General features: G+C 64.5%; 325 protein-coding genes, 2 tRNA genes and 6 pseudogenes. 141 read left to right on the top strand and 192 right to left on the bottom strand.

Annotation, left to right across the window (positions count from 1 at the left end):
- Positions 1–1,157, bottom strand: a 1,157-nt coding sequence (locus NR187_RS13275) for an IPT/TIG domain-containing protein (RefSeq protein ID WP_256806667.1), incomplete at its 3' end; no start/stop codon positions are given.
- Positions 1,158–1,589: 432 nt separating this feature from the next.
- On the opposite strand from NR187_RS13275, the gene NR187_RS13280 reads away from it, so the two are divergent.
- The 4 genes from NR187_RS13280 to NR187_RS13295 all read left to right on the top strand — a co-directional run bounded on the left by NR187_RS13280 (position 1,590) and on the right by NR187_RS13295 (position 3,898).
- The gene (locus tag NR187_RS13280) at positions 1,590–2,135 is read left to right on the top strand and encodes a phage tail protein (protein ID WP_256806668.1); all 546 of its coding nucleotides are present in this window, start codon (positions 1,590–1,592) and stop codon (positions 2,133–2,135) included.
- 114 nt (positions 2,136–2,249) lie between these two features.
- A complete protein-coding gene (locus NR187_RS13285) occupies positions 2,250–2,777 on the top strand; it encodes a phage tail protein (protein WP_256806670.1) in 528 nt (175 codons plus the stop codon).
- Positions 2,778–2,817: 40 nt separating this feature from the next.
- Positions 2,818–3,360: a phage tail protein gene (locus NR187_RS13290; RefSeq protein WP_256806671.1), complete on the top strand. Its 543-nt coding sequence runs from the start codon at positions 2,818–2,820 to the stop codon at positions 3,358–3,360.
- A 10-nt stretch (positions 3,361–3,370) separates the two neighbouring features.
- Positions 3,371–3,898, top strand: coding sequence for a GNAT family N-acetyltransferase (locus tag NR187_RS13295; RefSeq protein ID WP_256806672.1), 528 nt, complete (start codon positions 3,371–3,373; stop codon positions 3,896–3,898).
- Here the strand turns inward: NR187_RS13295 and NR187_RS13300 are convergent.
- The gene (locus NR187_RS13300) at positions 3,895–4,851 is read right to left on the bottom strand and encodes an alpha/beta fold hydrolase (protein WP_256806673.1); all 957 of its coding nucleotides are present in this window, start codon (positions 4,849–4,851) and stop codon (positions 3,895–3,897) included. The two genes, NR187_RS13295 and NR187_RS13300, sit on opposite strands and share 4 nt — an antisense overlap.
- A 152-nt stretch (positions 4,852–5,003) precedes the next feature.
- On the opposite strand from NR187_RS13300, the gene NR187_RS13305 reads away from it, so the two are divergent.
- The 9 genes from NR187_RS13305 (at position 5,004) to NR187_RS13345 (ending at position 14,729) form a co-directional block, all read left to right on the top strand.
- Complete coding sequence (locus tag NR187_RS13305) at positions 5,004–6,266, top strand: D-alanyl-D-alanine carboxypeptidase family protein (protein WP_256806674.1); 1,263 nt, start codon at positions 5,004–5,006, stop codon at positions 6,264–6,266.
- Positions 6,267–6,268: 2 nt separating this feature from the next.
- Positions 6,269–6,955, top strand: coding sequence for a dTMP kinase (gene tmk, locus NR187_RS13310; protein ID WP_211386462.1), 687 nt, complete (start codon positions 6,269–6,271; stop codon positions 6,953–6,955).
- A complete protein-coding gene (locus NR187_RS13315; RefSeq protein WP_211386463.1) occupies positions 6,952–7,998 on the top strand; it encodes a DNA polymerase III subunit delta' in 1,047 nt (348 codons plus the stop codon). Before tmk ends, NR187_RS13315 begins: the two co-directional genes overlap by 4 nt.
- 109 nt (positions 7,999–8,107) lie before the next feature.
- Positions 8,108–10,036, top strand: a complete 1,929-nt coding sequence (gene metG / locus NR187_RS13320; protein ID WP_256806675.1) for a methionine--tRNA ligase — start codon at positions 8,108–8,110, stop codon at positions 10,034–10,036.
- A gap of 12 nt (positions 10,037–10,048) precedes the next feature.
- Positions 10,049–10,825, top strand: a complete 777-nt coding sequence (locus tag NR187_RS13325) for a TatD family hydrolase (protein ID WP_211386465.1) — start codon at positions 10,049–10,051, stop codon at positions 10,823–10,825.
- Between the two features lie 13 nt (positions 10,826–10,838).
- The gene (locus tag NR187_RS13330) at positions 10,839–11,636 is read left to right on the top strand and encodes an MBL fold metallo-hydrolase (protein ID WP_211386466.1); all 798 of its coding nucleotides are present in this window, start codon (positions 10,839–10,841) and stop codon (positions 11,634–11,636) included.
- A 166-nt stretch (positions 11,637–11,802) separates the two neighbouring features.
- Complete coding sequence (locus NR187_RS13335) at positions 11,803–12,396, top strand: TRAP transporter small permease (protein WP_211386467.1); 594 nt, start codon at positions 11,803–11,805, stop codon at positions 12,394–12,396.
- Between the two features lie 2 nt (positions 12,397–12,398).
- The gene (locus NR187_RS13340; protein WP_211386468.1) at positions 12,399–13,712 is read left to right on the top strand and encodes a TRAP transporter large permease; all 1,314 of its coding nucleotides are present in this window, start codon (positions 12,399–12,401) and stop codon (positions 13,710–13,712) included.
- Between the two features lie 39 nt (positions 13,713–13,751).
- Positions 13,752–14,729, top strand: a complete 978-nt coding sequence (locus NR187_RS13345) for a TRAP transporter substrate-binding protein (protein ID WP_211386469.1) — start codon at positions 13,752–13,754, stop codon at positions 14,727–14,729.
- Positions 14,730–14,801: 72 nt separating this feature from the next.
- Here NR187_RS13345 and NR187_RS13350 read toward each other — a convergent pair whose 3' ends face one another.
- The 4 genes from NR187_RS13350 to NR187_RS13365 form a co-directional block, all read right to left on the bottom strand.
- Positions 14,802–16,202 (bottom strand): autotransporter outer membrane beta-barrel domain-containing protein, encoded by a 1,401-nt coding sequence (locus NR187_RS13350; protein ID WP_256806676.1) that lies wholly within the window; start codon positions 16,200–16,202, stop codon positions 14,802–14,804.
- 242 nt (positions 16,203–16,444) lie between these two features.
- Positions 16,445–18,094: an acyl-CoA synthetase gene (locus NR187_RS13355; RefSeq protein WP_211386471.1), complete on the bottom strand. Its 1,650-nt coding sequence runs from the start codon at positions 18,092–18,094 to the stop codon at positions 16,445–16,447.
- Positions 18,095–18,117: 23 nt separating this feature from the next.
- The gene (locus NR187_RS13360) at positions 18,118–20,007 is read right to left on the bottom strand and encodes a TRAP transporter large permease subunit (protein WP_256806677.1); all 1,890 of its coding nucleotides are present in this window, start codon (positions 20,005–20,007) and stop codon (positions 18,118–18,120) included.
- Between the two features lie 15 nt (positions 20,008–20,022).
- Complete coding sequence (locus tag NR187_RS13365; protein WP_211386473.1) at positions 20,023–21,042, bottom strand: TRAP transporter substrate-binding protein; 1,020 nt, start codon at positions 21,040–21,042, stop codon at positions 20,023–20,025.
- A gap of 999 nt (positions 21,043–22,041) precedes the next feature.
- Between NR187_RS13365 and NR187_RS13370 the strand changes: the two genes are divergently transcribed.
- The gene (locus tag NR187_RS13370) at positions 22,042–25,740 is read left to right on the top strand and encodes a Dyp-type peroxidase domain-containing protein (RefSeq protein ID WP_256806678.1); all 3,699 of its coding nucleotides are present in this window, start codon (positions 22,042–22,044) and stop codon (positions 25,738–25,740) included.
- Between the two features lie 46 nt (positions 25,741–25,786).
- Here NR187_RS13370 and NR187_RS13375 read toward each other — a convergent pair whose 3' ends face one another.
- On the bottom strand, positions 25,787–28,900 hold the full coding sequence (locus NR187_RS13375; RefSeq protein ID WP_211386475.1) for an AAA family ATPase: 3,114 nt from the start codon (positions 28,898–28,900) through the stop codon (positions 25,787–25,789).
- Between the two features lie 415 nt (positions 28,901–29,315).
- On the opposite strand from NR187_RS13375, the gene NR187_RS13380 reads away from it, so the two are divergent.
- From NR187_RS13380 to NR187_RS13395, 4 genes are all read left to right on the top strand, one after another.
- Complete coding sequence (locus NR187_RS13380) at positions 29,316–30,512, top strand: Xaa-Pro peptidase family protein (RefSeq protein ID WP_256806679.1); 1,197 nt, start codon at positions 29,316–29,318, stop codon at positions 30,510–30,512.
- A gap of 165 nt (positions 30,513–30,677) precedes the next feature.
- Complete coding sequence (locus tag NR187_RS13385; protein ID WP_256806680.1) at positions 30,678–31,472, top strand: sensor histidine kinase; 795 nt, start codon at positions 30,678–30,680, stop codon at positions 31,470–31,472.
- A gap of 193 nt (positions 31,473–31,665) precedes the next feature.
- Complete coding sequence (locus tag NR187_RS13390; RefSeq protein WP_211386478.1) at positions 31,666–33,612, top strand: ABC transporter ATP-binding protein/permease; 1,947 nt, start codon at positions 31,666–31,668, stop codon at positions 33,610–33,612.
- A gap of 198 nt (positions 33,613–33,810) precedes the next feature.
- Positions 33,811–34,329, top strand: coding sequence for an Hsp20/alpha crystallin family protein (locus NR187_RS13395; protein ID WP_211386479.1), 519 nt, complete (start codon positions 33,811–33,813; stop codon positions 34,327–34,329).
- 207 nt (positions 34,330–34,536) lie between these two features.
- Here NR187_RS13395 and NR187_RS13400 read toward each other — a convergent pair whose 3' ends face one another.
- The 7 genes and pseudogenes from NR187_RS13400 to NR187_RS13430 form a co-directional block, all read right to left on the bottom strand.
- Positions 34,537–35,364 (bottom strand): hypothetical protein, encoded by an 828-nt coding sequence (locus NR187_RS13400; RefSeq protein WP_256806681.1) that lies wholly within the window; start codon positions 35,362–35,364, stop codon positions 34,537–34,539.
- 116 nt (positions 35,365–35,480) lie between these two features.
- Entirely contained in the window at positions 35,481–35,699 is a 219-nt protein-coding gene (locus NR187_RS13405) for a hypothetical protein (protein WP_256806682.1), read from the bottom strand.
- 201 nt (positions 35,700–35,900) lie between these two features.
- Positions 35,901–37,193: a siderophore utilization protein FsrB gene (gene fsrB, locus NR187_RS13410; RefSeq protein ID WP_256806683.1), complete on the bottom strand. Its 1,293-nt coding sequence runs from the start codon at positions 37,191–37,193 to the stop codon at positions 35,901–35,903.
- Between the two features lie 228 nt (positions 37,194–37,421).
- Positions 37,422–37,526: pseudogene (locus tag NR187_RS13415) on the bottom strand (DL-methionine transporter permease subunit); the annotation flags it as partial.
- A pseudogene (locus NR187_RS13420) lies at positions 37,527–38,116 on the bottom strand (anion permease); the annotation flags it as partial.
- Positions 38,117–38,229: 113 nt separating this feature from the next.
- Positions 38,230–39,036, bottom strand: coding sequence for an enoyl-CoA hydratase/isomerase family protein (locus NR187_RS13425; protein ID WP_211386483.1), 807 nt, complete (start codon positions 39,034–39,036; stop codon positions 38,230–38,232).
- A 31-nt stretch (positions 39,037–39,067) separates the two neighbouring features.
- Positions 39,068–39,826 carry a hypothetical protein gene (locus NR187_RS13430; protein ID WP_211386484.1) on the bottom strand — a complete coding sequence of 253 codons (759 nt, stop codon included), beginning with the start codon at positions 39,824–39,826 and terminating at the stop codon, positions 39,068–39,070.
- 63 nt (positions 39,827–39,889) lie between these two features.
- Here NR187_RS13430 and nthA point away from each other — a divergent pair, with 63 nt between their 5' ends.
- Genes nthA through NR187_RS13445 form a run of 3 tightly spaced genes read left to right on the top strand, consistent with a single transcriptional unit; the run spans position 39,890 to position 41,549 of the window.
- On the top strand, positions 39,890–40,516 hold the full coding sequence (nthA, locus tag NR187_RS13435) for a nitrile hydratase subunit alpha (protein WP_256806684.1): 627 nt from the start codon (positions 39,890–39,892) through the stop codon (positions 40,514–40,516).
- Positions 40,513–41,172 (top strand): nitrile hydratase subunit beta, encoded by a 660-nt coding sequence (nthB, locus tag NR187_RS13440; RefSeq protein ID WP_211386486.1) that lies wholly within the window; start codon positions 40,513–40,515, stop codon positions 41,170–41,172. Before nthA ends, nthB begins: the two co-directional genes overlap by 4 nt.
- Entirely contained in the window at positions 41,172–41,549 is a 378-nt protein-coding gene (locus tag NR187_RS13445) for a nitrile hydratase accessory protein (RefSeq protein ID WP_211386487.1), read from the top strand. The genes nthB and NR187_RS13445 overlap by 1 nt, the downstream gene beginning before the upstream one ends.
- A gap of 116 nt (positions 41,550–41,665) precedes the next feature.
- Here the strand turns inward: NR187_RS13445 and queC are convergent, their stop codons facing one another.
- Positions 41,666–42,379 (bottom strand): 7-cyano-7-deazaguanine synthase QueC, encoded by a 714-nt coding sequence (gene queC, locus NR187_RS13450; RefSeq protein WP_211386488.1) that lies wholly within the window; start codon positions 42,377–42,379, stop codon positions 41,666–41,668.
- A 127-nt stretch (positions 42,380–42,506) separates the two neighbouring features.
- Here queC and mazG point away from each other — a divergent pair, with 127 nt between their 5' ends.
- Complete coding sequence (mazG, locus tag NR187_RS13455) at positions 42,507–43,340, top strand: nucleoside triphosphate pyrophosphohydrolase (RefSeq protein WP_256806685.1); 834 nt, start codon at positions 42,507–42,509, stop codon at positions 43,338–43,340.
- 90 nt (positions 43,341–43,430) lie between these two features.
- On the opposite strand, the gene hflX is transcribed toward mazG, so the two are convergent.
- The 4 genes from hflX to NR187_RS13475 all read right to left on the bottom strand — a co-directional run bounded on the left by hflX (position 43,431) and on the right by NR187_RS13475 (position 49,162).
- Positions 43,431–44,813 carry a GTPase HflX gene (gene hflX / locus NR187_RS13460; RefSeq protein WP_256806686.1) on the bottom strand — a complete coding sequence of 461 codons (1,383 nt, stop codon included), beginning with the start codon at positions 44,811–44,813 and terminating at the stop codon, positions 43,431–43,433.
- Between the two features lie 11 nt (positions 44,814–44,824).
- Complete coding sequence (hfq, locus tag NR187_RS13465) at positions 44,825–45,073, bottom strand: RNA chaperone Hfq (RefSeq protein WP_007591126.1); 249 nt, start codon at positions 45,071–45,073, stop codon at positions 44,825–44,827.
- A 307-nt stretch (positions 45,074–45,380) separates the two neighbouring features.
- Complete coding sequence (locus tag NR187_RS13470) at positions 45,381–46,751, bottom strand: sigma-54 dependent transcriptional regulator (protein WP_211386491.1); 1,371 nt, start codon at positions 46,749–46,751, stop codon at positions 45,381–45,383.
- A gap of 17 nt (positions 46,752–46,768) precedes the next feature.
- Positions 46,769–49,162 (bottom strand): PAS domain-containing sensor histidine kinase, encoded by a 2,394-nt coding sequence (locus NR187_RS13475; RefSeq protein ID WP_256806696.1) that lies wholly within the window; start codon positions 49,160–49,162, stop codon positions 46,769–46,771.
- A gap of 185 nt (positions 49,163–49,347) precedes the next feature.
- Here NR187_RS13475 and NR187_RS13480 point away from each other — a divergent pair, with 185 nt between their 5' ends.
- On the top strand, positions 49,348–49,494 hold the full coding sequence (locus NR187_RS13480) for a hypothetical protein (RefSeq protein WP_256806698.1): 147 nt from the start codon (positions 49,348–49,350) through the stop codon (positions 49,492–49,494).
- Between the two features lie 169 nt (positions 49,495–49,663).
- Here the strand turns inward: NR187_RS13480 and ntrC are convergent, their stop codons facing one another.
- Genes ntrC through dusB form a run of 3 tightly spaced genes read right to left on the bottom strand, consistent with a single transcriptional unit; the run spans position 49,664 to position 53,289 of the window.
- Positions 49,664–51,106 carry a nitrogen regulation protein NR(I) gene (gene ntrC / locus NR187_RS13485; protein WP_211387357.1) on the bottom strand — a complete coding sequence of 481 codons (1,443 nt, stop codon included), beginning with the start codon at positions 51,104–51,106 and terminating at the stop codon, positions 49,664–49,666.
- A 9-nt stretch (positions 51,107–51,115) separates the two neighbouring features.
- Positions 51,116–52,291 carry a nitrogen regulation protein NR(II) gene (locus NR187_RS13490; RefSeq protein WP_256806700.1) on the bottom strand — a complete coding sequence of 392 codons (1,176 nt, stop codon included), beginning with the start codon at positions 52,289–52,291 and terminating at the stop codon, positions 51,116–51,118.
- Entirely contained in the window at positions 52,288–53,289 is a 1,002-nt protein-coding gene (gene dusB / locus NR187_RS13495) for a tRNA dihydrouridine synthase DusB (protein WP_256806702.1), read from the bottom strand. The genes NR187_RS13490 and dusB overlap by 4 nt, the downstream gene beginning before the upstream one ends.
- Before the next feature lie 282 nt (positions 53,290–53,571).
- Here dusB and NR187_RS13500 point away from each other — a divergent pair, with 282 nt between their 5' ends.
- The 8 genes from NR187_RS13500 to NR187_RS13535 all read left to right on the top strand — a co-directional run bounded on the left by NR187_RS13500 (position 53,572) and on the right by NR187_RS13535 (position 61,519).
- The gene (locus NR187_RS13500; protein WP_211387354.1) at positions 53,572–54,768 is read left to right on the top strand and encodes a bifunctional 2-C-methyl-D-erythritol 4-phosphate cytidylyltransferase/2-C-methyl-D-erythritol 2,4-cyclodiphosphate synthase; all 1,197 of its coding nucleotides are present in this window, start codon (positions 53,572–53,574) and stop codon (positions 54,766–54,768) included.
- A 3-nt stretch (positions 54,769–54,771) separates the two neighbouring features.
- On the top strand, positions 54,772–55,374 hold the full coding sequence (locus NR187_RS13505) for a CinA family protein (protein WP_211387353.1): 603 nt from the start codon (positions 54,772–54,774) through the stop codon (positions 55,372–55,374).
- A 995-nt stretch (positions 55,375–56,369) separates the two neighbouring features.
- Positions 56,370–57,077, top strand: coding sequence for a c-type cytochrome (locus tag NR187_RS13510; RefSeq protein WP_211387317.1), 708 nt, complete (start codon positions 56,370–56,372; stop codon positions 57,075–57,077).
- 11 nt (positions 57,078–57,088) lie between these two features.
- Complete coding sequence (locus tag NR187_RS13515; protein WP_211387318.1) at positions 57,089–58,327, top strand: cytochrome c; 1,239 nt, start codon at positions 57,089–57,091, stop codon at positions 58,325–58,327.
- A gap of 19 nt (positions 58,328–58,346) precedes the next feature.
- Positions 58,347–58,523 (top strand): hypothetical protein, encoded by a 177-nt coding sequence (locus NR187_RS13520; RefSeq protein WP_181769924.1) that lies wholly within the window; start codon positions 58,347–58,349, stop codon positions 58,521–58,523.
- Complete coding sequence (locus NR187_RS13525) at positions 58,520–59,095, top strand: cytochrome C oxidase subunit II (RefSeq protein ID WP_211387319.1); 576 nt, start codon at positions 58,520–58,522, stop codon at positions 59,093–59,095. The genes NR187_RS13520 and NR187_RS13525 overlap by 4 nt, the downstream gene beginning before the upstream one ends.
- Positions 59,082–60,704, top strand: a complete 1,623-nt coding sequence (locus NR187_RS13530) for a b(o/a)3-type cytochrome-c oxidase subunit 1 (RefSeq protein WP_256806709.1) — start codon at positions 59,082–59,084, stop codon at positions 60,702–60,704. Before NR187_RS13525 ends, NR187_RS13530 begins: the two co-directional genes overlap by 14 nt.
- Positions 60,704–61,519: a cytochrome c gene (locus NR187_RS13535; protein ID WP_256806711.1), complete on the top strand. Its 816-nt coding sequence runs from the start codon at positions 60,704–60,706 to the stop codon at positions 61,517–61,519. Before NR187_RS13530 ends, NR187_RS13535 begins: the two co-directional genes overlap by 1 nt.
- A 93-nt stretch (positions 61,520–61,612) precedes the next feature.
- Here the strand turns inward: NR187_RS13535 and NR187_RS13540 are convergent, their stop codons facing one another.
- Together NR187_RS13540 and lipA are read right to left on the bottom strand one after the other, a co-directional pair.
- Positions 61,613–62,095, bottom strand: coding sequence for a type II toxin-antitoxin system RatA family toxin (locus tag NR187_RS13540; RefSeq protein WP_211387322.1), 483 nt, complete (start codon positions 62,093–62,095; stop codon positions 61,613–61,615).
- Between the two features lie 6 nt (positions 62,096–62,101).
- The gene (gene lipA, locus NR187_RS13545) at positions 62,102–63,058 is read right to left on the bottom strand and encodes a lipoyl synthase (RefSeq protein WP_211387323.1); all 957 of its coding nucleotides are present in this window, start codon (positions 63,056–63,058) and stop codon (positions 62,102–62,104) included.
- A gap of 130 nt (positions 63,059–63,188) precedes the next feature.
- On the opposite strand from lipA, the gene NR187_RS13550 reads away from it, so the two are divergent.
- Positions 63,189–63,791 (top strand): DNA-3-methyladenine glycosylase, encoded by a 603-nt coding sequence (locus NR187_RS13550; RefSeq protein WP_211387324.1) that lies wholly within the window; start codon positions 63,189–63,191, stop codon positions 63,789–63,791.
- 2 nt (positions 63,792–63,793) lie between these two features.
- Here NR187_RS13550 and NR187_RS13555 read toward each other — a convergent pair whose 3' ends face one another.
- The 10 genes from NR187_RS13555 to NR187_RS13600 form a co-directional block, all read right to left on the bottom strand.
- Complete coding sequence (locus NR187_RS13555; RefSeq protein ID WP_256806714.1) at positions 63,794–66,670, bottom strand: valine--tRNA ligase; 2,877 nt, start codon at positions 66,668–66,670, stop codon at positions 63,794–63,796.
- 138 nt (positions 66,671–66,808) lie between these two features.
- Positions 66,809–67,585: a PopZ family protein gene (locus tag NR187_RS13560; RefSeq protein ID WP_211387326.1), complete on the bottom strand. Its 777-nt coding sequence runs from the start codon at positions 67,583–67,585 to the stop codon at positions 66,809–66,811.
- A 305-nt stretch (positions 67,586–67,890) separates the two neighbouring features.
- Complete coding sequence (locus NR187_RS13565; protein ID WP_211387333.1) at positions 67,891–69,282, bottom strand: TolC family outer membrane protein; 1,392 nt, start codon at positions 69,280–69,282, stop codon at positions 67,891–67,893.
- Positions 69,283–69,498: 216 nt separating this feature from the next.
- The gene (locus tag NR187_RS13570; RefSeq protein ID WP_256806716.1) at positions 69,499–70,161 is read right to left on the bottom strand and encodes a protein-L-isoaspartate O-methyltransferase; all 663 of its coding nucleotides are present in this window, start codon (positions 70,159–70,161) and stop codon (positions 69,499–69,501) included.
- 531 nt (positions 70,162–70,692) lie between these two features.
- Positions 70,693–70,767: transfer RNA gene (locus tag NR187_RS13575), tRNA-Asn, on the bottom strand.
- A gap of 134 nt (positions 70,768–70,901) precedes the next feature.
- Positions 70,902–71,270 (bottom strand): hypothetical protein, encoded by a 369-nt coding sequence (locus tag NR187_RS13580; protein WP_211387329.1) that lies wholly within the window; start codon positions 71,268–71,270, stop codon positions 70,902–70,904.
- Positions 71,271–71,414: 144 nt separating this feature from the next.
- A complete protein-coding gene (locus tag NR187_RS13585) occupies positions 71,415–73,112 on the bottom strand; it encodes a flotillin family protein (RefSeq protein ID WP_256806718.1) in 1,698 nt (565 codons plus the stop codon).
- 23 nt (positions 73,113–73,135) lie between these two features.
- Positions 73,136–73,795, bottom strand: coding sequence for an OB-fold-containig protein (locus NR187_RS13590; RefSeq protein WP_256806719.1), 660 nt, complete (start codon positions 73,793–73,795; stop codon positions 73,136–73,138).
- 10 nt (positions 73,796–73,805) lie between these two features.
- Positions 73,806–74,969, bottom strand: coding sequence for a PspA/IM30 family protein (locus tag NR187_RS13595; protein WP_256806721.1), 1,164 nt, complete (start codon positions 74,967–74,969; stop codon positions 73,806–73,808).
- A gap of 977 nt (positions 74,970–75,946) precedes the next feature.
- Positions 75,947–76,570 carry a PadR family transcriptional regulator gene (locus NR187_RS13600; protein WP_256806723.1) on the bottom strand — a complete coding sequence of 208 codons (624 nt, stop codon included), beginning with the start codon at positions 76,568–76,570 and terminating at the stop codon, positions 75,947–75,949.
- A 310-nt stretch (positions 76,571–76,880) separates the two neighbouring features.
- On the opposite strand from NR187_RS13600, the gene NR187_RS13605 reads away from it, so the two are divergent.
- Complete coding sequence (locus NR187_RS13605; RefSeq protein WP_211383506.1) at positions 76,881–77,234, top strand: MmcQ/YjbR family DNA-binding protein; 354 nt, start codon at positions 76,881–76,883, stop codon at positions 77,232–77,234.
- A gap of 31 nt (positions 77,235–77,265) precedes the next feature.
- Here the strand turns inward: NR187_RS13605 and NR187_RS13610 are convergent, their stop codons facing one another.
- Complete coding sequence (locus tag NR187_RS13610) at positions 77,266–77,766, bottom strand: MarR family winged helix-turn-helix transcriptional regulator (protein ID WP_306235450.1); 501 nt, start codon at positions 77,764–77,766, stop codon at positions 77,266–77,268.
- A gap of 103 nt (positions 77,767–77,869) precedes the next feature.
- Here NR187_RS13610 and NR187_RS13615 point away from each other — a divergent pair, with 103 nt between their 5' ends.
- The 3 genes from NR187_RS13615 to NR187_RS13625 all read left to right on the top strand — a co-directional run bounded on the left by NR187_RS13615 (position 77,870) and on the right by NR187_RS13625 (position 79,680).
- Complete coding sequence (locus NR187_RS13615; RefSeq protein ID WP_211383504.1) at positions 77,870–78,271, top strand: Ohr family peroxiredoxin; 402 nt, start codon at positions 77,870–77,872, stop codon at positions 78,269–78,271.
- A 78-nt stretch (positions 78,272–78,349) separates the two neighbouring features.
- Positions 78,350–78,760 carry a cupin domain-containing protein gene (locus NR187_RS13620; RefSeq protein WP_211383503.1) on the top strand — a complete coding sequence of 137 codons (411 nt, stop codon included), beginning with the start codon at positions 78,350–78,352 and terminating at the stop codon, positions 78,758–78,760.
- 47 nt (positions 78,761–78,807) lie between these two features.
- Positions 78,808–79,680, top strand: coding sequence for a helix-turn-helix domain-containing GNAT family N-acetyltransferase (locus NR187_RS13625; RefSeq protein WP_211383502.1), 873 nt, complete (start codon positions 78,808–78,810; stop codon positions 79,678–79,680).
- 191 nt (positions 79,681–79,871) lie between these two features.
- On the opposite strand, the gene NR187_RS13630 is transcribed toward NR187_RS13625, so the two are convergent.
- Positions 79,872–81,092, bottom strand: a complete 1,221-nt coding sequence (locus tag NR187_RS13630; RefSeq protein ID WP_256806728.1) for an MFS transporter — start codon at positions 81,090–81,092, stop codon at positions 79,872–79,874.
- A gap of 186 nt (positions 81,093–81,278) precedes the next feature.
- Between NR187_RS13630 and NR187_RS13635 the strand changes: the two genes are divergently transcribed.
- Positions 81,279–81,740, top strand: a complete 462-nt coding sequence (locus tag NR187_RS13635) for a cupin domain-containing protein (RefSeq protein ID WP_256806730.1) — start codon at positions 81,279–81,281, stop codon at positions 81,738–81,740.
- Positions 81,741–81,787: 47 nt separating this feature from the next.
- Here the strand turns inward: NR187_RS13635 and NR187_RS13640 are convergent.
- Positions 81,788–82,081, bottom strand: a pseudogene (locus NR187_RS13640) (DUF308 domain-containing protein); the annotation flags it as partial.
- 164 nt (positions 82,082–82,245) lie between these two features.
- Positions 82,246–82,830, bottom strand: coding sequence for a TetR/AcrR family transcriptional regulator (locus NR187_RS13645; RefSeq protein ID WP_256806920.1), 585 nt, complete (start codon positions 82,828–82,830; stop codon positions 82,246–82,248).
- A 78-nt stretch (positions 82,831–82,908) separates the two neighbouring features.
- On the opposite strand from NR187_RS13645, the gene NR187_RS13650 reads away from it, so the two are divergent.
- Positions 82,909–83,409, top strand: a complete 501-nt coding sequence (locus tag NR187_RS13650) for a peptide deformylase (RefSeq protein WP_256806734.1) — start codon at positions 82,909–82,911, stop codon at positions 83,407–83,409.
- 108 nt (positions 83,410–83,517) lie between these two features.
- Here NR187_RS13650 and NR187_RS13655 read toward each other — a convergent pair whose 3' ends face one another.
- Complete coding sequence (locus NR187_RS13655) at positions 83,518–84,318, bottom strand: helix-turn-helix domain-containing protein (RefSeq protein WP_256806735.1); 801 nt, start codon at positions 84,316–84,318, stop codon at positions 83,518–83,520.
- A gap of 124 nt (positions 84,319–84,442) precedes the next feature.
- Between NR187_RS13655 and NR187_RS13660 the strand changes: the two genes are divergently transcribed.
- Entirely contained in the window at positions 84,443–85,993 is a 1,551-nt protein-coding gene (locus NR187_RS13660) for a carboxylesterase/lipase family protein (protein WP_256806736.1), read from the top strand.
- A gap of 93 nt (positions 85,994–86,086) precedes the next feature.
- Here the strand turns inward: NR187_RS13660 and NR187_RS13665 are convergent, their stop codons facing one another.
- The 4 genes from NR187_RS13665 to NR187_RS13680 form a co-directional block, all read right to left on the bottom strand.
- A complete protein-coding gene (locus NR187_RS13665; RefSeq protein ID WP_211383496.1) occupies positions 86,087–87,340 on the bottom strand; it encodes a serine hydrolase in 1,254 nt (417 codons plus the stop codon).
- 210 nt (positions 87,341–87,550) lie between these two features.
- Positions 87,551–89,785, bottom strand: a complete 2,235-nt coding sequence (locus NR187_RS13670) for a hypothetical protein (protein WP_249128973.1) — start codon at positions 89,783–89,785, stop codon at positions 87,551–87,553.
- Positions 89,786–89,928: 143 nt separating this feature from the next.
- Positions 89,929–90,225 (bottom strand): hypothetical protein, encoded by a 297-nt coding sequence (locus tag NR187_RS13675; protein ID WP_211383494.1) that lies wholly within the window; start codon positions 90,223–90,225, stop codon positions 89,929–89,931.
- Positions 90,226–90,483: 258 nt separating this feature from the next.
- Positions 90,484–91,458 carry a cupin domain-containing protein gene (locus NR187_RS13680; protein WP_372703088.1) on the bottom strand — a complete coding sequence of 325 codons (975 nt, stop codon included), beginning with the start codon at positions 91,456–91,458 and terminating at the stop codon, positions 90,484–90,486.
- 178 nt (positions 91,459–91,636) lie between these two features.
- Between NR187_RS13680 and NR187_RS13685 the strand changes: the two genes are divergently transcribed.
- Positions 91,637–92,407 carry an alpha/beta fold hydrolase gene (locus tag NR187_RS13685; protein WP_211383492.1) on the top strand — a complete coding sequence of 257 codons (771 nt, stop codon included), beginning with the start codon at positions 91,637–91,639 and terminating at the stop codon, positions 92,405–92,407.
- A 119-nt stretch (positions 92,408–92,526) separates the two neighbouring features.
- Here the strand turns inward: NR187_RS13685 and NR187_RS13690 are convergent, their stop codons facing one another.
- On the bottom strand, positions 92,527–93,423 hold the full coding sequence (locus NR187_RS13690; RefSeq protein WP_256806741.1) for a LysR family transcriptional regulator: 897 nt from the start codon (positions 93,421–93,423) through the stop codon (positions 92,527–92,529).
- A 289-nt stretch (positions 93,424–93,712) separates the two neighbouring features.
- Here NR187_RS13690 and NR187_RS13695 point away from each other — a divergent pair, with 289 nt between their 5' ends.
- The 3 genes from NR187_RS13695 to NR187_RS13705 all read left to right on the top strand — a co-directional run bounded on the left by NR187_RS13695 (position 93,713) and on the right by NR187_RS13705 (position 95,588).
- Positions 93,713–94,447 (top strand): SDR family NAD(P)-dependent oxidoreductase, encoded by a 735-nt coding sequence (locus NR187_RS13695; protein ID WP_211383490.1) that lies wholly within the window; start codon positions 93,713–93,715, stop codon positions 94,445–94,447.
- Between the two features lie 86 nt (positions 94,448–94,533).
- Positions 94,534–94,944, top strand: a complete 411-nt coding sequence (locus tag NR187_RS13700; protein ID WP_211383489.1) for a nuclear transport factor 2 family protein — start codon at positions 94,534–94,536, stop codon at positions 94,942–94,944.
- An 11-nt stretch (positions 94,945–94,955) separates the two neighbouring features.
- Positions 94,956–95,588, top strand: coding sequence for a class I SAM-dependent methyltransferase (locus NR187_RS13705; protein ID WP_256806742.1), 633 nt, complete (start codon positions 94,956–94,958; stop codon positions 95,586–95,588).
- 116 nt (positions 95,589–95,704) lie between these two features.
- On the opposite strand, the gene NR187_RS13710 is transcribed toward NR187_RS13705, so the two are convergent.
- The 3 genes from NR187_RS13710 to guaA all read right to left on the bottom strand — a co-directional run bounded on the left by NR187_RS13710 (position 95,705) and on the right by guaA (position 98,818).
- Positions 95,705–96,175, bottom strand: a complete 471-nt coding sequence (locus NR187_RS13710; RefSeq protein WP_256806743.1) for a hypothetical protein — start codon at positions 96,173–96,175, stop codon at positions 95,705–95,707.
- A gap of 71 nt (positions 96,176–96,246) precedes the next feature.
- Positions 96,247–97,149 (bottom strand): HNH endonuclease, encoded by a 903-nt coding sequence (locus tag NR187_RS13715; RefSeq protein ID WP_256806745.1) that lies wholly within the window; start codon positions 97,147–97,149, stop codon positions 96,247–96,249.
- A 70-nt stretch (positions 97,150–97,219) separates the two neighbouring features.
- Complete coding sequence (gene guaA / locus NR187_RS13720; protein ID WP_211383486.1) at positions 97,220–98,818, bottom strand: glutamine-hydrolyzing GMP synthase; 1,599 nt, start codon at positions 98,816–98,818, stop codon at positions 97,220–97,222.
- Positions 98,819–98,969: 151 nt separating this feature from the next.
- On the opposite strand from guaA, the gene NR187_RS13725 reads away from it, so the two are divergent.
- The 3 genes from NR187_RS13725 (at position 98,970) to NR187_RS13735 (ending at position 100,392) form a co-directional block, all read left to right on the top strand.
- Positions 98,970–99,341: a nuclear transport factor 2 family protein gene (locus NR187_RS13725; RefSeq protein WP_211383485.1), complete on the top strand. Its 372-nt coding sequence runs from the start codon at positions 98,970–98,972 to the stop codon at positions 99,339–99,341.
- A gap of 250 nt (positions 99,342–99,591) precedes the next feature.
- Entirely contained in the window at positions 99,592–99,924 is a 333-nt protein-coding gene (locus tag NR187_RS13730) for a DHCW motif cupin fold protein (RefSeq protein ID WP_211383484.1), read from the top strand.
- Positions 99,925–100,182: 258 nt separating this feature from the next.
- A complete protein-coding gene (locus NR187_RS13735; RefSeq protein ID WP_007592195.1) occupies positions 100,183–100,392 on the top strand; it encodes a cold-shock protein in 210 nt (69 codons plus the stop codon).
- A gap of 116 nt (positions 100,393–100,508) precedes the next feature.
- Here NR187_RS13735 and NR187_RS13740 read toward each other — a convergent pair whose 3' ends face one another.
- Together NR187_RS13740 and NR187_RS13745 are read right to left on the bottom strand one after the other, a co-directional pair.
- Positions 100,509–101,807, bottom strand: coding sequence for an RsmB/NOP family class I SAM-dependent RNA methyltransferase (locus NR187_RS13740; protein WP_256806747.1), 1,299 nt, complete (start codon positions 101,805–101,807; stop codon positions 100,509–100,511).
- A gap of 34 nt (positions 101,808–101,841) precedes the next feature.
- Positions 101,842–102,264 (bottom strand): MAPEG family protein, encoded by a 423-nt coding sequence (locus NR187_RS13745; RefSeq protein ID WP_256806749.1) that lies wholly within the window; start codon positions 102,262–102,264, stop codon positions 101,842–101,844.
- Positions 102,265–102,414: 150 nt separating this feature from the next.
- On the opposite strand from NR187_RS13745, the gene NR187_RS13750 reads away from it, so the two are divergent.
- On the top strand, positions 102,415–103,050 hold the full coding sequence (locus NR187_RS13750; RefSeq protein WP_256806750.1) for an acriflavin resistance protein: 636 nt from the start codon (positions 102,415–102,417) through the stop codon (positions 103,048–103,050).
- Between the two features lie 70 nt (positions 103,051–103,120).
- Positions 103,121–103,963 carry a metallophosphoesterase gene (locus tag NR187_RS13755; RefSeq protein WP_256806752.1) on the top strand — a complete coding sequence of 281 codons (843 nt, stop codon included), beginning with the start codon at positions 103,121–103,123 and terminating at the stop codon, positions 103,961–103,963.
- Between the two features lie 9 nt (positions 103,964–103,972).
- On the opposite strand, the gene NR187_RS13760 is transcribed toward NR187_RS13755, so the two are convergent.
- The 4 genes from NR187_RS13760 to NR187_RS13775 form a co-directional block, all read right to left on the bottom strand.
- Positions 103,973–104,269, bottom strand: coding sequence for a hypothetical protein (locus tag NR187_RS13760; protein WP_211383479.1), 297 nt, complete (start codon positions 104,267–104,269; stop codon positions 103,973–103,975).
- Between the two features lie 150 nt (positions 104,270–104,419).
- Positions 104,420–105,442 carry an NADP-dependent oxidoreductase gene (locus NR187_RS13765; protein WP_256806753.1) on the bottom strand — a complete coding sequence of 341 codons (1,023 nt, stop codon included), beginning with the start codon at positions 105,440–105,442 and terminating at the stop codon, positions 104,420–104,422.
- 172 nt (positions 105,443–105,614) lie between these two features.
- The gene (guaB, locus tag NR187_RS13770; RefSeq protein WP_211383477.1) at positions 105,615–107,108 is read right to left on the bottom strand and encodes an IMP dehydrogenase; all 1,494 of its coding nucleotides are present in this window, start codon (positions 107,106–107,108) and stop codon (positions 105,615–105,617) included.
- Between the two features lie 187 nt (positions 107,109–107,295).
- Positions 107,296–107,544 (bottom strand): hypothetical protein, encoded by a 249-nt coding sequence (locus tag NR187_RS13775; RefSeq protein ID WP_211383476.1) that lies wholly within the window; start codon positions 107,542–107,544, stop codon positions 107,296–107,298.
- A gap of 154 nt (positions 107,545–107,698) precedes the next feature.
- Between NR187_RS13775 and NR187_RS13780 the strand changes: the two genes are divergently transcribed.
- Entirely contained in the window at positions 107,699–109,189 is a 1,491-nt protein-coding gene (locus tag NR187_RS13780; RefSeq protein WP_211383475.1) for an MDR family MFS transporter, read from the top strand.
- A gap of 47 nt (positions 109,190–109,236) precedes the next feature.
- On the opposite strand, the gene NR187_RS13785 is transcribed toward NR187_RS13780, so the two are convergent.
- Both NR187_RS13785 and NR187_RS13790 read right to left on the bottom strand, forming a co-directional pair.
- Positions 109,237–109,923 carry an RlmE family RNA methyltransferase gene (locus NR187_RS13785; protein ID WP_211383474.1) on the bottom strand — a complete coding sequence of 229 codons (687 nt, stop codon included), beginning with the start codon at positions 109,921–109,923 and terminating at the stop codon, positions 109,237–109,239.
- Position 109,924: 1 nt separating this feature from the next.
- On the bottom strand, positions 109,925–110,998 hold the full coding sequence (locus tag NR187_RS13790) for a Ppx/GppA phosphatase family protein (protein WP_256806754.1): 1,074 nt from the start codon (positions 110,996–110,998) through the stop codon (positions 109,925–109,927).
- Positions 110,999–111,209: 211 nt separating this feature from the next.
- Between NR187_RS13790 and NR187_RS13795 the strand changes: the two genes are divergently transcribed.
- Positions 111,210–113,579 (top strand): xanthine dehydrogenase family protein molybdopterin-binding subunit, encoded by a 2,370-nt coding sequence (locus NR187_RS13795; protein ID WP_256806755.1) that lies wholly within the window; start codon positions 111,210–111,212, stop codon positions 113,577–113,579.
- Between the two features lie 44 nt (positions 113,580–113,623).
- Here NR187_RS13795 and NR187_RS13800 read toward each other — a convergent pair whose 3' ends face one another.
- Entirely contained in the window at positions 113,624–114,424 is an 801-nt protein-coding gene (locus tag NR187_RS13800; protein ID WP_256806756.1) for a hypothetical protein, read from the bottom strand.
- A gap of 106 nt (positions 114,425–114,530) precedes the next feature.
- Here NR187_RS13800 and NR187_RS13805 point away from each other — a divergent pair, with 106 nt between their 5' ends.
- Genes NR187_RS13805 through NR187_RS13815 form a run of 3 tightly spaced genes read left to right on the top strand, consistent with a single transcriptional unit; the run spans position 114,531 to position 117,930 of the window.
- Positions 114,531–115,034, top strand: coding sequence for a YaiI/YqxD family protein (locus tag NR187_RS13805; RefSeq protein WP_211383470.1), 504 nt, complete (start codon positions 114,531–114,533; stop codon positions 115,032–115,034).
- Between the two features lies 1 nt (position 115,035).
- Positions 115,036–116,847, top strand: coding sequence for an ABC-F family ATP-binding cassette domain-containing protein (locus NR187_RS13810; RefSeq protein WP_256806758.1), 1,812 nt, complete (start codon positions 115,036–115,038; stop codon positions 116,845–116,847).
- Positions 116,848–116,850: 3 nt separating this feature from the next.
- Entirely contained in the window at positions 116,851–117,930 is a 1,080-nt protein-coding gene (locus NR187_RS13815; RefSeq protein WP_256806760.1) for a D-TA family PLP-dependent enzyme, read from the top strand.
- Positions 117,931–118,036: 106 nt separating this feature from the next.
- Here NR187_RS13815 and NR187_RS13820 read toward each other — a convergent pair whose 3' ends face one another.
- From NR187_RS13820 to NR187_RS13855, 8 genes are all read right to left on the bottom strand, one after another.
- Positions 118,037–119,254 (bottom strand): TIGR03862 family flavoprotein, encoded by a 1,218-nt coding sequence (locus NR187_RS13820; RefSeq protein WP_256806922.1) that lies wholly within the window; start codon positions 119,252–119,254, stop codon positions 118,037–118,039.
- Positions 119,251–120,168 carry an SDR family NAD(P)-dependent oxidoreductase gene (locus NR187_RS13825; protein WP_256806762.1) on the bottom strand — a complete coding sequence of 306 codons (918 nt, stop codon included), beginning with the start codon at positions 120,166–120,168 and terminating at the stop codon, positions 119,251–119,253. The genes NR187_RS13820 and NR187_RS13825 overlap by 4 nt, the downstream gene beginning before the upstream one ends.
- A gap of 230 nt (positions 120,169–120,398) precedes the next feature.
- The gene (locus tag NR187_RS13830) at positions 120,399–120,878 is read right to left on the bottom strand and encodes a MaoC family dehydratase (protein WP_211383466.1); all 480 of its coding nucleotides are present in this window, start codon (positions 120,876–120,878) and stop codon (positions 120,399–120,401) included.
- Positions 120,879–122,597 (bottom strand): AMP-binding protein, encoded by a 1,719-nt coding sequence (locus NR187_RS13835; RefSeq protein WP_256806764.1) that lies wholly within the window; start codon positions 122,595–122,597, stop codon positions 120,879–120,881.
- Positions 122,597–123,487 carry a 3-hydroxyisobutyrate dehydrogenase gene (gene mmsB, locus NR187_RS13840; protein WP_211383464.1) on the bottom strand — a complete coding sequence of 297 codons (891 nt, stop codon included), beginning with the start codon at positions 123,485–123,487 and terminating at the stop codon, positions 122,597–122,599. Before mmsB ends, NR187_RS13835 begins: the two co-directional genes overlap by 1 nt.
- Before the next feature lie 26 nt (positions 123,488–123,513).
- On the bottom strand, positions 123,514–124,581 hold the full coding sequence (locus tag NR187_RS13845) for an enoyl-CoA hydratase/isomerase family protein (protein WP_256806766.1): 1,068 nt from the start codon (positions 124,579–124,581) through the stop codon (positions 123,514–123,516).
- On the bottom strand, positions 124,578–125,723 hold the full coding sequence (locus NR187_RS13850) for an isobutyryl-CoA dehydrogenase (protein ID WP_256806768.1): 1,146 nt from the start codon (positions 125,721–125,723) through the stop codon (positions 124,578–124,580). The genes NR187_RS13845 and NR187_RS13850 overlap by 4 nt, the downstream gene beginning before the upstream one ends.
- Before the next feature lie 117 nt (positions 125,724–125,840).
- On the bottom strand, positions 125,841–127,337 hold the full coding sequence (locus NR187_RS13855) for a CoA-acylating methylmalonate-semialdehyde dehydrogenase (protein ID WP_038946438.1): 1,497 nt from the start codon (positions 127,335–127,337) through the stop codon (positions 125,841–125,843).
- Between the two features lie 101 nt (positions 127,338–127,438).
- On the opposite strand from NR187_RS13855, the gene NR187_RS13860 reads away from it, so the two are divergent.
- Positions 127,439–128,347: a LysR family transcriptional regulator gene (locus NR187_RS13860; protein WP_211383461.1), complete on the top strand. Its 909-nt coding sequence runs from the start codon at positions 127,439–127,441 to the stop codon at positions 128,345–128,347.
- A gap of 3 nt (positions 128,348–128,350) precedes the next feature.
- Here NR187_RS13860 and NR187_RS13865 read toward each other — a convergent pair whose 3' ends face one another.
- Positions 128,351–128,971, bottom strand: coding sequence for a TetR/AcrR family transcriptional regulator (locus NR187_RS13865; RefSeq protein WP_211383460.1), 621 nt, complete (start codon positions 128,969–128,971; stop codon positions 128,351–128,353).
- 59 nt (positions 128,972–129,030) lie between these two features.
- Positions 129,031–129,570: a PaaI family thioesterase gene (locus tag NR187_RS13870; protein ID WP_256806772.1), complete on the bottom strand. Its 540-nt coding sequence runs from the start codon at positions 129,568–129,570 to the stop codon at positions 129,031–129,033.
- Positions 129,571–129,723: 153 nt separating this feature from the next.
- Between NR187_RS13870 and NR187_RS13875 the strand changes: the two genes are divergently transcribed.
- The 3 genes from NR187_RS13875 (at position 129,724) to NR187_RS13885 (ending at position 133,226) form a co-directional block, all read left to right on the top strand.
- On the top strand, positions 129,724–130,494 hold the full coding sequence (locus NR187_RS13875; protein ID WP_211383458.1) for an enoyl-CoA hydratase: 771 nt from the start codon (positions 129,724–129,726) through the stop codon (positions 130,492–130,494).
- Positions 130,495–130,624: 130 nt separating this feature from the next.
- Positions 130,625–131,821: an acetyl-CoA C-acyltransferase gene (locus tag NR187_RS13880; RefSeq protein WP_211383457.1), complete on the top strand. Its 1,197-nt coding sequence runs from the start codon at positions 130,625–130,627 to the stop codon at positions 131,819–131,821.
- 109 nt (positions 131,822–131,930) lie between these two features.
- Positions 131,931–133,226 (top strand): MFS transporter, encoded by a 1,296-nt coding sequence (locus NR187_RS13885; RefSeq protein WP_256806773.1) that lies wholly within the window; start codon positions 131,931–131,933, stop codon positions 133,224–133,226.
- Between the two features lie 420 nt (positions 133,227–133,646).
- Here NR187_RS13885 and NR187_RS13890 read toward each other — a convergent pair whose 3' ends face one another.
- The 8 genes from NR187_RS13890 to NR187_RS13925 form a co-directional block, all read right to left on the bottom strand.
- Complete coding sequence (locus tag NR187_RS13890) at positions 133,647–135,353, bottom strand: response regulator (RefSeq protein WP_256806774.1); 1,707 nt, start codon at positions 135,351–135,353, stop codon at positions 133,647–133,649.
- Positions 135,350–136,864, bottom strand: coding sequence for an ATPase domain-containing protein (locus NR187_RS13895; protein ID WP_211383454.1), 1,515 nt, complete (start codon positions 136,862–136,864; stop codon positions 135,350–135,352). Before NR187_RS13895 ends, NR187_RS13890 begins: the two co-directional genes overlap by 4 nt.
- A 236-nt stretch (positions 136,865–137,100) precedes the next feature.
- Entirely contained in the window at positions 137,101–138,798 is a 1,698-nt protein-coding gene (locus NR187_RS13900; protein ID WP_211383453.1) for a GMC oxidoreductase, read from the bottom strand.
- 109 nt (positions 138,799–138,907) lie between these two features.
- Positions 138,908–139,570: a TadE/TadG family type IV pilus assembly protein gene (locus tag NR187_RS13905; RefSeq protein ID WP_211383452.1), complete on the bottom strand. Its 663-nt coding sequence runs from the start codon at positions 139,568–139,570 to the stop codon at positions 138,908–138,910.
- Positions 139,570–140,130 (bottom strand): TadE/TadG family type IV pilus assembly protein, encoded by a 561-nt coding sequence (locus NR187_RS13910; RefSeq protein WP_211383451.1) that lies wholly within the window; start codon positions 140,128–140,130, stop codon positions 139,570–139,572. The genes NR187_RS13905 and NR187_RS13910 overlap by 1 nt, the downstream gene beginning before the upstream one ends.
- 10 nt (positions 140,131–140,140) lie before the next feature.
- On the bottom strand, positions 140,141–141,568 hold the full coding sequence (locus NR187_RS13915; protein WP_211383450.1) for a TadE/TadG family type IV pilus assembly protein: 1,428 nt from the start codon (positions 141,566–141,568) through the stop codon (positions 140,141–140,143).
- Between the two features lie 397 nt (positions 141,569–141,965).
- Positions 141,966–143,525, bottom strand: coding sequence for an acyl-CoA carboxylase subunit beta (locus tag NR187_RS13920; RefSeq protein ID WP_211383449.1), 1,560 nt, complete (start codon positions 143,523–143,525; stop codon positions 141,966–141,968).
- Positions 143,455–144,429 carry an IclR family transcriptional regulator gene (locus tag NR187_RS13925; RefSeq protein WP_211383448.1) on the bottom strand — a complete coding sequence of 325 codons (975 nt, stop codon included), beginning with the start codon at positions 144,427–144,429 and terminating at the stop codon, positions 143,455–143,457. The genes NR187_RS13920 and NR187_RS13925 overlap by 71 nt, the downstream gene beginning before the upstream one ends.
- 94 nt (positions 144,430–144,523) lie before the next feature.
- Here NR187_RS13925 and NR187_RS13930 point away from each other — a divergent pair, with 94 nt between their 5' ends.
- The 4 genes from NR187_RS13930 to glsA all read left to right on the top strand — a co-directional run bounded on the left by NR187_RS13930 (position 144,524) and on the right by glsA (position 150,058).
- Complete coding sequence (locus NR187_RS13930; RefSeq protein ID WP_028181345.1) at positions 144,524–144,745, top strand: acetyl-CoA carboxylase biotin carboxyl carrier protein subunit; 222 nt, start codon at positions 144,524–144,526, stop codon at positions 144,743–144,745.
- A gap of 166 nt (positions 144,746–144,911) precedes the next feature.
- Positions 144,912–146,078 (top strand): TAXI family TRAP transporter solute-binding subunit, encoded by a 1,167-nt coding sequence (locus tag NR187_RS13935; protein ID WP_211383447.1) that lies wholly within the window; start codon positions 144,912–144,914, stop codon positions 146,076–146,078.
- Positions 146,079–146,112: 34 nt separating this feature from the next.
- Positions 146,113–148,188: a TRAP transporter permease gene (locus tag NR187_RS13940; protein WP_211383446.1), complete on the top strand. Its 2,076-nt coding sequence runs from the start codon at positions 146,113–146,115 to the stop codon at positions 148,186–148,188.
- A gap of 22 nt (positions 148,189–148,210) precedes the next feature.
- Positions 148,211–150,058: a glutaminase A gene (gene glsA, locus NR187_RS13945; RefSeq protein WP_256806775.1), complete on the top strand. Its 1,848-nt coding sequence runs from the start codon at positions 148,211–148,213 to the stop codon at positions 150,056–150,058.
- Positions 150,059–150,220: 162 nt separating this feature from the next.
- On the opposite strand, the gene NR187_RS13950 is transcribed toward glsA, so the two are convergent.
- Both NR187_RS13950 and NR187_RS13955 read right to left on the bottom strand, forming a co-directional pair.
- On the bottom strand, positions 150,221–150,523 hold the full coding sequence (locus NR187_RS13950) for a nucleoside triphosphate pyrophosphohydrolase family protein (protein WP_211383444.1): 303 nt from the start codon (positions 150,521–150,523) through the stop codon (positions 150,221–150,223).
- 25 nt (positions 150,524–150,548) lie between these two features.
- Positions 150,549–151,076 (bottom strand): carboxymuconolactone decarboxylase family protein, encoded by a 528-nt coding sequence (locus tag NR187_RS13955; RefSeq protein WP_256806776.1) that lies wholly within the window; start codon positions 151,074–151,076, stop codon positions 150,549–150,551.
- Here NR187_RS13955 and NR187_RS13960 point away from each other — a divergent pair.
- Complete coding sequence (locus tag NR187_RS13960) at positions 151,075–151,305, top strand: hypothetical protein (protein WP_211383442.1); 231 nt, start codon at positions 151,075–151,077, stop codon at positions 151,303–151,305. The genes NR187_RS13955 and NR187_RS13960 overlap by 2 nt on opposite strands.
- 255 nt (positions 151,306–151,560) lie before the next feature.
- Here NR187_RS13960 and NR187_RS13965 read toward each other — a convergent pair whose 3' ends face one another.
- The 12 genes from NR187_RS13965 to NR187_RS14020 all read right to left on the bottom strand — a co-directional run bounded on the left by NR187_RS13965 (position 151,561) and on the right by NR187_RS14020 (position 163,034).
- Entirely contained in the window at positions 151,561–151,920 is a 360-nt protein-coding gene (locus NR187_RS13965; protein WP_211383441.1) for a Zn-ribbon domain-containing OB-fold protein, read from the bottom strand.
- On the bottom strand, positions 151,917–153,053 hold the full coding sequence (locus NR187_RS13970; RefSeq protein ID WP_256806777.1) for a thiolase family protein: 1,137 nt from the start codon (positions 153,051–153,053) through the stop codon (positions 151,917–151,919). The genes NR187_RS13965 and NR187_RS13970 overlap by 4 nt, the downstream gene beginning before the upstream one ends.
- A complete protein-coding gene (locus NR187_RS13975; RefSeq protein WP_211383439.1) occupies positions 153,050–154,273 on the bottom strand; it encodes a CaiB/BaiF CoA-transferase family protein in 1,224 nt (407 codons plus the stop codon). The genes NR187_RS13970 and NR187_RS13975 overlap by 4 nt, the downstream gene beginning before the upstream one ends.
- A 119-nt stretch (positions 154,274–154,392) precedes the next feature.
- Positions 154,393–154,599 (bottom strand): hypothetical protein, encoded by a 207-nt coding sequence (locus tag NR187_RS13980; protein WP_211383438.1) that lies wholly within the window; start codon positions 154,597–154,599, stop codon positions 154,393–154,395.
- Positions 154,600–154,722: 123 nt separating this feature from the next.
- Positions 154,723–155,892, bottom strand: coding sequence for an acetyl-CoA acetyltransferase (locus NR187_RS13985; protein WP_211383437.1), 1,170 nt, complete (start codon positions 155,890–155,892; stop codon positions 154,723–154,725).
- A gap of 73 nt (positions 155,893–155,965) precedes the next feature.
- Entirely contained in the window at positions 155,966–156,616 is a 651-nt protein-coding gene (gene eda, locus NR187_RS13990) for a bifunctional 4-hydroxy-2-oxoglutarate aldolase/2-dehydro-3-deoxy-phosphogluconate aldolase (protein WP_211383436.1), read from the bottom strand.
- Between the two features lie 13 nt (positions 156,617–156,629).
- Positions 156,630–157,616 (bottom strand): sugar kinase, encoded by a 987-nt coding sequence (locus tag NR187_RS13995; RefSeq protein ID WP_211383435.1) that lies wholly within the window; start codon positions 157,614–157,616, stop codon positions 156,630–156,632.
- A 23-nt stretch (positions 157,617–157,639) separates the two neighbouring features.
- Positions 157,640–158,626 carry a D-erythronate dehydrogenase gene (denD, locus tag NR187_RS14000; protein WP_211383434.1) on the bottom strand — a complete coding sequence of 329 codons (987 nt, stop codon included), beginning with the start codon at positions 158,624–158,626 and terminating at the stop codon, positions 157,640–157,642.
- A 79-nt stretch (positions 158,627–158,705) separates the two neighbouring features.
- Positions 158,706–159,581, bottom strand: a complete 876-nt coding sequence (locus tag NR187_RS14005; RefSeq protein ID WP_211383433.1) for a carbohydrate ABC transporter permease — start codon at positions 159,579–159,581, stop codon at positions 158,706–158,708.
- Positions 159,582–159,583: 2 nt separating this feature from the next.
- The gene (locus NR187_RS14010) at positions 159,584–160,531 is read right to left on the bottom strand and encodes a carbohydrate ABC transporter permease (protein WP_211383432.1); all 948 of its coding nucleotides are present in this window, start codon (positions 160,529–160,531) and stop codon (positions 159,584–159,586) included.
- 67 nt (positions 160,532–160,598) lie between these two features.
- Positions 160,599–161,912 (bottom strand): ABC transporter substrate-binding protein, encoded by a 1,314-nt coding sequence (locus NR187_RS14015; RefSeq protein ID WP_211383431.1) that lies wholly within the window; start codon positions 161,910–161,912, stop codon positions 160,599–160,601.
- 60 nt (positions 161,913–161,972) lie between these two features.
- Positions 161,973–163,034 (bottom strand): ABC transporter ATP-binding protein, encoded by a 1,062-nt coding sequence (locus tag NR187_RS14020; RefSeq protein WP_211383430.1) that lies wholly within the window; start codon positions 163,032–163,034, stop codon positions 161,973–161,975.
- Positions 163,035–163,236: 202 nt separating this feature from the next.
- On the opposite strand from NR187_RS14020, the gene NR187_RS14025 reads away from it, so the two are divergent.
- From NR187_RS14025 to NR187_RS14060, 8 genes are all read left to right on the top strand, one after another.
- The gene (locus NR187_RS14025; protein WP_256806778.1) at positions 163,237–164,337 is read left to right on the top strand and encodes a LacI family DNA-binding transcriptional regulator; all 1,101 of its coding nucleotides are present in this window, start codon (positions 163,237–163,239) and stop codon (positions 164,335–164,337) included.
- Positions 164,338–164,474: 137 nt separating this feature from the next.
- Positions 164,475–166,304: an IlvD/Edd family dehydratase gene (locus tag NR187_RS14030; protein ID WP_211383428.1), complete on the top strand. Its 1,830-nt coding sequence runs from the start codon at positions 164,475–164,477 to the stop codon at positions 166,302–166,304.
- A 138-nt stretch (positions 166,305–166,442) separates the two neighbouring features.
- Positions 166,443–167,174: an SDR family oxidoreductase gene (locus tag NR187_RS14035; RefSeq protein ID WP_256806779.1), complete on the top strand. Its 732-nt coding sequence runs from the start codon at positions 166,443–166,445 to the stop codon at positions 167,172–167,174.
- An 18-nt stretch (positions 167,175–167,192) separates the two neighbouring features.
- Complete coding sequence (locus NR187_RS14040; RefSeq protein WP_211383426.1) at positions 167,193–167,939, top strand: SDR family NAD(P)-dependent oxidoreductase; 747 nt, start codon at positions 167,193–167,195, stop codon at positions 167,937–167,939.
- A 26-nt stretch (positions 167,940–167,965) separates the two neighbouring features.
- The gene (locus tag NR187_RS14045) at positions 167,966–169,123 is read left to right on the top strand and encodes a serine hydrolase (protein WP_256806780.1); all 1,158 of its coding nucleotides are present in this window, start codon (positions 167,966–167,968) and stop codon (positions 169,121–169,123) included.
- A complete protein-coding gene (locus NR187_RS14050) occupies positions 169,120–169,512 on the top strand; it encodes a GFA family protein (RefSeq protein WP_211383424.1) in 393 nt (130 codons plus the stop codon). Before NR187_RS14045 ends, NR187_RS14050 begins: the two co-directional genes overlap by 4 nt.
- 149 nt (positions 169,513–169,661) lie before the next feature.
- On the top strand, positions 169,662–170,342 hold the full coding sequence (locus NR187_RS14055; protein WP_211383423.1) for a site-2 protease family protein: 681 nt from the start codon (positions 169,662–169,664) through the stop codon (positions 170,340–170,342).
- A gap of 63 nt (positions 170,343–170,405) precedes the next feature.
- Positions 170,406–170,828 carry a hypothetical protein gene (locus tag NR187_RS14060; RefSeq protein ID WP_211383561.1) on the top strand — a complete coding sequence of 141 codons (423 nt, stop codon included), beginning with the start codon at positions 170,406–170,408 and terminating at the stop codon, positions 170,826–170,828.
- Here NR187_RS14060 and NR187_RS14065 read toward each other — a convergent pair.
- The 6 genes from NR187_RS14065 to NR187_RS14090 all read right to left on the bottom strand — a co-directional run bounded on the left by NR187_RS14065 (position 170,816) and on the right by NR187_RS14090 (position 176,581).
- Entirely contained in the window at positions 170,816–171,631 is an 816-nt protein-coding gene (locus NR187_RS14065) for an energy transducer TonB (protein WP_256806781.1), read from the bottom strand. The two genes, NR187_RS14060 and NR187_RS14065, sit on opposite strands and share 13 nt — an antisense overlap.
- A gap of 9 nt (positions 171,632–171,640) precedes the next feature.
- On the bottom strand, positions 171,641–172,096 hold the full coding sequence (exbD, locus tag NR187_RS14070) for a TonB system transport protein ExbD (RefSeq protein WP_211383421.1): 456 nt from the start codon (positions 172,094–172,096) through the stop codon (positions 171,641–171,643).
- Positions 172,097–172,099: 3 nt separating this feature from the next.
- Positions 172,100–173,029 (bottom strand): tonB-system energizer ExbB, encoded by a 930-nt coding sequence (gene exbB / locus NR187_RS14075; protein ID WP_256806783.1) that lies wholly within the window; start codon positions 173,027–173,029, stop codon positions 172,100–172,102.
- Positions 173,026–173,715 carry a Fe2+-dependent dioxygenase gene (locus tag NR187_RS14080; protein WP_211383419.1) on the bottom strand — a complete coding sequence of 230 codons (690 nt, stop codon included), beginning with the start codon at positions 173,713–173,715 and terminating at the stop codon, positions 173,026–173,028. The genes exbB and NR187_RS14080 overlap by 4 nt, the downstream gene beginning before the upstream one ends.
- 2 nt (positions 173,716–173,717) lie before the next feature.
- Positions 173,718–176,114, bottom strand: a complete 2,397-nt coding sequence (locus tag NR187_RS14085; RefSeq protein WP_211383560.1) for a TonB-dependent siderophore receptor — start codon at positions 176,112–176,114, stop codon at positions 173,718–173,720.
- Between the two features lie 227 nt (positions 176,115–176,341).
- Positions 176,342–176,581, bottom strand: a complete 240-nt coding sequence (locus tag NR187_RS14090; protein WP_063983861.1) for a hypothetical protein — start codon at positions 176,579–176,581, stop codon at positions 176,342–176,344.
- 376 nt (positions 176,582–176,957) lie between these two features.
- On the opposite strand from NR187_RS14090, the gene NR187_RS14095 reads away from it, so the two are divergent.
- The 3 genes from NR187_RS14095 to NR187_RS14105 all read left to right on the top strand — a co-directional run bounded on the left by NR187_RS14095 (position 176,958) and on the right by NR187_RS14105 (position 181,909).
- Positions 176,958–178,130 (top strand): efflux RND transporter periplasmic adaptor subunit, encoded by a 1,173-nt coding sequence (locus NR187_RS14095; protein WP_211383418.1) that lies wholly within the window; start codon positions 176,958–176,960, stop codon positions 178,128–178,130.
- Positions 178,127–181,273, top strand: coding sequence for a multidrug efflux RND transporter permease subunit (locus NR187_RS14100; RefSeq protein ID WP_211383417.1), 3,147 nt, complete (start codon positions 178,127–178,129; stop codon positions 181,271–181,273). Before NR187_RS14095 ends, NR187_RS14100 begins: the two co-directional genes overlap by 4 nt.
- Before the next feature lie 66 nt (positions 181,274–181,339).
- Positions 181,340–181,909: an invasion associated locus B family protein gene (locus NR187_RS14105; RefSeq protein ID WP_211383416.1), complete on the top strand. Its 570-nt coding sequence runs from the start codon at positions 181,340–181,342 to the stop codon at positions 181,907–181,909.
- Positions 181,910–181,977: 68 nt separating this feature from the next.
- On the opposite strand, the gene NR187_RS14110 is transcribed toward NR187_RS14105, so the two are convergent.
- The 4 genes from NR187_RS14110 to NR187_RS14125 form a co-directional block, all read right to left on the bottom strand.
- Positions 181,978–182,340, bottom strand: coding sequence for a DUF1428 domain-containing protein (locus NR187_RS14110; RefSeq protein WP_256806786.1), 363 nt, complete (start codon positions 182,338–182,340; stop codon positions 181,978–181,980).
- A gap of 521 nt (positions 182,341–182,861) precedes the next feature.
- A complete protein-coding gene (locus NR187_RS14115) occupies positions 182,862–183,137 on the bottom strand; it encodes a hypothetical protein (RefSeq protein ID WP_256806788.1) in 276 nt (91 codons plus the stop codon).
- 299 nt (positions 183,138–183,436) lie between these two features.
- On the bottom strand, positions 183,437–183,913 hold the full coding sequence (locus NR187_RS14120; RefSeq protein WP_256806789.1) for a hypothetical protein: 477 nt from the start codon (positions 183,911–183,913) through the stop codon (positions 183,437–183,439).
- Positions 183,914–183,915: 2 nt separating this feature from the next.
- Positions 183,916–184,443: a hypothetical protein gene (locus NR187_RS14125; RefSeq protein ID WP_256806790.1), complete on the bottom strand. Its 528-nt coding sequence runs from the start codon at positions 184,441–184,443 to the stop codon at positions 183,916–183,918.
- Positions 184,444–184,754: 311 nt separating this feature from the next.
- Here NR187_RS14125 and NR187_RS14130 point away from each other — a divergent pair, with 311 nt between their 5' ends.
- The 17 genes and pseudogenes from NR187_RS14130 to NR187_RS14205 form a co-directional block, all read left to right on the top strand.
- Entirely contained in the window at positions 184,755–185,099 is a 345-nt protein-coding gene (locus NR187_RS14130) for a helix-turn-helix domain-containing protein (protein ID WP_256806791.1), read from the top strand.
- 49 nt (positions 185,100–185,148) lie between these two features.
- A complete protein-coding gene (locus NR187_RS14135; protein ID WP_256806792.1) occupies positions 185,149–185,925 on the top strand; it encodes an ImmA/IrrE family metallo-endopeptidase in 777 nt (258 codons plus the stop codon).
- Positions 185,926–185,950: 25 nt separating this feature from the next.
- On the top strand, positions 185,951–186,220 hold the full coding sequence (locus NR187_RS14140; protein ID WP_256806794.1) for a DUF5659 domain-containing protein: 270 nt from the start codon (positions 185,951–185,953) through the stop codon (positions 186,218–186,220).
- Positions 186,213–186,437, top strand: coding sequence for a hypothetical protein (locus tag NR187_RS14145; protein ID WP_256806796.1), 225 nt, complete (start codon positions 186,213–186,215; stop codon positions 186,435–186,437). Before NR187_RS14140 ends, NR187_RS14145 begins: the two co-directional genes overlap by 8 nt.
- Before the next feature lie 133 nt (positions 186,438–186,570).
- Positions 186,571–186,810 (top strand): hypothetical protein, encoded by a 240-nt coding sequence (locus tag NR187_RS14150; RefSeq protein ID WP_256806798.1) that lies wholly within the window; start codon positions 186,571–186,573, stop codon positions 186,808–186,810.
- Positions 186,800–187,696 carry a toprim domain-containing protein gene (locus NR187_RS14155; protein WP_256806800.1) on the top strand — a complete coding sequence of 299 codons (897 nt, stop codon included), beginning with the start codon at positions 186,800–186,802 and terminating at the stop codon, positions 187,694–187,696. Before NR187_RS14150 ends, NR187_RS14155 begins: the two co-directional genes overlap by 11 nt.
- Positions 187,693–189,648 carry a hypothetical protein gene (locus NR187_RS14160; RefSeq protein WP_256806801.1) on the top strand — a complete coding sequence of 652 codons (1,956 nt, stop codon included), beginning with the start codon at positions 187,693–187,695 and terminating at the stop codon, positions 189,646–189,648. The genes NR187_RS14155 and NR187_RS14160 overlap by 4 nt, the downstream gene beginning before the upstream one ends.
- Positions 189,645–190,148: a hypothetical protein gene (locus tag NR187_RS14165; protein WP_256806802.1), complete on the top strand. Its 504-nt coding sequence runs from the start codon at positions 189,645–189,647 to the stop codon at positions 190,146–190,148. The genes NR187_RS14160 and NR187_RS14165 overlap by 4 nt, the downstream gene beginning before the upstream one ends.
- Positions 190,145–190,825, top strand: a complete 681-nt coding sequence (locus NR187_RS14170; RefSeq protein WP_256806803.1) for a hypothetical protein — start codon at positions 190,145–190,147, stop codon at positions 190,823–190,825. Before NR187_RS14165 ends, NR187_RS14170 begins: the two co-directional genes overlap by 4 nt.
- Positions 190,764–190,943 (top strand): annotated as a pseudogene (locus tag NR187_RS34895) (hypothetical protein); the annotation flags it as partial. The gene NR187_RS14170 and the pseudogene NR187_RS34895, both read left to right, overlap by 62 nt.
- A 159-nt stretch (positions 190,944–191,102) precedes the next feature.
- Positions 191,103–193,547, top strand: a complete 2,445-nt coding sequence (gene hsdR / locus NR187_RS14175; protein WP_372703097.1) for an EcoAI/FtnUII family type I restriction enzme subunit R — start codon at positions 191,103–191,105, stop codon at positions 193,545–193,547.
- 3 nt (positions 193,548–193,550) lie between these two features.
- Complete coding sequence (locus tag NR187_RS14180) at positions 193,551–195,005, top strand: type I restriction-modification system subunit M (protein ID WP_256806805.1); 1,455 nt, start codon at positions 193,551–193,553, stop codon at positions 195,003–195,005.
- The gene (locus tag NR187_RS14185) at positions 195,002–196,765 is read left to right on the top strand and encodes a restriction endonuclease subunit S (RefSeq protein WP_256806807.1); all 1,764 of its coding nucleotides are present in this window, start codon (positions 195,002–195,004) and stop codon (positions 196,763–196,765) included. Before NR187_RS14180 ends, NR187_RS14185 begins: the two co-directional genes overlap by 4 nt.
- A complete protein-coding gene (locus NR187_RS14190; RefSeq protein WP_256806808.1) occupies positions 196,762–197,259 on the top strand; it encodes a hypothetical protein in 498 nt (165 codons plus the stop codon). Before NR187_RS14185 ends, NR187_RS14190 begins: the two co-directional genes overlap by 4 nt.
- A 219-nt stretch (positions 197,260–197,478) precedes the next feature.
- Positions 197,479–198,405 (top strand): hypothetical protein, encoded by a 927-nt coding sequence (locus NR187_RS14195; RefSeq protein WP_256806809.1) that lies wholly within the window; start codon positions 197,479–197,481, stop codon positions 198,403–198,405.
- On the top strand, positions 198,402–198,905 hold the full coding sequence (locus NR187_RS14200; RefSeq protein WP_256806810.1) for a hypothetical protein: 504 nt from the start codon (positions 198,402–198,404) through the stop codon (positions 198,903–198,905). The genes NR187_RS14195 and NR187_RS14200 overlap by 4 nt, the downstream gene beginning before the upstream one ends.
- A 78-nt stretch (positions 198,906–198,983) precedes the next feature.
- Positions 198,984–199,955: pseudogene (locus tag NR187_RS14205) on the top strand (recombinase family protein); the annotation flags it as partial.
- A 570-nt stretch (positions 199,956–200,525) separates the two neighbouring features.
- Here the strand turns inward: NR187_RS14205 and NR187_RS14210 are convergent.
- The 7 genes from NR187_RS14210 to NR187_RS14240 form a co-directional block, all read right to left on the bottom strand.
- A tRNA-Gln gene (locus tag NR187_RS14210) sits at positions 200,526–200,599 on the bottom strand.
- A gap of 155 nt (positions 200,600–200,754) precedes the next feature.
- Entirely contained in the window at positions 200,755–201,726 is a 972-nt protein-coding gene (locus tag NR187_RS14215; protein WP_249128970.1) for a tripartite tricarboxylate transporter substrate binding protein, read from the bottom strand.
- 58 nt (positions 201,727–201,784) lie between these two features.
- Positions 201,785–202,915: an iron-containing alcohol dehydrogenase gene (locus NR187_RS14220; RefSeq protein WP_249128969.1), complete on the bottom strand. Its 1,131-nt coding sequence runs from the start codon at positions 202,913–202,915 to the stop codon at positions 201,785–201,787.
- A 16-nt stretch (positions 202,916–202,931) separates the two neighbouring features.
- The gene (gene pdxA / locus NR187_RS14225) at positions 202,932–203,966 is read right to left on the bottom strand and encodes a 4-hydroxythreonine-4-phosphate dehydrogenase PdxA (protein ID WP_211383413.1); all 1,035 of its coding nucleotides are present in this window, start codon (positions 203,964–203,966) and stop codon (positions 202,932–202,934) included.
- A complete protein-coding gene (locus NR187_RS14230; protein ID WP_211383412.1) occupies positions 203,963–205,069 on the bottom strand; it encodes a four-carbon acid sugar kinase family protein in 1,107 nt (368 codons plus the stop codon). Before NR187_RS14230 ends, pdxA begins: the two co-directional genes overlap by 4 nt.
- A gap of 2 nt (positions 205,070–205,071) precedes the next feature.
- Positions 205,072–206,511, bottom strand: coding sequence for an FAD-binding oxidoreductase (locus NR187_RS14235; RefSeq protein ID WP_256806811.1), 1,440 nt, complete (start codon positions 206,509–206,511; stop codon positions 205,072–205,074).
- Between the two features lie 27 nt (positions 206,512–206,538).
- Positions 206,539–207,462 carry a dihydrodipicolinate synthase family protein gene (locus tag NR187_RS14240; RefSeq protein WP_211383410.1) on the bottom strand — a complete coding sequence of 308 codons (924 nt, stop codon included), beginning with the start codon at positions 207,460–207,462 and terminating at the stop codon, positions 206,539–206,541.
- A 123-nt stretch (positions 207,463–207,585) separates the two neighbouring features.
- On the opposite strand from NR187_RS14240, the gene NR187_RS14245 reads away from it, so the two are divergent.
- A complete protein-coding gene (locus NR187_RS14245) occupies positions 207,586–208,407 on the top strand; it encodes an IclR family transcriptional regulator (protein ID WP_256806813.1) in 822 nt (273 codons plus the stop codon).
- Positions 208,408–208,416: 9 nt separating this feature from the next.
- On the opposite strand, the gene rnz is transcribed toward NR187_RS14245, so the two are convergent.
- From rnz to NR187_RS14265, 4 genes are all read right to left on the bottom strand, one after another.
- Complete coding sequence (rnz, locus tag NR187_RS14250) at positions 208,417–209,322, bottom strand: ribonuclease Z (protein WP_256806814.1); 906 nt, start codon at positions 209,320–209,322, stop codon at positions 208,417–208,419.
- A 68-nt stretch (positions 209,323–209,390) separates the two neighbouring features.
- Entirely contained in the window at positions 209,391–210,374 is a 984-nt protein-coding gene (locus NR187_RS14255; RefSeq protein ID WP_256806815.1) for an antibiotic biosynthesis monooxygenase, read from the bottom strand.
- 14 nt (positions 210,375–210,388) lie between these two features.
- Positions 210,389–211,786 (bottom strand): guanine deaminase, encoded by a 1,398-nt coding sequence (gene guaD, locus NR187_RS14260; RefSeq protein WP_256806817.1) that lies wholly within the window; start codon positions 211,784–211,786, stop codon positions 210,389–210,391.
- 15 nt (positions 211,787–211,801) lie between these two features.
- The gene (locus tag NR187_RS14265; protein ID WP_256806819.1) at positions 211,802–213,019 is read right to left on the bottom strand and encodes a multidrug effflux MFS transporter; all 1,218 of its coding nucleotides are present in this window, start codon (positions 213,017–213,019) and stop codon (positions 211,802–211,804) included.
- A 510-nt stretch (positions 213,020–213,529) separates the two neighbouring features.
- Here NR187_RS14265 and NR187_RS14270 point away from each other — a divergent pair.
- Positions 213,530–215,026: an amidase gene (locus NR187_RS14270; RefSeq protein ID WP_256806821.1), complete on the top strand. Its 1,497-nt coding sequence runs from the start codon at positions 213,530–213,532 to the stop codon at positions 215,024–215,026.
- Between the two features lies 1 nt (position 215,027).
- Here NR187_RS14270 and NR187_RS14275 read toward each other — a convergent pair whose 3' ends face one another.
- Positions 215,028–215,633, bottom strand: a complete 606-nt coding sequence (locus tag NR187_RS14275; RefSeq protein WP_256806823.1) for a TetR/AcrR family transcriptional regulator — start codon at positions 215,631–215,633, stop codon at positions 215,028–215,030.
- Between the two features lie 200 nt (positions 215,634–215,833).
- Between NR187_RS14275 and NR187_RS14280 the strand changes: the two genes are divergently transcribed.
- Together NR187_RS14280 and NR187_RS14285 are read left to right on the top strand one after the other, a co-directional pair.
- On the top strand, positions 215,834–217,090 hold the full coding sequence (locus tag NR187_RS14280; RefSeq protein ID WP_256806825.1) for an efflux RND transporter periplasmic adaptor subunit: 1,257 nt from the start codon (positions 215,834–215,836) through the stop codon (positions 217,088–217,090).
- Positions 217,091–217,255: 165 nt separating this feature from the next.
- Entirely contained in the window at positions 217,256–220,459 is a 3,204-nt protein-coding gene (locus NR187_RS14285; RefSeq protein WP_256806828.1) for an efflux RND transporter permease subunit, read from the top strand.
- On the opposite strand, the gene NR187_RS14290 is transcribed toward NR187_RS14285, so the two are convergent.
- From NR187_RS14290 to NR187_RS14360, 15 genes are all read right to left on the bottom strand, one after another.
- Positions 220,456–221,184 (bottom strand): sulfite exporter TauE/SafE family protein, encoded by a 729-nt coding sequence (locus tag NR187_RS14290; protein ID WP_211383400.1) that lies wholly within the window; start codon positions 221,182–221,184, stop codon positions 220,456–220,458. The two genes, NR187_RS14285 and NR187_RS14290, sit on opposite strands and share 4 nt — an antisense overlap.
- Before the next feature lie 14 nt (positions 221,185–221,198).
- Positions 221,199–221,378, bottom strand: coding sequence for a hypothetical protein (locus NR187_RS14295; RefSeq protein ID WP_256806829.1), 180 nt, complete (start codon positions 221,376–221,378; stop codon positions 221,199–221,201).
- The gene (locus NR187_RS14300; protein WP_256806831.1) at positions 221,371–221,628 is read right to left on the bottom strand and encodes a hypothetical protein; all 258 of its coding nucleotides are present in this window, start codon (positions 221,626–221,628) and stop codon (positions 221,371–221,373) included. The genes NR187_RS14295 and NR187_RS14300 overlap by 8 nt, the downstream gene beginning before the upstream one ends.
- A gap of 229 nt (positions 221,629–221,857) precedes the next feature.
- A complete protein-coding gene (locus tag NR187_RS14305; RefSeq protein ID WP_256806833.1) occupies positions 221,858–222,976 on the bottom strand; it encodes a helix-turn-helix transcriptional regulator in 1,119 nt (372 codons plus the stop codon).
- A gap of 110 nt (positions 222,977–223,086) precedes the next feature.
- Positions 223,087–224,205 (bottom strand): helix-turn-helix transcriptional regulator, encoded by a 1,119-nt coding sequence (locus NR187_RS14310; protein WP_256806835.1) that lies wholly within the window; start codon positions 224,203–224,205, stop codon positions 223,087–223,089.
- Positions 224,206–224,659: 454 nt separating this feature from the next.
- Complete coding sequence (locus tag NR187_RS14315) at positions 224,660–224,908, bottom strand: hypothetical protein (protein WP_211383396.1); 249 nt, start codon at positions 224,906–224,908, stop codon at positions 224,660–224,662.
- Positions 224,909–225,021: 113 nt separating this feature from the next.
- Positions 225,022–225,987 (bottom strand): AraC family transcriptional regulator, encoded by a 966-nt coding sequence (locus tag NR187_RS14320; protein WP_211383559.1) that lies wholly within the window; start codon positions 225,985–225,987, stop codon positions 225,022–225,024.
- Positions 225,988–226,224: 237 nt separating this feature from the next.
- Positions 226,225–227,382, bottom strand: coding sequence for a LuxR C-terminal-related transcriptional regulator (locus NR187_RS14325; RefSeq protein ID WP_256806838.1), 1,158 nt, complete (start codon positions 227,380–227,382; stop codon positions 226,225–226,227).
- Positions 227,383–227,686: 304 nt separating this feature from the next.
- Positions 227,687–228,184 (bottom strand): hypothetical protein, encoded by a 498-nt coding sequence (locus tag NR187_RS14330; RefSeq protein ID WP_256806840.1) that lies wholly within the window; start codon positions 228,182–228,184, stop codon positions 227,687–227,689.
- A gap of 91 nt (positions 228,185–228,275) precedes the next feature.
- A complete protein-coding gene (locus tag NR187_RS14335) occupies positions 228,276–228,722 on the bottom strand; it encodes a MaoC family dehydratase (protein WP_211383393.1) in 447 nt (148 codons plus the stop codon).
- A gap of 373 nt (positions 228,723–229,095) precedes the next feature.
- A complete protein-coding gene (locus NR187_RS14340) occupies positions 229,096–229,518 on the bottom strand; it encodes a hypothetical protein (RefSeq protein ID WP_211383392.1) in 423 nt (140 codons plus the stop codon).
- A gap of 12 nt (positions 229,519–229,530) precedes the next feature.
- Positions 229,531–229,752 carry a hypothetical protein gene (locus NR187_RS14345; protein WP_211383391.1) on the bottom strand — a complete coding sequence of 74 codons (222 nt, stop codon included), beginning with the start codon at positions 229,750–229,752 and terminating at the stop codon, positions 229,531–229,533.
- Positions 229,753–229,950: 198 nt separating this feature from the next.
- Entirely contained in the window at positions 229,951–230,769 is an 819-nt protein-coding gene (locus tag NR187_RS14350) for a lytic transglycosylase domain-containing protein (protein ID WP_211383390.1), read from the bottom strand.
- A 118-nt stretch (positions 230,770–230,887) separates the two neighbouring features.
- Positions 230,888–231,694, bottom strand: coding sequence for a shikimate dehydrogenase (locus NR187_RS14355; protein WP_256806844.1), 807 nt, complete (start codon positions 231,692–231,694; stop codon positions 230,888–230,890).
- Positions 231,691–233,559 (bottom strand): NAD(P)/FAD-dependent oxidoreductase, encoded by a 1,869-nt coding sequence (locus tag NR187_RS14360; protein ID WP_211383388.1) that lies wholly within the window; start codon positions 233,557–233,559, stop codon positions 231,691–231,693. Before NR187_RS14360 ends, NR187_RS14355 begins: the two co-directional genes overlap by 4 nt.
- Before the next feature lie 176 nt (positions 233,560–233,735).
- Between NR187_RS14360 and NR187_RS14365 the strand changes: the two genes are divergently transcribed.
- Positions 233,736–235,361 (top strand): long-chain fatty acid--CoA ligase, encoded by a 1,626-nt coding sequence (locus NR187_RS14365; protein WP_256806847.1) that lies wholly within the window; start codon positions 233,736–233,738, stop codon positions 235,359–235,361.
- Between the two features lie 51 nt (positions 235,362–235,412).
- Positions 235,413–236,624 (top strand): acyl-CoA dehydrogenase family protein, encoded by a 1,212-nt coding sequence (locus NR187_RS14370; RefSeq protein ID WP_256806849.1) that lies wholly within the window; start codon positions 235,413–235,415, stop codon positions 236,622–236,624.
- A 42-nt stretch (positions 236,625–236,666) separates the two neighbouring features.
- Here the strand turns inward: NR187_RS14370 and NR187_RS14375 are convergent, their stop codons facing one another.
- The 5 genes from NR187_RS14375 to NR187_RS14395 all read right to left on the bottom strand — a co-directional run bounded on the left by NR187_RS14375 (position 236,667) and on the right by NR187_RS14395 (position 241,884).
- On the bottom strand, positions 236,667–237,575 hold the full coding sequence (locus NR187_RS14375; protein ID WP_256806851.1) for an amino acid ABC transporter substrate-binding protein: 909 nt from the start codon (positions 237,573–237,575) through the stop codon (positions 236,667–236,669).
- Positions 237,576–237,722: 147 nt separating this feature from the next.
- A complete protein-coding gene (locus tag NR187_RS14380) occupies positions 237,723–239,159 on the bottom strand; it encodes an amidohydrolase family protein (RefSeq protein ID WP_256806853.1) in 1,437 nt (478 codons plus the stop codon).
- Between the two features lie 18 nt (positions 239,160–239,177).
- Positions 239,178–240,203 carry an ABC transporter substrate-binding protein gene (locus NR187_RS14385; RefSeq protein ID WP_211383383.1) on the bottom strand — a complete coding sequence of 342 codons (1,026 nt, stop codon included), beginning with the start codon at positions 240,201–240,203 and terminating at the stop codon, positions 239,178–239,180.
- A 45-nt stretch (positions 240,204–240,248) separates the two neighbouring features.
- Positions 240,249–241,025, bottom strand: coding sequence for an ABC transporter permease (locus NR187_RS14390; RefSeq protein WP_211383382.1), 777 nt, complete (start codon positions 241,023–241,025; stop codon positions 240,249–240,251).
- 1 nt (position 241,026) lies between these two features.
- Positions 241,027–241,884 (bottom strand): ABC transporter ATP-binding protein, encoded by an 858-nt coding sequence (locus NR187_RS14395; protein WP_256806855.1) that lies wholly within the window; start codon positions 241,882–241,884, stop codon positions 241,027–241,029.
- Between the two features lie 196 nt (positions 241,885–242,080).
- Here NR187_RS14395 and NR187_RS14400 point away from each other — a divergent pair, with 196 nt between their 5' ends.
- Positions 242,081–242,836, top strand: a complete 756-nt coding sequence (locus tag NR187_RS14400; RefSeq protein ID WP_256806857.1) for a GntR family transcriptional regulator — start codon at positions 242,081–242,083, stop codon at positions 242,834–242,836.
- A gap of 86 nt (positions 242,837–242,922) precedes the next feature.
- On the opposite strand, the gene NR187_RS14405 is transcribed toward NR187_RS14400, so the two are convergent.
- Positions 242,923–243,339: a nuclear transport factor 2 family protein gene (locus NR187_RS14405; RefSeq protein ID WP_256806859.1), complete on the bottom strand. Its 417-nt coding sequence runs from the start codon at positions 243,337–243,339 to the stop codon at positions 242,923–242,925.
- 148 nt (positions 243,340–243,487) lie between these two features.
- On the opposite strand from NR187_RS14405, the gene NR187_RS14410 reads away from it, so the two are divergent.
- Complete coding sequence (locus NR187_RS14410; RefSeq protein ID WP_256806861.1) at positions 243,488–244,729, top strand: amidohydrolase family protein; 1,242 nt, start codon at positions 243,488–243,490, stop codon at positions 244,727–244,729.
- Between the two features lie 213 nt (positions 244,730–244,942).
- On the top strand, positions 244,943–245,254 hold the full coding sequence (locus tag NR187_RS14415) for a hypothetical protein (protein WP_256806862.1): 312 nt from the start codon (positions 244,943–244,945) through the stop codon (positions 245,252–245,254).
- A gap of 12 nt (positions 245,255–245,266) precedes the next feature.
- Here the strand turns inward: NR187_RS14415 and NR187_RS14420 are convergent, their stop codons facing one another.
- From NR187_RS14420 to NR187_RS14455, 8 genes are all read right to left on the bottom strand, one after another.
- Positions 245,267–246,190 carry a DUF1932 domain-containing protein gene (locus NR187_RS14420; protein WP_256806927.1) on the bottom strand — a complete coding sequence of 308 codons (924 nt, stop codon included), beginning with the start codon at positions 246,188–246,190 and terminating at the stop codon, positions 245,267–245,269.
- Complete coding sequence (locus NR187_RS14425; RefSeq protein WP_256806863.1) at positions 246,187–247,056, bottom strand: hypothetical protein; 870 nt, start codon at positions 247,054–247,056, stop codon at positions 246,187–246,189. The genes NR187_RS14420 and NR187_RS14425 overlap by 4 nt, the downstream gene beginning before the upstream one ends.
- Before the next feature lie 24 nt (positions 247,057–247,080).
- Positions 247,081–247,764, bottom strand: coding sequence for a 4-carboxy-4-hydroxy-2-oxoadipate aldolase/oxaloacetate decarboxylase (locus NR187_RS14430; RefSeq protein ID WP_256806865.1), 684 nt, complete (start codon positions 247,762–247,764; stop codon positions 247,081–247,083).
- Positions 247,761–248,474: a PIG-L deacetylase family protein gene (locus NR187_RS14435; protein WP_211383374.1), complete on the bottom strand. Its 714-nt coding sequence runs from the start codon at positions 248,472–248,474 to the stop codon at positions 247,761–247,763. The genes NR187_RS14430 and NR187_RS14435 overlap by 4 nt, the downstream gene beginning before the upstream one ends.
- Before the next feature lie 67 nt (positions 248,475–248,541).
- Positions 248,542–249,843, bottom strand: a complete 1,302-nt coding sequence (gene dctA, locus NR187_RS14440; protein ID WP_256806867.1) for a C4-dicarboxylate transporter DctA — start codon at positions 249,841–249,843, stop codon at positions 248,542–248,544.
- Entirely contained in the window at positions 249,840–250,724 is an 885-nt protein-coding gene (locus tag NR187_RS14445) for an amidohydrolase (protein WP_211383372.1), read from the bottom strand. The genes dctA and NR187_RS14445 overlap by 4 nt, the downstream gene beginning before the upstream one ends.
- The gene (locus NR187_RS14450) at positions 250,724–251,683 is read right to left on the bottom strand and encodes an amidohydrolase (RefSeq protein WP_211383371.1); all 960 of its coding nucleotides are present in this window, start codon (positions 251,681–251,683) and stop codon (positions 250,724–250,726) included. The genes NR187_RS14445 and NR187_RS14450 overlap by 1 nt, the downstream gene beginning before the upstream one ends.
- 74 nt (positions 251,684–251,757) lie before the next feature.
- Entirely contained in the window at positions 251,758–252,468 is a 711-nt protein-coding gene (locus NR187_RS14455) for a TetR/AcrR family transcriptional regulator (RefSeq protein ID WP_256806872.1), read from the bottom strand.
- Between the two features lie 115 nt (positions 252,469–252,583).
- On the opposite strand from NR187_RS14455, the gene NR187_RS14460 reads away from it, so the two are divergent.
- Both NR187_RS14460 and NR187_RS14465 read left to right on the top strand, forming a co-directional pair.
- Positions 252,584–253,564, top strand: a complete 981-nt coding sequence (locus NR187_RS14460; protein ID WP_211383369.1) for a tripartite tricarboxylate transporter substrate binding protein — start codon at positions 252,584–252,586, stop codon at positions 253,562–253,564.
- A 10-nt stretch (positions 253,565–253,574) separates the two neighbouring features.
- A complete protein-coding gene (locus NR187_RS14465) occupies positions 253,575–254,375 on the top strand; it encodes an ABC transporter substrate-binding protein (protein ID WP_256806874.1) in 801 nt (266 codons plus the stop codon).
- 143 nt (positions 254,376–254,518) lie between these two features.
- Here the strand turns inward: NR187_RS14465 and NR187_RS14470 are convergent, their stop codons facing one another.
- The gene (locus NR187_RS14470) at positions 254,519–255,661 is read right to left on the bottom strand and encodes a mechanosensitive ion channel family protein (protein WP_256806875.1); all 1,143 of its coding nucleotides are present in this window, start codon (positions 255,659–255,661) and stop codon (positions 254,519–254,521) included.
- A gap of 127 nt (positions 255,662–255,788) precedes the next feature.
- Here NR187_RS14470 and NR187_RS14475 point away from each other — a divergent pair, with 127 nt between their 5' ends.
- On the top strand, positions 255,789–257,042 hold the full coding sequence (locus NR187_RS14475) for a DUF763 domain-containing protein (protein ID WP_256806876.1): 1,254 nt from the start codon (positions 255,789–255,791) through the stop codon (positions 257,040–257,042).
- Between the two features lie 70 nt (positions 257,043–257,112).
- On the opposite strand, the gene NR187_RS14480 is transcribed toward NR187_RS14475, so the two are convergent.
- From NR187_RS14480 to NR187_RS14490, 3 genes are all read right to left on the bottom strand, one after another.
- On the bottom strand, positions 257,113–258,378 hold the full coding sequence (locus tag NR187_RS14480; protein ID WP_256806877.1) for a cytochrome P450: 1,266 nt from the start codon (positions 258,376–258,378) through the stop codon (positions 257,113–257,115).
- Between the two features lie 109 nt (positions 258,379–258,487).
- Positions 258,488–258,814: a hypothetical protein gene (locus tag NR187_RS14485; protein ID WP_211383364.1), complete on the bottom strand. Its 327-nt coding sequence runs from the start codon at positions 258,812–258,814 to the stop codon at positions 258,488–258,490.
- A gap of 106 nt (positions 258,815–258,920) precedes the next feature.
- Entirely contained in the window at positions 258,921–259,694 is a 774-nt protein-coding gene (locus NR187_RS14490; RefSeq protein WP_211383363.1) for a ferredoxin--NADP reductase, read from the bottom strand.
- Between the two features lie 156 nt (positions 259,695–259,850).
- On the opposite strand from NR187_RS14490, the gene NR187_RS14495 reads away from it, so the two are divergent.
- Both NR187_RS14495 and NR187_RS14500 read left to right on the top strand, forming a co-directional pair.
- Complete coding sequence (locus NR187_RS14495; RefSeq protein WP_211383362.1) at positions 259,851–261,047, top strand: amidohydrolase family protein; 1,197 nt, start codon at positions 259,851–259,853, stop codon at positions 261,045–261,047.
- Between the two features lie 125 nt (positions 261,048–261,172).
- A complete protein-coding gene (locus NR187_RS14500; protein WP_211383361.1) occupies positions 261,173–261,862 on the top strand; it encodes a hypothetical protein in 690 nt (229 codons plus the stop codon).
- A gap of 5 nt (positions 261,863–261,867) precedes the next feature.
- On the opposite strand, the gene NR187_RS14505 is transcribed toward NR187_RS14500, so the two are convergent.
- The 9 genes from NR187_RS14505 to NR187_RS14545 form a co-directional block, all read right to left on the bottom strand.
- Positions 261,868–262,257: a hypothetical protein gene (locus NR187_RS14505; protein ID WP_306235472.1), complete on the bottom strand. Its 390-nt coding sequence runs from the start codon at positions 262,255–262,257 to the stop codon at positions 261,868–261,870.
- A 43-nt stretch (positions 262,258–262,300) separates the two neighbouring features.
- On the bottom strand, positions 262,301–262,756 hold the full coding sequence (locus NR187_RS14510; protein ID WP_211383359.1) for a MarR family winged helix-turn-helix transcriptional regulator: 456 nt from the start codon (positions 262,754–262,756) through the stop codon (positions 262,301–262,303).
- 13 nt (positions 262,757–262,769) lie between these two features.
- A complete protein-coding gene (locus NR187_RS14515; protein WP_256806882.1) occupies positions 262,770–263,474 on the bottom strand; it encodes an ABC transporter ATP-binding protein in 705 nt (234 codons plus the stop codon).
- Entirely contained in the window at positions 263,471–264,262 is a 792-nt protein-coding gene (locus tag NR187_RS14520; RefSeq protein ID WP_211383357.1) for an ABC transporter ATP-binding protein, read from the bottom strand. The genes NR187_RS14515 and NR187_RS14520 overlap by 4 nt, the downstream gene beginning before the upstream one ends.
- Positions 264,259–266,148 carry an ABC transporter permease gene (locus NR187_RS14525; RefSeq protein WP_211383356.1) on the bottom strand — a complete coding sequence of 630 codons (1,890 nt, stop codon included), beginning with the start codon at positions 266,146–266,148 and terminating at the stop codon, positions 264,259–264,261. The genes NR187_RS14520 and NR187_RS14525 overlap by 4 nt, the downstream gene beginning before the upstream one ends.
- A 166-nt stretch (positions 266,149–266,314) precedes the next feature.
- Positions 266,315–267,517, bottom strand: coding sequence for an ABC transporter substrate-binding protein (locus tag NR187_RS14530; RefSeq protein WP_211383355.1), 1,203 nt, complete (start codon positions 267,515–267,517; stop codon positions 266,315–266,317).
- Between the two features lie 81 nt (positions 267,518–267,598).
- The gene (locus NR187_RS14535; protein WP_211383354.1) at positions 267,599–268,183 is read right to left on the bottom strand and encodes an amino acid synthesis family protein; all 585 of its coding nucleotides are present in this window, start codon (positions 268,181–268,183) and stop codon (positions 267,599–267,601) included.
- A 27-nt stretch (positions 268,184–268,210) separates the two neighbouring features.
- On the bottom strand, positions 268,211–269,107 hold the full coding sequence (locus tag NR187_RS14540) for a UPF0280 family protein (protein ID WP_256806885.1): 897 nt from the start codon (positions 269,105–269,107) through the stop codon (positions 268,211–268,213).
- Complete coding sequence (locus NR187_RS14545) at positions 269,104–270,561, bottom strand: 6-hydroxynicotinate reductase (protein ID WP_256806887.1); 1,458 nt, start codon at positions 270,559–270,561, stop codon at positions 269,104–269,106. The genes NR187_RS14540 and NR187_RS14545 overlap by 4 nt, the downstream gene beginning before the upstream one ends.
- A gap of 288 nt (positions 270,562–270,849) precedes the next feature.
- On the opposite strand from NR187_RS14545, the gene NR187_RS14550 reads away from it, so the two are divergent.
- Together NR187_RS14550 and NR187_RS14555 are read left to right on the top strand one after the other, a co-directional pair.
- Positions 270,850–271,332: a (2Fe-2S)-binding protein gene (locus NR187_RS14550; RefSeq protein ID WP_256806888.1), complete on the top strand. Its 483-nt coding sequence runs from the start codon at positions 270,850–270,852 to the stop codon at positions 271,330–271,332.
- Positions 271,332–274,862 carry a molybdopterin cofactor-binding domain-containing protein gene (locus NR187_RS14555; RefSeq protein WP_256806889.1) on the top strand — a complete coding sequence of 1,177 codons (3,531 nt, stop codon included), beginning with the start codon at positions 271,332–271,334 and terminating at the stop codon, positions 274,860–274,862. Before NR187_RS14550 ends, NR187_RS14555 begins: the two co-directional genes overlap by 1 nt.
- A gap of 55 nt (positions 274,863–274,917) precedes the next feature.
- On the opposite strand, the gene NR187_RS14560 is transcribed toward NR187_RS14555, so the two are convergent.
- Positions 274,918–275,886 carry a catechol 2,3-dioxygenase gene (locus NR187_RS14560; RefSeq protein ID WP_211383349.1) on the bottom strand — a complete coding sequence of 323 codons (969 nt, stop codon included), beginning with the start codon at positions 275,884–275,886 and terminating at the stop codon, positions 274,918–274,920.
- Between the two features lie 422 nt (positions 275,887–276,308).
- Here NR187_RS14560 and NR187_RS14565 point away from each other — a divergent pair, with 422 nt between their 5' ends.
- From NR187_RS14565 to NR187_RS14575, 3 genes are all read left to right on the top strand, one after another.
- Positions 276,309–278,048: an ATP-binding protein gene (locus NR187_RS14565; protein ID WP_211383348.1), complete on the top strand. Its 1,740-nt coding sequence runs from the start codon at positions 276,309–276,311 to the stop codon at positions 278,046–278,048.
- A gap of 102 nt (positions 278,049–278,150) precedes the next feature.
- Positions 278,151–278,729 carry a peroxidase-related enzyme gene (locus NR187_RS14570; RefSeq protein WP_211383347.1) on the top strand — a complete coding sequence of 193 codons (579 nt, stop codon included), beginning with the start codon at positions 278,151–278,153 and terminating at the stop codon, positions 278,727–278,729.
- 210 nt (positions 278,730–278,939) lie between these two features.
- A complete protein-coding gene (locus NR187_RS14575; protein WP_211383346.1) occupies positions 278,940–279,872 on the top strand; it encodes a hypothetical protein in 933 nt (310 codons plus the stop codon).
- A gap of 100 nt (positions 279,873–279,972) precedes the next feature.
- Here NR187_RS14575 and NR187_RS14580 read toward each other — a convergent pair whose 3' ends face one another.
- The 4 genes from NR187_RS14580 to NR187_RS14595 form a co-directional block, all read right to left on the bottom strand.
- The gene (locus NR187_RS14580) at positions 279,973–282,525 is read right to left on the bottom strand and encodes an HAD-IC family P-type ATPase (RefSeq protein ID WP_211383345.1); all 2,553 of its coding nucleotides are present in this window, start codon (positions 282,523–282,525) and stop codon (positions 279,973–279,975) included.
- Positions 282,522–282,689 (bottom strand): hypothetical protein, encoded by a 168-nt coding sequence (locus tag NR187_RS14585; RefSeq protein ID WP_211383344.1) that lies wholly within the window; start codon positions 282,687–282,689, stop codon positions 282,522–282,524. Before NR187_RS14585 ends, NR187_RS14580 begins: the two co-directional genes overlap by 4 nt.
- Positions 282,690–282,838: 149 nt before the next feature.
- Positions 282,839–282,982: a hypothetical protein gene (locus NR187_RS14590; RefSeq protein ID WP_211383343.1), complete on the bottom strand. Its 144-nt coding sequence runs from the start codon at positions 282,980–282,982 to the stop codon at positions 282,839–282,841.
- Positions 282,983–283,132: 150 nt separating this feature from the next.
- Positions 283,133–283,759 (bottom strand): ParB-like protein, encoded by a 627-nt coding sequence (locus NR187_RS14595; RefSeq protein WP_211383557.1) that lies wholly within the window; start codon positions 283,757–283,759, stop codon positions 283,133–283,135.
- Between the two features lie 272 nt (positions 283,760–284,031).
- Here NR187_RS14595 and NR187_RS14600 point away from each other — a divergent pair, with 272 nt between their 5' ends.
- The 6 genes from NR187_RS14600 to NR187_RS14625 all read left to right on the top strand — a co-directional run bounded on the left by NR187_RS14600 (position 284,032) and on the right by NR187_RS14625 (position 288,844).
- Positions 284,032–284,373, top strand: coding sequence for a hypothetical protein (locus tag NR187_RS14600; protein WP_211383342.1), 342 nt, complete (start codon positions 284,032–284,034; stop codon positions 284,371–284,373).
- Between the two features lie 234 nt (positions 284,374–284,607).
- Positions 284,608–284,895: an acyl carrier protein gene (locus NR187_RS14605; RefSeq protein WP_092025034.1), complete on the top strand. Its 288-nt coding sequence runs from the start codon at positions 284,608–284,610 to the stop codon at positions 284,893–284,895.
- A 10-nt stretch (positions 284,896–284,905) separates the two neighbouring features.
- Positions 284,906–285,376: a 3-hydroxyacyl-ACP dehydratase FabZ family protein gene (locus tag NR187_RS14610; protein WP_211383341.1), complete on the top strand. Its 471-nt coding sequence runs from the start codon at positions 284,906–284,908 to the stop codon at positions 285,374–285,376.
- A complete protein-coding gene (locus tag NR187_RS14615; protein WP_211383340.1) occupies positions 285,373–286,578 on the top strand; it encodes a beta-ketoacyl-ACP synthase in 1,206 nt (401 codons plus the stop codon). Before NR187_RS14610 ends, NR187_RS14615 begins: the two co-directional genes overlap by 4 nt.
- Positions 286,579–286,625: 47 nt before the next feature.
- Complete coding sequence (locus tag NR187_RS14620) at positions 286,626–287,903, top strand: beta-ketoacyl-ACP synthase (RefSeq protein ID WP_211383339.1); 1,278 nt, start codon at positions 286,626–286,628, stop codon at positions 287,901–287,903.
- An 8-nt stretch (positions 287,904–287,911) separates the two neighbouring features.
- Positions 287,912–288,844, top strand: coding sequence for a lipid A biosynthesis lauroyl acyltransferase (locus tag NR187_RS14625; protein ID WP_211383338.1), 933 nt, complete (start codon positions 287,912–287,914; stop codon positions 288,842–288,844).
- Between the two features lie 89 nt (positions 288,845–288,933).
- On the opposite strand, the gene NR187_RS14630 is transcribed toward NR187_RS14625, so the two are convergent.
- Together NR187_RS14630 and NR187_RS14635 are read right to left on the bottom strand one after the other, a co-directional pair.
- The gene (locus NR187_RS14630; protein ID WP_211383337.1) at positions 288,934–290,721 is read right to left on the bottom strand and encodes a phosphatase PAP2 family protein; all 1,788 of its coding nucleotides are present in this window, start codon (positions 290,719–290,721) and stop codon (positions 288,934–288,936) included.
- 197 nt (positions 290,722–290,918) lie between these two features.
- Positions 290,919–292,640, bottom strand: a complete 1,722-nt coding sequence (locus tag NR187_RS14635; protein WP_256806890.1) for a tetratricopeptide repeat protein — start codon at positions 292,638–292,640, stop codon at positions 290,919–290,921.
- A gap of 190 nt (positions 292,641–292,830) precedes the next feature.
- Between NR187_RS14635 and NR187_RS14640 the strand changes: the two genes are divergently transcribed.
- Positions 292,831–297,051 carry an autotransporter domain-containing protein gene (locus tag NR187_RS14640; RefSeq protein ID WP_211383335.1) on the top strand — a complete coding sequence of 1,407 codons (4,221 nt, stop codon included), beginning with the start codon at positions 292,831–292,833 and terminating at the stop codon, positions 297,049–297,051.
- A gap of 37 nt (positions 297,052–297,088) precedes the next feature.
- Positions 297,089–299,254, top strand: coding sequence for an autotransporter outer membrane beta-barrel domain-containing protein (locus tag NR187_RS14645; RefSeq protein WP_211383334.1), 2,166 nt, complete (start codon positions 297,089–297,091; stop codon positions 299,252–299,254).
- 244 nt (positions 299,255–299,498) lie between these two features.
- On the opposite strand, the gene NR187_RS14650 is transcribed toward NR187_RS14645, so the two are convergent.
- From NR187_RS14650 to NR187_RS14680, 7 genes are all read right to left on the bottom strand, one after another.
- Positions 299,499–300,608: a polyamine ABC transporter substrate-binding protein gene (locus tag NR187_RS14650; protein WP_211383333.1), complete on the bottom strand. Its 1,110-nt coding sequence runs from the start codon at positions 300,606–300,608 to the stop codon at positions 299,499–299,501.
- 6 nt (positions 300,609–300,614) lie between these two features.
- Complete coding sequence (locus NR187_RS14655; RefSeq protein ID WP_211383332.1) at positions 300,615–301,793, bottom strand: aminotransferase; 1,179 nt, start codon at positions 301,791–301,793, stop codon at positions 300,615–300,617.
- Between the two features lie 8 nt (positions 301,794–301,801).
- Entirely contained in the window at positions 301,802–302,128 is a 327-nt protein-coding gene (locus tag NR187_RS14660) for a rhodanese-like domain-containing protein (RefSeq protein WP_015686918.1), read from the bottom strand.
- Between the two features lie 159 nt (positions 302,129–302,287).
- Positions 302,288–304,216 (bottom strand): potassium transporter Kup, encoded by a 1,929-nt coding sequence (locus NR187_RS14665; protein ID WP_211383331.1) that lies wholly within the window; start codon positions 304,214–304,216, stop codon positions 302,288–302,290.
- Between the two features lie 141 nt (positions 304,217–304,357).
- On the bottom strand, positions 304,358–306,256 hold the full coding sequence (locus NR187_RS14670) for a potassium transporter Kup (protein ID WP_211383330.1): 1,899 nt from the start codon (positions 306,254–306,256) through the stop codon (positions 304,358–304,360).
- A gap of 246 nt (positions 306,257–306,502) precedes the next feature.
- Entirely contained in the window at positions 306,503–307,333 is an 831-nt protein-coding gene (locus tag NR187_RS14675) for a flagellar motor protein MotB (protein WP_211383329.1), read from the bottom strand.
- Positions 307,334–307,357: 24 nt separating this feature from the next.
- Positions 307,358–308,131, bottom strand: coding sequence for a motility protein A (locus NR187_RS14680; RefSeq protein ID WP_071915126.1), 774 nt, complete (start codon positions 308,129–308,131; stop codon positions 307,358–307,360).
- A gap of 345 nt (positions 308,132–308,476) precedes the next feature.
- On the opposite strand from NR187_RS14680, the gene NR187_RS14685 reads away from it, so the two are divergent.
- Positions 308,477–308,770 carry a hypothetical protein gene (locus NR187_RS14685; protein ID WP_211383328.1) on the top strand — a complete coding sequence of 98 codons (294 nt, stop codon included), beginning with the start codon at positions 308,477–308,479 and terminating at the stop codon, positions 308,768–308,770.
- A gap of 15 nt (positions 308,771–308,785) precedes the next feature.
- Here the strand turns inward: NR187_RS14685 and NR187_RS14690 are convergent, their stop codons facing one another.
- From NR187_RS14690 to NR187_RS14705, 4 genes are all read right to left on the bottom strand, one after another.
- Complete coding sequence (locus NR187_RS14690; RefSeq protein ID WP_211383556.1) at positions 308,786–309,505, bottom strand: RraA family protein; 720 nt, start codon at positions 309,503–309,505, stop codon at positions 308,786–308,788.
- 152 nt (positions 309,506–309,657) lie between these two features.
- The gene (locus tag NR187_RS14695) at positions 309,658–310,539 is read right to left on the bottom strand and encodes a phosphatidylcholine/phosphatidylserine synthase (protein WP_211383327.1); all 882 of its coding nucleotides are present in this window, start codon (positions 310,537–310,539) and stop codon (positions 309,658–309,660) included.
- Positions 310,540–310,626: 87 nt separating this feature from the next.
- A complete protein-coding gene (locus tag NR187_RS14700) occupies positions 310,627–311,331 on the bottom strand; it encodes a phosphatidylserine decarboxylase (protein WP_256806929.1) in 705 nt (234 codons plus the stop codon).
- A 77-nt stretch (positions 311,332–311,408) separates the two neighbouring features.
- Positions 311,409–313,367: an ABC transporter ATP-binding protein/permease gene (locus NR187_RS14705; RefSeq protein WP_211383325.1), complete on the bottom strand. Its 1,959-nt coding sequence runs from the start codon at positions 313,365–313,367 to the stop codon at positions 311,409–311,411.
- A gap of 200 nt (positions 313,368–313,567) precedes the next feature.
- On the opposite strand from NR187_RS14705, the gene NR187_RS14710 reads away from it, so the two are divergent.
- Positions 313,568–314,173 (top strand): TIGR00730 family Rossman fold protein, encoded by a 606-nt coding sequence (locus NR187_RS14710; protein ID WP_211383324.1) that lies wholly within the window; start codon positions 313,568–313,570, stop codon positions 314,171–314,173.
- On the opposite strand, the gene NR187_RS14715 is transcribed toward NR187_RS14710, so the two are convergent.
- The 4 genes from NR187_RS14715 to cysS all read right to left on the bottom strand — a co-directional run bounded on the left by NR187_RS14715 (position 314,170) and on the right by cysS (position 318,263).
- The gene (locus NR187_RS14715) at positions 314,170–314,547 is read right to left on the bottom strand and encodes a VOC family protein (protein ID WP_211383323.1); all 378 of its coding nucleotides are present in this window, start codon (positions 314,545–314,547) and stop codon (positions 314,170–314,172) included. The genes NR187_RS14710 and NR187_RS14715 overlap by 4 nt on opposite strands.
- Positions 314,548–314,678: 131 nt before the next feature.
- Positions 314,679–316,277: a citramalate synthase gene (gene cimA, locus NR187_RS14720; RefSeq protein WP_211383322.1), complete on the bottom strand. Its 1,599-nt coding sequence runs from the start codon at positions 316,275–316,277 to the stop codon at positions 314,679–314,681.
- Entirely contained in the window at positions 316,274–316,765 is a 492-nt protein-coding gene (locus tag NR187_RS14725) for a GNAT family N-acetyltransferase (protein WP_211383321.1), read from the bottom strand. The genes cimA and NR187_RS14725 overlap by 4 nt, the downstream gene beginning before the upstream one ends.
- Before the next feature lie 115 nt (positions 316,766–316,880).
- Positions 316,881–318,263: a cysteine--tRNA ligase gene (gene cysS / locus NR187_RS14730; RefSeq protein WP_211383320.1), complete on the bottom strand. Its 1,383-nt coding sequence runs from the start codon at positions 318,261–318,263 to the stop codon at positions 316,881–316,883.
- A gap of 289 nt (positions 318,264–318,552) precedes the next feature.
- Here cysS and NR187_RS14735 point away from each other — a divergent pair, with 289 nt between their 5' ends.
- Entirely contained in the window at positions 318,553–318,858 is a 306-nt protein-coding gene (locus tag NR187_RS14735; RefSeq protein WP_211383319.1) for a hypothetical protein, read from the top strand.
- A gap of 131 nt (positions 318,859–318,989) precedes the next feature.
- Complete coding sequence (locus tag NR187_RS14740; protein WP_211383318.1) at positions 318,990–320,180, top strand: DUF2865 domain-containing protein; 1,191 nt, start codon at positions 318,990–318,992, stop codon at positions 320,178–320,180.
- A gap of 218 nt (positions 320,181–320,398) precedes the next feature.
- Here NR187_RS14740 and NR187_RS14745 read toward each other — a convergent pair whose 3' ends face one another.
- Genes NR187_RS14745 through NR187_RS14755 form a run of 3 tightly spaced genes read right to left on the bottom strand, consistent with a single transcriptional unit; the run spans position 320,399 to position 323,927 of the window.
- Positions 320,399–322,156 (bottom strand): NAD+ synthase, encoded by a 1,758-nt coding sequence (locus NR187_RS14745; RefSeq protein WP_211383317.1) that lies wholly within the window; start codon positions 322,154–322,156, stop codon positions 320,399–320,401.
- A 24-nt stretch (positions 322,157–322,180) separates the two neighbouring features.
- Positions 322,181–322,534 carry a diacylglycerol kinase gene (locus tag NR187_RS14750; protein ID WP_063983991.1) on the bottom strand — a complete coding sequence of 118 codons (354 nt, stop codon included), beginning with the start codon at positions 322,532–322,534 and terminating at the stop codon, positions 322,181–322,183.
- Between the two features lie 4 nt (positions 322,535–322,538).
- Positions 322,539–323,927 (bottom strand): class II 3-deoxy-7-phosphoheptulonate synthase, encoded by a 1,389-nt coding sequence (locus NR187_RS14755; protein ID WP_211383316.1) that lies wholly within the window; start codon positions 323,925–323,927, stop codon positions 322,539–322,541.
- A 181-nt stretch (positions 323,928–324,108) separates the two neighbouring features.
- Between NR187_RS14755 and NR187_RS14760 the strand changes: the two genes are divergently transcribed.
- The 3 genes from NR187_RS14760 to NR187_RS14770 all read left to right on the top strand — a co-directional run bounded on the left by NR187_RS14760 (position 324,109) and on the right by NR187_RS14770 (position 327,594).
- The gene (locus tag NR187_RS14760; protein ID WP_211383315.1) at positions 324,109–325,005 is read left to right on the top strand and encodes an alpha/beta fold hydrolase; all 897 of its coding nucleotides are present in this window, start codon (positions 324,109–324,111) and stop codon (positions 325,003–325,005) included.
- A gap of 172 nt (positions 325,006–325,177) precedes the next feature.
- Positions 325,178–326,935: an adenylate/guanylate cyclase domain-containing protein gene (locus tag NR187_RS14765; protein WP_256806894.1), complete on the top strand. Its 1,758-nt coding sequence runs from the start codon at positions 325,178–325,180 to the stop codon at positions 326,933–326,935.
- Positions 326,936–327,165: 230 nt separating this feature from the next.
- Positions 327,166–327,594 (top strand): SgcJ/EcaC family oxidoreductase, encoded by a 429-nt coding sequence (locus NR187_RS14770; RefSeq protein ID WP_211383313.1) that lies wholly within the window; start codon positions 327,166–327,168, stop codon positions 327,592–327,594.
- Positions 327,595–327,671: 77 nt separating this feature from the next.
- On the opposite strand, the gene NR187_RS14775 is transcribed toward NR187_RS14770, so the two are convergent.
- Both NR187_RS14775 and NR187_RS14780 read right to left on the bottom strand, forming a co-directional pair.
- A complete protein-coding gene (locus NR187_RS14775; protein ID WP_211383312.1) occupies positions 327,672–327,935 on the bottom strand; it encodes a hypothetical protein in 264 nt (87 codons plus the stop codon).
- Between the two features lie 187 nt (positions 327,936–328,122).
- On the bottom strand, positions 328,123–329,607 hold the full coding sequence (locus NR187_RS14780; RefSeq protein ID WP_256806931.1) for an aldehyde dehydrogenase family protein: 1,485 nt from the start codon (positions 329,605–329,607) through the stop codon (positions 328,123–328,125).
- A gap of 113 nt (positions 329,608–329,720) precedes the next feature.
- Here NR187_RS14780 and NR187_RS14785 point away from each other — a divergent pair, with 113 nt between their 5' ends.
- Positions 329,721–330,803 (top strand): substrate-binding domain-containing protein, encoded by a 1,083-nt coding sequence (locus NR187_RS14785; protein WP_256806896.1) that lies wholly within the window; start codon positions 329,721–329,723, stop codon positions 330,801–330,803.
- A gap of 39 nt (positions 330,804–330,842) precedes the next feature.
- Here NR187_RS14785 and NR187_RS14790 read toward each other — a convergent pair whose 3' ends face one another.
- Entirely contained in the window at positions 330,843–331,430 is a 588-nt protein-coding gene (locus tag NR187_RS14790; protein ID WP_256806933.1) for a hypothetical protein, read from the bottom strand.
- A 157-nt stretch (positions 331,431–331,587) separates the two neighbouring features.
- Between NR187_RS14790 and NR187_RS14795 the strand changes: the two genes are divergently transcribed.
- Positions 331,588–332,526 (top strand): LysR family transcriptional regulator, encoded by a 939-nt coding sequence (locus NR187_RS14795; RefSeq protein WP_211383310.1) that lies wholly within the window; start codon positions 331,588–331,590, stop codon positions 332,524–332,526.
- A gap of 37 nt (positions 332,527–332,563) precedes the next feature.
- Positions 332,564–332,800 carry a helix-turn-helix domain-containing protein gene (locus tag NR187_RS14800; protein ID WP_256806897.1) on the top strand — a complete coding sequence of 79 codons (237 nt, stop codon included), beginning with the start codon at positions 332,564–332,566 and terminating at the stop codon, positions 332,798–332,800.
- 20 nt (positions 332,801–332,820) lie between these two features.
- Here NR187_RS14800 and NR187_RS14805 read toward each other — a convergent pair whose 3' ends face one another.
- From NR187_RS14805 to NR187_RS14825, 5 genes are all read right to left on the bottom strand, one after another.
- Entirely contained in the window at positions 332,821–333,405 is a 585-nt protein-coding gene (locus tag NR187_RS14805; RefSeq protein WP_211383309.1) for a TIGR00645 family protein, read from the bottom strand.
- Positions 333,406–333,438: 33 nt separating this feature from the next.
- Entirely contained in the window at positions 333,439–334,077 is a 639-nt protein-coding gene (locus NR187_RS14810; RefSeq protein ID WP_211383308.1) for a TerC family protein, read from the bottom strand.
- Positions 334,074–334,436: a hypothetical protein gene (locus tag NR187_RS14815; protein ID WP_211383307.1), complete on the bottom strand. Its 363-nt coding sequence runs from the start codon at positions 334,434–334,436 to the stop codon at positions 334,074–334,076. The genes NR187_RS14810 and NR187_RS14815 overlap by 4 nt, the downstream gene beginning before the upstream one ends.
- A gap of 2 nt (positions 334,437–334,438) precedes the next feature.
- Positions 334,439–334,900 carry a TerB family tellurite resistance protein gene (locus tag NR187_RS14820; RefSeq protein WP_211383306.1) on the bottom strand — a complete coding sequence of 154 codons (462 nt, stop codon included), beginning with the start codon at positions 334,898–334,900 and terminating at the stop codon, positions 334,439–334,441.
- A gap of 289 nt (positions 334,901–335,189) precedes the next feature.
- Positions 335,190–335,570 carry a nuclear transport factor 2 family protein gene (locus NR187_RS14825; RefSeq protein WP_211383305.1) on the bottom strand — a complete coding sequence of 127 codons (381 nt, stop codon included), beginning with the start codon at positions 335,568–335,570 and terminating at the stop codon, positions 335,190–335,192.
- 185 nt (positions 335,571–335,755) lie between these two features.
- Here NR187_RS14825 and NR187_RS14830 point away from each other — a divergent pair, with 185 nt between their 5' ends.
- The 6 genes from NR187_RS14830 to NR187_RS14855 all read left to right on the top strand — a co-directional run bounded on the left by NR187_RS14830 (position 335,756) and on the right by NR187_RS14855 (position 342,014).
- Positions 335,756–337,516, top strand: coding sequence for an MOSC and FAD-binding oxidoreductase domain-containing protein (locus NR187_RS14830; RefSeq protein WP_256806898.1), 1,761 nt, complete (start codon positions 335,756–335,758; stop codon positions 337,514–337,516).
- A gap of 15 nt (positions 337,517–337,531) precedes the next feature.
- Positions 337,532–338,128, top strand: a complete 597-nt coding sequence (locus NR187_RS14835) for a redoxin domain-containing protein (RefSeq protein ID WP_256806899.1) — start codon at positions 337,532–337,534, stop codon at positions 338,126–338,128.
- An 85-nt stretch (positions 338,129–338,213) separates the two neighbouring features.
- A complete protein-coding gene (locus NR187_RS14840; RefSeq protein WP_256806900.1) occupies positions 338,214–339,041 on the top strand; it encodes a class II glutamine amidotransferase in 828 nt (275 codons plus the stop codon).
- A 19-nt stretch (positions 339,042–339,060) separates the two neighbouring features.
- Complete coding sequence (locus tag NR187_RS14845; protein WP_256806901.1) at positions 339,061–340,287, top strand: carboxylate-amine ligase; 1,227 nt, start codon at positions 339,061–339,063, stop codon at positions 340,285–340,287.
- A gap of 63 nt (positions 340,288–340,350) precedes the next feature.
- Positions 340,351–340,536, top strand: coding sequence for a hypothetical protein (locus tag NR187_RS14850; RefSeq protein ID WP_211383300.1), 186 nt, complete (start codon positions 340,351–340,353; stop codon positions 340,534–340,536).
- 338 nt (positions 340,537–340,874) lie between these two features.
- On the top strand, positions 340,875–342,014 hold the full coding sequence (locus NR187_RS14855) for a hypothetical protein (protein WP_211383299.1): 1,140 nt from the start codon (positions 340,875–340,877) through the stop codon (positions 342,012–342,014).
- A 56-nt stretch (positions 342,015–342,070) separates the two neighbouring features.
- Here the strand turns inward: NR187_RS14855 and NR187_RS14860 are convergent, their stop codons facing one another.
- The 3 genes from NR187_RS14860 to NR187_RS14870 are packed head-to-tail and all read right to left on the bottom strand — an operon-like array spanning position 342,071 to position 343,272.
- Positions 342,071–342,679 carry a general stress protein gene (locus NR187_RS14860; protein WP_256806902.1) on the bottom strand — a complete coding sequence of 203 codons (609 nt, stop codon included), beginning with the start codon at positions 342,677–342,679 and terminating at the stop codon, positions 342,071–342,073.
- Between the two features lie 21 nt (positions 342,680–342,700).
- Positions 342,701–343,036: a hypothetical protein gene (locus NR187_RS14865; RefSeq protein ID WP_211383297.1), complete on the bottom strand. Its 336-nt coding sequence runs from the start codon at positions 343,034–343,036 to the stop codon at positions 342,701–342,703.
- A 53-nt stretch (positions 343,037–343,089) separates the two neighbouring features.
- Entirely contained in the window at positions 343,090–343,272 is a 183-nt protein-coding gene (locus NR187_RS14870; protein ID WP_211383567.1) for a hypothetical protein, read from the bottom strand.
- A 250-nt stretch (positions 343,273–343,522) separates the two neighbouring features.
- On the opposite strand from NR187_RS14870, the pseudogene NR187_RS14875 reads away from it, so the two are divergent.
- From NR187_RS14875 to NR187_RS14885, 3 genes and pseudogenes are all read left to right on the top strand, one after another.
- A pseudogene (locus NR187_RS14875) lies at positions 343,523–343,642 on the top strand (glutathione-dependent formaldehyde dehydrogenase); the annotation flags it as partial.
- A gap of 119 nt (positions 343,643–343,761) precedes the next feature.
- Positions 343,762–344,769 carry an alpha/beta fold hydrolase gene (locus NR187_RS14880; RefSeq protein WP_211383296.1) on the top strand — a complete coding sequence of 336 codons (1,008 nt, stop codon included), beginning with the start codon at positions 343,762–343,764 and terminating at the stop codon, positions 344,767–344,769.
- 106 nt (positions 344,770–344,875) lie between these two features.
- On the top strand, positions 344,876–346,171 hold the full coding sequence (locus NR187_RS14885) for a DUF892 family protein (RefSeq protein WP_256806906.1): 1,296 nt from the start codon (positions 344,876–344,878) through the stop codon (positions 346,169–346,171).
- Positions 346,172–346,505: 334 nt separating this feature from the next.
- On the opposite strand, the gene NR187_RS14890 is transcribed toward NR187_RS14885, so the two are convergent.
- The 4 genes from NR187_RS14890 to rpiA all read right to left on the bottom strand — a co-directional run bounded on the left by NR187_RS14890 (position 346,506) and on the right by rpiA (position 350,060).
- A complete protein-coding gene (locus tag NR187_RS14890; RefSeq protein WP_211383294.1) occupies positions 346,506–347,045 on the bottom strand; it encodes a hypothetical protein in 540 nt (179 codons plus the stop codon).
- Positions 347,046–347,357: 312 nt separating this feature from the next.
- On the bottom strand, positions 347,358–348,746 hold the full coding sequence (gor, locus tag NR187_RS14895) for a glutathione-disulfide reductase (RefSeq protein WP_211383293.1): 1,389 nt from the start codon (positions 348,744–348,746) through the stop codon (positions 347,358–347,360).
- 55 nt (positions 348,747–348,801) lie between these two features.
- Positions 348,802–349,344: a DUF2059 domain-containing protein gene (locus NR187_RS14900; RefSeq protein WP_211383292.1), complete on the bottom strand. Its 543-nt coding sequence runs from the start codon at positions 349,342–349,344 to the stop codon at positions 348,802–348,804.
- 2 nt (positions 349,345–349,346) lie between these two features.
- Positions 349,347–350,060 (bottom strand): ribose-5-phosphate isomerase RpiA, encoded by a 714-nt coding sequence (gene rpiA / locus NR187_RS14905; protein ID WP_211383291.1) that lies wholly within the window; start codon positions 350,058–350,060, stop codon positions 349,347–349,349.
- A 165-nt stretch (positions 350,061–350,225) separates the two neighbouring features.
- On the opposite strand from rpiA, the gene NR187_RS14910 reads away from it, so the two are divergent.
- From NR187_RS14910 to NR187_RS14930, 5 genes are all read left to right on the top strand, one after another.
- Positions 350,226–350,900, top strand: coding sequence for an HAD-IA family hydrolase (locus NR187_RS14910; RefSeq protein ID WP_211383290.1), 675 nt, complete (start codon positions 350,226–350,228; stop codon positions 350,898–350,900).
- Positions 350,901–351,053: 153 nt separating this feature from the next.
- A complete protein-coding gene (locus NR187_RS14915; protein WP_211383553.1) occupies positions 351,054–351,539 on the top strand; it encodes a hypothetical protein in 486 nt (161 codons plus the stop codon).
- A gap of 119 nt (positions 351,540–351,658) precedes the next feature.
- Positions 351,659–352,693, top strand: a complete 1,035-nt coding sequence (gene moaA / locus NR187_RS14920; protein ID WP_211383289.1) for a GTP 3',8-cyclase MoaA — start codon at positions 351,659–351,661, stop codon at positions 352,691–352,693.
- Between the two features lie 172 nt (positions 352,694–352,865).
- The gene (locus tag NR187_RS14925; RefSeq protein ID WP_211383288.1) at positions 352,866–353,447 is read left to right on the top strand and encodes a TRAP transporter small permease subunit; all 582 of its coding nucleotides are present in this window, start codon (positions 352,866–352,868) and stop codon (positions 353,445–353,447) included.
- A 29-nt stretch (positions 353,448–353,476) separates the two neighbouring features.
- The gene (locus NR187_RS14930; protein WP_256806910.1) at positions 353,477–355,132 is read left to right on the top strand and encodes a TRAP transporter large permease subunit; all 1,656 of its coding nucleotides are present in this window, start codon (positions 353,477–353,479) and stop codon (positions 355,130–355,132) included.
- The last annotated feature ends 133 nt before the right edge of the window (positions 355,133–355,265 follow it).

Here is a 355,265-nt window from a genome sequence, read left to right on the forward strand (position 1 = left end):
GTGCCGCCAGAGCCCGGACCTGACGTCGGAGAAATCGAGGTGACGGTGGGCGCGGCTACATAGGTGAACTGGTCGGCGGCTGTGGTTGCCGACGTTCCGCCTGGCGTCGTCACGGTGACATCGACAGTGCCAGTTCCAGCAGGCGAGGTGGCCGTGATCTGGGTGTTCGAGTTGACCGTGTAGCTCGCAGCGTTGGTGGCGCCGAACTTCACGCCGGCAGCGCCAGTGGTCCCGCTGAGATTGGTGCCGGTGATGACCACAGTCGTGCCGCCACCGGTTGGACCGGTGGTCGGCGAGATCGAGGTCACTGTTGGCGCGGCGACATAGGTGTATTGGTCAGCCGCCGACGTCGGCGATGTCGAGCCGTTTGTGACAGTAACGTCGACGGTGCCGGCGGACGCTGCCGGCGCTACCGCGGTGATCTGGGTATTGGAATTGACAACGTAGCTCGTCGCATTGGTGGCGCCGAACTTGACGCCTGCAGCGCCAGTCGTCCCGGTAAAGTTTGTGCCCGTGATAACCACCGAATTGCCGCCGGCCAGGGACCCGGACGTCGGTGAAACCGCCGTTATCGTCGGGCTGGGGAGATTGATCGTGAACACAAACGGCGTGTTCGCGATCGTCGAATTGACGCCGCAGCCTCCGTTGAAATCGCTGCAGCCCGGCGCGAAGTAGAGCGTGATCGTTTCCTGCCCACCACCTGTCTTGCTGTTCAGCGTAATGTCGATTTCGGCCTGGCCGGCGTTCGCGCTCTGACCGTTCTGGTTCGGGTTTGTCGGATGAAATGTGTAAGTCGCGTTCGCCGTCGTTGGATTGTAGTCGGCGGCAGTCAGCTGCTGGTTGCCCGCATTGGTGCCGCTCGAATTGGCGATCGGCGCATTGTAGAAAGAATCCGTGCCCAAGACCGAATAAAGGCCCCAAACGACAGCGTCGTCGGCTGGGGCCGAGCCTGTGCCGACCGTGAAACACAGGCGGTAGACCTGGCCGACCGACGTGAAGTTGACCGTTACGCCGGATGTTGAATTCGTGGTTTGATCGCAAGCAGCATTCGCCGCGGCCATCGCGCCGAGCATCAAGACCGCCGCGATGCAGATGCTTTGCGCCGCGCGCCAAAGAGCGCGCAGTATCCGCTGAGGCATAGCTCCGAAATCGCGCACCCGGACCGCCAATTCCCTGATTATGTCTGGCACGGCCACCGCAATTGCGTGACTCACCGGCCCCCCTTGGCGGCAGCTCTCGGGAGAGCGTCCGCTCCTGAAATCCCAGATTGTGTAATTATTCGTCTATATTCTTGCGTGCATTTGGACGGGGCGCGTCACACTAGGCAAGGGGCTGGCTGCCGAAAGCCCCTTGGAAGACTACTTTCCCGCGAACCGTTGCATTGCGGCAACAAGAGCGTGCTTTGATGGCAATCGACGCGGAGGCGCCTGGCGTCCCAATTTATGGTTGCGCTTACGCTTGACTGTCAACGTAGGTTGTTTAACAATCTCTGCGAGTGAGCAGTAAGACATTCATTCTTTAATTTCAGTATCGCCGTCGTGGTTGGCATCATCATGCGACGGATCGCCTGATTTTTGGGGGGAGGGGTCATGCCGTACCAGCCAGTTCTCGGCCAAATCATGCCTTTTGCAGGCGCAGTGATTCCCAGAGGCTGGGCGCTGTGTAACGGCGCGCTGCTGGCGATCCAGCCAAATGCTGCGCTGTTCTCGTTGCTCGGCACCTATTATGGTGGCAACGGAACGACGACGTTTGCGCTTCCCGATCTGCGCGGTCGCGCGATCCTTGGCTCGAGTGGCGGCGGTGGTTCATACCCGGTCGGCATGACCAGCGGAACGAATTCGGTCGCCCTGAATGCGCAGCAGCTCCCGACCCACAATCATTTCATTCAAGTGTCCGCGACTGCCGGAGCAGGACGCGGAAACGTCCCTCCCACCGGCAATGTCTTCGGGACTAACTCCCTGCCGGCGAACAATCCGACGATGATTTTCGCAGCGCCTGGCGCTGGCGACACGCCTTTGGCGATCGGCACCAATCTGGTGAACGAGGGCAGTGGTCAGGGGCACAACAACCTGCAGCCCTATCTCGTGATCAGCTATCTGATTGCGATGCAGGGAACATATCCGTCGCGAAACTGACCGCTGCGCGAGGAGACTTGCGCGAACGACATTCTGCACGGCGACGCTTCAAATTTCCACGCATGCACCCTTCGAATTGAAGCGGTAGAGCGCACAGGCAAAGGATCACAGGCGATGTCAGATCCGTTTATCGGCGAGATACGACTGTTCGGCTTTCCCCGTATTCCCGACGGTTGGTTGGCCTGCGCCGGACAATCGTTGCCGATCTCACAGTACGATACGCTCTACGCCGTCCTCGGCACGACCTATGGCGGCGACGGTGCAAGCACCTTCAACCTTCCAGATCTTCGCGGCCGCGTTGCGATCGGACAGGGACAGGGGCAAGGCTTTCCAAACTATGTGCTGGGACAGGTTGGTGGTGAGGAGCAGCATACGTTGGTCGAAGGCGAAATGCCGGCTCATAGTCATGCGCTGACGTCCTCGACCGCGACGGGGACGGCGGCGACGCCCGCCCAGACTCTCCATCTTGCCACGGCGTCAGCAGGTGAACTCTACGCGGCGACTGCGAACGCGGGGACTTACTCCGTGATGGCCGCCTGCGTTACGACGGCGGGCAATAGCGTCGGGCACGACAACATGATGCCGACCGTCGTTGCCAATTACTGCATCTGTTACGCAGGTATCTTCCCTTCGTCCGGCTAGGCTGCGCGCGCATCCGTATTCAGTCTCGAGGAAAGACGACATGTCAGATCCGTTCATCGGAGAGATCCAAGCTTTTCCGTTTCCCTTTGCGGTCGGCGGCTTCAACAATGTGTGGCTGCCGTGCGGCGGTCAGCTCCTGACGGTTCAGGCCTACAGTCCGCTATTTGCGCTCATCGGGACCTACTACGGCGGAAATGGTACGACCAATTTCGCCTTGCCGAACCTCAACGGCTCGGTCGCGATCAGCCAGGGCCAAGGTCCGGGATTGCAGAACCGCGTCATCGGCGAAATTGTCGGCAGTCCGACGGTCAACCTGACGTCGGACCAGATGGCGAGGCACACACACGTCCTGCAACTCGGCAACAGGAGCGCGCAAGGCGCAACGGCAGGTCCCGGCGCGGCGGGGAGCACGGTGGCGATCGATCCTGGCTTCAACGGTTTCACGGCGCCGCCCGGCACCCTGACCTTGGCGCCCAACGCCGTCACGCTCACCGGGCAGAACCTTCCTCACGACAACACGCAGCCCACCCAGGCGATCGTCTGGTGTATCGCCTATGCGGGAATGTTTCCGTCCTTCTCCTGAACCATCTCGAGTGCGCGACGGCATGATTGACGGCGCGGCGCTACACATCGTCCCGGTCGATCCGGCTCTTCGGCTCCGGCCCGCAGGCGCGCTCGACGAGCCTTTCATCCGGCGTCTCTTCGAGGAGGTGCGGACGGGGCAATTCACCGCGACCGGATTGCCGGGCCAGATCGTCAGCCAGATCATCGCGCAACAATTCCGCAGCCAGGCGGCCGGCTATGCCGCGCAATTTCCGGGCGCGGTATCGCTGATCGTGACACGCAACGGCACCGCGATCGGCCGGCTGCTGCTCCATTGCGCAAGCGAGCGCTGGCACATCGTGGACGTCGCGCTGCTGTCGGCTGATTGCGGTCGCGGCGCCGGGACGAAGATCATCGACGCTCTCGCAGCCGGCGCGCGGCAGCAGGGTATCGCAGCGCTGACGCTCACGGTACTTGCGAACAATGTGGCCGCGCGCCGGTTTTACCTGCGGCACGGCTTCATAGAGACGCGGCGGGCGGGTAATGCGCACATCGCTATGAGAAGGGACCTGGCTTAGCGCGCGGCCGCCTCGCGCAGGAATTTTAGCAACGCAGCGTTGACCTCGTCGGGCCGCTCCTGCTGCACCCAATGGCCCGCACCCTCGATGATCAGCTTTCGCGTCAGATTGGGCAGCACGCGCTCGAGTTCGTTGACGCGCTTGGCCCCGATCAGGCCGGTGATGACGGCGTCTTTCGAGCCGGCGATGAACAGCGAGGGCTGGCGGATCTGCGCGTCCTGCCAGGGCGCCGTCAGCTCCCAGTTGCGATCGAGGTTGCGATACCAGTTCAACCCGCCGCGGAAGCCGGAGTTGCGGAAGGTCTCGGTGAAATAGGCCAGGTCGGTCTCGCTGAGCCAGTCCGGCAACGGTTCCTCTGTCGTCGCGTGGCCGAGGAATCCCTTGCCTTCCTGAACGAACATGGCCGCGGAGGGATCGGCAAGACCGCGGCCGCCGACCACGATGCGCATGGTGCGGGCGACGTCGCGCTCGAACTCGGCTTCGGCAACGCCGGGCGTCTGGAAATACTGCCAGTAGAAATTGGTCACGCCGCCCTGACGCAGAAGGTCGAGCGGCCTGCCGCGACCGCGGAATGGCGGCGGCACGCTGAGGCCCGCCACCGCCGTGAAGATGTCGGGCCGGAACAGCGCCGCGTGCCAGGCCACCGGCGCCCCCCAATCGTGACCGACCACCATGGCCTTGCTCTCGCCAAGCGCCTGCACCAGGCCGACGATGTCACCGACCGTGTCGAAGATCGAATAGGCGCTCACATCGGACGGCGCCGCGCTCTGGCCGTAGCCGCGCATGTCAGGGGCGACGACGTGAAACCCGGCGGCCGCCAGTGCCGGGATCTGGTGGCGCCAGGAATAGGACAATTCCGGCCAGCCATGGCACAGCACCACCAGCGGTCCCTGGCCGGCCTCGCGGATGAACAGATCGATCCCGTTGGCCTTGATCACGCGGGTGGAGGACATCGCTTTTCCGCCTTGTTTCAGGGGTTTGGTCAGCAAATATGAGGTGCCACGATAGGGGCCGGACGAGAATCGTGCAATCTCGGGACAAGCGGCCAGCCTCGTGTTGTTCGCACCGGTTCCAACTGTTAGAACGCCGCTCTCAGGGCTTGGCCATGGCATTTCGTCTTTCTTCGCTTCCTCGCACCCGGTTCACCGCCGGAGCGCTGGCGCGCGGGCTGATCGCTGCGGTCTTGGTGGCGAGCGTCGGCTGGGGCGGAGCCCTCTATGCCGCCAACCAGAGCGTCCAGGGAGCCAAGAAGGCCGAAGATTCCGGCTTCGACGGCGATGCCCCGACCGCGATCCTGATCGAGGCCTCCAGCGGCAGCGTGCTGTTCGAGAAGAACGCCGACGAACTGCGTGCGCCCTCCAGCATGATGAAGCTGATGACGGCGGAGGTCGTCTTCAATGCCATCAAGCAGGGCAACATGAAGCTGACCGACGAATACCGGATCAGCGAGAACGCCTGGCGCAAAGGCGGCGCGCCGTCGGGCGGCTCGACCATGTTCGCCGCCATCAACAGCAAGGTTTCGGTCGACGACCTCCTGCACGGTGCGATCATCCAGAGCGGCAACGACGCCTGCATCGCGCTGGCCGAAGGCATTGCCGGCAATGAGCGCATCTTCGCCGCCGACTTCATGACCAAGCGCGCCCGCGAGCTCGGCATGACCAGGTCGACCTTCGGCAATTCCAATGGCTTGCCCGATCCCGGCAACAAGATGACGGTGCGCGAGCTCGGCATCCTCGCCCGGCACATCATTCTGGACTTCCCCGAATTCTATAAGCTCTTTGGCGAGAAGGAGTACACTTGGAACAAGATCCGCCAGCCCAACCGCAATCCGCTGCTCAATTCGATGGAAGGCGCCGACGGTCTGAAGACCGGCTACACCAAGGAAGGCGGCTACGGCATGGTCGGCTCGGCGGTGCAGAACGGCACGCGGCTGATCGTCGTCGTCAACGGGCTTGAAGACCCCGAGGACCGCGCCACCGAAGCCAAGAAGATGCTGGAATGGGGCTTTCGCAATTTCGAGACCCGCACGCTGATCGCGGCCGACCAGCCCGTCGGCTACGCCAAGGTGTTCGGTGGCGAGAGCCGCTCGGTGAAGCTGGTCGCCAAGACGCCGGTGAAGGTGATGGTGCACAAGAACGGCAGCGACAAGCTGATCGCGCGGGTCGTGTATCGCGGTCCGGTGCGCGCGCCCGTCGCGCCCGGCCAGCAGGTCGGCGTGGTCAGGGTCTGGCGCAGCGGCAACATCGCGGTGGAGACACCGGTCTATGCCGCGGAGGCGATCGGCACCGGCTCGACCGTGCGGCGTGCAATCGACGGCGCCAGCGAGCTCGTCATCGGCATGTTCCGCGCGGGCGCCGAGAAGCTCTGATCATGAGTGAAAGCGCGGTAAAGTGGCCGTCCGGACGCGGGCGCTTCGTCACCTTTGAAGGCGGCGAGGGGACGGGCAAGTCGACCCAGATCAAGAAGCTCGCCGACCGTCTGAAGGCGGCAAGGATGCGCATTCTCGTCACGCGCGAGCCGGGCGGCTCGCCGGGCGCCGAGATCATGCGCCATCTGGTGCTGTCGGGCATGGGCAAGCTGCTGGGACCCGAGGCCGAGACGCTGCTGTTCGCGGCCGCCCGCGACGACCATGTCCGCACCGTGATCCAGCCCGCGCTCAATCAGGGTTCCTGGGTGCTGTGCGACCGCTTCGCCGACTCGACGCGGGCCTATCAGGGCAGCCTCGGCCGCGTGCCGGCCGGGCTAATCAACGCGATGCAGCGTGTCACGATCGGCGATCTCAAGCCGGACCTCACCATCATCCTCGACCTGCCGGTCGAGATCGGCTTGCAGCGCGCGGCTGCACGCCGCGGCAGCGGCACGCCAGACAGGTTCGAGGCCGAGAAGCTCGGCTTCCATCAGGGCCTGCGCGAGGCCTATCGCCAGATCGCGGCGGACGATCCCGGGCGCTGCGTGCTGATCGATGCAAATTCCGATCCCGATACGGTCGCCGGACGTGTCTGGGCGGCGCTGCGCGATCGTCTGCTTCCGACGCCGGCATCGGTGGTGTCAGCATGAGCCCGCGTCAGACCGAGCGCGAAACCGCCATTCCTCATCCGCGCGAGACGAGCCGCCTGTTCGGCCATCGCGAGGCCGAAACTGCGCTGCTGGCGGCGTATCGCAGCGGGCGCATCCCGCATGCCTGGCTGATCGGCGGCCCGCAAGGCATAGGCAAGGCGACGCTGGCCTACCGCATGGCGCGCTTCGTGCTCGCTCACGGCCAGCCGCTGGCGCCTTCGGTGCAGCGCGCCGAGGACCTCGCGATCGATCCTGGTCACGCCGCGGCGCGGCAGGTTGCGGCGAGCTCGCATGGCGGCCTGCTGACGCTGGAGCGCACCGCCAACGACCGCGGCGTGATGCGCACCGTGATCACCGTGGACGAGACCCGCGAGACGATCGGCTTCTTCGGCTCGACGGCCGCCGCCGAAGGATGGCGCGTCTGCATCGTCGACACCGTCGACGAGCTCAATCCGAATGCCGCCAACGCGCTGCTGAAGATTCTCGAGGAACCGCCGCAGCAATCGCTGTTCCTTTTGGTGAGCCATGCGCCTGCACGCGTGCTCGCAACGATCCAGTCGCGTTGCCGCAAGCTGCGCCTGCGCGCGCTCGCAACCGAGGACGTGATTGCTGCAGCCGCCGCAGCCGCCGAACTCGATCCGAACGATCCCGCGCTGCGCGAGGCGGCGGAGGCCTCCGAGGGCAGCGTCGCGCGGACGCTGACGTTGCTCGGCGGCGATGCCCTGAAGCTCCAGCAGCGCACGGCGGCTCTGCTGGCGCGGCTGCCGCAGGTCGATCCGCGCGAATTGCACACGCTCGGCGATTCGCTTGGCACCAGCGACCGCGTCGCGCTCGCCGCCTTCATCGACGGCATCGACCGCTGGATCGCCGAACGCCTGCATGCGGACGAGGCCAATGCGAACCAGAACCTGCCGCGCCTTGCGCGCCTAGCTGAGGTATGGGAAAAGATCGTCCGCGCCGCGCGCGACACCGAAACCTACAATCTGGAGCGAAAGCCCTTGGTTTTCTCGGTGTTCGGCTGGCTGGCGGACGCAACGCGCTAGAGCATGATCCGGAAAAGTGTGCAGCGGTTTTCCGAGAGGATCATGCTCAGAACAATAACCTAACGCAGGTTCGTTTCCAGATTTCGAGAAGCCGGTAAAGGAATTCGTCGTGGCCACGCGAGCTAAGAAAACCGCCAAAGGCAAAAGCAGCAAGAAGGCTGCCAAGAAAGCCGTGAAGAAAGCCGCGAAAAAGGCCGTGACGGCGCGCGCGTCCAAGAAGACCAAGAAGGTCGCCAAGAAGAGCGTGAAGAAGAGCGCTGCGAAGAGGGCAAAGAAAGCCGGCAAGAAGGCTGCGAAGAAGCAGGTCGTCGCCAAGAAAGCGGCGAAGCAAGCGGCCAGGAAGGCGAGGGTGATCGCGCCTGCCGTGATCGCCACGCCGGCTCCCGTCGCCACGCCGCCGAAGGCCGTGAAGCCCAAGGTATCGAAACCAAAAGCGCCGCGCGCGCCGAAGCCCGTCGCGGTGCCGCAAGCCACCGCGCCCGTGATCGCTCCCGCGCGCGACAACGTCTTCTACATCACGACCGCGATCGCCTATCCCAACGGCAACCCGCATATCGGCCACGCCTACGAGGCGATCGCCACCGACACGCTGGCCCGATTTGCAAGGCTCGACGGCAAGGACGTGTTCTTCCTGACCGGGACCGACGAGCACGGCTTGAAGATGATTCAGACCGCGCAGAACGAGGGCCTGACCCCGTCCGCGCTAGCGGCCCGCAACGCGGCCCGCTTCAAGGCGATGGATGAGCGGCTGAACGTGTCGTTCGACCGTTTCATCCGTACCACCGAAGAGCAGCATCACCGCTCGAGCCAGGAAATCTGGCGGCGCATGGCTGCCAATGGCGACATCTATCTCGACGCCTATTCCGGCTGGTATTCGGTGCGCGACGAGGCATACTATGCCGAGGACGAAACGCGCCTGAACGACGATGGCGTGCGCCTTGGCCCGCAGGGCACACCAGTCGAATGGGTCGAGGAGAAGAGCTATTTCTTCCGTCTGTCGGCCTACCAGGACAAGCTCCTGAAGCTCTACGAGGAGCACCCGGAGTTCATCGGCCCGGACGCGCGCCGCAACGAAGTCATGAGTTTCGTCAGAAGCGGCCTGCGCGATCTCTCGATCTCGCGCACGACGTTCGACTGGGGCGTCAAGGTGCCCGGCGACGAAGAGCACGTGATGTATGTCTGGGTTGACGCACTCACCAACTACATCACCGGCTTGGGCTTCCCCGACGAGACCGATGCCAATTGGCGCTACTGGCCGGCGGACGTGCATATCATCGGCAAGGACATCATTCGCTTCCATGCCGTCCACTGGCCCGCGTTCCTGATGTCGGCCGGCATCCCCGTGCAGAAGCGGGTCTATGCCCACGGCTTCCTGTTCAACAGGGGTGAGAAGATGTCGAAGTCGGTCGGCAACGTCGTCGATCCCTTCAACCTTGCGGACCAGTACGGCGTCGACCAGATGCGCTATTTCTTCCTGCGCGAGGTGCCGTTCGGCCAGGACGGCAACTACAACCACGAAGCCATCGTCGCGCGCATCAATGCCGATCTCGCCAATGATCTCGGCAACCTCGCACAGCGCTCGCTGTCGATGGTCGCCAAGCAACTGGGCGGCGTGCTGCCCGAGCCCGGCGAGTTCAGCGACAACGACAAGGCCATCCTGGCGATGGCCGACGGCATGATCGCGGCAAGCCGCGAGGCGATGGCGACGCAGCAGATCCATCATTGGCTCAACGCCGTCTGGGCCGTGGTCGCGGAGGCCAACCGCTATTTCGCGGGCGAGGCGCCGTGGGCGCTGGCCAAGACCGATCCGGCCAGGCAGAGGACGGTGCTCTATGTCACCGCTGAGGTCGTGCGCCAGATCGCGATCCTGGCTCAGCCGGCGATGCCGACCGCCTCGGGATTGCTGCTCGACAGCCTCGGCGTCCCCGTCGGCGAGCGCAATTTCGCGACGCTCGGCGGTGCCAGGCGCATCGCGCCGGGTTCGACACTGCCGGCGCCGACGCCGGCCTTCCCGCGCTACATCGAGCCGGCAGCCTAGGGCGTTGGTTTGATGTTGGTCGACAGTCACTGCCATTTGGATTTTCCGGACTTTGCGGACGATCTCGACGGGATCGTATCGCGCGCGCGAGCGGCCGGAATCGGCCGGATGGTCACGATCTCGACGCGGGTGCGAAAGCTCGATCAGCTTCTCGCCATCGCCGAGCGTTACGATGACGTCTACTGCTCGGTCGGCACCCATCCGCACAACGCGGACGAGGAAGACGGAATCTCGCCGGACGAACTGATTGCGTTGACGCAGCATCCCAAGGTCGTCGCGCTCGGCGAAGCCGGGCTTGACTATTTCTACGACGACGGCTCGCCGGAGGCGCAGGCGCGGGGCTTTCGCGTTCACATCGCCGCCGCTCGCGCCACCGGCCTGCCGCTGGTGATCCACACCCGCGAGGCGGACGAGGATTGCGGCCGCATCCTGGAGGAGGAGGCCGCAAAGGGATCGTTTCGCGCCGTGCTGCATTGTTACACCGGCGGGCGCGAGCTGGCGCTAAAGGCGGTGTCGCTCGGGCTGTATATCGGTTTCACGGGCATCCTGACCTTCAAGAAATCCGAAGCTCTGCGCGCACTGGCGGCTGAATTGCCGTCCGACCGTATTCTGGTTGAAACGGACTCGCCCTATCTTGCACCAGGCAAGTTTCGGGGCAAACGCAACGAGCCGGCCTATGTGGTCGAGGTGGCAAAAGTTCTGGCTGAGGCCCGCGGCGTGTCGCTCGAGGACATCTCACGGCAGACCACCGACAATTTCTTCCGCCTGTTCTCCAGGGTGAAAACTTAGGACTGGGAGCCGCATGACGCTGACGCTGACGATCCTGGGCTGCGGTTCCTCCGCCGGCGTGCCGCGCCCTGCGCTCGGCTGGGGCGCCTGCGATCCGAGCAATCCAAAAAACCGCCGACGGCGCTGCTCGCTGCTGGTCGAACGGACCTCCGAGCATGGCACGACGCGCATCGTGATCGACACCTCGCCGGACTTGCGCGAGCAATTGCTCTCGACCGACGTCGACCATATCGACGCGGTATTTCTGACCCACGAGCATGCCGACCAGACCCACGGCATGGACGATCTGCGCTCGGTCGTGATGCACATGCGCCGGCGCATCCCGACCTATTTCAACCAGTCGACCGCCAAGGACATCATGGCGCGGTTTTCCTATTGCTTCATCTCGCCGGAGGGCAGCGACTATCCGCCGATCCTGACGCGGCATTCGATCGAGGCCGGTGGAAACCAGACCATCCTGGGGAAGGGCGGTGCGGTGACGATGACGGCCTTCCTGGTGCAGCACGGCAACATTCCCGCGCTTGGCTATCGCATCGGGGATGCCGCCTACACGCCCGACCTCAACGACATCCCGCGCGAGAGCTGGGGCGCATTGGAAAATCTGGACCTCTGGATCGTCGACGGGCTGCGCTACACCGGCCATGTCAGCCATTTCAGCATCAACGACGCGTTGTCCTGGATCGACCGCTTCAAGCCGAAGCGCGCGGTCATCACCAACATGACCGCCGACGTGGACTACGAGGTGATCCGCCAGTCGCTGCCCGCGGGGGTGGTGCCGGCCTATGACGGGCTGCGGCTGGAAACGCGCTGAACCTGCAGTAGAAATTCCTGTATTGACCGGCATACTCCTTGCTTGCGCACGGCCCATCATGTTGATCTAACGTCTGAAAGACAGGGCGCCAGGCAGGGGCGATATTCAAGCGGAACGGGTGGCGCCTCCTGCGCGATCGCCGGCGCCGTTGAACGCTTCGTGCGAGATGGGGATTGCGTTGGCAGGGGACGATGTAGCGACGAGGGGACCGGTGCGACGCGCCCTGGATCTCCTTTATCTCGGTGCGGGCTACGCCGCCGGCGCCTTCATGGTTGCAATCTTCGCGATCATGATGATCATGTCGGTCGGGCGCCAATTCGCGATCAACATTCCCGCCGGCGATGATTTCGCGTCCTGGTGCATGGCCGCGATGGCGTTTCTCGGCCTCGCTCACACTTTCAAGCGTGGCGAGATGATCCGCGTCGGCCTGCTGCTGGAGCGTCTGCACGGGCGGACCAAGCAGGTGGCGGAGAGCGTGGCGCTCGGTATCGCCACTGCCTTCATCCTCTATTTCACCCGGCACGCCGTGCAGATGACTTACGACTCCTGGCGCTTCAACGACGTGGCGCAGGGTGTCGTTGCGCTTCCGCTGTGGATTCCCCAGCTCGGCTTTGCCGGCGGTCTTGCGATCCTGTCGATCGGGTTGATCGATGAAATGGTCAATGTCGTCAGCGGCAACCGGCCGAGCTACGAGAAGGGCTCTCCGGACGAGACCCCGGACGAGTTCATCGAGCGGATATCGCAGGGCGGCGGAGGTTGACCATGGCCAATCTCGGCATGATCGAACTGTCGTTCATTCTGCTCGGCGTCATGATCCTGCTGCTGGGAAGCGGCGTCTGGATCGCGGTTTCGCTCGGGCTCGTCGGATTCGTGGCGATGGCGCTGACCACGAGCCTACCGCTCGGCTCGGTGCTTGCGACCACCACCTGGAGCGCGAGTTCGTCCTGGACGCTGGCTGCGCTGCCGCTGTTCATCTGGATGGGCGAAATCCTCTTCCGCACCAAATTGTCGGAGGAAATGTTCCGGGGGCTGTCACCCTGGGTTCAGTGGCTGCCCGGGCGGCTCACTCATGTCAACGTGATCGGCTGCGGCATCTTTGCTGCGGTGTCGGGCTCCTCGGCGGCAACCTGCGCGACGATCGGCAAGATCGCGCTGCCCGAGCTCGACAAGCGCGGCTACGACAAGAGCCTCAGCCTCGGATCGCTCGCAGGCTCCGGCACGCTCGGCCTGCTGATCCCGCCGTCGATCCCGATGGTCGTCTACGCCGTGACGGCGAATGTGTCCGTGCTTCAGGTGTTCCTCGGCGGCTTCCTGCCGGGGGTACTCGTGATGGTGCTCTATTCCGGCTACATCATCATCTGGTCGCTGCTGAACCCCAAGAAGATTCCGCCGCGTGATCCGCCGATGCCGTTCCGACAGAAGCTGCGCGAGTCGGCCAGGCTTGCGCCCTGCCTGTTGCTGATCCTTGCGGTCTTCCTCTCGCTCGTGCTCGGCTTTGCGACCGCGACCGAATGCGCCGCCTGGGGCGTCAGCGGCGCCTTGCTGCTGGCGTGGTGGAGCCGCACGCTCACGCGCAAGAATTTCCTCGAGAGCATCATGAGTGCGACGCGCCTGACCTGCATGATCATGCTGATCCTGGCAGGCGCGGCCTACACCACGGCTGCAATGGCCTATACCGGAATTCCGGCAGCGCTCGCCACCTGGGTCCAGGGCCAACAGCTGACGCCCGGCATGCTGGCGCTGTATCTGAGCATCATGTACATCATCCTGGGATGCCTGATCGACGGCATATCGATGATCGTCCTGACCGCCGTGATCGTCCTGCCGATGGTCAAGCAGGCCGGTCTCGACCTGGTCTGGTTCGGCGTCTATCTCATCATCCACGTCGAGATGGCGCAGATCACGCCGCCGGTCGGATTCAATCTTTTCGTGCTCCAGAACATGAGCGGCCGCGATACGCTCACCGTCGCTCGGGCGGCGTTCCCTTTCTTCGTCCTGCTGCTCGCCGCCGTGTTCATCATCACGGAATATCCGCAGATCGTGATGTTCTTGCCCAAGCTCGCTTTCCCAGACTGAGCGTCCCCGTTTTTCAGATTGACTGTGAGGAGAAGCCCGATGATGTCTCGTTTATTCCGCGCATCCTTGATCGCCGGCGCCGTGCTGGCTGCGACACCCGCGTTGGCTCAGACCAAATGGAATCTGCCGGCGGCATATCCGGCCGACAATCCGCACTCCGAGAATCTAGTGGCCTTCGCCAAGGACGTCGAAGCGGCCACATCCGGAAAGCTCCAGATCACGGTTCATCCCGGCGCTTCGCTGTTCAAGGCACCCGATATCAAACGCGCGGTGGTCACCGGGCAGGCCCAGATGGGCGAAGTGTTGCTGTCGATCCACGAGAACGAGGATCCGGTGTTCGGGGTCGACGTCGTGCCGTTTCTGGCGACCAGCTTCCCGGACGCCATGAAGCTGTACCAGGCGTCGAAGCCGTTGATCACGAAGAAGCTGGAGGCGCAGGGGCTCAAGCTCCTATTCGTGGTGCCGTGGGCGCCGCAGGGCGTCTATGTCAACAAGCCGCTCGCGACGATCGAGGACATGAAGGGCTTGAAGTGGCGCGCCTACAACGTTGGGACCGCACGCATCGGCGAATTGGTCGGCGCCCAGTCGGTGACGATCCAGGCTGCCGAGCTGCCGCAGGCGCTTGCGACCGGCGTGGTGAATTCCTTCATGTCGTCAGGCGGCACGGGTTACGATTCGAAGGCTTGGGAGTCGCTGAAATATTTCTATGACGTGCAGGCCTGGATTCCGAAGGACTACACTTTCGTCAACAAGGCTGCGTTCGAGGCGCTCGACAAGCCGACCCAGGAGGCGATCCTCAAGGCCGCCGCCACGGCGGAAACCCGCGGCTGGAAGGCCTGGGAAGAGAAGGCCAATTGGTACATCGATCAGCTCAAGGCGAAGGGCATGACGGTCGAGCCGCCGACCCCGGCCCTCAAGGCCGGCTTCCAGAAGATCGGCGAGCAACTCACCACCGACTGGCTCAAGAAGGCAGGGGCCGATGGTCAGGCGCTGGTCGACGCCTACAAAAAGATGTGAGGGAGCGAGAGGCCTTCCGCTCGCCGTCCTCCGGCGTGTGGGCGGAAGACTTCTCCTCGATCACGAGGCGGGTCACCACGCGTAGCGCAGCATGGCCTTGCCGGTATAGGAGCGCATCACGCTCGACACCTCGCTGTCGAAGTTGGCGGTGGCGGACCAGCCGTTGAGGTCACGCAGCTCGATTGCGACGCCCGTGAGCGCCGCGTTCCGCGCCAATGCCGTGCCGCCTGTGACAAATCTCTGAGCGGGCAGGGGCTGGAATGCCGCCGGCATTGCTTGTCCCGCGCTGAAATCATGCGCCCAGGCAAGACGTCCGCGCAGGCTCATCACGCTGCTGAACAGCGCAAAGGATGCGCTCGTGCGCAGTCCGAGTTCGGTGCGGGTATCGGTGAAACTGTCATTGCCGGATGCTGCCGGGAACGCATTGGCCGCGGAGGGTGGTTGTGTTGCATCGGCGGGCAGGCGGAAGGCGGTGATTTGCGCCGCCGCATAGGGCGTGATGCCGACCCAGGGCACGGCAAGGCGATAGCCGCTCTCGAGGCGGCCGGAATAGGCGTAGGCGTTGACGGCGGCGTTGAGTGAACCCGTGCCGGCCGGCGTCACCTGATAATCGCCGGTGATGGCCTGCCAGCCATACCCCAGCGCGCTCGCGACATAGGCCGGGCCAACCGAATGTCTGACGAAGCCGCCGGCCTGGAACAGGTCGGAGCGGCCACTTGTAAAATTGTTGGCGAAGCCGGTGCCGCCGCCGGCAAGCGCAAAGCCTATCCGGGTTTGCGGCGAGAGCGAATAATCCGCGCCGGCCACGGTCCCAAAACTCCGGCTGGCCGCGCCGCTGCCACCGGTCGACACCTGCGAGCCGCCGAAGCCGGCAGCCCAGACGCTCCAGTGCGGGGCTGCGAGCGAAGGTTTACCGTAGATCATTCCATAGACTTCGCGTCCGATGCCGCCATGCGTCCGGTCAGCTCCGGGATCGGCGTAGGCTGCGAGCTCTGCGTCGAGCCCGGCGGGGCCGACGCCGCGCCCGTCAATGGCGGGATCGAGCAGGGTCTGCGTGAACTGCGTCATCGCCAGGAAAGTCGCCTGCGCGGCCTCGCTCTGCGAGGCACCCTCTGAGCCGCCGCCATAGGCTTGCCGCATGCCGAAGCGTGCCCTGCCAGCGACGCCCGGTGGCTCGGCAGGCTGCATGCCGCCTCCACCGCCGCCATTGCCGAACCATGCGCCCGCGAAACTCGACGGCTGCGGGCCGCCAAACCCAGCGCCCGCGAAATTATTGGAGCCATAGCCCGAGGCGCTTGGGCCGCCGGCTCCAAACCCTTGAGCCCCGAACCCTTGAACCCAGACCCCCTGGACCGCAAATCCTGGCAAGGCGGCGAATGCGCCGTACTCGCGCGTGGCCTGCGCGGCCGCTGCATTGGGCAGCAGCAGTCCCGTCAGGAATAGCAGCAGACGCGCACGCACGTCTGTGCTCACGACACCAACCGCAGCATGAAGCGCCCCAACCGCGCCGGTCGCCGTCGGCCGCGCAGCCCGCGCGACGAATCATTTGGAATCAGCGAATCCGGTGAGGCGGAATCGTAAATGCGTCTCTAACGATTTCCAAACTTTTCCTGTCGTGTCCCGACGTCGTCAAACCTACGCGTTCGGTTTCGGAGCGACGCATGATCGGCGCGCAAATGCGATTTGTGTTTCCATATGTTTCCAAAGAGACAAGCTCAGGTCGAGATTGCCTTCATCGATCCCACTTCGTTGCGCAGCAGGAATTTCTGGATCTTGCCCGTGGACGTCTTCGGGATGGGCCCGAACACGACGGCCTTCGGCGTCTTGAAGCCGCTCATATGCGAGCGGCAGAAGGCGATGATGTCGGCCTCGCTCGCACTCGCACCGTCCTTCAGTTCGACGAAGGCACAAGGCACCTCGCCCCATTTCGGATCGGGCTTTGCGACCACGGCGGCGAACAGCACGGCCGGGTGCTTGTAGAGGATGTCCTCGACCTCGACGGAGGAAATGTTCTCGCCGCCGGAGATGATGATGTCCTTGGAGCGATCCTTGATGATGATGTAGCCGTGCGCGTCGAGCACGCCGAGATCGCCGGTGTGAAACCAGCCGCCCTCGAAGGCCTCCTTCGTCGCCTTCTCGTTCTTGAGATAGCCCTTCATCACGATGTTGCCGCGGAACATGACCTCGCCGATGGTCTCGCCGTCGCGCGGCACTTGTTTCATCGTCTGCGGATCGATGACGGTGACACCTTCCTCGAGCGGGTAGGGCACGCCCTGCCGGCGCTTCATGCTGGCGCGCTCGGCGGCGGGCAGGTCATCCCAGCCGGGCTGCTCGGCGCAGACGGAGGCGGGGCCGTAGACCTCGGTCAGGCCGTAGACGTGCGTCAGCTTGATGCCGATGTTTTCGGCGCCTTCGAGCACCGCGACGGGAGGGGCGGCGCCGGCGATCAGGCCAACGACGCGGCGCGCGGCGTTGCCCTTCGGCGCGTCGGGCGCGTTGATCAGCGTGTTGTAGACGATCGGCGCGCCGCACATGTGGGTAACGCCGTGCTGCTTGATCAGCTCGAATATCCGGGTCGGCTCGACCTTGCGCAGGCAGACATTGATGCCGGCGGCGGCCGCGATCGTCCAGGGGAAGCACCAGCCGTTGCAGTGGAACATCGGCAGCGTCCAGAGATAGACCGGATGCTGGCCGAGTTGGCCTGCAAGGATATTGCTGACGGCGTTCAGATACGCGCCGCGATGATGGGTGACGACGCCCTTGGGATTGCCCGTCGTGCCCGAGGTGTAGCTCAGCGCGATGGCGTCCCATTCGTCGCGCGGCGGGATCGCAGCGAAGTCCGGATCGCCTTGCGCGACGGCGGCCTCGTACTCGATCTCGCCGATGCGCCTGCCACCCTTGAAGGCAGCGTCGTCGACGTCGACCACGAACGGCTTTGGCCCGCTCATCCGCGCCAGCGCGTCGGTGATGACGCCCGAAAATTCCGGATCGACCAGGATGATTTTCGCCCCGCCATGATCCAGCTGGAACGCGATCGAGGGCGCATCGAGGCGGATGTTGAGTGCGTTGAGCACGGCGCCCGTCATGGGCACGGCGAAATGCGCTTCGTTCATCGCCGGAATGTTCGGCAGCATCGCCGCGACGGTGTCGCCGACGCCGATGCCCCTGCCGGCGAGCCAGGACGCAAAGCGCCTGCAGCGCTCGTAGGTCTGCGCCCAGGTGAAGCTGCGGCCTTCATAGACGGTGCTGACATGATCGGGATAGACGGCGGCGCTGCGCGCGAGGAAGCTCAGCGGGCTGAGCGGCACGTAATTGGCGGGCGTCTTGTCGAGGCCGATATTGTACTGGTTCTGCCGCTCGCTCATCGACACCTCCCTTACGCGCCGGCCTACAGGAATCCGATCGAGATCCACGGAAAGACGGCGACGACGATCAATCCCATCAGCAGCGCCAGCAGGTAGCCCCAGATCGGCCTGATGCCTTCAGCCGGATCGACGCGTCCGATGGCGCAGGCGGCATAATAGCCGACGCCGAACGGCGGGGCGAATAGCCCGATACCCATCGCCAAAATGATCACCATCGCATAGTGCACCTCGTGCACGCCGACGGCACGGGCGATCGGAAACAGCAGAGGCCCGAACAGCACGATCGCCGGAATGCCCTCCAGCACGCTGCCGAGGATGGTGAAGGCTAGGATCGACACGGCGATGAAGGTCGCCGCTCCGCCGGGCAACCCGGTCATGGCGGACGCCAGCGACCGCGAGAAGCCGGATTGCGTCAGGCCCCAGGCCATGCCGGTCGCAGTGCCGATGATCAGGAGGATCGCGCCCGACAGGGCGGCGGTTTCGACCAGCATCGGAAACAGCCGGCGCCAGTCGAAGCGGCGGTAGACGAGGAGGCCGACCAGGGCTCCATAGACAATGCCTATGGTGGAGACTTCGGTCGCGGTGGCGATGCCCTCGACGACGGCGTAGCGGATCACGAAAGGCAGGGCGAGCGCGGGCAGGGCGATGATGAAGGTCTTGCCGACCTCGCTGGGGCTGGCGCGTTGGACATGGCTCATGTCCTCGTGGCGGTAGCGCCACCACACCAGCATGCACAGCGTGATCGCGAGCACGACGCCGGGCAGCAAGCCGCCGGTGAACAGCGCGGCGATCGAGACGCCGGTGACGGAACCGATCGTGATCAGCACCAGGCTCGGCGGAATGGTCTCGGTCTGGGCGCCGGTCGCAGCAAGAAGCGCGACGAGATCACCGGGCTTGGCACCGCGCTGCTTCATCTCGGGGAACAGCACGGGCGCGACCGCCGCCATGTCGGCAGCCTTGGCGCCGGAGATGCCGGAGACGAGGTACATCGCGCCGACGAGGACGTAGTGCAGGCCGCCGCGGACATGGCCGAGCAGGCTCGCCAGGAACGCCACCATGGCCCGCGCCATGCCGGTCATTTCGATCAGCAGCCCCAGGAACACGAACAGCGGCACCGAGAGCAGGATGAGGTGGCTCATGCCCTCGTCCATCCGCCCGACCAGCACCATGACCGGCGTGCGTGTCGTCAGCGCCAGATAGCCGAAGATCGCGAGGCCGAAGCCGAAGGCGATGGGAACGCCGGCAAAGACGCAGAAGCCGGCAACGCCGACGAAGAAGATGACGAGGTTGAGGTTGCCGAGGGGCCGCAGATAAGGCTGCGCCAGCCAGAACAGGCCGACGACGACGGCAACGCAGATCACCGCCGTCAGCACCATGCGGTAATCGGCCGCGCGCAGCAGCCGCAACAGCGCAAACGCCGCCATCAGGCAGATGCCGGCCGGCAGCGCCGCGGCGCGCCACATGTTGGAGATCTGGAGCGCCGGCGTGGTGATGAAGCTCTCTTCGTAGGCGTAGTCGTAGGACGGCCAGACGATCAGGGCCAGGAAGGCCAGCGCCGCGCAGGTCGCGACCAGATCGAGCCAGGCCCGCATCGCGGGCTTTGCGCTGGCGACGACCGCGGTCATGCGCATGTGCTCGGAGCGGCGGAACGCGACCGCCGCGCCCAGCATGGCGAGCCACAGGAACAGGATCGAGGCGAGTTCGTCCGACCAGATCAGCGGCCGGTGCACACCGTAGCGTGCGACCACGCCGGCGAACAGGATCGCGATCTCGGCGACGACCAGGGTCGCCGCCGGGATTTCGACGAGCAGGCCGAGTGCGCGCTCCAGCGAGGCCAGCAGCGAAGGTCGGCGAGGGGACTGAACCGCCGCCTCGCCCGCCACTCCGGTCACCTCGACCTCGATATGAGCCATGTCGGCCCCAACGTGTTACGACAGCTTGCCGACGGCCTTTTCCAGCAAGTCCCAGGCCTGGTCGCCATACTTGCCCTTCCACTCGGAATAGAAGCCGGCCGTGCGCAGCTTGTCGCGGAACGGCGCCACGGTGGGCTGGTTGAAGGTCAGGCCCTTGGTCGCGAGCTCCTGCTGGAGATTGGCATTGAGCTTGGCGGTATCCTCACGCTCCTTGATGGCGGCCGCATTGATGTTCTTGGCGACGATCGTGCGGACGTCCTCAGGAAGGCTGCTCCAGGCCTTGCGGTTGGCGAGGAACCAGAAGCCGTCCCACATGTGGTTGGTCAGCGAACAGTACTTCTGCACCTCGTAAAGCTTGGCGGTCGAGATGATCGCCAGCGGGTTCTCCTGGCCCTCGACGATCCTGGTCTGGAGCGCGGAATAGACCTCGGCGAAATTGATCGAGGCGGGCGCCGCATCGAATGCCTTGAACATCGAGGTCCACAGCGGCGACACCGGCACGCGGATCTTGAAGCCCTTGAAATCCTCAGGCCCGTTGATCGGCTTGCTCGACGACGTGGTCTGGCGGAAACCGTTGTCCCAGATCTTGTCCATGACCTCGAGCCCGGCCTTCTTGATCTCGCCGCGGACGAAGGCGCCGAGATCGCCGTCCATGGCCTTCCAGACCGTGCCGTAGTCCGGGAACGCGAAGCCGATGCCGTTGATGGACGCCGCCGGCACCAGGGTCGACAGGATCAGGCCCGACAGCGTGAAGAACTCGACGCCGCCGGAGCGGATCTGGCTCAGCATGTCGGTGTCCGACCCGAGCTGGTTGTTCGGGAAGATCTGGAGGTCGAACTTGCCGCCTGTCTCGGCCTTGATCGCCGCGGCCATCTCCTTGGCGCGCACGTTCAGCGGATGGGTGTCCGGCAGGTTGTTGGCGTATTTGTAGGTGAACTCGGCGCTCTGGGCGCGGGCCACATGGGGCGCGCTGAGGCCGCCCAGGACCGCGGTCGCGGCGGAGGCCTTGAGAAGCGTGCGTCGGGAAAAGCTCATGGGTCTGCTTCCTCGGAAGGTTTGTTGTTGTTCTGAGACGCAAACCTATAAGGACGGAAGGCCATGAGGTCATCTGCGATCTCGCGAAGCCTCGCTTATTGCAGCCGGACATCGTCGCGGCAATATCGGCTTTCGGCGAGATGGGCCGGATGCAAAATGTGAAAAACAACCCCATGCACAGTAGCCGTCAAGCCCTGGCACAGTGGTCGAGGCACGGCGTGGAAACGGCGCCAAAGCGAAGGCGCGGCAGTAGGAGTTTTGCCTAAGCTATTGATCCAATTCTATATAAATATATTCCATAATATACCTTATGCGAATCGGCGATATGGCTCGGGATGCCTGGATGCGGTTCGCCCCACCGCCCTGATTTGAGTTGGTGCGCCCGGATCCTGAGTAGCCTGATACGCCAGAGGACCGTCAGAGAGCCGCCTGGTCGCGACTGCACCGATGTCGGACGGTTCGCCTCGTGAACAAGCTTCATGCACCCGCACGACCGCGCGAGATCGTGGGTCCCGAAAGCCAACCTCGAGCGCGATCGAACGTGGGATCGCCGGCGCCGGTCCCCCGGCCCTCAGCCATATCTGCGCAATGGGTTTCAGGACGCTTTCCGGGTCTGCGGACCGCGAAGGAAAGTTCGGGATTGTGGGCCAGTTCATAGAAGCAAGGCCGCGGGAACCCCAGAGTTGAATGGCTGTATCGGCTCGATACGCGGCTGCAAGGACCGTCCGTCCGACAGCCGTCGGTAAAAGTCCATGACCCCACCCGCAACATTGTGGGGCAGATTACATATTTGCGGAAAACGACACGTTACGGTTGTGTTTTAGCAAGGCGCGACGAGGGGTCGGGCGCCTGCACCAGGGAGATAAATCGATGCGTCGCGATTTGACCATCAAGACCGGCAGCATGGCCGGCACTTCCGATTTCAGGGTGATGGCTCCGATCAAGAAGGGGTTCGTGCCTTCCCTCGATGCGACCACATACAAGACGCGCGTCAAATACGTGTTGCGGGCGCTGAATGGCGGGCGCGCCATCGCGTATGAATACGAGCTCGCCCGCGTCCTGTCAGACTCCGTGGACCGCGTGGGACGTATCCACTCCGTGGGCATCGCCGTGCTCGAACCCGAGGACGACGCCGAGGACGCCGTGGACTACGTGCTGCTGACCGCGACATTCGACGGCTCCTGGGAAGCCTATGTGCGCGTCATCTGGCAAAAGGCCGCGCGGCTGCTCGACCTCATCTTCTGCAATACCGACGGCTATGTGCTGGGCTACGAAAACACCTACGAAAACTGGGGCATCTGGCTCAAGAGCAGGCAGACCGAAGCGTATTTCCTCTATGCCACCCCCGACCTGACCGTCGATGACACGCGCTTCCTGCGGATGGAGGAGCGGGTCTATCGGCGAGCTTCGGGCGCCGGTGCCGATCAGATCGTCACGCGGACCAGGATTCCGTCGCCGGAAGACATCGCGCGACGCTCGATATTCCCGGTCGACGGCAAGGCTGGCGTCGATCCGACCAACTCCGGCTTCAGCAAACCACTCACCATCGAAGCCGCCGGCCGGCCTGCTTTTCACCACGGTATCCTGGCGCTGGCGGGGCTCTATCATCTGGCCGACTTCTATCCGCCGGGGACGCATGACGGGGTGGTTCTGCATCGGGCCGCCCACGAGCTGCTCCCGGAATTCGTCACCATGATCAACGCCCCGCCCTACGCGGAAGGCGTCAAGCGCGCCCGCCGGCGCTATGAAGAGGCCCTGAACTGGTTGCTGACCCCGCCCGACGTGGCGCCGATACGGAGCAATCTGCCGCTCGCCCTGCCGCCCGAACCGCCGTTGCAGGATCCCAGCAACGTGCAGGGCGGGATTCTCTCCGCCTACCCCGCTTCGGATCACGGCTGCCTGCTGCTGTTGCAGTTCGCCAATCCGGCCGCACTGGCGGCGTTTCTCGACGTCCTGCGGGTGACGTCCGAAGCTGACGAGCTCGCCCCCGGCCAGATCGTCACCAACATCGCATTCACGGTCGAGGGGCTGCGTCACGCCGGATTGACCGACGCAGAGGTGCGCACGCTGCCGGAAGAGTTTTTGCAGGGCATGGAGAGACGCGCCGGCCTGCTCGGCGACGTGCGCTGGAATCATCCCCAGCGCTGGCGCCTTCCGGCCAGCAACTGGGCGCGCGGCATCGATGCGCCAGACCTGAGCGAAAACGACCCGGCGCCGCGCATCAGCATGAGCTCCGTGCATGCAGTCCTTCAGCTTCGCCTGCTGACCAAGGACGCGAACAAGGACCCGCAAGCGGCGGCGGATGCGAGAAAACCGTTGATGGCTGAAATGAGCCGCCTGGTCGAGGTGGATTCGGGCGTCAGGCCGCTCTCGATTCAGTGGATGCAGCGGCAGCGCGATGGATCCAACATGAAGGACCATTTCGGTTTCGCCGACGGCAGCTCGAATCCGGTGCTGGATAAGAGCCGGGCCGGCAAGGGCTATTCCAATCAGGTGCATCTCGGCGAGATTCTGTGCGGCTATCCGACCCTTGCCGACGCGACGGCGCCGCTCGGCGACGCGACCAATCGTGCCCATGCGATGCTCCGCGATGGCAGCTTCATGGCGCTGCGTAAGCTGCGACAGGATGTCGAGCAGCTCGAGGACGTCCTGTCCCGGGCCACGCGACAGGCGACCGAGACGGTTGCGGCTGATACACCTGTACTGACGCGCGAAACGCTGATGGCCAAGATGATGGGACGCTGGCCGACGGGCCATCCCCAGGCTGGCCAGCCGCTGACCCCTACTCCGCCCCCCGACAAGGACTGCAACGACTTCAACTACGAGGCCGATGCGCAGGCCCAGCTGTGCCCGTTTCACGCGCACATACGGCGCGCCAATCCGCGCGTTCCGATCACCAAGGCGGATGCCGGCGCCCGGCCCCCTCGGATCGTCAGGCGCGGCATGTCCTATGGTCCGCCCGTCGACCCGCAAGCCGCCAAATCCGCCCCGCCACCCGAGCGCGGCCTGGTTTTCATGGCCTACAATGCCAGCCTCGGCGAGCAGTTCGAGGTGGTGCAGAGCTGGCTCGCCGGCGGCAACAGCTCGGGCTCGTTCTCCGGCGAGAGCGATCCTTTCCTCGGCCTCGCCGAACCCGGCCGGCTTCGACATTTCCGTTTCGAGCATGGCGGTCAGACCGTTCGCGTCGCGCTGGACGGCTCGGACCGGCTCCACGACGAACCCCGTCCGTTCGTCCGTCTGGAATGGGGCGCGTATTTTTTTGCGCCATCGAAAAAGGCGCTTGCCGACCTGCAGCAATGGGCGGCGAGCCAGGGGCGCAAGCCGGCGGTGACGTGGAGCGCGGATGAGGGCGAAAAAGAGATCGCGCGTCTGCGCCTGATCGAGAGGCGGCAGGGCGAAGCCGCGGCGATGGACGCGTGGAAGACGGCGCTCGAAGATCCGGATTCAGCCTCGCATTTCGTCAACGCGTCGATCTGGGCTGCGATCCGCGAGCGTCACGGCGGCGCGCTTCGCACTCCCTTCGGAGTCCTGGTGGCCGACCGCGACCTGGTCTACCAGGTCTTCGCCGATTCCGACACCAAGCTGACCATCACCGGCTACCTGCCCCGCATGACGCGGTCGTTCGGCATCCTCTATCTTGGCCGCGACGCCAGACAGCCAGACCAAGTCTACGAGCAGGAATCTGCTGTCTGCAACGCTGCGATCATGGCCCTCGACCAATTCGCCACATTCGAGCTGGCGCGCGCGGTCGTACAGAAGGTGCTGGGCTTCATGGTCAAGGAGACCATTGGTTATGCCGCCGCCGACGGCGAAGCCAGCTGGGAACTGACCGTCGACGTGCACGAATTGGTGGATCCGCTGCTCGGCGCCTTCTGCGAAGAGTGGTTCGGGTTGAGCGAGGCCGGCGGCCATTTCCGCCGCGCCGGCTATCGCTGGGATTGGAAGCAAGGCGAGCCGCCTGGCTATCCCGGCCATTTCCTGTCGCCCTCGCGCTACATCTTCCAGCCCCATCCAAACAAGAAGGTGGAAGAGGTCGGCGCGGCACATGGCGATGCTGCACGCCGCGCCATGGAAGGTTTCCTGACGCAGTCCGGGCCGACAAACGGACCCGTGACGAAGGCCGTTTACAACTCGCCGCGGGGCACCGGCGACATCCCGTTCGTGGCGCGCACGATCGCCGGCGCCATGATGGGCTTCATTCCGACCGTCGACGGAAACCTGCGCAGGATATTGAACGAATGGCTGCGCGAAGGAACCCTGTGGGCGTTGCGCGCTCGCTATGCCGGCACAGTGGCAAAGGACTACACCGATGCCCTCAACCGGCTGAGAGACGACTTCATCCCGGCTATGCAATTGCGTGCGGTGCCCGAACTGATCTGGCGGACGGCCATCGTTTCGCACACCATCGGAGATGTCGAGATCAGACCGGGAGACATCATCGTCGCGGGCGCCATCTCCGCCACCCAGCAAAGCCTCGCCGCAGGCCGTCAGGACATCTATCACGCCTTCGGTGGCAACCGCAGGGTCGCGGGCCATCCCACGCATTCGTGTCCCGGAGCAGACCCGGCGCTGGCCGTGATGCTGGGATTCTTCAGCGCACTGGTGGAGACGACCCTGCCCTTGCGTACCGGCCCCATGCCACTGAGCTTGACGATGGACGGACGGGTCCCCGCGCAGCCGGGCTCACCCTCCCCCTAGACACCTAAAGCGCGATGACAATCGTCCTGATCTCATCGCGCTTTGGCTAGACGGCATAATGCTGGCCGCCACCGAGCAGGTTGCGCTGACCGTTGGCGCGGATGACGGGCGTACCGGCTACGGAGCGGATCGCCTGCTCCGCGTGCCAATGCATGCCGAGCGCGGATAGTTTCTCGGCGGCTTCCGTTGCGGCCTGGTGGGCCGCCTCCCCGTGCCCCTGCTGCGCGAGCAGCTCGCCGCGCGCGGCCAGATTCAGGGCCGCATCGCGCAGCGAACCGCGCCAGCCTGCGGAGGTTTCCGCTCGGAGCAACCAGCGCTGGCTTCGTCCAAAGTCCCCGCGCAGGGCTGCGAGCTTCGCGAGCGAGCGGCAAGCCGCCGCCTCGCCCAGCCGCTCGCCCTCACGCGCGCGGCTGAGGATATGGGCGGCGTACCGCCGTGCAGTTTCGACATCGCCTTCGGCCGCCGCCGCCTCGACCAGCCAGCTATATTGAACCGACGTGTAGAAGTGGAAGTTCCGCCGCTCCATCCATTGGGCTGCATTGCGCAATTGCTGCAAGCCGTCGGCATCGCCGGTCGCCGACCAGCGGGCAAATCCGGACGCGGCGCGGCATGCCGCCAGCAGCAGCAGGCTGCGCATGTTCTCGGCGACACGCGCGCCCTCGACGGCCAGTCGCTCGGCCTCCTGCCAGCGGCCTTGCCAGATCAGCGCGACCGAGACCCAATTGCGCACCGAACTGACGACCGGGTGGGTCGAGCCTTCGACCAGGGCCATCGCTTCGCTGAAACAGTCCTGGGCACCGTCGAAATCGCCGCGATCTGCCAGGACACTGCCCTTGCACGACAATGCGTAGGCCGAGCCGAAGGAGATCGCGCCGTGCCGGCGGCTGCGTTGCTGCTGGGCCGAGATGGCAGCGTCGATCAATGCGGTCGCTTCGTCATATTGGCAGCTTGCGGCGAGAATCTGGCCCAGCGCAGCTTCGATCTGGGCGATCAGTCGGTGATCACCGAGCTTGCGTGCCAATTCCAGGGCCGTCCGCGTGTGTGTCACGCCCTCGCGAAAGCGGCCGAACCCGTAGCACATGTAGCCAAGCCATTCGTATGCGCTGGCCATCGCGCCGGTGTCGCCGAGCGAGGACGCGACCGCGACCGCCTGCTCGAACACGGTGGTGTCGTCGGTCAACGAGAGCGGGTCGAATATGTTGGCCATGCCGAGCTTGTTGGCGAGCAGGCACCAGTGCAGTGACTGCTCGCGCGAGCGATCCGGCACGCGATCGAGCGATTGCATGGCAATCTGATACTGGGCACGGGCACGGTCCAGCGCGAAAGCAGCCATGGCCTTGTCGCCGGCGCGTTCGGCATAATGGGCCGCGCTTTCCCAATGACCTGCGCCGCGCGAGTGGTAGGCCAGCGCCTCCAGCGTGTCTTCGCGGTCGACCTGCTCGGACCGCGCCAGCAGCGTGGCTTCGATGCGCCTGTGCAATGCCTGACGCTCGTGCAGGCCAATGGTGTCGTAGACCGCGTCCCGCGTGATGCCGTGCTTGAAGCGAAGCACGTCGCCCGCTGGATCGGCATAGAGAAAATCCGCGTCGGCCAATGCCCGCACCGTCGCCGGGTCGGGCTCGCAGCCGCAGGCCGAAACCAGCAGCCCGTTCGGCACCGTGTTTCCAATGACCGCAGCGGCGCGCACCATGTTCATTTCGTCCGGCGGAAGGCGCGCCAGCCGCGAGGCGACCAGCGTTGCGATCCATCCTTGCTTGCTGCGCATTTCGAACGAAACAGGATCGTTGGCCGCGATCGAGTGACACAGCTCTTCGATGAACAGCGGCACGCCGCCGGCATACGCGTGGACGCGCGCCACCATGAAGGGATCGGCTTGTGGCACCCAGCGTCGTACCGCAAGGTCGGTTTCCGCTCCCTGAAACGGCTCCAGGAGCAGGTGCGGCGCGCTGGAAATCCAGTCGGTGCCGTCGTCGCGCGGCCGGCTGGCGAGGACGACGCGCGGTCCATTGGGCAATTGCAGGAGCGCCTCCAGCAGCTGCCGGCTCGCGTCGTCGGACCATTGCCAGTCGTCGATCACCAGCACCAGCGGACCCCGCGCGGACAGGGCCGCAAAGAACCCGAGCAGGTCACCGACCACGCCATCGACGGTCATCCGGCCGCCGCGCGCATCGGCGCCGGTCGACGCCAGCCCGAGGATCGATTCAGCACGCGAACCGAGCTGGCCAGCCCATGGCTGCAGGGCCGCACGAGCCGTCTCGCCGGCCTCGATGACGGATGTGTCCGGTCTTACGCCCAGATACGCGCGCAGCATCTGCAGGAACGGCTGCAGGACCTCGGCACCGACATAACTCTCGCAGTTGCCCCGCAACAGTTTGAACTGATCAGTACCGCAGTGTCGCAGCGCTTCTTCCAGGAGCCGCGTCTTCCCGAGCCCGGGACCTCCGACGACGACCGCGCAACGTTGCGTCGCCGGCTGTGCCTGGCCGAGAAAGCCTGTCAGAAAGTCGAATATCTCGTTGCGGCCAATGAAGGGTGTCAAGCCGCGGCGCGACGTTGCTTCAAATCGCCGGGTTACCGTGCTTCGTCTCAGCACCACACGCGCCTTCGGCATTCCGGACGCCGACCCCGATGTGTCGAGGTGACCGCCGAGCTCGAAGAAATGCGCATGCGGCCCCAGGGCGTCGATGCTGGCAAGGATCTGGCCGGGGGCCGCGTGACGCGACAGGTGCGCGGCGGTGTTCACGACGTCGCCGATCAGGTCATACCGGCCGGATTCGATATCTCCTTCCGTCAGCAGCAAGGTGCCGGCGTGGATGCCCGAGTGCATGCGAAGCGGCATCAGAGCCGGCGACACGCCACCGTGGCGCAACTCCCCGACCCACATGTGAATATCGATTGCGGCTTCTGCGGCGCGACGCCCGTCGTCCTCGCCCGAACGGGGATAGCCGAATACGGTGAGGGCACCATCCCCCTGCGTTCTGATGACGCGACCACCGTGCTTGGCCGCCGCGCGATGCCAGATCTCCCGCAATTGGCCGAGGAGTTCGGAAAGATGTTCCGACTCCATGTCCCGACCCAAAACGGTGGACCCGACGAGGTCAGAGAAAAGCACCGTCAGTCGATGACGTTCGCCTTTCAGATTGCGGGTCTGCGTGTTCATCGTCGCTGTCGAGGCCAGCTCGTTCCCGAACAGCAAGCACGGTCCCGCTGGCGCCGGACCGGATGCCGCAGGGCATCATACACACCCGTACAATCCCGGCTACCCTCCGCGAGAGGTGGGTATGGAAGCAAGGTTACCGTTGCCGCCGGCGGTCGTGATGCCGTTTTCCTGACCTGACGCAATTCCCCCCGGGCGACATCCGGAAATGCGACCGGATCGGCCTTGAATTGACTGCGCCGTCCCGTTGGAATCATTGAAGTTTCGTATATTTCAATGTGCTCAAGGGATACACGCAGGTCAGTCCGGCCAAATCCTGGGCTACCCAGAACCCCGCTCCAGGACGAGAGTTGTCGCTGAGGCAAACCACACAGCGGACGCAGGCGTTCAAGCCGCGCCATTTATCGGGAGGTTCGTCATGCAGGAGAACGTCGCCCGCGCAGGTCGCTCGCGCGCCATTCCATTCGATGCCGCCAAGCTCGATCGCCTCATGGAGGCAGCCGGTCTCGACATCCTGATCGCGACCTCCAAGCACAATGTGCAGTACCTGCTGGGCGCCGAGCGCGCGATCTTCTTCGACTACATGGATGCGCTCGGCGTCAGCCGCTATTTGCCGGTCCTGGTCTATCCCAAGGGCAAGCCGGAGCACGCAGTCTATGTCGGGCACCGGCTGGAGACTCATCAGCGCACCGTTGCGCCGCCGTGGGTGGCGCAGGTCAGGACCGAGTCCAACGGCTCGGTCGACGCGATCACGCGCGCCGTGGCGCTGATCCGCGACGCCGGCGTGCCGTTGAGGCGGATCGGGGTCGAGATGGCGTTCCTGCCGATGGATGCGGGCCGCGCGCTGGCCGACGCCCTGCCCGGCGCCGAGCTGAAGGACGCGCTGCTGGTGCTGGAGCGGCTCCGTGCGGTCAAGTCGGCGGAGGAGCTTGCAAAACTCAAGACGGCGTCCGAGCTCGTCATCGCCTCCATGCTGGAGGTGATCGCCGGGCACGGGCCGGGCACCACCAAGCAGCAACTGTCGGATGCGCTGCGGATCGCGGAGGCCAATCGCGGCCTGACCTTCGAATACTGCCTGCTCGCCTGCGGCAGCAGCCACAACCGGGCGCCTTCGGCGCAGCGTTGGGAGCAAGGCGAGGTTCTGTCGCTGGATTCCGGCGGCAATTATCACGGCTATATCGGCGATCTCGCGCGCATGGCCGTGCAGGGCCAGCCCGATGCCGAGTTGAAGAACTGCCTGGCCGAGATCGAGGCGGTGCAGCGCGCGGCTTTTGCCGCGGTCCGGCCGGGAGCCATGGGCGGCGACATCTATGTTGCGGCCGAGCGGCAGCTCGCCCAGATCACCCAGCGCGACTGCACGGAGTTCTTGGCCCACGGCATGGGCCTCGTCAGCCACGAGGCCCCTCGCCTGACCGCCAAGGGTCCGGTCCCCTACGACGACACCGATGCCCGACTGCCGCTCGAAGCCGGCATGGTGGTGTCGATCGAGACCACCATGAAGCATCCGAAGCGCGGCTTCATCAAGCTCGAGGACACAGTCGTGGTGACGGCGACGGGATACGAGATCTTTGGCGAGGGCGGCCGCGGCTGGAATTTGGGAGGCAGCGCGCTTTAGCGCAGCGCCATCATCGGCGGACTCTGACCAATGACGCCTCCAACGTCGGGGCGGACAATGTCGTGTGCCGTACATGGTTGATTTGGGTCAATCTGGCCCTCGCTATCCGGCTCTAGGCTCACTTCGTAGGGGAACGCCGCGAATACCTTTTACGGGGCCGGTAGCATGATCGATGAACGTTCGATAGGCGTTTCCGACCTCCCCCCGGGCGTGATTTTCCGGAACGAGGATCGGCCGTCGCTCGCTGCGGGGCTGACGGATCATCGGCTCGTGGAGATCGAGCTGCGAAGAGCGCTGACGCAATGCCAGGCACTGCTTCTTGAAAAGGACGAGTTGATCCACAGACAAGAACTGTTGAAGGCGGAATCCGATCATCGGCTGTTGAACGATCTCCAGATGACCATCAGTCTGCTTTCTTTGCAAAGCCGCAGTTCGACAAATCCGGAAGCGGCCTCACAATTGGCGCTGGCGGCCAATCGCGTTTCCATGATTGCGCGAATCCACCACCGCCTCAATTCCTATGAGGGTGCGAAAACAATAGCGTTCAGGAAGTTCCTGGAGGACCTTGGTCGCGACTTTTCCGCGATGTCGTCATCGGACGGGGTTCCCGGGAAAATCAGCGTAGAGGGTAGCGAACTCAACCTGCCTGCCCCGATCGCCATTTCGCTCGGCTTCATCGCCAGCGAGTTGATCACGAACGCCGCAAAGTACGGCGGAGGTCGTATCGTGATCAGGCTGGAGCCGGATCTCGATCATCGCTACGCGCTATCGGTTTCCAACGATGGCCCGGCCTTGCCCGAGGGGTTCGATCCCGGCGCGAACAAGGGGCTGGGGATGAGAATTGTTCAATCCTTCACCAGCCAGATTGGCGGTGAGTTGCGGATCAGCCGTGGCGCCGATGGTCAGGGGGCCCGATTTACGGTTCTGTTTTCCGAACCGACGGGAGCAAGCGTTTCATAGTCCTTCGCCAAAAGCCGCGAACAGTTGGCGCTGAAAACCAGCTCGCGAAACAGTATAGGCCGATGTCAAACTCAAACCGCGAGAAGCATTCGGCATCCTTGCAAAGGTGGACCGACGGCCAGCGCATGCGATGCGGGGACTCGCTGGGCAAGTCAACACGGTTCAGCCACGCAACAAAGGTGGACCCCGGGGTATGAAGGCGGGCGCTGCATCACCTGCTGCTCCGGATGCCGTCGCTCGCCCGGCGGAGACAATTCCGACGCTGTCGCGGGCCGCGCAGCCTTCAATCCAAATGATGCCGGGAGCGGCCGCCAGGCCCGCTCTCGCCGACGCACTGGTCAAGGCTGCGCCGACAGGCGATTTCAATCTTGCCCGAGACCTGGGCGTGTTCACGCGTATTCGCGCCGAAGGGGGACGGCGCGTGATGGCGATCTTCGTAGCCTCGACTGTCGTCACCATTGCCAACATGTTTGGACAAGTCCAGCTCAATGATTGGAACGGCCGGTTCTTCGACGCCGTCGGGCGCAAGGATCTGTCGGGTTTCGTTCACGATCTCCAGACGTTCGTTGTCATCATCGCTGTCTTGTTGGCGCTTACGGTCGCAAACACTTTTCTCCAGGAGCGCCTGAAGTTTCGGCTGCGCGAATGGATCACCCGTCATCTCCTGGCCGAGTGGCTCAAGCCGCTGCGCGTCTATCAGCTCGGCTTTGCCGGCGAGTATGGTCACAACCCGGACCAGCGCATTCAGGAGGATACCCGTCTTTTGGGCGACTACACCGCCGACCTCGGCTGCGGCATGGTCTATTCCTTGCTCCAGCTCATAGCTTTCGTCGGCATGCTCTGGACTCTCTCGGCGCAGGTCACGTTCCAGGTCGCAGGCCATGACATCGCCATTCCCGGCTACATGGTCTGGTGTGCGCTCGCTTATGCCTCGATTGGCTCCGCTCTGACCTGGATCGTGGGGCGGCCGCTGATAGCCCTGAACGGCGAGCGATACGCACGTGAGGCGGAATTCCGCTTTGCGCTCGTTCGGGTCAACGAGTCCGGCGAGAGTATCGCACTGCATGGCGGCGAGCCGGACGAGCGCCGGCATCTCGAGGCCGCGCTGGCGGCCGTCGTGGACACGATGCGACGGATATCCTCTTCGCTCGCTCACCTGACCTGGATCACATCGGGAATCGGCTGGCTGTCGCTCGTCGTTCCGATACTGGTGGCTGCACCAGCCTATTTCGGCGGCAACCTGACCCTGGGCGGCCTGATCATGGTGGCGGGCGCGTTCACCCAGGTACAATTGGCACTGCGGTGGTTCGTCGATAATTTTTCACGGCTCGCCGACTGGCGTGCTGCGGTCCATCGGGTCGCGCGCTTTCGCGAGGCACTCGACAATCTGCCTGCGATCGAACAGGGCGCTGAGGAAATCAAACGCGCGCTGCACCCTGACGGACATCTTGCTTTCGAGGGCGTGCGGATCCTCTTGCCGGATGGGCATATCGTCATCGATGACGCGACGGTCAGCATCACTCCCGGCGAGCGGGTGCTGATCGTCGGCGACACCGGACGAGGAAAATCGACACTGTTTCGCGCCGTGGCGGGCCTCTGGCCGTGGGGTTCCGGGATCATCCTCACGCCTGCGCCCGGCGCCATGGCGTTCCTGCCGCAGCGCCCTTACCTGCCGCTGGGGACGCTCCGAAACGCCTTGAGCTATCCGAGCCCGCCCGACGCCTTCGTTGATGCGGACGTGCGACAAGCCCTGGAGCGGTGCGATCTCGGCGATCTCATTCCCAAGCTCGACAAGACCGAGCGCTGGGACAAGGAACTTTCGCTTGGCGAACAGGAGCGCCTCGCCTTTGCGCGCCTTCTGCTGCACAAGCCGGGATGGGTCTTTCTCGACGAAGCGACAGCCGCGCTCGACGAAGACAGCCAGCGACGGGTCATGCGCCTGTTCGACGATGAGCTGAAGCAGACCACCGTGTTGAGTATTGGTCACCGGCCGGATCTTGCCGTCTACCACACGCGAACGCTTCAGCTTGTTCATGGAGTTGATGGTGATCGCCTCAAGCTCAAACCGCCCCCTGCCCCGCCTCCGTCTCGGCGCTGGCTGCAACGGCTCGACGACTGGCTGCTGACCATCCGGCCATGATGCGGGTGCTGCAGCGAGGCAAGCTCCAGACTATCATCGGGTCAACCTTGTTGACGCGCTCTCTTGCCTGCGAGCTCCGTCATGATGACCGGCCCCTCCTCTTCGAAATAACCCAGCCAATTTGCGCTACATCAAGGCCGTCGCGAGCGCGAGTAGCAGGCTGCTGCTTGATATTTCTCTAACTTGTGGAGAGAGCAGATGAGCCTTCCGAGATTATGGACCACCAGCCAGGAGCCTGCATTCGACCCCTTCAGGGCCATGCGGCGTGACGTGGAAAACGCGCTTCGCGCCTTCGATCAGAGGTCGCCCTCGTCCAGCATCGGCGCAGGCGCGCCGGCAGTCAATGTGGCGGAAACCAAGGATGCCTTCGAAGTGACGGCCGAACTTCCCGGCGTGGACGAGAAGGATATCAAGGTCAGCCTGGACGGCAACCAACTGGTCATCGCCGGCGAGAAAAAGGCGGAGAGCACTAAAGAAGAGAAGGACTGGCATGTCGAGGAGCGCAGCTACGGTTCATTCTATCGATCGATGTCTCTGCCTTTCGAGCCGGAGGAGGGAGCCGTCGAAGCTCATTTCGACAAGGGCGTGCTGCATCTGGCTATCAGGAAGCCCGCCAAGGCCGTGAAGACCACCAAGACAATCGATATCAAGACGGGGGCGCCGCCGAGCGCGAGCCCTGCATCGAACAGGGCCGCTGCACCGGGCAAGGCGGCCTAGCCCTGTACAGTCGCTGCAGCAGGTGAGCGCAAGGCCGGCAGGCATATCGCGCTGATGTTCGCTGGCGACGGCGCCTCGCCAAAGGTGGAAGCGAGCGAGGATACGGACCTTGTCGTCTTTCTGGTCGACCGTCGCGCGAGATATTCACGTGAGGGAACGATCAGCGGTTGAGGGCGGCCGTGACTGGAATCTCGGCGGCTGCGCGATTTAGCGCAGCGGCAGCAAATCGAGCTGGCTCTGCGCCTTCTTGACGACCGATGCGAACCAGCTCTGGCTTGGTGCTTGCTTGGCGAAGCACGCCGTGAAGGCCGTCATGGCATTGTCTTCGCGGGTCATGTCGCCGCGCGGGTCCTTCTTCTCGATGGGCTTGGCCATCATCTGCGTCCAGACCTTCTCGCAGGCCGGGATCGTGGCCGTCTTCACGGCGTCGCTTGCGGCGAGGAACAAGACCTTCTCGCCCTGGATCGCGACGACGTCGATTTCGGCGGGAGGTCCCTTCAGATCGCCGTTGCCGCGGACACCGAGCACGGCGACGGCGGCAGTCGCGTTTGCGGGCTTGGTGATCGGCAGCTCCGCATATTTGGCGAAGGCCGCATCCTGGATCGCATAATAGTAGAAGCGATCCGACTTGAAAGCGGCGCCTATCTCCTGCGGCATGCCGTCCTCGCGGTGCTCGCGCAGCCAGTGCTTGAGCAGCGTGGAGGTGGTCACGACGGCCTGCATCCTGTCGCCTTCGGAGGCGAAGCCGAGGCCGTCGAGATGGCCGAAGCCCGAATCGCCCTTGAACAGCGTGTCGGCGTTCGACTTGCCGTCCGCCGGAAGCCCCTTGATCGTGACGGGTCCCACGAAGCCTCGCAGCACGCCGGTCAACTCCTTGAGCGCCGCATCGTGCTGCTTATAGGTCTCGTCATTCTCCTTGGCTTTCGAGAATTTTGCGATGTAGCGATCGCGCAGGTCGAGATAGTGCTGCTCGGGCTGGGCCGCATTTGCACTGGTGGCCAGGACGAGCAGGCAGACTAAGGCAAGGCACTTCATAGCGATCCCGGGAGGCACGAGTTGTCTTCTGTCTTTGTGCCTCTGTTTCACGGGAAGGTTCATCCGCGGTGAGCTGGCAGGCCGTCATGGGCCCTGCTCGGCCGGCTCCGCGATGGTCAACCGTTCTTCGAATAGACCGTTTCGCGATGAACTTCCCGACCGTTCTCGTCGATGACGACGATCCGGAGATCTGGATGTCCTCCCGGCCTTTTCGTGCGAACGTCTTCCGCCAGGCTCTTGCTGTAAGCAATGGCAGCGCCATCGCTTCCAAACTCCAGACCTGACCTGTCCCGAGCCGCAACGCCGTCCTTCATGTCGAAATAGTAAGTGCGCATCAGCATCCTCTCACGTCCACCTGTCCTGGAGTGCTTGGCCATCCTGTCGGAGAGGAAGGCAAACAGGGGCACAACGCCCTGGGGGGACGTAACTGCAAATCGGTTAAACACGCCGCGAGGCTAGCGAAGGTTCCCAAGGGCGGTTTGATTCCGATCAAACTCTGCTGTCGTGGCCCAGGCCTCGGCTCGAAGCCGAGCGCCCTACTCGGCCGGCGTCAGTTGCTGCCGGCTCGGGCGCATCGCCGCGGTCTCGCGCACGCGGACGCGGGCGCGGCGCTTGCGCCACCAGATCACGACGCCGGTGACCGAGAGCGCCGCCACCACCAGTCCCATGATCGAGATCAGAATGCGGCCGAACAGCCCGACGATGCGGCCCGAATGCAGCGGAAACTGCGCCTGCACGAAGATGTCGGCGGCGGTACCGACCCAGGGCAGCCGCTCGCCGATCGGGCGGCCGTCCTCGCTGTCGTAATAGAGCTGCGCCGGGCCGACGCCGCCGGCGCCGTGGTCGTCGCCGGGGTGGAAGAACGCGGCGGCATAGACGCCATGGGCCGGCCCGTAATTGATCGAGCCGACCGGGATCGTCCAGCCTCGCGCCTTGCCGTCCGCGGCGGCGCGCGCGGCGATGTCGGCGAAGGTCACCTTTGGCTCGATGGGGTCGTCGAGATCGCGATACGGCCGCTGCTCATAGGGCGTCGGCGTGTAGTTCGACACCATCTTCATCAGCGGCGAGAACACCTCGAAATAGAGGTTCAGCGAGAAAGCCGTGAAGGCGATGATGAACAATACGCCCCAGGTCCACAGGCTGAAGGCGCGGTGGATGTCGAAATTGATCCGGTAGGCACTGCCCGAGGTCTTGATGGTCCAGGCCGGCGCCCAGCGGGCCCAAAAACCTCGGTCGAGCTGGCGCGTGACCGCGGGCGCCCGCGCGGCCCTGGCGCGCCGCCGCGAGGGCAGCGTCAGGTAGAAGCCGACGAAGCAATCGATGGTCCAGATGATGGCGATGATTCCAAGCAGACGCATGCCCCAGCGGTCGCTGCCCCAGAACTCCGGGATATGCATCGTGTAGTGCAGCTTGTAGAGGAACGAGACGAAGTTCTCGCGCGTCACCGGCCAAACCGCGCCCCAATAGCGCCGGCCCAGCTCCGCGCCGGTGTTGGGATCGAGGAAGACCTGATTGTAGTCGAGGGCGTAGCGCTTGCCGGTTGCGGGATCGATCCGCGGCATGACGAAGAACCACAGCGAGTGGCCCTCCTCCGGCGTCATGAAGAGGTAGACGACGCGTGCGCGGGGATCGCGCTGCTCGATCGTCCTGGCAAGCTCGATCGACGGGATCGCCGGGCCTTTGCTGCTGACGTCGAACAGATGGCTGTTCAGGACGTCGTCGATCTCATGGTCCCAGGAGATGACCGCGCCGGTGATGCCGGAGAAGAACAGGAATCCGGCCGTGAGCAATCCCGCCCAGCGATGCAGACTGCCGAATATCGCTCTCATCGAAGACTTCCATCAAGCGGGTCCGGCCGCCATCACTGCCGGCTTTGCCGGTATCGTTTTTGATGTCTCGCCGTAACGCAGCCGATTTCGGAGCGCGATAGGAACCGCGTTAGAATTTCTCCAGACGCGTGCACAGCGCATGCGGCGAATGCGCCCAGTCACGTTGTGGATTTGGAATGTTTCCAGATGGACAAGAACCTGCTTGTCCGCGACGTCTCGAAAGCGGCGTCAGCGATACCGCAGCCGGCGGTTGACCCGGCGCGCAAGATAATCGCCGGCGCTCTGGACGAGCTGCACCGGCGCGATCAGCACCACGACGACGGCGAGCATCATGACGGCGGTCGACGCGAACGCCGTCCACATCACATAGGTGCCGATCCTGCCGGCGGTCCGCCCCGGTTCGGAGCCGTAGATGCGCGGGGTGTTGTTGATGATGGGATAGACGATGCCGCCACTGCGCGCGGTGTTGGACGGCGTCGCCGGCGCGAGCAGGAAGTCCGACATCGCGACCGCATAGCCGAAGCCGAGCGTGTTCCGCCCGAGCTTCTGCACCAGCACGAGCGCAATGCGCCGGCCAATCAGGCTCTTGCGATAGCCGATCGAGAACACGAAGGCGCCGACGATCACCAGACCGTGCTCTCGGCAAAGCCCGCCAGCATCCAGCGCAGCGACTTGGTCGGGTCGGGGTCGATGTAGCCGCTGATGCCGGCGACCGTGAGCCCGATCAGGCCGACCGCGCCGACCGGCATCGATTCCAGGATCAGCCCGGTGATGACGGCCGCGAACACCGCAAAATAGTGCCACTGATTGACGTTGAGCCCCGATGGCACCGGCCACAGATAGATCGCCAGCCACACCACGAGCGGCGCGATCAGCTTCCAGCTAAATCCTTTCGCCTCAGGCGTCTGAGAACTGGCTGTCATGAGCCCTCCCCCGATTGTCATCGTGTCCTGCCGGCCCGTTGACCGAGCCGCTCTTGTCCGAGCGCGGCGTATACGGACCGTCCGCGGCCCGATCAATGGCTTGACCTTGCGTTCTACCGCCCCTTGAACCGCGGCTTGCGGCGGGCCAGGAACGCCTCGACGCCCTCCTTGTGGTCCTCGGTGAGGCTCGCCAGCGCGAACTGGTCGACGTCCATGTGGCTGGCGAGATCGTCCAGCGCATGCGCGAGCCGGTTGACGGTCAGCTTGGTCATGGCGACCGAAAGCGGCGGCTGCGCGGCAACCTTGCGGGCAAGCTCCATGGCGGCATCGAACGCATGGCCGGGGTCGGTCACCTGCTCCACCAGGCCCCATTCATAGGCCTCGTCGGCGCTGATACGCTGGTCGGCCAAAATCACCGCCTGCTTGGTCCGGGCCGGCCCGATCAAATGCAGCATGCGCGGAATGCTCTGCCAGCTCATGTTCATGCCGAGCCCGATCTCGGGCACGCGCAGATGGGCATCGTGCCCCATCACGCGGAAGTCGAGCGCCACCGCGAGCGCCACGCCGCCGCCGACACAGAAGCCCTCGATGGCCGCGATCGTGATCTGCTCCATCTCCTGCCAGGCATGGGTAAGTCGCGGCCCGAGCTTGAGGTGCCGCCGCAGCGTGCCGAGGTCCATGTCCTTGCGCGAGCGTCCTTCGGCATCCTTGAGGTCGAAGCCGGCGCTGAACGCGGCGGCGCTGCCCGTCAGCACCACGACGGACGTCGCGGCATCATCCTCGAAGCTGCGCGCCGCCGCGGTCAGCTGGCGCAGCGCCTCCGGCGACAGCGCGTTGATGCCGTCGCCACGGTCGAAGCGCACGACCGCGATCCGTCCCTCCGGCCCGAGGCCTTTCTCGATCTTCACATAGTCGGTCAACGCAACCTCCCTGGTCTTGTTGTTCTTTATGCTAGAGATGACCGGTGCGGTGATGCTCGGGCTGTGCCCCGGGTACCGGAAACCGGATCGTGGTGCCGACGGTGATCCAGTTGGCGTTCTCGCCGGTAATGTTGCGGCCGTAGATCACGTCGACGGAGAATATCTCGTTCGGCCGGTAGCGCACGCCGGTCTGGAAGCGCGGCTGCACCACGCTCGCGATCTCGGAGGCGCCGGCCTGACCGTATGCCTCGATCGTCCATTGCAAGGTGTCGGTGAATTTCCAGTCGAAGCCGATGCCGTAGGTCAGATAATGGCGGTCGACCGTGCGATCCCAGAGCCAGCCGCCATTGACGTTGATGCGCATGGTCTCGGACAGGCGGTAGGTCGCGGGGATGACGACAAAGGCGGACAGGGCATCGCCGGTCGCCGCGTCGAATGATCCGCCGCCATACGCCGACAATCCCCACCGGCCTATTCCGGTCGGGATGAAATTCGTCTTGGCTTTTGGGGCGACCGTCGTGCTCCAGTCGCCGTCGCTGCGGGCCCGGATCGTCTGCAGGCTCAGCTCGATCGGCCTGAAGGGATCGACGACGCAGGAGGGATTGGCGACAGCGGAAAAATCCGTGTTAGTCGCCGCCGACATCCAGCTTTCCACCTTGCAGGAGCCGACCTCGGAGATATCGGCGGCATCCACCGCATAGGCGCCATTCGCGGCGCGCGCATCCTGCGCCGCGAGTGCGACAAGAGCCGCGATTGCGGCGGCCATTCCGGTTCGTGCAGCCCAGCCCATGGCGCGATGTTAGCAGAGTCTTCGCCTCGACAACGCCCGGATTCTGGGACTATCTTCACCCCCATGAGCGAGCATCATCACCACCACGATCACGATCATTCCGAGCTGTCCGAGACCGAGCTGCGCGTGCGCGCGCTCGAGACGATCCTGACCGAAAAAGGCTATGTCGAGCCGGCCGCGCTCGACGCCATCATCCAGGCCTACGAGACCAAGATCGGCCCGCATAACGGCGCGCGGGTCGTCGCCAAGGCCTGGACCGATCCGGCCTTCAAGACGGCGCTGCTTGAAGACGGCAGCAAGGCGATCGGCACGCTCGGCCATGTCAGCCGCGTCGGCGACCATCTCGTCGTGGTCGAGAACACGCCGCAGCGGCACAACATGGTCGTGTGCACGCTGTGCTCCTGCTACCCCTGGGAGATGCTCGGTCTGCCGCCGGTCTGGTACAAGGCCGCGCCCTACCGCTCGCGCGCGGTGAAGGACCCGCGTGGCGTGCTCGCCGATTTCGACGTCACGCTGCCCAACGACATGGAAATCCGGGTCTGGGATTCGACAGCCGAGACGCGCTTCCTCGTGCTGCCGATGCGGCCCGAGGGCACCGAAGGCTGGAGCGAAGAACAGCTCGCCGAGCTGGTCACGCGCGATTCCATGATCGGCACCGGCTTTCCCAAGACGCCCGGAGCGCCGTCATGAACGGCGTGCACGACATGGGCGGCATGGACGGCTTCGGCAAGGTCGAGCCGGAGTCGAACGAGCCGATGTTTCACGAGGAATGGGAGTCGCGCGTCCTCGCCATGGTGCGCGCGATGGGCGCGGCCGGCGCTTTTAACATCGACACCTCGCGCTTCTATCGCGAGACGCTGCCGCCGGATGTGTATCTGTCGAGCTCCTACTACAAGAAATGGTTTCTCGGGCTCGAGGAGATGCTGATCGAGAAGGGCTACCTCACGAGAGAGGAGGTCGCCGCCGGGCATGCGATTCAACCGGCAAAAGCGCTCATGCACGGCAAGTTCGATCTCGGCCAGGTCGAGCGCATCATGGTGCGCGGCAAGTTCGCCCGCACGGCGCCTGCGCCCGCAAAATTCAACATCGGCGACCGCGTGCGCGCCAGGAACATCCATCCGACCACGCACACCCGGCTGCCGCGCTATGTGCGCGGCCATGTGGGCGTCGTCGAGCTGAACCATGGCTGCCACGTGTTTCCGGATTCGGCGGCGATGGAGCTCGGCGAGAATCCGCAGTGGCTCTACACGGTCGTATTCGAAGGCAGCGATCTCTGGGGCGCGGACGGTGACCCGACCTCGAAGGTGTCGATCGACGCGTTCGAGCCGTATCTGGACCCGGCGTAATGAGTGGTAGCGCTGCTGCCGCCGCGACAGCGGCGATCCCGAGCATTCCGCGCGACGAAGAAGGCCCGGTGTTCCGCGCGCCCTGGGAGGCGCACGCCTTCGCGATGGCCGTGAGCCTGCACGAGCGCGGCGTGTTCACGTGGCCCGAATGGGCCGCAGCCCTGGCCTTCGAGATCAAGCGCGCGCAGGCAGCGGGTGATCCCGATACGGGCGAGACCTATTATCTGCACTGGCTCGCCACGCTGGAGGGTTTAGTCGCCAGCAAGGGCGTCGCCTCGACGGAAACCCTGCATCGCTACCGCGACGCCTGGGACCACGCCGCGGATCGGACGCCGCACGGCGAGCCGATCGAGCTGCGGGACGAGGATTTTCGGTAAGCTCGCGCCACGTTGGTCATTGCGAGGAGCTCTTGCGACGAAGCAATCCAGACTGCCACCGTAGAAGGATACTGGATTGCTTCGCTTCGCTCGCAATGACAGCGCAGATTGGCGCGCTACCTCCCCGCCACGTATTCCCGCCACCCCTTCGCCCGCAGGCTGCATGCCGGGCACTCGCCGCAGCCGTATCCCCACTCATGCTGCGCGCCGCGTTCGCCGAGATAGCAGGTGTGCGACTGCTCGCGGATGAGATCGACCAGCCCCTCGCCGCCGAGGTCATGCGCAAGCTGCCACGTCGCGGCCTTGTCGATCCACATCAAGGGCGTATGCAGCTCGAAGGACCTCGCCATGCCGAGCGAGAGCGCTGCCTGCATCGCGCGGATGGTGTCGTCGCGGCAATCGGGATAGCCGGAATAGTCGGTCTCGCACATGCCGCCGACGATGTCAGTGATGCCGCGCCGGTAGGCCAGCGCCGCGGCGAAGGTCAAGAACACCAGATTGCGGCCGGGCACGAACGTATTCGGCAGGCCGTCTGCGCCCATCGCGATCGCGACGTCGCGCGTCAGCGCCGTCTCTGACACGGCCGCGAGCGTCGGGATCGACAGTGTGTGGCTCTCGCCGAGTCTTGCGGCCCAATCCGCGCGCAGGCTCTTGAGACCGTCGAAAAGCCGCTCACGGCAGTCGAGCTCGACGGCGTGGCGCTGGCCGTAGTCGAATCCCAGCGTTTCCACGCGCGCGAAGCGGCTGAGCGCCCAGGCAAGGCAGGTGGTCGAGTCCTGGCCGCCGGAGAACAGCACCAGCGCGGTTTCGGAGGAAAATGCATCACTCATGGCTCCGCGCTTTAGCATTGCGGAACGTGTCAGCCAATCGGTGGAAATCGGCCTGTTCCGCGTGCCGGCGCTGGGATCGGCCGGCCGCTTTTGGCATAAGGTTGGAGACCCAGGAGACTGCCCCGCAATGACCCCATCCCGCGACATTTCCCGCCTGATCGAGATCATGGCGGCGCTGCGCACGCCGGTGACCGGCTGCCCCTGGGACCTCGAGCAGAATTTTGCGACGATCGCGCCCTACACCATCGAGGAAGCCTATGAGGTGGTCGAGGCCATCAGCCGCGGCGATCTCGACGATTTGCGCGAGGAGCTCGGTGATCTCCTGCTTCAGGTCGTGTTCCACGCCCAGATGGCGTCGGAGCAGAACGCGTTTGCCTTCGGCGACGTCGTCGAGGCCATCACGCGAAAAATGATCCGGCGCCATCCGCATGTCTTCGCCGACAAGGACGGCAACCTCGCCTCCTCCCACGTCAAGGAAGTCTGGGACCGCATCAAGGCCGAGGAAAAGGCCGAGCGCGCCGCACGCCGGCCACCGGAGGAGGCGCCGCCGCATAAATCGCTGCTCTCAGGCGTGAAGGCCGGCCAGCCCGCGTTGACGCGCGCCATGGAGCTGCAGCGCAAGGCCTCGACCGTCGGCTTCGACTGGAACGACCCCCGCGCCGTGCTGGCAAAGATCCGGGAGGAAGCCGACGAGATCGAGGCTGCGCTCGATCGCAACGACAGCGAGGGGCTGGCGGAGGAAACCGGCGACCTGATGTTCGCGCTGGTCAACCTCGCCCGCCATGTCGATGCCGATCCGGAAGCCGCGCTGCGCGCGACGAATGCGAAATTCGAACGGCGGTTTGCGTTCATCGAACGGGCACTGGAAGCGCAGGGACGGACGCTGGAGCAGGCGTCGCTGGCGGAGATGGATGCGTTGTGGAATGCGGCGAAGGCCGGGACCCATAACCCCAAGGAGTAGTTTGGCGAAGACTCGTCGTTCGGTGCTTCTACCAATCGCAATCGATAGATCACGCGGTATTCGTCCCGGCCTGCGCCGGGACGACATCGTTCAGGCCGAAAGACGCGGCACGGCGTCGAAGCGATTGACCACGATATCCCGCTTGGTTTCGTCGACCCGCACGGTCATGTCGAAGCGGCCGTCATGCAGCTCCTTGGCCAGCACCTCGGAATTGCGATGCAGCCAGCTGATGCCGGCGCCGTCGGCGGCGTCGATCGAGAGATCGAGCGTGGTGCGTTTGGCAGCCAGGCGCTCCTCGATCGCGGCGAGCAGCGCGTCGACCCCCTCGCCCGACACGGCCGAGACCAGCATGGCCGGATGATCTTCCGGCCTGCGCGCGGCGATGTTCAACAGCTCTTCGTGCTGCTCGGGGCCGTAACGGTCGATCTTGTTCCAGACCTCGATGATGCGGCCGCTGTCGTCAGGATTGATGCCGAGCTGGCGCAGCACGGCATCGACGTCGCCCTGCTGCGCCTCGGCATCCTCGTGCGAGATGTCGCGCACATGCAGGATGACGTCGGCCTCCAGCACCTCCTCCAGCGTGGCGCGGAAGGCTGCGACGAGCTGCGTCGGCAGGTTCGAGATGAAGCCGACCGTGTCCGACAGCATCGCCTTGCCGCCATGCGGCAAAGTGAGCGCGCGCAAGGTCGGATCGAGCGTGGCGAACAGCATGTCGGCGGCCTGGACGTCGGCGCGGGTCAGGCGGTTGAACAGCGTCGACTTGCCGGCATTGGTGTAGCCGACCAGCGCCACCACGCGATAAGGCACGCGCTGGCGACCGGCGCGGTGCAGGCGCCGCGTCGCCTGCACCTTCTTCAGTTCGCCCTCGAGCTTGGAGATGCGTTCCTGGATCAGGCGGCGATCGGCCTCGATCTGCGTCTCGCCCGGGCCGCCCATGAATCCGAAACCGCCGCGCTGGCGTTCGAGATGGGTCCAAGAGCGCACGAGGCGCGAACGCTGGTAGTTGAGATGCGCGAGCTCGACCTGAAGCGAGCCTTCCTTGGTCTTGGCGCGACGGCCGAAGATTTCGAGGATCAAGCCGGTGCGGTCGAGCACCTTGGCGTGCAATTCCTTCTCGAGATTGCGCTGCTGGATCGGCGCCAGCGCGCAATCCATCACCACGAGCTCGACATCGAGGCTCTTGGCCAGCGCGGCGATCTCCTCGACCTTGCCCTTGCCGATGTAGGTCGCGGGCCTGATCTGGCTGATCGGCGCGATGATGGCATCGGCGATGACGAGATCGATCGCGCGCGCGAGGCCCGCGGCTTCGTCGAGCCGGGCCTCGGCGTTTCGCAGGATATGACTTTCCGATTGCGCGTCGGCACTGCCTGCGCGCACCCGCAAATAGGGGCCGATGACAAGCACCCGCCCCGTTCGCTTTGCCCCTGCCGACTGCGGACGGTCGGCTTCCCCGTCGAAATTCCGGGGTTCCAATCAGATCACTCTCAAGCCGGCTGATCCTCGCCGCCTTCGAACAACTGGATCGGAGCGCCCGGCATGATGGTCGAGATCGCATGCTTGTAGACGAGCTGCGAGTGACCGTCGCGCCGAAGCAGCAAACAGAAATTGTCGAACCAGGTCACGATGCCCTGGAGCTTCACTCCGTTGACCAGAAAGATCGTCAGTGGCGTCTTCGTTTTGCGAACGTGATTGAGGAAGGTGTCCTGTAGGTTTTGTGCGCGGTCTGCCGCCATTGTTTTTTTCTCGCTTTGAGTTTCTTTTTATTGCGCCGGTTGCGGCCCTCTTTTGCTGGAGCCGCTTCCGGTTGCCGTCCTCATGAGATCCCCCTCGGAAGGAACAGCTGTGCGATTAGAGGACAGGTGGACATATTAGGCAAGCCGCTTCACGCGGCAGCCCACGCGGTATTGCCCCGAAAAACTACGGAAATCGATGATTTTCCTCGCTTATCCCTGAGGTCCGGCTGCAACGTCGCCGCTCCAGATTGTTGCTTTGACGCCTTTTTCCCGACGCGAACCGTGATGCAACTCCGCTCGAAAAGCCCTAGCCGACGCCGAGCGCCTTCAGCTTGCGGTGCAGGGCCGAGCGTTCCATGCCAACAAACTCGGCCGTGCGAGAAATATTTCCTGAGAAACGGCTGATCTGTGCAATCAAATAGTCGCGCTCGAACACTTCGCGCGCTTCGCGCAGCGGCAGGCCCATGATGTGCTCGCCGTTGTTGCTGGTCGGCATCGCCGGCACCATCGAGCCGACGTCCTGCGGCAACATGTCGGCGGTGATGATGACCTCGGGTCCGCCCGCGGCCAGAATCATGACTCTCTCAACGTTGTTGCGAAGCTGGCGCACATTGCCCGGCCAGACATGCGACTGCAGCACCGCCATCGCGTCCTGCCCGATCTGGCGCTTGGGCAGGCCGCTGCCCGCCGAGATCTGCTCCATGAAATAGTCGATCAATTCCGGAATGTCCTCACGGCGCTCCGATAGCGCAGGCACACGGATCGGCACCACCGAGAGCCGGTGATAGAGGTCCTCGCGGAAATGGCCGGCCGCGATCTCCTCTTCCAGATTGCGCGCGGTGGAGGAGATGATGCGGACGTCGACCTGCACCTTGGCGGTGCCGCCGACGCGCTGGAACGACTGCTCGACCAGCACGCGCAGGATCTTGTTCTGGGTCTCGCGCGGCATGTCCGCGATCTCGTCGATGAACAGCGTGCCGCCATGGGCTTCCTCCAGCGCGCCGGCCTTGCGCGGCTGCTCGCCATTGGACTGCTCGACGCCGAACATCTCGTGCTCCATCCGTTCCGGCGTGATCGCGGCGGCATTGATCACGACGAACGGGCCGTCGGCACGGCCCGAGGCGGTGTGCAGCGTGCGCGCGGTCAGCTCCTTGCCGGCGCCGGCGGGGCCGACGATCAGGATGCGGCTGTTGGCCTTGGCCGCGCGCTCGATGGTCTGGCGCAGCTGGTTCATGCTGGGCGAACGGCCGACGAGCGAGCTGGCACTCGGCGCCAGTTGCTTCAGCTCCTTGACCTCGCGCTTCAGCCGCGAGTTCTCCAGCGCCCTGGTAGCGACCAGGATCAGCCGGTCGGCCTTGAACGGCTTCTCGATGAAATCGTAGGCGCCGCGCTTGATCGCGGCGACCGCGGTCTCGATGTTGCCGTGACCGGAGATCATCACGACCGGCAAATCGGCGTTGTCCTTCTTGACCTGCTCCAGCAGCTGCAAGCCGTCGAGCTTGGAGCCCTGCAGCCAGATGTCGAGGAACACCAGATGCGGCCTGCGGTTGGCGATCTCGGTGAGTGCCGTGTCGCTGTCGCGTGCCGTCCGGGTCACGAAGCCCTCGTCTTCGAGGATGCCCGCAACGAGATCCCGAATATCGGCCTCATCATCGACAATCAGAATTTCACTTGCCATGGGTCGCGCCTGTCTTCTCAGTTGCCTGTTGAGGCTTCGATCTTCGTTGAATCATTGGTCTTTTCAGCCGGCTCTTTGGTTCCGGAGGCCGGCTCTATTGTTTCGAGGTGCTTGGCGGGAGCCGTGCTCGCTTCCGCGATTTCCGGCTTGATCGTTGCCTCGCCCGCCGGCTCGGCCCCCTCGCTTTTCGCGGGAGCGCCGGAGATCGCAAACCGCATCCGCATCCAGGCGCCGCGCTGGCCTTCGCGGAAGTCGGAGGCGTCCTTCAGCTCGATGCGTCCGCCATGGTCTTCCAGCACGCGGCCGACGATTGCGAGCCCGAGGCCGGTGCCCTTGGCGCGTGTCGTCACGTAAGGCTCGAGCAGACGCGACCGCGCCACCTTGGGCAGGCCGATGCCGTTGTCGATGACGTCGATCAGCACGTCCTCGCCCTCGCGCGAGACCACGACGTCGATCCGGCCTTTTCCCAGTTCTTCGGCCGGGACCTGCTCGATCGCCTCGGTGGCGTTCTTGACGATGTTGGTGACCGCCTGCGAGATCAGCCGCCGGTCGAACTGGGCGCGGAGCGGATCCTCTTTGAATTGCGCCTCGATCTCGATCTCGGGATGGGCGACCTTCATGAGGAACACGGCCTGCCGCACGGTGTCGGCGACGTCCTCGCCCTCCATCACCGGCTTGGGCATTCGCGCAAAGCGCGAGAACTCGTCGACCATGCGGCGGATATCGTCGACCTGGCGCACGATGGTGTCGGTGCACTGTTCGAAGATCTGCTTGTCCTTGGTCTCGGTGATGGACTTGCCGAATTTGCGGCGGATGCGCTCGGCCGAGAGCTGGATCGGCGTCAGCGGGTTCTTGATCTCGTGGGCGATGCGGCGCGCCACGTCGCCCCAGGCCGAGGTGCGCTGCGCCGAGACCAGCTCGGTGATGTCGTCGAGCGTGATGATGTGGCTGTCGTGCGGCTGGCTGGTCTTCTCGGCGCTGACGCGGACCGACAGATTGCGTTCCTGCCCGTTGCGCGTGATCGTGATCTGGCCCTGCACCAGGCGCTGGGTCCCTTCCCGCGCCGTCTTCATCATCTCGTCGAGCTCGGGCAGCACGTCGGAGAGCGGATGGCCGAGCGTCTCCGCTTCGGAGTGCCCGATCAGCTTCTCGGCGGAGCGGTTGAGGATGCCGACGCTGCCCGAGGTATCGACGCCGATGATGCCGGCACTCGCAGAGGACAGCACCGCTTCGATGAAGCGGCGGCGGCTGTCGATGAGATCGCTGGCGTTGACGAGTTCGTCGCGCTGGCTGCGCAATTCCTGCGTCATCTTGTTGAAGGTCTCGCCGAGCTGGGCGAGGTCGCCTTCCGACTGGTGCACCGGGACCTTCACATGGAGGTCGCCGGTCGAGACCGTATGGGCCGCGTTCATCAGCCGCCGGATCGGCGAGACCAGCGAGTTGGCGAAGTTGAGGCCGATCAGCACCGAGGCCATCAGGATGGTCAGCGCGATCACCGCGAACATCAGCGCAAATGCGACCTGGATGCCGAGCCGGCGCGACTCGATCTGGGCGTATTCGGCGACGCTGACCTCGGTCTGCTTGAGCTGGGTGACGACATTCGGATCGAGCGGCCGCGCGACGTAGAGGAAGGTGTCGCTGAAGGCGCGCAAGCGGATCACGGCGGCGACGTAGCTGGCGTCCGGCAGCACCGCGATCTCGGGCTCGGATTCGTTGACGTTGCTGAGGAAGTCCGGCGCCGGCGGCGAATAGGCCAGCCGCATGCCGGTGTCGGCGGATTCGAGAATGTTGGTGTTCTTGTCGATGATCATCGCGCCCGGCAGATTGCGGGAGCCGGCGCTGGCGGTCAGCAGCTCGCGGAACGAGCGGCGATCCTGGTCGTAGAGCGGCCGCGCATGAGCGATGTCGTTGGCCATGCCGAGAATATCGCCGCGGATCAGCTGCGCATGGTCCTGCATGTAGGCGCGGGCGATCGTCAGCGAATTCTGGATCACCTCCTTGGTCGGGCCGGAGAACAGGCGGTCGAGGCCGCGCTCGATGGTGACGTTGGCAACGACCGAGACCAGCACCGCCGGCAGCACCGCCACGATCGAGAACAGGCTGACGATCTGGACATGGAGGCGCGCCGCCGCCCGGCCCCGCCGCCGCGCCAGGATCAGCTGCCACAGCTCGCGCACGATGATCCCGACCAGCAGCAGGATGGTGGCCGCATTAAGCAGGTAGAACGAGCGGACCACCGCCGGTGTCGGCTCGATGTTCGTCAGTCCGGTCAGGACCAGAAAGGTCAGCAGGGCCGACAGCAGCGCCAGCGCCACGGCAAAGGGCGCCAGCCAGCGTCGCACCGACCAACGCCGGGGCTCTTCCGCTGGGGCCGTGTCAAAGGATGCGGCCGAGGTGTCTGCGCTGGTCATTCCGGCAATGGGATGCTGAAAACGGGGATCCGCGGATCGCGGATACTGATGCATTCCTACCACAATGTTGCCGAATTGCGACAATTCCGCGGCGCATCTGCCACGGCGGACCGGCGCATCCACAGGGCATGCCGGGCCGGCGCCAGCCGGCGGAACGGATTCCCGTCCTTCCGGCTTGATCCCGCATGGACAGGTTCTTTCTCGCGATGATGGTTTCGGCCGTGCTGCTGCTGATCGTGGCCGCTGACCTCTTGGTCAACGGCCCGAGCCTGGAGACGCGGTCGGTGAACCTCGCCTCCACGATGCCGGTTTCGACCCGGCTGGTCAGATAGGTCTGAGGACGCCCCCCCCCCCGGCCGAATGACCTTTTGCATGTTCCAGAGGAACATTTCAGCCCGGATCGGACTTCTGCTCACCGCGTCAGCCACAACGGCCAGCGCGATCCGGACAGGCTCAGCTCCGCTTTGGTAGGGGAGCTGAGCCACCGTCCGGTTCGAAAAACTAGCCCCCGCTCCGATAGACCTGGATATCGAGATCCCGGATCTTCTTCCGCAGCGTGTTGCGGTTGAGGCCGAGCAGGTCGGCTGCGCGGATCTGGTTGCCGCGGGTGGCGGCGAGCGCAGCCGTCAGCAGCGGCACCTCGATCTCCTTGAGGATGCGGTGATAGAGCCCCGGCGGCGGCACGCCGTTCGGAAAACCCTGGAAGTGCGAGGACAGATACGCCTCCACCGCGCCACCGAGATTGTCGACGCCCTGCTGGACGGCGGCACCCGCACTGACCGTGGGTGGGGCCAGCTCGCCGTCGATGACGGAGCCGGTGATCACGTCCTGCGGATAGAGCGCCGCGAGGCGCCGCGCCAGGTTCTCGAGCTCGCGCACGTTGCCCGGCCAGCGGTGCTGCTTCATCCGCTCCAGCGCCAGCGTGTCGAGCTTCTTCGGCGGCAGGCCGTCCTTCTCGGCCAGCGTGAAGAAGTGCCGCACGAGGTCCGGCAGGTCCTCGATGCGCTCGCGCAAGGGGGGAAGCCGCAGCGGCACGACGTTGAGGCGGAAGAACAGATCCTCGCGGAACAGGCCCTGCTGGATCAGGACGCGCAGGTCCTTGTTGGAGGCCGCGACGATGCGCACGTCGGTCTTGATCGGAGTGCGGCCGCCGACGGTGGTGTATTCGCCCTGCTGAAGCACGCGCAGCAGGCGCGTCTGCGCCTCCATCGGCATGTCGCCGATCTCGTCGAGGAACAGCGTGCCGCCCTCGGCCTGCTCGAACCGGCCCGAGGCGCGGGTGTTGGCGCCGGTGAAGGCGCCGCGCTCATGGCCGAACAGTTCGGACTCGATCAGGTCACGGGGGATCGCGGCCATGTTGACCGCGACGAACGGGCCGTTGCGCCGCTTGCCGTAATCATGCAGCGCGCGCGCCACCAACTCCTTGCCGGTGCCGGACTCGCCCGTGATCATCACGGTGAGATCGGTCTGCATAAGCCGCGCCAGCACGCGGTAGATTTCCTGCATCGCCGGCGAGCGGCCGACCAGCGGGATCGCCTCCATCTCGGCGTCCTCGTCCGGCGACGAGATCCGCTCCTTCGGCTCGGCCAGCGCGCGGCCGACGATGGCGATCAGCTCCTTCAGGTCGAAGGGTTTTGGCAGATATTCGTACGCTCCCCGCTCGGAGGCGCGGATCGCCGTCATGAACGTGTTCTGCGCGCTCATGACGATGACGGGCAAATTCGGCCGCATCTTCTTGATCCGCGGCAGCAGGTCGAACGCGTTCTCGTCGGGCATCACCACGTCGGTGATGACGAGATCGCCCTCCCCCTGGCTGACCCAGCGCCACAGCGTCGCGGCATTGCCGGTGAGCCTGACCTCGTAGCCGGCGCGGGATAGTGCCTGATTGAGAACCGTGCGGATGGCGGTGTCGTCATCAGCAACGAGAATGCTACCTGCGGGCATCGTTAATCCTCATTTTGCCCCCTGTGATGCAGACGACGACTTCCCGGCAGAGCCGTCGCGACTGCTTTGATCGGCATGTTTCACCGATGTGGAATACATCGGCATCAGCACGCGGAAGGTGGTCCTGCGCGGCTGAGATTCGCATTCGATGATGCCCCCGTGATCGCCGATGATCTTCGCGACCAGGGCGAGGCCCAGACCCGAGCCGGTCTGCTTGGTGGTCACGAAGGGATCGAACAGGTTGGGCAGAAGATCGTCCGGCACGCCTGGTCCATTGTCCTTGACGCAGAATTCAAGCGGCAGAGATACCCGGGATTTTTGACCGGGGACTGACAGACGCACGCCGGGACGGAACGCGGTGGTGAGCTGGATCTCGGCGTCGGGAACGTCGATCAGGGCTTCGGCGGCGTTCTTGACCAGATTGAGGAACACCTGGATGAGCTGATCCTGGTTCGCCAGCACCGGCGGCAGCGAGGGATCGTAGTCCTCGACGAAACGGATGTTGCGGGCAAAGCCCGATTGCGCCAGCCGTTTGACGTGATCGAGCACGGAATGGATGTTGACGGGGCCACGGACCACGGGACGTTCGTCGCCGAACACTTCCATACGGTCGACCAGCGTCACGATGCGGTCGGCCTCGTCGCAGATCAGCCGCGTCAGCATGCGGTCTTCCGAGGAGGCCTGCTGCTCCAGAAGCTGCGCCGCGCCGCGGATGCCGGAGAGCGGATTCTTGATCTCGTGCGCCAGCATCGCCGCCAGCGCGATCACCGAGCGCGCGGCGCTGCGATGGGTGAGCTGGCGGTCCATCTTGTCGGCGATGGTGCGTTCCTGGAGCATCACAACGATATGTCCGGGCCGCTCGGTCAGCGGCGCGACGTGGAGATCGACCTGGCGGTCGCCGCCCATGCGCGGCGTGCCCAGATCAACCTTGTATTCGTTGACCGGCGAATTCGACGAGCGCACCTGGTCGATCAGCGCCAGCAACGGGCTTCCGAACGGCACCAGCTCCTTCAGCGACTGCCGCTTCAGGAACTGCGTCGAGATCTCGAAGAAGGCTTCGGTCGCGATGTTGGCGGCGACGATCTTGCCGTCCGGCCCGATCATGAGCACGGGATTGGGAAGTGCGTCCAGGATGGCGTCGCTGTCGGACGGAATCGGCCGACGATGTTCAACGGCTGAGCTCATGCAGCAGCGCTCCATGCGAAGTCGTCGAAGGCATCTTGCAGGGACTGGTGGACGCGGCCCGGATCCTCCGAGGTGAGGATCTTCTGGCGCCAGGATTTCAGCGTCGCGGCCGGCGCACGACTCACATCGGCCGCAACGTCGAGCGCCCAGCCGAGATGTTTTCGCGCGTGCCTCAGGCCGATGCGCAGGCCGTACAGCGCGCAGACACCCTCATAGAGCGTGCGCACGTAATGGAGCTGCGTCTCGAGCGACGGCGTGGCTTCCGCTGCCCCGCCCTTCAGGCGGCGGCCGATCTGGCCGGGCAGCCAGGGCTGGCCATTGGCGCCGCGGCCGATCATCACGGCATCGGCGCCGGAGGCTTCCAGCGCCGCGAGCGCCTTCTCGTAAGACGTGATGTCGCCATTGACGACGAGCGGAATCGAGACGGCCTCGCGCACGGCGCGGATCGCATCCCAATCGGCCTCGCCCTTGTAGAACTGGCAGCGGGTGCGGCCATGCACGGTGACGAGCTTGACGCCGGATGCCTCCGCGCGGCGCGCCAGTTCCGGCGCGTTGCGCGTGAGGTCGTCCCAGCCGAGCCGCATCTTCAGCGTCACCGGCACCTTCACCGCCGCGATCGTCGCCTCGATCAGGCTGACGGCATGGTCGAGGTCACGCATCAGGGCCGAGCCGGACTGGCCGCCGGTGACGTGACGGGCCGGACAGCCCATGTTGATGTCGATGATATCGGCGCCTTCGGCCTCGGCGATCCGGGCGCCCTCTGCCATCCAATGCGTCTCGCAGCCGGCGAGCTGGACTACATGCGGGCCGATTCCCGTGGCTTCGCAGCGCAACCGGGACATCCGATGGCCATTGGCGAGCTCGTCGCTGGCGGTCATTTCGGACACGACCAAACCGGCCCCCAGCTCCGCGGCCAACCTGCGGACGGGCGAGTCCGTCACCCCCGACATCGGCGCCAGGAAGACCGGGGCGGCGACATCAATATCGCCTATTTTCAACGGCTTAGAGCCAGATAATGCCGAGCCGGTCACAGGGGTCTCGTTGCGTAGGCAGGGCCTCATCGCGCCTGCCATGATCTATCTTGCGCACAATTCTTGTGCAGTCAAGCGTCATGCCTACAGTTTAGACAGTTCTGCAAATCTTTCAAGTGCAGTGCAACAAAATGCTGTTTCCCACAATCCAGGGAAACCCCCTTTTTTTGCGGGCCTGTCGTGCTAGAGGCATGCGGCCATCACCCCACTCCCGAGTTCTCCCCATTATCAACTGAGTATTTGAGTCCTATGGCGAAATCACAGCGCACCGCAGTCGTTCTTGTCGCGGCCGGACGCGGCCTGCGCGCAGGTGCTGGTGGGCCGAAGCAATATCGCGAGATCGGCGGCGTGCCGGTGATCTATCGCGCCATGGAAGCCTTCAGCGGTCACGCCGAGGTGTTCGCGGTGCAGCCGGTGGTGAACCCCGACGACAGCGCCATGTTCACGGCGGCGGTCGCAGGACTCAAGCACGAGCCGCCGACAAATGGCGGCGCGACCCGGCAGGCTTCCGTTCTCGCCGGTCTCGAAGCGCTTGCAAAGCACAAGCCGGACATCGTCCTGATCCACGACGCCGCGCGGCCCTTCGTCTCGGACGGCGTGATCTCGCGCGCGATCGAGGCGGCGAGCCGCACCGGCGCCGCGATCCCCGTCGTTCCCGTCACCGACACCATCAAGGTCACCGGCGCGAGCGGCCAAGTCGAGGACACGCCGGACCGGGCTCGCCTGCGAATCGCGCAGACGCCGCAATCCTTTCGTTTCGACGTCATCCTCGAGGCGCATCGTCGTGCGGCAAAGGACGGGCGCAGCGATTTCACCGACGATGCCGCGATTGCCGAATGGGCGGGATTGACGGTTGCAACCTTTGAAGGCGATGTTGCCAATATGAAGCTCACCACCCCCGAGGATTTCGTGCGCGAGGAAGCGCGCCTGGCCAGCCTGCTCGGCGACATCAGGACCGGCACGGGCTATGACGTGCACGCTTTCGGCGAGGGCGACCATGTCATGATCTGCGGCGTCCGCGTGCCGCACAGCAAGGGCTTCCTGGCGCATTCCGACGGCGATGTCGGCCTGCATGCGCTGGTCGACGCCATTCTCGGCGCGCTCGCCGATGGCGATATCGGTTCGCACTTTCCCCCGAGCGACGCCAAGTGGAAGGGCGCCTCGTCCGACCAGTTCTTGAAATACGCTATCGAACGTGTCACCGCGCGGGGCGGCCGCGTCGCCAATCTCGAGGTGACGATGATCTGCGAGCGGCCGAAGATCGGCCCCTTGCGCGACACCATGCGCGCGCGCATCGCCGAGATTTCCGGTGTCGACATCTCCCGCGTCGCTGTGAAGGCGACGACCAGCGAGCGGCTCGGCTTCACCGGCCGCGAGGAAGGCATCGCGGCCACCGCAAGCGCCACCATCCGCCTGCCGTTTAACGAGAAGACTTGGAGCGCCTAGTCCATGGCCGGCAGCGACGCACGCGCCCTCTCCCGCTCGCTGCTCGATCTGTGCCGGATGCGCAAGCTGACGATCGCGACCGCCGAGTCCTGCACCGGCGGGCTCGTCGCAGGCGCACTGACCGACATCCCCGGCTCGTCCGACGTGATCGATCGCGGCTTCGTCACCTATTCCAATGACGCCAAGCGCGCGATGCTGGGGGTCGAGGCCGGGACGCTTGCCAATTTTGGCGCCGTCAGCAAGGAGACCGCGACCGCCATGGCGGTCGGCGCGCTGGAGCGTGCCGGCGTCGATCTCGCGGTCGCCATCACCGGCATCGCCGGTCCGGGCGGCGCCACGCCGGGCAAACCGGTCGGTCTCGTCCATTTCGCGGTCGCCGCGCGCGACGGCCGCATCGTCCACCGCGAGCATCGTTTCGGCGCGATCGGCCGCACCGCCGTCCGTCAGCGCTCCGTCGTCGAGGCGCTGCGCATGCTGATGGATCTTGCCCGCGGCCCGCAGGCGGCGACAAAGCCCCGCCGCGCCGCCGCAGCCACTCGTCTGCGTCCTCGCGTGACCCGCTCGCCGCGCCGGCATGTGGCCAAGCGCAGACCGCCGCGGGGCTGAGACCTCGCGCCGCCGCGAGCAGCGCGCTGGCGTGATCGAGCACGTGCTGCCTGACCGCATCGGCATCCGACGGCTTCAGCTTCGCGCTCACGGTCAACTCCACGACAGGCGCTGCGGGATTGGCGGCATCGATGACCTTCGACACATTGACCGCCGGTGCGGCCTTCTCGTCGATCCGCGGGTCGCCGTCCCGGATATGGCTGCGCTCGTGCGGGCCACAATCTCTTGCGTTGCCCGACGGGCAAAACACGCCATCGATGGGTCGATGCCGGCCGACGAAAAGATTCCACTTTACCGAAATTCGGCTTTGGCGTATTCCTGCGCCACCTCATCCCCAGTCAGAGGGGCGTATCGCGATCGTCACGAAACGCGGGATGGGTTGTGGCGGACGCTGGCAGCACTGGCGCGAAGGGCATCGCAGGGCGGCAAAAACCGTGAGCGACAGCGGCGCGCAACGACCGGTGCGGTTCGCGTACGGCAAAACCGTGTCGTCCTGACGCCCGGGGTCTGTGCGTCAAGTCCTGCGGTGATGCGGCGGCCCGACCGGGCACGCGCATCAGCGATCCGCAAGGCGACGGGGGCAATAGTGCATCGCTCCCCGGGGAGAGCACGGCATAAGCCGTCAAACCGCTGCGCAGGGAAGGCCGTGTGTTGGGCTTAACCTGTATGCCGCTGTGCAGAATCTTGTAGCGCAACCTTCGCACAGTGGACCGTGGGTGCCAGCCGGCACCCGGCCTTCCCTGCGCCCTCTGACAAAAGAGGGCGACACGACGAAGCAAAGCTCGGGCGAGACACGCCGCGAGGCTGCAGCGTCATGTTTGCTTTTCAAAAAGCACGCAAATCTTGTCGAATTCGATCGGGATCGTGACGGTTCAAGCGCGACCAAACGTCGTGGTTTCCGTCAGAACTTGGCGCGGCAAAAATATTGGCGCAATAATGCCGCTCTACGTTGTGGTCCGGAATCAACCGACCCACCCCTCTGGAGGGCGACAAAAGTGCTCGCTCGCGCCGCGGCCTCGGCCGTCGTCATGATTGCTTTGACCGCCTTTGATGGTGCAGCCGCACAAACGGCCAACCAGCCGCCGGATACCATGGCAGCGCGGGTGGAAGCCTGCACGCCGTGTCACGGCAACAAGGGCGAAGGTACCAGCGACGTCTATTTCCCGCGCCTTGCCGGCAAGCCGGCCGGTTATCTCTACAACCAGCTCCTCGCCTTCCGCAGCGGCCGGCGCAAATACCCGCCGATGAACTATCTGCTGGAGTTTCTGCCGGACCCGTATCTGGAGGCGATGGCGGAATATTTCGCCAGCGAGCATCCGCCGCTGCCGCAGCCCGCGCCGAGCGAGGTCAGCAAGGACGTGTTGGCGCAGGGCGAGCTGCTCGTGACCAGCGGCGATGCGGGGCGCAACATTCCGGCCTGCGTCAGCTGCCACGGCCCGGGACTGACGGGCATGCAGCCCGGCATCCCCGGCCTGCTGGGCCTCCGCTCCAACTACATCAGCGCGCAACTTGGCGCGTGGCGCTACGGCACCCGCACCGCCAGGTCGCCCGACTGCATGCAGCTTGTGGCCGGCCACCTGACCGAAGCCGACGTCACCGCGGTCGCAGCCTGGCTCGCCACGCGGCCGGCTCCCGCCAACCCTGCTCCCGTCCCGAAAGGCACCTACGCGCTGCCCTTCGGCTGCGGCAGCCAGCCCAACTGACGAGGCGGATGATGGGCTTCAAATTGTCGATCACGCTCCTCGCGCTCGTAGCGCTCACCACGGCTGCGCAGGCGCAGGACAAGACGGGCGATGTCATCGCGCGCGGCGAATATCTCGCCCGAGCCGGCGACTGCACCGCTTGCCATACCGCGGCCGAGGGCCGCCTGTTCGCCGGCGGACGTCCGATGCCGACCCCGTTCGGAACGATCTACACCTCCAACATCACGCCCGATCCGGAGACCGGCATCGGCAAGTGGAGCGCAGACGATTTCTACAGAACCATGCACAACGGGCGCTTCCCGGATGGCGGGCTGATCTATCCGGCGATGCCGTTTGCGTCCTACACCAAGGTCACGCGCGCCGACAGCGACGCGATCTTCGCCTATCTGCGCTCGGTCGCGCCGGTGAACCAGAAGAACAAGCCGCACGAGCTGCGTTTCCCTTACGACAACCGTCAGCTCATCCTCGGCTGGCGCACGCTGTTCTTCAGCGAAGGCGAGTTCAAGCCGGATCCGAAAAAATCGGCGGAATGGAATCGCGGCGCCTATCTGGTTGAGGGCCTCGGCCATTGCGGCATGTGCCATTCGCCGATCAACGCGCTCGGCGGCACCTCGCAATCGGACGCCTTCAAGGGCGGGCTGATCCCGATGCAGAACTGGTACGCGCCCTCGCTGACGTCGAATCGCGAAGCAGGCCTCGGCGACTGGAGCATCAAGGACATCACCGATCTGCTCCAGACCGGCGTCTCCATGCGCGGCGTGGTCTACGGTCCGATGGCCGAGGTGGTGCACAACAGCCTGCAATATCTCAACGACGAGGACACCAGGGCGATGGCGGTGTACCTCAAGGGCATCGCGGAGCCCTCGCCTTCGCCGCCGGCAAGCTCGGCACTGCCGACCACCGAAAGCAGCCTGCTGATCAGCCTCGGCAAGACCGTCTACGACAAGAGCTGCGCGAGCTGTCACGGCACGCAGGGCGAAGGCAAGCCGCCGCACTGGCCGCCGCTCGCCAACAACCAGTCGATCGAGATGCAGTCGGCGGTCAATCCGATCCGCATGGTGCTGAACGGCGGCTATCCGCCGGGGACCAAGGGCAATCCGATGCCGTATGGCATGCCGCCCTTCGCCGGCCTCCTCTCCGACAACGAGGTCGCCGCCGTCGTCTCCTACATCCGCACCGCCTGGGGCAATCGCGGCACGCCGGTCTCGGCGCGCGAGGCCAACGAGCTGCGCTCCGCACCGCTGAACTGAGAGGCGCCGAGGAAACGTCATGTTCAATTCCGATCCGCCGACCAGCCCCGCCGCCGCCGATCAGGCTGTCGAGGAGGTCGTGGCGCAGGGCCCGTCCGGCGCGATCGTGCTCGCCGGCATCGCCACCGCCTGCGTGGTCGCGATGTGGTTCGCCTTCTATCTGTTCGTCTTCCTGCCGCGCGGGTCGCTGCAATGAGCGCCGAGGAAACCCACGGCAACGGCAGCGCCAGCACCGAGGTCGCAGCCCGCGTCGAGCGGCGCTGGGCCACCATCGCGGCAATCATCATCGTGATGATGGCGCTGCTGGCGGCATTCGCGGGCATTCATCGCGCGACCATGCCGCAGCCGCGCGTCGAGACCACCGATCCCTCGCGGCTGCATCTGAGCGGCGAGTTCGTCGAGAGCAATCTTGGCAGCGTGCTGGAGGCCAACGGCAACGTGACGGTGCGCGCGATCGGCCAGCAATATTCCTTCACGCCGGCCTGCATCGTGGTGCCCGCCGACACGCCGATCACGCTGCGCGCCACCAGCGCCGACGTCGTGCACGGCATCCTGATCCAGGGCACCAACGTCAACACCATGCTGGTTCCGGGCTACATCTCCGAGCAGCTGATGCGCTTTACAAAGACCGGTGACTATCTGATGCCCTGCCAGGAGTTTTGCTCTTTCGGCCACGAGGGCATGTGGGGCAAGGTCAAGGTGATCGACAAGGCCGAGTTCGCGAACCGCGCGAAGGGTGGCGGGAGGCTGAGCTGTGTTGGTCAATAGGAAGCTCATTCTCGCCCATTTCTGGCTGGCCTTCGCCGTGTTCGGCATCGCGCTCACGCTCGGCGCCTGGCAGATGTTCATTCGCAGCCCGATCGGCACCTGGCTGTCCAATCCCGAGCTCTATTACCGTTCGCTGACCGCGCACGGCACGGTGATGGGCTACGTCTTCCCGACCCTGGTCGCGATGGGCTTCGGCTATGCCATCAGCGAGGCCGCGCTGCAGCAGCGCCTCGTCGGCGTGCGCTGGGCCTGGGCCGGCTTCTGGCTGATCGTCATCGGCAGCATCATGGCCGTGATCCCGATCGCGCTCGGCCGTGCCTCGGTGCTCTACACGTTCTATCCGCCGCTGATCGGCAACGTCTTCTACTATCTCGGCGTCGTGCTGGTCGTGGTCGGCTCCTGGATCTGGGTCGCGCTGATGTCGGTCAATCTGCGCATCTGGCGAAAGGCCCATCCCGGCGCGCCGGTGCCGCTGGCGATGTTCGCCAATGTCGCGGGCTCCTATCTGTGGGCCTGGACCGCCGTCGGCGCCGCGCTCGAGCTGTTGCTCCAGATCATCCCGGTGGCGGCGGGATTGAAGAACACCATCGATGCCGGACTTGCGCGCATCTTCTTCTCCTGGACGCTGCACGCCATCGTCTATTTCTGGCTGATGCCGACCTACATCGCGTATTACACCATCGTGCCGCGCGCGATCGGCGGCCGGGTCTATTCCGACACGATGGCGCGGATCTCCTTCATCCTGTTTCTGGTGGTGGCGATGCCGATCGGCATGCACCACACCTTCGCCGATCCGCAGGTCGGCGCCGGCTTCAAGTTCATCCATTCCGCCTTCACGGCGCTGGTCACGCTGCCGACGTTTCTGACCGTGTTCACGATCTGCGCCTCTGTCGAGATCGCCGCGCGCCTGCGCGGCGGACGCGGGCTGTTCGGTTGGATCACGGCGCTGCCCTGGGACAATCCGATGATGCTGGCGCTCGCCTTCTCCTTCGTCATGCTCGGCTTCGGCGGCGCCGGCGGCCTCATCAACATGAGCTACCAGCTCGATACCTCGATCCACAACACGCAATGGATCACCGGCCATTTCCACCTGATCTTCGGCGGCGCCATCGTGATCATGTATTTCGCGATCGCCTATGATCTCTGGCCGCATCTGACGGGGCGCGAGCTGGTCGATCTCCGCCTGATCCGCACCCAGCTCTGGCTGTGGTTCGTCGGCATGATCGTCACGACCTTCCCGTGGCACTGGGTCGGGATTCTGGGCATGCCGCGCCGCATGGCCTATTTCGACTTCGGCGATCCTGCGATCGCGCCGCAGGCGCTCTCGGTCACCCTGTCGGCGATCGGCGGCTTCATCCTGCTGGCGTCGGGCATCATGTTCATCGTCATCCTGGCTCGCGGCATGCGTGCGCCCCAGGCCGACGCCGGTGCCTATCGCTTCGCGCTCGCCGTGCATCAGCCGGCCACCGTCCCGGTCGCGCTCAACACACACGCGTTGTGGGTGGCGCTGATGATCGGCCTCACCCTCACCAATTACGGCTATCCGATCCTGAATCTGGCGCTGAGCGAGGGCACCTCGGTGCCGGCCGTCTATGTGGGAGCGCAGTGATGAGCACGCGCGAGCTCTTCACCCTCACCAATCGTCATTTCAAGGCGAGTGTCGGCATCTTTGCCGCTATCTTCGTCGTGACGGCGATTGCCGGTTTCATCGTGCTACCGTTCGCACAGCCCTGGGTTCAGTTCGCCAACGTCTGGGATGCGATCTGCAGCGCCGCCGGCGTGCCGCAGCGCGCGGCAAGCGTGGCGACGCCGGAGCAGAGCAAGCGCCTCTCGGAGGTCGTGCTCACGTCGAACACGCTGTCACGCCCGAGCCAGGAAGCGATCGGCCGCGGTGCCACCCTGGCTCAACGCTGCGCGATCTGCCACGGCCCGACCGGCGTCAGCCGCGCGGATTCGCCCAACCTCGCCGGCCAGTACGCTGCCGTGATCTACAAGGAGCTGCACGATTTCCGCACCGGCGCGCGCACCAATGCGGTGATGTCGCCGTTCGCCGTCAATCTGACGGATCAGGAGATCGCGGACCTCTCGAACTATTACGCCTATCTGCCGCGGCTGCCGGCCTACCACCCGACGCCGCAGCTGCCGAAGCCCAATATCGTGATCTATGGCGCGCCGATGCGCGGGATCGCGCCGTGCGGCTCCTGCCATGGCAGCCTCGACAACAAAACCGGCAGCCCGTGGCTCGAGGGCCAGTCGGAGGCCTACATGAAGGCGCAGCTCCAGGCCTTCGCCTCCGACGAACGGCGCAACGACATCAGCCAGCAGATGCGCAACGTCGCACGCGCGATGACGCCGCAGGAGATCGAGCAGGCCGCGGCATATTACGCCTCGCAGCCGCCGGATATCGTGAAGGCGGTGGATTGAAGTGAGGAGTTCGTGCGGCGTGGATCCCGGCTCTGCGGAGCAGCGCTACGCGCTGCACCGCGTCCGGGACACGAGAGTATGCCTGGCCGGAGCCTACGACGATGCCAGCTTCGGCCGGCCGTAGATCACATCCGCCCGCTTCTCGAATGCGGTCGAGAAGCGCGCGAACGCGGCGTCGAACATCGAGCCCATCAGCAGCGCCAGCATGCGGCTCTTGAACTCGTAGGACAGGAAAAAGCCGACGTCGCAGACGCCACTGCCCTCCTCCTGGCCTTTGGGCTCGAACGTCCAGCGGTTTTCCAGATTGCTGAAGGGACCTTGCAGATATTCGACCAGGATTTTCAGATTGGCGCGGTCGAGCGTCACGCGGCTGGTGAAGGATTCCTTGACCAGCTTGAACGACACCGTCATGTCCGCGACCAGCACCTCGGTGCCGTCGGGCTTTGCCATGCGCTGGCGCACCTTCAACGCGCTGCACAGCGGCACGAATTCCGGATAGCGCTCGACGTCGGCGACCAGATCAAACATCTCGGACGCGCTGTGATTGACACGGCGCTTGCTCGAAAATTTGGGCATGGCGGTTCAGCGGGCGCTAGCTGCCCGCGCGGCCTTCAGTCTCGCAAAGTCCTCGCCGGCATGATGCGACGAGCGGGTGAGCGGGCTCGCCGACACCATCAGGAAGCCCTTGGTATAAGCGACCTTTTCATACGACGAGAACTCGTCCGGCGGCACGTAGCGCATCACGGCGTGATGCTTGCGGGTCGGCTGGAGATATTGCCCGATGGTCAGGAAATCGACGTCGGCGGAGCGCAGATCGTCCATCACCTGCTGCACCTCGTGGCGCTCTTCCCCGAGGCCGACCATGATGCCGGACTTGGTGAAGATGGTGGGATCGAGCTCCTTGACCCGTTGCAGAAGCCGGATCGAATGGAAATAGCGCGCGCCCGGTCGCACCGTGAGATAGCGCGACGGCACGGTCTCGAGATTGTGGTTGAATACGTCGGGCTTCGCAGCGACGACGATTTCGAGCGCGCCCTCCTTGCGCAGGAAGTCGGGCGTCAGAATCTCGATCGTGGTCGAGGAGCATGCGGCCCGTATCGCGCGAATGGTCTGGGCAAAATGCTCGGCGCCGCCATCGGCGAGATCGTCGCGGTCGACCGAGGTGATGACGACGTGCGCCAGCCCGAGCTTGGCCACGGCCTCGGCGACATTCTGCGGCTCGGCTGCGTCCAGCGCGTTTGGCATGCCGGTCTTGACGTTGCAGAAGGCGCAGGCGCGGGTGCAGGTGTCGCCCATGATCATGAAGGTCGCGTGCTTCTTGTCCCAGCACTCGCCGATATTCGGGCAGCCCGCTTCCTCGCACACCGTGTGCAGACCGTTGGCGCGCACGATGTTGCGGGTGTCGGCATAACCGCGGGTGTTGGGCGCGCGCACACGGATCCAGTCCGGCTTCGGCGGCGAAGCGGAGTCGGGCCGGTTCACCTTTTCAGGGTGGCGCGGGCGCAACGGGTTCGAGATGGTATCGACAATAACGACCATGGGATGTCCGGTCTGATCAGGTCCTACCTAGTCGGTCTGGCGGCCTGCCGCAACCCGGCTCGCCCCGCTTCAGGGAACATGGCAGATATGGGCAATATCCTGCTCTGTTCTCAGGCGATTCTCATCTCGAATGGCTCCAGTCTCGAAAGCCTCCAGACCGCGGCTCGGCAAAGTCCTGAAGCGCAGCTTTTTTGCCCGCAGCGTCCACGAAGTTGCGCCCGATTTGATCGGAGCGACCATGCTGGTCGGCGGCGTCGGCGGGATCATCGTCGAGGTCGAGGCCTATCATCATACCGAGCCGGCGGCGCACTCCTACAACGGACCGACGCCGCGGAACCAGGTGATGTTCGGCCCGCCCGGCTTTGCCTATGTCTACCGCTCCTACGGCATCCATTGGTGCGTGAACTTCGTCTGCGAGGAGATCGGCTCTGCGAGCGCCGTCCTGATCCGCGCGCTGGAGCCGACGCATGGGATCGCTGCGATGCGCCGCCGCCGACATCTCCAGGAGGTGCACGCGCTGTGCTCGGGTCCGGGCAAGCTGACCGAAGCGCTCGGCATCACCATCGCGCACAACGCCCTGCCGCTGGACCGGCCGCCGATCGCGCTTTATGCGCGGACGGAGGACGTCGAAGTCGCGGCGGGCATCCGGATCGGCATCACCAAGGCGATCGAGTTGCCCTGGCGCTATGGCGTCAGGGGCTCGAAATTCCTTAGCAAGCCGTTCCCGAAATAAGCTCAGGACGCCTGCTTGAGCCGTTCCAGCGCCTCGAGCAGCTTGGCCTTGCGGGCGAGCGCGGCCTCACGCTTTTCGCGCTCCTCCTCGACGACCTCCTCGGCCGCGTTGGCGACGAATTTCTCGTTCGCCAGTTTGGACTCGGCGCGCTTGATGTCGGCGTCGGCCTTGCCGATCTCCTTGTCGAGGCGCGTGCGCTCGGCGACGACGTCAATCACGCCCTTCAGCGGCAGCGCGGCCACCTCGCCGCGCACCAGCAGCTGGACTGCGCCATCGGGCGCACGGTCGGCGAAGGAGATGCCGGAGAGCCGGGCCATGCGCTTGATGACGTCGCTCCAGCGCGGCGCGCGCTCCCTGGTCCCGGCCGAAGCGCCCGCGAGCACCAGCGCCGTTAGCGTTGCCGGCGGGATGTTCATCTCGGCGCGCACCGAGCGGATCTGCGTGACGAGGTCGATCACCCAGCCGATCTCGGCCTCGGCCGCGGGATCGGTGAAATCGGCATGGTCGAAGATCGGAAGCACCCAGGCCGGCGAGACGAGCGCGTCGGCCGGTCCGGTCGTCGCAGCGAGCATCGCAAGCTGCTCCGGCGTCGGTGCTGCCGGCTTCAGCGGCCATTGCGCCAACGCGAGCAGACCGTCGCGTTTGGCCGTCACCTCCCAAAGCTCCTCGGTGATGAAGGGCATGAAGGGATGCAGCAGCTTCAGGATCTCGTCGCGCGCCCAGGCGACCATGGCGCGGGTCTCGGCCTTGGCAGGGCTGTCCGGACCGAGCAGCACCGGCTTGGCGAGCTCGACATACCAGTCGCAATAGACGTTCCAGACGAAGCGGTAGATGCTGCCTGCGGCATCGTTGAAGCGATAGGCCTCGATCGCCTCGGTCACCTCGCGCGTGGTGTGCGCGCTCTCATGCGCGATCCAGCGGTTCAGCGTCTCCTTCACCTTCGCCGGCTCGAACCCCTCGGGCACGGCGCAATGGTTCATCTCGGCGAAGCGCGACGCATTCCAGAGCTTCGTCGCGAAATTGCGATAGCCCTCGACCCGGCTGGTCGCGAGCTTGATGTCGCGGCCCTGCGCCGCCATCGCGGCCAGCGTGAAGCGCAGCGCGTCCGCGCCATATTCGTCGATCAGGTTGAGCGGATCGATCACGTTGCCTTTCGACTTCGACATCTTGGCGCCCTTCTCGTCGCGGACGAGGGCGTGGATGTAGATCGTCGAGAACGGCACCTCCTTCATGAAGTGCAGGCCCATCATCATCATGCGGGCGACCCAGAAGAAGATGATGTCGAAGCCGGTCACCAGCGCATTGGTCGGGTAGTAACGCTGCACTTCGGGCGCCTCTTCAGGCCAGCCGAGCGTAGAGAACGGCCACAGCGCCGAGGAGAACCAGGTGTCGAGCACGTCCTCGTCGCGCGTGATGAAGCCCTCGCGCTTGTTGCGGTCGAGCGCCATCTCGCGCCCCTGCTCCGCCGTGATGACCTCCTGCTCGACGTAATAGCCGAGCGCGTGGCTGACGGCCTCCTCCTCGGTCTCGGCGACGAACACCTTGCCGTCAGGGCCGTACCAGGCGGGGATCTGGTGGCCCCACCAGAGCTGACGCGAGATGCACCAGGGCTGGATGTTCTCCATCCACTCGAAGTAGGTTTTTTCCCAGTTCTTCGGCACGAAGGCGGTTTCGCCCGATCGCACCGCCGCGATCGCGGGCTTGGCCAGCGTCTTGGCGTCGACGTACCACTGATCGGTCAAATACGGCTCGATCACCGTGCCCGACCGGTCGCCATGCGGTACCATGTGGGTGTGCGGCTCGATCCGCTCGATGAAACCGAACGAGTCCAGCCGCTCCACGATGCGCTTGCGCGCGGCGAAGCGGTCTAGCTTGTTGAATTCCTCGGCGAACTGCGCGGCGCCTTCGGGCAGGTCGCGCAGATAATCCTCGTTGTCGACGAGATCGAGACAACCTTCCCGGTCGATCACGCTGATGCGGCCCAGGCCGTGGCGATTGCCGACCTCGAAATCGTTGAAGTCGTGCGCCGGCGTGATCTTGACCGCGCCCGAGCCCTTTTCCGGATCGGAATAGTCGTCTGCGACGATCGCAATCTTGCGGCCGACCAGCGGCAGGATCACGTTTTTGCCGACCAGCTTCAGATAGCGCTCATCCTCCGGATGCACGGCAACGCCGGTATCGCCGAGCATGGTCTCGGGGCGCGTCGTGGCGACGACGATGAAGCTCGTGGGATCCTCGGGGCTGAAAGTCTTGCCCTCGATCGGATAGCGCAGATACCAGAGGCTGCCCTTGACCTCGGTCTGCTGCACTTCGAGATCGGAGATCGCGGTCAAGAGCTTGGTGTCCCAATTCACCAGCCGCTTGTCCTTGTAGATCAGGCCGTCGCGGTGCAGCTCGACGAACACCTTGATGACGGCCTTTGACAGGCCCTCGTCCATGGTGAAGCGCTCGCGTGACCAGTCACAGGAGGCGCCGAGGCGCTTGAGCTGGTTGATGATGGTGTCGCCGCTCTCGGCCTTCCACTGCCAGACCCGTTCCAGGAATTTCTCGCGGCCCATCTCGCGGCGGCCGGGCTGCTGGCGCTCCATCAGCTGCCGCTCGACCACCATCTGGGTAGCGATGCCGGCATGGTCGGTGCCGGGCTGCCACAGCACATCGCGGCCGCGCATGCGCTCGAAGCGGCACAGGATGTCCTGGAGCGTGTTGTTGAGGGCGTGCCCCATGTGCAGCGAGCCCGTCACGTTCGGCGGCGGGATGACGATGGTAAAGGGCACTGCGTCGCGGCGGTCGGGGCGGCCGGCCTTGAAGGCAAGGCTGTCCTCCCACACGACGGACATGCGGGCTTCGATATCGGCGGGCTGGTAATTTTTCTCGATCATGGGGGCTAGAAAGCCGCGCGCGGGGGGCAAGTCAACGAAAAGGTCAACGGAAAGCCAGGCGGGAACAGGGCTTTCCGGCCGGTCGGGAGGCCGAATATGACGCGCAAGCGGGGCTTTATGAGGGCTCGACGGCCCGGTCTACCTGCCGCCGCGCGAGACCCGCTCGATTTCGGCCTTGACGATGCGCTCTACGAGGCCCGGCAGGTTGTCGTCGAGCCAGGATTTCAACATCGGACGCAGCATCTCCTTGACCAGATCCTCCAGCGTGCGCGCATTGCTGCTGAGCACCGTGTGGGCCAGGGAATTGAAGGCGGATTCGACCGCCGAGACCGTCGACTGCGCCAGGATCGGCTGCTGGGGCGGCACCGGCGGCGCATCGAAGTCCACGGCTGTGTAGGACGGCGACGGCGGCGGACGCGGCGGCGGCGATTCGGCGAATTCGAGATCGTCGCGCGGCTCGACCTTGCGGAAGCTCGGCGGCGGCGGAGGTGGCGTCGGGTCCATCGCCATTTCGTCGGTCAATTCGAGCACGTCGGGCTCGGGCTCAGGTTCGGGCTCCGGCTCGGGGGTACGGACCTCGGGCGCGGGCGTGGCCGCGTCGAGCCCCGCCAGCAGCGCGTCGATATCGTCCTGATTGTTGGACGCATCCGCCGCAGGTGCGGGTGGCGGCGGTGGTGACGGCTTGGCGGCCGGAGGCGGTGCGGGCTTCTCGGCAGCCGGTTTGGCCGGTGCGACCTTGGACGGCGGAATATCGTTCATCGCCTGCGGCTTCGGCGGCGCGGCGGGGGCTGCGGCCTTCTCCGGCTTCGCGACCTCGGCCGGCGGCGGCTTGGCCTCATCGTCGGCAATGATGCGCCGGATCGAGGCCAGAATCTCCTCCATTGAGGGTTCTGTGACCTTTGCAGGCTGCGTCATCTCCGACTCCACATCATCAACGCCCTCGCATGCGTTGTTTTACACCAAGCACGACAGGATTGGCCGGTTCCGGATCGGTGGCCCGACATTTTCGTCGTGGCAGCCCGACTTGTCCCCAGATGACGGCTCAACGTGCAGCGGTGCGCCCCTGCCCTCGGCACTCAAGCTTTACGCACACGGCATCGGATGCAGGGCGAATCGACCTGCACCTTCTTGGCAAGGCTATGTCAGGGATTTTGACGATTGCAAGCAAAGCGCCGGTCGGCATCGGCTGTTCGCGAGGCCGACCGGATGACTACGGGACTTTAGCGCCCGTCAGGAATGCGCACGCCGGCCCAGCTGTCGCGGACCTGCTGGTAGTGCACGCTGGGATCGTAGACAGTGGTCGCAAGACCCAGCACCTGCGGCGCCAGGCGACCGACCGCGTTGAGCACCGAATAGGACGCCACCACGCGGTCATGCTGGGCGGTGACGAGCGCGACGCGCGCGTTGACCAGGGCCTGTTGCGCGTTGAGCACGTCGAGCGTGGTGCGCTGGCCGGCCTTGGCTTCTTCGCGGACGCCGTTCAGCGCGATCTCGGAGGCCGTGACCTGCGCCTGCGCGGACTGCACCTGCGCCTTGCCGGCTTCCAGCTGGCCCCAGGTCTGCACGACGTTGGCGCGGGCCTGATCGCGGGTGGTTTCAAGGTTCAGTCGCTGCTGCGCCAGGTTCTCTTTCGACTGGCGGATGAGCGCATATTCGGCACCGCCCTGATAGATCGGCACGGAGGCTGTCGCGATAGCTGAAGCGGTCGTCGTTCGGAAGACCGTCAGGGTCTGCTGGTATGACTGGGTGATGCCAGCCTGGAGAGAGACCGTCGGCAGCAGCGCGCCTTCGTTGATCTTGACCTGGAGATAGTTGACGTCGATGCCGAACATCGAAGCCGTAACGCTGGGATTCTCCACCAGGCCGAGATTTACCGCGGAGGCGAGCGTCGAGGGCAGGAAGCGATCGACCGGCGAGCCCGGAGCGAGGTTCGTCGGCTCGTTCCCGATGATCCGGCGGAAGTTCGCGCGCGTCGTCGTGAGATTTGATTCTGCCGTCAGCGCCTGGGTCCTGCCGGCAGCCAGCTGCGCTTCGGATTGCGCGACGTCTGTACGCGTCACCTCGCCGACGTTGAAGCGATCGCGCGTTTGCTTGAGCGTCTGTTCGAGCACGCGCACGTTGCTGCGCTGAACTTCGAGAGTTGCCGAGTCGCGCAGGTAGTCCATATAGGTCGTGGCAGCCTGCAGCAGGACCGTCTGCTCAAGCACGCGCAACGCCTCGCGGGACCCCGAGACCTGGCTCTCCGCCGCGCGCGTCCGGTTGGCAGTCTGATTGCCGTTATAAAGTGTCTGGTTGATGGTCAGGCTGGCGCTGTTGGGCTGAAGGGGATCGGAGCTGTGGATCGGCAGGCCCTTCTGCGTCTGTTGGATATCCTGATATTGAGACCCGCTGCTGAGGGTCATGTTGACCTTTGGGCGATAGCCCGACAAGGCCTGCGGCACGTTTTCGTCCGTCGAGCGCACCTGGGCACGCTGCGCGTTGAGCTGCGGATTGTTCTGATAGGCGCGCACCAATGCGGCCTCGATCGTGTCCGCCAAGGCAGGCGCGGGCCCAGCCAGCGCCGTGAGCAGGACCGAAACCGCAGCTCCGGTGAAGAGCTTCACCCCATGCATCCGTGAAATTCCGTTCATTCTAACGCCAGGTTCGTGCCCGCGAGCCTGGTTACCGTATCCGAGTGGAGTCGTTGCCCCGTCGCAACATAGGACGCGGTCAAGCGCGACGGAACTACCTGAGGGTGGTTCTCGGTCGAAACTCTTTACGTGCAGCATCCCGGCCACACTTCTGATTCAGAACGGGATTTTAACGGGCCAAAGCGCCGCAAAGGGCCGTCAGAAGACGAAGGCGGCGGCGCGTTCCAGCCCGGGAAGGACCGGGGCTGCGGCATCGAACAACGCCCGATGGCCGAATTCACCGTGGGTATGGGTCACGATCATGGCCCGCGGCGGCCTTGATTCGGCAGACACCCCCACCAGCCGCCCGCCTTCCTTGAGCTGGCCAAGCAGCCCTCCCGGCGTCACCTCGGTGGCACCGTTGAGGACGATCACGTCATACGGAGCGGCAGAGGGATCGCCGTCGGTGCAGGCTGCGGCCTTGCAGGTGACATTGGCGAGCCCGAGACCAGCGAAGGCGTCCCTGGCCTTCGCGGCCAAAGCCGAATCACATTCCGTCGCGGTGACCTGGCGCGCGATCTTTGCAGCCAGCGCGGCGAGGTAGCCCGTGGCGCAGCCGACCACCAGCACGTTGTCGCCCTCGCCGATCTCGGCAGCCTGAAGCAGCTTGCCGGTCAGTTGCGGCTTGATCAGGAAGCGCTTGGCGCCGCTTTCGCTCACGTCGAGATCGAGGTCGAGATAGGCCAATGCCTGCCTGCTGGCCGGCACGAAGGCCTCGCGTGGAACCGAGAGCATGGCGTCGAGAACACGACGGTCGGTGACGTCATTGGTACGCACCTGGCCATCGACCATTTTGAGGCGCGCGGTCGAGAAACCGGACATTAGCGAACCCTGCAAGGCGGACAATGCCGCGGACCAAAGTTGGCGGCATCTTTGGAACATGCCCGGCGAAAACGCAACATGGCCGTTGGCCCCGAGGATCGTGCCTTCCGCTTCTCTCCAGGTCGAGGGCGAGATGCTTATTCGATCGTGACCGCGAGGCGGCCGATCAGTGCGGCGACTTCATCCAGCCGAGCCGAATCGTGGGTCTCGACCGCGCGCGCAAGACAGGCGAGGCATTCATCGTCGCTGAGCTCGGGGACGTCTGCCGGCTGAACGAGGGGGCCATTTGGGAACGGTCGGCCTTGATGTCTGGCATGGGGAATCAGCTCCGTAAAAATCCGCCGCTTGCGAAGCTCGATTTGAATTGAGTCGATTTGGCGCCGCGCTGGCGGCGCGAGGGCGCCCGCGCGCACACTTCTGCTTGAACGCGATTCTGTACGGCATGCGGGCCGCCGGACCTGAGGGATTAGCGCAGGAGATCGCGCGTCACATCAGGACGCGACCGCAAACCACTGAAAATGCGATTGAATTTGGCTCCCCGGGCTGGATTCGAACCAGCGACCATCCGATTAACAGTCGGATGCTCTACCGCTGAGCTACCGAGGAAAAGGGCGAACCCGTCGTTCGCGCGCGGCTGCGTATAACAAAGCCGCTTGCGCTTGCAAAGGACCAATTCGCCATCTTGCACATTGCGTCGAGAAAGGGCCTCAAGGTCCCTCCTCCGACGACGTCAGGCCAGGTTACTCGGCTACGAACGAAGTGGTCTTGGTGCCGGGGTCGTAGCGCAGCCGCAGCGCGGTGAACTTGCAGAGGTTGACGTTCTTCCACAGCACGGTCTCGTCATAGTTCTGCCAGTCGACGCGGAGGTTCCAGACGCAGCCCTCGTCGTCCTCATCGAACTCGACATAGGTGCTCGCCTGGTTCTGCAAAACCTTCTCGAGCTCATTGTCCCATTCGTCCAGGCCATCGTCCGGCGCGTTGAAGCCAAGGAATTTGATGGCGTAGCCGGTCTCGTTGATGACGGAGACGTTGCGGGCATCGGCTGCGAACGACGGCGCGGTAGCCATCGACAGAGCGAGGGCAAACAATCCCGACAGAAAATACTTCATGTGAGAATTCCCCGATCGAAACGGGCTTTCGGCGCCTGACGTCGATCGGCGCAGGCGCCGCGGCAACAAAATGGCGTTGCCTCACGAGATTCATCCGGAGCCCGTTCTTATCGATTCGAATTCTCCGCAGCAATGAACCGGCATTCATAGGTCGGCGGTGCCTGGCTTCTCCGTTGCAGGCGCCGGCACCGCTGCACCATTGCTCTTCCCCGTCACGGCGCCGACCAGCGCCTGCACGGGATCATCGCCCGGCGCAAAGCCGCTCTGGCGCAGGATCTCGTCGATCATCGGACGCAGCGCGTGCACCTTGAGGAGCTCGCCGGCGAGCCCTTCGCCGAAACCGACATTGCCGCCGGTGCCGCTACCATTGCCGCCGAACGCACCGCCGGTGTGCAGGATCCGGACGTCCTTGAGGTTACCGATCGGCCTGACCATCTCGGCCAGCGCCGAGGGCATCGTCTCGATCCGCCTCTTGGCAAGCTCGAAGTCGATGACATTGGCGCCGAGCTTGTTCTGCGCCTCGTTCTTGAGCGTGATGATGGCGGCCTCGGCCTCACCGATATTCCTGACGCCGACCGCCTTGATCTTGTTGGACTCGGCTTCGGCGGTGGCCAGCGTCTTGGTGGCCTCGGCGCGGTCCAGCGCCGCCTTCTTCTCGGCTTCGGCCGCCACGATCACCTCAGTCGACTTGCGCTCGGCCTCGGTGCGCGCGGCGAGCACCTGGGTGAGACGCGCGCGGTCGGCGACCTCGACGGCCCGCGCGGTCACGACCTTTTCCTCCGCGGAGACGGCGATCGCCTCGGCCGTCTTGGCTTCGGCGACGGCCTCCGAGGTCTGCTTGCTCTTGGAAGCGATCTGGATCTCGTTCTCCTGGGTGGCGATCTGGATCTCGCGCTGCGCGTCGGTCTTGCGCTTGTTGATCGCCAGATCCGACTCGATGACGGCGGTTTCCTTGACCTGCTTGGCGCCTGCCTCCTTCTCGGCCACGGCGCGGTCGGTATCGATGCGGGCATTCTCCTCGGTCAAACGGGCGGTTTGCGTCGCCGTCGCGACTTCCGCGCGGGTGCTCGCGGTCTTGTTGGCGATGTCGCGCTCCTGGGAGAGCTCGGCCTCTTTCTTGGTGCGCTCGATGGTGAGGGTCTGCTGGCGCGCCTCGAGGTCCTTTTGTGCGATCGCCACCTCGTTGTCGCGCACGATCGAGTTGCGGTCGCGCCGGCGCGTCTCGGTGACGGTTTTCAGCTGGGTCAGACCTTCGGCGTCGAAGAAGTTCTCCGGATTGAAGAACTTCACATCGGTCTGGTCGAGCTTGGTCAGCGACACCGATTCAAGCTCGAGCCCGTTGGATTTTACGTCCGACTCCACGGTCGCCTGCACGTGCTTGACGAAATCGCTGCGCTTTTCCTGCAGTTCCAGAATGCTCATGGTGGCCGCCACTGAACGCAGGCCGTCGACGAATTTTGCCTCGACCTGGTTACGCAGCGCTTCGGCATCATTCGTCAGCGCGCCCAGCGTCTGGCTCGCGAGCGCAATGCTCTCATCGTCGGGGCGGACGCGCACGTAGAACTCGGCGACGATGTCTACGCGCAGGCGATCCTTGGTGATCAGGGATTCCCGTTCCTTGCGCTCGACGGTCAGCCGCAGCGTCTTCAGATTGACGCTGGCGTAGGAGTGGAAGATCGGCAGGATCATGGCGCCGCCGTCGAGCACGACTTTCTTGCCGCCGAGGCCGGTGCGCACGAACGCCTCGTCACGCGTGGCGCGCTTGTAGAGAATGGTGAAGACGATCCCGAGGACGACGATCAGCGCGACGCCGATCACGGCCGGGACTGCGATGTCGAACATGACTTTCTCCAATAAATGACTTGCTAGCTGCTTAGAGTAGGTTTGGACGGTTTGAGTTCATCCTCGGCCTTCACCGCCACGAAGCGGGTGCCGGCGCGATCGACCAGGAGAACCATGGTTCCCTGCGGCAGAGGCGATGACGCCGGCGCGGCGACCGCCCAGACGAAATGGCGGTTGCCGTGGACGTCGGCGACGCTGACGCGGCCGGGCGGCCCCTGATCCAGCGGGCCGATGACGACCTCACCAACGCGGCCGACGAGATCGCCGAGGCCGACCGCGTAGCTTTCATCCTTGGGAATGACCCGCGCGATGGTCCTGCTCGCTGCGCGGACCAGCGGAACCGAGACGACCACCGCTCCGACCGAGGCCAGCGTCACCGGCAAGGGCCCCGCCACCATCCGCGCGATGTCCTGGATCAGGAAGCCGGTGATGGAGAAGACGCCGAGCAGCAGCAGCAGAAAGATCAGCAGCGGCACGCCGCCGACATTGATCCAGGAAATGGCGTTGATGACGCCATTGTCGCTGGGGTGACCGAAATCGATGTTGGTGCCGAGGATCTCGCTCAAGGAGGCCCCGACAAGCATCGAGACCACCTCGATCGAGCCGACGATGAGGATCATGGCCGCCGCGATCGCGAACGGCCTGACCTCCGGCGACATGACGTGTTCGAGCAGAGCGCTCATGACACAGTACTCAGGAGCGCGACTTCAACCGCGCCAGCCTCGCTGCAATCTCCTTGTCGCGATGCAACGTGCTGAGCTCGTCGATGTCGCTTGAGAACGGGATGGCCGCGGGAACGCCGGTGGCCCGGGCCACTGCCCTGCCCGCACGCAGCGCTTTCGCCGCTGCAGAAGCTCCGCCGGGCTTCCGTGGTGACGTGGAATCCTGCTGGCTCGCGGCCGCCTCGCTCTTTGCAAGATCGGCGCGGCGCTGCTCGGCATCCTGGAGCGCCGACAGCACGGCACGCAGCGATGTGATGCTACTCTCGATCTTCTCGTTGTTCTCGTCGATGGCGCGGGAGAGCACCTCGAACTGCGCCTCCAGATCCATCTGTCGCGCGATGCCGGCACGCGCGAGATCGTCGCGACTGTCAGCGATCGCGCCCTCGATCTTGGGAGCAAGATCGGTCATCTCGCGCTCGATCTCGGTGCGGCGGGCGTTGAGGCGGTACTCCTCGGCGCGGGCTGCGGCGAGCGCATCGCGCGCCTCGCTTTCGGCGCGCTCGATCTCGCGGATGGCCTGTCCGACCACCCCAAGCTTGTTCTTGCCTTCCGCCTGCTCGATCGCGTCATAGGCGATCCCGGCGATCAGGCGCCCGACCCGGGACAGGAAGTTGTCGGGGGCGGCAGCAATGGTATCCATGGCATTCTCCTCCTCTGGCAGGCTGTTCGGCGTGACGCCGTAGTGAACCTCGAAACCGTCGTCGGTGCGGATGAGGTGCGCGGGCACGCTCTGCCCCCAGCCTTCGGCGTAGCCGACATAGTCGAACGGCACGCTGAAGCGCCCCTGCACGGTCGCAATCGAAATGGTGGCGGGACCCTTGATCTTGGCCAGCTTGTCGTCGAGCGGCAGCCGGCGGCCCCCCGCTGCGCGATAATCGGCGCGGTCGCGCAGACCCAGCGTCACCAGCCGTGAGGGCAGCGCGGTCTGTTTGCGGATCGGGTCATAGGCATGGGCGTGAAGCAGCACGACGTTGGAGCCCACATTGTGGTTCCGCGCGACCTCATCCAGGATCTCCATCATGCGGTCATAAGCCCTGAACGTCGCCTCCAGCGCGGCCTTGGTGGCCGGGTCAGGGGCAAGCCTGTAACGCAGCGCGGAGGGCGCGTTTCGGGGCGATGGGCTCATGAAAAGCACTAAAGCACCATTTTGGTGCTTTAGGAAGGGACGACCTGATCACGTTCCACTGATCCTGATGCACTCGTGGATTAGTCGCGGCGCCCGGCGCCGCCGTTCAACGCGCTCCATCACCTCTTAGATCACCGCCGATCAAGACTTCTTGCACGCGCGGGTTGCAATTTGAGGTAAATGTGCGGCCGATCGCACGACACTGAATTGCGAGGCACCGCTCTCTCCACGTCATTGCAAGGAGCTCTTGCGACGAAGCAATCGAGAGTCTTTCCTTGGAGGGATTCTGGATTGCTTCACCGCGCTCGCAATGACTGCGTTTGACGCAACAGCTTTCTCCGTCAACTCGCATCTCAACTCGCAGATACGGCTTCGCGTCCTCGCGGCGTGTCTCGCCCGAGCTTTGCTTCATGGCTTCGCCCCCAGGATGTCAGAGGGCGCAGGGAAGGCCGGGTGCCGGCTGGCACCCACGGTCCACTGTGCGAAGGTTGCGCTACAAGATTCTGCACAGCGGCATACAGGTGAAGCCCAACACACGGCCTTCCCTGCGCAGCGGTTTGACGGCTTATGCCGTGCTCTCCCCGGGGAGCGATGCACTATTGCCCCCGTCGCCTTGCGGATCGCTGATGCGCGCGCCCGGTTGGGCCGCTGCATCACCGCAGGACTTGACGCACAGACCACGGGCGTCAGGACGACACGGTTTTGCCGTACGCGAACCGCACCGGTCGTTGCGCGCCGCTGTCGCTCACGGTTTTGCCGCCCTGCGATGCCCTTCGCGCCGGTGCTGCCAGCGTCCGCCACAACCCATCCCGCGTTTCGTGACGATCGCGATACGCCCCTCTGACTGGGGATGAGGTGGCGCAGGAATACGCCAAAGCCGAATTTCGGTAAAGTGGAATATTTTTGCGGGCCGGCATCGACCTATCGATGGCGTGTTTTGCCCGTCGGGCAACGCAAGGGCTTGTTATTTCGATCGCGACGAAATCTCACTTGCCGAGGATTTCCGCCGCAGCACGGTCCAGAATTCCGGCAATGCGGCGCGCCTCGGCGGAATCGCAGCCCTGCTTGGCGCGCAGGGCGCGCTTGAGGCCATGGCGGGCCTGGTGCAATTCGTCCGAGGCACCGCCATCGAGATCGCCGACGCCGGCAAAGGCCTCGCGCACCTCGTCCATCCGGCGGCCGATCCGCGACAGCGCCTGAAGGATCGTGTCCGCAGTCGAACGGTGCTCGGCGAGATGAGCCTCGCCCTGGGGCGTGATGCTGTAGAGCTTGCGGCCGCCATCCTGCTCGACGCGCGCATGGCCCACCTCTTCGAGATAGGTCAGCGCCGGATAGATCACCCCCGGACTCGGCGTATAGAAGCCGTCGGACCGCTCCTCGATGATCTTGATCAGCTCATAGCCGTGCGCCGGGTTTTCGGCGAGCAGCGCCAGGATCACGAGCTGAAGGTCCTGCGACGACAGCCGCCGCGCACCCGGAAAATCGTCGCCGCCGCGCCCGAAGAAGCCATGGCCGCCGCGACCGAAGCGATGCCGTCCGCCGTGTCTGCCCATGGCGAAATGGGCGAAATGCCCGAAATGGAAGTCCTTGTGGTCTCGTCCGCGGTGCATTTCGTAAGTCCTTATGTAAAACATATCTTACGATATAATTTGCGATGATGCCGCCGCAACCCACAAACCTGTGATCGGACACCATGGCGCTGTTCCCGCAGGGAGTGATGCCGCCGGGCGTCAGGTCACTCGGCGGCTTCGCTGAGGGGAACCCCCTGCTTCGAGCTGGAGTATGTCGGTGACACGGTTGAAAACACCGCACGGCGCGCCAGGTCTTGATCGAAACTGGCGACGTGGCATGTCATTCCCTGGTTGGCGGCCGCATGTGCCATGCCGGCCTGCCGATGTCCCAACTCTCGCTTGCGATCGCATGACGCCCAAGGCTTTCGAAACCCGCTGTCTGCGCCTGCCATCCGTCACCAAGGTGGTGCAATGGGAAGGCACCTCCGTGTTCAAGGTCGGCGGCAAGATGTTCGCGCTCGGCGGCGGCTTTGCCGCAAGCTCCGGCGGCTACATGTTCAAGGTCTCGAACATGGCCTATGCCATGCTGATCGAGCACGGTCTGGCGCGGCCTGCGCCGTATCTTGCGCGCGCCAAATGGGTGCAGCTCGTGAGCAACAACGCGCTGTCAGACGCCGAGCTCACGGCCTATCTCGCGCAGGCCCACGCGCTGATCGTGGCGAGGCTGACGCGCAAATCGCGCAAGGCGCTGGGACTCGGCTGAGCGCGAGCGTCGGTACGCTTCAAGACCCGGCCTATCGAGGCTTGGTGTTGCGCAGCAGATTGTCGCGCAATCTGCTGACCGTCTTCTGCACGGCTGGAAATTCGTCGCCGAGCCCGGTCGCCTCGATCACAGCCCCCCCGAGATCCTGCTCGATCAGCTTGCGCCCTGCAGGCGTCAGGCTCACCAGCACCTGCCGCTCGTCGTCAGGATCGCGGCGACGGCGGATGTAGCCCATCTGCTCGAGCTTCTTGAGGATGGGCGTCAGCGTGTTGGATTCCAGGAACAGCTTCTCGCCGAGCGCGCTGACCGTCTGCTCGTCCTCGTCCGACAGCGCCACCATGGCGATGTACTGGGTGTAGGTCAGACCGACCTTGTCCAAGAGCGGCTTGTAGGCGCGGCCGAAGGCGAGATTGGCCGAGTACACGGCGAAGCACAGGAAGTTCGACAGTTTCCGGCCTTTGCCGGCAGCTTTGGCGGGACGGGACACGGGAACCTCCGCAATTCGTGATCCGGCACATGATATAAATCGCATCCGATTAAATCGGAAGAGCTTGACCAGCGGGGCCAAGGAGTTTATTTCAACGCGCATCCGATTAAATCGGATACGATCTAAATACAACCCGAAAGGATCCGCCATGACCACCGCTGCAAAGCTTCTCTTCACCGGCAAGACCCACGTCACCTCCGGCGCCGACGGCGCCGCGCACGCGAGCGACGGCACTCTCGACATCAAGCTGGCCCAGCCACATCCCGCTGCCGAAAACCTGTTCGCCGCCGCCTGGTCGGCCTGCTACCTCGGCGCACTCGGCCTTGCCGCCGCCCAGCGCAAGGTCAAGCTGCCGAGCGAGCCGTCGGTCGACACCACGATCGACCTGAACAACGCCGGCGGCGCATTCTTCCTGCGTGCCCGCCTCGACGTCAGCGTCCCGGGCGTCGATCGCGCCGTCGCGCAAGAGCTGATCGAAGCCGCGCACGGCATCTGCCCCTATTCCAAGGCGGTGCACCGTAACATCGAGGTGACCACCACCCTTGCTTGAAACGCCACGACGCGGGCCGGCCGAAGATCGGCCGGGCCCGCGCGGCGCAATCAATTCCGTGAACTTCGGGAGCCGACCATGGGCTATCGTCTTTTGCCGGCCGTGCGTATTCTCGCCAGCGCCGCCGTGCTCGCCGTCAATCTTCTCACCCTGCCCACGGCCGCGCAGCCGGCCGGCGTCACGCGTACCGACCTCCAGCGCCACGATCTCAGCGCGCCCGGGAGCGAGGCCGTGCAGGTGCGCGTCGACCTCGCCCCCGGGGTTGCGTTCGGCCGGCACACCCATCCGGGCGAAGAGATCATCTACGTGCTCGCGGGCGCGATCGAATACGACGTCGAAGGCAAGCCGCCGGTGACGCTGAAGGCCGGCGACGTGCTGTTCATCCCGGCCGGAACGGTGCATGCGGCCAGGAACGTCGGCCAGGACACCGCGAGCGAGCTTGCGACCTACATCGTCGAGAAGGACAAGCCGCTGCTGACGCTGAAGTGAACAACACCCCAATTGACTGAAGACGATATCTGACTAAAGTCAGATATATGCTTGATCCTGTCTCCCGTGTTCGCCGCTTCAACCGTGCCGTGACGTCTGCCGTCGGCGCGCTCGATACCTCGTTCCTCGGGCGTGGCCGTCCGCTCGGGGCGGCGCGCGTGCTCAATGCGATCGGGCACGGGCGTTCGGACGTGGCCGATATCCGCGACTATCTCGGTCTCGATTCCGGTCTGATGAGCCGCCTGCTGCGCTCTCTCGAGGATGAAGGCCTGATCGAGACGACGGCACATGACGACGACGCCCGTCGCCGCGTCGCAAGGCTGACACGCGCCGGCCGGCGCGAGTTCAACGCCTATGAGGCATTGTCGAACGCGCAGGCCGAGGGCTTTGTCGCGCAGCATTCGCAGCGCGAGGCGCTGCTGGCGGCGATGGACATGATCGCCTCCGCGCTGACGCGCGAGCGCGTCACGCTGGACGAGATGGATCCGGGGTGCGAAGCGGCCCGCTATTGCCTCGGCGAGTATTATGCGGAGCTCGGCCGCCGCTTCAAGCAGGGCTTTGACGTCTCGCTGTCGCGCGACCCTGATGCCAAGGACATGCGCCGGCCGCGCGGCACCTTCGTCGTCGCGATGTCGGACACGCTGCCGATCGGCTGCGTCGGGCTGAAGGGCACCGATCACGGCTATGCCGAGATCAAGCGTCTCTGGGTCGCTCCCGCCGCGCGCGGATTGCGGCTCGGCCGGCGCCTGATGGACGCGGCCGAGAATGCTGCGCGCCAGCTCGGCATCAAGCTGTTGCGGCTCGACACCAACAGCGCGCTTACCGAAGCCGGCCAGCTCTACCGCACCACGGGCTGGAGCGAAATTCCTCGCTTCAACGACGACCCCTACCCGGACCTGTTCTTCGAAAAACGGTTGTGAAGGCGCAGCGACTCCCGGCCTGCCGCGTCAGCAGCGCCACGCCGCAGGAGCGTCGCCGTGACCAGATCCGACCTCGCTGACATCTTCCGCGACTGCATCGGCTGTCTGAACCGGCAGGACTGGCCGGCACTCGGTCGTCGAAAAGGCCGCGATCGAGGCGCAACTCTAACGCTGCGCCTCGACGAGACCCCTCACGCCGCCGCCGGCGCCACCTCCGCTTGCGGCTTCGCGAACGGCCTGAAATTCACCGCCATCAGGAAAGCGCCGAGGCCCATCGCCCAAGAGGCGATGTAGAGCCAGGCGTAGCTGGAGAAGGCGTCGTAGATCAGGCCGCCGGCGAGCGGACCGGTGGCCATGCCGAGGCTTCCGGCCATCGCGGTGCCGCCGATCACCGTACCCATCATCCTGAGCGGAAAGTTTTCACGCACCAGCACCGCGTAGAGCGGCATGGTGCCGGCATAGATGAAGCCGAAGACGGCGCCGACCGCGTAGAACGTCGCGAGCTGGTGCGCGAACACATAACCGAGCGCGCCGAACGCCTGCAACAGGAGCCCGGAGACCAGCACGCGCTTGGCACCGAAGCGGTCACCCATCAGGCCGAAGGCGATGCGCCCGCCCATGCCGGCAAAACCCTCGATGCTGTAGATCGTGACCGCGGCGATCAGCGGGATGCCACAGCTCACGGCATAGCTGACGGTGTGGATGATCGGGCCCGAATGGGTGGCGCAGCAGAAGAAATTGGTGGCCAGCAAGATCATGAATTGCGGCGAGCCCAGCGCCTCCGCCATCGACATTTCGGTCTGCGGCGCGCCCTCGCCCGCAGGCGCGGCCACGGCGTGCTCGAGCGCGGGCGGGCGTCGCACCAGGAACGACACCGGGATCATGATGGCGCCGACCACCAGCGCCACGATCTGCATCGAGGTGCGCCAGTCATGACCGGAGACGAGCCAGGCCGCGAGCGGCGCCATCGTCATCGGCGCCATGCCCATGCCGGCCGAGACCAGCGACACGGCGAGGCCGCGATGGGTGTCGAACCAGCCGGTGACCGTCGCCATCATCGGCGCGAAGATCGCCGCGCAGGAGGCGCCGACCAGGAGGCCGAAGACGAACTGGAACGCGAGCAGCGAGGTCGCATGGCTGGCCGCGAACAGGCTGAGGGACAGGACCGTCGATCCCGTCAGCACCACCGGCAGCGGCCCGAACCGGTCGGTCAGCGTGCCCCAGGCCATGCTGGTGAACGCCATCGCCAGAAAGCCGATCGTCATCGCGCTGGAGATGCCGGTCACCGACCAGCCGGTGTCCGTCGCGATCGGCTGCAGGAACACCGGCAGCGAAAACATGCCGCCGATCGCGACGCAGCCGAGCAAGCCGCCGGCGGCGACGATCACCCAGCGATAGTTGGCACGTAACATTTTGGTCTCCCCGTCAGGTCTGTCTGGGTGGAAGACGAATGGGAACGGCGGGGGCCGACACGGCAACGGTACTTTATTTCGCGCGCGGTCGCGACCGTCGACAGCGCATTGTTCCCACGACTGCTCCTCTGGAGCGCCCGGCTTTCGCCCAATAACTTCAAACGAAAGACTTCAGGGGAAGCCCACATGCCGAAAATCGACCTTGCTGCCGTACCCGCCCGCAAGGGCTCCGGCTATCCCGCGCCCTTCGATGCACCTTGCGCCGATCGGGTCCGGCAGCGGCTTGGCAAGGCCGGAGGCTTGTCCGATTTCGGCGTCAATTTGATGCGCCTGCCGCCGGGCAACTGGTCGAGCCAGCGGCACTGGCATTCGCATGAGGTCGAGTTCGTCTATGTTCTCGAGGGCGAAGTGACGCTGATCGAGGACGAATGCGAGACGGTGCTCCGCGCCGGCGACTGCGCCGCCTTCGCGAAGGGCAGCGGCAACGGCCACCACATGATCAACCGCTCGCATGCGGTTGCCCTCTATCTCGAGGTCGGCTCGCGCTCGGCCGACGATCTCACCACCTGCTCCGACATCGACATGAAGAGCGCCAATTCCGACGGCCGGTTCGTGCACAAGGACGGCACGCCCTACCCGGACGCGTGAGCCGCCGTGGTGAGGTTTCACGTGGCAGGGTTTCACGTGGCAGTGCTTCATATCGCTGCGTTACGCCGCCACTTGCCGACCGTGAGCCAGATCGCCGAGACCCCGAAGTAGAGCGCACCGACGCCGGCATATCCCGCAACATTCGCGATCGACGGAACCGTGGGCAGCGTGGCCTGAAAGATGAAGAAGCCGCCTGCCAGCGCTGATTGGCCACCGCTGAGCACCATGGCCCATTGCGCGCCAAAACTCCTCCAGCGGCGGATGGCCGTCGCCAACTGGAGCAGTCCGGACAGGATCGCCCATGCCCCGAAGATTCCGAGCACCCAGTTCATGCCCGCCTGAGTAGTATTGCTTCAGCCATCGCTCGCGATCGGCACGAACCAGATCCAACTGATAGTGCACCACTGCATTCTCTCCTTTACCTACTAGTTGGTAGTTTTTGCGCGCAGCCGTCTTCGTCCCCGGGCTTGCCCGCGCGCTCATGTTATCGTTTCGCGGATGTCTCTCAGTGCCTGGCGGACAGCCGATCCAGCAGCGGCCCGGTGATCACACCGAACATTTTTGGATCGCCATAGGCACGAGCCGACAGCATTGCGCCGTGAACGGTCGCCATGAATCCCTCTGCCTCGACCCGGGCCGTGCCGGAGAGCTGAAGCCGCCCCTTCCGCTTGCCGCGCTCCATCACCAAATTCAGCCACGAGGCGAGCGTGCGAAAATGAGCCCGAACTTCAAGCGCCACTTCCTCGGGCAGGATCGGAAGCTCGCTGGCCAGCAGCGCGCATACGCAGAACGGAGCCGTCGCGTCCGTGATGCACGCCTCCCAATACCCGACATAGTTTTTGAGCTGCTCGCGCGGATCAGGGATATTGCGCTCGAGCGTGGACAGCCCCGCCTGCGCTTCCTCGCGGTAGCGCGACACGAGGGTGCGGACCAGGTCGACCTTGCTGGCGAAATGGTGATGGATGCTCGGTTTGCGGATGCCGACCACTTCAGCCACGTCGGCGTAGCTGAAGCCGTTGTAGCCGCCCGCGATGATCAGTGTGCGCGCGCAGGCCAGAATATCGTCGGCGGTCGAGGTGGCGTTGCTCATGTCGGATTGACTACCTTCCAGTTGGTAGAGCGTCAAGAATGGGATGCTTCAACCATCCGTGAGTGGTAGGAGCCTCTCATGACCATTCGCCCGATCGTGCGCTATCCCGACCGCCGGCTCGCGATGCCGGCCCGCCCCGTCACCGCATTCGACGATGCCTTGCGCGAGCTTGCAAACGACCTGATCGAGACGATGCGCGCCGCACCCGGCATCGGCATCACGGCGCCGCATGTCGGTGTGCCCCTGCGCGTCGTCGTGCTCGAGCTCGACGACAAGGAGGGTGCGCAGACCTACGTCAATCCGGAGATCGCGTGGGCCTCGCCCGAGTTGATCATGCACCGCGAAGGCAGCGTCTCGATGCCCGGCGTCAACGACGAGGTGCAGCGCCACGCGCGGGTGCGGATCAGCTATCGGGATCTCGACGGCAAGGTGCAAAGCGAGGAGTCGGACGGCCTGCGCGCGGTCTGCCACCAGCACGAGATCGACCAGCTCGACGGGATGTTCTGGATCCAGCGGTTGTCGCGGCTGAGGCGGGAGCGGCTGGTGAAGCGGTTCGAGAAGATGTCGCGGGGGAGCTAGATTCCATTCAATCTACGGAGAACCAAAAACTATCGAGGATCACTGCGCAGGTCGGCTCACTGGAGACGAAAGGGTTTGGTCGATTACGCTGGCGGCTAATCCAGCCCGCTATCCAGAACCGGAATTTTGCGCGACACTACTCAGATATTTCCCCGGCGGTTTCCCGAGCGCCTTCTTGAACATGGTGATGAAGGCTGCGACTGAGTCGTAGCCGAGGTCGGCCGACACCTGCTGCACGCTCGCGCCGGACGTCAGCTCCCGCAAGGCGACGATCAGGTGCAATTGCTGGCGCCAGCGCCCGAAGCTCAGCCCCGTCTCCTTGACGATCAGGCGCGCGAGGCTGCTCTCGCTGAGCGCGACGCGCCTGGCCCATTGTGCCAGGGTGCTGCGGTCGGAGGGATTTTTCGCCAGCGCCGCAGCAATCCGCTTCAGCCGCGGCTCGGGCGAGAGCGGCAGATGCAGCTGCTGAACGGGCATGCGGGGAAGCTCGCGCAAAAGGACCTTCGCCAGCAAGTCCACCCTCGCCTCGTCGCCGGCGACCTGATCGGACAATTCGATGATCACTTCACGCAGAAGCGGCGAGATCGACAGCGTGCTGCATCGATCCGGCAGCTCGACGACGTCGGGCTCGATGTAGACGAAGAACAGCCGCGCATTGGCGGTGGCGAGGTTGCTGTGCTGCATGCCGCCCGGCACCCACACCGCGCAATGAGGCGGTACCATCCACAGGCCGGTGGGAACGCGACATGTGACGCCGCCGCCCAGCGCAAAGATCAGCTGTCCCTTGCGGTGCCGATGATCGGGCACCTCCGCCTTGGTCCCGATGACATCGACACGCACGGCGATGACCGGTGCGGAGCGATCGTCCACATCGAGATTCAACCACGGAAAGCGAAGGGGCTGTCTCATGCTTGCCGGTCTTTAGTCATTGATTGCCTGAATATCTAAATCCAGCGCGCGCGAAAGTCGATAGCTTGCCGCCCTGGATCTGCCCGGCCGCGGCCAGGCGCTCACGCGATCAAGGGACATGACCATGCATGGCTTCAGCACCGCAACAACCGCCGAGCTTGGACGCGATATCCGCACGCAAGCAGGTCTCGTACGCGGCCTTCGACGCGACGCAAGCGGCGTGCTGGCGTTCAAGGGCATCCCATACGCAGCGCCCCCTGTCGGGCTTCTGCGTTGGTGCGCCCCGCAGCCGCCCACGCCATGGGACGGCGTGCGCGATGCGCTTGTCTTTGGCGCGGGCTGTCTTTCATCGCTAGAGAACGATCATCGGCCGGGGCCGCGCGATGAGGATTGCCTCTATCTCAACGTCTGGACCGCAGCGAGCCACGCGGACGAGAAGCGGCCCGTGATGGTGTGGATTCACGGCGGCGGCTTTCAGTTCGGCTCCTCGGCCAACCCCGCGACCGACGGCGGTGCGTTGGCCGCCAAGGGGGCCGTCGTCGTCAGCTTCAATTATCGCCTCGGCGTCTTCGGCTTTCTCGCCCATCCCGATCTCGATGCGGAAGCGCCGTCAGGCAATTACGGCCTGCAGGATCAACTTGCGGCGCTGCGCTGGGTCAAGGCCAACATCGCCGGCTTTGGCGGCAATCCCGACAATGTCACCCTGTTCGGCGAATCCGCCGGCGCCATGGCCGTCGGCATCCTGATGGCCTCGCCGCTGGCGCATGGACTGTTTCACAAGGCGATTGGTCAGAGCGGCGCGTTCTGGGACGGCAAGCGCGGGCCGCTCCAAAGCTTTGAAGAAGCCCGCACGCGTGGTCTCGCTTTCGCCCGGCAACGGGGCCAGGCGTCGATCGCAGCCTTGCGCGCCATGCCGGCCGACCGGTTGAATGCAGCCGCAACCTGGAGTTTTGCGACCAGCCCGGTCGTGACCGCGTTCTCTCCGAGCATCGATCATCATGTGGTGCCGGATGTGCCCGCGCGAAGATTTCTGCGCGGCGAGCAGATGCACATCCCCTTGCTGGCGGGCTGGAACACCGCCGAGGAATTCCCGTTCGCTGCACAATCGCTCCCCGATCAATCGGCGCGCGCTTTTCTCGCCGCCGCCGAGGCGATGTTCGGCCGCGAACGCATGGCCGACTTCCTGAAGGTCTACCCCGCCGCGACCGACACGGAGGCCAAGGCATCCGCAGCCGCGCTCACGGGCGACACCGTGATCGGCGAACAGTGCTGGCAGTGGCTACGGCTGCATCGGCGCGGGAAGCGCGCGCCGGTCTACGGCTATGTGTTCGGCTACACGTCGCGCTACACGCCGATCGCCTCGCACGTCACCGAAATTCCGTTCGTGTTCGGCACGCTGACGCCGCAACAGGTGATCGGCAGCTCGGCGCCGCCGGCCGAAGAGGACCGCGCGATGGCGCGAACGATGATGGACTATTGGCTGAATTTCGCGGCGCACGGCGATCCCAACGGGCCCGGCCTGCCGGTCTGGCCCGCCTATGACGAGACAGATGTGGTGCAGATCCTCGGCACGACGATCGAAGCCGGCCCCAATCCGCAAGCCGCCCGCTTCGGCTTCCTCGACAGTTTCAGGCAGGACGGAGTCCTGCCGACGCGCTGGCGCGAGATGGCGTAGACGGGCCACGATCATAATTCGCAGGGCGGGCTAACAAAGCGTAACCCGCCATCAATCAGCGTGCTGCGATGAGAGAGACGGTGGGGGTTCGGCTCAGCCGCCCGCCATCAGCTCTTTCGCCAGCGCCATGTAGGCCGGCAGCGTCACGGGATCGTTGGCGGCGTTGCCCGCTGCGGGGTGCGACGCGTAGCGCGCGATCACCATCTCGGCCCTGGGATCGATGTAGATGCCCTGGCCGTGGACGCCGCGCGCCATATAGGCGCCGTGCGCATTGTGCGTGACCCACCATTGATTGCGGTAGGAGGCCCCAGGCAGCGTGGTGTAGCCGGCCGGCTTGAATTTTTCGGGATCGCCGCCCCGCGCGATGTCCTCGACCACGGTTGACGGCACGATTTGGCGGCCGTTGAAGCGGCCGTGATTGCGCATGGTCTCGCCGAAGCGGGCGAGATCGCGCAAGGTGGTGGACAGGCCGCCACCGCCGCTCTCGGTGCCGATGCGATCGACGTGATAATGCGCGTCCTCTTCCGCACCCATGGGAGTCCAGATGCGCTCGGAGAGCAGGTCGGACAGCGTCATGCCGCTGGCGCGCCTGATGATCCAGGCAAGCACGTCGGAATTGACGGTCTTGTAGGCAAACGCCTTGCCGTGCTCACCCTGCTTCTTCTGCGCGACTAGGAAATCGAAAATATTGGTGGGACCGTCATAGCCGGGCTCGATCGGCGCCATGCCGTTGGCGCGCCGCAATCCCCACACGGCGGAATTCCTGTCGGTGTAGATTTCGGTGTAGGCGAGGCCCGTGGTCATATCCATGGCCTCGTGCACGCGCGCATCGCCAAAGGCGCTGGCCTTCAGCTCCGGCACGTAGTCCGTGACCGGCGCCTGCGGGTCGATCCTGCCTTCCGCGATCAAGATGCCGGCGAGCGTGCCGGTGAACGATTTCGTCACCGACATCGCGATATGCGGCTTGTGCGGCTTCAGCGCGCCGAAATAACGCTCGTAGATCAGCTTGCCCCGGTGCAGCACGGCGATGCCGTCGGTGTATGTCTCCTCCAGCATTTTCGCGAACGTCATGGGCCGGCCGTCCATCGTGGTCGAGGCGACCGCGCCGATGTCGTGATCCTCGCGCGGCAGCGGCGACGCCGGCCCCGCCCCGCGCCAGACGTTCACGGTGGGCACCAGCTGGCGGATGTTGCTCCAGGCCCAGCGCAATTCGGGGAAGCTGCGGAACGAGCCGTTCTGGAAGGTGATGGTGCGGTCCGGCGCGGGCGGGGAGCCCTTCATCCAGCCGAGGGTTTCGGGATCGGTTTCGGTGGCGGAAGGATGGTCGGGCATGGACGCGGCGGACATGAACACTGGCTCCGGAGAGAACGATGCCGGTGTCGTATCATGGGCTCGCGCAGCGTACATCTCGCGATTGCGCCGGGGTGCTGCGCGACAATCAGCACGGCGGCCGGAACACAACAACGAAATCCGTCGATAGAGCCGACGGCGCACCTACGATGTCATGATCGCAGGTGCGCCGCCGCCCGTGATGCCGATGGTCGTCAGGTCAGCGCCTTAGCCCTTTCGCCCGGTGCGCTTCTTTGCCTTCGCCGCACGCTTGCGCCCCGGCGCCGCTGCGCGCGCGGATCCGCTTTCCCTGCGGCCACCGGTGTCGGCGGTCAACTCGGGACGCAATCTGGCGAGCTTGGCGCGGTCCGGCAGCATGTCCGCGAAGCCGTCGAGCACACGCGGCGCGGCCGCACCGTCGCCGCCGACAGCCATCGCCCGGGCGCCTGCCGGCGCCGCGGTCCGGCTGAGAGCCTGCAACCGCCGGCACGCTTCGCCGAGGTGATAGGCCTCGCCGCCGAGCGCCACCCATGTGCCGACCTCGGGATGCAGCACGAGATTGGCCGAATGGTTGTCGGTATCGCTGGTCGGATAATCGACGAACACGTCGACCCCCGATTGCACGCCGACCATCACGCCCTGCGCCGACCACGACACGGCGACGTCGACGCGGTAGCGGCCCGGCTTCTCGAAGGCAAAGCCCGCCGTGCTCCAGAACACCTTCGCCGAGGCCGTGATGCTCTTGCCGGGCTCGAGCTCGCTCAGCTTGGCGTGCTCGCACAGGATCACAAAGGGCCTGACCGGACGCTCGCGCCCCTCGGCATCGGTGACGGTGATCGATGCGAACAAGGCCTCGATGCTGACGTCGTTCGGCGCGCGCAGCGACACGCCGCTCGTGTTCGTCATCGTCCACGACAGATCCAGCGGCTGGCCGAGCGCCACACGGCCTGTCGTAGCCGTCACCGTCAGCGCCAGCTCGGAGGAGTCGAAATCGTGCCGGTCGGCGGCTTGCGGCGCACCGGTCGGGAACCAGCTTGCGAACGGCCATCCACCGGGACGAATGACCGGGTCCGGCATGTGGTTGAGGTGATGACGGACGTTGGTGTTGTGTGCGAGCTTGATCTGATCGGGGAACACGCCGGGTGCACCGGTCGCGGGACCGCCGAGCACGTCCGCGACGCTCGGCGTCGTGGTCATGATCGAGTTGTCGGCCGCCGTCTCCTGCTCCTGATGGATCTGGTTCAGGGTGTGCGTCAGCTCGTGTGTCGCGCTGCGCAGGAACGCACGCGGCACGTCGCGCTGCTTCTTGTTGGCGGCGAGGCCGAAGTTCGAGGAATCCCCGACGGGATAGCCGTCGTCGGAGAAGCTGGCGCAGCCTTCGCGGGGAACGCCGATCTGGTCGTACATGATGCCGCGCGAGCACCCGAGCTTCGCGGGCACGACAATCATGTGCACGCGCCATTCGGTGTCGAGATTCGTCGCGGGATTGCGCACATTGGTCATCAGCGCGTGCAAATCGGCCGAGCTCCAGCAATTGGTCGGCGTCACGCCTGATGGCACGGGGACGTTGAGCTGGTCCTGCACGACCGAGAGCTGCCAGCCGGTCTTGGCGAAGACCGTGTCGAAGAACTCCGTGCCGCCGGCGCCATCGGGCACCGGCGCGGGCCGCACGGCCCCCACCAGCGTGTCGATTTCAAGCGTGCAGCGCCGGAAGAATTTCGACACCCAGGCAAGCGTGATGCTGCCCTTGTCCACGCCGCCTTCGAACAGCCGTCCCTGGTAGAACGGCCCGCCGGTCAGGGAGAACGGAAACGGCGCCGGCACCTTTGAAAGCTTCATCGTCACGGTGCGCGACGGCGTCGCCGGGAACGTGCCCTTGAACTGGCCGACCGGCGGCTGCGTGTAGTTGAACTGCTCGGCTGTGATTGTCAGCTCGCACTTCTTTGGGAACGGCACCGCGACCGGCGCGGACACACTGGTCACCCTGAGATAGGAGTGATAGCGCGCGCGAGGGAAGATGGGGATCCTCGGCCTGAGGATCGGTGACGGAATGATGGGGTTGTCGAGCGCGCTGAGCGAACCGGCGAGGCTCGTCAAGCCCGAGTCCGCCCCCTCCTCTTCGTCCGTGCCGGCACCCACGACAGGCAGCACCGGCCCCGGGATCGGACCGATCACCGGCCGCTTCGAATAGAGATCGCCGCTGACGATCAGATGGTCGGCGCCGCCGTCGGGCGCGGAGCGATCGACGCGCAGCGTGCCTTCGAAGGTCACGAAGCCCGCGGTCGGCCTGAAGTTGATCTGGTAGCAGCCTTCGCGGAAGTCGAGCCTGCAGAGCCTGAAGGGCGGAAACGGCTGCAGATCGGTTGTGGCCGGCTGGTCGCCGGACTCGTCATCGCCGAAGCTGATCTGGCGCGATAGGGGTACCTGCGGCTTCATCGCCGGCTCGACCGATGCCGGGGTCATGTTTGAAAGGCTTCCACTCGATTCATGTTCTGAGCAATTGCACATGTCGTCTTCTCCCTCGTTGAAACGTAGGCGATCGACGTGAGCGGGCTCGTTCGCGGGTACACCCGCGTTATTTCGGTCAGCCAGGGCGTGCGCAAATCCTACGCGCGCCGATAAATCACATGGCAGCTCTCTGAATCCGTAAACTCAAATCGGTCGGGGTGCAGTGAAATCCGATAGGTCACAAGTTCGTCGGTCGCCGTCCCCACGACGAGCGTTTCGGAGTCTTCCAGGCGGTAGATTCCCGCGTCCCACCACACCATGCCCTGCCCTTCCCCGCGGGTGCCGCGGTAGGTGCCGGTCGAGAACGTGAGAGTGGCGGGATATTTGTCCGCACACGCAGCCGCCGTGGCCTTGGTCCACGTACCAACCATGCTCTGTCCGTGTTTGTCAGCCATAGTGTCTCCATAGCTTTTCATCGACCGAGCGGTGATCCGCCGGCTGAAAGCTATCTCAACATGCCGTTCTGGCGTGTGCAGCTCATTTCAAGCTGATGTGGTGGCGGGTCTATCAATCAACCCAATTCACCACGTTCAATCACAGCAGGTACTTTATCGCAGGATTTATGCGAGCGTGCGTGTGAAGGGGTTCACATGGAGGTGCGACAATTGAGCACCGGCGCGAAAGCTCGACATGGCGTGCGGCGTCGAAGCCGTTCAGTCCGCATCTTTGCTTTCATCAAGGCGTTGAGCGGTCCGGTAGCGGCCGGGCGACAGGCCGTGATGTCGATGAAAGATTTTTGAAAACGCCGCCGCTGTCTCGTAACCAACCCGGCTCGCAATCCGTGCGATGGGCTCGTCGCTGGTTTCGAGCAGGAACACCGCTTCCGCCATCCGGCGTTCGATCACATAGCGATGCATGGACTGGCCGACGAGCCTGGTGAAGCGCGCTGAAAATACCGAGCGGCCGAGCCCCACGCGGTGGCCGAGGTCGCTCAGCGTCCAGGGCCGCTCCGGGTTTTCGTGGATCAACTTGAGCGCCGATCCGATATGCGGGTCGGATATGGCCCCGAGCCAGCCGCCCTGCCCGGGACTGAGGGACGCGATCCAGCTTCGGAGTGCCTCGACAAAGAGCACTTCCGTCAGTCGTGAAAGCGCGACGCGTTGGCCGGGACGCTCGAGCGCGGACTCGCTGACCATGCGGCGCAGGATGGCTTCGAGCCAGCCACCGTCCGCCGTCGGCTTCAGCAGCAGCACGGGCGGAAGCAGTTCCAGCACGCTGCCAAGCAGCGGCCGTGACACGGTGAAATTGCCGCAAATCATCGTCGCGAGCGGCTTTGCACGGCTGCCGTGACGAACGACGCCAAGACGCGGCGACGATCGATCGATATCCACAATCCGCAAAGGCTTGGCCCGGCGATCCGAATAAAACTTGTGGGGCTCGCCGCGTGTGATGACGACAAAATCGCCCTCGGTCATCTGGATTTCTTGTCCCTGTTCGAGCGCGAGGGTCGCCGAACCTCTGCTGAGATAGTGAAACAGCGCGTAGGGGCGCGCCGGCAGCTCCAGATTCCAGGGATGGCCGAGCTCGAAGTGGAAGAGCAACGTTCCACCGAGACGAACGCGATCGAGCACCTGGGCGAGGATATCCATGCCGGAGAAGCTAATCCGATGGACGATCGGACACAACATCCGGACGATTGATCTCTATCGTCCGAAATACCCGCGCACTAGGTCATGTCGCGGCGGGCCGACGTCACGTGCGGCAACCATGTCGCCAACGGCGGATGGAAAAAACCGCAACCTTGCTGGAAACGCCTGTCCATTCCCCCGGACTTTATTCCGTCCGACATGCCAACAGGAACAATCAATGCGAAATTTCCTATTCTCAGCCGCCACCGCACTCCTGGCCGGATCGCCATTGGTCGGCTCCGCCCATTCCGCCGAACTGCCCAGGGGTGCAGCCCACAACATCGTGCTCGTGCACGGCGCTTTCGTGGACCAGACGAGCTGGCAGCCCGTTGCCGACATTCTCACGAAGAAGGGCTATCACGTCACGCTCGTGGAAAATCCGCTCACCTCGCTCGCCGCTGATGTCGATGCCACCAAACAGGCGCTCGCGAAGCAGGACGGCAAGACAGTTCTGGTCGGCCATTCATGGGGCGGCGTTGTGATCACGCAAGCCGGCAACGATCCCAAGGTTTCGGCGCTGGTCTATGTCTCCGCGTTTGCGCCCGAGGTCGGTGAATCCCTGGCGTCGCTGGCCAAAGCCGGCCCGCCGACCGAAGGCGGCAGCGCGATCCATCCCGACGCGAAGGGCAATCTGTACATCGACCCCAAGGTGTTTCCGTCGGCCGTCGCGGCTGACCTACCTCCGGAGATCGCCGCGCACCTCGCCAACTCGCAGCTTCCGTTGAACCACGTTGCGTTCGAAGCTCCCGTCGACATTGCGGCCTGGCACGACAAGCCGACGTTCTATGTCATCAGCACGAAGGACAAGGTGCTCGCGCCCGAGGCCCAGAAGTCGTTCGCAGCCAGGATCAAGGCCCAGACGACGGAAGTCGCCGGCAGCCATGCCTCGCTCGTCGTCCATGCGAAGCAAGTCGCTGAAGTCATCGAGAAGGCAACGCTCGCGAAGTGACAACCTTGCTCCCGGCATTTCGGTGTCGGGAGCAGTCTACGTTTGCTCAGAGAAGGATTGGAGGGTTGCTTCCGGGATTGCCCGGGAGGCCCCGCTAACACCGGCAGCACTGCCGCGCGTCAGTCGCGCGATATCGACAGGCCCGCGAGAAGCGGCGCGTACGCGGCGAGCCTGCGGGATACGAACTCCGTGAAGAGCCGCACGCGCTTCGTCTTGCGTGTCTCCCCCTGTGTGAGAAGCCAGAGCGTTCCGTACATGTGCAGATCGGTGCCCGGCACCCTCACCAGCAGCGGGTCGGCATCGCCGACGAAGCAAGGCAGTGTCGTGATCCCGATTCCTTGCCTGACGGCAACGATCTGCGCCTCGGCGTCCGTGATCCTGAACGGAACGCCGGTGGTGCGAACCTCACCCTCGCTGGCCCAATCCGGAATTCCATGAATGCTGATGACGATCCACCTGACAGGATCAGGCGCGCCTGCGCGCCACGCGGCCAGTCGATCCCTGGACATGTAGATGCCGCCGAACACCTCCGGTCCCTTCAGGCCGTGAAGATTGAGCGGCAGGGTCTTGCGGTCGTAGACGACGCGGATCGCGACGTCGGCCTCCCGGTTGGTCAGATTTGCCAGCTCGCCAAACGACAGGATCTCCATCTCGATATCAGGATGCAGACGCGCGAAATCGGCGAAATCAGGCATGAGCAGGTGGGTCGCAAGCGGCGGCGCCAGCGTCACCCGCAGACGCCCGCGCACGCTCTGGTCGCGCCCGAAGACGCGCGTCTCCAGCTGGTGCGACGAGGCTTCCATCTGGTCCGCGAACTCCAGGACCTCCTCGCCCGCAGCCGTCAGGCGGTAGCCCGACGGCAGCTTTTCGAACATGTGGACCCCGAGGCGTTCCTCGAGCTGGGCGATGCGTCGCAGCACGGTCGCGTGGTTCACACCGAGGCGCTCGGCGGCAGCCCGCACCGAGCCCCCGCGCGCGACGGCAAGAAAGTGGCGAATGTCGTCCCAGTCGATCATGGTGCAATCCCGCACCGCGCGGTGCGCCTTCCAAAGCCCATGTCCGACGCATCGAACAGCATCTCGTATGTGGGTGGCGGAGGGCGATTATCATAGCCCAGACCGGCAAGCACGGCCCAATTCCGAACGGCGGACACCGATCGTCGCGGCTGGCGCCAGTGGTCCAGCCGGATCGATTTCGCACCACCGATGTGCGCGTTTCCGCACTCAACGCCTGACTTCCGCGGACCTATGTCGAGGCTCTCGGGGGCGTCCCCGAACGACCAAAGACGGAGTCTGAAAGGAAGTCATGGGAAAGCTTGAAGGTAAGGTTGCCGTCGTCACGGGCGGATCGAGCGGCATGGCGCTGGCGAGCGCCAGGCGGTTCGTCGAAGAAGGCGCGTATGTCTTCATCACGGGCCGGAAGCAGGAAGCGCTCGACGCTGCCGTCAAACTGATCGGCCGGAACGTGACCGGCGTGCGCGGCGACGCGGCCAATCTCGACGACCTCGACCGCCTGTTCGACACGGTCACGCGGGACAAGGGCAGGATCGACGTCCTGTACGCGAGCGCCGGCATCGGCGAAGCTGTCCCGCTGGGCGAGATTACCGAGCAGCATTTCGATGCGACCTTCGGCCTGAATACGCGCGGCACGCTGTTCACGGTTCAGAAGGCGCTGCCGCTGTTTCGCGATGGCGGATCCATCTTCATGACCGGGTCCGTTGCGTCGGTGAAGGGCTTTCCCGGTTACGGCGTCTATGCGGCGAGCAAGGCGGCGTTGCGCTCATTCGCACGCACCTGGCTCAACGAATTGAAGGGCCGGAATATCCGGGTGAACGTGCTGAGCCCGGGGCCGATCGCCACACCGATGCAGGACCAGGTTCTCACCGAGGAAGCGAAGCGGATGTTCGAATCCCTGATCCCGCGGGGGACGATGGGTCGTCCCGAGGAAATTGCGGCGGTCGCGCTGTTTCTCGCTTCAGACGATTCCAGCTTCGTGAACGGGGTGGAACTGTCTGTCGACGGCGGCTTCTCGGCGATCTGAAGGCCCACAACGTTCCTACCGACAGGGACACGACGCACGCGATCGGATCCAGCGCGATCCGATCGGAGCGAAATGGAGAAACGACTGTGAGCACCGAGACGAACGTTCAGACCGTGAAGGACTTCTTCGCCGCGATCGGCCGCGGCGACAGGAAAGCTCTGCTGGCGCTGGTCGCCGAGGACATCGAGTGGATCATTCCGGGCGAAAACTGGCCGCTGGCCGGCACGCACCGCGGGCACGACGGGCTCGCCGATTTGCTCGAGACGGCATCCAAAACGATGGAAACCTCCACGGAGCCCCGCGAGTTCATAGCGCAGGGAGACCGGGTCCTAGTCGCAGGTTTCGCGACGGGAAAGATCAAAGCCACGAACAAGCCGTTCAGGGACGACTGGGTTTTCGCCATGACCGTTCGAAGCGGCAAAGTGACTGACATCAGGGAGTACGTCGACACGCAGGCCCTGGCGCGGGCCGCGCGCCCGTCGAATGCCCAACCCTGAAGGAGAACACGATGTACGACCAATCCAAGCTATCCGAGTTGATCCGGTTCGCACGAATAGATGCGGGCTCCACCGTCATCGACGTTTACCCGGGCGACGGCGACTGGACCCGTCTCTTCTCCGACATCGTCGGACCCGGCGGACGGGTCTACAGCTTCGTGCCGGCCGAAGTCGCCCACTTCAAGACCGATCCGGTCGGCCGCATGCGGACACTTGCGAAGGAACCGGGCCGAGAGAATGTCGAAGCCGTCTCGGCGGACCTCGTGGCGATGCCGCAGGCCACGCAGCCTGCGGACGTGCTGTGGCTGCACCTGTTCTACCACGATCTCCACACCGCGCTGATCCAAGCCAAAGGCGCGACGGCGGCCCAGTTCAATCGAGCTGTCTACGAGCGGCTGAAGCCCGGCGGGCGCTACGTCATCGTAGACCACGCCGCCGCCGTCGGGACGGGCACGAGCGAGGCCCCGTCGCTGCACCGGATTGAGCCTGCATCCGTTCGCGAGGAGGTGGAGGCGGCCGGCTTCGTCCTGGACGCAGAAAGTACCCTGCTTGCGAACAAGGACGATGCACACGCGATCAAGGTGTTCGATCCCTCGATCAAGGGCAAGACCGATCGCTTCGCCTATCGGTTCGTGAAGCCCTGACGGGTCGTAGCCGACGTCATCTCGACCTCCGCAGCGGGTTGCCTCGATGTCTTCGCTGGACTTGTTCGCATCCGCTGCGGGTCGATTGCAGTTCTTGAGCTCTCGGTGCAGCCGGATTACTTTTTAGTCGCGCCCTCAGATGGCTGCTCTGCCGACCCGCCGATTTTCCTCGAGACCACGTAGACGTCGACGCCGCTCATCGAGCATTCCTCGCTTGATGCCCGGCTGTTCGTGATGACCTCGATCTTCGTGCCATCCTTGGTGTGAAACGTGATGTCGTAGACCTGCTGGTAGAGGTCTTTGCCGATCTTTTCGGATGCGAAACGAACGGCCCTGGTCTGCGCCTCGATCACTGATGGGATATCAATCAACCCGGCGTTCTTGAGGTGCGTGAGGGCCATGTTCGTGGGCCAACTCGCGCAGTCCGGAGACTTCGCCAGAGCCACCGCAGCCGGCATAGCAAATATTGCGGCCATCACCACTTTCAACGCGGCGCGCATCAATGCACCACCGCGATGGTGTGGTCGCCACTTTCCCGGATCTTCCCCGTTCAAGATCGCACTCCATTGGCTGTCGTGGCGTCCCATGATCACTCTCGATATCTGTACGGGGTATTGCACTTCAAGTTGGAATCCGCCCAGCAGCCTTGCTTACATGTTCATTGCTTAAAGCAATGCTCGCGATGCCACTTTAGAAAATGCGGATGAGGTCGGTCCGATGGCCTCTCGGGCTCAAGGGCACGACCGGTCCTGTTGATGACCGATCGAACGCCGTCCACGTCGTTTGTCTGGCGCGAGATCAGTATTTCCAGATCATCAGCCAAGCTGATCAGACCGCGATCGAACATCCAATGAGCGGTACCGGATAAAGCAATCCCATTGCTCACGATATCCGGCCCATTTGCCTCCACAGGCCGAATGTGCGCCGCCGCGACTTCTGCGCGCCCCATTCCATTAATGAGCTTCAGCCCGGTAATGGCGCAGCGCTCATCGTAGGCACGCAGTACAATCCGGCGAAAGACGCGGTCACGCAGAACTCTCGATACAGTTAGGCTGACGCGATCTCGCTGTTGCTCAAATATGAACGGGGCCTGCTGCTTTTCGTCAAATTGAGACAACTGAACATCGGTATCAACGCGGGGCAGCAGCGGTGCGCCTTCCGCAAAACCGAGCTCGAATATTCTGTTGAAATCCTCCGGCGAGATTGGTCGGACTGCCGACTGAGCACGCCCCGAAATTCGCCCCTGCTCATTCAGGACGCCGCGTTCGACAGGACCAGCTGGCCCGTTGAAGGAAACCGGATTGGCAAAATCGAGGTAACTTCCGGGTTCGATCAGAGCGAGGTACATCCCCGGAGTGCCTGGATCGGGAATGACTTGCTGAACCCGAGCAATCGCAAAGTAGCCGCGCGTTTCGGCGACTTTGCTCGGCTCATAATAGATGATCCAATCGCCGATGCATGCTTCGACGCGACGAAAATACTGACTGGGAAACTGATACCGTTCAGCCGGGCTGTCATCGTAGATCGAGTCCGATCGATGGATGAAAACCCCAAATCCCATGATCTATGCCGCGCATCCTCTCCGGGAAGTGGCGCCCCACTTCAGTGATGTTGAACCACAGGAGCGCCCCCTACTCCCACTCAATCGTCCCAGGCGGCTTGCTCGTCACGTCGTACACCACCCGGTTCACGCCCTTCACCTCGTTGATGATGCGCGTGGCGGTCTCGCCGAGGAATTTCATGTCGAACTGGTAGAAGTCCGCGGTCATGCCATCCGTTGATGTGACGGCGCGCAGGCCGACCACAAAATCATACGTGCGGCCGTCGCCCATGACGCCCACCGTCTTGACCGGGAGCAGCACGGCGAAGGCCTGCCAGATGTCGTCGTAGAGGCCGTGCTTGCGGATCTGGTCGATGTAGACGGCATCGGCCTTGCGCAGGATGTCGAGCTTGTCCCTGGTGATCTCGCCGGGGCAGCGGATGGCGAGGCCCGGGCCCGGGAACGGGTGGCGGCCGACGAAGATTTCGGGCAGGCCGAGCTCGCGGCCTAGCTTGCGCACCTCGTCCTTGAACAGCTCGCGCAGGGGCTCGACGAGCTTCATGTTCATGCGCTCGGGCAGACCGCCGACATTGTGGTGCGACTTGATCGTCACCGAGGGGCCGCCGGTGAAGGAGACGCTCTCGATCACGTCGGGATAAAGCGTGCCCTGCGCCAGGAAGTCGGCGCCGCCGATCTTCTTGGCCTCGTCCTCGAACACCTCGATGAAGAGACGGCCGATGGTCTTGCGCTTGGTTTCGGGATCCGTGACGCCTTCGAGCTCGCCGAGGAATTGCTTCGAGGCATCCACGTGCACGAGCGGGATGTTGTAGTGGTGGCGGAACAAATCGACCACGGTCTTGGCTTCGTCGAGGCGCAGCATGCCGTGATCGACGAACACGCAGGTGAGCTGGTCGCCGATGGCTTCGTGGATCAGCACGGCCGCCACCGCTGAATCGACGCCGCCGGAGAGGCCGCAGAGCACCTTGCCCTTGCCGACCTGGGCGCGGATCTTGGCGATCTCCTCCTCGCGGAAGGCGCGCATGGTCCAGTCGCCGGAGAGGCCGGCGATCTTGCGCACGAAATTGCGGATCAGCTTTGCGCCGTCGGGCGTGTGCACCACTTCGGGGTGGAACATCAGGCCGTAATATTTGCGCGTCTCGTCCTGGATGATCGCGAACGGCGCGTTCGGCGAGGTGCCGGCCACCGAGAATCCCGGCGGCATTTTCGTGATGCGGTCGCCATGGCTCATCCAGACCTGGTTCTTGCCGCCGGGCGACCAGACGTCCTCGAACAGCTTGCTCGGCGCCTTGACCTCGACGTCGGCGCGGCCGAATTCGCGGTGATGGCCGCCCTCGACGGTACCGCCGAGCTGCTCCGCCATGGTCATCTGGCCGTAGCAGATGCCGAGCACGGGCACGCCGGAGGCGAAGATCAGCTGCGGGGCGCGCGGCGAGCCGGCCTCGTGCACCGACTCCGGCCCGCCGGAGAGAATCACCGCTTTCGGCTTCATCTCCTTGAAGGCCTCTTCGGCCTTGTTGAACGGGACGATCTCGCAATAGACGCCGTCCTCGCGCACGCGACGCGCGATCAGCTGCGTCACCTGGCTGCCGAAGTCGACGATGAGAATCTTGTCATGCGCCGAGGCCACGGAGGGCGTCGACGCGGAACGGTCGGTCTGTGCTGCTGTCATGGCAAGCAGATACGCGACGGCGCGACGACCCGCAACCGCGCAGGTTTGCGCGCCCACATCCTTCTTTGGGCATGGACAAACCGATATAGGTAAGTATTATTGACCTAATGTGCCCCGCTGCTCAAACAGGGCCCGATCAGGGAGAACGCTTTTGTCACAGCACCATCCGCCATCATCGCTTGCCGCGCTCGGCCGAACCTGGGTCGAGGCCTGGAATACTGGCGATCTCGAGCGCGTGCTCACGCTCTACGACGAGGCCGCAATGATGACCTCGGACCGCATCCCCGCGATGGGGTTCGATGCCAGCGGCACCGTGCGCGGCAAGGACGCGTTGCGGGCGTATTGGGGCAAGGCGCTCGCCCTGCTGCCGAACCTGCACTTCTCGCTGATCGATGTCTTCGTCAGCCCTGACAGCGTCGTGGTGTTCTACGAGAACGAGCGCGGCAAGCGGATCTGCGAATATCTGCGGGTGAATGATGCGGGGTTGATCGTGCAGGGATCGGCCAACCATTTGCCGCACTAAAGCGCGATGAGATTGGGATGAATCGTCATCGCGCTTTAGGTTCTTGTTTGAGCATGATCGTTTCGGAAAACCGCTTCGTACTTTTCCGGATCATGCTTTAGCCCATCCGCGTCATTGCGAGCGCAGCCAAGCAATCCAGAAGGCCGCTGCGAATGCATTTCTGGATTGCTTGGCTGCGCTCGCAATGACGGAGACTGTGGCGCGCGCGTGCGCTAACACTCCGCCCGCCGGCACCAAGACAGGACACAGCATGAAACTCCCCGCCTCCCCCTTCACCGTCACCGACTGGAGCAAGGTTGCGCCGACCACGCATGCCGGCGAGACCGGGCAAGCCCAGTGGCGTACGCTCAACATCGGCGATCTCCGGGTGCGGATGGTCGAGTATTCGCCGGGCTATCTCGCCGACCATTGGTGCGATCGCGGCCACGTGCTCTACGTTCTGCAAGGCGAGCTCGACAGCGAGCTGCGCGACGGGCGCAAGTTCAAGCTCACGGCGGGGATGAGCTACCAGGTCTCGGATTTCGGCGACGCCGCGCATCGGTCCTCCACAGCGACGGGAGCGACGCTTTTCATCGTCGACTGAGGTGCCCCGAACGGTTAATTTGCACCGCAAAATAGCAAACCGAATGGATATCCCGAGCCGCGGGTGGTGCCTTGAAGTGGCCCCAAAATCTCGCTATATTGTGATCATCGATACTTGGCCGAACGACTGGGCCGCTTCGCTTCGTTGCTGACGGGCGCGCACGCTTCAGATGATTTCTCCAACATCGACTGATCAGGACTATGGGCGCAATAGTGCGTACCGGTCTGCGTGTTAACTTCTTAAGCAAAGGAAATTCCCATGGCTATGGGCACCGTGAAGTGGTTCAACAATCAAAAGGGCTTCGGTTTCATTCAGCCGGATGACGGCGACAAGGACGTGTTCGTGCACATCAGCGCCGTCGAGCGCGCCGGCCTCTCGACCCTCAACGAGGGCCAGAAGGTCTCGTTTGACATCGTCGCCGATCGTCGCAGCGGCAAGTCCTCCGCCGACAATCTCCGCGTCGGCTAATCGCCACGCAAGAGCGCTCTGACCACGGACGTACCGGCAGAGCGTAGAGTTAGAAAGCCCCGCGACCGGGTTCCGGTTCGCGGGGTTTTTGTTTTGGGGGGGCGAACGAAGCCGCGTTACGCCTTCTTCAACACCGAGACGAAGAAGCCATCGGTTCCGGTGCGCCGCGGCGTCATCAGCCACCCCTCCGGCGATTGCAGCGCCGCTTGGGCGAAGTCGTCCGCCTTGTCCCAGAGCACGCTCGCGGTCTGCTCGGGCGGCACCACCGCGAACTCGGGATGACGGCCCATGAACGCCCTCACCTGCTCACCGTTCTCTTCCGACAGCACCGAACAGGTGATGTAGGCGATGCGGCCGCCGGCCTTGACCAGCGGAACCGCGCGATCGAGCACCGCGGTCTGGTCGCGCAGGCGAATCTCCAGCGCGCCCGGCCGCATGCGCCATTTGGCGTCGGGGTTGCGGCGCCAGGTTCCGGTGCCCGTGCAGGGCGCGTCGATCACGACGAGATCGGCGGTGGCGCTGATGTCGGCCAGCGGATCGGCCTCGCCCTTGGGCGTGCGCACGTCGGCATTGTGGACGCCGGCGCGCGACAGGCGTTCATGAATGGGCGCAAGTTGCCGCTTGTCGCTGTCGGTCGCGATCAGCCGGCCCTTGCCCTGCATCATGGCGGCGAGCGCCAGCGTCTTGCCGCCGGCCCCCGCGCAGAGATCAATCACCTGCTCGCCGGGTTTTGCCGCGGTGAACAGGGCCGCAAGCTGCGATCCTTCATCCTGCACTTCAACGGCACCCTTGATGAAATCCTCCTCGGCCTGGATGCCCGGGTTGCGCGCATCGGCCGAAAGCTCGATGCGCAGGCCCGTTGCGGACCAGGGCGTCGGTTTCGCATGAAGATGAGCAAGCGCGCCCAGCACCTTGTCGCGATTGGATTTTAGCGTGTTGACGCGCAAATCGAGCGGGGCCCGGCTGGCCATCGCGGCGGCCTCCGCCGCGCGGTCCTCGCCGAACACTTTTGCCAGATGCGAATCGAGCCATTCCGGATAGTCGCCGGCGATCGCGGCCGGGGCACCCTCAAGGGAGCGCGAGGCGAGCGCGGCCTGCTCGGCCTCGGTGAGCGGAGCCGGCGCGAAGCGGCTGCCGTCGAACAAGGCGGCCATGGTGGCCGCATCCATGTCGCGCTCGAGCCGGAGCATGCCGATCAGCCGCGCCCGCGCGGTATCGGCATCCATCAGGAAGGCGCTCGAGGCGTAGCGACGCAGCACGTCCCAGACCAGGCCGGCGATGGCGGCGCGGTCGCCGGAGCCGGCAAAGCGGTGCGAGGTGCCCCACTCCTTCAACGCCTTGGCCGCGGGCACGCGGTCTCTCTCGATGGTGTCGATCAGTTCGATGGCGGCGGACAGCCGGGCAGCGGGAGTCATTTGAATCTTTCAGATCAGGATTGGCGCGCAAGCGTCAGATCAGCAACAGCATTCTCAGCGCGAAATAGATCCACATCGCGAGCAGCACGAGCACGCCGGCGAGCCAGATCGCCGAGCGCCGGCCAAGGTCGTTGGAGGAGACGAACACCCCGGCATGGGCGAACCGTGTCACCACGAACACCCAGGACATCAGCACGATGAAGAGATCGGCGTGGCGCAAGGGAAGTGCCAGCGCGATCAGGGCATAGAACAGCATCGGCAACTCGAACTGGTTGCGGTAACAATTGGCGATTTGCGTGGCGCCCTTGGGCCAGTTCGGCTCGCCCAGCGCAATGTCGCGGATCCTGGTCTCGCCGGAGACCAGCGCTTTCCGGCGCCCGAAGACCATGCCGATCAGGAGCGCGAAGGTGAGACCGACCTGCACGAAGACAGGCAGCAGGACCATTTGAGCAGACATCGGAACTTTCCCGTAAGGCGGAACGCCGCGGACCGTCATTAGCCGCGACCGTTGGCGCTGACAATCGACGAGTTGAACCGGCGTTCCCGATCCGGCGACCAAATGGCGATCGTTAAAGCGACTTTTGCCACTTTGGGCGCAAGGCGAGCCATGAACACCCTCTTCAGCCAGATCGCCGGCCTGACCGTCGTTTGGTCCGAATCCGCCAATGGCCAGTTCAGCATCGTGATGTCGGCGCTGTCAGGCATCGCGGCGGCGCTCGCGGTGGCGCTGGCGATGTCGGTGTACTTCCGAATGAGCTACCGGACCTGGCGCGATGTCGTCAGGCATGGCCTCGCGGCGCTGGCCGCGGCTGCCTTGCTGGCCTTTGCCGCCTACGACATGCGTCACGCCGCGATGGCCTATCTCGGCCTCAACCCGTCCAAGCCGGCGGTCGAGTTCGAGATCCGCATGCCCAAGGAGACGCTGACGGCGGCGGCCGACAGCCAGATCGAACTGCACACCGACCGCAACCAAACGCTGGCGCTGGTCGACGGCGTGCGGGACATCGGCGATGGCCGCTCCGTGCTGCGCGGCGCGGTGGCGCTCAAGCATCGCACCGCAGACCGCGTGCTGGTGGTGAACCTGCCCGGCAAGGGCACCTTCGAATTCCGCCTTCGCCTGCCCGCAGAGCCGCATCGCACCGAGCTGTTCGGACCCTGGCACCTCGCCGACCGCATCTCCTCGCCGCTTACCGGCAACGCGGCGGCACAAGACGCCTACACGATCCGCTACCGCGTGTTTTAAACTTTGTTCGCTGCGATGCATGCCCGCACCGTCATCGTTCCGACGCGCGACCACGGATATGATTCATCCCATGTCCGAATTTCGCCTCACGCAGATTTCCGACACGCATCTTGGCCGGCGCTTTCCCGGCCTGATTGCGAACTTCCACCGCGTCAGCGAGCACATCGACGCTGACAGGCCCGATCTCGTCGTCAACACCGGCGATGTCTCGTTCGACGGGCCGACCAGCCGCGACGACGTCGCATTCGCCAAAGGCCTGCACGACGCCCTGCCCGTCGCCTGCCGCTACCTTCCCGGCAATCACGACATCGGCGACAATCCGACCGCGATCGGCCCGGCACCGAAGCCGCCGGTCGAAGAAGCACACCGCCGGCAATTCTGCGACATCATCGGCGAGGACCATTGGTCGTTCGAGGCCGCGGGCTGGCGCTTCATCGGCCTCAACACGCTGGTGATGAATTCAGGGCTCGCCTTCGAGGCCGAACAGTTCGACTGGCTCGCTTCCGAAGTTTCACGCGTGAACGGCAGGCCGGTCGCGCTGTTCCTGCACAAGCCGATGTTCCTCAACCTGCCCGACGATGCTGAAACGCCGGAGACCTCGATCCGCTACGTGCCGCAGCCGGCCCGGGCGCGGCTGATCAAGATGTTTGCGCATGTCGACCTGCGCCTGATCGCCAGCGGCCACGTGCACCAGCGCCGCGACTTCACCTATAGGCACACCCGCCACGTCTGGGCGCCGTCGGCCGGCTTCAAGATCAACGACGCGCGGCAGGACCGTATCGCGATCAAGGAAGTCGGGCTCGTGGAATACCGCTTCCAGCCCGACGGCTTCGAGGTTCGCCACGTCAGGGCGCCGGGCCAGGTCGACGTCGATATCGAGGAGTTGTTCGCCCAGATGGGTAGCGAGCACTAACGGCGATCGTCAGGCGACGCTCTTGAGGTCCTGCTGGATCGCAGCCAGCAGGGACTGCAGCGCCGCGCTGTCCACCGGCTTGGCCCCGGCATTGGTAGGCTGGACATTGTCAGGCCGCGCGGCTTTGACCGGACGCCTGGGGAATGGCGGCATGGGTGTGGGCATCGCGGACTGCGCGAACGTGTCGGCGTCCTCGGTGTGAACGAACTTGCCATGGATGACGTCGTCGCGACGGCCCATGACAAACATGGTCGCCCAATATCCGGCAGCCAGCAGGATTACGCAGAAAACAACAATCTCTAACATCATCGCACCTGAAATATGCGCAATGATTCAATGCCTTCGTGGGTCCGTCAATGAACCGACGGTCACACCTGCGGCTTTTACGGGCGGGTGTGGCCGATCGGTCACTCTTTATCAACCATATCCGGACCCCGAGGGAGCCGGAGCGGCGGATCAAGCCTTATCCGGCCCGACCCGCACCAGCTGCTTGCCGAAATTGGCGCCCTTCAGGAGCCCCATGAAGGCACCGGGCGCGCTCTCCAGGCCCTCGGTGACGAACTCCTTGTACTTGACCTTGCCGTCGCGAACCCAGCCGGACATGTCGCGCAGGAAGTCACCATGGCGGGAGGCGAAGTCGGAGACGATGAAGCCGCGGAAGGTCAGCCGCTTGGTCAGCGTCGCGCGCATCATCGAGGCCGCCCATTTCGGCGGCTTGGCCTCGGTGTCGTTGTAATGGGCGATCAACCCGCAAACCGGCACGCGCGCGAACGGATTGAGCAGCGGGAAGACCGCCTCGAACACGGCGCCGCCGACATTCTCGAAGTAGACGTCGATGCCTTTCGGGCAGGCCTCCTTCAGCTTCGCGGCCAGATCGGGATCGCGGTGACCGATACAGACATCGAAGCCGAGCTCCTTCACGACGTAATCGCATTTGTCCTTGCCGCCGGCGATTCCCACCGCGCGCGCGCCCTTGATCTTCGCGATCTGGCCGACGGCCGAGCCGACCGCACCTGAGGCGCCGGCAACGACGACAGTCTCGCCTTCCTGCGGCTTGCCGATGTCGAGCAGGCCTGTATACGCGGTCATGCCGGGCATCCCGAGCACGCCGACAGCCGTCGAGATCGGCGCCAGCTTCGGGTCGATCTTGTTCAGTCCCTTGCCGTCGGAGATCGCGTGCGTCTGCCAGCCCGTGCGCGACAGCACGATGTCGCCCTTGGCGAAGTTCGGATTGTTGGAGGCTGCGACCTCGCAGACCGTACCGGCTTCCATCACGCCGCCGACGGGCACCGGCGCTGCATAGGATGGACCGTCGCTCATGCGCCCGCGCATGTAGGGATCGAGCGACAGCCAGATCGTGCGCAGCAGGACTTCACCTGCCGCAGGCGTCGGCACAGCGAATTCCTCGATGCGGAAATCGGACGGCTTTGGCTCACCGACGGGACGCGCGGCGAGAACGATGCGTTTGCCTTGGGACATGATGACTTCCTCCTGATTATGCTTCGGCGCGAACGGAAGCGGAGGGAGGCAGCTGCGTCAATACAAAAGCAGTAGAGCGCGTTGTCGCCAGCAGTGCGTTCCTCCGGACGCGCTGCAGCGCACCGCTGAACAAGCGCTGCGCTGCGTCCGGGGCACGAGAGCAGCGCGGAAGCTAACCCCCGCCCGGATAGTTCGGCGCTTCGCGCGTGATGGTGACGTCGTGGACGTGACTTTCGCGCAGGCCCGCGCCCGTGATGCGAACGAACTGCGCCTTCTCGTGCAGCTCCTTCATGTCCTTTGCGCCGACATAGCCCATTGCGGCGCGCAGGCCGCCGGCGAGCTGGTGCATGACGTTGCCGACCGGGCCCTTGTAGGGCACCTGGCCTTCGATGCCTTCAGGCACGAGCTTGAGCGCGTCCTTGATGTCCTGCTGGAAGTAACGGTCCGCCGAGCCGCGCGCCATCGCGCCGACCGAGCCCATGCCGCGATAGGCCTTGTAGGAACGGCCCTGCCACAGGAACACTTCGCCGGGCGTCTCGTCGGTACCGGCAAGCAGCGAACCGACCATGGCTATGTCGGCGCCGGCCGCGAGTGCCTTGGCGAGGTCGCCGGAGAACTTGATGCCGCCGTCGGCGATGACGGGAATGTCGGACTTCTTCGCCGCTTCCACCGCATCCATGATCGCGGTGAGCTGCGGCACGCCGACGCCGGCGACGATGCGCGTGGTGCAGATCGAGCCCGGTCCGATGCCGACCTTGATGCAGTCCGCGCCCGCATCGATCAGCGCCTGCGCGCCTTCGGAGGTCGCGACGTTGCCGGCGACGACCTGCACGGAGTTGGACAGGCGCTTGATGCGGTTCACCGCGTGCAGCACGTGACGGGAATGGCCGTGCGCGGTGTCGACGACGACGAGGTCGACGCCGGCATCGATCAGCCGCTCGGTGCGCTCGAAGCCGGTATCGCCGACCGTGGTGGCGGCGGCAACGCGCAGGCGGCCCTGCGCGTCCTTGCAGGCGAGCGGATGGGCGACCGCCTTCTCCATGTCCTTGACGGTGATCAGGCCGACGCAGCGATATTGCTCATCGACCACGAGCAGCTTCTCGATGCGATGCTGGTGCAGCATCCGCCGCGCCTCGTCCTGGCTGACATTCTCGCGCACCGTGACGAGACCTTCATGCGTCATCAGCTCGGAGACTTTTTGCCGGCGATCGGTCGCAAACCGCACGTCGCGGTTGGTGAGGATGCCGACCAGCTTGCCCGGCGTGGACTTGCCGGCGCCGGTGACGACGGGAATGCCGGAGATGCCGTGATCGCTCATCAGCTTGAGCGCGTCGTCGAGGCTGGCTTCGGGACTGATGGTGAGCGGGTTCACCACCATGCCCGACTCGTAGCGCTTGACCTGCCGCACCTGCGCGGCCTGCCCTTCAGGGTCGAAATTGCGGTGGATGACGCCGAGGCCGCCGGCCTGCGCCATGGCGATCGCCATGCGCGCTTCGGTGACTGTGTCCATGGCGGAGGCCATGATCGGGATGTTGAGGGGAATGGCGCGGGTGACGCGGGAACGGATGTCGACCTCGCCCGGCATGACGTCCGACAGGCCCGGCTTCAACAGCACGTCGTCGAACGTGAGGGCTTCGCGAATGCCTTGAAGTTGCACCGTGGCCATCTTGCCAACTCCTTCCAGCGGCCCTGCCGCAAATAGCTATGGATGAGCGCCGCCCTCGGCGTACCTTGCGGCAACGCCGGAGAATCGGAGCCCATCGGTGGGGTTGACGCGGGTCGATAGCACGGCTGAGCGACGAATCAAAGCAAATCGGACCGCTGGCCAGCCATGCACAGGCATTTTGGGTAAATCAGCGTGGATTGCCCGGCGGCAGGCCGTGCCGGCGGATCGCATCCACGACCTCCCGGTGACGCCGATCCTCCCGCTTCATGTGCACCGCGATGAGGGCGTGGGCCGACGGCACCGGAAGCAGGACGTGGAAGACCAGGCCCAAAATCGCGCAGACGACGCACAGCACGAGGTTGAGGATCGCCCCGAACGGCTGTCCGTTCAGGAGCAGCCCGATAGGCGGCAGCAGCGCGGCAAGCAGGTAGATCATCGCGCCGTCTCCGGCGCGGCGCGACGCCCCTGGGGGTCACACCGTTGTTACGCGGGATTTAGGTGCTATGCGTTGAACCGCAATGGTCCCGGGTCAGTGGTGGTGATAAGCCGCAATTCTCGCCATTCCTCCTGCTCTCCATTAACAATCCGTCATGGTCGACAAGCAACGCATCATTCCGCTGATCGTGGCCACTGCTCTCTTTATGGAGAACATGGACTCGACGGTGATCGCCACCTCGCTGCCGGCGATCGCGGCCGACATCGGCACCAGCCCGCTGACGCTCAAGCTAGCGATCACCTCCTATCTGCTGTCGCTTGCAGTGTTCATCCCGGCGAGCGGCTGGACCGCCGACCGGTTTGGCGCGCGCATGGTGTTCGCGATTGCCGTCGGGGTGTTCATGGTCGGCTCGGTCGGCTGCGCGCTGTCGACCTCGGTCACCGATTTCGTGTTCGCGCGGATCCTGCAAGGCATGGGCGGGGCGATGATGACGCCGGTCGGGCGCCTCGTGCTGCTGCGCTCGGTCGACAAGAGCGCGCTGGTCAACGCCATGGCGTGGGTGACGGTCCCTGCCCTGATCGGCCCCGTGATCGGCCCCCCGCTCGGCGGCTTCATCACCACTTACGCGTCCTGGCACTGGATCTTCCTGATCAACATCCCGATCGGACTGCTCGGCATCTTCATGGCCTTGCGCTTCATCGATCCCATCAAGAGCGAAGAACGGGAGCCGTTCGATCTCTATGGCATGGTGCTGGCGGGCATGGGACTTGCCGGCATTGCGTTCGGCCTCTCGGTCGCCGGTCTCAACCTGCTGCCCTGGAGCACGGTCGCCGCGCTGGTCGTCGGCGGATCGATCTCGATGACGCTGTATGTCCTGCACGCCCGGCGGACGGGATCGCCGGTGCTGGACTTTTCCCTGCTGAAGCTGCCGACGCTGCGCGCGGCCATTTTCGGCGGTTTCATGTTCCGGCTTGGCATCGGCGCGCTGCCGTTCCTGCTGCCGCTCCTGATGCAGATCGGTTTCGGGCTGTCGCCGTTCAAATCCGGTCTCGTGACCTTTAGCTCCTCGCTCGGCGCCATGGGCATGAAGGCGCTGGCGGCGCGCCTCATCCGGACCTTCGGCTTCCGCAATCTGATGACGGTGAACGCGATCGTCAGCGCATTCTTCCTCGCCGCCTGTGCGCTGTTCACGGTGACGACCCCGCTGCTCATCATCATGATCATCCTGGTGGTCGGAGGCTTTTTCCGCTCGCTCGAGTTCACCGCGATCAACACGGTGGCCTATGCCGACGTCGAGCCCCCGCAGATGAGCCGCGCCACCACGCTCGTCAGCGTCAACCAGCAGCTCGCGGTCTCCGCCGGCGTCGCCGTCGGCGCAGCGTCGGTGGAGACGACGATGTGGTTCAGCCATGTCAGCGAGCTCAACGCGACGGTGTTCGCGCCGGCCTTCATCGTGGTCGCGCTGACCTCGGCGGCATCGAGCTGGTTCTTCTGGCAGATGCCCGATGATGCCGGCCACGAGATCTCCGGCCGCAAGGCGGTGGAGATCGCGAGCCGCAAGGGTGCCGCAAAGAGCGCGGCAAGTGCCGCCGTCAAAACCGCAACCGAGGATACCCAGGACGCCCGCGACCAGCGGCTGGGTTAGTCCCACCTCGTCGTCGCGAGAGCTCCTCGCAATGACGACGTTTGCGGCTACGTTTCCGCACCACCCCGAAATCCCGTCGCCAGCACGTAGCGCTCCGACGAATCCTGCCGGCTCGCGGCGGGCTTGACGTGACGCACCGTCGCAAAGTCGCGCTTGAGCTGGGCGAGCAGATCGGCGTCGGCGCCGCTCTGGAACGCTTTGGCCAGGAACGTCCCTCCGGGCTTGAGCACGTCGCAGGCGAAGGCGGCCGCGGTCTCGATCAGGCCGACGATGCGGAGCTGGTCGGTCTTGCGGTGACCGGTGGTGTTGGCGGCCATGTCGGACATCACAAAGTCGGCGCCGCCGCCGAGCATGGCCTTGAGCTTTTCCGGGGCGTCGTTGTCCATGAAGTCGAGCTGGGCGAACTCAACGCCGGCAATCTCGGGCATCTCCAGCAGGTCGATCGCGACGACCTTGCCTTTTCCATCGACCGAGCCGACGCGCTTGGCGGCGATCTGGCTCCAGCCGCCCGGCGCGGCGCCGAGATCGACCACCGCCATGCCGTGTTTCAGCAAACGATATTTGTCGTCGATCTCGAGCAGCTTGAAGGCGGCGCGCGAGCGATAGCCCAGCGACTTCGCCTTCACCACATAGGGGTCGTTGAGCTGCCGCTCCAGCCAGAGCTTCGACGACAATTTGCGCTTGCCGCCGGTCTTGACCTGGACATGCAAGCGGCCGGTGGTGTCTTTCGCCATCTCACCAGCTCCTGAGCGCGCCGTCCTCGCGCATCATCTCGACCAGCATGCCCTCGCGCAGGCCCCGGTCGGCGACGCGCAGGCGTGGCAGCGGAAAGGCGCGGCGGATCGCGTCGAGAATGGCGCAGCCGGCCAGAACGAGATCGGCGCGCTCGACGCTGATGCAGTTGTTGTTCGCGCGCTCCTCGTAACTCATGCCGAGCAGCTTGCTGATGGTCGCGGTGAGGTCGGAATCGTTCATCCAGACGCTGTCGATCCGGCGGCGGTCGTAGCGCGCGAGGTTGAGATGGATGCCGGCGAGCGTCGTCACCGTGCCCGAGGTGCCGAGCAGATGCATGTCGGCGAGATCGCCGCCATGCTGTTCGGCGAAGGGGGCGATGTGTTGGGCGACCTCGTGCTCCATCGCGGCATAGATCTCCGGCGTCACGTCACGGCCACCGAACTGCTCTGCGAGCGTGACCACGCCGAACGGGATCGACATCCAGGCCTTGATGCGCGGCTCCGGATTTGCGGCGTCCCGCTCGATCCGCACCAGCTCGGTCGAACCGCCGCCGATGTCGAACAGGATCGCGCCGCGCCCCCTCGGATCGACCAGCGGCGAGCAGCCGAGCACGGCGAGCGCAGCCTCGGTCTCGCGGTCGATCACCTCGAGCTCGATGCCGGTCTCGGCCGCGACGCGGCTGCGAAAACCCTCGGCGTTCGAGGCCGCGCGGCAGGCCTCGGTCGCGATCAGCCGCAGCCGCCGCGCCTTTCTCAAATTGATCTTGTCGCGGCAGATGCTGAGCGCGGCAATGGCGCGCTCGATCGCGGCCTCGCTGATGCACCCCGTCGCCGAGACGCCCTCGCCGAGCCGGATGATGCGCGAGAAGGAATCGACCACGCGAAAACCGTCTTGGGTCGGGCAGGCGATCAGGAGCCTGCAATTGTTGGTGCCGAGGTCCAGCGCCGCGTAGACGCCGGTTCCCGGCGCTTGCGCGGCGACGGCCGGTTCGGGGGCCAACGCCACCGCCGCCATCGACCCCTCGAGCTCACCGTGCGGCGCATGGCCGTCGCGGAGCCGCGTGTGGTCATTCATACAAACTGTCTTTCCGCGGCCCAAGGGGCCGATCTGGAATTGCTTTTTCGCCTGAAACATTAGCAGCGCGGCAGGTCTGCGCAACAACGCATCACATAGGACCATGCCCATTCGTGCGTTGTCGTGAACGGGGTGGTGGGTTATTTTTGGAGGGTCCGGTCCTCTAGGCGCCCCCCAAACCGCGCAATTGCCGGCTTTTCAGGTCAATTCCATGCAAGAACACACCAAATCGTCCACGCTCGAAAACGCTATTGCACTGCAAAAATATGGCGTCGGACAACCGGTCCGCCGCAAGGAGGACGACACGCTGGTGCGCGGCAAAGGCCGCTACACCGACGATTTCAACCTGCCGGGCCAGGCCCATGCCGTGATCGTCCGCTCGACCCATGCCCATGGGGTGATCCGCGGCATCGGCCTTGATGCCGCCAAGGCGATGCCGGGCGTGCTGGGGGTATGGACCGGGAAAGACCTCGATGCCGCCGGCTACGGTCCCTTCACCTGCGGCCTGCCGCTGAAGAACCGCGACGGCTCGCCCCTGCTCCAGACCAACCGCCAGCCGCTCGCAACCGACAAGGTCCGCTTCGTCGGCGATCCCGTCGCCTTCGTGGTGGCGGATACCCTGGCCCAGGCGCGCGACGCGGCCGAGGCCGTCGAACTCGATATCGAACCGCTGCCGGCGGTGACGGATCCCGAGGAAGCCGCCCAGCCCGGCGCGCCGCAGCTTTACGACCACATCCCGAACAATGTCGCGCTCGACTACCATTATGGCGACATGGACAAGGTGAACGCAGCCTTCGCCAGCGCCGCCCATGTCACCAGGATCGACATCGAGAACACCCGTGTCGCCGTGGTCTCGATGGAGCCGCGCGTCGGCCTTGCCTCCTACGACAAGAAGACCGAGCGCTACACCATCCAGATGCCGACGCAGGGCGTCGCGGGCAACCGCGCCAACCTCGCCAAGAACCTGAAGGTGCCGAACGAGAAGGTGCGCATCCTCACCGCCAATGTCGGTGGTTCCTTCGGCATGAAGAACGTCAACTATCCCGAATACATGTGCATCCTGTACGCGGCCAAGGAACTCGGCCGCCCGGTGAAGTGGCTGGACGAGCGCTCGACCGCCTTCCTCTCCGACAGCCACGGCCGCGCGCAGAAGATTCATGCCGAGCTGGCGCTCGATGCCGAGGGGCATTTCCTCGCGGCGAAGCTGTCGGGCTACGGCAATCTCGGAGCCTACATCACCGGCGTTGCGCCCGGCCCGCTTTCGCTCAACACCGGCAAGAACTTTTCCAGCGTCTACCGTACGCCGCTGATGGGCGTCGACATCAAGACGGTCTTGACCAACACCACGCTGATGGGGGCCTATCGCGGCGCCGGCCGGCCCGAGGCGAACTACTACATGGAGCGGCTGATCGACCGCGCCGCCGACGAGATGGGCATCAACCGGCTGACGCTGCGCAAGCGCAATTTCATCAAGCAGAGCCAGATGCCGTTCCCGGCCTCCTCCGGCGTCACCTATGACAGCGGCGACTTCCAGGCGGTGTTCAACAAGGCGCTCGACATCTCCGACCACGAGAATTTTGCCAAGCGCAAGAAGGAGAGCAAGAAGGCCGGCAAGCTGCGCGGCATCGCGGTCGGCTCCTACCTCGAGGTCACCGCGCCGCCGAGCCCCGAGCTCGGCAAGATCGTGTTCGATCCCGATGGCTCGGTGCAGCTCATCACCGGTACGCTCGATTACGGCCAGGGCCATGCCACGCCGTTCGCGCAGGTGCTGTGCGAGCAGTTAGGGATGCCCTTCGACAGCGTCAAGCTGGTGCAGGGCGACAGCGACATCGTCCACACCGGCAACGGCACCGGCGGTTCGCGCTCGATCACCGCAAGCGGCATGGCGATCGTGGGCGCCGCCAAGCTCGTGATCGAAAAGGGCAAGCGCGCCGCCGCGCACATGCTGGAGGCCTCCGAGGCCGACATCGAATTCGAAGGCGGCAGCTTTACGATCGCCGGCACCGATCGCAGCATCGACATCATGGAACTCGCCAAGCGCATGCACGACGGCAAGATGCCGGAGGGCGTGCCCGACAGCCTCGACGTCGACCACACCAGCGAGCCGGTGCCCTCCGCCTTCCCGAACGGCTGCCACGTCGCCGAGGTCGAGATCGACCCGGACACCGGCGTCGTGCAGATCGTGCGCTACAGCGCGGTCAACGATTTCGGCACGGTGATCAATCCGCTGCTGGTCGCGGGCCAGCTCCATGGCGGCGTCGTCCAGGGCATCGGCCAGGCGCTGATGGAGCAAATCCGCTACGACGAGAGCGGCCAGCCGATCACGGGCTCGCTGATGGACTACGCACTGCCGCGCGCCGAGGACGTGCCGAACATGACGGTCGGCGACCACCCGGTGCCGGCCACGACCAATCCGCTCGGCAGCAAGGGCTGCGGCGAAGCCGGCTGCGCCGGCAGCCTGTCGACGGTCGTGAACGCCGTGATCGACGCGCTCTCCGACTACGGCATCAAGCACATCGACATGCCGCTGACGCCCGAGCGCGTCTGGCGCGCGATCCAGGGCGCGAAGGGGGCGGCGTAAGACTGCTATTCACCTCTCCCCGCAAGCGGGGCGAGGTGAGGAAACTACGCCGCCGCCTGCTCGCGCGGCTGGTAGATCGCGGTGTGCTGGCAATGCGCCAGCGGCGTCGTGCCGTTGGCGACGACCAGCGCGTCGAACTCGACGAAGCGGTGACCCTTCTTCTCGTAATTCGCCGTGACCCTGGCCCGCGCAGTGATCTCATCGCCGGTGCGCGCGGCTGACAGCAGCTGCATGCGGCTGCCGACATGGATCCACGGCCCCAGGATGGTGTTGTCCACCAGCACGCGGTTCATCACGCGCTGGATCAGGCCGGGATGGCCGAGCCCCTCGCGCGCGAAGATCGGATCGGTCTCCCTGATGTCGGCGAGATAGCCGGCCGCGTCATGTCCGGCCCAGCGGCGCGGTGTCGTTCCGAACCATTTGCCAGTCTCGAACGTCGCCGGGCTGACCGGCTTGCGCTCGGCGATAGCGGGAACATCGACATAGTCGCTCAGCGAAACCACGGGCGCGACCGCCGGCAGCGACGCCGTCCCGGTGGCGCAGAGCTCGGTACGGCTGAACACTTCGATCGTGAGCAGGCCGTTGTGCTCGGTGGCGTCGACGTCGGCGGTCTCGCCGTCATAGACCGGCTTGATGAAGCGGGCCTCGACCAGCCCGCGCGTCAGGAAATCGCGGCCCCGGCGAGCCAGCGGCACGTGCATCATGTAGGCGAAGACGTCGACGCCCGGGACCAGTCCGCCGGAAAAGCCGAAGCGGCGCGCCACCCTGTCGTCATGCATCTTGTTTTCTGATTGTTTCGCGGTGTTGTAGGCCTCGACGCGCCAGGTTTCGAGCCGGTTCGGCATGGCTTGGCTTTCCCCAAATTCTTGTTGCTTCGGGCCGATCGTAGGCCCCAGGGAACACCGGTCAATCCCCTCGCCTTTGCGGCCCGAATGGGGTACCACGCGGCGAATGACCGACACGACCACCCGCATCTATGTCGACGCCGACGCCTGTCCGGTGAAGGACGAGATCTACCGCGTTGCCAGCCGCCACGGCGTGCCCGTGAGCGTGGTTGCCGGCAATTTCATCCGGGTGCCGCAGGACCCGATGATCGAGCGCATCGCCGCCGGTGCCGGCATGGACGCTGCCGACGACTGGATCGCCGAGCGGGCCAGGCCGGGCGACGTGGTCGTGACATCGGACATTCCGCTCGCCAGCCGCTGCGTGAAGGCGGGTGCCGACGTGATCGCGCCTAACGGAAAACCGTTCACGGAAGAATCGATCGGAATGACGCTGGCGGTCCGCAATTTGATGACGGATTTGCGCTCGGCCGGCGAAGTCACCGGCGGCCCGCGATCGTTCGCGCCACGCGACCGCTCGACGTTTCTCTCTGCGCTCGACCAGACGCTGCGCCGGATCCAGCGTCGCCGCGCCGATCAGGCCGCAACGAGCCAGAATTCGAGTCAAGGCTGACATGGCGCCGCCGCTGATCCAACTCAAGGACATCAAGCTCACCTTCGGTGGCACACCGTTGCTGAACGGCGTCGAACTCAACGTCGCGACTGGCGAGCGGGTCTGCCTGATCGGCCGCAACGGCTCGGGCAAGTCGACGCTGCTGAAGATCGCGGCCGGCATCGTCGAACCCGACGGCGGCACGCGGTTTGTCCAGCCCGGCGCGACCGTGCGCTATTTGCAGCAGGAGCCGGATTTCGGCGAACACAAGACCACGCTCGCCTATGTCGAGGCGGGCCTCGCGCCGGGTGACGATCCCTACCAGGCGCGCTATCTGCTCGAGCAGCTAGAGCTCACCGGTAACGAAAACCCCGAAAACCTCTCCGGCGGCGAGGCGCGTCGCGCGGCGCTGGCGAGCGTATTGGCGCCCTCGCCCGACATCCTGCTGCTGGACGAGCCGACCAACCATCTCGACCTCTCCACCATCGAGTGGCTGGAAAAGGAGCTAGACAGCCGGCGCAGCGCGCTGGTGCTGATCAGCCATGACCGCCGCTTTCTCACCAATCTATCGCGCTCGACGGCGTGGCTCGATCGCGGCCGGATCAAGCAGATCGATCGCGGCTTTGCGTCGTTCGAGACCTGGCGCGACGAGGTGCTCGCCGAGGAAGAGCGCGACCAGCACAAGCTCGACCGCAAGATCGTCGACGAGGAGCACTGGCTGCGCTACGGCGTCTCCGGCCGGCGCAAGCGCAACGTCAAGCGGCTCGGCAATCTGCACGCGTTGCGCGACCAGCGGCGCAATTATCGCGGCACCGCAGGCAGTGCCAGTCTCGCCGCCGCCGAGGCCGAGCAATCCGGCAAGCTGGTGATCGAGGCGAAGGGCGTCACGAAAGCCTATGGCGAGCGCAAGATCGTCGAGAATTTTTCGACCCGCATCCAGCGCGGCGACCGGCTCGGCATCATCGGACCGAACGGCGCCGGCAAGACCACGCTGGTCAATCTTTTGACCGGCGGCGCACAGCCCGACTCCGGCACCATTCGGCTCGGCGCCAATCTTGAGATAGCGACCCTCGACCAGCACCGCGAAAGCCTCGATCCCAAATCGACGCTGGCCGAAGCGCTCACCGGCGGCCGCGGCGACCAGATCATGGTCGGCGGCAAGCCGAAGCATGTCGTCGGCTACATGAAGGACTTCCTGTTCGCACAGGAGCAACGCGGCACGCCGGTCGAGGTGCTCTCGGGCGGCGAGCGCGGCCGGCTGATGCTGGCGCGCGCGCTGGCGAAACCGTCGAACCTTCTGGTGCTGGACGAGCCGACCAACGATCTCGATCTCGAAACACTCGACGTGCTCGAAGACATGCTCGGCGACTACGAGGGCACCGTGATCCTGATCAGCCACGACCGCGACTTCCTCGACCGTGTCGTCACCTCGGTGATCGCGCCTGAGGGTAGCGGCAAATGGACCGAATATGCCGGCGGCTACAGCGACATGCTCGCGCAGCGCGGCGCTGACCTCAAGCGCGAGACGGCGAAGGCGCAAGCCCCGGCGGAGAAGAAAGAGGATCGGCTCGCAGCACCCGCCTCTGCGCCCAAGCGGCGCTTGAGCTTCAACGAGAAGCACGCGCTGGAAACGCTGCCGAAGATGATGGAAAAATTGCAGGCCGATATTGCAAAATTGCAGCGGGTGCTCGACGATCCAAACTTGTACGCCAAGGATCGCAAAAAATTCGACGACACGTCCGCCGCCATCGCCAAGGCGCATGACGAAATGTCCGCCGCGGAAGAGCGCTGGCTCGAACTAGAGATGCTTCGCGAAGAAATTGAACAGGCCTGACCCATGACAACTCCCCTCGCCGCAAAGATCGCCCGCGAATACGGCACGCCCTGCGCCGTCATCGACATGGACAAGGTCGAGCGCAACATCGCGCGGATCCAGAAGGCCTGCGACGACGCCGGCGTCGCGAGCCGACCCCACATCAAGACGCACAAGAATCCGACGATCGCGAAGATGCAGGTCGCGGCCGGCGCCAAGGGCATTACCTGCCAGAAGCTCGGCGAGGCCGAGATCATGGCCAATGCCGGCATCGACGACATCCTGATCAGCTACAATCTCCTCGGCGAAGAGAAGATGGCGCGGCTCGGCGCGCTGCAGGCCAGGGCCAACATGACGGTGGCCGCGGACAATTCGACGGTCGTCGCCGGCTTGCCCAGGGCCGCGGCGGCGTCGGGCCGTCCGCTCTCGGTCGTGGTCGAATGCGATACGGGACGCAAGCGCGCCGGCGTAGAGACCCCAACGGAGGCGATTGCGCTGGCGCGCGAGATCGCTGCGTCCAAGGGGCTGCACTTCGCGGGATTCATGCTCTATCCGACCGAGACCGGCTGGGCCGACGCCCAAAAGTTCTACGACGAGGCGCTGGCCGGCGTGCGCGCACACGGGCTGGACGCCAAGATCGTCTCCACCGGAGGCACGCCGAACCTGAAGAATCTCGGCAAGCTCAATGGCGGCACCGAGCATCGCTTCGGGACCTATATCTATAACGACCGCATGCAGGTCGCCGCCGGCGTCGCCACCTGGGACGACTGCGCGCTGCATATCTATTCAACCGTGGTGAGCCGCGCCGCGCCCGAGCGCGGCATTCTCGACGCCGGCTCCAAGACGCTGACATCCGACACCGGCGGGCTCGACGGCCACGGCCTGATCCTGGAGCATCCCGAAGCCAAGATCGCGCGCTTCGCCGAGGAGCACGGTTTTCTCGACCTCTCCCGCAGCAACACCAGGCCCAATGTCGGCGACGTCGTCCGCATCGTTCCCAACCATGTCTGCGTCGTCGTCAACATGATGGACGAAGTCGTGATGGTGCGCGGAGAAGAGATCATCGGCACGCTGCCGGTGGCGGCGCGCGGGAAATTGCGGTAGGCGCGGCCTCCTCAATCGTTATTGCGAGGAACGAAGCGATGAAGCAATCCAGATTGTCACCGCGGAAAGACTCTGGATTGCTGCGCTGCGCTCGCAATGACGGCAGTTAGCGCTTCAGCCACTCCAGCACGCCCCTGCCCGCGGCAGCTCCCGTCGCGAACGATGCCTGGAGCAGATAGCCGCCGGTCGGCGCTTCCCAGTCCAGCATCTCGCCGGCGGCGAATACGCCTGGCAATTTGCGCAGCATGAAGCGTTGGTCGAGCTCATCGAAGGCAATACCGCCTGCGGTCGAGATCGCGCGATCGATCGGGGCAACGCCGGTGAGCTGAACCGGAATTGCATTGATCAGATGGGCGAGATCGGCCGGCGAGAACGATGCCAGCGGCCGGCCGGATGCAATGGCGGCCTCCTGCATCAGGCCGATGCCGACCGGCGACACTTGCGCCGCCTTGCGCAGGAAGTTCGCGAGCGATTGCTTGCCGCGCGTGCCCGACAGTCGCTTGGTCAGCGCGGCAGCGTCGAGGTCGGGCCGGAGTGCGATCATCAGCGTCGCCTGCCCGAGACCCAGCACCGCCTCACGCAGCTCCGCCGACAGCGCGTAGATCGCGCCACCTTCGATGCCGTTGCGCGTGATCATGGCTTCGCCGCGCACCGTGTGTGCACGAACAGTCAGCGCCACGCCCTTGAGCGGCTGGCCCTCGAAACGATCGCGGAACAATTCGGACCATGCGACGGTGAAGCCGGAATTCGCCGGCCGCAGTTTTGAGACGGCAATGCCTTTTGCTGCGAGGACACCGACCCAGCTGCCGTCCGAGCCGAGCCGCGGCCAGCTTGCGCCGCCGAGCGCGAACACGGCGGCATCGGCCGCGATGGCAAGCGCGCCCTCAGGCGTTTGAAACTGTAGCCGCCCCTCATCATCCCATCCGGTCCAGCGGTGCCGAAAGGCAAACCTTACGCCGCCAGCATCGAGACGCCGCAGCCAGGCCCGCAGCAAGGGCGAGGCCTTGAAAGCCTTCGGAAACACGCGCCCGCTGCTGCCGACGAAAGTCGGCTCGCCAAGGGCCTCGCTCCAGGCGCGCAGCGCATCCGGTGAAAATGCGTCGATCGCAGCTTGCAGCCTTGGCGCGGCCTCACGGTAGCGCGCCATGAACTGCGGCAGCGGCTCGCTGTGGGTGAGGTTGAGCCCGCCCCGGCCCGCCATCAGGAATTTGCGGCCCGCGGACGGCATCGCATCGTGCACGGTGACGCGGGCGCCGCCTTGCGCCAGCACCTCCGCCGCCATCAAGCCAGCGGGGCCGGCGCCGATGACGGCGACGGCCGTCAGAGCTTTACCCCGGCTCGCGCTGCAGCCTGCGCCACATATTTCTGCGTCTGCTCGAACGCCCCTTGCAGCGCCCTCGCCTTCGACATGTCGCTGATCTCGGCAAAATGCGCCGCGATCGCATCCGGCGTCCACTCGGCCTCGGGCAGGTTGATACCTTCGCTCTCCAATATCTTGATCACGGCGAAGGAGCCGGCACCGGCGCCCATGATGGTGCGGGTCGGCGCGCCCTCGCTGAGCATGTACTCGACCGCGGGCGTGATCGCGTTCGGCTTCATCAATTGCAGTGCCTGCGGCGGCAGCAGTTCCTCGGTCATGCGGGTCGCCGCCGTCGGCGAGATGATGTTGACTCGGATGTTGGTCTTGCGGCCTTCTTCCGCCAGCACGTTCATCAGGCCGACCATGCCGGACTTGGCCGCGCCGTAATTGGCCTGGCCGAAATTGCCGTAGAGGCCGGAGGACGACGTCGTCAGCACGATGCGGCCGTAGTTGCGGTCGCGCATGCCGGCCCAAACCGCCTTGCAGCAGTAGAAAGTGCCGACGAGGTGCACATCGAGCACCTTCTGGAAGTCGGCGGCTTCCATCTTGCCGAACGACTTGTCGCGCAGGATGCCGGCGTTGGCGCACATCAGATCGACGCTGCCCCACTCCCTGGTGGCGCGCTCGACCATGGCCGTGACCTGCTCGAAATTGGAGACGTCGGCGCCGTCGGCCATCGCGGTGCCGCCGGTTTTACGGATCTCCTCGACCACGGTCTCCGCTGGCGACAGCGAGCCGCCGCTGCCGTCACGCGTGCCGCCGAAATCATTCACAACCACCTTGGCGCCGCGGCTGGCCAATCCCAGCGCATGCGCGCGTCCCAGGCCATTGCCCGCGCCGGTGACGATGGCGACGCGTCCGTCGAACCTGATTGCCATGAGTAAAGTCCTGTTCTTCCCTTTCCTTCTCCCCGTGTGGGAGAAGGTGGCGCGAAGCGCCGGATGAGGGGTCTCTCTCCAAAGATGTGCTCGCGGAGAGAGACCCCTCACCCGCCTCGCGTTCCCCGAGGCACCCTCTCCCACAAGGGGAGAGGGTACGAGCGCACCAATTTGGACAGCTTTTGAGCAGCGATGGGTTGCCGGGTCAAGCCCGGCAACGACGCCTCAGGTCAGGCAAAATAGATCAACCCGAGCCAGTCTGCGACCAGCGCGGGCTTGTCCTCGCCCTCGATCTCCACCGTCACGTTGGTGCGGGACTGCAATTCGTTCGGCTTGCGGAGCTTGCCTTCCGTCAGAACGAAACGGCCGCGGACGCGCTTGCCCGAACGCACCGGAGAGATGAAGCGCAGCTTGTCGAAACCGTAATTGACGCCCATCGTGGTGCCGGCGATCACGGGCATCACCTCATAGGACATTATCGACAGCAGCGACATCGTGAGGAAGCCGTGCGCGATGGTGGTGCCGAAGGCGGTCTCCTTCCCGGCTCGCTCAGGGTCGACGTGAATGAACTGGTGATCCTCGATCACGTCGGCATAGGTGTCGATGCGGGGCTGGTCGATCAGGTGCCACGACGATACGCCGATCTCCGTGCCGACCATGCCCTGATAGGCATCCAGCGTAATCGGCGGCTTCTTCCAGACTTCGTTCACTTAGGTCTCACTCCGTGTCTTCGGCAGCTCCGGAAAGTCCTCTTCGCGGAATTCCCGGCCGCGCAGGGGATCGCTGCGGTCGTCCTCGCGCTCTAGCCGCCGGAGCTGAACGCGGCGGATCTTCCCCGAGATCGTTTTCGGCAGCTCGGTGACGATTTCGAGGCGGCGGATGCGCTTGAACGGCGCAAGGCGCGTATGCAAATGTTGGAAGATCGACAGCGCCGTCGCCGGCGAGCGCTCGGCGCCCGAAATCAGCAGCACGAAGGCTTTGGGGATCGCGAGCCGGATCGGGTCCGGGCTCGGCACCACGGCGGCTTCCGCAACGAGCTCGTGCTCCAGCAGCACGCTCTCCAGCTCGAACGGGCTGATGCGGTAGTCCGATGACTTGAACACGTCGTCGGAACGGCCGACAAAGGTGAGATAGCCGTCGTCGTCCGCAAAGACGACATCGCCGCTACGATAGAGATCGCCTTCCGCGCCGGAAAGCTTGCCGTCGTCGCCCTGATACCCCTGCATCAGGCCGGCGGGGCGGTTCGCGCCGAGCACCAGAGCCACCTCGCCCTCCTTGGCCGGATAGCCGTCGGCATCGCTCACCTGCACGCGATAGCCCGGCAGCGGCCGGCCCATCGAACCGACCTTGATCGTCTGGCCCGGCGAGTTACCAGCGAGCGCAGTGGTTTCCGTCTGGCCATAGCCGTCGCGGATGGTGAGACCCCAGGCGGCCTGCACCTGGTCGATCACTTCGGGATTGAGCGGCTCGCCCGCGCCGCAGACCTCGCGCAAGCTCACCTTGAACGCAGCGAGATTCTCCTGGATGAACAACCGCCACACGGTCGGCGGCGCGCACAGCGTGGTGACGCCGCAGCGGCCGATGGTGGCGAGCAGGCCCTTGGCGTCGAAACGCGGCTGGTTGACCACGAACACGGTGGCGCCCGCATTCCACGGTGCGAAGAAGCAGCTCCAGGCGTGCTTGGCCCAGCCGGGCGAGGAGATGTTGAGGTGGATGTCGCCGGGCTTCAACCCGATCCAGTACATGGTCGAGAGATGCCCGACCGGATAGCTGCGCTGGCTGTGCCGCACGAGCTTTGGTTTAGCAGTGGTGCCCGAGGTGAAATAGAGCAGCATCGGATCGTCGGCGTTGGTTGGGCCATCCGGCGCAAAACTCTCCGACGCTTTTGCGGCGTCATCGTAGGCAAGCCAGCCATCGGACGACGCGCCGACCACGACGCGGACGACATTCTCCACGCCAAGGCTTGCGAATTTCGCGACCTGATCTTCGGCGGCCACGACCGCTTTCGCCTTGCCGCGATCGAGCCGGTCGCGGAGTTCATCGGCGGTGAGCAGCGTCGTGGCCGGGATTACGACGACGCCGAGCTTCATCGCCGCCAGCATCGTCTCCCACAGCGGAACCACATTGCCGAGCAGCAGCAGCAGATGATCACCGCGCTTGAGGCCGTGCGCGCGGAGGAAATTCGCGACCTGGTTTGAGCGCTTCGAAAGCGCCGCGAAGGTCAGTTTTGTCTGCTTGTCCTGCGCGGCATCGACGATCCAGAGCGCGGGCCGATCCTTGCTCTCCGCGTTCGCCGCCAGCTCGGCATCGAACCAGTCGAGCGCCCAGTTGAAGGGAACCGGATCGGGCCAGCGGAAGCCCCTGACCGCTGTTTCGTAATCCGTGCGGTTATGAAGCAGAAACGCGCGTGCTTCCTGAAATGTCGTCATCAAGCTTTCCCGGCTAGCCCCCTAACGTGCTTGATAATTCCGGAAAAATCCACCCCGCCTTGGCCAGCCTTGTCGAAGGCCTGGTAGATTTCCTGCGCATGCTGGCCGAGCGGCGTTGCAGCGCCCGCGGCCTTGGCGGCGTCCTGCGCCAGCGTCAGATCCTTTACCATCAGCGCCGAGGCAAAGCCCGGCTTGTAGTCGTTGTTGGCGGGCGAAGTCGGCACCGGGCCCGGGACCGGGCAATAGGTCGTCAGCGACCAGCACTGGCCCGACGAGGTCGATGCGACGTCGAACAAGGCCTGATGCGAGAGCCCGAGCTTTTCACCGAGCGCGAACGCCTCGCTCACCGCGATCATGGAAATGCCGAGGATCATGTTGTTGCAGATCTTTGCCGCCTGGCCCGCGCCGGCGCCGCCGCAATGCACGATCTTCTTGCCCATCTTCTCCAGCACCGGCTTGGCCGCCGCGAACGCGCCCTCCTCGCCACCGCACATGAAGGTGAGCGTCGCGCCCTTGGCGCCGCCGGTGCCGCCGGACACCGGCGCGTCGACCGAGAGCACGCCGTGCTTGCCGGCGAGCGCATGCGCCTGCCGGGCGCTCTCGACGTCGATGGTGGATGAGTCGATGATCAGCGCGCCCTTCGCCATGGCGGGCAAGACCTCGTTCCAGACGCCGAGCACGTGCTTGCCGGCCGGCAGCATGGTGACGACGACGTCGGCACCCTTTACCGCGCCCGCAGCGCTGTCGGCGATGCCAGCGCCGTCGGCCTTGGCTTGCGCGCGCGAGGCTTCGACGAGGTCGAACGCCACCACCTTGTGGCCGGCCTTGACCAGATTGGCGGCCATCGGGCCACCCATGTTGCCGAGACCGATGAATGCGATCGTGGCCATTGTCGTTCCTCCGCTTGAGACTGTTGTTAATTGAACTTGAGTTCGTCGGCGCCGATCTCGGCAAGATACGGCGCAAGCATCCCGGGCGTCACATCCTCGATGCGCGGCGGCGACCAGGTCGGATTGCGGTCCTTGTCGATCACGGCGGCACGGACGCCCTCGCGAAAATCGTCGCTGCGGAAGACCTCCAGCGCGGCGCGATATTCACGCACCAGACATTCCTCCAGGCTCGAGGCGGCGCGCGCCAGCCGCAGCAGCTTCAGCGTCACCACCATGCCGCGCGGCGATTTCTCGTTCAACGTCTTCAGCGTGACCTGCGCGAACTCCGACCCGTCGCGTTTGAGCGCAGCGAAGATGTCCTCCATGCGGTCGAAACCGAACAATGCGTCGATCGCCGGCTCCTTGGCAGCGACCGGCCCTGCAGTCTCGCCGGTCGCAAAACCGTTGATGAGCTTGGTGAGTTCGGCCGCTGTTGCACCCGTTCGAACCCTGGTCAGCGCCTCACGCAGCACCGGCCACTTGGCCGCCGGCACCACGGCGTCGGCGAACCTGGCGTGAATCGCGTCTGGCCCATTCATGGTCTGGCCGGTCAGGCCAAAATAGGTGCCGATCTCGCCGGGCGAGCGCGACAGCAGCCAGGTGCCGCCAACGTCCGGGAAGAAGCCCAGCCCGACCTCGGGCATCGCGAGCCTGGTGCGATCGGTGACGATTCGGTGGCTGGCATGGCCGGAGAGGCCGACGCCGCCGCCCATCACGAGGCCCTCCATGAACGCGACATAGGGCTTCGGAAATCTCGCGATCCGCGCATTCATGACGTATTCCTGGCGCCAGAACCGCGCGCCGAGGTCGCCACCTTCGCGCGAGCTCTCCCAGAGCCCGCGGATGTCGCCGCCGGCGCAGAGGCCGCGCTCGCCCGCGCCTTCCAGCACGATCACCGCGACTTCTGGATCGGTCTCGAACCGATCGAGCGCCGCGTCGATGCCGATGGACATCTCCAGCGTCATGGCGTTGAGCGCCTTGGGCCGGTTGAGCCGGATCACGCCCGCCGCGCCCTCGCGGCGAACGATGAGGTCGCCCTCCTCCACCGCCGTCATCGCGCCCCCTCGATCAGTTTGCGCGCCACGATGAGCCGCATGATTTCATTGGTGCCTTCGAGGATCTGGTGCACGCGCAGATCGCGCACGATCTTCTCGATGCCGTATTCGCTGAGGTAACCGTAGCCGCCGTGAAGCTGCAGCGCCTGGTTGGCCACCTCGAAACCGGCATCGGTGCCGAACCGCTTGGCCATCGCGCAGAGCATGGTGGCGTCGGGGTCCTTGCGATCCAGCGCCGCCGCGGCACGCCACAGGAAGGTGCGGGCGGCCTCGAGCTCGATTGCCATGTCGGCGAGCTTGAATTGGAGCGCCTGGAATTCGTCGAGACGTTTTCCGAACGCCTTGCGCTCCTTCATGTAGGCGCGCGCCTTGTCGAGCGCGGTCTGCGCGCCGCCAAGCGAGCAAGCCGTGATGTTGAGGCGACCGCCGTCGAGGCCGGCCATCGCGATCTTGAAACCGACGCCCTCCTCGCTCAACCGATTGGCCACCGGCACGCGGGCGTTCTCGAAGATCACGGCGCGGGTTGGCTGCGCATTCCAGCCCATCTTGCGCTCGTTGGCGCCGAACGACACGCCCGGCGTGTTGCCGTCGATGACGAGGGTCGAGATGCCGCCGGGGCCGTCGCCGCCGGTGCGGACCATCGCGACCAAAAGGTCGGTGCCGCCGGCGCCGGAGATGAACTGCTTCTGACCGTTGAGGACGTAGTGATCGCCCTCGCGCACCGCGCGGGTGCGCAGCGCCGCCGCGTCCGAGCCCGCGCCCGGCTCGGTCAGGCAGTAGCTCGCGATCAGCTCCATGGTGCAGAGCTTTGGCAGCCATGTGTGGCGCTGGGTGTCGCTGCCATAAGCATCGATCATCCAGGACGCCATGTTGTGGATGGAGATGAAGGCCGAGGTGGTCGGACAGCCTGTCGCCAGCGCCTCGAAAATCAGCGCCGCGTCGAACCGGGTCATGGCGGAGCCGCCGACGTCGTCGCGGATGTAGATGCCGCCCATGCCGAGGGTTGCGGCCTCGCGCATCACGTCGACGGGGAAATGCTTCTCCTCGTCCCAGCGCAGCGCGTGCGGCGCGATCTTTTCCGCCGCAAACGCCAGCGCCATGTCACGAACCGCGACCTGATCCTCGTTCAGAGCGAACTGCATGCTGGGCTGCTCATATTTTCTCGTCATTGCGAGCGACGCGAAGCAATCCAGACTTCCTCCGCGGAAAGACGCTGGATTGCTTCGTCGCTACGCTCCTCGCAATGACGGCCGAGGGGATCACTTCATCAGCGGGATCGAGAACTCCGCACCTTCCTTGACGCCGGACGGCCAGCGCGAGGTCACCGTCTTGGTCTTGGTGTAGAAGCGGACCGAGTCGGGACCGTGCTGATTGAGATCGCCAAAGCCCGACTTCTTCCAGCCGCCGAAGGTGTAATAGGCGATCGGCACCGGGATCGGCACGTTGATGCCGACCATGCCGACATTGACCTTGGCCGCGAAGTCGCGCGCGGCGTCGCCGTCGCGGGTGAAGATGGCAACGCCGTTGCCGTAGTCATGTTCAGATGGCAGCGCCAGCGCTTCCTTGTAGTCGTGCGCGCGCACGACCGAGAGCACCGGGCCGAAGATCTCTTCCTTGTAGATCCGCATGTCCTTGGTGACGTTGTCGAACAGCGAGCCGCCGAGATAGAAGCCGTTCTCGTAGCCCTGCATCTTGAAGCCACGGCCATCGACGGCAAGCGTGGCGCCTTCCTTGATGCCGATATCGATGTAGCCCTTGACCTTCTCGACCGCCTCGCGCGTCACCAGCGGGCCGTAGTCGGCCGACGGATCGATCGAGGTGCCGATCTTGAGCGACTCGACGCGCGGGATCAGCTTTTCCATCAGGCGGTCGGCGGTGGACTTGCCGACGGGGACCGCGACGGACACGGCCATGCAGCGTTCGCCGGCGGAGCCGTAGCCCGCACCGATCAGCGCGTCGACGGCCTGGTCCATGTCGGCGTCCGGCATGATGATGGCGTGGTTCTTGGCGCCGCCAAAACACTGGCAGCGCTTGCCGGTCTGGGCGGCGCGCTCGTAGATGTACTGCGCGATCGGCGTCGAACCGACGAAGCCGACGGCCTTGATATCGGGATCGTCGAGGATCGCGTCGACCGCTTCCTTGTCACCGTTGACGACGTTGAGGATGCCGGCCGGCAGACCTGCCTCGATCATCAGTTCGGCCAGCAGCATCGGCACGCCGGGATCGCGCTCCGAGGGCTTCAGGATGAAGGCGTTGCCGCAGGCAATCGCCGGGGCGAACTTCCACATCGGGATCATCGCCGGGAAATTGAACGGGGTGATGCCGGCGACGACGCCGAGCGCCTGACGCATGGAATAGATGTCGATGCCGGGCCCGGCGCCTTCGGTGTACTCACCCTTCATCAGATGCGGGATGCCGCAGGCGAACTCGGCGACCTCGAGGCCGCGCTGGATGTCGCCCTTGGCGTCGGGAACGGTCTTGCCGTGCTCGCGGGCCAACAGCTCGGCGAGCTTGTCGTAGTCGCGCTGGACCAACTCGACGAATTTCATCATGACGCGGGCGCGGCGCTGCGGATTGGTCGCAGCCCATTCCGGCTGGGCGGCACGGGCATTCTCGACCGCGGCGCGGACCTCGGCCTTGGACGCCAGCGCCACCTTGGCCTGGACGTCACCGGTCATCGGCTCGAAAACGTCGGCGGTGCGGCCCGAGGTGCCCTTGACCTCCTTGCCACCGATGAAATGTCCGACTGAACGCATGGAATGATCTCCTTGAGGCGAGCTTGAACGCTTTGACAAATCCTATCGACCTGCATTTTATAGGATTCAAGTCTGAGATAATGCACCATAGATGTGCGAAAATGCTGGATCAAGGCGCTATCGATTGGGACGACTTCCGCTTCGTGCTGGCCATCGTGCGGGGCGGCTCGGTGTCGGCTGCGGCAAAACAGCTCGGCGTCGACCATGCCACCGTGATCCGCCGCGTCGACCGGCTGGAAAAGCACCTCTCGGCCAAGCTGTTTGACCGGCGGAAGACCGGCTATCTGCTGACCGAAGCCGGCCAGCGCGTCGCCGACAGCGCGGAAGCGATGGAATCGACCATCGTCGCCAACCAGGAGCAGGTCGGCGGCTCGGTGGCGCGTCTGACCGGCACGGTGCGGATCGGCGCGCCCGACGGCTTCGGCACCGCGTTCCTGGCGCCGCGGCTGGCGCCCTTCGCCGACCGTTACCCGGACCTCGACCTGCAACTTGTGGCCACCGCCCGGCTGTTCAGCCTCTCCAAGCGCGAGGCCGATATCGCCATCAGCCTGACCATGCCGAAGGAAGGCCGCATCGTCGGCCGCAAGCTGCTCGACTACCGCCTCGGGCTCTATGCCGCGCCGGCCTATCTCGATCGCTTCCCGAAAATCACCTTGCGCGAGGCGCTGCCGCAGCACCGCTTCGTCGGCTATATCGAGGAACTCCTGTTCACGCCGGAGCTCGATTATCTGCCGCAGGTCTCGCCGCGGATTTCCGCGCGCTTGCGCAGCGCGAATCTGATCGCGCAGCTCAATGCCACGCTCGCCGGCTTCGGCATCGCGGTGCTGCCGCACTTCATGGCGGGCGACTATCCTCAGCTCGTGCCGGTGCTGGCGGACGAGGTCTCGATCACGCGGACGTTCTGGATGCTGATGCACGCCGACAGCAAGGATCTGGCGCGGATCAGAGCGGTGGCGGATTACATCGGCGAGATCGTGGAGCGCGACCGGGCGTTGTTTGCGGGACGATGAAGCCTAGTTCTGCTTCGCCTTCCTGGCAGTCGTCACCTTCGTCTCACGCCGCGCGCCGTCAAGCGCACTGTCCTTGCCCGTCTTCAGCACCTCGTCCGACAGTTCGCTCGATCCGGCGATTCGCGCGAGCAGCATGGTGCCGGCCATCGTCGCCAGGGTCGCGATCGCCTGCTTGCGTGCGGCCTTCCGCGGCAGATTGGGGATGAAATCGGTCATCATCTCGATCATCTCGTCGAGCTTGCCGGCAAAAGCCTTGCGCGTCTTCGGGCTCTCGCGGGCGATCTCGGCGCCGAGCGAGGGGATCGAGCAGCCATGGCCGGGATTGTCGCGGTGCAGCGCGGAGAGATAGCTCTCCGCGATCAGCGCCAACCGCTTGTCGGGAGCGGCCTCGCCGGTGAGCTTGCGCCAATGGTCCATGGAGCGATCCATGGCGTAGGCGAAAGCCTCGATCACCAGCGCCTCGCGGGAATCGAAATGGGCGTAGAAGCCGCCATGGGTCAGACCCGCCTCCTTCATGAGGTCGGCGACGCCGATGCCGTGAGCGCCCTTTTCGCGCAGCCGCACGGAGGCCTTCTTCACGATGCGATCGTGAGTTTCCTGCTTGTGTTCCCGGGAGTAGCGCATGCGGCTCTCATTGAATGTCGGAGGTCATCTAATAACATGGATATCGGCCAGACGGCGCATTAATTCCCGGTAAAATTGTTGCCGATCATGGAAAAGGTCGCCGTTGCGTGCACCGCAAGTGCCCCCTTACCGTCGCGGACGAAGCCCTCGGTGTAACTGGTCTGGCGTCCCAGCTTGATCACGTTGCCTTCGGCGGAGATCAGCCCGGACCGGACCGAGAGCGGGCGCAGGAAGGTCATTTTCAGGTCGAGGGTGACGGACCCCTGCCCGGACTCCAGCCTGGTCGAGATCGCACAACCCATGGCGGTATCGACGAGCGCGGCGGCTGTGGCCCCGTGCAGGAGGCCGATGGTGTTCTCGAGATCCTCGCGCGGCTCCAGTTCCATGACGATTCGGCCCGGCTCGACCACGGCCATGACGAAGCCGATCAGCTTCGCAAAGGGTGGCGGCGGCAGCCGGCCGTCGCGGATGCCCAGCATCGCGTGCATGCCCGACAGGCCCATCGCCACTTTCGCAACAGGCGCAGGCACCTGCCAGTCCACCACCCGCTCACGCCGGCCCGCAGGCGAAAACAGGTCGAGTTGATCGTTAGGGGTCATGGCGGCCTCTTTGTATGATTGACGTCATACTATGCTGCGGACTTCGCACTGGCAACTCCCGTCTCGTCCGCTTGACAAGCCGGGCGTTTCGGCCCGGAAGTGATCCCGACGGGTGCGCCTCGCGCTGGTCCACGAAACTTTCGAGATGCCACGATGGAAATGCTCAACAACCACTGCGGCGTGACGCGCGATGCGCGCGGCGTCATTCATGTCGCGATCTGCAACGCCGGTTCGCTGAACATTTTGGGCTCGCCCGTCACCGATGCGCTTCGCGAAGGCTTGCAGCAGCTCTCTTCCGATCGCAGCATCCGGGTTGTGGTGCTGCGCGGCCAGAGCGAGAAGAGCATGATCGGCGGCGCCGACATCAAGGAGATGGCTAGGCTCGACCAGAAGTCCGCCGAGACCTTCATCAGCCGCCTGCGCGACCTCTGCGAGGCCGTGCGCGCCTTCCCGGCCCCCATGATCGCACGCATGCCCGGCTGGTGCCTCGGCGGCGGGCTCGAGGTCGCGGCCGCCTGCGACTTCCGGATCGCGGCGCATGATGCGCATTTCGGCATGCCGGAGGTGCGCGTCGGTATTCCCTCTGTGATCCACGCCGCGCTGCTGCCGCGCCTGATCGGCTGGGCCCGCGCGCGCTGGCTGGTGATGACGGCGGAAAACATCGACGCGCCGACGGCGCTGGCCTGGGGACTGGTCGACAAGGTCGCGCCGGAGGGCGGGCTCGATGCCGAGGTCGAGCACCTCGTAAATGCGTTGCTCGAATGCGGCCCCGAGGCGCTACGCTCGCAGAAGGCACTGCTGCGGCAGTGGGAGGAACTGCCGCTGACCGAGTCGGTGAACCTCAGCGTCAAGGTGTTCGGCGAGTCGTTCCTGACGGACGAGCCGACGCGGCTGATGCAGGCATTTGTGAACCGGAAGCGGTAGGGCCGCCTCCTCCGTTCGAACGAGCAATTCTCATCCGAACCACGACAATTTCTCATGCCGGGCGCAGTTGCATTTTTTGCGTCGCATCATATGATGATCATAATCCAACATCATCGCAGGGAATTTCGTCATGGCCGAAGCTGCCGATCCCGTCGTCATCGTCTCCGCCGCCCGCACCCCGCTCGGCCGCTTCATGGGCGAATTGTCGCCGCTGGCCGCCCACAAGCTCGGATCGCATGTGATCGGCGCCGCGCTCGAACGCGCCAGGCTTTCGCCGGAAAAAGTCGACGAGGTCTTCATGGGCTGCGTTCTTCCCGCCGGTCAGGGTCAGGCCCCGGCGCGCCAGGCTGCCCGCGCGGCCGGCCTGCCCGACGCCACCGGCGCGACCACCGTCAACAAGGTCTGCGGCTCCGGCATGAAGGCGACCATGCTGGCGCACGACATCATCCGCGCCGGCTCGGCGGAGATCGTCGTCTCCGGCGGCATGGAGAGCATGAGCAACGCACCATATCTCCTTGCGAAGGCGCGTGGCGGCTATCGCGCCGGCCACGACCGCATCATCGACCACATGATGATGGACGGGCTGGAGGACGCCTACGAGACCGGCCGCTCTATGGGCGATTTCGGCGAGGCCACTGCAGAGGCCTATCAGTTTACCCGCAAGGACCAGGACGCCTACGCGATGGAGACGCTGAGCCGCGCGCGCAAGGCGGTCGAGGGCGGTGCGTTCAAGGCGGAGATCGCGCCGATCACGCTGAGCGAGAAAGCAGGTCCTCGCATCATCGCCAATGACGAGCATCCACTGAAGGTCGATCCTGCAAAGATCCCCGGGCTGAAGCCGGCGTTCCGCGCCAATGGCACCATCACGCCAGCGGCTTCTTCTGCCAATGCCGACGGCGCCGCCGCGCTGGTGCTGGCGAAACGCTCGCTTGCGGATCGCAGCGGCCTGCCGGCTCTGGCCGAGATCAAGGGCCATGCCACCCACAGCCAGGAGCCGCAATGGTTCACCACGGCGCCGATCCCGGCGATCCGCAAGCTGCTCGACAAGATCGGCTGGAGTGCCGGTGACGTCGATCTGTTCGAGATCAACGAAGCCTTCGCCGTAGTGGCGATGGCGGCACAACGCGACCTCGGCATCCCCCGCGACAAGCTCAACGTCAACGGCGGCGCCTGCGCGCTCGGCCACCCCATCGGCGCCACCGGCGCGCGGCTGATCGTGACGCTGCTGCACGCGCTCGAGGCGCAAAACCTCAAGCGCGGCGTCGCGGCGCTCTGCATCGGCGGCGGCGAAGCCACCGCGATCGCGGTAGAGCGTTTGCCGCACTGACGTAAAGTCTGAAAATGAGGGAACTCTGTCATTTCCGACAGACGACTCCCGTGCCATTCTGCAACCTCACGCGGGTGTTTCGAAGCCCGCCAATCAACGTTGAGGCCCGATGATCTCGAACTGGCTCGCGGCAGCACTCGGCCGCCGCAATATCCACTACGGCTGGGTGATGGTCGGCGTCACCTTCCTCACCGCGCTGATCAGCGCTGGCACGGTCGGCGCGCCCGGCGTGTTCATCGTTCCGCTCCAGCAGGAGTTCGGCTGGAGCACGGCGGAGATCTCCTCCGCGCTGTCGATCCGATTCATCCTGTTCGGACTGATGGCGCCGTTCGCCGCAGCGCTCTTGAACCGCTACGGCCTGCGCAACGTGACGCTCACCGCGCAGCTCATCGTGGTCTCGGCGCTGGTGCTCTCGCTCGGCATGACCCAGGTCTGGCAGCTCGTCGCGCTGTGGGGCGTGGTGATCGGCATCGGCACCGGCATGACCGCGCTGGTGCTTGGCGCGACCATCGCGACGCGATGGTTCGCGGCGCGGCGCGGCTTGGTCGTCGGCATCATGACCGCGAGCGTCGCGACCGGCCAGCTGGTGTTCCTGCCGCTGCTCGCAAGCCTGACCGAACGTTTCGGCTGGCGGCTTGCGCTCGGCTTCGTCTGCATCGCGCTTGGCGTTTCCGCCCTCGCGGTCCTGCTCGCGATGCGCGATAGGCCGAGCGACGTCGGCCTGCGCCCGTTCGGCGACGAGGGCACCGCACCCCTGCCCGCGCCGCCGGCCAGCCACGGCTCGATCACGGGCGTGGCGCTCGGCACGCTGCGCGACGCCTCGAAGTCGAGCGCGTTCTGGGTTCTGTTCGCGACGTTCTTCGTCTGCGGTGCGTCCACCAACGGTCTCGTGCAGGTGCATCTGATCCCGATGTGTCTGGATTTCGGCATCCCGCAGGTGCAGGCCGCGGGCCTGCTGGCGGCGATGGGCATCTTCGACTTCTTCGGCACCATCATGTCGGGCTGGCTGTCGGACCGCTACGACAACCGCTACCTCTTGTTCTGGTATTACGGCCTGCGCGGGCTCTCGCTGATCTTCCTGCCGTTCAGCGACTTCTCGTTCTACGGCCTGTCGATCTTCGCGATGTTCTACGGGCTCGACTGGATCGCCACCGTGCCGCCCACGGTACGGCTCACCGCGCAGAAGTTCGGGCCCGAGCGTGCCAATCTGGTGTTCGGCTGGATCTTTGCCGGCCACCAGCTTGGCGCCGGCACCGCCGCCTTCGGCGCCGGTTTCTCGCGGACGGTCTATCAGAGCTACCTGCCCGCGTTCTTCATCGCCGGCGCGCTCTGCGTCTTCGCCTCGCTGATCGTGCTGACGCTGTCGCGACAGCCAAAGCCCGAGCCGAAGCCGGCAATGGCCTGAGCGACCACACCCACCGGGCCGGCGCGCCGGCTCGGTCCGCCGGACAAATGGAAATATCTCTGCGAAGCCCAGCCAATGCATCATCTTCTGGCGCGCATGCGCCGTCCGGTCGGCAGATCCTCTGGCGCCAACCTAGATGCGTTATGGCTTCGTCGAGGTGTACCTGCGCAACCGCTCGGCACACCAAACCGCAAAAATTGCAGCGAAAGACAGACAGAAAAATATGACCGTCCAAAGCATCGCGTTTGACGCGTTTGTCATGACGTCTCTCCCGGGTTTCCAACGAGACAGTCGCAGACAATTGGACGGGTGGTATTGTGTTAGATCAATTTGATCCAGGTACTCCTCGGCAGCGAACTCGTCCTCCGCCGGCAAAGCTGCCGATGGTCCCACGAGGCCCGGCGGCTATGCTCGGTTCGATCACGACGCACCCGAGCGTTTGGTTTCCGCGGCAATTCGAAAGTTCGAGCTGGCGGTGCCGAGTGCCGCGGCGAGTTCGTCGATGTGGTAGGGCTTCGGCAGGATCTGGACGCCGGCCATTTCGGCGTCGCGAACCGCGGCCTCGGCGTATCCGCTGGTCAGCAGGACCGGGATGTCGCTTCGCCTTCTCTTGATCTCCCGCGCAAGCTCGACGCCGTTCATGCCGCCCGGCATCATGACGTCGGAAAACACGAGATCGACGGAGCGGCCGTCCGCCAGAGCACCGAGAGCCGCCGCGGCGCTGGCCGCGCGCGTGACGTCGTAGCCGAGCTGCTCAAGCATCTCGCTGACCAGCGCGGCGACCTCGTCGTCGTCCTCGACGAGGAGAATCTGGCCATGATTGGCCTTCTTGGGCCGGGCCCTGTTCAGGTCGATGAGATGGCGTTCACCGGAAGGAATATTGTTGGATCGCGGCAGATAGAGCTCGATGCTAGTGCCCTCGTCGACCGTCGATTTTATGCGAACCATCCCGCGCGACTGCGTCGCAAATCCATGGACCTGGGCAAGCCCCAGGCCCGAACCCTTGCCGACATCCTTGGTCGTGAAGAACGGTTCGAAGACCCGGGCCAGGGTTTCGGGGCTCATGCCAACGCCGGTATCGACCACCGACAGACGAACGTAATCGCCCGCGATCTCACCCTCGTTCAGGCCGGCCAGGTTCTCGCCGCAAACAAGGATCGTGCCGCCGTTAGGCATCGCATCGCGGGCGTTGACCGCCAGGTTGAGGACGACCAGCTCGAGCTCTCCCGGATCGACCTCCACCGGCCAAAGGCCATCCGGAAAATCGAACTCGACGTGAACGTCGCCGCGCAGGCTGCGGTCGAGCAATTCGCGCATTCCGCCGATCTGCGCCGCGATGTCGACGGCCTCGGGCCGGAGCTTCTGCCGCCGCGAGAAAGCCAGAAGCTGCCTGGTGAGGCCGGCACCACGCTGCGCCGCCTGAACCATGCCTTCCAACAGTCGACGCCTCCGGTCAGGATCGGTCTGCCGGTCCAGCATATCCAGGCCGCCGGAGATCACCATCAGCAGATTGTTGAAGTCGTGAGCCACTCCGCCGGTCAACTGTCCAATGGCTTCGATCTTCTGGGCCTGACGAAGGGTCTCCTCGACGCGGGCGCGCTCTTCCATTTCGGTCCGCAGATGCTTGTTGGCCTCCTCGAGCGCGCCGGTGCGCTCGACCACGAGCTTCTCGAGCTGCTGAGCCGTCCGCTCGCGCGCCTGCAGCAAGGTTCGAATCTCATATTGCCGCCGGCGCGCCCGCATAGCGGACTGAACCGCGCTGGTCAGCGTGATCGGCTGAACCGGGCGCTCGAGCAGCGAGACGTTGCGGAGCGTCTCCACGATGCTGCGGCGCCAGGCCACCACCGCCGGCTGCTCGCGATGGCTGGTGAGGATGACGAACGGCAGGTCGGACCAGGGCGGCTGCCTCTCGATCCACTGTGCCAGCGGCTGGGTATCCTTCCCGAACAAGCCCTCCTCGGCCAGAAAGACCGCGCCCACGCCGGCGGACATCTCGCCGACCAGTTCAGGCAGGCTTCGACAATTGATCGCTTCAAGTGCCGAATTGCGGAACAGCTCGACCGATGCCGGTCCATCGCGGCCGATAGGAGCAAACACGAGGACGCAATGATCGCGGTTAGCGCTCATTCCGCCGGCCCTTCCGGTATCTCCGTGCCCGTGTATCGCGGATTGCCGGAGAAGATGCCGCTGAACCCTCTCAGCGGAGGACCGAGCGTGATGCCGGCGCCGCCGAGACGAAACTCGCGGATGGAATTTTCATGATTTCCGCTGCGCTTCTTCACGACCGAGAGGGCACGCCGCACCGTTCCGCTGACCTCGAAATAGCGCAGCATGAGCACGGCATCGCTCAAATAGCTGATATCGAGAGCCGTCTCCATCGGACCGACCAGCCCGTGCTGAGCGAGGATCAGGATCGTCAGCACGCCTTGTTGTGCAAGATAGCTCAGGAGCTCGTGCATCTGCAGGATGAGAAACCGCTCGTCCGGCATCGCGTTCAGATAGCCGTTCAGACTATCGATGATGACAATTCTGGCGTTGTCCCTTTCGACGCTCTTGCGCACGTTGGCGGCGAACTCCCCGGGGGAGAGCTCGGCGGGATCGATCTGTTGAAATCGGATGAGCCCCGACTGCAGATAGCCTTCAAGAGGGAGCCCAAGCGTTCGAGCCCGTGCTTCCACGGTCCCGCGACCTTCATCGAAGGCAAAGAACACGGCATGCTCACCGCGGTTTGCCGCCGCGATCGCATAGGTCAGCGCGAGAGACGATTTGCCGACACCGGCGGCGCCCAAGAGAAGCGCGCTGGTGCCGCGCTCGAGCCCTCCTCCCAGGAGCTGGTCGAGCTGCGCATTCCCGCTGGGCGTGAATTCGCCGACAAACGAGGCGTGATGTTCCGCCGCCACCAGACGCGGGAATATCCGCACGCCGCCCGCTTCGATCGTGAAATCGTGGAAGCCGCCGCGAAACCGGATGCCGCGCATCTTGATCACGCGAAGGCGCCGGCGCTCCGCGCCATAGTCGATGGCGAGCTGTTCGAGCATCACGACGCCATGGGCGATCGAATGGAGTTGCAAATCGTCCTGGGAGGACGAGAGGTCGTCGAGGAGGATGACCGTGCAATTGCGGTTGGTGAAAAAGTGCTTCAAGGCCAGAACCTGGCGCCGGTACCGGAGCGGGTTCTGCGCGAGGAGGCGCAGCTCGGACAGGCTGTCCAGCACCACGCGCGTGGGATTGATCCGCTCGACCTCCTTGAAGATCAGGCCGGTGGTTTCGCTCAGCTCCATTTCGGCGGGATGGAACACGGTGAGCTCGCGATCCGGATCGAGTGTCGTTTCCGGCGGCACCAGCTCGAAGATGTCGACGCCTTGCAGCGACCAGCCGTGGCGCCGCGCCACCAGCATCAGCTCACGCTTGGTTTCCGACAGGGAGACATAGAGCACGCGTTCACCACAACGGGCGCCCTCGAGGAGGAATTGAAGCGCCATGGTGGTCTTGCCCGAGCCGGGCCGACCCTCGTAGAGGTACATGCGATTGGGATCGAGCCCGCCATAGAGGATATTGTCGAGGCCGTCGCTGCCGGTCGAGATCCTGGGCAGATCACCGGCGTCGCTGGCCTGGGCCCCGCTCGATGGATCGATCATTGAACCCCCTGTTCCATCTCTACAAGGCGCGCTCCGGCCCGTCGCTGGTCGCGCAGGCTGACGACCCGTTTCAAGCCGAAAGGCGAGATTTGGAAAAGAACGCCGAAGGCGGGTTCCGGGTTCCGTGTCACGGCGCATGCCCGGATTGTCATCTATGGACAGTTCCGGCTCTCGCCCACCGAGGGATTTGCGTGTCGAGACGGCGGCCCGCTACGGCGAAAGAAAACCGCTGCAGCCTACGGCATCATTGCCGCCGCGATCTTCTCCGCCGACATCAGGACCGGGAAGTTGGTGTTGGCGCAGGGCACCACCGGGAAGATCGAGGCGTCGACGACGCGCAGGCCCTGCACGCCCTTGACCCGGCCCTCCGGATCGACCACCGCCATCGGATCGTCGGCGCGGCCCATGCGGCATGAACAAGAGGCGTGCCACACGCCGATGGTCGCCTTGCGCACGAAGGCTTCCAGCGCCTCGTCGTCGTTGATGACGTCGTCGAAGGTGAAGCCTTCGACCACGAATTTGTCGATCATGTAGTGGCGCAGCGCCGCCGGCCCGTCCATCAGCGCCGCGGCGATTTTCGTCAGCATCCTGTTCCTGGTGTTAACCACGCCGATCTTGCGCACGCGATCGGTGTAGGACGCCGGAAACGGCTTGTCCGTCACCGCCCTCACGGCGTCGCTCATCTGCACGGCCGCCATCTTGCGGAAACCGCTCATCAGGCGATCGAGGTCGCGCCGGTCGGACAACAGGTTGAACTCGACGATCGGCTCGGCTTCCGGATCGCGCGAGGCAAGCTTGACCTGTCCGGTCTCGGAATAGGTCTTGTTGACGAACGTCAGCAGCGATCCGATCTGGGCGCCAACGGCGTGCCAGGCCGACTTGCTGAGCACGACGACGAACATGTCGCCCTTCGGCACGCCTGCGAGCCCGGACGAATAACGCAGGCCAAGCTGCATGTGGCGCCTGGTGTGCTCGTTCATGCGCGCGCCGCGGCGGACAAAGGACGACAGCGAGATCGACGGATGATCCATCAGGCGCTGGCCGACGCCTTGCAGGCTCATCAGCACGGGAATCCCGAGATCCTTGAGATGACCGACCGGGCCGATGCCGGCGCGGAGCAGATGCGCCGGCGAATGGATGGCGCCGCTGGAGAGGATGATCTCGCGGGCGCGGAATTCCTGCGCGCGGCCGTCGACCACGGCCTTCACGCCGACGCACCGCGTGCCCTCGAACAGCAACTCCCTGACTTGCGTATTGGTCGAGATCGTCAGGTTGGTGCGCTTGCGCGTGTCGCGATCGAGATAGCCCATCGCGGCCGAGACGCGTTGCTCGGCCTGGTTGGAGTGCGTCACCGGGAAATAGCCGTCGACGAACTCGCCGTTCTGGTCGGCTACGAATCGATGGCCGGCCTGCTGGAAGGCCTCGGCGAATGCCTGCGAGTGCCGCGTCCAGTGCTCCCTGGGGATCCGGCGGACCGGAATCCGGCCATCCTTGCCGTGGTACGGTCCGTCGAAATCGAGGTCGCGCTCGACCTTCTTGAAGAAGGGCAGCACGTCGTTCCAGCGCCACCCCGCGGCGCCCCGCGCGTCCCATTCGTCGTAGTCGGTCGGCGCGCCGCGGTTGGCCATCTGGCCGTTGATCGACGAGCCGCCGCCAAGCACCCGCGCCTGCTCGTATTTGCGCAAAGGCGGGCGCCCCTCGTTCGGATTGTTGTGGCTGACGATCTGGGTCGTGACCTTGAGCTCGGTCCAGTGGAAGCGCGGATCGAAATAAGCCGTGCCCGGATAGCTGTCCCTGATCTCGGCCGGCTCGTTGCCGGGCGGCGTGTCCTGTCCGGCCTCGCACAACAGGACCTTGTTGGCGCTCCTGGCGGAGAGCCGGTGGGCCAGCACGGACCCCGCCGAGCCGCCGCCCACGATAATGAAGTCGTACACGATTGGCGTTTCCCTCTTGTTCTTGTCCAGAGAGGGTAGCGCGATATTCTTCCGGGGTCACGCCGCCGCGTCGCCTTCGCGGCTTGCGTTGATCGCGCCGTCTGGAGCGCTAGCAGGTCTTCTGCTGCAGATGCTGAACGCACGTGCATGTCGTCGTCGCCGGATATTTCACGTCGTAGTATGGGAAGGTCGACGTCGTCGGGCTGTTCGTCGAGCAGCGCGGGAACAGGTAGTAGCTGTCGGTCAGCTTCACCGTGCCGCTGATGGTGTAGCCGAGGTTGGGCGTATAGTCGTAGGACACCTCGCTCAGGATGAGCGAGATGTTGGCGTTGTTGGGATTGCTCGGATTGGTCGCGGTGAACTGGGACAGGGTCATCTGCTGACCCACGGTTCTCGCCCCCGACGAGCTGGTCGACTTGCTCCATTGGACCGTCGCGTTGCCGTTGCTGTCGGTCGAGACTTCGGAGACCGTGATCGTCATGATGGAGGCGCCGCTGCTGTTCTTGACGGCATAGGGCGCCATGATGGCGCTCGCAGCCCCGAGGATGCTGTCCATCTGGGTCGAGGTGACCTGCGTGTTCTGCGTGATCATGTCGGCGACACTATGCGCGGTCGCGCTGACCTTGACGTTCATCGCCAGCCCGTTTCCGAGCTCGACGCCGCCGACATAGAGCAGCAGCATGAAGGGCGCGACGATGGCGAATTCCGTCGCCGCAACGGCGCGAACATCGGTGCACAGGTGCCGGGCGCGAGACGACAGGGCGGCAATCATTAGGTAGCTCCTGGCTCGTTCTGGAACGCGGCCGACGACATGATCAGCCGGTTGCCGTTCGAAAGATTCGAGAGGTTGAAGCCGAGTGGCCCGAGGAACACCGGCCATTGGTACATCACCCGGAGCACGACGATATCGCCGGCATCGCCTGGATCGTACTGCCAGGCGTTCTTGACCGCACCCGTGGCATCGAAGGTCAAGCTCGGCATGCCTGTATTGGCGGAAGACCACGTATTTGCCACCTGCAGATCGACCATCAGGTCGCTGCAGTTGAACAGGATCACGATCTGATCGCAGACCTTTTGCTTGAACACATCCTTTGTCAGCTGCGCCGACTGAACCTGTCCCGTCATGACGAGACGCGCCGATTGCTGCACCACGGTTTCGAGCAATTGCTGGGCAAAGAACACGAGAAAGGTCTGAATGAGCGCGATGACGAGGGCGAGGAACGGCGCGGCAACGAGCGCGAATTCGACGGCCGTGGCCCCCTTGCTGTCGGCAGCGAAAGCGGCGCAGCGATTGCGACGTGTCTTCGTTGTCGTGGCGTCCCGTACGGTCATGGTACGCTCTCTATTGCACGAGGCTGGCGGTGCTTGACGCAACCTTGAGGAAGAGGTTCGTCAGCGCCGCGGAAATGTCGCCGCCGGTCTGCACGCTCGCATACAGCCCCGGCGATGCGCATGACTGCAGCCGCTGTGCGATCATGCCCGTGGACGAGGATGGATTGTTGAACTGCGCGATGCGGCTGTTGTACCAGCTGTCGGTCGTCAGTTGCAGATACTCGGTGTAGAGGACCGCGATGCGAATGCCGCGATTCTTGATCGTCGTGCAGACCGTCGTGTCGAGCGCCTGCTGGCAGCGCACGGTCGAGCTGCTGCCCGTCGGGAGCGGATAGGTGGCGGCTGCGTCACAGGTCCCGGGCTTCGGCATCAGCTTGTCTTCGACGCCGTCGGTGACGAGGAAGACCACCTCCTGCGGCGTATCGCCCGACTGGTTGGTGCCGGTGCCCGGCGCAGGCATCACGTTGTTGACGCCCGTGAGTCCGCCCGAGATATCCGTGCCGTAGTCGGTGGAGTAGACGCAGGCGCCCTTGCTGTCGACAATGATGCAGTTCTGGTGATCGACCGTCATCAGCTGAATGTTGGCGATCTTCGTGCCGGCGGTGGTCGGGGTGGTCAGCGTCTGGATCGTGTTCAGGCCGTAGTCGAAGGTGTAGATGGCGGCCTTGTAGGTCGTGTTGTTGAGCGCCGACATGCACTGCATCACGCCGCCCGACACACCCGACTGCGGGCACGTCCAGGGGCCGACCAGCAATTGCGTGACGGCATTGCTCACAAGATCGATGCGCAGCGTGATGTTGTTGGCGCGGGCGATCGTGAGGTTGTCCTTCGTCGAGGAGGACGCACCGCTGTCCTTCTGGGGGTTCGTCTCGTGGCAGGCGAACGCGCAGTTCTTCGAGCCGCCAGGCTGGTTCTTCGTGGCGGTGATCATGTTGTTGATATCGGTCTGGGTCGCGGCGATCGCCATCGACGGCGAGTCGTCCAGCAGCAGATAGAAGTTCATGTTGGGCGCGCTGGAGGCCTTCGCCGTCGCGGAGCCGTTGACCTGCCAGGTCTGCTTGCCGAGAACGCCCGGGAAATTGTTGATGGACTGGGCTGTGTAGGCAACCGTGATGGTCCGCGCGAGCCCAGAATCGGTGACGGTGACCGTCGGTGTCGGGGTCGCGGACAGCCCGGGAAGATTCGCCTTCGCCGCGAAGACGGCTTCCGCCGTCGCCTTGACGACGGCGTTGTCGGTCTGCGTCAGCATCGCCGGCCTCACGGCCGCGATCGCGGCCGCATCAGCCGCCGCGTTCAATTGCTCCCGCTTGCGCAGCGCCTGCGTGTAGTCGAGCGCCATGCCGAGAAGAAAGATGGTGGGGATCATCACCAGCGCGAAGATGATGGCGACGTTGGCCTTCCGGTCTCTCACGAAACGAAGCATTGCGCGGCGGAGCATGAGTTTCATCCTGGCTGCCGTCGCTACGGCAGCGGCCCTTCCCCTGAAATCAACGAAAAGACTGCCGGGTTTCGATCCCGGCAATCGTTGTCATGGGCGGAATATGCGGAGGGCTGTCTTAATCAAGACTTACGAGCCATCCGCAACATGGGCTGCAACAGGTTGGATGTATCATATTGAGAAGGCATCATTAACGTGGGTTAAACGCGATCGCAGAGTCGGGGCGGTATACGGCAACGGGGCCGGCCGGCCCATTGCCGCCCCAGGGACAAGCGATGCCGGCCCGGCCGCGCGCCGCCTCCCGGGCAGGTCGCAAGCGGCGGACTCCCGCCCCACCCATGGCAAATCGGCCTTTCGGACCGATTCGGGACTTTCGGATGCCCGCCTCCGTGGCGCGCTACGGCCTGATCGTCATGTTCTCCGGCGGTCCGGCCTTGCGCAGCGGCTCGGCCAGCCTTGCAAACTCGCACAGCAACGATCTCGTCTTCCTGGGATCGATGATCTCCTCGACCCAGAATTTCTCGGCCGAGCGGAACGGCGAGCGGAGCTTGTTGAGACGCTCCTCGATCTCCTTGAGCTTGGCCGCCTTGTCCTCGGCCGCGTCGATGTCGGCGCGGTAGGCGGCTTCGATTCCGCCTTCGAGCGGGAGCGAGCCCCAATAGGCCGACGGCCAGGCATAGCGGATCGAGAACCGGTCGGCCGGCTGATGCACAACGCCGGCGACGCCGAACGCGTTGCGCAGGATCACGGTGCACCAGGGCACGGTGGTTTGGTTGACCGCCGCCATGGCGCGGACGCCGTGGCGGATGGTCGCCGCCTTCTCGGCATCGAGGCCGATCATGAAGCCGGGGCAGTCCATGAGATAGACGATCGGCAGATGGAAGGTTTCCGCGAAGTCGACCCAGCGCACCACCTTCTGACAGGCATCCGCCGTCCAGGAGCCGCCATAGTGAAAGCTGTCGCTCGCAAGGAGCAGCACCGCCCTGCCCTCGAGTCGCGCCAGCCCGACGATGACAGGCTTGCCGAAATTCTTTGCGACCTCGAAGAACGAGCCCTTGTCGACGACGGACTCGATGATCGGGCGCATCTTGTAGACCTGCTTGCGGTTTCGCGGCACCGCATTCATCAGGGCTTCCTCGGTGCGCTCCGGATTATCGGTGCAGGGCAAGGTCGGCGGCAGCTCATGAACCGATGACGGCAGATAAGACAGAAAGCGCCGCGTGCAGGCGAAAGCCTCTTCCTCCGTGTCGACGGCATGATCGACCGCGCCGGCGCGGGTCTGGATGTCCGCGCCGCCGAGCTCCTCCTTCGAGAGGTCCTGCCCCAGCGCCTTCACCACCGGCGGCCCGGCGACGAACATCGCTGACTTCCGGGTCATGATGGAATAGTGGCTGGCGGCCAGCCGCGCCGCACCCAAGCCCGCAACCGAGCCAAGGCCGAGCGCGACCACCGGCACACGCGACAGATTTTCGGTCGTGAAGCGATACCAGCGGGTGCCGCCGATGCCGCCAGGCAAATTCGCGGCCCCCTTGGTCTCGATGGTCTTGACCGAGCCGCCGCCGCCGGAGCCTTCGATGATGCGGACGATTGGCAGACGGAAGTCGTGCGCCATCTCCTCCGCCATCAGGGGCTTTGCGGAAATGGACGCATCGGCCGAACCGCCGCGCACGGTAAAGTCGTCGCCGACGACGACCACTGTGCGGCCGTCGATGCGCCCGCGGCCGAACACGCAGTTCGCCGGCGTCAGCTTCTTCAGCTCGCCGCCGGAATCATATTCACCGATGCCGGAGACGGCACCGATCTCGTGAAAGCTGCCCTTGTCGATCAGTCCGTCGATGCGCTCCCGAACAGTCAGCCGGCCCTGGTCATGCTGACGCTTGACCTTGTCAACGCCGCCCATCTCCCGCGCGAAGGCTTCGCGCCGGGCGAGCTCGTCGAGTTCCGGCTTCCAGTTCATCCACTCCCTCCGAATTGATCGGCTTGTTATTGTTGTGCACGGCCATCGCGACCGGTTTGCGCGAGATACGAGCGTTGAAGACGTCGCCTTCCGCGCCTTCGAGCAGGCTGCCGAGCGAGCGGCCGAGCGCGACCATCAGCGGCGCGACTTCGGCATGCAGACGCTGCTCGTCATACATCGCGGACAGAAGACCGATCGTGATCACCACGAAGGTCTGGTACTGCGGCGACCAGATCGGCACCGCGAGGCCGTTGATGTGCGGGCTCCACAGGCCGCAGGCCGTGACGTAACCGCGCTCGCGCAGCGACTGCCGGTTGGCCTCGATGCGGGGCCGCAGGATTTTTACAGCCTCGGGAGCTTCCCGCTCCATGTCCGCGATGAATGCATCACCGAGCTCGGGCGCCAGCGCCGCGGTGTAGGCCGCGCCCGCAGCGGTCGAGGCCATCGAGATGCGACTGCCGGTGCCCTCGTGCAGGCCGAGCGCAGAGGCCGAGCGCGCGAACTGGAGATAGACCAGATGGAAGCGATCGGGCACGACGAAGCCGACGGTGCCCGGCAGTTGCTCGGCCACTTCCTGCAGGCGCTGGCGGATCATGCTGCGCAGTTGCGCGCCCTTCATCATCGAGGCGCTCATCGCGACCGCGCTCGGGCCGATGCGATATTTCTGGTCGCGCGGCAGATAGACGAGTTGGCCCATCCGCGTCAGCGTGTGCGTGAGCCGCGACACCGTCGAGCGCGGCAGTCCACAGCGATTTGATATCTCGAGATTGCCGAGCCTGGCCTCGTGGCCCTCGAAGCATCGCAACACGTCGAACGCGCGCGACACCACCTGGATGACATCACCCTCACCGGCGTCGCCAGCGAGTGCTCCTTGCCTACTCAACCGCTCTGAACGTCGTCCCATGTTCCCTACCGCTTGTTCCGCTGTGCGGAATTAAATTCCACTTGCAGACGACGCTACCTCAGGCATTTTGCGGCGACAACAAAAAGGCGATGGCATGCCAGAAATTAAGATCGTCACGGAGATCGCCGGACGCGTCTGCGCAACTCCCGTGCAAGTTGGAGGAACCGTTGCGGATGGCGACGACGTTGTGGTGGTCGAGGCGATGAAGATGGAGATACCGGTGCCCTCGCCCGCGAGCGGCACGATCACATCGTTGCTGGTGAAGCTCGACGACGTCGTGGCCGAAGGACAGGCGATCGCGATCGTCGCGAACTGACTGCTTATCTCGAGGCTTCCGCGACAATCTGTCAGCCTCGTTCCTCCGCGCGCGGTACAGCGTTGCCATCGCCTGATCGCGGTGACATGATCTGTTTCAAACAAAAATATGTTTCAAACAAAGAACGAAATCTTCGTGGCGAAAGCGAAGACGATGGGAGGGAAATATGTCTCGTGGGCTGATGTTGCTCGCGCCTGCCTTGGTTGCGGGCGTTTCTTTTGCGTCTACACGCTATGCAATGGCCGATGACATCAAGCTGCCGGCGACATTGACGTTCACCGCCTATGACACCGGCACCGCCGGATTCAACATCGCGGTCGGCGTCGGCAAGATGATGAAGGACAAATACTCGACCGACGTGCGCGTGCTGCCGGCCGGCAACGACGTCGCGCGCCTCGCACCGCTGCGCGCCAAGCGCGCGGCCTCCGCGGCAATGGGGTCGGGCAGCTATTTCGCACAGGAAGGCGTGTTCGAATTCGGCTCCAGGGAATGGGGTCCGCAGCCGCTCCAGATCCTGCTCTCGTCGGTCGACTGCAATTGCGGCACGCTCGGCGTTGCCGCCGATACCGGCGTGAAGGACTTGAAGGACCTCAAGGGCAAGCGCGTCGGCTTTGTCGTCGGCTCGCCGGCGCTGAACCAGAACTCGCTCGCGGTGCTCGCCTTCGCAGGGCTGACGCAGAAGGACGTCAAGATCGTCGAGTTCGCAAGCTACGGCGCGATGTGGAAGGGCCTGATCAACAACGACACCGACACCGCCTTTGGCACCACCATCACGGGCCCGGCCAAGGAAGCCGAAACCTCGCCGCGCGGCCTGGTCTGGCCGCCGCTGCCGGCCAAGGATAAGGAAGGCTGGGCGCGGATGCAGAAGGTCGGCTCGTTCTTCTTCCCGCAACTTGCAACCTGCGGCGCGGGTATCACGCCGGACAAGCCGATCGAACTCGGCAACTACCCCTACCCTATCTTCGTCGCCTACGCCTCGCAGCCGGCCGACCAGGTCTATGCGATCACCAAGGCGATGATCGTGAACTACGATTCCTACAAGGATTCCGCGCCCGGCGCCGGTGGGCTTGCCGCCGACCGGCAGACCAAGAACTGGGTGGTGCCGGTGCATCCCGGGGCGGTGAAGGCGCTGAAGGAAGCCGGGCAATGGAGCGAGGCGCAGGACGCCTACAACAACAAGCTGATCAAACGCCAGGAGGTGCTCGGCGCGGCATGGGCCGATTACGGCAAGACCAGCCCGCCTGCGGATGACAAGGCCTTTCTCGACGGCTGGATGAAGGCGCGCGCCGCTGCGCTCGCCAAGGCCGACATGCCGAACGGCTTCGACGAATAATCGTCAGCGGTCAATTGCCCACGCGGGGTCGATCATGTCGTCTGCTTCCGTCTCCACCGCCCCGCAGGACGTGGCCAAGCGGGTCGTGTTCGACGATCCGCACGGCGCCGCCGCCAACATGCAGGAAGCCGAGGTCACGCGCGTCCGCAGCTTGCGCGGTGCCTGGCGCTGGACGCTCGTCATCGCGACCGCGGCGACGATTCTTCTTTGCATCAATCAGCAATTCTCGCTGCGCTTCTTCGTCGGCTACACCCAGCTCAACACGGAGTACTTTTATCTCCTGATCGCCCTGATGCTGCCCTTCACATTCGTGATCTTCCCGGGCACCGAGCGCGCGCCGCTCGACCGCATTCCCTGGTACGACCTCGTCTTCTTCCTTGTGACTTTTGCCGCCGCGCTGCTGCTGATGTCGAACGTGCGCAAGGCGGCGGAGGCCGGCTGGGAATTCGGCGGCGCGCCGAATACCGTGATCGCCGCGGGTCTCGTGATGTGGGTGATGCTGATGGAGGCGCTGCGCCGCACCGGCGGCTGGAGCCTGCTGCTGAGTGTCTTCCCCTTCACGGTCTATCCGCTGTTCGCGGAGTCCGGCTGGCTCGGGCCGTTCCGCGGCACGCAATCGACGCTGGAACAGGCGACCGCCTATCACGTTCTGTCGGGCGAGAGCCTGCTCGGCATTCCCATCCAGGCCTTCGCCGACACCGTGATCGGCTTCCTGGTGTTCGGCACCGCGCTGATGATGACGGGTGCCGGAAAATTCTTCATCAATCTCGCCTTCGCGCTGTGCGGCACCTTTCGCGGCGGCGCGGCCAAGGTCTGCATCTTCGCCAGCGGCCTGCTCGGCATGATGTCGGGCTCGATCATCTCCAACGTGCTAACGGCCGGCACCATGACCATTCCTGTCATGAAGAAGAGCGGGTTCCGCGCCTCCTATGCCGGCGCGATCGAGGCCTGCGCCTCGACAGGCGCGGTGCTGGCGCCGCCGGTGATGGGGGCGACCGCCTTCGTCATCGCGCAGTTCCTCAATGTCAGCTACGCCGACGTCGCGCTCGCCGCGGTTATTCCGGCCGCGCTCTATTACATCGGCCTGTTCATGCAGGTCGATTCCTACGCCGCGCGGCACGGGCTGAAGGGCATTCCGCGCGCCGAGCTGCCGCGTGTCTTGGATACGATCAAGGACGGCTGGTACTACGTCTTCGTCATCGCGCTGCTGATCGTCATGCTGCTCTACTTCAAGCGCGAGAGCCACGCGCCGTTCTATGCCACCGCGCTGCTGCTGGTTCTCAACCAGCTCTTTTCCAGGGACACGCGCTGGACGATGGCGACCATCGGCAAATTCCTCGAGGTCAACGGCCGCACCTTCGTCGAACTGGTCGGAATTCTCGCCGGCTGCGGCCTTTTGATCGGGGCGTTCTCGATGACCGGCGTGGTGTCGAGCCTTGCCAACGATCTGCTGCACATCGCCGGCGACAATCCGTTCCTGCTGCTCGGCATGTGCGCCCTCACCAGCCTCATTCTCGGCCTCGGGCTGACGACGACGGCCTGCTACATCTTCCTCGCCATCCTGGTGGCGCCCGCGCTGGAGAAGCTCGGGCTGAACAGGATGGCCGTGCACATGTTCATCTTCTACTGGGGCATGCTGTCGTCGATCACCCCGCCGGTCGCGATCGCGTCCTTTGCGGCGGCCGGCATCGCCGGCTCGCCGGCGATGAAGACGGGCTGGGAATCGATGTGGGTCGGCAGCATCATCTACTTCATCCCGTTCTTCTTCGTGCTCAATCCGGCGCTGGTGCTGCAGGGACCCAGCCCCTATCTCGCCGCTCTCGGCCTGATGGGGCTGGCGGCGTTCGGCACCCTCTTCATCTGCGGCGGCATCCAGGGCTATCAGCCCTTCGTCGGCGACCTGCGCGGCGCCGGCGCACTGGAATGGCCGATCCGCGTGCTGCTGGTGATCGGCGGCTTTGTGGTGGCGACCCCGGGCGGCGGCATCATGCCGCTGTCGCAGATGCAGGTGACGCTGCTCGGCCTCGCCATCCTCGGCCCCACCGTGTTGCTCGCCCTGCTGCTGGTCCGTCGGCAGACCATGGTGCCGAACGGGTTGCGCGTGCCCTGATTGCGTTGCACAAAGAGAGGCGATGGAACCGCTTTCGCCGCTCGCCTCCGCCTGGACCCGCTCGAAGCCGCCCTTGCTGCGGTTTCTGGACAATTGTCTCAACGAATTCTCGGCCGAGACCGCAGGCAGCGTGGCCGACTACATTCCCGAACTCAGCAAAGCCGATCCTGCCTATTTTGGCATCAGCCTCGCGACGCTGGACGGGCATGTCTATGAAGTCGGCGACAGCCGGGTGCCCTTCACCATCCAGTCGATGTCGAAACCGTTCGTGTTCGCGCTGGCGCTGGATCTGCTCGGCGCAAACAGGGTCGAGAGTGCGATCGGCGTCGAGCCCTCGGGCGATCCCTTCAACTCGATCCGCCTCAACTCGGAGAATCATCCGTTCAACCCGATGGTCAATGCCGGCGCGATCGCCTGCACCGGGCTGATCTACGACAGCAAGGGCCCTGACGCGTTCGAGCAGATCCGCCTCGCGCTCAGCCGCTTTGCGGGCCGCGATCTCGCCGTGGACGAGGCGGTCTATGCCTCGGAGAGCCAGACCGGCGACCGCAACCGGGCCATCGGCTATCTCCTGAAGACGAATGCGGTGATCTCGGACAACGTCGCAGCCGTGCTCGACGTCTATTTCCGGCAATGCGCGGTGCTGGTCACCGCGCGCGACATCGCGGTGATGGCGGCAACGCTCGCCAATCGCGGCGTCAATCCCGTCACGGGCGAACAGGTGCTGAGCGCCTACGCGATCTCGCGCACGCTGTCGGTGATGACGTCGTCGGGCATGTACGACTATGCCGGCGAATGGATCTACCGGATCGGCATTCCCGCCAAGAGCGGAGTCGGCGGCGGCATTCTGGCCGCGCTGCCTGCCCGCCTCGGGCTCGGCAGCTATTCGCCGAGGCTCGACAAGCACGGCAACAGCGTGCGCGGCATCAAGGTGTGCGAAGCCTTGTCCTCGCACTACGACCTGCACATGCTCAACCGCAGCGACGATGCGCGCAACGCCGTCATCGCCGACTACGACATCGGCAAGAGCCCGTCGCGCCGTGTCCGCCGGCCTCAGGAGCGCGACATTCTCGCGGCGCATGAGCAGGAGGTAAGGATCATCGAGCTGGTCGGCACGCTGTCGCTGTCGGCGGTCGACTACGTCTCGCGCCGGCTTGCGGGCCGGCCGCGGCCGCAATTCGTGATCTTCGATCTGCACCGCGTCACCTCCACGACCCGGGCCGGCGCACGGCTCGTGGCCGAGGCGTTCGCGGAACTCGCCGCGCTCAATGTCACGGTGGTGCTGTCAGGCGTCAGGCGCGCCTCGAAAGAATGGAATACGTTGCGGGAATGGACCGCGGAGCTGAAGAATGTCCGCGACTTCTATCTGCTCGACGCCGCGATCGAATGGGCCGAAGACCAGATCGTCTACCGCTATGGCGGCTCGATCGATTTTCACGAGACCACCGAGCTTGCCGAGCAGCCGCTGCTCGAAGAACTCAGCGCGGAAGAGCTGACCGACCTCGCCTCGATCTGCACGATCCGCACCTATCAGTCCGGTGCAAAGATCCTCACCACGGGCGATCCCGCCGATGCCCTGTTCTTCCTGCGCAGCGGCGCGGTGCATGTCACGCTGCCCGACGGCGTGCGGCTGGCGACGCTCACCGCCGGCATGGCCTTCGGCGAAATGGCCCTGATCGAGACCACCCGCTCCGCCGACGTGTTCGCGGACATGGCGGCGACCGCGTTCGAAGCACCCCTTAAGGACTTCGAGCGCTTCCGCGAGCAGCACCCGCGGGCCTCGGAGCGCATCATGCGCAATTTGGCGCAGCTCCTCGCCGATCGCCTGATTGTCGCCAACGCCAAGGTGGACATTCTGACGTCGGCTTGAGCGCGCGCCTCGTCCTTCGAGACGACCGCTTCGCGGTCTCCTCAGGATGAGGCTAAGCGGCATCAGCACTCGTTGAAACCACCGCCGCGCGCTCGGTCCTCATCCTGAGGGCCTGCCTGCGGCGGGCGTCTCGAAGGATGGCCACAAGGAAAATCGTTCCCTCTAGCGGCTTGCCGCCTCGCTGATCCGCCGCCTGATCTTGGCGGCGCTGGCCTTGAGCAATTCGGATGGCTGCTGGCCGGTCGCGGCGCACAGGCAGGCCCAGTAATAGATGACGTCGCCGAGCTCTTCGACGAGACCCGCCTTGTCGAGCCAGTCATCGCGCAGCAGCTTCTTGATGTGCTCGGCGACCTCGCCGGATTCGCCGGCGAGGCCGAGCCCGAGATAGGACAGCCGCTCGTTGGACGGATGCTCATCGACTTTCGCAACGCTGGCGGCCCAGGCCGCATATTCATCGATCGTCATCGGCATCCCTCGCCGCGGCTATGGATCAGCCCACCACTTCCGTGACCGGCTGAAGATCGATCTCGAACGTCTCCAGGAACTTTGACGTCATGATGTAGAAGCCGACCGAAAGCTGCAGCTCGACCAGTGCGGCGGGCGTCAGCTTCGATGCGATCGCCTTGAAGGTCGCCTCGGTCGGCTTGTTCAATTTCACGATCTCGTCGGTGAAGGCGAGCGCGGCACGCTGGGTTTCGTCGAAGCACTTGGCGGCCTGCCAGTGCTCGAGCGCCTCGTTCTGCTCGTCGGTCACACCGACATTCTTGCCGATGCGCTTGTGCGCGACGATCTCATACGGCGCCTCGCACAAAATGCCGGTGCGGGTGATGGCGAGCTCGCGCACGATGGGGTCAAGCTCGCCCTTGTGGCGGATGGCGCCGCCGAGGCGGCAGTATTGCTCAAAATAGCTCGGCGAATGCGACATCATGCGGAAAATGTTGGCATTGCGATTCTTGTCGAGGATTTCGCGGGTGCGGTCGGATGCCCTGGACGGGTCGCTGTAGTTGATGCGGGCCATGATTTTCCTGAAGATTTTCCCTGAGCCTTTGATGCTTTTTGTCGTTAGCGGCGAAAGTTCCAGGAAACTCTATTCTTGCGCGTCCGCAGGAGCAACAACATCGAGTCAAAATGCCGCCGCATTGCTGATCGACCTTGGGACAGTCGATATTCGCCGCGTGGGGACAAATCGCGGTGAGTACTCGCAAGGGGTGTTCCGAGTAAAAACAATTGGCCGTCGGGTGCGCTAGCCGCGCAACGATGAGTCACGCCCAAGTCTAGGGAGAAAATGGCATGAAGGAAGCCACCAAGGGGGCGGCCTCGGGAGCGCTCGCGCATATGCTGGCGGTGACGGCGATGCTCGTCATCGCCAGCATCTTGTTCTACGGGCGCTACTAAGCGCTTTACGAGTTTTCGTCATTCCGGGGTGGCTCTCGCACAGGCCAGGCCCAGAATACCCGTTCCAGGCTCGGTCTCTCAGGACCGCCCCCGAATGACGAATCCCGCTATTTCCCCTTCGAGAAGAACGGCACCAGTTTTCCGGCAAAGGGCCTGAAGCCCGCGATCACTTCGTCGCCGATGGCGAGACCGTTCTCGCCATGCGCCATCATGCGAAAACCCTCGGCGCAATCGACCAGCAGAATGTTGTAGGGCACGTGCGCGCGCGTCTCTGGGGTCGCGGCGCGGCAGACCAGCGAGGTCGCGTAGACCCTGCCTTTGCCGCTGGCACGCGCCTCGCGCGGATCGGATGCGCCGCAGGCCGCGCAGAAGCCGCGATGGAAATATTGCACATGGCCGCATGAAGCGCAGGCCTGGTAGATGATGGCTTCTTCGCCCCTGGTCCAATCCGCCAGACGTTCGCTCATCGCACCCGCTCCAGGAACATGCTGACATGGGAGGACAACACGCCGCCGTCGCCGTGCAGGAGCGCGATCGAGGCGTCGCGCACCTGGCGATTCGCCGCCCGCCCGGTCATCTGCAAATGCGCCTCGACCAGGTGCGCCATGGCTCCGCCGACGCCGCAATGGCCGTAGCTGAGCAGGCCGCCATGGGTGTTGAGCGGCATCGCGCCGTCGCGGCCGAAATGACCTGATCGCACGCGTGCCGCCGCCTCGCCCCGGCCCGCAAGGCCGAGGTCTTCCAGCAACATGGCGAGGGTGATCGTGAAACTGTCGTAGATCGCGGCGTAGCGCACGTCGGAGATCGCCAGCCCCGTGGCCTCCCTGGCGCGGGCGATGGAAATCTCGGCGCCGAGCTCGCTTAAGCCGGGCGCGACCGTGACGTGCTGATGGGTGTGGGCCTGGGCACAGCCGCGAATACGCACGCCGGCCTCGCCGGTGCTCTCGCGGCCGATAACGAACGCCGCACCACCATCGGACACCGGACAGCAGTCCAGCAACTTCAACGGCATCGCCACCGGTTTCGAGGCCATGACATCGGCGATGGTGATGGGATCGTGGAATTGCGCGCCGGGATGGGTGCAGGCGTGCGCGCGCATCAGCACGGCGAACTCGGCGAGGTCTTCTTCGGTCACGCCGTATGCGTGCATGTAACGAGTGGCGACCAGGCCGTAATAGGCGGGAATGGTCGGGCCGAGCGGCACCTCGTAGTCGGGATGGCCGACCTGCGCCAGCGCTTGGATCGAAGCGTCGCGGCTCTGCCCGGTCAGGCGGTTCTCGCCGGCGACGACGAGGACGTTGCGGGCAACGCCTGCCCCGACGAGGTGATGGGCAAGCATGGTCATCGCGAGCCCGGTGGCGCCGCCGACCTGCACGGCGTGGGCGTAGGACGGGCGGATGCCGAAATGCTCGGCGAAGACGGTCGCCAGCATGATGTGCGGCGAGACGGTGGAATAGCCGCAGAGGATGCCGTCGATATCAGGACGCTTCAGCCCGGCGTCGTCGAGCGCGGCCTGCGCGGCCCTGCTCATCAGGTCGAGCGAGGACGAGCCTTCATGCTTGCCGAAGGACGTGAGGCCGACGCCGGTGACGAAGCTCATGGGCGCACCTGTGCATCGTCATTGCGAGGCGGCGAACGGGTGACGCCGTCGCGGACCATGGCGGCGATCTCGTCCGCGGAATAGCCGATCTCGCGCAGAATCTCCGCGCCGTGCTCGTTGAGCTGCGGTGCGAGCCGCACCGGCTCGGCCCCGGTCTCCGACCACGTGGCGGTCACCTTCATGCTGCGGATCGGGCCTTCGGTCGGATGGTTCACAACCGGGAAGAAGTTGGTGGCCTCCAGATGCTCGTCGTGCAGCATCGAGGCGAGGTCGTGCATCGGCATCACCGGTACATCGGCCCTGGTCAGCAGGTCGATCCATTCCGCCGTGGCGCGCGTCTCGAAGATGCGCGCGAGCTCGGCATAGACGACGTCGATGTTGGCGGCGCGGCCCGCGAAGGTCGCGAATTTGGGATCGGCGCGCAGATCGTCGCGGCCGGTTGCCTTGAAGAAATTTTCCCACTGCTTGTCGTTGTAGACGATGACGCTGAGATAGCCGTCCGAGGTCTTGTACGGCCGGCGGTCGCGCGAGAGGTGGCGGGCATAGCCGCCCTTGTCGAGCGGCGGCTCGTAGGTGAGACCGCCCATGTGGTCGCCCATGACGAAGCCCGCCATGGTCTCGAACATCGGGATGTCGACGCGCTGGCCGCGGCCGGTGCGGTCGCGGTGCACGAGACTGGCGCAGATCGCGCCGACCGCGGTCAGGCCGACGATGCGGTCGACCAGCGCGTTCGGCACGTAGCGCGGCACGCCGTCGCCGGTTTGCGCCATCAAGGCGGGGAGCGCCGTGGCGCCCTGGATCAGATCGTCATAGGCGGGTTTGGCGGCATAAGGCCCGTCCTGGCCGAAGCCGAATACGCCGGCATAGACCAGCCGCGGATTGATTTCGGAGACGACGTCATAGCCGAGCTGAAGCCGCGCCATCGCCTGCGGGCGGACGTTGTAGACGAGAACGTCGGCGTCCTTGAGCAGCCGCAGCACGGCCTCGCGCCCCGCAGGCTTCTTCAGATCGAGGCAGATCGAGCGCTTGCTGCGGTTGGTGTTGAGGAACACCGGGCCCATGCCGGCATGGCGCATCGGACCGATCAGGCGGGTGACGTCGCCGTCGAGCGACTCCACCTTGATCACGTCGGCACCGTAATCGCCGAGCATCTGGGTCGCATAGGGCCCCATCAGCACGGTGGTCATGTCGACGACCTTGATGCCCTTGAGCGGCCCCATTCGTTCACTCCCGATTGCGCGGGCTCACATGGGCCCCGCGATTTCGGTCCAGCTAACGGCAGCGACGCCGGGCGCGCAAGGGCAGCCGGCGTATGGCCGCATGCGCAGCGATGCGGCCGCTATTTCTTCTGACGGGATTCGCGAACCTTGAGGAGGCGGTCGAGCTCCTCATTCTGCTGGTTGATGCGGTCGGCGATGCGCGACTCGCTCTGCTCGCCGGAAGCAGCCGCGGCCTGCTCGATGAGCTGGCGGATATTGTCCTCGAGGATCGCGATGCGGTCGTTGAGTGCGTCCATCGACAGCGAGTCTTCGTAGTCATTGCTCATGATGCTTTTCCGCAAATCAATCAGGAGCCGCAGGGTGGGCCAAGCGAAGCGTGCCCACCATGATTTAACGCAAGGAAAACGGTGGGCACGGCGCTTTCGCGCCTTTGCCCACCCTGCGAGGGCTTACTTCAACGGCTCCAGCACGGAGACGTAGTTGGCAACCGCCGCACCGCCCATGTTGAAGATGCCGCCAAGCTTGGCGTTCTTGAGCTGCATACCCTCGGGCGCCTGGCCGGCAAGCTGCATCGCGGTCATCACGTGCATGGAGACGCCGGTGGCGCCGATCGGATGGCCCTTGGACTTCAGACCGCCGGACGGATTGACCGGCAGCTTGCCGTCCTTGAGGGTCCAGCCCTCCTTGATGGCACGGGCGCCCTGCCCCTTCGGCGTCAGGCCCATCGCTTCGTATTCGATCAGCTCGGCGACCGTGAAGCAGTCGTGAGTCTCGACGAAGGAGAGATCGGAAAGCGTAACGCCCGCCTTTTCCAGCGCGCGCTGCCAGGCGACCGTGCAGCCCTCGAACTGAAGGATGTCGCGCTTGGACATCGGCAGGAAGTCCTGGGCGTGCGCGGTGGCGCGGAACCCGATCGACTTGCTCATGGTCTTGGCGGTCTCGGCATCGGCCAAGATCAGCGCAGCGGCACCGTCGGAGACGAGCGAACAGTCGGTGCGCTTCAGGGGGCCGGCGACGTAGGGGTTCTTCTCGCTCTCGGAACGGCAGAAATCGAAGCCGAAATCCTTGCGCATCTGGGCGTAGGGATTGGCGACGCCGTTCTTGTGGTTCTTGGCCGCGATCAGCGCCAGCGCATCGGACTGGTCGCCGTATTTCTGGAAGTAGCCGCTGGCGATCTTGCCGAACACGCCGGCGAAGCCGCCGACGGTGTCACCGTCCTCGGGCAGATAGGACGCCTTCAAGAGGTTCTTGCCGATCTCCGGACCCGGCGTGCGCGTCATCTGCTCGACGCCGACGACCAGCACGATTTTCGCGGCCCCCGCAGCGATCGCGCGCAGACCCTGGTGCACGGCAGCGGATCCCGTGGCGCAGGCGTTCTCGACGCGGGTGGCCGGCTTGAAGCGCAGCTTCGGATCGGCCTGAAGCACCAGCGAGGCGGTGAAATCCTGCGGCGAGAAGCCGGCGTTGAAGTGACCGAGCACGATCTCGTCGACGTCACCGGCCGAGATGCCGGCATCGGCCAGCGCCTCGTTGGCGACCTTCACCACGAGGCTTTCCACGGTCTCGGTGTCGAACTTGCCGAACGGCGTATGCGCCCATCCGACGATGCTGGCTGACATGGTCTTCTCTCCCTGGGGTCGTCTGATCTCAAATCCTGCCTGAGCTAAGTCTTAGCCCAGGGATGGCAAGACTTCACGCGGCTTTCAGCGCCTCGAGGGTGCGCTGGCAGATGGCAGTTATGCCGGCCCAGTTCCCGGCCTTCACCTCCGCCGCCGGGCACAGCCAGGAACCGCCGACCGCCACCACGTTGGGCTCGGCCAGCCAGCTCCCCGCATTGGCCTCGCCCACCCCGCCGGTCGGACAGAACCGCACGTTCGGGAACGGGCCGCCGAGGGCGCGCAGGCCCTTGATGCCGCCGGCCTGCTCGGCAGGGAAGAATTTTGCGACGTCGAGGCCGTAGGAAAGCGCCATCATCAGTTCGGACGCCGTGGCAATGCCCGGGGCAAACGGCAAGGAGCTGTCGGCCGCGGCCTTGAGGAGATCGGGGGTCAGGCCCGGGCTGATGCCGAACGCGACGCCGAGCTTCTCGACACGGGTGAAGTCGGCCGGATTGAGAATCGTGCCAATGCCGACGACCGCCTCGGGCACCTCGGCCATCATCGCCCTCGCGGCCTCGATCGCAACAGGGGTGCGCATGGTCACCTCCAGCGTGCGGACGCCGCCGGCAACCAGCGCTTTCGCCAGCGGCACGGCATCCTGGATCCGTTCGATGGTGAGGACAGGAATAACGGTCGCGGCCTTGAACAGTGCGACGAGGTGGTTCTGTTGGGCAGTCGTGGTCATCGCTATCACTTCTTCACTTGGTCGCCTGACGCGTGGGTGCCGGCCGGTGCCGTTTCTTCGGCGGCATGGCATAGCCCGGAATGATGGCGCCGGGATAGCAGATCACGAGGCTGGCGAGGCGATGGCCGGCCTGGGCCGCCTCGACCGGATCGGAACCGGCGAGCCGGGCGGCGATATAGGCCGCGGCAAAGCTGTCGCCGGCCGCCGTGGTGTCGGCCACGGGCCTCGTCATGGGCTCGGCGTGCACCTCGCTCGTGCCGCCGGGGAAGCGCAGCAGGCTGACGGGCTCGGCGAGGCGGAACACCAGCTCGGGCGTCGGGATGCGCGCCATAAGTTGCTCGGGGCTCTCGCCGGGATAGAGCGCGAGCAGGTCTTCCGTCGAGGTCAGCACGATGTCGGCAGCCGCGAAGGCCGCGGCAAACACCTCGCGCGCGACATCGCGATCGGGCCAGCCGCGCGCGCGGAAATTGGTGTCGAACACGAAGCGCGTGCCGAGCAGGCGTGCGCGCTTGATCGCCGCGAACAGGCGCTCGCGCCCGGCCGCGTCGTAGATCGAGAGCGTGATCGCGGAGAGATAGGTGATGTCGTAGCTCATCAGCGAGTTGAGGAGCTCGTCGGTCTCCGGCAGGTTCATCAGAAGGCGCGCCGCCGCGCTGTCGCGCCAGTGGAAGAACTGGCGCTCGCCCTTTGCATCGAGCTGAATCATGTAGAGGCCGGGCAGCTTGCCCGGCAACCGCACGACGCGGCGGGTGCCGACGCCCTCGGCGGTCCAGGCCGCGATCATCTCATCGCTCAAGGCGTCATCGCCGAGGGCGGTGAGATAATCGACCTTGACCTCGAGCCGCGCCAGATAGACCGCGGTGTTGAGGGTATCGCCCCCGAAGCCGCGCGAATACAGCCCGCCGCCCTGCCCCTGCCCGCCGGACTGGCCGGCGGAATGTCCTCCCTGGGCCTGCCGGAGCTCGACCATGCATTCGCCGATGCAAGCAACGCTCGCCATCACTTTACCCGCTCAGCCGGAGATCAGGCGACGAAATTGCCGCCGAGCTCGTCTTCGATGTGAATGCGGATGATGTCGTCGAAGGTTTTCTCGGCGGTGGTGAAGCCGAGCTCGAGCGACCGCTTTGCATTGAAATTGCGCGGCCAGCCGCCGACGATGCCGACGATGAACGGATCCGGCTCGCGCTTGATGCGGGCAGCGACCTTGTCGCCGGCGACCCGTTTCAGCGCCGCGATCTGCTCACCGACCGTGGCCGACAGGCCCGGCATGGTCAGGTTGCGGCGCGGGCCGACCGTGGCAAGATCCATGGTGCCGGCATGGAGCAGGAAGCCGACGGCGGAGCGCGGCGTGGCGTGCCAGTGGCGGACGTCCTCGGAAACCGGCAGCACGACCTCCTTGCCGGCCAGCGGCTCGCGCAGGATGTTGGAGAAGAAGCCCGATGCCGCCTTGTTGGGCAGGCCGGGCCGGATGCAGATGGTCGGCAGGCGGATGCCGATGCCGTCGAGGAAGCCGCGGCGCGAATAGTCGGCGAGCAGCAATTCGCCAATCGCCTTCTGGGTGCCGTAGCTGAGCAGTGGCGTGTGGAAGAACTCGTCGCCGATGGCGTCCGGGAACGGCGCGCCGAACACCGCGATCGAGGACGTGAACACCACGCGCGGCTTGTAACCGCCGCCGGCGAGCCTGACGGCATCGAGCAGCATCCGCGTGCCATCGAGATTGATACGGTAGCCTTTGTCGAAGTCGAGTTCGGCTTCGCCGGAGACGATGGCAGCCAGATGAAAGATCACGTCGGGACGGCCGGCGATCAACTTTTCGGCGGCGCCGGGGACGGCGAAATCGCCCGACACGGTCTCGACGGCAAAGCCAGCCTTTTCCGGCTTCTTCGGCTCGACCACGTCATGCATGGTCAGCTTGGTGATCTCGCTCTTGCCGAGCCGGCCGTCGCGCAGCAGCCGTTCACAGAGTTTGCGGCCGACCATGCCGGCGGCGCCCAGAACCAGAATGTGCAAGAGCCTACTCCTTCTTATTGGCCGGAGCGCGCCGCCCTTGGCAGTTCGTCCTGGCGTGCTCTCAAGGCAGGCCCCGCGATCATTCCTTCACGGCGCCGGTCATCGCCGACACATAGTACTCTACGAAGAAGGAATAAAGGATAACTACGGGGACCGAGCCGGTCAGGGCCGCGGCCATCAGCGCGCCCCAATGGTAGACGTCGCCATTGACGAGCTCGGTGATCGCGCCGACGGGGATGGTCTTGTTCTCGGACGAGGAGATGAAGGTCAGCGCGTAGATGAACTCGTTCCATGACAACGTAAAGGCGAAGATGCCCGCCGAGATCACCCCCGGCAGCGACAGGGGCAGCGTGATCTTGGTCAGGATCTGGAGCCGCGTCGCCCCGTCGATCAGCGCACACTCCTCCAGCTCATAGGGGATGGTGCGGAAATAGCCCATCAGCAGCCAGGTGCAGAACGGGATCAGGAAGGTCGGATAGGTCAGGATCAGCGCCAGATTGCCGTCGAACAGGCCGACCTGGAATACGATCGTCGCCAGCGGAATGAACAGGATCGACGGCGGCACCAGGTAACCGAGGAAGATCGCCAGACCGACGTAGCGCGAACCCTTGTAGCGCAGCCGCTCGATCGCATAGGCCGCGCAGACGCTGGCGAACAGCGAGATGCAGGTCGAGGACACCGAGACGATCACGGTGTTCCACATCCATTGCGGATAGTCGGTTTCGATGAACAGCTTCTTGATGTGCTCAAGCGTCGGATGCACGATCCAGAACGGATTGTACTTCTCGTAGTCGTACATCTCCGCGTCCGGCTTGAACGTCGCGATCGCCATCCAATAGAACGGGAACAGCAGGAAAACCATGATCAGGCCGAGCGGAAGATAGACGCGGAGAAACCTCCGCGGCAGGCTTTCCAAATAGGACATTCCGACCGTTTGGTCGTCTGCGGTGCTCATGATCAGTCCCTTCCGCCCTGCTGCCAGCGGGAGCGCTGAAGTCCGAAGAAGCTCAACAGGATCGCCGCGACCAGGAACGGGATCATCGCATTCGAGATCGCCGCCCCCTCGCCGAGATTGCCGCCGGTGATGGCGCGCTGGAACGACAGCGTCGCCATCAGATGCGTGGCATTGATCGGCCCGCCGCGCGTGATGGTGTAGATGAGCTGGAAGTCGGTGAAGGTCATCAGCACCGAGAACGTCATCACCACCGCGATGATCGGCGACAGCATCGGCAGCGTGATGTGGCGGAAGCGCTGCAAATTGGTGGCGCCGTCGAGATTGGCGGCCTCATAAAGCGAGGGCGAGATGGTCTGGAGCCCGGCAAGCAGCGTGATCGCGACGAAGGGTACGCCGCGCCAGATGTTGGCGACAACCACCGACCAGCGCGCATTCCAGGGATCTCCGAGGAAGTCGATGTAATGCGTGATCAGGCCCGCCTTGATCAGCACCCAGGAGATGATCGAGAACTGGCTGTCGTAGATCCACCAGAACGCGATCGCCGAGAGCACCGTCGGTACCACGAAGGGCAGCAGCACGATTGCCCTGACGATCGACTTGAAAGGCAGCCGCTCGTTGAGCAGCAGCGCCAGGTAAAGTCCGATGGCGAATTTCACGATGCTGGCGGCCACCGTGTAGAAGATGGTGTTGAACACCGACAGCCAGAACACGGAGTCCTTGGCCAGCGAGACGAAGTTTCCGAAGCCGATGAAGCGCCCGACCCCGCCGATCTTGGTATCGGTCATGCCGAGCCAGAGCCCCAGCGCCAGCGGGTAAGCCAGAAACAGCACGAGGATAGCGATAGCCGGCACCATGAACATCGCGCCGAGAAAGTTCCGGCTCTCGAATGCTCTGGTCCACAGGCTGCTGCGCTTGACTTGGGCGACGCCATGCTCGGCCATAACTGCCATCTCGGACTCCTCTCACCGAACGAAGACGGCGGCGTCCAGCGAACTGGACGCCGCCGTCTGTGGCTGATCAGACCTGGTAGTAGCGCTTGGCTCGCTCGGCGGCCCGCGCCGCAGCTTCCTTCGGCGTGACCGAACCGGTCGCCGCTTCAGCGAACATATCAACCACGACGAAGTCGCCCATGACGGCGGCCGAGGCGTAGCCGAGATCGCCGGCATAGCCGTTGTCGCGGCAACGCTTCAGGCAGTCGCGATACGGCGTGATCTTGGGATCGGAGGTCCAGACCGGATTGTCGTTGTAGGCCGGCAGCGGCGGCGAGACATAGCCGTTGGAGGCGACTTCCCAAGCGTCGTAGTTCTCCTTGTCCATCATGAACTTGATGAATTCCTTGACCGCCTTCGGATACTTCGAGTGCTTGTAGCCGTAGTAGACGAGCACGTTCTGCTGCTCGGTCGGCACGCCCACCGGCCCGATCGGCATCGGCGCGTGGTCCATGTCCTTGGCGATCTCTTGCTGCTTCGGATCGGGGGAGTTCTTGCCGACCGTCCAGATCGAGATGCCGTTCAGGGTCAGACTGAGTTCGCCGTTGAGGAACGCCTTGTTGTTATTCGAGTCGTTCCATGACAGCACACCCGGGATAAACGTTGCATAGAGCTGCTTGACGTATTCGAGCGCCGCAATGGTCTCCGGCGAGTCGATCACGACCTCGTTCTTGTCGTTGACGACCTTGCCGCCGAACGCCCATAGCGCCCACTGGCACCAGCCGTTGGCATCGCCGGTGGCATGGCCGAGCGCGAAGCCGGCCGGCGTGTTGTTCTTCTTCAACGCCTGGCAGAGCTTGAGGAAGCCGTCGGTATCCTTCGGGAATTGCTCGAAGCCTGCAGCCTTCATGTGGCTGATGCGGTAGTTCAGGCAGCCGCCGGTCGCGCCCTGGGGAATGGCGATCCAGCTGTTGCCCTTCTTGCCGTAACGCTCGGCAACCGGATACCAGCCGCCATATTTGGCGCCGAGATAGTCGGCGACGTCAGTCATCTCGATCAGCTTTTCCGGGAACTTGAAGGGATCGTCGAGCGTGCCGATGATCAGATCGGGACCAGCGCCGACATTGGCGGCAACCGCGGCCTTCGGCCGGATGTCATCCCAGCTCTCGGCTTCAAGCTTCACCTTGACGCCGGTCTTCTCGGAGAACTTCTTGGTCTGCTCGGCGAACTTGTCGTACTCGGCCTGGATGAACTGCTTCCAGCGCAGCACGCGAATGGAGGCATTCGGCTCCGGCGTGTTGGTCCACTCCGCAGCGCGGACCGGGACGATGCCCGGGCCGGCGAGCAAGGCTGCGCCGCCCAGGCCGGCTTTAAGCACACTTCTCCTGTCGAAATTGCTCATCGTTCTCTCCCTGAATTTTTATGTTTGTATTTGGTCGTTCTTTTAAGTCGCTACACGTCGCTACATGCGCTTGCCTGTCGTCTCGTCGAACAGGTGAACCAGCGACGGGTCGGGCTTCAGCTTGACCTTGTCGCCCGGATTGAACTGGTGACGCTCGCGGAACACCGCGACGACCTGCTCGCCGCCCACCTTGGCGAACACCTGCGTCTCGGAGCCCGTCGGCTCGACCACGATGATCTCGGCATCGGCGCCGTCGTCGGCGATGGTGAAATGCTCGGGCCGCACGCCATAGACGACAGGGCGACCGTCGGACGCCGCCGGCGCGTTCAGGAGCGGCAGCTTGACGCCGTTCGGACCCTCGAAAGTCGCAACGCCGTTGACGCGCACATGACCCTTGAGGAAGTTCATCGCGGGCGAACCGATGAAGCCGGCGACGAACTGGTTCTCGGGCTTGTCGTAGAGCTCGAGCGGGGTGCCCATCTGCTCGACGATGCCGTCATGCATGACGACGATCTTGTCGGCCATGGTCATGGCCTCGATCTGGTCGTGGGTGACGTAGACCGTCGTGGTCTTCAGCCGCTGGTGCAGCTCCTTGATCTCGGTGCGCATCGCGACGCGCAGCTTGGCGTCGAGGTTCGACAGCGGCTCGTCGAACAAGAACACCTGCGGATCGCGCACGATGGCGCGGCCCATCGCGACGCGCTGGCGCTGGCCGCCGGAAAGCTGGCGCGGATAGCGCTCGAGCAGCGGCGACAGCGCCAGGATCTCGGCGGCGCGCTTGACGCGCTTGTTGATCTCGTCGGAGCCCGCGTTGCGCAGCTTCAGCGAGAAACCCATGTTCTCGCCGACGGTCATGTGCGGATAGAGCGCGTAGTTCTGGAACACCATCGCAATATCCCGCTCCTTGGGCTGGATATTGTTGACGACGCGGTCGCCGATCGAGATCGTGCCGGAGGTGATGTTCTCGAGGCCTGCGAGCATGCGCAGAAGCGTCGACTTGCCGCAGCCGGAGGGGCCAACCAGGACGACGAACTGGCCGTCCTCGATCGGAATCGAGACGCCGTGCAGGACTTCAAAATTGCCGAACGATTTCCGCACGTCGCGGATTTGCACAGACGACATCTAGCTCCCTCCTCGAAAGTCCACGACGCCTTTCGCGCCGCGACCGTCTTGTTTTTTCAGACTTCACCGATCGAAGCCCGATCTTAGCGGGCGACATTGTCGGCAGTTTGTGCGGTTTTGGCAATTTGTCTTTGGTTAGTCTGTGCTGGTAGCGCTGTCAACGTTCCTTTGTTTGCGGGAGTGAGTGTGTTATGAGCAACAAATGGGTCGAAAGCGCACCAAGTCAGGCAAAATCCGGCTGGCGGAAGTCGCCGAGCTTGCCGGCGTCAGCCCGATCACGGCGTCCCGTTTCTTCCGCAATCCCGAGGCGCTGTCGGTCGCCAAGCGGACGCGGGTCGAGAGCGCGGCCAAGGAGCTCGGCTATGTGCCGAACCTGGCGGCACGCGCGCTGGCCTCGCAACGCACCGAGGTGATCGGTGTCTTGATTCCGTCACTGACCAACAACGTGTTTTCCGACGTGCTGCGCGGCATCTATGACGCTTCCGAAGGCAGCCCGTACTCGATCCAGCTGTCCAACACACGTTACAGCATTCTCCAGGAAGAAAAGCTGCTGCGCCTGTTTCTTGCGCAGAAGCCGGCCGGGCTGATCGTCACCGGCATCGACCAGACCGCGGAATCCCGCGCGATGCTGGAGGCCGCCGATTGCCCGATCGTGCAGATCATGGAGATCGGGCCTGATCCGGTCGACATGATGATCGGCTTTTCACACTACGATGCAGCGCGCGCGGCGATTGCGCATTTGTTCGCGCAAGGCCACCGCAAGATCGGCTTCGTCGGCGCGCGGATGGATCCGCGGGTGCAGCGGCGGCTGGACGGATATGTCGCGGCCATGAAGGACGCGGGACTGTTCGAACAGCGCCTCGTCGTCACGACTTCGACACCGACCTCGGTGACGCTCGGCGGCGCCCTGTTCACCGATCTCTTGGCGCGGGCGCCCGGCATCGACGCGGTGTTCTGCGCCAATGACGACCTTGCGCTCGGTGTGCTGTTCGAATGCAGGCGCCGGGACATAGCGGTGCCCGAACAGATCGCGATCGTCGGCTTCAACGATCTGGAATTCATGGCATCCGCCGTCCCGACCCTCACCAGCGTACGCACCAACCGCTACGAGATGGGCAGAACGTCCGCCACCATGCTGATCGATGCGATCGAGGGACGGCGTCCCGAGCAGCCGGTGCTCGACCTCGGCTTCAAGGTGATCGAACGGCAAAGCTCGTCATCACGGCGCGCGGACAGCAAGCCGGCCGCGTCCGGAACCGGTGCGGCGAACAAAATGGTAGCGTTACCAAGGAGCCATGACTAGTATCGGATTTGTGAGGAATCGACCCGCCAGCGGGCAGGCAGACCATCGCTCGCGCCGTTGGGCATCGCACAAGCCGACACCATAAAACGGACGTCAGTAAAACGGACGTCAGTGCGTTTGCATTGCAGGAGAAACCAATGACAAAAAAGCCAACCAATGGGCATGCCCCCGCCGGCAACGGCGCTCGCCGCCACCTTCGCTCGCAGGAATGGTTCAACAACCCGCATAATCCGGGCATGACCGCGCTCTATATGGAGCGCTATCTGAACTACGGCCTGACCCGAACCGAGCTCCAGTCCGGCAAGCCGATCATCGGCATCGCCCAGACCGGCAACGACCTCTCCCCCTGCAACCGCCACCATATCGAGCTGGCGCACCGCGTCCGCGAAGGCATCCGCGAGGCCGGCGGCATCGCGATGGAATTCCCGACCCATCCGATCCAGGAGACCGGCAAGCGCCCGACCGCGGCGCTCGACCGCAATCTCGCCTATCTCGGCCTGGTCGAGATCCTCTACGGCTATCCGCTCGACGGCGTCGTGCTGACCACCGGCTGCGACAAGACCACGCCGGCCTGCATGATGGCGGCGGCCACCGTCAACCTGCCCGCGATCGTGCTGTCGGGCGGCCCGATGCTGAACGGCTGGCACAATGGCGAGCGCACCGGCTCGGGCACCATCGTCTGGAAGTCGCGCGAGCGCCTCGCCGCCGGCGAGATCGACTACGAAGAGTTCATGGAGATCGTCGCGTCTTCGGCGCCCTCGGTCGGCCATTGCAACACCATGGGCACCGCCTCGACCATGAACGGGCTTGCCGAAGCGCTCGGCTTTTCGCTGCCGGGCTGCGCGGCGATCCCCGCGCCCTACCGCGAACGCGGCCAGATCGCCTATGAGACCGGCAAGCGCGCCGTCGAGATGGTCTGGGAAGACCTCAAGCCGTCGGACATCCTGACCCGCAAGGCGTTCGAGAACTGCATCGTCATCAACTCGGCGATCGGCGGCTCGACCAATGCGCCGATCCACATCAATGCGCTGGCCCGCCACATCGGTGTCGAGCTGTCGATCGACGACTGGCAGAAATTCGGCCACGACGTGCCGCTGCTGGTCAACATGCAGCCGGCCGGCTTCTATCTCGGCGAGGAATTCCACCGCGCCGGCGGCGTGCCGGCGGTGGTGCGCGAGTTGATGAAGCACAAGCGCATCCATGAGGACGCGGTCACCGTCAACGGCCGCGGCATCGGCGAGAACTGCGCCGATGCGCCGAAGCCCGACAACGACGTGATCTGGGCTTACGACAAGCCGCTGGTGAAAGACGCCGGCTTCCTGGTGCTGAAGGGCAATCTGTTCGATTCCGCGATCATGAAGACCAGCGTGATCTCCAAGGAATTCCGCGACCGCTATCTCAACAACCCGAAGGACCTCAACGCCTTCGAAGGCCGCGCCGTCGTGTTCGAGGGTCCCGAGGATTACCACGAGCGGATCGACGATCCCGCGCTCGAGATCGACGAGCGCTGCGTGCTGTTCATCCGCGGCACCGGGCCGATCGGCTATCCCGGCGGCGCCGAGGTCGTGAACATGCAGCCGCCGGCGGCGCTGATCAAACGCGGCATCCTGTCCCTGCCCTGCATCGGCGACGGACGCCAGTCCGGCACTTCCGGTTCGCCCTCAATCCTGAACGCTTCGCCGGAAGCCGCCGCCAATGGCGGGCTTGCGATCCTCAGGAACGGCGACAAGGTGCGCATCGACCTCAACAAGGGCAGCGCCAACATTCTCATCTCCGACGACGAGGTGAAGAAGCGCCACGCCGAGCTCAAGGCCAGTGGCGGCTTCAAGCATCCGCCGAATCAGACGCCGTGGCAGGAGCTTTATCGCAACACCGTCGGCCAGCAGTCGACCGGCGCCTGCATGGAGCTCGCCACGCGCTACCAGAACGTCGCCGGCACGTTTGGCGTGGCGCGGGATAATCACTAGCACTGTCATTCCGGGGCGCGACGAAGTCGCGAGCCCGGAATCCATCTAGCCATCGAATCCGTCGCATAATGGATTCCGGGCTCGCGCCAAGAGGCGCGCCCCGGATTGACGGCAAGAAATTCAGAGGAGAAAAACAAAATGGCAGACCGCCTCAAGGGAAAACGCGCCGTCGTCACGGCTGCAGCCGCCGGCATCGGGCGCGCATGCGCGATCGCATTCGCGCGTGAAGGCGCCACCGTCATCGCCACCGACATCAACGAGAGCGGCATCGCGAGCCTTGCCAGGGAAGGCATCGCCGAGACGGCAAAACTCGACGTCCGCAACACCGCCGACGTCAACGCCTTCGCCAAGCGCATCGGCAAGGTCGACATCCTGCTCAACGCGGCAGGCTTCGTGCATCACGGCACGATCCTGGAGTGCTCGGAAGAGGATTTTGATTTCTCGTTCGACCTCAACGTCAAGTCGATGCACCGGACCATCCGGGCATTCCTGCCGGACATGCTCGCGGGCGGCGGCGGCAGCATCGTCAACATCTCGTCCTGCGCCGCGCTGCGGCCGCCGGCCAACCGTTACGTCTACAGCGCGTCCAAGGCCGCGGTGTCACTGCTGACGCGCGCGGTCGCGCTCGACTTCATCACCAAGGGCATCCGCTGCAACAGCATCTGCCCGGGCACCGTCGAGACGCCCTCGATGCTCGACCGCGCCGCCGCGCAGGGGCCGCAAGGCAAGGAGATGTTCGTCTCCCGCCAGAAGATGGGCCGGCTCGGCACCGCCGACGAGATCGCGTCCATGGCGGTCTATCTCGGCAGTGACGAAAGCGCCTTCACCACCGGCGTCGACCTCGTCGTCGACGGCGGCTACATGCTCTGACGGTCAAGGGCTCCTCGCATGAACAAGATCGATCTCGACGGCCGCGTCGCCATCGTCACCGGCGGCGCGCAGGGCTTTGGTCGCGCCATCACCCAGCGCTTCGTCGCCTCAGGCGCCAAGGTCGCGATCTGGGACTTCGACTCTGCTCTCGCCGAGAAGACCGCCAAGGAGATCGGCGACAATGTCCGCGTCTTCAAGGTCGACGTCACCGACACCGCAGCCGTCGAGCAGGCCCGCGATGCGACGCTGGCCGCCTTCGGCAAGATCGACATACTGGTCAACAATGCCGGCATCGCCGGCGTCAACAAGCCGGTCTGGGAGACCGATCTCGAGGAGTGGCGGAAAGTCCTGCGCATCAACCTCGACGGCCCCTTCATCTGCTGCAAGGCGATCGTGCCCACAATGCTCAAGCAGAAATACGGGCGCATCGTGAACATCGCCTCGATCGCCGGCAAGGAGGGCAATCCGAACGCCTCGCACTATTCGGCGTCCAAGGCCGGCCTGATCGCGCTGACGAAATCGCTCGGCAAGGAGCTCGCTGCACATGACATTCTGGTGAATGCGGTGACGCCGGCGGCGGCAAAGACCGCGATCTTCGACCAGATGACGCAGCAGCACATCGACTTCATGCTGTCGAAGATTCCCAAAGGCCGCTTTGTTCTGGTGGAAGAGCTCGCCGCGATGGCGGCCTGGCTCGCATCCGAAGATTGTGCCTTCTCCACCGGCGCGGTGTTTGATATTTCCGGGGGACGGGCGACGTACTGAGGCAGTACCGCCCGCAGGGGCGGACCATGCGGCTTGAGCGTCGGGATTTCGTGAAGCTCGCAGCGGGCGCAGCCGCGCTGCCGCTGCTGTCGTCGACGACGCTCGCGCAACTGACGCCCACCCCGCCGAGCATCCGTCCGCCCTCGCCGGCCGAGCGCGGCGCCATGGCTCGGCTCGCGCACAGCTTCATGGACAGATACGGCGTGCCGGCGCTGTCCGTTGCGATCGGCTATGCCGGCACTGTTGTCCATGAGGACGCCTTCGGTCTTGCAGATACCGAGCGGAACGAGGCCGTGACGCCGCGGCAGCTGTTCCGGATCGCCAGCGTCAGCAAGATGATCACCTCGGTCACGATCTTCCGCCTGATCGAGGAGAACCGCCTCAAGCTGACGGATCGCGTGTTCGGCCCGGGCGCGCTGCTCGGCACCGATTGCGGACAGCCGCCCTACTCCGCCGGCATCGACCAGATCACGCTCGAGCATCTCTTGACCCACACCGCCGGCGGCTGGAGCAACGACAACCGTGATCCCATGTTCACCCATCCGCGGATGGACCATGCCGAGCTGATCGCCTGGACGCTCGCCAACCGGCCGCTGGAGCGGACGCCGGGCCAGCATTACGCCTATTCCAATTTCGGCTACTGCGTGCTCGGCCGCGTGATCGAGAAGCTCACCGGCCAGCCCTATGCCGAGCATGTCCGCACCGACGTGCTTGCACGCTGCGGCGTCACCGACATGACGATTGCGGGCAACACCCGCGACCAGCGCCAGGCCGGCGAAGTCGTCTATTACGGTCAGGGCGAAAATCCCTACGGCATGAACGTCCGGCGGATGGATTCCCATGGCGGCTGGATGGCGACGCCGACCGACCTCGTGCAGTTCCTGATGCATGTGGACGGCTATTCTCGGCCGTCGAACATCCTGCGGCCGCGCACCATAGAGGTCATGACCACCGCGCCCAGCTACAGCCCGGACTATGCCAAGGGTTTTTGCGTCAACAAATTCGGCAATTGGTGGCACAATGGCAGCCTGCCGGGCACGAGCACGATTGCCGTGCGCACCCATGGCGGCTTCTGCTGGGCCGCCCTCACCAACACAAGGCGCGGGAATTCCAACATGGATGGCGATCTCGACAACCTCAACTGGAGCATGGCGCGTCAGGTCGCCGAGTGGCGGGTCGCATGATCCGGGAAGGTGGATGCCTGTGCGGCGCGGTGCGGTTCAAAGCGGAGGGCGAGCCGCTCAACGTCCGCATCTGCCATTGCCGCATGTGCCAGAAGGCGATGGGATCGCCCTATTTCGCCCGCGCGCAGTTCGACCAGCGCGCGCTGACGGTCGAGGGCGATACCGGGCGCTATGCGTCGTCCGAGAACATCGACCGCGTGTTCTGCAAGCGCTGCGGCACGCGCCTGTTCTCCTGGCGGCGCAACGGCACGCTGGCGGGCGTTGCGCTCACGACCTTCGACGACCGCAACGCCTTTGCGCCGACCGAGCACATCTGGGTCTCGGAAAAGCTCGCCTGGCTGAAGCTCGACGACGGCCTGACGCAATACCCGGGGACGATCCCGACATAGCTCGCCCCGGCGGGATCGGCAGGCCCGACCGATCATCTGCAGCGTGGCATTTCGGACCTGGCCGCCCTATGTTGAGGTGAAGCGTTGCTGCACCACCGGTTTGGCTGGGACGGCTAACAAGGCCGCGGGCAAACCGGGACGGACGAGCCGTGAACATCTCTTTCTATGACCTGTCGGTGTGGGTGCTGCCGCTGGTGCTCGCCATCACCTTCCACGAGGCCGCGCACGCTTTCGTCGCGAACCGCCTTGGTGACAACACGGCCCGGCAGCTCGGCCGCGTCAGCTTCAATCCGCTGCGCCACATCGACCCGTTCGGCACCCTGATCCTGCCGGCGATGCTGCTGTTCGCGCATTCGCCGTTCCTGTTCGGCTATGCCAAACCGGTGCCGGTCAACTTCCGCAACCTCAACAACCCCAAGCTCGACATGGTCTGGGTGGCGCTGGCCGGGCCGGTCACCAACATCCTGCTGGCGCTCGTCGCGGCTCTGGCCCTGCACGCCCTGCCCTTTGCACCCGCCGGCTCGGCGCAGTGGATTTTCGACAACCTCAAGAACGCGCTGCTGATCAACGCGGTGCTGGCGGTGTTCAACATGATGCCAATCCCGCCGCTCGACGGCGGGCGGGTCGCGGTCGGGCTGCTGCCTCGTCCGCTCGCCTTGCCGCTGGCCCGGCTCGAGCCGTTCGGGATGCTGATCCTGATCGGTCTCCTGATACTGCTGCCGCTGGCGGGCTCCCAGTTCGGTCTAAATCTTGATGTTATTTCAGCAATACTGCGAACGTTGACCGGTTATGTGATTCAGGCTGTTCTCTTCCTGACCGGCAATGCGTAGTTGAACAGCGCCACCCGAACACAAGCCGAAGGGCCCGAGGCCGACTTGGTCAAAGCTGCCGATATGCTGATCGCGCGACGCGCCGATACCCGCGCCCGCGCGGATTTTGCCACCTGGAGGATGATGGCCAAGCTCAACGGGTCTTCCGCGCTGCCTCCGGAGGCGCAGGAGTTTCTCGTCAGCTACAAGAACCTGCTGGCACAGATGGACGAGGGTGATGCCACCGAGGCCACCATCGGCGCGATCTACAAGGCCTATTATGCCGAGATGGGCGGCGCCGGAACCCCGCCCGACGTCCGCATTCGCGCGGCCGAGCCGGCAGCGGACAATGTTACCGCCTTCCGCCGGCCAGCCCCGAAGCCGAAGAAGGCTGCCTTCTTCGCCGCGACGGCATCCGGTGGAACCCAGAAACGGCCGCTCCCGGTGGCGCTGATCTTCGCCTGCCTGGTCGTGGTCTATGTCGGGATCCGGCTCTACTGGCGCTGAGCCGTCTTCTTCTTTTTCTTTGCGTCCGGCGGCGTGAAGATGATGTCGACGGTGCGCTCGAACCGATCTTCGGTCAGCCCGGCAGGCGGCTGCGGGATCGGATCGGACTTGCGGACGATCGAGACCGCGGCAGCATCGTAAGCTGCGTCTCCGGACGATTCCAAGACGTCGACCGAAAGGACGTTGCCCCGCCGGTTGATCGCGAAGCTTACCTTCACCTTCTGATTGTTGGGCTCCTTGCCTTCCGGATTGACCTTGTGGGCCGCCAGGTGCGCGCTGATCTTGCGGTTCCAGTCGGCCGTTATCTTCAAGATGTCCTTGCCGATGCCCAGCACGGGCGCCAGGGCCTTCTCGGCTTCGCGCGCGTCCTCATCGAGTGTCTGCCGTGCGGTCGCAACCGACTGCGGCGAAGCCTCCGCAGCGGGAGTTTCGACCGCCGCGATCTTCGGATCCTCGTCCTGCGGCTTCTTCGAGATATTTTCGGTGACGACCCGATCGGGATCGTCGACCTGCTGCGACTGATCCTTTGGCAGCTCGGTTTCCTTGGTCTCGGCCTTCTGCTCGGGAAGCGCCTGCTGCTCCTGCATCGCTTCGCTGTCCGGTCCCGGCGGAAGGTCGGCGTCAGGCGCCTTCGGCGACGCCATCTCGACGGCGAACTCCGCGCCGGCCGCGCCCAGGCCATCGTCGACGTCATCGGTCTTCAGGTGCGCCAGCGCGAGCGCGGCACCGCCCAGATGGAGCGCGAGCGCTGCCACCGCTGCCAAAATCCAAAGCTTCCGGGATGGTCTGGATTCGTCAGACATGGCGGGCCTCTACGGCTGAGCGGCGCCTGCCGCAGGCGCCCCCGGCGCGCCTTCCAGCGCGACCAGCTTGACCCGCGTATAGCCGCCCGAGCGCAGCAGCTCCATGACGCCCATCAACTCCCCATACGGCACCGACTTGTCGGCGCGCAGGAAGACATACTTGTCCTTGCTCATGTCGGACAGGCCGTCGAGGGTGCCGAGCAGCTCGGCCCGGTGGACCGGGTTTTCCCCGATCGCGAGCGTCAAATCGGGCTTGATGCTGAGATAAGTCGGCTTGTCCGGCTTCTTCTGCGGCGTCGCGCTCGATGTCGGCAGATCGATCGGCAGATCGACGGTCGAAAGCGGAGCTGCGACCATGAAGATGATCAGCAGCACCAGGATGACGTCGATGAACGGCGTGACGTTGATGTCATGCGTTTCCGAGAAATCGTCGTCGTCGTCGTTGTCTGCGAGCGAAACGGCCATGGTTCACTCCGCCGCGCGCGAATGCACGCTGCCGTGGCTGCGGTCGAGATCGCGCGAGAGTAGCCGCCCCGCCGCACCCGAGGCACGGCTGACGAGCTCGAGATAGCTCTTCGTCACCCGCGAGAAGTGGTTGTAGATGATGACGGCGGGAATGGCGGCGACCAGACCGATCGCGGTGGCGAGCAGCGCCTCGGCGATACCGGGCGCGACGACGGCGAGGTTCGTGGTCTGCGACTTCGAGATGCCGATGAAGCTGTTCATGATGCCCCACACCGTGCCGAACAGGCCGACGAAGGGCGAGGTCGAGCCGATGGTCGCGAGCACGCCCATGCCGACGCGGATGCGCCGCGCCTCCGCGCGCACGATCTCGGAAAAGCTCGAAGCGGCGCGCTCCTTGATGCCGGCATCGCTGGACAGGCCGGCCGACATCCGCGCCTCGCGCAGCGCCGCCGCCAGAAAGGACGGCAGGATGCCCTCCTTGGCGCCGAGCGCCATCTGCGCTTCCGCGAGCGAGCGCGCTTCCGCGATCTTCTTCAGCGCCGAACGAAGCCTGGTCGAGGCGACCGACAGCTCGATCGACTTGGCTATCAGCACCGTCCAAGTCATCAGCGATGCAAAGGCGAGCCCGATCATCACCGCCTTCACGATGACGTCCGCCGACTGGAACATCACCCAGGGCGACAATTCCTTCATGGCCGGCGCAACGCCGGCCGCCGTATCGGACTTTGCCGCCGCCGGTGCGGTGACCGAGGAAACCGCAGGCGCCGCGGCTGGAGCGGCAACCGGGGCCGGGCTGACCGCAGACGGCTGAGCCGTCGATTGGACGGGTGCCGCGGGCGCTGTTTGTGTCTGGGCAGAAACGGGGGATGCGAGCCCGGCGGCCGCCAGCATCAGAGCTGCGGCAAGGCTTGCTTGGAAGGACATGATCTTCATACTTCGGCCCAGTAGCGAATGAGGTTGTGATAGATACCCGTCAATTTGACCGTTTCGGGATCGTCACGCCCGAGCCGTTCCACCAGCGCCTGAATCGCGGTGTCGAGGTCAAAGATCATGCTCCGGGCTTGATCGTCCCGTATCATGCTCTGAAGCCAGAAGAAAGACGCGACCCGCGTTCCCCTCGTCACCGGGGTGACCAGATGCAGACTGGTCGAGGGATAGAGCACGCAGTCCCCGGCTTGCAACTTGACTTCGTGGGATCCGTAGGTGTCCTCGATCACAAGTTCGCCACCGTCATACTCTTCCGGCTCGGCCAGGAACAGCGTAACCGACAGGTCTGTGCGGATGCGAAGGCCGGTCAGGCGGTCGCCGCGGATCGCATTGTCGACGTGCAGGCCGAAATGGTGGCCGCTGCTGGCCGCATAGCGGTTGAACAGCGGCGGGAAGATCTGCAGCGGTACAGCCGCCGCGACGAAACGTGGATTCGATGTCAGCGCCGTGATGACGCGGTTGCCGAGCTTGCGCGCGACCTCGCTGTCCGGCGGCAATTGCTGGTTGCGCTTGACCATCGCCGACTGCGAGCCGGCGGTGGAGCGTCCGTCCTCCCATTCGCTGGCGTCCATGATGCGGCGGAAATCCGCCACATCATCCTTGCTGAGAACGCCAGACAGGCACGTCAACATGATCAGAACTTCGCCGTCGTGATGAGGTAGAACGCCCGTCCCGGCGCGACCGCGACGAACGGCACCGCGCTGCGATAGAGCGTGTCGTAGTAGAGCTTGTTGGTGAGGTTCTGGGCGTAGAACTTCATGGTCCAGTTCTTGTCGATCTTCTTCTCGACGAACGCATCGAAGCGCCAGTAGCTCGGCAGCTCGTTGCCGGTATTGGCCGCGAACGTGCCGCCATAGACCTTCGAGCGATAGACCGCCTGCCCGCCCAGCTCCCAGCCGTCGTCAAACTTGTATTTGGTCAGCATGCTGAACGACTGATGGGCCACGTTGGCAAGCTGCAGGCCGAGATTTGAGGCAACGCCGCTCTGCGTGACCTTCGATTGCATCAGCACCAGGCCGCCGAAGATGCTCCAGCGGTCGGTGATCTTGCCCTCGGCCTCGATGTCGATGCCTTGGATCCTGTAGGCAGCGCCCGAGGTCAGCAGGCCGCTGACGGTCTCGCGCGCATTGTCCTTCGTGGTCTGGAACAGCGCGGCGCTGACAAGCAGGTGGCGGTCCGCCAGCTCCCATTTGGTGCCGATTTCGGCAGCCTTGTTGCGTTCGGGCCCGAGCAAGATGGTCGAGTTGGCGGGAACACCGCCGTAGTCGGTGCCGGTCGCGTCGAGCTCCGAGCCGAACGGATTGGCCGAGGTCGCGTAGGCTGCATAGAGGCTGCCGATCGACATCGGCTTGTAGACCAGACCGACGTTGTAATTGACGAGATCGCTGCTTTGCTTGAGGTAGGCCGAGTTTGTCGACGAACTCTGGCTGTAGCCGTCGTAGCGCACGCCGCCATTGACGATGATGGTGTCCTGCCAGTTCGCGGTGTCCATGACGTAGACGCTGCTAGTGTTGACGCCGTAGCGCGTCGGATTTCCAACCAGCGACGGCGTGTTGCTGAAGGGAATGTTGGTGTACTGCGGCGAGTAGAGATTGACCCCCGTGACCGCCCCGTTGCTGGTCGAGCCGCCGCCGAACAGTTCGGACGAAAGGCCGGTGTACCGATCGATCGAGATGTTCTCGTTCGTATATTCCACGCCGAACACCGCGGTGTGCTTGACCCCGCCGGTGTCGAGCTTGAACGTGGCCTCGTTCTGGTTGGCCCACACGTCCACGTTCTGGTAGCGGCTCTGTGCGCTCGCTGTCGTGGTCCAGAGCAGCGGATTGGGGCTGGTCGTGTTCGGGTTCTGCGGCAGCGTGCCGATATAATTCAGCAGCGAGTGCTCGCCGCGCACCTTGCTGCTGAGTGTAATGGCCTCGTTGACCTTGTATTCGATCGTCCCGGTACCGAAATCCTGCCGCGCGGTCTGGAAGTCGCGGTTGAGGAAGCCGTACCAGGTGCCGCGCGGAATGCCGGCCGACGTCACCGGGACATTGCCCTGCTTGTAATAGGGCACGCCGAAATCCGGCAGGCCGCTGAGGTCTGTGTGGACGTAGTTCGTCGTGATCTTGATGTCGTTGGTCGGGGTGTACTTGGTCGAGATGAACGAGCCCCAGCGATCATCGGTCACGTAGTTGCGGCCGGCGACGTTGGCGTCCTGGAACAGGCCGCCAACACGCACCGAAAAAGTCGGGTCGATGACCTGGTTGACGTCGAGCGTGACGCGCTTGGTCCGGTCGGTGCCGAACTCGGTGTCCATCCGCTTGAAGTTGACGTCGCCGGCCTGCTTGGTGACGATGTTGATGGCGCCGCCGGCGGTGCCGCGGCCGGCGTAGGACGAGGCCGGGCCACGCAGAATCTCGATCTGCTCGGTGAAGAAGTTTTCGCGGATCGAGACCGCGGGATCGCGGATGCCGTCGATGAAGACGTCGTTGCGCGCATCGAAGCCGCGGATGAAGAAACGGTCGCCGAACGCGTTGCCGCCTTCCCCCGATCCCAGCGTCACGCCGGCGGTCGAGCGCCCGATCTCCTTCAGCGTCGTGGCGTTCTTGTCCTCGAGCACTTCCTTGCTGAGCACGGTGATGGTCTTCGGCGTGTTCAGCATCGGCTCGGGAAACTTTCCGGAGGCCTGGACATGGTCGACCTTGTAGGGCGCCGCCGGATCGGAATACGGATTGCGGTCGACGTCGCCGGCGGGGACGGTGGGAGCGGCCTGCTGCGCCGCCTGCTGACGCTGCGCGGCGCGACGAAGCGCATTGCGTGCGCGGACCTGATCCGGCGTCGGCTTCGAGGCCGTCGGGCGCGGACGCTGAACCGGCGCATCGACCGTGACCGGCGGCAGGTTCGACTGCTGCGCTTCCGCGCCGCTCGACACCGATGCTGCCGCGATCAGACCCGCAACAGCGGAGACCTTCTTGCCGGAAACGCTCGTGAACTTTTCATCGAATGCTGCGACCGAACGCAACGACTTCGGTGCGACCACCTGCCCCATTACCACACGCCCCATATTCCTGTTCGTCCATTCAATTCGATGAACGATTGGAGTGTTGGTATCGGCCGCAAAATAGCGGGTCAATGCGAGCAAGCCGCGAGAACCCCTTGAATAAGTCCAGATCAAAACGATTCTAAACTGCAGTTTGAAATCGTTCTAAAGCAGGATTGGATTCGTTCTAAAGAGATCGCGAAAAATGCCGCGAGATCACTATCGCGTTCGAATCGTCAGTCGCTGCTCGGTGGCTTCATCAGCGAGAACAATTCATCGACGGTTTTCTGCGCGACGGCGCGCACGCGATCGCTGTTGTCCATGCCGGCGATGTTGACGCCGCCAACCACGGCTTTGATCTCGTCGCGGAAGTCGGTGAGGAAGCGCAACGGATCACGCTGCTCGTTGGCGACGCGCGCGATCAGTCCCGTGATCAGAATCTGACACGCGATCAGCTTGCCGTTCAGTTCGTCCATGCCGCGCTCCCGTTGTAGCGCGCCGATATGGCCGATGCCGGATTTCCTGACAACCGAAACGGCCTCCGCACGATTTAGAACCGTTCTTGCGAACCGCCCCATCGCGGCTCCCGCGCGGCGCCGGCCTGTCCCGTGCACACCGCTTCCGGGCATTGCACAAGCTTTGCACGCCGGTCGTTCGTGGCGGGAAAATGCAGCACTGCACACCGTCGTGTCACGGAGCTGCCTAGACAGTGCAAAGCTTTCCAATTGTTTAGGATTCTCAACCGATAGTGCTGTTTACACTGGAACTTGGCGTGTATTATACAAGCCCGCTGGAACCCTATGATTGCCCCATAATTCGTAGCTCAGGGCATACGAGCCGACACGAGACGATATGAAAAAGTCCCGGCCGATCCTCTGGATTCTGATCATCGCGGCCGTGGCCTCCGCGGGTTACTATGGTTGGCGGAAATTCGGCTCGCCGGAGGCCGGGAAAACCCAGACCGCACAGAAGGGCCCGCCGCGCCCGTCCGCCGTGCCGGTGAGCGTTGCGCCGGTCCAGAAGATCGACTTTCCGGTCTACCTGACCGGTCTCGGCACGGTTCAGGGCTTCAACACGGTGCAGGTCCGCACCCGGGTGGATGGCCAGATCGACAAGATCGCCTTCACCGAAGGCCAGATCGCCAAGGAGGGCGAGCTTCTCGCCTCGATCGATCCCCGCCCCTATCAAGCCACGCTCGACCAGGCCAAGGCCAAGAAGGCGCAGGACGAGGCAAACCTGGCCAACGCCAATCTCGAACTCCAGCGCGCCATGAAGCTCGGCGAGTTCGCCACCGCGCAGCGGGTCGACACCCAGCGCTCGACGGTCGCCCAGCTCACCGCGCAGATCGCCGCCGACGATGCCGCCATCTCCAACGCGCAGACCCAGCTCGATTACACCCAGATCAAGGCGCCGATCACCGGCGTCGCCGGCTTGCGCCTGGTCGACGTCGGCAACATCGTCAACTCCTCGACGCAGACCGGCATCGTCACGATCTCGCAGGTCGAGCCGATCTCGGTGATCTTCACCGCGCCGGAGGATCAACTGCCCTACATCAGCGAAGGCCAGAAGGCCGGCGCGCTGAAGGTGATCGCGTTCACCACCGACGGCAAGAAGACGCTGGCCGAGGGCAAGCTCGCGGTCATCAACAACCAGGTCGACACCACGAGCGGGACTATCCGGCTCAAGGCGGTGTTCGACAACAAGGACCACGCGCTGTGGCCCGGTCAGTCGGTTTCGACGCGTCTTCTGGTCCGGACGTTGAGGGATGCCACCGTGGTTCCCGACGACGCTGTCCAGCATTCGACCAACGGCCTCTACGCCTACACTGTGAATCAGGACAACAAGGCCGAACTGCACAAGGTCAAGGTCAGCTATGCCATCGACGGTCGTTCGGTGGTTGAGGAAGGACTCAGCCCAGGGCAGCAAGTCATCACCGGCGGGCAGTTCAAGGTACAGCCCGGAAGCCTCGTCACCTCGGCGGTCGCAAGCTCGGATCCGGGTCAGAACAAGGTTCGACAGGAATGACAGGCGGCGGGATTTCGGCACCTTTCATCCGTTATCCCATCGGCACCTCGCTGCTGATGGCCGGCATTCTATTCGTCGGTCTCGTCGCCTACCCCCTGCTGCCAGTCGCGCCGCTGCCGCAGGTCGACTTCCCGACCATCCAGATCACCGCGAACCTGCCGGGCGGCAGCCCCGAGACCATGGCCTCCTCGGTGGCGCAGCCGCTGGAGCGCCAGTTCGCGCAGATTCCCGGCATCGCCCAGATGACGTCGACGAGTTATCTGGGAACGGCGTCGGTCACCATTCAGTTCGATCTCAATCGCAGCATCGACGGTGCCGCCAACGACGTGCAGGCCGCGATCAATGCGGCGTCGGGTCAATTGCCGAAGAATCTGCCCTCGCCTCCGACCTATCGCAAGGTGAACCCCGCGGATTCGCCGATCCTCATTCTGTCGGCCACCTCGGACATGCTGCCGCTGACCACCGTCAGCGACTCCGTCGATGCGCAGCTGGCGCAACAGATCAGCCAGATCTCCGGCGTCGCGCAGGTCATCATCGGCGGCCAGCAAAAGCCGGCCATCCGCATCCAGATCGATCCGGCCAAGCTCGTCGCCAAAGGGCTGTCGCTGGAGGACGTGCGCAGCCAGATCGCGATCACCACGGTCGACAGCCCGAAGGGCAACATCGACGGCGCGAAGCGCGCCTACACGATCTACGCCAACGATCAACTGACGCAATCCAAGGACTGGAACGACGTCATCATCGCGTACCGCAACGGCGGCCCGCTGCGTATCCGCGACATCGGTCAGGCCGTGACCGGGCCCGAGGACGCCAAGCAGGCCGCCTGGGCCAATGGCAAGCGCGGCGTGTTCCTCGTCGTATTCAAGCAGCCCGGCGCCAACGTCATCGAGACCGTCGACAAGATCAAGGCGGCCCTGCCTCGCCTGGTGGCGGCAATCCCGCCCTCGATCAAGATCGAGGTGATCAGCGACCGCACCCAGACCATCCGCGCCGCGGTCGAGGACGTCCAGTTCACGCTGCTGCTGACCATCTTCCTCGTGGTCATGGTCATCTTCATCTTCCTGCGCAGCTTCTGGGCGACCGTCATCCCCGCCATTACCGTGCCTCTGGCTCTTCTGGGCGCCTGCTCGCTGATGTGGGTGTTCGGCTATACGCTGGACAATCTCTCCCTGATGGCGCTGACGATCGCGGTCGGCTTCGTGGTCGACGACGCCATCGTCATGCTCGAAAACATCTCGCGCTACGTCGAAGAGGGCGAATCGCCGATGGCCGCCGCCTACAGGGGCGCGAAAGAGATCGGCTTCACCATCGTCTCGATCAGCATCTCGCTGGTCGCCGTGCTGATCCCGCTGCTCCTGATGGGCGGCATCATCGGGCGCCTGTTCCGGGAGTTCGCCGTCGTGCTGGCGATGACGATCTTCGTGTCGATGATCGTCTCGCTGACGCTCACCCCGATGATGGCGTCGCGCTTCCTGCGCGCTCATGGCGAGGTCAAGCACGGCCGCTTCTATCAGTGGAGCGAGAACGCCTTCGACGCGATGCTGCGCGGCTACGAACATGTTCTGGACATCGCGCTGAGCTGGCGGCGGACGACGCTCTTCATCTTCTTCGCGACCCTCGCCCTGTCGGTCTATCTCTTCGTCCTGATCCCCAAGGGCTTCTTCCCGCAGCAGGACAACGGCCTGATCACCGCGACGTCGGAAGCGTCGCAGGACATTTCCTTCGCGGCGATGAAGGAGCGGCAGGAAGCGGTTGCCAAAATCGTCCAGGCGGATCCGGGCGTTGCCACCATCGCCATGGCGATCGGCGGCAGCGGCAGGGCCGGCAACAACGGCAACCTGTTCATCACCTTGAAGCCGCGCAGCGAGCGTGATGCCACGGCCCAGCAGATCATCGCGCGCCTGCGTCCCCAGCTCGAGAAAGTGCCGGGCGTCCGCCTGTACATGCAGGCCGCGCAGGACGTCCGGCTCGGCGGCCGGCCGACGCGGACGCAATTCGAGTTCACGCTGCAGGATGCGAACCTCGCCGAGCTCAACGAATGGGCGCCCAAGATCCTTGCGAAGATGCAGACGCTGCCGGAATTGCGCGACGTCGCGACCGATCAGCAGACCCAGGGCACCACCGTCCAGCTCAAGATCAACCGCGATACTGCGTCCCGCTACGGCATCCAGCCCCAGCTGATCGACGATACGCTCTATGATGCATTCGGCCAGCGTCAGGTCACGCAGTATTTCACCCAGCTCAACACCTACAAGGTGATCCTGGAAATCCTGCCGGAAATGCAGGGCAGCCTGGAAAGCCTGAACAAGCTCTATCTGAAGTCGCCGTTGACGGGTGATCAGGTGCCGCTGTCGACGTTCGCGACCTGGACCACCGATCCGGTTCGCCCGCTCTCGATCAGCCATCAGGGTCAATTTCCAGCAACCACGATCAGCTTCAACCTGGCGCAGGGCATGGCGCTCGGCCAGGCTACCCAGGCGGTGCAGAAGGCGATGGCCGACCTCGGCGCGCCGCCCACGCTCAATTCAAGCTTCCAGGGTACCGCACAGGCGTTCCAGCAGTCACTCGGCACCGTGCCGCTGCTGATCCTCGCTGCACTGGTCGTGGTCTACCTGATCCTCGGCATCCTCTACGAGAGCTACATCCACCCGATCACGATTCTGTCGACCCTGCCCTCGGCCGGCGTCGGCGCATTGCTGATCCTGATGGCGGCCGGCTTCGACTTCAGCCTGATCGCGCTGATCGGCATCATCCTCTTGATCGGCATCGTGAAGAAGAACGGCATCATGATGGTGGACTTCGCCATCGCCGCGGAGCGCGACGAGCACAAGACGCCGGCGGAATCGATCCGCCAGGCCGCGGTGTTGCGCTTCCGTCCGATCATGATGACGACGATGGCCGCCCTGCTCGGCGGCGTGCCGCTAATGCTCGGCCACGGCACCGGCGCCGAGATCCGCCAGCCGCTCGGCTACGCCATGGTCGGCGGCCTGATCGTCAGCCAGGCGCTGACGCTGTTCACCACGCCGGTCGTCTATCTCTATCTCGACGAACTCAACAACTGGTTCTCGGGCTGGGGCCGCTCAGGTGACGGCGAAGGCGACGCGGCGGTCGAGCACGGCACCGTTAAGGAAGCTGCCGAGTAGCGGCTTGCACGGCGCTTCCGGCGACGCTACAGCGATGGCCAAGGTTCACGCCAACGCGGTTTCGCCATGCTCATGCAATCCAGACTTGCCGCCCTTGCCGCAGCCCTCCTGTTGTCGACGGGCGCCGCGTACGCCCAGCAGGGCGCCAAGAAGAACGCAGCTCCCGCCCCGGCGGCCCAGCCTGCGCCGGCTCCGACGCAAGCACAGGCTGACGGCGCTCCGGCGCAGCAGCCCGGCTGGGTCGTGCGCTGCACCAGCATCAGCCGCGACGCGCCGCTCGAATGCGCGATGGAGCAGAACGCGGTGTTGACCAAGACCGGCCAGACCATCGTCCTGATCAACATCCGCATCGCGCCCGACACCCGCACGCCGGTGGCGCTGCTGCAATTGCCGCTCGGCCTCAACCTTCCCATCGGCGCCAAGCTCCAGGTCGACGAAGGCAAGACGGTCGATCTCCAGATCCAGACCTGCGAGAACCGCGGCTGCTACGCCTCGACGCCGATCGCGGCGGACCTGCTGGGCGCTTTGAGGTCCGGCAAGCAGTTGAAGGTCTCCTTCCAGAACATGGCGAAGGAGACGATCGCGATCCCGATGCCGCTGAACGATTTTGCGGCCGCCTACGACAAGATCAAGTAAGGACCCGCTAGCAATCCGAAGTGCGATCCGGCGGCTGCCGCCGTTCCGGATCGCGTCTCGGCGTGCACTCACCCCGCCATCTCGCGTGCCCGCAGCAGCGTCGTGAAGCCGCCATAGATCATGCGCTTGCCGTCGAACGGCATGCCGTCCAATTTCAGCCGTGGGTCCGCCATCACCTTCTTGTTGACGGCGTCGCGAGTCTCGCGGTCGCGATAGACGATCCAGGAGAACACCACGACCTCATCCTCCTTCGCCATCACGGCCCGCGGAAACGAGGTCAGTTCGCCATAGGGAACGTCGTCGCCGATGCATTCGACGTAATCGAGCGCGCCGTGCTCCATCCAGATCGCGCAGGCCGGTTGCGCGAGCGCCTTGTAGGCCTCGATCTTGTCCTTCGGCACGGCCAGCACGAAACCATCGACATAGGGCATCACGGATCTCCTTGGGTTGTGTGTCCCAAGGACGATGGAGCGCGCGGCGATCCGACCCCGGCGACGCCATTTCAGATGAGGCAAACCGCCACGCGCGGCGGCGGGATCGGATGCAGGTCTCGAGTGCCAGAATTGGCTGCCGTTCTTAGATACTTATAGAACCATGTGCCGTGCGCCGGACCCAGCCTTTAGACGGATTTTGGAGAACGTCCGGGAGTTGATTGCCGCCTAGACGCAATAAGCGCATTGGATGCCCGACCCGCTGGAGCGAGAACCCATAAATGTGCCGGGGGCAGACCGCCCGCTACGTCCGCTCTGCTCCGGTAGCGACCAGATCCCGCACCGCATCGATATGACGCGATGGGCCAAAACCGGAAGTAGCAGCGAATGTGGATTGATGGTCCCCAATGCCTTCGCGACCTTAGGATTGATAGCGAGCACGAACTTGATCGGTTGCTCGATGGGAAGATCGCTCGGTCTGCCACCGGAGCCCGATGCAAAATTCGCTTGTCGGAATGTCGTTATTTCTTCCTAACCTTCGTCGGAGGCTTGGGCTGCCCCGGATAGACTGGAACCATTTTCAGACCGCCCATGACACAGAAGCCGTTCTTTTCAAGCTCGGCCAGTCGATCATCCTCAAGTCCCAACCGGGGCGGCGTTCCTTCGCCAACCTCGAAGGCCTTAAACGGCTTCCACATCAGTCCGGCTTCGACCGGCAGGTTCGCACCCGTCTTGTCATACGTCAGTCCGAAGATGTTCTTGTTGCCCTTCTTGAATGAATACACCCGCTTCGCCATTTGCCCTCCCGATGGGTTTCCTTATGTGATCTCCAGACTTAAATCGCCGTGATTGTAATCCAGATGCGAAGCCAAGCACACATCTCGTTTCGCGTGCTAAGTGAACATCCGCCGCCGAGGTAGCACACCACGGTGAACCTGCGGCACCGCGCGGGTCGCAACTCTCACGGGTGGCCACCCGGCTCCAGGTCAGACGCCGAATATGGTCGGACAGCGCTCCGCCACGCCTGCAGCGAGCAGTACTGCGCCGATCGAGGCACCATTATTTTCATCCGTGGGGCGTCGGCGATGGAGCAAGGCTAGCCGTCATTATCCGGAGTTTGCGACGGAACCAGCCCGGCCACTGCTTCTTTGATGTCTTCCACTAAATTGACCCGTGCATCGATTGCTCTGGTTTTGCTTTCGATGACTTTCTGACGGTACTCCTGCCGTCGCTTCTTTCTATCCTGCTCTAGTTCTGAAAGGGCTTCCTTGAATGATAGTCCCAAAAACCCGCCCGCGAAGAGGAGTTTAACTTCCGGGTCTGGATGCGCTCGAAATGGGGGAATGGACCGGTCGCCGAGGGCTTCGTTCAGCTTCCTTAGATTGAGGCCAAAAAGATAAATCTGTTCTTCGTTCTCAGGAAGAACGTTCGCGAAATTCGAAAGGGTGTTTTCGATCTTCTCAGATAACGTTCTCAGGTCCTCATCACCTGCGACTCGAAGACCCGAAACGAGGCGCTCACGATCACTTTTCCGCAACTCTAAAAGGTTGAGCCGACCAATATCTAACTTCATCGCTATCGGACTCCGATGTAATCTGTGTCCACTGACACACGATGCCTGCGGAATAGCGCTGCGGCATTCTCCAAATGGGTCGTCGTGCGGGTTTTGTGCGTTCCATACCTTCCCGACTTGTTGTCTAGTATCCAGGTCAAACTCCCGTTGGAGACTTCGTCCAAATAAAGCTCGCCTCCGATCCTGGCGCCCACTCCACCAACTAAAAGAGGATGTCCTAGCGGCTTTACGTTATTGTTAAGAGGAATACCTCTCATTCGCGGTCTGCGCGCTGTCCCATGTAAGTCAACCACCTCTTCAAGCGCAAACATGATGTCACCGCGCTCATCCACTACCCAGATAAATGTGATCGCCCTGAATATGGATTGTCCGATTGACATATTTTGGGCTAGCACGAGAATTTGGGTAAGTTGCTGGGCCGAGTCTTGATTAAGTTCATAATTTTTCAGTGTTTCTCTAAGCTCCCACGTTTTTAGCCCGCTTTGAGGCGGGATTACTGGGCCAAATAAGTCATCCAGTTCATCGCTCATAAGCCGTCAATTCTTGATCGCACAGCACGGATATCGCTCACAAAAGAGCTATCACTATCGCAGGTAGAGCGCCAACGAAAGTGCCTAGATTGAGCGCGGGCTGCGCCGTCGTCCCCCCAGCGGGGCAATGTAATGTTGCCGCGGTGTTGACGCCTACTTTGGAAAAGTACCGGCGCGTCTGCCAAGCCCAATAAAGAGGTGGGCCATGACCGAAATCATCGCCAAGGAGCTCGCAGTCTGTTTAGTGAACAGTTGACGCGGGCCGAATCGCGTGTTAACCGTTGACTAAACAGAAGATGGGAGATGCTGGCATGTCAGGGGAGAAGTTTGGAGCATTCGTGCGCCGACATCGGGAGGCGAAGGAAATCGGCTTGCGGGAGATGGCGAAGATGATCGGTGTGAGTCCCACATACCTTTCCAAGGTTGAGCGCGATGAATTCGCTGCGCCAGCGGAGGACAAAGTGAAGGCGATTGCCAAGGTTATTGGCTGCGATGCCGACGACCTCCTGGCGCGTGCGGGGCGTGTGGCCACCGATATCTCGGACATCATCAAGCGCCAGCCTGTCGAACTGGCGGCGCTCCTGCGGACAACCAAGGGCCTGACGGCCGACGACATCACCCGGCTTGCCCGGCAGGCACAGAAGGCAAAAGACTGATTGCGGTGAACCACGGCTTCGATGATGCAGATGAAAGGATGACGACCTGATGCCGAAGAAGGTGCCCTACCTTGACGAGCAGCGGATCGAGCGCGACGCTGCGGCGCTCCTGGCCGAATTCCAGCAAGCTCGTGGCGTCGTCATCACACGTCAGGTCCCGATCGAGGACATCGTCGAGAAGCATCTGAAGCTTGGCATCGAATTCGACGACATGCACCGGCTGCTCAACCATCCGCGCCTCGGTCCCGGTCGCGATCCCGACATCCTTGGTGCGATGTTTTTCGATGAGCGCCGCATCGTCATCGACGAGAGCCTCGACCCCGAGGAGAACCCGTCGATGGAAGGCCGCTATCGCTTCACGCTGGCACACGAGGGCGGCGGGCATTGGCGGCTGCACCGTCACCTATTTGTCCGGGACCCGGAGCAGGTTTCCTTCTTCAACGAACCGGCCACACCCTCGATCGTTTGCCGTTCGAGCCAGGCCAAAGCACCCATCGAGTGGCAAGCGGATTTCTATGCGTCGTGTCTGTTGATGCCGCGCAAGTTCGTCATGGCCGCATGGGACGAGATGTTTCCGGATCGCAAGCCGCGCGTCCTGCAACCGCGAACCCCCATCAACCATCCCTTCGTCGAGGTCCCTCGCTTCGACTGCCAGATCGGGGATCACGACTGCTCCGAGACTGACGACAATGTGCTGTACCGCATCGCCCGCCCGCTGGCCGAGCAGTTCCTCGTCTCTCCGATCGCCATGCGCATCCGGCTCGAAAAACTTGGGCTGCTTCACCGCACGGTCCCTCTTCAGCGGCTTCTTTCCGACGGTTCGTGAATCCCTTTTTTGAGGAGATTGTAAAGTGTCAACTGAACAAGCGATCCAAGAGGAGCCGAAGCGGTCAGACGCAGCGTTCGAGACGCGCGATTTCTATCTCGCCTGTTTCTTGCGCTGCGCTGGCTACGAGCTTGTGAACCTCCGCGACGATGGAAGGCGAAAGGTGTTCGTCTTTCGGGATCGCGCCACCCGGCGCGCCGATGTAATGGCGTTCTACGGCGACGCGACCAGCGTTCGGCCCCTGGCCTTCGCCGCCACGATCAAGGACATGAAGGGATTGTTGCACAATGGCTGAACCACGAAACACCCCGCCCCTCCAGCATGCCTGGAGTGGCAGCCAGGTCCGCGAAGCCCTGGATCGGCTCGAAGGGCTCGTCGTCGATGGCCTGAAGCACGGCTTCTTCGACTACTCGATCGCGTGCGAGGTCGGCAACGGCGGCAAACGCCAACTCGTGATCCGGGCAGGCAAGAGCCACAAGTTCACGATTCCTGAAAATGAAGTGCCACGCTAAGCGGCTTTTGACCGGCGATCCCTGAGACGGGGGCGCCTGAAGATGCAAATCAATTTGGGTCGAGCGTCATCGGTGGGATTCCGAGACCGGAGGCCAGGAGCACGGAGCGGCAGAACCGCCCGTGAGGTCTTCGATGAAACGTCTCGACGCTGCAAACGACAATGACGCGAAGCAGATCGCCCGCACCAGGCAAATCTGGCAACCGCGCCTCGGGCGCGACCTCACCGACGACGACGCCCACCAGATCATGCACAACGTTACCGGTTTCTTCGGTTTGCTTGCCGAATGGTCGCGAGCCGAAAGGCCTGTCGCCGCCAATGACGCCGCTGCGCCCGCCAAGCCGAAAGACGGCGAGGTGCGCCATGACCGCTGAAAACATCGCCAGGACGCTCGGTGGGCACCGCGCGGGCGCAACATGGATGGCCCGCTGCCCGGTGCATGACGATCGCGAGCCGAGCCTTTCGATCAGTACGGGCAAGGACGGTAAGGTGCTCGTGCGCTGCCATGCCGGCTGCGAGCAGCGCGACGTGATCGCCGCCCTTGTTGATCGCGGTCTATGGGATGCAAAGAGCAACGTTGCTGGCCGCTTTGCCCACAAACGCCGGACTCGCACTGCCGCTGAACCCGATCCTCATGCGAAGGCGCGCACGGAGGCGGCGCTTGCGATTTGGCAGGCGTCGCGAGGGGTCGAGGGAACACGCGTTGAAGCCTATCTGCGCTCGCGCGGGCTCAACCTTCCTGCTTGTCCGGCCCTGCGCTTCCACGCCGGCTTGCGACACCCCTCGGGCGGCGTCTGGCCCGCGATGGTGGCGCTGGTGACGCTCGGGGGCACCGGATCGTCAATCGCCGTTCACCGCACTTTTCTCGCCCGTGACGGCGGCGGCAAAGCACCGGTCAATCCGGCGAAGATGATGCTCGGGCCCTGTCGCGGCAGCGTCGTGCGTCTGGGCGCGCCCGGCGGCGTACTGATGGTCGGCGAAGGGATCGAGACCTGCCTAGCGGCCATGCAGGCGACGGGAAACGCGGCCTGGGCGGCGCTTTCCACCTCTGGCCTTCGGTCGCTCGATCTGCCGCGCGACATTCGCGACGTGATCGTGCTCGCCGACGGCGACGATCCAGGTGAGGCAGCAGCGCAGGACTGCGCCCGGCGCTGGAGGCGCGAAGGGCGGCGCGTTCGGATTGCCCGACCACCGCAGGGCATGGATTTCAACGATCTGCTCACCGTTCGTGCTCCTTCCATCGAGGAGACCGCGCGATGAGCCTGGATCAGAATGTCGAACCGAAAAACCTGATCGCGGACGCCATCGACGCCGCCAAGGACATGCCCGATCCGCTTGCTGGATTAGCCGAGAAGACTGCAGCCGATCCCGGCGCGCCCTTCATGTCCGAGGCACTGGAAGCGCTCGCCGCGCTCAAGAAGGACCATCGCGCCACCTTCGAGGCATTGCGCTCGCAACTCAAGAAAGCCGGTTGCCGGGTGACGGCGCTCGACGATGCCATCGCCGAAGAAAATGGCGATGCGGGCGGACGCGGGCCGACGCAGGCCGATATCCTGATTGACCTCGCGCAAACTGCCGAGCTGTTCCACACCCCGGACGGCGCCGGCTTCGCCGACCTCGATATCAACGGCCACCGCGAAACCTGGCCGATCCGGGCCAAGGGGTTTCGCCGCTGGCTCGCCCGCCGCTTCTTCGAGGAGACAGGCGGCGCGCCGAGTTCGGAGGCGCTGCAATCGGCGCTGAATGTGATCGAGGCCAAAGCGCATTTCGATGCGCCGGAACGGCAGGTCCATATCCGCGTCGGGGGGCTCGACGGCCGGCTCTATCTCGACCTCGGCGATGAAGCATGGCGGGCGGTGGAGATCGACGCCGACGGCTGGCGGGTGATCGACAAGCCGCCCGTCCGATTCCGCCGCGCTTCCGGCATGAAGCCGATGCCGATCCCGGTGCGCGGCGGGTCGGTCGCAATTCTGCGATCCTTTCTCAACGTGCAGACGGACGCCGACTTCGTGCTGGTGGTGGCCTGGGCGCTTGCCGTTTTGCGCAATCGCGGCCCTTATCCAGTGATCGTGTTATCTGGCGAGCAGGGATCGGCGAAATCCACCTTCTCGTCGGTCCTGCGGTCATTACTCGATCCGAACACCGCGCCTTTGCGGGCCTTACCGCGCGAGGATCGCGATCTGTTCATTGCCGCCAGTAACGGCCATGTGCTTGCCTTCGACAATGTGTCGGGCCTGCCCGCCTGGATATCGGACACGCTTTGCCGCCTCGCCACGGGCGGTGGGTTCTCGGTGCGCCAGCTCTATTCCGATCAGGATGAGGTACTGTTCGATGCCGCCCGACCCGTGATCCTGAACGGGATCGAGGATATTGTTACACGGCCCGATCTGGCCGATCGCGCGGTGTTCCTGACGCTTGAGCCGATCCCCGAGGACCGGCGCCGCCCAGAACAGGAGTTGTGGGCTGCGTTCGAAACCGAGCGGCCGCGCATCCTCGGCGTGCTGCTCGACGCGGTGGCGAAGGGCCTGGCGGAGTTGCCGCGCACCAAACTCGACAAACTGCCGCGCATGGCGGATTTCGCGCTGTGGGCGACGGCCTGCGAAACCGCGCTCTGGCCTCAGGGCACCTTCTGGTCGGCCTATTGCGGCAACCGTGACGACGCGGTGGAAGGGGTGATCGACGCCGATCCGATCGCCGCCGCCGTGCGCGCCGTCATCACCACGCGGACGGAGTGGACGGGAACTGCCTCGGAGCTTCTGGGCGCCCTTACCGAAATGGTGGGCGAGCGGGCCGCCAAATCGAAGACTTGGCCGGATAGCCCTCGGGCACTTGCGGGCCGGTTACGCCGGGCGGCGACCTTCCTGCGCAAGATCGGCATCGACATCGGCTTCGAGCGGGAAGGGAGGGCGCGGACACGGATGATTCGGATCACCACGACCGGCAAATCGGCTTCGCCAGAAACCGAAGGGCCTCAACCGTCCGCATCGTCCATACCGCCCGCCGATCAGCCGAAGTCCAATTCCGGCAACGGCTTCGCATTGCCGGGCTTGCGGACGGTCAGCAGCCTCGCGGACGGTCCAACGGGTGGGAATGGCTCACTCGCCCGCATCAACCCGCTGAAATCCCACACTGAGGCCGGTGCGGACGGTGCGGACGCAAGGCACCCCCGTCAATCCACTCCAGAAAATATGGGCTGGAGGGCGAGGCTATGAGCGCTTTTCAAACCTTGAAGGCGGCGCGCGATGCTGGGATTCGGATCGTCGTCGACGGCGACGCCATCGCGCTGGACGCCGACGCCGCACCACCTGCGGCTGTCCTGAATCTGCTTTCGCGTCACAAGGCGGGTGTGGTTGCGCTGCTGCGCACGGGCAGCGACGGCTGGTCGGGCGAGGACTGGTGGTGCTTGTTCGACGAACGGGCGGGTATCGCCGAGTTCGACGGCGGGCTGCCGCGCACGTCCGCCGAGGCCCGCGCCTTCGCCTGCTGCGTCGTCGAGTGGCTCAACCGCAATCCGGTTCGATCGCCGCCCGGCCGCTGCCGCGGCTGCGGTGCAGGCGAGCAAGCCCACGACAAGCTGTTGCCATTCGGCACCGAACAGACCGGCCATACCTGGCTGCATTCGCGCTGCTGGCCCGCCTGGCGGGCAAGCCGGGAGGCCGAGGCGGTCGCCGTTCTTTCAGCCTTTGGAATCTGTATGAGGACATCGTCATGAGCGCCAAGAAACCCGCTGCCAACGCGTCGAAAACCGTGGTCGCCGACGATCCTGACGATCGCCAGGGCCGACTCAAAAACGTCGGCGGTTCACACTCGGATCGCTGGAACAACGTCCTCGCCAATCAGGCGATGCAGGCGCTCTGGGTGAAGAACTCAAGCCCGGATGAACGCGACAAGCAGTTGAGCGCCACCGTTGCAGCGCTCGCCGGGATCGGGCCGAAGGACGAGTTGGAAGGGATGATGGCGGCGCAGTTAATAGCCGCCCACAACGCCGCGATGGAATGTTACCGGCGCGCCATGATCGGCGAACAGACCTTCGAGGGACGCCGCGAAAACCTCGCCCAAGCCAATAAGCTGTCGCGCACCTACGCGGCGTTGCTCGAAGCCCTCAACCGCCATCGCGGCAAAGGCCAGCAAAAGGTGACGGTTGAGCACGTCCACGTTCATGCCGGCGGCCAGGCCGTGGTCGGCATGGTCGCTTCATCGCCCGGTCTACCGGGGGGTGGGGATCGCAGCAATTTGGAGGAACAACCCCATGCAAAGCAGATTGCCCATGCACCTAAGCCCACGCTGCCGGGCCCGGACGCGGGCCGGGAGGCCCTGCCAGTCGCCCGGGATGCCAAACGGCCGCTGCCGGATGCATGGCGGCAAGGCGCCGGGCCCACCCAAGGGTAATAGCCACGCCTACAAGCATGGTCGCTACGGCGCCCAGGCCGTCGCGGAGCGGCGGGCGTTCGCGGCCTTGCTGAGTGACATAAGGGGTCTTGTCGAACAGGTCGATGACGGCGAATGAGGGACGACCCCGCCTTGCCAAGGGCGGGGGGCGGTTAGCTTCTTTCTGGGCTTTGGCCTATCTTTCCGGGTGAGTATCCCCGGTACGCAGGGGTGCGCACATGACTTGTTCGCGGCTATAGTCGGGCGATTGTATCGAACCAAGGATTCGCGCGGGGGCATGGACAAGAGAATCCTGAGTGAACGCGACATTTGCACCAAATTTATCACGCCGGCCCTGCGTCAAGCCGGGTGGGACGAAATGCTGCAAATCCGCGAAGAAGTGAGCTTCACCAAGGGGCGGATCATCGTTCGCGGCAAGCTGGTGACTCGCGGTAAGGCAAAGCGGGCCGATTACATCCTCTATTTCAAGCCGAACATCCCGCTAGCGCTGATCGAGGCGAAGGACAATAGCCACAGCGTCGGTGACGGTATCCAACAGGGCCTCGACTACGCCGAGAGTCTCGACATTCCCTTCGTGTTCTCCTCGAATGGCGACGGATTCGTGTTCCACGACCGCACCGGCCGGAGCGTTCCGATCGAAGCCAACCTGGGTCTCGAAGCCTTCCCGACGCCGGCCGACCTATGGGCGCGCTATCGCGCCTGGAAGGGCCTTGACGACGAGGCCGAGCAGATCGTGTTGCAGGATTATTACGACGACGGGACCGGCGAAGCCAAACGCTATTACCAAGTCACCGCAATCAATCGCGCCATCGAAGCTATAGCGAAAGGCGCAAACCGCGTTCTGCTTGTTATGGCCACGGGAAGTGGGAAGACCAGAACCGCCTTTCAAATCATCTGGCGGTTGTGGAAGGCAGGCCGCAAGAAGCGCATCCTGTTCCTTGCTGACCGCAACGTGCTAATCGACCAGACTATGGTGAACGATTTCCGCCCGTTCGGCCCGGCTATGGCGAAGCTTTCAACCAACGCCAAGACCATCGAGAAGCAGGACGGCACCAAGGAAGACCTGACGCTGGCGCTCGACAAGAAACGGCGGATCGACACCGCCTTCGAGGTCTATCTCGGGCTCTATCAGGCGATCACCGGACCGGAAGAGCGCCAGAAGCTCTATCGCGAGTTCTCGCCCGGCTTCTTCGACCTGATCGTGATCGACGAATGCCACCGTGGCAGTGCGGCCGAGGATTCTGCCTGGCGCGAAATTCTCGACCATTTCTCGGGCGCCACACAGATCGGCCTCACCGCTACTCCGAAGGAAACCGAATATGTCTCCAACACCGACTATTTCGGTGCACCGGTCTTCACTTACTCGCTGAAGCAGGGGATCAGCGACGGCTTCCTCGCGCCCTACAAGGTCATCAAGGTTCACATCGACCGCGACGTAGAGGGCTACCGTCCCGAACTCGGCCAGCTCGACCGCGACGGCAATGAGGTCGAGGACCGCATCTACAACGCCAAGGATTTCGACCGGCACATCGTGCTCGACGACCGCACGGTGCTCACCGCGAAAAAGATCACCGAGTTCCTCAAGGAAAGCGGTGACCGCTACCAGAAGACCATCGTATTTTGTGTCGATGAGGAGCATGCGGCGCGGATGAGGCAGGCGCTCGTCAACGAGAACGCCGATCTGGTCGCCGAAAACCCGCGCTATGTCATGCGGATCACCGGCAGCGACAAGGAAGGCCAAGATCAGCTCGGCAACTTCATCGACCCGGAATCGAAATATCCCGTGCTGGTCACGACCTCACGGCTATTGTCGACCGGCGTCGATGCGCAAACCTGCCGGCTGATCGTGCTCGACCGGCCAGTGGGCTCAATGACTGAGTTCAAGCAGATCGTCGGGCGCGGCACCCGCGTCCACGAGGACACCAAGAAGTTCTATTTTACGCTAATCGACTTTCGCGGCGCGACCGTCCATTTCGCCGACCCGGATTTCGACGGAGATCCGGTGCAGATTTACGAGCCCGACGAAGGCGATCCGATCACGCCGCCCGACAATGCGCCGCCCGCGGCCGAAGGCGACGATGCAATCCCTCCGAGGCCGGGCGAGGACGAGACCATCGTTGATCAGCCGGGACTGCCATTGCCGCCCGGTGACCCGATCCGCAAGATTTACGTCGATGGTATCGGCGCCCGCATCCTCGCCGAGCGCGTCGAATATCTCGACGAAAATGGCAAGCTTGTCACGGAAAGCCTGCGCGATTTCACCAGGACGGCGCTTAAGAAGCGTTTCGCAAGCCTCGATGATTTCCTTAGACGCTGGAAAGAGGCCGAGCGCAAGCAGGCCATCATCGAGGAATTGGAAGCCGAGGGCCTGGCGCTCGATGCCATCGCGGACGAACTTGGCAAGAACCTCGATCCCTTCGATCTGATCTGCCACGTCGCCTTCGACAAGAAGCCCCTGACGCGGCGTGAGCGGGCCGAAAACGTTCGGAAGCGCGATGTTTTCACTAAGTATGGACCACAGGCCCGCGCCGTGCTCGACGCGTTACTCGAAAAATACCGCGACGAGGGCGTGCTTAATCTCGATGACGCCAACGTGTTAAAGATCACCCCCTTCACTGCGATGGGCAGCGTCGTTCAACTGATTAAGGCGTTTGGCGGCAAGGAGGGCTTCGAAAAGGCCGTCCATGAAATGCAGGACGCGCTCTACCAGGAAACAGCATAGATCATGATCGTTCGAACAACCGTCAAATCCATTCAGGACATTATGCGCCAGGACGTGGGCGTCGATGGCGATGCGCAACGCATCAGCCAATTGTGCTGGATGTTCTTCCTCAAAATCATTGACGACCAGGATCAGGAACTCGAACTGACCAAAGACGGCTACCGCTCGCCAATACCAAGGTCGTTTCAGTGGCGTCACTGGGCCGCGGACCCGGAAGGCATCACGGGTCAGGCGCTGCTCGATTTTATCAACGATGAGCTGTTTCCGGCTCTAAAGGATTTGAAGCCCACCGGTAAACCGGGCGACCGTCGGCGCGTCGTTCGAGATGTGTTCGAGGACGCCTACAATTACATGAAGTCCGGCCAACTCATCCGACAGGTGGTCAACAAGATCAATGAGGTTGATTTCAATAATCTCGACGAGCGGCGGCATTTTGGCGAGTTCTACGAGCAGTTGCTTAACGACCTGCAATCGGCAGGCAATGCCGGCGAATACTATACGCCCCGCGCCGTCACCGCCTTCATGGTGGACCGGGTCGATCCGCACCCCGGCGAGACGCTATTCGATCCCGCCTGCGGCACCGGCGGTTTTCTAACCTGTGCCATCCGGCACATGGAGAAGAACTACGTCAAGACGCCGAAACAGCGCGAGAAGATGCAGGGCGCCTTGCGCGCAGTGGAAAAGAAGCAGCTTCCGCACATGCTCTGCGTCACCAATATGTTGCTGCACGGGATCGAGGACCCGAGCTTCGTGCGCCACGACAATACGTTGGCACGGCCGCTGATTTCTTGGGGAAAGGACGAGCGCGTCGATATCGTGCTGACCAATCCGCCGTTCGGCGGACGCGAGGAAGACGGCATCGAAAACAACTTCCCGACCTTCCGCACCAAGGAGACCGCCGACCTGTTCCTCGCCCTTATCGTGCGCCTGCTCAAGGCAGATGGTCGCGCCGCCGTGGTGCTGCCCGACGGCACGCTGTTCGGCGAGGGCGTCAAGACGCGACTGAAAGAACATCTAATGGAGGAGTGCAACCTCCACACCATCGTCCGCCTGCCCAATTCAGTATTTAAGCCCTATGCCTCGATCGGCACCAATCTGCTGTTCTTCGAGAAGGGCACGCCGACCAACGATATCTGGTTCTGGGAACACCGCGTGCCGGATGGCCAGAAAGCCTATTCGATGACGAAGCCGATCCGGCTGGAGCATTTCCAGGGCTGCATCGCCTGGTGGGGCGGCAAGGAGCGGAAGGGCCGCGAGGAAACCCCGCAGGCGTGGCGCGTCACCGCCGAGGAGATTAAGGCACGCGGCTATAATCTCGACATCAAGAACCCACACACTATAGCCGACGATCGCGGCGACCCCGAAACGCTATTGGCGGATCTTGCCGCCGCCGAAGCCCAGACTGGTGCCTTGCGCGATCAGTTGAAGGCGATCCTCGCTGAGGCGCTCGCCCGATGAACGCGGAAAGTTTTCTGGTGCATTACGCGCAGATCGCCGACGCGCCTGACGCGATTGGCCGCCTGCGCCGTTTCATTCTCGATCTGGCCGTGCGCGGCAAACTCGTGCCGCAGGACCCGAACGATGAACCGGCGGTGGAATTGCTTAAGCGGATTGCGGAGGAGAAGGCGCGGCTAGTGAAGGCGGGGAAGATTAGAACGCCGAAAGCTTCTGAACCAATACGAGAGGACGAACTTCCAATCTCCGTGCCGCGGAGTTGGGCTTGGGCACGGCTCTGTGACATCGGTAAGCTATCGGGTGGCATGACGCCCTCTATGAACCGGTCTGACTTTTGGGACGGCGATATTGTTTGGCTTTCACCCAAGGACATAAAGTCGGACGAAGTAGCAGATTCTGAGTTGCGGATTTCAGCGATCGGTCTCGCGGAGTCAGGGCTAGAGCTTTACCGGCCAGGCTGCCTTTTCATGGTCGCTCGGAGCGGCATCTTGAAGCGAACCTTTCCCGTTTCGATCAATCGGGTTGCCGCTGCGGCAAATCAAGACATGAAGGTCCTTGCGCCCTTTCTGGATGGTCAGGAGCGATACCTACAGATCATGTTCCGAGGACTGATGGACTTTATTCTTCGGGAATTGGTAAAAACTGGGACGACGGTTCAAAGCCTCAAATATGCCGAGTTCGAGCAACAGCCCTTTCCCCTACCACCCCTCGCCGAGCAACAGCGCATCGTCGCCAAAGTTGATGAGTTGATGGACTTGTGCGACCGGCTGGAGGCGGCGCGGGGGAGCCGAGAGGCGGTGCGCGACCGGCTGGCGGCGGCGAGCCTCGCCCGCTTCAATGCACCCGATCCCGAAACCTTCCAGGCCGACGCCGACTTCGCCCTCAACGCGCTGCCCGCCCTCACCACCCGCCCCGACCAGATCAAGCAACTCCGCCAAACAATCCTGAACCTCGCCGTGCGCGGCAAGCTGGTGCCGCAGGAGGCAAGCGACGAACCGGCGTCGGAACTGCTAAAGCGGATCGCGAAGGAAAAGACGCGCCTAGTGAAAGCGGGCGAGATCAAGAAAGAGAAGGCGCTTGATTCGATCACATTCGAGAACCAGCCATTTGATCTTCCGAGAGAATGGGCTTGGGTGCGTCTCGATGCCCTCTCGCGGCTAATCACCAAAGGCTCGTCGCCAAAGTGGCAGGGCGTGAACTACGTGAATGCTAATGAAGGTATTCTTTTCATCACCAGCGAAAATGTGGGTAACTATGAACTCAGGAAGCTAGACGACCTAAAATACGTCGAAAGCCGGTTCCGCGAGGTCGAACCAAGATCGATGCTGAAGCGAGGCGACATCCTCATGAATTTGGTCGGCGCTTCCATCGGGCGTACGGCAATCTATGACTTGGACTTGGAGGCGAATATCAACCAAGCGGTAGCTCTTGTCCGCTTGGTCGAAGTTTCAGACGGGCCGTTGGTGCGGTATCTCTTGCAATATTTCAATTCACCGATCGCGATCGACTTCATGCTTGGTTCGCGCGTTACCACTGCACAGGCGAACATGAGTTTAACGGATGCCAGGGAGTTTCCAATTCCACTCCCGCCCCTCGCCGAACAGTATCGCATTGTCGCCAAGGTCGATGCGCTGATGGCGCTGTGCGACCGGCTGGAGGCGAGCCTCATCGCCGCCGCCGCCGCCCGCCGCCGCCTGCTCGACGCGCTGTTGGCCGAAGCGCTGGCACCATTGACCGCCTGCGAGATGGAAGCGGCGGAATGAGCCGTATTCCGGCAAGAGGCGTCGGGGAGCACCTCGATCCCGAGAAGGTGGCATACTGGTATTTCCGCTTGAACGGTTTCTTCCAGATCGAGAATTTCGTCGTCCACCCAGAAAGGCGCGGCGGCCAGCGAACTGACGCCGATCTGTTGGCGGTTCGATTTCCGTTTCGTGCCGAGCGCCTGTTCGATGATCCGAACGACATCATGGCCGACGATGTGCAGCAGCTCGCCCTTTCCGGCGATCTGATCGACCTCGTCATCGCAGAGGTGAAGACAAATCAGCCTTGCACCTTAAACGGGCCGTGGACGCGGCAAGATCGGCAGAATGTCCACCGCGTACTTGCAGCGGTGGGGTGTCTCCCCCCGACCGGATCGAAGCGGCGGCGGCGAACATCTATCGGGAGGGTTTCCATCGCAGCGACACGCTTCGCATCCGCCTGGTGGCAGTGGGTCGCGACCGAAGCGAGGAAATCGAGGCGGCGTATCCTCAGGTAACGCAATTGCTCTGGTCAGAAATGCTGGGATTCATTTGGGATCGATTCCACCGTTATCGACAACAGAAGACGCAGGTGGACCAGTGGGACCCAGAGGGCCGCAAGATCAAGCGGCTGGCCGATCAGTCCGCCAGGGCGCAAGACTTCATAGGGCATGCTTTGCATCTTATCGGGGTGCGCAATTGAACTGAACGAGGTCGCCAGCTATTAAGCGGAAAAAATGACACTGCAAATCGAATATCAAAGCCAATCTTTTCCTGGTGTCTACAGTGTGCCGCGTAAGGGAGTTCTGGCTACATCATGGGACGAATTGCTGTGGGCGGCGATCACAATCGGGCGCCCAAGCACCTATCATGTGTTCCAGTACGGGCCTGCCTCCTTCAATGAGGCTATATTTCGCCTGTCGTTGGTCAGAATGACTGTTGAGCAGGATTGGTATGGTCGTCTCAGTCGTACCGGGGCCTTTGCGGCGTTAGACCCGACCGAAAAGGGGATGGTCAGCTACTTTCTTGGCATGACACTTTGCAAGCTGTTCGCATCGCGAATCCTGCATACTCCTTGGCTGCTCCACCTTGATGTATTTCGTCCCTGTCTCAATCCCATTCTTCTTGGGCGATCTCGCCCAGATCTCGTGGGCGAGAACGATGCAGGTATGTGGCACGCTTTCGAAAGCAAGGGGCGATCCTCGCAACCATCTTTGGGAGACAAGCAAAAAGCGAAATTGCAAGCGCAACGCTTGGTGTCCGTGAATGGCGTGCCATGCTCACTGCACATTGGCTCTTTTGCATTCTTCAAATCAGACTTGCTTGAATTCTACTGGAAGGACCCCGAACCCGACACGAAGGAACCGATCGAGTTACCCCGGCCAGATGAGGAATGGCGCTACTACTACGAACCCGCGCTTAGCATTGCATCATGGTCGGAAGAACCCGCATTCATATTCGAACGTGAAAGAGCTGATGTGGTGGTCAAAATTCACCCAAAGATTCGCCACCTGCTTGATGAAGGGAGGTGGCGTGAGGCGCGAGAAGCAGCCAAAGAACTGCAGGACGAGTTTAAGGGAGATGGGTTTCAGCCAGATGGGCTGCGCGTAATTGCGGGTGAGAGCTGGCGGAGGCTGTTCGAGGAGCGGCAGCGAGACCTGTGACCATTAGATCGGACGGAAAACCATTCATATCGACCACCGACGAGCTTACCGAAGACTTTCTGGCAGTCGCGAAGCTTGCTGGTGCCCAGCTGGAACCGGGGGCAGTTTTTATCGAGAAGTTGCCCGCACCTCATTCGCCGCCGACAAGGCTGCCACGTGGACGAATGGCTGTCTATGTTTTCGCCCAGGGACCGGAAGTGCTGAAGGTCGGAAAGGTCGGCGCTAAGAGTCAGGCACGCTACACGAGCCAGCACTACAATCCCGGTAGCGCCATGAGCACTCTTGCGGCTTCCATCCTCGCCGAGAGCGAACGGAACGGCCTCACCGAGGCTGACTTGCCCCGTGTCGGTCAATGGATCAGGGAGAATGTGGATCGCGTGAACTTCCTGATGGATGAGAAGCTCGGGGTGCGTGTCTTAACTTTGCTCGAAGTGTTTCTGCAATGCCGTCTGACCCCCCGTTACGAGGGGTTCAAAAGCCAACGCACCGTGTTGGACTAGGAAACCCAACAGTTTCGCCAAGCCAGCTTGCGGCGCGCCCATGTTTAGGTTACACTAAACGACATGAGAAAAGCATCGATGCCAGAATCCGCTGACCGCCCCGAAAAGCAGGCGGTGATCTACGCCCGCGTCTCCTCCAAGGAGCAGGAGAAGGAAGGCTTCTCAATCCCGGCGCAGTTGAAGGTGCTCAAGGAATATGCGGCGGCGAACGGCCTCGTAGTGGCGCAGGAATACGTTGACGTTGAAACCGCCAAGCAGACCGGCCGCGCCGCCTTCGGCGAGATGGTCGCCTTTTTGAAGGCGCACCCGTCCATCCGCGTGATGCTCGTCGAGAAGACCGACCGGCTTTATCGCAACCTCAAGGATTGGGTGACGATCGACGAACTAAACGTGGAAATGCACTTTCCGAAGGAAGGCGCGGTGCTTTCGCGAGAGTCGCGTTCCTCGGAAAAGTTCATGCACGGCATCAAAGTGTTGATGGCGAAGAACTATATCGACAACCTGTCGGAGGAAGCGCGCAAGGGCATGACCGAGAAGGCCGAACAGGGCATCTGGCCAACCAAAACGCCACTCGGCTACAAGAATGTCACCGGTCCGGACGGTAAGAAGATAATCGCTGTCGATCCCGCGCTAGCGCCGATTGTGGCTAGGTTGTTCGAATGGTATGCGCACGGCGACATTTCGCTGAAGGAGGCCGCGCGCAAGGCGCACGCGGCGGGCCTGCTCTATCCCAAGAGCGGTGCAAAGGTGCCGGTAAGCACAGTCCACACCATCCTGCGCAACCGGCTCTATACTGGCTGGTTCGAATGGAGCGGCAATCTCATCCAAGGCAAGCACGAGCCCCTGGTGTCCGTTGAGCTATGGGAGCGCGTGCAGGACGTGCTCGATGGTCGCTTCGCTAAGAAGGCCAAGCGCGGCAAGCACGATTTTGCCTTCTCGGGCCTCATCGCCTGCCATGCGTGCGGCTGTGCCGTGGTCGGTGAGATCAAGAAGGAACGCTACGTCTATTATCACTGCACCGGCTACGCCGATAAGTGCCAGGGTAACCCGTCGACCTGCCGCCGCAAGTATGTGCGCGAGGAAGCGCTGGAAGCGCAGTTCACCGAACTGCTCGGGCGTCTGAAGTTCGACGACGAGGTGCTGGAATGGGTACGCGACGCGCTGCACGCCAGCCACGCCGACGAACGCCACGAACACGAGGAAGCGATCAAGCGCCATCAGGCGGAACACAAGCGGCTTCAGGATCGCATCAACGCCATGTATGTCGATAAGCTCGACGGGCTGGTGGATACCGCCTTCTACGGAAAAATGTCGAACCAGTGGCGCGAGGAGCAGAACCGCTGCCAGCGCGAAATCGAACGGCATCAGAACGCCGACAAATCATACAAGGATGAAGGCGTTGCGCTTCTCGACCTCGCCCGCAGCGCTCAAACGCTGTTCGCGAAGCAGGAACCGCGCGAAAAACGTCGCCTGCTGAACTTCGTGCTATCGAACTGCTCTTGGGAGGATGGCAACGTGGTCGCCACTTTCCGCCAACCATTTGACATGCTTGCGGAAGTCACGACTGCCGTTGCCAATGTTGGGGCGAGCGAGAGCGCAAAATCGGCGAAAACTGAGATTTGGCTGGGGAACCTGGATTCGAACCAAGACAAACAGAGTCAGAGTCTGTTGTGCTACCGTTACACCATTCCCCAACGGAATAGCCGAACAAATTCAATTACTTATTGATCTGCCCGGCTGTGGCCGGAAGCGCGTTTGGCGCAAATCACGGCTCAGGCGTGGCAGCGTTCTACCCGCTCGGCTCTGGGCTGGCAAGCGCTGCGGTGGATGGTCAGCCGACTCCTCGCGCCTAGTCGATCTTGATGTTGGCGGCCTCGATCACCTTCTTCCAGCGCTCGGTCTCGGAAGCGATGTAGGCCTTGAACGGTTCGGAATCGACCGCGACCGCGACGGCGCCGAGCTCGGCCATCTTCTGCACCGTTTCCGGCTGCTGCATGTAGGCGCGGATCTCGGCCGAGAGCTTTTCGACGATCGGCTTCGGCGTCGCCGCGGGAACGAAGAAGCCGTGCCAGGCCACGGCCTCGAAGCCGGGCAGGAATTCGGCGACGGCGGGAACCTCGGGATCGAAGGCGGCGCGCTTGGGCGTTGCGGTCGCGAGCATCGCGAGCTGGCCGGTCTTCACCTGCGGCAGCAGCAGCGGCACGTTGTCGAAGGCGAGATCAATCTGGCCACTGAGAAGATCCGTCAGCATCTGGCTCGAGCCCTTGTAGGGCACGTGCACCATCCTGGTGCCGGTCATCTGCTGAAACAGCTCGCCGGCGAGATGCTGCGAGGTGCCGACGCCGGCCGAGCCGAACGAGACCTTGTCAGGATTCGCCTTCAGGTAGGCGATCAGCTCCGGCACAGTGCGCGCCTTGATCTTGTTCGGGTTGACGACGAGCACGTTGGGCACGACGCTGATCTGGGCGACCGCCACCAGATCCCTGTCCGGCTGGTAGCTGAGCTTCGGCCCGTAGAGCGTGGGGTTGATCGCGAGCGCGGACGTGCTGGCAAGCCCGAGCGTGATGCCATCGGGGGCAGATTTTGCCAGCCGCGTCACGCCGAGGATCGAGCCTGCGCCGCCGACATTCTCGACCACGAACGGCTTGCCGAGCTTCATTTGCAGATGATTGGACACCATGCGCGCGAAGATGTCGGCGGTGCCGCCAGCGGCGAAGGGTACGATCACCGTCACCTGCTTGGACGGATAGCCGTCCTGCGCCTTCGCCGGCGACGTCGCCAGCAGCATCGCTGAGGCAAGAACAAGCAAGATCGATTTCATCGAAGTTTCCTCTGTTGTCATTCTGTTATTGGTTGGCTGCCGCGCGCGGCAGCCACCGCTAGAACGCGACCTCGTACATGTTCAGGATCGCGTCCCGCCCGAGGTCGCGCGGATTGTTGTCGAGCAGACGCCGAATGGCGTGCGCCTCGTCGGCCATCACGCCGAGATCATTCTTGGGAACGCCGAGCGCGGACAGCCGCATCTCGATGCCGAGATTCTTGCAGAACTCATAGGTCGCCTCGAACGCAGGCTTTGCGTCGTCATGCGCCGGCAGGCCGAGTGCCGCCAGTACCGCCGCCGTCTTCGCTTCGACCGCCGGCATGTTGAAGGCCAGCGTGTGCGGGAAGATCACCGCGCAGGCGAGCCCGTGCGCCACATGATGGCGCGTGCCGAGCGGGTAGGCCACCGCGTGGCCGGCGGTCGTGTTCACCGGCCCGAGGCAATAGCCGCCATAGAGCGAGGCCAGCGCCAGACCGGCGCGCGCCTCGCGGTCGCCGCCGTCGGCCACCGCGCGCCCGAGATATTGCCCGACCAGCCGCGCGCCTTCGAGCGCATAGAGATCGATCACCGGATGCGCCTTGCGACTGGTATAGGCCTCGACGCAATGCGCCAGCGCGTCGACACCGGTGGCCGCGGTGACCTCCTTCGGCACGGTCATCGTCAGGTCCGGATCGACGATGGCAATATCAGCCAGCATGAAGCGGCTCTGCACCGCCTGCTTGTTCTGGCTGACGGGATCGGTGACGAGCGCGCGGGTGCCGGCCTCGCTGCCGGTGCCCGACGTGGTCGGGATCTGCATCAGCGCGACGCTGCGGCCGGCCACCTTCTCGGGACCGACGATGTCGGCAAACGCCACATCCGATGTACAGAGAACGGCAACCAGCTTGGCGAGATCCATCGCGCTGCCGCCGCCGAAGCCGATCACGAGATCGGGTTTGACCTCGCGCGCCATCGCCACGGCCTTTTCGAGATTGGGCAGGTCGGGTTCCGGCTTGACCTCACCGAACAGCTTCACTGCGCCCGGCAACGCCAGCGTGTCGACGCGGCGTGCATTGAACGGGTCGGAGATCACCAGCGGCCGCTTGGCGCCGATGCGCTCGGCGAAGCGCACCGCTGCGGTGATCGTGCCGCAGCCGAACTCGAGGACGGTGGGGCGAAGGATTTCGATGGGCGTGAAGGCGTTGGTCATCGTGCGCTCGATCTCGTCATCTGGATGCAGAGGCGCCGGCGGCCAGCCGCTCGGCATAGTCGATGGCCTCGATCAGGCTGTGCTCGTTGGCGATGCCCTTGCCGGCGATGTCGAAAGCGGTGCCGTGATCGACGGAGGTGCGGATGATCGGCAGGCCCAGCGTGATGTTGACGCCGGAAAGCTCCTGCCAGCGGCCCGTCGCGGGATCGATCTGGAAGCCGAGCAGCTTTACGGGGATGTGCCCCTGGTCGTGATACATCGCGACCGCGGCATCGTACTGGCCGGCGCGCAGCTTGACGAAGATGGTATCGCCCGGCACGGGGCCGACGACATCGAGGCCGTCGGCGACCGCCTTGGCGATCGTAGGAGCCGACACGTCGATATCCTGCCGGCCGAACAGGCCGCCCTCGCCAGCATGCGGATTCAGCGCGGCGACGGCGATCTTCGGCTTGGCGATGCTCAGCCGCAGCAAGGCATCGTTGGTGAGGTCGATCACCATGCGCAAGCGCTCCGGCGTCAGACGCTTCGGCACATCCTCCAGCGCCACATGGGTCGAGACGTGGCTGACGCGCATGTTGCCATGGGCGAGCAGCATCACCGAGCCGCGCACACCGGTCAGATGCGCCAGCATCTCCGTATGGCCGGGGAAATGATAGCCGGCCTTGTTGAGCGCTTCCTTGTTGAGCGGTGCCGTGACGATCGCGGACGTCCGTCCGGCCTGCGTCAGACGCACGCCCTGCTCGATCGCCTTGTAGGCGAAACGGCCGCCGTCGGCGCTGAGCACGCCGGGCTTGATCGGATCGCCTTCAGCGTCGGCTTGCAGGTAACAGAGATTGGGCCATTCGCGATCGTCGGCTGCCACCTGCGGGATCGCAACGCCCGCGCCGAGCGACGCCTTCGCGCCGTCGAGTGCCGCGCCGCTGCCGATGATCAGCAGACGCAGATCGCCCGTCGCGATCCGGTCCTTCAGCGCGACGCAGGCCTTGACGATGATCTCCGGCCCTATCCCGGCCGGATCGCCCATGGTGATGGCAAGATGGCGAGAGGTCATGTCGGACCTTCCATGTTGAGCAAATGATTGGTCCGGAGCAGATCGCGCCAGAGCTCGCTGGTGCCGAATGCGCCGGATTTCGAAACGACATCGACGCCGGCCCAGCGGCCGCCCCGCAGGATCGAGCGCGGCAATCCCGGCACGATACGTCCTGTCACCTGCAGCGCCTGCGCGCCGAGAGCGACGCATGCGGCCTTCAAGGTCTCTCCACCGGCAACGATCAGCGTGCCCGGCGGTTCAAGTGCCGCAATCAGGGCCGTCATTTCACGCGCGATCCGCCGCGCCGCCTCGGCGCGGGTCAGGCCATTGGGAAGAGAGAATTCGACCAGCGCCACGCGGTCGGCGGCCAGCTTGCGCCGGACCCGCGCTGCGCCCTCACCTTCAGTGAGCGCGACGGTGGCGCCCCCACATGCCGCAAGCTGCGCTGCGGTAGTCGCTTGGTCTGAGCCGAACAGCCCCAGCACCGGCAGCTTCAGATGGTCCGGCGAATCGGCGCGATGGCTGCGGGCGAGCGCCCCGGCCAACCCGCCGCTGCCGCACCACAGTACGGGCCCGGGCATGCGCCGTCCGATTTCGACGACACGATCGAGGTCAATATCGCTCTCGGCATCAAAGACCTGAACGCCGCCTTGCGACAGCGTATCGGCCGCGCCCTGCCGCGCTTCGATGCCCTCGCGTTGCATTTGGGTCAGGAGATTGTCGCCGACACGATGCCAATCGCCTTGCACCGTACGCGCAAATTGCTGGCCACCCACGGTGCGGCGCCCCTGATAGTCGAAGGCCGGCGCGACCACGCACGAGGTCCAATGGCGGCTACGCAGGCAGGCGCCAAGCTCGGCCGCCCACGCGCCACGAAGCAGGCTGTCGACCTTCTTGTAGGCGATCGTTCCGCTTTGAAGCAGCGGCGCAAGCCGTCCGACGATCTCGATGCTCTCGGCCTTCGACCGCTCGCGGCTGCCGCTGTCGATCGCGAGACTCCCGGAATCCAGCGGTGCTGACGCTTCCGGCCAGGTGACGTTGAACGGTCCGCACAGGCCGACGAACTCCGCAGCGGTGTCAAGCGCACCGGTGAGATCGTCGGCAAGCAGGCGGACGCTCGTCATCGTCATGCCGCTCCCGCGCCAAAAATCTTGCCGGGGTTCATCAGGCCGTCGGGATCAAGCAGTTGCTTGATGCCGCGCATCAGCTCGATATCGAGCGAATCGGCAACGCGGGCAAGCCGGCCACGATTGGTGATCCCGATGCCATGTTCGGCACTGATCGCCCCACCCTGTGCCGCGGTCTCGTCGTCGACGATCTCGTTGATCTGCGCCACCAGCGCGGCCGTGGTGCCGGGATCCTGGCAGTATGCGCGGTCGACCAGGGCGATCACGTGGATGTTGCCGTCGCCGATATGGCCGTGCATGACGACGCGCGCATGCGGCACGGCGGCCTTGATCCTCGCATCGACCTCGGTGACGAAGGCCGCCTGACGCTCCAGCGGCACCACGCTGTCGTGCGAGACGACATAGCCGCTGCGCTTGTTGCCCTCGGACACGCTGTGCCTGACCGCCCAGATCGCCTTCGCCTGCGCAAGGTTGGACGCGAGAATGACGTCATCGGCAAGCCCTGCATCCATCGCCTCCGCCAGCGCCGCAGCAAGCAGCTCGTCGAGGTCGACGCCCGCGAGCGTGTCGGTCAGCTCGACGATCAGATACCACGGCGTCGTCAGCTCGAACGGGATCGTGACATCAGGCACGGTCTGCGCGATCGCCTCAATCTGCGACCGCGACATGATCTCGAGGCTGCCAAGCCGGTCGCCGACTGCACCGCGCAGGCGTTGCATGATCTCGAGCGCCTGCTCGACGCCCTGCAATTTCAAGAGCGCCAGAGCCGAGCTGCGCGGCGGCGCGAACAGTTTCAGCACTGCCGCGGTGACGATGCCGAGCGTGCCCTCCGCACCGATAAAGAGCTGCTTGAGCGCATATCCGGTATTGTCCTTGCGCAACGCGCGCAGGCCATCGAAGACACGCCCGTCGGGCAGCACGACCTCCAGCCCGAGCACAAGATCGCGCGTCGGCCCGTAGCGCAGCACGGCCGTGCCCCCTGCATTGGTCGAGATGTTGCCGCCGATCTGGCAGGAGCCCTCGGCACCCAGGCTCAAGGGGAAGTGACGATCGACGGCCCGGGCCGCATTCTGCACCTCGGCGAGAATACAGCCAGCCTCCACGGTAATCGTGTTGGCGAGCGGGCTGACGTCGCGCACGGTTCGCATGCGATCGAGCCGGATCACGACATTGCCCGCACGATCGTCCGGAGTCGCGGCCCCGCACATCCCGGTGTTGCCGCCTTGCGGCACGATCGTAAGTCCTTTCCCGGCGCAGTATTTGACGACGGAAGCAACCTCGGCGGTCGAGCCGGGCTTCACCACCGCGACGGCACGGCCGTGATACCGCCCGCGCCAGTCCACCACATAGGGCTCCTGGTCGGGCCCGGATGCGATGACGTGCTTGTCGCCAACGATCGCAGCGAGCCCGCTCAACGCATCATGGAAAGGGTCGAACATCGGATCGCCTCGTCGCCCGTGCCAAGCCTAGACGGCAACGGCAGCGAATGCAGCCGCATCCGCGAGCAGCTCCTTCGCCTCGGCAGGCGGCAAGGACTCCAGCGGCGGCCGCAGGCGCTGCCAACCGGCGTGGCCGGTGCGATCGGCCACCAGCGCCTTCAGCGAGGCCATCTGCGGGAAGCGCGAGACCAGTTCGCGCGCTTTGACGATGCGCGCCTGCGCCGCCTTGAGCGCCGAGTCGTCGTCGCTATCGCCAAAATGCCCGTAGACATGGGCAAGGTCGCGCGCGACGAGATTGGAGGTCGCGGTGATGCAGCCCGCGCCGCCCTTGCGCAGCAGCGGCAGCAGCAGCGGATCGGCGCCGACCAGGACCGCAAAGCCCGGGAAGCGTTCGACCATCGCGGTCATGTTGACGAAGTCGCCGGAGGAGTCCTTGATGCCGGTGAAGGTGGACGGATAAGCCGCGCGCAGCCGCTCGATCAGCGCATGCGAGATCGGCTGCGCCGACATCTGCGGGATGTGATAGAGCACGACCTTGAGCCTGGCATCGCCGATGCGCTGCACGACTTCGCTGTAGGAGGCGAAGATGCCGTCGTCGGTAACGCCCTTGTAGTAGAACGGCGGCAGCATGACGACGGTCTCGACGCCGACCGAGAGCGCGTGGCGCGTCAGCGCAATGGTCTCGCTGAGCGCGGCGACGCCGGTGCCGGGCAGCAGCCGCTGCGGCGCGATGCCGGCGGCGACCACCGCCTCGAGCAGTGCGGTGCGCTCGGTGGCCGAAAAGGAGTTCGCCTCACCGGTCGTGCCGAGCAGCGCGATGCCGTCGCAGCCTTCGTCCAGCAGATAGCGGCAATGCGCGACGAAGCGAGCATGATCGGGGGCGAGCTCAGCGTCGAGCGGCGTCAGCGCGGCGGAGAAGACGCCATGAGGGTGCAGCGATGATGTCGACAAACTTCCTCCGATCGTCAAATCGATGTTGTTCGGAATGCGAACATTTGTTATTGGCTTGGCCTGTCGTAAAATCAGCTCGCCGCCACGTCAAGGGCGACGGCTACCCTGGCGGGGCATTCGAGCATGGCCAAGGCCACAAAGCACAAATCTGAAGCTAGCCCGAAGAATGCCAAGAATTACGTCGCTTCGGTCGGCAAGGCCTTCGCCGTGCTCAAGAGTTTCAGCAGCGAGGCCTTCGAGCTGACCCTGAGTGAGATTGCCGCACGTGCCGATCTCGATCGCGGGACGGCATTTCGGCTGATCCAGACCCTGGTCGAGCTCGGCTATGTCCAGTCCGTTCCGCAAAGCCGCCGGTTCCGCCTCGGGGTTGCCTGTCTCGACCTCGGCTATAGCGTGCTGTCGCACGGCTCGTTGCGGCCGATCGTCGAGCCGCTGCTGCGCGACCTCGTGCCCGAAGTAGGCGATGCGGCCTCGCTCGGGATCCTCGATGGCGGCGACGTGGTCTATCTCGCACGCATCGGCGCGGGTCTCGACCGTCACAAGATGGATCGCCGTCCGGGCACGCGCATTCCCGCCTACAGCGCTGCGCTCGGGCATGTCATGCTGGCGCATCTTGCGCGGGACGAGCAGATCGAACGGCTGGAAGCGCGCCCTCGGGTGAAATTGTCCGAGCGAACGCTGACCGATCTTGATGCTTTGCTCGCCCGGCTCGATCAGGTGAAGAAGAAGGGCCACGCCGTCTCCGACGGCGAGAACGCCTACGGCTTGCGTACGCTGGCAACGCCGATCTTCGACGCCCAGGATGTTGTGATCGGAGGGTTGAGCGTCACCATCGACGCGATGCGCATGGACATGCCGGCCTTTCGCGACCAGGCGCTGCCGCGACTGATGCAGGTGACGCGCCAGGTGCAGGATATTGCGATCAAGTCGGGATTATCGGGCTGAGGGCAGCGACTAGATCACGATGCGGTCGAAGTCGGCGGCGATCCGGGTGTTCGGAAAGATTCTTGCCGCTTCGGCCAGGATCTCTTTGTCGTCGTAACGTCCCGACATATGGGTCAGCACGAGCTGCCCGACATTGTTCGCGGCCGCAAACGCGGCTGCTTCTGCTGCGGTGAGATGGCCGTAGTCCCGCGCGGTCGACGCATCGCGATCGAGGAACGTCGCCTCGATCACCAGCAAGTCGGCGCCAGCGACGTATTGCGACAGCCCCTCGGTGGTCTCGGTGTCGCCGATCACCACAAGCCTCCTGCCGCCGCTCGGCGGCCCCAGCACCTCCTCCGGATTGATCGTTCGGCCGCCTTCGATCACGACCGGTCGTCCTTCGGCCAGTTCTCTGCGCAAGGGACCGTCGGGGACACCAAGGGTCGTGAGGCGACCGGACAACAGATGGCGGCGCGAGGTGCTTTGAAAGGAAAAGCCGAAACTGTCGGTGTCACGATGGCGGACCGGAAAGCAGTCGATGGTGAAGTCTCCGGCGTCGATGACCTGTCCTACGGTCAGCGCTGCGAACGCCACCGGGATCGGCGCCCTGCCCTCGCCCCACAGGCCTGCGAGCATGCGGGCGACGGTGTCGAGCGTACCCGGGCCGCCATGAATGGTCATCGCGTCGGAGTTCTGCCGCAAGCCCAGTGTCGAGAAGAGGCCGGGGATACCGAGCACGTGATCGAGATGAGCGTGCGTCAGCAGGATGCGGTCGAGCCGCCGAAATCCGGCGCCACTGCGCAGCAATTGGCGCTGCGTGCCCTCGCCGCAATCAACCAGGATGCGTTTGCCCGCGGCCTCCACGAGGAGAGCCGGATGGTTGCGCTCCGCTGAGGGAACGCTTGCCGAGGTCCCGAGAAATGTCAGGGCGAACATGATCGTCAGTGTCCAGCGAACGCCGCTTCCCCCGACGACACCTCAACGGTCCGCAGCGGTGGACGGCCTCACCGCCCCCAATGCCACGCGATGAGCAGCGCGTACAGGCCCATCGACGCCGCGTAGAGCGCGGCAAGCAGCGCGTATCCCGCGATCTGGCGTCCGAGCGCCGCCTTCGGCCTGATCCACCAGCCGAGCGCCCTGAAGGCGGCGGGCACCAAAAGCCAGCCGAGAAGCTGGGTGCTGACGAGATTGCCGACGAACAATGACAACCAGACCGGCATGCCGTGACTGTCGATCAAGGGCGCGCTGACAAAATAGCCCCAGAGGTAGACCACGGGATAGAGCACCAGGAGTACGATGAGGTTGCTCTTCCAGATCAGGCCGGGTCCTTGCTCCGACGCCTGGACCTTGCCGGCCGGGAACCAGAAATTGAAGCCGTAGCTCGCCCGCTTCACGTTCATGCCGGCGTTGAAGCGCGCGCCCTCCTTCAGCAGCGTCTGCCGCAACGGCGAGTCGAGCCACGCGTTGAGGTTGGCGTCACTGTCGAACGACAGGATGATGATCCATTCGTCGTGCAGGCCCGGAATTGGCCGCTCGATCTTGTGGCGCAGGAATCCCCTGAACTCGGCCTCCGCGGCCTGGATGCGCTGCTGCCATTTGAGGAAGGCATCCTCGAGTCCATCGGGGACCTTGAAGGAGATGACGGCGGAGACCGCACTGTCGCGCGCGACGCCGGTGTCGGGCAGGATGTGGACGTCCTCCGAACCGACGAAGAAACGCTGCACCTCTGCAATCAGGCGCGCGCGCACATCGCTCTGAAGCCAGGCGCGTGCGGCGGCGGGACTTGCAAAACGCAGGATCGTGACCCAGTCCACATGCGCCGGCGGCTGCGGCGGCACCACCTCCTGCCCCAGGAAGCCGGGCCATGCCTTGAGCACCTCGCCCACCTCGCCGTTCCACCGTGCGAACGCGGCAAAACCGTCGTCGGCGATGCGACGCTGGATGACGAGGGCGACCGGCTGGCCGGCCGTATCGGGAGATTCTCTCATCGCGGCCGTCCGCTTCAGCTCTTCTTGTAGAGACGCTTGCCCATCACCCAGGTCTCGTCGACGCAGCGGTCGTCGCCGACCATCATGACGGCGAACAGCATGCTCGCGGCCTCGTCCATCGTGCGCGGCCCATTGCCGTCGGCGATCAGCGACTGGTGCCACGCTTGCGCGGCTTGCCCGCCGTTCGGATCGAGCGCGACGAAATCGGCCTCCTTGCCGGGCTCGAAATTGCCGAGCTTGTCGTCGATGTAGAGCCCCTCGGCGCCGCCGAGCGTGATCGACCAGAAGCCGCGATAGGGCGAGAGCTTGTTGCGTTCGGCCTCGGCGAGATCCTTTCGCGTCGGGTCGATGCTGCCGTCGAGCAGCGTGTTGTTGCACATGCCGACCTTGTAGGCGTCGTCGAGCACGGAGATCATCGAGAAGCGGTTGCCGCCGCCCACGTCGGTGCCGAACGACATCTTCACGCGGTGCTCCGGATCGGTGGCGCGGCCGAGACGAAACAGGCCGCTGCCGAGGAACAGGTTCGAGCACGGGCAGAACACCACCGCCGCGCCCTTCTTCGACATGCGGCGAAACTCGTTGTTCGAGAGATAGACGCCGTGGCCACCGGAGAATTTCGGACCGACCAGGTCGAACTTCTCGTAGACGCCGAGATAGTCGCGGCAATCCGGATGCTCGACCAGCACGCCGCTGCATTCGGCCGGGTTCTCGGATATGTGGGTGTTGACCCAGCAGTCCGGATGCTCGTGCTTGAGGCGCTGGCACGCCTTGAGCAGCTCCGGCGAGGCGCCGAAGGCGAAGCGCGGCGTGATGGCGTAGAGGTTCCGACCCTTGTTGTGGTACTGCGCGATCAGCCGCTTGCTGTCGCGATAGAAATTCTCGGGCGTATCGACATAGTCGGCCGGCGCGTTGCGATCGATGCCGGTGAGGCCGGCGATCACGCGCATGTTGCGGCGGGCTGCTTCGTCGAACAGCTCCTCGGTCGAAACCGGTGAGGAGCTGGTGAAGGCCTGGCACGTGGTGGTGCCGGAGGCGAGCAGCGTGTCGAGAAAGCGCTTCACGCCCTCGCGCGCGTAGTTGCGGTCTTTGTATTTCATCTCTTCCGGGTAGACCCACATCTGGAGCCACGGCAGCAGCTGCTCGCCATAGGCGCCGAGCACGCGCGTTTGCGGCAGATGGATGTGACCGTCGATGAAGCCCGGGACGATGATGCGGTCCTTGATGTGGCTGATCTGGACGCCGGGATGTGCGGCCGCGATCGTCTCGTAGGGACCGAACGCCTTGATGATTCCGTCGGTGACGACCATGAGACCGTCCTGGTGAAAGCGTGCGGCGGCCTGCTCGTTGCCGACGTGCTTCCAGGGATCGTCGACGAAGTCGAAGAACGTGCCGCGAATACCGACGGTGGTCATGAATTGGTTCCTTCCCTAGGTCTGTGTGGCGTGTCGCGCCGAAGGCAGCGAGATCGCAAGCAGCGTGCCCGCAACGGCGCAGAGGCCGAGATAAAGCCATCCGATCGGCGCCTGCGTTGCTTCCGGCAGCACCGCCGCGATCGCCATGACGCCGCTCACCGCGAGATAGCAGAGCGCGCTGATCAAACCGCCGATCAGGCCGTGGTCGCGCTCGAACAGGCCGAGCGCCATGCCGTACATCATCGGGCACAACACGCCGCAGCCGCCGAGCACCAGCGCGCCGCCGATCGTGATCGAAGCGAAATCGAGACCGAGGGTCATGCCGGTCGCGGCCAGCACGGCAGCGCCCGCAACAAACAGCGCGAAGGCGCCAAAGCCCATCACACGAGCCGGCATCCAGTGCGCGAAATGCGCGCAGCCGAGCTCGCCGGCGAGATTGACGCCGCCAAGGCCGAGCGCGACGAGGCCGTAGATGGAAGCCGAATAGCCAAGACCGGTCTGGTAGAAGAAAGGAGCGACGACGCCGAACGCCAGTTGCGCGCTGGCCGCCGCGGCAAACACCAGCACGAAAGCCAGGAAGCCCGGACGGACCAGCGCCCCGCGCAGAATTCCGGCGGTACGGCGCGGATCGAACGGCGCGCGCCGCTCCACCGGCAACGTCTCGGGCAAGAGCAGCGCGACGATCGCGGCAACGATAGCCGCGGCGATGGCAATGACGACGAAGACGCCGCGCCAGGATGTCAGCTCGACGATGAATCCGCCCGCCGCCGGCGCAAGCACCGGCGCCAGCCCCCAGGCGGCCCCAAGCAGGCCGGAGATCGCCGTGAGATCGCGGCCGCGAAAACAATCGGCGGCAACCGCATAGGCGACGACGAGACAGGTGCAGCCGCCGACGCCTTGCAAAAAGCGCAGCGCAAGCAGCAGCGAGGCGCTGGTCGCCAGGGCGCACGCGATGCTCATCGCGATGAGCACCGTCAGGCCTGCGAGCAGGACGTTGCGGCGGCCGAGCGTATCGGAGGCGATGCCGACCGGCACCAGCGCCAAAGACATTCCAAGCATGTACGCCGTGACGGTGTTCTGCATCGAGGCGGGATCGGCGGCGAGATCGACCACCATCTGCGGCAGGCCGGGCGTATAGGCATCGAGCGGGATCTGGCTGAACGGCACGACGCACAGCAGGATCGGCACGATCCCGCGCTTCGCGCAACCGGCGTCCGAAGCAAGTGCAGTCATGAAGCAACGCCCCCACAGTGCCCGCCCCGTCTTTTCGTGCACGCGTTGAGACGCGACGATGCAGGTTGCGGATCTTGACGCGCGGGAGCGTGCCAGAACTGTGTATAAAAACCCTTAGGGGTTCCCGTTCAATCCTGGCGGCTAATGCCCGGACCCTGTGGCGTGGTGACGCTCCGACAAAAAATGCGAAAACAACCCCATGCACAGTAGAGATCGGATCGAATCATTGACCTTTCCTTAACTTCTGTAAAAGCGAAATATTCACTTGCGCCGTCGGGCAAAACAGGCGCAGACTTGCATTATCCCCAATCGTGAGTTCGCCGCTGCACCGGACCATTAGCCGTACGGAAGGCATCGCGGTTTCGGATGATGCGGTCCCTCGACCGGCAAGCAGGTCTGGTGTCCGCGGCACCCACCTCCCCATGCCCTTGCAAAATCGCACGTTCGGCGCCCGAGCAATCTGCAGCGGGGATGGCCTCGACACAGCGATGAGATACATTGGAGTTCATGATGAACGCAGACGCCGCCGACTTGAACTACGGCTCGATCAGCGCGCTGCTGAGCGCCCTGCACGCGCGCAAGGTGTCGGCATCGGAATTGCTCGAGCACACGATCGGACGCATCGAGGCGCTGGACGGGCGCATCAATGCCGTCATCGTTCGCGATTTTGATCGCGCAAGGGACGCCGCGCGCGCCGCCGATGCCGCGCTTGGCCGCGGCGAGCGGCTTCCACTGCTCGGCATCCCCATCACCTTGAAAGAGCCGTTCAACGTCGCCGGCCTGCCGACGACATGGGGCTTTCCGCATTTCAGCGACTTTCAACCGGCGGAAGATGCCCTCGTCGTCTCGCGGCTGAAGGCGGCGGGCGCCGTCATCATCGGCAAGACCAACATCCCGATCGGTCTGCGGGATTTCCAGAGCTACAACGAGATCTACGGGACGACGAGCAATCCGTGGGACCTCGGCCGGTCGCCGGGCGGTTCCTCGGGCGGATCGGCCGCGGCACTGGCCGCAGGCTTCGGTCCGCTCTCGATCGGCTCGGATATCGGCGGCTCGATCCGGGTGCCCGCGCATTTCTGTGGGGTGTTCGGACACAAGCCAAGCCTCGGCCTGGTCCCGCTGCGCGGATACAGCCTGCCGCCGGCTCCTCCCGTCCCGGGTCAAGGTGATCTCGCGGTCGTCGGGCCGATGGCGCGCACCGCCTCGGACCTCGCATTGTCGCTCGATGTGATTGCTGGCCCCGACGAGACGCGGGACGGGATCGGCTATCGCCTTGCGCTGCCCGCCCCGCGCCACAACGACCTCAAGGATTTCAGGATCCTGGTGATCGATACCCATCCGCTGATGCCGACGGGTGATGCCGTGCGTTCGGCCATTGGGCGGTTGGCGGAACGGCTCGAACGTTCAGGCGCGCGGGTCGCGCGCGCGAGCATTTCGCTGCCCGATCTCGTCGAATCCGCGCGGCTCTACATGAAACTGTTGAACGCCGCGCGAAGTCCGCGCCTGACACCGGCCGCCCTCGCAGAGGCGCAAGGAGTTGCCGCGGCACTCTCGCCCGACGACCACAGCATGCAGGCTGAGCGCGCCCGCGGCTGGGGCATGCTCCATCGCGAATGGCTGGCGACCGACGCGGCCCGCCTGCAGCTGCAGCAACGGTGGCAGCAGTTCTTCCGCGAGTTCGACGCAGCGATCTACCCGGCCGCGGCCGTGCCGGCCTTTCCGCAAGACCAGTCCGAGCCGTTCGACGCGCGACGGCTCGACATAGATGGAAAGCTCTACAACTACTCGGATGCGTGCTTCATCTGGGCCGATCCCGCCTCGACCTGCGGACTGCCGGCGACCGCCGTCCCGATCGAGCGCACGCCGTCGGGCCTGCCGATCGGCGTCCAGATCATCGGGCCTTATCTCGAGGATCGCACCACGATTGCGCTGGCGGGACTGATCGAACGCGAGTTCGGCGGCTTCGTCCCGCCGCCGTCGCTGTCTGCAATGCAATCCGCAAGATGAATCAGGTTCTATCAGCCGACTGCGCTTCCACCGCCTGAACGGCGACGCTCGCCACCTGCCGCAGCGCCTCGCGATCGGAGCCCGAGGACGCCATCACGCCCATGCCGACGGAGACCGCCGAGACGTAGCGCGCGAGCGCGGCGGGATCCGAGGTCGGCTTGAGATCGCCTTCCGCCTTGGCGCGGATGAAGCGGTCGCGCAGCTGGTCTTCGTTCTCGGCGCGGCGGGCGGCGAGCTCGAAGGGGACGTTCTCGGAGCCGCTGCCGCAGGCGATGCCGCCCTGCACGAGCAGGCAACCGGGCGGATTGGCCGGATCGGTCTGCTTTTCGGCGATGCCCATCAGCATTCGTTCGGCGACATCGCGGGCGGTCGGAGCCGCCACCACCTCGTTCATCCAGACATTGCGCAGTTTGGTGTAGCGGTCGAGCGCGGCCTTCAGCAGGCCTTCCTTGTTGCCGAAGCAGGCGTAGAGGCTGGGCGGATTGATGCCCATCGCCTCGGTGAGCTGGGCGATGGTGGCGCCCTCATAGCCATGGCGCCAAAACACTTCCATCGCCTGGTCCAACGCCGTCTCGGCGTCGAATTCGCGGGGGCGTCCCATGCCCATGTGCCTGTCTCCTCGGGATTCGCGTTCAGCCTGAGGCTTAACGCCAAATCCTATCTATTTGTTCTAGCTTTATTTTCTCGGCCGCTTCCAATTCTTGCGGTATGCCGCTACAATTTTCTTAGTGAATGGTACATAAGTATCTTGCACTGCGGCATCCAGCTCCACATCTGTAGTGAACACTACATATCTGGAGCGCGCAAATGCATCCCTCCCAAAATTCCGACCAAAATACCGTCCGCACCGGTCGTTTCCGCCGCCTTCTCGGCGGCGTCGCCATTGTGGGCGCCCTCGCCGCAGCCGGCACGATCGCGACCGGCCATTATTTCCGTGCAGCCCAGGCGACGGCAACGGCCGCCGCGGCCGAGCAAGCCGTCTCCGTCACCGTCGCGATGATCGAGCCGCGGCAGACCGTGCTGTGGGACGATTTCTCCGGCCGGCTGGAAGCCATCAACCGGGTCGACCTGCGACCGCGCGTGTCCGGTGCGATCATGTCCACCAACTTCACCGAAGGCGCGCTGGTGAAGGCAGGCGACGTTCTGTTCAAGATCGATCCGGCGCCTTACGCGGCCGAGGTCGACAAGGCCAACGCGCAGCTCGAGGCGGCGAAAGCGCGCGTCGTGTTCACCCAGAGCGAGCTGGAGCGCGGCGCACAGCTGGTCGGCAACGCCGTGGTCACGCGCCGCGACTACGACCAGCGCGACAACGCCAATCGCGAAGCCATCGCCAACGTGAAGGCCGCCGAGGCGACGCTCCAGACCGCAAAGCTCAACCTCGACTACACCGAGGTGCGCGCGCCGGTCGACGGCCGTGTCGGCAAGTTCGAGATCACCGTCGGCAATCTCGTCGCCGCCGGCACCGCCTCCCCGGTCCTGACCTCGCTGGTCTCGGTCAACCCGATCTACGCCTCGTTCGACGCGGATGAAGAGGTGGTGCTGCGGGCGCTGAACTCGATCGCGGATGCCTCCGGCCAGCGCGGCAAGCTCGACCAGATCCCGGTCGAGATGGCGACCTCCGGCGGTCTCTCCGCGAAGGGTCACATCCAGCTCATCGACAACCAGGTCAACGGCCAGAGCGGCACCATCCGTGTCCGCGCGGTGTTCCAGAACGAGGACGGGCGTCTCATCCCGGGCCAGTTCGCCCGCGTGCGCATGGGCCAGCCGAAGCAGCAGACGCTGGTCATGATCGACGAGCGCGCGATCGGCACCGACCAGGACAAGAAGTTCGTGATGGCGGTCGGCGACGACAGCCGCGCGGTCTACCGGCCGATCACGCTCGGCGGCTCGGTCGACGGGCTGCGTATCGTGACGGCGGGGCTGAAGACCGGTGACCGCATCATCGTCAACGGCCTCCAGCGTGTGCGCCCGGGCGCCCTCCTCAAGACCGAGGTCGCCGCAATGGGCGCGCGCGGGCCGCAACAGGCTTCCAACCACAGCAACCAGGACGTGGTGCAGCGCTGACAAACTCCGTCATTCCGGGGCGCGCGTAGCGCGAACCCGGAATCTAGAAGTTTAAGAACTCCGAGCACATCACCTCGAGATTCCGGGTTCGCGGGCTTTGCCCGCGCCCCGGAATGACGGCGGAGCTGTGTGGAGACGACCAAGATATTGCCCAGGGGCAAAGCCATGAATCTCTCAAAATTCTTCATCGATCGTCCGATTTTCGCCGGTGTGCTGTCGGTCCTGATTTTCCTCGCCGGCCTGATCTCGCTGTTCGCGATGCCGATCTCGGAATATCCCGACGTCGTGCCGCCCTCGGTGCTGGTGCGCGCGACCTATCCCGGCGCCAATCCGAAGGTGATTGCGGAGACGGTGGCGACCCCCATCGAGGAGCAGATCAACGGCGTCGAAGGCATGCTCTACATGTCGAGCCAGGCGACCACCGACGGCGCGATGACGCTGACGGTGACGTTCCGCCTCGGTACCGACCCCGACAAGGCGACGCAACTGGTGCAGAACCGCGTGCAGCAGGCCGAGCCGCGCCTGCCGGCCGTGGTGCGCCAGCTCGGCATCATCACCAAGAAGTCGTCGCCCGACCTCACCATGGTCGTGCATCTGCTGTCGCCGAACGGCCGCTACGACATGACTTACTTGCGCAACTACGCCGTGCTCAACGTCAAGGACCGGCTGGCGCGGATCGACGGCGTCGGCGACGTCCAGCTCTATGGCGCCGGCGATTATTCGATGCGGGTCTGGGTCGATCCGCAGAAGGCCGCCGAGCACGGCCTGACCGCGAGCGACATCGTCAAGTCGATCCAGGCGCAGAACGTCGAGGCCGCCGCCGGCGTCGTCGGCTCCTCCCCGAACGTCAGGGGCATCGACCTGCAAATGTCGGTCAATGCGGAAGGGCGGCTCGCCAACGAAGAGCAGTTCGGCGATATCGTGGTCAAGACCGGCACGCGCGGCGAAGTGGTGCGACTGCGCGACGTCGCGCGGATTGAGCTCGGCGCGTCCGAATACGGCCTGCGCTCGCTGCTCGACAACAAGCAGGCCGTCGCAATCCCGATCTTCCAGGCGCCGGGCTCCAATGCGCTGGAGATTTCCGACCATGTCCGCGCCACCATGGCCGAAATCAAGAAAAACATGCCGGAAGGCGTGTCCTACCAGATTGTCTACGATCCCACCCAGTTCGTGCGCTCCTCGATCGAGGCGGTCATCCACACCCTGCTCGAGGCGATCGCGCTGGTGGTGCTGGTCGTGATCCTGTTCCTGCAGACCTGGCGCGCTTCCATCATTCCCCTGCTGGCGGTGCCGGTGTCGATCGTCGGCACGTTCGCAGTGATGCACCTGTTCGGCTTCTCCATCAATGCGCTCAGCCTGTTCGGCCTGGTGCTCGCGATCGGCATCGTCGTCGACGACGCCATCGTCGTGGTCGAGAACGTCGAGCGCAACATCGAGGGCGGGCTGTCGCCGCGCGATGCCACCTATCAGGCCATGCGCGAGGTCTCCGGTCCGATCATCGCCATTGCCATGGTGCTGATTGCCGTGTTCGTGCCGCTCGCCTTCATCTCCGGCCTCACCGGGCAGTTCTACAAGCAGTTCGCGCTGACGATCGCGATCTCGACCGTGATCTCAGCCGTCAACTCGCTGACGCTGTCGCCGGCGCTGTCCGCGCTGTTGCTCAAGGGCCACAACGAGCCGAAGGACAGGCTGACGATCATCATGGAGAAGGGCCTCGGCTGGTTCTTCCGCGGCTTCAACAAGGCCTTCACCCGTTCGTCGGAGAATTACAGCGGCGCCGTCACCAAGGTGATCTCGGGCAAAGCCGCGGTGATGGGTCTCTATGTGGTGCTGGTCGGCCTCACCGCCTTCCTGTTCCAGCAGGTGCCGAGCGGCTTCGTGCCGGGCCAGGACAAGCAATATCTGGTCGGCTTCTCACGGCTGCCCGATGGTGCAGCGCTCGATCGCACCGAAGAGGTGATCCGCAAGATGAGCGACATCGCGCTGACCCAGCCCGGTGTCGAGAGCTCGGTCGCTTTCCCGGGCCTGTCGATCGCCGGCTTCACCAACTCCTCCAACGCCGGCATCGTGTTCTCGACGCTGAAACCGTTCGACGAGCGCAAGAGTCCGGCCCTGAGCGGGAATGCCATCGCGGCCGATCTCAACAAGAAATACGCCGGAATCCAGGAAGCCTTCATCGCGATGTTCCCGCCGCCGCCAGTCAACGGCCTCGGCACGATCGGCGGCTTCAAGCTGCAGATCGAGGACCGTGCCGGTCTCGGCTATGAGGCACTGAACGAGGCGACGAAGGCGTTCATGGCGGCGATGCAGAAGGCGCCGGAGATCGCCGGTGTGTTCTCGAGCTTCCAGGTCAACGTGCCCCAACTGTTCGCCGACATCGATCGCACCAAGGCGCTCCAGCTCGGCGTGCCCGTGACGGAGGTGTTCAACACGCTGCAGATCTATCTCGGCTCCTATTACGTCAACGACTTCAACAAATTCGGCCGCACCTACTCCGTCTATGTCCAGGCCGACGCACCATTCCGTGCGCGGGCCGACGACATCAGGCAATTGAAGGTGCGCTCGTCCTCCGGCGACATGGTGCCGCTGTCGGCGCTGCTGAAGATTCGCCAGAGCGCGGGACCGGAACGTGCGATCCGCTACAACGGCTTCCTGTCGTCCGACATCAACGCGGCGGCCGCGCCCGGCTTTTCGTCCGGCCAGGCGCAGGAGGCGGCGACGCGGATCGCAGCGGAGACGTTACCGCCGGGCTTTGCTTTCGAATGGACCGACCTGACCTATCAGGAGTTCATTGCCGGAAATTCCGGACTCTGGGTGTTCCCGCTGGCGATCCTGCTGGTGTTCCTGGTGCTGGCGGCGCTCTACGAGAGCCTGACCCTGCCGCTCTCGATCATCATGATCGTGCCGATGGGTCTGCTCGCCGCGATGTTCGGCGTCTGGATCTCCAAGGGGGACAACAACGTCTTCACCCAGATCGGATTGATCGTGCTGGTGGGACTCTCGGCCAAGAACGCGATCCTGATCGTCGAATTCGCGCGCGAACTCGAGTTCGCAGGCCGCACGCCGATCCGGGCCGCGATCGAGGCGAGCCGTCTGCGGCTCCGCCCGATCCTGATGACGTCGATGGCGTTCATCATGGGCGTGCTGCCGCTGGTGCTCTCGACCGGCGCGGGCTCTGAGATGCGGCGCGCCATGGGCGTCGCCGTGTTCTCCGGCATGATCGGCGTTACCGTGTTCGGCCTGTTCCTGACGCCGATTTTCTACGTGCTGCTGCGGACCGTCACCGGCATGAAGCCGCTGGTGCATCACGGCAGCGGCTCCAGCGTGGCTCCGGTCCAGGAGCTACATCACGAAGGCGCAGGCCACTAGATCAGGGAAATCCCCGAGACCAGCAGCAGCACGAGCACGGTCTTGCGAAAGACCGTCTCGTTGACCCGGTGAAACGCGATCACGCCGAGCGCAGAGCCGGCGAACAGCGCCGGCAGGCTGATGGCGAGATCGATGAACACCTTTGACGACAGATCCTGATGTCCCACCAGCAGCGCGATCGCGAAGACCTGCATCGCGGCGATGAAGGGCTGCACCAGACCGCGCTGCTCGCTCTTGGGCACGCCGCGCATGTCGCACCAGATGGTGGGAATCGCACCGGGCATCGCGGTCAGGCCGCCGACCAGCCCTCCCCCGAACCCGATCAAGGCGACCCAGTGCCGGCCGACAGCCTCGCCGGCCGTCACCAGCGTCGGCCGCAGCAGCATGTAAGCGGCGTACAGCGCGACGATGATGCCGAAGCCGCGCCGGAGCAGATGCGTATCCGTGCTCTGGAGCAGCGATACCGCGATGGGAACGCCGATCAATCCGCCTACGATCAGCAGCAGGCTGCCTTCCCAGCGGATGTTGCGCCGAAGTGCCCAGAGGTTGGTGGCCTGCACGCCGATGCTGCACGCCATCATCAGCGGCACGGCTTCGAGCGGCTGAAACACCCGGAGCAGAATGGCGCCCGCCACCGCCGAGAAGGCAAAGCCCGACAGCCCGGAGACGAAGGCGCCCGCGAACACGGCGACGCTCAGCAGGATCAGAGTCGTGATATCAGGCACAAACCGTCCTCCGGTCAATCGTAGGGAATTTGCGAGACGCGGATTTCGGCGCTGTCGGTGCAAACGGCCGGTTCGCGTGGAAATGACGCCTGCATCGCGTGGGCGTGGGATCGCTCCAGCATCGCGAAGCCGACCAGTTGGAGGGTGACGAGCGCCGCGGTCAGCGCAATCGCCACGATGTTGACGTTACGCACGTTCGAACGTGGGGTGGCCGGTCGCGCGCTGGCGCGGATCAACTCCGTTGGCATTCTCAAAAATATCCTCTTCGCGCGAGACGGGACTCATTTCGTTCAAACACGATTTTTCGTCCGGCTGCCCCAGCAGATGGCGATAGCGTCGCAGCACGCGCCGCGCGTCGATTTCCCGCTGCTCGCGGAAGGCCGCGCCGATTGCCGTGACGATATCGCTGAACCTGGCTGCCAGACCGGGTGACGCCGTTGGCATGACAATCTCCTCTCAACCTGTACGAGAGATTGGCGGGATTCACTTCCGCTTGCAGTGGGTTGCTTCACACGGATGTCTGAAACGTCGAACAACCGATCGTGTGACGTCTAGTAGAAGAGAACGCGGAAAATCGCGTCATTCGATCGAACGACGCGCGATAACTTTCTAATGATGCTTCTGTTTGAACCTATCGCGAGCTGCAGCGACTCGCCTGCGCTTGCCGTGCGCGTCAGTGCACGAGCGGATTGGAGAATCCGGCCGCGAGCTTGACGAGATCGGCCTGACGGGAGACGCCGGTCTTGGCGAAAACGCGATGCAGATGCGTCTTCACCGTCGTCTCCGCGATGCCGAGCGCAACCGCCGTCTCCGGAACGCCGCCGACCTCGACGATCGACTGCAACACCCTGAGCTCGGCAGGCGTCAGATCGAAGGTGCGGTCAATCAGGCCGGCGCATGAGCGTCCGTCGAGTTCCGCCTTCCACAGAAACAGGGCGCCGACGGCCGAGCTGCGCTCCGCCGCGCCTTCACGCTGCAGCGACGGCAGCGCGATGACGTGAGCAACGTAGTAGGAACCGTCATGCGACATCAGCGGAATTTTCCGCCCCGAAGCCGCCGCCAGGGCAACCTCGCCTGCATCGCGGAAGATGTCGCGCAGGGCCGAATTTGCAGCGGAGGACCGTGCCACGAGCCGGCCCGCGACGGACCGCAGCACATCATCGGCGGCCAGGATCGTGTCTGCCGCCGGGTTGCTGTGGACGATATGGCAGGCGGGATCGAGCAGGATGACGCCGGCATTGAGCCGGTCCACCACGTCGGCGAGCGCGATCGCACGCTGCTGCTTCCGCTCGATCGCCCGGTTGATCAGCAGCGCCCGGCTCGCATGCGAAACCAGGAACTGCATCCGCGCCCGCTGCCCGGCGTCGAGCATGTCCCTGCCGGGGATCACGGTCATCAGCATTGGACACGGCGACTTCGACTGCTCCAGCACCACGTTGGCGACATCGACGCAGCCCTGCGGACGCAGCCATTCCTGGTAGAAGCGTCCGCGGCGGTACTCGTCGAAATTCACGAGGTCGGGGATGTTTCGGACCTCGCCGTAACGCGGCAGCCTGGCGAGCGGATCGTAGCGGGAGTAGGTCTCGGCATAGAGCTGAATGTAGTGCGGATCGACGCCGCAGTAATAATGCGTCGCGCCGGACTTGCTGACCGGGTCCTTTGAAATCAGGCCGCAGGCCTGGCTGCCGATGAACGCATTGAGCTTGACGACGACATCGCTCCACAACTCCGGGTGGAGACCGGCGTCATAGATCGTCTCGATCAACTCGGACTGTTTTGGAGGACGGGGCATCGGAACAGCTAATGGTGACACATGGAGATAGCGAAATGTTCTTCATGCCCGGCGGCCTAGGTGAGTCACTCGCGAGAGCAAAAGGTTCAACTCCGGCAACGGTCCATCGATCAGTGAACGAGCGGATTGGAGAATCCCGCTGCAAGCTTGACGAGGTCGGCCTGGCGGGAAACGCCGGTCTTGGCGAACACCCGGTGCAGATGCGTCTTCGCCGTCGTTTCTGCGATGCCGAGCGCAATCGCCGTCTCCGGGACGCCACCGACCTCGACGATCGACAGGAACACGCGCAGTTCGGCCGGCGTCAGATCGAAGGTCCGCGCGATCAGATCGCCATAGGACTGGCCGCCGAGAGAGACCTTCCGCAGGAGCAGCGCACCGACGGCATCGACCACGCGCTCGCTACCGTTCCGCAGCACGGACGACAGCGGCAGGATATGCGCGACGTAGCGCTCGCCACTGGGTGAAAGCAGCGGAAACGCATGTCCCCTTGCGGCAAGCAGGGCCATTTCATTGCGGGCCGCGAAGACCTCCCGCAGCGTCTGGTTGGCTTCGGGGCTGACGGTCACGAGTTGCCCGGCGACGGACCGAACCAAGTCGTCGGCCGCAAGCAAGGCATGGCCTGCGGAATTCGCGTGCACCACCCGGCAGAGGGCATCGAGCAGGAAGATACCGGATGCCAGATTGTCCAGGACGTCCGCCAGCGCCGTCGCCAACGTCAGTTGGGACGTGATGGCGCGGTTGATCAGCAGCGCGCGGCTGGCATGCGGCACGACCAGCGAGAGGCGGTGCTTCATCGCCGGATCCACCATCCGGCGGCCCGACAGCACCGTCATCATCACGGGGCAGCTCGCATTCGACTTGTCGAGCACGACATTGGCCGCATCGCTGCAGCCCTGCGGCTGCATCCATTCCTGGTAAAAGCGCCCTCTCCGATATTCCTCGAAATTGACCAGATCCGGAATGCTGACGATCTCGCCATGCGGCGGCAGCACCGTCAGCGGATCGAACTTCGAATGGGTCTCGGAATAGAGCTGGATGTAGTGCGGGTCCGCGCCGCAATAGTAATGGGTGACGCCGAATTTGCTGATCGAATCCTTGGAAAACAGCCCGCAGGCCTGACCGCCGACGAAGTCGCGGATGCCGGTGACGACGTCATTCCATAGCGAGGGCTCGAGTCCGGCGTCATAGATGGACTCGACGAGTTCGGGCAGCTTCCGAGCTTCGTGCATGGTTTGAAATGGCCTGAGTGATCAATATCACCAAGCATACCACAACCACAGCATGCGACATCCTCCGATCGGAGGACACGCCGGCCGGGCGGATGGAGCCCGGCCGGCGGGCGTCGCGCGAGAGCCGCCAGGGCTGGATGCCGGCTCAGAACGCGACGCGAACGCCCCCCTCGCCGTGCCGGTGCGGAATCCGCAGCAGGCGCCGGCTGACGGTCGCAACGAGCTTTCGTTTCATTTTCATTCCCCAGTCGAGGCCCACTCGCGCGCGGGCGTGCTTCAGCCGGCCTTCTCCGATCGGAGAGGGCCGATGCAGCGAAATCGGAATCGCCGATCTCCACGGTAGAAACGTCTGCCGCGCTCGACTTGGACGGAGGCGGCCGGACTTCGTCCCGGAACGAACCAGTGCCGTTTTGCCGGTCACTGGTGCACAGTTGCGACACTGTCACCGGGACGCTCACGCCTCGTCCCAGCCGACCTTTTCCGCATTCTCCGACCAGACCGCGGCGCGATAGATCTCGCGCCCGCCGGCGTCTCTCACGCGGATGCAGGCATCGCGGTCGCGCAAATCGTCACGCCAGACGAACAGATGTCTGGCCATCTCGTCGGCCACCACGAATGTCGCGTTGGCCTGCTCGAAGACCATGCCGCCGGGGTCGATCTTCACGACATTGCCGACCATGAGGTCGAAGAAAAAGCGGCGCATTCAACACTCCGGCTGCCGACGCCGCACGCAAGGCGGTGGTCATGACTTCGCGATCAGGGATCGGCCAGATCCCTGCCCGTCGATTGAAATTGGTTTGAAATCAGTCGCGACAGCTACGGCATTTCGCCGCTCCTGACGTCGCTTGGCGTCGCGTTGTAGGTCCGCCGGAAGCAGCGGTTGAAATAGGAGAGATCGCCGAAGCCGACATCGTAGGCGATCGAGCTCACGGTCCGCTCGGCGAATTCGGGCTCGCGCAGCATGCGATGGGCGCGCTTGACGCGCTGATCGATCAGGAAGGAGGAGAACGTCTTGCCGTCGGCCTCGAACAGGCGCTGGAGATAACGCGGCGTGACGCCGAGTTCCTGGGCAACCGTGGCCACCGAGAGATCCTGCCGCCAGCAATTGTTGGCGATGGAGACTTTCGCCTTCTGCAGCCGCGCCGCCTTGACGCCGCGCCGCCCGGCCAGCTCCAGCGGCTCGCTGGTGGCACCGAGGACGATTGCCAGAAGATCGTGCAGATGCCCGACCCCGAGCTGCCGCAAATGGGGCATCGCGAACACCTTCTCCCGCACCAGCGTCACCGCGTAATCGACCAGCAATCGAAGTCCCGTCGAGCTCTCCGGCATGACACGCATCACCGCATCATCGACATCCACGATCATCGGCGACAGCACGCGTCTCGGCACCCGCAGCGAGAAGCAGCTGCCCAGTGACAATCGCTCGAACGTCGTGACGTCCTCCGCGCTCGTCAGGACCGCCTCTCCCGCACGAAGACTCAGATCATGTCCTCGCTCGGATATCCCGAGAACGCCCGACCTGTTCACGATCAGGGCGAGGCTGTCGTCGCCGTCGGCCACCAGTTGCCTGGTGCGAATGACCCGCGCTCCGCACAATCCTCCGATCAACAGCTGGGCTTCCGGCAAGACGTGGGACGTGAAGCTCGCCGCGGCCGGTCTTCCCTCCCTTGCCTCGACCTCCGCTTTCAACACCCCGCGGCAATAGAAGTCGCGAAGCAGCGGGATGCGTTCACCTTCGGGAATCTCGTTCGTGGAAACATTGAGAACGGAAAAATCAACCATGCTGTTCACTGCAATCTCTCCAGCCACGAGCAGGCCCAGCCACGCGCTGCTGTTTCCTCACACGCGCGCTCGATGCCGACACGGCATCTCTTCGCGGCGTACGCTGCTCTCGCTCTTCTGGAGCGCGATATACGAAAGTATCAAATGACGCGCGTCCTGCATTCGGAGGACCCGGTAGCTGGGTTCATCACAATGGATTGAGATTGCGGCACGTAACGGCGAACCATGTGAAATGGATCACACGGCGTCGTCACCGAAGCTCGTTCGCTGTGCGAAAGGCACGGCAAAGCCGGCGGCGATCTTCACCAGATCGGCCTGCCTGCCGGCTCCGGTCTTCTCAAACAGACGACCGAGATGCGTCTTCACCGTCGTCTCTGCGATGCCGAGCTTCGCCGCGATGTCGGGAACACCACCAATTTCGATGATGGCCATCAGTACACGCAGCTCGGATGGCGTCAGCCTGAAGGCCGCTGCGATCGCGTCGGCCGCGAGCGACGGCATCGTCGAGGCCTTTTGAACGAAAAGCGCCGTGGCAGCAATATCTCGCGACAGGCTGCGATCGCGCTTCAACGGACAGGCGTGAAGCAGGTAGTGCTGCCCATCAACCGACGTCGCAAGCTCGATCTGACGGCGAGCAGCGGAACGGGTTCCGACGTCTGAATCGATTTCGCACAGGCTGCGGAATATCTTGTCGGCCTGGGTGTTGCGGGCCACGATCCGATCGCCGACCATGGCGAGCAGATTGGCATCGGCGAACAACCGGCGGCATGCGGCGTTGGCATGCACGACCCGGCCGTCTGCATCGAGCAGGCAGATCGCCGTGCTCAACCCATCGAGGACATCGGCAAGGTCGTCCACGGTATGCGCGCGCGCCCTGATCTGCCGGCCCATGATCCTCGAACGCTGGAGGTGCGGAGCAAGCAGCCGCATGCGCTCTCGCATCGGCTCATCGACCGTTCCGCGCGACCGGTGGCGCAACACCTGCAGGATCGTGGTCCGCGCGTCCGACTTCTCGAGTGCGACGGTCGCAAGGTCGATCGCCCCTTGCGGTTCCATCCACTCGCGATAGAAGCTCGTCGCCAGAAAATCTGCATGAGGCATGACGTCGGTTACGCCGATCGTCTGCTCGGCCGCGATCGTGAGGTGTCGGTCGAGCAGAGGGTCGAGCTCCACATAACGGTCGCGATAAAGCTGGCGAAAGCGGGATTCGGTACCAAAATGCTGGTGAATCTCGATCGAGAGCCTGGCTGAATCCCTCGACAGGATGGTCGCGGCACACCCGCCGACGAAATGCGAAACCTGCTCCAACGCCCCGCTGCGCAGCGCGGGATTGACCGCCGCATCGTAGATCTCCCCGACGAGGGACGAGAACCGGTTTGCGTGGAGGATCGTCATCGGCCGGACGACGCAATCGGCGTGTTGCCCGCGCGAGAAAGAGAGCTCGCGATCCGGGATCCGGCGGAGGAGACGGACCGGTCGACTGTCCCCTTCGAGGAGGAGAAATCGTTGCAGCGAAATGCTGGAATATCGAACATTGTCCTTGCGTAACGTCAACCGCAGGATGCGGCTTGGACGTTTTCGCCAAAGACTAGGATAAATGCGAACAGCGCGCGGACTGTGTGCGGTGTGTCACGCGCCGGCGCGCGCTGAAGAGTCCGTTGCCGGCGATCCTGCTGCCTTCGCAGCCGGCCCCGGCAATTTACTTCCGATTCTCCTCGCAGAATTTGAGCGCCGCCAGCGCTTCGCCGGCACGCGGGATCTGCATCTCGATGCTGTCCTCGTCGTCGTCCTCGAAATCGAGCGAGAGACGCTTCGCCTTGGACAGCCGGTCCATCATCGACTGATCGTATTCGAAGATGCCGCGCACCGTGGTCTTGTCCATGACCTCCCACTTGGACTTCTTCATGATATCGGCGTCGTCGGTGCCGACATCTGCCCGGAGGACCTCTCCGACCTTGTCCCACTCCCAGCCGTCATAGATCATCACGATGACAATGGCCTTCTCGGAATAGGTGATGACGATGACGTACTCGCGGTTCTCGTCTTCCTTGTCCTTGTAGCCGCGGCTGGCGTTGCAATGCGTGTCCTGCGTACGCTTCTCGATGGTCCAGTCGCCGACCCTTGATTGCTGCGCCAGCACCGGCCCCGCGCTCAAGGCGCCCGCGAGCACCCCTGCGGCGAGAAGGAATTTTTTCATGTCAGCCTCCAGCGTGTTCCCCACGCGAAGATGACCATCTCTATTTGCAACCCGCAAGGGTTTCAGGCGCCTGCATGGAGTAGCCCATGCCCTACGTCCGCCGCGGCACGATCGCGATCGGAGTAAACGTGTAAACCTCCTCGCCGCTCTGGTTGAACATCGTCCATTTGACCAGCGCGATGCCCTGCGGCTTCGACCTCGACGGCGTCAGGCTCATGACCTCGCCGATCAGATGCAGGCGGTCGTCGGGCCTCACCGGGACCGTCCAGCGCAGCCCGTCGACACCGGCGCCGATCAGCGGATGCGGACCGAAGGGTCGGGTCTGGATCGCGAGGTTCATCGCGATCGCGGCGGTGTGCCATCCCGAGGCAGCAAGGCCCCGAAACAGCGTCTCCTTGGCGGCCTCGTGGTCGAGATGCATCGGCTGCGGATCGAACTCGGCTGCGAAACGCTTGATGTCGGCCTCGGTGACCTGAACTTCCGGGGATTTGAACCGCATTCCGACGGTGAGATCGTCGAACCACTCGACCTGCGCCATGATTCTGCCTCGCAATGGGATGCGCCGCGACCGCGGCTGAAAGAATTGAGGAAGAGTGGGGATGTAGCGGCTCCGCAGTGCACAAACCAGCCCCGGGTTCCCCACGAAACCCGTTTCCCGATGCGACGAAGCACGCCTGAAACAGATCGCTGATTATCTCGTTATCAAAATCAAAACAGGGACGGCCGTCATGCAGTTCTTTCTCGACCTGATCTGGGATTATTCCTGCTGCCAGCACCTCCTCGCCCTGCAACCGCAGGAGGACCAGCCATGATCGAAGTGATCTCAGCCCTGCTCGCCCTTTGCAGTATCGGCGTTTTTGCGGCGCACGCACTGGACGCCTATCGCACCACGCACTCCTGATCGAAAACGCCTAGAACGGCCGCCGGTAGAAATGCTCCGAATGCGTTGCCGGCGGAAACCTGTTGGCGAGCGCGAGAGCGGCCTTCTCGTCCGTCTCGAGGGCGATTTTCTGTGCGAGCATGACGTCGCCAGGAACAAGAAAGCCCGACGGGACGAAGCACCAGCCCATCCTCGCAATTCCGGCTTCGTCGACCTCGTGGACATTTGCCGCCGTGCCGTAGTGGATGCGATAGGTCTTGCCCGTATCACAGCCGACGACATCGAAATACCGGTGCTGCTCGAATTGCGCGCGCTGCGCCGGTGACAGCCATTCGGTCAGAAGCCGGCGGCCGCGGGCATCCGGCGTGTTCTCGCCGAAGAAGCGCCGATAGAGCTCGCGCAGCGCATGCAGACGCGCACGCGCCGGCGCACGGAGCCAGACTGCCGCGATCATGGGCAGCTCAGATCAACCGCCGACCAGGCGAGGATAGAACAGCGTTTCCTGCACGGTCGGGTCGAATGATCGGATCCGCGTGACTTCGCCGGGCCCGGTTCGAAAGGCGGCGGTGAAGCCGGCTCCGGTCAGCTCCCGAAAGCGCTGTTCGGCCCGCGCCAGCGCTTCGGCATTGCCAGGATCAAACTCGTGGCGCGTGTCGCCAGTCTGGTCCATCACGATCTGGGTTGCCATAGTTGAGTCTCCTCATGCCCAGCCCTGAACCTGATCAAAGCAAACCTCGTGCCGTCGGTTCCTGATGGCAACAACTTTCTCGCGCCGGCGCATCACGCCTTGCTGAGCAAGAGCATTCTCAAGCGAAGTGGATGCCGGTCCGCGTCAAGAAACGCGTCCAAACAAGAATCCAGCGCCCCGTTCGAAACCGGGCTCTGGTCAGCGCAAGGCGGCCGCTCCTCCCCCCTCGTCGATCTGCCGTCCCATCAAGGCGATCGCCTTCTGATAGACGCCGGCGGCATTCCAGGCTTCGATGGCGACGAAATTCGGCTCGCCCGGCTGGTAACCGGCTCCTGCGCGCCAGCCATGGGCTTTCAGGAAATTCGCCGTCGAGTTCAGCGCATTGGCCGCAACCTCGAGATTGCCGGTGCCATAGGCCAGGATGTTCTTGGGCATGAACTGGGTCTGGCCGACCTCGCCATGCATCGAGCCGCGGGTTGCTCCCGACAGCGTGCCGCGATCGACCAGCTTCAGTGCGGCATAGAGCTGGTCGGTGAAGAATTCGGGACGGCGGCAGTCATAGGCGAGCGTCGCAATCGACGAGAGCATGTTCTGGTTGCCGCGCTGGCTGCCGAAGCCGGTCTCCATGCCCCAGATCGCGATCAGCGGCCCCGGCGGGACGCCATAGCGCTGCTGGATCGAGGCGAACAAGGCCGCCTGCGACTGCTTGAGCTGGCGCCCCTTGGCAACGATGGTGGTGGCGCCGCGCTTGGCCAGGAACTGGTCGAGCGACAGCGAGAAGCTGCGCTGGCCGCGGTCGGCCGCGATGGTGGCACTGGCGTAGTTGGTCTGCATCAACGCCGAGAGCGCGGTCTGGCCGATGCCCTTGCCCTGTGCTTCGGCACTGAACTCGCGCTTCCAGGCCTCAAAACCCGCCGGCGAGCTGCCGCATTGGGCGGCCTTGGCCACGGATGCCAGAGAGAGAAGCAGCGTGGTAGCACCGATCATGGCCGTCGCAACGGTCCTGCCCTTGGTCATTCCTGGTTCCTCTCACTTGCGGTGCGCGACCGGCTCGCGCGGGCGCATGATCCTACGTCGGCGCTGACCGCTCAAGCCCCAGCGGGCGCAACCGGCGCCCTGACATCGAGCCGATCGCCTACCCTCCGCCGTCATGATCGAGCAGGAAATCGACCATGATGCCCTGGTGTTGCTCGTACATGTCCGTTCCGTTGCCGGTCACGCAGCCGAGCTTTCGGGCGGCTGCGATGAAGGACGGGACTTCGGGCCTTGTGATCACGCAGCCGCAATAGGCCGACGGCGCAAGGCGCGTCACATCGACCGGCAGCGGATCGCCGTCCGTCATCCCGGCCGGGGTCGCATTGGCGACGAAGTCAAAGCCCGCGGGATCCGCCGTGCCGATCCGCACAGCCGACCTGCCGAGCCCGTTGAGCTGTCCAATCAGGGCGTCGCGGCGCTCCGTCGCGCTGTCATGAATGGCAAGCTCGCTCACGCCGGCCTCGACCAGCGCAAGTGCAATCGCCGATCCCGCGCCGCCGGCCCCGACCAGAAGTGCCCGCATTCCCCTCGGGTCTATCCCCTTCGCCCGCGCCGCGCCGACAAAGCCGAGGCCATCCACCATGTCGCCGTGCCATGAGCCGTCGGCACGTCGTCGCATCAGGTTCACGGTGCGCAGGAAATGCGCGCGCTCCGTCGCACTCGTGCAGGCCCGGTAACAGGCAAATTTGTGCGGGATGGTGACGACGATGCCGTCGAGATTCTTCAGGCGCGTCGCGACGGAGAGGAAGTCGGGCAGATCCGCCGGCGCGACCTGAACGGGCATGAGAATTCCATCGTGCCCCCGCGCAGCAAAGGCGGCCGTCACGCCCGCGGGCGAGCGCACCTGCGCGATGGGATCGCCGATGATGACGTAGAGCCGCGTCGCGCCTGTCGGCGGCGGGATCATGCGGTTTGAGCCGGAGCCTGCGATCCGTCCCCCTCTCCAGCAGCTTCTGAAGTCAATTCCAGCCCGGCCAAATCGCCTTCTCTGCGCCATTTGTCGAGCAGCCGCAGGAACGCCACCGGCCCGCGCCAATACTGGCTGTTTCTTGCCGCGATCGGATCGAGCACGCCTTCATTGTTGTAATAACCGGGGGTGCATTCGGCGAGATAGGTCTGCCGGCCGAGCGCGGCTTTCACGACCTCCGCGACCCAGGCGTTCTCGGCGGCAAGCGTCGGCTCCAGCGTCCGGGCTTTGCGCTTGCGCGCTTCGGCGATCACATAGGCGATGTGCTGCGACTGCTCGTCGATGATGTGCGGGAAGTTGGCGCTCTGGCCCGCCTGCACCGTGACGATCAGGAAGCAATTCGGGAAGCCGCGGCTGTAGAAGCCGTGCATCGTCTTGACGCCGTCGCGCCAGCGCTCGGACAGGCTGATGCCGTCGCGGCCATAGACTTCGAAACCCATGCGGCGGGCGTAGTCGGTGCCGACCTCGAAGCCGCTGGCATAGATCAGGCAGTCGAGCTCATAGGGCTTGCCGGCGACCACGACGGCATTCCCGGTGATACGATCGACGCCCTGCCCCTTGGTGTCGACCAGATGCACATTGGGGCGATTGAAGGTGTCGAGATATTCGTCGTGAAAGCAGGGCCGCTTGCAGAACGCCTTGTACCAGGGTTTGAGCGCCGAAGCGGCCGCTTCGTCCCTCACGATCGCATCGACGCGGGCGCGGATCTCCTCCATCTTGCGGTAATCGGCCTGCTCGATCACCTTCAGCGCCTCCTCCATCGAGGTCACCGGCTGCGGCTGGCGGCGCGGCGCCAGCAGGATCTCGCCGAGCAGGCCGGTCCAGCCGTCCTGCACCAGATCCTGTTCGAACGGCTCGCCCGAGATCACCGCGGTGAAATTGTCCATGCGCTCGCGCTGCCAGCCGGGCTTGAGGCTCTGCGCCCAGACTTGATCCGTCGGCCGGTCGTCGCGCACGCCGATCGCGGAGGGCGTGCGCTGGAAGACGTAGAGCTCCTTGGCCGACCGGCCGAGATGCGGCACGCATTGCACGGCGGTGGCACCGGTGCCGATGATGCCGACGCGCTTGCCGGCTAGGCCGGTGAGTCCACCTTCGGCCGTGCCTCCAGTGTAGGCGTAATCCCAGCGGCTGGTGTGGAAGCTATGTCCCGTGAAGCTGTCGATGCCGGGAATGCCCGGCAGCTTCGGACGGCTCAGCGGACCACCGGCCAGGATGACGAAGCGTGCGCTGATGCGATCGCCGCGATCGGTCTCGACCAGCCAGCGCGCCTCCGGCTCCTGCCACTCCATCCGCGAGATCACGGTTTGAAACAGGGCACGCTCGTACAGACCAAAGTGACGGCCGATGCGGCGGGAGTGTTCATGGATCTCGGGCGCCCGCGCGTATTTGCGCACCGGCATGTAGCCGGTCTCTTCCAGCAGCGGCAGGTAGATGTAGCTCTCGGTATCGCAGGCGGCGCCGGGGTAGCGATTCCAATACCAGGTGCCGCCGAAATCGCCGGCCTTTTCCACAATGCGGAAATCGTCGATGCCGGCCGCGCGCAGACGCGCGCCACAAAGCAGACCGCCGAAGCCGCCGCCGACGATGAGCACCTCGGTCTGTTCGCTGACGGCCTCGCGCGCAAATCCGGGATCGGCCCAGGGATCGTCGAGATAGCGCCCGAACGCGCCGGTCACCTCGACATATTGCGCCTTGCCCTCGGTGCGCAGGCGGCGATCGCGCTCGTCGCGATAGCGCGCACGAAGTGCGGCAATGTCGATGGTAGATCCGCCGGCTGCACCGGTCTTGTGTCTTTCCGCTGACATCGACTTCCTCCACGGCGAACGCTGCTTCGCCGGCAGCTCACCTCACGTTAGCCCTTAAAAAGTGACGCACGCAATCGCGTCTGCCGTTTTTTGCGTGAACGCCGCGTGACGTTCCGCTAACCTTCCGCGCAAATCACAAGCTTGCCATGCAACGACATGGCGATCCGGAGGAAACCATGCAGGGATTGATGATGGACATGCCGCTGCTGATCAGCGGTCTGATCCAATATGCCGCCGACTATCACGGCGAGGCCGAGATCGCCGCGCGCGAGATCGAGGGCGACATCCATCGCTACACCTATGCGGACGCCCATCCGCGCATCCAGCGCATGGCGCTGGCGCTCCAGCGGCTCGGCATGAAGAAAGGCGACCGTGTCGGCACGCTGGCCTGGAATACCCACCGTCATTTCGAGATGTTCTACGCAGCGCCGGGCATGGGCTACGTGCTGCACACGATCAACCCGCGGCTGTTTCCCGAGCAGCTCGTCTACATCGTCAATCACGCCGAGGACCGGCTGCTGTTCATCGACCGCGCCACGCTGCCGATCGTCGAAGCGATCGCGCCGCAATTGAAGACGATCGAGGCCTATGTCGTGATGTCCTCGCGCGAGCGGATGCCGGAGACGAAACTCGCCAACGTCCATTGCTACGAGGAGCTGCTGGACAAGGAGAGCAACGCCGGATTTGCCTGGCCGGAATTCGACGAAAAGTCGGCGTCAACCATCTGCTACACCTCGGGCACGACGGGCAATCCCAAGGGCGTGATCTACTCGCACCGCGCCGCGGTCCTGCAGACCATGACCTGCTCAAGCTTCGATTTCCTGCCGGGCCACGTCGAAGGCGTGCGCGAGGTGATGATGCCGATGGCGCCTCTGTTTCACGGCAATGGCTGGAACATGCCGTTCACCGCGCCCTATACCGGCTCGAAGCTGGTGCTGCCCGGCCGTAATTACGAGCCCGACAAGCTCTACGAACTGCTCGAGGGCGAGAAGGTGACGCTGTCGGCGGGCGTGCCGAGCTTCTGGTTGATCCTGCTCGACTGGCTCGGACGCACCGGCAACAGATTCTCGACACTGCGCGCGACGCTGTCGTCCGGCTCGGCGCCGCCGCGCGCGATGGTCGAGAAGCTCAAGCGCGACTACGGCATCGACTACATCCAGGCCTGGGGCATGACCGAGGCGCTGGGCTGCTCGATGCCAAGCTTGCGGCCCGGCTCCGAGCATCTCAGCGAGAAAGAGATATTCGACCGGCGCCAGGTCTCCGGCCGCGCCTGTTTCGGCACCGCCTTGCGCATTGTCGACGACGGCGGCAACGAACTGCCGCGCGACGGCAAGAGCGTCGGCCATTTGCGTGCCCGCGGTCCGTGGGTCGCCTCCGGCTACATGAAGCTCGACGAGGGTCTCGACCGCGACGGCTGGCTGATCACCGGCGACATGGCCGTGATCGACCGCCAAGGCCACGTCACGCTGACCGACCGCTCCAAGGACGTGATCAAGTCCGGCGGCGAATGGATCTCCTCGATCCAGCTCGAGGACGTCGCCCTGTCGCATCCCGATGTGCTGCAGGCCGCGGTGGTCGCCATCAGCCACGAGAAATGGCAGGAGCGCCCCCTGCTTCTCGTGGTCCGCAAGAAAGGCGCGACCGTCGACGGCAAGACACTGCTCGACCACATGCGCCCCAGGATCGCGAGCTGGTGGATGCCGGACGCCGTCGAATTCCTGGACGAATTCCCGATGACCGGCACCGGCAAGGTTCTTAAATCGGCGCTGCGCGAGAAGTTCAGGGAATACCGCGTCGGCTGAACCGCCGCGCGATCGCGCACCCGGCCTGTCCGTCGATCAAGGAGACGAAAGATGCTCTACCCGATGTCGCCCAAAGTCGCCCAGCTCAAGCGCAAGCTCGAAAGCTTCATGGACCGGAACATCTACCCGAACGAGGAGCGCTTCTATCGCGAGGCGGAGGAGCTCGGGCCGTGGAAGGTCTATCCGGTCGTCGAGGAGCTGAAGCCGCTGGCACGCGCCGAAGGCCTCTGGAACCTGTTCCTGCCGGACTCCCGCCACGGCGCAGGCCTGACCAATCTCGAATATGCCCCGCTCTGCGAGGTCATGGGCCGCTCGCATCTCGCGCCCGAAGTGTTCAACTGCTCGGCGCCCGACACCGGCAACATGGAGGTGCTGGAGCGTTACGGCACGGAGAAGGACAAGGAGCGCTGGCTGAAGCCGCTGCTTGCAGGCGAAATCCGCTCCTGCTTCGCGATGACCGAGCCCGCGGTCGCCTCGTCGGATGCGACCAACATCGAGAGCTCGATCGTGCGGGACGGCGACCATTACGTCATCAACGGGCGCAAATGGTACACGACCAACGCGACCGACCCGCGCTGCAAGATCTGCATCTTCATGGGCAAGACCGATCCCGACAATGCGGATCGCCACAAGCAGCAATCCATGATCCTGGTGCCGATGGACACGCCCGGCGTCGAGGTCAAGCGTCCCCTGCCCGTGTTCGGCTTCTACGGCGTGCCCGATCGCGCCTCCGAAGTCGTCTTCACCGATGTCCGGGTTCCGAAGGAAAACATGCTGCTCGGCGAAGGCCGCGGCTTCGAGATCGCGCAGGGCCGCCTCGGCCCCGGCCGCATCCACCATTGCATGCGGCTGATCGGGCTCTCCGAACGCACGCTGGAAAAGATGTGCCGCCGGGTGCGCAGCCGCGTCGCCTTCGGCAAGCCGGTCTCCGAGCAGACGGTGACGCAGGAGCGCATCGCGGAAGCCCGCATCATGATCGAGCAGGCCCGGCTGCTGACGCTGAACGCCGCCTATGCAATGGACACGGTCGGCAACAAGGTCGCCAAAGCCGAGATCGCGATGATCAAGGTTGCCGTACCCAACATGGCCTGCCAGATCATCGACTGGGCAATCCAGGCGCATGGCGGCGGCGGCACGTCGAACGATTTCGGATTGACCCAGGCCTATGCGACCGCGCGTTTACTTCGGCTGGCCGACGGGCCGGACGAGGTGCACAGGAACCAGATCGCGCGGTTCGAGCTGAAGAAATATTCGAACGCCTGAGAGAAGGGCTCGTCAGATAGCTCGGCGCTCTTCGTCCTCGCCTCAGTTCACCATGTAGACGTCGGGATCGGCGCTCGAGCTCGGCTTCTTGAAGGCGTTGCGCAAGGCGCCCGACAGCGGGACGTTGTAGTTGAGGCCGTTCGGCGGCGTCGGCGATTCCAGCCACCTCTTGTAGAGCACCTCGATCTCCGGGCTCGCATAGAGCTCGGCCGTGGCGCGATCGGCGAGTGCCTTGAACGGCGCATCCTCCCGCCGCAGCATGATCCCGTAGGGCTCAGGTTTCGAGAGCGTTTCTTCGCTGATCATGAACAGCGCCGGCTCCTTCGAGCGCGCGATCGCGACCGCGAGCTGAACGTCGTCGAGCGCATAGGCCTGGGCGCGGTCGGTCTCCAGCAGCAGGAAGGCCTCGGCCTGGTCCGTAGCCGGCATGATCTTGATGCCGAGATTGCGCTCGGCGTTGACCTTGGCGAGCTGGGTCAGGTTGACCGATCCCGCCACCGCCGTCACCGCCTTGCCCTTGAGGTCGTCGATGGTGTTGATCTTCGCGGCCTTCTTGGCGGCAAACCGGGTCGCGCTGAGGAAATGCGTGTTGGTGAAGGCGACCTGCTTCTGGCGATCGGCGTTGTTGGTGGTCGCCGAGCAATGCAGGTCGAGCGTCCCGTTGACCATCAACGGAATCCGGTTCGACGACGTCACGGCCAGATAGTCGACGGCGATGTCGGGCATGCCGAGCTGCTTCTTCACGGCGTCCACGATCTTGAGGCAGATGTCCATCGCAAAGCCGACCGGCTTCTGGTTGCCGTCGAGATAGCTGAACGGCACCGACGCTTCCTGATAGCCCAGCGTGATCTTCTTCGTTTCCTTGACCTTCTGGAGCGTGCCCGACAGGTCTTCGGCCGAGGCAGCAGTCGCAAGGCATGTGAGGGCCAAAAGAACGGTGGGAAGACGCATCGGGGACTCCTCAAGGCGATTATGGGCTGCGCCGGCGCGCGGCCGCGCACGGTGTACCCCAGGGCCGAACCAATCGCCAGACGAGGTTCCGACTATCAGCTATCGCGGTTTTATATCGGCCGAGAAAGGGGGCATCATGGCCCCTCCCTATTCGCAGGTGAGCTGCTGCTCGAACCAACCGGATAGTCGCTCAGACAGCGGCGGCCACATCCGCTGGAAATTCGACAGCTTGCCGACGTTGGCGCGGTACATCGCACGCAATTCCTGCTCGATGGCCGGAAGGTCGACGGCTGTGCAGGCACCGTCCCTCACGATCGTCTTGCCCGCAACCACGACCTCCTTCACCAGGGACGCATTGCCCCGCGCGAACAGCAGCGCCATGGGATCGACGGGCATGATCCGGTCGCGATCGAGCCGGTCGAGGTCGATCACGACGTAGTCGGCCGGGTTGCCGGCGACGAGCTCGCCGCTGCCCGGCGCACCGGTGCCGCGACGGCCGTTGCGGATGGCGAGTGCGAACAGCTCGGCGGGCGTCCATGTCGCCTTGAAGCCGAGGCCGCCATGGACCATCTGCACCAGCCGCATCTCGCGCAGGATGTCGTCGTCCTCGTCCAGCGCCAGCCCGTCGACACCGACAGCGATGGCACAGCCGCATTTGTGGGCGGCGGCGATCGGCGCCAGCCCCGAGCGCAGATGCATGTTCGAGCTGAAATTGGTGACGATGCGCGTGCCGGAGGCTGCGATCATCTCGAGCTCGTCCGGGCGGGCGTGGATGCAATGCGCCAGCGTCAGCCGCTCCGAGAGGAAGCCGATGTCGCGCAGCCAGCGCACCATGTCCGGAAAATACTGATCGGCCCAGGCGCGCTGATACACGGTCTCCAGCAGATGCATGTGGATGCGGCGACCGGTTCGCTCCGAATTCTCCGCCACCGCCTCCAGCAGCGGCTTCGAGCACCATTGCACACCGGCAGGCCCGAGCTGCACGTCGACCATGGGGCCGGCGATGGCAGCGGCAATCGCGTCGGTCAGCTCGATATAGGCCGCTGGCGACATCGGCGCGCGGATGAACAGCTCTTCGATGGTCTTGCGGTCATCGCTTGATAGTCCCGATAGCACCGATTCGGCGTCGCCATAGACGATCGGATTCCGGTCACGCACCGCAATCGCAAAGGCGATGCGGATGCCGACGTCGGACGCGGCTCTCGCGACAGCCTTGCCTTCGTCGACCAGAGGCATCGTTCCGCTCGGACGTGTGTAATGCACCATCATGGCGGCGCAGCCGGCCTTCGCCGCCCGCGCCAGCGCGGAGGCCGCGGTCAGATAGGGATCGACCGGCGTGCCCAGCGCGGTCCGCAGGATCCAGCTTTCCAGGGGCATGCCGACCGCGCCGAAGGACGACGCGGTCGCGCGGGCATGATCATGCGCATTGATGAAGCCGGGAATGACGAAGGAGCGAGGGCTGACGGGCCCCGCTCCACCGGAGATGTCAGTGATGACGCCGCCGTCGTGGCGCAGCGTGACGTCGTCGCGGATGGCGCGGTCAGGACCACAGAACAGGCTGGTTGCCGCAATCTCCGTGGCCATGACCGCCGTTACTCCAAGCTAGTTGGCAGTATATACCAGCTCCCGCTCTGCGCGCGGCGGCAGGAACTCGCGGGAAAATACTTCCGCAGGCGTGGGGGCGCGGGCGAGCTGGTAACCCTCGACGATGATCCCGATCGCGCGCGTCATGCGGTCGTCCTTGATGTCGCCGATGCCGATCTCCTTCATCTCCGGGGAGACGATCAGCTTGTCGAAGGAATATTGCAGCCGGCGCTTCTCGACGGCGACGTCGATCAGATTGTCATAGTTCAGTGCGGCCTTCATGCCCGCATTCTGGTCCTTGGCGACCGCGATCGCGCCCTTGTTGATGGCGCGCACGAGGCCGGCAACGGCCTTCGGATTCGACGCGAGCAGCTTCTTGGAGACCATCACGCCGTTGGAATAGAGATCGAGGCCGTATTCACCGAACGAGAACCATTTGAAGTCCTTGTCCGGATCCTGGCGGTTGAGCACGAGGTTGAAGTAGCTGGTGATGTTGAAGACCAAGGCTGCGTCGATGTCGCCCTTGATCAGCATCGGCTCCTGCAGGTTCGGCGCCATGTTCGAGATCTTGATCTTCTCGCCGTCGAGCCCGTTCTTGCGCGTGAACACCGGCAACAGCCGCGTCGTCGGCGTGCCCTGCGCGCCGCCGAGCGTGTGGCCCTCGAAATCCTTGATGGTGTTGATGCCGCTGCTGTTCTTGGCGACGATCGCAAACGGCGGCTGGTTCCACATCATGTAGACCATGACGGGGGCGTCCTGCGGCTTGGTCGAGGCGTTCTGGATGATGGCGTTGACGTCGCCGAAGCCGGCGTCATAGGCACCCGACATGACGCGCGTGACGGTCGCGCCGGAGCCTTCGCCCTGGTCGATCACGACGTTGAGGCCTTCCTCTTTGAAGAAGCCGTTGTCCTTGGCGTAGAAGAACGCGGCGTCGCTGCCCTGCGTCTTCCAGCCAAGCGTGAACTTGATCGTGGTGTCCTCGGCCGTGGCGACGCCCGTGGACAGGGCCAATCCCAGCAGTGCGGCAGTTGCTCTTCTCAACATCGAGACCTCCTCAAGCTTCGTTGCGTGACGGTTCAGAAATTCAGATCAAGTGGCGATGACGTCGTTCTTGCGCGTGGCCCATCCGGTGACCCGCCCCTCGATCAGCGAGAACACGACGTAGAGCGCGACGCCGAGGGCTGCGAGCACGAACAGGCTGGCGAACACCAGCGGCACGTTGAAATTGGACGAAGCGGTCATCATGACGTTGCCGAGGCCACGGTTGGAGGCGACCGTCTCCGACAACACCGCGCCGACGAAGGCGTAGGAGATCGCGACCTTCAGCGAGGCGAAGAAGAACGGCATGGTCCTGGGCAGACCGACATTCCAGAGAATGTCGAACTTGCTGGCGCCGAGCGCCTTGAGCACGTCCTCGAGCTCCGGCTCGGTGGTCGCAAGGCCCGTGGCGATGTTGACGACGATCGGGAAGAAGCAGATCGACAGCGCAGTCAGCACCGCCGGCACCGTGCCGGAGCCGAACCACAGCACGAAGATCGGCACCACGGCGACCTTGGGGATCGAGGAGAAGCCGATCAGGAGCGGATAGCAGGTGTCATAGGCAGTTTTGGAAACGCCGATGATCGCGCCAAGGGCAACGCCGAGCGCGACGCCCAGAACGAAGCCGAACATCGTGGTGGCGAGCGTCTGTACGATATGCGGCCACAGCACGGGAAAGCGCTGGTACAGGGTCACGAACACCTGCGACGGCCGCGGCAGCACCAGATCCGACATGCCGGTCGCGAGACAAAACAGCTCCCAGCCGACGAAGAACAGCACGATCAGTCCGGCGGACCACGCCTTCTGCCTGATATCAATTCCCGACATCTCAGCCTGTCCCCCGCTCGGCCGCGCCGCGCGCATCCTCGATGAAGGCGCGCAGCTTCTGGTTCAGCGCGACGAAATCCGGCTCGAACGTCATGGCGACGGTGCGCGGCCGCGCGAAATCCACACGGCTGTCGTCGAGAATGCGGCCCGGTCGCGCGCTCATCACGCAGATGCGGCTGGCCAGGAACCCGGCCTCGCGCAGGTCATGGGTGACGAGTAGCACCGTCGGCTTGTGCGTCATCCAGAGGTCCTGCAGGATCGCCCACAGTTCCTCGCGGGTGAACTGGTCGAGCGCGCCGAAAGGTTCATCCAGCAGCAGCAGGCGCGGCTCGTGGATCAGCGCGCGGCAGAGATTGGCACGCTGGAGCATGCCGCCCGAGAGCTGCCAGGGAAAGCGGCTGCCGAAGCCCTTGAGGCCGACCTGCTCCAGCAGTGCATTGGCCTTGTCGCGGAACCCGGTCTTGCGCAGCCTGCGGAAGTCCGAGCGAAACGGCTCGACGATCTTCAGCGGCAGCATGATGTTCCGCTCGATCGTCATCCACGGCAGCATGGTCGGGTTCTGGAAGGCCATGCCGACCCGCAGCGCCCGCGCCGCGACCTCGCGGCCGCCGACGATGACGACGCCGCCGGTCGGCTGCACCAGGCCGCTGACGAGACGCAGAATGGTCGATTTGCCGCATCCGGATGGGCCGACCAGTGCGACAAACTCACCGTCGGCGATCCGCAAGCTGGTCTTCGACAGAGCCGGCACGGCGCGATCGCCGCGCCCGAAGGTCACCGACGCCTCGGACAGCTCGATGGCGGCGGGGCCGGAGCCTTCGGGAACTGGCTGGCCGTCAAACTGGACGTTAGGTTGCATGCGCATCACAGCCAAAGTGCATGCAAGCTGAATGCCAGTCGCCGATCTCCGAAAAATCCAGGGCGTAGCCGAAAGGTGCGCGAGATGGCGGGATTTGATTTAGGCAATCCGCGCGCCAAACTGCATGCAATTGGAGCGCCGGTTTGCCAAAATGCTGTGCTAAAGACAGAAGAAGTCCCGCTCCATGGATTCGCCGATGGCCGCTCGCGCCTCCCACAAGACTTCCGAATCGTCCGACAAGGTCAGCGTGATCTGCCGCGCGCTGCGGCGCGCGATCATCGAGCAGGCGCTGGAGCCCGGCGCCAAGCTGCCGGAGGATTCACTCGGCGAACGGTTCGGCGTCAGCCGCACCATTGCCCGCCATGCATTGGGGCAGCTCGCCGCCGAAGGCCTGGTCGAGCTCCGCCGCAACCGGATCGCCGTGGTGGCGACCCCGAGCTGGCAGGAGGCGCGCGATGCCTTCGACATCCGCATCCAGCTCGAGGGCCTCGTCGTCCGCCAGCTCGCGGGCAAGCTGACCAAGAGCCAGATCGCGGAGCTGAACGACCATGTCGACGCGGAGGACCGCGCGCGCGGCGGCACGGATGCGGTCTCGATCCGGCTCGCCACCGAATTCCACATCCTGCTCGCGCAGATGACGAGCAGCCCGATCCTGGTGCGCTATGTCAGCGAAGTCGCCTATCGCTGCTGCCTGACGCTGTCGCTCTACAGCCGGCCGCATTCGACCGAATGCGCGATCAACGAGCACCGCGCCATCATCGCCGCGCTCGCCAAGGGCGACGGGGCCAAGGTGATGGACTTGATGCATCATCATCTCGATTCCGTGGCCAGTCGCGCGCTGGTGGCTCCTGCCCCGCAGCGCGGCCGCGACCTGCTCGATATTCTCGCGCCCTATGCCGACGAGGCGACGAGCGATCGCGTCGTCAAGCTGCCGAAGGTGGCACGCCGCTAAAGCGCAATGCATTGCGCTTTAGCCTTCTTCATTTGCGCATGATCTTGTCGGAAAACCGTTGCGCACTTTTCCGGATCATGCGCGTGCTAGGCTTCAATCCCGCGCTGGACCAGAATGCGCTCGGCGCTGTCGTTCCAGACGTCCATCTTCACGATCTGCCCGTCCCTGACGACAAAGCGATCGACATAGCGGTTGCCCTCGAACGGGGTGCCGTCGATCCACTCGCCATAGAGCGTGCCGACGCTATAGACGACGGTCTCATCCGCGCCCGGACAGACGTCGAACCGGTCCATCTTCTTCTTCACCCAGCGATAGCGTTTGGCGTTGAAGCCGGTCGGCCCGCACGGATGATCGAACTCGCGCCCGCCGGTAAACGTGATCAGTGTCCCGGGCTTCATGTAGGCCGCGGCGGCATCAGGATCGGGTATCATCGAGGCGGTGAGATAGGCTTCCACGATCTCGGCGTCGGTCATCGGGCGTTCGGCTTTTGCAGGGGCGGACATGGCGGGTTCTCCGGGATCTCGATAGTCTACAATTCGCGCGCCAAACTGCATGCACATTTTTTGAACATTTTGGGCGCATTACTGCACACAATCTGGAGCTGCCCGCTTCCCCAGCTTCCGCTAGGTTACCACAGCTGAATCCGACGCCATGACCACGCAGACCGCCTTCGACCTGATCTTCCGTAACACGCTGTTGCGATCATCCGCCGCACCCGTCGATATCGGCGTGAAGGGTGGCCGCATTGCTGCGATCGAGCCAAAGCTCGCCTGCGAGGCCGTCGAGGTCGATGTCGGCGGGCACCTTGCCCTGCCCGGCTTCGTCGATACCCACATCCATCTCGACAAGGCCTGCCTGCTCGGCCGCTGCGGGCACGACCACGGCAGCGTCTCGGAGGCGATCCGCGCCGTTGCCGGGATGAAGAAGGATTTTACGGTCGTGGATGTCTACGCGCGTGGCGCAAAAGTGCTCGAGCGCGCGATCGTGCACGGCACGACGCGGATGCGCACGCATGTCGAGATCGATCCGCGCATCGGCTTGCGCGGCTTCGAGGCGGTCAAGGCGCTCAAGCGCGACTATGCCTGGGCGGTCGACCTGTCGCTCTGCGTCTTTCCGCAGGAAGGCCTGACCAACGATCCCGGAGCCGAGGAGCTGCTGATCCAGGCGCTGCGTGAGGGCGGCGAGGCGATCGGCGGCTGCCCTTACATGGACACCGACCCGAATGCGCACCTCGCGCGCATCTTCGATCTGGCCCAGGAGTTCGACGTCGATGTCGACCTGCATCTGGACTTCGACCTCGATCCCTCCTGGTGGCATCTCGATGAGGTCTGCCGGCAGACCGAGCGGCGCAACTATGGAGGGCGCGTCGCGATCGGCCACGCCACAAAGCTCTCGGCCCTGCCGCCGGAGCGGATGAAGGCGGCCACCGCGCAACTCGTCAGGGCCGGTGTTGCCGTCACCGTGCTGCCGGCGACCGATCTCTATCTGATGGGACGCGAAGCGACCCACAACGCGCCGCGCGGGCTGACGCTTGCCCACAAGCTCGCCGGCAACGGCGTGCTGTGCTCGGTCGCGACCAACAACGTGCTCAATCCCTTCACGCCGTTCGGCGATGCGTCATTGCTGCGCATGGCGAATTTCTACGCCAATGTCGCGCACGCCTCGGTCAGCGATTTCGACACCTGCCTCGATCTGGTGACCGAGCTGCCGGCGCGGCTGATGAACCTCGGGGATTACGGCATCAAGGTGGGCAACCCCGCCGATCTGATCGTGCTCGATACCCGGGACAGCCGCTTCGCCATCGCCGAACTGCCGGACATCGTGATGGGCTTCAAAAGCGGCCGGCAGACTTTCGCGCGGCAACGGCCCACTCTGTTCCGCCCCGGCCGCTGACCCGCTGTCGGCGCATATCTGCATTGAAGCGTGGCGGATTGCCGCGCCATTTCAGTTCGATGTTACCGCTGATCGTTCTCATATTCCGAATCCGGTAGAACACCGGATAGTCGATCCGCATTGATTCCCGATAGCTGCACGTATTGCCAGTCCCGCGGTGCCGGTCGAAGCTGAACCTGCACTGATGTCTGCATTCGTCGGGGAAGCATCGACATGTTCAGCGCATTCAGCAGCATCGACCGTTACGCCGTTCGAGCGAGAACGCCGAGCGAAGCCGCGATGCAACGGCTCGACGGCATCGGGCACGTCCTGTCCGACCTCGATCTGGCGGGCGTCCGGACCCAGGATGACCTGACGCGCATGCTCCTGACGCTGGATACTGCCGACAAGTGCATTCGGGTGATCCGCGCGGAATTCCGCCTCGAAGCCGTGAGCGATCGGCTGGCCCGCAAGGCTGAAAACCTGATGGTGCTGATCGAACGCGCGCGCGACGAACTCACCGGCTGCCGCGCTGCTAAATCCTGAGCAGGATGCCGCCTACGTCTCGCGATTGATCTTCGCCAGAATTCGATCCGCCTCGGTACGCCAGTCCGCACTGCGTGCGAACTCCGTGGTGCCCCTGGTGCCGAACAGCCCCTCATCGGCGAGATCGGCGACCCAGGCCTGACGCTCGGCTGTGCCTTGCGCGGACCATGGCGTCAGCCCTGCCTCACGCACGGTCTCGGCGACCTCGCGAACCTCTTCGGCACGGCGACGGCCATGCTCGATCACGCGCTGGAAGAAGTAGGCCCCCTGCTTTTCCCAGTTGATGGCGGGGAAGGTTTCCGCCAGTGACGCCAGCACCGCATCTTCGACGCCATAGGCGCGCGCAGTGGTGAAGCTTTCGATGACCATGGCCTCGAGACCCTTGATCATGATGCTGCGGCACATCTTCACCGCGGAGGATACACCCAGCTTGTCGCTGGCAACCTTCGCCGCGAAACCGATCGTGTTCAGGAGCGGTTCCAGCTCCCTGGCGCCGGGACCGCCGAGCAGCAGCGGCACCTTGATGCGATACGGCGGTACCGAGGTCATCACGGCGCCCTCGACATAGCGTCCGGCAGCGCCGTCGATCAGCGCTGCGGCGCGCTGCTTGGCGCCTGGAGACGCCGAATTGAAATCGAGAAACCAGGTGCCTTGGTTGATCGCGGCCGCGCAGGCCTTTGCCACCGGAACGGCCTGGCTCGCCGTGACCGCGGAGATGATGAAATCGGATTTCGCGGTCAGATCGGCGTGAGAGGTCGCGAGCGTGACACCGAATTTGGCCGCATGCTCCTTCAGGGAAGCGCCCTGCTCGCCTGCGAGCTTGATGTCGTAGGCCGCGACCTTGATGTCCTGCTGACGCAAGTCCTCGGCAAGAATCCTGCCGACCTCGCCATAGCCAACCAGCCCGATCTGCCACCGCCTCGGATCCGACATCAGTTCAATCCTCGCGTCGTCTCGTCGAAAAGCTCCTCGACCGCGTAGCGGCGCGGGATCAGCGCCTGCTGAAATGCATAATCGACGATCAGCTCCAACGGTCTTCTGTTCGCTTCGATTCCGAACGGCACGAGGTCCGGCGTAGCGGCAGCGCCCATCTGTTCCTTGTTCCGCTTGAGCAGGTCATAGACGCCCGCGACGACATCGGGGCGCGATTTTGCCAGCTTCTCGGTCACGACCACGAGGTGATTGACCGGGACGACGCCGCGAAGGGCAAACCATTTGGCGGCTTCCGCGGCCGGATCCGGAAACAGCGACTTCAACTTGGGATTATCAGAGGTCTCGCCGAGGACGGCATCGAGCTCGCCGTCGAGCAGCATCTGAAGGACCTTCTTGTCCTTCGGCGCCCGCTCGGTGGTGTCGACATATTCGGCGACGTGCGGGTCCTCGAAGGTGACCCAGCGAATCTTCTCGAGATTGACGCCGTAGTCGTTGGCGAGGATACCCCTGATCCAGGCCCCCGTCGTCGTCGTGAACGAGCGGATGCCGACGCGCCTGCCTTCGAGATCGGTTGGCCCAAGCGTACCCTGCGCGGGATTGTACAGCGCGTAAGCATGCTGGAAGCGGCCGAGCATGGTCGCCGGCAACAGCACCAGCGGCTTGCCATGGGCCTTCGCCATCAGATAAGTGACGATCGCCATCTCGCAGACGTCGAAGGCCTGCTCGCGCACCATCGGCTTGAACGCGGTGTTGGTCGGCGTGTACTCGATGAAGTCGAGGTCGAAAAGGTCGGAGCGGAGCTCGCCGCTCTTCACCGCCCGGACGTGAGGGTGACTGCCGAGCACGGCCTTCAGCTTGAGACGATCCATCCGCGCGCTCCGCTTCTCTTCGCCCTAGACGTCCTCGGGATTGTCGACATAGACGAGCCCGGCCTTGGCCAGCGTCTCGCGCATGCTGTACATGTCGAGGCCCAGTTCGCCCGACGCGAGACGCGTGCGCTTGCCGCCTTCATCCGCGTTGCGCTTCTTCGCCTTCTCGGCGACTTCCGCGGCATAGCGCTTCGGCACCACCACGACGCCGTCGTCATCGGCCACGATGATGTCGCCGGGATCGACGCTGACGCCGGCGCAGACCACGGGAATGTTGACCGAGCCGAGCGTAGCCTTGACCGTGCCCTTGGCCGAGACCGCGCGCGACCACACCGGAAACTTCATTTCATGCAGGGCCCTCACGTCGCGGCAGCCGGCATCGATGATCAGCCCCTGCACGCCGCGCGCCTGGAGCGAGGTCGCGAGCAGCTCGCCGAACATGCCGTCGGTATTGTCGGTAGTGCAGCCGACAACGAGGATGTCGCCCCTCTTGCACTGCTCGACCGCGACATGGATCATCCAGTTGTCGCCGGGCTGGGCCAGCACGGTCACGGCTGGGCCGGCAATCGCCGCGCCGGCCCAGACGGGGCGCAAGTAAGGCTTCATCAGACCGATGCGGCCGTAGGCTTCGTGCACGGTCGAAACGCCGTACTCCGCCATCCCGGCGGGATCGGCACGCTTGATGTTGCGAACGACGACCGGCTTCATGCAAGCTCCTCCGCAACGGTCGGGAACAGGCGCTGATAGGCCTCGCCGTAAGTCATGGGCACGCCTGTGTTGCGGCTGCCCTGGATGCCGCGGTTGAGCGCGACGCGCTCGTAATAGCCCCACAGATGCTTCTGCGCGGCGAGGATCTGGAACGCCTCGTACTTCTCCTTCCAGACCTCGTCGATCTTGAGGAGCAGGTCCGGCTTGTAATTGCACTGCTCGGGCTGGTGCGGCTCGAACAGAAACACCGGCGGCGCCGAATATTTGTACTGCGCGCCGGGCTTGTGGCCCATCGCCTGCGCGACCACGCGGGTCTCCTGCGCGAAATGCGCCGCGTTCGGATGGTCGAAATTATACGGGTCTTCCAGCGCGTGCGTCAGCACGAAGCTCGGATTGAGCTCGCGGTAGATGTCGACCATGCGATCGAAATGCGCCTCGTCAAGCTTCAGCGGATAGTCGCCGCAGTCGAAGAACTCGATCTCGGCGCCGAGCAGCTTTGCCGCCCGCTCCGCCTCGTCCTTGCGGCCGGCCTTGACCGATTCCAGCGTTGCGCCCTTCTCCTTCCAGGCGAACTGGCTTTCGCCGCGCTCGCCGAAGGACATGCACACGATCTTCATGCGATAGCCCTTTTTCGCATGCAGCGCGATGGCACCGCCGGCGCGCCAGACGAAATCGCCCGGATGGGCCGTGACCACGAGACCTGTCTTCATGGGACAAACTCCCCTCTTTCGTTCGTATGCAGCATAGGCCACCCGCGCCACGCAGGCAGCAATTTCATCAAGCGGTGACGGCCACGGGTTCCTCGCCGTCGAGCACGCGCCTGAGGCGCTCGCCGTCGAGGGCGCCTTCCCATTTGGCAATCGCAATCGTCGCAACCGCGTTCCCGATCAGATTGGTCGGCGTCAGTCCCTGGGACATCAGGCGATGGATGCCGAGCACCAGCGCCACGCTCGTCACCGGAATGGAGCCGGTGGCGGACAGCGTCGCCGCCAGCACGACAAAGGCGGCGCCCGCGATACCTGCGGCGCCCTTGGAGGTCACGAGCAGGATCAGCAGCAGCTCGATCTGCTCGGCGAGCCCGAACGGCGTGTTGGTCGCCTGCGCCAGGAACACCGAGGCGGCGGCGAGATACAGACAGGTGCCGTCGAGATTGAAGGAATAGCCGGTCGGGATCACGAGGCCAACCACGCTCTTCTCGCAGCCGGCCTTCTCCAGCTTGGTCAGCATGCGCGGCAGCACCGTCTCGGACGATGTCGTGGCGATGCAGATCAGAAGCTCTTCCCAGATGTAGCGGATCAGCTTGAGCAGCGAGAAGCCGCAGAGACGCGCGACGGGGCCGAGCGCCACGATGATGAAGATCACACAGGTGAGATAAAAGCCGCCGAGGAGCTTGCCGAGCGAGGCCAGCGAGCCGACACCGAACTTGCCGACCGTGAAGGCGATGGCACCGAACGCACCGATCGGCGCCGCCCACATCACGAAGCCGACGACGGCGAACACCATCTTTGCGGCGATGTCGATCAGATGAACCAGCGGCGCGCCGCGCTCGCCGAGCTGTACCAGTGCGAACCCGCACAGCACGGAGATGAAGAGCACCTGGAGGATGTTGCCTTCGGCAAACGCGCCGATGAAGGTTGCCGGCACGATGTTCAAGAGAAACGGCACGAAGCCGATGACGGCGGTCTGCTTGACGTAGGGCTCGATCACGCTGGCATTGATGCTGGCGGGATCGATGTTCATGCCGACGCCGGGCTTGAGCACATTCACCGCGACAAGGCCGATGACCAGCGCGATCGTGGTCATGATCTCGAAATAAACGATCGCCTTCACCGCGACGCGCCCGACCCGCGCCATGTCGGCCATGTGCGCGATGCCGTGCACGACGGTGCAGAAGATGATCGGCGCGATCAGCATCCGGATCGCCTTGATGAAGGCGTCCCCGAGCGGCTGCATCTTGGCGCCCGCCTCCGGGCTTACGATCCCGAGCGCGATGCCCGCCGCCATGGCGATGAGCACCTGGATCCAGAGCTCCTTCCACCAGGCCCGGCCGCGCGGCTTGTCGATCGCGAGCGCCGTCATTGGTCGAACTCGAACAGGCGCGCGGGATTGTCGACGAGGATCTTCTGCTGGAACTCCGGCTCCGGCGCGAACAGCGGGATCAGGTCGACGAGATCGCCGTCATTCGGCATCGCCTTGACGTTGGGATGCGGCCAATCGGTGCCCCAGATGATGCGGTCCGGAGCGGTCTCGACGATCTTTCGCGCGAACGGCACGGCGTCCGTGAACGGGGGACCGGCCGAGGACACCCGCTCCGAGCCGCAGATCTTGACCCAGCATTTCTCGTCGCGCTGCATCAGCTCGATCAAAATCTTGAACGGAATCTGGTCGAGCCCGTCGGACGCCTTCACCCGTCCCATATGGTCGATGGTGTAGCTCAGCGGCAGCCGTGTCAGCATGTCGGCATATTCAGGCAGGTCGATCGCATCGAAATGCAGGTCGATGTGCCAGCCGAGCGGGGCGACCATCGCGATGATGCGGTCGAACACCCGCTTGTCGGGAACGCCGCCGAGATGACGGACGAAATTGAAGCGGCAGCCGCGAAAGCCGCCTTCGTGCAGCACGCGGAGGTCGCGCTCGGTGATGGTGTCGTCAATGTTGGCGACCGCGCGGTAGGCGCCATTGCTCTGCGCGATGGCATCGAGCGCGACCGTGTTGTCGGTGCCGTGGACGCTGGCATTGACGATGACGGCACGCTCGACGCCGAGCTTGGCATGCAGGGCGCGGAAATCGGCGAGCGGCGCATCCGGCGGCGTGTAGGAACGGTCGGGCGCGTAAGGGTATTTCGCGCCGGGGCCGAAGATGTGGCAATGCGCGTCGCAAGACAGCTTCGGCAGCTTGAACTTCGGCGTACGGGTGTTCGGATCGGGCGGCGGAATGGTCGGCGTGTACATCATGCTCATCAGGTGAACTTGAACAGGCGCGCGGGATTGTCGACCAGCAGTTTCTGCCGGACCTTTGCGTCGGGCGCGTAGAGCGGAACAAGGTCGACGATCTCGCCGTCGTTCGGCATGATCTTGACGTTGGGATGCGGCCAGTCGGTGCCCCAGATGACGCGGTCGGGTGCATTGTCGATCAGCGCCTTCGCGAACGGCACGGCATCGTGGAACGGTTTGCCGGCCGCGGAGGCACGTTCGAGGCCGGTGATCTTGACCCAGCACTTCTCGTCCTTCTTCTGAAGGTCGAGCAAGGCCGTGAAACCGGGATCGTCGAGCCCTTTGCTCGCCTGGACCGTTCCCATGTGATCGATCACGTAAGGCGTCGGCAGCGCGGTCAGAAGGGCTGCGAATTCGGAGATCGTGCCCGGCTCGAAATAGACATCGACATGCCAGCCGAGCTCGGCGACGCGATGCACGATGCGCTGGAACTTGGTCATGTCGCCGACGCCGCCGAGGCGCTTGAGGAAGGCAAAGCGGCAGCCGCAGATGCCGCCCTTGCCAAGCGCCGCCAGCTCTTTCTCGGTCATCTCGTCGTTGACGTTGGCGATGCCCTTGTAGGCGCCCTCGCTCTGCGCGATGGCATCGGTGACGACGCGATTGTCGGTGCCGTGCACGGTGGCATTGACGATCACGCAGCGCTCGACGCCGATCTTCTCGTGCACGCTGCGGAACGTCTCCAGCGGCGCATCGGCCGTATTGTAAGGGCGCTTTTCCGAGAAGGGATAACGCGACGCCGGCCCGAAAATGTGGGTGTGGCTGTCGCACGACTTCGGCGGCAGCTTGAAGGATGGCGTCTTGGGATTTGGATCCGGCGGCGCGATCGTCGGGATCGCTTTGGGCTCGGCACCTTGCGCGCGCGCTTCGCTCGTGAGCGCGGCACCGGCCAATCCGGTCAAGAGATGCAAACACTCCCGCCTGTTCATTTCCTCAACACCCTGTCACATGGTCCGCTTGCGAGCGAAAGCGCTGTTGCGCGCCTCCGCTCGAGCGGTTTCTTTCAAGTCTTGCTGCTGACGACCGGCCGCCGCTTCGCCGGCGCGGCCTGATCGAGCGCCGGCGCCTGGAACGCGGCAACGGTGGCCTGCACCAATTGCTCGATGGCGCTGGCGGCATCGTTGCCGTCGGCTTCGCCGCGCGACAGGCGCGAGACGCGATCCGGCGTCACTAGCGAGTAATAGAGCGCGCCGAGCAGGAAGTGGCTGCGCCAGACGATGTCGGTGCGCGGAATGTGCGGCAGGCTGTCGTGGATCGCGTCGATGAAGGCGTGGCTGGTATCGTCAAAAGTCTGCGCGATGATTTTTCGCGCGACTTCGTTGCCTTCGGCCGACATCACGGCGCGCAAGCGCGTGAAGCGCGCTCCCCCGCCGGCGAGATCGCTGCCCGAGGTGAAGGCCGGCACGACATAGGCCCGCACCACCGCTTCCAGCCGGTCCTGGAGATCGCGCACACGCTTGGCGGCAGCGAGCAGCTCGGAACGGCGCAAATTCATCGGCCCGCAATGACGCTGGTAGATCTCCAGCAGCAGGCCGTCCTTGGTCTTGAAATGATAGGTCACGCTGCCGGGATTGGCGCCGGCGGCCTGCGCGATGTCGCGCACCGAAACGGCATTGAAGCCGTTGATGGCGAACAGCTCCTCGGCCGCGGCGAGGATCGCCTCGCGCATGTTCGGCTTGCGGGCCGTTTCCTTGCTGGTGGGCTTGCGTACCATGTGATTTGTACTATCGTACAAAAGATCAGGTCTCGTCAACAAGAACCATGGGCGGCGTCCGGAACGGCCTGGAGACCGCCGCGGGGAAGCGAACGCCATCAAGGAGTGCTGGGAAATGCTGGGTTTGAACAAGACAATCGGCGGGTTGATGCTGGGCGCCGGCCTGCTGCTGGCGGGTGGCGCCGCGCAGGCCGCCGACAACTATCCGAGCAAGCCGGTTCACATCCTCGTGCCCTACGCCGCCGGCGGCGCGGTCGACGTGCTCGCACGCACGCTCGGCCAGGCACTGGCGAAGACCTGGGGCCAGCAACCGGTGATCGACAACCGTCCGGGCGCCGGCGGCATCGTCGCCTCACAGGCGCTGACGCAGGCAGCGCCCGACGGCTATACGCTGATCCTGGTCGCGAGCGGTCACCCGCTCAACCAGTTCATCTATCCGAGCGTGCCCTATGACACGTTCAAGGACTTTACCGCGATCAGTGAAGTCGCCTCCTCACCGCTCGCGATCGTCGTCGCCAAGGACAGCCCCTACAAGACACTCGGCGATCTGCTCGCTGCGGCCAAGAAGGAGCCGGACAAGCTCTCCTATGGCATGTCCGGCAACGGCACCTCGGCGCATCTCGCCGGCGAGCTGCTCAAATACATGTCGGGCACCAAGATCGTCGCGATCCCCTACAAGGGCGGCGCGCCGGCGTTGACCGCGGTGATCGCCGGCGACATACCAATCAGCATCAATCCACTTGCGGAAGCGATCAGCCAGATCGAGGGCGGCCCGGTGCGCGCGCTCGCGGTGACCTCGGCCGAGCGCTCGAAGGCGCTGCCCAATGTCCCGACGGTCGCGGAATCAGGCGTCCCCGGCTACGACGTCTCGGTCTGGTGGGGCGTGCTTGGACCTGCAAAAATGCCGCCGGAAATCGTGGCGAAGCTCGAAACCGATTTGAAGGCGGCACTACAGGATCCGAACGTGCTGTCGACACTCGGCAAGATCGGTGCAGCCCCGATCGGCTCCTCCGCCAAGGAGTTTGACGCCTACATGCACGCCGAGGCAACCAAATGGGAGCCGGTGCTGAAGGCCGCCGACATCCGCGCGCAGTGAGGCTCGCTACATGAGGACCTCTTACGGTCGCCTTGTCCGCGCCGTCCTGCTCGCGTTTGCAGTCATCGGCCTGCCCGGTGCGCCCGCGTGCGCCGATGGCGAAGCAAAACTGCTGGCGCCGAGCGGCATCTTGCGCGTCGGCATCTATCCGGGCAGTCCGACCTCGATGGTCTCGGACGCGGCCGGCAAGCCGCACGGCCTCGCCTACGATCTCGGCGGCGAGCTTGCAAAACGGCTCGGCGTGCACGTCGACTATGTCAGGTTCCAGCGTGTCGCCGACATCGTCACCGCGATCCATGATCGCCAGGTCGACTTTACCGTAACCAACGCCACGCCGGCCCGCGCCAACGACGTCAGCTTCAGCCAGCCCGTGCTGGCGATCGAGCTCGGCTATCTCGTTCCCGCGAACTCGCCTGTCGGCAAGGTCGAGGACATCGACAAACCGGGTATCAGGATCGGCGTCACCAAAGGCTCGACCTCCGAGCGCACGCTGCCGGCCAGGTTCAAGAACGCGACCATCGTTCCCGCCGAAAGCGTCAAGGTTGCCGTCGCCATGTTCGGCCGCGGCGAGATCGATCTCTACGCGACCAACAAGCCGACACTGTTCGAGATGTCCGACCAGATTCCCGGCGCGAGGGTCCTCGACGGCAATTGGGGCCTGGAGCACATGGCGATTGCGATTCCCAAGGGACGCGAGGATGCGCTTCCCCTGCTCAACAGCTTCGTCACGGACGAGCAGTCGTCCGGCGCGCTGGACACGATCCAGCAGCAGGCCGGCTTGCGCGGCGCGGCGAAGGCGACACGCGAGTAACCCGCAATTCGCCACCTGCTTCGCGGACCGCGAGACGATCTCCACCCTGGTCTGGGCGCGGCGAAAACTGCGCAAGCCGCGATCGCGCCCCGACCGGCAAGCCGGCGCAGCCGTGGTTGGCGCCGGCTGATCGTGCCCGCGATTCAATTGCGCACGCTCGCTCGCATCTTCTCCGGCGGCGCGGGGCGCCGCAGGACATCGGCGTCATCGTCGCCCGACGGGATCAGGATCGCGCGCTCGCGCGGCAGGGCTTCGGGCATCTCGTCGCGAATGAAAGCGATGAGCTTCTCTCTCATCTCGCAGCGCAAGTCCCAGGATTGCGGCGCATTTCGCGCGCTGACCAGCGCGCGCAGTTCGATGGTGCGCGAATCCGCGTCGATCACCTGGAGATTGACCACCGCGCCGTCCCAGAGCCTGGAGTCCTTCACCGCTCCCTCCAGCCAGCGCCGGATGCGCGGCACGTCGGCCCGATAATCGACGTGCAGCGCGATGACACCGATCAGGGACGCGGTGTCGCGGGTCCAGTTCTGGAACGGCTTCTCGATGAAATAGGACAGCGGCACCACCATGCGGCGCCAGTCCCACAGCCGGATCACCACATAGGTCGAGGCGATGTCCTCGACCCAGCCCCACTCGTTCTCGATGATGACGGCATCCTCGATGCGGATCGGCTGGGTGATCGCGATCTGCACGCCCGCGATCAGGTTGCTCAGCATCGGCCGGGCGGCAAGACCGACGATGATACCGGCTGCGCCGGCGGAAGCGAACAGGCTGACGCCGTATTGCCTCACCGAGTCGAACGTCATCAGCGCGGTCGACACCGTGATGATGACGATGATGATATCGGTGACGCGCTTGAACACACGGACCTGGGTGACGTGCTTGCGCGCGATGAAATTCTCGGTGACGTCGCGAAAGTTCTGGAGATAGCGTGCCGCGCTCATGTCCACGATCCGGATCGATATCCACCCGACCAGCGCGATGAAGGCGACGACGAACAGGCTCGTCAGCGGCGTGCGAAAGGCATCGTCCAGCGGCGCGAGCGGCAGCACCAATGCTACAGCGGCAAGACAGAGGGCAAGTTGGGCAGGGCCAGCCGTCCGCTCGATGAACACGCTCATGAGCGGGAGACGGGTTCCGAAGGCGCGGTTGAACAGCCAAACCGCGAGGCGATAGATCGACAGGGCAATCAGGATCGCGCCGGCGACCAGAGCAAGGCCGACGAACCATGACGGTATCCACCCGAACATCCTGTCGATGTCGGCCAAAAGGGCCTGCCGATTCATTAAAGTCCCCGCATTTGCATCCGCGCTTGCCGTCCAACGCGTTGCAGCGTGGTTCGCTCCCGCGTTCAGTGCAACGCAGCATCCCTCTGATGCAATCACCGCCGAACTGCGCTATTTCTAGGCGATCATGACTCGACGCACCGGCAGCGCTGATCTTCCTCTCCACACGGGACGGGTTCCGCCGTGGCTGGCGAATCGCATGGCTTCGTTAGGGGCGATCGTCACGCAGGCGATCGTGCATCATTACGGCCGCGATGCGTTCCTGCAGCGCCTCTCGCATCCGTTCTGGTTCCAGTCGTTCGGGGCCGTCATGGGGATGGATTGGCACTCCTCGGGCATCACGACGTCCGTGATCGGCGCGTTGAAGCGCGGGCTCGCACCGCTCCAGGACGAGCTCGGAATTTACGTCTGCGGCGGACGCGGTCAGCACTCGCGCAAGACGCCTGACGAACTGCTGCAACTCGGCGACCGCGTCGGCTTCGACGGCGCCATGCTCACGCGTGCGAGTCGCCTCGTGGCAAAGGTCGACAGCGCCGCGGTCCAGGACGGATTTGACCTTTACCTGCACGGCTTCTTCGTCACCGCCGATGCCAAATGGACGGTGGTGCAGCAGGGTATGAACGGCGACAAACGGCAGGCCCGCCGTTATCACTGGCATTCCGAGGCGCTGACGAGTTTTGTCGATGCGCCGCACAGCGCGATCGACGGGCCGCTGCAAGGCGAGATCGTCAATCTCACCGACCATCGCGCCGGCGTCTCGCGCGATGCCCAGCTCGAGCTCTTGAGCGTCCTCGGCCCGGATCGCATCTTCTGCGAATTCGAGCGGCTCACCGGGACCGCGCCCGAGCCTGCGCAGGCGATGCTGCCGCACCTGATCATGCCCGCGCATCACGATGTCAGGCCCAAGGACGTGTTCGCGCGCCGCCTGCACGGCACGCTGGCGGCTGCGGCCGAACGTGGCCCGGTCGATTTTCCGGAGCTCCTGCTGATGCCCGGCGTCGGCGCACGCACGGTGCGATCGCTGGCGATGGTGGCCGAGGTCGTGCATGGCGCGCCCTATCGCTTCAGCGATCCCGCGCGCTTATCGCTTGCCCACGGCGGCAAGGACCGGCATCCCTACCCCGTCCCGATCAAGGTCTATGACGAGACCATTCGCGTGCTCAAGGGCGCGATCCAGAACGCGAAGCTCGGGCGCGAGGAGGAGATGCAGGCGATCCGCCGCCTCGACGATCAGGCGCGCCGGCTGGAACGCACCGCGCACGGTCCATCGGTGGAGACGTTCATCGCGGGTGAACGGGCGGCCTCGCCCGATCTCGACGGCCGCTCCGTTTTCGGCTGGGAGCGCGATCTTGTCGCCGCGAAGAAGCTGACCGGCTCTTAGCTTCGCCCACCTACTCGTCCTCGTCCTCCGCAAGCCGGTTGGCCACGGTTCCCGAGCAAGGGGCAACACGTCAACTAGCGAGCAATTGCGAGACGTCGGCCGTAGCCGAACCCGGCTGGGGCGTTGCGCCGGCATCGGCAATGACCGGCAAATTCGCAATCATGCGAATCCCCGGCCGCTTGCGCCAGTGAATCTGTGAGGCATCGACCGCGAGGCCTAGTCGTGGCCAGCGCGTGAACAAGGCCTGAAGCGCGCAAGTGGTCTCGATCCGCGCAAGCTGATGCCCCAGGCAGAAATGGATTCCCGTGCCGAAGGACATATGGCGGTTGGGCTTGCGTTCGAGGTCGAGCCTCTCCGGCTGGTCGTGCACATCAGGGTCCATGTTCGCCGCCGCGAGCATCACCATGACGCGGTCGCCCTTCTTCAGGCGCACGCCCTCCAGCTCGATGTCCCGCCGCACATAGCGCGGTTTTGAAAATTGCACCGGCGAGACGAAGCGCAGGAACTCCTCGACGGCGAGTCCGGCGCGTCTCCAGTCTTCTTCCAGCCAGTCGCGAAGGCCCGGGTTCTTCAGCAATTCGTAGACCGAGCCGCTGATGAGATGCGTGGTGGTCTCGGAGCCGGCCGCGAGCAGCAGGAACACCATCGACACCATTTCGTCCGGCGTGATCTGGCCGCCCTCCCGCTCGACCTGGACCAGCTCCGCGATCAGGCCTTCGCCGCCGTGCACGCGCGCGATCTGCAATTGCCGTTCGAGGTAGGCTCGCATCTTGCGGAACGCGAACAGCAGCCGGAAGAAGCCGGCAACGTTGGTCAGAGAAGACATCGAATTGGCCCAGGCGATGAACCTCGGCCGATCGGCGGGCGGCAGGCCCAACAGTTCGGAGATCACCGCAAGCGGCAGGATGCGCGCGTACCGCTGGACGAGATCGGCTGGGCCACCATCGGCAAACAGTTCGTCCGCGAGGCCATCGGCGATGGCGCGGATACGCGGCTCCATCGCGACGATCGCGCGGCGGCGAAAGGCCTCGTCCACGATGCTGCGCAGCCTCGTGTGATCCGGCTCGTCCATGGTCAGCATGTTGTTGGCGATGGTCCTGACGTAGCCCGGCATCCACCAGCGCAGACCGGCGACGTCGCCATCCTCCCTGCGCAAGGTGAAGGTGGTGCCGTCCTTCAGGACCTGGGCCGTCGCGTCATGAGTGGTGGTGATCCAGACATCGCCGACGAGAGGAAATCGCGTCGCGACCACGGGGCCGGACATGCGCAACCGCGCGATCGCCTTCGGCGGATCGCGAAAGAAGGCCTCGCTGGTGAAGTCGAGGCGTAGAGCCATGTGATCACCGGTGCAGCTGGTGGCGTCTCACCGAGATGGTGCACGGCGCGGCCGGCGCAAGGGGCCGGAACCTCCGCTCCACCTCCGGCGCAGGCGTAGAGCGGCGAGCCTATCCCCGCCCCGGCGAACGCGGGCCGGTCTTGCGCTGCTGCTGATTGGTGTAGGCGTCCCAATGGCTCCAGCTGCCGCTGCTGAGGCTTTGCAGGTCGGTGGTGAGCGGACGGCGCGTGCGCTTGTCGTGATCGGCGATGACGCGCTCGGATTGCGCGATCTTGCGCTTGAGCTCCGCGGTCGCCTTCAGGGTCTGGCCGTTCCGCTTCGAGGTGGCGATCTCGCCCATCGTGAAGCGCGCGGTCTCGAGCGCCTTCAACTCGGCGCGGTTCCTCTTCAACTGAACCCGGTGCCAGGCGATGTTGCTGTCGCTGTCCGCAACCATGTGGGAACTCCGCTGATTCGTTCCCGCATAGTATCGTGTGCCGAATCGGCGCCGCAACGGGCGCCCGGCGGCGAAAATACGGTCTTATTGCGCGAAAACAGCGGGCCTAGCGCTCGGCGAAGGCTTTTTCGACCACGAATTGGGCAGGTTCGCCGTGATTGCCCTCGACGAAGCCCCGCTCGCCAAGGAGCGCGCGGGTATCGGTGACCAGCGCCGGACTGCCGCAGATCATGATGCGGTCGTGGGCGGCTTCCAGTGCCGGCAGGCCGATATCGGAAAACAGCTTGCCTGACGTGATGAGGTCGGTGATGCGACCGCGATTGCGGAACGGATCGCGCGTCACGGTAGGATAATAGATCAGCTGGTTGCGGATATAGTCGCCGATCAGCTCGTCCTTCGGCAGCGTCTCGGTGATCATCTCGCCATAGGCGAGCTCCTTCACGTGCCGGCAGCCGTGCAGCAGCACGACCTTCTCGAACCGCTCGTAGGTTTCGGGGTCCTTGATCACGCTCAGGAACGGCGCAAGGCCCGTGCCGGTGCCGATCAAATAGAGGTTGCGGCCGTCTTCCAGATTGTCGATCACCAGCGTGCCGGTGGCCTTGCGGCTGACGATGATCTCGTCGCCTTGCTTGAGGTGCTGGAGCCGCGAGGTCAGCGGACCGTCCGGCACCTTGATCGAGAAGAACTCCAGCGTGTCCTCGTAATTGGCGCTGGCGACGCTGTAGGCCCGCAGCAAGGGCTTCTCGCCGACCTTGAGCCCGATCATGGTGAATTCGCCGTTGCGGAAACGGAAGGTCGGGCTGCGGGTGGTCTTGAAGGAGAACAGCGTGTCGGTCCAGTGATGGACGCTCAAAACGCTTTCCTGATTGAAATTGCTCATCTCACCCTTCCGTGGCGCTTCTTTGCGGTTCCGAGGCGGTCAGCTATGCGTCGTTTGTACACTATCATTCGTATACTAATGAATAATCCGGCTTGATCCCGCGGTCAAGGCTGCCCAAGATCGGAAGCGTTGCAGTTAAGGACAAGGACCCATTCCATGGCGCATGACGCACCCCAGGCCACCGGACCCTCGAAGCTCGTGATCCGAAATATCGGCCTGATCCTGTCCGGCGCGCTGGAAAAGCCGATCCTGGACGGCGACACCATCGTCGCCGAGAACGGCAAGATCACCGCGATCGGCCGCTTCAAGGACCTCGACACCGAAGGCGCGACCACCATCGTCGAGGCCAACGGCACCACGGTGGCGCCCGGTCTGATCGACAGCCATGTCCACCCCGTCGCCGGCGACTGGACGCCTCGCCAGAACCAGATCGGCTGGATCGACAGCAATCTGCACGGCGGCGTCACCACGATGATTTCCGCCGGCGAAGTGCACATGCCCGGCCGCCCCCGCGACGTCGTCGGCCTGAAGGCGATGGCGATCTTCGCCCAGCGCGCATTCTGGAATCTGCGGCCTGGCGGTGTGAAGGTTCATGCCGGCGCGCCGGTGATCGAATGCGAGATGGTCGAAGAGGACTTCAAGGAATTGGCCGCCGCGGGCGTCAAGCTGCTCGGCGAGGTCGGCCTCGGCGGCGTCAAGGACGGTCCCACCGCGCGTAAAATGGTCGGCTGGGCGCGCAAATACGGCATCCAGAGCACCATCCACACCGGCGGTCCCTCGATCCCCGGCTCCGGCCTGATCGACAAGGACGTGGTGCTGGAGGCCGATACCGACGTGGTCGGCCACATCAATGGCGGCCACACCGCCCTGCCCGACGACCAGATCCGCTGCATCTGCGAGGGCTGCAAGCGCGGCCTCGAGCTCGTGCACAATGGCAACGAGCGCTCGGCCCTGTTCACGCTGCGCATCGCACGCGAGATGGGCGACCTGCACCGCGTCATCCTCGGCACCGATGCCCCTGCCGGCTCAGGCGTGCAGCCGCTCGGCATCCTGCGCATGGTCTCGATGCTGTCCTCGCTCGGCGACCTGCCGGCCGAGATCGCGTTCTGCCTTGCCACCGGCAACACCGCGCGGATGCGCGCGCTCGATTGCGGCCTCATCGAAGTGGGCCGCTCCGCCGACTTCGTCATCATGGACAAGGCCCAGCACTCGCCCGGCAAGAGCATCCTGGAGAGCGTACAGCTCGGCGACCTTCCCGGCATCGGCATGACCATCATCGACGGCATCGTGCGCACCCAGCGCAGCCGCAACACTCCGCCGGCCGGCAGGGTGCCCGAGGTGGTGGCGAAGTGACGCAGTCGGAGCGGCTCGCCGCTCCACGCGGTCCCCTGAAAGCATTGAACAAGTCGCCGGCCTGCTGCGTCTAACGCAGGCAGCCCCTGGCGGCGGCAGTTCATTGCTGGGACGTCGAGCAAGACATGAAGAATTCGTCGCGGATTGCCGCCGGCGTTGCCGGTGCGGTCGGAGGTTATGTCGCGACCTTTGTGCTGTTTTCAGTGCTCGATCTGGGCAACCGGGCGGACCCGATCACATCGGGTCTGCTGGCATTGTTCGTCTACTCACCCATCGGCGCGATCGCCGGTCTTGTGCTTGCGACCAGGCTGACGATGCGCTCGGGCAATGCCGAAAGCACTGGCGGCCTCGCACGCACCAGCCTGAAATCGCTCGGCGTGGTCGTCCTCCTCTGCGCCGCCGCCGGCGTCACCTATATTGTCTACGCCTATGCGACGGCCACACCCTGGCTCAACCGGAACGGCGGCAATCCCCTGCTCGTGTTCGAGGTTCGCCTTCCGGCCGGCGCAACGGTGCCGAAATCACCGCAAGGCATCACCGTCGAATTGCAGACAGACCTCAACACCATGCCGGGCGAATTGAACCCAGCCGGCTTCTATCGTGACGGCGATCAGCCCGTTATCGCAGGCGAAGTCGAACTGGCGTTTCGAACCTCGCACCGGCAGCTCGCCGTCAATATCCAGGGACAGCCCAGCCGGGTCTACCCGATCGGATTGACGGCCCGGGCTCCGCATACGCCGGAGTTCGGAACGTGGCAGCGGCTCGCCGACGGCAGCGAAATCCGCTACCGCGCCAAATGGCCGGGAAAGACGTAAGGAGATCAGCGCGGCTTTGCGATCTCACAACGCACATAAGTCTGGCGCCTGGCCTGGCCCACCGGGCCATTGTCCATCACGAGCCTGCCATCCGCAGCGATGGACAGCCGGGGATTGGAGCGATACTTCTCGCCCTCGCCTTCGCAGGCGAGCTTCATTTTCCAGCTGAGCTTTCCATTGGCCGTGATCTGGCTGGCCCGGCACCGCGTCTCATACCAATAGAGGCGGTTGCCGCCTTCGATGCTCATGCGGTTGGCGCTATCCTGATCGCGGCAATCTTTTTTGGTCGACGCCCAGAACCCTTCATAGGCTTGCGCCGCCCAGGCCTGCGCACACCCGCTCGCCAGCGCCGCGCCCAGAGCCAAAACCATCGCAACCCGCCTCGCCACTCTCATGCCGGTAAGCCTCGACAAAACCATCATCGAGGTTAGTCGCGGCTCACCGCAGCTTGTTCAACAGCGCCATCAGCAACTCGCGCTCCTTTGCCTCGAGCGGCGCCAGCGTCTCCCGCGTGATCGCGAGCGCGTTCGGCGCGACCTTTTCCGCAAGCTGCTGCCCCGCGCGCGTCAGGCTGACCAGCAGTCGCCGGCCATCCTCGGGATCCTGGCTGGTCTCGGTCAGGCCGCGCGCCGTCAACCGGTCGATCACGCCCTTGATGGTCGCGACATCCATCGCCGTCAGCCGCCCGAGCTGGTTCTGCGAGCATGGTCCGGCCTCGGCGAGCTTGGACAGCGCCGCCCATTGCGTCGGCGTGATATTGGTGCCGATCTCGCGGGAGAAGATCGCGCTGTGGCGCTGCCAGACCTGGCGCAGGATGAAGCCAACCTGCTCGTCCAGCACGTAAGGCGGCTTTCCGGGTTTGACGCCCTTCTTCACCGCGACGCTTCTCGCCATCCGCTCCCGCCTCTCACAACGACAGATGCGCGTCGCGGATGTCCGGACGCGCGTCGAGCTCGGCCATGGTGCCGCCGAAACAGATGCGGCCGCGCTCGATGATATAAGCGCGATCGGAGATCAATCGCGCGAAATGCAGATTCTGCTCGGAGACGACGATGCTGACGCCCTCCTTCTTCATGGTCAGGATGGCATCGACCATCTGCTCCACGATCTTTGGCGACAGGCCTTCCGAGGGCTCGTCGAGCAGCACCAGCGACGGATTGCCCATCAGCGTGCGTGCGATGGTCAGCATCTGCTGCTCGCCCCCGCTCATGCGGCCGCCCGGGCGGTTCTTCATCTCACCCAGATTTGGAAACAGCGCGAACAGTTTTTCGCGGGTCCAGTACGGCGCGTTGGGACGCTTTGGCTGGCGGCCGACTTCCAGATTCTCCTCAACGGTCAGATCCGTGAAGATGCGGCGCTCCTCCGGGACATAGCCGAGCCCCTCGCGCACGATCTCATGCGTCGGACGCACCGAGACGTCCTTGCCCTCGAACATGATGCGGCCGGTTCGCTGCGCGACGAGACCGACGATCGAGCGGAACGTCGTCGACTTGCCGGCACCGTTGCGTCCGAGCAGCGCCACGACCTCGCCGGCGCCGACATCGAAGCCGATGTCGAACAGGATGTGCGCGGGGCCGTAATGGCTGTTGAGCCCTTCCACCGTGAGCTTCATGCCGAGGCCCCCTCGCGATGCTGGGCATCGTAGAGAAGACCCTCGCCGAGATAGACCGCCTGCACCTGCGGATTGCCGCGCACCTCGGCGGGCGATCCCTCGGCGATCAGCGTGCCGCGGTTGAGCACGATGATGCGGTCGGCATGCTCGAACACCACGTCCATGTCATGCTCGGTGAAGAGCACGCCGATCGACTTTTCCCGCGCGATCTGCGCGGTCAGCCGCATCAGCTCGACGCGCTCGCGCGGCGCCATGCCGGCGGTCGGCTCGTCCATCAGCAGGAGTTTGGGTTGATTGGCGAGCGCAACCGCAAGCTCGAGCCGCTTGAGGTCGCCATAGGCAAGCTCGCCGCAGGGCCGATCCGCGTAGCCGCCCATGCCGACCAGTTCGAGCAGCCGGCCCGCCTCGCCGCGGTCGAAGTTCGGCGCAGAGCCCCAGAGATTGAACAGCTGCTTCTCATGCGAGATCAGCGCGACCTGCACGTTCTCGCGCACGGTCATCGTCGCGAACGTCGCCGTGATCTGGAAAGTGCGCCCCACTCCCATTCGCCAGATCTCGCGCGGCTTCTTGCCGGTGGTGTCCTTGCCGAGCAGCCGGACATGCCCCGTGTCGGGCCTGTTCTGGCCGTTGAGCATGTCGAAACAGGTGCTCTTGCCGGCGCCGTTCGGGCCGATCAGCGCCAGGATTTCGCCCGCGCGCAGCGAGAACGAGACTCCGCGCACGGCATGGATGCCGCCATAGGATTTGGTCAGGCCTTCGACCGCGAGAAGTGGGGGCGCGACGCTCATTCGGCAGACCCCATCGGCTTGGCAAGCAGGGTTGCCCCTGGCGGCGACGTGCTCTTGCGCCGCTGCGCCAGCATTTCCAGCATGCCGACGATGCCCTTGGGGAAGACGACCACGATCAGCACGATGAAACCGCCGAGCACGAGCTTCGACAGGTCGGTCTGGCTGACCAGCCAGATGTTTAGCGCCTTGTAGACGATGGCGCCGATCACCGCACCCGACACCGTCTCGACGCCGCCGAGCAGCACCATGACCAGCGCATCGACCGACAGCGAGATGCCGAGATTGTCCGGGAAGACGCTGCCCTTCAGGTACGCGAACAGCGCGCCGCCGATGCCGGCGGTCGTGCCCGCGATCACGAAGGCCGTCCACTGGATGCGCTTGGCGTTGATGCCGATCGCCTCGGTGCGCAGAAGCGAATCGCGCGTCGCCCGGAGCGCGTAGCCGAACGGCGAGAACACCATGGCCCGCAGCGCGATCGTGACGAGCGCCGCGACGCCGAGCGCGATCCAATAGAAATGCGACGGGCTCGCCGCCCAGCTCGAAGGCCAGACGCCGAGTATGCCGTTGTCGCCGCCTGTCACGCTCACCCACTGGAACGCGATCGACCAGACGATCTGCGCGAAAGCGAGCGTCAGCATCGCGAAATACACGCCGGAGAGCTGCACCGCGAAGAAGCCGAACACGGCCGCGCCCATGCAGCCGAGCAGCGGCCCGAGCAACAGGCACACGATCATCGGCAGTCCCGCCATCTTGGCGAGGAAGGCGACGCCGTAGGCGCCGAGGCCGAAATAGGCGGCGTGGCCGAACGATGCGAGCCCGCCGACCGACATCAGGAAGTGCAGGCTGACGGCGAAGATCACGAAGATCGCGATCTCCGAGCCGACGGTCAGCGCGTAGTTGCCTGCGAACAGCGGCAGCGTCGCTGCGATGACGAGCGCCGCGAGAGCAGCAAGCCGCTCGTTCGACGTCAGCGGCCGCCAGGGATTGACGGTGAGACCCGGCGTCTTGCGCGCGGGCGCCTCCGGCTTGCCGAACAGACCCCAGGGACGCACGATCAGCACCGCTGCCATCACCAGGAAGACGAGGATGATGGAGATCTTCGGGAAGATCAGGATGCCGAAGGCGTTCAGTTCAGAGACCAGCACCGCCGCGACGAAGGCGCCGATGATGCTGCCGAGGCCGCCGATCACGACGACCACGAACACTTCAACGATGATGCGCAGGTCCATCGCGTGATGCACGGCATCGCGCGGGATCTGGAGCGCGCCGCCGAGCGCGGCGAGAAAGACGCCGACCGCAAACACCGAGGTGAACAGCCATTTCTGGTTGACGCCGAGTGCTGCGACCATGTCGCGGTCCTGCGTCGCCGCGCGCACCAGCACGCCCCAGCGCGTGCGCTGGAACAGCAGCCAGAGAATGCCGAGCACGACCGGCCCGAGCACGATCAGGAACAGGTCGTAGCTCGGGATGTTCTGGCCGAAGAAATCGATCGCGCCCCGAAAGCCAGGCGCACGGCGGCCGACGAGATCGTCGGGCCCCCAGATCAGCACGACGAGGTCCTCGACCATCAAGGTCAGGCCGAAGGTCGCGAGCAGCTGGAACAGTTCCGGCGCGTGGTAAATGCGCCGGAGCAGCACCATCTCGACGATGACGCCGATCAGCGCCACCGCGAACGCGGCCACCACGATGCCTCCCCAGAAGCCGAATGCGCCAGACAGACGCTCGGTGAGCGTGAAGGCGACGTACGCGCCGATCATGTAGAAGGCGCCATGCGCGAAATTCACGATCCGCGTCACGCCGAAGATGATCGACAGGCCCGAGGCCACCAGGAACAGCGACGCTGCGCTGGCGAGACCGGTCAGAAACTGTACGACATAAAAGGCCATCGGCGGTCCGGGTTAGGCATATGCTTCACTAGTTGGCTTCAGTACTTGGCCTTCATCCTTCGAGACGGCGCTACGCGCCTCCTCGGGATGAGGTCCGGGACCCTCATGGTGAGGAGCGCGGCGACGCCGCGCGTCTCGAACCACGAGGCCCCGGTCTCTCTTCGTATCAATCCTTCGGCCGCAGCTTCTCGACTTCGGCGTCGCTCGGCAGATAGTCCGCGCCCTTCCTGTAGACGGACTCCACCATCACGCCCTTGCCGTCCTTCAGCGCGGTCTTGCCGACAAAGGCTCCGAGCGTCGACTGGTGATCGATCTTGCGGAAGGTGATCTCGCCGAACGGCGACGGCATCGACAGCCCCTCTGCCGCGGCAATCAGCTTCTCCGGATCGGTCGAGCCGGCCTTGGCCAGGATCGCGGCGGCGGCCTTGATGGTCTGATAGCCCACGATCGAGCCGAGACGCGGATAGTCGTTGTACTTGGCCTGATAGGCCTTCAGGAACGCGTCGTGCTCGGGCGTCTTGATCGAGTACCAGGGATAGCCGGTGACGATCCAGCCCGCCGGCGTCTCCTCCTTGAGCGGATCGAGATATTCAGGCTCGCCGGTCAGGAAGGACACGACCTCGCGTCCCTTGAACAGGCCGCGGGTGTTGCCTTCGCGAACGAGCTTCACAAGGTCGGCGCCGAAGGTGACGTTGAGGATCGCCTCGGGATTGGCGGCGGCAACGGCCTGCACCACCGGACCCGCATCGATCTTGCCCTGCGGCGGCCACTGCTCGTCGACCCACTGGATGTCAGGACGCTTCTCCGACATCAGCTTCTTGAACACCGCGACCGCGGACTGGCCGTACTCATAGTTCGGCGCGATCGTCGCCCAGCGCTTGGCCGGCAGCTTGCTGGCGGCTTCCACCAGCATCGCGGCCTGCATGTAATTCGAGGGGCGCAGACGGAATGTGTATTTGTTGCCCTTCGACCAGGTGACAGCGTCCGTCAGCGGCTCGGCTGCGAGGAAGAACACCTTCTTCTGGTTGGCGAAGTCGCTGACCGCGAGGCCGATGTTAGACAGGAACGTGCCCGTCAGCATCGCGACGCCCTCGCTCGACACCAGCTCGTTGGCCGCGGTCTGGGCGTCCGCCGGCTTGCCGCCGTCGTCCTTGGAGACGACGACGAGCTTCTTGCCGTTGATGCCGCCGGCCGCGTTGATCTCCTCGACCGCGAGCTGCCAGCCCTTGCGATAAGGTTCGGTGAAGGCCGGCAGCAGCGAATAGCTGTTGATCTCGCCGATCTTGATGTCCTGCGCCAGGGCCGAATGAGCCATGCCGCCCGCCAGAAGCGCGAAGGCCGCGCCGACGAAAATGTTTCTTGCTCGCATCCCAACCTCCAGTTTTGAACTCTCTACGTCTTCAGCGTGATCCTCATCGGAGAAGCTGTGTCCGCCTCCCCGGTTCAAGCTCTATCGCAGACCGTCTTCGCCCTTGATCTCCGCAACCGTCAGTCCGCCGACGCGCGGCAAAGGACGACCGCTGTCGGTGACGGCGACCGCGACCATGATCTCGTTGGCACGCGGCGCGTCGTTGATCTGTACTTCCATGCCGTCGAAATGACTACGCACGAAGGCTGCGTCCTTGTGACCAAGCGGAATGTCCAGCGTCGTGCCGGGACCGCTGCGCTTCTTCGACGACGGGATCAGCGCCGCGCCCTTGCTCAGCACCTTGCGCACCGGCGTGCCCATCTTCGGGTGAAGGATGGCAGCGGCGTGCTCCAGCTCACCGTTCTCCCCGACAGCCGCGGCCTTGCCATAGCTCTGCGCCTTCGCGCCATCGATGCCGAGCGCAGCGACTGCGCGCTTCGACAGGAGCTCGCCGAGTTCCTCGCCGATTGCGATCAGCGGCGAGAGGTCCTCGACATATTTTCCGGCAAAGGGATTCTCGATCACGGCGATTGCGGCCGCACGCCGCGTCGGCGGCGAGACCTGGCGGCCCATCTCCATCTGCGTCTCTTCGACGACGGTGACGATCTTGCGGATGATCGCGCTCATGGCTGGTTCCCCGCTTCGTTTCCCTGCTCAGGCATGAACCGCGTTCTCCAGCACAAGCGGGCGCGATCGCTGCCGTTCAATATCTTTCGTTCCGATGACGAGCATATCACCACAAAGCTGCAGCACGGCACCCTCGATCAGCCCGCGATCGAATAATTGCCGTGCACATTCCGCGCCAGACTCCAGCGCGGCCGCGATCTCGTTCTGCGACAATTCACCGACGTCGCGGGTCACGAGCCGTACGCCGAGATCACTGTCGGGCTGAAGCTCGTTCGCAGGCTTTCGGATGATGGCGGGGTGCCCCGGCAGATCGACGGCATTGGCAATGATCGTCGCGGCGGCATCGGCCTGCGACGCCGTTCCCGCCAACACGGTCACCGCATCGGCAATGCCGAGCGAAAAGCTGCGGCCGTGCCGCCCGCTGGTCGCGATGCCGCGCACGGGATCATTGGCATCGACCCTCATCGACCGCATCACGCCGTCGCGATCGGGCCGGTCCATCAGGCCGACCGAAAAATGCTCGCCCTCGCCGAGATGCAGCGCGATATCGCCGCCATTGTTGACGTAGGCCCGATCGAGCGATGCCGCGCCCAGCATTGCGCCCAAAACCACCTCCGCCACGCTGCCGGCCACAGCGGCCATCGGCGTGATGAAGCAGTCCTCAGCATAGGGCGCCACGGCGGCGTGCATGCGACGTGCGACAACGCCTCTCAACGAAGTCCGCTCCCCGGCGGCGCCCCGCAGTTCCGGCAGTTCCGCGCAGAGCTCGTCGAGAAGCCCGGTGAACCGCCCGGCCGCAGCCTCATAGGCCGCACGCACAGCACCGGCGTGTCCCGTCGCCTCGACGACCAGATCAATCGGTCCATCCTGCAAATGCAGCCGCCGGCCGTCAGACAGCAACGCGATTTGCGGGAGCCTGGTCATGCCCGAGGCCCCGGAATCGGATTCTGCCAGGGGAGCTGGCGGACATCGTCGCCGCCCTGCACCTCGGAGAGCGGCTTCACATGATCCATGTGCCCGCCGAGCGCGGCATAGTCCGACAGCTTCATCGTGAACTCGATCGGCGCGACCAGCGCCGGGGTCGGCACGTAGCCGAACGCACCGGCCGGCATCTGCGTCACGTCCACCATGTAGGTGATGCCGCCGCCCGGCCAGACATAGACCGGCGCACCGCCGCTGGTGACGCGCGTCAGCGCGTCCTTCACCGAGCGCGTCAGCCGCACCGGATTGTCGGTGACGCCCGCACGGAGCGAACCGCCCGCACCGGCCATGAACAGCACCGTGCACAGCGCCGGCTCGCAATTCTCCTTGATGCGCTCGACCGAAAACTTGAGGTCATCGGGCATCTCGGTCTCGACCGGCTTCAGGGCCTCGTCGAGCACATAGTAGGACGAATGCTCGCCGGTCGTGGAGACCATCAGCATGGAGAGACCGGCCTTGGCTTCCTTGGCGTCGAACGGTCCGAGGATCGCGAGCGGATCGGAGATGTTGGTGCCGCCCCAGCCCGTGCCGGGATCGGCGACCTGGAAATAGCGGCCAGGCGTCGAACGCCGGCCCTTCATCTTGATGCCGGTGTCGACGATGTCGAGCAGCTTGCCGGCCTGGTGCTCCGAGAGCACGCCGGTGATGTGATCGTCGACGACCACGACCTCGTCGACCTTGCCGTGCCATTGCTTGGCGAACATGCCGATCGTCGCCGAGCCGCAGCCGACGCGCATGCGCTCTTCTTTCATGCCGTTCACGATCGGCGGCTGGCCGGCCTGCACCACCACGGTCGCTCCGCCGTCGATGGTGAGCTCGACCGCCTTGCAATTGGCGAGATCCATCAGCGTGTCGCAGGTGACGCGGCCCTCCTTCTTCGAGCCGCCGGTCAGATGATGCACGCCGCCGAGCGACAGCATCTGCGAGCCGTATTCGCTGGTGGTGACGTGGCCGACCGCCTCGCCCTGCGCGCGCACGGTCGCGGTTTCCGGCCCGAGATAGCGGTCGGTGTCGATCTTCACCTTGATGCCGCAATAGGAGAAGATGCCCTCGGTGACGACAGTCACCATGTCGACGCCGTCGACTTCCGCGGAGACGATGAAAGGCGCCGGCTTGTAATCGGGATAGGTCGTGCCCGCGCCGATTGCCGTCACAAAGGTCGACGGCTCGTGGACGAGCTTGCCGTCCCAGTCTTCCGTGCGGCTGAAGGGGACGAGCTTGCCGCCATGGGAGACGGTGCGCTCCAGGATCACATGCGGATCGACACGGACGAGCTTGCCGTCGTGGTTGGCGTAGCGATCGCAGGCGCCTGCCGCACCCGGCTTGATGTAGCACATCACCGGACAGGCATCGCAGCGGATCTTGTCGATGGCGGCGCTCGTCGTTTCAGTCACCATGTCAAAGCCAGCCGACCTTGCGGTTATCATTCGTACACGAACGATGTTGCGCGCCCTCCCGAGAGGTGTCAAGCGGCGGAGCGGGGCAAAAGATGCGCCTGCCGTATAAAACCTCATTTGCCTATCACCACTGTCCACAAAGAAGGCATCCGCGCTGCACTGCGGCATGACCGGTTGCACGTTTGTGTACAAACGGTATCGTCGCGACGTACAATTCGCGTGATCGCAGGGCTTGTGATCACAAGGCTTGGAAATGCAAGGCTTGGGAACGCAACGCTTGGGAACGAGATGACGCAAGCACCGATCCGCCTCACCGTGAACGGCAGGGTCCACGAGATCGCGGCGGCGCACGACACGCCGTTGCTCTACGTGCTGCGCAACGACCTCGCGCTCAACGGCCCGAAATATGGTTGCGGCCTCGGCGAATGCGGCACCTGCACTGTCCTGATCGACGGAGCCGCGGCGCGCTCCTGCGTGATTCCGGTCAGCGGCTGCGCCGGCCGCGACATCGTGACGCTCGAAGGGCTCGGCACACGCGACGAGCCTGACATCGTGCAGCAGGCCTTCATCGACGAGCAGGCTGCGCAATGCGGCTACTGCCTCAACGGCATGATCATGACCACCAAGGCGCTGCTCGCCATCAACCCGCAGCCGACCGAGCAGGAAGCGCTGGCGGCGCTGCGCTACAATCTCTGCCGCTGCGGCACCCATGTCGAAATTTTGCGTGCCGTGATGCGTGCATCGGGCCAGCTCACCGAGGCCGCGGATTGATGACCTTCCCTTCCTCGAACGGAGCTGAGCGCCAAGCCGGTTCGCTCGTCGTCGTCCGCACCGTGGACGAGGTCACATCCGAGACTTTCATCCGCATCACCGCGGACGGTTCGATCGCGGCCTATAACGGCCATGTCGATCTCGGCACCGGAATCCGCACCGCGCTTGGCCAGATCGTCGCCGAGGAGCTCGACGTGTCCTTTGCACGCGTCGTCGTGGTGCTCGGCGACACCGCGATCGTGCCGAACCAGGGCGCGACGATTGCGAGCGAGACCATCCAGATCACCGCCGTCCCGCTGCGAAAGGCCGCGGCACAGGCGCGGCACTTCCTTATCGCGCGCGCGGCGGAGCGGCTGGAGCTGCCGGCCGGCGACCTCAAGATCGAGGACGGTCTCGTGCGGGGACACGACAACCGCAGCGTCAGCTATGGCGAGTTGATCGGCGGCGAGATCATTCGCCTCGAACTTGCCGACGATGTCGCGGTCAAGCCCGTCGGCGACTACGCCATCGTCGGCCGGTCGGTGCCGCGCGTCGACCTGCCCGCCAAGGCCACGGGCGAATTGACCTTCGTGCACGACATCCGCCTGCCCGGTATGCTGCACGGGCGCGTGGTGCGCCCGCCCTATGCCGGCGTCGATGCCGGCCCGTTCGTCGGCACCAGCCTGATCGCGGTGGATGAATCCTCGGTGCGCAACGTTCCCGGCATCATCGCCGTCGTCCACATCGGCGACTTCGTCGGCGTAGTCGCCGAGCGTGAGGAGAATGCGATCCAGGCGGCCGCGCAGCTCGCCGTGAGCTGGAAGCCAACGCCTGATCTGACCGATCTTGCCGATATCGAGACCGCGCTGCGCGCCAACCCGTCGACCCCGCGCACGCTGATCGACAAGGGCGACGTGACTACCGCGATATCAGGCGCGGCCAAGCCGATGCGGCGCACCTACGTCTGGCCCTACCAGATGCACGCCTCGATCGGCCCGTCCTGCGCCGTCGCCGACTTCCAGGACGGCAACATCCGCGTCTGGTCCGGGACCCAGAATCCTCACGTGCTGCGCAGCGACCTGGCTTTGCTGATCGAGCGTCCCGAGAGCGAGATCGAGGTCGTCAGACTGGAAGCCGCCGGCTGCTACGGCCGCAACTGCGCCGACGATGTCACCGCCGACGCGCTGCTGCTGTCGCGCGCGGTCGGCCGGCCCGTTCGCGTGCAGCTGACGCGCGAGCAGGAGCACGCCTGGGAGCCCAAGGGCACGGCGCAGCTGATCGACGTCAACGGGGGCCTCGACGCAGACGGCGGCGTCGCTGCTTACGATCTCGCCACGCGTTATCCCTCGAACGCCGCCCCGACGCTGGCGCTGCTGCTGACGGGGCGGATCTCGCCAGAGCCCGACGTCCTCCAGATGGGCGACCGCACCGCGATCCCGCCCTACGATTACGACCACATGCGCGTCGTCGCCCACGACATGGCGCCGATCGTGCGCGCGTCCTGGTTCCGCGGCGTCTCGGCACTGCCGAACACCTTTGCGCACGAATCCTACATCGACGAAGCCGCGACCGAGGCCGGTGTCGATCCGATCGAATACCGGCTGCGCTATCTGAAAGACCAGCGCGCCGTCGATCTCGTCAACGCGGTGGCCGAGCGCGCGGGCTGGACGCCGCGCCCGGTCCGCGAAGAGAAGGACGGCGAGGTCGTGCACGGGCGCGGCTTTGCCTACGCGCTCTATGTTCACAGCAAGTTTCCCGGTTATGGCGCGGCGTGGTCGGCCTGGGTCGCCGATGTCGCGGTGAACAAATCCACCGGCGACGTCAGCGTGACACGCGTCGTTGCCGGGCAGGACTCCGGCCTGATGATCAATCCGGACGGCGTCCGCCACCAGATCCACGGCAACGTCATCCAGTCCACCAGCCGCGCGCTGATGGAAGAGGTCTCGTTCGAGCGCGGCGCGGTGGCGGCACGCGAATGGGGCGCTTATCCCATTATTCCCTTCCCCGACGTGCCCAAGATCGACGTGCTGATGCTGCCGCGCCAGGATCAGCCGCCGCTCGGCGTCGGCGAGTCCGCATCAGTGCCGAGCGCGGCAGCCATCGCGAACGCGATCTTCGATGCCACCGGCGTACGCTTTCGCGAGCCGCCGTTCACGCCGGAGCGTATCCTCACGGGGCTTCGCGGCGACACCCCGGCTACGCCGGAGGCCCTGCCCGGGCCCGCTGCGCCGCAGCCGTCCCGCATCTGGGAAAATCCGTTCGCCAAGCGCGCCGGCATCTTCGCGACCATTGCCGCCGTCTGCACCGCGGCGATCGGCATCGGCGCGGCGCTCCTGCCCGGGCGCGCCATCGCGCCGATCGAGCGGCCCGATGCATCGGTCTATTCTGCGGCGACCATCGCGCGCGGCCAGCAGCTTGCCGCGCTCGGCAATTGCGCGGAGTGCCACACCAGCTTCAGTGGCGCGCTCAATGCCGGCGGCCGCGCGCTTCAGACGCCGTTCGGCACGATCTACGCGACCAACATCACGCCAGATGTCGAGACCGGCATCGGAGCCTGGTCCTATCCCGCCTTCGAGCGCGCGATGCGCGACGGCTTGCATCGCGACGGTCGGCAGCTCTATCCCGCATTTCCCTATACGCATTTTTCGAAGACCAGCGATGCCGACCTTCAGGCGCTGTACGCCTATTTGATGGCGCAGCCCGCGGTGCGCGCGACGGCGCCCGCGAATGCGCTCGCCTTCCCCTTCAATCTCCGCCCGCTGCTGGCGGGCTGGAATGCGCTGTTCCACCGGACCAAGGAGTTCAAGCCTGATCCTGCCAAGTCCGAGCAGTGGAATCGCGGCGCCTATCTGGTCGAGAGCCTCGGCCATTGCAGCGCCTGCCATTCGCCGCGCAATGCGCTCGGCGCCGAGCAGCGCGAGGCCTACCTCGCCGGCGGCTTTGCCGAAGGCTGGGAGGCGCCGCCGCTGACCTCGCTCTCGCACGCGCCGATCCCATGGAGCGAGGACGAGCTTTTCGCATATTTGCGCACCGGTCATTCACGCTTTCACGGCGTCGCGGCCGGCCCGATGGCGCCTGTTGTGAAGGATCTGAAGTCGCTGCCCGATCCGGACATCCGCGCCATGGCGGTCTATCTCAATTCGTTCAACGACACCGCGACCGACGGAAAAGCGCACGATGCGACCGCTCTGAAGCTCGAAGCTGCGACGCAGGTCACTGTCGCATCTTCGACCGGCGCGCGGCTCTACCTCGGCGCCTGCGCCGTGTGCCACGAGGTCGGCGGCCTGCCGCTGTTCGGCAGCCGACCGTCACTCGCGCTCAACAGCAATCTGCACAGCGCCACGTCGGACAATCTCGTGCAGGTGATCCTGCACGGCATTGCGGAGCCCGTCTCGAGCGACCTCGGCTACATGCCCGCGTTCAAGAACAGCATGAGCGACGCGCAGGTCGAAGAGCTCGTCACCTTCCTGCGCAAGCAATTTGCACCCGACAAGCCCGCATGGACCGGTGTCCGCGAGACGATTGCACGGGTGCGCACGTCAACGCGTTAGATTTTCTTGAGCATGACCTTAGCGGAAAACCGCTTCACACTTTTCCGGGTCATGCTCAGCCGTGCTTCGTCGCCTCCACCGGCGGCGTGCCATGGGTGTGGAAGGACTCGATGGTCTTCAACCCCCAGGCCTGCCCCTTCTTGCGCTCCTCCTCGGTCCACACGATCGGCTTCCAGTCGGGCGCGAGGATGAGGCGGGCGCCGGCATTGGCGACTTCGACGCGGTTGCCGCCGGGCTCGTAGACATAGAGGAAGAAGGTCTGCTGGATCGCGTGCTTGTGCGGCCCGGTCTCGATGTGGACGCCGTTCTCCAGGAAGATATCCGCCGCGCGCAGAATCTCCTCGCGGCTGTCCAGCGCGTAGGTGACGTGGTGGAATCGGCCGGGCGTGCCGGAATGATCGAGCGAATAGGCGAAGTCGTAGCTCTTGTTCGACATCGTCAGCCACATCGCGGCTTCACGACCGTCGTTGAGGACGATCTGCTCGGTGAGGCGGCAGCCGAGGTAATTCTCGAAGAACTCGCGGTTGGCCTTGATGTCCACCGCAAGGCAGTTGAGATGGTCGAGGCGGCGGACGTTGACGCCGCGGGCGGGAAAGCGCTGCGCCTGGTTCTTCAGCGCGGGCTTCAGCTCGGGCGGCGCCTGATACCATTCGGTCTCGTAATAGAGCTCGACGATGTGGCCGTCGGGATCGCGGCAGCGGAACGTCGGCCCCTGCCCCATGTCGCCGTCGATCCAGCCGATATCGAAGCCCGAGCCCTTCAGCGCGGCGACGCGGCGCTCGAGCGCCTGCTGGCTGCGCGCGCGCAACGCCATGTGCTCCATGCCCGATGTCTTCGACGCCGTCAGCTTGAGCGAATAGCGCTCGTAATCGTCCCAGCCACGCAGATAGACCGACTCGCCCTTTTGGCCGCTGACGGTCATGCCCATCACGTCGACGAAGAACTTGAGGCTCTCGTCGGGCTTGGGCGTCAGCAGTTCCATGTGGCCGAGATGAGCAAGATCGAAAATCGGTTCGGGCTGCATGGTCTCCTCCAAGGCATCGCCGGATCCGGCGGACCGGCTCCCGCAATCAGGCGCAGGCTGCAAATCCGCTCACGCGCCGGGGCGGCATCAGGGTCGCCGGTTTATTTGTACTAATGTACAAATGATTAGGTCCCGTCAACAAATCAAACTGATTCGGATGGTGCTCCGTCCACATGGCAACATCCTCGAACGGCCGACTGACTGGCCGGATGGTAAAATATTCCTTAAACCCTTTTCGACCCGAAAGCCCAGGAAACCGGCATATTCCGGCCGTTTCCGCCCATCGGTATGCATTAGGAACAAACTTCATGGCCGGATTGTCGCGGATTTAACGAAGCCACCGCGCTTGCCGTTTAACCGTTTGTGCAGCGACGGCCGCGCATAGTCGTCCCAAAGCACTCGCTCTTGCCAGGTTCATTCAAGTGACATCCTTTGGACGCGTGATTTCGGTTCGCGGATCGCTCGCCCGGGTCGGGCTTCTGGCCGAAAGCCGGATGCCGGTCTCGGAGGTTCGGGCGACCGTCGGCCGCTTCGTCAGCATTCGCTGCGCAAGCTCGGTCATCGTCGCGATGATCACCGAGGTCTCCTGCGAAAATCTGTCGAGCGCCGACAATTACATCGCCATCGCCTCGGTCGACCTGCTAGGCGAGATCCTCAACGCCGCCGACAAGGCCAAATTCCAGCGCGGCGTCACCAATTATCCGACCATCGGCGATGCCGTCGACCTGATCACGAGCCAGGAGCTGCGCACGATCTACGCGCCGACCGGATCGGACCAGATCAATGTCGGCTTCCTCCAGCAGGACCGCTCCGTCATCGCCTATGTCGATGTCGAGGAAATGCTGTCCAAGCATTTTGCCGTGCTGGGATCGACCGGCGTCGGCAAATCGACCGGTGTCTCGCTGCTTCTCAACGAGATCCTGAAAGCGCGCCCGAACCTGCGCATCTTCCTGCTCGACGTGCACAATGAATACGGCCGCTGCTTCGGCGACCGCGCGCTGGTGCTCAATCCGCGGAACCTGAAGCTGCCGTTCTGGCTGTTCAATTTCGAGGAAATCGTCGACGTGCTGTTCGGCGGCCGCGCCGGCGTGCCCGAGGAGCTCGACATCCTCGCCGAGGTGATCCCGCTCGCCAAGGGCGTCTACACCCAGTACCAGAATGCCGACCGCATCGGCCTCAAGCGCATCGATCCCAAGCAGGTCGGCTACACCGTCGACACGCCGGTGCCGTACCGCCTGGTCGACCTGTTGTCGCTGATCGACGAGCGCATGGGCAAGCTGGAAAACCGCTCCTCGCGCATCATCTATCACAAGCTGATTTCGCGCATCGAAGCGGTGCGCAACGATCCGCGCTACGCCTTCATGTTCGACAACGCCAATGTCGGCGGCGACACGATGGCCGAGGTGATCAGCCTTCTGTTCCGCCTGCCCGCCAACGGCAAGCCGATGACGGTGATGCAGCTTGCCGGCTTCCCGGCCGAGGTCATCGATTCCGTCGTCTCGGTGCTCTGCCGCATGGCCTTCGATTTCGGCCTGTGGAGCGACGGCGTCTCGCCGCTGCTGTTCGTCTGCGAGGAGGCCCACCGTTACGCCTCCGCCGACCGCAATGTCGGCTTCGGACCGACCCGCAAGGCGGTGTCGCGCATCGCCAAGGAAGGCCGTAAATACGGCGTCTATCTCGGCCTCATCACCCAGCGCCCCGCGGAGCTCGACGCCACCATCATCTCCCAGTGCAACACGCTGTTCACGATGCGTCTTGCCAACGAGCGCGACCAGGCGCTGCTGCGCGCCGCCGTGTCGGATGCGGCCGCGAACCTCTTGTCCTTCGTACCCTCGCTCGGCACCCGCGAGGTGCTGGCGTTCGGCGAAGGCGTCGCGCTGCCGACGCGCCTGCGCTTCAAGGAGGTGCCGCCGCACCAATTGCCGCGCGGCGAAGCCACCATCTCGAGCGTGCCCTCCGCCACCTCCGGCCACGACATGCATTTCGTCAGCGCCGTGCTCGAACGTTGGCGCGGCGCCACCTCGCAGCGTGACGTGCCGAACGACCCCGTGTTCTCGGCACCGCCCGCCAAGACGCTCTCCAACGTCGAGGCCCCGATGCTGCAACCGTCGCTGGGGCTCGATCCGGACCGCTTCTCGCTTCTCAAGAAGCCGCTGCGGTAACGCAACGCTCGCTCCCTGACCCGTCATTGCGAGCCTGGCGTCACGTTGAGCATGGCGCCGGCATCGACTATGGTTGCCGGCCCCAAGCCGGAATCCATGCCCATGACAAAGCCCGCGCAACGCTTCCCCGCCCCCGCCCTCGACACGCTTCCCGACGACATCCGCATGCGCCTTCTCGCCGTGCAGGAGAAGAGCGGCTTCGTGCCGAACGTGTTCTTGACGCTGGCTTACCGCCCCGACGAGTTCCGCGCCTTCTTCGCCTATCACGACGCACTGATGGAAAAGGACGGCGGCCTCACCAAGGCCGAGCGCGAGATGATCGTGGTCGCGACCTCGGCGGCCAATCAATGCCAGTATTGCGTGATCGCGCACGGCGCGATCCTGCGCATCCGCGCCAAGAACCCGCTGATCGCCGACCAGATCGCGGTGAACTACCGCAAGGCCGACATCACGCCGCGGCAGAAGGCGATGCTCGACTTCGCGATGAAGGTCTCGGCCGATGCGCAGCGGATCTCGGAGGAGGATTTCGCCGCGCTCGCTCCGCACGGCTTCAGCGACGACGACATCTGGGACATCGCCGCGATCTCGGCCTTCTTCGCCCTGTCGAACCGGCTGGCGAACTTCACCGGCATGCGGCCCAACGACGAGTTCTACCTGATGGGACGGCTTCCGAAGAAGTGATCGACCGCTCCGTGTCTCGAACGCGAACGTAACGCCTCACCAGCAAACGCAACGCGCGAGTTCCCGTCTAACGGGAACTCGACGTTTTCACAATCAGACACGTTTTCTTAAGATACTCACCCTCAACTAGCAGAAACGCTTCGACACAACTTGCACAGTTTCCGTCAAAGGAGACGCGGATGAGTCGTGCCTGCAGAGGGGATCTGTCTCATGAACGTGCGAGCATTCGCCGTCGCGTCTTGCATTGGTGCAACGTTCTTCGCCGCTGGATACGTATGGAACTATCAGCCCGACGCCATCAACCCCGGCGAAATATGGAGCATGCTTCAATCGGAGCACGGCATGGCGCGAGCCGCTGTCGCACGCGTACTGATCGAGCCGAGTTCAGCTCATTTCAACGGATTGCGAACGGTCGACGCGGACAACGCACGATTCGTGTGCGGCTCCGTGAAGGCGATGGACAAGGAGAGGCAGTATGTCGAGACCGCCTTCGTTTACACGGTCGCGATCGATTATGCCCGTATCGACGACGAGGGACGGATCACGTCGCAGCGCTCGACATACAAGCCCTGCCCAATCGCGGCCGACGACAAAATTGCCGACCGGGGGACGCTGATATCTCCGGGCGCCCTGTCGATGATCAAGACCGTCGAAAAGGTCATACCCAAGTCCAGCGGCGGGACGATGGAACAGCAGCTTGGCCAGTTGGCCGGACAGACAGCGGCGCGCGCACCAGGTTCGGCAGGCGCGCCGAGATCGGGAGTCTCGTCAGGTTCGGCCGGGGCCGGCTGGACGTCAGCAGAGCAGCATCCAGGTTCGCGCGTGGAGGCTGCGCAGAAGGATGAACTCACGTGGCGTGTCGACCAGCCGCCGTCGGTATGGCCGACGTTCCCCTCGGGCCACTCCCTGGCGAAATCAACGCAGAAGCGGACGACCGCTGACGCCCTGGCTTTCGCGAAAGATATCGAGGCTCGCTGGGAGCAGTCGAAATCATCCGAGGGGCCAACGAGGCGTCCTTCGCCGGAAGAGATCAGGGAGGCATGCCGCGCGCTGCTGACGATCGATCCCACGGACAAGGAGTATCCGCGGGCCTGGGCCGCCTTCGTGCGGTTGCGGAAAATCGATCGCGACGCGGCTGCCTGAAGCGGACGTCCAATCCATCCGTGCCGCTCTTGACCCGCTGCGCCGGAGGCAAAAGGAGCCGCGCTAGCCGAGATGCATGCGGAGAACTGGGCGGTCGTCGCTAGAACCGAAGCCGCCGCGCCCACAGCGGTTTCAGCAATTCGAGCATCGTGAGCACCAGCAGTCCCGCGCCGAGCGTGATCATCAAATCGTCCGCATGCAACGGACCAAACCGGAACAGGCCGGAGGCCGGCGGCCAGAGCAGCGCCGTGGCGAGAACGAGGGCGACTGCTGCGAAGATCCAGACCAATGCGGGATTTGGACGGAAGAATGCGGACGCGAACGATGCGCTGAACGACCGGTTGACCAGGACCAGGGCGACGATGCAGACGACGAGCGTCACGAAGGCGAGCGTCCTCGCCTCGTCGGCTGCAAGGCCGGAGCGAAGCGCGCCAATGAAAATGACGGCGGTCAGGGCAAATGCGAAGCTGCCCTGAAGCACGCTCCAGCCAACCAGTGTCCATGAGAACAGTTCGGTATCAGGCCGTCTCGGCGGACGCATCATCGCATCGCGCTCCTCCCGCTCGGCCTCGAACACAAGCGAGCATACGGGGTCGATGATCAGTTCCAGAAACGCGATGTGCACCGGACTGAAAATCAGCGGCAGCCCGAAGACGAGAGGCAACAGCGCCAGCCCGGCAATCGGGATATGAACGGCGAAGATGAAGGCCATCGCCTTGCGCAGATTGTCGTAGATGCGGCGTCCCAGACGAATAGCCGACACGATCGAGCCGAAATCGTCGTCGAGCAGGACGATCGACGACGCCTCTCGCGCGACGTCGGTCCCGCGCCCTCCCATCGCGATTCCGATATGGGCGGCCTTGAGCGAGGGCGCGTCGTTGACGCCGTCCCCGGTCATCGCCACGATCGCGCCGTTGAGCTTCATCGCCTGGACGATGCGCAGCTTCTGTTCCGGCAAGACCCGGGCGAACACGTTCACATGCCCCACGCGGTCTGCAAGTTCCTGATCGTCCGCCCGCTTGACCTGATCGCCGGTCATGACGTCCCCGACCTCGAGCCCGGCCTGGTTCGCGATGGCAACAGCCGTTGCCGGATAGTCGCCCGTAATCATGACGACGCGGATTCCCGCCGCACGGCACTCGCGAACCGCCGCCGGGACAGCAGGCCGCAGCGGATCGGCAAGCCCGACCAGGCCGACAAAGCGAAACACGAAAGCTTGCTGGGTCGGCGGGAGTGAAGCGTCATCGCAGGCGGCGACCGCCATGCCCAGCACGCGAAGCCCGTCCTTCGCCATCGCTCCGACGGCAGCTTGCATCGTCTCTTGCTCGGCAGGGTTCATCTCGCACAGGCGCGCAATCGCCTCGGGCGCCCCCTTCGCGCATACGGTGAGGTCGGCCCGGCCGGCTAACCGCCAGACCTGCGTCATGGCCAGCAGCTCGGGGCGCAGACCGTAGGTACGTACCAGCATCCGCTCGCCATCCAGCGCAGCGCCGTCCCGAAAGGCGTCATGCGCGAACAGATGCAGAGCCTTCTCCATCGGATCGAACGGTTCCGGGGAGCTCGCCAAGACACCACAGCGCGCCAACTCGACAAATTCGGGCCTGGCGTCGTCGTGTCCCACCACCGCCGGACGCATGCGCGCACCATCCGGCAACCGCAGCTCTGCGACGGACATCTGGTTCTGCGTCAGTGTCCCGGTCTTGTCGGTGCACAGAACCGTCGCAGAACCGAGCACCTCGATGGCTGCGGCTCGCCGCGTCAGCACGCGGGCTTGCGAAATCCGCCATGCTCCCATCGCCATGAAGACCGTGAGCACGACGCCGAACTCCTCCGGGAGCATCGACATGCCGATTGCGATTCCTGCGAGCAGCGCTTGCAGCCAATCCCCGCGCAAGACCCCGTAGAGCACGATGGCGGCTAAGCTGACCACGGCGCCGCCGAGAAAGCAGAGCCGCACCAGTCTTGCGATCTGTTGCTGGAGTCGGGGCGGCTCGGACTGCAACCCGCGCAGTGACAGCCCGATCTTCCCGATCTCGCTGCGTGGGCCGGTGGCCTCGACCAGCGCCATCCCCTCGCCGCGCACGACGAGCGAGCCGGAATACACGAAGGGCTGATCCTCGCCGCCGGGCCGGTGATCGACTGATGCGGCCTCGTCGGCGACCTGCTTGCGGACCGGTACGGATTCGCCGGTCAGCAGAGACTCGTCGACTTGCAGATCGCGCGCGTCCACGAGCGCGGCGTCGGCCGGAATTCGATCGCCTTCGCCAAGGACGAGGAGATCTCCGTGCACGACTTCGCGGCCCGGAATGCGCCGACGTGCACCGTCCCGCACCACGAGCGCACGCGGGCTGCTCAGGTCGCGCAAGGCTTCCAGGACGCGCTCGGTCCGGCTCTCCTGCACCACCGTGATGACGATCGACATCGCACCGAATGCCAGGAGGATCAGCGCTTCCCTGAGATCGCCGAGCACGAGGTAGACCAGCCCGCCGCATAGCAACAGCACGAGCATCGGCTCGCGCAGCACTTCCATCACGATGCGCAGCGGACTGCGTCGTTCGGGCCGAGGCAATTCGTTGGCGCCGTCCGCCTTCAGCCTCGCCCGGGCCTCGGTCTCGCTGAGCCCGGCCGATCTGCGGCGTTGCGTCTGGCTCACGTCGTCCGCCGTAGGCTCCAGAGGCTGCCGGCACCGACGATGGCAGTGACGAGCAGAACGGCGATGAAGGTCTGAATGATGGTGAAATTCAAGGCATCGCGCGCGACAAACAGCGCCGTGATCGCGCCGGCGGCGACAAAGAGAATACGAAAGATGAGGCTCATGGCCGTGTCTCCAGGTCAGCATGACTGGAGCCGACCTGGCCTCTCGGCACGGGGCGCAACGCTGGTTCGGCAATCATGCAGGCGGACCATAGCCGCCTACCGCCGCCGCGAATTTGCGAAAGATCAAGCGTGCCCGGGCCGCCGGGTCGCTAGCGTTTCACCATCAAATCCAGCGCCGGAGCAAAGCGCTCGGAGAATGTCAAAGTCCTGGCGTGGTGGACTGCGGCAAACGATGCCGAGATTCCTGCTGACGCGACCGCGAGCAAGGCAACAATGAAAATCAGACGGCGCATATTGGCCTCCTGTGTGAGCTCGATGACCTCACAACATGGGATTGCTCTGTTTCAGGACGGCTTCATCGGCGCGGGAAATGATGTCGCTCAAGCAGCTGTGATGAGGCCCGGTTTGCGGGCCGCGTGCCGCACTGCTGCGAGCGCCCGCGCCTAATCATCCTCCGCCGGTCCGCACCAGCCGGGCAGATAGATTGCATCCCTGCTCTTGGCCGAGGACATCGCCTTCTCGAGCGCCCTGTCGAAATTGGCATCGACCGCCTTGCGCGACAGCTTTCGGCGCAGATAGTCGGCCCACAGGAATTCGGAGAACGGCGTGGTGTCCTTGGCGAAGCCGCCCATGCGGCGGAGCTCGCCGGCCAGGCTGCGGAACGGATCGTCCTTGAGATCGACGACCGATTTCGGCAGATCGCGGAACGGCCGCCTTTCCCCCTTGGCGTCGTAGGGATAGACCCAGCGCTTGTTGTCCATCACGCCCCAGAACGCCTCGCGCTCGACCATGCGGAGATCGCCGACGATGGTGACCAGCACCTCCTTGACGCCCTCGTCGTGTAGCGCGCGGCCGAGGTGATGATGGTCGATCACGTAGTAGCGCTGGTCCGGCCCGTGGACGACCGGGATCATGTGCTTGCCGAGCAGGTCGGCCTGCTTCGACTTGTCGTGCTCGCGCCAGCGCTTGCGCTTCTCCTTGACCTCACGCATGCCGACCGTCATCTGCGTCGGCCGAAGCGACAGGATCGAAACCGGATGCACTCTCGGCTCGCGCGCGTTGGTGGTCATGGTCGAACGGCCCTTCACATGGTTTGTCAACGACGGCTCAGGTTCCCTCGACTATGCCACGGGGCATGGCGCCGGGAAAATGCGCCCGGCCGGGCCTGGAGTTGTTGCATCGCAACTCGTGCATGCCGGGACGACGGCGGTTCCGTGATCGTTCGCGCCCCCCTGCAGGATAGTGCGAATGCGCAATGAAGTTGCGCGTTGAGAAGATTTTCTGCAACGCGTTCATCACGTATGCTATCTAAAAATCGCTGCTTCGGAGTGATCTCTGCACCATGAAAACCCAGCGGCCCATAAGCTCGGATGACGAGCACCGGGTGCTCCAGTTCAGGCCGCGCACCTCGCCTTCCCCGACGGCCCACCGGGGCAACGGTAACGTGCAGCCGTTGCGTGTCGCGCCCGAACCGCTCGACCTGTCGCGCTACGAGCAACCCCGCACCGAGCCCGACGATTTTCGTCACCGCATGCTCGCCAACATCGCGGCACTCGCCTTCACCATCGCCCTGACCGCGATCGGGATCTGGCTCGCGGTCAGCATCGCGGACCTGCGCCGGACCCAGGATTGCGTGCTGATGGGCCGCCGCGACTGCGTCAAGATCACGACGCCGCACATCTAGGCGACATGTCTGGCAACGCCGGCCGCCGGTCGTTCGGCGGAAAGGGCTCCATCGGGCATCCCCAGCCCTGCCCCCACCCCTGTCCGGCTCCATTGAACTCAGGGCGGCGCTCCGATATACGGGCTTTCAACCCGGTCAGAGGGGGGTTGAGGGCGTCATCAGGGGCGCGATGCCCACCCGCCGTGCCACCCTGGATAATCAGACAAATATCCGCAATATATCAAAGGCTTAGTGATGTCCACCACATTCGATCAGGTCGCCACGATCATCGCTGAAACCTGCGACATCCCGCGCGACACGATCACACCCGATAGCCACGCCATCGATGACCTCGGCATCGACAGCCTCGATTTCCTGGACATCGCCTTCGCGATCGACAAGCAGTTCGGCATCAAGCTGCCGCTGGAAAAGTGGACCCAGGAGGTCAACGACGGCAAGGCAACCACCGAGCAGTATTTCGTCCTGAAGAATCTCTGCGCCCGCATCGACGAACTGGTTGCGGCCAAGGGCGCGAGCGCCTAAGCGCGCGGTCATGCAACTCGAATACTTCCACATGATCGATCGGATCGTCGACCTCAATGTCGGCGAGAAGAAGATCGTCGTCGAGGCGCTGGTCCCGAAGGAGAGCACCATCTTCGAGGGGCACTTCCCGGGCTATCCGCTGATGCCGGGCGTGCTCCTGATCGAATCGATGGCGCAGGCCTCGGGCTTCCTCCTGCTTGGCGTGCTCAAGTTCGAGCGCATGCCGATTCTCGCTGCCGTGAAGGAAGCCAAGGTGCGCGGCTCGGTGTTTCCGGGCGACCTGATGACCCTTGAGGCGAGCGTGGCCCATGAGGGCTCGGGCTATGCCATGACCGAAGCCAAGATCCGGGTCGGCGGCAAGCTGCGCGCGAATTCGTCGCTGACCTTCACGCTGATCCCCTTCCCCAATGCGGATATGCGCGGATACATGACGAAAGTCGCCGAGCGAGTCGGCTTTCCGCAACAGGCCGTATCGCCATGACCGACACCACTTCGAAGCCCGGCCAGACGGAAGTCTGGATCACCGGCATTGGACTTGCCACCTCGCTCGGCGAGGGCCTGGACGCCAACTGGACCGCGCTCCAGGAGAAGCGCATCAATGTCGACGAGAAGGGCTTTGCGCCCTACATCGTGCATCCCCTGATGCCGGTCTCTTTCGACAGCCAGATCCCGAAGAAGGGCGACCAGCGCCAGATGGAAGCCTGGCAGCGCATCGGCACCTATGCCGCCGGCCTTGCGCTCGACTCCGCCGGGATCAAGGGCAACAAGGACATCCTGTCGAAGATCGACATGGTGGTCGCCGCCGGCGGCGGCGAGCGTGACCTCAACGTCGATACCGGCGTGCTCACGGCCGAAGCCAAGGGCGCCAACGCGCCCGGCTTCCTCAACGAGCGCCTGATGAGCGATTTGCGGCCGACGTTGTTTTTGGCCCAGCTCTCCAATCTCCTCGCCGGCAACATCGCCATCGTCCACGGCCTCGGCGGCACCTCTCGCACCTTCATGGGCGAAGAAGTCGCGGGCGCCGATGCCGCGCGCATCGCGCTTGCGCGCATCGCCTCGGGCGAGAGCGACATCGCGCTGATCGGCGGCTCGCACAATGGCGAGCGCAAGGACCTGATGGTCCTCTACGAATTCGGCGACTTCAATTTGAAGGACAAGTTCGCACCCGTCTGGGCGCGCAAGGACCACGCCGGCTTCGCGCTCGGCTCGGCCGGCGCGTTCCTGGTGCTGGAGTCCCGGGCGCATGCGGAAGCGCGCGGCGCAAAGCCGTTTGCAAGGCTGTCGAGCGTCGTTGCCGACCTCGCCCGGCGCAAGCAGCCCGGCGACATGGCCGCGACGCTCGAGAAGCTGTGGGCCAAGCTGCCCAGGCGCGAGGGCAAGGGCGCGATCATCACCGGCGCGACCGGCGCGGAGCCTGCGACCTCGGAAGAGCGCGGCTTCCTGAAGGGCCATGCTGAATTCCCGGTGCGCTCGACCGGTACGATGTTCGGCCACACCATGGAAACGCAATTCCCGCTCGGGCTCGCGCTCGCCGCCCTCTCGATCTCGCGCGGCGCGCTGTTCCCGCCGAACGATTCCACGGGGACCGAGATTGAAATGCAGGGGGCGCCCACCCAGATTGTCGTGGTGGGGGCCGGACATTGGCGCGGCGAAGGCATGGCGCTGGTCGAGGCTGTCAGCTGAGCGCGGCGTGCTCTAGCTGGATGCTCTAGCTCTATCGGGGGATCGACATGACTGCACCACGCGACAAACTCGGGCGCCCCGTCGTCGTCGTCACCGGCATGGGCATCATGACCTCGCTCGGCGCCGGCAAGGCCGACAATTGGGCGAAACTCGTCGCCGGCGAATCCGGCATCCGCACCATCACGCGTTTCCCGATCGACGGCCTCAAGACCACGATGGCCGGCACGGTGGATTTCGTCAGCGTCGATCCGTTCTCCTCCACCGGCCTGTCCGAGCGGATGGCCGAGCTGGTCACGGAGGAAGCGCTGGAGCAAGCGGGCATCGGCGCCAAGGCCGATTTCCCGGGTCCCCTCTTCCTGGCCGTTGCTCCGGTCGAAGTCGAATGGCCGCAGCGCCGCGAACTCGGCCGCGCCGTAGGCTCACCCGACTTCACCTATGACGATTTGCTGCGCATCTCCGGCGGCGGCAAGTACAGCGCCTATCATCATCGCTTCATGTTCGGCTCGGTGGCCGCGTATCTGGCCGAGACCTTCGGCACCAAGGGCTCGCCGATCTCTCTGTCGACGGCCTGCGCTTCGGGCGCGACCTCGATCCAGCTCGGCGTCGAGGCGATCCGCCGCGGCGAAACCGACGCCGCGCTGTGCGTGGCGACCGACGGCACCGTCAATCCGGAAGCGCTGGTTCGCTTCTCGCTGCTCTCGGCGCTGTCGACCCAGAACGATCCGCCGCAGGCGGCTTCCCGTCCGTTCTCCAAGAACCGCGACGGGTTCGTCATGGCCGAAGGCGCCGGCGCACTCGTCCTGGAGAGCTACGAGGCCGCCACCGCGCGCGGCGCCAAAATCCTGGGCGTGATCGCCGGTTGCGGCGAGCTCACCGATTCCTTCCATCGCACCCGCTCCTCGCCCGACGGCAAGCCGATCATCGGCTGCATGAACAAGACCCTGGCCGATGCCGGCATGACGCCGGACCAGATCGACCACATCAACGCGCACGGCACCGCGACGCCCGAGAACGACAAGATGGAGTACAACACGACATCGGCCGTGTTCGGCGATCTCGTGCAGAAGATTCCAGTCACCTCCAACAAGTCGATGGTTGGCCACACCATCTCGGCCGCCGGCGCGGTCGAGGCGATCTTCTCGCTGCTGACACTCGAACATCAGCGCATCCCGCCGACGATCAACTACGAGACCCCGGATCCCACGATCCTGTTCGACGTCGTCGGCAACAAGGCCCGCGACGCCCGCGTCACCGCGGTGATGTCGAACTCGTTCGGCTTCGGCGGCCAGAATGCCTCGCTGATCCTGACCCGCGAACCGGCCTGACCGTCCGCATGGCGCTGCTTCCTGCGAGCATGAAGGCCCGCGCACGGGAGGCCGCCAAGTCGATCGGCGGCGGCCTGATCGGCGCCGCCACCGTCGGCATGCTGCGCACCACGCGCTATTTCGATCCGGCCAAGACCTCGGATTTTTTCGCACGCGTCACCAAGCTGATCGGCCCACGCCTGCGCGAGCACCGCATCGGCCGCGCCAATCTCACCGCGGCATTTCCGGAGAAGTCGCCTGAAGAGATTGAACAGATCCTGATGGGCGTCTGGGACAATCTCGGCCGCGTCGGCGGCGAATTCGCGCATATGGACCACGTCTGGGATTACGACCGCGCGCATCCGGAAAACAGCCGGATCGAATTGCCGAAGCGCACCATCGAGCTGTTCGACCACGTCCGCGACGACGGCAAGCCGGCACTGATCTTCGCCGCGCATCTGTCCAACTGGGAATTGCCGGCGCTTGCCGCCGTCGCACACGGACTGGACACCGCGATTCTCTACCGCCGACCCAACATCGCGTCCGCAGACCGCATCATTCAGGAGATGCGCCAGGTCAACATGGGCACGTTGATCCCTGCTGGCCGCGACGCCCCGCTCCGCCTCGCGCAGGCGCTAAGAGACGGCAAGCACGTCGCGATGCTGGTCGACCAGTACCTGACCGGCGGCGTCGAGGTCACCTTCTTCGGCCGCAAGACCCGCGCCAATCCGATGCTGGCGCGCCTCTTGCGCCAGGTCGAATGCCCGATCCACGGCGTCCGCATCATCCGCAAGCCCGGCGGCCGCTTCACCGCCGAGCTGACCGAGGAAGTCCCGCCCGTGCGCGACGCCGAGGGCAGGATCGACATCCAGGGCACGACCCAGGCGATCACGAATGTCGTGGAGAGCTGGGTGCGCGAGCATCCCGAGCAGTGGCTCTGGCTGCACCGCAGGTGGCGGTAGACGTGCAGTCCTGACCTTGCAGTCCTGACCCTCACCTCGCGCGAGGCAGCTCGGGACCGCTGGCGATCCCGAGCACCTCGCGTCCGGCGTCAGCGCGCCGTCATCTTCTTGACCGCGCGGAAGAACGAGTCTTGCCCGTTGACCGCGGCGTAGAGGTTGAGCCGCCCCCACCCATCCCAGGTGTTGCCATCGAGCAGTGCGAAGCCTGCCGGCAGCGCCGTGTTGCGCAGGATCTCGGTCCGCTGCTCGTCGGTGGCATAGGGGTAACGGGTCAGCAGCAGCGCCTGAGCCTGCACCGGAACGGTCTCGGGCAGCTTCATGGATGCCGCCAGCGCGAGCCCGTAGGTCAAGCGATAGGTGTAACCCCTGCTGTCGTCAGGATCGAGGTTGCAGTCGAACTTGTTTCGATCGTCGCGGTCGTGATCCCGCCCGTCGCGACGGCCGCGACCATCGCGATGGTCGTGGTCGTCGTCGTGCGCGCCGTCAGCGCGCTTGAGGCAGGCTTCCACCGTGCTGGTGCCGCACGACTGCGCCAGATATTTCTGGGTCTTCATATGGGCCTGATAGATCGCATAGGCCGCGGCGTTGGTGGATTTGGTCCAGTCCAGCCGGTTGCCGCTCGTATCGTAGAGCGCGCCGTAGATGTTGGTCGCGACGATTGCCGTCGCCTCGATGCGGCCACCGATCACATCCAGCGGCGAATGCATGCCGGCAAGGATGCGATTGTTGCCGAGGTCGGCGGCGCGGACCAGGAGGCTTTCGAATTGCTGCGGCACCAGGAAGGCCAGCCCCAGCGCCTGATTGTAGGCAAGATTGGTGTGGCCGCTGACATAGGCCCCGTCGCCATAGGGGTTGGTGCCATTCGCGACCTGCCAGAGCAGTGTCGGGACCTTGACCTTGGTCGAGAGCCTGAACGGACGGGGCGCCGTACCGATGCCCGGGACGTAGTCGCCCGCAACGAACTGGGTGGGGGTGAAATTGCCCGCGGCGTCATAGCTTCCCACATTCGGGACCGTGATCGGCCGGCCGCCATTGGCGGCCACCAGGGCCGGCGTCACGGTGAAGCCCCTCACCCAGTTCAGCGTGTTGTAATAGGCGGTCGGGACCGCAAAATTGCTGAAATAGCTGGGAACGACGAACTGCGCGGTGTCCGTCACCGAAAGACCGGCCTTGTTGCTCGCGGCATTGTAGTTGGCGTAGCGCGCATCGAGCGGGCTGATCACGCCGGTGGTGATCGAAGCGGGATTCACGACCGGCGCGGTCGAGCCCATGTAGCGCGCGAACGTGCGCTTCGGCGGTTCGGTCGAGGCGTTGTTGCGGATGGTGGTGTTGAGGAAGTTCGCGGCATCCGCCAATGGTGTCGCGGTGCCGTTGCCGAACGCCGCAAAGCCGATGGTCGCGCTGTTGAGATAGTTGATACCCTGCGCGCTCGCCTCGTAATCCTGCAGCGTGGTCACCTGATACGACGTCGGTGTCAGGCTCGCTGGCGGTGTTGCCGTCGTGGAGGACCCGATCCCCGTCATGAAGTACGACGTTAGCGGGCCGAGCCCGTTGAGGACGCTGTAGGGCTGCGAGGTCCGATCGTCATGGATCGCCGCGAGCGTCTGCGCCGGCGTACGTTCCTGCGTCATCCTGATGACGGTCTGATAATTCTGCTCCATCAAGCCGCCGCCATTGTGCAGCCTGGGATCGACCTGCATGAGACGGGTATAGGAATCCAGCAGGTTGACGATCGTGGAGCCGACCGAGGCGGTCGAACTGTTGGTGAAATTCACCGGCGGCATCGTCGGAATGGAGCCGGCATGCGCCACGGCCGGCAGCAGCGCGGCGCCGAGGGTCGCATATTTCCAGAAGTTCGCGGACGGCAGGGATATCATCTGAACTGGCTCCAGATCGTGGCGTGCTGAATCCACCCGGCGCTTCTGCACGCGGGTGAGGACGCGCTCGACTGTCTGATGCCATCCCCGCGTTTGACCTATTTATCGAACATTACAGGACGATAACGTTAGGCTGACAGGATCGCTCGATGCACATCCGTGAAGGCCGGCGGCGAAGCGGCACGCCCGCAAGGCGTTCACTGCTCCGGCAGTCCTGCGTCGACCTCGGCCTGAACGATGCGCTCCCAGGCTGCGATACAAATCGGACTTGCGTTCTTCATCGGCGGCCAGACGCTGCGCCTGTTCGTGCCGGGCCGCAATCGCAGTCCCTCCGCGACAGCCGCCTTCGCTTCGTCGAACCGGCCCGATCTCTGGTAGGCGGCGCCAAGCAGCAAATGCGAGCGGCCGGTCGCCGGCGTGATGGCGATCGAACGCTGCAGCCACGGCAATGCCTCCTCGTAGCGCCCCATCAGGACATACGTCATGCCCGCGCCGAGCAGCCAGGTCCAGCGCGAGGCCGGCGGCGTGTCGTAACGATCGGCCTGCTGGAATGTCGCGAGCGCATCGTCGAAGCGGCCGAGATAGACCTGCCCAAGACCGATCAGGTAGAGCGCAGACCCGTTCCACGGGTCGAAGCCCAATGTCTTGGCGCAGGTGACGAGACTCTCCACGAAATGATTGGTGGCGCTGAGGAAGCGGCAAGTGGCTTCCAGCACCGGAATCGAATTCGGCTTCGCGCGCAACGCCTGCTCGAGCGTCGCATTGGCCTTCGCCTCGACCGCGACGGCCTCCTCGGGGCTGAACCAGACCATCTGGATGCCGCGCATCTGGAGCGAGGCGAGCGCGACGGCGAGATCGACATTGTCAGGATCTTCGCCAAGCGCCTTTTGCAGCATGGACTGCGCCATGCCGAAGCGCTCACGCGTGGTCTGGTTGATCGATGCGAGCGACTGCTCGACGGCGACCTTGTCACCGCCCGCGGACGATTTCCGGCTTGCCGACGACGCGACACTGGGCTCCAGCAGCTCGTTGAGGCGGCGCGCCAGCACATGCCCCACGCCGGCGACGAGGCGCGATTGCTGAAGTTGTGCATCCGCCTCGGCGGTACCGACCGACGCGGCGGCGACCGCCTGAACCTCGCCGCTTCCGGTCTTGATGATGCGCGCCCGCAAAGTCCAGGACTGATCGCCGTGCTGGAGCTCGCCGCGGATCTCGTAGTCGGGCGATGCGGCCACCGCACTTGCGCTCTCGACACCCGCCGATGCGCGCGGCGCGACCACGCTGATGTTCTGGATCTTCGCAAAGCCGTCCGTGAGGCGGCCAGTGACCTCGGCCGCCATGGCCGAGCCGCGCGGATCGTTGCTCTCGTCAACGATCGCCGTCACGGCGATCCGTGGCGGCGTGCGCTTGAACAGGAAGTCGGGCTTCAGCACCGGCGCGGCAACCGCAAGCCCGATGATGATGACGCAGAACGCGGTCACGGCACCAAGCACGGCCGGGCTGCGCAGGTGGAAGACCGAGCGCTGTGCCGTCGCTGGTGCAGGTATCGCCACGACCTCGGCCGGCGCGGCTGCCCCGGCAGCCGGCACCGCGGCATGAGCATGGCTCAGCTCGGGCTCGGTCACGACCTCAGCCGTGAGCGAATAGCCGCCGCCGGAGGCGAGCTTGATCAGCTGCCGCTGCTCGTCGCCGAGCGCGGCGCGTAGCTCGCGGATGCATTGAAACAGGCTGTCCTCGCCGACATGGACGTTCGGCCAGACCGCCTCCATCAGCTCTTGCTTGCTCAGCACCCGGCCGCCACTGGCGGCGAACAGCCGGAGCATCTCAAAAGTCTTGGGCCGGAGCTTGATCGGAGCACCATCGGGCCCACGCAGCTCCGCGCGCTGCTGATCCAGCTCGAAGCCGGCGAAACGAAGCAACTTATCCCCCACGGCGTCTCACTGGCCGGCTCATATAGGGCAACTGTGTCGAAAAAGCCCGAAAAGTTTCCCTGAAACGGAAATATCAGAAACTTTCAGAAACTGGCCACCCCCTTATCAGGACACCACTCCCAGCCCGATGCGATGAATCCGGTCGTGGACTCGCGACCGCGTGCTTTGGGGGAAGTTGGTGACCGGGAAAGATTGTTTCAAAGCGACCCGTCGCCTGCGGGTCGCGCTGCTGACGTCGTCGGCGCTGGCTCTGGCCTGGGCGCTGCCGGCCGCGCCATCGCGCGCCGCGTCGAACGGCACCTGGCTCACCTCCCCCGGCAGCAACGACTATGGCACCGGCTCCAACTGGGACGGCGGCTTCGTGCCCCTGGGCACGGCCTCGTTCGGCACCTCTGATACCACCAGCCTGGCGATTACGAGCGCCAGCGTCGGCGGCTGGACCTTCAATGCCGGCGCCTCGAACTACACGTTTGACGTCAACGGTCCGTTGACCTTCACGGGTGCCGGCATCACCGTCAACGGCGGCAGCGCCACGATCACCAACCACAATGTCCTGAATTTCTTAAACAGCAGCACGGCCGGAAGCGCCACCATCATCAACAACGATACCCTGGGATTCTTCAGCACCAGCACGGCGGGCAACGCCACCATCATCAACAACAACGAGCTGGACTTCAACGACGCCAACACGGCAGGCAACGCCACCATCACCAACAACGGAACTCTGTATTTCCTTGGCACCAGCACCGCCGGCAATGCCACCATCACCAACAATTACGTCGTCCGGTTCCGGGACAGCAGCACGGCCGGCAATGCGGCCGTCATCAACAATGCCGGCGGCTCGGTCGATTTCTCCCTCACCACAGGATTGAACGGCGACAACAAGATCAGCGCCGGCTCGATCGCGGGCGCCGGCTCTTACAACCTCGGCGCCAATGAACTGACGGTCGGCTCCAACAATTCCTCGACCGAGGTCAGCGGCGTCATCTCCGGCGCCGGCGGCTCGCTGGTCAAGATCGGCACCGGCACGCTGACACTGTCGGGCGCCAACACCTATACCGGCGGCACCACCATCAACGGCGGCTCATTGGTGCTTGGCAATCTCGCCGGCGGCGTCGGCTCCATTCTGGGGGCGGTCACCGTCGGTAGTGGGAGCATGCTCGAAATCTCGAACGCCGACACAAGCGGCATCACGACGATCTTGAACAATGGCTGGACGGCTTTCCGCAGCGCCACCAGCGCCGGCAGCGCCACCATCACCAACAACAGCGTCCTGCAATTCATCAACACCAGCACGGCCGGCAATGCCACCATCACCAACAATGGCGGCCTGGATTTCTACAGCTCGGCCGGCAATGCCACCATCACCAACAACAGCGGCGGTTGGCTGACTTTCTACCAGACCGGCTCGGCGGGCAGCGCGAGCATCACCAACAGCAGCGGCGGGACAGTCTTTTTCAACGACAGCGCCACGGCGGGAAGCGCCGGCATCACCAACAACGGTACCCTGAACTTCAATGCTTCGAGCACGGCCGCAAGCGCAACCATCACCAACAACTTTTCGATGGGGTTCGTCGGCGTCAGCACGGCTGGCAGCGCGACCATCACCAACACCTATAATCTATCCTTCATGGGCTGGAGCACGGCCGGCAACGCGATCATCACCAACAATGGCGGCGGTCCCTTCCACAGCTCCATCGGAACGACCTATTTCCGGGACAACGCGACCGCGGGCAATGCGCAGCTGGTCAACAACGATCCGGGCGCGGTCTTCGATTTCTCCGGAAGCACCGGCCCGAACGGCGACAACAAGCTCAGCGCCGGCTCGATCGCCGGCAACGGCACCTTCTCACTCGGCGCCAACGAGCTCACGGTCGGCGGCAACAATCTGTCGACCACCGTGAGCGGCGTGATCGCCGATGGCGGCTACTTCGGCGGGACTGGCGGTTCGCTGGTCAAGACCGGCACCGGCACGCTGACGCTGTCGGGCGCCAACACCTATACCGGCGGCACCACCTTCGCCGGCGGGACGGTCAGCGTCTCCTCGGACGCCAATCTCGGCGACCTCGCGGGCGGCCTGACCTTCAATGGCGGCACCCTGCAAGTCACCGGCACGACATTCAACACCACCGCACGCGCCATCACCCTGGGTGCCGGCGGCGGCACGATCGAGATTGCCGACGCAGCCAACGAATTCGTCGTCAGCCAAAGCATCAGCGGCGGCACGCTGACCAAGTCGGGCGCTGGCACGCTGACCCTGACCGGCGCGGCAAATTTTTCCGGCGCGACGGTGTCTGCCGGCACGCTCGCATTCCTCGATGCCACGGCCGGCAACGCCGAGATCACCAACAACGCGCAGCTGACGTTCTACGGCAACTCCACGGCCGGCAGCGCGACCATCGTCAACAGCGGCAATGTGCTGTTCGACGGCAATTCCACGGCAGGCAACGCGCAGCTCGTCAACACCACGGCCGGCGCCGTCATCAACTTCTTCACCCCCGGCCCGAACAGCGACGGCAAGCTCACCGCCGGCTCAATCGCCGGCAACGGCCGCTTTGACCTCAACAGCATAGAGCTGACGGTTGGCGGCAATAATTTGTCGACCACCGTCACCGGCGTGCTCACCGGCGACGGCATGATGACAGGGACATCGCTGATCAAGGTCGGCACCGGCACGCTGACGCTTTCGGGCATCAACACCTATACCGGCGCCACGATCGTCGACGGCGGCACGCTGGCGGTGAACGGCTCGATCCTGGCATCGAGTGGCGTCACCGTGAACGCGGGCGGCGCGCTCGGCGGCACCGGCGTCGTCGGCAACACGACGATTGCGAGCGGCGGCACGCTCGCACCCGGCAATTCCGTGGGCACCCTCACCGTCAGCGGCAATCTTACTTTCGGTGCCGGCAGCTTCTACAGGGTTGAGGTCTCCCCCACTGCCGCCGACCGGACCAATGTCTCGGGTATTGCAACACTCGCCGGCGCCACCGTGCAGGCCGTTGCCTTGTCCGGCAGCTTCCGTGCGCAGACCTATACCATCCTCACGGCAACCGGCGGATTCGGCGGAACACAGTTCGCCGGCATCACGGGCAGCAGCTTCGCACCCGGCGCGCGCAATCCGCACCTCACCTATGATCTGAACAACGTCTATCTCGTGCTCGATCCCGGCGCGATCGCGCTGCCGGCGGGCACCGGTGCCAACCCGACCCGTGTGGCCGACGCCATCAACAGGGCGGTCGTGGGCGGTGCGACACCGCCGGCCGGCTTCGATGCGTTGCTCAACATGGGCAATCCGCAACTCGGCCACGCGCTCAACCAGGTCTCCGGCCAGCCCGGCGCCGCCGGCACGCAGGCCTCGTTCGGCGCGACGCAGCAGTTCGTGGGCATGCTCGATCCCGGCGGCGGCATGGACGCCGGGCGCGGCGCGGGTGGCTCCGCCCCGGGTGGCGGCGCGCTCGGCTATGCGTCCACAGCACCGGGCGATGCCAGGGTGCGCGAAGCCTATGCCGCGGTCACGCCACGCGACGCGAGCGGCGATGTCATCGACCGTCGCTGGGGCGTGTGGGCTTCCGCCTATGGCGGCGCCAGCACGTTGAACGGCAGCAGTGCCGCAGGTTCAAGCACGACCACCAGCCGCATCTACGGCACCGTGGTCGGTGCCGATTATCGCGTCTCGCCCGACACCGTGATCGGCTTCGCACTCGGCGGCGCCGGCTACAATTTCGCGCTGTCCGACAGCCTCGGCGGCGGCCGCGCCGATCTGTTCCAGGCCGGCCTCTATGGCCGTCACAACTTTGGGCCGGCGTATCTCTCCGCGTCCCTCGCCTATGGCTGGCAGGACGTCACCACCGATCGCACCGTGACGGTGTCGGGCACCGACAAGCTCACCGCGAACTACAAGGCCAGCACCTTCTCAGGCCGCCTGGAAACCGGCTGGCGCTTCGCACCCATCCCCGCCTCCACCTTCGGCGTCACGCCCTACGCGGCCACCCAAGTCACGACCTTCCATTTGCCCGGCTACGGCGAGACCGCGATCGTCGGCAGCAACCAGTTCGCGCTGTCCTACAATTCGCAGGACACGACGAACGTCCGCACCGAGCTCGGCGCCCGCACCGATCAGCGCTTCCTCGTCAACGATGGCGAGCTGACCCTGCGCGGCCGGCTCGCCTGGGCGCACGATTCCAACACCAATCGCCTCGTCAGCGCCGCCTTCCAGACGCTGCCGGGCGCAGCCTTCACCGTCAGCGGCGCGCAACCGGCGGCGGACTCCGCGCTTCTCGGCGGCCGTGCCGAGATGAAATGGCGAAACGGCCTCTCGCTCGCGGGCACGGTCGAAGGCGAATTCTCGCAGAGCACGCAGACTTACACGGGCAAGGGCACGGTGCGTTATGAATGGTAGGCGGCACATCGGCTCCCGGCTCGCGAGCCAACACGCAATGCGGACGAGGCTGGGCAAGATCGTCTGCGCCTTGGCCGCCCTGGCGCTGCTGTCATGTCCGCTTGCGACAGCGCGGGCGCAGACCTCCTGCGCCATCGCCGGCACCGATCAAACCTGCACGAACGCGACGACAATCTCGGGCAACAGCATCGGCGTCAGCGACACGGCGACACTGACATTGACCAATACTGCGGCCGGTACGATCTCAGCGGTGGGCACGATTAGCATGGGCATCAGCGCAATCACGGCAAACGTCACCAATGCCGGCACGATTGAGGCGAACGGAGACTTCCCCGTGGCCGTTTCGGCCACCACCATCAACCTGACGAATACCGGTACGATCCGGGGGATCGGGATTCCATGGAACGGAGGCTTTACCGGCGGCAGCGCAGTCTCCGGCACCGACGTCAACGTGACGAACTCGGGTACCATTGTCGGATATTTCTACGGCGTAGCGTCCACCAACACCCTCAACCTCACCAACTCCGGCACGATCCAGTCGCTGATATTTGGCTCTGCCGTCAGCGCATGGAACGCCAACATCATCAACACCGGAACCATCATGGGGTCGGACAGTGTCTTCGACATATCCGGCATATACCTGGAGTCCGGCAACGTCATGAATTCGGGCACCATCCTGGGGCGGAACGGCGGCTACGGCATCATTGGCGGCCTCGGCGTGAACGTCGTGAATTCCGGGTTGATCGAAGCGACCGGATCTGGGAGCCGCGGCATCACCATTAGCGGCGGCAGTGTCACGAACTCCGGCACCATTCGCGCCAGCGGAGCATCCAGCATCGGTATCTACAGCTACGGAACACTGAATGTAACCAATTCCGGCACGATCATCGGCGAGACGGCGGCGTTGAGGTTCGACAATGCATGGGATCCAAGCCAGACGGCCGACGTACTGACCCTGCTGCCGGGCTCGCATATCGTCGGCGCGATCATCACGAGCGGCGGCGGCGACACCATCAACGTCCGCGCCGGCAACCAGAACCTGACCTTCGATACGCTGGCGGGCGCGACCATCACCAGCACGACGCCCTATGTGGTGCTCGGCAATCAAATTGTCACCGTTGACGTCACCTCCTTCGCCGCGAACCGGCGCACGCTGACCGACCTCACCCGCGGCGTGTCCGATGCCGTGCCGGTGTTTTCCGGCGGCACGTCCGGCGGCAGCGCGCCGCTCGCCTTCGCGGGACCTGATGCGCCCTCGCGCTTCGACGATGCCTTTGCGTCACTGCCGGGGCTCTCGTCCGCCTATGCAAGCGAGGCCGCCGTCTTCAAGGCGCCGACATTGACCTATGCCGACGGCACCACGATGTGGGCGCGCGGCTTTGCTGGCCAGCGCATCCAGCAGCAGGACGGCGTCGTGCTGCGCACCGCCAATCTGTTCTATGGCGGCATGATCGGCGCCGATTTCGCGGCGCGTCCCGACCTGCACACCGGCGTCTTCCTCGGCGGCGGCAAGACCCGCACCAGCATCGATCTCGGCCTGGGCGGCACCGATTCCAACATGCTGTTCGCGGGCGCTTATGCCCGCTACGATTTCGGCGCCTCCTTCCTGCATGGCGCGATCCAGGGCGGCGGTTCGCGCAACATCACGACGCGCACGGTCAACAACAATCTCGCGCTTAACGGTATCGAGAACGCCGTCGGCTCCTTCAACGGCTGGTATGTCAGCCCTGAGCTGACCTTCGGCCATCGCTTTGCGCTCGGCCAGCTCGCGGATGCCACCTACACGCTGACGCCGAGCACGCGCGTGCGCTATCTCTTCGGTGCCTTCGACGGCTACACCGAGACCGGCACCAGCGCGCCGCTGACGGTGGGCACGCAGACTGCAAGCACAGTCGAGGAGCGCGGCGAGGTCAAGCTGACGCGGAGCGTGGCGATCGCTCCGATGAACGAGCTCTCCACCAGTCTCTCCGGCGGCGTGCTGGGCACGCAGCGCGTCGGCGGCTCCACCGTCAACGCCGCCCTGCTCGGCCAGGCCATTCCGTTCGCGACACCGGGTCAAGCCAACGTCTGGGGTTACTTCGGCGGATTGGGACTGGAGTGGCGCAGCCGCAATGTCAGCTTCTTCGCCGCCGCCGAATATCTGGCGCTGGCCGACAATTCCAACGTGGTCAGCGGCCGCGCGGGCCTGCGTGTCGGGTTCTGAGCGGTGATGGGCAGGATGTCATCATGCCAGTGTTTTGCCCGACGTGTCAAATGACCCACGCCTGACTCTGCGGCGCGTCGGACGGCTCACGTCGTGTAGTCCATGAGGTGCGCCAAGCGCCTTTGCGCGCGCACGCCAATTCAATCAAGCGGCATCGGCACTTGAGCATCACCGCCGAAATCGCGGTTCTACTGTGCATGGGGTTGTTTTGCGGATTTGGTTTTGAGGTTGATCGCGGGAACACTTATCGCCCCGTCTTCACCTTGGTCCAGAGCCGGTTGATGACGCGTTGCGTCGCCGGATCGCGCGCCGTGATGACGAACAATTTTGCGAGCGTCGCCTCGTCCGGATAGATGTTCTTGTCGTTCAGGATCTTCGGGTCGACCAGCTTCTGGCTGGCGAGGTTGCCGTTGGCGTAGGACAAAAAGTCCGAATTCTTGGCGGCGACGTCGGGACGGTAGAGATAGTTGATCAGCTCGTAGGCCTCGCTGACGTTCTTGGCGTCCGCGGGGATCGCGAGATTGTCGAAGAACATCTGCGCGCCCTCCTTCGGGATCGTGTAGCCGATCTCGATGCCACCCTTCGCCTCCGCCGCGCGGGCGCGGGCCTGCATGATGTCGCCGGACCAGCCGACCACGAAGCAGATCTCGCCGGTCGCGAGCGCGCTCAAATATTCGGACGAATGGAACTTGCGCACGGAGGGGCGGACTTTTGCGACGATGTCGGCGGCCTTCTCCAGGTCGGCCTGCTTGGTCGAGTTCGGATCGAGCCCGAGCCAGCTCAGCGCCGCGGGGAAGATGTCGTCGGCGGAGTCGAGCATGTGCACGCCGCAGTCCTTGAACTTGGCGAGGTTCTCCGGCTTGAAGACGATGTCCCAGCTGTCGATCTTGGCATCAGCCCCGAGGATCTGCTTCACCTTGGCGACGTTGTAGCCGATGCCCGTTGTGCCCCACATGTAGTTGGCGGCGTAGACGTTGCCGGGGTCGTAGATGCCGAGGCGCTGCGTCACCACGGGCCAAGCATGGCTAAGGTTCGGCAACTTCGACTTGTCGAGCTTGTGGAAGATGTTGGCCTTGATCTGGCGCTGCAGGAAATAGGCGGTCGGCACCACGACGTCGTAGCCGGATTTGCCGGCCATCAGGCGGGTCTCCAGCGTCTCGTTGGCGTCGAACGTGTCGTAGACGACCTTGATGCCGGTCTCCTTGGTGAAGGCCTCAAGGACGTCGGGCGCCATGTAGTTCGACCAGTTGTAGAAGTTGACGACCCGCTCCTCGGCCTTTGCAGGGGCGGAAAGCGTCAGCGCGGCTACGATTGCAAAACCAAGGCAAAGCCTCCAGCCGCTGACGTTCGTCATCTCGATCTACCTCTTGCGCCCGCGCACCGCATCCGACAGCCGCTCCAGCGCGGTGTCGAGCGTCTCGTCCTTCTTGGCAAAGCAGAAGCGCACCACCGAAGTCACGGGGTCCTGCTCGTAGAAGGCCGACACCGGGATCGCCGCCACCTTGTATTCCTTCACAATCCGCCAGCAGAACTCGGTGTCGCTCTCGTTGAGCCCGAGCGGGGACAGGTCGACAGTGAGGAAGTAAGTGCCCTGCGACTTCAGCACGGGAAAGCCGAGGCTCTCCAGCCCCCTGGCCAAGCGGTCCCTGCTCCGCGTCAGGTCCTTGCGCATCGACAGGAAGTAGTCGTCGGACTTGCCGAGGCCGTAGGCAACGGCGGCCTGCAGGTTCGGTGCGGTGGTGAAGGTCAGGAACTGGTGCACCTTGGCGGCGACGCGCAGCAGCGGCGGCGCGGCGCAGACGAAGCCGATCTTCCAGCCCGTCAGCGAGAAGATCTTGCCGGCCGAGCCGACCTTGATGGTGCGCTCGCGCATGCCGGGGATGGTGATCAGCGGGATGTGCTTGTGCTCGTCGAAGGTGACGTGCTCCCAGACCTCGTCGCAGATCGCGATGACGTCGAACTCCTGGCAGTAGCGCGCCAGCAGCTCGAGATCCTCGCGCGGATAGACCACCGCGGAGGGATTCAAGGGGTTGTTGAAGAGCACTGCCTTGGTCTTTGAATTGAAGACGCTTTTCAGCATGTCCTCATTCAGCCGCCAGTGCGGCGGCTCGAGCCGGACGAGGCGCGGAATGCCGCCGGCCTGGCGGATGATCGGCAGGTAGGAATCATAGACCGGCTGGAAGCAGACCACCTCGTCGCCGGGCTGGACCACGGCGAGGATGGCCGAGGTCAGCGCCTCGGTGCCGCCGGAGGTCACCATCACCTCGCTCATCGGATCGAGCTTGAGGCCGTGCCAATGGCCGTAATGGGTTGCGATCGCCTGCCGCAGTTCCGGCAGGCCCATCATCGACGGATACTGGTTGTAGCCGTTCAGCGAGGCGTCGGCCGCGGCGCGGCGGATGTCCTCAGGGCCTGGATCGTCGGGAAAGCCCTGGCCGAGATTGATGGCGGCATTGTCGCGCGCGGCCTGCGACATCGCCTCGAAAATGGTGACGGGAAGGTCGGCAAAGACCTTGTTGAGGGACGAGCTTTTGGACATCGGCCGGGTCAGCCGCCGACCTTGCTGGGAAGGCCCGCCGCCTTCCACCCGAGCATGCCGCCGGCCAGATGCTTGTCGTAAGGCAGGCCCGCCGCCTGCGCCGCGAGCGAGGCGGTCACCGAGCGCTTGCCCGAGCGGCAGGCGAACACGACCTCCTTGCCGGCGGGATCGGGGATCGCCTTGGGATCGAAGGTCGAGAGCGGCACCACCACGCCGTAGGGATAGGCCTCGGCCTCGACCTCGTTCGGCTCACGGACGTCGACCAGCAGATAGCGTCCTTCCGCGACACCCTTGGAGACCTCGTCCGGGGTCAGATCCTGCACTTGATTTGCCACATCATCCTCCAAACGTCGCAGCCGCATGCCGGAGCGATCCCGGCCGGCGGCAACCTCGCCTCTCGGCTCACGAAAATCAAGCGCTACAAAGGCTTGAGCTCGGTCCTGCAAGTTAAAGCTAAATCGCAGCGACTTGAAGTGGGGCCTTGGTTTGCCTGACTAGATCGTCACCTGGGTGCCGACCTCGACGACGCGGCCGCTGGGGATCTGGAAATAGTCGGTGGCATCGTTGGCGGAACGGCTGAGCGAGATGAACAGCCGGTCCTGCCAGCGCGGCATGCCCGAATGGGCGGCCGGTTTGAGCGCCCTCCGCGACAGGAAGAACGAGGTCGACATGATGTCGAACTGCCAGCCGAGCTTGCGGGCGATCGCCAGCGCCTTCGGCACGTTGGGCGATTCCATGAAGCCGAACTTCAGCGTCACCTTGGAGAAGGTCGGGCTGATCTGTTCCAGCCTCACCCGCTCGGCCGGATCGATGCGCGGGGTCTGTGCGGTCTCGATGGTGAGAATGACGTTCTTCTCGTGCAGCACCTTGTAGTGCTTCAGACTGTGCATCAGCGCGGTCGGCGCGCTGAGGGGATCGCTGGTCAGGAACACGGCGGTGCCGGACACGCGCTGCGGCGGCCGCTTCTCAAGCATGGCCACGAGGTCGGCGAGCGGGAATTCGAGCTTGCGCGACTTCTCGAACAGCAGCCGGCTGCCGCGCCGCCACGTGTACATCAGGATGATCATGAGCGCGCCGAGCGCCAGCGGCACCCAGCCGCCCTCGAACACCTTGAGCAAATTGGCCGCCAGGAAGGTCAGGTCGAGGAACAGGAACGGCGCGATCAGGGCGGCAGCCGCGAACGGCGACCACTTCCAGACCTTCCAGATCACGACGAAGCCCATCATCGCCGTGACCACCATGGTGCCGGTAACCGAGATGCCATAGGCCGACGCCAGCGCGCTGGAGGAGCGGAACAACAGCACCAGCAGCACCACGGCGACCAGCAGAAGCTGGTTGATGCGCGGGATGAAGATCTGGCCGGAATGGGCTTCGGAGGTATGGCGAATCTCGAAGCGCGGCAGCAGCCCGAGCTGGATCGCCTGGCGCGTCAGCGAATAGGCGCCGGTGATGACCGCCTGGCTCGCGATGACCGTTGCGGCGGTGGCCAGCACGACCATGCAGCCACGTAAAAAGCCTTGCGGGAAGAGCTGGAAGAACGGGCTCACGATCGCGCCGGGATCACCGAGGACGAGGGCGCCCTGCCCCAGATAGTTCAGCGCCAGCGACGGCAGCACGATGAACAGCCAGGCGGTCTGGATCGGCCGCTTGCCGAAATGGCCGAGGTCGGCATAGAGCGCCTCGGCGCCGGTGACCGCCAGGAACACCGCGCCCAGCGTCACGAAACCGATGATGCCGTGGTGGATCATGAAGGACACGGCGTAGAGCGGGTTCAGCGCAAACAGCACCTGCGGCTGCTGGATGATCGGATGGATCGCCGCAACCGCGATCACGGCGAACCAGACGCACATGATCGGGCCGAAAAACGCGGCGACCCGCGCGGTGCCGCGCGACTGCACGGCGAACAGGCCGACCAGGATGATCACGGTCAGCGGCACGACATAGGGCTCGAAGTGCAGGGTGATGTCCTTCATGCCTTCGATCGCCGACAGCACCGAAAGCGCCGGGGTGATGACGGCGTCGCCGTAGAACAGGGCGCCCGAGATGATGCCGAGCAGGACGATCGTCGCCCCGCGGGTACCGACCGCGCGCTGGGCCAGCGCCATCAGCGCCAGCGTGCCGCCCTCGCCGTTGTTGTCGGCACGGAGCAGGATCACGACGTATTTGAGCGTCACCACCACGATGAGGGCCCACAGGATCAGCGAGAGCACGCCGAGCACGGCCGCGGGCGTCGGCACCCCCTCCGCGCCCGAGGCAGCCATCACCGCCTCACGGAACGCGTAGAGCGGGCTGGTGCCGATGTCGCCGTAAACGACGCCGATGCTGCCGAGCGTCAGCGCACCGAAGCGGGCCGTGGTGTGGGCATCGCCATGCCCATTGGTCGCCGCCGTTTCCGGGGCGGAAATCGCTACGTCACTTGTCATGGGAGAGCCTGATGGCCTCTAAAAATGCTTCACTGCACAACGGCGGAAGGGCGCGCGGCTTATAGGCCTGCGCTACCGGCATAGCCTAGCCCGATTCTGGGCCCTCACCATGCAAAATTTGCATAGGTCGGCCGATTGCGTTCAAATGGTGACTTGGGTGCCGACTTCAACCACCCGTCCGGTGGGAATCTGGAAATAGTCGGTGGCGTCATTGGCAGACCGGCTCAGCGCGATGAACAGATGGTCCTGCCAGAGCGGCATGCCGGACTGCGCCGAGGCCTTGAGCGAGCGCCGCGACACGAAGAACGACGTCGACATGATGTCGAACTGCCAGCCCTGCTTGCGCGCGATCGCGAGCGCCTTGGGTACGTTCGGCTGCTCCATGTAGCCGAAGCGCAGCCGGACCTTGGAGAACTTGTCGCTGATCTTCTCCATCCGGAACCGATCGGACAGATCGACCCGCGGTGTCTGCGCGGTCTCGATGGTCAGGATCACGTTGTGCTCGTGCAGCACCTTGTTGTGCTTGAGATTGTGCAGCAGCGCGGTCGGCACGAAGGAAGGATCGCTGGTGAGGAATACCGCCGTGCCCTTGACGATGTGCGGCGGCCGCTTCTCCAGGCTCTTGATCAGGTCGTCGAGCGGCACCTCGATCCGGCGCGTTTTCTGGATCAGGATCCCCGTCCCGCGCCGCCAGGTCCAGATCGTCCCGGCCATGACGACGCCGAACAGCAACGGTACCCAGGCGCCTTCGAGCAGCTTGAGCAGATTGGCGCTGAAGAAGGTCATGTCGACGACGACGAAGGGCATGATCACGGCGGCTGCCGTTGCAGCGCGCCAGTTCCACAATTTCCAGATCACGACGAAGCCCATGATGCCGTCGGCAACCATGGTGGTGGAGACCGCGATGCCGTAGGCCGAAGCCAGATTGCTGGAGGTGTGGAACAACAGCACCAGCAGCATCACGCCGATCAGCAGCAGCCGGTTCACCCGCGGCAGATAGATCTGGCCGGCATGAGTCTCGGAGGTGTAACGCACCTCGAAGCGCGGCAAGAGGCCGAGCTGCACCGCCTGATAGACCAGCGAATAGGCGCCGGTGATCACCGCCTGGCTCGCGATCACGGTCGCTGCGGTCGCGAGTCCGACCAGTGGCAGCACCAGATATTCGGGCACCATGCGATAGAACGAATGCTCGATCGCACCGGGGTCGGACAGCACCAGCGCGCCCTGCCCGAAATAGTTGATCAAGAGCGAAGGCAGCACGAAGAACATCCAGGCCGACTGGATCGGCTTGCGGCCGAAATGGCCGAGATCGGCATAGAGCGCCTCGCCACCGGTGACCGCCAGGAAGACGGCGCCCAGCGTGACGAGGCCGATGGTGCCGTGTGAGAGCAGGAATTGCAGCGCGTAGTAGGGATTGATCGCAGCCAGTACCGATGGATCGTCGGCGATATGGACGGCGCCCATCACCGCTAGGCAGCTGAACCAGATCACCATCACCGGCCCGAACGCCGAGGCCACCAGCGCGGTCCCCTTGCTCTGGACCGCGAACAGCAGCACCAGAATGAAGACGGTGAGCGGCACGACGTAATGCTCGAAGGCGGGGGTGGCGAGCTTCAGGCCCTCGACTGCCGACAGTACCGAGATTGCCGGCGTGATCATGGAATCGCCGATGAACATGGAGGCGCCGACAACGCCGAGCGCGAGCAGGAACCAGCTTCGCCGTCCGAGCGCACGCTGGCCGAGTGCCATCAGCGAGAGCGTGCCGCCCTCCCCGTTGTTGTCGGCGCGCAGCAGCAGCAGGACGTATTTGGCGGTGACGACGATGAAGAGCGCCCACAGGATCAGCGAGAGCACGCCGAGCACCATGACCCGCGAGACCGGCTCGCCATGGGCCGCACCCCGGACCGCCTCGTGGAACGCGTAGAGCGGCGACGTCCCGATATCGCCGAAGACGACGCCGATGCTCCCGAGCGTCAGGCCCCAGAAACCCGAGGTGACCGGCCCATCCTGAGCTTCGGTGGATGTGATGCTCGCCGTCATGTGAAACTAGAAACGCTTCTTCCAGAGAATTGATCCGGCGCTTGTGACGGTTCTGGCGCGCCTGTCAATCGGCACCCCACCATAGCAGGCGCCGGGGCAGATGCTGTGACGGCGCAGCAACGGTCATCGCAAGCGCGACGACATGCCTCAGGTAAGATGGTAGCGCAAGTGCCGAAAGCCTTTCCACTCCGATTGAATCGGAACGGGATCAGGTTCAAGCGAAGCAGCGTCCGCCTCGCCCGAAAACTAGGGCTTCAGATTCGGCGGCAGCGGCGGGTCTTCGCGCATCAGTGTGATGGTCACCCGCCGGTTGGCCGCGAGCGAGGGATCGTCCGGGAACAGCGGCTGGGTGTCCGCCTTGCCGGCGACGGCGAAGATGTGCGAGGCCGGCAGGCCCTCGCGTTCGAGGATCTGGCGCACGGCATTGGCGCGGTCGGCCGACAGGTCGAAGGCACCGTAGTCGCCGCGGGTCGGCACGAACCCGGCTGCGGTATGGCCTGCGATGGAGACGCGAAGCGGCGTCGCCTTGAGCGGAACGGCGAGCTTCTCGATCAGGCGCCGCGTGCGGTCGTAGGGGACCTTGGAGCCGTCGGCGAACATCGAGCGGCCGTCCTGGTCGACGATCTCCAGGTTGAGGCCCTGCTTGGTTTCCTCGAACATGATGTGCTTGGACATCTCGGTCAGTTCCGGCATGTCCTGCAACGCCTGACGCAGCGAGGCCGCGGCGAGGGCGAAATTGCGGTCGACCTTGATCTTCGCGCCCGACGTGCGGTCGCGGTCCTCCTGGTCCGGTGTCGGCGTGTTGGAGGAGTCTTCAGGCTGGATATGGTCGACGTTCTTCAGCCGCGGACGTGTCGGCAGACCGTCGGACTCGACGATACCGGAATAGCGCGCTTCGCTCTGCACGCCGAAGGCGTCGCGCATCGAACCGGCGACGATCTTCAGCTTGTTGGCATCCTGCGTCGAGAACGCGACGAGCATCACGAAGAAGCTCATCATCAGGCCCATCAGGTCGGCGAAGGTCACGAACCAGCCGTGACCGCCACCGTGAGCATCGCCGCGCTTCTTCTTGGCCATCTCTCGATATCCCGGCGGGCGGCGTTACGCCGGCACCGGCTCGCCTTCGGCGTGACGATGCTTCTCCGGCAGATAGGCCAGCAGCATTTCGCGCACGAGCGTCGGGCTCTTGGAGTCGCGGATCATCAGGATGCCGTCGATGATCAGCGTGCGGTTGGTCTCTTCGTCGAGCAACTTGCCGTGCAGCTTGTCGGCGATCGGCAGACAGAACAGGTTCGCGACCAGGGCGCCGTAGAGGGTTGCGAGCAGCGCGGTAGCCATGAACGGGCCGAGCTTGGAGGGGTCGGTCATGTTGGCGAACATCTGCACCATGCCGATCAGGGTGCCGATCATGCCGAAGGCCGGGGCGCAGTCGCCGATGGCGCGGTAGATCTTGCTGCCCTCGTCGAGGTGCATCAGGAAGTTGTCGCGGTCGCGCTCGAGATTGTCGCGGATGAAGTCGAGGTCGTAACCGTCGGCGACGTAGCGGATGCCCTTGGCCAGGAAGGGCTCGTCGGTCTCGACCTTTTCGAGCCCGACCGGACCCTGCTTGCGGGCGATCTCGGCGATGCGGGCGAGTTCGTCGACGAGGTCATGGGCCGACAGGCGGCTCATGGTGAAGGCGAACTTGGCGCCGAGCGGAAGGCCGTGCAGGAGCGCCGAGAGCGGGAAGCGGATCATGGTCGCGGAGATCGAGCCGCCGAAGATGATGATCATGGCATGTTCGGAGATGAACATGTGGAGATCGCCGCCCATGAAGACCATCGCCGTGATGACGATGATGCCCGCAATGAGCCCGACGCTCGTCATGATATCCATGGGACACTCCAACGCGAACGAACAACGGCCATCCTGGCCGCTGGCGCAGTCCAACCCCGAACCGCATCGGAAACCCTAGAGCGCCGCCCTTAAAGCCGCGTAAAGGTTAAGTTGAGCCGACGCGCCTGACTGGCGCAGCGCGCTGAAGCGACTCCGGCTTTGCCGGCCTCCGACGGGCATCTCAACGTTTTGCTAACCATAAGGCGTCGCGCGCCCCGTCGGCTCGGCCCGGTGCGCTCGCTTGATCGCGTGGACAGTCTGGCTGCGGCCCTGGGCCACATCAGGGGGCGGAGGATCGGTTGGTAGTCTGGAGCGGGGCGGACGCTCGTGGCGGGAGCCATCGCAATGGTGACGCTGTTCAGTCTTCTTACCGCACTTCCCGCTGTGCTGGCGCTCCATATGCTCGAGCCCGAGCTCGTCCTGCCGGCGTTCAGCGTGCTGCTCTTTGTCGAGGCTGCCTTCGCCGTGATCGCAGCGCGCCTGATCCACGCCGCCGACAATGCGGAAGACATCACCCTGTGGGATTTGGCCGGCGGCTTCACCTTGATTGGCTGCGCTGCCGCGGTGCTGGGCGAGCCGGATCAGGCTGCCCTGTTCCTGGCTGAACAGGGCAGCCCGCGAGCGGCGTCGCCGCCGTAGATCGTGCCGGTCCGGTTAGTGGATTTCCGCCGAGCGCCTCAGCGCGGCCTTCAGCTTCTCCAGCGAGAAGTCGGGGCTGCGGGCGATCTCCAGGATCGGCGTCTCGCGGCGGCCGCAGAGCTCGGCGGCCTCGGGCAGCTTTGCGGCGATGTCGAGCGGGATCACGATGGCGCCGTGCTGGTCGGCGTGGATGAGGTCGTCGGACTTCACGGTCATGCCGGCGACGCGGACCTCGCCGCCAAAGCTCTCCGCATGCACCCAGGCATGCGACGGGCCGATCGAGCCGGCCAGCGCCTGAAAGCCCGGGGCCCATTGCGGGATGTCGCGGATCGAGCCGTCGGTGATGACGCCGAGACAGCCAAGCGCCTTGTGCACGTTGCTCTGCACCTCGCCCCAGAACGCGCCGTAGCCGACGTCGGGACCGTCGATGTCCTGGATCACCGAGATGCGCGGGCCAAAGCCGGTGCCGACATATTCGTAATATTCGATGCGGCGCTTCGACTGCTCTTCGGCCGGTAGCGAGAACTTCAGCACCGAGCGGATCGCCACCGTGCGGGCATAGCCGACGATCGGCGGCAGGTCGGGAAACGGACAGACCAATTGCTTGGTGGTGTAGCCAATCAAGCGGCGCTCGGGCGCCACGATCTCCATGGCATTGCAGATCGTCGGCGTGTCATAGCGGCCCAGCGCTTCAAGGACGGAAGCGGGCAGCGGCCCGGTCGCGTTATCGGTCACGGCGTTCTCTCCCAGATTGGCGGCCGCTGTTGGCGCGGTGCCGCCGACACTGGCGATATAGCCGAGATCGGGTCTCAACCCAACTCAGGAAGCCCTCATGGCTGATATCCGGGTTTTGCCGCTCAGTGCCTTGCTGCTCGGTGCCTTGCCGCTCAGTGTAGCCTTCCGGGCCGATCGTCGTCATGCGGCGGCTCGGACAGGTTTGCCAGCGTCGGTGCCGAGGGCGGCGACGGGACCTCGCCTCCCGAAGAAGCTGCTGCTTGCATCGCGCGCGCCTGGTCGCGATAGGATTTGTAGCCGAGCGGCAGGCAGACCAGATACAGCACCGTGCCGATCGACAGCACGTGCCAGGGATAGGCGATCAGCAGCGCGATGAAGACGATCACGGCGACGAACGCCGGCAGCACCAGCTCGGGCGCCACGCGCATCCGCTTGGTCTTGCCGGAGAACACCGGCAAGCGCGACACCATCAGGAAGGCAATCAGCAGCGTGTAGCCGGCCGTCAGCGCCGCGGGCCAGCGCCCCAGATCCAGGAACGCCGCATAGATCGGCAACATCACGGTGATCGCCCCGGCCGGCGCCGGCATGCCAGTGAAGAAATTGGCGGCGAAGGCCGGCTTGTTCGGATCGTCCAGCGTGGCATTGAAGCGCGCGAGGCGCAGGCCACCCGAAATCGCGAACACCATCGCGGCAATCCAGCCGGCATTGCCGAGCTCGTGCAGCTGCCAGAAATACAACATCAGGCCGGGCGCGACGCCGAAATTGACGAAGTCGGCGAGGCTGTCGAGCTCGGCGCCGAACTTGGACTGACCCTTGATCAGGCGCGCGATGCGGCCATCGATGCCGTCGAGCGCGGCCGCGAACACGATGGCGTAGACCGCGAGCGACATCCGCCCCTCGATCGAGAGCCGGATCGAGGTCAGGCCCGCGCAGATCGCCAGCAGCGTGATGACGTTGGGCACCAGCATGCGCACCGGGATCGGGCGGAACCGCCTGCGGCGCACGTCGGGATCTTTGAAGTCATAGGGCGTCATGGCTCGTCCTCACCTTGAGGCGAGATATAGCAAGCCATGTTCCTCTCCGCCATTGCGGCGGAAGGCCCCTTGAGGCCGACTTGATGGTTAATTGGCGCGGTAGGCGCGGCTCGGGTCGTCTCCGGCAAGATCGGCCAAGATCGTCTCGCCGGCGATCGCGGTCTGCCCTTCCGAGACCAGCGCCTTGGTGCCCAATGGCAGATAGACGTCGAGCCGCGAGCCGAAGCGGATCAGGCCGAAGCGCTCGCCGGCGCCGATCGCCTGCCCCTCCTTGACGAAGCAGACGATGCGCTTGGCGACGAGCCCCGCGATCTGGATCACGCCGATCCGCGCCGTCGGCGTCGTTATCACCAGCGAGTTGCGCTCATTGTCCTCGCTCGCCTTGTCCAGCTCGGCATTGATGAACAGGCCGGGCCGGTAGGCGATACGGTCCACCCTGCCCGCGATCGGGCTGCGGTTCACGTGGCAGTTGAACACGCTCATGAAGACCGAGATGCGCGGCAGCGGCCGGTCGCCGAGCCCGAGCTCGGCCGGCGGCAGCGCCATGGTGATCATCGAGACGCGGCCGTCGGCCGGCGACACCACGAGCCCTTCGCGCACCGGCGTCACCCTGACGGGATCACGGAAGAACAGCGCGCACCACACGGTCAGGATGGTGCCGATCCACCCCAAGGGCGACCACAGCCAGAACAGGATGAGGCTTGCCAGCGCAAAGCCGCCGATGAAGGGATAGCCCTCCTTGTGGATCGGCGGGATCTGGCGCTGGATCGAATCGAGAATGGACATCGCTATCTGCCGCTCAGGGTTGATGGCGCAGGTCGTCCCGCGCGGTGGAGTTGTTTAGGCCAGAGTTGGGACCGGAGACAAGGTCACTCGGCAGCCGCAGGTGCCGTCAGGACGTCGGCGACCGGCGGAGGCTCCCGGTTGGGCGCCTCGCGGCTGTCGGCCATCTGGGCCAATTTCTCACGCGCCGCCTCGGCTTCGCGCTGCCTGTTCCACATGCTGGCGTAGAGGCCGCCCTGCGCAAGCAGTTGTGCGTGGGTGCCGCGCTCGGCGATGCGGCCCTGGTCCAGCACGATGATCTCGTCGGCGCCGACGATGGTCGAGAGCCGGTGCGCGATCACGAGCGAGGTGCGGTTCTTGGCCACGCGCTCGAGCGCGCCCTGGATCTCGTGCTCGGTGTGGGTGTCGAGCGCGGAGGTCGCCTCGTCCAGCACGAGGATCGGCGGCGCCTTCAGCACGGTGCGCGCGATCGCGACGCGCTGCTTCTCGCCGCCGGACAGTTTCAGGCCGCGCTCGCCGACCTGGGTCTCGTAGCCCATCGGCGCCATGCGAATGAAATGGTCGATCTGCGCCAGGCCCGCCGCCTCCTCGACTTCGGTGTCGCTGGCGTCCCAGCGGCCGTAGCGGATGTTGTAGCGGATGGTGTCGTTGAACAGCACGGTGTCCTGCGGCACCATGCCGATGGAAGCGCGCAAGCTGGCCTGCGTAACCTCGCGAATATCCTGGCCGTCGATCAGGATCCTGCCGCCGGAGATGTCGTAGAGGCGGAACAGGAGCCGCGAGATGGTCGATTTGCCCGCGCCCGACGGCCCGACGATCGCGACCGTCTTGCCCGCCGGCACCTCGAAGCTGATGCCTTTCAGGATCGGCCGCGCCGGCTCATAGGCAAAGCGCACGTCCTCGAAACGCACGGTGCCGGCGGAGATGACCAGTGGCTGCGCATCGGGAACGTCCTTGATCTCGGCCTCGCGTCCCAGCACCCCAAACATCTTCTCGATGTCGATGATGGCCTGCTTGATCTCGCGATAGACCATGCCCATGAAATTCAGCGGCTGGTAGAGCTGGATCATCATGGCGTTGACCAGCACGAAATCACCGACCGTGTTGGTGCCGTTGCGTACGCCGATCGCGCACATCAGCATGGTCGCCGTCAGCCCCAGCGTGAAGATCACGGCCTGGCCGGTGTTGAGGACGGCGAGCGACGTATAGGCCTGAACGCTCGACTCCTCGTAGCGCGCGACCGAGCGGTCATAGCGCTGCGCCTCGCGCGCCTCGGCGCTGAAATATTTCACGGTCTCGTAGTTGAGCAGCGAGTCGATCGCCTTGGTGTTCGCCTCGGTGTCGGAATCGTTCATCTTGCGGCGGATGCCGATCCGCCACTCGGTCGCGATATAGGTGTAGTACATGTAGACCGTAACCGTGATCAGCGTCGCGACCACGTAGCGCCAGTCGAATTGCCAGAGCAGCACGGCCATCAGGAGCGAGACCTCGACGATGGTCGGGATCAGCTGGAGGATCACCATGCGCACGATGACTTCGATGCCCTCGCGGCCGCGCTCGAGCACGCGCGTCAGGCCGCCGGTCTTGCGCTCGAGGTGAAAGCGCAGCGAGAGCTCGTGCATGTGAATGAAGGTGATGGTGGCGAGCTTGCGCACCGCATGCATGGCGACGCGCGCGAAGATGCCGTCGCGCCATTGCGTCATCACCGCCATCAGGATGCGCATCACGCCGTAGCTGGCGGTCAGCAGCAATGGCGAGGCGATCACCCAGAGATGCCAATTGTCGGGCAGCACCGGCGCGGTGTTGGCGCCGGTCAGCGCGTCTGTCGCCCATTTGAAGCTGAACGGAACCGTCAGCGTGATCAGCTTGGCGGCGAGCAGCAGCACCATCGACCAGACCACCCTCATCTTCAGGTCGAAGCGGTCGCCCGGCCAGATATAGGGCCACAGATGCGCCAGCGTGCCCATCAGCGTAGCCCGCTCCAGCTGTCCCCCGGGAGGCGGATCAGGAACGTCGGCGCCGTCGAACGATTGAGGTTGGTCCATCAAGAAGCCTGAAAGCCCGCCGGATGCGGGCGCGGTACGATTTGCGATTTTCGCTCGTCATATAGAGCCTTCCCGATGCCAGCGCACCCCGCCAGATGGCGAATCTTCGATTGTTTGCCGCCATTTACCGGTAAATATCCGGGTCACCCGAATCACCGATTGGGCTTGACGCCTCTTCGCTGCAATGCATCATGGCACCAATGAGCACGATCAAAACCGTCTGTGTCTATTGCGGCTCCGGCCCCGGAACCAATCCCCGCTTCACCGAGGGCGCCAAGGCGTTCGGCAAGGCCCTCGCCGATAACAACATTCGCCTCGTCTATGGCGGAGGCTCGCTCGGCCTGATGGGCTCGGTCGCGACCTCCGTGCTGGATCACGGCGGCAGCGTCACCGGCATCATTCCCGAATTCCTGCGGAAGCGCGAGAACGCGCTGACCCGCGTGCAGGAGATGATCGTCACCCCCGACATGCACGAGCGCAAGCGGCTGATGTTCGAACGCTCCGACGCCTTCGTGGCGCTGCCGGGCGGCGTCGGCACGCTGGAGGAGCTGGTGGAGCAGCTGACCTGGAAACAGCTCGGCCGCCACGCCAAGCCGGTGCTGCTCGCCAATTTCGACAATTTCTGGGAGCCGCTGTTCTCGCTGCTGTCGCACATGCGCCAGACCGAGTTCATCCGCGCCGGCCTCTCGGTCGACATCCTCAAGGCCGATCGGGTCGAGGAGATCCTGCCGAAGCTGAAGGCCGCAGTGGCGCAGCTCGCCGAGGCGGAAAAAGAGCTCGCGCCGGAAGTTGCACGCAAGCTTTAGCCAGCGGGAAACGTCACCGCCTCGATCCGGTTGCCGTCGGGATCGGTGACGAACGCCGCGTAGTAGCGCACGCGGTCGTGCGGGCGGATACCCGGCGCGCCGTCCGATGCGCCGCCGGCGGCAAGGGCCGCGGCGTGAAATGCATCGACCTCGGCCGTCGTCTTTGCCCGCAGGCAGATGTGCACGCCGCTCTCGGGGGCGACATGCGGCATGCCCTCGCGCAGATTGATCCAGAATTCGGGATAGGCCTTGCCGAAGCCGACCGTCCGCGGCCGCGTGACGAGGCGCGACAGGCCGAGGGCGGCGAGCGTCGCCTCGTAGAATCTTGCCGAGCGATCGAGATCGCCGACGCCGACGGAGATGTGGTCGATCATTGGTCGCGCTCCCCTCTCTCCTCGGCATTGCGAGCCAAGCGAAGCAACCCAGACTGTGCCGGCGGAGACAATCTGGATTGCTTCGTCGCTTCGCTCCGCGCAATGACGGTGTTTGTGGCGCCGCCGTCGTTCTACGCCGGCGCGCCCGACTTCACGAGCTTGTAGATCACCGAATCCATCAGCGCCTGGAACGAGGCGTCGATGATGTTCGGGGACACGCCGACCGTGGTCCAGCGATCGCCGGTCTCGTCCTCGCTCTCGATCAGCACGCGCGTCACCGCGCCGGTGCCGCCATTGAGGATACGCACGCGGTAGTCGATCAGCGTCAGCCCCTCGATGTATTTCTGGTACTTGCCGAGGTCTTTTCGCAGGGCAACGTCGAGCGCGTTGACCGGGCCGTTGCCTTCGGCGGCCGAGATCAGGTGCTCGCCGGCGACGTCGACCTTGACCACGGCGAGCGCCACGGTGACGCGCTCGCCATGCGAATTGTAGCGCTGCTCGACATTGACGTCGAACTGCTCGACCTCGAAATAATGCGGCACCTTGCCGAGCGTGCGGCGCGCCAACAGATCGAACGAGGCGTTGGCCGATTCATAGGCGTAGCCTTGCGCCTCGCGCTCCTTCAACTCCTCGACCAGACGCGTCAGCTTCGGGTCGCTCTTCTCGTAGGGAATGCCGGCCCGGTCGAGCTCGGCGATGACGTTGGAGCGGCCGGCCTGGTCGGACACCAGCACCTTGCGGTGATTGCCGACCAGTTCCGGCAGGACGTGCTCATAGGTCTGCGGATCCTTCAGCACGGCGGAGGCATGAATGCCGGTCTTGGTGACGAACGCGCTCTCGCCGACATAGGCCGCATGCCGGTTCGGCACGCGGTTGAGCATGTCGTCGAGCGTGCGGGACACCTTGACCAGGGTCGCCAGCTTCTCTGCGGTGACGCCGATTTCGAAGGCGTCGGCGAATTCCTGCTTCAGCTTCAAGGTCGGGATCAGCGAGCAGAGATTGGCGTTGCCGCAGCGCTCGCCGAGGCCGTTCAGCGTGCCCTGGATCTGCCGCGCGCCGGCGCGCACCGCGGCCAGCGAATTCGCCACCGCCTGCTCGGTGTCGTTATGGGCGTGGATGCCGACATGATCGCCGGGGATGTGCTTCGTCACCTCGGTGACGATGGCCTCGACCTCGTTCGGCATGGTGCCGCCATTGGTGTCGCACAGCACCACCCAGCGCGCGCCGGCCTCATAAGCGGCCTTGGCGCAGGCCAGCGCGAAGCTCGCGTCCTCCTTGTAGCCATCGAAGAAATGCTCGCAGTCGAGCATGACCTCGCGGCCGGCGGCCTTCGCGGCGGCCACGCTGTCGCGGATCGAGGCGAGGTTCTCCTCCTTGGTCGTCTCCAGCGCCACGCGCACCTGATAGGCGGAGGATTTTGCCACGAAGCAGATCGCATCCGCCTTCGCGTCCAGCAGCCCAGCGACACCGGGATCGTTGGAGACCGACCGCCCTGCCCGGCGCGTCATGCCGAAGGCGGTGAAGCGCGCATGATCGAGTTTCGGCTTGGTCGCGAAAAACTCGGTATCGGTCGGATTGGCGCCAGGATAGCCGCCCTCGACATAGTCGATGCCGAGATCGTCGAGCATCGCCGCGATCACCTGCTTGTCCGTCAGCGTGAAATCGACGCCATTGGTCTGCGCGCCGTCGCGCAGCGTGGTGTCGAACAGATAGAGACGCTCCCTGCTCATTGCGGTGCTCCGAGCGTCTTCTGCATCGTGGTATTGGCGAGCCACTCGTCGTTGACGGTGACGGTGTTGCGCTGCTTGGCGATATAGCCGCGCTTGGCGAAGAAGCCTTGCGCGGTGTCGCTGGCATCGACCGCGAGGCTGGTCGCGCCACGGCCGCCGGCGAGCTTCTCCAAAGCATCGACCAGCATGGTCGCGATGCCCTGCCGGCCGACGGCCGGATGCACATAGAGCATGCGGATGTGATCGGCGCCGCGCAGCGAAGCGAAGCCGACGGGCGAGCCCTCGAGCGTCGCGACCAGCGTCAGGTCGGCCGCGAGCCGCTTGCCGAACTCCTCGTCATCGGCCGCGGCCATCCAGGCCTGCTGCTGCGCTTCGTTGTAATCGTCGCCGGTCAGCTCCTCGATGCTGGCGGCGAAGATCGCGGCGAGCACCGGCACGTCATCAGGCAGCAGGGGCCGCAGGCCGGGTTTTGGCAAAGTCTGTCCCATCGTCTTCACCACATCCCATAGAGTTTCAGCGCCAGCGCCACGGCAGCGCCGAGCAGCAGGATTTTCAGCGCGATGTAATAGAGCCAGTGCCGCGGGAACGGCGTGTCGGGGCGCGTCATCGTGCGACCTCCCACGTCGTCCCTTCCTTGGAGTCCTTGATCGCAACGCCCATCGCCGCCAACAGATCGCGGATGCGGTCGGATTCCGCAAAATCCTTGCGCGCACGCGCGGTCGTCCGCTCCGAGATCAGACGCTCGACTTCCCTGGCATCGACCCCGCTCGCCTGCCGCTTGCGCCCTTCCCACTGGGCTGCGCTCTCCGAGAGGAAACCGAGCAAGCGCAATGACCCCGCCAGGGCAGCCACGTCACTGCCACGCAGGCCATGCAGCGCCGCGATTGCGAGCGGCGTGTTGAGGTCGTCGAGCAGCGGCTCGACCACCGACGAAGCCGGCTGGCCGGGCGCGACGTCGGCCGCGACGCGATACCAATCGTCGAGCGTCTTGGCGCTCTCCTCCAGCGACTTCGTGGTCCAGTCGATCGGCGAACGATAATGCGTCTTGAGCATGTTCAGACGCAGCACCTCGCCCGGCCAGTCCGCGAGCAGCTCGTGGATGGTGACGAAGTTGCCGAGGCTCTTCGACATCTTCTCGCTCTCGACCTGCAGGAAGCCGTTGTGCATCCAGGTGTTCGCCATGCGCGGCTGGTGGAAGGCGCAGCAGGTCTGCGCCACCTCGTTCTCGTGATGCGGAAACACGAGATCGATGCCGCCGCCATGGATGTCGAAATGCTCGCCGAGGTGCTTCCAGGCCATGGCCGAGCACTCGACGTGCCAGCCTGGACGCCCCTGCACGGCGATGCCCGCCGGCGACGGCCATGACGGCTCGCCCGGCTTGGACGGTTTCCACAGCACGAAGTCGGTGTTGTCTTTCTTGTAGGGCGCGACATCGACGCGCGCGCCGGCGATCATCTCGTCGAGCGAGCGATTGGACAGCGCGCCATAGCGCGGCAAGCCGGAATTGGCGGCGTTCATCGCCTGCGGCGAGAACAGCACATGGTCCTCGGCGACATAGGCGAAGCCGCCGGCAACCAGCCTCTCGATGATCTCGCGCATCTCGCCGATATGCTCGGTCGCACGCGGCTCGACGCTCGGGCGGAGCGCGCCGAGCGCATCGACGTCGGCGTGAAACTGCCTGCCGGTCTGCTCGGTGACCTTGCGGATCGCCTCGTTCAGCGGGAGCCCTGGAAAATCGCGCGCGGCGCGGTCGTTGATCTTGTCGTCGACGTCGGTGATGTTGCGGACATATTTGACGTGCGCCTCGCCATAGAGATGGCGCAGCAGCCGAAACAGCACGTCGAACACGATCACCGGCCGCGCATTGCCGATATGGGCGAAGTCGTAGACGGTCGGTCCGCAGACATACATGCGGACACTGTTCGCATCGAGCGGCTGGAACGGCCGCTTCTCCTTCGTCAGCGTATCGTAGAGGCGCAAGTCCATATGGATACCCGTCGGCTGTTGGCCGGGCGTCCAGTGCTCTCAATGTTTTTGAGAAAAGACGGCTCCAGCCAGCGAATCGCTAGCTCGTAATCTCGCGGCAAATGGCGCAAATGACGAGGAGACCGTTCATGACGGAACATATGGGCTATGAGGCCGCCCCGCGTCAAGAGAGCCGCGGAAACGCCGCTTTATCTCCGCAATCCGCGGCCGCCTGCCTTTATGGTTCATCATCCTTAACTATTTGAGCCCATTCTGGAACTGGCAGTTCCTTTTTTGCCCCGGTGTTTTCATGCGATCATTGCTTGCGCTGATTTCCTGCGCCTCCATCCTTGCGGCGTCCAGCGCATGCGCCGAGACCCGCGTCTTCATCATCGCCAACCAGGCCGACGGCTACGGCGTCGACCAGTGCCTGGCCAAGGGCGAGAAATGCGGCGCGCAGGTCGCACGCACCTATTGCCAGTCACGCGATTTTGCCCAGGCATCAAGCTATCGCCGGGTCGATCCCGACGAAATTACCGGCTCCGTCCCCAAATCCGGCGCAAACTGCTCCCATGGCCATTGCGACGAATATGTCGCAATCACCTGCCAGCGCTGAATTCGCTCGGAACTGGCGTAACTTAGGCCCCGATCCTTGGTCCCCGAAACGACGTGACGATGCCGCAGGAAGCGGCTATTGGAGGGCGCGCTTCGGCCTTCCAGATCACGCTGGGCCGTGACCTCGCTAGAATGGCGGATATGCCTGAATTTTTGTCCCTCTCCCGTGCCCGCTTCCTCCTTGCCTGCGCCGTGCTCCTTGGCACCGTCGTGCTCGCCACCAGCGCTTTCGCACAGGCCGGCCCGCCCGGACCGCCGCCTCAGCCCGGCCAGAACGGGCTTGGAACTAATCCGATGTGCGTGCGACTGGAAGGACAGCTCGCCGCGCTCGATCGTGGCGGCGGCGGTGACCCCGCGCGCGAGGACCAGATCCGCCGCTATCAGGAGTCCCAGACCCGTCAGCAGGCCGAGCTCGACCGCGTCACCATGCAGGCCAAGCGCATGGGCTGCGATTCCTCCGGATTCTTCTCGCTGTTCAACGGCCAGTCGGCACAGTGCGGTCCGGTCAACACCCAGATCCAGCAGATGCGCGCCAATCTGGACCAGATTACCGGCAATCTCGAGCGCCTGCGCGGCGGCGGCCCCGGCGGCTTCAGCCCGGAGCGCGACAACCAGCGCCGTTCGGTGCTTGCAGCGCTGGCGCAGAACAATTGCGGCCCGCAATATGCCAACGCCGCGCAGTCGCAAGGCGGCGGCAATTTCCTGAGCAATCTGTTCGGCGGCAACAACGCCAACAATCCGCAAGCCGTGCCGCCCTCCGATCTCGGGCCGCAATCCGGCACCTACCGCACCGTGTGCGTGCGCACCTGTGACGGCGCTTACTTCCCCATCTCGTTTGCCACCGTGCCGGCGCGCTTCCCTGACGACGAGAGGACCTGCAAGGCGCTGTGCCCGGCCGCTGAAGCCGTGCTCTACACCCATCGCAATCCCGGCGAGGACATGAACTCCGCGGTCTCCATCAGCGGCCAGCCCTACACGGCGCTGCCGACCGCCTTCAAATTCCGCAGCGAGTTCAACCCGTCCTGCTCCTGCAAGGCCGCGGGCCAGACCTGGGCCGATGCGCTGAAATCGGCCGACGACAAGGCCGCGGCCGAGCAGCAAGGTGACATCATCGTCACCGAGGAGAGCGCCAAGAAGATGCAGCAGCAGCGGCTCAACAAGGGCACGCCTGCGAATGCCAAGAAGGGCGCTGCTCCGGCACCCACGACAGCCGCCGCGCCCGCGGCGACGCCGCCTGCGGATACCGGCACGCCTGCGACCTCGTCCGAGAACAAGCCGATCCGCTCGGTCGGACCGAGCTTCCTGCCGCAGCAGCAGAAGTAGTGCCGTTCCCTTCTCCCCTTGTGGGAGAAGGTGGCGCGAAGCGCCGGATGAGGGGTTCTATCCGCGCTCACATATGCATATGCGTACGTGGGGATAGACCCCTCACCCGAGTGAGTCCGTTTCGACGGCAGTGCCGCCCTCTCCCACAAGGGGCGAGGGCACAATAACGCCCATCTCGCTCGCGGGTATGGGCGAGGTAAACCCAAGCGCCAAACCCGTCACCCCTCGAACGCGTCGATCGACGCTTTGCTCCCACGCGAGACCAGCGTCTCGTCCGCGGCGGGCAGCGGCTCTCCCTTGTCGCGAAAACGGTTGGTGATGGGGTAGCGGCGGTCGCGGCCGAAATTCCTGGCCGTCACCTTCACCCCCGGCGCGGCCTGACGGCGCTTGTATTCGGCGACGTTGAGCAGATGATCGATGCGCACCACGGTCTCGCGATCGAAGCCGGCGGCGATGATCTTGTCGAGCGGCTCCTCGCGCTCGATCAGGCGCTCCAGGATGGCATCGAGCACGTCGTAAGGCGGCAGCGAGTCCTGATCGGTCTGGTTCTCGCGCAATTCCGCGGTCGGCGGGCGCGTGATGATATCGGGGGGAATGACCTCGCCTGCAGGGCCCAGCGCGCCATCGGGTTTCCAGCTGTTGCGCAATGCCGCCAGCCGAAACACCTGCGTCTTGTAGATGTCCTTGATCGGGTTGAAGCCGCCGTTCATGTCACCATAGAGCGTGGCGTAGCCGACCGACATTTCCGACTTGTTGCCTGTCGTCATCACCATCAGGCCGGTCTTGTTGGAGATCGCCATCAGCAGCGTGCCGCGGGTGCGGGCCTGGAGATTTTCCTCGGTGATATCAGGCGGCAGATTCTTGAAGATGTCCGAGAGAATAGTCTCGAAGCCGCTCACGGCTTCCGCGATCGGCAGCACCTCGTAGCGGATGCCGAGATGGCCGGCGAGCTCGCCGGCGTCCGCGATCGAGTGTGCTGCCGTATACCGGTAAGGCAGCATCACGCCGTGCACCTGGTCGGCGCCGAGTGCATCGACCGCGATCGCAGCGCACAGGGCGGAGTCGATGCCGCCGGAAATGCCGAGCAGCACGCCGGGAAAGCCGTTCTTGGCGACGTAATCGCGCAGGCCCAGCACGCAGGCGGCGTAGTCGGCATGGTCGCCCTCGGGCTGCGCGGCGATCGGTCCCGTGCAGCGCCAGTCGTCGCCGTTGCGCGTGAAGCGCAGCGTCGTGATGCTCTCCGCGAACGCCGGCAGCTGCGCGGCGAGCGAGAGGTCGCCGTTGAGCGCAAAGGAAGCGCCGTCGAACACCAGTTCGTCCTGGCCGCAGACCTGGTTGAGATAGACCAGCGGCAGCCCGCTTTCGGTGACGCGCGCGACGGCGACCGACAGGCGCACGTCGCTCTTGTCCCGGGCGTAAGGCGAGCCGTTCGGCACCAGGAGGATCTCGGCGCCGGTCTCGGCCAGCGTCTCGACCACGTTCTCGTAATCCTCGGACTCCTCCAGCCAGATGTCCTCGCAGATCGGAACGCCGATGCGCACGCCGCGCACGGTCACGGGGCCTGCGGCAGGCCCGCGCGAAAACAGCCGCTTCTCGTCGAACACGCCGTAATTCGGCAGATTGCATTTGAAGCGCAAGCCGGCGATACGGCCGCCATCGAGCAACGCGCAGGCATTGTAGAGCCTGCCCTCCTCGACCCAGGGCGTGCCGACCAGCATGGCCGGGCCGCCATCGGCGGTCTCGCGGGCGAGCCCCTCGATCGCGGCGCGGCAGGCAGCCTGGAAGGCCGGCTTCTGCACCAGGTCTTCCGGCGGATAGCCGGCAATGAACAATTCCGGTAACAGCACGAGATCGGCGCCGTCCGCGATCGCCTGCAGACGCGCAGCACGGACTTTCGCGGCGTTGCCCTCGATGTCGCCCATGGTCGGATTGAGCTGGGCGAGCGTGACCGCGAATGCGTTGAGACGTTCGGTCATGGCCGCCGCGCTCCGATTATTGGGTTAGAGGAATCCCAATCGCTCGATGATGGCAATGATCCAGAACGCGCCGGCCATCAGCAGCGCAACGCCGACCGCGGCCGAGCCCATGTCCTTGACCCGCCCGATCTGCTTGTCGTGGTCCATGGTCAGACGGTCGGCAAGCTTTTCGATCGCGGTGTTGAGCAACTCGACCGTCAGCACGAAGGCAACCGAACAGACCAGCTCGACCGCCCGCAGCGCCGTCGCGGCGACGAACCATGCCAGCGGCACCGACAGGATGAGCGCAAATATCTCCTCGCGAACGGCCTGCTCCGAACGGAACGCAAAGGCCAGACCGTTACGGGAATTGATCGTGGCCTTCCAGATCCGCAGCAAGGTGTTAGAGCCCCGCTGCGGCCGGCATCGGCTTGACCTTGCCGGCGCGCTCCTGCTTGAGAAGCTCCGCGACCAGGAACGCCATGTCGATGGATTGCTCGGCATTGAGGCGCGGATCGCAGACCGTGTGGTAGCGATCGTTGAGATCCTCGTCCGTGATCGCGCGGGCGCCGCCGAGGCACTCGGTGACGTCCTGGCCCGTCATCTCCAGATGCACGCCGCCGGCATGGGTGCCCTCCGCGGCGTGGATCGCGAAGAACGACTTCACCTCGGACAGGATGCGGTCGAACGGACGCGTCTTGTAACCCGACGTCGAGGTGATGGTGTTGCCGTGCATGGGATCGCAGGACCAGACCACCACTTTGCCCTCGCGCTTCACGGCGCGGATCATGTTCGGCAGATGCTCGCCGACCTTGTCGGAGCCGAAGCGGCCGATCAGCGTCAGCCGGCCCGGCTCGTTGTCGGGATTGAGCACGTCGATCAGCTTCAGCAGCTCGTCGGGCTTGAGCGACGGGCCGCATTTGAGCCCGATCGGGTTCTTGATGCCGCGGAAATATTCGATATGGCCGTGATCGAGCTGGCGGGTGCGGTCGCCGATCCAGATCATGTGGCCGGAGGTCGCGTACCAGTCGCCGGTGGTGGAATCGACGCGGGTCATGGCCTGCTCGTAGCCGAGCAGCAGGGCCTCGTGGCTGGTGTAGAAATCGGTGGCGCGCAGCTCGGGATGGGCCTCGAGATCGAGGCCGCAGGCGCGCATGAAATTCAGCGCGTCGGAAATGCGGTCAGCCAGCTCCTTGTAGCGGCGGGACTGCGGCGAGTCCTTGAGGAAGCCGAGCATCCACTGATGCACGCTGCCGAGATTGGCGTAGCCGCCGGTGGCGAAGGCACGAAGCAGGTTCAGCGTCGCCGCCGACTGGCGATAGGCCATCAGCTGGCGCTGCGGATCCGGCACGCGCGCTTCCCTGGTGAAGGCGATGTCGTTGACGATGTCGCCGCGATAGCTCGGCAGCTCGACGCCGTTGATCTTCTCGGTCGGCGAGGACCGCGGCTTGGCGAACTGGCCGGCGACGCGGCCGACCTTCACCACCGGCACCGCGCCGGCGTAAGTGAGCACCACCGCCATCTGCAGCAGCACGCGGAAGAAGTCGCGAATGTTGTTGGCGCCGTGCTCGGCAAAGCTCTCGGCGCAATCGCCGCCCTGCAGCAGGAAGGCCTCGCCGGCCGCGACCCGCGCCAGTGCCTTTTTCAGGTTGCGCGCCTCGCCCGCGAACACCAGCGGCGGAAAGGTCGCAAGCTGCGCCTCGACGTCGGCCAGGGCCTTGGCGTCGGGATAATCGGGCACCTGGAGCACCGGCTTGCTGCGCCAGGACTCGGGCGTCCACCGCTCGGACATCGCAATCTCTCCGTGAAGCAAAAAGCACAACCTGATCTGTGGGTTGCGAGGGCCGCCTTATACACAGGCTGGGTCCCCGCCGCCAGTTGTAAATCCATTCGGCACTGCAAACCCTTGCGGGAAAAGCCAAATTCGCATTTGTTGGGAAACGGCGAGGAAACTGGCAGGATACCGGCTGCCCATGGACGCGGCACTGGACGACGTTTTCATCGACGAGATCAGCTTCCCGGCGAGCGACGGGTATGCGCTGGCCGGCACCTTGTTCCTGCCGCGCGGGACCAAGCGCCATGCCGTCCTGATCAACTCCGCGACCGCCGTCCCGCGAAAAATCTATCGCGGCTTTGCCTCCTATCTCGCCCACCGCGGCTGCGCGGTCCTGACCTACGACTATCGCGGCATTGGCGACTCCCGGCTGCCGGCGATGGTCGGCTACAACCAGCCGAAATCGCTGGTCGGCTTCAAGGCCTCGATGTCGGACTGGGCCGCGCTCGACGTCGCCGCCGCGGTGCACTGGATGCGCGAGCGCTACAACACCCTGCCGCTCGCCTATGTCGGCCACTCCTTCGGCGGCCAGGCGCTGGGGCTGATCGCAAACAACAGCGAGATTTCGCGCGCCGCCTTCGTGGCCTCGCAAGCGGCAACCTGGCGGCTGATGACATCTCCGGAGAAATATCGCGTCTACGCCTTCATGAATCTCGTCGGCGTGCCGCTCGTCCACGCGCTCGGCTACGCGCCGGGCTGGGCCGGCATCGGCGAGGACCTACCCAAGGGCGTGTTCCTGCAATGGGCCGAGTGGGTCTCGAGCCCGCGCTACCTGTTCGATTCAAAGCTGCCGGCGCTGGAGAATTTCGCAAAATTCAAGGGCGAGCTGCGCGCGCTGTGCTTCTCCGACGATGCCTGGGCGACGCGGCCGGCGGTCGAGCTGCTCACGTCCGGCTTCACCGCGATCAAGCCGGAGGTGCTGACGGTGAAGCCGTCCGACGTCGGCGCCAAGGGAATAGGCCATTTCGGCTTCTTCCGCCCCGAGCATCGCGACACGCTATGGCGCGGCGTGGCGGAATGGATCCAGGGGGAGTGAGAATAGAGCGCGAAAGGCGTGGACCGGCACATGCTGCTTCTCGGGGTGAAGCAGACCGGCGCAACGTGCTCCGGCATTTCGTCTTGTGATTCCGAACGAACGTCGGCGCTAGCCGAAAGCAGTTCTGCGTGCTTTGATGCGCTGGGCCAGATATCATATTTTAGAGGCCATTTTGACCGGCGAGCGCGTGGAACGACGACTTGTAGCGGTGTTGGCTGCGGATGTCGCTGGTTACAGCCGTCTCATGGGCGCCGACGAGGAAGGCACGCTGGCCCGGCTGAAGGAAGCTCGAAAGTCCGTTGTCGATGCCACGATCTCTGCGCATCGCGGCCGCATCGTCAAGACCACCGGCGACGGCATGCTGGTCGAGTTTGCGAGTGCGGTAGACGCGGCGCGCAGTGCGGTTGAAGTCCAGCGCAGAATGGCGGCGCAGAACGCCGACGTCTCCCCGGCAATGAGGATCGAATTCCGGATCGGCATCCACATCGGCGATATCATCATCGATGACAACGACATCTTCGGCGATGGCGTCAACATCGCAGCGCGCCTCGAAGGGATAGCCGACCCCGGCGGCATCTGTGTTTCCGACGATGCTCGTCGGCAGATTCGCGGCAAGATAGACGTCGCCTACGACGATATGGGCCTGCAGGCACTCAAGAATATCGCCGAACCGATGCATGCATGGCGTCTTCTTGTCGATGAGTACTCCTCTGCAGCATCAACGCCAGGTCAAGCGCCTGAAATCGCGGGACCCCTTGCGCTTCCGGACAAGCCATCCATCGCGGTGCTGCCGTTCCAGAACATGAGTCCCGATCCGGACCAGGAGTTCTTCGCCGACGGAATCGCGCAGGACGTCATCACGGCTTTGTCGCGATACTCCTCACTGTTCGTCATCGCCCGCAATTCGTCGTTTTCCTTCAAGGGACGCGCGGTCGACGTGAAACAAGTCGGGCGCGAACTCGGCGTTCGCTATGTGCTTGAGGGCGGTCTGCGAAAATCCGGCAACCGCGTCCGCGTCACCGCACAGCTTGTCGAAGCGGAAACGGGCAAACATGTCTGGGCGGAACGTTACGACCGCGATATAGCCGACATCTTCTCCGTACAGGATGACATCGCGCAATCCACGACCATCGCCATCGCACCGGTCATTGCCGGCGCCGAGCAACAGCGGGCGATGCGCAAGCCACCCGCAAGTCTTGATGCCTGGGGTGCCTACCAGCGTGGAATGTGGCATCTGGGCAAGGCGAGCGCCGAGGATGATGCCGTTGCCGGACAGTTCTTTCAGCGGGCCATTGATCTCGACCCAATGTTCGCGCCCGGATATATCGGGCTCTCCACCGTGCTCAGTCGGGCGAAAGGAACACAAGTCAAAGAAGAAGAATTGGCGCGACGCGCGGTCGCTCTGGATGGTGGCAACGCTGACGCCCATTCACGCCTGGCGCTGGCGCTCAACGCTCGGGGCGATCACAGCGGGGCACATGCCCAGGCCGAACGGGCGCTGGCACTCTGCCCGAATCTGGCAGCGGCTCACGGAGCTTTGGGCGTCATTCTCGCGTATTCCGGCCGTCCAAAAGAGGGGCTCGTCGCCCTCGAGACGTGCATTCGACTCGACCCTCGTGACCCGTCGCTGGTGAATCGCTTGAACCAGGTCGCATTGGCTCACTATTTTTGCCGGGACTACGCCGCCGCAGTCGAGACGGCGGAGCACGCGACCCGAACATTTCCCGATTTTCCCTCCCCCTACCGCTGGCTTGCCGCTGCTCTCGGCCAACTCGGTCGCACCGCTGAAGCCGAAGATGCGCTGCAAAAAGCAATCGCAATTTCATCCACATCCTTTGAGTTTCAGGTCCGTCAGCGGCCACCGTGGTTTCGGCCAGAAGATCACGCCCTCATGCTGGACGGCCTTCATAAAGCCGGTTGGGAGGATTGAAGAAGCAGTCGACCGATTTCCGTTCATGGCCCATCGTATCGGTGATGTGGTGCGGAGTCCTGCGCAAACGGGACGTCACCGGCCAAGGGACGAGCCGCCGCGATTGACCCAACTCCGACATTGGCTGTAACTTTCAAGTATTGCTTGATGAATTGAGCTGAAATTTTCCGGCGCAGGTCCACGCGGCCGAACCGCCGCCCTAGCCGTACCGAATATATTGGAGCGTCCTTATGCAGAGGCTATTCGCAATTTTTCTGATTGTCGTTGGTTTTTCCTTGCCTCAACTTGCGAAGGCCGGACCAAACGAAGACGCCGCGGCGGTCAGAGCGCAGTGGGAGCAGGTCTACAATTCGGGCGATGCCGACAAGTTCGTCGCACTCTACACCAGCGAAGCAACGCTTTTCGGGTCGGTTGCCCAACTCTTCTCAGGCTCAGCGGGCGTACGCGCCTACTTTAGTAAGCTCCCTCCAGGCATCCAAGTAAAGATGGGAGACCAACAAGCCGTCGCGGTGGTGCCAGACGTCCTTCTTAGCTCCGGCTTTGCGAATTTCATTCTCAAGGACGGCACAGTGGTCCCCTACCGTTTGACGCTCGCGATGGTGAAGGTAGACGGCCGATGGCTGATTGCTCAGCATCACGGCTCACCCGTGCCAAAATGAACTGAGGAACGAGACCAGTCTGTTGCTCGTAGGTGGGGGCTGGTCGTCCGGGCGAAGCGGAACCATGAGTAGACGCCCTAGCGAATGATCATCGTCAGAGACGAGTAACGCTTGTTCGGCTTGGCTTCGCCCGGCGCGAATTGCGCAAAGGCGTCGCTGACGCGCACGGCCGGCGGCGTATCGCCGGCGAACCGGAATTCCTTCGGCCGCGGCGCGTAGAAGCTGGCGCTGTAATAGGCGTCGTCGAAGCGCGCTTCGCCAACCCCGAACAATGCGTCGCACGCGAACAGGAGCGCGTAGACTCCCGCGACGGCAACGACGATCTCCCTGAGAACTGACATGCTGATGCCCCAACCTTTTGCAGGCAGCATGCAGGCCGGTTCCAAAACTCTGGTTTAAGGCGCCGTGCTTCTTGTCCGCAGGGTTTGCCGCGACTGAGCGGAATGCAGACAATTTGACCGATCTCGAAAAGAGAGCCCGCCTGACCGAAAGATCAGGCGGGCTCCAGGCTTGGCCGCTCGGGAGGTATCAGACGGCCAGGTTCATCCACACAGCCTTGGGTTCGGTGAAATTGTCGAGCGCGGCCGTGCCGTGCTCGCGGCCAAGGCCGGAGTCGCGCTCGCCGCCCCAGGGCAGGCGCACGTCGGTGTAGCCATAAGTGTTCATCCACACCGTCCCGGCACGCGCCCGCTTGGCGAAGCGCTGCAGCCTGCCGATATCGCGGCTCCAGACACCGGCGGCGAGGCTGTAGGCGGTGCCGTTGGCGATCCGCAGGGCATCGGCCTCGTCCCTGAACTTGATGACGCTGACGACGGGGCCAAAGATTTCCTCCTGCGAGATCCGCATCTCGTGTTCGACGCCCGCGAACACCGCGGGGCTGATGAAATAGCCGCGCTCGCCGACCCGCGTCCCGCCGGTGACGAGGGTTGCCCCCTCCTTCTGCCCGATATCGACATAATCGAGGATCGACTTCATCTGCTTCTCGGAGATCACGGGACCGAGCGTCGTCTTGCGATCGAGCGGATCGCCGATCCTGAGCGATCTTGCGCGCGCAGCCAGCCGCTCGACGACCTCGTCATAGGCTTTCTCCTGCACCAGCACCCGGGAGCCGGCCGAGCACACCTGCCCCGCATTGAAGAAGATGCCGGATGCCGCAGCCTTGCTTGCTGCTTCGAGATCGGCATCGTCGAAGATGACGTTGGCCGACTTGCCGCCAAGCTCGAGCGAGACGCGCTTGAAGTTGCCGGCCGCGCCCTTCATGATTCCGCGGCCCACGCCGGGCGAGCCGGTGAAGGTGACCTTGTCGACGTCGGGGTGATTGACCAGCGCGTCGCCGACGACGCGGCCGGGCCCTGTGACGACGTTGAAGACGCCCGCCGGCAGGCCAGCTTCGAGCGCAAGCTCGGCGATGCGCAGCGCGGACAGCGAGGTCAGCTCGGCCGGCTTCATCACGATCGTGCAGCCGCAGGCCAGCGCCGGCGCGAGCTTCCACATCCCGATCATCAGCGGGAAATTCCACGGCACGATCGCTGCGACCACGCCGACCGGCTCGCGCACGGTATAGGTCAGGGCATCGTCACGCACCGGCACGACGTCGCCGCTGATCTTGTCGGCCCAGCCGGCATAATAGATCAGCGTGTCGATGGCGGCCGGAAAGTCCTGGCGCATCGTCGCGGAGATCGGCTTGCCGGCATCGATCGACTCGAGCTCGATTATCTCGTCGGCGTGCTGTTTCAGCAGCTCGGCCCAGCGCAGCATGATCTGGCCGCGCTCGGAGGCGCGCATCGTGCGCCAGGGACCTTCGAACGCCCTGCGCGCTGCCGCCACGGCGTGCTCGACATCCGCCTCGTTGCCTTCGGCAACAGTCGCGATGACCTGACCGGTCGCGGGATTGAGGGACTTGAAGGTGCGGCCGGAGCTGGCGGCCACGCGGCGACCGTCGATCAGCAGATGCTGCGGCCGGGCCATGAATTCGGCCGCCGGCGAATGCGCAAAGTCATATGCAACGAACATCATATTTACTCCATCTCTGGTATGCCAGCCTAAGCGCATTTTAACCGGAGTAAATATGATATGGTTTGCAAATGGACGCCCCACATATGAAGCGAAGTTCATAAGGACATCAGATGCTTCAGATCGAGATCGAAGCCGTCTGGCGGTTTCGCCGCGAGGGCAATCCGCGCACCGTCGTCGTCATGCTCGGCATCCTCAATGAAATCAGGAAGACCGGAAAGATCACCAGCGCGGCCAGCGATGCGCACCTGTCCTATCGCCATGTCTGGAATCTGATCGAGCAATGGTCGGAATTCTTCGGCACGCCGCTGGTCGAGACCCAGCGCGGCAAGGGCTCGAAACTCACGCCGTTCGGCGAGCGGCTGGTGTGGGCCGGCGAGCGCATGCAGGCCCGGCTCGGGCCGCAGCTCCAAAACCTGGCGCAGGAGCTGGCAAGCGAGATCAAGCCGTTCCTCGAGCAGCGCCCCTCGGTGATCCGCGTCCATGCCAGCCACGGCTTTGCGGTGGCGAAGCTGCGCGAGTTCCTCGACCGCGAGCCCGGCATCGGCGTCGATTTGCGCTATGTCAGCAACCAGCATTCGCTGGTCGCGCTGGCACAGGGTGCCTGCGACCTCTCCGGCCTGCATCTGCCGCACGGCGCGCTGCGCGCCCAGGGCATCAAGGCGGCGCGCGAATGGCTCGATCCGCGCGAAGATCGCATCATCAGCTTCGTGACCCGCGAGATGGGATTGATGGTCGCGCGGGGCAATCCGCTGCGCATCGCTTCGCTCGGCGATCTCACCGGCCCCAAGGTGCGCTTCGTCAACCGCGACCATGATTCCGGCACGCGCCTGCTGTTCGACCATCTGCTCACCGCAAGCGGAATCGACGAGAGCAGGATCAACGGCGCGCAGCAGATCGAGTTCACCCATGCCGCGGTCGCGGCCTATGTCGCGAGCGGCATGGCGGATGCGAGCTTCGGCGTCGAGGCGGCCGCCCGGCATTTCGGCCTCGATTTCATCCGCCTCCTCACCGAGGATTATTTCTTCGTCTGCAAGCGCGCGTTCCTGGACACCGGGCCGATGCAACGCATTCTCGAGATCATCCGCAGCGCCGATTTTCGCGCGGCTGTCGCGACGCTACCCGGCTACGTGCCGTCCGACACGGGCACTGTCACCGGCGTGAAGGCGTTTCTGGAGTTGCATGCCGTGCGATGATGCCAAAGAATGCCCTGGCGTTGGCCTTGTCCGCGCCGGTCAGATCACCGGCTCGTCCTTCAGCGCGGAAATCACCTGCTCGCCTCGCGTGGTCAGGCGATAGGTCACCATCGGACGGCTCGACGGCGGCTTTCGCGCGGTCTCGACGATGTAGCCGCGCACCATCAGGGCTTCGAAGCTTCCATAATAGCCGAACATGCTGATCTGGTTCTGCTTGAGCAACTTGAACTCGCGCAAGAGACGAATCTCGTTGCCCGAGAGCAGCGACCGGCGTACGCGCTGGACGAACCGCGCGCGCTGCTCGAACCAAGCCCGGTCGGGCAGCTCGTGCGAGGGCGGCACGGCGTCTCGCTCGCAGGGACGCACTTCCGGCGCAACGTCGATCGCGACCTGCGGCAGGCAGGGCATGCTGCCGACCACTGCATCCCGGGCGACGTCGAGCAACGCGATCGGCCAACGCCGCTTGTTCTCCACCATCACCGGCGGCGGCACGACGTTGTCGCGCACCAATTGCTCGAAGCGGCCGGCGGTCACGCCGACATAGGCGGCGGCGCGGCGGCGGTCGACCAGGCGGCTGTCCCGCACCCCCTCAGGCCCGCAACCGATATTCCGGTCCACTCCGATCATCACCCAATTCATCCCCTGGCGCGTCGTTGCGCAGGCCTGGCGGCGAGGCCGGCCAAGCCGGCGGAGAACCTAGGTTGGAGAGGCGCGCTCGAAAAGCAGAGAATTTCGCACATGTTGATGCCGTTTCGGCAACAGCTATAAATGGGCCGGGGGTCCCATGCGATTTCACTCACCGGCCATTCAGTACTTCCACGCGGTCCGCCGCACCGGCTCGATCCGGGCCGCAGCGCGCGTCCTGAATGTCGCCTCCTCTGCCGTCAGCCGCCAAATTCTCAAGTTGGAACAAGAGATTGGATCACCCCTGTTCGAACGGACGACGCGTGGCCTGACGCTGACGACGGTCGGCGAGATGCTGGCCCGGCACGTCATGAACGTGCTCCAGGACCTCGACCGCTTCCGCTCGGATGTCGCCTCCCTCTCCGGCGCATGGCACGGCACCGTCAGCATCGCCTGCATCGAGTCGCTGACCGAGTCGGTGCTGCCGGACCTGATCGCCTCGCATCGCACCCGCGCCCGGCGCGTCAGCTTCACCACCGAGGTGAAGGGATCCTCGGACGTGCTGGAGGCCCTGAGCCGCGGCGAGGCCGACATCGGCATCGCCATGGCGCTGCGCCATCCGCCGGATCTGCGGCAGGTCGCATTGAAGCGGTTTCGCCTCGGCGCGGTGGTCGCGCGCGAGCATCCGCTGGCGCGGCGCAAGACGGTCACGCTGGCACAATGCCTCGCCTTCCCCGTCATCCACGCGTTGCCGGAGCTGTCGATCTATCATCTGCTCCAGCCGCTGATCGCGCAGCTCTCGGAAACGCCGGAGCCGGCGATCCAGGCCAACTCGATCGACCTGATGCGCGAACTCGCCGCGCGCGGCGTCGGCGTCGCGTTCCAGACCCAGCTCGGAATCGGCCGGCTGTCGCGCGACAGCCAGCTCGTCTTCCTGCCGCTCGACAATGCCGGCAGCCCGGTCTGGTCCGACCTCGGCATCTACGTTCGCGCCGAGCGCACCCTGCCCGCCTACACCGAGTCGTTTCTTCAGGAACTCGTGCGCGAACTGGGAGAGCGCGAGCGGCGGGAGAACGCGGCATATCCGCAGGTCGCGTGATCAAGGGTCGCGTGATCGAACGCCGCCGTCTTTACCCGTGCGAACGCTCCAGACCGCCACGCGCGCCGTGCACGGCGTCAGCCAGCATCATTGTCTGCGTCTCAAGCGGCTGTGGTCGACCCGCATCCAGCTCATGACCGCCAGCGCCGGCGTGAGCGTCAAGGCCGCAGCACTCGGCAACGGCTTCTGCCACATGGGCGATTTCGCGAGAGGCTACAAGATGACCTTCGGCGAGGCGCCCTCGGAGACGCCGGCGCGGGGCCGTCGTCTCTGAACGGGGTCCCGGTCGCGCGCTCAGGCGTGCCTGGACTCCTTGCGGTGACCGCTCTCGCTGAGGCGGTCGACCCAGGCGATGCCGACCGCCGAGATGATGAAGGTCAGGTGGATCAGCACCTGCCACATCACGCCGCTCTCGGTGAAATTGCTGCGCGTCGTGCCGAGATTGCCTGCCTCGATGAAGGTCCTGAGCAGCGAGATCGAGGAGATGCCGATGATCGCCATCGCCAGCTTGATCTTGAGCACGCTGGCATTGACGTGGCTCAGCCATTCCGGCTCGTCGGGATGGCCGCTCAAATTCAGGCGCGAGACGAAGGTCTCGTAGCCGCCGACGATCACCATCACCAGCAGGTTCGAGATCATGACGACGTCGATCAGCCCGAGCACGACCAGCATGATCTGCTGCTCGCTGGCGTCGAACGAGTGCAAGACCAGGTGCCAGAGCTCCTTCAGGAACAGCAGCACATAGACCGCCTGCGCGACGATGAGGCCGACATAGAGCGGCACCTGCAGCCAGCGCGAGCCGAAGATGAGTTGCGCAAACGGGCCGATTTGCGGCGCCGTCGCGGAACGCGCCGAAGGTGCTTTGGGTTCAGAACTCATTGATCACTCCGGATGACGGACAGACGCGTTGCCTCAGAGACTCGCGATCACAGGCGCGAGCTCGAGCGAGCCGCGATAGATCATCTCGAAGGCGACGTAGACGATGATGGCGAGGCCGACATAGCCGATCCAGCGCTGCTTCTGCAGCACGCGGCCGAGCAGATCGGCGGCGACGCCCATCAGCGCGACCGACAGCAGCAGGCCGAAGGCGAGGATGTAGGGATGCTCGCGCGCGGCACCCGCGACCGCGAGCACGTTGTCGAGCGACATCGAGACGTCGGCAGCGACGATCTGCACGGCCGCCTGGCTGAATGACTTTCGCGGGGCAGCAGCCGCGCCTCCGCCGCCGCCATGGCTGAACGCGAGCTCGTTCGCATGCGCGGCCTGCTCGCGCAGCTCGCGCCACATCTTCCAGCAGACCCAGAGCAGCAGCACGCCGCCGGCGAGCAGGAGGCCGATCACCTGCAGGAGCTGGGTCGCGACGCCGGCAAAGGCGATGCGCAAGACGGTGGCGGCAATGATGCCGACGACGATGGCGCGCCGGCGCTGCTCTGCCGGCAGGCCGGCGGCGGCAAGGCCGATGACGACGGCGTTGTCGCCGGCGAGCACGAGGTCGATCAGGACGACCTGAAGCAGCGCGGTGAGCGCGTCGGTGGTGATGAATTCGGTCATGATCGATCGTTTTTCGGTGCGGACGGATCGAGCCAGTGCGGCTTCTTCCGCTCAACCCAATCCAGGACCTTGGCGCGCGAGGAGCGCAGCGCGGGCACGTCCTCCGCGAGCAGCGCGAGGCCGAGCGGCAGCATCCAGACGCCGAGCACCGGCAGAAAGGAGAGCACGCCGCCGACGATCAGCAGCGCGCCCGAGGGGATCCTCACCCAGCGGCTGGACGGTTTGAGCAGATAGGTGACGGTGTCGCCCACGCGCGGCGGCAGGCGATCGACGAGCTTGTCAAGGCGCGGATCGCCGCCGGCCATCTGGCGGGCGGCGTCCTCGGTCCCGGTCGTACGCTCGTCCGATGTTGCGCTCATGCTCACTCCTTCGGGACCGTGCCTGCCGCACCCGGTCCGACCTGCTTGGCGCGGGGCAATACCAGCGTCAGCAGCCGCAGCAGCTTGATCGCCTGCACCTCATGGGGATGCACGTCCTCGTCCGCGGCCGCGACGCGCTCCGACAGCTCCATCAGATGGCTCGAGAGCGACATGTTCGAAACCGGCCGCAGCGTGTCGATCACCACATTGGCAAAGTCCGGCTCCTCCAAACGTTCCGCCAGCGCGTCGAACATCGCGAACAATCGGTCTTCGCTGATATGCGGCGCCAATCCGCGATCCCTGATGAAGCGGATCACCTCGTCGCGCTCGACCGGCGAGACGCGCCGGTCGGCCACCGCGACGAGCGCGCCGGCGATGACCAGCGCCACCGCGGCCTGCTCGTTCAGGCCGGACGGTTCGGTGATCTCGATTTCGATCGGATTGGAAGTGGCAGCGTCAGACATCATGGCTCCTCAAGCTTGTGAGATGGCCGCGCGGAGCTGCGATGGGGACGATTGGGTCGGAGAGAACCAAGGAAGGCCCGACGATCGGCCGATCCATCGCATTCGCGCGGGACAGGTCATCCGACATCGCGAGGTTTGCCGACATTCGTCGGCATCCTCGCCAGAGGGGCCCGGATTCTTGTTCGTCTCACACTTAAAGATGGGCCTGTCGGAATCAAGGCGAGGAGACTGCGACCAGCCGCCGCATCGGGTTCCAGGTTGACGCGCGTCCGGAGTCCGACAATCGCTTTTACCCCATCCGCTCGACAAGATGCGCACGCGAGGGCGAAGGATCGAACCTGTCGCCGAAATACTGCGTTTCGTGCGCCACCAACCCGTCGCTGAATTCCATGATGCTGACGACGTAGGACGGCACGCCGTCATAGGTGAGCACGAACTCGCTCACCCAGAGATCGCCGCCGCCGATGATCCGCCGAACCGTGAAGCGCTTCTTGTTGGGCTGCACGAACCGGCTCTCCTGGATATTCCGGCGGCCGCAGATACGTTCGCCCGATTGCGGATAGTCGAGCACCGCGTCCTCGCGATAGATGTCGTGCTCGGCCTCGAAATCGTTCGCGTCCGAAGCGTCCCAATGGCGCCGGAGCGCGGCCAGCCTGGCCTGATCATTCATCGCCATCTCCCGTTCTTGCGGTTTCCGCTGTTCAAATTGGAGCAAAGAGAGACGGGAGCAAGGCTGTCTCGCAATCTCTAACAACGACTAACGGGCCAAAAGCCCGGCCTGGGTGCAGATTGGCGATGCAGGAATCTGGAATTCGCCGGATTGCGCAGTCGTATTCGTCACGCCGGGAAATACGCATGGCACGTCTGCTTTCCGTCAATGTCGGCCTGCCGCGCGACGTCGCCTGGCAAGGCAGGACCGTTCATACCGGCATCTGGAAGGCGCCCATCGAGGGCCCGCGCAGGGTGCGCAGGCTCAACATCGATGGCGACAGCCAGGGCGATACGGCCGGTCATGGCGGCGAACATCGTGCCGTCTTCGTCTACCAGGACGAGTCCTATCGATATTGGCAGGAGCACCTAAGCCGGTCGAACCTCGTCCACGGTCAATTCGGCGAGAATTTCACCGTCGAGGGCCTCGCCGACACCGACGTGTGCATCGGCGACCGCTACAGGATCGGCTCTGCCCTGTTCGAGGTGACGCAGCCGCGCGTCACCTGCTACCGCCTCGGCATTCGCATGGAGGAGCCGGACATGCCCGCGCTGCTCGTCAAGCACGGCCGGCCCGGTTTCTATTTTCGCGTGATCGAGGAGGGCGACGTCGAAGCCGATGACGAGATCACGCGGGTCGCCCGCGGGCCCGAGCGCATGAGCGTGTCTGAGATCAATGCGCTGCTCTACATGCCGCCTCACCCGCGCGAACGCCTGGAGCGCGCACTGCGGATTCCGGCGCTGAGCCGCGGCTGGCGTCGTTCTTTCGCGGCGCTGCTCGAGCAGCAGCGCGGGAAGAATACGGCCGCGGGAAACGCCGGGCTCGGACCGGGTTCGAGCCCGCCTCCGGCATGGCACGGTTTTCGACCGTTTCGTGTGTCGCGCAAGATCGCCGAGAGCGGCAACGTGACGTCGCTGATCCTCGATCCCATCGACGGACATCCCGTGGCCGCCGCCCTGCCCGGCCAGTTCGTCGTCGTCCAGCTCGAGCCCCCGGCGGCGCGAGCGATAATGCGCAGCTATTCGCTGTCGAGCGGCTCCGACATCGCATCCTACCGCATCAGCATCAAGCGCGAGGCGCACGGTGCCGCCAGCCTCTACATCGCCGACGAGCTCCGACCGGGCGACGTCGTGCGGGTCGGCGCGCCGCGCGGGAACTTCACGCTGCGGCAGGAGGCAAGGCCCGTCGTCCTGCTGAGCGCCGGCATCGGCGTGACGCCGGTGCTCGCCATGCTCCACGCGCTTGCCGCGGAGGCGGCGACACGGGACGTCTGGTGGCTGCACGGCGCCCGCAACGGCCGCGAACATGCGTTCGCCGTCGAGGCGCGCGGGCTGTTGGCTGCGCTGGCTCACCATCACAGCCACGTCTGCTACAGCGCCCCCGATCCGGACGATCGTCCCGGCGTGGATTTCGACACCACCGGACGTCTGAATGGGCGCCTGCTCCTGAGGCTCGATGTGCCGCGCGATGCGGACTACTATCTCTGCGGACCGACGGCCTTCATGAGCGATCTCACGGCGGGCCTCGCAAATTTGGGCGTCTCGCCCGGTCACATCCACACGGAATTGTTCGGTGCCAGGCCATCCCTGACGCCCGGCATCGCGGCCTCGCTGCCGAAGCCTGTACATGTGCCCATTGGGGCGCCCGGCCCCGGCCCGATGGTTTCATTCGCCCGTAGTGGCCTCAACGTCTGCTGGGGACCGTCCTATGCCAGCCTGCTGGAGCTGGCCGAAGCATGCGACGTGCCGGTGCGCTGGTCGTGCCGGACCGGCGTCTGCCACAACTGCGAAAGCGGGCTCATTGCGGGAGTGGTCAGCTATGCGCCGGATCCCCTCGACGGACCGGCGGACGGAAACGTCCTGATCTGCTGCTCACGGCCCCGAAGCGACCTCGTGCTCGATCTGTGAAAGTGGGAGTGTCTGATGCGAACTGACATGGTGCCGGGAGCAACCTTCCCGGATTACGAGCTGAGCGACCACACCGGCAAGCACCGAAAGCTCTCGGATCTGCAGGCGGCCGATCCCATGGTGCTCGTTCTCGGTCGCGGCGGATTCTGTCCGAAGGATCGCCGCCAGGCCGAAGGCCTGCTGCATTTCCATCGCGAGATGGAGGTGGGCTATTGCCGGCTGGTCACGATCACCACCGACAACATCGCCCAGACCAACGAGTATCGCAGCGGTGTCGGAGCGCACTGGCCCTTCCTGTCGGATTCGCGGCGCCTCGTTCAGAAGGACCTCGATATCGCCGAATACACCGATCCCGTCCACAATCCGATGATCCCCCACGTCATCGTGCTCGAGCCCCGCCTCGTCGTTCACAGGATCTACAATGGCTACTGGTTCTTCGGCCGTCCGTCGGTCGAAGAGCTTCGCCAGGATCTGCGAGCGGTCAGCATGAAGTGCCGTCCGGATTGGGACATCACCGCGGCCGGGCTGAAAGCTCTCTGGGAGCAAGGCCGCAAGGAGCATTTTTATCCTTACGGCAAGCCTTACGTCGAAACTCTCGGCGGACAGGATTAGAACGCCGGGAACCATCTTCCCGTCAGGTTGGTTGATGCATCTCAGCACCCCATCTGGCGCCCGACAGGAAGCCCAAGGAACCCTCATGTGCCGCTGGATCGCATACCGGGGCGAGACGACCTCGTTCGAACCTTACGTCACCGAGCCCGAGCATTCGCTGATCGCGCAAAGCATGCGCTCGCTGCAGTCGACGGCGGGCTCCAATGGCGACGGCTTTGGTCTCGGTTGGTATGGCGAACATCCGGAACCCGGCCTTTATCGTGAAACACGCCCCGCCTGGTCGGACGAGAATCTCCGCTATCTCTGCCGCCATCTGCGCTCGCATCTGTTTTTCGCCCATGTGCGCGCCGCAACCGGCACGGCGGTGACGCGGCAGAATTGTCATCCCTTTGCCTGCGGCCAGTGGATGTTCATGCACAACGGATTCGTCGGCAGCTGGAATCGCCTGCGGCGCAAGGTCGAGGCGTTGATCCCCGATGCCTATTACCCTTCGCGGCTGGGCACGACCGATTCCGAGGCCGTGTTCCTCGCCATGATGGGCGCGGGCCTCGATGCCGATCCGCTCGGCGCAACGCAAGCCGTGCTGCAAGCCCTCGTCGGCCTCGTCAACGAAGGCCAGCTCCGCGAGCGGCTGCGCTTCACCAGCGCGATCTCGAATGGCCGCGACCTCTACGCCTTTCGAATTGCAGTCAACGACGCCGCGAACACGCTGTACTTCCGCGAGGCCGGCGGCCAGGTCATCGTGGTATCCGAGCCGTTCGACAAGGAAACGGACTGGACGGAAGTCCCCGCGAATCACGCCCTGATCGCGCGCGCGTCCGAAAGCGCGAAAATTGTTAGGTTTGACCTTGCAATTTCCGGTGAGTCCCCCGCGGAACCCGCACCGGTCAGAAGGATTATCGCCCGCAGGTAATACCTTGGCCGGGTGCACGATGACATTTGCTTCAGACGTTCTGAAACTGCTGCGGCTCGATTCTTCCGACGACAAGCAGCATCTCGTCATCCGCTCCGCCGGCGGAGGCGGCAAGGCGGAGGAATATTCGTTCGGCATCGAGGAGGAATACTTCCTCGCCGACCGCCGTAGCCTTGAAGTCGCGATCCAGACTCCCAACGAGCTGTTCGAATCGGCGAACTGGTCGACCGGCGGCCAGGCGATGCGCGAGATGCTGCAGTCCCAGATCGAGGTCGCCACCAACGTTCACGTCGACGTCAACGACGCGCGCGAAGAGCTCCGTTTCCTGCGCCGCGAAGTCGCCAACGTCGCCGCGCAATACGGCTTCGTGATCATGGCCTGCGGCACGCATCCGACCGCGGTCTGGCGCATGTCACAGCCGAGCCCGAAGCCGCGCTACGAGGAGATGATCGAGGATCTGCGCAGCATCGGTCACCGCAACATGATGTGCGGCATGCATGTCCACGTCCAGTTGCCAGATCCCGAAAAGCGCATGGCGGTGATGCGGGCGATGCTGCCGTATCTGCCGTTGTTCATCGCCCTGTCGGCTTCCTCCCCGTTCTGGAATTCGCACAAGACCGGACTAAAAGGCTACCGGCTCGCCGCCTATTCAGAGCTGCCGCGTACCGGCCTGCCCGAATTGTTCGAGAGCAGGCAGGACTACGACGAATATGTCGGCGCGTTGCAGCGCTCCGGCGTGATCCCTGATGAAAGTCACATCTGGTGGGCCATGCGTCCATCCATGAAGCACCCGACCCTGGAGTTGCGCGCGCCCGACACCTGCACGTTCGTCGACGACACCGTTGCCATCGCCTCGCTCTATCGCTGCCTGACCCGCTATCTCTATCTGCGGCCTTACCTGTCGAAACAGGTCACCGCGGTCGAGCGCGCGGTCGCGGTGGAGAACAAATGGCGCGCCCAGCGCTACGGCACCGATTGCATCTTTGCCTCCAGGGACGGGCCGGTCACCATCGCGGAGCTGCTCGCGCGCGCGATCGACGACATCGCCGAGGACGCGGCCGCGCTGAATTGCGCCGCGGAGGTCGAGCACTGCCGGACCATCGTGGAGCGCGGAAGCTCCGCGGAATTCCAGCTGCGCTCCTTCCGCGAGAACGGGGATGACATCGGGTCCGTCTCGCGCTGGATCGCAGATGCGACCATCTCCGGCACGAGCGCCCCGGCCGCCGGCCTCAGAGCGCACTCATAGCGCCCGCGTAAGCTTCGGGGACGACAATGTCGTTCCTGAGTTTGGAAGATCGCGGAGAAGAGGATGAATCGCGTCACGTGTTGTGCCGGCTGCGGCCACGGACTTATTCCGATGCTCTCGGCCAAAGGGCGCCCGGAGCTGAGCTGCCTGTGGTGCGAACTGATCGACGCGCGGGCGATGGACATGGCGAAGTGGGCCGACAGCCCCTCCGGCAAGCCCGTGCGGACGGTCCGTCGGTCGTTCGAATGAACAGCTTCAAACACCCGGCCGCTGGCCTTTGCTGATCGGCAGCTGCACGTCCGCGCGAGGACTTGCCGACAAATTAGCCAGGACAGGCGTCGTCACTGGACCTGATGGCTCGGCGAAGCGGCCCCGGCCGGCTGGTGAAACGCGCCATCTAACCTCAGGTGCAACCTCGATTTTTCTTCGCGTTGCGTCGGGCCGGAGAGCCCGCGTGCCGGGCGGCATCTCGACTGGCCCAAAATTCGCAAGGCAACGTCAGGCCTGATTGCCTGCTCCCCCACGAATTCGAGCTGCAGGCTGCGTGCGCCCGGACGACCGGATGAGCGGCCAGATCGGAGAATGCCATGAACGTGCATGCCGCCGGCGATCTCAAATTCACCGGCCTCACCCGCCCGGATGGCGCGCCCCTTCGCCTCAACGCACAGGATTTCGTGGCGATCGACCGCGACCGGAATGCGAAGTTCGAGGCGACGTACCGGCCGCAGGCCCTCTACAATCGCGCCAACGAGGGCTTTCACGCCAACAACGAAACTTTCCTGCTGCACGAAGTCGCGACCAACCTGCCGATCTATCTTCCCGACACCGGCCCCACCGACTTCCATCTCCATCTGCCGCCGGGCGGCTTCCAGCTCGTGCTGGTCACCTCGGGCGCGTTCACCTTCGACTATGACGGCCGCTTCTATAATGTCGGCCCGGGCGCGGTGATGCTGCAAAGCGCGATCGTGCACCGCCAGCTGTTCTACACCTGGTCGGGCCTGTCGACCGAAGAGAATCTGAAGACGCCGCAGACGGTGGTGCCGGATCCGATCTCGATGGGCTATTCGGGCAAATTCCTCGAAGCCTTCATCACCGATCCCACCACCTTTCCGAACCCGACCATCGTCGGTCCGGACCAGATCAACGAAGCCGAGACGCCGCGCGTGGCCTGGAGCCACCCTCTGCACGATCGTCCCGTCGATGCAGGCTTTTGGCTTCAGGACCCCTTGGCGCTGGATGCGCTGTTCAAGCCGCTGATCGACGGCACCGTCAAATCATCCATGCCGGTTTACGTGCGCGATATCGGGATCGAAGTCCCGAGCGGTCATCTCGTCGCCGGCCATATCATCGCAACCGACCCGCGCGGCCAATCGCTGCTGCCGAAGAGCACGTCGGCTGCAGCCGACGCCACCTGTTTCGCCAAGGGCGAGGTCGCGATCTACCGCGTCATTCGCGGCAGCGCGGAATTCAAGAACAAGGCCGGAGAGACCTTTGAGCTCGCCGCCGGTGACGTGGTGACGGCGGGCAAGAACGCGATCAGTCTCACGGGCATCGGCGAAAACACCCAGGTGCTCCGGCTCGGCCTGCTCAAGGGCATGAACGACCTGCGCAGCTGGACACCGACGCAGCGCGATGAGATCGACGGTCTCGCCGGTCAGATCATCACGCAGAAGGACATCCGTCCGCTGCGGACCGAGGGCATGCCGGTCGGGTATCTGTACGGGTAGCCGCACAAGAAACGGCCCGCCGAAGCGGGCCGTCGGGATCTCGATTAGCGCAACGATCAGCCGTAGAGCTGCCGCTCCTTGCGAACCTCGTCGGCACCGTAAGGCTTGCTGGCCGGATCGAACGATTTCCATCCGGCCTTCTGCCAGGCGGCACTGCGGTCACGCAAATTGACAGCAGACTCGTTTAGGATCGAATCAAGGCGCGATCGTTCCGCATCCGCCACACGGGCCGACACGAGCGTGCCTCCGCGACGGACGCCCTCTGCATAAGTGTCGGCATCCTCCCGCGAAACCCCGGCTTCAGTCAGCGCTCCAACGACGCCGCCGGTAGCGGCTCCCGCCGCCGCACCGACCGCGGTCGCGGCGAGCCAGCCGGCAGCGACGACCGGTCCGAGACCAGGAATTGCGAGCAGGCCGAGACCGGCAAGAAGGCCGGCAGTGCCACCCACGCCCGCGCCGATGCCGGCACCCTTGCCTGCACCTTCGGCGCGATCGTCAACGCCATCGCGGTCACGATCCACCTTCTTGTCGGTGTTGAACCAGCTGTCCGAATTGTTGGCGACGATGCTGATGTCCGAATGCGGCACGCCGGCAGCTTCGAGACGCTGAACCGCCTGCTGCGCACTGGTGTAATTGTCGTAGAGACGAGAAATTGTAACGGTCATTTTGATTGCCTCTTTATTTGCTTACTTGGCCGAATTGACGTTGCCTTGAAAGTCGACGCTGACGGCAGAAGCCGATCCGCCCTTGCTGGCCTGGCCGCGCCAGACGCCATTGTCGTCCTTCTTCAACTCGGTGACGTTGGCATAGCCAGCATCCTCGAGCTTCGATTTGGCTTGCCCTTCGGTGAAACTGTTGCGCCCGGCGACAGGAGTGTCGGAGTTGTTCTGACCGGTCGTGTTGACCGCGTTGTTGTTTGGCCCCGACTGCGCCGGCGGATTTTGCGCGGAGGCCGGGGCAGCCGCGAATGCTGTGGCCGCTGCGAATAAAGAAATGCAAACGAAGAGTGACGGGCGTTTCATGATTGTCTCCAGTGACTAAGGAGTGACCCAAGCCCGCATCGGAGCTTTAGTTCCTACCTTTCGCCCCGTGACATCTCCTTCACGCTCAGGTTCTGAAGAATATCATCCACGTGACAGCCGATGAGGACTGCGAGTTCCCCGCTCACATCCAGCAGCATCAGGACACCAGGACCGAGTTCGCCTTGGCGCGCTTCGACTGCAGTCTCGACGATGCGCCCGCTGTTGTCTTGGTCCATCACATCGGTCTCGCATTCGGAGGGATCGGTTTGACCGTTTCCTGGACTAGCGGAGTCGTAGCTGCTGCGCGAACGTTGCGCGCGGATCGATGCCGCATGTCCACCCTGAAGACACCCGCTCCCTGGCCTTCGATCAACGTCCAGAATCGACGCATTCATGGGGTTAGGAACATCCCTCCATCCTTTCTGTTGCATCTGCACGACATGATCCGTGAATGCGCATGCCGTCCCCAAAAATGGAGATTTGACCATGCGTGCACTCTGTTGGCACGGCAAAGGCGACGTCCGGGCAGACACGGTCCCGGATTTCAAGATCCAGCATCCGCGTGACGCGATCATCAGGATTACCGCCTGCGCTATCTGCGGCTCTACCGGAAATTCAGCGACAAAAAAGCCGGCGTCATCAAGGTCGTGATGAGACCAGGACGTTAACCCGGAAGCGTCCCCTCCTACTCTCCAACAACTGGCCCCGGTCAGCGAAAGTGTCACATGCGCATACTGAAAAGACGTTCGCCATCTTTGGCGGCCACGACCCTTCATGCTCTCGCGGAATATCCGTTCGCCTCCGCCCTTGTCGCGGCAGCCGGCCTGATGGCAGCGGCCGCGGTCGTCAATCGGCGCCTTGCCGACAAGGCGCAGCGCGACAACCCGCCTCAAGGACGATTCATCGACGTCGACGGAGTTCGCCTGCATTACGTCGAGCGCGGATCCGGACGCCCCTTGGTCCTGCTCCATGGCAATGGCAGCATGATCCAGGATTTCGAGTCGAGCGGCCTGATCGACCTCGCTGCCAAGGACTATCGCGTCATCGTGTTCGATCGTCCCGGCTTCGGCCACAGCCTGAGGCCCCGCAATGTGGTGTGGACGCCTGCGGCTCAAGCCGACCTCTTCAAGGATGCGCTCGCGCATTTGGGCGTCGAGAAGGCGATCGTGCTCGGACATTCCTGGGGAGCGTCAGTTGCGATCGCCTTGGCAAGCAGACATCGCTCAATGGTCGAGGCCCTGATACTGGCATCGGGCTATTATTTCCCGACGGCCCGCACCGACGCGATGATGGCGATGGCCGGGCCGGCGATCCCGGGATTTGGCGATATCCTCAGTCACACGATCTCCCCGATCTTCAGCCGTCTGATGTGGCCGGCAATGCTGCGTCAGCTGTTCGGACCAAAATCCGTCCCGCAAAAATTCGATGGCTTCCCCAAATCACTGGCCGTGCGTCCATCGCAGCTTCGGGCCGGCGCGGCCGAGGCGGCGCTGATGGTGCCTGCTGCAATGCTGTCTGCGAAGACCTATGGCGAACTGGCCATGCCGGTCACCATCATGGCCGGCGAGGATGACCGTCTCATCGACATCGACGAGCAGTCCGGCCGGCTGCATGACGAAATCAAGCACAGCAAGATGCGCCGCGTCCCGAATGCCGGTCACATGATCCAGCAGTCGGATACGGCCGACCTGATGGCCGCCATCGACGAGGCCGCGGCGGGAACGCTGCACTGAGAGCTCAGTCACGTCAGGCGCATCTGATCGCGGCGCGATCCGAATTAGGAACGTCCGATACAGCGCTCAGTTGGCCCCGGTATCTCCTGCAATCGAAGGTCCTTCCATGTATCATCACGTCAAGAAGCTCATGTTTACAGTCCGGGTCGATGAGCCCGATCCGCGGTTCGGCAATATGCTGCTGGAGCAATTCGGCGGAGCCAACGGCGAGCTGGCGGCCGCCATGCAGTATTCCATTCAGGGTCTCAACTGCGACGATCCGGATCGCAAGGACCTCCTGATGGATATCGGAACCGAGGAATTGAGTCACCTCGAGGTCGTCGGATCGCTCGCGCGCTTGCACTTGAAGCCCATGAAGTTCGATCGCGAAGCGGCGGAAGCCGATCCTTTGATCGCGATCGCCGGAGGCGGCGGCGTCGGCCTGTTCAACTCGCAGGGCAACGCCTGGACCGCCGACTACCTCAAGATCACCGGCGAGCTCGACGTCGACCTGCGCAGCAACATCGCGGCCGAAGCCCGCGCCAAGATCGTCTACGAACGGCTGATCAATTTCTGTGATGACGCCGGCACCAAGGACGCCTTGCAGTTCCTGATGACGCGCGAAATCACCCACATGAAGGCGTTCTCGCGCGCGCTGGAAAGCATGAACAAGCCCGCGTTCAGTATCGGCCGCATCGCTCCGACGCCCGGTCTCGTGGACCAGTTCTTCAACGATTCAACCGGGTCCGGTGACAACGGAGAAATCGACACACGAGGTCCCTGGAACGAGGGCGAAGATTGGGTTTTCACGCAATCCCCGGCACTCCAGAGCGGCGATTCCGGCACGGCGCCTTCGATCGTTGCCGAGAGTTCGCCGTCGGAACCTCTCGTCGGCCTTGACGACCTGCTGATCGATCAGTTGCGTGACCTCCTGCATGCGGAGAGGCAATTGACCAAAGCGCTGCCGCAGATGATCGAGGCCGCCCGCTACGACCAGCTCGGCGAGCTCTTCACCGTCCATCTGGCCGAAACTGAAGCGCAGATCGAGCGTCTGGACGGGTGCTTCGAACTGCTCGGCAAGAAGCCCCGCGCCAGGACCTGCAAGGGCATGCAGGGACTTGTCGAAGAAGGCGGCGAAGTGATCAAGGAGGGTGCCAGGAAGGACGATGCCGCCGCTGATCTCGCGTTGATCGGTGCGGCACAGCGGGTCGAGCACTACGAGATTGCCGGCTACACGACTGCCCGCAACCTGGCGCAGCAGTTGCGTCACGGCGGCGTCGTCGCGCTGCTTTCGAAGAATCTGGCCGAGGAAGAAAACGCAGATCAACTGCTCAATCAGGTCGCGCGTTCGTTGATGTCGGTCGCGAAAATGCCCGCCGCGATCGAACAGAGCTTCGTCGAAGACGAGCCCGCCGGAGGATAAGCCGCGTTTTGACAATAAATCCGGGCGGCCCCATGAAGGGCCGCCTGATTAGTGCCACCACCCGGAAGGCTTCACATGATGCGGAAGATCCAAGAGCATGCTTGCCTGGCCTGCAACGGCACGGGCTTTCCCCCGTCGGTACAATCGGCATCTACGGGCCGCAGGATCTACCCTGTCAAATGCGCGGTCTGCCAAGGTAAGGGAAGGATACCGGAGGCCGATCAAGGCAGCCTCGATGCTTCGGTCTCTTGACCTCGAACGTGAATTTGACCGGGGCAGGATGGTTAGCTTTCGCTTCCACCATGCCCCGGTTTGCACGGCCGCTTGGATTGCTTCACGCGGCATGCGGGTTGACGATTGCATAGCCTCGCACCGAACGCGGATGAAGTCGCGTTGCGTGCCCGCCTGAATTTGCGTCATATGCCAACCACGTGTCGCCACCAAGGTGCTGCTCCAGCACAAAAACGTGCCCTCGCCGCGCCGCTACCATTCCGGCTGCAGGTGGTGTGCGCGGAAAGCGGAGCCAGTTAGCCGCAAGGTTCAATTCCGGCACGATGCGACCAAACACGCGTATCGCCGCGCCGCAACCGCAGAAAGAACCAGGGCAGCCAGCTGGGCGACTACCGACAATTTGACCGCGAGGGACATTTGCTTCGGCTACGCTGATACGTCGCTCCGCCGCAGTACGCTCTTCCAACAACCCCGGCCGTCGAGCGTAACGCGAAGCCTTCTCGCTGCGCGATAGTGGAGACGAGAAATCACACGGCATGGTCACATTGCATTCTGGAACCTGACCAGTACGGATGCCGCGAGCTTCCGACGCGATGGATCCGGTAACAACGAAGACCGACGCAATAATAAATTGCTTGAACATGCAGAACTCCACACTGAAGGGTCCTGCCCCGAATTCAGAAACCAATGTCAGGCGGGCGGAATTGTGCCGAGAGAGCGGCTAATTTCCGGCAATCCGTTCAGCAGACGCAGGTCAAACCGTCGGCAGATCGCGGAACTGGCTGACAGCTGACGCTGCCGGGCGCCGCCAGTTAAGCAACCTCACTTCGGTCTCTCGGCTGCGCGCCCAGAAGAATGTCACGATAGGACGAACGCTCGTCCCGATGCACAAGGCACCTTGGGGCCAAATGACAGCCCGCCGCGCGATAAGAAAACAGTCCGGTGATTGCCGCCCCTACTCCGCCGCCTGACGCACGTGGCGCGCGGTCGGCGTGCGCATGGTGACGAGTTCTTCGGCCGCGGTCGGATGCAGCGCAATCGTGGAATCGAAATCGGCCTTGGTCGCCTTCATCTTCACCGCGATCGCGACCGCCTGGGTGACCTCGGCGGCGGCATCGCCGACGATGTGGCAGCCAAGCACGCGGTCGGTCGAGCCGTCGACCACGAGCTTCATCAGCACGCGGGTGTCGCGGCCCGACATCGTCGCCTTGATCGGGCGGAACGTCGTCTTGTAGATGTCGACATGGCTGAACTGCGCCCGCGCCTCGGTCTCGGTAAGACCGACGGTGCCGACCTCCGGCTGCGAGAACACCGCAGTCGGGATGTTGGCGTGATCGACCCTGACCTCGCGCTTGCCGAACACGGTGTCGGCAAACGCATGCCCCTCGCGGATCGCGACCGGCGTCAGGTTGAAGCGGTGCGTGACGTCGCCGATCGCATAGATGCTGTCGACCGAGCTCTTCGAGAAATGATCGACCGCGATGCCGCCGTTCTTCGGATTGATGGTAACGCCGGCCTTCTCCAGGCCGAGATTGGCCACCGCCGGATGACGGCCGATCGCGAACATCACCTGGTCGGAGGCAAGGCTCGACCCGTTCGACAGATGCGTGGTGAATTCCTCGCCGTGGCGATCGACCTTCGCCACCGTGCAGCCGGTGAGGATGGTGATGCCCTGCTTCTCCATCTCGGCGCGGACGTGGGTGCGGACGTCCTCGTCAAAGCCGCGCAGGATGTTGTCGCCGCGGTAGATCACGGTGACGTCGGAGCCGAAGCCGGCGAAGATGCCGGCGAATTCCAGCGCGATGTAGCCGCCGCCCTGGATCACAATCCGCCTCGGCAGCTTCTTGAGGTGAAAGGCTTCGTTGGAGGAGATCACATGCTCGATGCCGGGGATGGAGGCGCCGTGATTGGGCGCTCCGCCGGTGGCGATCAGGATGTATCTTGCGGAGATCTTCCTGCCGTTCTCGAGCAGGCGGACGGTGTGCTCGTCCTCGATCACCGCGCGGCTCTTGACGATCTGCGCGCCCGATTTCTCGACATTGGCGGTGTAAGCCGCCTCGAGCCGCGCGATCTCCTTGTCCTTGTTGGCGATCAGCGTCGACCAGTCGAAGCTCGCGGGCGGAACGGTCCAGCCGAAACCGGCGGCGTCCTCGAGCTCGTGACGGAAATGCGAGCCGATCACGAACAGCTTCTTCGGCACGCAGCCGCGGATCACGCAGGTGCCGCCCATGCGGTACTCTTCCGCGATCATCACACGGGCGCCGTAGCCGGCCGCGATGCGGGCGGCACGCACGCCGCCCGAACCGCCACCGATGACGAAGAGGTCGACGTCGAATTCAGCCATTGTCCACTCCGACCTCTCCTAGAGCACGATCCGGATTCTGATCAGATAGGTTCGATCAGATCTCCTTGCCACGCTTGCGCATCTCGGCGCGGAAGGCGCCCATCACGATCTCGGAGAAGCTCTGGGCCCAGGAGTTCATGAAGGCCATGCTGAGGCCGATGGCGCGCGGCTCGGCGTCGATCAGTTTCTTGCCCAGCGGCGACTTGTAGAAGGTGACGAGATCCTTCAGCTCCTGCTCGGTGAACTCGCTGGCATAGATCTGCGCCATGCCATCGCCGATCTCGCTCTGGCGTCCCTGGAGCTGCTGGGCGACGATCGGGGCGACTTCGTTGAGATCCTTCTGGTAATTGAGGTTCTGCTGGGTCAGCACGCCCTTGGTCTTCTCGACGAGGCCGGGCACGGCGCCGGCATACATCGCAGCGGCGTTCTTGATCTGCAAAATCTCCTTGGCCGCAGCGAGCGCCGCCGGCGAAGCCTTCGGCACGCCCGGGGCCACCGCAGCCTTCGGGGCCGGCTGCTGGGCGACAGCCGGAACGGCTGCGACCGCCAGTCCCGCAGCGAGGGCCGCGGCCGGCAAGAATCTCAAAACGCTGTTCATTCCTAGTCTCCTTTCGGCTTTCGCCGTTCAACCACGCGAATCCCCTCGCCACCCGCCAAAACAGCCGAGCTGGCCAAGCCGATGAACAGACCATGCTCGACGACGCCGGGGATCGCGCTCAACGCCTTGGCGAGACGAGCCGGATCCACGATCTTTCCAAGCTGGGCATCGACGATCCAGTGGCCGCCATCGGTGACGAAAACGTGGCCATCCTTGCCCTTGCGGACCGCCATTTGCCCGGAAACGCCGCATTGCGCAAATGCCTTCTCGATCGCGCGGCGCGTCGCGCCGAGCCCGAACGGGATGACCTCGACCGGCAGCGGAAAGCGGCCGAGCGTCGGCACCCATTTGGTGTCGTCGGCAATCACGATCATGCGATCCGAAGCGGCCGCGACGATCTTCTCGCGCAGAAGCGCGCCCCCGCCACCCTTGATCAGATTGAGCTCGGGATCGATCTCGTCGGCGCCGTCGACGGTGATGTCGAGATGGTCGATCTCATCGAGCGTGGTCAGCGGCACGCCGCAGCGCGCCGCGTCGAGGCGCGTCGCCTCTGAGGTCGGCACGCCGATCACCTTGAGCCCGGCGGCGACGCGCTCGCCGAGCAGTTCGACGAAATGTTTCGCGGTCGAGCCGGTGCCGAGCCCGAGCTGCATGCCGTCACGCACCTCCTCGAGGGCGCGCGCCGCAGCCTGCCGCTTCAACTGGTCCATGTTCACGATGCGCCCGCCTCTGGATGAAGACCGTGCCGCCGATATAGCCGGTTGCGGCGGCCTATGTAGCCTCGTTTTTTCCGCCGGAACAGGCCTGCGGGCCTATCTTATAAGGTGATCTTATGGCTCCGGCCCTTGCGCCGGCGGGGCCGGACCGATAGCGCTTCCGACATGACCTCCCCCTACACCCTCGTCTTCGATCTCGACGGCACGCTTGTGGATACGGCGCCCGACCTGATCACCGCGCTGAATTACGTGCTCGACCGCGAAGGGCTGCCGCCCGTGCCGATGGCCTCGGCACGGAACATGATCGGCGCCGGCGCCCGCAAGCTGATCGAGCGGGGGCTGGAGGCCGAGGGCCGCACGGTCACGCCTTCGGACATGGACCGAATGACGGCGGATTTCATCGCTTATTATGCCGATCATATCGCGGTCGAATCCCGGCCCTTCGAGGGGCTGGAGGCCGCGCTCGACCATTTTGCCGCCCAGGGCCATCGGCTCGCGGTCTGCACCAACAAGCTGGAATGGCTGTCGAAGCGGCTGCTGGACCAGCTCGACCTCAGCAGGCGCTTCGCGGCGATCTGCGGCGCCGACACGTTTGGCGTCCAGAAGCCCGACCCGACCATTTTCCGCGAAACCGTGGCGCGCGCCGGCGGCGCGATCAAAGCCAGCATCATGGTCGGCGATGCCGGAACCGATGTCGGAGTGGCCCGCAGGGCCGGGGTGCCCGTGATCGGGGTCAGCTTCGGCTACACGGACGTGCCGATCGCCGAGCTGAAGCCGGACCGGCTGATCCATCACATGCGCGACCTGCCGGCCGCAGCCCATAGCCTGATGACGGCGTAGGCGCTCTCAACACGTTGATATGTCGTCGATATTCCGGGGAACCCTGCGTTAACCATCTATTAACTATGCGCAGCCCGCCGGTTGCCTGGCTGGAACGACGCCCCTAAGTTCGCTCGGGGATGTGGCGGTTCGTCGCAGAAGATTGGGATGGTCATGCGTCGTGTCAGCGCGATTGCGTTAGCGGGGGCGAGCCTCCTCGGGGCAACCAGCCTTGGCGGTTGCTCTTCAATGTCTTGGGACATGTTCAAATCGGCGCCGCCGACCGTCCAGGTCCGGCTCGAATCCAATCCCCCCGGGGCTGACGCCACGACCTCACTTGGTTCGGGCTGCAAAACCCCCTGCTCCGTCTCGGTTCCGGCCCCCGACGCCCCCTTCACGGTGGCTTTCGCCCTGCCCAAATACCAGCCGGTCAGCGTCCCGGTGAACGTGATCAAGAATCCCGGCGATTTCACCACACCCGCCTCGGTCACCACGGACCCCAGTCCGGTGTTCGCGGAACTTCAGCCGGCCGCCCCGCCGAAACCGGTCCGCAAGCCGCACCGGCCGAAGAAGCCGAAACCGGCTGCAGCCGCCGCACCGGCCGATGCTGCACCTGCTGCAGGATCGCCGTTCCCCGATCCGACCACGGGCAAGCGCTGACCCAAGCTTGGACCTGCGTCACGCTCGCGATTGTCCTTGGGCATCGCCATGCTTAGATTGCGTCCAGCGCGGCGTTGAAGCAAAGCTTTGCCGTCGCCGTAAGTGACAAGGCATTTGGTATGAACGGACTTTCCGCGAGCCCCCGAGCAGCGCTGTCGAGCGCCATGACCGATCCGTTCGGGCGGACCATCTCGTATTTGCGCGTGTCCGTCACCGACCGCTGCGACCTGCGCTGCTTCTATTGCATGTCGGAAGACATGACGTTCCTGCCCAAGGCGGACCTGTTGACGCTCGAAGAGCTCGACCGGCTCTGCTCGGCCTTCATCGCCAAGGGCGTGAAGAAGCTGCGGCTCACGGGCGGCGAGCCGCTGGTCCGTCGCAACGTGATGACGCTGGTGCGCTCGCTGTCGCGGCATCTGTCGAGCGGCGCCTTGAGCGAGCTGACGCTGACCACCAACGGCACCCAGCTTGCGAAATACGCCCAGGAGCTCGCCGATTGCGGCGTCCGCCGCATCAACGTCTCTCTCGACACGCTCGACCCGCGAAAGTTTCGCGAGATCACCCGCTGGGGCGAGATCGACAAGGTGCTGGAAGGCATCGAGGCCGCGCGCGCCGCGGGCCTCGCCGTGAAGATCAACGCCGTGGCCCTGAAGAACCTCAACGAGGAAGAGCTGCCCGAACTGATGCGCTGGGCCCACGGCAAGGGCATGGGCCTGACGCTCATCGAGGTCATGCCGATGGGCGAGATCGGCTCGGGCCGCATCGACCAGTATCTGCCGCTGTCGCTGGTGCGCGCGCGCCTCGCCCAGCAATTCACGTTGACGGACTTAAGCGAGACCACCGGCGGGCCGGCGCGCTATGTCAGCGTCGCCGAGACCGGCGGCAAGCTCGGCTTCATCACGCCGATGACCCACAATTTCTGCGAATCCTGCAACCGGGTGCGGATCACCTGCACGGGCACGCTGCACACCTGCCTCGGCCACGAGGACGCGTCCGATCTGCGCAAACCTCTGCGTGCATCCGATGACAATACGCTGCTTGCGGATGCGATCGACCGCGCCATTGGGCTGAAGCCGAAGGGCCACGATTTCATCATCGACCGCCGCCACGACCGCCCCAGCGTCTCCAGGCACATGAGCGTCACCGGCGGCTAGCGTCAACTTGTCTCTTCCGGGCGATTTCCCTTAACAATCAACAAACTTCCAATTGACGGACGGCACGCCCGCTGGTTTTGTGCGGCGGCCTCATGCCTGCGCGGCGAGACAAGCCGACGCGCCCAAGTCGGCGCAGACAAGACGGCCGGGGCATAAGCGGGGAGGACCTATCTTGACAGCGCTCCTGAAACTGAGCGGCGGCATCGACGCGTTTACACGCTGGACGGGCAAGCGCCTGGCCTGGTTGATTTTGGTCGCCGTGATCATCTCGGCGGTCAATGCGATCGTGCGCAAGACCTTCGACACGTCTTCGAATTCATGGCTCGAGCTGCAATGGGTGCTGTTCAGCATCGTCTTCCTGCTGTGCTCGTCCTGGACGCTACTGGACAACGAGCACATCCGGATCGACATCGTCAACGCCATGCTGCCGAAGCAGATGCGCAACGTCATCGACCTGGTCGGGCACCTGTTCTTCCTGATACCGCTGACCGTCGTCATGATCATCACCGGCGTACCGTTCTTCCTGCGTTCGTTCCAGATCAACGAGCAATCGGGCAATGCCGGCGGCTTGCCGCAATGGCCGGCCAAGTCACTCATCATGATCGGCTTCGCGATGCTGCTCGTTCAGGCCATCTCCGAGTTGATCAAGCGGATCGCCATCATGCGCGGCATGATTCCGGATCCTCACGAGTCGCAGGTTTCGGCGCTGGAGGCCGAGGTCGAGCATCTCGTTGAAGCGATCGAAAAGAAGTAATCGGCGAGCGGCCTTCGTAGGGGGATTCAATGACCGCGTTTATTATCGCCAATATGGCGCCGATCATGTTTGCGTCGCTGGTGGTCGTGCTGCTGCTCGGCTACCCGGCGGCATTTTCGCTCGGCGCCGTGGGGCTGTTCTTCGCCGTGATCGGCATCCAGCTCGGCGAATTCCATCCGGATTTCCTGCAGGCCCTGCCTGAACGCGTCTACGGCGTGATGAACAACGACACGCTGCTTGCCATTCCATTCTTCACTTTCATGGGACTGGTGCTCGAGCGCTCCGGAATGGCCGAGGATTTGCTCGACACCATCGGCCAGTTGTTCGGCACGATCCGCGGCGGCCTTGCCTATGCCGTCGTCTTCGTCGGCGCGCTGCTCGCGGCAACCACCGGCGTGGTCGCGGCATCGGTGATCTCGATGGGACTGATCTCCCTCCCGATCATGCTGCGCTACGGCTACGACCGCCGCGTGGCGACCGGCATCATCGCCGCGTCCGGCACGCTGGCCCAGATCATTCCGCCCTCGCTCGTTCTCATCGTGATGGCCGATCAGCTCGGCAAGTCGGTCGGCGACATGTACGAGGGCGCGTTCATACCGGGCCTCGTGCTCGCCGGCCTGTACGCGGGATATGCCTTTCTGGTCAGCCTGATCTTCCCGAAAGCGGTGCCGGGCCTGCCGAAGGAAGCGATCGGCTTCCGCGAGCAAGACGGCAGCCGTGGCCTGCCTTCGCTCGGCGTGCTGTTTCTCGCAAGCTGCGTGTTCGGATGGCTCATGATGCGAAATTCGGACACGCATGGCGCCGATTTCGTGGTGCTGAGCATGTTCTTCGGCATCCTGTTCGCGTTCGCCGTCGCAGTCGTGAACTGGATCGTCGACAAGCTCACCGGCTTCCGCTTCCTCTCGAAGATGGCGCAGCAGACGACGTTCGTGATGGTGCCGCCGCTGTTCCTGATCTTCCTGGTGCTGGGGACGATCTTCATCGGCGTCGCCACTCCGACGGAAGGCGGCGCGATGGGCGCAGCCGGCGCCCTCATTCTCGGCGCCATGAAGCGGCGGCTGACCTGGGACCTGGTTCGCCAGGCCACCGAATCGACGGCGAAGCTTTCGGCCTTCGTCGTCTTCATCCTGGTCGGTGCCCGCGTGTTCTCGCTGACTTTCTACGGCGTCAACGGCCATGTCTGGGTCGAGCATCTCCTGACCTCGCTGCCCGGCGGCCAGATCGGCTTCCTGCTCTTCGTCAACGCCTTCGTCTTCGTGCTGGCCTTCTTCCTCGATTTCTTCGAACTCGCCTTCATCGTGATTCCGCTGCTGGGGCCGGCTGCCGAGCATCTCGGCATCGACCTGATCTGGTTCGGCGTCATCCTCGGCGTCAACATGCAGACCTCGTTCATGCCCCCGCCATTCGGCTTTGCGTTGTTCTATCTGCGCTCGGTCGCGCCGAAGGAGCGCTACACCGACCGCGTCACCGGCAAGAGGATGGAGCCGGTCACGACGGGACAGATCTACTGGGGCGCCGTACCATTCGTCGTGATCCAGATCATCATGGTGGTGCTCGTGATCATGTTCCCGTCGATGGTGATGCATTACAAGGGCGAGCTGTCCACCGTCGATCCCAACACCATCAAGATCGAAATTCCGCAGATCGAGCTGCCGCCGCTCGATTTCGGCCAGCCGAAGCAGTAGCTGGCGCGGTTCCCGCCTAGCCCTCCCCCACAAGGCAGGGCTATCGCATATGACAGCGGGAGGTTTCCGAATGAGCTTGGCCTGCATGGTTCGAGACGCCCGCTTTGGCGGGCTCCTCACCCTGAGGGTCTGA

It is taken from the genome of Bradyrhizobium sp. Bra64, from assembly GCF_024519875.1.
Lineage (GTDB): Bacteria > Pseudomonadota > Alphaproteobacteria > Rhizobiales > Xanthobacteraceae > Bradyrhizobium > Bradyrhizobium japonicum_G.

What these genes read in the sequence shown, in the direction of transcription:
- queC (WP_211386488.1), bottom strand. Translation starts at nt 42,379, where the DNA reads ATGAGTGATGCATTTTCCTCCGAAACCGCGCTGGTGCTGTTCTCCGGC.
- NR187_RS13365 (WP_211386473.1), bottom strand. Translation starts at nt 21,042, where the DNA reads ATGAGCTTTTCCCGACGCACGCTTCTCAAGGCCTCCGCCGCGACCGCG.
- NR187_RS13565 (WP_211387333.1), bottom strand. Translation starts at nt 69,282, where the DNA reads ATGCATGGGGTGAAGCTCTTCACCGGAGCTGCGGTTTCGGTCCTGCTC.
- NR187_RS14485 (WP_211383364.1), bottom strand. Translation starts at nt 258,814, where the DNA reads ATGGTTGCGGACAGCGACAGCAACATCGCCTGGCACCGGGTTCAGTTG.
- NR187_RS13605 (WP_211383506.1), top strand. Translation starts at nt 76,881, where the DNA reads ATGACGCCCAAGGCTTTCGAAACCCGCTGTCTGCGCCTGCCATCCGTC.
- NR187_RS14510 (WP_211383359.1), bottom strand. Translation starts at nt 262,756, where the DNA reads ATGGCGAGAAGCGTCGCGGTGAAGAAGGGCGTCAAACCCGGAAAGCCG.
- NR187_RS14120 (WP_256806789.1), bottom strand. Translation starts at nt 183,913, where the DNA reads ATGAAGTTAGATATTGGTCGGCTCAACCTTTTAGAGTTGCGGAAAAGT.
- NR187_RS14685 (WP_211383328.1), top strand. Translation starts at nt 308,477, where the DNA reads ATGGTGACGCTGTTCAGTCTTCTTACCGCACTTCCCGCTGTGCTGGCG.
- eda (WP_211383436.1), bottom strand. Translation starts at nt 156,616, where the DNA reads ATGACCACGACTGCCCAACAGAACCACCTCGTCGCACTGTTCAAGGCC.
- NR187_RS14775 (WP_211383312.1), bottom strand. Translation starts at nt 327,935, where the DNA reads ATGTCAGTTCTCAGGGAGATCGTCGTTGCCGTCGCGGGAGTCTACGCG.
- NR187_RS14830 (WP_256806898.1), top strand. Translation starts at nt 335,756, where the DNA reads ATGGCACGTCTGCTTTCCGTCAATGTCGGCCTGCCGCGCGACGTCGCC.
- NR187_RS13585 (WP_256806718.1), bottom strand. Translation starts at nt 73,112, where the DNA reads ATGTTCGACATCGCAGTCCCGGCCGTGATCGGCGTCGCGCTGATCGTC.
- NR187_RS14005 (WP_211383433.1), bottom strand. Translation starts at nt 159,581, where the DNA reads ATGAGCACCGCAGACGACCAAACGGTCGGAATGTCCTATTTGGAAAGC.
- NR187_RS13755 (WP_256806752.1), top strand. Translation starts at nt 103,121, where the DNA reads ATGTCCGAATTTCGCCTCACGCAGATTTCCGACACGCATCTTGGCCGG.
- cysS (WP_211383320.1), bottom strand. Translation starts at nt 318,263, where the DNA reads ATGGACTTGCGCCTCTACGATACGCTGACGAAGGAGAAGCGGCCGTTC.
- NR187_RS14355 (WP_256806844.1), bottom strand. Translation starts at nt 231,694, where the DNA reads ATGATCCCGCCGCCGACAGGCGCGACGCGGCTCTACGTCATCATCGGC.
- NR187_RS13395 (WP_211386479.1), top strand. Translation starts at nt 33,811, where the DNA reads ATGAGCCTTCCGAGATTATGGACCACCAGCCAGGAGCCTGCATTCGAC.
- NR187_RS13355 (WP_211386471.1), bottom strand. Translation starts at nt 18,094, where the DNA reads ATGAGCGAGCGGCAGAACCAGTACAATATCGGCCTCGACAAGACGCCC.
- NR187_RS13620 (WP_211383503.1), top strand. Translation starts at nt 78,350, where the DNA reads ATGGGCTATCGTCTTTTGCCGGCCGTGCGTATTCTCGCCAGCGCCGCC.
- exbB (WP_256806783.1), bottom strand. Translation starts at nt 173,029, where the DNA reads ATGAAGATCATGTCCTTCCAAGCAAGCCTTGCCGCAGCTCTGATGCTG.
- NR187_RS14185 (WP_256806807.1), top strand. Translation starts at nt 195,002, where the DNA reads ATGAACGCGGAAAGTTTTCTGGTGCATTACGCGCAGATCGCCGACGCG.
- NR187_RS14010 (WP_211383432.1), bottom strand. Translation starts at nt 160,531, where the DNA reads ATGGCAGTTATGGCCGAGCATGGCGTCGCCCAAGTCAAGCGCAGCAGC.
- NR187_RS13975 (WP_211383439.1), bottom strand. Translation starts at nt 154,273, where the DNA reads ATGGGGCCGCTCAAGGGCATCAAGGTCGTCGACATGACCACCGTGCTG.
- NR187_RS13685 (WP_211383492.1), top strand. Translation starts at nt 91,637, where the DNA reads ATGCGAAATTTCCTATTCTCAGCCGCCACCGCACTCCTGGCCGGATCG.
- NR187_RS14415 (WP_256806862.1), top strand. Translation starts at nt 244,943, where the DNA reads ATGTTCAGCGCATTCAGCAGCATCGACCGTTACGCCGTTCGAGCGAGA.
- NR187_RS14820 (WP_211383306.1), bottom strand. Translation starts at nt 334,900, where the DNA reads ATGTCTGACGCTGCCACTTCCAATCCGATCGAAATCGAGATCACCGAA.
- NR187_RS13835 (WP_256806764.1), bottom strand. Translation starts at nt 122,597, where the DNA reads ATGACGACATTTCAGGAAGCACGCGCGTTTCTGCTTCATAACCGCACG.
- NR187_RS14095 (WP_211383418.1), top strand. Translation starts at nt 176,958, where the DNA reads ATGAAAAAGTCCCGGCCGATCCTCTGGATTCTGATCATCGCGGCCGTG.
- NR187_RS14465 (WP_256806874.1), top strand. Translation starts at nt 253,575, where the DNA reads ATGAGGACCTCTTACGGTCGCCTTGTCCGCGCCGTCCTGCTCGCGTTT.
- NR187_RS13340 (WP_211386468.1), top strand. Translation starts at nt 12,399, where the DNA reads ATGGCCAATCTCGGCATGATCGAACTGTCGTTCATTCTGCTCGGCGTC.
- NR187_RS14815 (WP_211383307.1), bottom strand. Translation starts at nt 334,436, where the DNA reads ATGAGCGCAACATCGGACGAGCGTACGACCGGGACCGAGGACGCCGCC.
- mmsB (WP_211383464.1), bottom strand. Translation starts at nt 123,487, where the DNA reads ATGGCCACGATCGCATTCATCGGTCTCGGCAACATGGGTGGCCCGATG.
- NR187_RS13800 (WP_256806756.1), bottom strand. Translation starts at nt 114,424, where the DNA reads ATGCCGAACCGGCTCGAAACCTGGCGCGTCGAGGCCTACAACACCGCG.
- NR187_RS14855 (WP_211383299.1), top strand. Translation starts at nt 340,875, where the DNA reads ATGAACGTGCATGCCGCCGGCGATCTCAAATTCACCGGCCTCACCCGC.
- NR187_RS14490 (WP_211383363.1), bottom strand. Translation starts at nt 259,694, where the DNA reads ATGAGCAATTTCAATCAGGAAAGCGTTTTGAGCGTCCATCACTGGACC.
- NR187_RS13645 (WP_256806920.1), bottom strand. Translation starts at nt 82,830, where the DNA reads ATGAGCAACGCCACCTCGACCGCCGACGATATTCTGGCCTGCGCGCGC.
- NR187_RS13850 (WP_256806768.1), bottom strand. Translation starts at nt 125,723, where the DNA reads ATGCAGTTCGCTCTGAACGAGGATCAGGTCGCGGTTCGTGACATGGCG.
- NR187_RS13880 (WP_211383457.1), top strand. Translation starts at nt 130,625, where the DNA reads ATGGCCGAAGCTGCCGATCCCGTCGTCATCGTCTCCGCCGCCCGCACC.
- NR187_RS14170 (WP_256806803.1), top strand. Translation starts at nt 190,145, where the DNA reads ATGAGCGCCAAGAAACCCGCTGCCAACGCGTCGAAAACCGTGGTCGCC.
- NR187_RS13885 (WP_256806773.1), top strand. Translation starts at nt 131,931, where the DNA reads ATGATCTCGAACTGGCTCGCGGCAGCACTCGGCCGCCGCAATATCCAC.
- NR187_RS13520 (WP_181769924.1), top strand. Translation starts at nt 58,347, where the DNA reads ATGTTCAATTCCGATCCGCCGACCAGCCCCGCCGCCGCCGATCAGGCT.
- NR187_RS13875 (WP_211383458.1), top strand. Translation starts at nt 129,724, where the DNA reads ATGGAAATGCTCAACAACCACTGCGGCGTGACGCGCGATGCGCGCGGC.
- NR187_RS13550 (WP_211387324.1), top strand. Translation starts at nt 63,189, where the DNA reads ATGGCTCCAGTCTCGAAAGCCTCCAGACCGCGGCTCGGCAAAGTCCTG.
- NR187_RS13930 (WP_028181345.1), top strand. Translation starts at nt 144,524, where the DNA reads ATGCCAGAAATTAAGATCGTCACGGAGATCGCCGGACGCGTCTGCGCA.
- NR187_RS13560 (WP_211387326.1), bottom strand. Translation starts at nt 67,585, where the DNA reads ATGACGCAGCCTGCAAAGGTCACAGAACCCTCAATGGAGGAGATTCTG.
- NR187_RS14130 (WP_256806791.1), top strand. Translation starts at nt 184,755, where the DNA reads ATGTCAGGGGAGAAGTTTGGAGCATTCGTGCGCCGACATCGGGAGGCG.
- NR187_RS13490 (WP_256806700.1), bottom strand. Translation starts at nt 52,291, where the DNA reads ATGAGCTCAGCCGTTGAACATCGTCGGCCGATTCCGTCCGACAGCGAC.
- NR187_RS14790 (WP_256806933.1), bottom strand. Translation starts at nt 331,430, where the DNA reads ATGATCGGAGTGGACCGGAATATCGGTTGCGGGCCTGAGGGGGTGCGG.
- NR187_RS14190 (WP_256806808.1), top strand. Translation starts at nt 196,762, where the DNA reads ATGAGCCGTATTCCGGCAAGAGGCGTCGGGGAGCACCTCGATCCCGAG.
- NR187_RS14540 (WP_256806885.1), bottom strand. Translation starts at nt 269,107, where the DNA reads ATGACCAGGCTCCCGCAAATCGCGTTGCTGTCTGACGGCCGGCGGCTG.
- NR187_RS14885 (WP_256806906.1), top strand. Translation starts at nt 344,876, where the DNA reads ATGTATCATCACGTCAAGAAGCTCATGTTTACAGTCCGGGTCGATGAG.
- NR187_RS13795 (WP_256806755.1), top strand. Translation starts at nt 111,210, where the DNA reads ATGCAAGAACACACCAAATCGTCCACGCTCGAAAACGCTATTGCACTG.
- NR187_RS13895 (WP_211383454.1), bottom strand. Translation starts at nt 136,864, where the DNA reads ATGATCGATCCATCGAGCGGGGCCCAGGCCAGCGACGCCGGTGATCTG.
- NR187_RS14030 (WP_211383428.1), top strand. Translation starts at nt 164,475, where the DNA reads ATGACAAAAAAGCCAACCAATGGGCATGCCCCCGCCGGCAACGGCGCT.
- NR187_RS14900 (WP_211383292.1), bottom strand. Translation starts at nt 349,344, where the DNA reads ATGAACAGCGTTTTGAGATTCTTGCCGGCCGCGGCCCTCGCTGCGGGA.
- pdxA (WP_211383413.1), bottom strand. Translation starts at nt 203,966, where the DNA reads ATGACCTCTCGCCATCTTGCCATCACCATGGGCGATCCGGCCGGGATA.
- NR187_RS14840 (WP_256806900.1), top strand. Translation starts at nt 338,214, where the DNA reads ATGTGCCGCTGGATCGCATACCGGGGCGAGACGACCTCGTTCGAACCT.
- NR187_RS14180 (WP_256806805.1), top strand. Translation starts at nt 193,551, where the DNA reads ATGATCGTTCGAACAACCGTCAAATCCATTCAGGACATTATGCGCCAG.
- NR187_RS13995 (WP_211383435.1), bottom strand. Translation starts at nt 157,616, where the DNA reads ATGGCGAGCGTTGCTTGCATCGGCGAATGCATGGTCGAGCTCCGGCAG.
- NR187_RS14595 (WP_211383557.1), bottom strand. Translation starts at nt 283,759, where the DNA reads ATGACCACCAACGCGCGCGAGCCGAGAGTGCATCCGGTTTCGATCCTG.
- NR187_RS14025 (WP_256806778.1), top strand. Translation starts at nt 163,237, where the DNA reads ATGGGTCGAAAGCGCACCAAGTCAGGCAAAATCCGGCTGGCGGAAGTC.
- NR187_RS14110 (WP_256806786.1), bottom strand. Translation starts at nt 182,340, where the DNA reads ATGCCCTATGTCGATGGTTTCGTGCTGGCCGTGCCGAAGGACAAGATC.
- NR187_RS13470 (WP_211386491.1), bottom strand. Translation starts at nt 46,751, where the DNA reads ATGGCAAGTGAAATTCTGATTGTCGATGATGAGGCCGATATTCGGGAT.
- NR187_RS14085 (WP_211383560.1), bottom strand. Translation starts at nt 176,114, where the DNA reads ATGGGGCAGGTGGTCGCACCGAAGTCGTTGCGTTCGGTCGCAGCATTC.
- NR187_RS13680 (WP_372703088.1), bottom strand. Translation starts at nt 91,458, where the DNA reads ATGTTGTGTCCGATCGTCCATCGGATTAGCTTCTCCGGCATGGATATC.
- mazG (WP_256806685.1), top strand. Translation starts at nt 42,507, where the DNA reads ATGACCCCATCCCGCGACATTTCCCGCCTGATCGAGATCATGGCGGCG.
- NR187_RS13920 (WP_211383449.1), bottom strand. Translation starts at nt 143,525, where the DNA reads ATGAACTGGAAGCCGGAACTCGACGAGCTCGCCCGGCGCGAAGCCTTC.
- NR187_RS14155 (WP_256806800.1), top strand. Translation starts at nt 186,800, where the DNA reads ATGACCGCTGAAAACATCGCCAGGACGCTCGGTGGGCACCGCGCGGGC.
- NR187_RS14615 (WP_211383340.1), top strand. Translation starts at nt 285,373, where the DNA reads ATGACCGACACCACTTCGAAGCCCGGCCAGACGGAAGTCTGGATCACC.
- NR187_RS13380 (WP_256806679.1), top strand. Translation starts at nt 29,316, where the DNA reads ATGCAGGAGAACGTCGCCCGCGCAGGTCGCTCGCGCGCCATTCCATTC.
- NR187_RS14105 (WP_211383416.1), top strand. Translation starts at nt 181,340, where the DNA reads ATGCTCATGCAATCCAGACTTGCCGCCCTTGCCGCAGCCCTCCTGTTG.
- NR187_RS14880 (WP_211383296.1), top strand. Translation starts at nt 343,762, where the DNA reads ATGCGCATACTGAAAAGACGTTCGCCATCTTTGGCGGCCACGACCCTT.
- NR187_RS13715 (WP_256806745.1), bottom strand. Translation starts at nt 97,149, where the DNA reads ATGGGATTTGGGGTTTTCATCCATCGATCGGACTCGATCTACGATGAC.
- NR187_RS14435 (WP_211383374.1), bottom strand. Translation starts at nt 248,474, where the DNA reads ATGAAGACAGGTCTCGTGGTCACGGCCCATCCGGGCGATTTCGTCTGG.
- NR187_RS14280 (WP_256806825.1), top strand. Translation starts at nt 215,834, where the DNA reads ATGCATCCCTCCCAAAATTCCGACCAAAATACCGTCCGCACCGGTCGT.
- NR187_RS14710 (WP_211383324.1), top strand. Translation starts at nt 313,568, where the DNA reads ATGAGCACGATCAAAACCGTCTGTGTCTATTGCGGCTCCGGCCCCGGA.
- NR187_RS14445 (WP_211383372.1), bottom strand. Translation starts at nt 250,724, where the DNA reads ATGAGCATGATGTACACGCCGACCATTCCGCCGCCCGATCCGAACACC.
- ntrC (WP_211387357.1), bottom strand. Translation starts at nt 51,106, where the DNA reads ATGCCCGCAGGTAGCATTCTCGTTGCTGATGACGACACCGCCATCCGC.
- NR187_RS14695 (WP_211383327.1), bottom strand. Translation starts at nt 310,539, where the DNA reads ATGACGCCCTATGACTTCAAAGATCCCGACGTGCGCCGCAGGCGGTTC.
- NR187_RS14915 (WP_211383553.1), top strand. Translation starts at nt 351,054, where the DNA reads ATGCGTCGTGTCAGCGCGATTGCGTTAGCGGGGGCGAGCCTCCTCGGG.
- NR187_RS14675 (WP_211383329.1), bottom strand. Translation starts at nt 307,333, where the DNA reads ATGGCCAAGAAGAAGCGCGGCGATGCTCACGGTGGCGGTCACGGCTGG.
- NR187_RS14195 (WP_256806809.1), top strand. Translation starts at nt 197,479, where the DNA reads ATGACACTGCAAATCGAATATCAAAGCCAATCTTTTCCTGGTGTCTAC.
- NR187_RS14285 (WP_256806828.1), top strand. Translation starts at nt 217,256, where the DNA reads ATGAATCTCTCAAAATTCTTCATCGATCGTCCGATTTTCGCCGGTGTG.
- fsrB (WP_256806683.1), bottom strand. Translation starts at nt 37,193, where the DNA reads ATGAGAGCGATATTCGGCAGTCTGCATCGCTGGGCGGGATTGCTCACG.
- NR187_RS14865 (WP_211383297.1), bottom strand. Translation starts at nt 343,036, where the DNA reads ATGAAACGCCCGTCACTCTTCGTTTGCATTTCTTTATTCGCAGCGGCC.
- NR187_RS13540 (WP_211387322.1), bottom strand. Translation starts at nt 62,095, where the DNA reads ATGCCCAAATTTTCGAGCAAGCGCCGTGTCAATCACAGCGCGTCCGAG.
- NR187_RS14795 (WP_211383310.1), top strand. Translation starts at nt 331,588, where the DNA reads ATGCGATTTCACTCACCGGCCATTCAGTACTTCCACGCGGTCCGCCGC.
- NR187_RS14600 (WP_211383342.1), top strand. Translation starts at nt 284,032, where the DNA reads ATGAAAACCCAGCGGCCCATAAGCTCGGATGACGAGCACCGGGTGCTC.
- NR187_RS14255 (WP_256806815.1), bottom strand. Translation starts at nt 210,374, where the DNA reads ATGAGAGAATCTCCCGATACGGCCGGCCAGCCGGTCGCCCTCGTCATC.
- NR187_RS14590 (WP_211383343.1), bottom strand. Translation starts at nt 282,982, where the DNA reads ATGCGCCGTCTGATTTTCATTGTTGCCTTGCTCGCGGTCGCGTCAGCA.
- NR187_RS14365 (WP_256806847.1), top strand. Translation starts at nt 233,736, where the DNA reads ATGCAGGGATTGATGATGGACATGCCGCTGCTGATCAGCGGTCTGATC.
- NR187_RS14135 (WP_256806792.1), top strand. Translation starts at nt 185,149, where the DNA reads ATGCCGAAGAAGGTGCCCTACCTTGACGAGCAGCGGATCGAGCGCGAC.
- NR187_RS13405 (WP_256806682.1), bottom strand. Translation starts at nt 35,699, where the DNA reads ATGCGCACTTACTATTTCGACATGAAGGACGGCGTTGCGGCTCGGGAC.
- NR187_RS13345 (WP_211386469.1), top strand. Translation starts at nt 13,752, where the DNA reads ATGATGTCTCGTTTATTCCGCGCATCCTTGATCGCCGGCGCCGTGCTG.
- NR187_RS13790 (WP_256806754.1), bottom strand. Translation starts at nt 110,998, where the DNA reads ATGAATGACCACACGCGGCTCCGCGACGGCCATGCGCCGCACGGTGAG.
- NR187_RS13385 (WP_256806680.1), top strand. Translation starts at nt 30,678, where the DNA reads ATGATCGATGAACGTTCGATAGGCGTTTCCGACCTCCCCCCGGGCGTG.
- NR187_RS14265 (WP_256806819.1), bottom strand. Translation starts at nt 213,019, where the DNA reads ATGACTGCACTTGCTTCGGACGCCGGTTGCGCGAAGCGCGGGATCGTG.
- NR187_RS13780 (WP_211383475.1), top strand. Translation starts at nt 107,699, where the DNA reads ATGGTCGACAAGCAACGCATCATTCCGCTGATCGTGGCCACTGCTCTC.
- NR187_RS14805 (WP_211383309.1), bottom strand. Translation starts at nt 333,405, where the DNA reads ATGAGTTCTGAACCCAAAGCACCTTCGGCGCGTTCCGCGACGGCGCCG.
- NR187_RS13845 (WP_256806766.1), bottom strand. Translation starts at nt 124,581, where the DNA reads ATGACGGCGGTGGAGGAGGGCGACCTCATCGTTCGCCGCGAGGGCGCG.
- NR187_RS14575 (WP_211383346.1), top strand. Translation starts at nt 278,940, where the DNA reads ATGAACGTGCGAGCATTCGCCGTCGCGTCTTGCATTGGTGCAACGTTC.
- NR187_RS13610 (WP_306235450.1), bottom strand. Translation starts at nt 77,766, where the DNA reads ATGCGATTTATATCATGTGCCGGATCACGAATTGCGGAGGTTCCCGTG.
- NR187_RS14460 (WP_211383369.1), top strand. Translation starts at nt 252,584, where the DNA reads ATGCTGGGTTTGAACAAGACAATCGGCGGGTTGATGCTGGGCGCCGGC.
- NR187_RS13280 (WP_256806668.1), top strand. Translation starts at nt 1,590, where the DNA reads ATGCCGTACCAGCCAGTTCTCGGCCAAATCATGCCTTTTGCAGGCGCA.
- NR187_RS14725 (WP_211383321.1), bottom strand. Translation starts at nt 316,765, where the DNA reads ATGGGACAGACTTTGCCAAAACCCGGCCTGCGGCCCCTGCTGCCTGAT.
- NR187_RS14275 (WP_256806823.1), bottom strand. Translation starts at nt 215,633, where the DNA reads ATGGGCATGGGACGCCCCCGCGAATTCGACGCCGAGACGGCGTTGGAC.
- NR187_RS13910 (WP_211383451.1), bottom strand. Translation starts at nt 140,130, where the DNA reads ATGACCGTACGGGACGCCACGACAACGAAGACACGTCGCAATCGCTGC.
- NR187_RS14550 (WP_256806888.1), top strand. Translation starts at nt 270,850, where the DNA reads ATGACGCAAGCACCGATCCGCCTCACCGTGAACGGCAGGGTCCACGAG.
- NR187_RS13655 (WP_256806735.1), bottom strand. Translation starts at nt 84,318, where the DNA reads ATGAGACAGCCCCTTCGCTTTCCGTGGTTGAATCTCGATGTGGACGAT.
- NR187_RS13525 (WP_211387319.1), top strand. Translation starts at nt 58,520, where the DNA reads ATGAGCGCCGAGGAAACCCACGGCAACGGCAGCGCCAGCACCGAGGTC.
- NR187_RS14605 (WP_092025034.1), top strand. Translation starts at nt 284,608, where the DNA reads ATGTCCACCACATTCGATCAGGTCGCCACGATCATCGCTGAAACCTGC.
- NR187_RS14045 (WP_256806780.1), top strand. Translation starts at nt 167,966, where the DNA reads ATGCGGCTTGAGCGTCGGGATTTCGTGAAGCTCGCAGCGGGCGCAGCC.
- rnz (WP_256806814.1), bottom strand. Translation starts at nt 209,322, where the DNA reads ATGTTCGCCCTGACATTTCTCGGGACCTCGGCAAGCGTTCCCTCAGCG.
- NR187_RS14020 (WP_211383430.1), bottom strand. Translation starts at nt 163,034, where the DNA reads ATGTCGTCTGTGCAAATCCGCGACGTGCGGAAATCGTTCGGCAATTTT.
- dctA (WP_256806867.1), bottom strand. Translation starts at nt 249,843, where the DNA reads ATGACGGCGCTCGCGATCGACAAGCCGCGCGGCCGGGCCTGGTGGAAG.
- NR187_RS13985 (WP_211383437.1), bottom strand. Translation starts at nt 155,892, where the DNA reads ATGTCAGCCAGCATCGTCGGATGGGCGCATACGCCGTTCGGCAAGTTC.
- NR187_RS13825 (WP_256806762.1), bottom strand. Translation starts at nt 120,168, where the DNA reads ATGGCAATCAGGTTCGACGGACGCGTCGCCATCGTCACCGGCGCGGGC.
- NR187_RS14060 (WP_211383561.1), top strand. Translation starts at nt 170,406, where the DNA reads ATGCTGATCGCGCGACGCGCCGATACCCGCGCCCGCGCGGATTTTGCC.
- NR187_RS14655 (WP_211383332.1), bottom strand. Translation starts at nt 301,793, where the DNA reads ATGTCCAAAAGCTCGTCCCTCAACAAGGTCTTTGCCGACCTTCCCGTC.
- NR187_RS13915 (WP_211383450.1), bottom strand. Translation starts at nt 141,568, where the DNA reads ATGCTCCGCCGCGCAATGCTTCGTTTCGTGAGAGACCGGAAGGCCAAC.
- NR187_RS14335 (WP_211383393.1), bottom strand. Translation starts at nt 228,722, where the DNA reads ATGGCGCAGGTCGAGTGGTTCGACGATCTCACCGTCGGAATGCGGTTC.
- NR187_RS14270 (WP_256806821.1), top strand. Translation starts at nt 213,530, where the DNA reads ATGAACGCAGACGCCGCCGACTTGAACTACGGCTCGATCAGCGCGCTG.
- NR187_RS13600 (WP_256806723.1), bottom strand. Translation starts at nt 76,570, where the DNA reads ATGCACCGCGGACGAGACCACAAGGACTTCCATTTCGGGCATTTCGCC.
- NR187_RS14680 (WP_071915126.1), bottom strand. Translation starts at nt 308,131, where the DNA reads ATGGATATCATGACGAGCGTCGGGCTCATTGCGGGCATCATCGTCATC.
- NR187_RS14235 (WP_256806811.1), bottom strand. Translation starts at nt 206,511, where the DNA reads ATGTTCGACCCTTTCCATGATGCGTTGAGCGGGCTCGCTGCGATCGTT.
- NR187_RS13970 (WP_256806777.1), bottom strand. Translation starts at nt 153,053, where the DNA reads ATGAGCTTCGTCACCGGCGTCGGCCTCACGTCCTTCGGCAAGCATGAA.
- NR187_RS14760 (WP_211383315.1), top strand. Translation starts at nt 324,109, where the DNA reads ATGGACGCGGCACTGGACGACGTTTTCATCGACGAGATCAGCTTCCCG.
- NR187_RS14470 (WP_256806875.1), bottom strand. Translation starts at nt 255,661, where the DNA reads ATGAATCGGCAGGCCCTTTTGGCCGACATCGACAGGATGTTCGGGTGG.
- NR187_RS14455 (WP_256806872.1), bottom strand. Translation starts at nt 252,468, where the DNA reads ATGGTACGCAAGCCCACCAGCAAGGAAACGGCCCGCAAGCCGAACATG.
- NR187_RS14360 (WP_211383388.1), bottom strand. Translation starts at nt 233,559, where the DNA reads ATGTCAGCGGAAAGACACAAGACCGGTGCAGCCGGCGGATCTACCATC.
- NR187_RS14570 (WP_211383347.1), top strand. Translation starts at nt 278,151, where the DNA reads ATGACAAAGCCCGCGCAACGCTTCCCCGCCCCCGCCCTCGACACGCTT.
- guaB (WP_211383477.1), bottom strand. Translation starts at nt 107,108, where the DNA reads ATGGCCACGGTGCAACTTCAAGGCATTCGCGAAGCCCTCACGTTCGAC.
- NR187_RS13775 (WP_211383476.1), bottom strand. Translation starts at nt 107,544, where the DNA reads ATGATCTACCTGCTTGCCGCGCTGCTGCCGCCTATCGGGCTGCTCCTG.
- NR187_RS13855 (WP_038946438.1), bottom strand. Translation starts at nt 127,337, where the DNA reads ATGCGTTCAGTCGGACATTTCATCGGTGGCAAGGAGGTCAAGGGCACC.
- NR187_RS14385 (WP_211383383.1), bottom strand. Translation starts at nt 240,203, where the DNA reads ATGTTGAGAAGAGCAACTGCCGCACTGCTGGGATTGGCCCTGTCCACG.
- NR187_RS13515 (WP_211387318.1), top strand. Translation starts at nt 57,089, where the DNA reads ATGGGCTTCAAATTGTCGATCACGCTCCTCGCGCTCGTAGCGCTCACC.
- NR187_RS14625 (WP_211383338.1), top strand. Translation starts at nt 287,912, where the DNA reads ATGGCGCTGCTTCCTGCGAGCATGAAGGCCCGCGCACGGGAGGCCGCC.
- NR187_RS14345 (WP_211383391.1), bottom strand. Translation starts at nt 229,752, where the DNA reads ATGGCAACCCAGATCGTGATGGACCAGACTGGCGACACGCGCCACGAG.
- NR187_RS13505 (WP_211387353.1), top strand. Translation starts at nt 54,772, where the DNA reads ATGGCCGGCAGCGACGCACGCGCCCTCTCCCGCTCGCTGCTCGATCTG.
- NR187_RS13860 (WP_211383461.1), top strand. Translation starts at nt 127,439, where the DNA reads ATGCTGGATCAAGGCGCTATCGATTGGGACGACTTCCGCTTCGTGCTG.
- NR187_RS13335 (WP_211386467.1), top strand. Translation starts at nt 11,803, where the DNA reads ATGGGGATTGCGTTGGCAGGGGACGATGTAGCGACGAGGGGACCGGTG.
- NR187_RS14845 (WP_256806901.1), top strand. Translation starts at nt 339,061, where the DNA reads ATGACATTTGCTTCAGACGTTCTGAAACTGCTGCGGCTCGATTCTTCC.
- NR187_RS13735 (WP_007592195.1), top strand. Translation starts at nt 100,183, where the DNA reads ATGGCTATGGGCACCGTGAAGTGGTTCAACAATCAAAAGGGCTTCGGT.
- NR187_RS13870 (WP_256806772.1), bottom strand. Translation starts at nt 129,570, where the DNA reads ATGACCCCTAACGATCAACTCGACCTGTTTTCGCCTGCGGGCCGGCGT.
- NR187_RS14630 (WP_211383337.1), bottom strand. Translation starts at nt 290,721, where the DNA reads ATGATATCCCTGCCGTCCGCGAACTTCTGGAAATATGCGACCCTCGGC.
- NR187_RS13815 (WP_256806760.1), top strand. Translation starts at nt 116,851, where the DNA reads ATGACAACTCCCCTCGCCGCAAAGATCGCCCGCGAATACGGCACGCCC.
- NR187_RS14245 (WP_256806813.1), top strand. Translation starts at nt 207,586, where the DNA reads ATGGCCAAGGCCACAAAGCACAAATCTGAAGCTAGCCCGAAGAATGCC.
- NR187_RS14910 (WP_211383290.1), top strand. Translation starts at nt 350,226, where the DNA reads ATGACCTCCCCCTACACCCTCGTCTTCGATCTCGACGGCACGCTTGTG.
- NR187_RS14745 (WP_211383317.1), bottom strand. Translation starts at nt 322,156, where the DNA reads ATGACCGAACGTCTCAACGCATTCGCGGTCACGCTCGCCCAGCTCAAT.
- NR187_RS13430 (WP_211386484.1), bottom strand. Translation starts at nt 39,826, where the DNA reads ATGGGCTGGGCTGCACGAACCGGAATGGCCGCCGCAATCGCGGCTCTT.
- NR187_RS13805 (WP_211383470.1), top strand. Translation starts at nt 114,531, where the DNA reads ATGACCGACACGACCACCCGCATCTATGTCGACGCCGACGCCTGTCCG.
- NR187_RS14160 (WP_256806801.1), top strand. Translation starts at nt 187,693, where the DNA reads ATGAGCCTGGATCAGAATGTCGAACCGAAAAACCTGATCGCGGACGCC.
- NR187_RS14315 (WP_211383396.1), bottom strand. Translation starts at nt 224,908, where the DNA reads ATGCGCCGCTTTTTCTTCGACCTCATGGTCGGCAATGTCGTGAAGATC.
- nthB (WP_211386486.1), top strand. Translation starts at nt 40,513, where the DNA reads ATGAACGGCGTGCACGACATGGGCGGCATGGACGGCTTCGGCAAGGTC.
- NR187_RS13865 (WP_211383460.1), bottom strand. Translation starts at nt 128,971, where the DNA reads ATGCGCTACTCCCGGGAACACAAGCAGGAAACTCACGATCGCATCGTG.
- NR187_RS14670 (WP_211383330.1), bottom strand. Translation starts at nt 306,256, where the DNA reads ATGACGGCGAGCATCACATCCACCGAAGCTCAGGATGGGCCGGTCACC.
- NR187_RS14115 (WP_256806788.1), bottom strand. Translation starts at nt 183,137, where the DNA reads ATGGCGAAGCGGGTGTATTCATTCAAGAAGGGCAACAAGAACATCTTC.
- NR187_RS14495 (WP_211383362.1), top strand. Translation starts at nt 259,851, where the DNA reads ATGGCGCATGACGCACCCCAGGCCACCGGACCCTCGAAGCTCGTGATC.
- NR187_RS14340 (WP_211383392.1), bottom strand. Translation starts at nt 229,518, where the DNA reads ATGATCGCGGCAGTCTGGCTCCGTGCGCCGGCGCGTGCGCGTCTGCAT.
- NR187_RS14535 (WP_211383354.1), bottom strand. Translation starts at nt 268,183, where the DNA reads ATGAGCGCGATCATCCGCAAGATCGTCACCGTCGTCGAAGAGACGCAG.
- NR187_RS13330 (WP_211386466.1), top strand. Translation starts at nt 10,839, where the DNA reads ATGACGCTGACGCTGACGATCCTGGGCTGCGGTTCCTCCGCCGGCGTG.
- NR187_RS13650 (WP_256806734.1), top strand. Translation starts at nt 82,909, where the DNA reads ATGACCATTCGCCCGATCGTGCGCTATCCCGACCGCCGGCTCGCGATG.
- tmk (WP_211386462.1), top strand. Translation starts at nt 6,269, where the DNA reads ATGAGTGAAAGCGCGGTAAAGTGGCCGTCCGGACGCGGGCGCTTCGTC.
- NR187_RS14015 (WP_211383431.1), bottom strand. Translation starts at nt 161,912, where the DNA reads ATGAGCAATTTCGACAGGAGAAGTGTGCTTAAAGCCGGCCTGGGCGGC.
- NR187_RS13635 (WP_256806730.1), top strand. Translation starts at nt 81,279, where the DNA reads ATGCCGAAAATCGACCTTGCTGCCGTACCCGCCCGCAAGGGCTCCGGC.
- NR187_RS14525 (WP_211383356.1), bottom strand. Translation starts at nt 266,148, where the DNA reads ATGGCCTTTTATGTCGTACAGTTTCTGACCGGTCTCGCCAGCGCAGCG.
- NR187_RS13905 (WP_211383452.1), bottom strand. Translation starts at nt 139,570, where the DNA reads ATGATTGCCGCCCTGTCGTCTCGCGCCCGGCACCTGTGCACCGATGTT.
- NR187_RS13750 (WP_256806750.1), top strand. Translation starts at nt 102,415, where the DNA reads ATGAACACCCTCTTCAGCCAGATCGCCGGCCTGACCGTCGTTTGGTCC.
- NR187_RS14220 (WP_249128969.1), bottom strand. Translation starts at nt 202,915, where the DNA reads ATGACCAACGCCTTCACGCCCATCGAAATCCTTCGCCCCACCGTCCTC.
- NR187_RS14705 (WP_211383325.1), bottom strand. Translation starts at nt 313,367, where the DNA reads ATGGACCAACCTCAATCGTTCGACGGCGCCGACGTTCCTGATCCGCCT.
- hsdR (WP_372703097.1), top strand. Translation starts at nt 191,103, where the DNA reads ATGGACAAGAGAATCCTGAGTGAACGCGACATTTGCACCAAATTTATC.
- NR187_RS13625 (WP_211383502.1), top strand. Translation starts at nt 78,808, where the DNA reads ATGCTTGATCCTGTCTCCCGTGTTCGCCGCTTCAACCGTGCCGTGACG.
- NR187_RS14610 (WP_211383341.1), top strand. Translation starts at nt 284,906, where the DNA reads ATGCAACTCGAATACTTCCACATGATCGATCGGATCGTCGACCTCAAT.
- NR187_RS14740 (WP_211383318.1), top strand. Translation starts at nt 318,990, where the DNA reads ATGGCGGATATGCCTGAATTTTTGTCCCTCTCCCGTGCCCGCTTCCTC.
- NR187_RS14400 (WP_256806857.1), top strand. Translation starts at nt 242,081, where the DNA reads ATGGCCGCTCGCGCCTCCCACAAGACTTCCGAATCGTCCGACAAGGTC.
- NR187_RS14530 (WP_211383355.1), bottom strand. Translation starts at nt 267,517, where the DNA reads ATGCGAGCAAGAAACATTTTCGTCGGCGCGGCCTTCGCGCTTCTGGCG.
- NR187_RS14425 (WP_256806863.1), bottom strand. Translation starts at nt 247,056, where the DNA reads ATGGATCGTCTCAAGCTGAAGGCCGTGCTCGGCAGTCACCCTCACGTC.
- NR187_RS14230 (WP_211383412.1), bottom strand. Translation starts at nt 205,069, where the DNA reads ATGACGAGCGTCCGCCTGCTTGCCGACGATCTCACCGGTGCGCTTGAC.
- NR187_RS13630 (WP_256806728.1), bottom strand. Translation starts at nt 81,092, where the DNA reads ATGTTACGTGCCAACTATCGCTGGGTGATCGTCGCCGCCGGCGGCTTG.
- guaA (WP_211383486.1), bottom strand. Translation starts at nt 98,818, where the DNA reads ATGACAGCAGCACAGACCGACCGTTCCGCGTCGACGCCCTCCGTGGCC.
- NR187_RS14520 (WP_211383357.1), bottom strand. Translation starts at nt 264,262, where the DNA reads ATGAGCGTCGCGCCCCCACTTCTCGCGGTCGAAGGCCTGACCAAATCC.
- NR187_RS14850 (WP_211383300.1), top strand. Translation starts at nt 340,351, where the DNA reads ATGAATCGCGTCACGTGTTGTGCCGGCTGCGGCCACGGACTTATTCCG.
- lipA (WP_211387323.1), bottom strand. Translation starts at nt 63,058, where the DNA reads ATGGTCGTTATTGTCGATACCATCTCGAACCCGTTGCGCCCGCGCCAC.
- NR187_RS14370 (WP_256806849.1), top strand. Translation starts at nt 235,413, where the DNA reads ATGCTCTACCCGATGTCGCCCAAAGTCGCCCAGCTCAAGCGCAAGCTC.
- NR187_RS13705 (WP_256806742.1), top strand. Translation starts at nt 94,956, where the DNA reads ATGTACGACCAATCCAAGCTATCCGAGTTGATCCGGTTCGCACGAATA.
- NR187_RS14785 (WP_256806896.1), top strand. Translation starts at nt 329,721, where the DNA reads ATGCTTCAGATCGAGATCGAAGCCGTCTGGCGGTTTCGCCGCGAGGGC.
- NR187_RS13890 (WP_256806774.1), bottom strand. Translation starts at nt 135,353, where the DNA reads ATGAGCGCTAACCGCGATCATTGCGTCCTCGTGTTTGCTCCTATCGGC.
- NR187_RS14770 (WP_211383313.1), top strand. Translation starts at nt 327,166, where the DNA reads ATGCAGAGGCTATTCGCAATTTTTCTGATTGTCGTTGGTTTTTCCTTG.
- NR187_RS13710 (WP_256806743.1), bottom strand. Translation starts at nt 96,175, where the DNA reads ATGGGACGCCACGACAGCCAATGGAGTGCGATCTTGAACGGGGAAGAT.
- NR187_RS14405 (WP_256806859.1), bottom strand. Translation starts at nt 243,339, where the DNA reads ATGTCCGCCCCTGCAAAAGCCGAACGCCCGATGACCGACGCCGAGATC.
- NR187_RS13960 (WP_211383442.1), top strand. Translation starts at nt 151,075, where the DNA reads ATGATTTTCCTGAAGATTTTCCCTGAGCCTTTGATGCTTTTTGTCGTT.
- NR187_RS14835 (WP_256806899.1), top strand. Translation starts at nt 337,532, where the DNA reads ATGCGAACTGACATGGTGCCGGGAGCAACCTTCCCGGATTACGAGCTG.
- NR187_RS13810 (WP_256806758.1), top strand. Translation starts at nt 115,036, where the DNA reads ATGGCGCCGCCGCTGATCCAACTCAAGGACATCAAGCTCACCTTCGGT.
- NR187_RS13305 (WP_256806674.1), top strand. Translation starts at nt 5,004, where the DNA reads ATGGCATTTCGTCTTTCTTCGCTTCCTCGCACCCGGTTCACCGCCGGA.
- NR187_RS14350 (WP_211383390.1), bottom strand. Translation starts at nt 230,769, where the DNA reads ATGACCAAGGGCAGGACCGTTGCGACGGCCATGATCGGTGCTACCACG.
- NR187_RS14310 (WP_256806835.1), bottom strand. Translation starts at nt 224,205, where the DNA reads ATGCACGAAGCTCGGAAGCTGCCCGAACTCGTCGAGTCCATCTATGAC.
- NR187_RS13765 (WP_256806753.1), bottom strand. Translation starts at nt 105,442, where the DNA reads ATGTCCCAAGGCAAACGCATCGTTCTCGCCGCGCGTCCCGTCGGTGAG.
- NR187_RS13290 (WP_256806671.1), top strand. Translation starts at nt 2,818, where the DNA reads ATGTCAGATCCGTTCATCGGAGAGATCCAAGCTTTTCCGTTTCCCTTT.
- NR187_RS14930 (WP_256806910.1), top strand. Translation starts at nt 353,477, where the DNA reads ATGACCGCGTTTATTATCGCCAATATGGCGCCGATCATGTTTGCGTCG.
- NR187_RS14620 (WP_211383339.1), top strand. Translation starts at nt 286,626, where the DNA reads ATGACTGCACCACGCGACAAACTCGGGCGCCCCGTCGTCGTCGTCACC.
- NR187_RS14065 (WP_256806781.1), bottom strand. Translation starts at nt 171,631, where the DNA reads ATGTCTGACGAATCCAGACCATCCCGGAAGCTTTGGATTTTGGCAGCG.
- NR187_RS13570 (WP_256806716.1), bottom strand. Translation starts at nt 70,161, where the DNA reads ATGTCCGGTTTCTCGACCGCGCGCCTCAAAATGGTCGATGGCCAGGTG.
- NR187_RS13360 (WP_256806677.1), bottom strand. Translation starts at nt 20,007, where the DNA reads ATGGCTCATATCGAGGTCGAGGTGACCGGAGTGGCGGGCGAGGCGGCG.
- NR187_RS13925 (WP_211383448.1), bottom strand. Translation starts at nt 144,429, where the DNA reads ATGGGACGACGTTCAGAGCGGTTGAGTAGGCAAGGAGCACTCGCTGGC.
- cimA (WP_211383322.1), bottom strand. Translation starts at nt 316,277, where the DNA reads ATGAGCAGGGAGCGTCTCTATCTGTTCGACACCACGCTGCGCGACGGC.
- NR187_RS14555 (WP_256806889.1), top strand. Translation starts at nt 271,332, where the DNA reads ATGACCTTCCCTTCCTCGAACGGAGCTGAGCGCCAAGCCGGTTCGCTC.
- NR187_RS14390 (WP_211383382.1), bottom strand. Translation starts at nt 241,025, where the DNA reads ATGTCGGGAATTGATATCAGGCAGAAGGCGTGGTCCGCCGGACTGATC.
- NR187_RS13480 (WP_256806698.1), top strand. Translation starts at nt 49,348, where the DNA reads ATGGACAGGTTCTTTCTCGCGATGATGGTTTCGGCCGTGCTGCTGCTG.
- nthA (WP_256806684.1), top strand. Translation starts at nt 39,890, where the DNA reads ATGAGCGAGCATCATCACCACCACGATCACGATCATTCCGAGCTGTCC.
- NR187_RS14430 (WP_256806865.1), bottom strand. Translation starts at nt 247,764, where the DNA reads ATGAAGCCGGTCGTCGTTCGCAACATCAAGCGTGCCGATCCCGCCGGG.
- NR187_RS13695 (WP_211383490.1), top strand. Translation starts at nt 93,713, where the DNA reads ATGGGAAAGCTTGAAGGTAAGGTTGCCGTCGTCACGGGCGGATCGAGC.
- NR187_RS14380 (WP_256806853.1), bottom strand. Translation starts at nt 239,159, where the DNA reads ATGGCCACGGAGATTGCGGCAACCAGCCTGTTCTGTGGTCCTGACCGC.
- NR187_RS13745 (WP_256806749.1), bottom strand. Translation starts at nt 102,264, where the DNA reads ATGTCTGCTCAAATGGTCCTGCTGCCTGTCTTCGTGCAGGTCGGTCTC.
- NR187_RS14870 (WP_211383567.1), bottom strand. Translation starts at nt 343,272, where the DNA reads ATGGACCAAGACAACAGCGGGCGCATCGTCGAGACTGCAGTCGAAGCG.
- NR187_RS14825 (WP_211383305.1), bottom strand. Translation starts at nt 335,570, where the DNA reads ATGAATGATCAGGCCAGGCTGGCCGCGCTCCGGCGCCATTGGGACGCT.
- NR187_RS13325 (WP_211386465.1), top strand. Translation starts at nt 10,049, where the DNA reads ATGTTGGTCGACAGTCACTGCCATTTGGATTTTCCGGACTTTGCGGAC.
- NR187_RS14050 (WP_211383424.1), top strand. Translation starts at nt 169,120, where the DNA reads ATGATCCGGGAAGGTGGATGCCTGTGCGGCGCGGTGCGGTTCAAAGCG.
- exbD (WP_211383421.1), bottom strand. Translation starts at nt 172,096, where the DNA reads ATGGCCGTTTCGCTCGCAGACAACGACGACGACGACGATTTCTCGGAA.
- NR187_RS14090 (WP_063983861.1), bottom strand. Translation starts at nt 176,581, where the DNA reads ATGGACGAACTGAACGGCAAGCTGATCGCGTGTCAGATTCTGATCACG.
- NR187_RS14545 (WP_256806887.1), bottom strand. Translation starts at nt 270,561, where the DNA reads ATGGTGACTGAAACGACGAGCGCCGCCATCGACAAGATCCGCTGCGAT.
- NR187_RS13400 (WP_256806681.1), bottom strand. Translation starts at nt 35,364, where the DNA reads ATGAAGTGCCTTGCCTTAGTCTGCCTGCTCGTCCTGGCCACCAGTGCA.
- NR187_RS13615 (WP_211383504.1), top strand. Translation starts at nt 77,870, where the DNA reads ATGACCACCGCTGCAAAGCTTCTCTTCACCGGCAAGACCCACGTCACC.
- NR187_RS14145 (WP_256806796.1), top strand. Translation starts at nt 186,213, where the DNA reads ATGGCTGAACCACGAAACACCCCGCCCCTCCAGCATGCCTGGAGTGGC.
- NR187_RS13690 (WP_256806741.1), bottom strand. Translation starts at nt 93,423, where the DNA reads ATGATCGACTGGGACGACATTCGCCACTTTCTTGCCGTCGCGCGCGGG.
- NR187_RS14515 (WP_256806882.1), bottom strand. Translation starts at nt 263,474, where the DNA reads ATGAAGCTCACGGTGGAAGGGCTCAACAGCCATTACGGCCCCGCGCAC.
- NR187_RS14150 (WP_256806798.1), top strand. Translation starts at nt 186,571, where the DNA reads ATGAAACGTCTCGACGCTGCAAACGACAATGACGCGAAGCAGATCGCC.
- hfq (WP_007591126.1), bottom strand. Translation starts at nt 45,073, where the DNA reads ATGGCGGCAGACCGCGCACAAAACCTACAGGACACCTTCCTCAATCAC.
- gor (WP_211383293.1), bottom strand. Translation starts at nt 348,746, where the DNA reads ATGGCTGAATTCGACGTCGACCTCTTCGTCATCGGTGGCGGTTCGGGC.
- NR187_RS13315 (WP_211386463.1), top strand. Translation starts at nt 6,952, where the DNA reads ATGAGCCCGCGTCAGACCGAGCGCGAAACCGCCATTCCTCATCCGCGC.
- NR187_RS13500 (WP_211387354.1), top strand. Translation starts at nt 53,572, where the DNA reads ATGGCGAAATCACAGCGCACCGCAGTCGTTCTTGTCGCGGCCGGACGC.
- NR187_RS14780 (WP_256806931.1), bottom strand. Translation starts at nt 329,607, where the DNA reads ATGTTCGTTGCATATGACTTTGCGCATTCGCCGGCGGCCGAATTCATG.
- NR187_RS13950 (WP_211383444.1), bottom strand. Translation starts at nt 150,523, where the DNA reads ATGACGATCGATGAATATGCGGCCTGGGCCGCCAGCGTTGCGAAAGTC.
- NR187_RS13670 (WP_249128973.1), bottom strand. Translation starts at nt 89,785, where the DNA reads ATGACCCCGGCATCGGTCGAGCCGGCGATGAAGCCGCAGGTACCCCTA.
- NR187_RS14300 (WP_256806831.1), bottom strand. Translation starts at nt 221,628, where the DNA reads ATGCCAACGGCGTCACCCGGTCTGGCAGCCAGGTTCAGCGATATCGTC.
- NR187_RS14375 (WP_256806851.1), bottom strand. Translation starts at nt 237,575, where the DNA reads ATGCGTCTTCCCACCGTTCTTTTGGCCCTCACATGCCTTGCGACTGCT.
- NR187_RS14410 (WP_256806861.1), top strand. Translation starts at nt 243,488, where the DNA reads ATGACCACGCAGACCGCCTTCGACCTGATCTTCCGTAACACGCTGTTG.
- NR187_RS13955 (WP_256806776.1), bottom strand. Translation starts at nt 151,076, where the DNA reads ATGGCCCGCATCAACTACAGCGACCCGTCCAGGGCATCCGACCGCACC.
- NR187_RS13980 (WP_211383438.1), bottom strand. Translation starts at nt 154,599, where the DNA reads ATGAGCAATGACTACGAAGACTCGCTGTCGATGGACGCACTCAACGAC.
- NR187_RS13740 (WP_256806747.1), bottom strand. Translation starts at nt 101,807, where the DNA reads ATGACTCCCGCTGCCCGGCTGTCCGCCGCCATCGAACTGATCGACACC.
- NR187_RS13760 (WP_211383479.1), bottom strand. Translation starts at nt 104,269, where the DNA reads ATGTTAGAGATTGTTGTTTTCTGCGTAATCCTGCTGGCTGCCGGATAT.
- NR187_RS14450 (WP_211383371.1), bottom strand. Translation starts at nt 251,683, where the DNA reads ATGAACAGGCGGGAGTGTTTGCATCTCTTGACCGGATTGGCCGGTGCC.
- NR187_RS14715 (WP_211383323.1), bottom strand. Translation starts at nt 314,547, where the DNA reads ATGATCGACCACATCTCCGTCGGCGTCGGCGATCTCGATCGCTCGGCA.
- NR187_RS14035 (WP_256806779.1), top strand. Translation starts at nt 166,443, where the DNA reads ATGGCAGACCGCCTCAAGGGAAAACGCGCCGTCGTCACGGCTGCAGCC.
- NR187_RS13285 (WP_256806670.1), top strand. Translation starts at nt 2,250, where the DNA reads ATGTCAGATCCGTTTATCGGCGAGATACGACTGTTCGGCTTTCCCCGT.
- NR187_RS14860 (WP_256806902.1), bottom strand. Translation starts at nt 342,679, where the DNA reads ATGACCGTTACAATTTCTCGTCTCTACGACAATTACACCAGTGCGCAG.
- NR187_RS14475 (WP_256806876.1), top strand. Translation starts at nt 255,789, where the DNA reads ATGACTCGACGCACCGGCAGCGCTGATCTTCCTCTCCACACGGGACGG.
- NR187_RS14320 (WP_211383559.1), bottom strand. Translation starts at nt 225,987, where the DNA reads ATGGTTGATTTTTCCGTTCTCAATGTTTCCACGAACGAGATTCCCGAA.
- NR187_RS13675 (WP_211383494.1), bottom strand. Translation starts at nt 90,225, where the DNA reads ATGGCTGACAAACACGGACAGAGCATGGTTGGTACGTGGACCAAGGCC.
- NR187_RS13965 (WP_211383441.1), bottom strand. Translation starts at nt 151,920, where the DNA reads ATGAGCGAACGTCTGGCGGATTGGACCAGGGGCGAAGAAGCCATCATC.
- NR187_RS14165 (WP_256806802.1), top strand. Translation starts at nt 189,645, where the DNA reads ATGAGCGCTTTTCAAACCTTGAAGGCGGCGCGCGATGCTGGGATTCGG.
- NR187_RS14395 (WP_256806855.1), bottom strand. Translation starts at nt 241,884, where the DNA reads ATGCAACCTAACGTCCAGTTTGACGGCCAGCCAGTTCCCGAAGGCTCC.
- NR187_RS13555 (WP_256806714.1), bottom strand. Translation starts at nt 66,670, where the DNA reads ATGATCGAGAAAAATTACCAGCCCGCCGATATCGAAGCCCGCATGTCC.
- NR187_RS13475 (WP_256806696.1), bottom strand. Translation starts at nt 49,162, where the DNA reads ATGACCAGCGCAGACACCTCGGCCGCATCCTTTGACACGGCCCCAGCG.
- NR187_RS13730 (WP_211383484.1), top strand. Translation starts at nt 99,592, where the DNA reads ATGAAACTCCCCGCCTCCCCCTTCACCGTCACCGACTGGAGCAAGGTT.
- NR187_RS14500 (WP_211383361.1), top strand. Translation starts at nt 261,173, where the DNA reads ATGAAGAATTCGTCGCGGATTGCCGCCGGCGTTGCCGGTGCGGTCGGA.
- NR187_RS13665 (WP_211383496.1), bottom strand. Translation starts at nt 87,340, where the DNA reads ATGTCCGCCGCGTCCATGCCCGACCATCCTTCCGCCACCGAAACCGAT.
- NR187_RS14585 (WP_211383344.1), bottom strand. Translation starts at nt 282,689, where the DNA reads ATGAGCCTCATCTTTCGTATTCTCTTTGTCGCCGCCGGCGCGATCACG.
- NR187_RS14040 (WP_211383426.1), top strand. Translation starts at nt 167,193, where the DNA reads ATGAACAAGATCGATCTCGACGGCCGCGTCGCCATCGTCACCGGCGGC.
- NR187_RS13300 (WP_256806673.1), bottom strand. Translation starts at nt 4,851, where the DNA reads ATGTCCTCCACCCGCGTGATCAAGGCCAACGGGATCGATCTGTTCATC.
- NR187_RS14480 (WP_256806877.1), bottom strand. Translation starts at nt 258,378, where the DNA reads ATGGCTCTACGCCTCGACTTCACCAGCGAGGCCTTCTTTCGCGATCCG.
- moaA (WP_211383289.1), top strand. Translation starts at nt 351,659, where the DNA reads ATGAACGGACTTTCCGCGAGCCCCCGAGCAGCGCTGTCGAGCGCCATG.
- NR187_RS13940 (WP_211383446.1), top strand. Translation starts at nt 146,113, where the DNA reads ATGTCGTCTGCTTCCGTCTCCACCGCCCCGCAGGACGTGGCCAAGCGG.
- NR187_RS13785 (WP_211383474.1), bottom strand. Translation starts at nt 109,923, where the DNA reads ATGGCGAAAGACACCACCGGCCGCTTGCATGTCCAGGTCAAGACCGGC.
- NR187_RS14305 (WP_256806833.1), bottom strand. Translation starts at nt 222,976, where the DNA reads ATGCCCCGTCCTCCAAAACAGTCCGAGTTGATCGAGACGATCTATGAC.
- NR187_RS14650 (WP_211383333.1), bottom strand. Translation starts at nt 300,608, where the DNA reads ATGACGAACGTCAGCGGCTGGAGGCTTTGCCTTGGTTTTGCAATCGTA.
- NR187_RS14810 (WP_211383308.1), bottom strand. Translation starts at nt 334,077, where the DNA reads ATGACCGAATTCATCACCACCGACGCGCTCACCGCGCTGCTTCAGGTC.
- NR187_RS13535 (WP_256806711.1), top strand. Translation starts at nt 60,704, where the DNA reads ATGAGCACGCGCGAGCTCTTCACCCTCACCAATCGTCATTTCAAGGCG.
- NR187_RS14560 (WP_211383349.1), bottom strand. Translation starts at nt 275,886, where the DNA reads ATGCAGCCCGAACCGATTTTCGATCTTGCTCATCTCGGCCACATGGAA.
- NR187_RS14735 (WP_211383319.1), top strand. Translation starts at nt 318,553, where the DNA reads ATGCGATCATTGCTTGCGCTGATTTCCTGCGCCTCCATCCTTGCGGCG.
- NR187_RS14505 (WP_306235472.1), bottom strand. Translation starts at nt 262,257, where the DNA reads ATGAGAGTGGCGAGGCGGGTTGCGATGGTTTTGGCTCTGGGCGCGGCG.
- NR187_RS13390 (WP_211386478.1), top strand. Translation starts at nt 31,666, where the DNA reads ATGAAGGCGGGCGCTGCATCACCTGCTGCTCCGGATGCCGTCGCTCGC.
- NR187_RS14645 (WP_211383334.1), top strand. Translation starts at nt 297,089, where the DNA reads ATGCGGACGAGGCTGGGCAAGATCGTCTGCGCCTTGGCCGCCCTGGCG.
- NR187_RS14215 (WP_249128970.1), bottom strand. Translation starts at nt 201,726, where the DNA reads ATGAAATCGATCTTGCTTGTTCTTGCCTCAGCGATGCTGCTGGCGACG.
- NR187_RS14125 (WP_256806790.1), bottom strand. Translation starts at nt 184,443, where the DNA reads ATGAGCGATGAACTGGATGACTTATTTGGCCCAGTAATCCCGCCTCAA.
- NR187_RS13445 (WP_211386487.1), top strand. Translation starts at nt 41,172, where the DNA reads ATGAGTGGTAGCGCTGCTGCCGCCGCGACAGCGGCGATCCCGAGCATT.
- guaD (WP_256806817.1), bottom strand. Translation starts at nt 211,786, where the DNA reads ATGACCACCGTCGGTATTCGCGGCACGTTCTTCGACTTCGTCGACGAT.
- NR187_RS14330 (WP_256806840.1), bottom strand. Translation starts at nt 228,184, where the DNA reads ATGAAAAAATTCCTTCTCGCCGCAGGGGTGCTCGCGGGCGCCTTGAGC.
- NR187_RS13590 (WP_256806719.1), bottom strand. Translation starts at nt 73,795, where the DNA reads ATGAGCGCTCTGCTCGAACACGTCATGTCGCCGGAGGTCAGGCCGTTC.
- NR187_RS14080 (WP_211383419.1), bottom strand. Translation starts at nt 173,715, where the DNA reads ATGTTGACGTGCCTGTCTGGCGTTCTCAGCAAGGATGATGTGGCGGAT.
- NR187_RS14665 (WP_211383331.1), bottom strand. Translation starts at nt 304,216, where the DNA reads ATGACAAGTGACGTAGCGATTTCCGCCCCGGAAACGGCGGCGACCAAT.
- glsA (WP_256806775.1), top strand. Translation starts at nt 148,211, where the DNA reads ATGGAACCGCTTTCGCCGCTCGCCTCCGCCTGGACCCGCTCGAAGCCG.
- NR187_RS13660 (WP_256806736.1), top strand. Translation starts at nt 84,443, where the DNA reads ATGCATGGCTTCAGCACCGCAACAACCGCCGAGCTTGGACGCGATATC.
- NR187_RS13375 (WP_211386475.1), bottom strand. Translation starts at nt 28,900, where the DNA reads ATGAACACGCAGACCCGCAATCTGAAAGGCGAACGTCATCGACTGACG.
- NR187_RS14755 (WP_211383316.1), bottom strand. Translation starts at nt 323,927, where the DNA reads ATGTCCGAGCGGTGGACGCCCGAGTCCTGGCGCAGCAAGCCGGTGCTC.
- NR187_RS13935 (WP_211383447.1), top strand. Translation starts at nt 144,912, where the DNA reads ATGTCTCGTGGGCTGATGTTGCTCGCGCCTGCCTTGGTTGCGGGCGTT.
- NR187_RS13580 (WP_211387329.1), bottom strand. Translation starts at nt 71,270, where the DNA reads ATGAAGTATTTTCTGTCGGGATTGTTTGCCCTCGCTCTGTCGATGGCT.
- NR187_RS14100 (WP_211383417.1), top strand. Translation starts at nt 178,127, where the DNA reads ATGACAGGCGGCGGGATTTCGGCACCTTTCATCCGTTATCCCATCGGC.
- NR187_RS14890 (WP_211383294.1), bottom strand. Translation starts at nt 347,045, where the DNA reads ATGTTCAAGCAATTTATTATTGCGTCGGTCTTCGTTGTTACCGGATCC.
- NR187_RS14325 (WP_256806838.1), bottom strand. Translation starts at nt 227,382, where the DNA reads ATGACGATCCTCCACGCAAACCGGTTCTCGTCCCTCGTCGGGGAGATC.